Below are 453,331 nucleotides of genomic sequence, written 5' to 3' on the forward strand. Positions count from 1 at the left end.
GTTATGAACGACACAACTGTACAGTTATCTCCGTGATCGATTTCCAGCCCAACCGCGCTCGCGGCCAGGCGCCGACCCTGGTCGAGCAGCTGGTCGCCGCCATCCTGCGCGCCATCGAAGAACAGACACTGCGTCCGGGTATGTCCCTACCCTCGGTGCGGGAGTTTGCTCGCCTGTATGACGTCAGCACCTTCACGGTGGCCAGCGCCTACAGCCGGCTGGTATCGCTGGGCTGGCTGGCGGCGCGGCCGGGCGCGGGCTATCGGGTCGCGACGCCGGACGCGCCGGCGCGCCCCGCCCAGCCGCCATCCTGGGAGCCGCCGCGCCTGAACGCCGGCTGGCTGCTGTCGGATATCTTCGCGGACCATTCCATCCCCATCAAATCGGGCTGCGGCTGGCTGCCGGGCGAATGGTTGAACGAAGAGGGGCTGCACATGGCCCTGCGCCATATGGGGCGGGTGCCGGCCATGCGTATCGCGAACTACGGCCATCCCTACGGCTACGCGCCGCTGCGCGAGACCATCGCGGCCAGCCTGAGCGCGCAGGGCATGGAGGTCGAAGCCTCGCAGGTCGTGCTGACCCAGGGCGTGACGCACGGGCTGGACATGGTGATACGCACCCTGCTGCGGCCGGGCGACACGGTGGTGGTGGAACAGCCCGCCTACGCCAACCTGCTGCAGATGCTGCGTCTGGCTGGCTTGCGGGCGGTGTCCGTGCCCCGCACGCCGGACGGGCTGGACTGCGAGGCGCTGGAAGCGGTGGTGGCTCGCCACCGGCCGAGAGCGCTGGTCGTCAACACCGCCTTGCAGAACCCGTCGGGCGCCAGCATCAGCATGGCCAATGCCTTCCGCATCCTGCAGGCGGCCGAGCGGCATGGCCTGTGGGTGGTGGAAGACGATATCTCGCGCGAACTTGCGCCCGGCGTAACGCCCATGCTGGCCGCCCTGGATGGGGCGCGGCGCGTGGTTTACCTGGGCGGCTACTCCAAGGTTATCAGTCCATCGGTGCGGGTGGGCTACGTGGTGGCGCATCGCGATCTGGCGCGTGACATCGCGCGCACCAAGATGGCGGTGGGCCTGACCTCGCCGGAGATCATGGAGCGCATCGTCCACCAGGTCATCCGCGAAGGCCGCTACCGTGCCCACATCGCCCGCACCCGCGAACGGCTGGCAGAGGCCCATGCCGGCGTGGGCGAGCTGATGGCGCAGCATGGCTTCGAGATATATGGGAGGCCGCAAGGCGGCCTCTTCCTGTGGGCCAAGGTGGCCGGGCAGTGGCGCGAACGCGGCGCCAACGGACTCGCGGAACTGGCGCTGAAGGACGGGATCTGGCTGGCGCCCGGTTCCTATTTCGAGGCGGACGAGGCCGATACGCCCTGGGTGCGTTTCAACGTCGCTTACTCGGAGGCGCCAGCGCTCTGGCGCTTCATGCGAAATGCCGGGGCGGCGGCCTGAGTCACTGGCGCTCGTAAGTCACGAAATCGTATTCGTAGCCGTTTTCGGCCGGCTGCGCTTCGCGCGCCGTTTCCTTCCATTGGAAGGCGGGCAGCAGGGGGAAGAAGGCGTCGCCTTCAACCTCGGCGCGGACTTCAGTGGCCTGCACGCGCTGGGCCAGCGGCAGGGCTTGCGCGTAGATCTGCGCGCCGCCGATCACATAGGCCGCATCGATGTCGCCGCAGGCCTGGATCGCTGCTTCGAGCGACGGCACCACGATGGCGCCCGCAGCGCTGAAATCGGGGTTGCGGCTGATCACGATGTTGCTGCGGCCGGGCAACGGCCGACCCAGCGAGTCCCAGGTCTTGCGGCCCATGATGATGGGGTGGCCCAGGGTGCTGCGCTTGAAATGCGCCAGATCGCCCGGCAGTTTCCAGGGCAGGGCATTGTCGCGTCCGATGGCGCGATTGGTGGAGTAGGCGACGATGAGGGTAAGGCTGGCGGGCATGCGGGGTCGGGACGGTAGGGGTTCGGCCGGTTGGCTACGGCAAGCGTAGCAAATTTGCGCGGCGGCTTGCGCCGCGCGGGCCGCTCAGTCGACCGCGTGTTCCAGGAATTCGGTGGCGGGCATGGGTTTGCCCAGCAGGAAGCCCTGCAGCGAATCGCAGCCCAGGCCCGTCAGGAACTTCTGTTGCGCCGGCGTTTCCACGCCCTCGGCGACGATGCGCAGGTTGAGTTGCTGCGCCAGCGCGACGATGGCCGAGACGATGGCGGCGTCCTCGTTGTCGTTTTCCAGCTGGTTGACGAAGCCGCGGTCGATCTTCAGCTCGGTGGCCGGGAGCCGCTTCAGATAGAGCAGGCTGGAATAGCCGGTGCCGAAGTCGTCGATCGAAATCGTCACGCCCAGGTTCGACAGGCGCTTGAGCACCGCCAGGCTGGCCTCGGCGTCGCGCATGGCGGTGGACTCGGTCACTTCCAGGGTCAGGCAGGCCGGCGGCACGCCATGGCGGTCCAGGGCCGAGCGTACCGTTTCCACCAGGCTGGCGTGGGCGAACTGCAGGGCCGAGATATTGACGGCGACGGTCCAGTGGCCCTGGCCGGCGTTGATCCATTCCCGCATCTGGCGGCAGGCCTCGTTGATCACCCATTCGCCGATGGACAGGATCAGGCCGGTCTTTTCCGCCGTGGGGATGAACTGGTCCGGGCCCACCAGGCCGCGGGTCGGGTGGTTCCAGCGCAGCAGCGCCTCGGCGCCGATGATGGGGCCGGCGGGCGCTTCGTACTTGGGTTGGTAGTGCAGGACGAGCTGGTTGCGCTCCTGCGCCAGGCGCAGGTCGTGCAGCAGTTCGATCTGCTCATGCGCGTCCGCATTCATGGACGGTTCGAAGAAGCTGTAGCCAGTGCCGCCCAGGCGCTTGGCGTGGTACATCGCCGCATCGGCGTTGGTCAGCAGGGCGTGGGTGTCCTGGCCGTCGTTGGGATAGATGGCGATGCCCACGCTCGAGGTCACCATCACCTCATGCCCGTAGACAGTGACGGGTCGCGCGATGGCGTCGATGAGGCGGTCGGCGACGTTGGCTGCGTCGGTGGGTTCGATCACTTCGCTCAGCACGATGAACTCGTCGCCGCCCAGGCGCGCCACGGTGTCCTGCGTGCGCAGGGCCTGGCGGATGCGCTGCGCCAGGTCGATCAGCAAAGCGTCGCCGGTGTGGTGTCCGTAGGCGTCATTGACCGCCTTGAAGCCGTCCAGGTCGAAGAACAGGACTGCGAAGTAGCCCTTGCGGCGGCTGGCGCTTTCGATCGCCTGCTCCAGCCGGTCTTCCAGCAGAATGCGGTTGGGCAGCTTGGTCAGCGTGTCGTGCAGCGCCAGTTGCACCAGTTCTTCGTTGGCCTCGGCCAACGAAGAAGCCAGGGCCGAGGTGCGCGCCTCCAGCCGGTTGTCCAGCACCGCGACCAGCAGGGCGATGGCCAGCACGCTCAGGGTCACCGCGGTCACGGCGATGGCCAGCCAGCCGGCCGAAATGCCGCTGTTGGCCGCCATGCAGATACTGCCCGCGGGGAATCCGGCGGCGGCCATGCCGGTGTAGTGCATGCCGACGATGGCGATGCCCATGATCACTGCCGCCAGCGGCCGCGACCAGACCACGCGGGGGCCGCCGTGGCGCAGCCGGTAGGTGATCCACAGCGCCGCGCCGGAGGCGGCCACGGCAATCACGATGGACAGCGCGAACCATTTGGCGTCATAGACGATGCCGGGTTCCATGAGCATGGCGGCCATGCCGAGGTAGTGCATCGCCGCGATGCCGGCTCCCATGAGCAGGGCGCCGATCATCAGCCGTCGCCGCGGCAGCTCATCCTTGCTTACGGTCCATAGCGCGAAGGCGGAGCAGCCGATGGCAATGACCAGCGACAGGACGGTCAGGGGCAGGTCGTAACCCATGGCAATGGGCAGGCTGAAGGCCAGCATGCCCACGAAGTGCATGGACCAGATGCCCACGCCCATCGCGAACGCGCCGCCCGCCAACCAGTAGCGCGCGCTGGGCAACCCGTGCGAGGCCCTGACGCGGTTGGCCATGCCCAACGCCGTGTACGACGCCAGGATGGCGACTCCTAGAGATACGAGGACGAGCGAAGGGTTATAAGTTCCGACGAGCATTTGTAGGGTCCTGTCCTTGGCGCATGCTGCCGCCGCGCGGGCTTCATATCAATTCAATTGGTAGTCTATGGTTGCAAGTCGGTCGCAAGACAGAATTCGGCGGTCGACGCTGGTGATACACGTGCTCTCTTTTTGGGAAGGGGAGTGCGGCTGAGCAACGCCTGCGGACGGCGCTGCCGGGCGGACTGCCCGGGTCGCGGCGAGCGACAGGCACGGCGCGGCAGGTGCCGGTCGGAAGCAATGGCGCGCGGGCATTTCTGGACGCGCGTCCATGGCTAAGGGATGGGTTATACCGAAAACACGCTTCCAGATGCTCACCAATCTTCACCTGCGGCCATGAGCACGCAGGCTGCCACGGTCTATACGGCCATGGCGGCGGTGAGGGGGGCGTGGTGGGTGTAGCCCGACAATGAAAAGTCGCTGGGTTCCACCTTCTCCAGCCATTCGGGCTCATAGCGTCCGGTGACCGCGAAATCGGGAATGCGGTCCGACAGCACCAGCGTGGGCGCTTCGTAGGGCTCGCGCGTGAGTTGCTCACGCAGCATCGGCAGGTGGTTTTCGTAAATGTGCGCGTCGCCGATGAAATAGGTGAACCAGCGCGGCGTGTAGCCAGTCAGTCGGCCGACCAGATGCAGCAGGGCCGCACCTTCGGTGAGATTGAATGGCGTGCCCAAACCGACGTCGTTGGAACGGATGTACAGGCACAGCGATATCTCGCGGGTCGTCGCGTTCGGCAGGAATTGGTAGAGCAGGTGACACGGGGGCAGCGCCATTTCCTCGATCTGCGCCCAGTTCCAGCCATGGAACAGGATGCGGCGGTCGCCGGGCCGCTCATGGATGGTGTCCAGGCATTGCCGCAGCTGGTCCACCGCCTTGTAGAGCAGCACCTTGGGCACGCCGCCTTCCTCCAGATCGGAGACCTTGGCGTAGCCGCGCGACAGGGCGTCGGCGATCTGCGCCGAGCGGCTGGCGTCCAGCATCTTGTAGGCCGGCCACTGGCGCCATTGCACGCCGTAGACCGGGCCCAGGTCGTCGGGTCCTTCACGGTACGGGTTGGCCAGCCACTGGCTGTTCTCGTTGGCATTCTGGTCCCAGACCTTGCAGCCAAGCTCGCGGAATTCCGCTGCGCTGCGCGAGGCGCGCAGAAAACCCACCATTTCGCCGATGGCGGACTTGAAGGCCAGCTTCTTCGTGGTCACTGCGGGGAACCCTTTTTGCAGGTCGAAGCGCAGCGATGCGCCCGGCATGCTCAGGGTGCGTATGCCCGTGCGGTTCTCCTGCCACGCGCCGGTGTCCAGGATGGATTGAACGAGGTCCAGGTATTGTTTCATGGCGGTCCTTGCGCACGCTCGCCCGGCGGGTGACGCAGACAGCCGCCGCGAACGGATCGCGGCGGCTCTTATAAGTTAGGAATAGATGAATTACACCACGCGGGCGCGGTTCAGGCGGCGGCCGGCGTTTCCTGCGTGTCGACGATCTCGACCGAGAAGGTCAGCGCCGCAGTCTTCTCCAGCATGGCCGAGGCCGAGCAGTATTTTTCGTGCGACAGCTGCACCGCGCGCTCGACCGCGGCGCGCGGCAGGTTGTGGCCGGTAACGGTGAAGGCGAAATGGATGCGGGTGAAGACCTTGGGGTCGGTATCGGCGCGGTCGGCCTGGAGCTTGACGCTGCAGCCGCTGACGGCATGGCGCCCGCGCTTGAGGATCAGCACCACGTCATAGGCGGTGCAGCCGCCGGTGCCGGCCAGCAGCATTTCCATGGGACGGGGGGCCAGATTGTGCCCGCCGCCGTCCACGGCGCCGTCCATCACGGCCACGTGGCCGCTGCCGGTGCTGGCGGTGAAGAGCATGCCGTTCGGGCCGCCCCAGTCGATCGTGCATTCCATATTGTCGTGTCCTTGAGCTTGAGCGCTGTCAATGGCTGATGATACCTGTTGCGTACAATTCCGGGCATGAGAGCCCCGCCCCGCATCAGGGGTGTGTGCGCCAGCCTTGCCGAGGAGTTGCCCTATGTCCACCGCTCTGTCACGCCCCAGCCCCGTTTCCTTCCTGCGCCGCATCAGCCCCGTGGATGCCCTGCTGGCCGAGGCCGACCGCGCGTTGCGGGTGCTGTCCGGCAGCGCCACTGCTGGCCGTCCGTATCCGGCCACCGCCGATGAGGCGCCGCAAGCCCTGTCGGCCCAGGAAAAGCGCCACGCGGCCGGCTTGATGCGGGTGAATCATGTCGGCGAGGTCTGCGCCCAGGCGCTGTACCGGGGCCAGGCTTCGGTATGCCGCGAACCCGCGCCGCGGGCATTGCTGCTGAACGCGGCTTCCGAGGAAGTGGATCATCTGGCCTGGTGCAATCAAAGGCTGACGGAACTGGGCAGCCGCCCCAGCCTGCTGAATCCGGTTTGGTACGCGGGTTCGTTTGCGCTCGGCGTGCTGGCCAGCTACGCCGGCGTGCCGCGCAATCTGGGTTTCATGGCGGAAACCGAAAAACAGGTGGAAGCGCATCTGGAAGAACATCTGCGCACCTTGCCGGTGCAAGACGAGCGGTCGCGCCAGATCGTGCAGAAGATGAAAGAGGACGAGGCGCAGCATCGCGCCAGCGCGGAAGCGGCGGGTGGAGTGCCCTTGCCGGCGCCAGTGAAGGCCGCGATGCGGGCGATGTCCAAGGTCATGACGACTACCGCTTACTGGGTCTGAAGCAGTTGGAAAGCGAAATGTTGCAATGCGCAAAAATAGCTGCAACTTGGTGCCGCGCGCACCGTTCTGGTGCGAAATCCAGAGCGGGATAACCCGATGATGGCTAGGGTAAGCCCCGGGTGGGTTTACCCATCCGGCAAAAACCCTGTTTTTGGAACAGGCATTGATTGGCGCGGGTTTCCAGAGGGATGTCTGGGGTGTTGCGGCAAATTTGCAACGCAAAAAATCTCTTGTGCGGCAGACTAAAAAAATTCTTGCATCGCACAAAAAACCTCGGTACTATTCATTCATCGGATGTTGAAACGCAGTCGGCGCGGTGCAAAACCCCGAAAGCGTAGCGAGCAGAAGGCCAGCTCCCAACATGCCACGGTTGTCTCCTCCACCCTCCTCCTTTGGTGGATTTAGCCCGAGATCTCACGATCTCGGGCTTTTTTTTCGATGTTTTAAGTGTGTCCCCATTTAACTGGAACAGAGCATCGACCGTAGCCCTTCATGGCACTTATGCCAGGGGGCGCTCTGCGCGTTTTCCCTTGGATATTTCGCGTGCGCCAGGGCGGAAAGTTCTACAATCGTTCCATGAAATCCCTATTTCCGCGCCTGCGCGGTTTCGCCTTGGCGACCGAGCCAAACGGCAGCGCCGGCATGGCGCAATGCGTTACGTTCTGTGCCGGTGAATTGCACTTCCTTATTCCTCCCATATATGGGCGTTACACCTGCCTCCGATAATGGCGGGCCTGTCTCGATAGACCAACCAGAGGTGACTCGGTGACCTGGCTGTACATTTGCGTGGTCGCATTCATGGTGGGGGGACTCATCGTGGCGTCGGAGCGCTGGCATGGCGCCTTCACCGGCGACAGCGACCTCAACAAGCCCCAAGCCAACCATTCCCGCGCCACGCCCCGCGTCGGCGGGCTGGCGGTGCTCGCGGGCACGCTGGCGGGCCTGCTGGTTCTTGGACCCAGCAACATGACGCTGACCTGGCTGTGGCCCGCGCTATTCGTCGCGGCGCTGCCCGTGTTCGTGGCCGGCCTGCTGGAAGACATCACCAAGGACATCGGCGCCAGCAAGCGCCTGCTGGCGGCCTTCTTGTCGGCCGCGATCGCCTGGTGGCTGCTGGGCGGCGTCAGCCGCGTGGGCATGGCGCCGGTGGATTACGTGCTTTCCTTCTGGCCGGTGTCGCTGCTGTTCACCATGTTCGCGGTGGGCGGCTGTACGCACGCGCTGAATATCGTTGACGGCATGAACGGCCTGGCCGGCATGGTGGCCACGTTGATGGCCGTCTCGATCAGCCTGGTGGCGCTGCAAGTGGGCGACGTGCCGATTTTCCTGGTGGCGGCGGCGCTGGCCTCGGCCACGCTGGGCTTCCTGGTCTGGAACTTCCCGTTCGGGCGCGTGTTCCTGGGCGATGGCGGCGCGTACTTCCTGGGCTTCATGCTGGCCGAGTTGGCCGTGCTGCTGGTGGTGCGCAATCCTTCGGTGTCGCCGTTCTACGCGCTGGCGGTGTTGTTCTATCCTGTCTTCGAAACCGGTTTTTCGATCTGGCGCCGCCGCTTCAAGCGCGGCGTGCCGGTGGACCAGCCGGATGCGCTGCACCTGCACCAGCTGGTGTTCCGCCGTCTGGTGCGTGTCACGTTCAGCCGCGGCCGGCGGCATGCGGTGCCGGCGCTGTGCAATGCGCTGGCCTCGCCTTACATGTGGGTGCTGGCCCTGATCGGCCTGGTGCCCGCGACCATCTGGTGGGACAACGCCTGGGCGCTGTGCGCCAGCCTGGTGGTGTTCGCCGCCGTCTATATCTGGCTGTATTCGCGGCTTGTGTCCTGGCGTCGTCCGGGCTGGCTGCTGCTGCCATCCGTTTTACGGACTTCCGATTAGTTTTTTGGGACCCCTGGCAAATGCTGCCGTGGGGCTCGGTTATCTATCCTGTTACCCGACCATATTTGAAATGCCGTAAACGTTCTGCGGCGAAGGGAGAGTTATGTTGCGAATTCAAGATGTGAAACTCGCTGTTGTCGGCCTGGGCTATGTCGGCCTGCCCCTGGCAGTGGAGTTCGGCAAGAAGCGTTCGGTCATCGGGTTCGATATCAATACGCGCCGCATCGACGCGCTCAAGGCGGGTCATGATCACACGCTGGAAGTCAGCGATGAAGAGCTGAAGGAAGCAACCCAGTTGAGCTACACGGCGGACCGCGCCGTGCTTGGCCAGGCCAACGTGTTCATCGTGACCGTGCCGACCCCCATCGACGAGTACAAGCAGCCGGACCTGACCCCGCTGGTCAAGGCCAGCGAGACCATCGGCGCCGTGCTCAAGCGTGGCGACATCGTCATCTACGAATCCACCGTCTACCCTGGCGCCACAGAAGAAGACTGCGTGCCGGTGCTGGAGCGCGTGTCGGGCCTGAAGTTCAACGTGGACTTCTTTGCCGGCTACAGCCCCGAGCGCATCAATCCGGGCGACAAGGACCACCGCGTCAGCACGATCAAGAAGGTGACCTCCGGTTCGACGCCCGAAGTGGCCGAACTGGTCGACCAGCTTTACAAGCAGATCATCACCGCTGGCACCCACAAGGCCTCCAGCATCCGCGTGGCCGAGGCCGCCAAGGTCATCGAAAACACGCAGCGCGACGTGAACATCGCGTTGATCAACGAGCTGGCCCTGATCTTCAACAAGATGGGCATCGACACCGAAGCCGTACTGCAGGCGGCCGGCACCAAATGGAACTTCCTGCCGTTCCGTCCGGGCCTGGTCGGCGGCCACTGCATCGGCGTGGATCCCTATTACCTGACCCATAAGGCGCAATCCATCGGCTATCACCCCGAGATCATCCTGGCGGGCCGCCGCCTGAACGATTCGATGGGCGGCTATGTCGTGTCGCAGCTGGTCAAGGCCATGACCAAGCGCCGCATTCACGTGCAGGGCGCCCGCGTGCTGGTCATGGGCCTGGCGTTCAAGGAAAACTGCCCGGATCTGCGCAACACCCGCATCGTCGATATCGTGAAGGAACTGGGCGACTACAACGTGGCGGTTGACGTGTACGACCCGTGGGTCGACCCGGAAGAAGCCGTGCACGAGTACGGCATCACGCCGCTGTCCAAGGTCGAAGAGGGCAAGTATGACGCCGTGATCCTGGGCGTGGCGCATCACCAATTCGCCGAAATGGGTGCGACGGGCATCCGCAAGCTGGGCAAGCCGGAACACATTCTTTATGACCTGAAGTACGTGCTGTCGCCCGAAGAATCGGACCTCCGTCTGTAAGGGAAAGACAATGCCTACCCGTTTTGAGAGCATCAAGCAGGAACTGTCGGCCGCGCCGCGCAAATGGTTGGTGACCGGCTGCGCCGGCTTCATCGGTTCAAACTTGCTGGAAACCCTGCTGAAGCTAGGCCAGACCGTGACCGGCATGGACAACTTCGCGACGGGTTTTCAGCACAACCTGGACGAAGTGCGCAATTCCGTCACGCCCGAGCAGTGGGCCCGCTTCACCTTCATCGAAGGCGATATCCGCGACCTGGAAGCATGCCGCCGTGCGATGCAAGGCGTGGAGCTAGTGCTGCACCAGGCTGCGCTGGGCTCTGTGCCGCGCTCGCTCAAGGATCCGATCACGTCCAACGAAGTGAACATCGGCGGCTTCCTGAATATGCTGGTGGCGGCGCGTGATGCGGAGGTCAAATCCTTTGTCTACGCAGCCTCCAGCTCGACCTACGGCGACCATCCGGCGTTGCCCAAGGTCGAGGAAAACATCGGCAAGCCCCTGTCTCCCTACGCGGTTACCAAGTACGTCAACGAGCTTTATGCCGACGTGTTTGCGCGCTGCTATGGCTTCGAAACGGTGGGCTTGCGCTACTTCAACGTATTCGGCAAGCGTCAGAACCCCAATGGCGCTTACGCGGCCGTGATCCCCAAGTGGACGGCCGCGATGATCCAGAACGAGGACGTCACCATCAACGGCGACGGCGAGACCAGCCGCGATTTCTGCTTTGTGGAAAATGCCGTGCAGGCCAACATCCTCGCGGCCATGGCCGCGCCGGAAGGCCGCAACCAGGTCTACAACGTGGCGGTCAGCGGCCGCAGCACCTTGAACCAGCTGTTCGGCTTCCTGGTGCAAGCCCTGGGCAACCAAAACGTGGTTTATGGCAAGAAGCCGGTCTACGCCGACTTCCGCGCGGGCGACGTGCGCCATTCGCAGGCGGACGTCAGTAAGGCGGGCCGGTTGCTGGGCTACGAGCCTACGCACACCGTGCTGCAAGGCCTGGAAGTGGCCATGCCCTGGTACACGCAATTCCTGCGTTGATTTGAAAGCACTCGTCAGAAAACTCGGCAGCATCCACCCGGACCACCAGCGCATCTTCAAGGGCGCCTTCCGGGTGGCAGTGTTCCTGCTGCTGGGCAAGGCCGCCGGCGCCATCAAGGAGATGGCGGTGGCGTACCGCTACGGCGTCAGCGACGCCGTGGACGCCTACCAGTTTACGATGACCATGGCCACCTGGCTGCCGGTCACCATCGTGGGCGTGCTGTCGGTGGTCCTGATCCCGGTGCTGGTGCGGCTGCGCCGCGCCGATGTCGCCGAAAGAAATCTGTTCATCCGCGAGCTGCAGGGCTGGGTGGGCGCCGCGGGCATTGCGCTGGCGCTGCTGACCTGGTTCGCCTGGCCGCAGGTCGTCGGCGTGCTGGGCCAGGGTTTGTCGGCCCACGTGGGCGACATGACGGGCCAGCTGCTTGTCGCCTTCGCGCCGGTGTCGGCGCTGCTGCTGGTTGCCGGCATCAGCGCCGCGCGGCTGCGGGCGCAGGAAAGACACGTCAATACCCTGCTGGACAGCGTGCCGGCCGTGGCGACGCTGGCCTGGGTGATGCTGGCCGCCAGCGCCGACGGCGTCGGGCCGCTGCTGTGGGGCACGCTGGTGGGTTACGCGATCCAGACCGTCTGGCTCGCGTGGCTGGCTGCGCGCGCCGATGGCGGCTTCTGGGGCGCGCCCCGGCTGACGCTGCAATCGCCGCACTGGCCCGAACTGCTGGGCGCCGCGGGCGTGATGCTGATCGGCCAGGTGGCCATGAGTTTCGTCGGTCCGCTGGACCAGTACGCCGCCGCCAATCTGGGCGCGAACGCCAACGCCACGCTGGGCTATGCCAGCCGGCTGCTGTCGCTGGTGCTGGGGATTGGCGCCGTGTCGGTGGGGCGCGCGGCCTTGCCGGTGCTGGCCGATGTGCAGGCGCGCGGCGATACCGCTCGTGCGCGAGGCATGGCGCTTAAATGGTCGGTGCTGATGGTGGCCGCAGGCGCTGCCGCCGTCGCCGTGGGTTGGATACTGGCGCCGTGGGGCGTTTCCGTGCTTTTCCAGCGTGGCGCCTTCACCGCCGAAAATACCCAGGCCGTGGCGCATGTGTTTCGCTGGGGGCTGCTGCAACTGCCGTTCTACTTCGGCGTGCTGATCCTGGTGCAATTGCTGGCCAGCCAGAACCGCTACCGCGTGATGGCGGCCATTGCCGTCGCCAATTTCGCCCTGAAGGCTGTGCTGAATACCGTGCTGGCGCCCAGGATGGGAGCTGCCGGCATCATGCTGGCGACCAGCCTCATGTATCTGTTGTCCTTCGCGTGCTACCTGCTGGTGGCAATGCGCAAGCCTGAACCCAAAGAGGCCGATTGAATGCCCGTGACCGATACCGGCCCGGCGCCGCGCGTCCTGCTGTTCATCCACTCCCTGCATGGCGGCGGCGCGGAGCGCGTGGCCGCGGACCTGAGCGCGCACTGGGCGGGCATGGGCCGCGAGGTCATGGTCGTGACGCAGGCCAGCGCCGAGGGCGACGTCTACACGCTGCACCCCAAGGTGCGCCGCGAGGTCCTGCATACGGCGGGCGAGGGCGGTGGCCTGCGCGGCATCTGGAGCAATGTGCAACGGGTGCGCGCCTTGCGCCGCGTGGTCAAGTCGTTCCGCCCGGACATCGTGCTGGGCATGATGACGACGGCGTCGGTACTGTCGGTACTGGCCTGCGCGGGCCTGTCCTGCCGGGTGATCGCCACCGAGCATACCCATCCGCCTTCGCAGACCCTGTCGGGCTTCTGGCAGCGCCTGCGCCGCCTCACATATCCCCGCGCAGCCAGCGTGGTGGCGCTGACCCGCGGCACCGCCGACTGGCTGGCGCAGCACGTGCCGGGCAGCAAGCTGGCCGTCATTCCCAACCCTGTACACTTTCCCCTGCCTCGCGCTGAACCGGTCTTGACGCCGGTGTCGGGCGACGGCCGCAAGCGCCTGCTGGCGGTGGGGCGCCTGCACGCCGACAAGGGTTTCGACCTGCTGATCCAGGCCTACGCGCAATTGGCGGCGTCGCATCCTGGCTGGGATCTGGTTATCCTGGGCGAGGGCGACGAGCGCCGCGCCTTGGAGGCGCAGGCCCGAGAGGCCGGCCTGGCGTCGCGGATTTTCATGCCGGGGCGCGCAGGCAACGTCGGCGACTGGTATGACAGCGCCGATCTGTACGTACTGACGTCGCGCTTCGAAGGGCTGTCCAATACCCTGCTCGAATCCATGGCAAGCGGGCTGGCCGCCGTGTCGTTCGATTGCGACACGGGGCCGCGCGAGATCATCCGCGAGGGCGTGGACGGCGTGCTGGTGCGCCCCAATGGCGACGTGCCCGCGCTATGCAAGGCGCTGGACGCCGTCATGCGCAATGACGCGGACCGTGTACGCATGGCGCAGGCCGCGACCGACGTGCGCGACCGTTTTTCGGCCGCGCGCGTGCTGCAGAAATGGCAAGAACTTTTTGACGGTGTGCGCGGAACCGGCCGTTGAGGCCGCGCGTCGCGCCGTTGCTACAGTGACAACGAGAACTTCATCATGTGCGGAATAGTCGGGATTTGGGGCCCTGTCGGGAACAAGGAGCGGGTGTTGGCGGAAAGCTGCCGCCGCATCCGCCACCGCGGGCCGGACAGCAATGGTTTCTGGGAGGATCCCGAGGCCGAGCTGGCGCTGGCGCATGTGCGCCTGGCGATTCTCGACCTGACCGAGGCCGGCCATCAACCCATGACGTCGGCCTGCGGCCGCTATGTCATGGTGTTCAACGGTGAAATCTACAACCACCTCGACATCCGCAAGCAGCTCGAACAATCTGCGCTGGCGCCGTCGTGGCGCGGCCATTCCGATACGGAAACGCTGCTGGCGGGCTTTACCGCCCTGGGCATCGAGGCCACCTTGCAGGCCGCGGTGGGCATGTTCGCCATCGCGTTGTGGGACCGCGCCTCGCGCAAGCTGATGCTGGCGCGCGACCGCATGGGTGAAAAGCCGCTGTACTACGGCTATTCAGGCGCCGAGCTGGTGTTCGCGTCCGAACTCAAGGGCCTGATGCCGATTCCGGGCTTCGGCCGCGAGCTCAACCGCAACGCGCTGGCGTCGTTCATGCGGCACAACTACATTCCAGCGCCGCAGTCGATTTACCAGGGTATCGCCAAGTTGCCCCCGGGCACCTGGGTCGAATTCACGGCCGATGACACCCGCAGCCGCCGCATGCCCGAGCCGCGCGTGTACTGGTCGGCCCGCGAAGCCGCGGACACTTCCGCGCAATCGCTACTGTCTTTCGAATCCGACGCGCAGGCCACTGACGCGCTGGAAGGCGTGCTGTCCAAGGCGGTCGGCGGCCAGATGCTGTCGGACGTGAGCCTGGGCGCCTTCCTGTCCGGCGGCATCGACTCGTCCACCATCGTGGCTCTGATGCAGGCGCAAAGCTCGCAGCCCGTGCGCACTTTTGCCATCGGCTTTCACGAGAAGGGCTACGACGAGGCGCAGCATGCCAAGGCGGTGGCCACGCATCTCGGCACCGACCACACCGAACTGTACGTGACGGCAGAGGACGCGCTGGCCGTGGTGCCCACGCTGGCCGACATGTACGACGAGCCGTTCGCGGATTCGTCGCAGATCCCGACCTCGCTGGTCACCCGCATGGCGCGCCAGCACGTCACCGTGGCGCTGTCCGGCGATGGCGGCGATGAACTCTTCGGCGGCTATTCGCGCTATTTCCGTGTGAACAAATGGTGGCAGCAATGCGAACGCGTCCCGGCGCTGCTGCGCAAGCCCGCCGGCGCGTTGTTGAGTGCGTCTACCCATCTGCCCGGGCGCGGCGCCTGGCGCGGCAAGGTCGGCAAGCTGGGCGAACTGCTGCGCACCGATACGCGCGGCGAGTTCTACCGCCATTTCGTGTCGTACTGGGCCGATCCTTCCAGCGTGGTGAAGGGCGGGGTGGAGCCGGTGTCCGAATTCGCCCGGGCGATGCAGGGTTCCACTTTCGAAGCCATGATGAAGCTGGACACGGTGACCTACCTGCCGGACGACATCCTGGTCAAGGTGGACCGCGCCGCCATGGCCGTCAGCCTGGAAACGCGCGTGCCGCTGATCGATCACCGGGTGTATGAGTTCGCCTGGAGCCTGCCGCACCAATACAAGGTGCGCGGCAACACGGGCAAGTGGCTGCTGCGCCAGGTGCTGCACCGTCATGTGCCGCAAGCGCTGGTGGACCGTCCCAAGCGCGGCTTCGCCGTGCCGCTGGCCGCGTGGTTGCGCGGCCCGCTGCGTGAATGGGCCGATGCGCTGCTGGACCCGGCGCGCCTGCGCCAGGAGGGCTGGTTCGAGCCCGAGCCCATCCTGCGCAAATGGCGCGAGCACAGCTCGGGCCATCGCAATTGGGACAGCCATCTGTGGGGCGTGTTGATGATGCAGGCCTGGCTTGACCGCTACCGCGGCGGCAAGGAACAGGGAGGATCGGTTGGGAGTCTTTGACGCATGAAAATCTTGATGCTGGTCAGTTCCATGCACGCGGGCGGCGCCGAACGGGTCGCCGCCACGCTGGTCAACGCATGGGCCGAACGCGGGGATTCCGTCATTCTGACACCCACCTACTCGTCCAAGGGCAGCTGCTTCTATCCGCTGTCGGACAAGGTCGAACTGGCCTGGCTTGCGGATCTGGCAGGCACGCGTGCGTCGGGAGCCATGGCCGCATTCAAGCGTCTGCTCGCGCTGCGCAAACACATCCGCGATTCAAAACCGGACGTGGTGGTGTCCTTCCTGACCAACGTCAATGTGGCCGCCATACTGGCTTCCCTGGGATTGAAGGCGCCGCTCATCGTTTGCGAGCGCACCAATCCGGTGGCCGAAACCACGACGGGAACGGTGTGGCGCAAGCTGCGCCGCATCCTGTATCCCCGCGCCGACATGGTGACGGTGCAGGCGGAGGATACCGCCGGCCCGTTCGCGCGGCAGGTGCCGGGCATCAAGCGTCTGGCCGTGATTCCCAATCCTTTGCCCGCGCCCTTGCTGGATGCGCCGCTGGTGCCGCAACGAGAAGACGGTGGTCCACGCGAACTGTTGGCAATGGGACGCCTGGTCACTGATAAGCAATTCGACCTGTTGATCGAGGTGTTCGCACAATTGGCGCCGGACTTTCCGGATTGGAATCTGCGCATCTGGGGCGAAGGCCCTGAACGCGGCGCGCTGGAAGAGCAGGTCGCACGCCTGGGCCTGCAGTCGCGCATCAGCCTGCCCGGCCGCACCGAGGCGCCTTGGGAGGAACTTGCGCGCGGTCAGGCATTCGTGCTGAGCTCGCGGGTGGAAGGCTTCCCCAATGTGCTGCTGGAAGCCATGTCGTTGGGCCTGCCCTGCGTGGCGTTCGATTGTCCCAGCGGACCGCGCGAGATGACGCGCAACGGCGAGGATGCCCTGTTGGTGCCCGCCGGCAATCGCGATGCCCTGCGCGAGGCCTTGCGCCGCTTGTTGGGCGATGCCTCCCTGCGTCAGCAACTGGGCATGCGCGGCGCTGCCGCGGTGCGCCAGCGTTATGCGCTGGCCAGCGTCCTGGCGGAATGGGATGAATTATTCGATGCCGTGCGGGAGGGACGATGAGCGCCCGGCGGCTGCGTGTCCTGCACATCATCACCGGCCTGGGGCAGGGCGGGGCCGAATCCGTGCTGTTCCGCCTGGCGACCTATCCCGGGGCTGACGTGGAGCATGTCGTCGTGTCGCTGACGGACGAAGGCATCTATGGCGAGCGTCTGCGCGCGGCAGGCGTCGCCGTGCATACGCTGGCCATGAAGCGCGGACGAGTCAGCCTGGGCGGCTTCCTGGCGCTGCGCTCGCTGATCGCGACGACGCGTCCCGATGCGGTGCAGACCTGGATGTACCACGCCGATTTGATCGGCGGCCTGGCGGCGCGCCTGGCGGGCGTGCGCGCCATCGCCTGGGGCATCCGCAATTCGGGCGAACACCTGGAGCGCAGCAGCCGCTCGGCTCGCCTGGTGCTGCGGGCCTGCGCGCTGCTGTCGGGCCGCATACCGAAGGCCATCGTGTGCGCCGCCCAGAAGTCGGCGCAGCGTCATGCCGACAAAGGCTATGACCGCGAACGCATGGTGGTCATCGCCAATGGCTATGACTTATCGCGCTATGCGCCGAATGATGAAGCCCGGCAGCAGGTGCGCGCGCACTGGGGTTTGCCTCAGGACGTGCCGGCCATCGGTTGCGTGGCCCGCTGGGATCCGCTCAAGGACCACGCCAACCTGCTGCGCGCCGTCGCCGCGCTGGTGCGCGACGGACGCGATGCGGGACTGCGCTGCGTGCTGATCGGCCGCGGCATGGATCCCGCAAACACCGAGCTGGCGTCCTTGATCGACAGGTTGGGCCTGCGGGACCGGCTGGTGCTGGCGGGACCCAGCGATGATGTGCCCGCCGCAATGAACGGGCTGGACCTGCATGTCCTGTCCAGCTGCGCGGAAGGCTTTCCCAACGTGGTGGCCGAAGCCATGGCCTGCGGCGTCTACTGCGTCGTGACGGACGTGGGCGACGCGGCCTTTATCGTGGGCGACGCCGGCGTGGTTGTGCCGCCGGAGCAGCCCGAGGCGCTGGCCCGCGGCATTGAGACGGCCCTGTGCGAAGTGGCCTCGCGCGGCCGCATGCGCGCGGGCGAAGCGGGCCGCGCCCGCGTGCTGGAAAATTTCGACCTGGCTCGCATGGTGCAAAGCTATATCGCGGTGTGGCGCCGCATCTCGGGAGTCAAAGCATGAGCGCAGGGCGCCGCCTGCTGTTTGTCGTCAACAATCCGGCCTTCTTCATGTCGCACCGCGTGCCCGTGGCGCTGGCCGCGCAACAGGCGGGCTACGAGGTGCATGTCGCCACCATGGACGGTCCGGCCGTGGCCGACATCCAGGCGTTGGGCATGACGCATCACGCCATACCGATGACGCGCAGCGGCAAGCATCCCTTGCAGGAGTTGGGCACGCTGCTGGCCCTGATACGGCTGTTCCGCCGTCTGCGGCCGCAGGTCGTGCATCTGGTCACGATCAAGCCCGTGCTCTACGGCGGCATCGCTGCCCGCCTGACACGCGTGCCGGGCATGGTCGCGGCGATTTCCGGACTGGGCTTCGTGTTCCTGTCCAATTCGTTGAAGATGAGGCTGGTGCGCGCCGTGGTGGCGCGCCTGTACCGGCTGGCGCTGGGCCATCCCAACAGCCGCGTGATCTTCCAGAACGCCAGCGACCGCGATTTGCTCAAGTCGTTGGGTGCGGTGCGCGATGCCCAGGTCGTCATGATCCGGGGCGCCGGCGTGGACTTGAATGCGTATCGGGCCCAGCCGGAACCGCCGGCGCCGCCGGTCGTGGTCACCATGGTGGCTCGATTGCTGCGCGACAAGGGCGTGCAGGAATTCGTGCAGGCGGCCAGGCTGCTGCGCGAGCGCGGCTTGCCTGTCACGATGCAGTTGGTCGGCGGCGTGGACGCTGGCAATCCGGCCTCGGCGACGCAGAACGACGTGGACGCCTGGCAGCAGGAAGGCTGCGTGCGCGCGCTGGGCGAACGTTCCGACGTGGCTGCGTTGTACGCCGGCTCGCACATCGCCGTGCTGCCTTCCTATCGCGAAGGCCTGCCCAAGTCGCTGATCGAGGCCGCAGCCTGCGCGCGCGCGGTCGTGACCACCGATGTGCCGGGGTGCCGCGACGCAATCGAGCCGGGCGAAACGGGACTGCTGGTGCCGGTGCGCGATGCGCAGGCGCTGGCGGACGCCATTGCCCGTCTGGCCGAGGATCCGGCCTTGCGGCAGTCCATGGGCGCCGCCGGCAGGGCGCTGGCCGAGCGCGAGTTCAACATCGATCGCGTGGCGCGCATCCACGTGGAAATCTACGACGCGCTCAGCGCCTGAAATGGAAGCGCCGGCGCCGGCAAGGCGCCGGTTCGCGCTTAAGGACGGCGCGTGATCGCGTCGATCCAGTAGCGGGTGGAGGGATCCTGCTGGCTGGCTTGCTGCGAATTCAACTCGTGCATGATGCCCTTGGCCAAGGCCTTGCCGAATTCAACGCCCCATTGGTCGAAGGGATTGATGCCCCATACCACGCCCTGGGTGAACACCTTGTGTTCGTACAGCGCCAGCAGCGCGCCCAGGGTATAGGCCTCCAGGTGGGGCAGCACGATGAGCGAGGAGGGCCGTCCGCCCGGATGGACGCGGTGCTGCGCCAGCAGCCGCGCGCGGTCGGGATCGCTTTCAATCGCCGAGGTTTCGGCCAGCGCTTCCTCGAAGGACTTGCCGCGTAGCAGCGCGGAACGCTGTGCCAGGCAGTTGGCGATCAGCAGCTCGTGGTGGCGCGCGTAGGCGTGGTCGGGTTTTTCGCACAGGATGAAGTCGACGGGAGCGCCCCGGGTGTCCTGGTGCAGCCACTGGAAGAAGGTGTGCTGGCAATCGGTGCCCGACATGCCCCAGACGGCCGGGCCGGTGGGCACGCCGGCCGGGCTGCCGTCGGCGGTGGCGACCTTGCCCAGCGATTCCATTTCCAACTGCTGGGCCCAGGGTACGATGTGATAGAGCCGCGAATCGTAGGGTGCAATCACCAGTGAATCGTAGCCCAGCACGCTGCGGTTTACGACGCCGGCCAGCGCCAGCTGGACGGGCGCATTTTCCTCGATGGGCGCGGTGCGGAAATGCTCGTCCATGGCGGCGGCGCCCGCCAGTAGTTGGTCAAAGGAGTCTGTGCCCAGCGCCAGTGCGACCGGCAGGCTGATCGCCGACCATAGCGAATAGCGTCCGCCCACCCAATCCCAGATCTGGAAAATGTGATCGGGCAGGATGCCCAGGTTCAAGGCCGCCTCGACGTTGGCGGTGACCGCCACGACCTGTCTGATCGGATCCGCCACGCCGGCATCGCGCAGCCAGTTCATGGCGACCTCGGCATTGGCCAGCGGCTCAGTGGTGGTGAACGACTTGGAGGCGACAATGACCAAGGTGTCGTGCGGATCCAGGCGGCTCATCGCGTCCGCGACCGAATGCGAATCCACGTTGGAGGCGAAACGCACTTCGCGCCGCGCGCCGCCGTGGCGCAGGGCGCGCGTGACCAGCCGGGGCCCCCAGTCGCTGCCGCCTATGCCCAGGTGCAGCACGCTGCCATAGCGCCCGGCCGCGTCGGCCTGGCGCACGAATTCACGCATGCGCTCGCGTTCGCCGAGGACGGACTTGGCCACCCTGGCGGGCGGCTGGGGGGCGCGTAGCGCGGTGTGCCAGGCGGCGCGTTGTTCGGTCCAGTTTGCGTTGCCGCCGTCGAACAGGCAGGACCGGGCAGCGTCGAAACCCTGTTGTTCAAGTAGGGCTGCCTCGGCCTTTTGCAGGTCCGGTGAATACGCCTGCGCGCTCAGGTCCAGGCGTAGGCCGGGGGCATTGAGGACACGCAATTGTTCGCCGCTGCGCGGCGCGGCGTGTGTGGCCGCGAGGAACTGTTGCCAGGCTGGGCTGTTCGATAAGGACATAGGCAAAACTAGAAAGGCAGATCGGCTTGCGGCGCGAGTTTGCTCAGTTCGCGGCGGAAGTCGGCTTGTATGCGTTCCAGCGCGGCGGGCGTTTGCGCTTCGAAACGCAGCACGACCACCGGCGTAGTGTTCGAGGGGCGCGCCAGGCCGAAGCCATCAGGATATTCCGCGCGCACGCCATCAATCGTGATCACGCGATTCGCGCCGGGGAATTGCCCTTGCTCCTGCAAGGCCTGGACCAGGGTGAAGGGCTGGCCTTCCTCCATTTCCAGCTTCAGTTCGGGGGTGGAAACGTCTTGCGGCAGGGCTTCCAGCACGGCGCAGGGATCGGCGTCGCGCGACACGATCTCGAGCAGGCGAGCGCCGGTATAGAGCCCGTCATCGAAGCCGTACCAGCGCTCCTTGAAGAAGATGTGGCCGCTCATCTCGCCGGCCAGCGGGGCGCCGGTCTCGGCCAGCTTCGCCTTCACCAGCGAATGGCCGGTCTTCCACATCAGCGGCACGCCGCCGGCGGCTTCGACCGACAGGCCCACGTGGCGGCTGCACTTCACGTCATAGATGATGGTGGCGCCCGGATTGCGGTCCAGCACGTCGCGGGCGAACAGCACCAGTTGGCGGTCCGGCCAGACAATCTGGCCCGATTTCGTCACCACGCCCAGGCGGTCGCCGTCGCCGTCAAAAGCCAGGCCCAGTTCGCAGTCGGTCTCGGCCACGCACTTGATCAGGTCCTGCAGGTTCTTGGGTTCGGCGGGATCGGGGTGGTGGTTGGGGAAAGTGCCGTCCACTTCGCAGAACAGCTCGGTGACCTCGCAGCCCAGGGCGCGGAACAGCGCCGGGGCGACCGCGCCGGCCACGCCGTTGCCGCAGTCGATGGCGATTTTCATGGGCCGCGCCAGCTTGATGCCGGACGCGACGCGCGCGGTGTAGGACGCCACCAAGTCCAGCTGGCGGCGCACGCCCGGCCGGGCCGCCGGGGCGCTGGCAGGGCCGTTCATGCTGGCAGCCAGCGCCTGAACGTCCTCGCCGTAGAGCGCGCGGCCGCCCATCATCATCTTGAAGCCGTTGTACTTCGGCGGGTTGTGGCTGCCGGTGATGGCGACGCCCGATCCCGTTTGCATGACGTTGGCGGCGAAATAGACCAGCGGCGTGGGCACCATGCCGATGTCCAGCGTGTCCACTCCGCCTTCCAGCATGCCTTCCTGCAGCGCCACCGACAGCATCTCGCTGCTCAGGCGGCCGTCGCGGCCGACGACCAGGGTCTGCACGCCTTGTTCGCGCGCGCGGGCTGCCAGCGCCACGCCCAGGGCGCGGGCGAAGCGGGCGTCGATCAGGTCGGGCACGGTGCCGCGGATGTCATAGGCCTTGAAGACCGAACCCGGAAATTGCGTGTTGTTGCCCACGACGGTTCCTTGGATGTTGGGTTCCAGCTCGGGTTCTGAAGCGGATTCTGGTAAACCCGCATATCAAAACGCGCCTGGCTAGGGATTAAACCGGAATTATCCCCCATTGGCGCTCCCCCTTCATCCGGCAGACGGCGTAGGGCTTTTTCCCTTCTTGCACCGTGGCGGGACGGCCGCCCTGATCTGGTGCGCCCACGGGCTCCCACGCGTAGTTCCAGTGCGGCGGCAGGCCGCGCTACGGGGTTTGCCCAGTGGGCTGGGCATGGCACAAAACTTGCTGGTCCTCCGAAGGTGATACGCTTGCTATGCAAGCAGAAAGACCGGGAGGGGCCATGGGCGCCAAAGTTTCTACTGTCATGTCATCCAGGGGCGCCTCAAACCGGCGGGGTCCGCCCACGGATCACGCCGGACCGGCCGCAGGCCGCGAGCGCCGGCTCGACATTCACGTGTTCGTTTCCGAGGCGGGCGGCCTGGCCACGGGCCGCGCCTGGGAACGCTGCGTATGGCGCGACGCCCGCGTGCTGATCGCCGAGTGTCCGGCGCCTCATCTGCCGGCTTCCGTGGAAAGCGCGTTGCGCGCCGTCGCCGCCGACGTGGCGCGAGATCGCGGCTGGCAGGGCATGGGCACTGTCGCTTTCGCGCTGGACGATCGCAGCGGCGTGTTCCGCGTGATCGACGCCCAGGCGCAGGCACATGCGGGCACGGCCGTGCATGACTGCGAACCGGTCGCCGCCCATGCGCTGGAACTGCGCATCGATGGTTGCGTGGACCGCCGCCTGCCGTGCACGCGGCTGCTGGTGTGCGGCGCGACCCGGGGCGAGGTCCTGCGCCGCGCCTACCGCGCGCTGTCGGAAATGCCCGGCCCCGCGGGCGTGGACCGGGCCTTCCTGATGAACCGCATCGCCTCGCGGGCCTATTGTTCGGGCCTGACCGGTACGCGGCTGGATCAGGCCGTCGGCTGAAAGGCTCTGCCGGCGGGTGCGGCATGCCCGCCGTGCTGTCACCCGGGCGCTCACCCCCTACAATAGACCGCACACTCCCAGCCTGGGCTCGCCCCAGGCGCTACTTGTGCCGCGCTATGACCTTGCTGAGCGATCTACAGTCCCTTCTGGGCGCATCCCACGTGCTGACGGGCACGGACGCCGACACGTATGTGCTGGATTGGCGCCGCCGTTATCGAGGCGCCGCGCTGGCGGTTATCCGTCCCGGCTCGACCGGAGAAGTGGCGGCGGCCGTCAAACTGTGCGCTACCCATGGGGTGCCGGTGGTGCCGCAAGGCGGAAACACGGGCCTGTGCGGAGGCGCCACGCCTGACCTGTCCGGCAGCGCGGTGATCCTGTCCACCACCCGCCTGACAGCGGTGCGCGCACTGGATACCGACAACGACACGATCACCGTGGAAGCGGGCTGCGTGCTGCAGGCCGTACAGGAGGCCGCAGCCGCGGCGGGCCGGCTGTTTCCACTGAGCCTGGCCGCCGAAGGCAGCTGCACCATAGGCGGCAACCTGGCGACCAATGCCGGCGGCACCCAGGTGCTGCGCTACGGCAACACGCGTGAACTGACTCTTGGCCTGGAGGTCGTGACCGCCGAAGGCGAGATCTGGCACGGCCTGCGCGGCCTGCGCAAGGACAACACCGGCTACGATTTGCGCGACCTGTACATCGGCAGCGAAGGCACGCTGGGTATCATCACCGCAGCCACGCTGAAACTGTTTCCCAGGCCCGTGGCTTCATGCACGGCATTGCTGACCCTGGACGGCATCGATCAGGCCGTCGAGCTGCTGTCGCGCGCCCGGGCGGGCTTTGGCGCGGCGCTGACCGGCTTTGAACTGATGAGCGGTGCCTGCCTGCAGTCGGTCGTTCGACTATTCCCGCAGCAGCGCCTGCCCTTCGAGGGAGATTCCGCCGCATCGCCATGGTTCGCCCTGCTTGAGCTGTCCGACAGCGAAAGCGAGGCGCACGCGCGCGAACGCTTCGAGACCGTATTAGGCGAGGCCATCGAAAGCGGGCTCGTGAACGATGCAGCCATTGCCGCGAATGTGGCGCAAAGCAAGGCGCTGTGGCACTTGCGCGAAAGTATTCCGCTGGCCGAAGCGGAGCTGGGCAAGTCGGTCAAGCATGACGTGTCGATCCCGATCTCTGCCATCGCCGGCTTCGTGCACAAGACCAACGCCTTGCTGCAGGCGCGATTTCCTGGCGTGCGCCATGTGATCTTCGGGCACCTGGGCGACGGCAATCTGCACTACAACGTGGCCCATGCGCCGGGGCAGACCGAGGCCGAGCTGCTGGCGCTGCAAGGCGACATCTACGGCGTGGTGCACGACAGCGTGCACGCGCACCATGGTTCGATCAGCGCGGAACATGGCGTCGGGCAGCTCAAGATCGACGAACTGCCGCGCTACAAGAGCGCCATCGAACTGGATCTGATGCGCAGAATAAAGCGAGCGTTGGACCCGCAAGGGCTGATGAATCCGGGCAAGGTACTGCGGGCCTGAGGTGGCGCGCACGAAAGGGAATCGCAACCATGGCAACCAGTCCCGCGGCGGGCGCGAATTACAGGGTATTGATCGTCGAGGATGATCCGGTCATCTCGGGCAATCTGTACACCTTCCTGGAAGCGCGCGGCTTTCTGCCCGATGCCGCCTACTCGGGGCCGGCCGCGCTGGAGCGGCTGAAGGAGCAGCGCTTCGACGCCCTGATCCTGGATATCGGCCTGCCGGGCATGGACGGAAACGCAGTGCTGCACACGCTGCGAAACGACATGCGCGCGGATGTTCCGGTGCTGATGCTGACGGCGCGCGACAGCCTGGAAGACAAGCTGGCCGGGTTCTCGCATGGCGCGGACGACTACCTGACCAAGCCTTTCGCGCTGCTGGAAGTGGAAGCGCGCCTGGTGGCGCTTATCCAGCGCGCAAAGGGCGCGACAGTGGACTCGGTGCGGGCCTTTGGCCCCCTGTCCTACGATACCCGCAACCGTGCGGTGTCGGTCAACGGCAGCCCCGTGCACCTCACACGCAAGGCCAGCCTCATCATCGAGGCGCTGCTGCGCGATCCCGGCAGGGTGGTGTCGCGCGAGGAGCTGGAGTCCACGCTGTGGGGCAACGAGCCGCCTTCGTCCGATGCTTTGCGCAGCCAGGTGCACTTGTTGCGGCGTGCGCTGGCCGATGCCGGTTTCGACGGTATCGAAACCATCCACGGCACCGGCTGGCGCCTGACGCTGGAAGCCGGGGCGACAAGATGAGCGGCATTTCGTCGGCGTCCGCGGGGGGTACGCTGACCCAGCGCGTGGTCTGGGCGTTGACCGGAACCGTGGCGTTGTTCGTGACGGCGCTGGCCCTGCTGGCCTACCTGACCTTCGATCAGATGGAAGACGATCTGGTCAACGACATCCTCAACACCGAAATGGACCGGCTGGTGCAGCACGCCCGGGTCAGCGACGGTTTCCTGCCGCGCGAAGGTGTGCGCGAACTGGGCGGTTCGATGCGCGCCTGGGTCAGCCTGGACGGCAATCGGCCCGCCGACATGCCGCCGGAAATCGAGTCTCTGGATAGCGGCCTGCATCTGGTGGAGCCGGGCGCCTACACCTGGCACGTGATGGTGGCCGAAACAGGACGGGCCAAGGTGTACCTGCTGTACGACGCCACCGAGAACGAAGGGCGGGTGCATGACTTCGGCCTGATCGTGCTGGGCGTGGGCGCCATTTGCGTGGTGGGCGCCTATGCGTTGTCACGGCGCGTGGCGGCCATCGCGGTCGGTCCGTTGCTGGACCTGACCGACCGGCTGGCCACCTGGGCGCCGGGGTCGCCCGATATGGCAGTGACGCGCGACGACGAGGCGGGCCGGCTGATAGAGGCCTTCAACCGGGTGCAGAACCAGGTGGACAGGTCGATTGCGCGCGAGCGCGAATTCGCGGGCAATCTCAGCCACGAGGTGCGCACGCCCTTGGCCGCGATCCGCTCGGACAGCGAGTTGATGCTGCTGACCCAGGTACTGACTCCGGACCAACGCCAGCGGCTGACGCGCGTGGTGGATAACGTGGACGATGTGATCGTGTCGCTGGAGAGCGCACGCTCCATGGCGCGGGACGAACTGCGCCCGGCGGAGTCCGTCGATCTCGGCGAATGCATGGACAACGCCTGGCGCGGGTACGAAACCCAGGCGGGGTTGACCGGGCTCGGTTTCGAAAACCGGATCGCCGCCGGTCAGGTTCGCATGCTGGATCGCTATGCCTTGTTGACCGTGTTGCGCAACCTGATCCGCAACGCGGTGGAACACGCCGCGCCCGCGACGCTGACCGCCAGCATGGCGGCCGACGGCGCGCTGGAGCTGCGCGACGATGGCAGAGGCATTGCCGCCGACGATCTGCCCTTCCTGTTCCGCCGCTATTACAGCGGCCGCATGCGGGATTCGGGCGCGGGTGGCCCCGATGAGACGGCGCGTGGTCTGGGACTGGCGATCGCCAAGCGCGTCTGCGATATGCAGGGCTGGTCGCTGACGGTCGATTCTTCGCGTCAGGGCGAGCAGCGCGGCACCTGCTTCACGCTGCGTTTTGAGGCCGCTGAGGGGCATGCGATGGCGGCGGCCGGCGGGGCGCAAGGTCAAATTTGACGAAAGTTTGACTGTCGGCGGCCTAAGCTGCCCGTTTGCCTGACGGACATTCTGTCGCCACCATGCCGCCTTTATCGCCGCCCGCGTTGCGCAAGCCGACGCCGGCATCGTATCTGTCGATCCATGTTTTTGCGATCACGCTTGCGCTGGCCTGCCTGGCTTGGTGGGCCAATGTCTCAGGATTGGATATGCGCATCGCCCGAGCGCTGTTCGATCCGGCGCTGGACGATTTTCCGCTGCGTCTGAACCGTTGGCTGGATCTGATCGGGCATCGCATGGTGTTGGCCCTGCCTGTCGGGATAGGACTGGCCGCGGTGGGCGTGGCGGCGGCAAGCTATCGCATTCCGGCCTGGCGGCCGTGGCGCGGGCCGGCGCTGGCGCTGGCGGCAACTTGCCTGACCGGGCAGGTGCTGGTGAACCAGCTGAAGCACTACACGACGCTGCCCCGTCCCTATGATCTGGACTCCCTGGGCGGCTACACCCCTTATCCGTCTTACTGGTGGACCTGGGTGCGGGCAGGAGGGGGCGGCGCTTTGCCCAGTGGTCATGCGGGCGCGGGCTATTCGATGTTGACCCTGTATTTCCTGGGCTGGGCGCTGGGGCGTCCGGCATGGCGCTGGTGGGGGCTGGCAGCGGGTATCGCGGGAGGAGAGGGTTTTTCCACGGTGCGTATCTTGCAGGGCGCCCATTTTCTCAGTCAGACGCTCTGGTCCGCTACCCTGATGTGGTTCCTGGCGGCCCTGTTTTTCTATCCCCTCATCGTTGCGCGTCCGGCCGTCTCGGGCTTGAACCATTAGCCGTGGGACTCCCGGGACGGTTGCTCCGGGCGAAACGGCGGCATGCTGCGCGTCGCCGGCGCCATTCTGGAGCGCGGACTCGATACCAGCCCAAAGTACAATGAGCGGCGACGCTCGGTCCCCGGCCGCGCTCAACTGTTTTCGGATCCTAGCCAATGAATGTTCCCGCCGATACTCCCGTCACGCCGCGGCGTCGTCCCCGGAACCTGGCTCAGGGGCTGGTCGAGAGCATCACGGAACGCATCCGTGGCGGGGACATCCGGCCCGGTGAAAAATTGCCGACGGAATCCGAGATCATGCGCCAGTTCGGCGTCAGCCGTACGGTGGTGCGCGAAGCCCTGTCGCGACTGCAGGCTTCGGGCCTGGTAGAGACGCATCACGGCGTGGGGACATATGCGCTGGAGCCCAGCGGCGGCGGGGATTTCCGCGTGGATCCTGCCGACATCGCCACGGTGCGCGATGTGCTGGTGCTGTTGGAGCTGCGCATCTGCCTGGAAAGCGAGGCTGCCGGCCTGGCTGCGGCCAGGCGCAGCCCGGAGCAGTTGCATGAGATGCGGCGCGCGCTGGAGGCCTTCAAGAGCGCGCTGGAAAACGACGGGGACACCGTCACGCCGGACTTCCAGTTCCATCTGCTGGTCGCGCAAGCCACGGACAACCGCTATTTCGCGGATCTGATGTCGCATCTGGGTTCGGCCATCATTCCACGCACGCGGATCAATTCGGCGAAGTTCGCACACGAGGACCGCGCCGCCTACCTGGCGCGTGTGAACCTCGAGCACGAAGACATCTACAGTGCGATCCAGCGCCAGGACGCGGAGGCCGCGCGCGCAGCCATGCGCACGCATCTGAGCAACAGCCGCGAGCGGCTGCGGCGCGCCCAGTAAGAGCGGCCGCGGGATCGTCCCAAACCGCGTTAACCTTTGCGCGTTTTTCAATTTCGAACCACGAGGCGGCATGGCTCTGCTCGGCATATACAGCGGCATTCTTTCATCTGAGCAGGCGTTGCGGCGCCAGGGGGAGATGCTCGCATGCGCCGTCTGACTCTGCGGTTCATCATTGCGGTCCTGGCGCTGCTGACGCTGTCGCGGCTGGGGCTGGCCTTCTGGATGTGGGACCGGGTGGAGGCGGCAGGGGGGCTGGGGCCGCTGCTGCTGGGCGGCCTGCGCATCGACGTCTGCCTGATGTCCATGGTGATCGCGCTGCCGGCGGTGTTTTCGCCCTGGTTCGGGCATCGGCCGCTGGCCGCCCGCATCACCGCCTGGTGGTTCCGCGCCTGGTGGATGCTGTTCGTGCTGCTGGAGGTTTCCACGCCGCAGTTCATCGCGGAATACGATACGCGGCCAAACCGGCTTTATTTCATCTATCTGCTCAATCCGAAGGAAGTCGGTTCGATGCTGTGGCAGGGCTACAAGGGCGTGCTGCTGGCGGCCTTTGTGGTGCTGGTGCTGGCGGCCTGGCTGTCGGTCCGCCTGTTTCCGACCCGCACGCGCGATCCCTTCATGTCGTGGTGGAAACGGCCGGTGGCTTCATTCGTGATCCTGGCGCTGGTGTTCTTGGGCGCGCGCGGCACGCTGGAGCATCGTCCGATCAATCCGGCCAAGGTTGCCTACAGTTCGGACGCCATGGTCAACGCGCTGGCGCTGAATTCGCTGTATAGCGTGTTCGATGCCGCCTACCGCATGCGCGATGAGCGTTCCTCGGCCGCGATGTATCCCAGGATGGCTGTGGACGAAATGAATGCCATTGTGCGTGAGAAGGCGGGACTGACGGGGGCGCCGCTGGATGCGCGCTATCCCAGCCTGCATGAGCAGAAGGCGACGGTGCGCCGGGACAAGCCGCTGAATCTGGTCATCATCCTGCAGGAAAGCCTGGGCGCGCAGTATGTGGGCAGCCTGGGCGGGCGTGACCTGACGCCCAATATCGACCGGCTGGGCAAGGAAGGCTGGATGTTCCACCGTGCCTATGCGACGGGCACGCGTTCGGTGCGGGGCATCGAGGCGGTGACGGCGGGGTTCCTGCCCAGCGTGGCCGACGCGGTGGTGAAGCTGCCGCGTTCGCAGACGGGTTTCTTCACGCTGGCGCAGGTGTTGGGCAAGCATGGCTACCATTCGCGTTTCGTGTACGGGGGCGAGTCGCACTTTGACAATATGCGGGCCTTTTTCCTGGGCAACGGTTTCGATGAAATAGTGGATCGTCCCAAGTTCGTGAATCCGGTGTTCGAGGGGTCGTGGGGAGCGTCGGACGAGGACATGTTCAATCAGGTGGACCGGCTGCTGCGCGCGGATGGCGACAAGCCGGTGTTCACGCTGGCATTCTCGGTGACGAACCATTCGCCGTGGGAGTATCCGGAAGGGCGCATCAAGCCGGTGGGCGATCCGGCGACGGTGGATAACACTGTGCGCTATGCGGACTGGGCGCTGGGGCAGTTCTTCGACAAGGCGCGCAAGGCGCCGTACTGGGACAACACGGTGTTCCTGGTGATTGCAGATCACGATTCGCGTGTTTACGGTTCCATTCCGGTGCCGGTGCGGCATTTCCAGATTCCTGCGCTGATTCTGGGGGCGGGGATTGCGCCTCGGCAGGATGAACGGTTGGTCAGCCAGATCGATATGGCGCCTACCATGCTGTCCTTGATGGGCCTGGACAATGTGAATCCGATGCTGGGCGTGGACCTGACGCAGCGGGATCCTGATCGGGCGATGATGCAGTACGCGGATAATTTCGGGTATCTGCGGGGGGATCAGCTGCTGGTGCTGGAGCCTTCGAAGGCGCCGCGGCAGTTCAGGTATGAGGCTGCGCCTGTGGGGCGGGATGAGGTTTATGCGCCGGTGGAACCTTTGGATCCTCGGCTCTCGGAAGAGGCTTTGGCGCATGCTTTGTGGGCTAGTTGGGCTTATCGGGAAGAGCGGTATCGGTTGCCTTGATGGCGGCGTGGTTTGTGCGGGATGCTGCTGGTTCTTAAGACGCTTGGAGCGTTGGGGGCCTGGGGCGCGCGGGGCAACGATTGCGGTCCGGAGCCTTCGCTCCGGACTTCCCCGTCGTCATCTTCGTCAAGGCCTTCGGCCTTTCCTTCAGATTCCCTCGGGCTTATCGACGCCCCGCGCGCCCCAGGCCCCCAACGCCCCAAGCTTCGGTTTTTGAAACTTTACCGTCGCGGGGGTGGGTGGTTTGCTTGGCGTGCTTGCCGCGGGCGGCGGGGCGGTGGAAGATTTTGCGGTGCCCGCTCGATCAGGCCGCCCGGGCGGCCTGATCGAGCATACGCGGTGTCTTGCGCTGTGTTGCCGTGGGTGGTGGCGCTGTGCGCTGATCGTGGCTTGATTCTGCGCAAGTCGAGTTTTTGCTGAAGGTAGGAAACTGGCGCATGACTTTTCCTGAATCGTCTTCCGGGGCTGGCCGCGCTGCGCCTGCCCAATCAAACAAATCCAGTGCTCGCGCGCCTGCGCGCCGTCGCGTGTTGCCATTGCCGCGTGGACGTTTCGCCTGGGTGACGGGCGTTATCAGCACCGTCTGGCTGGCGCTCAACACGGTGTTCTGGTGCCTGCTGCTGTTCCCGCTGGCCTTGTTGAAGCTGCTGCTGCCATTCGCGGCGGTCAGGCGGGGTGTCGATCCCGTGCTCAACGGCATTGCCACGGCCTGGGTGTCCTGCAACGCCGGATGGCTGGCGCGGATCCAGGATGTGCCCTGGGATGTACAGGGCAATGACGGCCTGCGCTATGCGGACTGGTATCTGGTGAACTGCAATCACCAGTCCTGGGTGGATATCTTCGTGTTGCAGCAGTCGCTGAACCGGCGTATTCCGTTGCTGAAGTTCTTCCTGAAGCAGCAGCTGATCTATGTGCCGGTGATCGGGCTGGCGTGGTGGGCGCTGGATTTTCCGTTCATGAAGCGCCACGGCAAGGCGGCGTTGCGCCGCAATCCGGATTTGGGGCGGCAGGATCAGGAGACTGCGCGGCGGGCCTGCGCGAAGTTCTCGCTGGTGCCGACCAGCGTGATGGTATTTGCTGAAGGGACGCGTTTCAGTCCTGCCAAGCGCGATGCGCAAGGATCGCCGTATCGGCATCTGCTCAAGCCCAAGGCGGGTGGACTGGCGGTGGCGTTGAATGCGATGGGCAAGCGGTTTCGTTCGATGATAGACGTGACGATCGTCTATCCGGATGGTGCGCCCAGCTTCTGGGATCTGGCCTGCGGTCGTGCGGGGCAGGTGCTGGTGCGCATGCGGCAGTTGCCGGTGCCGCCGGAGTTTTGCGAAGGCAACTACTCCGGCGACAAGGCGTTCCGTACGACCTTTCACCACTGGCTGGGCCAGCAGTGGCAGGCCAAGGACGATGAGATCGAGGCGTTGACGGCGCCCGCCAGGGCGGGCGCCGGCGCGGACTAGGCGCGGATCAGGCGCGGGCGGGCAGCACGGTGCCGGAGCAGGCGCCGAAGCCGATGCGCGGATAGCCTGCCTTCACGCATTCGGCGCGGATGATGACCTGGTCGCCATCCTGCAGGAAGGTGCGCTTTTCGCCCCAAGGCAGGTCGATGGGATTCTTGCCGCCGTTGCACAGTTCCAGCAGCGAGCCGGCTTCCGAAGGTTGCGGGCCGGACAGGGTGCCGGTGCCCAGCATGTCGCCGGGTTGCAGGTTGCAGCCGTTGACGGTGTGGTGGGTGATCAGCTGCGCCACGTTCCAGTAGGCATCGCGGAAGTTGCTGCGCGACAGGAAGGCCGGCGGCTGCTTGTCGGCGCGCGATTTTTCGGTGGTCAGCAGGACTTCCATCTGCACGTCGAAGGCGCCCTTGGCGCGGTTCGCATCGGATGCCAGGTAGGGCAGGGGCTGCGGTTCGGACGGGCCGCGCATCCACTGCGTGCGGAACGGTTCCAGCGCTTCCATGGTGACGACCCAGGGCGAGATCGTGGAGGCGAAGTTCTTGGCCAGGAAGGGGCCCAGGGGCTGGTATTCCCAGGCCTGGATGTCGCGCGCCGACCAGTCGTTCAGGATGCACAGGCCGAACACGTGCGATTCGGCGTCGGCCAGGGGGATGCGGTCGCCCTGGGCGTTGCCGGTGCCGACGAAGATGCCCAGTTCCAGTTCGTAGTCCAGGCGGGCGCAGGGGCCGAACTGCGGCGCTTCGCCTTCATTGGCGGGACGGGTCTGGCCGACGGGGCGGGGGAACTTCTGATCCACGCCGATGCTGGAGGCGCGGCCGTGGTAGCCGATGGGCACCCACTTGTAGTTCGGCAACAGGGGATTGTCGGGGCGGAATTGCTTGCCCACGGCGGTGGCGTGGTGCACCGAGATGTAGAAGTCGGTGTAGTCGCCGATGCGGGCGGGCGTGGTGTATTCGGCGTCGGCTTGCGCGACGAGCAGGGGCTCGACCGTGCCGCGCAGGGCAGCGCCTTCGCGCAGTGCGCGCGACAGCGCCAGGCGCAGGGCGCTCCAGTGGGCCTGGCCCAGGGCCATCAGGTCGTTCAGGCTGTCCGTGGCGCACGCGGCCAGGGCTTCCGCTGCCAGGCCCTCGAAGGGCTGTTTGGCGGCCAGCGCGGCCAGGTCCAGGATCTGGTCGCCGATGGCCACGCCGGGGCGGAACGACTCCGTCGAACCCTTGCGGCGGAAGGTGGCATAGGGCAGGTTCTGCACCGGGAAATCCGACTCGCCGGTGTTGGCGCTGGCGATCCAGCTCTTCAGGGACGGGTCGTGGGTTTCGTTGATGGTGGTCATGGCTGCGTGTCTCTTTCAGTGTGGTTATGCGGTGGCCGGGCGTCAGGCGCCGGAAATTACAAATGCCAAGCGGCGATGAGCTTGCGCTCATCGCCGCGGGCGTGGATGGCAGAAGGCCTGCGCGTCACGCCTTGCTGGGGTCGAAATGCTTGGCGATGCCCTGCCAGCACCGGTAGTAGTCGCCTTGCAATTCTACCGAGGCCAGCGCCTGCTCCGTGGGGCGGATGACGCGCCGCGTCTCGAACATGAAGGCCATCGTGTCGCGGATGTAGTGGGCCTTGCTGGTATCGGCGTGCGAGGCCTTTTCGAAAGTCTCGGCGTCGGGGCCGTGGCCGCTCATGCAGTTGTGCAGGCTGGCGCCGCCCGGCGCGAAACCGTCGGCCTTGGCGTCGTAGACGCCCTGGATCAGCCCCATGAATTCGCTGGCGATGTTGCGGTGGAACCAGGGCGGACGGAAGGTGTTCTCCATGGCCAGGATGCGCGGCGGGAAGATCGCAAAATCCATGTTGGCCGTTCCCGGGGTGTCCGACGGCGCGGTCAGCACCGTGAAGATCGAGGGATCCGGATGGTCGTAGCTGATGGAGCCGACGGTGTTGAAGTTGCGCAGGTCGTACTTGTACGGCGCATGCGTGCCGTGCCAGGCCACCACGTTCAACGGCGAATGGTCGATGGAAGCGCGCCAGAAGCCGCCCGTGAACTTGGCGATGAGTTCGAAGTCGCCTTCGAGGTCTTCGTACCAGGCCACCGGGGTCTTGAAGTCGCGGGCATTGGCCAGGCAGTTCGAGCCGATGGGGCCCAGCTCCGGCAGGCGCATGGCCGCGCCGAAGTTTTCCAGCATGTAGCCGCGCGCGTTGCCGTCCAGCAGTTCAACGCGGAAGCGCACACCGCGCGGGATGACGGCGATTTCCAGCGGTTCCAGGTCGATCAGGCCCAGCTCCGTGGCCAGGCGCAGGCGGCCTTCCTGCGGCACCAGCAGCAGTTCGCCGTCGGCGTTGTAGAAGTAGCGCCCTTGCATCGAACGGTTGGCCGCATACAGGTGGATGCCTACGCCGCTGAGTTCGTCGGGGCCGCCGTTGCCGCCCCAGGTCTTCACGCCTTCCAGGAAGTCGGTGGGGGCGGCGGGGATGGGCAACGGGCTCCAGCGCAACTGATTGGGCGTGACGGGACCTTGGCCGAAGGTGCTTTGCCAGCCGGCGGCGCCGTCAAAGGCCTCGAACGGCTTGTGCTGCGCGCCGGGACGGATGCGGTAGAGCCAGGAGCGGCGGTTTTCGCTGCGCGGCGCGGTGAAGGCGGTGCCGGACAACTGCTCGGCGTACAGGCCGTAGGGGCATTGCTGCGGCGAATTGCGGCCCAGCGGCAGCGCGCCGGGCAGGGCTTCGGTAGCGCAACTGTTGCCGAAGCCGGTCTGGTATTGCAGTTCCATGGATTCCTCCTGAGCGGCGGCGCGGTGCTTGGCCGCGCGGCCTGGTGCGGGTGGCTCGTGCGGAAGGTTTCCGGAGCCCATATGGCATTGTCGGAAAAAATCCCCGCTACGGCTATGGGAATGCAAAAATAGAGACTATAAATTTTGTGAATAGTAGGGGGGCGTATGGCCGAGCTGCGCGATGTCGATCTGAATCTGCTGCTGTTGTTCCAGCATCTGCTGGAGGACCGCAATCTGTCGGCCGTGGCGCGGCGCATGGACCTGTCGCAACCCGCGGTCAGCAACGCGCTGCGCCGCCTGCGCGAAGCATTCGGCGACGATCTGTTCGTGCGCACGGCGCAGGGCATGCTGCCCACGCCGCGCGCGCAGCGCCTGGCGGGCCCAGTCAGCGAGGCGTTGACCATGTTGTCGCAGGCCCTGAAAGACCAGGACGTCTTCGATGCCGCCACCAGCACCCGCCGCTTCCGGGTGGCGATGACGGACGTGGGCGAAATTCACTTCATGCCGCGCCTGATGGAAGTCTGCGTGCAGGTGGCGCCGCAGGTGCGCATCGATTCGGTGCGGGTGCAGGGACCGGATCTGCCGCGGGAAATGGAGGCGGGGCGGGTGGATCTGGCGATCGGCGCATTCGATGAAATGGGGGCGGGTACGCTACAGCGCATGCTGTTCCGCCAGGGCTATGCGACCCTGTTCCGGCAGGCGCATCCGACGGCGCACGCCGGCATGAGCCTCAAGGCCTTCCGGGCCGAGCGCCACCTCATCGTGTCGCGCGCGGCGCCCTATGGGCAGGTCAACCAGTCCATGGAACGCGCCGGCGTCGATCTGGCCGAGCATTTCAGCGTGCCGCATTTTTCGGCCGTGCCCTACATCGTCAGCGCGACCGACCTGCTGGCCACCGTGCCCGAAAAACTTGCCGCCAGCGCCGCGCCGCCATTCGGCCTGCGCTACATGACGCCGCCGATAAGAGTGCCGGCGCTGCAGACCAACATGTACTGGCAGCGCCGGGTGGACCGCGACAGCGGCAACCAATGGCTGCGCGCGTTGATCGTCAATGCGTTCGCGGTCGGGGCGTGAAGGGAACTACGGCGCCACGGACGCCCGCGCTTGCCGCAGCGCCTCGCGCAGCACTTCCATGTCGCCCAGGTGGTTGGCCAGCAACAGGATCAGCGCCGCGTTGAGCTCCTGGCTTTGCTCGTTGGTGAGGTCGCGGTGGGTCTCGATCAGCGCTTCGTAGAAGTCGTCAGGCGAGACCAGGTTGGTTTCGGTAATCAGCATGATGGAGTGATCTCGAAGTTCAGGCCCGGCCCGTGGCGCGGCTGACGGCCGCGGTGACGGCGCCGGCGTCGAAGGCGCGCCAGCGGGCGGTGATGTGCTGGTCGGGGCGGATCAGGTAGGCCGTGCCGGCTTGCGCGTCATAGCGCTTGCCCAGGCAGCCTTCGCGGTCCGTGACGGACGCCAGCTCGTTGGGCAGCGCGGACAGATCGCATTGCGGGCTGGCGACCAGCACGGCCTTGACCGGCACAGGCGCCATGCGCAGCGCCTGGAGGGCAAGCAGCGTGTTGCGGTCGGGCAGGGCGTCGCCACAGAAGAACGCCAGCACGAATTCACCGTCCAATTGCGCCAGCCACCAATCTTGCGCGTTCACGGGCGCGTCCAGCGCCACCGCGCCCGGCACCATGCGGCCGCTGAAGGCGTCGGTGTCCGGCGTGTTCAGCGGCGAGCCGGTGTAGGTCGCGGGCAGCGACAGGCGGCCGCTGTTGACCAGCGAGCGCGCGAACGGATGGGTCTTGGCCAGGTTCAGCACCGCGTTGCGGAAATTGCGGCTGATGTCGCTCTTGGGCGTGATGAAATCGGTGGCGCGCGACGAATTCAGGATGTTCTCGTCGGCGGCGTATTCGCGTTCGACGGCGTAGCTGTCGATCAGTGTCTCGGGCGCCTGGCCGGCCAGCACCAGCTTCAGTTTCCAGGCCAGGTTCTCCGCGTCCTGCACGCCGCTGTTGGCGCCGCGGGCGCCGAACGGCGATACGCGGTGCGCGGAGTCGCCGGCGAAGACGACGCGGCCGTGGCGGAACTTGTCCATGCGTTCGCACGCGAAGGTATAGACGCTGACCCATTCCAGCTCGAAGCGAGCGTCGGGGCCCAGCAGTGCGCGGATGCGCGGCAGCACGTTTTCAGGCTTGACGGCCTCGACCGGGTCGGCGTTCCAGCCCAGCTGGAAGTCGATGCGCCAGACATTGTCGGGCTGGCGGTGCAAGAGCACGGACTGGTTGGGATGGAAGGGCGGGTCGAACCAGAACCAGCGCTCGGTCGGGAAGTCCGCCTGCATCTTGACGTCGGCGATGAGGAAGCGGTCGCGGAAGATGCGGCCGTGGCTTTCCTGGCCGATCAGCTTGCGCACCGGCGAACGCGCGCCGTCGCAGGCGATCAGCCAGTCGGCATGCAAGGCATACGCGCCGTCCGGGGTTTCCACGTTCAGGACCACGCCGTCATCGCGCTGCTCCAGGCCGACAACTTTGTTCTTCCAGCGCAGATCGATGTTGGGCTCCTGGCGCGCCTGCTCGTACAGATAGCCTTCGGCGTAGTACTGCTGCAGGTTGATGAAGGCCGGGCGGCGATGGCCGGGTTCGGGCAGCAGGTCGAAGCGCCAGACTTCCTGCTCACGGAAGAAGACCTTGCCCACGTTCCAGGACACGCCCTTGTCGATCATGCGTTGACCCACGCCCAGGCGGTCCCAGATCTCCAGCGTGCGCTTGGAGAAACAGATGGCGCGGGAGCCGGTCGACAGGCGGAAGTCGTCGTCCAGCACCACCACGCGCACGCCCTGGCGCGCCAGGTCCAGCGCCGTGGTCAGACCGACCGGGCCGGCTCCCACCACCACCACCTGATGGCGCGCCAGCTCGCTGGCGGCCTGGTCGGCGTGTTTTTCATAGGCGAATTCCATCGCCTGAAAGTCGATGTCTCCCACGGTTGTCTCCTGTGTGGGTCATATTGTTTTTATGTCACGAAGCCGCGCGCCGCCTTGCGGCGCGCGATTCCGGTTGGTGCTCGGATGGGCCGTTGGCGGCCCGCCGGGATCAGCCTTCCAGCTGCGCCCACATCTCCAGATCGCGCTTGTCGGTCCAGATGCGCGGGTGGGTGTAGCCGGTGGCCTCGTCATAGGCGCGCGACACGTCGAACGGCATGCAGTGGTCGAAGATCACCCAGTCGCTGTAGCGCGGCTTCATGAAGTCGTAGACCTCGCGGTAGATGGTCTTCAGGTCCTTGCCCTCGGCCACGCCGCGGTTCACCGCGCCGTACAGGTCGGTCAGGAAGGCGCGCGTGCCGGCCAGGCCCTGGCGGACTTCGGTGGCGTTCTTCAGCGCGGGGCCGCGGCCCGGGACCATTTTTTCGGCTTCGAAGCCAGACAGCGCGTCCAGCGTGCTGGGCCAGTCGCGGAAGTAGGCGTCGCCGCAGTAGGGGGTGGACTGGTATTCGACCAGGTCGCCAGCGAACAGGATCTTCTGCTCGGGCAACCAGGCGATGGTGTCGCCCTTGGTGTGGCCGCGGCCCACTTGCAGCAGCTTGACTTCCAGGTTGCCCAGGTTGACCGTCATTTCGCCCTTGAACGTCATCGTCGGCCAGACCAGGCCCGGCGGAATCGATTCGGCGTTGCGGAACAGGCGGGGGAAGCGGCCGATTTCGCTGGCCTTGTCCTGTTCGCCGCGTTCGGCGATCAGGTCGTAGGTGTCGCGGCTGGCCAGGATTTCCTGGGCGTTATAGGCCGACGCGCCGAACACGCGCACGGCGTGGTAATGCGACAGCAGGATGTACTTGATGGGCTTGTCCGTGACTTCGCGGATGCGGCGGATCACGTCCTGTGCCATGACAGGGGTGGCCTGGGTGTCGACCACCATGACGGCCTCGTCGCCGATGATCACGCCCGTGTTGGGATCGCCTTCGGCCGTGTAGGCATAGGCGTTGTCGGACAGTTTTTCGAACGAGACGACCTTGTCGTCCAGGTCGGCGTGCGAGGCGAATTGCTTGCTCATGGAGGCTCCTTCCACTTTTATAGGAATAGGGTGTGTGGAAGGAATATAGCTCGACGTTAGTTTTCGTGCAATACGTTTGCTATAAACAAATGGTCTTGTTTTTACAGGGATTTCCCCCGGATTTCCGGGGCGGCAGCGGTCAATTCCTTTGGCATTTCGGGCAATAGTAGGTGGCGCGCTGGCCTTGGACGATGCGCCGTATCGGGGTGGCGCAGACGCGGCAGGGCAGACCCTCGCGTTCGTAGACGGCGGCGTGGATCTCGAAGTAGGCGCCTGGTTCGCCGGTGGCTCCAACGTAGTCCCGCAGTGTGCTGCCGCCGGAGGTCAGGGCATCGGCCAGGGTGGCGCGCACCATGTCGGCCAGGCGCTCGCAGCGGGCGGGCGACAGTTTGTTGGCTGGCGTCTTGGGATTGATTCGGGCGCGGAACAGGCTTTCCGACGCATAGATATTGCCCACGCCCACCACCGCCATGCCGGCCAGCAGCACCTGCTTGATGGCGGCGCTGTGGTTCTTGAAATGGCGGTGCAGCCAGGCGCCGTCGAACCGTGGATCGAAGGGTTCGATGCCCAGCTTGGCCAGCAGGGGGTGGGCTTCGATGGGGCCGTCGGATTCGGGGTGCCACAGCACCGCGCCAAAGCGCCGCGGGTCATGCAGGCGCAGCACGGCCTGTTCGAAGATCCATTCGACATGGTCGTGCTTGCGCAGGAATTCACCAGGCGCGACGCTGCGCAGCGACCCCGACATGCCCAGATGCACGATCTGGGTGCCGTGTTCGAATCGCAGCAGCAGGTACTTGCCGCGGCGCGCGCATTCCAGCACGGCGCGGCCGGCGACCAGCGACGGCAGATCCTGCGGGATCGGCCAGCGCATGCGGGATTCGTGGATGACCAGGCGCGTGAGCGTCCGGCCGGTGATGACGGCGTCGATTCCCCGACGCGTGGTTTCGACTTCAGGCAGTTCCGGCATGAGCCAGTGTAAGATCATTAATTGCGTGTACGAAGATTGTGCCATCAACCGGACGGGCCGCGTGAAGTCGTCTTTCAAACCTATAAACATCGGGATCGCCGCGCTAGCGCTTGCGCTGGCAGCAATACTGACCCCGCCGGCCCAGGCCGCCGACAGCCGGACGCGCGATGCGACCGGGCCCAGGATGGCGCCCCAGAGCCGCCACCCTGAAACCGAAGTCATACGGCTGCGCCCCGGGCAGTTGCCCTATGTCTCGCTGACCGCGGACATTTTTTATCGCGTGCTCGCCTCCGAGATCGCCGCGCAGCGCGGCATGTACGGTTCCGCGGCTACCACCATGCTGGGCCTGGCGCGGGATACCGGCGATCCACGCCTGGCCCGCCGCGCCCTCGAATTCCAACTGGCCGGCGGCAACCTGCCCGGCGCCCTGGACGCCGCGCGGGTCTGGGCGCGCCTGTCTCCCAACGACGTCGAGGCCAGTTCCACCGAGCTGGCGCTGGCCGCCGCCAACGGCCAGACCAAGGGCCTGTCGCAGGCCCTGCGCAACCGCATCGATTCCTCGCGCGACAAGCCAGCCGCCATCGGCCAGGCCCTGGCCGTGCTGAGCCGCCTGAACGACCGCCGCCTCGCCCTGCGCATCCTCGACGAATCCCTGAGCGACAGCGTGCGCAAGCTGCCGGCAGCGCACCTGGCGCTGGCTGACGTGGCTTCCGCCTCGGGCGACTACACCCGTGCCGCGCAGGAGTCGCGCGCGGCCCTGGCGGCGGATCCCAAGTCGGAACCCGCGGCCCTGCGCGTGCTGGAATACGGCTACAAAGTGGACCCGCAGCGCGCGCAGACCGAGGCGCGCGCCTATATCGCCCGCAATCCCAACGCCCGCAAGGTGCGCCTGATGCTGGCCGGCCAGTTGGCCGACAGCGGCGACTACAACGGCGCGCTGGCTGAATTGCAGGCCATGTCGCGCCGTTCGCCGGAAGATTTCGACCTCCTGTTCATGCAGGCGCAACTGGCCTACAAGGCCGGGCAATTGCCGCAGGCCAAGAGCCTGTTGCAACAGTATCTGGACGTGCAGCAGCAACGCCAGCGCGCGACCGTCCCGGGCGCAACCGATGCCGGCGCCGCCGCGGCCGACGCCCATGTCTTGCTGGCCCGCATCGCCGAAGACCAGGGCCATTACGACGACGCCATTGCTGAACTGGGCCGTATCGACGATCCGACGCTGCGCTACTCGGTGCGCATGCGCCAGGCCGCCTTGCGCGCCAAGAGCGGTCGCATTGACGACGCGCTGGCCATGATCGACGCCGCCGGACCGCAGGACGAGGAAGAGCGTACGCTGGGCGTATTGACCAAGGCCCAGATCCTGCGCGACGCCGACCGCGTGCAGCAGGCTGTGTCGGTATTGGAAGCGGCCGATCAGGCGCTGCCCGACACGGTCGAGATCAAGTACGAACTGGCCATGCTGTACGAACGCCAGAACCGTCTGGCCGACCTCGAACGCATGCTGCGCCAGGTCATCGCGCTGGACCCTGATCATGCGCATGCCTACAACGCGCTGGGCTACACGCTGGCCGATCACAACCAGCGCCTGCCCGAGGCCCTGGATCTGATCACGCAAGCGCTGGAGCTCGCGCCCAACGATCCGTTCATCCTCGACAGCATGGGCTGGGTCAAGTACCGCATGGGCGATTCCGCAGCGGCCGCCGACTACCTGCGGCGCGCCTACAGTGTGCGTCCGGAAGCAGATATCGCAGCCCACCTGGCCGAGGTTCTCTGGGCCCAGGGCAAGCGCGACCAGGCCGTCGAGTTGCTGCGCGCCGCGGTGGCCAAGGATCCCAAGAACAAGACTGTTCAGGACGTGGCCAAGCGCCTGGGGATCAGCCTGTGACCGCAGTGTTTCAACGTGCGCTCGGCGCCGCCGCGCCGCTGCGCTGGTTCCTGATGGCAATGCTGGCGGCGACGCTGGCGGCCTGCACCACGCCCAAACCGATCGAAGGCGCCAGCGCCGACGCGTTCTCGCGCATCGGCCGCTTCGCCATTACCGTCAACGAGGAAAGCGGCAAGCAGAACGCCGTGCAGGGCGGCTTCTCGTGGTCGGACGATGGCCGCCACTATGTGCTGGACCTGACCAACCCGCTGGGTTCGACCGAGGCTCGGGTGGAAGGACGGCCCGGCGCGGCCAGCCTGACCAAGGCCGACGGCACCCGCCTGGTCGCCGACAATCCCGATGCCCTGGCCGCGGAAGCGCTGGGCAGCAGCATGCCCGTGTCCGGGCTGCGTGACTGGCTGCGGGGCAAGCTGGCGGCCACGCCCGAAGCGACCGAAGTGTCGCGCGACGAACTGGGTCGCCTGGCGGCTTTTGAGCAGGGCGGCTGGCGCGCGCGGCTCTCACGTTACGACACGCTAGGTCCCCAATTGCTGGTGTTGGAACGCCAGGAGCCGGGCCGGCGCATCATGCTGCGTCTGATCGTCAATCAGCCTTGAATGGCGGGCCGTCTTGGCCCGGAATCAGCGGTCGCCCGGTAAAATCGGGCGACCGCTTTTTTTTTGTTTGTTCAGCCGTGACTCTCTACGACGTACCCGCTCCCGCCAAGCTCAATCTGTTCCTGCACGTCGTAGGCCGGCGCGCCGACGGCTATCACCTGCTGCAAACCGCCTTCCGCTTTATCGACCTGTGCGACACCTTGCATTTCGATGTGCGCGCCGACGGCGTCATCAGCCGCGCCACGGAGCTGCCTGGCGTGCCCGAAGAGCAGGATCTGACCTTGCGCGCGGCGCATGCGCTGCAGCGGGCCACGGGTACGAAGCAGGGCGTGCAGATTGGCCTGGAAAAGCGCATCCCGCAAGGCGGCGGCCTGGGCGGCGGCTCCAGCGATGCGGCATCTGTGCTGATCGCGCTGAACAAGTTGTGGAATACCGGGCTGTCGCGGCGCGAACTTATGGAGCTGGCCTTGCCTCTGGGCGCCGATGTGCCCGTGTTTGTCTTCGGTCAATCCGCATTCGCCCAGGGTGTAGGCGAAGACCTGACGGCGGTGACGCTGCCGGATCGTGCATATCTGGTGGCGCAGCCGGACGCCAGCGTGCCCACGCCACAAATATTTTCCGCACCTGATTTGACAAGAGATTCTTCTTCCATCACAATAGCGGTCTTTCTTGCTTCGCCTACTTCCCGCTTCGGCAGGAATGATTTGGAGCCGGTGGTCTACCGCCTTTACCCAGAAGTGCTTGGGGCATCGCGGTGGCTTGCTGAGCAGGAGGTCCTTCGTGGAACTCCAGTTCGCATGTCGGGATCTGGCGCGTGTTTATTCGCCGAATTTTCCGAACTCTCCGAAGCCGTTTTGGCAGAAGCAGAAATATCCGCTATAATGCGCGGCGCTGATAAAACATTCAGCCAAACGCATCCACGGTTTCGGTTAGTGCAGGCATGTACTGGGTTAGCTGAACATCCGTTGCGGAATTGGATTGCAAGATAGTTGGGGAGTCGCCAAGCTGGTTAAGGCACCGGATTTTGATTCCGGCATGCGAAGGTTCGAATCCTTCCTCCCCAGCCAACCGAATACATAAAAAAGCTGTTGAACACGCCTGTAAGACACTGGCCCGGGTTCAGCAGCTTTTTTATTTTCCGGGTCCGCTGGTGCATTACCTCGCATCATCTCGTTAGTGTCTTAAAACGACCATCGCATCATCCATCATGGCAAACGATAGCTTCATGATTTTCACGGGCACCGCCAATACTCGGCTGGCCGTGGACGTAGTCAACCACCTCGATATGTCCCTGGGCAAGATGACCGTCGGTCGCTTCTCGGACGGCGAAGTGATGGTCGAGATCAACGAGAATGTGCGCGGCAAGGACGTCTTCGTCCTGCAGCCCACCTGTGCCCCCACCAACGACAACCTGATGGAAATCATGGTGATGGTCGATGCCTTGCGCCGCGCTTCCGCTGGCCGCATCACCGCCGCCATTCCCTATTTCGGCTATGCCCGCCAGGACCGCCGCCCGCGCTCGGCGCGCGTGGCCATCTCGGCGAAGGTCGTGGCCAACATGCTGCAAGTGGCTGGCGTCGACCGCGTCCTGACGATGGACCTGCACGCCGACCAGATCCAGGGTTTCTTCGATATTCCCGTGGACAACATCTACGCGGGTCCGATCCTGCTGGGCGACATCTGGCGCCGCAATTTCTCGAACCTGGTCGTCGTGTCCCCGGACATCGGCGGCGTGGTGCGGGCCCGCGCGCTGGCCAAACAGCTGGAAGCCGATCTGGCCATCATCGACAAGCGCCGTCCGCGCGCCAACGTGTCGGAAGTGATGAACATCATCGGTGAAGTCGACGGCCGCACCTGCATCATCATGGACGACATGGTCGACACCGCCGGCACGCTGTGCAAGGCGGCCCAGGCCCTGAAGGACCGCGGCGCCGGCGCCGTTTACGCCTATTGCACGCACCCCGTGCTGTCGGGCGGCGCCATCGACCGCATCGAAGCGTCGGAACTGGACGAACTGGTCGTCACCGACACCATTCCGCTCTCCGAGCAAGGCCAGGCCAGCGGCAAGATCCGCCAGCTGTCGTGCGCCGCGCTGCTGGGCGAGACCATCCTGCGTATCTCGAACGCGGAATCGGTCAGCTCGCTGTTCGTCGATTAAGACGTAGCGGCCCTCGGACGGGTAGTCCGGATACAGAGTTTTGCGCCTTGCTGGTCGCGGCAAGGCGCAACAAACACGGCGCGCATTTCGCGTGCCGTGCACTAATCGGCGAAGTCTCTTCGCCATTTATTGTTTTTGGAGTTTTCCATGAAATTCAATGCCACTGCGCGTAGCGTCCAGGGTTCGAGTGCGAGCCGCCGCCTGCGCCGCGCGGGCCGCGTTCCCGCCATCGTTTATGGCGGTACGGCTGCCCCCCTGAACATCGAACTCGACCACAACGAGATCTACCACGCCCTGCGCAAGGAAGAATTCCACGCGTCGATCCTGCAAATGGCGCTGGAAGGCGCAGCCAAGGAAGAGCAAGTCCTGCTGCGTTCGGTTCAATGGCACGCCTACAAGCCGCAAGTCCTGCACGTGGACTTCCAGCGCGTGGACGCCAACCAGGCCCTGCACACCAAAGTCCCGTTCCACTTCATCAACGCTGAAGTCTCGCCGGCCGTGAAGCTGGGCGGCGCCATCATCAGCCACGTCCTGACCGAACTGGAAATCACCTGCCTGCCGGCAGCGCTGCCCCAGTTCATCGAAGTGGACCTGAAGGACCTGCTGCCTGGCGCTTCGGTCCACCTGGCCGACATCAAGCTGCCCAAGGGCGTGACGTACGTGCCCCACGGCGGTGACGCCAACCCGCTGCTGGCCGCCACGGCCGTGGTCAAGGGCGGCGCTGCCGCCGACGAAGGCGCTGCCGAAGCTCCGGCCGCCTAAGTTCTGCCGGAAAGCCCTCGGGCTTTCCACGGCTGGTACCCGAAACCCTGCGTGTGCATTTGCATGCGCAGGGTTTTTTGGTTTAAACACCCCCATCATGTCTACTCCTATACGCCTCATCGTCGGACTGGGTAACCCCGGCCCTGACTACGAAACGACCCGGCATAACGCCGGCTTCTGGCTGGCCGACCATCTGGCGGACGACTTGCGCGCTTCTTTTGCGCTGGAGAAGTCCTTTTTCGGAATGGTGGCCAAGTCCCGTCTGGGCGCCGACAACGTGCTGCTGTTGAAGCCCAATACCTACATGAATCGTTCCGGCCAGGCGGTGGGCGCGTTGGCTCGTTTCTACAAGCTTGTGCCTGAGCAGGTGCTGGTGCTGCATGACGAGTTGGACCTGATGCCCGGTCAGGTGAAACTGAAGCAGGGCGGCGGGCACGCCGGCCACAATGGCTTGAAGGACATCCAGGCGGCCTTGGGCAGCCCCAACTTCTGGCGCCTGCGCATCGGCATCGGCCATCCCCGCACGCTGGGCCTGGCCCAGCAGGTGGCGGACTTCGTGCTGCATCCGCCGCGCCGCGAGGAACAGAAAGAGATCGAAGCGGTGATCGACCGGTGTCGCGCGGTCGTGCCGGCGATGCTGGCCGGAGATTTTCCCCTGGCGACACGCCAACTCCACAGCGGCAACGAGGCCTGATGACGGACCAGCGGCAATCGGCTTCGCTATCTGGCGGAAAACTTCGCTTTCGCAGCGAAGTTGCGGATTTCTGGCGCTTCATCCGGCACCCGCATCCGGCTTCGCGCCTGCCGGGCCGCGCGTCCGCGAGCGGGCTGGTGGCCGACTGGTGGCCGGGCCTGGGGCCTGGACGCCTGCTGGCCTGGGCCGCGCTGCTGTGGGCCGTGAACCTGTTCGCACTGGGGCCGGTGGCGGTGGCCGCCGCCGGGCTCGGCGGCGTTACGCATCGGCTCGATCCCGCCAACATCCCCTGGCTGACCGCCGTCATCTGGGCGCCGCTGGTGGAAGAGATACTGTTCCGCTATGGCCTGCGCCGTCCAAGACAGGCGCTATGGCTGATCCCGGCGATGGTGCCCGTGGTGCTGTGGGGGCCCAAGGTCTGGACCGGCCTGCTGCTGGCTGCATTCGTCATCCTGGCCTGCTGGGGCGCGCGCCAGCGCCCCGAACCGCTACGAGGCTGGGACACCGCCTGGCGGCGCTATTACTTGCAGCATTTCGGCCTGGTGTTCCACCTGGTCGCGCTGACCTTTGCCGCGGTGCACCTGACCAACTTCGTCTACGGCAAGACGCCATACTGGCTGCTGCCCCTGCTGGTGCTGCCGCAATGGCTCACGGGCCTCGTGCTGGGCTGGATGCGCGTGCGCCGCGGAATCGGCGCAGCCATATTGCTGCATTCCGCTTTCAACGCTGGCCCCATTTTGATGATCTGGATCATCATGCGCTGGGTTCCCGCCGCCGCAGCCTGACCGGGGCCGCAACGGCGGCCCGGCCGGCGGGGCCTGAGCGCCCAGCCGGGGTAAACTAGAACGTTAACGATCAATACCGTACTTACACAGGATTCCCATGGCTCTGCAATGCGGCATCGTCGGCCTGCCCAACGTAGGCAAATCGACCCTCTTCAACGCTCTGACCCGCGCCGGCATCGCCGCCGAGAACTATCCGTTCTGCACCATCGAACCCAACGTCGGTGTGGTCGAAGTGCCGGATCCGCGCCTGCAGAAGCTGGCTGAAATCGTCAAGCCCGAACGCATCCTGTCCGCCACCGTCGAATTCGTCGACATCGCGGGCCTGGTCGCCGGCGCGAGCAAGGGCGAAGGCCTGGGCAACCAGTTCCTCTCGCACATCCGCGAAACCGACGCCATCGTCAACGTGGTGCGCTGCTTCGAAGATCCCAACGTGATCCACGTGGCCGGCAAGGTCGATCCCATCGCCGACATCGAAGTCATCGAAACCGAACTGGCTCTGGCCGACCTGCAGACCGCTGAAAAGGCCCTGCAACGCCACCAGAAGACCGCGCGTTCGGGCGACAAGGAATCGCAGCGCATCGTGGCTGTGCTGGAAAAGTGCGTGGCCCAGCTGAACGAAGCCAAGCCGATCCGTGCGCTGGACCTCTCAACCGAGGAAAAGGCCGACATCGCCCAGCTCTGCTTCATCACCGCCAAGCGCGCGATGTACGTGGGCAACGTGGCGGACGACGGCTTCACCAACAATCCGCTGCTCGACCGCCTGACCGAATTCGCCGCCGCGCGCAACGCGCCCGTGGTCGCCATCTGCGCCGCCATTGAATCCGAGATCGTCGACCTCGACGACGCCGACCGCCAGGCTTTCCTGTCGGACATGGGTATGGAAGAGCCCGGCCTGAACCGCCTGATCCGCGCCGCCTTCAAGCTGCTGGGCCTGCAGACCTACTTCACCGCCGGCGTAAAGGAAGTGCGCGCCTGGACCGTGCCGATCGGCGCCACCGCGCCCCAGGCCGCCGGCGTCATCCACACCGACTTCGAACGCGGCTTCATCCGCGCCCAGACCATCTCCTATGACGACTACATCACCTACAAGGGTGAGCAGGGCGCCAAGGAAGCGGGCAAGATGCGCGCGGAAGGCAAGGAATACATCGTGCAGGATGGGGACGTGATGAACTTCTTGTTCAACGTCTGACGATTTTTGCTGGATCTTGGTGGCGCTCAGTAGCGCTTGGTGGATAGGTTTACCTATTTTAAATCAATGGGTTGCAGAAACAATACGGTCTGCTGAGCGTTCCTATTGTTCATCGAGGTCTGAAAAATCCGGGGGTAGCGTTGGGGGTACTCGTGTTCAACCGTGGGGGTACATCTCCCCGCAGTGGAGTCCAACGATGCCCGAAAACCTACTCACCGACCTCAAGGTCAGGTCGGCCAAATCGACTGATCGAGATTGGAAACTATCAGACGGCGGGGGCTTGTTCCTGCTGGTCAAACCTACCGGCGGCAAGCTCTGGCGATGGAAGTACCGCCTGCAAGGCAAGGAGAACCTCTTTGCCATTGGCGGCTTTCCTCAAGTAAGTCTTGCAGAGGCGCGTGCGGCCCGCGAGAAGGCGCGCGCTTTGGTCAAGCAGGGTATCCATCCTGCTCATGAGCGGCAGCAGATCAAGCAGCGCAACCTGGAGGCGCTGGAGGAACGCAAACGAGCAAGGGAAAGCTCATTCGCCAAGGTGGCGAAAGCGTACCTGGCGGAGATCAAACCGGTCTTTGCGCTCAGTTCCTACCGCACGAAAGAATCCCGTATCAGGAAGTACCTATCGCCCAAGTTCGATGGGATGCCAATGAGCGACATTGGCGTTAAACAGATTCGTCCGCTGCTGGAGGAGTGCAAGGCCCACGGTGCGTGGGCGGCCATTCACGTCAAAGGCGATCTGTCGGCGATCTTTGAGTTCGCCGTGGTGCGGGGTCTGGTCGAGGCCAATCCTATTCCCAGTCTTCGTGGGCTGCTGCGAGTGCCGTTCAGCGAGAGCAAGGCGGCGATGACGCGAGAGCAAATCCAAAGGTTTTATCAGGAGTTGCGCGGCTACCGGGGCTATCCGGAAACCTCGTTGTGCCTGCGGCTGATTGCGCTGACCGCCTGCCGTCCAGGGGAAGCGGCGAATGCCGAATGGGACGAGTTCGACTTTGAGGATGCACTGTGGCGTCGGCCTGCGGCGAAGATGAAGGCGCGGCGTGACCATGTCAGTCCGTTGTCTGTGCAGGCCATTGCTGTGCTGAAGGATTGCAGTGCATCACGGGTGGCGGGCGCTATCTGTTTCCGCACCGAAGCGGAAAGGGCTTCACTACTCCCAATCGGCTCACCTACGCGATGCGCGACATGAACCTGGGCCGGGGTACGACGCCGCATTGCTGGCGGACGACCTTTTCGACCTGGGCCAATGAGAACGGATACCGGCCTGATGCGATTGAGCGGCAGCTTGCCCACGTGGAAAGCAACAAGGTTCGGGCGACCTACAACAAGGCGCTGTTGCTGGATCAGAGGAGGACGCTGTTGCAGGACTGGGCGGACTATCTGGGTGCGGCGGAGGACAGCGGCACGGCATAGGGACGATTTGGCCGGGTGTTGCAGGACGAATGGACAGGGGCGGCCTTTTCCCTGTTGAGGGTAGAGCCGTTCCCCTTGCCTCACCGTTCCGTTGCCTTTTTCCGTTTCAAATTGCCTCACACAGGGCGACGAACTGGTTGCCCGGTCCTTCTGCTCTCACGACCAAGCGTTCGCTGTTCGACACCAGCCAGGTCAGCGATTGCGTCAAGTTGAACGGGAACAGCACCGGCTGCGATTGCAGGCTGGTGATCGCCAGCGGCTTGCCCGCGTAGCGCAGGGCGGCTTCGATTAGCCACGTCGTGAGTTCATCGTCCTCCGCCACAGCGGGAGCCAAGCGGATCACGCGCTTCCCCTTCTCGACCCGTTCAACCGCGCGCCAGTCAGCCTGACTTTGGATGACCATGTTCGTCATCCGGTAAGTACCTTCGCGTTCACCGTAGGTTTCGCTCATCCTTCGGTGAATTTCGGCGGACGCGCAATCTCCTTGCAGAGCGGACAAGCGCCCGATCAGTTCCGCTACTTTGCCGAAGAATGGATAGGTCGCCACGGCCATGCCCCAGTGCAATGCAGTGGGCGGCACATTCGGCGTTGCCTTGAAGATCGCCGCACCGCGATCCGCGTAGTCCGCCAGTTCCACACGCGGCTCCAGCCACAGCCGGTTCAACACAGTGCGCGTTTTCGTGCGCGCAGCAGCGCCCAACCCGGCGGCATCGAGCAATGCCTCCAAATCTTCAAGCTGCGCCGCGCCCGCGCGAACTTTCAGCGCGGTCGTCGCCCATTCGAGTGAGATGAACCGGTCAAAACCGATTCGTGGAGCCGTTGTCATTGTTCAAAACCATCATTCAGAAATTCATCCACCATCATTCACGCTTGAAACCTTCACGAAAGGAACGATCAGTTCCTCGACAGACACACCACCATGGACAACCACCTGATCGCCCTCGGGAACGAACGCGCTGCGCCCGCCTGCGAATAGAGGCATGAAGTTCGTAGGCAGTCCAGCGATATCCAACGAAATCGTGCCCGGACATGCTGCCGCAGAGTCGGCACGCAAGGATTCGCTGCGGTACACCCGCATGCGCTCGCCGCGTGTTTCCGCGATAACGCCCTGGTTCGGCCTGCCGACGCCGACGGCATCCACGTTGCCGTGATCCGCCGTGACGTAGATGCTGAACCCTTCACCCAGCAGGAAGGCAAACAGGCGTTCGACGAAGCCCGTATCGAGCCAGCGTCCGATCCACATCGCTACATCTTCCTTGTTGCGTTCCTTGTGCAGCCGCTCGTCCACTTCGTCGATTACCAAACCCAGCACCTTGGGTCTGCGGTCGGTGATCTCGGTTTGCAACGCATCCAGTTGCTCGACTTGGCGCAGTGCGCGCCGATACATCACCTCGGCAGGGGCGATGCCACCTTCGTTCTGCCAGAACGCCTTCCACAAGGATTCTTCCTTGCTGGTGTGGTCTATCGAGTCCTCAAACTCGCGTGGCCGCAAGCCAGAAAACAGTGCCTGGCGCGACACCGATGTCACCGTGGGCAGCCACGCGAAAGCGGTGTTCTCATCGAAAGCCAACGGCTGTTGGCGGGCGATCAAGTGCTCCCTGATCCGAACCCACTGGTCGAAGGCCAAACCGTCGAACACCAGCAACGCCACCTTGGCTTCGCCTGCATTCCGGCGCTGGCGCAGGAAGCGCGGAACGTGATGCACCATCACCGGGCCTTTGGTCGCCGGTTGCAGGATCAGGTCGGCGTAGTGGCGGGCGGCGACCCACGCCTGCAATCGTTCGTCCGACAGCGTCTGGACGGCCTTGATGCGCCCCCGAATATTCGTCAGCCGTTCGCCACCATCCTTGCCCGGCAAATCGTGAACGCGGCTCAACATCTCGCCGTAGCGTTTGGCAAAGTCGCCCCATGCCTTGTGCGGGGCATCCGAGTCTGGCACCGATGCAGCAAGCGTCTCGATGCTCTTTTCCGCCAGCGCGAACTGCGACCACACGTCTTCGACGATGCCCGCCCTGATCCAGCCTGGCACCGAAGCCGGAATGCCGGACACGGCCAGCGGGTGCAGGCTGCCGTCCAGGAACATCGAATCAATGATGGCGCGCACGTCGGTGTGATCGAAGGGAATCTCGATCTCCGTGCCGACATTGCCCACGCCGAAGGACGGCAGATCAGGCTCGGCAACGCGCCTGCCTTCCAGCTTCAACTTCTCCAGATAGCGATACCAAGCATCCTGCACCACGCGCAGCAGCGCGCTTCTGGACGAAAGCCATTCCGCCACCGGCCGCCCGGCGAACAACCCCTTGCCGCGCAGGATGCCTGCCACATGCTCGGCAAACGGCTCCGGCAAAGCACGGTTGGCGAAGTGCAGGCGCAACACCTCGCGCCAGAAGTCCACCGGTGTGCGGATGGATCGCGGCGTCAGTTGATAGACGTGTTCAAGGATGAAGTCCTTCGATTCGCTTTCACCACGCGCCGATTGCAACTCGGCCTGGTGGGCATCGAACAGCGCGGCCAGCAGTTCCGGCTCCACCTGCCGCACCGCGCCGTAGGCCAGCTTGGGGAACAGTTCGGCCAAGCTCAAGCGCACCGCAGGGCGGGCGTTATGCACGATGTCCCACGGCAATTCGTCTGCGTTGTCGTGGCGCAGATGCACGATCAAAGCCGGTGATGGTGCAGGCTCATTCGCATCCCACGCGGCACGATACCGCTCCTCGAACTCCGCCCGGAACGCGAACGGGTCGTCGTAACCCATCACCTCGAAGCCACGGGCACGCAGTTCCGACAGCAGCGCTTCGTCCAGCAACACGCCGTCCGGGTCGCAGGCTACCCACAGACGGGAAAGGTCTGCCGTGAAAGGCCGAAGGATGCGCTGGTGCCACGGGTTGGACGAATGGCTCATGCCGCAGCCTCGCTGTTCTTGATGGCCTTGGCGTCAATCCGAACCATCGTCACGGCATTCAACTCGGGCACGGTGGCTTCCATGTCATCCAGCGCGGCCAAGCGCGCCTCGTGCTCGGCTTGCAGGCGACGGCGGCGGAATTCGCGCACAGCAGGCAGGCCAATGCGCCCGATGGCCTGATAACGCGCCTCGAAAGCGTAGGTGGCACGACCCCGTTCTTCCCTGATGCGGGTGCGGTGTTCTTCGGCCAGCGCCGCGAACAAGGGTTCGCCTTGCGTGCTGGCAACGACGAACGATGCATCGAACCAACGCGCAGAATCCTCCGCGTCCGCCACGGACTGCACAGCCACGGTTTCGGTCAGCAGCAAGTCCCACACGCGCTTGGCGGTGGGCACGAAGGGTCGGCCTTCGTCATTGATGAAAACCGGCAAGAACCGCTTGCGGCTCGCACCTTGTGCGGCAAGGCCAATCTCCCACAACGACCAGATGCCGTTCACCGATTCCGGCAAGCCCGTCACGCGAACAACCGGCAAGGGCTGGCCCGCCACAAAGCGCGGTACATCGCCAATGATGGCGCGCGCGCGCGGGTCTTCCATCGTCACCCATTCCGCCGCCGGGTTGTCGTCCGTCGCACGCGCGTCGAAGCACGCCTGCGGTGTCTCGCTGCCATCAGCCCAGCGCACGCGCCACACACCTGTCAAACCATCACCGTTCTTGGTGGCTGGTCCGCCGCGCGCCGCCAGCCCGTTGACGATGGCTCGCTCCAGCCAGAACTGCGCCGGGTGGTCGCGCCACTTGCGCGCTTGGTCGGCATCCAGATCGTGCGGCACGGCCAGCAAATCGCTGTGCCGGTTCGATTCCGCCAGCGTGGCACGCAGTTGCGACACCACGCTGTCGGCGTTCTGTTCGATGGCTTCGGGGTGTTGCAGGCTCTGCACGAACAACTCATCGAACACTGGCTCCACTTCCGCCGAATCCATCACGTCCGCCGCCTTGTCCACGCCGAACTCTTCGGCGATCACGGCGAGCTTTTCCTCCAGCACCTGTCGCACACGGTGTTCCACCGTGTCTTCCAGCACGAAGTTCAGCGCGCGCACAACGTGCTTCTGCCCGATGCGATCCACGCGCCCGATGCGCTGCTCGATGCGCATCGGGTTCCACGGCATGTCGAAATTGACGATGACGTGGCAGAACTGGAGGTTCAGGCCTTCGCCGCCCGCGTCGGTGGAAATCAGCACCCGCGCATCCTTTGCAAACTGCTGCAAGGTTCGCGCGCGCGCTTCCATGTCCATGCTGCCGTTGAGCGTGGCCACCGCAAAGCCCCGGCTTTCCAGATAGTCCGCCAGCATCGCCTGCGTGGGCACGAACTCGGTGAACACCAACACCTTCAGCGCCGGGTCGGCTTCTTCCTGTTGCAGCTTGTAGATCAGCTCCAGCAGGCTTTCGGCCTTGGCGTCGGTGCCTGCGGCTTCGGTGGAACTCGCCAACGCCAGCAGCGTTTCCACTTCCGACTTTTCCAGTTCCAGTCCATTGGCCTGCAAGGCCAAATCGACCTGTGCTTCACCGTCCAAGTCGGCCCATTCGTCCGCGCTGAGGTTCTCAAACAAGCGCGTCTGCGCCTGCGGCGTTTCCAGCACCGCTTGGCGCTTTTCCAGCGTGGCGCGAATCGCTGCCGTGCTGGATGCCACCAGCCGCTGCATCAGGATCATCAGAAAGCCGACGTGGCGCTGCTTGGCCGCCAGCGCCTGGTTGTAGCCGTGGCGCACGTAGTCGGTCACGGCTTCGTACAACTGCTGCTGCGCGGCGTGCCGCGCCTGCCAAGCCACCGCGTGCAAGCGCGTGAGCCGGGGCCGGAACAGCGGCTGGCCTTCGGCATTGATGGCGGCGCGCTTTTCGGTGCGGATCACGAAGGGCTGCACGCGCTCGCGGCTGACACTGCTTTCATCGGGAAAGGCATCCCTGTCCAGCAACTGCATCAGGCGCATGAACTGGTCGGTCTTTCCCTGATGCGGCGTGGCTGAGAGCAACAGCAGATAGGGCGATGCTTCCGCCAGTGCCGCGCCCAACTTGTAGCGCGCCACCTGCTCGTTGCTGCCACCCATGCGATGCGCCTCGTCAATGATGACCAAGTCCCACGCCGCCGACACCAAATCCTCGAAGCGTTCGCGGTTGTAGGTCTGGATCTGCTCCAGGCTCCAGCCGCGTCGCGATTCCAGAGGCTTCACCGAATCCAGCGCGCAGATCACCTGATCGTGCGTCCGCCACGGGTTGTCTTCAGCATTGTCACCACGCCACTGGCGCAGGGCGGCCAGCGAGGATGGCTCCACGAAGTGGAGCGGCTCGCCGAAGTGCTGCCGCATCTCCGCCTGCCATTGCCGCACCAGCCCCTTGGGGGCGACCACCAGAATGCGTTTGGCGCGGCCACGTAACTTCAGTTCGCGCAAAACCAAACCCGCCTCGACGGTCTTGCCCAAGCCCACCTCGTCCGCCAACAAATAGCGGATGCGGTCTTGTCCGACGGCGCGGTTCAGCGCGTAAAGTTGATGAGGCAGCAGGATGACGCTGGACTGGATGGGTGCGAGAAGCAGGTTTTCTTCCAGCGCGTCCTGCAACTTAGCCGCTGCCGTGGCGTGCAGCAACTGTTCAACGGTAGGCTGAACACTGGCCAGCGGAGCCAGTTCCGCCGCCCGTGCGCGCAGCACTGCGTTCTTCGATGGCAGCCACACCCGGTAGATAGCTTCGCCCCAAAGTGCCAGCCGCTCCACCACGCGGCAAGGCGTGGCTTGCCGCGTGTGCCAGCACCAGTCGCCAGTATCGAAGCCGCTACCCGTTTCTCTCATTGCTCACGCCCCGTCTTCGCTACGAGTCAACGCCATGTCGTACAGAGTGAGCAGCTTTTCATCCTCTTGCAGCGTGGCTTCCGGCAGCTTGTCGGCCACACGCAGGATGGTGGCGTAGTCTTTGGTCGCCCACGCGGCGCGGAAACCGGCGCGCAGCACTTCCAGCCGCGACTCTTTGATCTTGCGGCCCGTGAAGGTCTTGTACTGCTCGAACTCCTTGAGCAGCGCCTTCTCGCGCTTCTTCTCCAAGTCCTGCGCCTTGTTCGGGTCGGGCACATACCAGCGGTCTTGCGCCTTGGCGATCAGGCGCGGATCGTTCTTCTCCAGCCCGCGCAGGTCGTGGTAGTTGGTGGAGAGGTAGCGGTGAATCTGACTAGGCACTTCGCCCGCGCCCTCGAAGCGCAGAAAGTTGGCTTCCAGCAGCGCCGAGAGTTCGGGGCGGGTTTCGTGCTTCTTCCAGCCTGCGCCAAGCTGCTTGATGAACTCGGGGTGGATGTCCTGATAGGTGGAAGGCCGCGCCTTGAGGTAGTCCGCCACCCAGTCGATGGCGCTGCGCTCGTCGGAGACGAACAGTTCCATCTGCGGCGCTTGCGCGGTCTGTGCGCGCTTCTTGTCGTATTCGGTCACTTGCTCCGGCAGGAAGGCCATGCCGTCACGTTCTGGGAAACGGGCGCGAAGGCCAGAGAGGAACTCGTCACTGGACAGCGGCACGGGCGCATCGTGCCGCACGAACCATGCCACCAGCCGGTCGTAGATGCGGCGCGGGTCGCGCTCCACGATGAACTCCAGCTCAGCATCTTTGACCTTAGTGACGGAGAGATTGCGAAGATGGGTCTGTACAAAATCCCACGCCGATTCCACCGTCGCACCGCTCTTCTTGAAGCGGTCTTCCAGCCCGCCGTTGGGCTTGTAGGCGGAAATCACCAAGTCCTGCTTCACTGCGGTGGTGGAAGTCACTTGCCGGTAGCTGCCTTGCACCTTGTCCAGCGCCGTCACTTCGGCCACCACAAAGCCCGCCTGCTGCAAGGCCACTTGAATGGCGTTCCACACCGCTGCCTTGCTATTAGAAAACACCACCGTCATCCAGCGGCCCGGTTTCAGCACGCGGTTGTATTCGGCGAAGCAGCGCTGCATCAGGTGTTGGTAGTCGGGCAGCGCCTTGTGCTTGAACTTGTCGATGATGGCTTCGGGTTTGGCGTCGGTGGTGACGCCGTGCCAGGCCTCGACCAGAAAGTTCAGGTCGGCGTAGTAGATGTTTTCGCCGAAAGGCGGGTCGGTGAAGATGTAGTCAATGGAGCCGTCCGGCAGCGGCAAACGCGCCGCCGTGCCAGTGTTGATGGCTGCGCCACTGGCGCCGACTTTGAAGTTGCCGAAGGCTTTGACCAGCCTGTCCAGCTTGCCGCCGAGGTTGTACCAAGGGCTGCATTCGGCGTGTTGCGATGCGACGTAGTACACGCCGGTCAGTTGGCGATTCACCTGCGAACCGCCCGGTCGGCCTTGCTGAATTGGTTGGTAGCGGTTGAGAACCGACAAGCCCCAAATTGCCTGCTCGACCATAAAAAGTAGGAAACCTCGAATCCGCGCATCGGGATGCGCTTGCGCCTTCGCCCACAGCAGGCCCATTGCCTGCGCGGCGCGCGGCAGGTAGAAGTGATGCACGTGGGTGAAGCCCTTGGGTGCAATCCGCGAGCCGTGGTACATGTCCTCAATGGGAAAGCGGCTGGTTGGCACCGATGCAGGCAACGGCAAGGCTTCGATCTTCGCCAGCACGCCCAAGTCCGCGGCATCCGGTGCTTTCTCGTAACGTGTCCTGCCGACCGTGTAGGCAATGATGGATGGCTGGAACTTCACCCGCTGCCACGATTGCCCGGTGGCCGGGTCGGTGCGCGTTTCCAGCACGCGCTCCAGCCTGTCCTTGTTCAACTCCGCGCCGCAGTGCGGGCACGGAAACACCTCGCGCACGCGCTTGCTTTCGTCTTCCAGCGCCTCATCAAGAAAGTTCACCGTGCCCGCGCATTCCGGGCAACTGAACACCTCGCTCCACACCGTATATTCGATGCGGCCTTGGGTCTTGCCATCGCTGTGCAGCGTTTCATACATCCAACCGATGTCCTGCTCCATCGCCTTGAGCAGTTGCTTGCCTGCCTTGGCGAAGGCGTCCACATCGAAGGGAACGTTGTAGTTCGCGCCGATGAAAGTGGCGGCGGGTGACAGATCGTTGAGCACCGCGCGGCGTGCGCCCCACTTGGGCGCAGTGCGGCCTTCCTTCTTCCATGCCTGTTCCAGCTCAAACCGATAGCTGGCTGGAGCCGTGCCGCACCACTGCGCGGCCACGCCGGTCATGCCCGAACCGGAAAAACCGTCCAGCACCATATCGCCCGGCTGGGTGTAGTGCAGGATGGACGGCACGATGGCCAAGTGTGGCACCTTGGTGTGGTAGCTGTGCGCCTTGTAGATGGCGTCGGTCTTGCCCACGCTGACATCAATCGCCAACGGCTCGCGGCTGTATTTCACCGCCGGGTCGTAGGGCTTGCCGTAGTGCGCCACGAACACCGCCAGCCATGGGTTCGGGCAGGCGGTGTAATACGGCGGGTCTGACATGGCGAGGATGGCTTCGTCCGTACCCTGCGGGAAACCTTCCTGCTTGCGGAATTCCGGATCTTTGAGCTTTTCTGCCAGCAGCTTCAGGAAATGCTCGCGCCGAGCGGTATCGCTGGCGAATTTCTGGCCGAGACATTCCACGGGGCCGATAGCTTCGCTGCGCTGGTCTTGAAGTAGGTCACTCATCTTAATTCGTCTTCTAGTTTATTCATCGACCGCTGATTCGCCATCGGGGTGGTCTTCAGCATATTTCTTCATGCCGTCGCGCAGAATTTCAAGGAATGTGTGATTTCTGCACTCAGCATCTGCCACGATCGCATCGAAAGACACTACAAAAGTCGGCGTGGGAATAATCTGTCCGTCAGGATGTGGGGTATCGAATTCCTGATAGTAGACCTTGCCTTTCGAGAAAAAAGGCGTCCACTTGAATTGCCGCAACCGAAAGGCGGTTGCGTCATTGATGTTCATGATTGCGTAGTACCAGACCCGTTGAATGTTCGGGCAATATGCCACCAGCTTTCCGGCTCGATCGAGCAGCTGATTGACTGCATAAAAATTGTCTTTTTCTTCGTCGGTTTTCTTTTTTATTTCAACCACCACCACATCGACCGGCGCAGTATTATTCGGGTCAGCCGAGAAGATCATGGCAATATCTGGCCTCCCGGTATCACCTACAGTTTCATCATCCAGGCGTATGGCATTGATGACGGCATCCATGCTCTTCTCGCTCAGGATCGTGCGAAACACCATGAACTTGTCGTCGAGCAACCAGGCATTGTTCTGGTAGATTTCGGAAGACAAGGTGTCTTGAGAGAACTCCTTGAACCTTGGAACGATAAGGTTGTGTATCTCGGCTTCGGCGTTATCGGCCGTCATTTCTTTCATGCGGCCAATGATCTTGTCGCGGTACAAGATGTACTCTGTCAAAGTTCGAGAAGACAGCTCCAGCGACTTCTCATATGCCGCATCACTCAGTTTTTCGCACTGGAGAATTTCTTTCTGAACGCGGAAGAATCGCTGCTGGGCGATGGCCAAAGCATCGTCCCTGTCGATCAGGCCAACGGTATCGCTCTCGAAAAATCCGAGCAAATGCGGAAACTGCTCTTCAAATTTCTCTTTGATTTTCCCGTTTCTTTCGGTTATCTGCGGGATCTTTTCCGCCAGCACTTTGCCTAGTTCACGGCGCAGCATGCGGAAGAGACGTGCTTCTTGAATGCCGTCGGGTAATACCAACTTCTGCCGCGAGCTATCAGCATTGGAGTGAAAAATTTCAGATTCGAACAGGAACACACACAGGTAGCCTGCCGGAAATGACGACGGCGGGATCAGGTTGGCAGGTATCGTTCGTCCATCGATACTGAACGCCGTAAGAGAGCTGCCTTTTCCTGTCATCGATTCGATGTGGTAGTACATGTCAATGGCCGAAATCGCGTCCAGCGAATCATCCTGGATCGTGATCTTGGTCATTGACGGCAAGTCGTCGGGCGTTATTGTTGTTTCGTGAGGGAAAAACTCTTTCTGCGCGTTGCTTTCGTTGGTCTTCAGATTGATCGAAATCTTGAACGCCGTGCCGTCACGCTTGCGCGCATCCAGCGTTGGCAGAAATTGCTCGATCAAGAGGGGCTTGAGTGCGTCGGGCTTCAGATCGTCATAGGATTTGACGCGATCTTTGGCAAAACCATTGAATACCAATGCGGTCTTGGCTGGCTGCTCATCTTTCAGGGTTTCGAGTGGTGCGTTACCATCGAAGCCATCTTTAAAGATAAAGTTTCTGCGCCATTTATCGCGGGTGCTGGTGACCTCGACCCGGCTGAAATAGTTGAGAAATACCAGTCGACCAATACCTTTGTGGAACTTGTCCCTGGGCCTCAGCAGTTTCCTGAAACGCTCAAAGTTTTCGTCCGTGAATCCATCACCGTTGTCCGAAACCGTGATTTTCAGTGTGTCCGGCTTGTCGAATGCCTGCACATCAATATCTATGGATACTTCGGTCGCACCAGCATCCAAGGCATTGGCAAGGGCTTCAAAATAGACCAATGTCAAGGACGGGTTGGGGAAAAACAGCCTGATGGCCCCAGAGGTTTCAATGTCCATTGTCTTCCTCCGTTGGGCCTGCCGCCTGTTCGTGTAACAGCTTGAGCTTCACGCCAGCCTCGGTAAGGACATAGCGTTGGTTGGGGGAACGTGGCTTTTCAGGTAGCGTGAGGCGCAGCACGCCGCCAGCCAGCAAAGGTTCAATATGGGTTGTGACGAAGTGTGGGCGATGGCTGAAACCTGCGTGGGCCATCAGTTCCGCCATCGAGCGCGGCACATCTGCAAATCCAATGAGCTTCCGCTGCACATCGGACAACCGATCAAGTGACCGATCAAGCTCGCCTGCACCACCGCCAGCTTGATCGGTAGCTTGGTCGGTACGCTCTCTGTCACTCGATCCGACTGCAACTTCTTGAGTTTCAATGGGGTAATCCGTCGCGTTCGTCAGAAACCGAGACCGGAGGTGCTCGGCCAGACCGAACAAGTTGCCGCCTTCGCCTTCCGCTACCAGAAGCGCTTGCACCGTCAGCCGTTGAACAAGCTGGCGGGCTTCTGCGCTGGAAAGACCGGTGAGGGCTTTCACGTCGGTCAGGTCGATCTGGCCCTTGCGGGCCAGATAGGCGAAGACGTCGGCTTCCTGGGCAGACAGGTGCGCGCCCAGGTTGGCCTGCGCCAGAAGCTGGGCTTCGGTGATGAGCTTTTCCTTGCGCAAGCGCAGGCGGAAGCTCTTTTCGGCCTTGTGGTTTTCGATTTCCGGCGGCAGGTAGCCCAGCCTGCGCCAACCGTCGAAGATGGCACGCACGCCGGTGCCGCCCTGATCGGACAGGCCGATGCGGCGGAAGGCGTTGACGATGCTGGGGTTGCGCACTTCCTTGTCGCCTGGGTCAAGCAGTTGCTCACGTGAGGCAAAGGCGTCGCCAGGGTTGAAAAACTCGGTTTGGTCGCGGAAGTAGCGGATGACCGGGACACGGGTGGTGTCGCCAAAGTCCTGGTGGATAAGCAGGTTGATGGCGGCTTCGCGGAAGGAGATGTAGTCTGGCGGGTCGTCATCGCGGCGCAAGGTCGCGGCATCCACAGCGAATGGGCGCTCGCTATGGCGGAAGTGGAACTCGACGATGGCCTGCCACGCCTTGATGAGGTTGTCTTCCACTGTGAGACGGTCGGCCCAACGCACGGCGGAGTCATAGTCGGCGCTTGCGTTACGGTATAGCTGCACGTCCGCGACCATGCGCGGCAGCACCTGCCGGACGTATTCGCCGCTGCCCAGCACCAGAATGGCTGCGCGCGTGGGACGCAGCACGCCGCCTTGCTCGACGAGGAAGCCCCACTGGCGCAGGAAGGTGGTGTCGTCACTGGCAGTGTCCTTGCCGGGGTTGCTGGCGGCGAAGCGTGTGCGATACCAGTGCACGGAGGTTTCGTCGAAGCAGCGGCTGGTGTCCACGTCCAGCGGCTCAGCGTCGTAACGAGTGTTTGAAGCGTCGCGGATGAAGCGCAGCAGTTCGTCTTTTGTACACGTGTCGTCGCGGCCACCACGACGAATGAATGCTTTGTGTGTTGTGCGATCAATGAACACGGGCTTTTCGTTTCGTTTTGCCTCGGGGACATGAAACGCCAGAACCGTGCCTTCAGCCAAGGTGTGTGCTGTTCCATCGATGGGGAGAAAAACGCTGATCTTGTTCTGATCGCGTACCCAGCCAAGGAATGTGTTCTGCACCGCGTCGGCGTCGGTGACGCCCGTGATGACAAACGTACCGTTGGCCTGCTTCACACCGAATACCAAGTACCCTCCCGCTGTGTTGGCGAAAGCGCTGACGGTTTCAAGCGCATCCTTGGGCGCAGCCCAAGCCGCTTCCTTGAATTCGATGTCGCTCCATTCGATGGACTGGAGCCGGGCGAGGAGTTCGTCTCTGGTCATGGCATCACTCTCACTCGATCACGAACCTCAGCTTGGTGGCGTCCTTGCCCTTGCCGCGCTCGCTGATGAGTGCGTCGAACCGCTTGCGGAGTTCTTCTGGCGTGGCCGGCGAACCGCCTTGCAGCAGGGCTTGCCGCAGTTCACCAGTCTTGACCGTGATCTTCTCCAGTCCGGACAGGGCTTCCTGCACGGCGTTGGCGAAGTCGGCAGTGACCGGGTCCGGCAGCTTGCGTGCGGCGAGGAAGGCGTCGATCAGCTTCTTCGATGCGGATGGCAGCAGGCCCAGGCTGTCCTGCGTGAACGGGTCTTCCAGATTCTCCAGCAAGGTTTGCTGCCAGTTGGCTTGCAACTGATCCAGATCGTCATCCAGCTTGCTCAGGCGATTAGCAGCAGGCAGCAGTTCCAGTTGTTCGGAGGACGGGCGGAACTGGCAGTGCGGGCAGACCGGCGCGGTGAGCAGCGTCGGTTCGTCCAGCGCGGAGCAGCTTTTCAGGCCGTTGAGCGCATCCTCAAAACCGGTGAGCTGGCTGGTGGGCATCAGCGAAACGCCCGCCAGCACGCGCAGGGACAGCAGGCGGTCGTCGCGGCGCAGGGCATTGCGGGTTTTCTCCTCGCTGACGCCCAACCGCGCCTTGCTGTGGCTGGCGATGTAGGCGGCAATGTAGTCCTTCTTGAGCTTGGACAGCGTCTGGCGCCCTTCGCTCAACACTGCGGCGGCACGTTCTGCCGTGCGGTCTTCGCCCAGCTTGTCGAACAGCGCCTTGCGCGCGGCTTCGGCCTGCTTCACCCAGTCGTGGCCGGGTTGCAAGACCATCTCTGCCTGCGACAGGTAGCTTGCCGTTGTGCCCAACTCGCCAACCAGTTCCAGCAGGCGCTCGACTCCGGTGAGCACATCCAGATTTTTCTTCTGGGCGTCGATGTCTTCCTGCGTGACGCGCAGGTTCTTGAGTTTGCCGACGGTGTTATAGGGCGATAGGGATTCAGTGAACTTCTTGAGCGCATCCAGCCGCGCATACCAGTCCTTGGTTTCTTCGTCGCGCAGCAGATTCTGGCCCCAGAAACCGAGCTTGCCTTGCTGGAGATCGGAGCCTGCCTTGAGCACGCGCGGCACCAGCGCGCTGACTTTTTCCTGCAAGGCGACGACGGGTTCGGTGTCGCCCTGGCTGGCCTTCTGCGCTAGGCCGGACGGCAGGCCTAGCAATTCGAACAGCGCACGCAACACCGCGAGGTTGATTTCCTTGGGCGCTTCGATGTGTTTGAACTGCTTGAGTTCGTCGAGCGAGCGTTCGGCCAGCAAGGCGAGCTTGCCGGAGTCAATCTTGTCGCCGGTGATGGAGAGCACGATGTCGCCGGAATACACCAGCGTGCCCAGCACTACGGCCAGCAGATCGGGTTCCAGACGAAGTCTGGCGGGCGCGAAATATTCCACGTCGGTCGCGCCGGTGACGAGTTCGTTGCGGTTGAGCACCTGACCGTGGCCTTTGGCCCTGAGGCGGTTCAGTACTTCCTGTGCGTAACGTGAACCGGCCGGATCGATGCGTTCGCCATCGAGCACCTCCAGCGCATCGAGCACGGCAGTGGCATCTTTCGTTCGTGTACCGCCTGCGAGCGCACGCAGTGTGCTGGTGATGAGCGACTTGCGGTTGGCTTCGGTGACCAGCACCGGGAATTTTGGGTACTCGGGCGCGATGTCGGAAAAACGCTGAGCTAAAACCAGGCCGGAGACGATGTTCACGATGTCTCGGAAATTGATCTTTTCTTCCGGCCCCAAACGCGCGCGGTCACGTAGCGAGACGCCCTTGGCCCAGTCTTGCAGCGTCTTGGCTTTGCCCTGATAGGTGACTTCAAAGGCGGTGAGCTGCTTTTCTTGCAGCCACTTGCTCATGGCGCGCAGGGAATCCTGTCCCTTGGACTGATAGACGGCTTTCGCGCCGCCGCTGGCAGTGGAAGCCAAGTCCAGCGATGCCGCGTACTGCGACAGGTGGCGCTTGTAATCCTCGTCCGGCGACTTCAGGCGGAAGAACACTTCGTCCGACAGCTGCGAATCGGTGAAGCGCGGTTTGTCGAATGGCTGGGTGAAGTAGATGTAGAAATCGCGTTCTGGCTGTGCCGTGGGGCGGTCGTTGGGCGCACCGAAGAACAGGTAACCCAAGCGTTCGACGCGGTGTTCTTGCCATTCGATCTGGTACTCCCAGATCTTGAATCCCGATACATAGCTTGGCTTGTTCGGATCTTCACTGATGAGTTGCCACAGTGCGTCGTAATAGGCACGGTCAAGGGCGTCGTCGGACAATGCTTCGGCGCGCTTTTCAATCTGGGCGTCGTAGTCGATGTCCTTCTTCAGGTCGAGGTAATATTGCTCGGTGTCGGCAGCCTTGGAGATGAACTGGCCGTTGACGGTTTTCAGCACCTCGCGCATCACCGTTTGCACCATCGAGAGCAGGTTCTCGGCGGGTTCACCGGGCATGTCCTCGACGCCGGACTGGAACAGACACAGGGAGTCACGCAGTTCGGCGGCGGTGGGGCCAATTGGAATGTGAATGTCGCCGCCTGTGGTCAGGCGATGCACCGCCAGACCATTGATGACGCGCAGCGCCATCGGCTTGTAGGCCGGACGCGTGAATGCCTGCTGGATACGGGATTCCAGTACTTCGGAGACGCGCAGCACTTCCTTGATATTGGGATCGGCGCGCAGCACCTGATTGCTCTTGACCGTGTTCCAGAAGCTCTCGTAGGCGATCAGTTGCGGACGGTCGGTGGGCACGTTCTGATCGAGGATGGCTTGCATCGCGGCTTCGATGGTCTTGAGCGCGCCGCGTTTTTCGGTGAAGTGAATCTGCTCGAAGGTCTTGAGGTAGTCCGGGTGAACGGGGAACAGCCGGACGTATTCGTCCATGCGCTCGTTCATTGAGCCGTAGAACTTGGCGAAGGGCTTGAGGTATTCGCGGATCTTGTTCTGCTGGTCGGCGGATTTCTTGAGCAGGCGCGCGGAGACGACGAAACTCACGTCCTGACGGTCGATCAGGATTTGCGTGAAACGCTCGTTGACGCGACGAATGCTGTCGGCGACGTGCTGGAAGCGGCCACTGTCAAAGATGGCTTCCTGCACGCCCGCGACGAAGCGGAATTTCAGATGCTTGGCGACTTCGCCGATCTGGCGCAGGATGGCGAGATCGAGCACCAACTCATGATCGCGGCGTGATTGCAGGTATTCGAGGAATTCATCCACCACCACCAGCAGCCCCTGGTTCGGGAATTTCTCGCCGAACGCGGCCATCATCTCCTCGAAAGAGTCTTTGTTGTTCAGCTCCTGATCCGCCGTCGGGAAGGTGAAATCCACGCCGAGCTTCTTGAGGAAGCGTTCAAGCTGCTGGGTGATGACCTGGCGCAGCGGCATTTCCAGTCCGCCGATTTCGATGCGCAGTACCTTGAACTGCCCGGCGATGGACGCCACCGCATCCACGACCTTTGGGTGACGGATCATCGGCGTGTAGGCTGCGTTCTCGGCCACCAGCGACAGCACGGACATCAAGTGCGATTTACCAGTGCCGTAATTGCCGACAATGAGCACGCCCTTGTGATCGACCGCTTCGTCAAAGCCAAGCTGCGGCACCATGAGCTTGGCGATGCGCTCGGCCATGTCGTCGGAGATGACGAAGGTCGAGATGAGCTTCTTGGCTTCGTCCGGGCGGTCGGCGTCGAGCAGTTGGACGACGGATTCGATTTGCTCGAACTGGATGAGGTCTTTGTATTTCATGTTCTGGTTCCTTGCTGGCCCTGCGCCGTTTCAAAGACGACGATGCCATCGCGGGTGTAGTCGCGGTGTTCGGGATGCCCCATGTCGGCGTACACCAAGCGGTCATCACGCACTTCGCCCGGCCACACAGCGACAACGCGGCGCGCATGCGCCAGCCGCTTGATGAGGTCGAGCGGATTGATCTTCAGGCTCGGCTCGAACAGCACTTCGAGGTTGTCGAGCAGTAGCGGCGCGTCGCCGTGCACACTGCCAGTGATGTCGCGCAGCAGTTCGGTCGCCGAGAAACCGCGCTCGGAAACAGGCGTGGCGGCCAGCCGATGCCCCAACTTCACACCGAGGTTGAACGGCGCGGCGTTCAACCGCTGCGCCAAGGCGTGCAGGAGCCGGGTCTTGCTGCCGTTGCCCACCAGCAGAATTAGCTTGCTCTGGAGTGTGCCAATCTCCTCGACCAGCCGTTCCAGCGTGTCGAGCGCGGGCGAATTGCCGACGCCAGCAGACGATGCAACGGCGCTGGTCATGGCTTTTCCTCATCTGTAATGGATTTGCTCTGTGTGCCGATGCGCGCGGCGATCCATTGATCCAGCTCGGTGCGGCGAAAGCGCCACGTGCCGCCCAGCTTGAAGGCCGGTATCTTGCCTTCGGCTGCAAGGCGATAGACCGTGCGCCTTCCTGCCTTCAGGTAAGCAGCGACTTCCTCCAGAGTGAGGATTTCATCGGACTGTTCGTTCATGGATGTGCCGGCAATCTAATGGTTGACTTTAGCCATTTTGGCACAACTTGGCAAGAAATGGCAGAACCCAGGGGCATCTGGCCATCCGGATAAGCCAACGGCTACCTTCCGAGATAGGTGGACGTTATTTGCACCCGCTCATGCCCCAGCTCGCGACTGATGGTTTGGCGGGCACGGTTGTCTTGCATGCGTTGTGTTGGACTGAGCTTCCCGACTGAAGGCCCACCCGCCGCCGGCGCCTGCCACCCCGTCAGCACCTCATACCGCATCTGCGCGTACCGATGCCGCAGTCCGTGCATGTTGCTCAACCCCGCTGCCTTGCACTGGCCGTCGTAAACATGCCGCTGCTGGATGTAGGTCTTGTTCGCGGGGATCAGCGAGCCCAACCCTGCCAGTCGGCGCGCTTCGACCAGCACCGCACGCTGTTCCGGCATCGTGACGGGTACCGTCCGCTCGCGTCCGCCTTTGGCCCACGATCCTTTGATGGCAATGTGGTCGTCACGGTCGGCATAGCGGGGCTGGAACTTGATGGACTCCTCTCGCCGCAGACCGAAGGCCGCTTGCAGGCGCAGGCTCATGCGGACGTAGGGATCGATGATTTTGTCCAGCCGGTCGTCTAGCTCCTTGGCCTTGCTCTCGTTGGTCACATAGCGGCGGTCAGGGATACCCAGCCTGGTGTTGTCCGTTGGCAGGATGCCTGCCTTGCCGACCTTCTCGGCCCACCAGCGTAGATGCGCCATGCGGTTCTTGATCGTGCCAGCCGACAGGCCTTCAGCTTGCCAGCGCTGTAACAGAGCTTCGACATGTTTGCCCTTGAGCGAGGTGGCCCGCATCTGGCGGAAGCCTTCTTCGCGCAGTTGGCAGGCGGCCAGGGTCAGCGACCGTTGCCGGTCGGCTTGGGTGGCGTGGCTTCCGTCACGGTTACGCTGGCATAGTTGCCGCAGGGTATAGGTCAAATCGTCCATCTTCCGGCCTCCAAGCAAAGCGCCGTACTGTGTTGTCCTGAAATTCAGTGGTTAGTGTTGGTGCCAACTCGCCAAGGCGAGATCCCGTGAGGGCAAGGGCATGGTGTTCAGGAGACACCAGAGCCTCGAATGAGGCGTCCGTCTTGCTCTCTGTTGGAAGCCCGGACGGAGGTACTACAAGAAGAAAGTGATGTGAACGTGGACGAGTCCTCCTATGAAGTGAGTGGGATGAGAAATGCAGCGGCGGTCTGTGCGTTGCACACAGGCAATTGCCGCAAAGGACAGTGCGCCAGGCGGCGCGATAGGCATGAGTTCAAACAGACGAAGAAGGCTCCGCCCTGGGTAGGGCCGGTATGCGGTCGGAGCCTGGGCATACCTGGGGTGGCTCCACCCTGACGGGCCAGCGCTTGCAGGAATCTGCGCTGTTGGGGTTGCCGATGTATGAGGCCCATCGGTCTTGGCAACTGCTCGGTCAGTGTAGGGCGGCCATCATCATGTCTGCCGCACGCAATAGGATTCGGCATTCGCCCGCATTGTTGCTGGCGTGGGCGGGGTCGTCACTGCGGCGTGCAGTGACGACCCGTTTCGCGGCAGCATTTACTACGCAGGTTGCGGCTGCCATCCCCTATCCTGCATTGCCTGCGCAGCAATGTCCCCAGCGTTCGTCGAGGCGTTCAGCATCTTGCGGATGTTGGCGATGTGCGCCAGGGCGGTTTCACGCGATGCCGGTTGCGCAGTCGGTTCTGGGTGGTCTTCAGTGCGTGGCGCACCAGCAGGCCGATTTTCAACAGGCCGTGGGGTGGCACACGTCTCCTTGCGACCTGCCCACAAGCGGAACTCGCCAGCAAATACGCGCTTCACCAAGGCGAAGAAGTAGGCCACGACATTGCGCACGGTGCCGCTCTGGCTGCGTGCCTGCAACTCGTCGAGTACTTCCTGGCGATGCTGCGGCGGCAGCCGCCGCAAGGCGGCCTGCACGTCTTTTTGCTGATCTGCCTGGGCATTGCTCAGGCAAGGCGGCAAGCTCATCGACTGCGATGCCGAATGGCCGTCGCCTTCGCGCGCGCGGTACGTACGTTCTTTTTTATACATATACGTTTTATACGTACCGCCCTGCTCAGCTGTCATGTGGCGAACGTGTCCGGTCTGTTGCGGAGCAAGCGTGCTGTCAGCGGAATCGCCAGAAAATGGCAGTGGGTCGGCTGCCTCGTTCGCCTGCGACGGAGGCGTCGGGGGCAAATCATCGTCATCGCGGGGCTGATTGTGGGCCGTAATGGAAGTGGCTTCAGGTGCCTGCGCCAAAGTTGCCTGAATGTGGACGGCCACCCGATCGATCTGATTGTTTTCGTGGCCGATAGACGCTTGCAGAAGCGCGGGCAGGCTGGCATCGAGCGTGCAAGCCTGCTGGAAGTGTAGGGCGCTTTCGTGAACCTGATACAGCTCGCTGAGCACATGGCCGGTCAGGGGATCGCGGTGCTGGCCTACCTGGCTGATCCAGCCCGTCAGCCGAAGCACAACGAGGACGCGCCGGGCCGTCTCGTACCCGGCCCTCTGCCCCAGCGGGGTAGAGGTGAGATAGCGGCGCAACTGCCCCAGATTCGCTACCGGGCTGATGCCTTCCGCAGAGCGCAGCATGCGCAGAACCTGCCAGCCGTTGCGCTCCAACGGCGTGAGGCGGGTATCGAGCATGAGCGAGGCCGGCGTAGTGAACAGGGCGTCTTGCCCCTGCGGGTTTTGGCGGGTGTGATGGTTTGTCATGAGAGTTCTCCGAGGTCTGGGCCACAGCGGCCCGTTCCCCTGCATCTCATCGCGTGCCGTTCCATGCGTCAGCCAACAATGCGGTCTGCGCCATAACCGTTTTATCCTGCCGCGTGGAGCTCTGGCACCCGCATCCAGACTGATCTATCATCCCGATACCCCCTTGGGGGTACAACTGGTACTTCCAGCGATTCCCGCAAAGGCCGTGGCCCGATTTCCCCGTGAAACCTAGCATTCACGGCTCTTTGCCGACCGATCAACGTTTAAACGTGTGTTCAACGTCTAAGCGAAACAGCACATCCCGCGAAGCACCCCAAAGATCAGACCTGTGTCCGATCTTTGGGGTGTTTTTTTTGGTGAGGCGTCAACAGCGATGCGCGCCGCTCCAGGAAGGGCTTTGCGAGAACGGTATGAGGGATGAGAAACAATCGGTTGCGGCGAATAGCGGGATGACTGGCAGCGGCCGAGTTGGACCGCATCAGCAGATGGTGTGATCGCACAGACGCAGGTTTTCAAGCGGCACCCAGCCCGTCTCTCCATCCCCAAGCCTGACCGCCCACACCCACCCATTCAGTTCGCGCTCTCCGCGCAGCATTTCGCCTTGCGCGACATCCAGCTCCTTGTTGGTGAAAGCCTCCAGCATCGTGGCGCTGCCGTCGGCGTGGCGGTCCAGGAATTGCGCCGGCACGAAGCCGGCTTGTTGGCCTGCTGGCGTGCACAGATACCAGTCGGGCCAGCCCTCGGGGCCATCGTACCGTTCGCCGACGGTGACGCGATCTCCCTTGCGCACCAGCATGGGTTCGGGGAACTCGCTGGCGTGGGTCTGGATGACGAGGTAGCGGCGGTCGGAATTCATGGGCATTGATTGTCCGTATTGCGGTCACGGACGGAACTATGCCATGCGCTCCAGCAGCCGCGGCACCGCCGAGGCCAGCAACGCGACTCCGGAAGCCGTCAGCAGCCCCAGCACGATCTGCCGGAAGCGCGCCTCGCTGATGCCTATGTAAAGCTTCGCGCCCAGCAACACCGGCACCAGCATGGCGGCGGCGACGATGGCGAACATGGGCAGCATGGCGCGCGTGACGATGCCGCTGGCCAGATACGTGCCCATGGTCACCAGCAGCATGGACAGGTTGAAGTTCTGGATGATGGCGCGTTGCGCGTCCTTGTCGAATCCGCGCAGGGTGCACCACAAGGTGGGCAGCGTGCCTGTGAAGCCGCCTATGCCGCCCAGCACGCCGCCGGCCATGCCGACGGCCGCATCGGCGGCGCGCCCGCCTGCGGCGATCTTCGGCAGGTTCTTGGCCAACAACATGGCGGGACACCAGATCACAAGCAGGATGCCGAGTATGGTCTTGAACCAGTCCATGTCCAGGCGCGGCAGCAGCGCCACGCCCAGCGGAATGCCGAACAGGCCGCCGATCACGAAGGGCAGCAATCGCCGCAGATCGAAGCCGCGGCGCACGGTGATGGCGGCGAGGATCTGCCCGACCAGGGCGCCGAAGACCGCGAGCGTCGCGGCCAGGCGCGGGTCCAGCACCCAGGCCCAGAACGACATCGCCACCAGGCCGAAGGCAAAGCCTGACAGGCCCTGCACGAAGCCCGCGATGACCGCACCCAGCGTCACCACCAAATACACCGAATCCATTGCCGCCTCTTTGTTCTTATGTGGGGGAGTCGGTTTGTATTCTGGATGATCCTTATGGCTCGCGAATCGTGTTTTGCTATGGGCCGATACCGTACTTCTTATGGCGGCGGAGCCTGTGCTAGCTTGGCGCCTTGTCCGCCGCCCGCAGGAAATTCGCTTCCAGCACGCTCAGCACGCGATTCAAAGTGTCGATATCCGCGGCCGACAACCCCTTGAGCGACTCCTCGAAGAACGCCGCCCGCTTGGGCAGGGCTTCATCCACCACGGCCTGGCCGACGGGCGTGAGACTGGCGTTGGTCAGGCGGTTGTCCTGCGGATCCACTGCGCGCGCGATCCAGCCCATTTTTTCCATGGCCTGCAGCTGCCGTGTGAGCGACGCGGGATCGAGCCGGCAGCGTTCGGCCAGATGCTTCTGCGAACATTGGCCGCACTCATGCAGCGCCAGCAAAATGCGCCAACGGGGCAGGGCGTGGCCGACGGTGCTGCTGAACGCGCTCTGCATGCCGCGGTAGGCCTGTCCCATGTGCTGGATGACCTGCAAGCCTTGTTGTTGTTTGGGCAAAAGCTATTCTCCGACGCCGGCCGGCTCTGGTTTGGAAGGGCGGATCAACTGGACCGGCGGCACGCGCCGCACGCACCAGAGCGCGAACACCGCAACCGCCAGGGCTATGAGTTGCCCTTCGTGGATGGCGCCGACGAGCGCGACGCGCGCGATCTCGATCAGCGAGGTTCCGTCCTGGCCTTGATGCGCCAATTGTGCCAGGAACTGCGTCTGGGCCTCGGGATTGACGAGCATCTGGGGATCATTCAGCTCTGGCAGCCAGCGGGCGGAAGCGCCGCGCAGCGTGGATTCGACGCCGCTGAAATAGCTGTGGTTGATCATGGTGCCGACGATCGCCGTGCCCAACATGCCGCCGATCATGCGCAGGGATTGCAGCAGCGCCGTGGCGATGCCCAGGTGGCTGCGGCCGGCGGTCTGCTGCGCGAAGACCGTCAGGTTGGGCATGATGAAACCCATGCCCAGCCCGGCCATCAGCATGTATGCGGCGATGAGCGCATGTGACGTATAGCTATGGGTGGTAACAATGCCCAGGCACGAGAGCGCCATCAGGATGAAGCCGGCATACAGCATGCGGTTGGGATTGCGGATGCGGGTGATGATGCGGCCGTTGACGATGCTGCCCACCGTGATGAAAACCACCATTGGCGTGATCAGCAGGCCGGCGTCCTGGGGCGACAGCCCGAAGCCGCCTTGCAGCAGCAGCGGCGCGTAGAACAGCAGCGAGTACATGGTCACGCCCACCAGCAGGGCCAGCGTGAAGAGCATGGCGAGGCCGCGGTTGCGGAACATGTCCAGCGGCAGCAGCGGGTGGGGGCAGCGCCGTTCCCACCAGAACAGCAGGGCGAAGGCTACTGCGCTGCCCGCGCCCAGCAGCAGAATGGATGCGCTAAACCCTTCCTTGGGCAACAGTTCGACCAGCAGTTGCAGGCTGCCCAGCGCCACGGCGATGAGCAGCGCACCCTGCCAGTCCAGCCGCACGCGGCCGGTCGTGTGGTTGCGCAGATGCGGCAGATAGCGGGCGACGAACCAGAGCCCGAGGAGGCCAATGGGCAGGTTGACGTAGAACACCGAGCGCCAGCCATAGTGCTCGGTCAGCGCGCCGCCCAGGGTCGGGCCGATGGCGTTGGCGATGCCGAAGGCGGAACTGAGCATGACTTGCCACCGCAATCGCACGTGGGGATCGGGAAACAGGTCGGGGATGGACGCGAACGCCGTGCCTACCAGCATGCCGCCGCCTATGCCTTGCAGCGCCCGCGCCAGGACCAGCGTGAACATGCTGTCGGCCGCGCCGCATAGCGCCGAGGCCAGGGTGAACAATACGATGGCTGCCACTACGAACGGCTTGCGGCCGTAGTAGTCGCCCAGGCGGCCGAAGATAGGCACGGTGATGACGGAGGTAAGCAGGTAAGACGTCGCTACCCATGCATACAGTTCGAAGCCCTTGAGTTCGGCCACAATGGTCGGCAGCGCGGTGCCGACCACGGTCTGATCGATGGCGACCATCATCATGACGAAGCACATGCCCAGCATGGCAAGCAGGGTTTGGCGGAAAGGAAGCACTTGGCCGGGCGAGTGCGGGGTGCCTGTAGCGGGGGCGGACATTGTTGGATCTATCAATGATTGATGTATCAATCATTCTAGCCCTACAATCCGCGAGACAGAAAGTTGTCAGGTCCGAGGCCGGATTTCGAGACGCCGCATCGATACCGATAGTGTTGATTTTGCGCGGCCGCGCCCGGCCATCCGCGCGAAGTCGGCCCGATTTGTTACGATAGCGCTATCTGTACGCTGGCTCGGCTGGCGTCTTCATCAGGCTTTCCTTGGCAGATTCCATTTTCGGCGCCGCAGCCCCAGGCTCGGCAAGAGAGCGGGCACGCCCTGAAAGGCCGTGGCTACATGGGCCTGGCGGTTTTTCCGCAGCTAAAGCACCTTCCGCGCGCCCGGCGCAGCGGACGGCATTCAAGGATTTCCAGTCGAGGTACCGACGGGGCAGCAATGAAAACGTGGTTCAAGCGCATTTTGATAGGCCTGGTAGTGTTGGTTGTCGTGGCCGTCGTTGGCCTGGCCATCTTCTTGCTGACATTCGACCCCAACGCGTACAAGTACAAGCTGGAAGAGCTTGTCCAGCAACGCTACCAACGCACGCTGACGATAGACGGCGAGATCGAGCTGTCGCTCTTCCCGCGCATCGGGCTGTCGGTGCAGGGCGTGTCGCTGTCCGAGCCGGACAGCTCCGAAACCTTCGCCTCCATCGATAGCACCCGTCTGGCGGTCGCGGTGTGGCCGCTGCTGTCCAACAGCTTCGTGGTGGACCACGTCGCGATCACCGGTTTCAAGGCCCGTGTGGTGCGGGACAAGCAGGGCCATTTCAATTTCAGCAATCTCGTGGGCGGCACCGCGCCGATCACGGCGGCGCCGGCCAATCCGGCTGAAGCCTTGGCGGGCGCGGCGCAGAGCGCGGTGCAGGCCATCGCCAACGGCAACCTGCCGCAGCCGCGCAACAACATGCAGATCGACATCGCCGGGCTGGACCTGAAGGACGGCCAGGTGCAGCTGCAGGACGAGATCACGGGCATGGCGGTGGCGGTCACCAAGATCAACGCCAACACCGGCCGCGTCACCTTCAATCAACCGTTCGATGTGCGCATGACCGCACGCGTCGAGGGTGGCGATCCGCGCGTGGACGCCAATTTGACCGGCCAGGCCCTGCTTACGCTGGATCCGTCGGCCAAGCGCTACGCCGCGCAGAAGCTGGACCTGCGCATGGACGGCAAGCTGCCGGGGGCCGAAGCCAAGAGCCTGGCCATGCGCGGCAATCTGGCCTTCAACGGCCAGAAGTCGGCGTTGGACATCGCCGGCCTGGAAGTCGTGTTCCAGGGCGACGTCACCGATCCCGCTGCGCGCGCGACCAATGTGGATGCCAGCGTGGCCATCCCCAAGCTGGCGATCGACCCGCATAAGAGCCAGCTGCAGATCGAGAAACTGGCGATACGCGCCAAGGGCGGCGTGGCCGATGGTCCCTTCGAATTCGCCGTGGACGCGCCCGCGCTCAATATCTCTCCGGCGTCGGCCACGGGTGAGGCGCTGACGGGCCGCGTGCGCATCAGCGGGCTGGACGCGAGTTTCGGCTTGAACGGCATCAGCGGCAACGCCGGTGAGCTGGAGATCAAGGAAGCCAAGCTGGACAGCACGTCCAAGAATGGCGAACGGATCGTCAAGCTGAACTTCGCCTCGCCGCTGTCCTTGAACCTGTTGCAGCGCAGCGGCGGCCTGTCTGGCTTGCGGGGCGACGTCAACATCACCGATCCCGGACTGCCCAAGGGCAGCCTGCAGATCCCCGTGATCGGCAGCGTGACCGCGGATCTGCTGAAGGATCAGGCCACGAGCAAGATCAACGCCGTGCTGGAAGGCGGCAAGTTCGATCTGAGCGCGGACATTACCAAGCTGAGCGATGCGCCCAAGGTGAATTTCGCGCTGGTGGTGGATACGCTGGACCTGGACAAGCTGGTGCCGCCGGTTGCGGCAACGCCCGCGCAGCCGGCGCCCAAGCAGCCGGCCGAAGCCAAGAAGGAAGACGGCAAGCCCGCGCAGCCTGCAGCCCCTGCGGCGCCTGCCAAACCTGCCGACGACACGATCGACCTGTCTGCGCTGATCGGTCCCAGCGTCAATGGCACGATCAAGGTTGGCAAGCTGGTCGTGCGCGGCCTGAAGGCCGACGACGTCGGCGCCGCGGTGAAGCTGGACAAGGGCAAGCTGGATATCTCCAGCCTGACTGCCGGCCTGTACGGCGGCAAGCTGGCGGGCACTTTGTCGGTGGACGCCGCGCAGGGTAACCAGCTGGCCACCAAGATGTCGCTGGCCGGTATCGCCATCGAACCGTTCCTGATGGACCTGGCGCGCCAGAACGTGCTGAGCGGTACGGGCAGCCTTGCGCTGGACCTGAAGACAGCCGGCGCCAATGCCTACGCCATGAAGAGCGGCCTGGGCGGCACCATGCAATTGCGCCTGCGCGATGGCGCGGTCAAGGGCATCAACCTGACGCAGACGCTGCGCGAACTGAAGGCCGCCTTCAAACCGGAATCGCAGAACGAAACCGTCGCGTCCGACACCAGCAAGCAGACGGAATTCTCCGAGATGGACGCCGACCTGGCCTTCACCAAGGGCGTGGCCGCGGTCAAGCGCCTGAACGTGGTGTCGCCCCTGTTGCGTGTGACGCAGGGCGATCCGGCCACCATTGACTTCGTCAAGAGCGAATTGGACCTGGTGGCGCGAGCCCGCGTCGTCAATCCGGCAGCCGATCCGGAAGGCAAGGAACTGCTAGACCTGAAGGACGTGACCATCCCCGTGCACGTCAAGGGACCATTCGACAAGCCGACCTATACCGTGCTCTGGAAGGACGCCATCGGCGGCATTCTCCAGCGCAGCCTGGAAAACAAGCTGCGCGAAGCGGTGACGGGCAAGGGCAAGGGCGGCGCTGCCGTCGACAAGGCTTTGAAGGGACTGCTGGGCAAATGAACGCCGAGAACTTCCAACCCGTGGCCGAGTGCGGCGTCACCACGCAGGCCGAGGCCGCGGGCTATCACCGGCAATGGCTGGTCGCCAACGATTCCGGGCAGTGGCTGAACCGCAGCCTGTGTCCGCGGCTGGCCGACGTTTCGGTCGAGCTGCGGCTGGGCTACCTGGTGCTGAAGGCGCCTGGCATGCTGCGCATGGACATTCCGCTGGACGTCATCGAAGACGACGACAGCGTGCGCTACAGCATGAAGGTTGGCGAGCAGGTGGTGGACGTGATCGACGAAGGGGAACTGGCCGCGGCCTGGATTTCCAACTTCGTCCAGGTGCCTTGCCGCATCATGAAGGTGCATCCCGACACGCCCGTGGCCGCCTGGCCGGCCTGAGCGGGCCGGGCGCAAGGGCCGTTCAGGCCTGAGCGCCAGAGCGCTTGAATTCGAAAGCCGCGTGGGCCAGCAGGCCTGCCAGAAGGCCCCAGAAGGCCGATCCGATACCCCAGAAACTGAAGCCAGATGCCGTGGCCAGCAGCGTGATGAGCGCGGCTTCGCGGCGTTGCGGGTTGGCCATGGCCGCGGCCATGCCGCCCATGATGGTGCCCAGCAGCGCCAGCCCGGCCAGCGCGGCCAGCAGGGCGGCGGGCAAGGCTTGGAAGAACACGGCCACGGCGCCGGCTACGACGCTCAGCACGACGTAGCCCAGGCCGTAGGTGGCCGCGGCGATGTAGCGCTTGGACGGGTCCGGATGCGCTTCGGGACCGGTGCAGATGGCCGCGCTGATGGCGCCCATCGTGACGCTGTGCGCGCCGAAGGGCGCGGCCAGCAGGCCCAGCAGGCCGGTGGCCGCCACCAGGCGCGAGGCGGGCGGCTGGTAGCCCGCCGCTTGCAGGATGGCCAGGCCGGGAAGGTTCTGCGAGGCCATCGCGACCACGAAAAGCGGAATGCCCAGGCTGACCGCGGCCTGCGCGCTGAAGGCGGGCGTGGTCCAGACGAATTCGGTGAGGCGCCAGTCCAGCAGGTCCAGCTGGATCAGGTTCAGGCCGAAGGCGATGGCGATGGCCACCAGCATGACGACCAGCACCGCGTAGCGCGGCGCCCAGCGCCGGCACAGCAGATAGGCGACGCACATCGCCAGCACCAGCGCGGGCTGCTGCTTGATGTTGCTGAAGACGCCCATGCCGAAGTTGAGCAGCACGCCCGCCAGCATGGCCGCGGCGATTTCGCCGGGGATGCGGCGCAGGATGGGATCGATCCAGCCGAACAGGCCGCAGGCCAACGTCAGCGCGGCGGCCAGGATGAAGGCGCCGATTGCCTCATTGAAGGGAACGCCGGCCAGCGCGGTGACCAGCAGCGCCGCGCCAGGCGTGGACCAGGCCATGACGATGGGCAGGCCCGTGCGCAGGCTGTACAAGGCGCCGCCCAGGCCGAACGCCAGGCTGAGCGAGCCGATCCAGGAGCCGATGTGCGCCGAATCCAGGCCCGCGGTATGGCCTGCCTGCACCATCAGCACGGCGGTGCCGCCGAAGCTGACCAGCACGGCGACGAGGCCGGCGGCGATGGCCGATGCGGACAGGTCGCGGCGGGCGTGGTGGCGGGAAGGAGGGAGGTTGATGCTGGACTGCGCGGCGTCGCTCATGCGGCACCGGTCAGGCGACGGTATTTGGCCATGAGCTGTTCCTGGCCTTCATTCCATTGCGGGTGCAGCTCGATGCACTCCACGGGGCACACGACCTTGCATTGCGGCTCGTCGTGATGGCCCACGCATTCGGTGCACCGGTCAGGGTCGATGACGTAATAGTCCTCGCCCATGGAGATTGCTTCGTTCGGGCACTGGGGCTCGCAAACGTCGCAATTGATGCATTCTTCGGTGATGGTCAGGGCCATGGCGGGCTGCGGTATGGGGCGGGTAGGGCTAAGCGCATTGTACCGCCGCCGCGCGCCCGGGCCGCGCAGCGCAAGAAGGGCGCTTTGCGCGCCCTTCGAGGGTGGAGCAATACCTGCGGCGGGGCTCAGCCCGGCCAGGACTGTTCGCGGCGTTCCTTGGCTTTTTCCTGGAGCCAGCGCTCGACGGACGGGAACACGAACTTGCTCACGTCGCCGCCCAACTGCGCGATCTCGCGCACGATGGTGCCGGAGATGAATTGGTACTGGTCCGAGGGCGTCATGAACAGCGTTTCGACATCGGGCAGCAGATGGCGGTTCATGCCGGCCATCTGGAATTCGTACTCGAAGTCGGACACGGCTCGCAGGCCGCGCACGATCACGCGCCCGCCCTGGTCGCGCACAAAGTCCTTGAGCAGGCCGCCGAAGCTTTGCACTTCCACGTTGGGATAGTGTCCCAGCACTTCGCGCGCGATTTCCACGCGCTCGTCGATGCTGAAGAAGGGCTTCTTGTTGCGGCTAATGGCGATCCCGACCACGACTTTGTCGAAAAGCGTGGCGGCACGGCGGACCAGATCCTCGTGGCCTCTGGTCAGCGGGTCGAAAGTGCCGGGATATACAGCGGTGATCATACGAGCTCCGTACCGTTATTTGTGGTTTACACCATCCTCCGAAGCTCGGATTATTGACCTATTTGCGCAATGCAGCAAATTCCAGCAGGTGGTAGTGGACCGCGCCTGCCTTGTCCTGCCGCAAGATCGTGAATCCCTCGGGGGCTTCGATGGGGCTTTCCGCCTCTACGTAGACTAGCCCATGCTCGGTCAGAATGCCTGGCAGAATCGGCCACAGGCGCGGCAGCCAGCCCTGGCCGAAAGGCGGATCCAGCAGGATCAGGTCAAATCGGGACGCATCCATGCGCTCGGCGACCTGCATGGCGTCGCCCACGTGGATGCGTATCATGTCGGCTTTGAGCTTGTCGCGCAGTGTCCGCAGCGCGGACGCAGCGGTCTTGTCCCGCTCGACCATCTGTACATGCGCCACGCCGCGCGAGGCCGCCTCGAAGCCCAAGGCGCCGCTGCCGGCGAATAGATCCAGCACCTGCTTGTCGGCGAACTCACCGCCCCACAGGTGATTGAGCCAGTTGAACAGCGTCTCGCGCACCCGGTCGGGCGTGGGGCGCAGCGTCTCCACGTCGGGCACGGCAATGGGGGTGCGTCTGTATTGGCCCCCGACGATACGAATATACTTGTTACCCATGTTTAGCCGCTTCTTCAAGAAAAAATCCCCTCCGCCCGCCGCGCCGGTTCAACCCGCGCCGCCGCCGGAGGCTGCAGACGCCGTAGCCGCGCCTGCCGAGCCCGCCGCCGTCCCGGTCACTCCCGCGCCGCCGGCGCCTGTGGCCGCCGAACCGCGCCGCGAACCGAGCATTGACCCGGGCGTCGCCGCACCGGCGGCACCGCCCGTTGTGGCGCCTGTTGCTGCGCCGCATGAGGCGCCGGCCGTGACGCCCGCGCCGGTTGCGCCGGCACCCGCTACGGTATCGGCGCCAGCGCCTGTTCCGGCGCCAGCGCCGGCCCCGGCATTGGCCCCCGCTCCTGTCGCGGCGCCCGCGCCGGTGGTGGCAACGCAAGCTCCGATCGCCGCTCCCGCGCCGGTTGCGGCTCCGGTGGCTGCGGCTGCGGCGCCAGCCCCAGCCCCCGAGCCCGCCGCCGAAGCCCCCAAGAAGGCTTCCTGGCTGTCCCGCTTGAAGCAAGGCCTGTCGCGTACGGGCCAGAGCATCGGCGGGATCTTCATCGGCGTGAAGGTCGACGAGAACCTGTTCGAGGAACTCGAATCGGCGCTCATTATGGCCGATGCGGGCCTGGAGGCCACGGAAAAGCTCCTGACGGCGCTGCGCGCGCGGGTCAAGAAGGAACGCATCGAGGACCCCGCCAAGGTCAAGGCGGCCTTGCGCCAACTGCTGGCCGACCACCTGCGCCCGCTGGAGCGCGCCTTCGACCTGAAGCGCACGCAACCCCTGGTCGTCATGATCGCCGGCGTCAACGGCGCCGGCAAGACCACTTCCATCGGCAAGCTGGCCCACACCTTCCAGCGCCAGGGCGCCAGCGTGCTGCTGGCCGCGGGCGACACGTTCCGCGCCGCCGCGCGCGAGCAACTCATCGAATGGGGCAGCCGCAACAACGTGACGGTGATCTCGCAGGACGGCGGCGATCCGGCGGCTGTGGCGTTCGATGCGGTCAACGCCGGCCGCGCGCGCGGCATGGGCGTGGTGATGGTGGATACCGCGGGCCGCCTGCCCACGCAGTTGCACCTGATGGAAGAGCTGAAGAAGATCCGCCGCGTCATCGGCAAGGCGGATGCCGCCGCGCCGCACGAAGTGCTGCTGGTGGTGGACGGCAATACCGGCCAGAACGCCCTGGCGCAGATCCGCGCCTTCGATGCCGCCATCAATCTGACCGGCCTGGTCGTGACCAAGCTGGACGGCACCGCCAAGGGCGGCACGCTGGCAGCCGTGGCCGCGGGCAGCCAGGGCGTGCGCCCGATCCCGGTGTACTGGATCGGCGTGGGCGAAAGCCTGGAAGACCTGCAGCCCTTCGTGGCCGACGAGTTCGCCGGGGCTTTGCTGGCGGATTGAGGTCCGTGGGTCCGGCGCGCATGCGCCGGAAAAAACAAAGGGACGGCGCATGCCGTCCCTTTTGCGTTCAAGCCCGCGTCACTTCCAGAATGGCTTGCTGGCGGCCAGATCGTCGAACGCTTGCTGCGCGTCGTCCGCCAGTTCTTCCAGGCGCGCGCTGATCCAGCCCAGGGCGAACCAGGCTTGCGGATGGGTGGCGGTACACGACTCGTAGTAGTCCTTGGCCACTGCCAGGTCGTTGATTTCGCCCAGCACGTCCTGCACGCGCGACAGCAGCTTGCGATAGCCGCGCAGTTTGCCCGCGGGCAGCAGCGACTCGGCGAATGCCAGGCTGTACCGCAGCCGTTTGCCGCGCTTGCGCAGTTCGTGGCGCGTGGGAATGTCGAGCGTCGCGAATTGCGTGCCCTGGTCGGCCACCTTGCTGTGCCAGCGGTGCAGGCGCCGCGCAAGCTGCTTGTGCAGGCGCTGCGGATCGGGTTCGGGCGCCAGCATCGGAATGATGGTGGGTTTGACGCTGGGCGCCGCCACGCCGCCTTCCAGCCGGATGGCGGGCTCGGGCGCGGCGTCGCGGGGCGTGCCGTTGGCTATCGTCTGGCCTTCCGCGGAAGGCAGGGCCGGCGGCACGTCCAGGCTCCATTCCAGCAGCTCCAGCATCCAGGCCTGGAAGGCCTTGCCGCCGGCGATGCTGCGCGCGTCCTGTTCCGGGGGCGCGGCTTCCATAGGGATGACCGGCATGCCTGCGCGCATCAGCGCGGGCGCCACGGTTTCGTTCAGCACGTCCTGGTCGCGGTTGGCGCCGAAGGCGGCGAAGTGCGTGCGCACGCCTTGCAGCAGAGTGTCTGGAATCGGTGCGATCCAGCCGTCGAACAGCTTCCAGGCCGAACGCAGCCGGCGCACGCCCACGCGCAGCTGATGCACGTGTTCGGAGTTGCCGGCGCGGTAGACGCCCTCGGTGTCGACCTCGGCCAGCACCGAGGCGTTGCGCGCGATCTGGTCCAGGCATTCCGCCGCGATGCGCGCCATGGCCTGGGGCGCCGTCATGTCTTCGCGCAGCTTGACCGATGCGGCGCCGCGCGGCGCCCAGAACTGGGCGATGGCTTGGGCGCGGCGGGCTTCGAGGTCATCGCCCGGAATGGCGTCTGCATCTGCCAGGCGCTGAGCCAACTGGGCCAGCGCATCGCCGCGTTCGGACTTGCTGCGCGGGTCCAGCACCAGGCTGTGGCGCTGCTGCCAGCCGCGAGCCGCCGCGAAGATAGCGGCGGGGCGGCCCGACACCAGTTCGAATTCCAGTTCGGAGATGGGCAGCTCCAGCGCGCCGGCGCGCAGGATGCCGGTGTCGTAGGCCAGTTCCACCGTGCCGTAGCGCGTGCGGACCTTGCGCAGCAGCCGCTGCACATCGGTTTCATAACGCAGGCCCAGTTCGCCCTTGATGGCTGCCAGCGCGGCTTCGACCTCGGTGCCGGCATACACCGACAGGTCCAGCACCGGGCCCGGCCGCGGGTGATTGAGTTCGATGCGCGTGATGGCATTGATGCCAGGCATCTTCAGCGTCTGCACCCAGTCGCGGCCTTCCTGGCGCAGCCGGATGGCGATGCGGGCCCGCGCAAGTTCGCGTTCCGGCGTATCGAAATACATGGCGTGCAGGCGGATGCGGGTCGCCTCGCGCTGCTTGACCTCTCGGAGCACCGCCTGGCGCGAGGCCGCAGGCACGTGCAGTTTCAATTCCTGTTCCGACATGGCGGCGGGCGTCCAACGGCAAAAGCCGAGATCTTAATCAAACGGGGCGGGCGATTTGATGACCGGTCATATTTATTTCACATGGAGCATAAACGTGTTTGCGGCGCATCAACAACCGGAGTGCAGGGCGCGGATCCTTGGTCCAGGCAGAGGACTGGTGCAATAGCGACCGTTTGTGCTGGAGCACTCGTGACCCCTGAAATTACCCAGTTTCAGTGATATGCATGGTTACGAATCGCTTTTCTAATTGTAATCGGCGGGTTACGCGGCCCGCGCCATCCGATTCCACACGCGTCCGCCTGGTGCCAACCCGAGCGGGCCACGATTACAGAAGAGCGCCATGAACCGTACGTATCGCATTGTCTTTAACCGCAGCGCGGGCTTGTGGCAGGTTGTAAGCGAGCACGTGCGAGGGCAAGGCAAGGGCGGCCGCCATGCAAGCAGATCCGCGCGCAGACGCCTGCCCTTGATGGCGATGCTGCTGGCGGCCCTGGGCGCGGCCGGCCAAGCGCAGGCGGGGCCGATGGTCACCCTTACCGGCGATGCTACTTTCGCACCCTACTCAGGTCCAAATTTGGTGGCCTTCACCCCGCTATATGTGGGCATATCCGGTGTAGGAACATTGACCGTCGCCGACGGCGGCCAGGTGACGATAGCGCCGGGCTACACGGTGATTCTGGCCGACTCGGCCTCGGCTGATGGGACGATCAACATCGGCGCGGCTCCCGGCGCTGCACCCGTGGGCGCTGGCTTCCTGGCGACATCGCTACTCCAGTTCGGCGCGGGCACGGGTACGCTGAACTTCAACACCAACAACTTCCACGACTTCGGCGCGGCGCTGGTCAGCAGGGATGCAGGCACGCATCAGCTCAATCACTATGCGGGCTCCACGCGGCTGGTCGGCGACAGTTCCGGCTTCGTCGGCAAGACCACCGTCACGGGTGGGAGCCTGCAGATTCTCAACATTCTGGGCACCACCGAAGGACGTATCGATGCCGGGCAAGCTCCCGGCGCCACGGCCCGGGTCAGCGTGTTCAGCCCCGGCTCGACCTGGGCACTGACGGACAACCTTTTTGTCGGCGGCGCCGGACCCGGAGAGCTGAGCATCTTCAGTAGCGGCACGGTCTCGAACCAGTTTGCGACGGTGGATGCCCGGCAGAACGACGCGGCGAAAGTGACGGTTTCCGATGTCGGGTCGCTCTGGAGCAATCGCGCGGTGCTGCTGGTTGGTTCGGAAGGCGGGAGGGGCAGCGTGTCGATCCTGGCGGGGGGATATGCGACCAGCGTCGATGGCGTTGTCGGGCGCATCCAGAACGGCAATGGCGCCTTCCTGGTGTCGGGGCGCGGTTCAACCTGGATCAATAACGGCGAGCTCAGGGTGGGCGATGTGTCCGGTCAGGGCACACTGACCATCGAATCGGGGGGCTTCGTCTCGAACAAAGACAGCTATGTGGGCAGCATGAGCGGTAGCGGCAACGTTGTTGTCCGCGGCGCCGGCTCCATCTGGGACAACAGCGGCGCGATGACCCTGGGATTTGGCGTGGGAACGGGGGCGGGCAGCCTGACGATCGCGCAAGGCGGCACAGTGAGCGTTGGCGCGAGCGGCGGAGGGGCCGTGTCCCTGGCGCAGGACCGGTTTCTTTTCTTTCCCACCACCGGCACGATCAATATCGGCGCGGCGGCGGGGCTGCCGGCCGTAGGCGCCGGCACGCTCAACGCCAGCGCGATCCAGTTCGGCGCCGGCATTGCCACCGTGAACTTCAACCATACCGAGTCCGCCTACACGTTTTCGACGCCGCTGTTGAGCACAGGCGCCGGCACACATAGTCTGAACCAGATCGCCGGCACCACGTTGCTGACGGGCGCCAATAGTTCATTCCGGGGCAGGGCCACGGTGTCGGGCGGCAAGCTGGTGGTGCTGGGCCAGTTGGGAGGTTCGGCCGCCGTCACGGGCGGGGTCTTGCAGTACGGAGACGGCGCCACGGGCGCGGCCAACACCCTGAGCGGCAACCTGAATGTCTCAGGCACCGGCAGCACGCTGGCGGTGCATCGGGGCGCCACGCTGGCGGTCACGGGCGACATGGAAATGGCCGATGGCACCGTGCTGGACTTGATGGCCGGCACGGGCAGCCCGCTGTTGCAGGCAAACAAGGTCACGCTGGGCGATGGCGTGGTGTTCAGGCTGAGCGGCATCGGCGACAAGAACGCGCTCGATACCGTGTTGATCGAGGCGCCCACAGGCGGCATCGACGGTGATTTCGGCGCCGTCAACGTGGGCGGCTTTACCGGAGAGGTCGACTATCTCACCGTCAACACACGCAAGTCCGCGGACAACAAGCAGTACCTCGCCACCTACGGCCTGAGCTGGACCGCCAACAACAACCTGGCCCATGGCACTTTCACGCTGGCCGATGCGTCGAACCGGTTCACGCTGGAAGTGCCGCTTTCCGACCAGGCAGCCAATGCCGCCGCCGGTTGGGACGGCAAGAGCTTGACCAAGGCCGGCGCGGGCACGCTGGTGCTGCAAGGCGCCAACACGTACAGCGGCGGCACGGCCATCCTGGGCGGCACGTTGCAGGTCGATAGCGATGCCAACCTGGGCGCTGCCGCCGGGGGACTGCGGTTTGGCGACGGTACGCTGGCGACCACCGCCAGCTTCGACACCGCGCGCGCCGTCACGCTGGCGCAGAGCGGACGTTTCGACGTGACGGCGGACACCACGCTGGGCCTGAGCGGCGCGGTGGCGGGCGCGGGAGCCCTGGTCAAGAGCGGCGCGGGCACGATGGTGTTGAGCGGCAGCAATAGCCACGGCGGGGGGACGATGATCGCCAGCGGCACGCTGCAGATCGACCGCGATGCCAACCTGGGGGCGACGGCCGGCGGCCTGGCCTTCGGTGACGGCACGCTTGCGGCCACGGCCACCTTCGACATCGCGCGCACGGTCGCCTTGGCGCAGTCGGGGCGATTCGATGTGGCCGCGGGCGCCACGCTGGGCCTGACCGGCGCGGTCTCGGGCGCGGGCGCGCTGGCCAAGAGCGGCGGCGGCACGCTGGTTCTCAGCGGTAACAACAGCTATGGCGGCGGTACGTTGATTGCAGGTGGCCGGTTGCAGGTGTCGAGCGATGCGAGCCTTGGCGCTGCGTCCGGCGGCTTGCGTTTCGACGGGGGCACCTTGGCGACCATGGGCAGCTTCGATACCGCGCGGGCGGTCGCACTGACGCAGGCAAGCAGTTTTGACGTGGCCGCCGGCACGACGCTGGGGTTGCTCGGCGCCGTCACGGGCAGCGGCGATCTGTTCATGTCCGGCGCCGGCACGCTGCGTCTGGACAACGGGGCCAACGCCTACGGCAATACCTGGGTGCGCGCTGGCACCCTGGTCGGCCATGCCGGTTCGATCTCGGGCAACGTCGACATCAACAGCATCGGCAGGCTGGTGTTCGAGCAGACCGCCGATGCGCGCTTTGCCGGCGCCATCTCGGGCGACGGCGCGCTCGTAAAGAAGGGCGCGGGCACGCTGAGCCTGGCTGGCAACAGTTCCTCCTACTTCGGCAAGACCACGGTGTCCGGCGGAAGGCTCGTGGTGCAAGGTTCGCTGGGCGGCTCGGCCGAAGTCACGGGCGGCGTCCTGCAATATGGCGACGGCGTAGCCGGCGCAGCCAATAGTCTGACAGGGGACTTGAACGTCGGCGCAGCGGGCAGCGCCTTGTCGGTGCAGGGGCCGGCGTCGCTGGCGGTGGCGGGCAATGTCAATCTGGCGGATGGCACAGCCCTGGATATCGCAGCCGGCGCGGGCGGCCCGTCCTTGCAGGCGGGCGGGCTGACGCTGGGCGAGGGCGTCGCCTTCGCCCTCAGCGGCATAGGCAGCGCCAGCCAGCTCGACAAGGTGCTGATCGACACCCGTGGCGGCATTCGCGGCGACTTCGGGTCGGTGCGCGTGGGCGGCTTCAGCGGCGCGGTGGATTACCTCACGGTCAACACGCGCAAGTCGGCCGATGGCCTGCAATACCTCGCCAGCTACGACCTGAGCTGGACCGCCAACAACAATCTGGCGCACGGCACGTTCACGCTGAGCGATGCCGCCAACCGGTTCGTAGTCGGCGCGGATCTGGCAGACCAGGCGGCCAACGCCGCGACGGCCTGGAGCGGACGATCGCTGCTCAAGGCCGGCGCCGGCACGTTGGTCCTGAGCGGCAACAACACCTATAGCGGCGGCACCACGATAGCCGGGGGCACGTTGCAGGTTGCAAGCGATGCGAACCTGGGCGCGGCTTCTGGCGGCGTGGCATTCGGTGGCGGCACACTGGCGGCATCGGCGTCCTTCGATACCGCGCGTGCCATGACGCTGACCCAGGCCGGGCGCTTCGAGGTGGCTGGCGGCGCAACGCTGGGGCTGGTCGGCACAGTCTTGGGCAACGCCGACCTGATCAAGACCGGAGCCGGCACGCTGCGACTGGACAACGCGGGCAACGCCTACGGCAATACCGTCATCCGGGAAGGCACGCTAATCGGCGATGTCGGGTCGATCCGGGGCAATGTCGACAACAATGGCTCCTTGGTGTTCGAACAAGGCGCGAACGCAACGTTCGGCGGCGCCATCTCCGGTGGCGGCGCGCTGGTCAAGAGCGGCGCGGGGACGCTGGCGCTGAGCGGCGACAGCTCGGGCTTTACCGGCAGCACCACGATTCAGGGCGGCCGGCTGGCCTTGAACGGCAAACTTGGCGGCGCGCTCAATATCGGCCAGGGCGGCGTGCTCGGAGGCCGCGGCACAGTGGGCTCGGGCGCTGGCTCGGTGGTGACCGTGGCGGCCGGCGGCACGCTGGCGCCAGGGAATTCCATCGGCACGCTGACCGTCGACGGCGATCTCGTCATCGAGAGCGGCGCGCGCTACGCCGTGGAAACCAATCCGCAGGGCGCCGATGCCGACCTTATCCATGTCACGGGCAATGCCACGATCAATGGTGGCTCGGTCGCGCATATCGGTATCGGCGGCGACTACGGGCTGCGTTCCGTCTACACGATACTGGCGGCCGACGGCGCCTTGTCCGGCCGGTTCGATACGGTGACGTCCGACTATGCCTTCCTGACGCCGAAACTCGGCTACGACTACGGCGCGGGCCGAGTGTCGTTGGAATTGGCGCGCAACGGCACCGCGATGACCACGGCCGCCGACACGCGCAACCAGCGCGCGGCGGCGGGCGCCATCGACAGCATCGGCATGGCGGCGGGCAATGGGCTTTACGACGCGTTCGCCGTGCTGCCGGACGACAAGGGCTTGCTGCGTTCCAGCTTCGACCAGCTATCCGGCGAAATCCACGCGTCGGCCAAGACCGTGCTGCTCGAAGACAGCCGCTATGTGCGCGACGCCGCCAGCGAGCGCCTGCGCTCGGCCGCGGGCGCGGTCGGCGCGTCGGCGACGCCGGTGCTGGCGTCCGCAGGGGGCGGCGCCCGCCTGGCTCCGGCAACGGCGACGGGGCCCGCCAGCTGGATACAGGGCCTGGGTTCCTGGCGCCAGACCGACGGCGACGGCAATGCTGCCCAGGTCAAGAGCTCGACCGGCGGCTTTCTGCTGGGCGTGGATGCGCCGGTGTCCGATGCCTGGCGGCTGGGCCTGATGGCGGGCTACACCCGCACGGATTTCGACGTGCGCGATCGCGCGTCATCGGGCGACAGCGACAACTACCATCTCGGGGCCTACGGCGGCGGCCAGTGGGGCGCGGTGGGCCTGCGCGGCGGGCTGGCCTACAGCTGGCACGACATCGCGACTCGGCGCTCGGTATCCATGCCCGGCTACTCCGACAGCCTCAAGGCCAACTACGACGGCCGCACCGTTCAGGCGTTTGCCGACCTCAGCTATCGCATCGACACGCGCGTCGCTGCGCTGGAGCCGTTCGCCAACCTGGCCTACGTCAACCTCAAGACCGACGGCTACAGCGAGAGCGGCGGCGCGGCGGCGCTGCGCGCGAACAGCCAGACCACCGAGACCACGTACACGACACTGGGTTCGCGGCTCATGTCCAGCTTCGAACTGGGCGGCGCGCAAGCCACGGCTCGCGGATCGCTGGGCTGGCGCTACGCCTTTGGCGACTTGAAGCCCACCGCCACCCAGGCTTTCGCGGCGGGCGATGCCTTTACCGTGGCCGGCGTTCCCATCGCGAAGAACAGCGCGGTGCTGGAAGCGGGGCTGGACGTGCAGGTGTCGCGCAAGGTGTCGTTCGATCTGTCCTACCAAGGACAGCTCGCCAGCGGGGCGCAAGATCACGGCGTCAGGGCAGGGGTGAGCGTGCGGTTCTGATATGTGGGCGAAAAAAAACCGCCCGTTTCCGGGCGGAGCAAAGGAACGCTGTAGGGATCCGCGGACGCGTCAGAGGATGCGTTTGCGGACCTGGGTGATGATGATTTCGGCCACCACGACCACGGCGAAGATGGCAGCCAGTACCAACGCCACGCGGTCCCACTGGAACAGGTTCAGAGCCGTGTCCAGCGCCATGCCGATGCCGCCGGCGCCCACCAGGCCAAGTACCGCCGATTCGCGCACGTTGATGTCCCAGCGCAGCAGCACGATGGACCAGAAGGCGGGGCGGATCTGCGGCCAGTAGGCGTACCAGATCACGGATGCCTTGCTGGCGCCGGTGGCGGTGACGGCCTCGATCGGGCCGCGCTGCGCTTCCTCGATGGCTTCGCCCACCAGCTTGCCGACGAAGCCGATGGAGCGGAACGCAATGGCCAGCGTGCCGGCCAGCGCGCCGGGCCCGAAGATGGCGATGAACAGCAGCGCCCACACCAGCGAATTGACCGAACGGCTGGACACCAGGATCAGCCTGGCCAGCATGTTGACGGTCTTGCTGGGCGTGAGGTTGTTGGCCGCCAGCAGGCCCACCGGCACCGCCATCACCACGGACAGGATGGTGCCCAGCGTGGCGATGTGCAGCGTTTCGATCAGCGCGCCGTGCACGCCTTCCGGGTAGTAGGCCCAGTCTATCGGCCACATGCGCTGGAACAGATCGGCCATCTGCTCGGGCGCGTCGTACAGGAACTCCGGAATGATCTCGACGCCGCGGATCGCCTGCACGATGGCCGCGACCACCAGCAGGTAGAGCGCGAAGCGCAGCAGGCGCTGGCCCATGCTGTAGCGTTGCCAGACGCGCGGCGAACCCGGTGGATTGAAGGTGGATGCGTGGGCGTTCATTCGTCCACCTCCGCACGGCGCTTGACCGGAGTTGCGCCGCTGCCGATGCCGCGCGCTCCCGCGAAGCGGCCTTGCAGGATGCGTTCGAATCCCAGGTTGTCCAGGAACACGGCGCGCACGAAGCCGGCCAGGATTTCACCCAGCATGATGATGGCGATCAGGGTCAGCAGGATGGCGCTGACGAAATCGTAGTCAAAGCGCTGGAACGCCGAGAACAGCGTGCCGCCCACGCCGCCCGCGCCCACGATCCCCACCATGGTGGAGTTGCGCAGGTTGGAGTCGAACTGGTAGGTGGCAAAGCCGATGAAGCGGGCGAATACCTGCGGCAGCACGCCGAAGATGATGACGTTGGCGAACGAGGCGCCCGTGGCGCGCACGGCTTCCACCTGCTTTAACGAAATCTCTTCGATGGCCTCGGTGAACAGCTTGCCGATGAAGCCGACCGAGGCGACCGTCAGCGCCAGGATGCCGGCCAGCGCGCCAAAGCCCACGGCTTTGACGAACAGGATGGCGACGATGACGGGGTGCAGCGCGCGGCACAGGGCCACGATGGCGCGGGCGGGCCACGATACCCAGGTGGGCATCATGTTGCGCGCGCCCAGCAAACCGATGGGCAGCGCGATGATGATGCCAAGCACCGAGGCCAGCACCGCGATCTCCAGGCTTTCCGCGATGCCCTTCCACAAGGTGGCGGGCTTTTCGAAGTTGGGCGGAAACATGCGCGCCAGGAACGTCGACGCGTGCCCCATGCCGGTTTCGAAGCGCGCCCAGCTGAAGTCCAGCTGCGCGCCCGCATACAGCGTGTAGGCCAGCAGCAGCAGCACGCCGGCCTTGGCGCGCCCGGACATGGCGAAGGGGCGGGCGCCCTTGGGTGGGATCATTCCAGCCAAGACTCGCCTCCGTAGATGGTCTTGAGCATGGCGGCGTCCAGCCCCTGGCCGTCGCCGTCATAGACCACATGGCCGCCGGACATGCCGACGATGCGCGTGGCGTAGCGGCGGGCGAGTTCGACGTCGTGGATGTTGACGATAACGGGAATGCCCGTGGCGCTGCCCTGTTCGGACAGCAGTTCCATGATCTCGACGGAGGTCTTGGGGTCGAGCGAGGACGTGGGCTCGTCGGCCAGCAGCAGCTGCGGGCGCTGCATCAGCGCGCGGGCAATGCCCACGCGCTGGCGCTGGCCACCCGACAGCGCATCGGCGCGCTGGTCGGCGAAACCCGCCAGGCCCACGGTGTCCAGCAGCTTGTAGGCGTGCTGGATGTCCTCGGGCTCGAAGCGGCGCATCCAGGCCTTCACGGCGGAGGTGTAGCCCAGCCGTCCGGTCAGGAGGTTTTCCATGACCGTCAGCCGTTCGACCAGGTTGTATTCCTGGAACACCATGCCGATGCGGCGGCGCGCGCGGCGCAACGACGCGCCGCGCACGCGGGCCAGGTCCACGGACCCGTCCTTCGACTGCAGCACGATCTCGCCCTTGGTGGGTTCGATCAGCCGGTTGATGCAACGCAGTAGCGTGCTTTTACCGGTGCCCGAGGGGCCGATGATGGCTGTAAGCCCCTGTCCCGCGATCTGCAGGTCGATGCCGTTGAGTACCGGCCGGCCGGCCCGGTATTCCTTCACCAGGCCGGAAATGCGTAGCGACGTCGTCATACGGAATTACTTCTTGCTCTTGGCGGATTCGCGGTCGTAGGCAGCGCGGTTGAAACTCTCGCCGCCGGATTCGGCGACCTGGCGCACGATGGCCCAGTCCTTCTCGTAGGTCACCGGGTAGAAGCGGTCGGCGCCGTCGAAGGCCTTGGACATTTCCGCGGGGAAGCGGTAGTCGTAGAAGCACTTGAGCATCTGGTCGCGGAACTTGGGCTCCAGGTCATGCGCGTAGGCGAACGACGAGGTCGGGAATTTCTCGCTCTTGTAGATCACGCGGAAGTCGGCTTCCTTGACCTGGCCGCGCTCGACCATGCGCTTGAACACGTCCGAGGCCACGGCAGCGGCGTCGTAGTCGCCGGAGTTCACGCCCATGACGGACTGGTCGTGCTTGCCGGAGAAGATGACCTTGTAGTCCTTGTCGGGAGTCAGGCCTTCCTTGGGGAACAGCGCGACCGGCGCCATGTGGCCCGAGTTCGACGAGGGGGCGGTGTGCGCGAGCTTCTTGCCCTTCAGGTCGGTCAGCTTCTGGTAGGGGCTGTCCTTCTTGACGATGACGATCAGGTTGTAGCCCTGGAAGCCGTCGGCATAGCCCTTGACCGCGAAGGGCACGGCGCCCGCGATGTTCACGGCGAAGGCGGTGGGGCCGGTCGAGAAGCCGCCCACGTGCAGGCGGCCCGAGCGCATGGCCTCGATTTCCGCGGCATTGCTCTGCACCTGATAGAACACCACGCGCTTGCCCGTGCATTCGGACAGGTGCTTGGTGAAGGGCTTGAAGATGTCTTCGTAGACCGCCGGGTCTTCCACCGGGGTGTAGGTGAACACCAGGGTGGACGGGGTCTTCAGCTTGGCCGGATCGGTGGGCGTGTCGGCCACCAGGTCCTTGTTGGCGTCGCAGTACATCTGGTCCAGGTCGCCGCGGTTGGTGCAGGCGTCGGCGGCTTGCGCGGCGGACGTGCCCAGGGCGAAGGCGGCCAGCGTGGCCGCTTGAAGCAGGCGCAGAGCTTGCATCTTGTGTCTCCTCTTTCTTTGTTTGTGTGACGTGTCACTTAATTCAACCTGAATTCAAACATGGAAGAGGAGGGGACGCACTCGGGAAAGTCCCTGTGTTTCTTTTCGGCTTTTGTTCGCTTTGTTCGATTTATGTTCGTTTTTGCGCGAAATTCGCCGTTTGGCTCAGCTCCGGTAACCGAGCTTGCGCGAGATTTCCTGCGCGCAGGCCAGCAGCGGCCGGGCGATGGCGCCGTCCCAGGCCACATCGAACAGTCCCGTGGGGCCCAGGCTGGTCAGGGCCAGGGCGATATTGCCGGTGTTGTCGAAGACCGGCACCGACAGCGCGTCCACGCCTGGCAGCGGGTTGCCCAGGGCGCGCGCCATGCCGTGCACGCGGATGTCGGCCAGTTGCGCCTCGATGTTGGCGCGGGACGCCTTGCGCGGCGGCGGCATGCTGGCGATGACGGCCGTGTCGCCTTCCTCGCGCGCGATGTAGTGCTCGCTGACCTTGGGCGGCAGCCAGGCCGCGAACACCAGGCCAGTGGCCGTGTGCAGCATGGACATCACCGTGCCCTTGCGCATGTTCACGTGGACCGGGTAGCTGGCTTCGGTCATGTGGATCATGGTGGGGCCGTGCGAACCGAGCACGGCAATGCCCAGCGTGTGGCCGATTTCCGATTGCAGCTTGGCGATTTCCGGCATGGCGACGCGCACGGGGTCCAGGCGCTGCAGGCTGACCAAGCCCATCTGCAGAGCGAAGGGGCCCAGTTCGTACTGGCCGGTGATGGCGTCCTGCTGCACCAGGCCGACGCGGATGAAGCTGACCAGGTAGGGGTGCGCCTTGGCCGAGGTCATGCCGGCGCCCGCGGCCAGGTCGCGCAGGGTCAGGGGCTTGCCGGCGTCGACCAGGGCGGCCAGCAGCGGCACGCCCACCTCGATCGACTGGATGCTGCGGCGGCCGTCGTTGGCGGCCGGAGAGGAAGCGGAAGGGGATGTCGCCACGGTATGCGGACCTCAGGCCGGCTGTGCTTGGGGGGACCGCGCGGCCAGCAGCCGGTCGGCCATTTCCACGAAGCCCGCGCCGCCATGGTAGGCGGCGACGAAGGCGGGGCGGTGCGTCAGGCGGTGCAGCTGGGCCTGGATGTTGGCCACGCCGACCGAAATCGGGAAGTAGGCGAACATGGGTTCGTCGTTGGGCGAGTCGCCGATGAACAGGGTGCTGTCCAGGGCGCCGGCCACGTCCGCGCCGAACTCGCGCTGGAACATGGTGCGCGTCATGGTGAGTTTGTCGTAGTCGCCGAACCAGCCGTTGACGTGGATGGAGCTGACCTTGGCCTGGGCGCCGGCTTCCTCGAAGATCTGGACAATCCGGGTGATCGCTGTATCGGGCAGGGCGGGCACGTCCTCGCAGAAATCGATGGCCAGGTCGGCCACGCGGTAGTCCTGGTCGCTGGCCACGGCGGCGCCGGGCACTTCGGCCAGGACGCGGTCGCGGATGGCGTCCAGCTTCCGGCGGCTGGCCTGGCGCGAGGCGGCGTCGGTCCAGTAGTGGGTGGTCATGCGGCGGGCCTGGCGGTCATAGGCGTAATAGAAGGCGCCGTTTTCGCCGACCACGGCGCGCACCGGCCACATGCGGGCGATGTGGTCGCACCAGCCGGCGGGGCGGCCGGTAATGGGCACGACCTGGATGCCGGCCTGTTCCAGGCGCTCCAGCGCCGCATAGGCGTCCGCCGGCAGGCGGCCCTCGGTGGTCAGCGTGTCGTCGATGTCGGTCAGCACGACGCGGACGGCCGCCGCGACGGTCAAAGGCATGGCCGCAAGGGCTTGCATGTGGGGTTTCCTTGGCTCGGTTTTTTAGGGGTGGTCTCCGGGCGAAAGTTTACCGGACACCCCCGGCCGGCGGGGCTGGCAGGGCCGGATAGGGGTTCCGCCTCCAGGGGCGGTAAAATCCGGGCTTTCCCGCCTGGTTTACGTGCCCGCCATGTCCGTCCAGTTGTCCCCTTTGCCCGGCTCCGAGCCGGAATCCTTCGGCATCGCCTCTGTTGCCGAAATCATCGCCGAGCTGCGCGCCGGCCGCATCGTCATCCTGGTTGACGAAGAAGACCGTGAAAACGAGGGCGACCTGGTCATGGCCGCCGAATTCGTCACGCCCGAAGCCATCAACTTCATGGTGACGCACGGCCGCGGCCTGGTGTGCCTGACCTTGACCGAAGAGCGCTGCCGCCAACTGGACCTGCCCCTGATGGCGGCCCGCAACGGCACGCGCTACGGCACCAACTTCACCCAGTCGATCGAGGCCGCCGAAGGCGTCGAGACCGGCATTTCGGCCGCCGACCGCGCCCGCACCATCCAGGTGGCGGTGGCGCGCGACGCCAAGCCCGCGGACCTGGTCCAGCCCGGCCACATCTTCCCGGTGCGCGCCGTGCCCGGTGGCGTGCTGGTCCGTGCCGGCCACACCGAGGCGGGCTGCGACCTGACCGCCATGGCCGGCCTGACGCCCGCCGCCGTGATCTGTGAAATCCTCAAGCCGGACGGCACCATGGCCCGCCTGCCGGACCTGGTGCAGTTCGCCCGCGAACACGGCCTGAAGATCGGCACCATCGCCGACCTGATCCAGTACCGTAGCGAACACGAATCCATCGTCAAGCGCGTGGGCAAGCGCACCATGCAGACCGCCTGGGGCGAATTCGAGGCCGTGGCCTATGAAGACGCCGCCACCGGCTCCGCCCATTTGGCGCTGGTGCATGGTAACGTGACTCCCGACGCCGAGACGCTGGTGCGCGTGCACGAGCCGGCCTCCGTGCTGGACGTGCTGGACACCGGCGCCAGCCCGCACAGCTGGGGCGTGGCGCAGGCCTTGCAGGCCATCGCGGCCTCGCCCGCCGGCGTGCTGGTGCTGATGAACTGCCAGTCGTCCACGGAACACCTGTTTGGCCAGATCGCCGGCTGGAACGACTCCAAGGCCCAGGCCAACCCCGGCAACGCGGACCGCTACGGCCTGCGTACCTACGGGATTGGCGCCCAGATTCTGCGTGACCTGAACGTAGGCCAGATGAAGCTGCTGGCCCGGCCGCGCAAGATGCCCAGCATGGCGGGCTTCTCGCTCACCATTACGGGTTACGATTGCGACCCTCCGAATACTCCCGCAACACACTGAAGGCCGACCTATGAACCCTTACATCCTTACCCCCGACCTGAACGGCGAAGGGCTGCACATCGGCATCGTACGCGCCCGCTTCAATGAAGAAATCGGCCAGGCCGAACTCGAAGCGTGCCTGAAGGAACTGGCCGAACTGGGCGTGGACGAGCGCGACGTGATGGTCGCCACCGTTCCCGGCGCCCTGGAACTGGGCGTGGCCCTGTCCCATATGGCCGAAACGTTTGAATTCGACGCCCTGATCGCGCTGGGCGCGGTCATCCGCGGCGAGACCTATCACTTTGAAGTGGTCAGCAATGAAATGGCCACTGCAATCACCCGTATTTCCCTGGAAACCGGCATCCCCGTCGCCAACGGCGTGCTGACCGTCGACACCGACGAGCAGGCGCAGGCGCGCGCGGCCGGCAAGGGCCGCGATTGCGCCCAGGTGGCCGTTGAAATGGCCAACCTGGTGGCGGCCCTGGAACCCGAGGAAGAAGACGAAGACGACGAAGACGAGGACGAAGATTTTGACGACGAAGAAGACGACGACCAGCGCTGATAGCGCGGCGCAGGCCCGCGCCAACGCGCGCAGCGCGCGCCGCCGCGCACGCGAATTCGCCCTGCAGGGCGTGTACGCGTGGCTGCTGCGCGGCGGCGAAGGCACGCAGGACGCCGGCGAGATCGACGCCCATCTGCGCGACACCGAGGATTTTTCCGAGGCCGACGCGCAGTGGTTCAAGACCTTGCTGCATGGCGTGCTGCGCGAAGCGCCAGCGCTGCGTGAGCGTTTCACGCCCTACGTCGACCGTCCGCTGGCCGAACTGTCGCCTGTCGAGCATGGCATCCTGCTGATCGGCAGCTTCGAACTGATTCATCACGTCGAAGTGCCGTACAAGGTCGCCATCAATGAAGCCGTCGAACTGGCCAAGTCGTTCGGCGGCACCGATGGCTTCAAGTTCGTCAACGGCGTGCTCGACAAGCTGGCGGCCGACGTCCGCGCCCACGAAGTCAACAAGAGGTAGCTTCCTCTCCCCCCCGAAGCGCTGCGCGCTTCCCCCCCAGGGGGGCGCCGCTGCGGACCGGCAGAGCCGGATCCGCGCGGCCCGGATTTGGGGGGCACCTGTTTCTTGCCGCGTGAGGAGTGGGTTGGGGTTTCTTCCTGGTTGTGCGGGGCGCCGCATGATTTGTGGGGGCGGCAAGCCCCCGTAGGTTTCAATGCCGGCCTGCCGTGCCGGACTGCGGAGTTGCCTTGGCGTCCGAATTTGATCTGATCGCGCGCTATTTCACCCGCGCGGCCCCTGCCGGCCTGCTGGGCGTGGGCGATGATTGCGCCCTGTTCCCGGTCCCGCCCGGCGAACAGGTGGCCACCAGCACGGACCTGCTGCTGGAAGGCCGCCATTTCTTTCCCGATGTGGATCCGCAAGCGCTGGGGCATAAGGCCCTGGCGGTGAACCTTTCCGACCTTGCTGCAATGGGCGCACGCCCCATCGGCTGCGTGCTGGGCCTGGCCTTGCCGCGGCTGGACGAGCCCTGGCTTGCGGCTTTTGCCGCAGGCTTCCATGCGCTGGCTGCGGCTCACGGTTGCCCGCTGATCGGCGGCGATACGACGCGCAGCGCGCATGACCTTGCCATCAGCGTCACTGTGTTCGGCGCCGTGCCGGCCGGGCAGGCCTTGCGCCGCGATGGCGCCCGGGCTGGCGACGACATTTGGGTGTCCGGCGAGCTGGGGGCGGCCGACGTGGCCTACCGCCTGCTGGACGGGCAATACCCCTCTGACGCGGCGCTGCTGGCGGCGACGCGCGGCGCGCTGGAATGGCCTGAGCCTCAGGTCGCGCTGGGCCTGGCCTTGCGCGGCATCGCCCATGCCGCCATCGACATTTCCGACGGACTGCTGCAGGACCTGGGTCATATCCTGGCTGCCAGCAGCGTGGGTGCCATGTTGCATTACGCCGCGATGCCTGTGTCGCCCGCCCTGGCTGGCTTGCAAGAAGCGCCGCTGCGCCGCGCGGTGCTGGGCGGCGGCGACGTCTACCAGCTATGCTTCACCGCGCCCGCCTCCCGGCGCGAGGCCGTGCTTGCGGCGGCGGCTGCGGCCGGCGCGCGCGTGACCCGCGTGGGGCAGATCCAGGCGCAGCCGGGCCTGTCCGTGCTGGACGGCCAGGGCCAGCCTCTCGCCGAGCTGCCGGCCGGTTTCGATCACTTTCCCGCGGCCTGATCCGCCGCGTCCCAACCCGCATACCCATGCCGTCGACCGACAACCGTCCCACCTCCATGCGCGACCGAGCCCGGACCGCATACCCGCCGCTGTCCTGGGTCTGCCGCGATCCGGGCCGGCTCATCGCCTTTGGCTTTGGCAGCGGCCTGATCCGGCCGGCCTCCGGTACCTGGGGCACGCTGCTGGCCTGGGCGATCTGGGTCGCCGCCGCGCCCGCAGCCTCGGATTGGGCGATCGGCGCATTCCTGGCGCTGGCTTTTTTGTATGGCTGCTGGGCCTGCCATCGCGTCGGGCGTGAACTCCAGCAGTCGGATCATGTCGGAATGGTCTGGGACGAGATGGTGGCGTTCTGGCTGGTGCTCTGGCTGACGCCCGCGGGCTGGTTGCCGCAGGCGCTGGCGTTCGTGCTGTTCCGCACGTTCGACATCGTCAAGCCGCCTCCCATCAAGTTCTTTGACGCCCATATCAAAGGCGGTTTCGGCGTGATGTGGGACGATATCGTGGCGGCCGGATACGCCCTGCTGGTCATGGCGCTGGTCGTGCGCACAGGAGTCTTGGGATGAGCGGACAACAAGAAAGCACCCGGCCCAATCTGTCGGCCGAACAACTGGCGCAAGCCACTTCGCTGGCGCTGGTTGAACGGCTGGGCGAAACGCTGCGGCGCAAGGGCTGGATGCTGGGCACGGCCGAATCCTGCACCGGAGGCCTCCTGGCCGGCGCGATGACGGCGGTGGCCGGTTCCAGCGACTGGTTCGAGCGCGGCTTCGTGACCTACAGCAACGAGGCCAAGGTTGCTGAACTGGACGTATCGCCCGACGCCTTGCACCACTTCGGCGCCGTCAGTGAACCGGTGGCGCTGGAGATGGCCAACGGCGTGCTGCTGGCGTCTCCCGCCGCGCATGTGGCGGTGTCCACGACCGGCATCGCCGGGCCGGGCGGCGCGACGCCGGGCAAGCCGGTGGGCATGGTGTGCTTCGGCTTTGCGCAACGTTCGGGCGAAGGCATCAGCAGTCGCGCCGTCACGCACGTGTTCCCCGGCGACCGTGCGCAGGTGCGCCAGGCGGCGGTGGACTACGCGCTGCGCGGGTTGCTGGAATTGTTGGGCGCGCCGGTCAACCGGCGCTGAGAAACGGATTGCGCGGCAGGGGGCTGCCGGCCCCCATGCCCCGGATCAGCGCACTGCGTTGATCGCGTCGCGCAGGCCCTTGGCCGCCGTGCCGGCGGCCTCGCGCCAGTCGTCGCCGCCGCTGGCGTAGATGATGGCGCGGGACGAGTTGATCATCATGCCGCTGCGGGCCGCGTTGGCGCCGGCGTTCACGGTGGCGGTGATGTCGCCGCCCTGGGCGCCGATACCTGGCACCAGCAGGGGCACCGCGTCGCCGATGCGTGCGCGCACCGCGGCCAGCTCATTCGGGAAGGTCGCGCCCACCACCAGGCCGCACTGGCCATTGGCGTTCCACTTGTCGGCGACCAGGCCTGCGACGTGCAGGTACAGCGGCTCGCCATTGTCCATCTTCAGGAATTGCAGGTCCGAACCGCCGGGGTTGGAGGTGCGGCACAGCACGATCACGCCGCGGTCGCGCCACGCCAGATAGGGCTCGACCGAGTCCAGGCCCATGTAGGGGCTGACCGTCAGCGCGTGCGCCTGGTAGCGTTCGTAGGCTTCGCGGGCGTAGTTCTCGGCGGTGGAGCCGATGTCGCCGCGCTTGGCGTCCAGCACGATGGGCAGGTCAGGGTGTTTTTCGCGGATGTGCTGGCACAGCGCTTCCAGCTGGTCTTCGGCGCGATGGGCGGCGAAGTAGGCGATCTGCGGCTTGAAGCTGCAGGCATAGGGCGCGGTGGCGTCCACGATGTCGCGGCAGAACTGGAAGATGGCGTCGGGCTTGTCCTGCAGTTCGCGGGGGAAGCGCTGCGGGTCGGGATCCAGCCCGACTTGCAGGAGCGAGTTGCTGGTGGTCCAGGCGTGTTCGAGTTTTTGCAGGAAATTCATGGGAGTTCAGTGCAGTTTGACCCGCGGGCGCGTGCGCCGCATGAGCAGGCGGGCCAGGGCAAGGGAGGCGGTACGCGAGATGCCGAGCACCGCTTTGTGGTGCATCAGGTGCAGGCTCATGTACATCAGGCGTGCCAGTGTACCGCTTACGAACAGTCCTCGTCCGGCCAGCTTGCCCATCAGGCTGCCGACGCCAGCGTCCTGGCCCAGCGACACCAGCGAGCCATGGTCCTCGTAGACATAGGGCGTGGTGGGCTCGGGCGTATGGCGCAGGCGCGCGGTGAGTTTCTTGGCCAGATAGTCGGCCTGCTGGTGCGCGGCTTGCGCGCGGGCCGGCACGCTGCGGCCGTCGCGCCACGGCGCGGCGCAGCAGTCGCCCAGCGCCAGGATGTGCGGATCGGCGGTTTCCAGCCGTTCGTTCACCTCCACCTGGCCCACCCTGTTCAGCGGCAGGTCCAGGCCGGCCAGCAGGGCCGGGCCCTGGATGCCTGCCGCCCACATGCAGAGCTGGGCCGGGAACTCGCGGCCGTCGGCCGTCTTGACGCTGTCGGCGGTGACTTCCGAGACCCGGCAGGACGCTTCCACCCGGATGCCCAGTTCCGTCAGGCGGTTGGTGGCCGCGACCGAGATCTTCTCGGGTAGGGCCGACAGGATGCGCGGGGCGCCTTCCACCAGGGTGATGGCCAGATCGCGTTCGGCGCGGAAATTCGGCAGGCCGTAGGCGCTGACCACGTGGCTGGCCTCGACCAGCTCCACGGCCAGCTCGACGCCGGTGGCCCCGCCACCCACGATCACCAGATCCAGGCGGGCCGAGGGATTGCGCACCTTGGCCTGATCCACCAGGGCCATGGCCTTGAGCATGGTCAGGCGGAACTGCTCCGCGTTTTCGGTGGAATCCAGCGTGACCGCATGTTCGGCCGCGCCGGGCGTATTGAAGAAGTTGGACGTGCTGCCCAGAGCCAGGACCAGCGTGTCGTAGGCGAGCTCGCGGCGTGGCAGGACTTCCTGGCCTTGCGCGTCGTTCACCGCGTCCACGGTGATGCGGCGCTGCTCGCGGTCGATGTGTTCCAGGCGGCCCTGCGCGAACGAAAACCCGTTCATGTGGGCCAGCATCAGGTAGGACAGGCCTTCCTGGTGGATGTCCAGCGTGCCGGCGGCCGCTTCGTGCAGCGAGGGCTTCCAGATATGGAAGGGGCGGCTGTCGACCAGCGTGATGTGCTGCCGGCCATGTACGCGGCCCAGCTTGGCCGCCAATTCCAGGCCGCCGGCGCCGCCGCCGACGATGACAATGCGCTCAGAGGAGTCGGGCGTCGATCTAGGCATCATGGCTTCCAGTATAAATAGCGGCGCATCTCCCGGGAGATGACTAGCGGTGTCAATGCATGACGAAACGGCTGATGGCCACGCCTACCCAGACTGTCCCGGCGAAGATCAGCAGCAGCATCACGGCGGCGCTGCCCAGGTCCTTGGCCCGCCCCAGGAGCGGGTGCGATTCGACGGAAAGCGCGTCGGCCAGCGCCTCGATGGCGGAATTCAGCAGCTCCGCCGCCAGCACCATGATGACCGTGCCCACCAGGAAAAACACTTCAACCGTCGTGCGGCCAAGGAAGAACGCGGCCGGGATCATCAGGACGGCCAGCGCCAGCTCCTGGCGGAAAGCCGCCTCGTATTTGATCGCGGCCTGCAGACCCTGCAGGGAGTAGCGCAGCGCATTCAGGATGCGGCGCAGGCCCCCGGTGCTTTTGTAGGGCGAATGATGCGGATTCTGTGACATGGGTGCGGAAAATGGGCTGGGTGTGGCGGCTTTTTAACAGATATGCATTGCCCGCGAAGCCATCGCACGCATCTTTGGGCAAACCCTAATTGTGACGTATCCGGCGCGGGCGCAAGATTTGGTCAATTGGTAAGGCCACTTTACCTTTTGGCCTGAATTTCCGACTGACGCCACCGTAGTCCATGCCCATTCAGACCATCGAACCCCGCCGCCTGTATCGCCAGATCGCCGACCAGCTGCGCCTGCTGATCGAGTCGGGCGAGTTCCCCGTCGGCGCGCGTCTGCCGCCCGAGCGCGATCTGGCGCTCAAGCTCGGCGTGTCCCGCCCTTCGGTGCGCGAGGCGCTGATCGCGCTGGAGGTCGAAGGCTGGGTGGAAGTCCGCATGGGTTCGGGCGTGTATGTGCAAAGCCTGGCCGGCGGACCGCGCGCCAGCTTGACGGCAGAGAGCCCTCTGGAAACCATACGGGCCCGCCAGGTGATCGAGGGCGAGCTGGCCGCGCAGGCCGCGTTGCGCAACACGCCCGCGCTGGTGGATGGGCTGGCCGAAGCCGTCGGCACCATGGAAGACGAGGCGCTGGCCGGCAACGTGCCGATCCGCGGAGACCGCCTGTTCCATCTGCGCGTGGCCGAGATGGCGAACAACGCCGTGCTGGTGCGCGTGGTGAGCGAACTGTTCGACGAGCGCCACAATCCGCTGTCCGTGAAGCTGGGCGACTACTTCGAGAATCCGTCCAGCTGGGCTGCCGCCATCGCTGAGCACCGCAAGGTGATCGACGCCATCCGCGCTGGCGACGACCGCGGCGCGCGCGCCGCCATGCACCACCATCTGGCCTGCTCGCACGACCGTCTTACCGCAAGCTGGCCCGGCGCGGACGCGTCCGGTCAGCTCTTGGATAGCCGGGAGCAGACGGAATCATGAGCATCGCACGCAGATGCCCGATGTTCGGAACGCCAAGGAGCAAGTCGCCATGACGCTGGCCTGTCGCATCCACGGGGCGCGCGACTTGCGCCTGGAACCGGACGAAGTCGCGCCGCTGGCGCCGCACGAGGTGGAGCTGAGGCTGGGCGCCGCGGGCATCTGCGGATCCGACCTGCACTATTTCCTGCATGGCCGCGTGGGGGCCTTCGTCATCCGCGAACCCCTCATCCCCGGTCATGAGGCGTCGGGCGTCGTGCTGCGCACGGGCGATGCCGTGCGGTCGGTGGCGCCGGGCATGAAGGTCGCCATCAATCCTTCCCATCCTTGCGGCGGCTGCGATTACTGCCGCGCCGGCCGCGACAATCTTTGCCGCAACATGCGCTTTCTCGGCAGCGCCAGCATCTATCCGCACGTGCAAGGCATGTTCCGCGAGCGCTTCGTCATGGGCGAACGCCAACTCACGCCGGTGCCGGAAGCAGACGTTACGCTGGGCGAGATCGCCTGTGCCGAGCCGCTGTCCATCGGCCTGCATGGCGTCAACCGGGCGGGTCCCATGATGGGCAAGCGCGTGCTGGTGACGGGCGGCGGCACCATAGGTTGCATGACCGTGCTCGCTGCCAGGCTGGCGGGCGCGGCCCACGTGACCGTGGCGGACGTGGCCGACCGGCCGCTGGACATGGCGCGCCAGGTCGGCGCCGACCTGGCCGTGCGCAGCGACCAGCTCGCGCCCGCCGATCTGACCGATATCGCCGACATCAGCATCGAGGCCGCCGGCAGCCCGGCGGCGCTGGCGACCTGCCTGACGGCGACGCGGCGCGGCGGCCGCATCGTGCAAGTGGGAACGTTGCCCGCCGAGGGCATTGCGTTTCCGGCCAACAACATCATGGCGCGGGAGCTCGACTACGTCGGCGCGTTCCGCGCGGGCGTGGAGTTCGATTGGGCCGTGTCCTACCTGCGTACGCGCAAGGTGGACGTGCGGCCCCTGATGAGCGCGCAGTTGCCGTTGTCGCAGGCGTTCGAGGCCTTCGAGCTGGCGGCGGATCGCAGTCGCAGTACCAAGGTGCAACTTGTAGTTGAAGCGTGACCCCGCTGGCGGCTCACCATGGGCCGCCACGCCGGGCATTCAAAAAACAACGAGGAGACGACATGAACCTAGGCAACGCCGTCAAGGCGCTGGTTGCCGCCCTGGCGCTCGCCGCCAGCGGCAGCGTAGTGGCGCAAACCAAGCTCAAGTGGGCCCACGTGTACGAAACATCCGAACCCTTCCATACCGCCTCCGTCTGGGCGGCGCAGGAAATCGGCAAGCGCACCAACGGCCGTTACCAGATCGACGTATACCCGGCCTCGCAGCTGGGCAAGGAAAACGACATCAACCAGGGCCTGACCCTCGGTACGGTGGACATGATCATCTCCGGCTCCAGCTTCGCGGCCAAGAGCTTTCCCCGTATCGGCGTCACCTACTACCCCTACATCTTCCGCAATCCCGAGCACCTGATCGCCTACACGAAGAGCGATATCTACAAGGAACTCACGCGCGGCTACGACGAGAAAAGCGGCAACCACATCGTCGCCACCACCTACTACGGCACGCGCCAGACCACGTCCAACCGACCATTCACCAAGTGTTCCGAAATGAAGGGCCTGAAGATCCGCGTGCCTGACGTGGCCGCCTATCTGGCCATGCCGCGCGCCTGCGGGGCCAACACCGCGCCGATCGCCTTCGCCGAGGTCTACCTGGCTTTGCAGAACGGCACCGTTGAGGCGCAGGAGAACCCGCTCACCACCATCGAGGCCAAGAAGTTCTACGAAGTGCAGAAGAACATCATCCTCACCGGCCATATCGTCGATCACCTGAACACGGTGATCTCGGGCAAGCTGTGGAAGAGCCTGTCCGACGAAGACAAGAAGATCTTTGCCGAAGTGGCGCAGCAGGCGGCCGAGAAGGCTTCCGCCGAGGTCGCCGAAAGCGAGAAGAAGATGGTCGAGGTGTTTCGCAAGCGCGGCCTGAACGTGGCGGAGGTGAACGTCCAGGACTTCCGCGACACCGTGCTGGAGAAAGTGCCGTTCAAGCAGTACGGCTACGAAAAATCGGATTGGGAACGGATCCAGGCCGTGAAGTAAGCGCGCCCGGGGCCGCCCCGCGGCCCCGCATCGACCCGTCCGACTCCGCACAAGGGGAACGCCATGCATTCCGATGCCAAGGCCGCCGTGATGGCGGCCGCCAGCAACAACCCTGTCCATCCCGCGGGGCACCAGCCGCCCGCCACGGCGCAGGAGATCGTCCAGAGTTTCGAGGAAGCCGATCATCACGAGGTCAGCCTGGCGGGCTACCAGCCCGAGGACTGGATCTGCCTGGGTATTTTCTGGACCATGGCGCTGCTGGTCTTCCTGCAGTTCTTTTCGCGCTATGTGCTTAACGACTCCTACGCCTGGACCGAGGAACTGGCCGTCTATTGCCTGATCGGCGTGGTGTTCATAGGCTCGGCCATGTGCGTGCGCGCCTGCCGCCACATCCAGGTGGATTTCCTGTACCGCTACCTGCCGCGCCCTGTCGGTCGCACGCTGGCCACCGTCATCGACCTGCTGCGCACGGCGTTCTTCGGTTATGCGGTGTGGCTCACCTACCGCTACATCGCGCTGGTGGGCGACGAGCCCATGACCACGCTGTTCTGGAACAAGGCCTATGTCTACTGGATGGCGTTGGCGGGATTCGTCCTGATGTTCCTGCGCTCGGTGCAGGTGTCGATCTGCAATTGGCGCCAGGGCTACTCCATCCTGGAAAACCCCGCGGCCTACGAGTCGCAGGACTAGCCGGGGCGGCCCCGGAATCCGACAACGACAACCGGAAGCGAGACATGGGCATACTGATCGGAACCTTTCTGCTGTTGATGATCTTCGGCCTGCCGGTGGCGGTGGCCATGGCAGGCGCATCGCTGCTGTTCGTGCTGATTTCGGGCAGCGTGCCCGACGTGGTGGTGGCGCAGCGCATGATCGCGGGGGTGGAGTCCTTCCCCCTGCTGGCCGTGCCGTTCTTCATCCTGGCCGGCAACCTGATGAACATCGCGGGCATCACCGGCCGCATCTATAACTTCGCGGTTGCGCTGGTGGGCTGGATGCGCGGCGGACTGGGGCAGGTGAACATCATCGGTTCGGTGGTGTTCGCCGGCATGTCGGGTACGGCCATTGCCGACGCCGCGGGCCTGGGCACCATCGAAATCAAGGCCATGAAGGATCACGGCTACGAAACCGAGTTCGCGGTGGGGGTGACGGCCGCCTCGGCCACGCTGGGTCCCATCATTCCGCCGTCGCTGCCCTTCGTCATCTACGGCATGATGGCCAACGTGTCGATCGGCTCGCTGTTCCTGGCCGGCCTGATTCCCGGCGCGGTCCTGACCGTGCTGATGATGCTGACCGTGGCCTATTACGCGCGCCGCAACAACTGGGGCGGCGACGTGTCCTTCGACTGGAAGCGCCTGGGCGCCGCCGGGCTGGAAGTCGGCATCGTGCTGGCGTTCCCGCTGGCGATCTGGCTCATGACCGAGGCCGGCATGTCGGCGAACCTGGCAGCAGGCATCGCCTTTGCCGTGTTGCTGGCGCTGGACTGGCGCTACAACTTTTCGGCGGTGATGGCGCTGATGGCGCCCGTCATCCTGATCGGCGGCATGACGCTGGGCTGGTTCACGCCCACGGAGGCCGCGGTGGCCGCGGTGATATGGGCGTTGTTCCTGGGACTGGTGCGCTATCGCTCCATGACCTTGCGGACCTTGGCCAAGGCGACTTTCGACACCATCGAGACCACGGCGTCGGTGCTGTTCATCGTCACAGCAGCCTCGGTGTTCGCGTGGTTGCTGACCACCACCCAGGCGGCCCAGGCGCTGACCGACGGCATACTCAGCGTGACCCAGAACAAATGGGTGTTCCTGCTGATGGCCAACGTCCTGATCCTGATCGTGGGCTGCTTCATCGACACTATCGCCGCCATCACCATCCTGGTGCCTATCCTGCTGCCCATCGTGCTCAAGCTCGGCATCGACCCGATCCATTTCGGCCTGATCATGACGCTGAACCTGATGATCGGCCTGCTGCATCCGCCCATGGGCATGGTGCTGTTCGTGCTGGCGCGCGTGTCCAAGCTGTCGGTGGAACGGACCACGGTCGCGATCCTGCCGTGGCTGGTGCCGCTGTTCCTGGCGTTGATCGCCATTACCTATATCCCCCAGATCACACTCTGGCTGCCCACCGCCATGGGCATGGCCAAGTAAAAAGGAAGACGTCATGACTGGAAGGCTGCAAGGCAAGACCGCCATCGTTACCGCTGCTGGTCAAGGCATAGGCCGCGCCGTGGCCGAGGCCTACGTCCGCGAAGGCGCCGACGTGCTGGCGCTGGACATCAACGGCGGGGCGCTGGAGACGCTGGCGGGATGCCGGCGCCGCACGCTGGACGTGACCGACGCAGCCGCCATCGGCGCGCTGGTCGCCGAGGCGGGGCCGGTGGACGCGCTGTTCAACGGCGCCGGTTTCGTGCATGCTGGAACCATCCTGGACTGCGACGAAAAGGCCTGGGATTTCTCGTTCGAACTGAATGTGAAATCCATGTACCGCATGATCCGCGCCTGCCTGCCCGGCATGCTGGCGCGGGGCGGCGGCTCCATCGTCAACATGGCCTCGGTGGCGTCCAGCATCAAGGGCGCGCCCAACCGCTGCGTCTACGGCGCCACCAAGGCGGCGGTGATCGGGCTGACCAAGTCCGTGGCCGCGGACTACGTGGGGCAGGGCATACGCTGCAACGCCATCTGCCCGGGCACGGTGGAATCGCCTTCGCTGCGCCAGCGCATCGAGGCGCAGGCCAGCGCCGGCGGGCAGACGCTGGCCGCGGTGGAGGCCGCCTTCGTCGCCCGCCAGCCCATGGGCCGCATCGGCAGCGCCGAGGAAATCGCCCTGCTGGCGGTGTACCTTGCCAGCGACGAGTCCGCCTTCACCACCGGCACCGCCCAGGTCATCGACGGCGGCTGGTCGAACTGAACATTTACTACACACATGAGGAACATGCGATGAAACTGTTGCGCTATGGTGCGAAAGGCGCGGAGAAGCCCGGAATGCTGGACGCCCGCGGGCAGGTGCGGGACCTGTCGGCGGTCCTGCCGGACATAGGCGCCGCCACGCTCACGCGCGCCGGCCTTGCGCCGCTGCGCGCGCTGGACCCGGCCAGCCTGCCGCTGGTGGATCGCCCGGGCCGCCTGGCTCCACCCTGGAGCGGCATGGGCAAGTTCATCTGCATCGGTCTGAACTACGCCGACCACGCAGCGGAGTCGGGCCTGCCGGTGCCGGCCGAGCCTGTGGTCTTCATGAAGCCCACCTCGGCCGTGGTCGGCTGCAACGATCCTGTGGTGCTGCCGCAGGACTCCGTCAAGACCGACTGGGAAGTCGAGCTGGGCGTGGTGATCGGCGAGCGGGCCCGCTACGTCAGCGAGGCGGACGCCATGAAGCACGTGGCCGGTTATTGCGTGGTCAACGACGTGTCCGAGCGTGAATACCAGATCGAGCGCGGCGGTACCTGGGACAAGGGCAAGGGCTGCGATACCTTCGGCCCGGTCGGCCCGTGGCTGGTCACCGCCGACGAGATCGCCGACCCGCAGGCGCTGGACATGTGGCTGGACGTCAATGGCAAGCGCTATCAGAACGGCAGCACCCGCACCATGGTGTTCGGCGTGGCGCAACTGGTGTCCTACGTCAGCCGCTTCATGACCCTGTACCCGGGAGACCTGATCAGCACCGGCACGCCGCCGGGCGTGGGCATGGGCCAGAAGCCGGCGCCCGTGTACCTGAAGGCCGGCGACGAGATGCGGCTGGGCATTGCCGGCCTGGGCGAACAGCAGCAGCGCGTCCACGCCTGGGATCCTGCGCTGATCGACGGTTAGCGGCGCGAGAACGCCAGGAGGCATTCATGTCTGAAACCGATACCGCCGTCATACGCATCCACCCGGCGGACAATGTGGTGATCGCCAGGCGCCAGCTGGCCGGCGGCACGCGCCTGGCTGGCGAAGACGTCGTCGTGCGCGGCCTGGTGCCGCCAGGGCACAAGGTGGCAACGCGCGCCATCGCCGCGGGCGAGCCGGTGCGCCGCTACAACCAGATCATCGGTGTCGCGCGCTGCGACATCGCGCCCGGCGCGCATGTCCACACGCACAACCTGGAGTTCTCCGACTTCGAGCGCGATTACGCCGTGGGCGTCGACGCGCGCGCCACCGATTACGTCGACGCGCCCGCGCAGTTCGACGGCATCGTGCGCGCCGACGGCCGCGTCGCCACGCGCAACTACATCGGCATCCTCACCAGCGTGAACTGTTCGGCCACCGCCGCGCGCGCGATCGCCGACCATTTCCGTCGCGATATCCATCCGGACGCGCTGGCGGCCTATCCCAACGTGGACGGAGTGGTGGCGCTGACGCATGGCGCCGGCTGTGCCACGGGCAGCGAGGGCGAACCGCTGCGCCTCTTGCGCCGCACGCTGGGCGGCTACGCCCGCCATCCCAATTTCGCGGGGCTGCTGGTGCTGGGCCTGGGCTGCGAAACCAACCAGATCGGCGGCCTGATGGAGCAGGAGGGGCTGCGCGAGAGCGGCTTGCTGCATACCTTCAACATCCAGGAGACCGGCGGCACGCGCAAGACCGTGGAGCATGGCATTGAACTGGTGCGCGCCATGCTGGCGCAGGCCGACCGCGTCCAGCGCCAGCCAGTGCCTGCAAGCATGTTGACCGTGGGCCTGCAATGCGGCGGGTCCGACGGCTATTCGGGCATCAGCGCCAATCCGGCGCTGGGCGCCGCAGTGGACCTGCTGGTACGCCATGGCGGCAGCGCCATCCTGTCGGAGACGCCGGAGATCTATGGCGGCGAGCACCTGCTGACCCGGCGCGCCGCCACGCCCGAAGTCGCGGCCAAGCTGCTGGCCCGGCTGCGCTGGTGGGAGGACTACTGCGCCCGCAACGATGCGGAAATGGACAACAACCCCTCGGCCGGCAACAAGGCGGGCGGGCTGACCACCATCCTGGAGAAATCCCTGGGCGCCATCGCCAAGAGCGGCACGACCCGCCTGGCCGACGTGTACGAATACGCCGAAACGGTGAGGGCGCGCGGGTTGGTGTTCATGGATACGCCGGGCTACGACCCGGTGTCCGCCACCGGCCAGGTCGCGGGCGGCGCCAACCTGATCTGCTTCACCACCGGCCGCGGCTCGGCCTACGGCTGTGCGCCCGCGCCGTCCTTGAAGCTGTCGACCAACACGGCGCTGTGGCAACGGCAGTCCGATGACATCGACATCAATTGCGGCGAAGTGGTTGACGGCGCGCAAAGCGTGGCCGGCATGGGCGAGCGCATATTCCGTCTGATGCTGGAAACAGCCTCGGGCCGGCGCACGCGCAGCGAGGAACATGGCTACGGCCAGAACGAGTTCGTGCCTTGGCAGTTGGGCGCGGTGATGTAGGCGCCCGGCGTCGGCCAGGGGTTTCCAGCATTCCACAGGACCATTCATGAAGATTACCCAAGCGCGCGTCATCGTCTGCAGCCCCGGCCGCAATTTCGTTACCTTGAAGATCGAAACCGATGAAGGCCTGTACGGCATCGGCGATGCCACGCTCAATGGCCGTGAGCTGGCCGTGGCGGCCTACCTGACCGAGCACGTGATTCCCTGCCTCATCGGCCGCGATCCGCAGCAGATCGAGGATATCTGGCAGTACCTGTACCGCGGCGCATATTGGCGGCGCGGTCCGGTCACCATGTCCGCGATCGCCGCCGTGGACACGGCCTTGTGGGACATCAAGGCCAAGGCCGCAGGCATGCCGCTGTACCAGTTGCTGGGCGGCAAGAGCCGTTCGGGCGTCATGGTCTACGGCCACGCCAATGGCCGCGACATCGACGAAACCGTGGACGAGGTGCTGCGCTACCGCGAGATGGGCTATCTGGCCATCCGCGCGCAAAGCGGGGTGCCGGGCCTGAACTCGGTCTATGGCGTGGGGCGCGGCCGCATGTTCTACGAACCCGCCGACGGGTCCTTGCCCTCCGAGCATGATTGGTCCACGGAAAAGTATCTGGACCACGCGCCGCGCCTGTTCCAGCGGGTGCGCGACGCAGTGGGCTGGGACACCCATCTGCTGCACGATGTGCATCACCGGCTCACGCCCATCGAGGCCGGCCGCCTGGGCAAGTCGCTGGAGCCCTACCGCCTGTTCTGGATGGAGGACGCCACGCCCGCGGAAAACCAGGAAGCCTTCCGGCTGATCCGCCAGCACACGGTCACGCCGATCGCGGTGGGCGAAGTCTTCAACACCATCTGGGACTGCAAGGACCTGATCGAAAACCAGCTGATCGACTACATCCGCGCCACGGTGGTGCATGCGGGCGGCATCACGCATCTGCGCCGCATTGCCGATCTGGCCGCGCTCTATCAGGTGCGGACCGGCTGCCATGGCGCCACCGACCTGTCGCCAGCCTGCATGGGAGCCGCTCTGCATTTCGACCTGTGGGTGCCGAATTTCGGCATCCAGGAGTACATGCGGCACACGGACGAAACGGACGCAGTGTTTCCCCATGCTTACAGCTTCAATCAGGGCATGCTATACCCTGGCGACGCGCCGGGCCATGGTGTCGACATCGACGAAAAGCTCGCCGCCAGATATCCCTACCAACGCGCCTACCTGCCGGTCAACCGGCAGGCGCATGATGGCGCACTATGGCACTGGTAATCCATGCTCGAACGTTTGAATTCGGAGTCCCTGGCGCATCTGCCCGAGGACGTGGAATCTCCCGCCTATGACCGCAGCCGGGTCACGCCCGGCATCGTGCATCTGGGCATAGGCGCTTTCCACCGCGCCCACCAGGCGGTGGTGACGGACCTGGCCATGGCCGCCAGCGGGGACCTGAGTTGGGGCATCGTGGGCGTTTCGCTGCGCAGCCCCGCCACGCGCGACGCGCTGACGCCGCAGGACGGCCTGTACACCCTGGCGCTGCGCGACGCCGGCCCGGATGGGCAGTTGCGGGAACAGTTGCGGGTGGTCGGGTCTGTGTTGCGGGTCGTGGTGGCCGAGGAAGATCCCCAGGCGGTGCTGGAGCGCATCGCGTCCGCCCAGACGCGCATCGTCAGCCTGACCGTCACCGAGAAGGGCTACAGCCACGAACCGTCCACCGGCCACCTGCGCTGGGATGACCCGGACATCGTGCACGACCTTGCGCATCCGGTCAGGCCGCGCAGCACCATCGGCATCCTGGTGTACGGCCTGGCGCTGCGGCGCGAACGCAGCTTGCCCCCCGTCACGCTGCTGTCCTGCGACAACCTGCACGCCAACGGTGACACGCTGCGCAGCCTGGTGCTGGCCTTCGCCTTGCGGGTCGACGTGGGCCTGACCGCATGGATCGACAACAACTGCACTTTTCCGAATTCCATGGTGGACCGCATCGTGCCGGGCACGCAGGACGAAGACCGCGCGCGCGTGGCAGAGCGCCTGGGATTCGAGGACGCCTGGCCGGTGGTGGGTGAACCCTTCCTCAACTGGGTCATCGAGGACAAGTTCGCGGCCGGCAGGCCTGCCTGGGACGCGGCCGGCGCGAACTTTGTGCGCAACGCGGCGCCGTACGAACGCCTGAAGCTGCGCATGGTCAACGCGCCGCATTCCGCGTTCGCGTACCTGGGCTCGATGCTGGGTCTGCGCACCAATAGCGAAGCCGCCGCGACGCCGGCGCTGCGCCGCTATGTGGACGACATGATGCGGCTGGAGCTTGCGCCCACGCTGCGCGGCGTTCCGGGATCAGGGCTGGATGAGTATCGCCAGCGCTTCCTGGCGCGGGTGTCCAATCCGGCGCTGCCTCACCTCACCCGGCAGGTCGCGATGGATGGTTCGCAGAAGGTGCCGCAGCGCCTGCTGGCCGCCATCCGCGACCGCAAGCAACGGGGCGACGATTTCAGCCGGCTGGCCATGTCCGTAGCCGCCTGGCTGCATTACCTGCGCGGATACGACGAGCAGGGCAACACTTATGCCATCCAGGATCCGCTGGCCGGCGCGCTTGCCAAACTGCTGGCGCGCGCCGAGGTGGCCGCAACGGCTTCGGCTCCCTCCCAGGCAGCGCATCGGCGCGCCACGGTGATGGCGGGATTCCGGCCTGTTTTCGGCGACCTGGGCAGCAAGCCCGTATTTGTCGAGGCGCTGGCCCTGCAGCTGGAACGCCTGCGGACGCTCGGCGTGCTGGGCGCGCTGGAGGCGCTGGAGCAGGACGCGGCGAGGGAAGACTCGGCGCAGCCCGTGCCGGCCGCTTGACCGCTGGCGGCGCGCCGCCAGCATCCATAAGGAGCGCAGCATGGCAAGGTCGGAAGGCGTGGGCGCGGCGCATTGGCAGGAATGGGGCGAAGCGTGCTTGCGGGTCCTGGATTTCAATGACGACGACGGCCACTGCCTGGCGTCCAGCCTGGCGCAGACCAGCCTGTGGGGCATTGACTCGCATGGCATCGCGCGGCTGCCGCACTACCTGAACCGGGTCGTCCATGGCTCCATCCTGGCGCGGCCACAAATCCGTATCGAGCAGAGCGGGGCGGCTTGTGCGCAGGTGCATGGCGGCAGGGGCCATGGCATCGTGGTGGCGCACCGGGCCAACGAGACGGCCATGGCGCTGGCGCGCGAGGCGGGCGTGGGCGCCGTCGGCGTCAGCGACTCTTCGCATTGCGGAGCCATCGGCCTGTACACGCGCGCGGCTGCTCGGCAAGGGCTGATCGGCATGGCCTACACGCATTCCGATTCCATTGCCGCACCGTTCGGCGGCCGGCAACCGTATTTCGGCACCAATCCCATTTCTTTCGCTTTCCCCAGACAGGATGGCGAGCCGCTGTGCCTGGACATGGCGACGACTTCAATCCCGTGGAACCGGGTCATGAACGCGCGTCGTGATGGCGCGGAACTGCCCGCGGGCGTAGCGCTGGATGCCGCGGGGCATAGCGTGACCGACGCGGAGCGTGTCCGCGCCTTGACGCCCTTGGGCGGCGACTACGGCCACAAAGGCTACGGCTTGGCGATGATGGTCGAGCTCTTATGCGGGCCGCTCAACGGCAATCCCCATGGACCGCACATCGGTCCCATGTACGAGCAGTTGGATCGTCCGCGCGAACTGGGGGCGTTTTTCATCGTCATCGATCCCGCTCGGTTCGCGGGCGGCGCGACGTTGGCCGCCGTGGTGGCGGGCATGGCGGCCGAACTGGCGGCGCAGCCCGGTTCGCCATGCATGCCGGGCGATCCCGAACTGGCCTCGCAGGCGCAGCGCCAGGCCGCGGGGATTCCGGTGCCGCCGGCCTTGAAGGCCGAAATGGCCGAATGGAGCGCCAGGTTGGGGCTTGCGCTGCCGCCGTTCACACCGCTGGACGGCCAGGCCTGAGCGCAGCCGTCCCGCTACGCAGGAAGCGTCAGCGGACCAGGCCGAAGAACTCCATCGTGTTGCGGCTCAGAATCTTCTGCTGCACGTCCGGCAGCAGGCCAGCGTGGGTCACCAGCTTGCCCACTTCCTGTTCGCCCAGGGGATAGGGGTAGTCGGAACCCAGCAGCACCCGGTCTTCGCCCATTACGTCGATCAGCAGGCGCAGCGCGCGCGGGTCGAACACCGCGCTGTCGGTGTAGAAGCGGTCGGTGTACGAAGAGGGCAGCTGCGGACAGTCCTGGCGGATGATGTCGCGATGGCGCCAGGCATTGTCCACGCGGCCCAGCAGGAAGGCGAAGCTGCCGCCGCCGTGCGCGAAACAGAGCTTCAGGCTGCGCGGGATGCGCTCGAATGCGCCGGACAGGATCAGCGACAGGATGCCCAGCTGGGTTTCAGCGGGCATGGAGACCAGCCACGGCAACATCCATTTCTTCATGCGGCCGTCGGTCATCATGTCCCAGGGATGCACCAGCACCGGGATGTGATCGTTGGCGCAGTGGATCAGGAACTGCACCAGGGTCTCGTCGTCCAGGTCGCGCGGGCCGACGTGGTTGCCGATCTGCACGCCCAGGTGGCCGGCGGCGCGGGCGCGCGACGCTTCCTTGCAGGCCAGCTCCAGATCCTGCAGCGGCACCTGCGCCAGCGCCTTCAGGCGCGCTGGCGCATGGGCGCAGTGTTCCAGCGCCAGGTCGTTCATGCGCGCCGCCCAGTCGGCGGCGGCCCGGGCCGGATAGGAGTAGCCGAACATGATGGGCGTCGCACAGAGGATCTGCAGGTCTACGCCGTTGCGGTCCATCTGTTCCAGGCGCAGGGCCGGGTCCCACAAGGTGGCGTCCACCGGGCGGAACGGGCGGTCACCCGCCATGATCTGGCCGCTCGAACCGTCGCCGTCCAGCCGCAGCCAGGGCGCGTTGACGGGGTCCAGCGCCGCCGCTTCCTGCCGGGTGATCGGCGGGAAGAAGTGCGCGTGCATGTCGATTTTCTGGGTCATGTGCAAAGGAAAAGAAGTCGGTCGGGCGCGTGGCGGTGTGGCGCAAGATCGGGCAAAAGGAACCGCCCCTAGGCCGGGGCCGCCTGCGCGGAGGGCGCATGCCCCTTGCCCGGATGGATCTCGCCGCAGCTGGGACAGGTGCGTTTCTCGGTGCTGGAATAAAAGGCCTGGAACAGCGGCGGCAGGTCGGTCACGATGCTCTTGAGCTGTACCTCCACGCGGTGCACCAGGCTGCGGCATTGCGGGCAATACCATTCGAAGCCGTCCAGCAGGCCTTCAGGGCGCTGGCGTTCGATGACCAGGCAGGCGCTGTCGGTCTCGGGTCGTTGCGGCGAATGCCGCACGTGCGGCGGCAGAAGGAAAATATCGCCTTCCTTCAGATCCACGCGCTCGGGCTTGCCGTCCACCCACAGCGACAGCCAGGCGTTGCCGCGCAATTGGTAGAAGAACTCTTCCAGCGGGTCGTCGTGGTAGTCGGTGCGGTGGTTCGGGCCGCCGACCACGGTGACGATGAAGTCGGCGTCCTGCCAGATCTGCTGGTTGCCGACCGGTGGCTTGAGCAGGTGCGCGTGGTCGTCTATCCAGCGCTGGAAGTTCAACGGCGGGCCATAGGCAGGCATGCGGATCTCCGGAAGTCTGGGGGCGGACCGGGGCTGCCCCATAGCCCGCAGTCTAGGCGGGACCTTGCGGGCCTGCACAATAGAAATTACGCCGCCGGGTATGCGGCTTGTCTATGGCGGGATAACCCTGACCTGTCTGTCAACCGACGGCTTCAGCGCGCTGCGCCGCGATCTGCTTCAGATGGTCCACCAGGCGCTGGCAGGCCGGCGTCAGCGGGCGGTCCGCGCGCACCGAGTAGCCCACGTCGCCGAATGCGCCGAAGGCGTCGGTGGGCAGGCGCGCGAGCATGCCCGTGGCCAGGAACGGCGCTGCCGCGTCGTAAGGCAGCAGCGCCAGCGCGTCGCTGTGCATGAGCACGCCGATATTGGTCAGGAGCGATAGCGATTCGACATGCCGGGCCGGCAGGCGCAGGCCGGCGTCCAGGAAGCTGCGCTCGATCGAAGCGCGCAGCGGCGAGCTGGCGGCGGGCAGGATCCAGATGTGATCGGTCAGCGCGGCCAGCGGTGCGGACGGCGCGCCGGCCAGGGGATGGGCGGCGCGCGCCACCAGGCACAGCTCCTCGCGGTACAGCTTGTGATGGTCCACCGCCACGCCGGAGATCGATGCCATGTCGGCGCCGGGCAGGCGGCCCACCACGATGTCCAGGTCGCCCGTGGCCAGCGCCGGCAGCAACTGGGAGGTCGGCCCTTCGCGCACGCTGACCTGGATGCCGGGGTGCGCGGTCATCAGGCGCGCAATCGCCTCGGGCAGCAGCTTGGCCGACGCAGCGATGAGCGTACCCACCACCACATGGCCGCTGGCCCCGCCCAGCACCGCGTCGATGTCGTCGGCCATGTAGCGGATCTCGGCCATCATGGCCTGGACCCGGCGGCCCAGCACCACGGCCAGCTCCGTCGGCGTCACGCCGCGGTTGGAACGGTCGAACAACGACGCGCCGAAGAAGGACTCCAGTTCGTGGATGGCCTTGGTGACGGTGGGCTGGGTCAGATGCAGCTCGCTGGCGGCGCGCGACAGCGAACGGCATGCCAGCACGCGCTCGAACACCTGCAATTGGTGCAGCTTCAGCTTGCGGCTGAGCGCGTTGGGCGTGATGCGGAAGTCCGACATGCGTCGCTAGCGCACTTGCGGCTTGTAGGCGACCGCCTTGATCTCGATCAGCAGCTGCGGGTGCGGCAGCTGATGCACGGCGACGGTGGTACGGGCCGGACCGTCGGAGTCGAAGTACTCGCCGTACACCTGGTTGTAGCCGCCGAAATCATTCATGTTGACGAGGAAGGTGCTGATCTCGACCACGTCGGCCAGCGTCGCATCGGCCGTGGCCAGGATGTCGCGAATGTTCTCGATGACGGCGCGCGTCTGCACCCGGATGTCCAGCGTGGCGGTGCCCATGGCGTCGACCTCGGCGCCCGCGATGCGGTTGTCGGGCAAGCGGGAGCTGGTGCCGGAGACATACAGGAAATCGCCCGCGCGCTTGATGTGCGGATACTTGCCGCGGGGCGTGGCCTTGCCGGCGACGACGGTGGCGCTGACGCCGGGCTGGGGTTGGTTCATCGCGTCTTCCTTTGCGTGGGGTGGTCAGAGCTTAATGCAGACATTGGTGGGTTCGGTATAGAAATGCAGCGAATGGCGTCCGCCTTCACGGCCGATGCCCGAAAGGCCGCTGCCGCCGAACGGTGTGCGCAGGTCGCGCAGGAACCAGCAGTTGACCCAGGCCAGGCCGACCTTCATGGCCTGCGCCACGCGGTGGCCGCGCGTGAGGTTCTGCGTCCAGACGGCCGCGGCCAGGCCGTAGCGCGTGTCGTTGGCCAGTCTGATGGCTTCTTCTTCGGTGTCGAAGGGCGCCACGTGGCAGACCGGGCCGAAGACTTCCTCCTTGATGCAGCGGGCGGTCTCGGGCAGGCCGGTCCAGATCGTGGGCTGCACGTAGGCGCCTTCGTCGCGCGCATCGCCGAATATCGGCACGCCGCCGCCGGACACCACCGTCGCGCCTTCCTCTCGCGCCAGGGCGAAGTACGACAGCACCTTCTCGCGATGCTCGCGCGACACCAGCGGTCCCATCTCGGTGGCGGGATCCATGGGCCAGCCGATGCGCAAGGCGTCGGCGCGAGCGGCCAGCGCCGCGACGAAGCGTTCGTAAATCGGGCGCTCGACATAGACGCGCTCGGTGCACAGGCAGACCTGCCCGCAATTGGCGAACACCGATTGCGTCACGCCATCCACGGCCGCATCGAAGTCGGCGTCGGCGAACACCAGCGCGGCGTTCTTGCCGCCCAGCTCGAACGACACCGGCTTCACGCCCGGCGCCACGGCCCGCATGATGGCCGCGCCCGTGGCCGACTCGCCCGTGAAGGTGATGCCGTCGATGTCCGGATGGGTGGTCATGAATTCGCCCGCCGAGCCAGGTCCGAAGCCATGCGCCAGGTTCAGCACGCCGGCCGGCAGCCCGGCTTCATGCGCGACCTCGGCCAGCAGCGTGGCCGTGGACGGCGTGACTTCGGACGGCTTCATGATCACCGTATTGCCGAACGCCAGCGCCGGCGCCACCTTCCAGGTCAGCAACAGGAGCGGCAGGTTCCAGGGCGAAATCACGCCCACCACGCCCAGCGGCTTGCGGTAGGCGTAGTTCAGCGCCTGGCGGCCATCGGGCGTGTCCGTCATGTAGCTTTCCATGTCCAGCGTGCGCGCCAGTTCCGCGAAGGCGCGGAAATTGGCCGCGCCGCGCGGGATGTCGATCTTGCCTGCCCAACCCACCGGCTTGCCGGTGTCGCCGATCTCGGCCTGCAGGAAGTCGTCGAAGCGCCGCGTGATGCCGTCGGCCAGGGCCAGCAGATGATCGGTGCGCTCGGCCACCGACAGCCCCGCCCAGGCGGGCAGGGCTCGGTGCGCCGCCGCCACCGCGCGGTCGATCTGGTCGCGGTTGGCTTCGTGGACCTGGGCGACCAGGCGCCCGTCCACCGGGCTGTGCTTGTCGAAGGTGGACGCGCCGTCTTCGAAGCGGCCGTCGATGTAGTTGCGCAATTGTCGGATCGTCATGTGCAGGTGCTTGGTGGGATTGCAAAATAAATACGTATACGTACTATATTGGCGGATCCGGAGAAGCGCAAGGTTTCCTCGCCATCTCCGACTTTGCGCACGCCTGCGCCTACAATCGCCAGGCGTATTCCTTGGAAGCCCGATGACCGCCAACGCCAGACCCGCCCGTGCCAAGCAGGCCGCTCCCCAGGCCTTGCAGGCGTTCGACCTGACCCAGGTCGCGTCCCATCTGCTGCGCCGGGCCCATTTCCGGGCCGAGGCCCTGTTCGCGCAGGCCTTTCCCGACGAAGACCTGACCCCGCGGCAGAAGGCGCTGCTGATCACCGTCTACCAGAATCCCGGCGCGACCCAGAATCGCATCGCCGAACTGATCGCGCTGGACCGCAATTCCTTCGCTGAAATGATCGCGCGCATGACCAAGAAGGGCTATGTGCGCCGCAAGCGCTCAGCCCAGGACGGGCGCGCCTATGCGCTGGAGATCACGGAAGAGGGCATTGCTCTGTTGGCGCGCATCCTGCCGCAGGATGCCGCGGTCGAGGCGGAGGTCCTGGCGCCCATCCCTGAGGATTTGCGGCCCGTGTTCCTGAAATGCCTGCGCCTGATGGCGGGGCTGGAGCAGCAGGACGATGCCTGAGCGCGTCTGATTCAGGCGTCCGCTGCAGGCGCCGAGTCCGACGCGGGCGCGCTCTTCCTGCCGAAGCGCAGCGCGAACTGGCGCGTGAACACCGCACCGAAGAAGAAGATCTGCGCCGAATAGTAGATCCACAGCAGCAGCGCGATCAGCGACCCCGCCGCGCCGTAGGCCGACACCGCCGCGCCCCGGCTGAGATAGACGCCGATGCCCCACTTGCCCACCAGGAACAGCGCCGCGGTCACAATGGCGCCCGGGATCACGTCCGGCCACGAGATCTTCGCGCTTGGCAGCAGCTTGTAGATGACCGCGAACAGCGCCACCACGATGGAGAAGGAAAACAGGCTGGAAATCCACTCCGCCACCAGGGCGAAGGACGAAGCCGTCCAGAGATCGCCGTAATAACCCCGTGCGGCTCCGAGCGCGGCGTTCACCGTCAGCGATATCAAGAGGAATAGCGCCAGCACCAGCACCAGGCCGAACGACAGCATGCGGCTGCGGACCATGCCGTGCAGCCCGCCTTTCTGGTTGGCGGAGACTTCCCACAGTTCGTCCAGGCTGGCCTTCAGTTCCGCGAAGGCCGTGGTGGCGCTGAAGATCAGCACGAAGATCGAGATCAGCGCCGCGATCCAGCCCTTGCCTGATTCATGGGCGCTGGCCAGCACCGTCTGGATGACTTCAGCGCCGCGCTCGCCGGTCAGCTCGCGCAGTTGTGAGAACAACTCCGAGCGCACCGCGTCTTCGCCGAAGAACGCGCCCGCCACCGCGATCACCAGGATCAGCATGGGCGCAAGCGAAAACACCATGTACAGCGCCAGCGCCGCGCCCTTGCTGGAGGCGCGATGGGTGGACCACTGTTTGGCCGAGTCCATCAACAGCCCGCCGATTTCGGACGGACGCAGGGCGCGCAACAGGGTCGGGGGCAAACGCATGGGACTCGGCTCATTCTGGGGGAGCCTTCATTGTAGGGACGCATGCGCTGCGGCGAAACCCGCAGATTGTGCGCAAACGTGTTCTTTGGCGAGGCCGCGTTGCGGAAAAAAGAAAAACCCCCGGGGCGAAGGACCGGGGGTTTTTCGGGATACTGCATTCCCCGGCCGGAGCCGGGGAGGCCTTGCAAGGATGGCGGGACTTAGAAGTCCATGCCGCCCATGCCGCCCATGCCACCGGGCATGGCCGGAGCAGCGGGCTTGTCTTCGGCCAGTTCGACCACGGCAGCTTCGGCGGTCAGCAGCAGGCTGGCGACGGAAGCGGCGTTCTGCAGGGCGGTGCGGGTCACCTTGGTGGGATCCAGCACGCCTTGCTCGACCAGGTCGGTGTACTCGCCGGTCGCGGCGTTGTAGCCGTAGTTGCCCTTGCCGTTCAGCACGGTGTTGACGACCACGCTGGCTTCTTCGCCGGCGTTGGTGACGATGGTGCGCAGCGGCTCTTCCACAGCACGCAGGATCAGCTTGATGCCGGCGTTCTGGTCAGGCGTGTCGCCCTTCAAGTCAGCGATGGCTTGCTTGGCGCGCAGCAGAGCAACGCCGCCGCCAGCCACAACGCCTTCTTCCACTGCAGCGCGGGTGGCGTGCAGGGCGTCTTCGACGCGAGCCTTCTTTTCCTTCATTTCGACTTCGGTGGCAGCGCCAACGCGAATCACGGCAACGCCGCCGGCCAGCTTGGCCACGCGTTCTTGCAGCTTTTCACGGTCGTAGTCGGACGTGGCTTCTTCGATCTGGACGCGGATTTGCTTGACGCGAGCTTCGATCGACTTGCTGTCGCCAGCGCCGTCGATGATGGTCGTGTTTTCCTTGCCCACTTCGATGCGCTTGGCTTGGCCCAGTTCAGCCAGGCCGGCCTTCTCCAGCGACATGCCGGTTTCTTCGGAGATCACCGTGCCGCCCGTCAGGATGGCGATGTCTTCCAGCATGGCCTTGCGGCGGTCGCCGAAGCCAGGAGCCTTGACGGCGGTCGTCTTCAGGATGCCGCGGATGTTGTTCACAACCAGGGTAGCCAGGGCTTCGCCTTCGACGTCTTCAGCGATGATCAGCAGCGGACGGCTCGACTTGGCAACTTGTTCCAGCACGGGCAGCAGGTCGCGGATGTTGCTGATCTTCTTGTCGAAAATCAGGACAAACGGATCTTCCAGAGCGGCAACTTGCTTGTCCGGGTTGTTGATGAAGTAGGGCGACAGGTAGCCGCGGTCGAATTGCATGCCTTCGACGACGTCCAGCTCGTTTTCCAGCGACTTGCCGTCTTCGACGGTGATGACGCCTTCCTTGCCGACCTTGTCCATCGCGTCAGCGATGATCTGGCCGATGGAGGTGTCGCTGTTGGCGGAGATCGAGCCGACCTGGGCGATTTCCTTGCTGGTCGTGACCGGCTTGGATTGCTTCTTCAGTTCAGCGACGGCGGCGGCGACAGCCTTGTCGATGCCGCGCTTCAGGTCGATCGGGTTGAAACCGGCGGCAACGTACTTCAGGCCTTCCATGACGATGGCCTGGGCCAGCACGGTGGCGGTGGTGGTGCCGTCACCGGCGTTGTCGGAGGTCTTGGAGGCAACGTCCTTGACCAGCTGGGCGCCGATGTTTTCGAACTTGTCCTTCAGTTCGATTTCCTTGGCGACGGACACGCCGTCCTTGGTCACGGTCGGGGCGCCGAACGAGCGCTCCAGCACGACGTTGCGACCCTTGGGGCCCAGGGTGGTCTTGACAGCGTTGGCGAGAACATTCACGCCGCGGACGATGCGCACGCGGGCGTCGTCACCGAACAATACTTGCTTGGCAGCCATTTCTTAGCTTCCTTCGAAAATTCGTTTGAGGCGGGGTTTACTGGACCACGGCGAGGATTTCGTCCTCGCGGATGACGAGCAGCTCTTCGCCGTCAACCTTCACGGACTGGCCGGCGTACTTGCCGAACAGCACCTTGTCGCCAGCCTTCAGGTCGACCGGCAGGATCTTGCCGTCTTCGGTCTTCTTGCCGGGGCCGACGGCCACGACTTCACCCTGGTCGGGCTTTTCAGCGGCGCTGTCGGGGATAACGATGCCCGATGCAGTCTTGCGCTCGTTTTCGAGGCGTTTGACGATCACGCGATCGCCCAGGGGACGCAAGGCCATGAGGAACTCCTGTTGCAAAAAAGAGAAGGAAATGATCGGTTAGGCCCGGGAACGCTTGTTAGCACTCACCGGTGTCGAGTGCTAATTATAGGGATGATGTTCTAGGGTTCAAGGGGGAGGGGGCTGGTTGTTACATATTGGGGAGCTGTATGGCGTCTAACTTCATTGAGGCGGAAGTTAGACGAGCAGCCGGCAAGCACGGCGACAAGGGACAGGCGTGCAAACACGGGGAGGGAAACAGCCCCAGTACGCTGTGATAGCAGCCATAATCAATTCAACCTGGCCTCGAGTGAAGGCAGGAGTTCAGTTTTGGCTCCCACATAAACCGGTAGCGGGTGGGCCGTAGCGTACTCAGTGCGGAATATCTCAATGATGACACCGGAAACGCCAGGCGACGACGCGGTACGGACCCGCAACCACGGGCCACTGCCCCAGGGTTTTCGGGCTGGATTGATTACGGCCATCACGGTATTGCTCGGCTTTTCGCTGGGTTTCCTGCGCTACTGGGGCTTCGACGCGCCGGGCGATTGGAGCGCGCTGTCCGTGCTGCCCGGCGTGTCCCTCTTGCTCGCCAGCCTGCTGCAGATAATTGCTCTCTACCGCGCCTTGCGTCTGGAGGATGAAGCCGAGAATGAATACCGGAAAACCGTGCGGTGGTTCATTACGTCGGCGATGCTGCTGTTGCTGGGTGTGACAGCGGCGTTGTGGGAGGTAGCGTGATACGCCGCCCGTGCCGCTGGAAAATTAGGGTAATCCGGGATTCTTTAAGCCTAAACTTTTATGAAGAATGAGCGGCAGACGCAGGACCGCCGCCGCATGAGGCATCGAGGCGGTTCTCCGTGGTGCGGCATGTGACGCACCGTACGCGGGATCGCGGGGTGAGCCCCCATAGGGAGAATCGCATGCTGTTGCGTAGACGTTGCCTGGCAATGATGATGCTGGCGCTGACTGGCTGGGTGACGGGCAGCCATGCGCAAACGCCGTCTCAGGCCTGGCCCGTCAAGCCCGTGCGCCTGGTCGTGGGCCTGGCGCCCGGAGGGCTGGTCGACGTGCTGGCACGCACGGTGCAGCCGCACTTGGCCGAAGCATTGAAGCAGACCGTTATCGTGGAGAATCGGGGCGGTGCGGGCGGCAACTTGGCGGGCGCCGAGGTTGTGCGCAACGGTGGAGACAACCATACCTTTCTGCTCAATCCATCGACGACCGAATCGGTCAATCCACTGATGTTCGCCAGCATGCCGTTCGATCCGCAGCGGGACCTGCGGCCGGTTGCCTTGCTGGCCAACAGCCAGTTGTTCCTGTTTGTCCGGTCCTCGCTTGGCGTCGATACGCTCGAAGAATTCGTGGAATATGCGCGCAAGCAGCCCGCTCCTCTCAATTACGGTTCGGCCGGAAACGGCACGACGCCGCATCTGGCCGGCGAGCTGCTCAAGCAGGCTACTGGCATGCAGGCTACCCATGCGCCTTATCGCGGCGTGGCGCCGGCGATACAAGACCTGGCAGCGGGCCAGATCGACTTCGCGTTTGGACCCGCCACGGTCTTTCCCATGGTGCAAGCGGGCAAACTGAAGGTACTTGCGGTGGCAAGCCGGCAACGCGCTGCCGTGGCGCCCGACATACGAACCTTTTCCGAGGTCGGCATCGACGGTGTTTTCGCAGACAGCCTGTTTGGCGTGTATGCCGCCGCTGGCACCCGCGATGACGTGGTCGATCGCATGAACGCCGAAATCAATAAAGTGCTTGCGAGGCCGGAGATCCAGGCGCGCTTTCTCGATGCGGGCGCCGAGGCGCTACCGCTGCGTGTGGCGGACTATGCCGCGCGCGTGCAGGACGAAAAGAAATTGTTCGCCCCGTTGATGAAGTCGTTGGGGCTGAAGGAACAGTAGATAGAACAACGATAAACGCTCTGCCTGCGCAGCTCATTCGACTCTACGGCTTCATCCTTCCTCGCGCGAGGCAATCTCCGCGGCAAGCTCGGAAAGCGATACCGCGCCCAAGCGTTGCAGCAAGGCATGCTCGCCTTCGCGCAGGGAATCCGCCACCAATTGGTTCGCGGCTCGTTCCACGGGGCAGGCAGGATTGTCGTCGGCTGGCCCGATGGTAAAGACCGTGCCATGGGCGATGGCTTCATGGACATCGCGCGCGGTGATGGTTTCCAGTCCCCTGGCCAGTACCCAGCCGCCGTTGCGCCCGCCCGTGGAGGTCACCATGCCGGCGGTACGCAGCGCCGCCATGGATCGGCGCACCACCACCTCATTCGTATGCAGCATCTGGGCCAGCGTTCCAGAAGTGGTCGTGCCGCCGCGCAAATGCATGTGAATCAAGACGTGCAGCAGACGGGCAAGGCGGGTGTCATTGGCCATGGGATCAGTTACCGTAACCACAGGTGTTACGGTATTATAGCTGCACCGGATACTTCTTGAGAGCTTGCCCGATGATCGACCTTGAAACACGCGATGTGACCGTCAACGGCATCACGCTCAATGTCACGGCCCAGGGCGAAGGTCCACTCGTCGTGCTGTGCCACGGCTTTCCCGAGACCGCTTATGCCTGGCGCCATCAGCTGCCCGCCCTGGCCCGTGCGGGATTCCGCGCCGTGGCCCCGGATTTGCGCGGTTATGGCGCCAGCGACAGTCCGGCGGATGTGGCGGCGTTCACAACATTGGATATCATCGGCGACCTGGTCGCGATTATCGAAAGCGAGGGGGCCGATGATGCGGTGATCGTGGGGGGCGATTGGGGCGCCAGCATCGCATGGCAGGCAGCCCAACTGCGTCCGGACCGCTTTCGGGCCGTCGTCGCCCTGGGCGTTCCCATGATGCGCAGAGCGCCGGTTGCACCCAGCCGCCTCTTCCCCAGAACCGAGTCCGCTGCGTTTTACACGCATTACTTCAACGAGCCGGGAGTTGCTGAAGAGGAGTTCGAGCGCGACATCAGCGCGACCCTGCGCGCCATCTACTTCGCGGCGTCGGGCGACGCCGGGCCGCGTGACGACCCCGCCACGCCCAATCCGTTTGGCATGGTAGCCGCTGGCCGTGGCCTGCTCGATTCGCTGCCTGTCCCCCAGACGTTGCCGGCCTGGCTTACTCCGTCGGATCTGGCGACCTTTGTCCAAAGCTACACCGCCAGCGGTTTTCGTGGCGGCCTCAACTATTACCGGAATCTGGACCGCAATTGGGCGCTGCAGGGGGCCTTTGAGGGAAAGACGGTGGATGTGCCTGCGCTTTATCTCGTAGGGGAAAGGGATACGGGCCTGGCGATTCCCGGCATGGACCAGATCATCGCGGCCATGCCGGCCCTCGTTCCCCAACTCCGCGCTGCTGAAGTCATTCCCGGCGCGGGGCATTGGTTGCAACAGGAAGCCCCCGAGGCAGTCAACAAGGCGCTCGTCGATTTCCTGAGGAGCCTTTGACCGTGTGAAGAAGCCATACTGCAATATCGCGTTGAAACTGCGCCAGCTAAAATCCCGCATGCGCGCTGACGGCTGTCACGGATAGACAACCTCGACGCATTGCTTTTCACCGTCGCCCCGCGCGACCACCGCAGCTCACCTTCGAAGCACAAATGAAAAATACGCTGATGGCCACGCACCTGCGCCTGGTCGGCATGGCCGCGCTCTGGGGCGCGTCGTGGTCCTGGGGCAAGGTCGTCGCCCAGGCCATGGCTCCATTGGCCGCGGCCAGCCTGCGGTTCCTGTTCGCCAGCGTGGTGCTGGTTCTGTGGATGCATCGCGCCTCGGCGCTGCGCGGCCTGAAGTCCCTGACGCGCAACCAATGGCTTGGCCTGGCCGCCGCCGCGTTGGCGGGCGTCTTTGGCTACTCCAGCTTCTTCATGTTGAGCCTGCAGCTGGTGCCGGCCGGCAAGGCCGCGATCGTGGTGACGCTGAATCCAGGCGCGACGCTGTTGCTGGCGGCGATCCTGTTCCGCGAACATCTCAATCCAGCCATCCTGGCCGGCATGGTTCTTTCGGCCATCGGTGCGTATATCGCCATCGGCGGCGGGGTTTCACAAGCAGCCGCCGGCTCCGGCGTAGGCATCGGCGAACTGCTGCTGCTCGGTTGCGTGGCCTGCTGGGTGGCCTACACCCTGATCGGCCGGCTGGTGCTCAAAGGCGTGGACGCCCTGACCACCACCACGGTGACCACCGTGATTGGCGCGCTGATGCTGCTGCTCACCAGTCTGATCGTGGAAGGCGTTCCCGCCTGGCAGAAGCTGGGGCAGGCGCCGGCCAGCGCCTGGGGCAGCCTGCTGGCTTTGGCGTTCGGGGCGACCGCGATCGCCTACGCCTGGTACTTCGAAGGCGTGAAGGCGCTGGGCGCCGGCGCGGCGTCGGGCTACATCACGCTGGTGCCCGTCTTCGGCGTGCTGTTCTCCAGCCTTTGGCTGGGCGAAGCCACGCCCGCGAATCTGTTCATCGGCGCCGCCCTTGCGATCTCGGGCATGGCCATCATGCACGTCGGCCGGCGTCGCGCCGAGGCGCGACAGCGCCGATAGGCGGACCTTACATGCAGCCCTATACCCACGACAACATGCCGGCCCAGGAGACTTGGCTGGACTGCGCGACCGCCGACGGAGGCCGGCTGCGCGTGGTGCTGCTCGCAGCCGATCCGCAGGCGGCGGCGCCGCTGCTGGCGCGGGCCCGCTCGATCGCTCAAGCGCTGGCGACGCACCGCGACGCCGCGTTGCAATTCCTCTGGCAGGCGGGACGCGACACCGGCGACCCCGAAGATCCCCCTGTGACGTTCCTGGAACACTTCACGCCATCCGACCTGATCGTCGCGGCCGACGGGGGCTACGTGCTGCACCTGGCGCCGCGCGACGCGACCTGGTTCATGGATGGCTATTGGCCGGCCGTACGCTTCGCGGCGGATGACCGGCCTGCGGACTGGATCTGCGAATCCTGATCCGAGCCACCGTATCCAAAGCGGCCTCTTGGCGCTTGGAGGCAATGCCGCGTCAGGTTCCGCACAGGCGCATGATTACACTCTGATCGTGACACGTGCGTCATTCACGGAGAAGTCGACATGCAATTGGCTCAAACATGACTAGCAACGACGGGATTCAGGTCTCGGTCTATACCCGATGGCACCAGTTGTCGGTGCCGTTGGCCTTCGCCCTGGCGGCGGGCAGCTTCATGCTGGTGGTGTTCAACCGTGGGCCGATTGTTCTGGCGGTTGTGCTGGCGGTGCTGGGGTTGCTGGCGCCGCCGCTGGTGGCGTTCAAGGGCTTTCCCACACGCAATACCGTCAAGGTGACGTCCGAAGGGCTGGAGTTTTCGCGCCGCTCCGCCGTCGCCTTCGCCCAATTGTCCCGCTGGGGCACCGACGATTATCTCAAGCTGGTCCGTCCCGGCCTGCCGACGTTGCTGGTCAGTGCAGTGGACCGGCCCACACGTGAACGTCTGTTGCGCGAGTTTGAGCAGGCCTTGGCGGCGTGGCATACGCGCCAGCCCGCCGGTACGCAGGCGGCGCGCCGCACACATTTCTATGGTTCCACGGCAGGACGCCTGGTGGGCCTGTTGATCATCGCGCTGGGGGCGGGTGTGGCGGTCATGGCGCTGAGCTTGCGCGAACCGTCGATGTCGCTGGCTATCGTTGGCGGGCTGGGAGCGCTGTTCGGATTGACGATGCTGTTTGGCCGGCGGGGCTGAACGGTCATGGCAGCCAGGCAGGTCGAGGTGTGTGCGCAGATCGTGGAAGCGCTTGCCGCCGCAATCAAAGATATAGTGGTGCGCTTTCAAGGCTCCCGCTTTCGCGGCGAACCAGGACTTTTCTTAGCTTCAGGATGCTTGCATGACCATGACCGCCGAACAGTTTCATCAACGCATGTGGGAAATCCTGGATCCCGTGGACACCGAGCATTTCGAGGTCGTGGCCGCGCCCGCGCCCGATGCGGAGGCGATCGCCGGGCTGGAAGCCGCTGTAGGCTTCCCGCTGCCTTCGGCGTTTGCGGCCTTCTGCCAGCGTACCAACGGCCTGTGCGTGATGGCGCGCGAGGAAGTCTGGCCGCATGCGAAGGAATTCGAAGTCGGCCCCGCCTGGACTTTCTGGCGCGGCCTGGTGCTGTTGGGCATCGATGCGCCGGAGTTGCCCGAATGGGCCAGCATCTCGGCGCAGCAGCGCCAGCTTGCCGAGGCCGGTTTGCCCGGCATCCTGCCCGTGCTGAAGGTCGTGGGTGACGGCAGCCGGATCTGGGGCGTGGATCAGGCGGGGACGGTCGTGGCGATCGATGACCTGACCGATGTGGAGCCGCTGGCCGGCGACCTCACCGACCTCTACGCCGAGCAGATAGCCGATCTGCTGCAGCGCCAGCAGGATATGGCGCGGCGGCTGGCCGAACGCGCGGCGCGCAAGCAGCGCAAGCTGCCGGGTTAGCATGAGCGCAATGCTGCAAGTCACGGAAGAACCCCTGGCCGATGAGGACATCGTGCTGCTGCGCCGTGGCCGTCGCGGCAGATTCCTGACGGCCGTGTTCGCGGGGCTGATGTTCCTGCTGCTGGCGAGCAGCGCGATCATGTTCGTCGTGCTTGGCGCGTCCGATCGCAGCCTGCGCCGCGGCGCTGACGGCGTGGTGATCCTGTTGTGCACAGTGGCGATGACTTGCTTCGCGGTCTTTCTTGGACGCAGGTTGCTGCGCCTGCCGCAAGCCTGGCGCCGCTTCAATCGGGTGTTGAAGGGGCGTGTACCCAAGCAGATCGTTTCCGGACACCTGACCGGTTTTGGTCCGGCCGGGAGTCCCGGTATCTGCTACGTCTTCGGCGAACAGCGCGTGGACGTAGCTCTGCCGTTTTGGAACGAGATCGCCAGGGACACTCGAGAAGGCTTCCGGCCTGTGACGGCCGTGGCGCTGACGGACCTACCCGTGCGCCTGCACTTGCTGACGCTGGACCCCGACGCGCCACCCGTGCTGTTGCTGGCCGAGTACCCGATGAGCGCGCAGGCCTGGAATTCGGTCGAGGAAGTCAGCGATGCCGACCGCGAGGCCGTGCGCAAGGAAGAATTGAGCCTGCGCAAGTTCTTCTACGTGCTCGCCCTGGCCCCGCTGGTCGGCAGCCTGTTCCTGGGGCCCTTGATCCTGCTGGCCGCATTCTTCGTTCTCACGGGATTCGTGCTGGGCATGCGCAGCCCCAGGCTGAAGCGGGCCCGCTACAAGCACGGGGTACGCGGCCTGATCGAGGAAGTCGTGACCTATCGCGTGCGCGCGTCCAACTCGAACATTTCCACGCTGGTTCACAACTATCGCATCGGGGGCGTGATGTACCGGGTCGAGCATTTAGGGCAAGCTGCCGCGCCGGGCCAGCGCGTTGCCTTCGAGTATCTCGACGGAACGGGCATCATGGGGCCGAGCGCCTTGTTCTTTCGGATTGAAGACGAGCCGGTCATGACGCTATGAGCGCGGCGCGCTGCCCGCCGCATTGAACCCTGCCGGGATCTCTGCGGGCGGCGCGGGCCGAGCCGGCGACTTCATGCCTGTGCGCAACACGCTTGAGTGCTTGCGTTGTCGCCAGGCGCGTGGCGGCCATGCCCGGCCTCGGCCGGCGCCATGCCCGCAACCGTGCAGTTCCGTCCTCGTCGCTTCGCCTCGTAAAGCAGGTCGTCTGCCCGTTTCAACGCGCTGGCGAAAGGTTCTCCTGCCTGCACGACGGTCACTCCCATGCTTGCGGTGAAACAGGAATCTGGAACCTGTGGCGTCCAGCGCTGCGCCACGAAACTGGCACGGATCTCTTCGGCGATTGCGGTGGCGTTTTCCAGGCTTGCCGTGGGCAGCAGCAACAGGAATTCTTCTCCTCCCAGCCGGGCCGCATGGATGCGGGTGTCCGTTAGCGGCCTGAGCAGGGCGCCGAATCGGGCAAGCACCATGTCGCCAAACGCGTGGCCGAAGACATCGTTGATGCGCTTGAAGTTGTCGATGTCGGCCATGATCAGCGCGGTCGGCGTCGCCGCATCCGAGAATGCGCGCCCGGAGGCAAGCAGACTATCGAGTCCTTGGCGGTTCAGCAGGCCCGTCAAGGCGTCGGTATGGGCGTGGCGACGGTACTTCTCTATGGCGTCGTAGCTCGTCGCGATGAAGACCGCGAAGGTCAGGACTATGCTTCCGAGCAGTCCGGTGTATTGGATCAGGATGCCCCAGACCGACGTTCTCCATTCGCCCGTTGAGAGCGGCGGAATCGGGGCGGCAATGTACAGGATGCACTGGCCCGTCAACACGAGGGAGATGAAGAGGAACGCGGCGGTGAGCACCCTGTCCGACGTGGTCACGGCATGCCTGGCGAAGGACAGCGTGGCCCGCCAGGTCACGAGCGCGCAACAGGCTTGCACGAAGAACGTTTCCAGCTTCGCACTGGCAAACAGCACTACCGAGACAACTACCATCGCCGTCGAGGCAAGCAGGACCGCAGCATCGAAGTAGGGGGGAACCTGGCTGCGCCTGCGGCTCTGGAGGGCGCGACAGGCGAGGATGACGCCGCCCAGAATGAAAGCGTCCTCGACAACCTGTTTATATGGGGAAAGTGCGCTGGCCTGCACCAGCATGATGGCGTAGCCTGCGCCCAGGCTGGCCAGGGCGCAGCCCCACCGGAGCGTATTGAAGCCGATGAAGCGTGCAGCGCAGAGTCCGATGGCGCACATCAGGATCGCTGCAGGCACGGACCATTCAAGAAGGGTTGCGGGCATGGACAGGCGAATGCGTGGAACGGTACACAGTCGAGCGCATGCTCGACCGACACAATTTGTATGGAAAAAGATTACAGTGTGTTGCAATGTATCGCCAGGACTCAACAGTCAAGGATTGTCAAGCGATGCGGCCAGCTTCGCCGGGAAGGGAAAGCCGGTATCTGCCGGACGTTGAACAGCTGGCGAGAGACGCGGCGGCTGTCAGCTGGCCGACAGGCGGGCGCGAGGGGCGCCAGCTACACTTCCGGCATCCCGCGCCAATGTCCGCCGGACCGGTCCCGTGCCCTGTGGCAAGGCGGCGGACAGGCGGCCGGTCTCCCATTCTCCCGCCATGTCGCAACCCGATTCGTTCAATCTGAAGCAGATCGCCGTGCCGGCGTTCGGCCCGTCGCTACTCTATGGCATCAGCAACGGCGCCATTCTTCCCGTGATCGCGCTCACCGCGCGCGATCAAGGAGCGTCGATAGCCACCGCCGGCCTGATAGCCGCCCTCATCGGGGTTGGCTCGCTGCTTTCCAATATTCCGTCCGCGCTGATCACCCATCGCTTCGGCGAGAAGCGCGCCATGGCTGGCGCGGCGGTGTTGAGCGTGGTCGGCCTGCTGATCGTGATTGGCGTGCCCAACCTCTGGGTGCTGGCGTTGGCCATGCTGATGCAAGGGTGCGCGCAGTCGGTGTTTCAGCTGGCGCGCCAGAGCTACATGATCGAGGTCGTGCCGCTGGCGTACAGGGCGCGCGCCCTGTCCACGCTCGGCGGTACGACGCGGATCGGTACTTTCTTCGGCCCGTTCGCGGGTGCGGCCCTGATTCATTTCGTGGGGCTGGATGGCGCCTATTGGATTGCCATTTGCGCCATGCTCGGCGCAGGACTCATCGCCATCAAGGCGCCTGACATCGAGCCTTCGGCGGGCGCGAGCGCGGGCGCGCCGCGCGCACGCATGGGCGAGGTTGCGCGCGACCATCGCGGCGTGTACGCCACGCTCGGCGTGGGCGTGATGCTGATCAGCGCGCTGCGCGCGTCGCGCCAGGTGGTGATTCCCCTGTGGGCAGACCACCTGGGCCTCGACGCCGCCACCACTTCGCTCATCTACGGGCTGGTCGCCGCAGTCGATATGTCGGTGTTCTATCCGGCGGGCAAAGTGATGGACCAGCGCGGCCGCTTGTGGGTGGCATTGCCTTGCACGCTGCTGATGGGGCTGAGCCTGATGGCGATCCCGCTTACCGACGGGGTGGCGAGCTTCATCCTGGTGTCGGCGCTGCTGGGCTTCGGCAACGGCATCGGATCGGGCATCGTCATGACTCTGGGCGCTGACGCCGCCCCTGCGGGCGCGCGCACGCAGTTCCTTGGCATCTGGCGTTTCATGGCCGACCTTGGCTCAAGCGGCGGACCCGTGGCGCTGTCGGTGCTGACCGCCCTGGTGTCGCTCGGCGGCGCATCGTTCGGTGTTGGCACGCTGGGGCTGGTGGCGGCCGGCGTGTTCTGGCGCTGGCTGCCGCGCCGCGCGCAGGCTTGAGGGCCTTGCTCCTGGGCTCGCACGGGTCATGGGAGCCGCGCGCGTCTCCGTAGGGAAACGGAAGATACGGTGTCGGATTGAGCTTTCGCGCCGCAATTTGTAGTCTGGCATCATATTTTTTGCGGAATGGCCGCCCCGGAGGCGCTGATGCCGACTCTCTCCTATGCAATCCTCGAAGCCCCTTCCACGCTAGGCTTGGCGACCGACGGTGTGGAATGCCTGCCTGATCAGCTCCTGGCCTACGGCCTTGCTGAGCGCATCCATGCACGCCGCGCCGGGCGACTTGCCGTGCCTCCCAAGAATCCGACGCCGGATCCCGAGACCGGCACCCTGAACGCCAAGGCCATTGCGGCGTGGTCGCCCAAGCTTGCCGACGCGGTGGGCGCGCTGCTTGATGCGGGCGAGTTTCCGGTGCTGCTAGGCGGCGATTGCACAATCCTGCTGGGTTCCATGCTCGCGTTGCGCAGGCGCGGCCGTTACGGTCTGCTCTTCATCGACGGCAACGCGGACTTTTTCCAACCGGAGGCGGAACCCAACGGCGAAGGCGCTTCGATGGATCTTGCCTTCGTCACCGGCCATGGTCCGCCGTTATTGGCCGACATCGAAGGGCGCGGGCCGTTGGTCCGCCCTCAAGACGCCGTTGCGCTCGCGTATCGCGATCATGAGGACCAGGAAGAGTACGGCAGCCAGCCGCTCCCTGAAGCGCTCAAGACGCTTGATCTCCCCGCAGTACGTTCGATGGGCATCGAGGCTGCTGCGCGGCAGGCAGTCGATCATCTGACGCGAGCAGAGCTGGATGGTTTCTTTATCCACCTCGACGCAGACTGTCTTGACGACGCCATCATGCCGGCCGTCGATTTCCGCGTGCCTGGCGGCTTGTCGTGGGAAGAGCTGACGGCCGCGCTGCGGATTGCCCTGTCGAGCGGCAAGGCCGTCGGCCTTGAGATCACTATCTACAATCCGCGTCTTGATGAAGATGGCAGGGCCGGGCGTGGCCTGGCCGATTTGCTGGCCGCAGCCCTCGGAACGGCTGCGTCATCGGTGTAATCGTGGTGTCCGGCGGCACGCAGTCGCATCGAGTTTGCGTGCGGCTGCGGAATGCCTTTGATCAGCGCACCGCGAACCAGTCTCCCTCCAGGCTGCCGTTCATGCCGCAGAACGGCGGACCGAAGCCGTCTTTCTCGACCCCGGCGGGCGGCGTTTCTCGCACCACCAGCACAGCGCCGCGGCGCGTCAGGTCCAGCGTCCACGGCGGCCCGTCCTGATAGGTGACGATGATGCTGTCGCCTACGGCGACAGCCTTGCCGCTCAGATCGCAGACCCAGCGGCCGTTGTAGGGCTGGGCCGAATTGGCGGCCACGAGCAGTTGGCCGTCGGCGCCGCGGGTGATTTCAATTTCACCTTCGACGTTCTTCCACTTGCCGACAAAGCCGGCAGGCGGCTGCGGATCGATGGACTTCAGAAAATTCAGGCGGTAGCGCATGCTGGTGCCGATCTCCTTGACCGGCGTGCTGCCCGAAAAGGGCTCGGCATAGATATTGTCCCGCACGCCCAGGAAATAACGTTGGTCGGCGGTCAGTGATTTGACTGCCTCGGCGTCGAGCTTGCCGCGTACCGCCTTGTACTGCTGCGCGATGGCCGCGTCCTGGTCGGCCAGCGCCGGGTGGGCGCAAATGGCTTTTTCGACCGGAGTCGCGGCCTTGGCGCAGTTGAAAGAGGGGGCTGCCACGGCGCTGCCTGCCACGGCCAACGATGCTGCAAGGACCAGATGACGGATCATCTTGTGTAGCTCTCCAGGGTTATATAAGCGTTCGATGGGCCTGTCGGCGCCGAGAGGACTGCGCAGTTTACCGGCGGGGACTGTGCTTGGGGACGCCGGGATGGCCTTGTCGCTTCTGCCAAGCGCGCCCGCGCTGGCGACTTCCAAACCGAGGCCGCAGAATTTTGCGTTGGGATGTCAATCAAAAAAATATAAGCCTTTGATTCTTATTGAATTGCGTGCCAATTCGAGCGGATTCTGGCTGCGGACTCCTGATTTCTTGGCGAACGGTGCTTTCTTAAATATATAATTCATCTGATAAGCATTCGCATTTAGATATTGGAACGATGAATTGTGGCCAAGAAAACTCAGTTGACTATCTCGCTGTGCGTCCAGTGCTTTAGCCCGGCAGTCGCGCTGTCCTTGATTCTTCCCGCCAGCGCCGCCGCCCAGAACGCGGCGCAAACCACGACGCTGCAGCCCGTCACCGTGACCGCGGGTTCGGTCTCGGAGGAAGACTTGCCCGCGCCCTATGCCGGCGGGCAGGTGGCGCAGGGCGCGCGCCTGGGCCTGATGGGCAATCAGGACGTGATGGACACGCCATTCAACGTCACCAGCTATACCTCCGAGCTGATCCAGAACCAGCAGGCGCGCACGTTGGCGGACGTGATGGCCAACGATCCTTCCGTGCGGTTCACGACGTCGAGCGGACACGCCTACGAGAATTTCCGCATCCGCGGCTTCGACGTCAACCAGAACGACGTGGCGATCAACGGCATGTATGGCCTGGCGCCCATGGGGCGCACGCCGCTGGAGTTCGTCGAGCGGGTGGAGGTGCTGAAAGGCCCGAACGCCTTGTTCAGCGGGATGGCGCCCAGCGGCGCGGTGGGCGGCACGATCAACCTGGTTCCCAAGCGGGCGGAAGACACGCCCAATGCCACCTTCGGCGTGAACTGGCAGGCCGACGGCCAGCTGGGCACGACCATCGATGCCGGCCGCCGTTTCGGCTCGGCCAATGAATGGGGCGCGCGCGTCAACGGTTCCTTCAGCGACGGCGCCACCACGCTGGACGGCCAATCCAGAAAACGCGAGTTCCTGTCCGCCGGCCTGGACTATCGCGGCAGCGCCCTGAGCGCGTCGATAGACGCCTACCATAGCCAGGAGTCGTTTTCGGGCGGCACGCCGGCCATGTTCTGGTTCGGCGGTTCGGTCGTGCCCGAAGCGCCCGATCCTCGCATCAACCAGTTCAGCACCGGCTATGGCAGCATCCAGAGCAACGCCGTCATGGCGCGGGCTGAATACCGCTTCAATGACAGCGTATCGGCCTTTGCCGGTGTGGGCAGGCGCGACAGCCATCAATCGGGCCTGATCAATGGCACCCACGCGCGGCAGATCGACGCCAATGGCAATTTCACCGGCTCCATCATCGGCCAGCGCGCCTACACGGATGCCACCTCGGCCGAGGGCGGGCTGCGCACGCGGTTCAACACGGGCAGCGTACGGCACGAGCTGGTGCTCCAGGCTTCCTTGCTGAAGCTGGAGGACGGGTCGGCCACCGGGCCGGCATCGACTTTCAAGTCGAATATCTACGACCCGATCACGCCGGTCATGCCTGCGGTGCCGGGCAGCGCGCCCAAGACGGCGGAGAACACGCTGTCCAGCCTGGCGCTGGTGGATACCATGTCCTTCTTCGACGACAAGCTGCTCCTGACCGGCGGCCTGCGCAACCAGCGCGTGAAGACGACGAACTTCGACAAGACCGGCAAGACGACGGCCCGCTATGACGAGGACGCCGTGACACCGGCTGTCGCCATCGTCGTCAAACCTTGGGGACCGGACGTCTCGCTGTATGCCAACTACGTGCAGGGCCTGAGCAAGGGCGATAGCGTCACGGACACCAGCGCCAGCAACTATGGCCAGGTGTTCGCGCCCTACAAGACCAAGCAGCAGGAGCTGGGCGTCAAGTGGAATGCCGGCACTTTCACCAATACCCTGGCATTCTTCCAGATAGACAAACCCATGCTGGTGACGGAGGGCTCTACGGCCAAGCCCACGTATGCGGACGGCGGCGAGAAGCGTGTCCGCGGCGTGGAGTGGAATACCTTCGGCGAGTTGGCTGCGGGCGTGCGCGTGCTGGGCGGCGTCACTTACACGCAAGGCACGCAGGTCAAGACCTCGTATGGCCGCTATGACGGCAATACCGCGGTGGGCGCGCCGCGCTGGCAGGCCAATGCCGGGCTGGAATGGGACACGCCGTGGGTGCCCGGCGTGACGCTGAGCGCGCGCGTGCAGGCGACTTCGAGCCAGTACGCGGATGCGGCCAACAAACTGCAGATCCCGGGCTGGGGCCAACTGGACCTGGGCGCCCGCTACGCCACGCAGATCAACGGCCGGGACGTCGTGTACCGGCTGAATGTCAACAACGTGTTCGACAAGCACTATTACGCCGGCAGTTTCAGCGACACGACGCCTATCGTGACGCTGGGGCCGGCGCGCACCGTAACCGCATCCGCCAGCATCAGTTTCTGAATGCGGGACGTTTTGCCGGTCCCTGTTCCGGACAGTCGATTCGGAGCAGGGATTGGCAGGCAGGTCTCGGGCAATTCATCCTGGGGTGACCATGGAAGTCCTGATTCTTTCCAGCCTGGCGAGCCTGTTCCTGGGCAGCTTCTGTATCTATCGCGCTTCGCCCAACCAGCGATGGGGCGCCACGTCCTGGCCGGTCCTGCCCGCCCGCGTCGCTGGCATTCTGCTGCTCGCGCTGGGCGGCTGGGGTTGCCTGCGCGCATTCTCTGCCGTCGCGGCCGTGTTCGTTTTCTGCACCGCCTTGATGTTGTTCTTCAGCCTCATGCCGTACCTGGGCGTACTGGCGGGCCTGCGCGGTAGCGATACGCATGAAGCCCGCTAAGCCCGCGCCGATCCGGCGCGACTGGATATCGAAGAGCCTGGCGGGCGCATTGCTCGGCTTCGCGCTGGCCATGGGCGCCAGCGCAACGCTGGCCGCATTGACTGCCGGCATTCCGTTGGCGACGCGTTCGCAGCTGGCCATGTGGCTGGTGCCGCCCGTCTGGCTCGGCGTCGCGAGTACCGTCTACTTTTTCGCCAGCGGCCTGCGCGCGTGGATCTGGCTGGGCGGAGCCTGCGTGCTGCTCTATGGCGGACTGCTTGTCGTCAAGGCGATCTGAAGGGAGTCCGCGATCATGAGAGCCGACTACATACGCGTCTACAAATCCGTCCATACCTGGACGGGCATCCTGACCGGCATGGCGCTGTTCATCGCCTTCTACGCCGGTGCGCTGACCGTATTCAAAGAGCCGCTGACCCGTTGGGCTACGCCGCCCGCAGCCGTCGCGCCCGTGCCGCTGGAAGACGCGCCCGACCTTATCGCCAGAACCCTGCAAGCGCGGCCGGATGTGGCCAAGGGGTTCAGCATCCATCTGCAAGACGCCGAGCACGTGCCGGCCCGTATGTCCTGGGAAGTCCGTGACGGGCAGGCCGACGATCACGATGAATCGTCGATCCGCCACCATGTCGCCTATCTGGATGCGCGCGGCGAGCTGCGGTTGGAGGAGGCCGCGCCCAGCGGGCTGATGCCGTTCATCGATGTGCTTCACCGCGTGGTGGGCCTGCCTGTCGACAGCGATCCCAACCGCTGGTTCATGGGCATCGTCGCATCGCTCTATGCAATTGCCCTGGTGTCGGGAGTGATCGTGCTGCTGCCGTCGCTGGTCAAGGACTTTTTCGCGTTGCGGGTCGGGAAGAACCTGAAGCGCATGTGGCTGGATGCGCATAACGTGGTGGGCATTGTTTCGCTGCCATTTCACATCGTCATGGCGCTGAGTTCCGTCGTGTTCGCGTTCCACGACGGAATCTACGATCTGCAGGACAAGCTCATGTACGAAGGCAAGCTGGAATCCGTCTTCCAGCGGTCCGGCGGCGGCGCGCCGGCTGGAGAGGTCCGGAATCCTGCAGACATGCTGACGCCGGCGGAACTGCTGGCCCAGGCGCGCGCCCTCGCCCCGGGCTTCGAGCCTTATGGGTTGCAGTATCAACAGGTCGCCAGCCCGCGCGCCATCGTACGCGTCTGGGGCAAGGACGACAGTGCGGTATCGCCGCGGGCGCGAGGCGGCTTCGTGGCGCTCGATCCCTACAGCGGGAAGGTGCTCAACCGCGACTATCTGCCGGGCGGACAGGACGCGCCCAACCTCTGGGTCAGCAGTTTCTTCGCGCTGCACATGGCTTCCTTCGGCGGCGCGGCAGTGCAGTGGCTTTATTTCCTGCTTGGACTGGCGGGCGCATGGCTGTTCTATAGCGGCAACCTGCTGTGGATAGAAACCCGCCGCAAGCGCGCCAACCGGCAGACGGGCGAGATTCCCGTGCAGCGCTTGGACACGCGGCTGATGGCGTCGGCGACAGTGGGCGTCTGCCTGGGATGCGTGTGTGGCATTTCGTTGATGATGGTCGCGTCCAAAGGGTTGAGCGGGCACGTCGGCGATCTGAATGCCTGGCTGCGGGCGCTGTACTACATGGCGTTCTTCGCCAGCCTGGCCTGGGCCTTCCTGCGCGGAGGCGCGGCGGCAGGGGTGCATCTGCTATGGGTCGCGGCAGCATTGACGCTGGCGATACCTGCGGCCTCGCTCGTGGGCGGGCTGTTTCCTGCCTCCGGGCTTTGGGCGCACACGTCGGCCGCGGCGCTGGCAGTGGACGCGACGGCCCTGGCGGCAGGGCTGGGATTTGCCTGGATGGCAAAGGCCAGCGCGCGCAGGATCGGACGGGGCGACGCGGACAGCGTATGGGCGCCCAGAAGGCTCGCCGCGCGCGAGGGATAGCGGACCGCCGCGAACGGGCCGTGAACAAACGAATGGATGAACATGCGTAGAAAGAACAGATTGGAATGGCGGGATTGGATGTCGTCGGCTGCGCTGGCGGTGTCGATGATAGGCGTGGCGCCGGGCATGGCCGCGGCGCAGTCCAGGCAGGGCGCCGTCACACCCGAGGCCCATGTGGACGAACGAATTTCGCTACAGAAGGGAGAGTTCCTCGCGGGCACCTGGGCCGCCGAATCCGGCGTGACCCTGGATCTTCTGGACAGCGCCGGGCAGCACGTACGCCGGCTGAGCGACGGCGAAAAGCCGGCCGGAGCCCTGATGCTGGTGGCGCCGGAAGATGGCCTCTACACCGTTCGCGCGCAGGGCCAGGGCCTGTTCCGCTGGGCCGTGACGGAACGCCTGCCCCTTGCGGAACAACGTGCGCCCGCGGCGGCGTTCGACAGCCCGCGCCTGACCGCGCTGGCGGCGACGCTGGCCGCGGGCGGCACGACGGATGCCTTTTGGGATGAGGTGGCGCAGCAAGGCACGCCGCTGGTCGAGGCCGTGGACGCCGGGCATGACCGCGTCACATTCCTGTGGCGCGGCGCCGAACGCAATGTGCGCCTGTTCGGCGGGCCGTCGTCGGACCATGCTCAGTTGGCGCGGCTGGGCAACTCCGATGTCTGGCATGCCAGCTTCGTCGTCCCCAGGTCCACGCGCCTGTCATATCGCCTGGCGCCCGATGTGCCCGAGCTTCCGGGCTCCGGCATGGCGCGGCGCCGCGCGATCCTGGCCACGGCGCAGGCCGATCCGCACAATCCCAAGGCATACCCGGCGCGCGGCGTCGACGCGTACCAGACCTATTCCATGCTGGAACTGGCGGACGCGCCGCAGCAGCCCTGGGTCGAGCCCCGCGCGGGCGTGCGGCAGGGAACGGTGGAGACCATGGAGCTGCGCAGCGATCTCATGCGCAACACGCGCAAGATCCACCTGTACCGTCCTGCTGGCTGGCAGTCTGGCGCAGCGGACAATCACGTGCTGGTGCTGTTCGACGCCGGCGCCTATCTGGGCCGCGTGCCCACGCCCACCATTCTGGACAACATGATCGCCGCAGGCGTCATTCCTCCGACGGCGGCGCTGCTCATCGACAACCCTACGGCGGAATCCCGCAGCCAGGAATTGCCGCCCAACCCGGACTTTGCGGACTTCCTGGCGAAAGAGCTGATGCCGTGGGCGCGCAAGCAAGGCATCAGCGCGCCTGCCGCGCGCACCGTCATCGGCGGTTCCAGCTACGGCGGATTGGCATCGGCCTATGCGGCGTTGCGCCACCCCGAAGTGTTCGGCAACGTGCTCAGCCAATCAGGTTCCTATTGGTGGTCGCCGGCGGGCGAGGAGGACCAGTGGCTGACGCGGCAATTCGTCGCGGTGCGCAAGCTGCCGGTGCGCTTCTTCCTTGGCGCCGGCCTGTTCGAGTCCGGACGCGGCGGCCAGCCGGGCATCCTGGAGACCAACCGGCATCTGCGGGATGTGCTGCGTGCCAAGGGCTATCTGGTGACGCACCGCGAGGTGGCGGGCGGACATGATTACCTGGTCTGGCGCGGGACCTTGTCGGATGGCCTGCTGGATCTGATCGGCACTGGCAAGCAGGGGGGCGGATAAGCCCGGCTTGAAAGCTGGCAGGCCTGCTCAGGAGGCGTCTTCGGACGCCTCGCCGTGCTCATCCCACCAGTCGCCCAGCGCATCCAGCAGCGGCACCAGCGTCTTTCCCGATGGCGTGAGCGCGTACTCCACGCGCCGCGGATAGCCATCGAAATCAGTGCGCTGGACGATCCCGGCCAACTCCAGCTTGCGCAGCTCCAGCGTCAGCATCCGATGCGAGATGGTCGGATTGTCGCGGCGCAGATCGCTGAAACGCTTGGTGTCTTCCTTGAGGTAATAGACCAGCAGCGTCGGCCATCTGCCGCTCAGTATCTGCATGACTTCCTCGATGGGGCAACGCGAAACCAGGTCTTTCATGGGCGGGTCATGGTGACAAAAATGTGCGTAATTTACTTAGCCTAGCAGATCCGTAGAATTCAATCCGCTGCGCAGCGTGACCCTCATCTACGGAGAAAGAAATCTTGGAACCCATTCTTGTTTATGGCTTTCCGCTGGGAAGTTCCATGGGGCTCGTCGCTGCGCTGGAGTGGCTGGGCAAACCCTATCGCCTGTGCCGCGTGGACATGCTGAGCGAAATGCGTCTGCCCTCCTATGCGCGGATCAACGCGCGCCACGAGACGCCTGCATTCGTCAGCGAACAGGGCGCGGTTTTCACGGAAACCATGGCGATTGCGCGCTGGATCGAAAACCGTGATGACGAGCGCAGGATCAGCTTTGACCCGCTGTCGCCGGAATCCGACCGCATGCACCAGTTCATGGCTTTTCTGAACACTGGTTTCACCGCCGCCTTCACCCCGCATTGGGTCGCCCTGGAAATGGATCCGCCTGATCCGGCCTTGCAGAAAACGCTGCGGGAGTGGGGGGCGCAACGCGTCATAGAACGCCATGACAAGCTCGAAGCGATGCTGGGCGAGACTCCGTTCCTGATGGGCGATCGTCCGACTCTGGCGGACGCCGTGCTGGTGGGCGTTGCGCGCTGGCTGGATTTCCATGAGGTCGCTGCCCAGTCCCGCTGGCCCAGGCTGGCGGCGCTGCGGCAGCGGCTGGAAAGCGACCCGGCGGTCAAATATGCGATCTCGTTGGAAGAGGGAGCAAGCCCCGGTTATCCGGGACTGTGCCAGGGCCATGTGCCGCTGGAAACGCTGATCGCGACGTATGGAAAGTAGACGGCCGGCCGCATCCGGCGCACGGGCGGCAATGCCCCGCCGCTGCCCGTGCGCCGTCCTCGGGTCTTTGCCCCAGTAAGACCAAAGTCCCATGCGCGGCCCGCGGACGGTAGCTATCCTGCGGGCTTGCTGCCAAGGGCAGAGCACAGGAAGGGGTGGCTCATGAGTCTGATTCTGGGTAGGACAATACTGGACAAGGTGGAGACAAATCGGGTGCGGAGCAAGCCGGAGACGCTGGGGCAGTTCTTTTCCAAACCCGCCCCGCCGGTAGGTTGGCGCATAGGCAAGCTGAGGCCAGGCCAGTCTCTCTTGCTCTGGTCGTACAACCTCCAGGGCTTGATGGTCTGGATGGATAGTGCCGGTCCCGGCAGCCTGGGGTCCGTTCCGGGCACAGAGCGTTACGTTTCGACCTTTTTCGAGTACCGGCGCGCGCCCGAGAACGCGACCCTGCATGGCGCGAAGAACGTGGCGAAAGTCTGCTATGCCGCCAGCGTCGGGCTGCTTGTGGCCGAATGCCGCCAGTTGGTGCACCGTGGGGAGTTTCTGCCGGCCAGCCACTTGAGAGCTCTGCGCGAGGCACGACCTGCGAGGGACATGGGCATGGCGCGCTCCTGCCTGCTCGTGACGAAGCGGGAACCTGTTGCCAATGCCGCAGCCGCCACTCCAGAGGCCAATGAATTCGTTTCCACCACGGGCAACCCGAAGGAAATTGTCGAGAAAATCCAGTGGATGTCAGCACAGCCCTCGGGAAATTTTCTGGCAAGGACGCGCTCCCCCGCGAAGCCGGGCTGACGCGGGTCGGGCCCGCAGTTTCAAGGTTGCGCCTAAGTCATTTCTCATCCAAAAGCAGGATGGAAATTTCTGATAATTTCAAAATACTACGACTAAAGTCCGATGTAGCCCCCGAAGGCCGGCGCTATTGTTCGCACCAGCAATGCGCAGCGCTCGCTGTGCGGTACGAGTGGTTTCTTCGGAGAGGGTCATGTCCAATAGCTTGCAGAAATGGGTGGGCCGCAACCGCCCGCCGCGGGTTCAGATCACGTATGACGTTGAAACCGGCGACGCGATCGAGAAGCGTGAATTGCCGATGGTGGTGGGCGTGCTGGCGGATCTTTCGGGTCAGCCGGCCACGCCGCTGCCCAAGCTGAAAGAGCGCCGCTTCGTCGAGATCGACCGCGACAATTTCGACGAAATCCTGGGCAAGATCCGCCCGCGCCTGGACCTGTCCGTGCCCGACACCGCCAAGGGCGAAGGCAATCTGCGCATTGAGCTGAACTTCGAGAAGTTCGCCGACTTCCATCCCGAATCCCTGGTCGAGCAGGTGCCGCGGCTGTCCAAGCTGCTGGAAGCGCGGCATCAACTGCGCGACCTGCTGGCCAAGCTGGACGGCAATGACGAGCTGGACTCCATCCTTGAGCGCATCGTGCGCAGCACCGAGGAGCTCAAGGTCGTCAAGAGCGAAGCGCAGGCTGGCGGGACGGCCGGCGATGTGGCCGAACCGGCCGCAACGGCGCCGTCGGCCTAACGCGGACAGCAACGTCAGCGCGCGCGGGGCAGGCCTTGCGCCGAAGCCGCGCGCGGGCAATTTCAATTCTCAGGGTGACGAACATGGCAAGCAAACAGACGGCCGATACGGCGGCGGTTGGAGGCAACGCAACGCAGGAAGCGGCGCAGGCGGGCGAACTCAGCCTGCTGGACCGCATCGTGCAGGAAGGCAATATGGCGGTGGAGCCGTCGCAGAATTCCTACGCGAAGAAACTGCTCGGGCAGCTGGCGTCCCAGATCCTGGACGAAGGCATGCGCACCAGCCCGGACAAGTCGGTGGTGGCGATGATCAATGAGCGCGTGGCGGAAATCGACCGTCTGCTGACGGATCAGCTGAACGCCATCATGCATGCGCCGGACTTCCAGGCGCTCGAAGCATCGTGGACCGGCTTGCACGATATGGTCCATGGCACCGAGACGAGCTCGCGGCTGAAGCTGCGGCTGTTGAACGTCAAGAAGAAGGAATTGCTGAAAGACCTGGAGTCGGCCGTCGATCACGACATGAGCCTGCTCTTCAAAAAGGTCTATGAAGACGAGTACGGCACGTTCGGCGGCAGTCCGTATTCCGTGCTGATAGGCGATTACGCATTTGGCCGGCATCCGCAGGATCTGGCGCTACTGGAACGCATCTCCAAGGTCGCGGCCGCCGCGCACGCGCCGTTCATCGCCTCTGCCGCGCCCAGCCTCTTCGACCTGAAATCGTACACGGACCTCGGCGTCACGCGCGATCTCTCCAAGGTCTTCGAAAGCGCCGAGCTCGCCATGTGGCGCAGCTTCCGCGAGTCGGAAGATTCCCGCTACGTGGCGCTGGTGCTGCCGTCCTATGCGGCGCGCCTGCCCTACGGCGCCAAGACCAAGCCGGTCGATACGTTCAACTTCGAAGAGGACGTCGACGGCTCGGATCACAGCAAGTATCTGTGGGCGAATTCCGCCTACCAGCTGGGTCTGCGCATCACCGACGCGTTCGCCAAGTACAGCTGGTCGACCGCGATCCGCGGGGTGGAAGGCGGCGGCAAGGTGGAGAGCATCGCCGCGCATGCCTACAAGACCGATGAAGGCGACATCGCGCTCAAGTGCCCGACGGAAGTGACGATCACGGACCGCCGCGAAAAGGAACTCAGCGACCTGGGGTTCATTGCGTTCGTGAACGCCAAGGGCTCGAACCAGGCCACGTTCTTCGGTAGCCAGACGGCAAACAAGCCCAAGGTCTACAACAAGGATGCCGCCAATGCCAATGCGCAGCTGTCATCACGCCTGCCGTTCGTGCTGGCCGCGTCGCGGTTTGCGCATTACATCAAGGTGATGATGCGCGACAAGGTGGGCAGCTTCCAGTCGCGTACGGACGTCGAGAACTATCTGAACAACTGGATTGCGGACTACGTGCTGATCAACCCCTCGGCCTCGCAGGAACAGAAGGCCAGCTATCCGCTGGGCGAGGCGCGCGTCGACGTCACGGAGGTGCCCGGAAAGCCCGGCGCGTACCGCGCCACCTGCTTCATCAAGCCTCATTTCCAGATGGAAGAGCTGACCGCGTCCATCCGCCTGGTGGCAGACCTGCCGGCCGCGGCTGCCTGAACTTTCGAACCGTGCGCCGCCAGCCGGCGGCGCACGCCAACCGAATCCTCTTCGAACACGGAATTCCATGGATACCATCCTGCTCAAGATCAACAACATCAAAGGCAACTCCACTCTGGACGGCCATGCCGACGCGATCATCCTCTTGGGCGCCTCGCATGGCGTGATGTTGCCGATGTCGATGGACATGGCCAACACCGAGCGCGCCCTGGGCCGGCCCAGCTTCTCGGAAATGGCGTTTACCAAGGTAATGGACCAGTCCACGCCCGCGCTATACAACGCGTGCGCGTCCGGCGCCAAGCTGAACGACGCGACCATACTCATCGGCCGCAACGAGAGCGGGTCGTTCCTGTTGCACGTGAAGTACGTACTGGGCAATGCGATGGTCTCGTCCATCAACTCCGCGCTGGGCGAGGGCGGCGGCAGCGACAGCTTCACGTTGTGCTTCAGCAAGCTCTCCATCGAATACACCCAGCAGGCCACCGCCGGCAACAAGGCTGGCACGGCATCGTTCGGCTGGGACCTGGCGACGAACAAGTCCACCGCCGCGCCCAAGAAGTAATGCCGGACGCCGCTCCCGCATGGGCGGGAGCGGCGCCGGTGCACGTACAGGAACGCCCGCAACATGCCGACCGATACCCTTTATTCGCCCGTGCCCTTGTTTGACCGCCTGGCGGCTGATGCGGAGTCGCAACTGGCGGGGGCCGACGCGCAGAGACTGGCGGTGGCCAGGGACCTGGAGCGCCTGCTGAACACGCGTTCGCGCCTGGATTTCGAGGCCTTTTCACGCTCGGCGGCAACGGTGGTCGACTACGGCGTGCCCGACTACTCGGCGCGGTCGCCGGTGTCGGCTTCTGATCGCGAGGCCGTCGCTGCTGTAGTCAAGCAGGCCATTGCCCTTTATGAACCCCGCCTGTCCAATGTGTCGGTGGACATGGCGCCCGCCGCGAACGGGATAGGCCCATGCCGGCTGGAGATCCGGGCCGACATGCGGATCGGCGGCGCGGTGAACCACGTGGCATTCGAACTGCTGGCAGGCGCGCAGAGCGGGACGGGGGGCGGGTCATGACCGATCTGGCGTCCGATGGCATCCTGCAGTACTACAAGCGCGAGCTGTCCTATCTGCGTAATCAGGGGGCGGACTTCGCGCTGCGCTATCCCAAGGTGGCATCCCGGCTGGCGCTGCACGGCACGGAATCGCCAGATCCGCATACCGAACGCCTGATAGAAGCCACTGCGTTCCTGGCGGCCCGGGTGCACCGCGACCTGGATCAGGAGTTTCCCCAGATCGCCGCCGCGATGCTGGACAACGTCTGTCCGACGCTGGTGCAGCCCATCCCGTCGATGACCGTGGTGCAGCTGGCTCTGGACGGCAGCCAGGGAAAAGTGACGGCCGGACTGCCCGTGCCGCGGCATAGCGGCCTGGCGGCGCGGACCGAGGCCGGCGAACTTTGCCGGTTCCGCACCGCCTGGGATGCCACGCTGTGGCCCTTGAGGATAGGAGGCGCCGGCTTCTCTGAAGACCAGGCTTTGCGCCTGGAGCTGGAAAGCGATTCCGGCGTGGAGCTGTCGGAGCTGGAAATCCGCACACTGCGCATCCACCTGCAGGGCGACTGGATGGTGACGATGCCGCTGTACGAGTTGCTGGCGGCGGGCGTGGCCGGCATATCGCTCTATGCCGAAGGGGGCGGCGTTGTGCCGCTGCCGTTGACGGCCTGGCGCGAAGTGGGATATGCGCCGGAAGAGAGCGTATTGCCGCAGCCGCCGAATGGATTGCCGGCGCACGGCCTGATGCAGGAGTACTTCGCATTTCCGCGCAAGTTCCATTTCTTTGACCTGGATTTGCCGCGGGGGCTGCCGTTCAAGGGGCGCCGTTGCCAGATCGCGCTGCACCTGGACAGGCAGGCTCGCGGCCTGGGCGCGATAGGCGCCCAGCATTTCCGCCTGGGTTGCACGCCGGTGATCAACCTGTACGCGCAGACCAGCGAACCGGTCACGATCGACGATAGCCATTACGAATATCGCCTGGTGGCCGACAAGCGCCGTGACGAGACGACGGAAGTGCATTCGGTGCTGTCCGTGATCCTGTCCGATCCGGCGGCCGAGCGCTCGATTCCCGTGCCCAGCTATGCGGAGGTCGAGCACGCGGACGCCGCTCGCGGTACGTTGTTCTGGTCTGCCCGAAGGGAACACAGCCTGCGTGACCGCGTAAGCGGCACCGACATGTTCCTGAGCTTCGTGGATGCCCGCAACGAGATTCGCCGGCCCGTTGAACCCGTGGTCTACGCCAATCTGCTTTGCACCAACCGGCGCCTTGCCGAGCAGGTGCCAGTGGGCGCCCGCATGGTGTTCGAACGTGTGGCGCAGAACGTATCGGTGCAATGCCTGTACGAGCCCACCGCGCAGCGCAACCCGCCCTTGGGCGGCGACGCGCTGTGGCGCCTGGTGTCGCTGTTGACGTTGAATCAGCAGTCGCTGGTGGAGTCATCGACCGGACACAAACGCCTGCAGCAGATCCTGCAGTTGTTCGCGTCCGGCAGCACGCGTGAGCAGGATCTGATCCGCGGCCTCAAGGGCGTCAGTGCGCGCCCAGTCACGGCGCATGTGGGCAAGGAGGCCTGGCGCGGCTTCTGCCACGGCATGGAAGTCACGGTGGAGTTCGACGCCGATGCGTTCGTGGGAGGATCGCCGCTGCTGCTGGGCGCAGTGCTGGCGCGGTTCTTTGCGATGTATACATCGGTCAATTCGTTCGTGCGGCTGGCGGTGCGCCGGGGCGACGAAATATGGAAGCAGTGGCAGCCCATGACGGGCTACCAGCAATCGCTATGATCGCCCGGCTGCTCTCCCGCCCGCAACGCTACAACCTGTTCCAGGCGATCGCGCTGCTGGAGCGCGCGACGCCAGCGGCCGCGCCGCTGGGCCGAGGAAATGGCGACGGCGAGGCTGTGCGCCTGCATGGGCATGTGTCGGTCGCGTTCGAGGCCAGCGACGTGCGTGCCATCGCCCGGAAGCAGGACGCGGGGCGTTGGGGCCAGGCCATGCAGACACGCTACGCCTTGACTACGCCGGTGATGACACTTGCCGGCGCCAGCAGTCCGTTGCCCTTGGCGTACACCGAACTGGTGCTGCAGCGGCGGGCGTCGCGGGATCACGCCACCGCAGATTTCCTGGATATCTTCAACCACCGCTTCCTGTCCTTCTTCTACCGAAGCCGCAAGAAGCACGCGCTGGGCCTTAACGCGTCCGCGCCGCATGCGTCGGCGCTGGTGGGCTGCCTGGATGCGCTGAGCGACCTGGGCTATGCCCGCGACGAGGCCGGTCCGCAAGGCCAGCGCCTGTGGGTCAGGCACGCCGGTCTGCTGGGCGTGGCGACGCGATCGATGACCGGGCTGCTGGCGTTGCTGGCGGACCGTCTGGGCTTGAAGGTGCTGGGCCGGCAATTCATCGGGCAATGGCGGACGCTGGACGCGAAGGATCATTCGCGCCTGGGCGGAAAGGGGTTGGCGTTGAATGCGTCGCGGGCGCTGGGCCGCCGGGTATGGGACCAGGGGGCCGGGATCCGTATCGAATTCCTGGACCTGAGTCCCGCCCGGTTCGAGCGCCTGTTACCCGGGGGCGCGGACCACGAACTGGCGCTGTGGCTGATCCGCAGTCACCTCCGGAGAGACCTGAACGTGGATTTCGTGCTGCACGCGCAGCCGCGCGCCGGTGCGTGCGTGCTGGGCGGCGCGGCAGCAGCCCGGCTGGGGTGGACCAGCTGGGCCACCGCCAAGCGGCAGACCCTCGCTCCGACGCCGGTGCGCCTGACGGCGCGCATGGCGTCCGCTTCCCCATTGGCCAACCGTACATAAGGCAAATCCGGCATGGATATCGACATCCGCACGCTGCTGGCCCGGCTCAACCCGGTCTGCAAGCACGCGATGGAACTGGCGGCGCAGCAGTGCGTGCGCCAGACGCATTACAACGTGGATGTCGAGCACCTGCTGCTGACGCTGCTGGAAACCGCCGCTCCCGATCTGAAAGCGGTGCTGGATCATTACCAGATCCGGGCGGAAGACGTGTCGGCGCAATTGCAGCGCGCGCAGGAGCAATTCAAGCGGGGCAACGGCCGCACTCCGTCCTTGTCGCCGAATTTCCCTCCCATGTTCCAGGAGGCATGGCTGCTCAGTTCGATGCTGCTGGGGCAGCAGCAGATCCGGTCCGGCACCCTGCTGCTGGCGTTGCTGGAGGTCGACAGCCTGCGCGGATTGCTGCTGGAGTCGGCGCCGGGATTGCTGAACATCTCCCGGGCCGACTTGCGAGCGGCATTGCCGTCCATCCTGGCGGGCAGCGCGGAAGACGCTGGAACCTCGTCTCCCCCGTCCGGGCCGGGAGCCGCGGGCTTGCCCGCCGGCGGCGCGCCTGCCATGCCGACGCCGGGCGAGGGCGGGACGCGCCAATCGGCGCTGGAGCTGTATACGATCGACCTGACGGCCCTGGCGCGCGAAGGGGCGATCGACCCGGTGCGTGGCAGGGATGCGGAAATCCGGCAGTTGGTCGACGTGCTGCTGCGCCGCCGGCAGAACAATCCCATTCTTACGGGCGAGGCCGGCGTGGGCAAGACCGCCGTGGTCGAGGGCTTTGCGCAGCGCATCGTGCAAGGCGACGTGCCTCCGGCCTTGTGCAATGTATCGGTCCGCTCCCTGGACCTGGCGCTGCTGCAGGCCGGGGCGGGCGTGCGCGGCGAATTCGAGAACCGGCTGAAATCGGTGATCAGTGAAGTGAAGGCGTCGGCGACTCCGGTCATCCTGTTCATCGACGAGGCCCACCAGTTGATAGGCGCGGGCGGCAGCGAAGGGCAGGGCGACGCCGCCAATCTGCTCAAGCCTGCCTTGGCGCGCGGCGAATTGCGCACCATCGCCGCCACGACCTGGGCCGAATACAAGCGTTACGTCGAGCGGGATCCGGCGTTGGCAAGGCGCTTTCAGGTCGTCAAGGTGGAAGAACCCACCGAGGCGGCGGCCGTCGAAATGCTGCGCGGCATGGTGCAACGGCTGGAGGCCCATCATGGCGTCGAGATCCTGGATGCCGCGGTCAGGGACGCCGTGAAGCTGTCGCACCGCTATATCTCCGGCCGGCAGTTGCCGGACAAGGCGATCAGCGTGCTGGATACGGCTTGCGCCAGGGTGGCGATCGGCCAGAGCGCGGAGCCGGAAGAAATCGAGGCCCTTGGGCGCGCTATAGAGGCGGCCGAGAACCAGCTGCGCATACTGCGCCACGAGGCCGCCACGGGCACGGACCGTCATGACGCGATCGCGGCGACGCAGCGTCAGATAGAGGATCAACGCGAACAGCACCGCCGACTGGGAGAGAAGTTGGCAGCCGAACGCAGCGCGGTGGCTGAAATCCTGACTTGGCGCCGCCGTATCGCCGACCGCGTCGTGGCCGGCAGCGACAAGGCGGCGGACGAAGAGGACCTGGACGCGTTGACCGCCAATCTGACCCGCCTGGAAAAAGGCCTTGAGGCAGTGCAGAACGACGAGCCCATCGTGCCGGTGTGCGTGGACTCTTCGGTCGTGGCGAAAGTGATTTCCGGCTGGACCGGCATTCCGGTGGGCCGGATGCTGGCCGATGAGCTGCACACCGTGCTGTATCTGCAGGAGAAACTGTCCGGACGCATCGTGGGACAGGACGAAGCCCTGGACGCCATCGCCCGGCGCATCCGTACTTTCCGCGCGGACCTGGACGATCCTGGCAAACCGGTGGGCGTGTTCCTGCTGCTGGGTCCCAGCGGCGTCGGCAAGACCGAGACCGCGTGCGCGCTGGCCGATACCTTGTACGGCGGCGAGCGCAACATGATCACCATCAATATGTCGGAGTTCCAGGAAGCGCATAGCGTGTCGGGCCTGAAAGGCGCGCCGCCAGGATATGTGGGATACGGCCGCGGGGGCGTGCTGACCGAAGCGGTGCGGCGCCGTCCCTACAGCGTCGTGCTGTTGGACGAAATGGAGAAGGCGCATCCCGACGTGCTCGAGCTCTTTTTCCAGGTGTTCGACAAAGGGACCATGGAGGACGGCGAGGGCGTTTCCATCGACTTCAAGAACACCCTGATCCTGTTGACGTCGAATGCGTCGCAGGACGTCATCACCGATGCCTGCCGGGGCGGGGCGCGGCCCTCCCCAGAGGTCCTGACCGAGCGTTTGCGCGCCCCGTTGTTGCGGCAGTTCAGCCCGGCGTTCCTGGGCCGCCTGGTGATGGTTCCCTACTACCCGTTGGGGGATAGCCAGATCAATGCCATTGTCAATCTGAAGCTGGAACGCCTGGCCCGGCGTTTCGCGCGCAACCACCACGCGAACCTGAGCTGGGACGACGCCGTGGCGCAGTCGATCGCGGCGCGTTGCAAGGAAGTGGACAGCGGGGCGCGCAATGTGGACCATATCCTGACGCAGGCGGTGTTGCCGGAGCTGGCGCGCCAGGTGCTGGAACGTATTTCCGTGGCCGCGCCGTTCGGCGGCGTCCATCTGGGCCTGACGCCCGCGGGTGCGATCGATTTCCGATTCCGCGATGCGGAGACCGGATAAGCCCATGGCCGCCGATCAGACCCAAGCCCATTGGTTTGCCTCGGTATCCACGCCGTTCGGCAAGGACGTCCTGTTGCTGGAATCCTTCAGCGGGCGCGAGGCGATGTCGGAGCTGTTCCGGTTTGATCTCAGAATGAGGTCGGCCAACAAGGCGCTGGATGCGAGAGCGATCGTCGGCAAGGCCGTCACGGTGACATTGCAGCGCCCGCATCAGCGGCCTCGGCACTTCAACGGAATCGTCACGCGCTTCGTGCACCTGGGCGCGGACCGCGGGCATGCCTACTACCTGGCAGAACTGCAGCCGCGCCTGTGGCTGCTGACGCTGGGGCGGGACCGTGCCATACACCAGAACAAGACCGCGTTGGACATCGTCAAGGAAACGCTGGGACGCTACGAGGTGGCATTCGAGACCCGGCTGGGAGCGGGCGCCTATCCGCGGCGTCCCTATTGCGTGCAGTACGACGAAAGCCCATTCGACTTTATTTCCCGCCTGATGGAAGAAGAGGGAATCTTCTATTTCTTCGACGGCGCCGATGGCAGGCATACGCTGGTGCTGGCCGACAGCCCCGCCGCGCATTCCGTGAATGCGCATGCCGCCCGCCTGCAGTGCGCGCTGGACAAGGACGATGGGGCGGACCCGGACCGCGTGCATGCGTTCGAGATGGCGCACGGCATCGTGGCGCCGGGGCATGTGCTGGCGGACTATGACTATCTCACGGCGAGCACTTCCCTTGCCGCATCGCGCAAGCCGGCGCTGTTGCCCGACGCCCGGCACTATGTCTATCCCGGCAAGTACGCCGACGCCGCGGACGGCGACCGCAAGGCCGCCATCAGGCTGGCCGCGCAACAGGCCGACGGGCAGGTGGGCAGCGGCGTCAGCGGATGCCATGGCCTGTCGGCCGGTTCCCGCTTTGAACTGGCCGGTCACCCGGACAGCGCTCTGAATGTGTCCTACGTTCTGCGGGCCGTCACGCACGACGCGACCCAGGAGGGATACCGGAACCGCTTTGACGTGCTGCCGGAGGCCGTGCCGTTCCGTCCCAGGCCTGTGACGCCCCGGCCCATGGTCACCGGGACGCATACCGCCCAGGTGGTGGGGCTGGCGGGTGAAGAGATATGGACCGACGCGCATGGGCGGGTGAAGCTGAAGTTCCATTGGGATGACGGCCCCGCGCGCGACCAGGACAGCTCCTGCTGGGTACGGGTATCGCAGAGTGTGGCGGGGCAGGGGTGGGGGCATTGGTTCCTGCCCCGAGTCGGCCAGGAGGTGGTGGTGAGTTACGTCGACGGCGACCCCGACCGGCCGCTGGTGACGGGTACGGTCTACAACAAGCAGCAGACCTTGCCCGTGCAGCTGCCGGCGGAGCAGACGCAGAGCGTCATGCGGTCGCGCTCGTCCAAGCGCGGCGTGGCGGGCAATGAGATCCGCATGGAGGACAAACTCGATGCGGAAGAACTGTACTTGCATGCGCAGAAGGACATGCGGGTCGTCATCGAGGACGCGCTTGAGACGGAGGTCGGCGGTAATGAAAGCCGCATCGTCAAGCGGGGAGACCGCCGCATCGAGGTACAGAAGGGTAAGGAATCGCATGTGGTGCAGGGCGCGCGCAGCGTCGAGGTCCATGGCGAGGAAACGCACGCCAACCGGGCGGCATTCACCCAGGACGTGGCCGGCAATTACACGCTGAAAGTCAGCGGCAATCTTGTCATCGACGTCACAGGCTCCATCAGCATCAAAAGCGCGTCGACGTTGACCGCGCAAGCCGCAACCACGCTGAGCAACAAGGCGCTGACGATCGAACACAAGGCGACGGCGACGCAGACCGTCGATGGCGGCGGCCTGCTGGCGCTCAAGGGCGGCCTGGTCAAGATCAACTGAGGCGCGCCATGCATAGCTCCGATACCTCCTTGCCCGAGATCCAGATCATGGAAGAGCTGGACGAGGCCGGCCGCCTCTCGGCGCGCAGTTCCTGGCAGGCCGGCGTGGCGCAAGGCCCGATGACGCGATATGGCGCTGACGGAGAAGTGTTGCTGCAGGCGGAGTTCCGGCAGGGCCGCCTGTCCGGCTCGCTTCGGATACACGACGAATTTGGCGCGTTGCTGCGTGTCGCGTCTTACGCCGAGGGCAGGTTGCATGGCGAAGCGCTGTCCTATCGCGATGGCAAGCTGGCGTCGCGCCAGCAGTATGAGCTCGGGCTATTGCACGGACCCTGCGTGGCATATGCGCAGTCGGGCCTGGAGACGTTGCGGCAGACCTACCTGATGGGCAGGCTCGATGGCATGGCCGAATACCTGCAAGATGGTGTCGTGGTCCGCCGCGAAAGCTATCGCCTGGGCCTCCTGGATGGCGAAACGCGTGACTACGCTGCGGACGGCACGCTGTTGGCAGCGTCTCCGTACCGCGCGGGGGTATTGCACGGCATCGCCCGCCGTTACGCGCCTGATGGCGCTGCGCTGGCCGAGCGCCGTTACGTGAATGGTGCGCCGGAGCAACCTTGGCGCCGCCTGGAGCCGGCAGACTCCGAACCGTCATCTCCCACTTTCGGCGCGCGCCTGGAAAAGTGGATCAGAGGATAGCCATGGCCCTGCAAGTGACCGCGGGTTCGGCCCTGATGTGCAGCTTTGGCGCGGCGCCGTCCGTGCTGAATGTAATGCCTGCGGGCGTGCTGGCGGGGGCGTTGCCCGCTGCCACCATCATGGACCATGCGCCAGTCGCCAATGTGGCGCCTTTCGGCATGTGCAGTTGCCTGGGCAATCCGGCAGTTGCCGCGGCCACCGCCGCGGCCTTGGGCGCCTTGACGCCCATGCCCTGCATGCCCGCTACGCCCGGCCCCTGGCTGCCCGGTTCACCCACTGTGCTGATCGGCGGCAAGCCCGCCTTGCAGGACGCGTCGATGCTGCTCTGCACCTGGGGCGGACTGATCCGGATCACGGCGCCCGCGCAGGTCACGACTTTGGTTCCCTGAGGATGTGAACGCATGTCTTACGTATTCTCCCTGACTCCCCGCATGTTGACCGTCACGCTGGCCTGCGCCGTCCTGCTCTGCGTGCTGCTGTTCCTGCTGGGCTTCCAGATCGGAGCCCGCCTGTCGGAACCGCCAGCCGCGCCGCCGGGTATCGCCGCCGCCGCGCCCGCCACCGTAGAGGCCGCGGCGCCCAAGGCGGACCGCCATGACTGAGTTCCCCGCTTCTTCCTTTTGGCTACTGACAGGCCGGAGCCTTGCATGTTGCACCTATTGAAAACCCTGTTCCGGTCCGTTCGTCTCGCCGTGCTGGCGACGTTCTTCTGCGCGGCATCGGCCATGTCCTGGGGCGCGGCCGCTCAGGCGCAGACCGGCGTGGTGCGGATGGACAACGGCGCCCTGCTGGCGCCTGAGTTTGCCCGGATCATCAACCGGGGGGAACTGGTGGTCGCATTGCTGGGCGTGGACCAGCCGCCGTTCTTCGAAGAACGGAATGGAAAGCTGAGTGGCTTTGACGTGGATTTCGCGCGGGAGATCGCGCAGAAGCTGGGAGTGCGGGTGCGCTTCAACCGCCAGGCCCAGACCTTCGACGGCGTGGTGACCCTGCTGGCCGAAGGCCAGGCGGACCTTGCCATCAGCAAGCTGTCGCGCACGCTATCGCGGGCGCGGGTCGTCAGCTTCAGCGCGCCATACCTGTCGCTCAAGCGCGCCCTGCTGCTCAACCGCGTCAAGTTCGCGCAACTGGCGCGGGGCCGCTCGGTGCCGGAGGTGATACGCGCCTATACCGGCACGATCGGCGTGGTGGCCAAATCCTCTTATGCGGATTACGTGACGGCCAACTTTCCGCAGGCCGATGTGCGGCAATACCCCACCTGGCAGGCCGTGCTGGCCGCGCTGGACAGCGGAGAGGTCACCGCCGCCTACCGTGACGAATTCGAGGTCAAGCGCGTGCTGAAGATCGATCCCACGGCTTCGCTGCGGTTGCGGGTCGTGACGCTGCAGGATCTGGAGGACACGCTCGGCATGGCCGTCAATGCGTCGGACCAGGCGCTGCTGGGCTTTATCAACCTGTACCTGGCGGACCGCAGCGAGCGGTTCGACGTCAACGTGGTCTTGCAGGCCACCAATCACTGAGGCAGGCGCAAGCTGGACCATCATGACTCTGAAACGACTCTACGCGATCGTCCTCAATCCCTGGCTGGTGCTGGGGAGCCTGGTGCTGGGCGGCCTTGCCGGGCTTTACCTGCCGGCATTTTCCCGCAGCCTGTCGCTGATCGGCGAGGTGTACGTCGATTTCCTGAAGATGACGACCTTGCCGTTCATGATCTCGGCGGTGATATTCAGCCTGCAGCGCCTGTTTCGCGACGGCGGCGCATCGCGTCTTTTTCTGCGCGTGCTGGCGGTCTTCGCCGGCACCGCCGCGCTGGTGGCCTTGGTCGGGGCGGCCGTGCTGCTCATCCTGAACCCCGGCGCCGACCTGTCCAGCGCGACGTTGCAGGCATTCGGCCTCATCGTCGGCAGCGATTCCGCCTCCAGCGTCACTGTGATGAATCTGTACGGCGCCGATGTGCCCGCCAAGACGTTGACCCTGGCCGACCTGCTCGGCAGCCTGGTGCCGACCAATATCTTCGCCGCGCTGGCCAGCGGCGACGCCTTGAAGTCGCTGGTGTTCGCGTTGTTGTTCGGGATCGCGGTGGGCTACGTGCCTGAGCGCATTTCGGTAGGCTTGAGCCAGGTGCTCGAGACCGTGTATTGCGCTTGCCAGAAGCTGATGCACTGGCTCAGCCTGCCCCTGCCTCTGATCCTGTTCTGCATGAGCGCCTCGCAGATGGCCAAGTCTGGCATCGAGCCGCTGCAGGCGATGACACAGTTCGTTCTGGCCTTTTTTGCGGTGGCCGTGCTGCTGTTGTCGCTGGCGGTGGTAGTCATCTGGAAGCGTTCGAACCAGCCGCTGTCCGTGACGCTGGAAGCCCTGCGCGCGCCGTTCGCGCTGGCGCTGGCGACGCGCAACAGCGCGGCCTGCATGCCTAGCATGATCGAAAGCCTGGCCGACAAGCTCGGATTCGCCCGGGCGCGGGTGGAACTGCTTGTGCCTCTGGCCGTGTCGTTGCTGCGGGTCGGGCCGATGGTCTATTACGTATGCGCGACGCTGTTCATTGCGCAGCTGTATGGACGCCCGCTGGGCGTAGGCGAGGTGGCCACGGTGTTGCTGGTGTCGGTGCTGGCCGGCTTTGCGTCGGCCGGCATGACGGGCTTGGTGACCGTGTCGCTCATCGGGATCACCTGCGCCTATCTGGGGTTGCCGTTCGAGGCCGCCTTCATTCTCTTCCTGGCCATCGATCCGCTATGCGACATGTTGCGCACCCTGATCCTGGTGATCGGCAACTCGGCGGCGGTGTCGGTCATTTGCCCGCGGCCGCTGCGGGTATAGGAGGCCGCGATGACGATGATCGGAGTGCTTGGGGGCATGGGGCCGTTGGCGACGGTGGACTTCATGGGACGCATTGTTCGCCTGACACACGGCGCGCGCGACCAGGATCATCTGCCCATGGTGGTGGCGAACCTGCCGCATACGCCAGACCGTTCTTCCGCGATCCTGGGGGATGGCCTGGATCCGTTGCCGGCGTTGTACGCGGGCGTAGACCTGCTCAATCGCAGCGGCGTCGGATTGCTGGTGGTGCCGTGCAACTCGGCACACCACTGGTACCAGCAAATGCAGCGGCGCAGCGCGGCGCCCATGCTGCATATCGGCGAGGTTTGCGCCGACGCCGTGCCGCAAGGCGGCAAGGTCGCGGTGCTGGCCACGCGCGGCACGCTGGTGTCGGGCTTCTACCAGGCGAGCCTGCGCGAACGAGGTATCGATTTCCTGGTGCCGGGCGCCGTGGAGCAGGCGCGGATCACCGCCTGCATCGCGCAGGTCAAGGCGGGAGACCTGACGGCGGCTGCGAGCCAGCTGGAACTGGCGTTGCGGCAGCTCGAAGCCGGCGGGGCGACGGCGGCCGTGATGGGGTGCACGGAGATTCCCTTGGCTGCGGGGGCGATCGCGCACGCGCCCATGCCGCTGATCGACAGCACGCAGGAGCTGGCGGCGGCAACCGTCCGCTATGCGTTGACGCGCGGTTGGAACGTGTCCGCATGAGCGCCTTGAACCGCCTCTCCGGCAGCACCGTATTGCTGGCCTTCTGCATGGCGACCGGGGCGTTGGCGGGCGTCATGGCGCAGCCGTTGGGGCACGCCGCCTACCTGGTCGGCAAGCTCTACCTGGTGGTGGTGAACATGGCCGCCATGCCCTTGCTGGTGGTGGCGATCTTCTTCGGTTTGCGCCAGGTGCTGGATATGCCGCGCCCGGGCAGGCGGATTGCGCTGACCGCGGCCCTGGCGGTGGCGCTGGTGGGCGCGTGCGCCGTGAGCGGCACCCTGCTGGGCGCGGCCGTCATGCCGGGCAAGCACCTGAGCCCGCAGGAACATGCCCAGTTGGGCGAGCTGGTCTGGAGCGAGGGCAATGCGCTGTCCGAGAACAGCGTCAGCCTGATGGAATCGCCGGATGCCGGCGCGGCAATGGGCGATGGCGCATCGCGGCGGGAGAGCGTGATGCGTGGGCTGCTGCCCGACAACTTCTTTCGCGTGCTGGCGCAGGGGAACACGCTGGGAATTCTGGTGGCGACGCTGTTGTTCGGGTTGGCCTTCGCTTCGTTGTCGCGCGAGCGTACCGCGTTGCTCGATGGAATCTTTGAAAGCTCGTACCGGGCGTTGGGGATCATCATCGACCGGGCAAATCTGCTGATTCCGGTCCTGGCGTTTGGCGCCAGCGCGTATCTGACGTCGAACGCGCAGGCGGCCACGCTGGGCGCCATGGGCGGCTTCCTGTTGTGCTTCATGTTGTCGGCGATCGTGCTGTCGATCGCGGCGATGGCCGTCATATCGGCCCGCGCAGGCCTGCCGTTCCTGTCCGTGTTGGCGGAGATGAAAGGACCGCTGCTGGTCGGGCTGGCCTCCGGCAGCGCGACAGCGCCAGTTCCGCATGCCATCGAAGTCATGAGCGCGCGCCTGGGATTCAGCCGCGGCGTGGCTGAGCTTGCCTTGCCCTTCGGTGCGGTATTCCTGAGGGGCGGGGCGGCGCTGTATTTCGCGCTGGTGACGCTATTCGTCGCGAATCTTTACGGCAGGCCTTTGGGCGGCGCGGAACTCGTGCTGGTCGCGGCGGGTTCGATGGCGGCGGCCTTCGTGTCGGCAGGACATGGCGGAGCGGCGAACGTGGCGTTCGCGGGCTTGACGCTGGGGCTGCTCGAGCTGCCGGTGGAAGCTGCAGGCGTGTTGTTCGTGGCCATTGACCTGCTGTGCGATGGATTGCGGACGGTGCTCAGCCTGCTATGCGTGTGCGTGGTCGTGGCCTGGGTGTCGGACGGCCTTTCGTCCGAACGGGCGGCCGGGCGCGACGGGACGGCGGGGCGCGCTCCTTTGCAACTGGCCTTTTCCGGCATGCAGCTGATGCTGATGGGAAGTTGCATGGTGCTGGCGGGATTGCTGATCGTATTGTTGGGTATCGGGTTGGGAGCCAGGTGATGAGAGCGACGGGGTGGGCATGGCGCGCTGCGCGAGGCGGGGTATTGATGCTGATGGCGGCCCTGACGGGATGTTCCGCGTTGGGGTTGGACTATTTCAAGGGCGAAAAGCCGGCGTGGAAGCAGGTGGTGGTATCCGCGGCCACGGACGCGAATGGCGATAGTCCGGTGGCGGTCGACCTGGTGCTGGTCAGGGACGAAACCCTCTTGGCGCGCTTTGCCGAACTGACGGCAGCCAAGTGGTTCGCCGGGAAGGACGACCTGCTCAACACCTATCCGCAGGGATTGCGATATGAAGGTTGGGAGGTGGTTCCGGGCCAGCATCTGAGCGTACCCGGAGACAAACTCGAAGGCCCGCGCGTGGCGGGGGCATTCGTGTTTGCGCGCTATGCGGCGCCGGGCGCTCATCGGGCGCGGGTGGACGCGTTCAGCGGCCGGCTGCTGATCCGCCTGGAGAACAAGGGATTTACCGTGACGGCGGGCCAATGATGAATAGGTTTCGATTCTTGCCCGGCGCGCCCGGTGCGCATGCCAGGAGGGCCGCCGCATGACCCGCCTTCAAACTGTGGTGACGGATGCCGTGGAATGGCATGAAGGCATGCTGCTGGCGCCCCAGCACTTCCAGTTGCTGGCCTCGCGCGTCGACACGCTGGTGGCGTGGCAGACGCTGGCGGCGGCGCCCTTCAGCTGGGGCGTGCGCCGGCTGGTGCTGGACAGCGGACTGTTGCCCGCCGGCATCGTGCGGGTTCTGGAGCTGGAAGCGATCATGCCGGACGGCACTGCCATTGCCTATGCCGCGCGAACGGACACGTCGGAAAGACTGGAACTGGCGCTGGATTCCCATGCGGCGCAATTGGCCGACGGTCCGATCGACTTTTACGTGACCTTGCCCGTCGCGACCCTGGCCCGACGCGAAGGGCAAGTCCGCCGATTCCGTTCCGTGGCCGGGGCGCCGGTAGAGGACCAGGTGTCCGACGCCCCTGCGGCGGATATCTCGCGCCTGCTGCCCAACCTGGCGTTGTCCGCCGGGGACGTGCCTGCCGCGCAGTTCGTGGCGCTGCGCCTGGGATCGCTCTACAAGGACAATGAGGTCGTCAGGGTTGGCGAACGCCTGCCGCCGCTGCTGGAAGTGCAACACGACAACCCGCTCTGGGTCGCGGCCTCGGCGTTGCTGGGCCAGTTGCGCGGCAAGGCTGCCTTCATCGCCCGGCAGACGGCCAATCCATCGTCCCGGGTGGATGACCGGCTGACCCAATTGGAGCTCAGGGACAGGCTGCGCAGCCTGCTCGCAGGCTTGCCCATGGCCGAGGCCGTCCTGCGCACGCCGCATCTGCACCCCTGGACCTTGTATCTGGCGCTGGCGTCCCTGGCGGGATCGCTATGCCTGCTCAAGCCTGGCGCGATATCGCCGCCGCCACCCGACTACGACCATGCGGATCCGCTTTCCGTCTTTACGCCCATGCTGCGCTTTCTGCGGGAAGCAAGCTCCGAGATCAACGAGGATTTCCGCCAGTACAAGTTCGACTTCGACCACGGCGCCTTCGCGCTGAAGCTGCGCCCGGAATGGATAGGGGAGCGGCTCGTGATCGGCGTGCGGGGCCAATCGGACCGCGACCTGCTGGCGTGGATGGCAGGGGCGGTCATCGGGTCCCAGCCTGTCTATCCATCGTTGCGCAGCCGTCGCGTGCTGGGGGCTGTACGGCGCAATGTCGAGTACGCCGAAGAACTGGGCCTGCGTTCGGGCTCGGGATACCTGTTGTTCGAGATCCAGGCCGCCTCGGGCCTGGTGCAGGGCGATGAGCCATTGCTGATCGCCAATGCCAACGAGGGCGAAAGTGCGCAGCGGCCCCAGGAAATGCTGTTGTTCGTGAAGGGCTGAGGGAAGGGAGATCATGGCGAATCTGACACGCAATCGGCCCGATGGGGACGAAGACGACTTGGTGACCAGCCAGTTCCGCGGGTTTCTGGACGAACTGGAGAGAGTGCGGATGCGGGTGTCGGCAGGCGAGGCGCCATCGGCCGAGGCTGCGGCGCAGGAGCTCAGCCGGCACATGCTGAGCCTGCTTGAGATCCAGACATTGCAGGCACGCCGTGACAGCACCCGGTTCGACGCCGAGAACCTGGCCGACGCGCGCTACCTGAAGGCGGTCCTGGCCGATGAGATCCTGTTGAATGCCGAGTGGGCGGGCCGTGACCGCTGGACCGCCTATCTGCTCGAATCCAACTTGTTCCGCACCAACGTGGCGGGCGATCTGGTTTTCCAGCGCATCGAGCAATTGTTGTCGGGGCGCGAGCCATCGCGCCGCAGCATCGCCCGCCTGTACCTGTTTGCGCTGGCGGTGGGGTTTCAGGGCCGCTATCGCGGTGCGGATGCGGCGCAACGGCTGCGCGGCTATCGCGAGGAATTGTACGAATTCGTCTATCAGCGGCGGGCGGACCTGGGAGGCCGGGACCGGGTCCTGGCGCCGGCGGCGTACTCCAACATCCTGTCGCACGTCGCGCCGCGCAAGCTGCCGACGGTCAGCCGATGGACCTTCATCTTTCTGCTGGGCATGGCGTCGCTGCTGGCCGTGTCGGAGATCGCCTGGCTATGGCAGTCATGGCCGGTGCGTCAGGCGCTGCACGCCGATGTTGCCCGGGACTGACGCCATGCAGATCATCCGTAACGTGATCCAGGGAGCCTTGCCATGCTGACGAGCAATCTGTTCCTGTTGTCGGTCGTCGTGCTGACCCTGGTTGTGTTTGCCGTGCTGGGCATAGTCCTGTACTTCGCCAGGCATGGCGCCCACAAGAAACCCGAGCAGGACCGCAAGGTCGTGCGGCTGCGCTCCGATTCCTTGCGCAATGCCTTCCGCCAGGCGGTCGAGCTGATCGAGGCCAACATCGCCGCGCGCGGCGAACGCTACCGCATACCGTGGATCATGGTGCTCAACGAGGGCGACGGCAGCGGCGGACTGCCGATAGCCCAGGCGGGCGTACCCAGCGTGCTGGGCTCGGAAGCCGCGGGGCCGACGTCGACGCAGGGGATTTCGTGGAATTTCTTCGACCGCGGCATTGTCATCGATATCAAGGCGGCCTATCTGGACGCGCCGGGGCAGGACAGCAACGAAAAGCCCTGGGACGAATTCCTGGGTTTGTGCCGGAATTATCGTCCGCAGCGGCCCTTTGACTCGGTGGTGATCACGGTGCCTGCTGGCATGCTGCTGACCGCCGACACGGACTCCCAGCTGGAACTTGCCCGGCGGGCCAAGCTGGCGCATCGGCGGCTGTGGTTGGCGCAGAACCGGTTCGCCATGCGGTTTGCCGTTTATGTGGTGGTGACGGACTGCGAAGCCCTGGAGGGCTTCAGCGAGTTCGCGGGAGCTTTGCCGGAACCGCTGCGGGCCAGCATGCTGGGCTGGTCTTCCCCCTACGACCTGTCCACCACATATCAATCGGATTGGGTGGAGACGGCGATGCGCTCCATCACTGGCGCCGTGTCGGACGCCAGCGCGGAACTGTTCGCGGTCGACGCGGGCGTCGCGGACGCGCGCGGCTTCCTGCTGCTGCCGGCGCGCATCCAGGCTATGCAGGCGCAGCTGCAGCTATACGTGGACGAGCTGTTGCGGCCCAGCGCTTATCACGAGCCTTTTTTCTTTCGCGGCATTTATCTGACCGGAGACAGCGGAGAGCTGGCGGCGCGCACGATCGGGCGGCAAGCCGAGTCGGGGCCGCGAGTGGATGCCGGTGATGCCGAACCGTACCTGGGCGACGGCCGTGAGGCCGCGAATCCGGCGCTGGCGGAGCTGTTGCGCCAACCGGCCTTCCTGCGGGACCTTTTCGAACGCAAGATCTTCCAGGAGTACGGACTGACCCGGCCTTCGCGCTCGCAACATCTGACCCGGCCCGTGCTGCACCGGGCGGTACGTTGGGGCGGCATCGCCTTGCTCGGGGTGTGGGGCGGGGGATTGATCATCGCCACGGTAGAACTGGGACGGCACAACGCGCCTCTGGTCGCAGCGCTGGAAGATACCCGGCGCGATGCGCGCGAGCGCGCCGTGGCGTTGCAACAGGGCCAGGAGCTGCCGGCGGAATGGTACCGGCGGCGCGCCCTGGCCTTGCTGACGCTGGATCAGGGGCTGCAGGTGGATTCCGGGTGGACCGTCTTCATGCCGGGATCCTGGTCGCGCATCGACGATCTGACTCCCCGCGTGCGTGCGCGCTTTGCCCGAGAGTTCGGCGAAATTGCCGTGACGGCTATCCAGCGTGAGCTGGCCGCGCGCGCGTCGCAGCTGACGGGGGTAGGACTGGACCCGGTGAGCGGCTTGCTGGCGTCGGACGGCATATGCGCTCCGTCCGCCAGTCTGGAGGGCGATGAAAGCAGCGCCGGCAGTCTGAGCATCGATGAACAGCCCGAACTGCGTGCATTGCAACGGTACGTGGCGGGCGCCGACCAGTTCGATGCGGCGCTGCGGGCGTTTCAGCATCTGCGCCAGCCGGGCGGCGGCAACGCCGACGCGCTGCGGCAGGTGGTCCGCTACGCGCTAGGCGCCGATCTGCAAGGCGATCTGGGTAACGTGCTTCCGTACTTCAGCCGCGGCCACGATCGAAACGTGCTCTACGGCATGACGCCGACGGCAGAGCAGGGCTTGGCCAGCTTGCAGCAGGCATTCGGCTGTGCGTTCGAGAAGGCGTCGGCGCAGCTGAACCGGCGCCTGTTTGCGAATAATCCGCTGCTGCTCACGGAGCGCGCCGTGGCGCAGTCCACGCGCCAGATCACGGACGCCGCCATGAACGCGGAAGACGCGGCGCAGGTGAGCGGCAGCTATCGCAGGCTGGTTACCGCGATCACCGCTCAACAGGATCTGCTGGCGGCCGGCAAGGGAGGATGGATGCGTCAGGCCGCGTTCACGCCAGGCGCCGCCTATGACCGCGCGATGGCTCGCGCTACCCAGAACCGTCTGCTGGGGCCGGAGGCCGCAGCCGCGGCGCGCGAGCGCGACCGCGCGGACTTCGAGGGATTCAAGAGCGAAAGAGCCCTGCGTCTGGACGGACCGGACAGCGGCCTGCTGTGGCAGGACAAGGAGGCGCGCTATGTGTTGTCTCCTTCCCGGTTGGCGTTGCGCGACGCGTTCGCGGGCCTGCTGGCGCAGCCTTTCATGGCCCCGCCACGCGACCTGCAGCCGCCCGTTCTGGACGGCGGCGCGGTCATCGTCTGGAACCGCGTGCAGCTGGATCAGGCCCTGGCGTTGGGCGAGGTGCGCAAGCGCTTTCTCGCGGACGGGATGAAGAGCGTGCCGCCCACCTTGTCACCGGTGGTGGAACGGACGCTGGACGTGCAGTTCGGCAGGCTGGTGTTCGACCAGACCATGGCAGCGGCCACGCCGGCGCAGGCCGATGCGGGAGAAGACAGCGCTGCTTTCACGGCGGCGCGCAATCGCTTGCTGCGGATCCGCGCCTTGTTGGCCGAGTTGGGCGCGACGCGGCAGTCGGACACGCTGGATGCCCTGGTGTCCCGCGACGCGATGGAGCATTTGCGCCAGGTGGATCGGCGCCTGCAGCGTTCGGAGCTGTACGCGACCCGGTTCGATGCGGAAGCCGCCGCGCCGGCCGTGCGCACTTCCGTGCTGGCGATGTTCGGCGTCGCTGACGCCGCCGGCCTCGGACCCTATCTGGACCATCAGTCGGCGCGCGCCCTGACCTTGGGCGCCGAGGCCGGGGTGTACCTGGCGGCGCTGGATCCCATCAGCGCGGCCTCGCCGCTGGCTCAACGGTGGCGCGCCATCAATCAGGATCTGGAGCGGTATCGGTTGCGCAATCCAAACAGCAGCTTGCTGCGCCTGGAACAGTTCGTGCAGGCAGTGGCGGACCCGGCTTCGGGCGGCTGCAGGGCGCGCCCCGCGGGTCCGCCGCCGGCCGGCGGCGACGATTACTTCGGCGCCGTGTATGCACGTCTGTACAGCGCGCTGCAGGGACGTTGCAATCAACGGTATGTGTCCGACCTGCGCCAGCAGTGGGAGGATTTCTCCGCGACCTTCAACGTGCTGGTGGCGGGCCGCGCGCCGTTCAATGCGGGCGCGGTGGGTGCGGTTGCGCGGTATGCCAGCGTGGGAGCCATTGCCGCACAAGGCTCCGCGGGGCTGGCGTCGGCGGATTACGGGCAACTTGGCCAGACCTTGAAGCGTTATGACGGAGTGGCCGGAACATACCGGGATGCGGACGGCGAAGCCAGGGGCGCGACTCCATCCGGATCGGTCATGAGGTTCATCGACAATTTCGCGCAGGTCCGCGCCCTGTTCGCGCCCTTGTACCCGTCCGAGGATGCCGGGGTGGCCGGCTATGACCTGAATGTGGAGTTCCGGGCCAACCGCAGCGATGAATTGGCCGCCAACCAATTGATCGACTGGACGCTGAACATAGGGGGGCAGAGCCTGGCTCTGGGCGACGCGTCCAGGACCCTGCACTGGAATTACGGCACGCCGGTCACGCTGACGCTGCGGTTCGCCAAGGATTCGCCGCTGATCGCGATGGCGGACCCGCGGCAGCCCGCCCTGACGACCGACGGGCGAATCCTGACGTGGCAATTCAGCGATCCTTGGGCTTTGATCTCCATGATGCAGCGCCACCAGGCCGCCGACGCCGGGCCACGCGGAGCAGGCCCGCTGCTGCGCTTCGATTTTCCGTTGGGAATGGCCAACGCGGCTGGAATGGCGCGGGTGCCGGACCTGGAAGAGGGGCGGGTGTTCCTGCGCATCGCCCTGATGCCGGCAGGCAGGAATACGCCGCTGCAATGGCCGAACAGTTTTCCGGCGCGCGCGCCGGAATGGAGCGCGCAATGAGCAAGCACGAAGCAATGCCGCTGGAGGGGGCGGTACTGGAAGCCCTGCTGGCGCCGTTGCCGGCGGAAGGCGGCGCGGGTGCCGCGCTGCGCTATGCACCCGTGTACCAGCAGATCCAGGATGCGCGCCGGCATGACGACGCCAGTCTGCCGATGGGCGACTGGGACCGTCCGTTGCAAAAAGCGGATTGGCCGCTGGTTGCCGCGTTGTGCCAGGAGGCTCTGGCAACGCAGGGCAAGGACCTGCAGGTGGCGGCATGGTTATGCGAAGCCTGGACGCGCTTGCATGGCCTGGAAGGCCTGGCGGCGGGGATCCGTGTGCTGGACGGCCTGCTGCAGCGTTATTGGGAAACCGCCTGGCCGCGGATGGAAGACGAAGACGCGGCCGACGCGCGTTGTGCGCCGTTCATCTGGCTGGACACCACCCTGTCGCTGGCCTGCACGCTGCATCTGCCGTTGCTGCGCGCCGAAGACAGGGAGCCGCCCGAGATCAATCTCTACGATTGGGAGCGCGCCTGCAATACGTCCCGTGCGATTTCCGGCATCGAAACGGATGCGGAATCTGAATCTGAACCTGCCGAGCCTGCGCTCAGCCGGGATGCCTTGATGCCGTATGCGGCGCTACCGGCCAACCGTGCGGGACTTCAGTCCATGGTGAGGTTCGTCGACGCGGCCGCAGCCGCATGGGAAGGGCTGGAACGCAGATTGGACGAACGGCTGGGGCGCGACGCGCCGGGGCTGTGGCGTACTCCCGATGTATTGGCCCGGCTGGCGCGCGTGGCCGGCGGCCTGCTGGCCGAACACAGCATCCGGTCAGGGGGAAAGGGCGAAACCATCGCCGGCGATGCCAGGAAAGCGCCGGCGCTGACAATGCCCGGCCGGGCGCATGCGGATCAGGAGGCCGCGGCCATTCATGATCCTGTGGACGCCGGTGTCGTGGCGTCGTTGGGTCCGCTGACCAATCGCGCGCAAGCCTACCGCCAGCTATCGCGCATCGCCGATTACCTGGCGGCGATCGAACCGCACAGCCCCACGCCCTACCTGTTGCGAAAGGCAGTGGCCTGGGGCGGCATGTCATTGGCGGACCTGATGCAGGAAGTCGCGCAGGAAGAGGGGGGAATGGCGCGGTACCTGTCGCTGTTGAACGAATAGCGGAACGGTTACTTGGGTTTGCCCAGCAAGCCGCCCCGGCGCGCCAATAGTGTGGCCTGCGTGCGGTTTTGCACGCCGAGCGCAGACAGGATGGCGGTGATGTGAGTTTTGACCGTTTTCTCGGCCACGTCCAGTTGCAGCGCAATCTCGCGGTTGCCTATGCCGGCGCATATCAGGCGCAGCACGTCGCTTTGCCTGGGAGTCAATTCGCTGAGCAAGGCAATTTCATCGGTCATGGCCGCGCACGGTATGGCCGCGGCGGTGGGCGGCTGCGCGCCTGTTCCTTGCGGCGATTGCACTTCCTCCAGCGCTGCGAGCAGCATCTGGCTGCTTGCGGACTTGTGCAGGAAGCCGCGCGCGCCTGCCATCAGCGCGCGGTCGCGGTCGTTCTGGTCTTCGGAGGCGGACATCACCAGGATGCGTATGCCGGGGCGCAATTGGCGCAGGCGCTTGAGCAGCGCGCTGCCGCCGATGTCCGGCAGGTAGTAATCCATGATCACGCAACTGATATCCGCACGGGCTGCAAGCATCGAGATGGCCTCGTTGCCGTTCGATGCCAGGCAGATTTCAAGGGAGGGCGCCAGCCGTGCAATGGTCAGTTGCAGACCCTCGCGAAACATTGCGTGGTCGTCGACCATCAGCACAGCCGTCATGGGAATCTCCGGGTAGGGTGGCCAGCTGCCGGCGGGGGCGGTGCTGGCTCCGGAGCGCCGCGGAGCACCCTGCGCAGGGCAATTCGGCGATGACATAATTTGTTAAGAAATTATCAAAATATGACGTCGCGGTCAATGCGTAAGCGCGCCCGCGACAAGGGGCGGACGCTCCTTGCCTGGCCGGGCCCATGGATGCTCTTGGCGTATGGCTACGTGCGCGGCGCTTCGCCTTCCTCGCGCGCCTCCAGCTCGTTGCCCAGCACCTCGGCCGAGTCCTCGCCACGCGGCGCGGGTTCCAGCGGGCGCCGGGTGTGGCCGGCGGCGCGGGCGTCCTCGCCTTCGTCGGGCCGCTCGGCTTGCACGAAGACATTCGCCGGCGGCGCATAGCCCCGCTTGTCCTGGCCGAAGTACACCACGGTGTGCGGGTAGGGCAGTTCGATGCCGGCGGCGTCGAAGTGCTTCTTCAGCAGGCGGTTGTAGCCGCGCTGCACGGCCCACTGCATGCCCGGCGTGGTCTTGATCAGGATCCGGATGGTCACGCCCTTCTCGTTGACCGCGGTGACCCCGGCGACCGTGATGTCTTCCAGGATCTCGGGCCCAAGCACCGTGTCGGTCATCAGCTCGGCGAAGGCCGCGCGCAGATGCACGATGGCGTCGTCCACGCTCTCGCGATGCGCGATGGTGTATTCGCCCAGGTGGTACGAGAAGTCCCGCATGTGGTTGGCGACGACGTCCACGGACGAGAACGGCACCAGATGGTAGCCCCCGTCCAGCGTGCGGATGCCCACCGAGCGTATCGTCATCTTCTCCACCGTGCCGAATACGCCCGCGACCTGCACCACGTCGTTCTCGTTCATGCCGTTTTCAAGCTGGATGAAGACGCCCGTGATGATGTCCTGGACCAGCTTCTGCGCGCCGAAACCGATGGCCAGGCCGACCACGCCGGCGCCGGCGATCAGCGGTCCGACGTCGATGCCGATCTGCGACAGCAGCACCATCAACGTCATCGTCACGATGACGATCAGCGCCGCGTTGCGGAACAGCGCCAGCAGGGTGCGCTCGCGCGCGCTGGGCATGCCGCGACCTTCGCTCTGGCTGAGGCGATGCTCGATGATGCTGGCGATCACGGTCCAGGCCAGCGCCGCGATCAGCAGCACGATGACGATGTTCACCGTCATCCGGATGGCGGCGCCGCCGGCATCCGAGGCCAGCCAGCGGGACAGGTCGAAAGCGCGCCACGCGTCCAGGACCAGCAGCACCAGCACGATGCGAATGATCAGGCCGACCAGCTTCAAGGTGGCGGGCACATAGGCGTTGACGCGCGCCTCCAGCAGCGGCAGGCGCTTGCGCAGGTCGTCCGGCAGCCTGATTGGCTTGGCCAGCACGGTGTTCAGCAGCAGGATCAGCAGGCTGCCCACGCCGATGACCAGCAGGGTCTGCGCGGTGGCGCGGGCCATGAAGGGCAGGGCGTTGGTCGGGTCTACCTGGCTGACGACCAGCAGGATGGTGAAGTACCCTATGCCCAGCACATGCCACACGCGCGCCAGAATGTGCAGCCGCGAGCCCATGAACGTCGTCGCGCTGGCGGCGCGCCGGTCGAGGTGCCCGCGCACGGTCTGGCGGTTGCGCCAGATGACGCGCACCGCATACACGTACACGGCCAGCATGATCAGCAGGTTGGCCAGCCGCCCCAGCGCGGGCGACAGCGAGGCCGAGACCACGGGATCGATCAGCAGCGTGCCGTAGCCGGCCGCGGTGGCGATGCGCAGCAGCCACGCATTCCAGTACCTGGCGTTGTCATCCGTCATGGGCAAGAGGCGCAGGTGCGGATGCTTGACGGCGAACACCGTGCGGACCAGCACCTTGACGATTTCCACCGAGACGAAGGCGCGCAGGAATACCGCGGCCAGCGTGTCCAGCGTGCCGCGGCCAGGCGTGCTCCAAAGGGCTGCGGCGCCGCCTGCCATGGCGGCAAGCACCACCACGCCGGCATCGATGGCCAGCGCGCCCACGATGGCTCCGGCGCGCCGGTACAGCACCCGCATGGAGGCAGGCGCGCCGCGTTTGGGCGGCGCTTCGGGAGTGTGGCGCTGTTCGGCGACCCAGCGGTCGATGCGTCCGTAGACGTACATGGCGATCATCCGTAGCAGGATGAAGGCGAGGATGGTGGCGGCCGCGGCCAGGGCGAGAGGCTTCAGGGCATGGCCCGCGGCGTCGCCGTCCATGCGCAGGCTGCTGCCCGAGGCCAGTGCGCGCATGTCTTCCACGCCCTGGCCCATGTCGGTCGCAAGGCCGGTCAGGAAGCGCTGGACGTTGTCGGCCATGCGTTCCTGCAACCCGGGTTCGGCGGGCTGCGCGGATGCAGGGGCCGCGCCTGCGGGACGGGAAGCGGCAGGCTTTGCGCCGGTGGCCTGCGCGCGCAACTCATCCACCAGCGCCTTGCGCGCTTCGGGATTCTCCAGCAAGTCCGCCAGGGCCGCCGGAGTCAGCGCCGAGGAAGACGCCGCCGCGGCTTGCGGCTGTAGCAGCCCCGCGGCCTGGGCTTGCCAGGAAAGGGCAAGGCAACACAGCATTGTCGCCAGCAGCAGGGCCGCCAGCCAGGGCCTGGGCCGTCGGCGCCGCCGCAATGGGGCTGCCAGGACGGCAGGCGGGAAATGAACCGATGCTGTCGTTGCGGATCTAACCACTAGTGAATCTCCTGTGCGATCTGGGCAAAAAATTCGGGGGCGAAGTCGTGCCGCGCTTAAGAAATCCGGCGCGTCGCCGTTAGTGCAGATGGCTCAACTCTGGTCTGGAGCTTTTTCATGACCTCCAAATTTGTCTTCCCGGCGTTGGGACTCTTGCTTGCAGGCAGCATCGGGCTGGCGGCCCAGCAGGCAAAGTCCGCGCCGCTTGCGCCGATGCTCGTGCGCTTCACGGTTCCCAGCCTCTGCACGGTCAGCCAGGGACCGGCTCGTCCCGCGGTGCGATGTTCCCAGGGAACGCCCTGGCATGCGCAGCGCGCGGGGGGCGACCAATACTGGACAGTGGTGTTCTGACCCTCAGAATTCGATGGTCGCGGTCACCACGTCGCTGTATTGCCCGGGGGGTGGTGCCGTCTGCGCGGGCACCCGTCCATAGACTTGCACCTGCTGGATGTTGCCGGTTCCCGTGCCGGTGACGAAGGCGGTGCCCGCGGTGCCGTCGCCCCAGGGGATCGTGCGGTCCGCCGACGTGTGCAGGTCATACCTTACCAGCCGCGTGCCGGTGGCGTCTCGCAGGTAGCGCTGGCTTACGGTGCCGTTCTGGCCGCCATTCAGGCGTATCCGGTAGGCGTCGTTGTTCGTGCAGCGCACCGCCAGCGTCGTATTCGCCAGGCGCGCCGAGCGAAAGTCAGCCATCGACCCGAAGTTCAACGGGGAGGCGGAAATGGTGCAGTTGTTGGTCACGTTGGCGCGTACCGTGAAGTTATAGCTGCCGCGAGTGGTCAGCGACGAGCAGGCGGGCCGGACCAGGATGGAGAATCCGTAGTCGAAGGTTGCCACGCCGGTGAAAGTTTCCGAGTACGCGGTCGTGGCGTTGTTGGCTGTGGGTACCGTGTATTGGCCTGACAGGATCTGCCCGGTAATGGGCTGGTTGACGGTGGCCTGGCTGCCTAGCAGGGGCTGGGTGAGGTCGAGGATGACGGGCGTGGATCCGTTGGCGGCCGAGCCCCACAGCGGGCTCATGGAGGAGTTCGGCGATAGCCGGTATTGCAGGCGATTGACTCCATTGGCCATCTGCCGCGGGTCTTGCACGGTCGATCCGCCGCCGATGCCCAGATTCACGCACACGCGGGCATATCCCGGGGTAAGCAGGCCCCAGGTGCAGGTCGCCGTCAGCGTGCCGGTCTGCGTTACCGATGCGCCGAGCACCGGATTGAAGTTCGGAAACGTGATGGGTGTCATGGACACGGTGCAAGTTTGCGCATGCGCGCCGTTCCCGCCCAGCCACAGGGCCGCCAGCAGCAATGCGGCCATCAGTGTTTTCATGGCCGGGCCTCCACGCATGCCACCGGCCCCAGGCGCGGCAGGCTGCCGTCGGCGGGGGCCTGGAAGTCGAACCGCGCCGTGCAGGCAAGATCCGGACCTTGGACGTCCAGATGATTGCGCTTGCCCAGGTTGCGCACGAAGGTCTGGCTGCCGTAGCCCACCACGCCCTCGGACCCGCTCTCCCTGTGCACGACCCGCGCGCCCACCGGCAGCGGCTTGCCGTTGCCGTCCACGAGATCGACGGTGGCCGCGGCCTCGTGGGTGATGCCGAACTCCGCCAGCACGCCGGATCGGGACTGGGGCACGACGTCGAGCGCATAGGCCGACACCTGCGCGTTGGGTGGCAGGTCCATGCCGTCGAGTTCCAGCGTGTTGGTCTGGTAGCTGTTCAGGTCCGGCACCACCAGGCGGCCGTTCGAGCCCGTATGGCCGATGACCCGGTTCTGATGCAGGATGGGCAGGCCGGGTTCGCCGGTGGAGACCAGCGCGAAGCCGTCGTCGATGCGCCGGGACGCTTGCGCCGCGCCATCCATGAACACGAAGGCGCCATTCACGTCGAGCTCTCCCGTGGTGCGTCCGTCGTAGCGCTGCGCGCCCAGCGTGATCTCGCCGTAGCGTCCCAGGTAGCGGCCCCAGCCTTGCTCGTAGCGGCCCGCCTCGTAGGTGCCGGCCTGCACGCCCCAGCCGAATCCGCCGCCGTAATCGGGGCTGCGGATTGCGCTGGCGTTGGTGTATGAGCCGCCGTCCTGGCGTCCGGCCATGGCATTGAACGAGGTTTCGCCCAGGGTGATGCCCAGGCTGAGGAACGCGCCGCGGCTGTCGCTGTCGTTGAAGTCCTGGTAGGCGCTCACGCTCAACGTGGCGCGGTTGCCCAGCCGCGTGGTGTAGGCCACTGAACCGATGTGGGCGGCGTCGACGCCCGGATAGCGTTGGCCGATATAGCTCAGCGATACGGTCTGCCCGCCGCCCAGGGGCACGGCCAGCGTCGCCCTGTCGCTGGCGCGCGATACGGGGATGCCGTCGTTGGCCGCCAGATCGGCGTAGTCGGAAATCGCGCGCAGGCTCTGTATGTCGATGGAGTAGCGCTCGTCCACGTACTGATAGCCCAGGCCCACCTGCAGGCCGCTGTTCCTGCCCAGGCTGCCGGCCAGCGACGCGTTGACGACGCCCGCCATGCCCAGCTTGGCCAGCATGCCGGCCCCCGCGTTGTACAGGCCGGCGCTGGCTTCGCCATGCGCTTCAACGGTCAGTGCGTTCGAGACGCCGTATTGCCAGGTGCCGCTGAGGGCGGGATCGTCCTTGTAGTCGAACGAGCGCCAGCCATACGCGCGGCGCAGAAAGCCCGCTTCGACCGAATAGCTGGACATGCCTTGCGCCAGCAGCCGCGTATCGATGTAGATGGGCACCGACTGCGACACGGGCCGGCCCAGGGCGTCGCGCGTGATGACGTTTGCCTGCCCGAAACCCGTGATGCCCGCGACGTTGTCGACCACGAAGGGGCCGCTGGGGACGTCACCCGAATAGCGGCGGATGTTGTTGATATAGACATCGACGGAGGACGGCACCACGGCGCTGCCGGCGAAGTCCGGCATGGGGAACGTGACCAGGTCGGGCCGCAATGAGAAATTGCGCCGCCATTGCAGGCCGCCCATGCGTATGGAGCGCGACCAGGCCAGCGATCCGGAAATCGTGTCGCCCACCTGGGTGGCCGTCAATGTGGCGGGGTCGGAGTGGGTCCAGCTGGAGTCGAAGCGGACATAGCGCCGCAGGTCGCGATACAGGTAAGCCGTGCCTGTATTGCTGAAGACCCCATATTGGTCGAAATAGCGTTGTTCGCTCCAGATCGCCAGCGGATTGTCGCGGTCGGTGCGCGCATAAAGATCGTAATTGATGAGCAGGCCGCGATCCGCCGTGGCCGCTGCGACGGGATTCAAGCCCCGCGCATCGATACGGTTCGCGATGCGGTACCGGTCCGGCAGGTCGAGATCGACGTCTTGCGCGGCCGCGTCGTAGCGGTACTTCAGGCCGGGGATCTCTTCCAGGGGAATCCGTGCATCGTCTGCTATTCCCAAGGCATGGGTATCGATCCCCAGGCTGCGCAAGTCCGCGCCGCGAGCCGACAGGCGGCCATGCTCGTCTTCGAATCGCGCGATCCGATGGCTGGGCTGGCCGCCGATGCTGACGTTCAGATAGACGTCGATGGCCGCCAGTCCCACGGCCGTCTCAGGGGCGGATTGCGCGCGCGCACCGCCATGGACCGCTGCGGCGGCGAGCATCAGAGTCAGCTGCATGGCGCGCGTGCAATGTTTCACTTCCCGGTATCGGCTTGCACGTCGGCCTGGACGGGAACGCTGTTCACCCGCGCGTTGACCGTGACCGCCCCGTGCATGGCGGGCTGGAAGGGCAGGGGCCACTGGCGCGCGCTGCCGCCCAGGACGTAGCCGAGCAGGCCGTCCCGCAGGCTGCGGCGCTGGCCGTTGAATACCAGTGCCACGTCGCTGAGCTGCGCGCGGTGCGTGCCGCTGTTGTCGACGCGCAGGGCCCAGTCGGGACCGTTGCGCACCACGGTCCAGGCCAGGTGCCGCTGCGCGGGAGTTTGCGGGGCCGCGCCCACGAACACAGGCACCGAATAGCGCAGCCGCACTTGCACGCCCGTTGCGCGCAAAGGATCGGGTGGCGCGATTTCGTCGATGATCAGGCGGTACGACGCTTCGCCGGGCCGCTTGGCGGCCTCGGGCTGCAAGAGGCGCACGACTTGCGTGCCGCCCGGCGCGATCTGGATCATCGGGGGGCTGGCCACCAGGTCCGAGGTCTCCTGCAGCACGTCTTCGGTCGTGGTCTGGCTCCATGCGTACACGCGGACCTGGCCATAGATCGGTTCGGCGCCTTCGTTGCGCAAGGTCATGCTGGCGGCGCGTTCCGCGCCGTCCAGGTTCAGGATTACCGGCGAGATCTGCAGGCTGGCGGCATGCGCTTGCAGCGCCATGCCGAACAAACAGGCCCCCGCCGCCTGGCGTACGATCCCAAGCGTCGTCATGTCGATCCGCGGTCAGAAGTAGACGGTGGCCGTGACCGTCGACTGGTACGTATCCGGCTTGGGGGCGGCCTGGGGCGGCACCCTGCCGTAGACGGTCAGCGTCTGGGCCGCGCCCGTGCCGGTGCCGCCCACCGTGTCCGTGCCTTGCGTGTTGCCCCAGATCGTCGTGCGGCCTGCATTCTGGTAGAGCTGATAACCCACGCTGGTGGTGGTGTTGCCTGGCGCGGTGCCCACGAGCAGGCGATTCGCGATCGTCGAGCCCGCCGCCGTGCCGGCGTCCAGGCCTACGTTGTAGGGCGTGGTGTTGGTGCAGGTGACCCTGACTGTAGTTTCCTGATTCACCGCGGCGCTCAAGAGGCCGGTAGAGGGAAAGACCAGCGGATCGGCCGCAATCGTGCAGTTTGCCTGCACCGTCAGGGAAACATTGAAAGTCGCCGTCGCGGTCCCGTTCTGGTAGACCTGAGCGGGGGCCGCGGCGGGCAGGGATAAGCCGATAGTCGCGGACAGAATCGCAGCAGAACCGATGGCCTTCATGCTCGCTCTCCTCCAAGTCAATGGCTAGCTCGACCTTAGCGGAGGGGGCAGTGCAATTTATTTCGCATTATTTCTAACTTCTTCGGTTGCTGTCCCAGGCGCGAATTTTCGGCGCCAGCTCAAGCCGGTTTGGGCCGTTGCTGAGACATAGCGGATCTTTGTTCCGTTCTCTAGCCAAAACCGAAATGAAAAGACACAACTTCGGGCCGACAGCGGTTGTCCAGGATTGCGGGCGGATTGGACGAATCCCCAAGCCAAACTCAATGGAAATCCAAGGTGTACGCGAAGCGTTCCCGTAAGGGGCTGAGCATACTGGCCTCGTCGCTTGTCCCGACGAATGCGTTGCTCACCTACAAGGAACTGCCGTGATGTTGACACCGATCCGTTCGCCGCTATGGCGTTGCGCCAGCGCGGCGTTGTGCGCCGCGATGCTGGCGGGCTGCGCGGTCGGGCCCGACTTCGTCCGGCCGGCCGATGGACTGGCCGAGGTGGATCTCGCGCCGAGGCAGGAGCCTGCCGGCCACGCGCGGCTGTCCGACGCCGAGGTGCCGGTGCAATGGTGGCTGCTGTTCGAAGATCCCGTGCTTGCCCGGCTTCAGGCCCAGGCCGCCGCCGGCAACCTCGATCTGCAGATGGCCGCCGCGCGCATCGAACAAAGCCGGGCGCAGTTGGGGATCGCCTCGTCGGAACTCTTGCCCAGCTTGGACGCGGGCGCCAGTTATGCGCGCGAAGCGCTCAGCGAAAACGGCAAGTTCGTCGCGTTGGGCGCGTCCAGCACCCCCGACGACTTCTGGCGGCTGGGGTTCAACGCCAGATGGGAGATAGACCTGTGGGGCCGCGCCCGGCGCCTGCGCGAAGGCGCCGAGGCTTCCCTGGAAGCCACCGTGTACGACCGCGAGGCCGCAAAGGTGGCGTTGGCGGCCGAGGTGGCCCGCGCATACCTGCAACTGCGCGGCACCCAGGCCCAGCTCGACATCGCCCGGCAGAACCTGGCGGTCGCCGAGCGGGTTCTGGGCTTGACGCAGAGCCGGGAACGCAATGGCGTGGCCACCCGTTTCGAAACCGCCACGGCCCGCGCGCAGCTGGCGACGGTGCGGGCCTTGTTGCCCGAGCTGAACAAGCGCCGCAACGCGCTGCTGAATGCGTTGGCGCTGCTACTGGGTGAGCGGCCGCGCGCATTGGACGAAACGTTGCGCGGCACGATGCCGCTGCCCTCCTTGCCCGCCAGCGTGCCAGTCGGCGTGTCTTCGCAGCTGGCGCACAGGCGGCCTGACATCCAGCGCGCCGAGGCCCGGCTCCATGCCGCCACGGCGGCGATAGGAGTGGCCAAGGCCGACTTCTATCCGCGCATCGCCCTGGTCGGCCAACTTGGAGTGGAAGCGTTCGATGGCAGCGACCTGGCCAGCTGGGACTCCCGTTTTTTCTCGATCGGCCCGACGGTCTACCTGCCCATTTTCCAGGGCGGCAGGCTGGTGCAGCGCCTGGCGCTCAACGAAGCGCGGCAGAAGGCGGCGGCGCTGGCCTACAGGCAGACGGTCCTGCAGGCCTGGCATGAGGTGGACAATGCACTGGATGCCTGGGCCGAGCAGCAACGCGAACACGATGAACTGCTGGTGTCGTATGAGCAGAACCTGCAGGCGCTGCGGGCCGCCGAGCGCGGCTATGAACAGGGGGCGTCCGACTATCTCACCGTGCTCACCGCGCAGCGCAACCTGCTTGCCAGCCAGACCCGTCTGAACGCCAGCGCCACCGACGGCACGCTTACGGTGGTCAATCTGTACAAGTCGCTGGGCGGCGGCTGGAATTCGCAAGCGCAGGCCACGCCATGAGCGCCACGCCATCCGCTCAAGCGGCGCACGGCCAGCCCAAGCCTTCGATGCGCGCCATGGCCGGACTTCTGGGCATCTTTCTCGCGGCCATGATGGCTGGCTTGAACAACCGTGTCGGCGCATTGGCGCTGGCGGACCTGCGCGGCGCGCTGGGCGCCGGCTTTGACGGGGGTTCCTGGCTCACGACGGCATACAGTGCGGGAGAACTGATTGCCATGCCGTTCGCGGCGTGGTTCGCCATCACGCTGTCGGTGCGCCGCTTCGAACTCTGGATGCTGGGCACGTGCACGACGCTGGCCTTGGTCCTGCCTGCTGTCCAGGACCTGCATCTGCTGCTGGCCCTGCGGTTCCTGCAGGGTCTCGCCAGCGGCACCACGATTCCCCTGTTGATGATGGCGGCGCTGAAGTTCCTGCCGCCGCCCATCAGGCTGTACGGCCTGGCGTTGTATGCGATGACCGCCACTTTTGCCCCCAATCTCTCCATCTGGCTGGCCGGCCTGTGGACCGACGCGCTCTTCGACTGGCGTTGGGTGTATTGGCAGATCATCCCCCTGGCCGTGATCGCCGCGGCGCTGGTCGGCTGGGGGCTGCACCGCGAGCCTGTGGACGCAGGGCGCTTTCGTCGGGCCAATTGGTTCGGCATGGCTTGCGGCGTGCCGGCGTTCGGATTGATCGCCGTCGCGCTGGACCAGGGCGTCCGGCTGGACTGGTTCAACTCGCCCCTGGTCACCTTTGCGCTGGCAGCGGGCGTGATTCTTTTGGTCGTCTATCTGCTGACGGAGTGGTATCACCCCATGCCGTTCATCAAGCTGCAGGTTCTGGGTCGCCGGAATCTGGTGTTGGGTTTCACGCTGTTCGTTTTCCTGCTGGTGGTGCTGTTGTCCGGCTCATTGCTGCCGGCCGGCTATCTGGCGCCGATCCAGGACTACAGACCCGCGCAAATGGCATCCATCGGGCTGATCGTGGCGCTGCCGCAGTTGGTCCTGGGCTTTGCGGTGGCGTTGCTGCTGTATCGGAAATGGGTGGATGCGCGGATGGTGTTTTCGGCGGGGCTGGTCCTGATCGCGCTCGCCTGCCTGGCAGGCGCGCAGTTGACGGTCACATGGAACCGCGAGCAGTTCGTGCTGGCACAGGCATTGCAAGCCATGGGGCAGCCCATGGCCGTGGTGTCCATGCTGTTCCTGATCACCAGCGTGGTGCAACCGCACGAAGGGCCTTATGTCTCGGGGGCAATCAATACGCTGCGCGCGCTGGGCTCGGTGCTGGGCGCCGCCGTGGTCGGGCAGCTGTTGACCGTGCGCGGCCGCTTCCATGCGGAAATGTTGCTGGGCCAGGCGGCGCTGGTCGGCAACTACGTCCCGGACAGCCTGGAGCCCGGGCAGCTCATGCGCATCGTCAGCCAGCAGTCGCTGGTGCTGTCGATCGCCGATGCCTACCGCGTATTGGGCGTCCTGGCGTTGCTGCTGATTCCCATCGTGTTGAGGCTGAACTACATCCCCCCTCCCGATCTGCGCCCGGTCTCGCGTCCTTCCACAGTTCCATCTTCCATTCAGGGATAGTCCATCATGGCATTACCGAAGAAAGCAAAGATCACGACCACGGCGCTGCTGCTCATGCTGCTGATCGGCGGCGGCCTGTATCTCAACCGTTCCGAATCCCGGGCATCCACCCAGTCCACCGACGACGCCTACGTGCACGCGGATTTCACGATGGTGGCGCCGCAGGTCGCGGGCCGGATCGACAAGGTGCTGGTCGAGGACAACCAGCCCGTCAGGCAGGGGCAACTGCTCGCCACCGTGGACGACCGTGATTTCGTCGCCGCCGCCAATGCCGCCCGGGCCCAGGCGGCCAGCGCCCAGGCCAGCGTCGCCGGCCTGCAAGCCCGGCTGGTCCAGCAGGAGTCCTCCATCCGCCAGGCGCAGGCGGCGGTGGCGGTGGACGAGGCCGCGCTGAAGCTGGCCCGTGCCAACCAGACGCGCTATCGGAACCTGGCGACGGACGGCTCGGGAACCGTCCAGGCGCGCCAGCAGGCCGAAATGCAGGCCAGCGTTCAACAGGCCAGCCTGGAAAAGGCCCAGGCCAGCCTGCTGGCTGCCCGCCAGCAGGTGGATGTCCTGCAGGCGGACCTGGAAAAGGCCCGCGCCGCCTTCGCCCAGGCGCAGGCGGTGCAGGCCGCGGAGGAACTCAAGTTGTCGTACACCCGCATCACCGCGCCCGTGGACGGCACCGTGGGGCAGAAATCGGTGCGTGTCGGCGCCTTCGTCACCGTCGGCAAGCCTTTGCTCGCGATAGTCCCGCTGGACGCTGTCTATGTGTCGGCAAACTTCCGGGAAACGCAGCTGGCGCGCGTGCGGCCGGGCCAGGCGGTGGCTATCGAGGTCGATGCGCTGGCGGGCGAGGTGCTGGCGGGAACGGTGGAAAGCCTGGGGCCCGCCAGCGGCGTGAGCTATTCCGCAGTCGCGCCGCACAATGCCACCGGCAACTTCACCAAGATCGTCCAGCGGCTGCCGGTGCGGATTCGCATCAATGCGGATCAGCCTGCAGCCGCCAATCTGAAGGTGGGCATGTCGGTCACGCCCGAAATCCTGGTCGATGACTGATGGAATCGAGGGGGACGGCCGCCGCTATTGCGGCAGGCCCGCCGCGCGCAGGCCTTCCGTCAACGTTGCGAGATGCTGCGGCGCGCAGATGGGCACCCATTCCGCAAGCGTGGACAGACGCAGGCTGGGATTGAGCTGCCGCAGGTTCTGCAGCCCGCGTTGCGCGTCCGTCGTCCGTCCGGCCAACGCGTGGCTGGCCGCGCCTATCGCGACCGCCATCTGGAAGCTCGGCAGGTTCTGGTAGGCCTTCTCCGCCCATGACGCCGCCGCGTCAAAATCCTTCAGGAAGAGATGCGCGGTGGCCATGCCTGCCTGCATGCGGTAGAGCTCCGGGTCACGGGGACTGAGCCGCATCGCATGCTTCAAGAACTCCACGGCGTCCTCGACTTCTCCCCGCCAAAGCCTGAGGAACGCACCCAGGAACCACGCCGCGGCCAGATTCGGATTGAGGCTGAGCGCCTTGTCGAGCAGCGCGATGGCGCCCGAGGTGTCCCCGCCCAGCTGGCCCAGCGCGTGGCCGCCCCGAGTCAGCGCAACCGCGTCGTCCGGCCCCAGGTCGACGGCCTTGCGACCCAGGCGTATACCCTCCGCGGTCTCCTTCCCGACATCCGTCATCCAGTTGTTGACCCTGCGCCAGCAGTGGCACCACGCCGCCATTGCATACGCCGACGCGTAATCCGGATCGGTCGCGATAGCGGTATGGAAGAGTTGCAGCGCCTGGTCGACGGATTCGCGGGTGCCCTGGTGCAGTTTGGTCATGCCGCGCAGATAGTAGTCGTAGGCGTCCAGGTTGCCGGTAGGCTTGCGCTGGGCGCGGTCGATCTCGGCCCGCTCCAGCTGCGGCGCGATGGCGCCCACCACGCTTTCGGTGATCTGGTCCTGCAGTTCGAAGATGTCCCCCAGCACGCCCTCGAAGCGGCCCGCCCAATGCAGTATTCCCGTGGTCGCGTCGATCAGTTGCGCCGAGGTGCGCACGCGGTTTGCCGACTTGCGCCAGCTGCCTTCCAGCACATAGCGTACCCCCAGTTCGCGGCCCACCTGTTTGGCGTCCACGCCGTGCCCCTTGTACGCGAAGCTCGAGTTCCTGGCGACGACGAAAAGCCAGCGGTATTGGGACAAGGCCGAGATGATGTCCTCGATCACGCCGTCCGACAGATAGTCCTGTTCCGGGTCGCCGCTGAGATTGACGAACGGCAGCACGGCGATGGAGGGCTTGGCGAGAACCGCCGGCGCGGAAGCGGAAACTCCAGCAGGCGTGGCGTGCATTACCGGCTGGCTCGCGGAGGCGGAAGCCGTCGGAAGGCTTGCGGCCTGCGGCGCTTGTTCGCTTGTCACTGCCGCGACGAAGCGAAAGCCCTTGCGGGCGACGGTCCGAATCACGCGCTGTTGTTGCCCGTCGTCGCCCACAGCCTTGCGCACCGCGTTGATGTGGGTGGCCAAGGTCGACTCCGACACGATCCGGCCTTGCCACACGGCGTTGACCAGGTCGTCGCGGCTGACGACGCGGTCGCGGTGCTCCATCAGGTACGCGAGTACGTCGAAAACCTTGGGCGCCGTGGCAACGGCGCTGGACGCGCGCAGCAGCTCGCGCCGGTCCAGGTCCAGCACGCAGTTGTCAAAAGAGAATTGCATTCCGTACTCCTTGTGCCGTTCTTGTGCGCCTGGCTTCAGGTCAGTCGGCTGGACGAATGCGCAAGCCAAATCCAAGGGAAAAACAAGGCGGCCGCAAAGCCTTCCGCCCGGGTGCTAAGCATACTGCAAGCACCCGGTCGGAATGTGCGACGGGACGGCAATCAAGCAAGGAGCGGAACATGAAAATCGTGGTTATCGGCGGTACCGGCCTGATCGGGTCGAATGTGGTGCAACGGCTGCGCGCAAACGGTCATGAAACCGTTGCGGCATCGCCCAGGACGGGCGTGGACACCTTGACCGGCGCGGGATTGGCCGAGGCCCTGGCCGGGGCGCAGGCAGTGCTGGACGTGTCCAATTCTCCGTCGTTCGAGGATCAGGCAGTGATGGCGTTCTTCGAAACCGCTGGGCGCAATCTGTTGGCGGCGGCAACCCGGGCTGGCGTGGAACATTACCTGGCGCTATCCGTGGTCGGCGCTGAGCGATTGCCGGACAGCGGCTACATGCGCGCCAAGGTGGCCCAGGAAAAGCTGATCCGGGAATCGAAGATTCCCTACACCATCCTGCGCGCAACCCAGTTCTTCCAGTTCGTAGAGGGCATCGTGAGCGCGGGTGCGCAAAATGGCATGATCCGGCTGTCTCCCGCCCTGATCCAGCCCATCGCGGCCGACGACGTATCGGCGGTGCTGGCCGACCTGGCCGTCGCGACTCCGGTAAATGGCACGGTCGAAGTGGGAGGGCCGGACCGCTTTCCTCTTGACGAGCTGGGCCGCAAGTTCCTGGCTGCGCGCGGCGATGCCCGCACCGTTGTTGCCGACGTGCACGCGCGCTACTACGGCAGCGAGCTGGACGACCGTTCGCTGGTCGCGGGCGCGCATGCGCACATCGGACCGACGCGCTTCCAGAATTGGCTCACTCGCCCCGCAGCATGACAGCAGCTGCAAAGAGCTGCGGCGCAAGGTGGGCGGGATCGAACCGGGGAAGCGCGTCGGGCTGTTCGAATCAAGGGCCGCCGAGGACGCTCATGGAAAATCGCGGAATATCCCTGCAGGACATTCTCATCTTCGTGGAAGTGGTCAAGCACGGCGGATTCACATCCGCCGCTGCGATGCTGGACATGCCTGTTTCCACGGTGTCCAGGCGGCTGTCGATACTGGAGAGCCAGCTGGGCGCTCAGCTATTGGTACGCACGACGCGCAAGGTGTCCACCACGACGGCCGGTGTCCGCTATTTCGAGGAATGCGTCGGCCACGTCGAGGCCGCGCTCAATGCGCACGAGGTCATTCAATCGTATGTCGGCCGACCCGAAGGAACGCTGCGCGTTTCGATTCCTTCCAGTCTCACTGCGTTGCTGCCTATCCTGGTCGCGGCGATGCGCCGGGATTATCCGAAGGTCAGGCTCGACATCGTGGTGGGGGGAGGGGAAACGGGCCACAATCCGATGCCTTTTGAATTGTCGATCCGGGGTGGTCCTCAGCGCGATTCTTTGCTTATCCAGCGTCCGGTGCTGGAGCTCAGGCGTGTCCTGATCGCATCGCGCGCCTACCTGAACGCCGCGGGGCGCCCCAGGGACCCGGCGGATTTGCACAACCATGAGTTGCTTGTGGTCGCGACCGAGACGGACTGGGAACTGCGCCGAAACGGCGAGAGTCGCCGCATTCCGGTTTCATCGACGGTGGTGACCGAGAGCGCCTTGCTCAATGTGCAGCTGGCGATGGCAGGCGCGGGCATCGCATGGATGCCGTGTGATCTGCTGCTGGACCACAGGGGGGCGCGGCGCACGCTGGAGCGTGTGTTGCCGGAGTGGGAACTGCCTCCCACGACCCTGTATGCGCTCTCTCAGACGCGCGTGGTCTCCGCGCGCGCCCAGGCGTTCCTGGACACATTCAAGGGGTTGCTGCAGGGCGTTCCGAAGCAACCCCAGATCGCCATCAGCCGAAAGTAAAGGCGTAGGCTTCAACGCCGGGCTCCAGGAACTCGATCTGGAAGACGCGGTCGCGGTCCGGCGTCTGTTGCCGCACGAGCTGATAAAGCTTGTGCCCCTCGATGACGCCCTCTCCCTGCTCATTGATGTCGGCCCCGTGATCCGCCAGCGGCGGCCGGCCGTCCAGCGTGACGCGGAATCGCACCGGCCGGCCGTCCGCCGCAGGGCCCAGCACCATGTGCAGGTCGCGCGCATGAAAGCGCTGGATGACGCGGCCGTTGGCGCCTGTGGCCACCGCAAGTTCCGGTTCCAGCCGCCATGATCCGGCCAGCGTCCATTGGTTGGCGCCCAGTTCGCCCGCGGGCTGGTAGACCGCGTCCTTATGCTGCCTGATCGGCGTGCCGCCCGGCGCGTAGCTCGTGGCCTTGCCATAGCCCAGGTAGCTTTCGCCCGAACGCAGCGTCGACCACTGCGGCGGCGCTTCCACGCCGCGCGCCGCGGGCCGGGCGGCATCGGCGTCGGGCAGCGTCCGGCCCGCTTCCGCAAGCAGGCGCTGGATCACGCGTTCCGTCTGCTGGTAATCGTGCTCGCCCGCGACCGTGTACCGCACGCGGCCCTGGCCATCGAGCAGATAGAAGGCGGGCCAGGACTGATTGCGGAACGCTCGCCAAATCCGGAACCCGTTGTCCAGGGCGACGGGGTACTGAATGCCCAGGTCCGCGACCGCCCGGCGTACATTGGAGGCGCTCTTCTCGAATGCGAATTCAGGCGAATGCACGCCTATCACTTCCAACCCGGCATCCTTGTACTTGTCGTGCCAGGCCTTCAGATAGGGGAGCGTGCGCAGGCAGTTGATGCAGGAATAGGTCCAGAAGTCGACCAGCACGATCTTGCCATCGAGATCGGCGGCGCCCAACGGTCCGGAATTCAGCCAGCCGTTGGCATCCTGCAGGGATGCCAGCGGACCGTTCGCGGCTGCGAACGTCTTGGCCGGATTGTTCGGGCGTAGCTGTTCGACCAATTGCTGCTCCAGCCGCGCTGCGCCCGAGGCAGAGGCGCTGGAGAGAAGCGCCGGGTTCCATCCGAGCGCGGACACGGCAACTGCGGCCATGACGGCGGCGCCGGCCACCCTGCGCAGGCCTTGGGCCGCAGGCAGGAAGCGGTGCAACGTCGCGGCCATGCCGCGTCCGAGCCAGAGCGCCGCGGCCAGCGCCACCGCCGCGCCGCAGGCGAATGACAGCAGCAGCAAGGAAGTCTGGATGTTCGCGCCGTTGAGCGCCGCGCTGGTAAGCAGCAGTCCCAGGATGGGGCCGGCGCACGGCGCCCATAGCAGGCCGGTGCCCAGGCCCAGCCCGATGGAAAGCAGCCCGGCCGCGCGCGGCGAGCCGGGAGGCGCTCCTGCCAGGCGATTGCCCAGCGCAACCAGCGGCCGGCTCATCCAGTCGCCCACGGCGGGCAGCAGCAACGCAAGTCCGAAGAGCGCCAACAGTGCCATCGCGGTGCAGCGCGCGCCCTCATTGAGCGTCACGACCCAGGCGCCGCCGAACGCCGCCAGGCTGGCGACCGCCGCGAACGCGACCGCCATGCTCGCGAGCAGCGGCAAGGCATGGGTCCGGAATGAACCTGATCCGCGTGCGAACACGAAGGGCAGGATGGGCAGGATGCAGGGGCTCACGATGGTGAGAACGCCGCCAAGAAAAGCTACAAGAATGATCAGCATGGGTAGGCACCGCGACGCAAGGAGAGAGGGGAGCGAGAGTCAGGACTCGCGCTTTTGCCGGCGCGCGCCGCTGTCGTTGCGCGCCGTGATGGTCTGGCAGCTCAGCGGGTTGCGCAGCTCATGCGCCAGCCCGCCGGCAAACAGGATGAGTACGAGCAGGAGCTTGCGCATGTCGGTTCCCCTTCAGGCCGCATGGACGTTGAGGGTCACATCGATGTTGCCCCGCGTGGCTTTCGAGTACGGGCAGATTTCATCGGCCGCGTGGGCAATCTGCTCGGCCAGCGCCTGGTCCAGTCCGGGCAGGAACACGTTGAAGCGGGCTTGGAGCAGGTAGGCGCTGCCCGCCATGCCCAGATCCACTTCCACGTCCACCGCGCGATCGTTCGGCAGTTGCACCTTCATCTGTTTGGCAATGACGTCCAGCGCACTGGTGTAGCAGGCGGACCAGGCGCCCGCGAAAAGCTGCTCGGCGGTCGGATGCGGCTGGATGTCTTCGAAAGCCTGGACCAGGCCCGGGTTGTTGGGAGTCGAAAGACGGATATCGAGCCGTTCCTCGCCGCCCTGCGAGACATAGTTGCGAGAGAGGGTCGTATGGGTCTTGCCGGTCAAAAGGACTTTCTGGATACGGGCGGGCATGGGGAACTTCCTTGTCAGTTGGAATTTAAATCGGATTCGATTAAATCGAATGCGATTGAAGCGCATGGTAAGAAGCGCGAGTCCCGGCGTCAAGAGGCGGAAGCGAGGAAATTCGTATCAAATCGTTTACGACTGCATCGCATGCGATGTAAAGTGGCGCCATCAGGCAGACCAGATACCGAGGTGCACATGAAGTCCAAGACCCCAAACGATCCGTCCCAGAGAAAGCTGGCGGAATTCCTCTGTTTCGCGGTTTATTCGACCAACCTGGCATTCGGCCGCGTGTACCGCCCCATCCTCGACGCGCTCGGGCTCACCTACACGCAGTACGTGACGATGATTGCCCTTTTCGAAGAGGACGATCAGACGGTCGGCAGCCTGGGCGAAAAGCTCTTTCTTGAATCCAACACCCTCACGCCGATACTCAAGAAGCTCGAAGGCATGGGCTATCTGGAACGCGTGCGCGACTCGGTGGACGAGCGGCTGGTCCGGGTGCGCGTGACCGACGAAGGGCGGCGCTTGCGCGAGAAGACCGCAAGCATCAACCTGAGCGATGCTTGCGGTCTCACGGGCGATCAGTTCGCGGCGTTGAGGGAGCAGGTTGTCGCGCTGCGCGACAACCTGGTCGAGGCGGCGCGGCCGGACGGCGGTTGAACGCAGGTGGACACCTTCAACTACATGCGCGCCTTCCGGCGCATCGTCGAACTGGGCAGCCTGGCCAAGGCGGCCGAGGCGCTGGATATGTCGTCCGCCGGGCTCAGCAAGCAGTTGCGGGCGCTGGAAGCCCACCTGGGGGCCGTGCTCATCCAGCGGACCACCCGCAAGATGAGCCTGACCGACACGGGCGCGGCCTATTACGCCGAATGCTGCCGGCTGCTGGACGAACTGGACGCCCTGGAAAAATCCGTCAGGCGCGAGTCTCGCCTGGTGTCGGGGCGGCTGCGCGTGAACGCGCCGGTCTCGTTTGCCTTGAGCGTGCTGACGCCGCTGCTGGCGCGCTTTCTGCGCCAATATCCGGAACTGCGCCTGGACCTGGCGATGGAAGACCGGCTGGTCGATGCGGTGGGACAGGGCTTTGACGTGTCCATACGGCTGCGCGCGCAACTGGACGATTCTTCGCTGATTGCGCGCCGGCTGGCGTCGCTGACGCAGGTGCTGTGCGCGGCGCCGTCCTACCTCGACAGCCGCGGCACTCCGGAAAGCGTGGACGCGCTGCGCGGGCATGACATCCTCAGCTATACCTTGGCCGAAAGCCCTGGCGCGGTTGCGGACGAGGATGCAGGCCAGCAGGCGGATCCGTTGGCCGGACCCGCGCTGGTGCAGGTCAACAACAGCCTGATGCTGCGGGACCTGCTGGAAGAGGGGCTGGGCATAGGCGCCTTGCCGTCGTTCCTGGCCGCGCCCGCCATCGCCAGCGGCAGGCTGGTGCGCGTTTTACCCCAACAGCCCGCCGCGCCTCGCCATGTCTACGCGGTCTATCCGACCAGCCGCCACTTGCAGCCCAAGGTCAAGGCCTTTGTGGATTTCATGGCGGACCATCTGCCGGCGGCCATGCGCGGCGATTGTTGACGCGCAGCGAATAAAGTCCTGCCGGCGGACCCCTTATTCTCGCGCCGGCCCGTCCTTAAGCTGGCGTCCATTGAAACGAGATGGACGCCATCATGACTTCGACCTCCAATTACGCACCCGCCGCGCCGCTGACCGTGGACTTCTTCCATGACGTGGTTTGCGGCTGGTGCTATGTCATGTCTCCCCGCCTGCGCCAGGTCGCGGCCGAACTGGGCATTGCCGTGCGCCAGCGCAGCTTCGTGCTGCAGGAATCGCCTGAACAGATGTGCCAGGTGTTCGGCTCGATGCCGCGCGCCAAGCAGGTGATCCTGGGCCATTGGGAAGCCTGCGCCCGCCATGAGGACCAACCCCGCATCGACGTCGAGGGCATGCGCGCCGAATCATTCGATTACCCCAGCGGGATGGCCGGCGCGCTGGCTTGCCAGGCCGCGCATCTGCTGGCCGGCGACGCGGGCCATTGGGACATGTTCGACGCGATTCAGCATGCCCACCTGAGCGAGCATCGTAATGTCGGCGATCACGCCGTGCTGTTGGACATCGCAGCAGGGCTGGGCCATGACCGGGCCGAATTCGCCGCCCTCATGCAGGGCGACGAAGCCCTGCTACGCGTGCAGGCCGATCGCGCCGCCGCCGCGCGGCTGGCCATCGACTCCATACCCACGTTGATAGTGGGGCCGCACCGGGCCCGTCTGCACACCATGTCCACGGCCGATCTGCGGGACAGGCTGCGGGCGCTGATGCCCGCCGCGGTCGAGGCCTGATCGCCGGGTATCGGGGCATCGCCCACGTTTTCCTTCTTTCCATTTTTCCGTCCGCGGGACGGAAGCCACACGCACAAGGTGCATCATGACTATCCGCTACACCCAAAAATTGCTCGGCCTGGCGCTGGGTGCCGCCCTCAGCTTTAACGTGCTCGCGCACGGCGCGCCCGCCCGGGCGCCGGCCTCCGGACAGGAGGTGGGCATCAGCCCCTGGGGACCGGACGATGAGATCGGCCGCCTCAACCTGATCACGCCCGAATCGCGCGCCGCGGTAATGTCGCGCGTGGCTGGCGGCAAGGTCTATGACCTGGCCACGGAATACTACGTGGGCATGCCCAGCTGGCAGGACGCGGGCGATCCGCACTACCAGTTCTGGATGACGCACACGCCGCGCGGCACCGAAGTCGACGATCCCATGGGCGTGGGCCGCGACATGAACGCCATGCGCAGCTATACCGGCACGGCGTTCTCGATGTACAGCCACACCGGCACGCATATCGATGCGCTCAACCACTTCGGCATCCATGGCAAGATCTGGAACGGCTTCCGGGCCGACGAGCATCTGGGCGACCGCGGCTGGAAGCGCACGGGCATCGAGAAATTCCCGCCGCTGGTGGCGCGTGGCGTGCTGATCGATGTGGCCGCGCTCAAGGGCGTGGAGATGCTTCCCGATCAGTACCGCATTACCCGGCAGGACTTGAAAGCCGCGCTGGCGCGCCAGAAGACCGAGCTGCGCGAAGGCGACATCGTCCTGATCCGCACTGGCCGCATGAAGCTGTACAACGATCCGGCGGCCTACATGGCCAAGCCGCCGGGCATGGGCCTGGACGCGGCGCGTTATCTGGTCGAGGAGGGCGGCGCCATGATTCTGGGGGCGGACAACCTCAGTTTCGAGACCTTCCCTTCAGAGGTGTCCGACGACTATGTGCCGTTGCATACCTATTTGCTGGCGCAGAAGGGCGTGCCCATCATCGAGCTGGCGGCGCTGGACGAGCTGTCGCGCGACCAGGTCTATGAATTCGCCTTCATCGGCGGGCCGCTGAAGATCCGCGGCGGCGATGCGGCGCCGCTGCGTCCGGTGGCGATGCCGCTGCGCTGATTCACTTGCTGCGTTTGACCATCGCCATGATGGTATCCATCAACTCGTCGCGCGCCTGATCCACGCTGATGTCCTGAGCCACGGCCGCGTGCGCCAGGCCGTCAGCCGCGCCCAGCATCGCCCACATGCTGGCCGGCGATATTCCCGTGGGTCCGGCGTACGGCGCAAGTATGGATTGGCATTTCTTGATGAAGGCCTGCTGGTATTGGTGCTTTACTGCAGTCAGTTCCGGGGAGCCGCCCAGCGCGGCCAGCACGCCGGGAATCTCGCGGCCCTGCGTCATGACGCATTCGATGTAGCCCGCTGCGATGACCCGGGCCTTTTCCTTCAAGGCCGGCTTGCTGGCGGCGATCGCGGCGTCGATGAGCGCGGTCTGGCGGACGTCGAAGTCCTGGTACAGCGCCACCAGCAGCCCGTTGCGCGTGCCGAAGTGGTCATAGGCCACGGGCTTGGTGATGCCGGCTTCCGTGGCCAGCCGTCCCAGGGTCAGGGCGTCCGTGCCTTCGTCGCTGATCAGCTTCCAGGCGACGTCCAGCAACTGGCGTTGGCGATCGTCTCGCGACAGGCGGCGCTGCGGGTTGGCTCTGGCGGGGCTTGGCATCTTTGCGGTCATGATTGTTGGACTTCCTCCTCGTGGATTACAGCACGCGAGGAGAAAATCTTCTGGCCTATCGTCCGGGCGGCGTCGAGATGGGCGGCGGGAAAGCCCGCGTCGGAGGGCAGCAGCAATTCCGAGGTGGCGACGTTGGCGCCGCAGTAGCCGAAGATGCCGTGGTCGATCTGCGTCTTCATGGCGCCGAAGTAGCCGTGCCGCGCATAGGTGCGCTGGTTGGCGCCGCCCAGAGCGACCAGATGCACGTTGAGGCGTTGCAGCTTCTTGACCAGCTTGCCGTCCGCATCTTCGTAGGCCCAGCCTTGGGTGAACACCCGGTCGATCCAGCCCTTGAGCAAGCCCGGGAAGGACCACCAGTACACGGGGTAGACCAGCACCAGAGCATCGGCGCGTTCAAGCCGCGCATGTTCCGCGGCGACTTCCGGCAGGGGCTCCCCCTTGCCCATGGCCAGCGCGACGTCCGGCTGGGTGAACCTAGGGTCAAAGCCTTCGGCGGCCAGGTCTGCGACTTCGAACGTATGCCCGGCATCGGCAGCGGAAATTCCTTCAGCGACCTGTCGCGCCACCGCGTGGGTCAGCGACGCGGGATCGGGATGTGCAACAACGATTAGCGCATGCATGGCGTCCACACTCCATCAAAATAATTAACCTACCAATAGTAACTTACTTTTGGTAGGTTGTGATTTTGACGTGAGTAGCGAGGCGGCTCCCTGGGAAGACCGACAGCCCGGCGCTAGGCGGGGAGATTTCTAATGGCTGGGGATTTGGGCCAGCACCAGCTGCGTGGTCTGGCGCAGGTGCTGGGCCAGCAATTTGGCGGCGGTATCGGCGTCGCGGGCAAGCGCGGCTTCCAGCAGCTTGCGGTGTTCGTCGGCGACGTTGCGTTCCTTGCCCTTTTTCGAGCCGGAGGCGGCTTTGGTCCCGGAATTCAGCTGCACCGACAGGTAGCGGTAGCGCGCGGTCTGGTCGCGCAGCAGCTCGGCGATGGCGATGAGCGACTTTGAATCGCTGCCGCTGATCAGCGCCGAATGGAAAGCGGAATGCGCTTGTTCCCATTCAGCCGACAAGCCGGAGCCGTCCGTAGCGTGCAGGGGCAGGCGGCTCAGACGGTAGTGCGCGCCGGCCAGCCGCTCTTCCCAGTCCAGACTGCCGAGCGCGATAGCGCGGCGCAGCGCTTCGCATTCGATGTGGATCCGGGTTTCGGTGATGTCCAGCAGTTCTTCCGCCGACACGTCCGCCACGCGGAAGCCGCGCTGGTCTTCCGCGACCACGAATCCGCTGGTGGCCAGGCGCGAAAGCGCCTCTCGCAGCGGGATCGCGCCGCTGTCGTAGCGTTCGCAGAGATCCTTGATGCGCAGGCGTGCCCCCGGGGGCAGGTTGCCCGTGATGATGTCTGCGCGGATGTCATTGGCCAGGGCCGATGCCGCAGTCCGGAAAGGTGTGGAAACGGAGGTCATGCGAAACGATAAGGTTTTTATCTATGAAGCTCAAGTTATCCAGGGAAAACCAGAATATATATATTTTTATGAATTACATATTCTTCGTTCAACCCTCATCCATCAGGAGATCACGTGAAACTGGCCACCCTACAAATCGACGGCGCGCCTCGCGCCGCCGCACTCGTGCAGGGCCGCCTGGCGCTGCTGTCCGCTCCAGGCGTCGATCTGGGTACGCTGCTGCGCCAGGGCAAGACGCTGGCCGATCTGGAGCGCATGGCAGCCGCGGCCACGCAGTTCATCGATCCGGCTGCCGCGACCTTTCTGTCGCCGTCGATCGAACCTCCCAAGATCCTGTGCGTCGGCCTGAACTATGCCGACCACACCAAGGAAAGCCCGTACGACCAGCCCGATTACCCGACGCTGTTCCTGCGCGTGTCGACCAGCCTGGGCGCGCATGACGCGGTGGTGGAGCGTCCGGCCATCAGCGATACGCTGGACTACGAGGGCGAAATGGTCGTGGTGCTGGGCAAGGGCGGACGCCGGATCGCCAAGGAACAGGCGCTGGACCACGTGTTCGGCTACGCCGTGGGCAACGAAATCTCGGTGCGCGAATACCAGTTCAAGTCGCCGCAGTGGACCGTGGGCAAGAACTTCGACGGCACGGGCACCTGGGGGCCATACGTGGTCACGGCTGACGAACTGCCGGCGGGCGGTAGCGGGTTGCGGATCGAGACCCGCCTCAATGGCGAAACCATGCAATCGTCCAACACCAGCGACATGCTGTTCGATGTGGCTACCGTGATCTCGACCGTCAGCGAGGCCATTACCTTGCAGGCCGGCGACATCATTTTCTCCGGCACCCCCGCCGGCGTGGGCTTCGGGCGCACGCCCAAGCTCTACATGAAGGACGGCGACACGGTAGAGGTGGACATCGAGCGCATCGGTACGCTGCGCAACCGCATCCGCGACGAGGCGCCGTCCGCCTAGGTTTCTCACCACGCATCCAGCGGCCCCGGCGCCATCCGCGCGCCGGGGCGCACGGCCACGATCTACTCTTGGAACTCCAGACATGCGAATCGCAACTGCTTTTGTGAAGTCGTCCGTGAGCAATCCCGCCCGGCGCCGTTGGGCCAGGCTGTTGCTGGCCGCAGGCCTGGCGTCCAGCCTGGGCGTGGCCAGCGCGGCGGATTGGCCGGCGCGGCCGGTGAAGATCGTGGTGCCGTTTGCCGCCGGAGGAACCACCGACCTGATCGCGCGGCTGATCGCAACGCCCATGTCGCAAGAGCTGGGGCAGCCGGTGGTGGTCGAGAACCGTCCGGGCGTGGGCGGGCTGCTGGGCGCCGATGCCGTCGCCAAGGCGGCGCCCGACGGCTATACCGTATTGATGGCCAACATTTCCTATCCGTTGGCCGCCCTGGTGGCGCAGGGCGCGAAGCGGCTGAACTTCGATCCCTTGGCCGACCTGCGCAGCGTGAGCGTGGTGGCCAACGTGCCGCTGGTCATCACTTCCACGCCTTCGGTGCCGGCCCGCAACCTGAAGGAATTCGCGGAACTGCTCAAAAAGAATCCTTCGACCCACTACGCCTACGGTTCCACGGGACCCGGTTCGTACATTCACGTGTTCGGCATGTGGTTCCAGGAACAGACGGGCGCGTCGATGACGCACGTGCCCTTCAAGGGTGCTGCGCCCTTGAAGGGCGAAATGCTGGCGGGCCGCATCCAGATGGGCGGCGACCAATTGTCTTCGTCGCTGAGCGACATCCGGGCCGGATCCTTGACCGCGCTGGCGGTCACCTCGCCGCAACGCTCGCCGTCCCTGCCGGACACGCCCACCGTCAGCGAACTGGGTTTTACCGGCATCGATACCGAGGGCTGGAACGGCTTGCTCGCCCCGGCGCAGACGCCCGACGCCGTCGTGGCGCGTATCGGCCAGGCGGTGTCCAAGGCCGTTCAGCAGCCCGCCATCCGCCAGCGCCTTGCCGAACTGGGCGCCGAGGCCAGCGGTTCCAGTCCCGAGCAGATGAGCGCTTTGCTGAAAAGTCAGTTCGTCCAGTTCGGCCCCATGGTGTCGCGCCTGCAACTTGAGTGATGCCGTGGCGGGGATTCCAGATCCCCGGCAGCTTTGGCTTTCCAACGAGTCCAACCAGAAAGGCCTGCAATGAAAGCACTGCGTAGCGGCGTGGCCGCGAGTCTGCAGTTCCTGATCGGCATCCTGGCGTGCGCGAACGCGCAAGCCCAGGCCGACGCGCCGCCCGTCTCCATCGTCGTTCCGCAGCCGGTGGGCAATCCCACCGACGGCGTGGCGCGCAAGCTGCAGCCGCTGCTGCAGGCCGCGCTGGGCAGGACCATCATCGTCGAGAACCAACCCGGGGCGGGCGGTTCCATCGGCACGCAACGGGTGCTGAATGCGCCAGCGGACGGACGCATGCTGTTGATCGCGTCCCAGACCGAACCCATCCTGACCCCGGCCACGATGCAGCATGTGAAGTACCGGGCGGAGAACCTGCGCGCGGTGGCGGTGGTGGCGCGGCTGCCCTACATCCTGACCGGCGGCAACGCGGTCGCGGCCAAGAACCTGGGCGAACTGACCCAACTGGCGCAGGCCCAGGGAGACAAGGGACTGAACTTCGGACATATCGGTCCGGGCTCGATGATCCACCTATTGGGCGAGCAATGGGCGCGGCAAAGCCAGTTCAAGCTCAACCACGTCGTCTACCGGGGCGTTCCGCCCGTCACGCAGGACCTGATGGGCGGTCAGATAGAACTGAGCTTCCTGCCGCTGGGCGGGTCGACGCTGGACCTGATCGAGTCCGGCCGCATACGGGCCTACGCAACGACCGGCGCCGCACCGAGTCCCAGGCTGCCCCAAGTGCCGCCCTTGTCCGCATCCAGCGAAAAGTTGCGGGATTTCGTGTACGGCACGTGGATCGCCTTTCTGGTGCCGGCCAAGACGCCGGACGCGACCGTTGCCAGCCTGAACCGCGCGATCGTCCAGGCCATGGAAGATGCCGCGTTTCGCGAGTATGTTGTTTCGACGGGTATGGAGCTGGTGGCGCAGAACTCGGTGGCGGACATGCGGGACTTTTACCAGACGGAGACGGCGCTGTACCAGGGGCTGGCGCAGAAGGTCGCCGTCGAGCAATGAGCGCAGGGCAGCCTGCCGCAACCAGAACAAGATTCTTGGAGACAGACATGCAATCCAATGCGCAGACAGCGCCGCTCGCCGTGCACTCGGTGGACGAGTTCGTGTTCAGCGTTCCCGATCTCGAAGAGGCCAGGCGCTTTTATTCGAGTTTCGGCCTGGATGTGCGGGATGAGAACGGCTGCCTGGCGTTGTACACCCATGGCCATCCGCACCGCTGGGCGCGCATCTTGAAGGGCGTACGCAAGCGTCTGCTGTGGGTGAGCATGGGGGTCCACGCGGACGACCTGGAACGGTTCGCCGTGAATCTGGACCGCCTGGGTATCGCCCGCCGCGACGCGCCGCAGGACGCCGACCCCGCAGGGCTCTGGATTGAGGCGCCCGACGGGCTGGCTCTGCAATTGCGGATTGCAGCCAAGTCTTCACCGTCGGCCCCCGCGCCGCAAGAGCCGCCACAGGCCAGCGGCGGCGCCGGCCGCGCGCCCGCGCGCAGCCAGGTGCGGCAGGTGCGGCCGCTGTATCTGTCGCACATCCTGTTGTTCAGCGCCGACGTGGTTCGGGCCACGCGCTTCTACGTGGACGCGCTTGGCCTGCGCGTGTCGGATACCTCGGGCGATGCCATCGCCTTCATCCACAGTCCGCACGGCAGCGATCACCACCTGATCGCATTGGCCAAGTCGCATGGCCTGGGCCTGCATCACAGCAGCTGGTGCGTGCCGTCCATCGATGCGGTGGGGCAAGGCATGGAGCAGATGGGCGCGGCGGGGTATGCGGACGGCTGGGGCGTGGGCCGGCATGTGCTGGGTTCAAACTATTTCCGCTACGTGCGCGATCCCTGGGGCAGTTACGCCGAGTATTCGTACGACATCGACTTTATCGCCGAAGGGCAGAAGTGGCCGTCGGGGGATTATCCGCCGGAGGATTCGCTGTATGTGTGGGGCCCGGCGTTGCCGCCGGACTTCATCACCAATCATGAGCGGGATGGCTGAGGGCTGGCGCTCCGCCCGTCAGGCTATCGCGTTCATCCCCAGGATCTCCCGCCCCGCGATCAGCGTCTGGATCTCCGTCGTGCCTTCGGGAATCATGCCGCCGCGCGTATCCCGGAAGATGCGCTCGATCGGATATTCCTCCGAGTAGCCCAGCCCGCCATGCACTTGCAGCGCCATGTTGGCCACTTCGTGGGCGGCCTCGGTGGCGTAGAGCTTGGCGATGGAGCAGGCCTGGCGCACGTCCTTGCCCGCTTCCAGCGCATGGGCCGCGCGCATGCCCAGGGCGCGCGCCGCTTCGACGCGGACCGTCATGTCTACGATGTGCTTCTGCACCAGCTGGAAGCTGCCGATGGGGCGGCCGAACTGTTCGCGCTGTTTCGCGTAGTCGATGGACATGTCCAGGGCCGCCTGCGCGGCGCCGACGGCGCCCATGGCGATGTTCAGGCGCGCGGCATCCAGGCCCTTGAGCGTGCCGGCGAGGGCCGCGCCTTCGACGCCGACCAGGTTTTCCTTGGGGATGCGCACGTCGGCGAAGCCCAGTTCGGCCGTGCCGGTGCAGCGCAGCACCATGGTGTCGAGCTTGCGCACGTCATAGTTGGCCAGGGCGCGTTCGACGATGAAGGTCGACAGCTTGCCCTCGCAGGTGGGGCTGTAGGTGCGCGCCACCACCATGGCGAAGTCGGCGTCGCAGCCGTTGGTGATCCACAGCTTGCGGCCGTTCAGCACCCACTCGTCGCCGACCAGGTCGGCCCGCGTCTGGATGCCGGCGATGTTGGAGCCGGTGTTCGGCTCCGTCAGGCCTGTGCAGGCCTTGAGGCGGCCGGCCATCAGCGGCTTGAGGTACTTCTCTTTCTGCGCTGGTGAACCGTGGGCGGCCAGGCGCTTGATGGAGCCGTTGGTGATGTTGACGATGGTGCGCAGCGACAGCCAGTGGTAGCCCAGCTCCTCCATCATCATGGCCCAGGTGGGCATGTCGATGCCGTGTCCGCCCTGGTCTTCGGGCAGGTTGCCGCCCAGGTAACCCAGCTCCGCCAGCTTGGGCATGAGTTCGAACGGAAAGGTCCGCGACTTTTCGTGCTGCGCGACGATGGGCGCCACTTCCGCCAGCATGAAGCGGCGGATGCTGTGCTGCAGCTCCTGTTGTTCGGGCGTCAGGTCGATGTTGCTCATGCGTTTACTCCAGCTTCAGGTTGGCGCGTTCCACCAGGTCGCGGGTGACCTCGCGGTGCTCCGCCCAGAATTTGGCGAACGCTTCGGGCGAACTGCTGACCAGCGGGGTGGCGATGCGTTCGAAGCGTTCTTGCACGATGGGCATGGCGGCGGTTTCTTCCAGCGCCCGGGCCAGCTTGTCGATGATGGGCTTGGGCGTGCCGGCGGGGACGACCACGGCCTGCCAGGTGGTGACCTTGAAGCCGGGGACGCCGGACTCGGCGATGGTGGGCAGGTCCGGCAGATCCTTGACGCGGGTGGCGCCGCTGACCGCCAGGGGGCGCAGCATGCCGTCCTTGATGTAGGGCAGGGAACTGGAGCGGCTGTCGATCATGAAGGTCAACCGTCCGGCGACCAGGTCCTGCAGCGCGGGCGCGCTGCCCTTGTACGGCACGTGCGTGAGCTTGGTGTCCAGGGCCAGCGCGAGCGAGGACGCCGCGGTGTGCGCCGAACTGCCATAGCCCGGCGATCCGTAGGTGATCGTCGCCTGCTTGTCCGCCTTGATGGCCTTGATCAGGTCCGCCATGGTCTGGTAGGGCGAATCCTTGGGCACCACCACCACCAGCGGCGAATCGGTCAGTTGCGCGACGGGCGCGAAGGCCTGGGCCGGGTCGATCTTCAGGTCCTTGTACAGGTACTGGTTGACGGCGATGGTGGCCGCGTTGGTCCAGAGGATGGTGTAGCCGTCGGCGGGCGCGCTGGCTGCGGCCAGCAGCGAGAGATTGCCGTTGGCGCCGGGCTTGTATTCCGGGATGACGGGCTGGCCGAGCTTCTTGCTCAGCTCGTCCTGCATCATCTTGAACGCGATGTCGGAAGGTCCCCCGGGCGCAAAACCGATCACCGCGCGTATCGGCTTGTCCGGCCATTCCGCGGCCGAGGCCGCCGTCGCGAAGCCCGCGGCCAGCAGGGCTGCCGCCACCATCTTGCTGAACTTCATTCCTGTCTCCTGTTTTTTGGGTTGAGCGCGCTTGCGTTGCGCGGACGGATTCTTGGGTGATCCGTTTATTATTCGCATTGCGAATTAATAATTCGTTTAATGAATTGATGATACTGCGGCCATCAGGACGCTGCAATAACGGGTTTTCGACCGGCGGCTGGATTCGGCGCCGTTCGCGCATGAAAAATCCCTGCCGCGCACAGGGCGGGGCAGGGATGCGGGAGGTGAGAAACGGCCCGCTGGCGCGGGACCGGATTCAAGCGGAATCGAGCATGTGCCTGAAGCGCGCGCTGGCCTGCACGCATTCCCGCTGCAGCCGCAGGACGATGCTTTCCACAGGTTCTATGCCGCGGGCAAAGCCCACCGCCGGACCCATGGACAGCATGCCTTCTTCGTGCTGGCCCGCCTGGTAGGCGAGGGCCTGGGTACGTTCACCGCTGATCAGTTCGCCGAAGTCCGCGTAGCTGTTGGCGCCCGCCTGTTCCAGGGCGGCGACTTTGCGGGCGTTTTCGTTGTCGAGGATGCGCCAGGTGTCGCCCAGGCTGCCGAGCACGGCGCGGGTGCCGTGCTCGTTGGTGTCGACGACGCGCTGCTTGTACGCCACATGCGCCGGGGTCTCCTGCGCCGGCGTGAAGACGCTGCCCATCACCACCGCGTCGGCGCCCAGGGCCAGCGCCGCGGCGATCTGCCTGCCGTGGCCGATGCCGCCGCCCAGCGCCAGCGGAATGTGCAGTTGTTCCAAGGCGTAGGCGCCGTTGAGGAATGTGGGCAGCTGGTTGTTGCCGGGATGACCGCCTTCTTCCATGCCGACCAGGGCAACTGCGTCCACGCCCATGTTCTGCGCTGCGACGGCATGACGCACGTGCGCGCACTTGTGGATGACGATGGCGCCAGCCTCGCGCAAGGCGGGCAGCAGCGGCGTGGGCGGCAGGCCCGCCGTTTCGAACAGGCGCACGCCTGCGTCGAGCGCGATGCGCAGCCGCGTCAGCATGGACTCGTTATTGGCCGCGCGGCGCGACAGCGTGAGGTTGACGCCGAACGGCAGGCCGCCCGTCAGTTCGCCGCAATCGCGCAGCGCCTGCCGGAAGTCCTGGTCCGTGCGTGAGCTGCGCGCGGTCATGAAACCCATGCCGCCTGCGCGCACCATGGCGGCGACCAGCCGCGCATCCGACAGCCACATCATGCCGCCCAGCAGCAACGGCCAGCGTATGCCCATCAGTTCGGTGATGCGGGTGGGCCAGCGTTGCGGAATGGCCGGAGCAAGAGGCTGGGTCACACGTGCCTCCCCATCAGCAGGATGGGCTGCAGTTCATGCGCCAACTGCCGTAGCGTGGGGCCGGCTTCATCGAGCATCAGTTGCCGGGGCAGCAGCGCCGCCGGGCCGCCGCAGCTGACCACGTAGCGTTCGCCGGCGGGCAGTTCGATGGCGGCGGCGACGGTGTTGATCTGATAGGCGGGGCGCTCGTGATAGACGAAGCCGCGCTCCGGATACCGGGCGATAGCGTCGGCAATGGCCTGTTGCTCCGTGGCATCGCCGGCCTTGCCGGATGCGCGGGCCTCTTGCAGCAGGGCCTCGCGTTCCTCGGGCGAGCAGCAGGCCAGGTAGGCCCAGCCGATCGCGCTATGGAACAGCGGTATGCGCGAACCCACGTGCAGATTCATCAGCAGCGGCGAATTTCCCTGGCAGCGCAGCAGGTAGACGATGCTGTCGCCGTCGCGCCGTCCCAGCGCCACCGCGACCTGATAGCGGTCGGCCAGCGCCTGCAACATGGGCCGGATGATGTCCAGCGCTTCCTGCCCCGCCAGCGCCGCGCCGCCCAGCGCGATGGCGGCGATGCCCAGTTGCAGCTTGTCCTTGCCTGGCACGGCGGCCAGGAATCCCGTCTTTTGCAGGGTATGGCACAGCCGCCAGACCGTGGGCTGGGCCAGGCCGGTCAGATGGGCCAGTTCCGTCGTGCCCAGCATGCGCCGTTCGGCGCTGAAGCAGCGCAGGATGTCCAGCCCGCGGGCCAGCGCGGTGACGAATTGGCGGTCGGGTTCCGCGGAATCTTCGGTGGCGTCGTTCTTGGGCGCGCGAGGCGAGGCTCTTGACATGGGCAAGCTCCTTTTCTATGATCAATTCACTAAATGAATTATAAATTCGCATAGCAAATTATGCAAGATCAGGAGGACGAATGAGCGGTCAGCAGGATTGTGCGCCACAGGCCCAGGGCGTGATGTCCTGGCCTGGCGTTTGCCATTGGGGCGGGAAGGCCCTGGCCAGAACCTTGGCGGCCGCGGGCGCACGCCTGCGCCTGCCGCTGGTGGTGACCGATGCCGGCACCTGGGGCGCAACGGGCGCCGCGGTCGAAGCGGCGCTTGCCGCCATGCCGGGACTGCAATGGCATGTCTATGACGGCGTGGTGCCCAATCCCGCCATGGACCAGGTGCGGGCCGCGCTGCACGTGGCGCGCGAGCAGGGCTGCGCCAGCGTGCTGGCGGTGGGCGGGGGCAGCGCCATCGACGTGGCCAAGGCGGTCTACGCCTGCCTGGCGGGCGGGTTCGATGCCGACGAATTGCAGGCGCCGTGTGGGCAAGCCTGGCTGAACGCCGCCGCCGAGCCCGCCGATCCGCTCTTCATCGCCGTGCCCACGACTTCGGGCACCGGCAGCGAAAGCAGCTCGGCCGCGCTGATCCAGGGCGACGACGGGCGCAAGCGCCTGTACCGTTCCTTGCGCGCCCGTCCGGCGCTGGTGGCGCTGCAGCCCGAGCTTACGCTCAGCCTGCCGCCGCGCCCCACCGCGCAGGGCGGCTTCGACGCCGTGCTGCATGCGCTGGGCGCCTGGATCAATACCGATCCTTCCCCTGTCGGCAAGGCCATGGCCTTGCAGGCCCTGCGCCTGTGCATGCGGGCGCTGCCCGACGTGCTGCGCGCCCCGGACAGCCTGCGCGCGCGCGCCGACATGCAGATGGGCGCATATATGGCGGGCCTGGCCATCGGCATGAGCAAGGTGGACGCCGTGCACGCCATGTGCACGCCGCTGGAGTCGCGCGTCCACATGGCGCATGCGGAAGTGCTGGGTCCGATCTTCAGCGTGGTGGCGCGCCACACGGCGCAGACCGCCGCCGCGCCTTACGCCGAGGCCGCCCGCGCGCTGGGCATAGCCGCGACGGGCGACGAACAACAGGACGCCCTGGCCCTGATCGAGGCGGTCGAGTCGCTGGCGCGGCTGGCGGGCATTCCCCTGCGCTTTTCCGGCTTGGCGCTGTCTGAGCAGGACGCCGCTCAGCTGGCCAGCCAGGCCATGCTGAGCGCGTCCATGCCCATCAATCCGCGCGTACTCGCGCCGGAAGAAATCCAATCCCTATACCTGCAAATGGCCGCGTAAGGAGCGCCCGCATGGATGTCATCGATTCCCGCCCCTATGAACTGCTGATCGGGGAAAACTGGCGCGCTGGCGCCGAAGGCCGCACGTTCGATACCTGCAACCCGGCCACGGCGCAGGTGCTCGCCAGCGTGCACGAAGCCTCGGCGGCAGATGTGGACGCCGCCGTGCAGGCTGCGCACACCGCCTTTGAAACGCACTGGCGCAAGACCACGCCGGCGCAGCGCGGCAAGCTGCTGCGGCGCCTGGCCGACCTGTTCGAGCGCGACCGCGAAAAGCTCGCCTGGATCGAAACGCTGAACGTGGGCAAGCCCATTACGCATTCGCTGGATTCGCTCAAGGGCATGCCGGCGTCGCTGGAGTACTTCGCGGGCATCATTCCGGCCCTGCGCGGCGAGACCATACCGGTGGGCAATGCCGACGTGCTCAATTTCACGATACGCGAGCCGCTGGGCGTGTGCGCGCTCATCATGCCGTGGAATTACCCGATGACGCTGACCGTCAACAAGCTCGGTCCGGCGCTGGCCGCGGGCAATACGGTGATCCTCAAGCCCTCGGAAGTGACGCCGCTGTCCAGCATGGCGCTGGCGCGCTTGTTCGAGGAAGCCGGCTTTCCGCCCGGCGTGATCAACGTGGTCAACGGTCCCGGCGCCACGGTGGGCGAACGGCTGGTCACTCATCCGCTGGTATCACGGGTGTCGTTCACCGGGGGCACCGTGACCGGCGCGCGTATCCAGGCGTCCGCGGCCGCCGACGTCAAGCGCGTCACGCTGGAGCTGGGCGGCAAGTCGCCGCTGATCGTGTTCGAGGACGCGCCGCTGGACAAGGCGGCGGCCGTGGCCGCGGGCGACATCATCAAGAATTCCGGCCAGGTCTGCATCGCCTGCACGCGCCTGCTGGTACAGGATTCCGTGCGCGAGGAATTCCTTGGCCTGCTGCAGCAGCGCCTGGACGCCGTGCGCATCGGCTCGCCCGCGGACCCAGCGACCGAGATGGGCCCCCTGGTCAGCGCGGCCCAGAAGCAGCGCGTCGAGAAGTACGTGGCGCTGGCGCGGGAAGAGGGCGCGCAGCCCGTCCATTACGGCAACATGAAGCTGGAAGGCGACACGGCCAAGGGCTACTTCGTGCCGCCCACGCTGCTGCTGAACTCCCACGCGCGCATGCAGAGCGCGCAGGACGAGATCTTCGGCCCGGTGCAATCCGTGATCGGCTTTCGCGACGAAGCCGACGCCTTGCGCATCGCCAACGACACGCGCTACGGGCTGGCCGCGGTGCTGTACACGCGCGACGGCGGCCGCGCCCTGCGCATGGCGCGCGGCCTGCAGTCGGGCAGCGTGGCCATCAACACCGGCCTGCGGACGTCGTTCGATGCGCCGTTTGGCGGCTACAAGCAGTCTGGCATCGGCAAGGAACGCGGGCTGGAAGCCATCTACGAAAACACCCAGCTCAAGAACGTCAAGTACGACACCACGATCTAGCGTGGCGCCCACAGGAGACAACATGAAGTTCATCGTCAAGCTGGCCTCGGGCCTGGCCGCCTGCATGCTGGCGGCCGGCGCGCACGCGGAATGGCCCGACCGTCCGCTGCGCATGGTCATCGGTTTCGCGCCCGGGGGCGCTTCGGACATCGCGTTCAAGATGGTGCAGGACGAGCTATCCAAAAAGCTCGGCCAGCCCGTGGTGCCGATCTACAAGCCCGGCGCCAACGGCAACATCGCCAACCAGGCCGTGGCCACGGCCGAACCCGACGGCTACACGGCGCTGTGGGCCAACGTCGGGCCGCTGGCCATCAACACTTATCTCTACAAGGGCGTGCAGGTCGATCCGGGCAAGGCCTTTGTGCCGGTCACGCAATTGACCGATTCGCCGCTGGTTGTGGTGGTGCCGAAGTCGTCGCCATTCCAGACCATGCAGGACCTGGTGCAGGCGGCGAAGAAGCCCGACGCGGGGTTGTCGTACGGGTCCGCCGGGCACGGCAGTTCCATGCACGTGGCGGGCGCCGCGCTGTCGCTGGCCCTGAACGCGCCCATGACGCACGTGCCTTACAAGGGCAGCGCGCCCGCGCTGCAGGACCTGATCGCCGGGCGCCTGTCCTTCATGGTGGACAGCCGCTCCACCACCGCGCCCTTCATCAAGGAAGGCGCGCTGCGCGCCCTTGCCGTCAGCGGCGACCAGCGCGTGGCGGACATGCCCGACGTGCCCACGGTGGCCGAGTCCGGCGTGCCCGGCTTCAAAGTGACGACCTGGCAGGCCGTGGTCATGCCGGCGGGCACGCCCCAACCCATCGTCGACAAGTTCTCCAAGGCCTTGCGCGACACCCTGCAGATGCCCGAAGTGCAGGAACGCTTCGCGCGCATCTACACGCCGCTGGTGGGCAGCACGCCCGAAGCCTTCGCGGTCTTCTGGGCCAAGGAGAGGGCCGGCGCCCAGGCTCTGGTGGAGAAGGCGCGGCTGCAGGTCGATTGAACGCCGGGCCCGGGCGGGCCCGGCGTGGCAGGAACATTGAAACTCGAATGGAATGGCATCATGGATCTGGAACTGAAGGGTTGCACCGCTTTCATCACGGGCGGCGCGGGCACGCTGGGCATGGCAATGGCCAGGCGCTTCGTGCAGGAAGGCTGCAATGTGGTGGTGTGCGACGCCAATGAAGAGGCGATCGAATCCGCCTGCGCCGAACTGTCTGCCTTGGGCGGGAACGTCCTGGGCGTGCGCGCCGACGTGACCAACAAGGACGAGGTCGGCCGCGCCGTGCAGCAGGCGGTCGAGCGCTGGAAGAAGGTGGATATCCTGGTCAACAACGCGGGCTTCGCGCGCGACCGTTATCTGACCAAGATGTCCGAGGAAGATTGGCACGCGGTGCTGGACGTGACGCTGCAAGGGGCATTCCATTGCTCGCGCGCAGTGCTGCCGCTGATGATGGAACAGCGCTTCGGCCGCGTCATCAACATCGCCTCGCGCGCCCATCTGGGAAATCCCGGGCAGACCAACTACTCGGCCGCCAAGGCCGGGCTGATCGGCTTCACCCGCTCGTTGGCGCTGGAGTCCGGCAAGTTCGGCATCACCGCCAACGCGGTCGCCCCGGGCGTCATTTCGACGCCGCGCATGCAGAAGCGCCCCGACTACCAAGAGCTGACCGAACGCGCCAAGACCAACACGCCGGTCGGCCGGCTGGGCGACCCGGCCGATGTGGCCGCGACGGTAGCCTTCCTGGCATCGCGCCTGGCCGGCTTCACCACGGGCGAGACCGTGCACGTGACGGGAGGGCGTTACGCATGAGCACGCCATTCGATCTGGACGAACACCTGGGCCGCCGCCTGTACTTCGAGGACCTGGCGTCCGGGCAGTCCTGGGAAAGTCCGCGCCGCACGGTCACCGAAGCGGATGTGGTGCAGTTCGCCGGGCTGTCCGGCGACTACAACGCGCTGCACACGGATGCCGTATTCGCCGCCAGCCATCCCTTCGGCCAGCGCGCCGCGCACGGCATGCTGACCCTGGCCATCGCGTCGGGCCTGACCACCCGCATGCCGGTGTACCGCCTGATGGACGGCACCCGGCTGGCGCTGACCGAACTGCGCTGCGTGTGGCGCAAGCCCGTGCTCATCGGCGACACCATCCATGTCGAATTGAGCATAGGCGAGAAGACGCTGTCGCAGAAGCGCCCCGGCACGGGCCGCGTGACCATGCTGCGCACGGTGAAGAACCAGAACGGCGAGGTCGTGGTGGAGTCGGAATGGACCACCCTGATGAAATGCCGCCCGGAGGCCGCATGAGCGCCAGTCCTTCCCAGTTTGATCCCAACGTCCGCTTCGACGATCTGGTGGAGCTGACGCGGCCGCGTTCGGTCATGATCGTGGGCGCCTCCAGCAAGCCTGGCACGCTGGGCCACACCACAGTGGTCAACGTGCTGGAGCACTCGGATTTCGACGGCGAGGTGCACCTGGTCAACCCCAAGGGCGGCGAACTCTTCGGCAAACCCTTGCATGCCAGCGTGGACGCGGTGCCGGCGCAAGGCATCGACGTGGCCTTGCTGCTGGTGCCGGCCGAATCCGCCGTCGCCACGCTGCGCGCCTGCGCCGCCAAGGGCGTGCGCTACGTCATCGTGTTCACGGGCGGTTTCGCCGAGCTGGGCGTAGCGGGGCGCACGGTCGAGGCCGAGATGCTGGCGCTGGCGCAGCGCAGCGGCATGCGCCTGTACGGTCCCAACTGCGCGGGCATGACCATGCTGGCGCCGCGCCTGGGCCTGACCTTTTCCACCGAATTCCGCAACGACGGCAGGACGGGAAAGCTTTCGCGCATCGGCCTGGTGACGCAGGGTGGCGGCCTGGGCCGTTCGCTCATGCAGGGCAACGAGCGCGGCGTGTGCTTTTCGCGCTGGTTCTCCACCGGCAACGAACTGGACCTGGACAGCGCGGACTTCATCAACTGGCTGGCGCATGACCCGGGAACCGACCTGATCTGCACCGTGATGGAAGGCATACGCAGCGGCCCGCGTTTCATTGCGGCGGCGGCGGCCGCGCGCCGCGCGGGCAAGCCGCTGATCGCGCTGAAGATCGGCCGCTCGGATTTCGGAAAGAAGGCGGCGCAATCGCATACTGCCTCGCTGGCGGGCGAGGATGCCGTCAACGACGCGGTGTTCTCGCAGTACGGCGTCATCCGCGTCGAAGACCTGGACGAACTGCTGGACGTCGCCAGCCTGATATCGCGCGTGGGCGTGCGCCGCCTGCGCAACATCTGCGTGTATTCATCGTCGGGCGGCGCGGGCGTGCTATCGGCCGACAAGGTGGGCGAAGCCGGGCTGGCCATGGCCGCGCTGGCGGATGAAACCGTGGCCGAGATGGCGCGGCACGCGCCCGCCTACGCGGCCCTGACCAATCCCGTGGACCTGACCACCAAGGCGCTGACCGACCCGGATCTGGCGCGGCGCTGCCTGGCGCCGCTGTTTGCGGACCCGGGCGTGGACGCCGTGCTCTATCCCATCACCTCCAATTATTCGGCCAGCACCGAAGGGCTGGTGCGCAACATGCTGGCGGTCGCACAGGGCGGCGCCAAGGCCTTCGTGCCCGTCTGGATGAGCAGCCGCCGCGGGCCGGCGCACGACCTTCTGATCCAGGAAGGATTCGCGCCGGTCTACAGCCTGCGCAACGCCATGCAGGCGCTCAAGCGCGTCAGCGCGTACGCGGACCTGGGGGCCGACGAGGCGCCGGACGCGCCGCCCGCAGGCCTGCCGGCGGCCGCGCCTGTCGTAACGCTGCCCTGCAATGAAGCGCAGGCCAAGGCGTTGCTGGCGCAGTACGGCGTGCGCGCGCCCCGCGAATCGCAGGCCGCCACGGCGCAAGAGGCGGCGGCAGTGGCGCGCGTCATCGGCTTCCCGGTGGCGCTCAAGCTGGTGGCCGACGGCGTGCTGCACAAGAGCGAGATCGGCGGCGTGCAACTGCGGCTGCGCGATGAAGCCGAGGTGCGGCAGGCGTTCGAGAACATCGTTGCGAACGCGGCGCGGCATCAGGTGCCGGCCGCGGCCATCCGCGGCGTACTGGTGTCGGAAATGGTGGTGGACGGTGTGGAAATGCTGGTGGGCTTGCATCGTGACGAGGTCTTCGGCCCGGTGCTGAGCGTGGGCGCGGGCGGCGTGTGGGTGGAGGTCGACGCCGACGTGGCGCGCTGCCATCTGCCAGCCAGCCGCAAGCAGATCGAGCGCGCGCTGGATCAGACGCGCATCGCGCGCCGCCTCGCCAGCCATCGCGGCCTGCCGGCGCGCGACAGGGCGGCCCTGGTGGATGCCGTGCTACGCATCGCGGCCTTGTTCACGGCGCTGGGAGACGACGTGCAATCGCTGGAGGTCAACCCGCTGGTGGTATTGGACGAAGGGCGCGGCGTGGTGGCGCTGGACGCCGTCATCGAATAGCAAGCCGGCGCAGCGGCCGTCCGCTGCCCGGGAAAAAACACGGAGATTTCAGATGTTCGACAGCAAGATCGGCGGCGGCGACGCCCATACCATCCTGGTGCGAGGCCATGACCTGGTGCAGGACCTGTTCCAGCGCGATTTCATCGACGTGCTGGCCCTGGAGCTGCTGGGCGAGTTCCCCGCGCCGCAGCTCAAGACCATGCTCAACCTGTTCCTGGTGAGCGCGACCGACCATGGCCTCACGCCCAGCGCCTTGTCGGCGCGGCTGACCCTGCACGGCGCGCCCGAGGCCATGCAGGGCGCCCTGGCGGCGGGATTGCTGGGCGCAGGCAGCCGCTTTCTTGGCGTGATCGAATACGCCGCGCGCTTTCTGCGCGACGCCCTGCCCAAGCAGGATAGCTACACGGACGAGGAACTGCGCCGCTATGCCGAGGAATGCGTCGCGGCCAACAAGGCGGCCAAGCGCAAGATTCCCGGCGTGGGGCATCCCATACACGTGGACGGCGATCCCCGTTGCGAAAAGATGTTCGAGATCGCCAGGGACTGCGGCTATTACGGCAATTACTCGCGCTTTGCCGTCGAGTTGGCCGCGGCGGCCGCCCGCCAGTCGGGCCGCAAGATTCCGCTGAATGCCACCGGGGCCAAGGGCGCCATCGTGCTCGATATGGGCCTGACGCCAGAGTTGGGCAAGGCCTTGACGATGATCGGCCGTTCGGTGGGCCTGATGGCGCACATCATCGAGGAACAGAAGAATCCCATCGCCCAGAAGGTGTGGGACATGGCCGCCGGCAACGAGTGACGCGTCTGCCGGCCCCGGGGTCAATCCCGGTCCGGCGCGCCCAGCGGGAACAGCGGCCGGTACGGCCGCGCTTCTTCCACGGCCCGCGCGAACGATGGACGCGCAAGCAGCCGCGCCCGATAAGCGCGCAGCACCGGATACGATTCGGCGATGCGGTGCGTCCAGTCGCCATAGAACAGCGAGGGCGCGGCGGCGCAGTCCGCCAGGGTAAAGTCCTCGCCAGCCGCCCAGGTCTTGCCGGCCAGATGCGTTTCGAGCCATGCATAGGCGACTTCCAGCTTTTCCACCGCCAGGGCCAGCGTTTCCCGCCGCTTGTTCTCGTCGCCCGAGAGCGCGCCACCTACCGCATGCTGCGTCCAGTTCATGACGTGCAGGTCGAAGAACCGATCCAGGAAGCGCACCTGCAGCGCCGCCCTGGGATCGGCGGGCAGCAGGCGCTGCGGCCCGGGATGATGCAGTTGCAGATGCTCGATGATGATGCTGGTCTCGGCGATGTTGCGGCCGCCGTCTTCCAGCAGCGGGAACTTGTGCAGGGGCCAGCGGCGCAGCCATTCGGCCGCGTGCTCTGGCGTGTCGGGGCCGATGCAGCGGAACTCGAATGGAGTGCCGTTTTCGTACAGCGCGATCAGCACCTTCTGCGTGTAGGAGGAGAAGGGATGGCCGTAAAGGGCGAGCGACATGGCGGGGGTCTCCGGGCGGAATCGCGATGGACGACGCCTAGCGTCGCCGAGACGAGAAACAATCGCAACAAATAATTTCAAACCTTTTGTGTCAGCGATCCGAGCGCCCATGCGAGGCGGCGCGGCAGTACGGGGGGCCGCGGCTCCCGCCGTTATTGGCCTGGCGGCTGCGAGGCATGGCCGGGCGCTTGCGCGGGTCCGCATGAACGCCGGATCGGAGCCGGCCGGCGTGTGTTTCAGCCGCTATGCAAGGATTGCGATCTGGCCCCGAGCCAGTAGTATGCGCGCTCAACCGACCGATCCCGCTCATACCAAGGACTGATCCATGACCCTGACGCGTCCGCGACTTGCCCTGTCCGCCCTGGCGCTCGCGCTGGCCCTGTCTGGCTGCGCGCCTCATCCGTTCCTGAGCGCCGAAGGCACCAGGAACGATCCGCGCTATGCCCAGCTGCTGGACCTGATCGACGCGGCGCTGAAGGACGATATGGCCGTGGTGCTGGTGGCCGACATCATGCCGCATCGTTCGCTGAGCGACGCGTTGGAAATGACCAAATGGACCTCGCGCGTCATCTGGATGTACGAAAAGGATCCGCGCATAACTTTCAGCCGCGGCTTTCAGACCAACTCGCTACAACGGGACAAGAAGACGACCTATCTGTTCCAGGCCTTCGAGGTGCATATCCTGCCGCCGGGCAAATATCTGCTGACCGGTGGCGACGACTACAAGCTGAATGCCTTGCTTGACCAGGTCGGCGCTGCGAGCGGCAAGGAGGGTTCGGGCCGCGGCGCCAACGGCACCGCCTATCTGTCGCCCGAGCTCTATCGCGAGTTCTACCGGGAAACCAACTGGCGCGACGCTACCTATGGCACCGAGACCAAGACGCGCACGGTCTGCACCGCCGTGCACGCGGCTTCGGGCGCCTGCGTGAGCTGGGGCGAGCAGCAATACAGCGAGACCACGCAGCTCGGTGCGGCCGGCTATCGCGAAGAGACCGATTCCCGCGATATCCCCGCGATCAAGGTGCAGGCCCGCATCCCGCCGCAGCAGGCGCTGGCAAGTTTTACGCTCAAGGGCGGCCAACTGGTGCTGAGCCAGCGCATGCACCTGAAGACGCCGAGCTACAAGTACCGGCAGTCCGCCTGCCGCGCGGTCGATCCGAAGATGATCGAATGCCCGCTCGAAGATCTGACCGTCTATACGCGTCCAGCGCCCATGGAATTCACGCAGAAGTACATCGAGCGGCTTGAGAACGTAAGCGCGGAACACCGTCAGCTTCTGGCCAGGATGACACCAATGCAGATCACGCCCTTGGGCAAGCAGGGCATGGAAGACCCGATCTGGGGTGTGCCGCTGTCGCTGCGCAAGGGCAAGTAGGCGACGAGCCTCGGGGGGCGCTGGAAGGGCCGCCCGTCATCGTAGAGAACAGGGCGGGCGCTGGCGGATTGACAGGCAAAATCCGCTTCCCGATCCAGAGCGGAACTGGAATTAGCGTTATCCTGCCGCCAGACTAGATCGTCGGCTGCCATGCCTACCGGGATGGCGCCGATGCCGCGACCGGCGAGGACTGCGCACTTGAAGCAAATCCGGCACTACCTGTTTGGCATCATCGTCTCCTTCCTGCTGGCGGGACTGCTGGCGTTCCTGGGCATCGTGTTCGTCTCCAGCCCCAATCTGGGCTGGGGCGCGCAGGCGCTGTTGAGCTATGGCGTGTTGTTCGGCGGGCCTCTGGCCCTGGTGCTGGCGCTGTGCTGGATCATCTACATGGTGCGCGATAAAGGCCAGGTGCCGGGGCGCGTCCACGCGTTGATGTTCCTGCCTACGGTGTTGGCACTCGCCATCGTGCCCGTCAGCGACTCCATCGAGCAGGGCAGGTGGGACCGTTTCCAGGCGTCGCACCCAGCGATCGAGGAAGCGCACGTCAATCTGAGCGGGCGCACGATCTGGACGGACAGGCGCGGCGGGAGCGTGTCGTCGGGCTCGTCGCCGTACCTGGAGCCCGGGTCGGTGGCGCAATACATGTTTTCGCGCTTTCGCCGCTATCCGAACCAGGGGGCCGCGGCCAGCGAGAATTTCCCCTACGACGGCGCGCGCCTGAAGGACGGCGTGGATCGCTACGTGTACTCCAGCCAGGACGGAACGCCAGGCGCGTCCGTGCCGCTGAAACGCCTGCCGTATCCGGATATGGGCAAGCTGCCCTCGGCGTCCGCGCAGGGCGAAGCGGAACTGGTGGTTTATCACTATTACCACTATGCCGATCACGTCGAGGTGGCGCCGGGCATCGCGCGCTTCGCTGGCACCACCGACGACCGGATGGAGGCGGCCGGGATGCCCGGGGTGGCGATTTTCAGCCTGCAGAACCTGACGCCGCAGACCATCGCCCGGGTGGAGATCAACGGCCAGGCCTATGACATGGGCTCGCAGGCGGCGCGCAGCGTGCTGCGGCAGCCTTGCGATCCGGTGCGTGGCGGTAGCCCGGTCCTGCTCGATCTGGAGCAGCCCTTGCGGGTGCGTTGGCAGACGCTGGAAGAACCCGGGACCTGGCGGGAGGCGATAGTGAGCGTGCCGGCCTTCAGCGCGGCGAGCGGCAAGGACCCAGGCAAGGGCCTGCTGCGCGTGCGGCTGTACTTCCTGCCGGATGAGACGGTGGCTGCCGAACGCTACAGGGAGATCCGCGCGCGCGGCGAACTCTCCGTCCGCGCTACCGGCCTGCCCGCCGCCGCGCAAGCCTATACGGGCTGCGGCGGCGCGTATTCCGGCTACAACCCGAAGACGGTGAAGCTGCTGGGCAACTGAGGCCTGCGCGCGCTACACGTCTTCGATGCGCTGCGAGGGCGCAAGGGGCGTACCGAGGTCCAGCATGGCGTAGATCCGCTGCGTGAAACGCTGCCGCCGCGTGGGCCTGCCCATGCGCCAGCGCGTGTCCAGCCATAGCAGGGGCAGGGCGAAGCCCAGCCACACGATGAAGAAGAGCGCCAGCAGGAAGACGGCCAGTTCGGGAAAGTCCCGGAACGAACCGTCGTCCGGTCCGGCGAAAAACTGCAGGCCGACCACGAACAGCCAGGCCGTCAGCATCAACGCGCCTATCAGCTTGAGCAGGCGCGCGCGCTGGCTCATGCCCACGCGGATAGGCGTGTCCCTGCCTAGCTCGCCGCCGTAGTAGCGGTGGCACATATAGCAGCGGCCATCTTCCAGATTGCGCAGCGCATAGACGGCGCGCCGGCCATCCTGGTGGGCGGAGGCCGTGCGCACTGCCAATTCGACGCGGTCGTCCTCGGCCAGGAAGGGCAGCGCGTCGCCGAACGCTTCCTGGGCGATCATCGCGTAGTCCACGCCGTTGACCGTGTAGCGGTAGATGCCATAGTTCGGCCCTTTGTGAACCTGGCGCATCTCATGCGTGAGGCCGGTAAGGCGGCCCCGCACGTACCCGATGGGTGGTTCGCCCTCGTCCTGCGTCGATAGCGGCTCCAGGCGTGGCGGCTCGGGCGGCGGGGCAGGTATGCCGGCAACCGGCTTTTGCTTGGGATCGAAAAGCGCTTCGGTTGCCAGGATCAGCGGGCGGTGGCGGCGGTTGTGCCAGAGGCCGTGCATGGCCGAACCCGCCACTACCAGCGCCACCAGGGCGACGACCAGCGAGAAGACCATCAGGAACACGCGTGTGAGGCTGGCGATGCCGAGCAGCCAAGCCAGCCACACGAACGCCGCGCAGACCGCGCCGCCGATGACGACCTCGCGCCAGCCGCGCCGTTTCAGGGTTTGGTAGTAGCGCGGCGGGATGGGCTCTCCACGCGCCGGAACCGCCCAGGAGAAGACGGCCGGCCCCTCTTCGCCGTCCATCACACCCAGGCGCGCCGGCATGCCCTGCTGATGCAGGCGCTGCAATTGATTGATCTGCGGCGCTTCCAGCCCGGCGGCGATCACGCTTTCTGTTCCTACGCGCAGGAACGCATCGTGCCGCACGAGCGGCACCGCGAGGCGGATCTGGTCGATGGTTCCTTCGAGTATGCGGGCGGAGGGCTGCGCCATGACGGGGTTGGAGGATGAAAACCGTCAAGGATAGCGTAGCCGCCTGCGTGAGCTACCAAGCGTCCGGCAAAGTCCCAGGCCCTTCATGCGTGGGGAAATGCGGCAGCACTTCCTCCGCCAGTTCCTGCAGCACGTCCGCCGCGGGCCGTTGCGAGAACTGGATGCCCAGCGCGGCGTGATTGACGCCGGCCTCCTGCCATTCTTCCAGCAACGCGATCAAGCCTTTCCTGCCCGTGCGCAGCACGAAGCCGTTATGCAAGGGCGTGCGGGGATGGTCGGGGTCTTCGGCCAGGTCCAGCCATTCATTGGTCATGTGCGGCCGGAAGCCGCCGTCGGGAATCTGGGCGCGCCAGGCGCGGATCTTGGCCCCCAGGCGCTTGGGTCCTGTCGATGTATCGGTGGCGTCGGGATAGGTCAGCCAGCCATCGGCGTGTTCGGCGATCCACGGCAGCGACTGCCCCGACGAACCGGTGACGATGAGCGGAATGACGCCCGCGGCGGGCTTGGGCAGGAATTCCGCGTTGCTGAAGCGCCCCAGCGGCGAATCGATCTCCAGGCGTCCTGGGCGCATCAACTGACGGAAGTACGAAACCGCCTCGGCGAAACGCGCAGCGCGTTCGTCGTGATTCAGCCCATAGGCAGGAAACTCGACCGGACGGTCTCCCGACGCAATCCCCAGCACCAGCCGGCCGCCCGACAATTGGTCGATGGTTGTCGCCGCCTTGGCCAGATCGATGGGGGGGCGCAGGGAAAAGATCGCGCTGCCCGTGGCCAGTGCAATCTTCTTCGTTTGCGCCGCCAGAAAGGCCAGGTAGGTGAACGGATCGAAGACCTGGCCGGCATCGCCGAACGAAGGGGAGTACAAGGGTACGTCGCGCACCCAGACGGCGGCAAACTCCTGCCGGTCGATCTGCCGCACAAGTTCGGCCTGCCCCGCAAGGACCGCCATGCTGCCTTCATAGAAGCGCAGCGGCAGGAAGATGCCCAGCGTCAGGCGGTCGGGCGCGAACATCCGCCGATAGCCGGGGTGCGCGGAAAAAGCGAAGTACGACGCTCCCGTCGTGCCATGGAGAGAGAGGGTGGTGTCCATTCCGACTGTCCTTGTTTCCTTCAAGCGCCCGTTGCCGGCGCGGGCAGGGTGATGCCTTTGGCGACCGCGGGCCGCGCTGCCACGCGTTCGTGCCATGCGCTCAGGTGCCGGTGATGGCTGAAATCGAAATCGATGATCCGTGCGATGTGGCTCCAGCCGAAATGCGCGATATCGGCGATGGAGTAGGCGTCGCCGGCAAGGTAGGGCTGATCGGCCAGCCTGCGGTCCAGCACCGCGAGCGCATCCTCGGTCAGGCGCTGGTAGCGTTCGAGCGCGGCGGGGTTGCGCGCCTTGTCGAACACCTCGAAGTTCACGCGTTGCCCGATGATGGGACCGACGCTGCTGGAATGGAATTGCAGCCACTTGATCGCTTCCCAGCGGCCTTGGATGTCCGTGGGCAGCAGCCTCCCGGTCTTTTCCGCGAGATACAGCAGTATGGCCGCCGATTCGAACAGCGCCACGCCGGTTTCATCATCGGTCAGTACCGGAATGCGGCCGTGCGGATTCAGGGCCAGAAAATCCGGCTGGCGGTGCTCGCCCTGCGCGATGCGCACATGGTGCAGGCGGTAGGGCAGTTCCAGTTCTTCCAGCGCGATGGTGGCCTTGTAGCCATTGGGAGAACTATCGGTGTATAGATTCAGCATGGGCTTGCTCATTTAAGATTAGCTAAATATTCAGGATCCGCGGCGGCATTGAAATTTTCTTTGTTGAGCGGGATCCGGTACAGCGATCATTTCTCACTTTTAAATTTAGGAAATCTAAAATGACGGCAACGCTTCCCCTGCAGGCGCTGCGCACTTTTGTCGAGGTAAGCCAGCGCGGCAGCATCACCGCGGCGGCGCAGGCCTTGCATGTCACGCCGGGCGCCGTCAGCCAGCAGATCCGGCTGCTGGAGGACCGGCTCGGCATCGCCCTGCTGGTGCGCGAACGCCACGGCATGCGCATGACGGAGGCGGGCGCCGAGGCGTATCCGATGCTTAGCGCGGCGTTCGCGCAGATCGACAAGGCAGTGGACATGCTGGCCGCGAAGCAGGCGCGGCAAAGCCTGACCGTCAGCACCGTGGCGACGTTCGCGGCGTCTTGGCTGGTTCCACGCCTGGGGCGGTTCAAGGAACGGCATCCGCACATCGAAATCCGGGTAGAGGCGACGCCTGCCCTGGTCGATCTGCGGCGCGACCACGTCGATGTCGCCCTGCGCCACGGGCTGGGCGACTATCCGGGACTGGATGTGGTGCCGCTGATGGCGCCGGTGCTCGTGCCGGTGGCCGCGCCAGGCTTCGCAGCGGCGCTGGCCGAACCGGCGGACTGCCTGGATTACCCGCTGCTGCACGATGCGGACCGCGCCGATTGGCCGCTGTGGCTAAGCGCGCATGGCGTGGCCCAGGATGCCCGGGCGCAGCGCGGCAATGCGTTCGATGACGATTTCCTGCTGATCCGGGCGGCGGAAGCGGGCCAGGGACTTGCGCTGGTGCCCGCCGCGCACGCGCAGGAAGAGATCGCGGCCGGACGCCTGGTCCAGGCGCTGGACAAGCCCTGGCCCGCGAGGTTCGCCTACTACGCCGTCAGCAGGCCCGGCGCGGTCCAGCGTCCGGAAGTCCGCGCCTTCATCGACTGGATCGTCGAGGAGGCCAGAACGTGACCGCTACGGCTGCTTACGCGGCAAGGAGCTTTCAAGCCTGGAAGCGCCGCGCAGCCTGAAACAGCTGGCGCTCGCTGCCCGCGCGACCCAGCAGTTCCAGGCCGACGGGTATTCCGCTGGGCGTGAAGCCGATGGGCACGCTCAAGGCCGGCAGCCCGGTCACCGCCGCGAGCAGCCCATTGCCGCCGCGCTGGGCCTGGCCCAGCAGTGCCGGCGCGCCACGCACGCTGGGATAGGCCAGCAGGTCCAGCTGGCCTTGGTCCATGGCAGTCAACAATTCGTCGCGCAGCGCCTGGGCGCGGGCCAGCACCGCGAGGCGCGCGCTGCCGTCGGGATCGCGCAGCGCATCGCGCTCGCGCAGCAGCGGCGCCACTTCCGGGTGGGGATAGCCGCCGTCCAGGATGTCGGTCAGGCTGCGCACAGGCAGACCCGCATCGCGCAGGCACAGGGCCAGCGCGTCGCGGAATTCATGGCCGGTGACGTTGGCGGAGGTCAGGCGCGCGTCTTCCAGCGCCAGCGCGACAGGCTGGATCTGTGCGCCCTCGGCTTGCCAACCGGCGAGCGCCGCGCGGACGTGGCGCGACACCTCCAGTTCCGCGCCGGCTGGGCCGAAGAATGCTTCCAGCGTGCCGATGCGCCAGGCCCGGTCCGCGCCGCGCGCGTCTTCGCCTTGTCCCGCCATCACCGACCACAGGGCTGAGATATCAGCAAGGCTGCGGGCCATCGGGCCGACCGTGTCGAGCGTCGGCGACAGCGGCACCACGCCGGCGTTGCTGTAGCGTCCGGCCGTGGGCCGCAGGCCCCAGACCTGGTTGAAGGCCGCGGGGATGCGGATCGAGCCGCTGGTGTCGGTGCCTATCGCGGCCGCCGCGAAGCTGGACGCCACCGCGACGGCGCTACCGCCGCTGGATCCGCCGGGAACGCGGGCGGCGTCGTAGGCGTTGCGCGTGCGGCCGGATAGTGAAGAAACGTTGGTGATGCCGCAGGCCAGTTCGTGCATCGTGGTCTTGCCCAGCACCACGGCGCCGGCTTCGCGCAGCCGGCGCACGACGTCGGCGTCGCGCTGCGGGCGGCGGCCGGCCAGCGCGAGCGAGCCAGCGGTGGCGGGCATGCCCACGGTATCGATGTTGTCCTTGAGCAGAAGGGGAATGCCGTGCAGCGGCCCCAGCGCCGCCCCGCGCTGTCTTTCCCTGTCCCGATCGGCGGCCTCGGCCAGCGCCTGGCTGTTCAGCGCGATGACCGCGTTGAGCGCTGGCCCGGCCTGGTCGTGCGCGGCGATGCGCGCCAGGTAGGCGCGCACCAGGTCCATGGCGCTGAGCGCGCCCGCTGCCATGGCCGACCGCAGCTCGGCGATGCCGCGGCCAAAGACCGGGTCGCTGCCCGGCAGAGGACCCGCCAGCAGGCGCGGCGCGCTCATCGGAAGTGGCACGCCACCCAGTGCTGCCCGGCGTCCGAGCCGTCTGGCCGCTGGGTCAGGACCGGCTGCTTCTCCTTGCACACTGGCTGCGCCAGCGGGCAGCGCGTGTGGAAGCGGCAGCCGCTGGGAGGATTCGCCGGGCTGGGCGGATCGCCCTGCAGCAGCTTGCGCTGCGCGGGCTTGTGCGGATCGGGAACCGGGACGGCCGACAGCAGGATTTCCGTGTACGGGTGCAGCGGGCGCGAGAACAGCGTGTCGCGGTCGGCGACCTCGACGATGCGGCCCAGGTACATCACCGCCACGCGATGGCTGATGTGGCGCACCACCGCCAGGTCATGCGCGACGAACAGGTAGGCGATGCCCATCTCTTCCTGCAGGTCCATCAGCAGGTTGATTACCTGCGCCTGCACCGACACGTCCAGCGCGGACACCGGTTCGTCGCACACGATCAGCTTGGGCCGCAGGGCCAGCGCCCGCGCGATGCCCAGGCGCTGCCGCTGGCCGCCGGAGAACTCGTGCGGGAACTTCTTCATCGCCTCCGGACGCAGGCCGACCTTGGAGAACAGCCAGGCGATCTCATCGGCGCGTGACCGGCCGCCCGAGGCCGGGAAGTTCTGCAGCGGTTCGCCGACGATGTCGCCTGCCGTCAGCCGTGGATTCAGCGACGCGTACGGATCCTGGAAGATGATCTGCATGTCGCGCCGGCGGCTGCGCATCTGCTCGGCCGACAGCGCCAGGATTTCCTCGCCTTCCAGCCGCACGGATCCCGAGGTCGGCTGGATCAGGCGCAGCACGGACTTGCCGGTGGTGGTCTTGCCGCAGCCGGATTCGCCCACCAGCGCCAGGGTCTCGCCGCGGGCGACAGAGAACGACACGCCGTCCACGGCCTGGATGACCTTGCGGCGCGGCTTGAACCAGCCGCCCGCGCCGGGATAGTGCATCTTCAGGTCGCGCACTTCCAGCAAGGGCGTGGCCGGGGCGGCGGGCTGGTTGCGGGCGCTCATGCTTGGACTCCAGTCAGGGCGGCGCCGGGGGGCGTCGAAGCGGCCGCCTGCGGGGCCGGTTGCGCGGCGACGCGCGCCGCTTCGTGGCAGGCGACCACGTGGTCGCTGCCATGTTCCAGCAATTGCGGCGCTTCGGCCCGGCAGCGGTCGGTGGCGTAGGCGCAGCGCGGCGCGAAGCTGCAGCCTTTGCCCAGCTCGCTGGGCGCGGGCACCATGCCGGGGATCTCGGCCAGGCGTTGCGTCGACGCGTTCATCGACGGCATCGACGCCATCAGCGCCCGCGTGTACGGATGCAGGGGGCGGTCGAACAGTTCGGTGACGGGCGCTTCTTCCACCTTGCGGCCTGCGTACATCACGGCCACGCGGTCGCAGCATTCGGCCACCACGCCCAGGTCGTGGGTGATCAGCACGATGCCCATGCCCAAGCTCTGCTGCAGGCTGCGCAGCAGGTCCACGATCTGCGCCTGGATGGTCACGTCCAGCGCCGTGGTCGGTTCGTCGGCGATCAGCACTTCGGGATTACAGGCCAGGGCCAGCGCAATCATCACGCGCTGCCGCATGCCGCCGGAAAGCTGGTAGGGGTACTCGTGCACGCGCCGCTCGGGTTCCGCGATCTGCACCAGGCGCAGCATTTCCTCGGCGCGGCGGTAGGCCTCGCGGCGGCCGAGCTTTTGATGCAGCATCACCGTTTCCGCGATCTGCCGGCCCACTGTCAGCACGGGGTTCAGCGAGGTCATCGGTTCCTGGAAGATCATCGAGATCCGGTTGCCGCGGATCTGGCGCATCTGCTTTTCGGTCAGGCCCAGCAGGTCGGTGCCGCGGTAGCGGATCTGGCCGCCGGCATAGCGCCCGGGCGGCGTCGGGATCAGCCGCAGGATGGACAGCGCGGTGACGCTCTTGCCGCAGCCGGACTCGCCGACCACGCCCAGCGTGCGGCCTGCCCGCACCTGGTAGGACACGCCGTCCACCGAGCGCACGGTGCCGGACACGGTATCGAAGTAGGTGCGCAGGTTGTCGACTTCGAGCAGCACATCGCCAGGGGCGACGGCGGCGGGAGAGATTGCCATGGCGTGCTCCTAGCGTTGGTTGGTCAGGCGGGGGTCGAGCGCGTCGCGCAGGCCGTCGCCCATCAGGTTGATCGCCAGCACGGTGACGGCCAGCAGGATGCCCGGATACAGGATGGTGTAGAACGCCACCGCCACGTAGTTGCGGGCGTCGGCCATCATGTTGCCCCAGCTGGGCACCTGGGCCGGCACGCCTACGCCCAGGAACGACAGCACCGCTTCGGTCAGCACCGCGGTGGCGGCAATGAACGTGGCCTGCACCACCAGCGGCGTGACCATGTTGGGCAGCACATGGCGCCGCAGGATCACCGGCAGGCGCGTGCCCACGGCGTGGGCGGCTTCGACGTAAAGCTGTTCGCGCAGCGTCAGCGCCAGCGAACGCACCAGGCGCACCACGCGCGGTACCTGCGGAATGGCGATCGCGATGATCACCGTGGTCAGGCTGGCGCGGATCACCGCCATCAGGGCGATGGCCAGCAGGATGTCGGGAATGGCCATCATGCCGTCCATGATGCGCATGATGATCGCGTCGGCCCAGCGCACGAAGCCCGCCATCAGGCCCAGCACCACGCCGACCGCGGTCGCGATCAGCGCCACCACGATGGCCACCACGAGCGACACGCGGCCGCCCCACACCACGCGGCTGAACACGTCGCGGCCCAGCGCGTCGGTGCCGAAGTAATGTTCGGCCGACGGCGGCTTCATGCGTTGCAGCGGATTGATGCTGATAGGGTTGTGCGTGGCGATCCAGGGCGCGGCGATGGCCAGGCCCGCCACGATCAACAGCAGCGCCAGGCCCAGGATCAGGGTGGGGTGCTTGCGTATCCAGCGCCAGCGGCGGCCGCTGGCGCTGAGCGCCTCGTGCAGCACCACGGGCGGGCTGGTGGAAATCGAGCTTTCTGACATGATTCTTTCCTGCGGCGGCTCAGTAACGGATGCGAGGATCGAACAGCCGGTAGCTGAGGTCGATCAGCAGATTGATCAGCACGTAGGTGCCGGCCGATAGCAGCAGCACGCTCTGGATCACCGGATAGTCATGGTGCTGGACCGCGTCGATGACCAGCCGGCCGATGCCGGGAATGGCGAACACAGTCTCGGTCACGACCACGCCGCCGATCAGCAGCGCGATGCCCACGCCCACCGTGGTGGCAATCGGGATGGCGGCATTGCGCAGCGCGTGCTCCAGCACGGGCAGCACCGCCAGGCCCTTGGCGCGCGCCGTGCGGATGTAGTCCTCGTGCAGCACTTCCACCACGGTCGCGCGGGTCATGCGGGTGATCAGCGCGATGTACACCAGCGCCAGGTTGATACAGGGCAGGGTCAGGTTGCGCAGCCACGGGCCCACGCCCTCGGACAGGCTGACATAGCCCTGCACCGGCAGCCATTGCAGCTTGATGGCGAAGCCGTAGATCAGCAGGTAGCCGACCAGGAACACCGGCACCGAGAACGCCAGCACGGCGAACAGCATCACCAGGCGGTCGATCCAGGTGCCGGCGCGGTAGGCGGCCAGCACGCCCAGCGGCACGGCCACGATGATGGAGACCAGCATCGTGAGCGCGGCAATGGACAACGTGGGTTCCACCCGCTGCGCCAGCAGCTGCGTCACGGGCACGTGGGTGAAGATGGACGTGCCCAGGTCGCCTTGCAGCAGCTTGCCCGCCCACAGCCCGAACTGCCGCCACAGCGGCTCGTCCAGGCCCAGCGCCACGCGCAGCTTGGCGATGTCGTCGGCGGAGGCGAAATCCCCGGCGATGAGCGCCGCCGGGTCTCCCGGCGACAGGTGGATCAGCAGGAAGACGATCACCGCCACCACTGCCATGACAGGCACGATGGCAAGCACTCGCCGGATGATGTAACCCATGGTTGTCTCGCGTATCGATTAGGCTGGCTGCGGATTACTTGTCCAGCACCCACAGGTTCGGCAGGCTCCAGATCTTTTCCGCATTCTTCAGGCTGTTGTGCGAGGCGAATGCCCGCGAATACTGGCCCACCGAGATCGCGGGGAAAGCTTCATAGGCGCGCTCCTGGAACTGGTCCAGCACGCGCTTGCGCTCGTCCGAGCTGGTGGCCGCGATCCACTGGGCGCGCAGTTCGTCCAGCTTCTTGTCGCAGGGCCAGCCCGGCAGGCTGTTGCCGCACACCGCGCCCAGGTAGGTGTTGCTGATGGGCGAGTCGACGTTGAACTCGGAAGCGGCCGACAGGAAGATGTTCCAGCCGCCCTTGTCGATGGGTTCCTTGCGGGCCCGGCGGGCGGTCAGCGTGGCCCAGTCCATGGACTGGATGTCGAGGCTGACGCCGATGTCCTGCAGCGCCTGGATGGCGACCAGCGTGGCGGAGTTCAGGTAGGCCAGGTCGGTGGGCAGCAGGATCGCGACCTTCTCGCCCTTGTATCCGGCTTCGGCCAGCAACTTCTTGGCCAGCGCGGGATCGGGCTTGGCGTAGGGCGCCGCGCCGGCGGTGGTGTCGTTGGGGCCGCCGCAGATGAAGACCGTGGCGCAGTACTTCATGCGCAGGTCGTCCGGGTAGCCCATGGCGGCGGTGAACTTGTCCTGGTCCACCAGGTGGGCCACGGCCTGGCGCGCCTTCTCGTTGTTGAACGGCGGCATGGACTGGTTCAGGATGATGTAGCCTTGGGCGCGCTCCATCACGCCGATCTTGACGTTCTTGTTGCCGCGCAAGGCGTCGATGTAGTCCGCCGGCGCCTGTTCGATCATGTCGACTTCGCCGTTGGTCAGCGCGGCCGTGGCGCTGTTGGAATCGGGCAGCACGCGCCATTCCACGCGCGGGATGTGCGGGGTCTTGTTGCCGGCCAGGCCGTCGGCCTGGGCCTTGGGGCCGACGTAGTTCGGATTCTGCTCGAACACGATCTTGCTGCCGGGCACCCATTCGGCGCGCTTGAAGAGGTAAGGGCCGGAACCTACGACCTCGGTCAGCGGGCGGTCGGCCGGCTGCGAGGCCAGGCGCTGGGGCAGGATGAACGCGGGGTAGCTGGACACCTTCGCCAGGCCTTCGAGCACCAGGTCGAACGGCTGGTCCAGCGTCAGCTTGAAGGTGTTGGCGTCCACGGCTTCCCACTTGCCACCGGCGCGCGTGATGGCCTGGCCGATGTTGTCGCGCGCGGACCAGCGCTGCAGCGACGCGATCACGTCGGCGGTGGTCAGCGCCTGGCCGTCGCTGAACTTCAGGCCAGGCAGCAGCGTGAAGGTCCAGGTCTTCTTGTCGTCGCTGGCCGAATACTTTTCTACCATCTGCGGCTGCGGCTTGCTGTGCGAGTCCATCGCGAACAGCGTGTCATACACCATGTAGCCGAAGTTGCGCGTGATGTAGGCGGTGGTGAAGGTCGGATCCAGCACCTTCAGGTCGGCGTGCGGCACGATGCGCAGGGTCTTGGCCTGCTGCGCGTGCGCCGGCGCGGCGCCAAGGGTGAAGGCCAGGCCGAGGGTGGCCGTCGAGAACAGGCAAAGCAGGCGTTTTTTCATCGCGCTAGGCTCCCATCTTGTTGGTGGAGGCGCCGGCGTCCGCGCGCCGGCAGGTTCTTAGAGCGGCCACTTGGGCAGCCGGATATTGCGGTACGTGAGCGTTTTCCAGTCGGGCGTGGCGACGCCCTTGCCGCCGACATAGATGATGTGGCGCGCGACTTTCGAGAACGAGGCATGGAAGTGCTGCGCGGACTTGACCACCACGATCTTCCTGGAAGAAAGATCGCAGCCCAGCTGCGTGAACAGGTCCATGTTGATGGCCTGGTTGCGCAGTGAGGTCAGCACGATCTCGATGCCCTGGGTCTCGACCAGCGCGCAGTCCCCCATCGCTGCCGGCGCGCCGGACAGGCCCGTCATGATCATGTCGGCCTGGATGGCCTTGACCGTGCAGCGCAGGTCCAGAGGGTCGCCGGACAAGGGACCGACCTTGCCGCCAATGCGCAGGTCCAGCACCGCGCCGGGACCGGCGTCGAACGCAATGCGCGCCGAAACCGGATCCCACATGGGACCCAGCGCCGCGTTCGTCACGCCGCGTTCCAGCATGCGGCTCAGGACAAACGTGGCGTCGCCGGGCGCGCCGCTGCCGGGATTGTCGGGCCGGTCGGCCAGCACCACCGGACCGTCGCCGAAGGCCAGCGCTTCGTCCAGCGCCAGGTCCACGCTGCGGTAGGGCACCATGAGCTGCTCGCGCATGCCGATGAGTTCATCGGCCAGGCGGCGCGCCAGCGCTTGCGCGGCGCTAGCGTCGCCATCGGCGTAGACCAGCACCTTGGTGCCCATTTCCGGCACGTCGCCGGTGGCGAAGCCTTGCGCCGCCGAGATCGACAGGATGCCGTCGCGGCCTTCCAGCGCCTTGATGCGGCTGACGAAGCCCTGCGCCGGTTCGCGCGTGGTGTGCATGGGCACGATCATGTCGCAGTCGACCAACGCCGCGACGGGTCGCGTGCGGCCGGCCTGCGCGTCCAGGCACAAGGCCAGCAGGTCTTCCGCGCGTTCACGGATGTCGGTGTGGGGATATTCCTTGAACAGGACCAGCACCGTGGCCTGTTCCACCATCAACGGACTCAGGTGCGCATGGGGATCCAGTTCGGCGCCCACCACCACATCGGGGCCGACGATCTCGCGCACGTGGCGCAGGATGTCGCCCTCGCAGTCGTCGTAGCCGTCGGCCACCATGGCGCCGTGCAGGCCCAGCAACACCATGTCCACCGGCATCGCCGCGCGCAGGTCGGCCAGGATCTGGTCGCGCAGCGTCTCGTAGGCGGCGCGGGTGGTCGTGCCGCCCGGCTGCGCGGACGTGACCAGGCCTTCGGCCAGCGTCCAGCCGGCCTCGCGGCCGCGCTGCCGTGCCACGTACAGCGGCGCGCCTGCAAAGGTCACCGAGTCCGGATGCGTGCCCGCCGGATAGTAGTCGCGGTCCTGGAAGGAGGCGAGGCTGGTGGGCATGGGCGCGAAGGTGTTGGTTTCCGTGCCCAGGCCGGCGCTGAAGATCTTCATGGCCGGGCCTCCGGACAGGCTGCTGCATGCGCCGCGGCGCGCGCGGCGGTCCAGGTCGACGACATAATTTTCCCCTTGTATGGATCGGATGTCCGTCATTGCCGCCACATGAGAGAGGCACTGCGTTCCGTATCGCGGATGATCGGCGGCACACCAGCGAGGCACAAATAGCTAACGTGTTCCCATGGATAACCCAAGGTTATGGTGTGCGCTTTTTCGGGGAAAATCGCGGCGAAAAGCGCGCAGATCGGCTGCTTTTAAGGGAAAACGATAGGCCGGCCGAAAGCCTTTCCGCGCGCATATGAAAGGTTATGGACAGTTCATGATTTGGAATTTGTGGGCGGGTCTGGCGGCGCTCAGAATCTGGAGCTGTTCCTGGCCGGCGGGCAAGCCGCAAGGCCGTCGCCTTTCAACCGCTAGCGGCGCGCCGCGCCCTGGAGTCGCCCCATGCGCATATTCACCGGCGCCCTCGCCACCGAAACCAATACGTTCTCGCCTTTGCCTACCGGCCTCGCAGCGTTCAAGTCGCGCGAGTATCTTCCCGGCGGCACGCATCCCGACCATATGACGTTCTACGCCGGACCGCTATGGGTTGCGCGCCAAGGCGCAAGCGCAGGAGGCTGGACGCGGGTCGAAGGGCTGGTGGCTTCGGCCCAGCCGGGCGGCACCACCACGCGCGCGGCCTACGAAACCTTGCGAGACGAGTTGCTGGCCGACCTGCGCGCGGCGATGCCGGTGGACATGGTGTTGCTGGGCCTGCACGGCGCCATGGTGGCCGACGGCTACGACGACTGCGAGGGCGACATCCTGCGCCGCGTGCGCGAGATCGTCGGCCCCGACGTGGTGGTGGGCGCGGAGCTGGATCCGCACGCGCATCTCACGCCGCTGATGGTGGAGCAGGCCACGGTGCTGGTCTTGTTCAAGGAATATCCCCACACCGATGTACTGGAGCGCGCCGAGGACCTGCTGGCCTTGTGCCTGGACGCGCAGGCCGGGCGCACGCGACCCGTCGCGGCGTTGATCGACTGCGACATGATCGTGCCCATGCACACCACGCGCGAACCGGCGCAGGGCTTCGTCAGCCGCATCAAGGCGCTGGAAGGTCGCGACGGCATCCTGTCGATCTCGGCGGCGCAAGGCTTCGCCACGGGAGACGTGCCGGAAATGGGCACCAAGGTGCTGGTCTACGCCGATGGCGACGCTAGCGCCGCGCAAGCGCTGGCGCGCCGCCTGGCCGATGAACTCATCGGCATGCGCGAGCAGCTCATGGTGCCCTACCGCAGCGTGGACCAGGCGCTGGATGAAGCGCTGGCCCATGGCGACGGGCCGATCGTATTGGCCGACCGTTCGGACAATCCCGGCAGCGGCGCAGCCGGAGACTCCACTTATCTGCTGGCCAGGATGCGCGAGCGCGGCATACGCAATGCCGCCATCGGTCCGTTGTGGGATCCGGTTGCGGCGCGCATTGCGTTCGACGCTGGCCCCGGCGCGGAGCTGGACCTGCGTATCGGCGGCAAGGTCGGTCCGTTGTCCGGCAGCCCCGTGGACGCGCGCTGCCGGGTCGTGGCGACGCATGCGGACATGTACATGACGGGTAACTCCAACACCCGCATCGCCTTGGGCGACTGCGCGCTGGTCGACGTGGACGGCATCCTGGTCGTCCTGGTCTCGCTGCGTACACAGGCCTATCACACGGACCTCTTTACCCAGCTGGGCTGCGACCTGACGGCGCAGCGCCTGATAGTGGTGAAGTCCGCGCACCACTTCCACGCCAGGTACGCGCCCTTGGCCAAGGCGGTGTTGTACGTGGCCGCGCCCGGTTCCGCCAGCCCGGACTGGAGCAGCTTGCCGTACCGCAAGGCCAGGCTGCCGAAATGGCCGATTGCGTAGCGGGATTGCCATTCCGGCAATGGGCCGCGCGGCCGGCCCTCAGCCCTTGGACGGCTTTCTTTCCTGTCCGGGGACGCGCTTCTTGGGCGCGGCGGCGTCGGACCGCGGGGGGCCGTTATCCAGCATGGCGAGCAGGCCGATGATCAGCGCCTGCATGCCCTGGTCCAGTTCCACTTCCATCTCGGATTCTTCCGCCGCGCGTTCCGCCTCCACGACCGGCTCCAGCCCGGCGACCGAATACACCGTGTCGGCCACCGCCATGCCGTGGAAGGCCACCGTCGCCAGCAGGATGCGGGACTGTTCCCTGGAAATTCCGTAGGCCTTGGCGATGTGCCGCTGTTGGTCGTCGATCTTGGCGAGCATGGAAGGCGTTGCAGCCAGCCTGCGGATCACGTAGGGCGTGACGCCTGGGTGCGCCTTGACGAACTCGCGCACGGACGCGGCGAAAGTGGTCAGGTATTCCTTCAGTTCGCCGCGGTCGTTGCTACAGGCTTGCGGTATCTGCCAGCGCTTGAAGATCTCCTCGGCGACCAGGCGCTTGAGTTCCTCCAGGCTGGGCACGTGCTTGTACAGCGCCATATGGCTGACGCCCAGTGCCGCCGCGAGCCCGACGAAGGTGATGTTCGGCAGGCCCATCGCTATGCCGGCATCGGCAATCCGCTCCCGGGTGATGGTGGGAGGGCGTCCCCGCGCTGGTCGGCGCTCTGGCGGTGTCATGGCTGTTCCTGGTTCCTTGGCGTCATTCAGCCTTCACTTTAACCCGGCCCGATTTATTTAGTTTATTGCAATGAAACTAATTCGAGAATTTAGTTTATAGTGATGCAAATAATTATCACCAACATCTGGGTAAGTCGATTTCATGAGCAGTTCAGGAGCAGCCGCGGCCAAGCCTGGGAAACCCGGTCCGCTAGGCTTGGTGCTGGCCCCCGTACGCGGGCAATTGATGGCCGCCGCAGCGCTGGCCGCGGTGGGCACCATGCTTACCCTGGTGCCGCTGGCGGGGATCGCGCACATTGCCCGTATCGTCCTCGCTGGCGCCGAGCCTTCCGCGACCGCTCAAGCCTGGCCAGGAATCTGGTGGACTGTCGTCGCCAGCCTGGCGTGCATGTTCGCCGGCATGGCGCTGATCTCGGCCGGCGAACTGACGGCTCATCTGGCCGATAACCGCCTTACGCATCGACTGCGCCTGGCCGCCGCGCAGCGGCTGTCGCAGGTGCCGCTGGGCTGGTTCACCGGCAGGGCGTCGGGCGAGGTCAAGCAGGCGATGCAGGACGACATCGGCACGCTGCACAGCCTGGCCGCGCATTTCTACACGGCGGTGGGGCGCGCCGCGGGCGCTATTGCGATTTCGGTCATCTACCTGTTCGCGCAGGACTGGCGCATGGCGTTGGCGGCGTTGCTGCCGTTCCCCGGCTTCTTCCTGTTTCTGCGCCGGGCCATGAAGGCCGGCGGGGCGAACATGCAGGAATTCGTCGAGCGGCTTGGGCGCCTCAATGGCGCAACGGTCGAGTTCGTCGGCGGCATCCCCGTGGTCAAGGCATTCGGCGATGCAGGCAAGGCGCATCGCGGCTATCGCGAGGCCGTCGACGCCTTCGCCGAGGCGTTTGCCAGTTTTACCCGTCCGCTGGTGGCGGCGATGGCGCATGCCCATGCAATGGTCGCGCCGGTCACGGTGCTGGGCGTGGTGCTGGGTTTTGGCGCCTTGTTCGTCGGGCTGGACTGGATGGCGCCGGTGGATGTGCTGCCGTTCGCGCTGGTGGCGCCGGGAATATGCGCGCCGGTGCTGTTGCTGCATACGCTGCTGCACGATCTGGGCAGCGCCGCGGGCGCCGCGCAGCGCGTGCAGGCGCTGCTGGAGACGCCGGTGCTGGAACCGCTGGCGCCCGGCCAGGAACAAATCCCCGAGGGCCATGAAGTCCGGTTCGAGAGCGTGGGTTATTCCTATGGCGGGGAGCGCCGGACCCTGTCGGGCATCAGCTTCACGCTGGAACCCGGCACGGTCACCGCCATCGTCGGGCCCTCGGGCGCGGGCAAGTCCACGCTGGCGCGGCTGCTGCTGCGATTCTTCGACCCCGACGAAGGGCGCATCACGCTGGGCGGCGCCGATCTCAGGCGGATCGCGAGCGCGCAGCTCTACCGGCGCGTGGGCTTCGTATTGCAGGAAGTGCGCCTGATCCATGCCAGCGTGCGCGACAACATCGCGCTGGGCCGGCCCTCCGCGACCCTGCAAGAGATCCAGGACGCCGCCCGCACCGCCAATATCCATGAGCGCATCCTGGCGCTGCCGCGCGGCTACGATTCGGTGATCGGCGAGGACGCGCAGCTTTCCGGCGGCGAACTCCAGCGCGCCAGCATTGCGCGCGCCGTGCTGCTGGATCCTCCCGTGCTGGTGCTGGACGAGGCCACGGCGGCGGCCGACGCCGGCAACGAGGCGGCGGTCCAGGGCGCGTTGTCGCGCTTCGCCCGGGGGCGCACGGTGATGGTGATCGCGCACCGGCTGGATACGGTGATGCACGCCGACCGCATTCTGGTCGTCGAGGACGGCGCCGTCGTCGAACAAGGCCGGCATGAGCAGTTGCTGGCGCAAGGCGGCAGTTATGCCCGGCTGTGGGCGCAGGGCGGCTACGAAAGCTCCGATGACAAAGAGGTGGCCGCATGCTGAAGACCTTCATGCTGTTGCTGGGCCAGGACGCGCCTGTCTTGCGCCGCTACGGCTGGATGGCCGTGGCCTACGGAGTGCTTTGCGGGCTGACTATTACCGCGCTGGCGCCGCTGCTCACGCATCTGCTTGAAGCGGACGTGAAGGCTGCCGCCCCGTGGCTGGCCGCGCTGCTGGCCGGGGTAGCGGTCTGCTGGGGCCTGCGGCGCCATGTGGAGCGGGCCGGCGTGCGCGTGGGCGTCGCCATCCTGCAAGACGCCCGCCATCGCCTCGGCGACCATGTGGCCAGCCTGCCCGTGGGTTGGTTCACGCCGCAGAATACGGCTCGTCTCGGGCACGTCGTCACGCAAGGCATGATGTCTGTGGCCCAGCTCCCCGCGCATGTCTTCACGCCCCTCATCGCCGGCGTGGTGACGCCAGCGGTGCTCGTCGTCGCACTGTTTGCGCAGCACTGGCTGTTGGGCCTGATCGCATTGGCGGCGCTGCCGTTGCTGGCAGGCTTGCTGGTGCTCACGGCAAGACTGGCGCGGCGCGCGGATGAGGCTTTCCAGCAGCGCTTTGCCGATGCCAGCCAGCGCATGGTCGAATTCGCCCAGGCCCAGTCGGTGCTGCGCGCGTTCAACGGAGCTGGCGGAGGCACGCGACTGCTCGAACAGGCAGTGGAACAACAGCGCGCGTCCGGGGCGCGGGTGATCTGGCTGTCGGCCGGGGCGGCCGTTCTCAACGTCTGGGCCGTGCAGGCCGTCTTTGCCGTCCTGCTGGCCGCCTCAGCCTGGTGGCTCGACGGCATCCTGGGCAACCCGCTGGCAACCGGACAGATCGTGGCCGCGATCGTCGCGCTGATGCTTGCGGTCCGCTATATCGATGCGTTGCTGGAGGTGGTCGGCTATGGGGAGGTGCTGCGCGGCGCGCGCGGGCAACTCGACGCCATCGAAGCGCTGTATGCCGTCCCGCCGCTGCCGGAGTCCGATGCGCCGCAGGAACCGCGCGATGCTTCGATCGAATTGCGCAATGTGCATTTCCGCTACGCGGATCACGCGCCCGAGGTGCTGCAAGGTGTGAATCTGCGTATCGAACCGGGCAGCATGGTTGCCCTGGTTGGCGCGTCCGGCTCCGGCAAGACCACGCTGGCGCGGCTGATTGCGCGTTTCTTCGACGTGAACCAGGGCGGCGTGCTGGTCGGTGGCGTGGACGTGCGGCAGATTTCCAGCTTGAGGCTGGCCGGCCAGATCAGCCAGGTCTTCCAGGACAACTATCTGTTCACGGGATCCATCGCCGAAAACATCCGCGCCGGCAGGCCGGGCTGCAGCGATGCCGAGTTGATGGATGTCGCCAAACAGGCCGGCGTGGACGGCATCGCCGCGCGCCTGCCGCAAGGGCTGGACACACCGGTAGGCGAGGGCGGCGCGCGGCTGTCCGGCGGCGAACGCCAACGCATCGCCGTCGCCCGCGCGCTGCTCAACCCTGCGCCCATCATGCTGGTGGACGAGGCGACCGCGGCGCTGGACGCGGAGAACCAGGCCATCATCACCGGGACGCTGGCGCGGCTGCGCGGGAAGCGCACGCTGGTGGTGATCGCGCACCAGCTTTCCACCGTGGCGATGGCCGACCAGATCGTGGTGATCGAGGACGGACGGATCGCCGAGCAAGGCACGCCCGCAGCTTTGCGTGAGAGCCAGGGGCGGTACGCGCAGTTCCTGGATCAGCGCAAGGCTGCCCGCGGCTGGCGCATTGCAGGGGCGCACGCCTGATGCGTGCCAGCCTGGTCGGCCTGTTCATCGTGCTTTGCGGCGCGTCGCTGCTGGTGGGCGCGCGCCAGATCGCCTGGCCGCAGCTGTACTCGCTGTCGGGCGATGCCTGGCTCACCTTGACCGCAAGCCGGCTGCCGCGCCTGGCGGCGCTGGTGCTGACGGGCATCGGGCTGGCCGTCTGCGGCGTGATCCTGCAGCACATCGTGCGCAACAAGTTCGTCGAACCCGCCACGTCGGGCGGGCTGGATGCCGCCAAGCTGGGCATCCTGGTGTCGATGCTGTCGATGCCTGCCGCCGGGCCGGCGGCGCGGATGCTGTTCGCGCTGGGCTTCTGCTTCGCGGCCAGCCTGCTCTTCGTCGCAGTCGTCCGCCGCATCAAGTTCAAGAATACGGTGCTCGTGCCCGTGATCGGCCTGATGTATGGCGGCGTGCTGAGCGCCCTGGCGGAGTTCTACGCGTATCGCAACAACATCATGCAGAGCATGCAGGGCTGGATGTTGGGCGACTTTTCCAAGATCGTGCAGGGCAACTACGAGATCATCTACCTGATCCTGCCGATCGTCGTGTTGACCTATCTGTACGCGCACCGCTTCACCGTCCTGGGCATGGGCGAAGGCATGGCGGCGAGCCTGGGCCTGAACTATCGGGCCACCGTGGCGCTGGGGCTGATCCTGGTGGCCGTCACCGTGTCCGCCACGGTCATTACCGTTGGGGCTATTCCCTTTGTGGGGCTGGTCATCCCCAACCTGGTCGCGCTGCGCTACGGCGACAACCTGGGTCGCACCTTGCCCGTCGTCGCGCTGGGAGGCGCGACGCTGCTGCTGGCCTGCGACATCCTGGGCCGCCTTCTGATCTATCCGTTCGAAGTGCCTATCGGACTGACCGCGGGCGGCGTGGGCGGCATCCTGTTCCTTATGCTGATCTTCTGGAGGCACCGGTGACGCGCGCGGTTCCCCGGCAGGCGGCATGGGTGACGGTCATCGCATTGGCCCTGGCTTTCCTGCTGTTCCGTTCCAACCTGGACTTCGACTACATCATTCCCAAGCGGCTTGCCCGGCTTGCGGCCATGCTCATCGGCGGGATCTGCATCGCGTGGTCTTCCATCGTGTTCCAGACCATCACCGGCAACCGGATCCTGACGCCGGCCATCATGGGCTACGAAGCCGTCTACCTGTTGCTGCAATCCCTGATGGTCCTGGCCATGGGGGCGCAGAGCCTGGTCCTGCTGGGCGCAAACGGCAACTTCTTCCTGTCCGTGCTGCTGATGCTGGGCTATTCGTGGATCATCCACCGCTGGCTGTTCCGCGATGGCAGGCAGAACGTGTACTTCCTGCTGCTGGTGGGGCTGGTGCTGACGATGGTGATCGGCACCTTCACGCAATTCGTGCAATTGAAGACCAGTCCTGGCGAATTCTCCATTCTGCTCGGCTTCACCCAGGCTTCCTTCAACAAGGCGGAGCCGGGCCAGTTGCTGGTTTCCGCGATCGTCGTCGCGGGCGTGTGCCTGGCTGGAGTCAAGACGTTGCCGGCGCTGGACGTGATCTCGCTGGGACGCGATCAGGCCATCTCCCTGGGCGTGGATTATCAGCGCGTCTTGCGGCTGCATCTGGCGCTGATTGCGGTGCTGGTCGCGGTGTCGACCAGTCTGCTGGGACCCACCGCCTTCATGGGCATCTTCGTCGCCAACACCGCCTATGCCCTGACGCGCACGCGCCGGCACCGCGCCACGCTGTCGGCCGGTTGCGCTATCGCGGTCGGCATTTTCATCCTGGCGCAGCTTGCGGTCGAACATCTCTTCAACTACCGGACCAGCGTCGGCATCCTGGTCAACCTGGTTTGCGGCGCCTGGTTCCTGGCGCTGATGGCGCGCTCGCGAGGCACCGCATGATCACGATCAAGAATCTCTCGAAGAGCTATGGCCCGAAGACGGTGCTGCGCGATGTCTGCTTGCAGTTCCCCGCCGGGCGGATGACCTCGCTCATCGGCCCCAACGGCGCGGGCAAGACCACCTTGCTGATGATGGCAGGGCGGCTGCTGGAACCGAGCGAGGGCGAGATCCTGATCGAGGGCGCCAGGGCATCGGGTATCCGTATCGGCGATTACGCCAAGCGCGTGGCCACGTTGCGTCAATCGCCCGATTTCAATCTGCGCCTGACGGTGGAGGATCTCGTCGCCTTCGGGCGGTTCCCATATAGCCGCGGCGCGTTGACGCAGGAAGACCACCGCGTGATCGACGAGGCGATTGCGTTCCTCTCGCTGGAACCGCTACGCGCGGCCTATCTCGACGAACTCAGCGGCGGGCAGCGCCAGATGGCGTTCCTGGCCATGACGATCGCCCAGCAGACGGACTGCCTGCTGCTGGATGAACCGCTCAACAACCTCGACATCAAGCATGCGGTCCAGATCATGCGCGCGTTGCGCCGCCTGTGCGACGAGCACGGCCGCACCGTGATCCTGGTGGTGCACGACATCAACTTTGCGGCCAGCTATTCCGACCACATCGTTGCAATGAAGGCCGGGGCGGTGCATTGCGCCGGCAGCGTGCCCGAAGTCGTGACCGAGGACCGGTTGCGGGAACTTTATGGGCTGGACTTCGAGATCACGCAAGGCGCACGCGGACGCCTGTGCAACTACTTCAATCCATCAGGAGAACTGAAATGATCCTCAAGCACGGGCGCAGGGCATGGGCGCTTGCCCTGCTGGCCGCCACGACGGCCGTGATGCAGGGCTGCGGGCAGGAGGCGGCGGAATCGTCCAAGGCGGCGCGGCCGGCCGCCACCAGCCCCGCGGCGCAAGGGGCATACCAACCCGTCTCTGTGCAGCACAAGCTGGGAACCACGGTGATCGGCAAGCTGCCGCAGCGCGTGGTCGCGCTGGACATGAACGAGGTGGATTTCCTGGATCAGCTGGACGTTCCGGTCGCCGGCATGCCGAAGGACTTCGTGCCTCACTTTCTGGAGAAGTACAAGAACGCCGCGGATGTGCAGGACACGGGCGCGATCGTCCAGCCCAATCTGGAACGGGTGCACGCGGCCAAGCCTGACCTGATCCTGATCACCTCGCTGCAGGCGAACCACTACAAGGAGCTGAGCGAGATCGCGCCGACGATCCACTTCGACGTGGACTACCGCGACAGCGAAGCCAATCACATCGAGATCATCAAGGATCACCTCATCACGCTGGGACGGATCTTCGAGAAGGAAAGCCTGGCACGCGACAAGGCCGCCGCGCTGGACGCCAAGGTTCAGGAGGCGAAGCGCCTCATCCAGGACCGCCCCGAAAGAGCGCTCATCGTGCTGCACAACAACGGCGCCTTCAGTTCCTTCGGCGTCCAGTCGCGCTACGGCTTCATCTTCAGGGCCCTGGGCGTGAAGCCTGCGAGTCCCGACGCGGAGGCCGGCCTGCATGGCCAGCCGATATCCAGCGAATTCATCCAGCAGGCCAACCCCGACATCATCTACGTGGTGGATCGCACTGCCGTGATGGAGCGCCGGCCAACGCTGAACGCCGAGAGCTTGAGCAATCCGCTCTTGCGCCAGACCGCCGCCTGGCAGAACGGCCGCGTGGTCTTCGCCGATGCGCAAGCCTGGTACGTCATGGCTGCCAGCGCACAGTCGCTGGCGCTCATGATCGACGACGTTCTCAAGGCCTATCAGAACTGATGCAGTCCGGGGATCGGGGGAAATTGCCGGTCCATATGTAAATGATTCCCAGTCGCCTTATTTTGCAGGCGGCCCCAAGCTCAACCGAACGGAGCACTTCATGAGCAAACGTCGCCATAACGGCCGCGCCGCACGCCTGCCATCGCGGGTGCGGTACGCGCATTCTGGCTTTTCCCTCAACCATCTCGCCGCGGCGCTGCTCGGACTGAGCGTCGGCGCGGCATCGCCGGCGTGGGCCCAGCAGGCGGCCGAGGCAGGAGTGAAAACACTGCCGGCAGTGACTGTCACGGGGCAGGCCGAAGCGCCCGCCGCGCCCTATGCCGGCGGACAGGTGACCTACGGCGGCCGCGTGGGCTTTCTAGGCGACAAGGATTCGATGGAGACGCCATTTTCCGTCATCAGCTACACGGAAAAGTACATCGAGGACTTGCAGGCGCAGGACATCACCGACGTAATCGCCCGGACCGATCCTTCGGTGTTCAGCAACGGCGTGACCGGCGCCTGGAGCGAAAACTACTCGATCCGCGGCTTCAGCTCCAGCACTACCGATATTTCGTTTGGCGGACTGTTCGGCATGGCGCCGTACTACCGGACCACGCCGGAAATGTTCGAGCGCATCGAAGTCCTGAAAGGTCCGTCCGCCTTGCTCAACGGCATGCCGCCAGGCGGTTCCGTCGGCGGTACCGTCAACCTGGTGCCCAAGCGCGCGGGCGCCGATCCCCTGACGCGCCTGACGGCGACCTACATGTCGGACTCGCAGTTCGGCGGGCACATAGACCTGGGACGGCGCTTCGGCGAGAACCAGCAGTTCGGCCTGCGCTTCAATGGTGTGTATAGGGACGGCGACGGCCCGGTCGACAACCAGAAGAAAAAGGCGCAGCTGGCCGCGCTGGGCCTGGATTGGCGCGGCGAACGCGCGCGCGTTTCCATCGACATGTATGACAGCGATGAGCGTGTGGACGGCGTGACCCGAGGGATCAATCTGGCGCCTGGCATAGGCGTGCCCAAGCCGCCCAAGCCTGAAACCCTGTTGAATCCGGACTGGGCCTATGTGAAGAACCAGGACAAGGCAGCCATGATCCGCGGCGAATTCGATGTCAGCGATAACCTGATGGCCTACGCCGCCATCGGCACCAGCCGGTCCGAATACACCTACAACGGCGCCATGGTGGCGCAGGTGTTCAATGAGGCGGGGGACTATCGCACCTCGATGGGCCAATTGAACATGAACGTGAAAAAGACGTCCGGAGAAGCCGGTTTGCGCGGCAAATTGCAGACCGGCGGCATCAAGCACCAGTGGGTGTTGAATGCCACGTACTACTCGGACAACCAACGGGACTACGGCCGCAGAACGGTGCCGGGGGCGGACTGGGTCACCAACATCTACCACCCTGTGTGGGGGCCGGCCCCCGATACCAGTTGGCCGCCGATCCTGCACAGCAAGACGCGCCTGGTGAGCTACGGCCTGGCGGATACCTTGTCCTTCGCAGACGACCGGGTGCAGCTGACGCTGGGCGCGCGGCGGCAGGAAGTGCGCACCGACAGCTACAGCGTCACGACCGGGGCGCGGACCAGCCGCTATGACGCCAGCGCCACGACGCCCGCCGCCGCGCTGCTGATCAGGGCGACCGACAACGTTTCGGTATACGCCAACTACATCGAAGGCTTGAGCAAGGGCCAGACCGCGCCGGTCACCGCCGCCAACGCGGGACAGGTGTTCCCGCCTTACAAGACCAAGCAGACGGAAGTCGGCGTCAAGGTCGATCTGGGGGATTTCACCCATACCGTGAGCCTGTTCGAGATAAAGCGGCCCAGCAGCTATACGGACCCCGTCACCAACGTCTTCTCGTTCGGCGGCGAACAGCGCAACCAGGGCGTGGAGTGGGGCTTTTTCGGCGAACCGATGCGTGGTGTGCGCCTGATGGGCGGTGTGGCGTACATCGACCCCAAGGTCACGAAGACCGCCATCGCCGCCAACGAGGGCAAGCAGGCGACTGGTGTTCCCAAGCTCCAGGGCAAGCTGGGCGTGGAATGGGATGTGCCGGCGGTGCAGGGACTGACGTTGACGGCCAATGCAACCGCCGTGTCCAAACAGTACATCAGCGCCGACAATTCGCTATCGGTGGCGGGACGCACCACCTACGACGTAGGCGCGCGCTACGCCACCAAGGTGGCTGAGCGCCCGATCGTGCTGCGAGCCGCCATCAACAATCTGACGAACAAGGCCTATTGGGGCATGCCGCAGTTGTCGAGCCTGGCGCTGGGCGCGCCGCGCACCTTCATGCTGTCCGCCTCGATGGAATTCTAGGCGGGCGGCCGAACGGCGGCCGGCGCTGCCGCCCGCTTCAGGCTTCGATGGTCACGATATCCCCGGCGTGCCGCGCATACTCCAGCGCATAGGCCATTTCGCTGCGGGTCTGCGCATGGAGATAGAGCCAGGGCTGCCCGCGCGCGACTTCATCGCCCAACCGCGCGTGCAGCGACACGCCGGCTGCAGGCCGTTCCGGCGCGCCGGCCAGCTTGGCCAGGCGCGACAGCTTGCGGTTGTCGATATGGGTCACGCGGCCGGCTTGCAACGCGACCAGAGGTTCGACGTGCGCGGCCTGCGGCGGTTCGCGCAGGCCGCCCTGGGCGGCGCAGATGCGGGCGAACTTCTCCCAGGCCTGGCCGCTGTCCAGGGTCCGTAGCGCCAGCGCAATGCCTTGCCCGGGCGGCGCCGCGCCGCCGATTTCGAGCACGGCGCCCGCGACCAGAGCGGCGCGTTCGCGCAGGTCCTGCGGCTGATCGGCGTCGTTGCGCAGCACGGCCAGCACGTCGCGGGCTTCCAGCGCGGGGCCGATGCCGCGGCCGACGGGCTGGCTGCCGTCGGTATACAGGCAGCGCAGGGTCAGGCCGAAATGCGCGGCGGTTTCTATCAGGTGGCCGGCAAGACGTTCCGCAGCCTCGCGGCTGCGGACCTTGGCGGTGGGCCCGACGGGGATGTCGATCACCACATGCGTCGCCCCGGCGGCAATCTTCTTGGATAGCACCGAGGCGATCAGCTGGCCCTCGGTGTCGATGTCCAGTTCGCGTTCCACCCGCACGAAGATGTCGTCGGCCGGGCTCAGGTGCATGGCGCCGCCCCAGGCGATGCAGCCGCCCTCGGCCTGGACCACCCGTTGCAGCTGCTCGATGCCCAGGTCCACCGGCGCCAGCATTTCCATGGTGTCGGCCGTGCCCGCCGGCGAAGTGATCGCGCGCGACGAGGTCTTGGGCATGACCAAGCCGTTGGCCGCGGCGATGGCGACCACCAGCGGGGTGGTGCGGTTGCCGGGCAGGCCTCCCACGCAATGCTTGTCCACCACGATCGGCGCCTGCCAGCTCAGGCGGTCGCCGACTTCGACCATGGCTTTGGTCAGGAAGATGGTCTCGTCGACGCTCAGCGGCAGCGTGGCCGTGGCGGTGAGAAAGGCCGACAGGTGCACGTCGGTGTAGCGGCCGCGCACCACGTCGCGGACAATGGCGGCAAGATCCTCTTCGCCCAGGCGGCGGCCATAGATGCGCTGGCGCACGCCGGCCAGGGACTCCAGCACCGGCGGGTGGCGGACCTGCACGCTGTCGCCGTCGCGTATGTCCAGCGCGTCCCAGGCTTCCTCGGACAGCGCCACCTCGTCGAGCGCGAGCAGGTCGCTGTCGATCTGGTAGAGCTGGGCCTGTACTTCGTGGCCGTTCGAGGTGATCAGCACTTGCGAACGCGACGCCAGGCCTTCGGAACGGCAGACGTGGCAGTCCGCGCGCATCAGCGCTATCGGCTGATGCTGCGCGTGCAGGCGCATGCGCGTGGCGCGCAGCGCGGGCGGCTTCAGTTCCGGCACGCTGCTCACAGCTCGTACCTCTGGTCCTGCAGCGGGACGGTGACATGCCAGCTGAGTTCGCGCTCGATGCGTTCGCGCAGCGCTTCGGAGGCCTCGGGTTCGCCATGGACGATGAAGACCCGGCGTGGCGCTTCCTGGAAGCCGGACAGCCAGCGCATCAGTTCGTCGCTGTCGGCATGCGCCGACAGCATGGGCAGTTCGGCGATCTCGGCATTGATGGGCGTCCACTGGCCGTAGATCTTGGTTTCAGTCGCGCCATTGAGCAGCTTGCGGCCGCGCGTGCCGGCGGCCTGGAAGCCGGAGAAAAGCAGGGTATTGCGATGGTCGCTGCCGAAGGCGGCGATATGGTGCAGCACCCGGCCGCCGGTGGCCATGCCGCTGGCCGAGATGATGACCTTGGGATAGCGGTTGGCCGACAGCGCCTTGGATTCTTCGACGTCGCGCACATAGGTCACGGCCGAGCAGGCGGCCTCGTATTCGCGCGGGGAGAGCTTGTGCTCGCCGGCATGGCGGTCCAGCAGTTCGGTGGCGCTGGTGGCCATGGGGCTGTCCAGGTAGACCGGGATGTTCTGCAGCCGGCCGGCCTGGCGCAGCTTCCACAGCGCATGGATCAGGGTCTGCGCCCGCCCGACGGCGAAGGCTGGAATGACGACCGTGCCGCCGCGCTGCACGGTGCGTTCGATCACGGCGCCCAGGGCTTCGACGGGATCGGCCGGGTCGTGACGCCGATTGCCGTAGGTGGACTCGATGACGATGTAGTCGGCCCGTGGCACGGGCTCGGGATCGTGCATCACCGGATCGTTGTAGCGGCCCAGGTCGCCCGAGAACACCACGCGCATGCCGCCGATATCGATCTGCGCGGTCGTTGCGCCCAGGATGTGGCCGGCGCGGCGCAAGGTCAGCTTCGCGCCGCCGGGCAAGGCGGTTTCCTGGTGCAGCGCTACATCGGAAAAATGCGTCAGCGCGCGTTCGGCGTCGACCACGCGATAGAGCGGCAGCGCGGGTTTGTGCTTGGAAAAGCCCTTGCGGTTGGCGAAGTCGGCGTCCTTTTCCTGCAGATTGGCGCTGTCCAGCAGGATCAGCTCGGCGACGTCGCGGGTTGCGGGCGTGGCGTGGATCTTGCCTTTGAAGCCTTCGGCCACCAGCCGCGGCAGATAGCCGCAATGATCCAGATGCGCGTGCGTAAGCACCACCGCATCGATGTCGGCGGGCGACAGCGGCAGCCGCTGCCAATTGAGTTCGCGCAGGTTCTTCAGGCCCTGGAACAGGCCGCAGTCGATCAGCAGGTGCGTGTCGGCGTGGCTCAGGAGGTGCTTGGAGCCGGTAACGGTGCCGGCTCCACCCAGGCAGGTCAGTGTGAGCATGGTTTCCTTGTGCAGCATCAGAATGATCAGGCGAGGTCGGCGGGATTGCCCTTGCCGTCCAGGGCTTGCAGGCGCGGCGCGTCCAGCACGTCTACGCGGCGCCAGCCCGCGACGGCAGCGGCCGCATCTACTGCATGCGCCCAGGTGCAGCGGTTGGCGTACAGCATGCCGGCCACGTCCAGCGTGCCGCCGCGGCTGATGTAGCCCTGCGCCCGGGTGCGGGCCGGGCCGCCGTCCAGCCGGCGCAGCACGCCCAGCATGGGTTCGGGGCGCGTATGGCACAGCAGCACGCGCGGCAGGCCGGGCGGGAAAAGCGCGTGGACGGCTTCGTCGGACAGGACAAAAGCGGATTCGAGCTCGTCGCGCGGTGTGCGCAGTCGGCCAGGTTCCAGCACCACGGATACGCAGCACTCGCGTCCCTGCCGCGCCAGATGGGCGCGGGCTTTCAACGCCTCTTCGAGCTGGTACGCGCCGATGGCGACGAACTGCAGCACGCTGGTCTTCGGGTCGCCGGCGACGTGCGCGGCGCCCTGTTCGATCAGCGTCTGCGCGGCCTGGGCGTCGAAGCGCTGCGTGCCCTCGCGCTTGGACACGACCATGCAGGCCACCTGCGCGCGCTGCGCGTAGACCGCGCGCAGCGCCGCCGCGGCGCTGTTGCCGTCCACCGGGAAGAGCACGCGGGAGGTATCGGACATTTCACCCAGCAGGGCTTCGCCTATGGTGGGATCCTGGTGCGATTGCTCGTTCTTGGCGTTCTCCCACGTATGGGAGGTGACCACCAGCGGCACTGACAGCCAGCCCGGGGATTGTCCCAGTTCCTTCTGGCGGCGCGCGAAGATGATTTCCTGGCGCAGCAGGCCCAGCATCTTCACCGCGAAGGCCTCGTAGCTGACGATGAGGTTCAGGCCGCCCTTGTTCGCCAGCGCGGCGGCTGCCACCGCTTCCTCGTTCAGGGCGGTGATGACGGCGCCGTGCTGGTCTTCGGCCACGCCGGCCTCCGGATGGTCGACGCGGTGCTTCAGCAAGGCCAGCGTGCCGCCCATCTTGTTGCTGGCCAGTTCATCCGGATTGCCGATGCGCACGCGCAGGCGCGGATTGGCCCGCACCAGTTCGACGAACCAGCGGTCCAGCGCCGCCATGGCGCTGCCTTGGGCGCCTGCGGTTTCCCAGGCGGGTTCGGGCAGGGCAGGCGCATCGGGATGCCGGTGCGCCATGGGGTGTCCGCTTTCCAGCGGGCGTTGCTGCGCTCCGTGATTGGCCAGCGCCGCCAGCGCCGCGTCCAGTTCCGGCCCCGGGACGAACAACCGGGCCGCGCTGGCGTTGAAAGCGTCGCGGGCCGCGCTGTCAGTATGAGGGTTGCCACCCAGCGGCAGGTTGTGCGCGGCGTTGGTGCCGGCGCCGGGAAAGCCGAATCCCTTTTCGGTTTCGGCGATGACGTAGGGTAGCCGGGCGGGGTACTGGAAGCCTGGCGCCGCGAGGCTTGCGGCCAGCGCGTCTTCCGCCGCCAGGATGGCCCAGGCGATGGCCGCCGGATCACGGCCGTCGACGATGAGCGGATCGAAGCCGTTGTGGCGCAGGTCCTCGGCCAGCCAATGCGCGCCGCCTTCCTGCAGGATCTGCGTGCGCTGCTCGATGCGGCGGCCATTGAGGATCATGACCGGCACGGCCTGGCCGCAATCCTCGGCGCGCCACCAGCGCGTGGCCCAGTCGGAGCCGCGCTGTTCTTCGAACGCGCCGTCGCTCAGAAAGGCCACCAGGCTTTCGCCCGGCAGCGGCATGTGCACGTATTGCAGGCCGGCGAATCCCAGGTAGCCGCCTTCCGACACGGCGCCCGCCGTGTTGGGGCCGGCGTGGCTGCCCAGCGGCACGGCTGGCAATCCGCGGGCGTCGATGGCGTAGGAATAGAAGTCCGTGATCAGGCGTCCCAGCCCGGCTTCGCTGCGGTCATAGCGGCCGCGCTGCGCAGGCGACACGTCGCCGGTCAGGGCGTTGACGGCTTCGATGGCGGCCACGCAATGGCCCTGGCCCATCAGCCAGCCGCGGGTCTTGCCGCTCAACGCGTTGGCCAGCAGGTAGGCGACGAAGGCGGGCGCCATGTTCAGCGAACCGCCCGTATGGCCTTCGGGGTTGGGCTTGAAGTCTTCGGCGGCCAGCGGTGCGCCGTTCAGGTCGATGCGGCGTGCGTAGGTCATGTGCGCCACCACGTTCATGGCGGCGCAGCTGAGGCGGTCGGCCGCGGCCAGCATGGCGTAGGCATCGTCCGCGCTGGCGATGCGGCCGCTGGCCGCCAGGCGTTGCACCAGCGCATCGATGCGCTCGACGGTTTCAGCGCGGTGCTGGATGGGGCCGTAGCCAGATAGCCAATGCTCGCGTAGCGTCATCGCGGGTTCCTTTCAAATCGGGTGATCAATCGCGCAGGTCGCGCAGAAGTGCATTGGCCAGCAAGGGCGCGAGTTCGATGCGGTTGCTGGGGTGGGGCACCGCGTCGGTGGAAACGACGCGTTCAAAACAGGCGGATACCTGGGACCAGGCGTCCTCGGCGAAGAGCGCATGCACCACCACGCATTGCGGCGGCCGCATGCCCGCCAGCTTGCCGGCGGCCGTCACCAGGGTGCGGCCGGACGAGGCGATGTCGTCCACCAGCACCGGCGTGCAGTCGCGCCAGGCGGAGAGGTCGGGCGCTTCGATGTCGACCTGGCGGTCGCCGTGACGGGTCTTGCGCAGCACCACGTGTGGCGCGCCAATGCGCGCGGCGATGGAGCCGGCCCATTGCTCGCTTTCCTCGTCGGGGCCGACGATCAGCGGCGCTTGCACATTGCCGGCGATCCAGCTGGCCAGCCGCGGCGCGGCATGCAGCGTGGTGGTCGGGATGGTGTACAGCGCCGCCAGCGACGGATGCCGGTGCAGATGCGGATCGACCGTCAGCAGGCGGTCGAAGGTCGACGACACCAGGCGCGCGAACGACAGCGAACTCACGCTTTCTCCGTCCTGGAAGCGTTTGTCCTGGCGCATATAGGCCAGATAGGGCGCGATCAGGTTGACCTCTGTGGCGCCCAGGTCGCGCGCGGTGTCGGCCGCGAAGATCAGGCCGAGAAAGCTGGGATCCGGCCGGGCCAGCGTGCAGACGATGTCGACGGCGCGTCCGCGCGGGTCGCCATGCAGCCGCACGTAGCTTTCGCCGTCAGGAAAACGGCGGGTCTCGACGGCGCCGAGTTCACCTTGGCACAGGGCGGCAAGGCGCTTGGCGAATCCTTCGTTGCCGGGGAGCGGGAGGATAAGTCTTTGCATGAATGCCGGGTCCGCCTGATCGAGGTAAGGGAAACCGAAGAGGCCGGGTGGGCCCCGCGCAGCCCCAATGGGGCCGCGGCATTCTGATTATGGCGCAGGGGCGGCGTTTGCCGGCGTTGCCGGCCGGTCAAACCTTGATGTAACTCAAAGGTTTTATGTATGCCGCCGCGCCAGCCAGATGTTGGCGCCGCCGCAGGTCGTATCGCCTTCCACGTGGCGCACCACTTCGAAGCCGGCCTGGCGCAGCAATTCGCGGTACTCCGCGCTGTCCAGGCTGCCGTGATAGAGCGGTTGGCCTTCGAACCGGCCGATGGCTTCCCCCAGATGTGTCCCGCTGGTGTACATCAGCGCCGCGCCCGGCGCGGCAAGGCGTGCGAAGGTCTGGAACATGGGCCGCTGGTCTTCAGGCCGCAGGTGAAAGAAGCTGTGCCAGGCGATCAGCCCCTGGAAGGGCCGCAAGGTCGGCAGGCTGCGCATGTCCGCTTCAATCCAGCTGTGTCCTGGGAACGAGGCTCTTGCCCTCGCCAGCATCGCGTCCGAGGCATCCACGCCGGTCAGCCTGCAGCCGCGTTCGATCAGATGGCGGGCGATGGGGACGCCGTTGCCGCAGCCTATGTCCAGCACCTGGGGAGCGGGGCCGGGCAGCAGATCCAGGAACGCGTCCAGCCAGGCGCGTTCGGCCAGCTGCGTGCCGCGCAGTTTCTCGAAGGCGTCGGCATGTTCGCGATACAGCGTGATCACGTTGTCGGCGGGGGAGGTGGACATCGCGGCGTTCCCTAGTAGAGTTGCAAATCCCGATAAGCGAGCAACGCCCGCGTTGCACAAGGACTTCCATGAGCAAGATCGAGCGCCTGCGCCTTCCCGATGACGATCCCGCCTTTGGCGGCAACCGGATCTTCGACCTGTTCCAGTACTCGCCTGCGGTCACGGCCAACGGGCTGGTTTTCATCGCCGGGCAGATCGGATTGCGCGCTGACGGTTCCGTGCCCGAATCGGCTGCGGAGCAAGCCGACGTGGCGTTCCAGCGCATCGCCGCGGTGCTCGGCCATCTGGGCCTGGATTTTACCGACGTGGTCGAAATGGTCTCGTATCACGTCGACATCGGCGCGGACCTTGCCGGGTTCCGCGCGGTGAAGGAAAAGTACATACGGTCCGACTTCCCGGCCTGGACCATACTGGGCGTCGCGGCGCTGGCGCGGCCCGGGTTGGCGGTGGAGATCAAGGTGGTCGCGGCGGTGCGCGATTCGAAATAGGGGGGCCGGAAGCGGCGACTCGTCAGCCGGGATGGTTGATTCGTCATCTTGGACTTGTACGGCGCGCGGTGAACGGCGAATTTCTCAATTTGCCCAATTCCGCCGCTGCAGCCATGATCTCCCCGCAAGATATTCCAAAGCCCGGCCGCAACGGCCTGCGGCTTTCCAGGCTGGCATTGCTTTTGCATGCGGGAATCTCCGCCCTCTACGTCTTCGGGCGGCCGGCGTTCTCCCAGACCGCGCCGCTGTCCTATCAACTGCGCGGCGCCGACGGCGCCTGTTGTTCCAGCGGCAATCATCCCAACAATGGCCATGACGGCCAATGGGGCCAGCGCGACTTCGTGCAGACGGACCGCAACCAGCGCATCAGCGCCAATGGGGCCGGCCAGACCGGCATCCTGATCGACGTCAGCGGCGGCCATGGCGGCAACGGCAGGGATGCCAACCAAAATCACTGGGGGGGCAATGGCGGCGGCGGGCGGATCATCGACTACATCTTGTCGGCCAGCACGGTCAACGCTGCTGGCCGCGGAATAGACTTGTATTCCGCGGGCGGCAATGGCGGCCTGTGGGGCAATGCGGACGGACCCAATGGCGGTTACGGCATCGGCGGCGACGGGCATCAGGCGCGCATCACGCTCGACAACGCTACGGTAATGGGCACGGGGTTCGGCGTCGCGGTCCAATCCTGGGGCGGCGCGGGGACTGACAGCGCCATCGCCGACGGCTTCAGCGGCGCTTACACGTCCGGCCACGGCGGCAGCGCCGGACTCGCGTCCGTGATACTGCAAGGGACGAGTTCGGTGACGGCGCGCGGACCGGGGCCGGGTGATGTCAGTGCCGCGGTGGGTCTGATCTCGTCGGGCGGGCCCGCGGGCGCGGCCGAGCACACGGGCGATTTCGGCGGGCATAGCGATGCGGGCCGGGGCGGCGATGCCTCGACGGTCATGTTCACGTCCTCGGCCGGAACGTCAGTCAGCGGCCACGGCGACGGCGTGTACGGCGTGATCGCCCGTTCCATCGGCGGCAATGCGTCGACGTCCAATGGCGTTGACACCAAGGCCGCGGCGGGCGGCAATGCCGGCCAGGTCAGCGTGACCAACGGCGGCGCCATCAGGACCGACAGCAACCGGGGGATCGGCGTCTATGCGCTGACCCAGGGGGGCAATGGCGGCAACGGCGGCAACGGTTCGTGGTCCGGCGGACACGACGGCGGCGCGGGCGGATCGCCTGGCGCCATCTCGATCGTCAATACGGGGAAGATCACGGCTGGCAGCAACGGCAGCGTCGGCGCGAAAGGCATCGTGGCCAGCGTGCTGGGCGGAGAAGGCGGCCCCGGGGGCGCCAGCGGCGCTTTTGGACGGGGCGGGGACGGCGGCGCGGGCGCGGGCGCGGTTGCGGGCCAGGCGATCTCCATCACCAATGCGGGCGTCATCAGCACCTTCGGCAACGATGCGGCCGCCGTCATTGCCAACAGTGCGGGCGGCGGCGGCGGGCTGGCTTCGTCCAGCAACGGCATCATCGCCGTGGGCGGCGGGCATGGCGGCACGGGCGGCGCGGGCGGGGGCATCGCCATGGCCAACAGCGGCGGCATCGACACCTCGGGCGACAACAGCGCGGCGGTGCTGTTGCAAAGCATAGGCGGAGGCGGCGGCGTGGGCGGCGACGCCAACAGCACCGGCGTGATCGCGTCGGTCGCCATTGGCGGCACCGGCGGCGCGGCGGGCAACGGCGGCCTGATCCAGTTTTCCTCGCAAGGCAGGATTCTGACCCGCGCGGGCAATGCTTCGGGCGTGATCCTCCAGAGCATAGGCGGCGGAGGCGGCAGCGGCGGTTCGGCCAATGCGGTCGGCGTGGGCGTGGGGCTGAACGTGACGGTGGCGACGGGCGGCAAGGGCGGCAGCGGCGGTTCCGGCAGCACCGTGTCATTCACGCAAGCCCGCCAGGGCACGATCACGGCCATGGGCGCGCACAGCAATGGCGTGCTGGCGCAAAGCATAGGCGGGGGCGGCGGCAGCGGCGGGCTGGCGAATTCCCGCGTCGTCACGATCGCGCCGCAGCTGGGCGACAACCCGAGCGGCGCGGTCACGCTGGCAGTGTCCAACGGCGGCGTGGGACAAGGGGGCGGCGACGGCGGCACGGCGCTGGTCACGAATGAAGGAGGCATCCGTACCTCGGCCGCGCAAAGCAATGGCGTGGTGGCCCAGAGCATAGGCGGGGGCGGGGGCAATGGCGGCGGGGTCCTGGCGCCGGTCAAGACGCCGGTCATCGGCAATTCGCTGATCGATCTGCAACTGTCCGTGCGGCATGGCGGGCAGGGTGGGCAAGGCGGCAGCGGCGGCCGGGTGCAGGCAGCGAACGCCGGCACCGGCGCCATTGCCACGGCGGGGGCCGGGTCGGCGGGCATCGTCGCGCAAAGCATAGGCGGGGGCGGGGGCAATGGCGGCATCGTCCAGATGCACGACGCTGCCAGTTTCAACGACATCCTGGGCGCGCCGGGTAGTCTCGCCGGCCTGTTGGAGAAGGCGGCGGACTGGCTGGAAAAAGGGCCGCAGTTGGCGTTAAGCAAGGCCGTCAGCCTGTCCGTCGGGGTCACGACCGGCGGCAACGGCGGCGCGGGTAGCGCTGCCAGCGCATTCGACGTGCGCAACGATGGCGCCATCGCGACGGCGGGAGACCAGGCGCCGGGCATCCTGGCGCAGAGCATCGGCGGTGGTGGCGGCAATGCCGGGGCGATAGATTCGGCTGGGGCGTCCACGCTGCTGTCCAGCATCGATGCGCTGATCAAGGCCGCCGAGTCCGGCGCGCAGGACCTGTTCACGGTCGCGTTGCCGCAGACCAGCATCACCCACCAGACCGGCGGCAACGGCGGCGCGGCGGGAGTGGGCGGAGGCAGCGCGTCCGATCCCGCCATCGTCACCAACACGGGAACGATCGCCACGCAAGGCAGCGGCTCGGCAGGCATCGTCGCCCAGAGCATCGGAGGTGGCGGCGGCCGCAGCGCGGCCAGCGGCCAGGACCTGCAGGCGGTGGTATCGGCCGGCGCCGGCAGCCAGGCGCCCGAGATCATCGACAAGATCACCCGCATCGTCGGCATCCTGGGAACCAAGGGCGGATCGCTGCTGGGATCCCTGATCAATGTGCGCAACGGCGGCGTGGCCGGGGCCAGCGGCGCGGGCGGCGCGGTCTCGGTCGACGCCGGCGCCTCGGCCAGCCGGATCAGCACGCAGGGCTATCAGGCGCCCGGCATCCTGGCCCAGAGCGTGGGCGGCGGCGGCGGCATATCGATGGTCGACCAGCCCTTGTTCCTGTGGAGCCAGACCGCCGCCACCGTCGCATTGGGCGCCACGGGCGACTCGTGGCAGAGCATGACGACGAGTATGGGCGGCGCGGTCAACGTCAGCCATGGCGGGACGCTGGCGACTGGTGCGGGGGACTCCGCCGGGATCATGGCGCAGAGCGTGGGGGGAGGGGGCGGCGTCAGCACGCTCGCCTTGCGCAACGCCAGCCTGGCCGCGATCCAGCAGAACGCGTCCCTGTCGATCACTTTGGGCGGCGATTATCCGTCGAACAACAGTAGCGGATTCGGCCTGGCCCAAGTTGCCGGCGGCACGGTCAGCGTCGCCAACAACATCGGCCGCATCGCCACGCAGGGGTGGTTTGCGCCGGGAATTCTGACGCAAAGCGTGGGCGGCGGGGGCGGCATGGCGGCGGTGTCGTCCAGCGCGGCGCTTAGCGGCGTCGATATCCGGCTGGGAAGCGCGGCGACCGATACGGGTGGCCCTTTTTCGAGCAGCGTGAACGGCGCGGGCGGTACGGTTGCCGTGTCGAACCTGGGCGGCAGCATCGCGACCCACGGCGCGCTTTCCTTCGGCGTGCTGGCGCAGAGCGTGGGCGGCGGCGGCGGCCTGGTGACGATGGACAACGGCTCGGGGCCCGCCTCGAGCGTGGCGAACATCACGTTCGGTTCCAGCGCGCCGATGGCCGGCCCCGGGGGAACGGTCAGCGTGACGCAGGACGTGGGCGGAAGCATCGTCACCGCTGGCGTAAATTCGCACGGCATCGTCGCGCAAAGCATAGGCGGCGGGGGCGGCATCGCCGGCCTGGCAACGCGGCCCGGGCTGGCGACCTTGAAGCCCGTCTCGTCTCCCGCGCAAGGCGGTGACGGGAACGTCGTCAACTTGTCGATCGCGGGCCGGATCGTCACCTCGGGCAGCGGCGCCGCCGGGATACTGGCGCAGAGCGTGGGCGGGGGCGGGGGGCTGGCGGGCGACCAGTCATCCGCAAGCTACACGACCGGCCTGATCCAGAACGCCGGCCTGACCGGCGGCAAGGGCAATGGCGGCGCGGTCAACGTGGCTATCCGCACGGGAGGCACGGTCCAGACCTCGGGCGCGAACGCGCCTGCGATCCTGGCGATGAGCGTGGGCGGGGGCGGCGTGTTCAAGGACGGCAGCCTCTATCAGTACAGCACTCCCGGCAACGAACTGGCCTATGGCGGGCCGGTGAGCGTGGACATCGGCTACGCGGCGCAGGTGGTCGCCAACGGCGCCAATTCGCCGGCCGTGGTTGCCATCAGCAATGGCGCCTATGGCGGAGGCCGGGCCATCTCGATCAACCTGGGCCAGAACGCCCTGGTCAGCGCCAGCAGCGCATCCGGCACGGGCATCCTGGCGATCACGCCGCTGGCCAGCGCCACCATCACCAACGCCGGGGTCATCCAGGCGCAGACCGCCATAGACGTGGCCGGCGCAGCCGTCGTCAACAACAACGGAACCGTGGCGGGCGACGTGCTCATGGGCGGCGGCAGCCTCTTCCACAACAACGCGGGCGGCGCCTTGTACAGCGGCGCCCGCTTCCAGGGCGACCTGGACAGCGCTGGCCTCCTGAATCCGGGCGGACCGGGCGTGTACACGACCACGCGCATCACGGGCGCGCTGAACCATACGGGAACCTACCGGCCCGATCTGAATTTCGGCGGCCATAACAGCGACTTCATTTCGGTGACGGGCGCATCGACCTTCGCAGGCACCGTCAAGCCGGTGCTGCACAATCCCGTGAAGAATGTATGGCTGGGAATAGGCCATTTCGCCGCCGCGCAAACCAGCATGCCCGCGACCGCCAGCGACAGTCCCTTGTTCAGCTACGCGCTGAAGAACAATGGCGCGGGCGCCCTGCGCGATCCGCTCGTTTCCGTGGATGCCAATTTCACGCCCGCGGCGTTGCCGCTTTCCGCGGATCGCGCGCGGATCGCGAATTCCCTGCAGACGCTGTGGGACCAGGGGAAAGCGAGCGATGCGTCCACCTTCGACAAGTTCACGGGAGTCCAGAACGCGGACCAGTACCGCGACGCCCTGAACCGCATCGCCCACGACGGCCAGTTCGCCCGCGCCGCCAACCAGATGCATGCCTCCTACGCGTCGATGAACCGGATGATGAGTTGCCCCGCGTTCGTCGGCGAAAGCACGATCCTGCGCGAAGGCGATTGCGTCTGGACCCGCCTGGACACGAACTGGACCGAGCGCAAGGCCACCTCGGACGACGAGGGGTACCGCGTTCGCCAGAGCACGCTCACGCTGGGCGCGCAACGCGAGTTCGCCACCAATTGGTTCCTGGGCGGTTCGTTGAGCTATGCCTATGGCAAGACCACGTCGGCCGCCGACTTCTCTGGCAACAGCGATACCTACGCGGGCGGCCTGGCCTTGAAGTACAACAATGCGCCGTGGCAGGTCTCGCTTGCCGTGCACGGCGGCGTGGAGAAGAGCAGGATGTCGCGCGGCACGCTGGACGGCACGGCCAGGAGCAAGCCGGAGTCGTCCTTTCTTGCGGCCAGGCTGCGCACCGCCTACGAGTTCAGCCAGCCGTCCTGGTACTTGCGGCCCTATGTGGATCTGGACGTGAATCATATCCGGCAGGACGGCTATAGCGAACAGGGCGCGGGCGCCTTGAACCTGAAGGTGCGCGGCAACGACACGACCTCGGTCATGGCTTCGCCCATGATCGAGCTGGGCGGGCGCAAGGACCTGGCCAACGGCGCGACCTTGCGCTCATACGTGGCCGGCGGGATGAGCTTTCTGAGCGGCGGCGACGTGGTCACGACGATGCAGCTCAATGGACCGGGCGCGACGCCCTTCACGTTGCGGTCGGGCATGCCCAGAACCTACGGCAACCTGTCAGCCGGCCTGGAATACGTCACGCCCAAGGGCGTGGAATTGAAGACGGAATACGCCTTGCGCGGCAACGGGGAATACCGCGACCAGTCCCTGACCCTGCGCGCCGCCTACCGCTTCTGAGCAAGCGGCGCGGCAGGGTGGAAGGCTACTTGCGGACCCAGCGGCCCAGGCCGTTGTCGTCGTAGAACTTGATGTCGAAGCCCTGGGCCCGCCCCTGGTCCATCTTGAAGACGATGGACGCCAGCGAGGCGACCAGTTCGGCTTCGCCCGCGGGCGAGAAGGCGTAGGTATCGCCGTCCCAGTGCCGCAAGGGGAAGCGCATGCCCTTGGGCCCCAGCACCAGGGTCAGCGCGCCGTTGGCCTCCTGGATCTCGGCCGGGCCGTAGTAGGGATTGTCGAACCTGCCGGCGTATTGCGACAGCGCTTTCGACGCCGCCGGCTTGGCGGGATCGGCCTGTCCGGACAGATCGGCCTGGGGTTCGAAAAACGCCTTCATGGCGCCGTTGTACGCCGCGAACCAGTCGCGCGTGGGCTTGCCGTACAACGCAGTGTCTGTGAACGATGCCGCGACGGATTCGGCCGCGCCCACTGGCGCGCCATTGGTCAGCACCACGATGCCGATGCCGGCGGAAGGGACGATGCGGAAGGTCGTTCCCGTTCCCATCAGGAAGGCGCCGGAATGTCCCATCGAAGGACGTCCGCCCAGTTCGGTGTTGACGTTGAAACCATAACCGTAGAAGCCGGAGCGCGAGTCCAGGTCATGCGCACGGGCGCTGTATGCCTGGGGCGACAGGGCCGGCAGCAGGGCGCCTGGGGCGATCAGGGTCTTGCCCTGGTATTGCCCGTCGGCGAGCAGCAGCTTCAGCCACTCCGCCAGGTCGACGACGGTGGAGGACACGCCGCCCGCGGGCGCCTGCTGGTCGGCGTCGCGCTGGCCCGTGGGAACGAAGCGGCCGTTCTGGTAGGCGTGCAGCACGGCGCGATTGCCGCGCGCCTCGAAGTCGCCGTAGCGGTAGCTGGTCGACTTCATGCCCAATGGTTTGAAAAGCTGTTCGTCGGCCAACTGCTCCCAAGGGCGTCCGGCGGCCTTGGCCACAGCCTGGGCGCCGATGGTGGTGCTGAAGTTGGCATAGTGGTAGGACGTGCGGAAGGCGTCCAGCGGCAGCAGGCGCAGGCGGGCGATCACGTCGTCGCGGCTGAAACCCAGGTCTTCGAGATCGTCGCCCGCCGTGCCCGGCAGGCCGGAGCGATGCGCGAAGAAATCGCCGATCGTGGCGCGTTCGGACACGTAGGCATTGCTCAGCTTGAAGTCCGGCAGGTAGCGCGAGACCGGATCGTCCCAGGCTGCGCGGCCCTTGGACACTTCAATGGCCGCCACCGTCGCCGACAGCGACTTGGAGATCGATGCGATCTGGAACACGGTCTGCGCATCCACCGGCGCCTGTTTGCCGGCCTCGCGCGTGCCGTAGCCCTGCGCCAGCACGGTCTTGCCGTCGATGACCACGGCCACGGCCATGCCCGGAACCTGGCTGCGCTGCATGATGTCCGCGATGATTTGCGGCAGTTCCCGCAGCGCGCGTTCCTTGCTGCCTGCAGGGATGGCGACGGCGTCCGCGGGCGGATTCGGCGCGCTGGCGATGGGCACGGACTGCGACCAGGCTGCGGTGGTGCCGCCCAGCGCAAGAAGGATGACTCCGGTGACGAGCGTGTGTTTGCGGTTCATGATGGCCTCAGAATCCTGCTTGGTAAGCGATGCGGAAAACGCCCTGGTTGATGCGCAGGGCCTGGTCGCGCTGATGCGTGAGCCCGGCCTGCACGATGAAGCCCATGGGCGTGACGTAGGTAACCGCGCCTGAAATGCCCCAATCCGTATCGTCCAGCAGGCCGTACTGCGCCAGCTTCTGGCCGCTGCCGGAAAGCTTGCGCACGGCTGCTGTCGCGGTCAGCTGCCAGCGGTCGCGCGACAACGAGACCGAGGTCACGCCGTTGCCGTTGGACACGGGGGCGCCGCGAAAGGCGCTGGAATAGGTGGCTTCGTTGAACCAGCTCAGGTTCCACGAGTTGGCCAGCGGCGCGTCGTAGCGCAAGCGGGCCGATACCGTGTTGGCGCTTTTTCCTTGATCCGGATCCAGATGCAGCCGGCCCGCGTCCACCCCGCCCGACCATCCTTCCAGTCCAGGCAGATCGCGGAAATCGTAGGAGAGGATGAAGGACTTCAATTGGTCGCTGAAGAGCGGCGGCTGATCGGGCCCGATGAGGCCGCCGTCCAGGCTGAAGCGTCGGTTCATCGCGGTGTTGTCGCGCTTGAACAGCATGGCGGCCACGGAGTGCGTTCCGCGGTCCGCGGTATCCAGGGTGTAGCGTCCGCCCACCCCGATCGAGCCGCGGAACTCCGAGTTCTCGTTGAAACCCGTGTACAAGCCGTCGACCACGTGCCAGGCGTCGCCAAAGCCCAGGTCCATCTTGCCGCCGTACAGCGCGTAGTTGTCCGCCGTATAGGCGGCGAACAGGTTGTCCAGGTCCACGCCCAGGTCGGAAAACGCATTGTCCTTGGTGTCGTTGGTGGACGAGTTGAAGGTCGCCTTGGTGCGGATCGAAAACTGCCGCGTCAGCTGCAGCACCAGGGCCGCCTCCGCCGTGGGCTGCACGCTGCTCCAGTGCGATCGGGGAAGCTGGCCGTTGTCGTCCTGCACGCCGAAGAAGCCGGTGTAGCCGGTCATCAGCAGGAAGCGGCCATTCAGCTGCGGATAGGTTTCGCCGCCCTCGCCCAGCTCGCTGTAGGGCGTGAGGAAGATCTCCGTCTTGAAGATGTCCCGAGCTTCCTGCGCGCACGCGCCTTGTGCGACCACGGCCAGCAGCGCGGCCGCTGCGGCCTGGCGCAGCGGCCGGCAGGGTCCGTTCACCGCGCCAGCTCGGCCGCCAGTTCACGCACCTGGGAATGGATATTGTTGAACATGGCGAAATTCACGCGGCTGGCGACGACGAACACGCCCAGCCCGCGGTTGGGCGACAGCACGGCATACGACATGAAGCCGCCCAGGCCGCCGCTCTTGCCCAGCAGCAAGGGCGCGCCATTGCGCGGCAGGGTCACGACCCAGCCCAGGCCCATGCCGTCGGCGTCGGTGACTTCCGTGCCTACGACGGACTTCAGTCCGTCATAGGGCAGCCACATCGTGTGCGCCAGCAACGACGCCTGCTTCGATTGTTTGGCGCCGTCCAGGTGCCAGCGCATCCAGCGCGCCATGTCGTCGGCGGTGGAGTAGATGCCGGCGCTGGCGTACATCACGTCCGGCACCGGGGCATTGGGATCGGGCTTGTCGAAGGGATCCAGCCCGGTCATCAGGCGCTTTTTCTGCGCTTCGTCAAGCGCATTGGTGGTGTCGGTCATGCCGGCTGGCTTCAGCACCTCGTTGGCCAGCACGGTCGAATAGTCCGCGCCGCCGGCCTTGGCCAGCGCATCGCCCAGCAGGCCGAAGCCCAGGTTGGAGTACAGCGTGGTGGTGCCGGGCACATAGGCCGGCTTGTGGCTGCCGATCCATTTCCAGTAATAGGCGCGGTCGAACGCGGCGAACGGATTGTCGGAGGGCTTGGCGTCAGGATTGGGCAGTTCACGCGGCAGGCCGGCCGAATGCGTGGCCAGGTCCAGCAGCGTCAGCGGGCGGCCGTTGGTTTCGACCTTGGCGTTTTCCGGCGCATATTTGGCCAGCGGATCCGTCAGCTTGAGCTTGTCCTTGGCTGCCAACGCCGCCAACACGTCGCCAGCGAACACCTTGGATACTGAAGCGATCCTGAAAATGGAGCGGCCATCCGGCTCCACGCCGCTGCCGGGCGCGGTTTCGCCATAGCCCTGAATCACGACCTCGTCGCCGCGCACGGCCGCGATGATCATTCCTGGCGCACCCGAGTTCAGGTACAGCTGCATGCCGGCCATGGAGACGGCATCCTGCAGCGCCAGGTCGGCCGCGCGGACCTGGCTGGCGCCCAGTGCGCAGGCGGCGCTCAAGGCTAGGGAGGTGATGCGCGGCAGTATGCGGGACGTCAGCATGCGGTTCTCTCTGCGGGACTTTGGGAACGGATGTTCCTTCGCCTGCGATGATCCCAAAAACTCGTTGCGCGGCCACTTGCGGCAGGACGAAACAACATGCCGGCATGACGAACTGCATATTTCAGAGGCGCGCCGGGTTCAGATGCCCATGCGTTCGCGCAGCGGCTTGCGGTAGGAGCGCGACACCGGCCAGGTCTCGTCCACGGCCCGCATCCGGATCAGCCACTTGTCCACGCTGCGGCGGTCCACGTCCATGACATGCAACGCGTTCGCAATGGCGGTGCGGTGCACCCGGAAGAAGGTTTGTTCCGGCAGGAGGGTCGACCATATGCCCAGCGCGCGCGAGTCCAGCACCATCGACCCGTCTTCCAGCCAGATTTCGCTGTAGTTGCCCGCCGAGCGCACGCCTACGATGGTTTCAGGCTGCACGCCGCGGACCACGCCGCGCATGCTGAGATAGATCACCGATGTGGCGCTGTCGTAGCGCGGCGCGCGGCCGCGCTCGCGGCTGTTGCCGTATTTGGCCTGGCCTATCAGGTTGGCGCATTGGTAGAGGGCGCGGACTTCGGCGGCGGACCAGGCCCGGTGCCGCACGGTGGTGTCGAAGCCGATGATGCCGTAGAGCTTCCCGTCATGGAAAACCGGCACGCTCAGCACGCTCTTGTTGCCCTGGCGCTGGAATTCGACCTGGATGGCGCGCGCGGTGCGGGGCAGGTCGTTGACGTCGTGGATGGCGACCGCCTGGCCTTTGACCATGAATTTGTGCAGCCAGGCGATCAGCGTGGTCGGCACGTCCTGGAGTTCGGCGACGAAGGGTTCGGTCTTTCCGCGGCACCATTCATGGGTATTGCGCAGGCGCAGCATGTCCGGGCGGTACTCGATCATCCATGACCGGTCCACGTCCGAGGTCTCGCCCATGTAGGCCAGCTGTTCGGAGATCGCGTCGTCGGCGGGGAGCTTGAGCAGGCTCATCGCGCAGTGGTAGAGCCAGTCCGACGAGGGATCGGGTTCAAGCAGGGTGGCGGGGTGAGTCTGGTACTGGACTGCATCCTTCACTTGCGGTTCCCCCTGCGGCGACATGGCGCTTGGCGCGCTCGCGGGCCGGGCCCCGCGGCTAGGCTGGATTTTCCCTCTGGTAACGAGGGATGACAAGATCTGAAATCATCATCGCACCGTGGTCGGCGTCGCCGCCTGGGAGGCCTGCGTCGGCATGCGGCCCACGCTGAGCGTGCCGGGATCCTCTGCAGAGGGGCGCACCACCGCCGCCTTGTTGGCGTCGTTGGCGCCGAGCTTGGGCAGGTCGATGGGGCGCGCGGCCACGGTTTCGAAGGGGCCGCCACCGGCCGATGGCACGCCCTCCAGGGTCACGCCGCGGGTCCAGTTGCCATCGTGGCGCGACAGCACCTCGTAGCGCTGCGGGGCGCCGGTGGCGCGGGCGACGATGTAGAGCGTGCCATTGACCAGATTGAGCGCGGGCGGCGAGGCGGCCTGGGCGTCGAGCTTGGACGGCCTGCCGTGTTCCACCAGCCACAGCTGTCCGCCGGCGCGTTCCAGCACGGCAATCATGACGTTGCCGCCGGCGTCGGCGCTAATGGCCGGGCGGCCGATATAGGGCACGCCCATGTCGGTCGGCGCGCTCCATTCCATGTCGAGATCGGTGGTGTCGCCGGTCTCCATCAGGCGGGTCAGATGGTTGTTGCCGCGCTGGCGGAAATAGAGTTCGACGCGGTCCTGGTGATTGCGGATCGCTGCCAGGCCGCCGGCGGCCTGGGGCGCGGGCACGCGGCGCCAGTCCTGCCATTCGGGGAGCTGGCCTTTGGCGGCCGGCAGTTGGCGGGTGTAGTGGAGCTCGCCGGTCCCGGTGAGCGCGAAGATGATGTAGCGTCCGTCGCCGCCCAGCGCCGCAGCGGGGGCGCCGGTCACGCCCTCCAGCGGCGGCAGGTCCTGCCAGGCGCCCCAGCTGCCGTCGACGCCGGAGGGCGTGATCCAGTGCAGCAGGCCGTCGTAGCCCAGCGCCACGGCGGCGGCTTCGCCGCGCGGCGCAACCGCCGGGATCTGGGTCACGCGCAGGCCGCCCAAGGCCTGCCAGCCTTGCCAGGTGCCGTCGTGGCGCTGTTTGTTGGCCCACACGCCGCCCAGCGGGTCGCGCGCCATCAGGCCGGCCGTGCCGTCGGTATGGGTGTACGACACCAGCGGGCCGTTGGTGCGCCCGCCCAGGCTTTGCCAACGCCGCTGGTCCGCGTCCCAGCGGTTGACGGCGCCATTGGTTTCGCCGGCAGCGAACACCACCAGGCCGCCGCGCCCGTCCGGGTAGAGCTGCGGCGCGATGTCCTGGCGCGACACGTAATAGGCGCGCTGCACCCAGGCGGCCGCGGGGCCGGCGGGCTCCTTGCAGCCGGTGGGGCCGGCGCAATAGTGGTAGTCGTTCCAGGCGTAGTGCTGGAAGGTCAGCGACTTGCTGGCGATTTCGGCCTGAGTCAGGTTGGTGGCGCGCTCCTGGCTGGGGTAATCGACGTAGCCCATCTCGGCGTAGTTGCCGGGCGCGCGCAGCATGGCTTCGCGCGCCAGCCGCGCGCTGGCGATATGGTCGGGATGGCCATGGCCGGCGCAGCGCCAGCACAGCTGCGTGTAAGGCACGGCGATCGTATCGTCGAGATGGCGTACCGTGGTCGGCGCGTACTGGCGGATCAGGTCGGCCAGGGTGTCGATCAACTGTTCGCGCGTGTAGGACTCGGCATAGGGGCCGAGCGTGTCGACGTTCTGGCCGGGTACGGATTCAGTGCGGCTCAGCGGCGTCAGGCTGCCCCAGCCCTTGCCCAGCCAGGGATCCTTCAGGCGCATGTGCCAAAGCTGCACGCGCGGATTGCCCTTGAGGGTAAAGCGCGCGATGTGCCGTCCGCCCGCGATGCCGGCGTCTTCTTTCCATTCGTCCGGTTGATGCGCCATATAGGCATAGGCGGAGCGCACGCCGCGCTCGCGTCCCAGCATGTAGGTATCGCCTTCGCCGGCATCGCTTGCGGTCAGGTAGACCAGCCGCACGCAGCCGCCTGCCTGGATGTTGGAGGCGATGTCCGGGTTCATGAACAGCAGGTCGTCGTCCAGGTGGGCGACGAAAGCCATGTCCTTGATGCCATGGCATTGCGCCAGCGTCGGCGGAGCGGCGAACGCTTGGGCGGAGAGCAGAGTGGCGACGGTACAGAGTAGCGCCCGGCCAAGGGGGCGCAGCATGGCCAACAAGACGTGCATAACGGGGCGCAGCAGAAAAGGCGCGGCGCGTAAGGGGTATTGAGGTGGGACCAGTATAGCGGTGCGGGATGGCGGTAAATGGGGGCGGTACAGACGGCCCCGTCGCCCTCATTCCGGCATGGCGCGGCCGGTCCGCCCGCCCTAGCGGTTCGGCGCGGCCATGGCCTTATCGCCCTGGTACGGGCTGAGATCCAGCCTCGCCTGCTGGAAGCGCCGCACGATTGCCGGCAGTTGCTTGCTTTGGCTTGCGCCGTCGACGGCCTGGATGGCCTGGCGGCATGTTTCGATATCCTTCGGGCAGCCGTGGCCGGGCGCCAGCAGGCTGGCGTACACCGATATGTTGACGGCCAGCTGGGACACCTGGACGGCGGTCGGCTTGCCCAGGTAGAAGTCGTCCAGGTCGCGCTTGAGGCGGGCAGTCTCCTCTTTGCCGGCGAGCCCGCCGTCGCGGCAGTCCATGAAGGTGGGTGACTCGTCGATCCATTCCATGCGGCTGCATGCCAAGGCCAGGCGTGGAGCGGGCAGGAGGCCCGCCGGCAACTGGGCCCGGACAGTCGGCGATCCCGAGGTGGCGAACGACACTATCCGTCCGTTCGTGCGCTTGCCGGCATCGACCGGGCCGGCGATCAGCATGGTCACATCCAGCGACGCAGGAAAGCGCGCAGTCGGGCCGTTGGCATAAGCCCGGGACACGGTTTCGGCGGTCGCGGCGGGCAGGCCGAGCCTTGCGCCGATAAGGCTGTTGCCGCCTTGCAGGTAGGTGTCGAGCTCGTCGCGCAGCACGGCTTCCAGCACGGCCGCCTCGGTGGCGGAAAGACTGTAGGCGGCGCTGGCCAGCGTGGGGACCAGCAGGCCCAACATCGCGCAGAGCTTTTTCATGGATACGTTGCGGCAGTGTGGTTCGGCGCGCAAGGGTAACCGGTTTGCGCGCGCAGCGTGGAGGGCGTCAGTTCGCGCCGGCGCTGGCCAGCAGCCAGTCGCGCAGGCGTTCATGCGCGGCGTCGGCGCGGACCGCATCCTTGCGCAGGCACAGGCTGAAGGCCGCGCCGCTTTCGATGAAGCCCAGCGGCGCGGCCAGCCTGCCTCGGTGCAGTTCGGCCTCCACCAGCACCGCCGGCGCGATGGCCACGCCCAACCCGGCCGCGGCGGCCTCCAGCATGTGGCCCAGATGGTCGAACTCGCGCCCCGCTTGCCGTGGCGTCAGCGCGATGCCTTGGCGCGCCGCCCAATCCTTCCAGGCGTCGGGCCGCGAACTGGTGTGCAGCAGCGGCATATCCAGCACGTCGGCCGCATCGCGGATATGCGCGGCCAGGGTCGGGGTGCAGACCGGGCCTATGGTTTCGGCGAAGAGCGGGGTGACGCCCCATTCTTGCGGCCAGGCGCGCCCGGCCAGGATCAGCGCATCCACGCGCTGCGTGTTCAACAGGGCGGCATCTGCGGCTGTCTGCAGCCTGATGCGGATGTCCGGATGCAGGGCTTCGAATTGTTCAAGCCGCGGGATCAACCAGTTGGAAAGAAAGCTGGCGGGCGCACCCACCGCCAATTCGGCCGGCTGCGTGCCGCGCCTGAGTTCGTCGCAGCGGCGCTCCAGCAGGTCGAAGGCGTCATGCGCCGCGCGCTGCAGGTCCAGGCCCGCCGCGGTCAGGTGGACGCGCCCTGCGCGCCGCTCGAACAAGGCGCAGCCCAGCCATTCTTCCAGTTGCCGGATCTGCTGGCTGACTGCGCTATGGGTCACGCAGAGTTCCTTGGCGGCCAGCGTGAAACTCGCCTGGCGGGCCGCGCTGTCGAAGAATCGCAGGGCATTGAGGGATGGCAGACGTCTCATGGCTGTTAGCTGAACTTACATATATGGGAAATAAATCATTGATTCAAATAAGTATTTTGTGACGATAGCATAAGGAAAATCCTACTCATCCTGTCACGGAAAACCTATCCATGCCACTCGCCATCCATCCGGCCGCGCCCGACAGCCGAGGCCAATTCGGCCCCTACGGCGGCCGCTACATGCCCGAAACGCTGGTCCCCGCCCTGGACGAACTTGAACGCCAATTCAAGGCGGCGCTGGCGGACGAGGACTTCTGGCAGACCTACCGCGGCCTGCTGGCCGACTATGTGGGCCGGCCGAGCCCGCTGTTCCTGGCGCGCGGCGTTTCCGGGGAGCTGGGCGGCGCGCAGGTCTACCTCAAGCGCGAAGACCTCAACCACACCGGCGCGCACAAGATCAACAACTGCCTGGGGCAGATCCTGCTGGCGCGCCGCATGGGCAAGCGCCGCATCATTGCCGAAACCGGCGCGGGCCAGCATGGCGTGGCGACTGCCACCGTCTGCGCCCTGTTCGGCCTGCAGTGCGTGGTTTACATGGGCGCCGAAGACATGGAGCGCCAGTCCGTCAACGTGCGCCGCATGCGGATGCTGGGCGCCGAGGTGCGCGCGGTGCACGCCGGCACCGCCACCCTGAAGGACGCGATGAACGAGGCCTTGCGCGACTGGATCGCCCATCCCGCCGACACGTACTACCTGCTGGGCACCGGCGCCGGACCGCATCCTTATCCCTGGCTGGTGCGCGAGTTCCAGAAGGTGATCGGGGAGGAGACGCGCCAGCAGGTCGCGGCCAAGACCGGCCGCGTGCCCGACGCCATGGTGGCCTGCGTAGGCGGAGGCTCCAACGCGATGGGGTTTTTCTACCCCTTTCTGGAACTGGCCGACGTGCGTCTGTACGGCGTCGAAGCTGGCGGGCTGGGCCTGGCCAGCGGGGCGCATGCGGCCAGCATCAGCGCGGGCCACGAGGGCGTGCTGCACGGCTGCCGCAGCTATTACCTGCAGGACGAAGACGGCCAGATCGTCAACGCGCATTCGATATCGGCCGGCCTCGACTATCCGGGCGTCGGGCCCGAACACGCCTTGCTGCATGACCGCAAGCGCGTGGACTACGTGTCGGTCACGGATGCCGAGGCCGTGTCGGCCTTCCATTGGCTGACGCGCAAGGAAGGCATCCTGCCCGCGCTGGAAAGCGCGCATGCGCTGGCCTACGTACGCAAGCTGGCGCCGCGGATGGCGCCCCACGAGATTCTCGTCGTGTGCCTGAGCGGACGCGGCGACAAGGACATGGACACGGTGACTCAATTTGGCGAGGTGGCGGCATGACCCGGCTTGATCAAACCTTGGCGGAGCTGCGCCAATCTGGACGCAGTGGGCTGGTGACCTATTTTGCGGCGGGCGATCCCGATCCTGCCGCATGCCTGGAGCTGCTGCGCGGCTTGCGCGCGGCGGGCGCGGACGTGATCGAACTCGGCATGCCGTTCAGCGATCCGGTCGCGGACGGTCCCGTGCTGCAGCGGGCCAACGTGCGTGCGCTGGCCGGCGGCCAGACCCTGAAGCGCACGCTGACCCTGGTGCGCGATTTCCGCGCGGCGGACGAGCATACGCCCTTGGTGCTGATGGGCTATCTGAATCCCATCCTGCGGCATGGGGTTGAAGGCTTCATCGAGGACGCGGCCGCGGCGGGCGCGGACGGCCTGATCCTCATTGACCTGCCGCTCGAACATGCCGACGAGATCAGCCGCGCGGCGCGCGCGCATGGCCTGCATCTGATCCGGATGTCCGCGCCCACGTCCGAGGACGCGCGGCTGGCGGGCTTGCTGCGCGACGCCAGCGGGTTTGTCTATCACATCATGCTGGCCGGCACGACGGGTGCGGACTTGCCTGACGAGCGCCGCATCGCCCAGGATCTGGACCGGCTGCGCTCGCATACCAGGCTGCCGGTGGCTGCGGGCTTCGGCGTGCGTTCGCCTGATGAAGCCCGGCTCGTCGCGCGGCATGCCGATCTGGTGGTGGTCGGCTCGCGGCTTGCGCAAGTGCTGGCGGAGCAGGGCGTGGCGGGCGCGCTGGGCGAGGTGCGGGGGCTGGCGGCGGCGCTGCGGGGGTAGACGGCGCGTGCGCCGTCCTGAAAGGCCGGGCAGCGCGCATGCCTCAGGCGTACCGCTCCAGCCGGAACGGCCTGATATCGACGGGTGTTTCGTTCCCCTGGATAAGGGCGGCCAAGGTTTCACCCACCGCGGGACCGATGCCGAATCCGTGTCCGGAGAAGCCGGATGCCAAGTAAAGCCCCGGCACGGCGGCGACCGGCGCGATGACAGGCATGGCGTCCGGCGTCACGTCGATGTAGCCGCCCCAGGATTGCGCGATGCGGGCCTGCTGGAACACGGGGAAGGCGCGCAGCAGGCGCTCCCAGGCCTGGTCGATCCCGCGTTTGTAAGGCGCGGGATCGAGCACGCGGCAGCGCTCGTAAGGCGTTTCGCGGTCGGCCGGAAAGCGGCGCGGCGTCGCCAGTTCTTCGAAGAAGCGCTTGCTGAAGCGGATCCGGACCAGCGAGTTGTTGGCGATCCAGGCGCGCAGGAACTTGCCCATCAGGCGGAAACTGTCCGGCACCAGTTCGGCCAGCGAGGCCGAGAACTGCGAGACGGTATAGCCGCCGTCGGCGCGCTTGCGGCAGGTGAAGTCCTTGCCGTTGATTGCCAGCGAAACGCCGGCGTCGAAAGGTTCGGTGCGCAACACCGAACCGCGCACCTTCAACTGCGGAAAGTCCACGCCCAGATTGCCGCAGAACAGGCGCGACCAGCCGCCGGCGGCCACCAGCACCGCCTGCGCGCGCAGCGTACCGCGTTCGGTGATGACGGTGTCGGCGCGGCCAGCGCTGGTCTCCACGCCGCGCACGGCGCAGTTTTCGTATATCAGCGCGCCGGCCTGGCGAGCCAGCGCCGCGACGCCCTGCGTGGCGATCTGCGGCTCCGCCACGCCGTCGGCGGCGCTGTAGAGCGCGCCGGTCCAGGCGCGTGCGGAACTGGGCAGCAGGCGCAGGGCTGCTTCGCGGCCCAGCATGTCGGCCTCTACGCCATAGGCGCGCGCCTTGGCCAGCCAGCTTTCGTGCTCGGCGGCGTCCGTCTCGTTTTCTTGCAGGTAGACCAGCCCGTTGCGGCGGTAGCCGACTTCGACCTGGGCCTGGATCTCGCGCCAGAGCTGGTTGGCGCGCAGCGCCAGCGGCACTTCGGGCAGGTCGCGTCCCAAGGTGCGTACCCAGCCCCAGTTGCGCGAGGACTGCTCGCAGGCCAGCGTGCCTTTCTCGAACAGCGCGCAGCGCACGCCGCCGCGCGCCAGCGCGAGCGCCGTGCTCACGCCTATGATGCCGCCGCCGATGATGGCCACGTCCACCGTGGCAGGAAATTGCGTTTGTGTCGTCATGGCAAAGTGAAGGCGCCAGGGCAGGGGGTCAGGCGGGGTAGCCCAGCGCGTCGCGCAGGCGGTACCAGTTGATGGCCAGCGTGGCGCCGAATTGCCGCGCCGGGTAGAAGGGCATGCGCTCGATGGGCGTGACGGGGAAGTCGAGTTCACCTGCCGGCACGCCGCGGATGGCGTCGGTCAGCACGCGGCCCAGCGCCGTGCCCATGGCCACGCCGCGTCCGCAGTAGCCGTAGGCGGTCCAGATGCCCGGCGCCAGCCGATGCACGCGAGGCAGGTCGTCCATGGTCATGCCTACGCGGCAGGCCCAGCCGTGGCGCCACGCGGCGTCCGCCAACTGCGGGAAGCGCGCGACTGCGGCGCGGCGCAACTGTTCGCCAGTGGACGGATCCAGGCGCTCGGACGAGTGCCCGCGGCCGCCGATGACGAAGCGACCTTCCGGGTCGATGCGGCAGTAGTAGGTAATCTTGCGCGTCTCGGAGATGCCGGCGCGCAGCGGCAACAACTGCTCCTGCAGCGCTTGCGGCAGGGGATCGGTGGCGATCTGCGCGCTGGATACGTTGACGTACGACTGCGCGACGGCCGGCCACAGCCGGTCGGTGTAGGCGTCGGTCGCCAGGACGACGTGGCGCGCCTGGACCGCAAAGCCGTTGACGCTCAGCGTCGCGCCGCCGTCAGGCGTGGGCGCGATGGCGGACACCGGCGAGTGGTCGTGCATCGCCGCGCCTGCGTCCTGCGCCGCGCGCGCCAGTCCGCGCGCGAAGGCCAGCGGCTGCACCGCGCCCGCGCGCTTTTCGCGCAGGCCCGCGGGCCAGAACGAGGATCCGGTGGCTGCGCGCATCGCGTCGGCGTCCAGGTATTCGACGTCGCCGCCATGGGCGTTCAGCTCCCGCGCGCGGTTTTTGAGATAGCTGCCCGATGCCGCCGAGAACGCGCCCTGGATCCAGCCGTTGCGGGTGGGCGAGCAATCGATGCGCAGGCGTTCGGCCAGTTCGAAAAGGTAATCGGCATTGCCGTAGGCAAAGCGCATCATGCGCGTCGCCGTGTCCGCGCCGAAGCGGCGGATCAGCGCGGCAGGGCCGGGCTTGAAGCCCGGCACCACCTGGCCGCCGTTGCGTCCGGAGGCGCGGTGGGCCACTTCATGGGATTCGAACAGCGCCACCTTGTAGCCGGCCTCGGCCAGATGCAAGGCGGCCGACAGGCCGGTGAAGCCGCCGCCGACCACGGCGGCGTCGACATGCAGCGGACCGGCCAACGCCGGCGAGGCGGCGCGCGCAGGCGCGGTCGCGGCCCACAGCGTGGCTGCGGGCGAAAACAGATCGTTGTTCATGGTGCCGGAGCTACTGGGCGTGGGTGACGCGTTTGAGGAAATCACGCATGCGTTCGTTGCGGGGATTGGTCAGCACTTCGCGCGAGGGGCCCTGTTCGGCGATACGGCCGTTTTCCAGGAACAGAACGCGGTCAGAGACGTTGCGCGCGAAGTCCATTTCGTGCGTGACGATGACCATGGTCATGCCCTTCTCGGCCAGCGTGCGCATCACGGACAGCACCTCGCCCACGAGTTCCGGATCCAGCGCCGAGGTCGGCTCGTCGAACAGGATGGCCTCGGGTTCCATCGCCAGCGCACGGGCGATGGCCACGCGCTGCTGCTGGCCGCCGGAGAGCTGCTGCGGATAGTGGTTCATCTTCTCGGCCAGGCCGACCGACGCCAGGATCTCGCGGCCGCGCGCGGTGGCGGACTCGACGCTTTCGCCCTTGACGTGCACCGGGCCTTCGATGACGTTCTCCAGCGCGGTGCGGTGCGGGAACAGGTTGAAGCGCTGGAACACCATGGCCACGCGCTGGCGGATGTTCTGGATGTCCTTGCGGCGCGCGTCCACGGTGACGCCGTCTATCGTGATACGGCCGCCGTCGTAGCGCTCCAGGCCGTTGATGCAGCGCAGGAGCGTGGACTTGCCGGAGCCCGACGGCCCGATCAGGCAGACCACTTCGCCCTGCTGGATTTCGGCGTCGATGCCTTCCAGCACGCGGTGGGCGCCGAACGACTTGCTGAGGTTTTCGATCTTGATCATTGGCGGCGCCCCAGTCGGCGTTCAAGTTTGCCGATGAAGTACATCATGGGCAGGCTCATGGCCAGGTACATGAGGGCGACCAGCGTGAAGATGGTGGCGCTCTTGAAGGTGGAAGAGGCGATCAGCTTGCTCTGCATGGACAGCTCGACCACGGTGATGACCGCCGTTTGCGAGGAGTCCTTGAGCATCATGACCACGTTGTTGCCGTAAGGCGGCAGCGCGACCTTGAAGGCCTGCGGCAGCACCACGCGACGCATCAGCTTGGCGCGCGACATGCCCAGCGACTGGGCCGCTTCGAACTGGCCGGGATCGACCGCGTCGATGCCCGAGCGGAATACCTCCGACATGTACGAGGAGTACGCGATGCCCAGGCCTAGCGCGCCGGCCTGGAAGGCGGTCAGGCTGATACCGATTTCGGGCAGCACGAAGTACATGTAGAACAGCACGACGATGATGGGAACGCCGCGGATGATGTTGGTGAGGATGCGGCTGGCGTGCGACAGCGGCGCGACGCCGCTGACCCGCAGCAGAGCCCAGAACAGGCCGAGCGCCGTGGCAATGACCAGCGCCGCCGCAGTGATGGCGATGGTCGTCAGCACCCCCTGCATCAGCACCGGGAAGAACTCCGCGGCGTCACTGAAAAATGACTGGAACATCTTGGATACCTGTTAGGCGACGCGCCGCGGCGGATCGGGCCGCGGCGCTCGGGATCAGGGCGCGACGCCCCATTTCTTCATGATGGCGGCAAGCGTGCCGTCCTGGCGCAGCGCATCGATGGCCGCGTTGAGCTGCTTGACGCGTTCGGCGTCGCCCTTGCGCACGGCCAGTGCGATGTTGGTGGGCATGGCCGGCTGATAGCTCTCGACGTAGCGCACGTTGCGCACGCCCTGGGTGCGGACCTGGTAGGAAATCACCGGCCCGTCGCCGAAGGCCGCGTCCAGGCGTCCCAGCGCCACGTCGCGCACCAGGTCGGACATGGTTTCGTACATCTTGATTTCCTTGAGGCCGGGCGCAGCCTTCAACGGCTCGACGTAGAGCGTGCCGATCTGCACGCCGACGGTCTTGCCCTTCAGGTCGGCAATGCTCTTGTAATCGGTCTTGTCCTTCTCCGGCACGATCAGCGCCTCGCCGTACTCCACCACCAGCTGCGTGAAATCGACCACTTCGGCGCGCTGCGGCGTCTTGGCGAAGGCCGAGGCAATGATGTCGATCTTGTTGGTCTGCAGGGCCGGCACCAGCGAGGCAAACGGAATCGGCATCACTTCCGCCGTAAAGCCGGCCTGCTTGCCCACAGCGTGGGCGATGTCGATCATCACGCCCTGCAGGGTATTGGTCTTCGGGTCCAGGAAGTTGAACGGCACCGCGGTCGGCGTGGCGCCTACCTTGACGGTCTGGGCGTGCGCGCCCGACAGCGCGGCGGCGCACAGCGCCGTCGCCAACAACGTTTTCAACACTTTGTGCAGCATCGGAATCCCCTTGGAAGCTGGAATCGCGCGCCTGCACGGTGTACCGGACGTCCGATTTCGTCCTTGTCAGGTGCGCATTATCGTATCGAATAGCGATAAGCTTCTATCGCATGTAGATTTTATAATCCGGCCAAGGAAAGCCTGTCAATCAACTCCGGTTTTAGCTAAGCGCTTTTTATTTAAGGGTTTTCCCGAGATTATCTGATGCGAAAAAGGTAGAATGCATCAAAAGAACCGCGGCTTTTTCTTGCATTCATTTGAATTGGAATGCAATCTCTGCGTATCGAACACTAATAGACTGGGCGGCCTGCGCCGCCCAGCCCAGCCATGAATCCGGAAACCTCCACGCTGTACGTCCAATCGCTGGCCACGGGCATCGCCGTGCTCGATGCCTTCGATGCCGAACACACCTCCATGAGCCTGCCGGACATTGCCGCCGCAGCGGGCATCACCCGCAGCGCGGCGCAGCGCTTCGCGTTCACGCTGGAAGCGCTGGGGCTGCTCAACAAGGACCCTGTCAGCAAGCGCTATTCGCTGTCGTCCCGCACGCTGGACGCAGGTTGCCGCTACCTGGAATCGCATCCGCTGCTGGACCGCGCCAATCCCTTCCTGCTGGAACTCAATCGCAATGCCGGCGAAACCGTGAACCTGGCGGAGCCGGCCGGGCAGGACATGATCTACATCGGCCGCTTTCCCAGCCCCTTGCGGTTACTGGTGCACATGCCCGTGGGCCGGCGCATCCCGATGTACTGCTCCTCCACCGGGCGCGTGTACCTCGCCGGCATGAGCGACGAGCAAGCTTGCGAGGCCCTGGAGGCCAGCGAGCGCGTGAAGTACACGGCCAACACGCTGACCGGCCTGGATGAACTGATGGCGCAGATCCGCCTGTCGCGCGAGCAGGGTTACGCCTGCTGCAAAGAGGAGTACTACCGCGGGGATCTGGCGCTGGCGGTGCCGGTCTACGACCTGAACCAGCGAGTGGTGGCGGGCCTGCAGCTGTCCGTGTCGGCGGCCAAGTGGACGGTCAAGCGCGCGGTGTCGCGCTTCGTTCCGATGATGCTGGAAACGGCCAGGCAAATCTCCACGTCGCCACCCACGCCTCGCGCCTTGACGGCGTTCGGCGGCGGCGCTGCGCGCGACCTGCACGCCGAGCCGCCAGGGCGCGTCAGCGGACGCAAGCCGTGAGGCTGGCGGCCGCTCCAGGCAGTTGCGGCTTCAAGCCGTTTGCGGCGTCTTTGCGCCCGGCTCGCCGCGGCGACCAGGCTTGCCATACAGCAGGCGCGCGCACAGGAACGCGCTGAGCGCGCCGGGCGCCGCGCCGACGGTCAGGGGGAAGCCCAGCTCTTCCAGCCAGGGCCTGCCCTGGGAGATAAAACCCGTCAGGAAAACGAAGCCATAGACGGCGCCGACCAGCGCCATCGCGGCATAGGCGCGCCAGGACCGATGCGCCGGCCGCAACGCGCCGGCCACGATGCCGCACAGCAGGGCGGGCACGAAGCCGAAAATGTAAAACCAGGGCAGGGCGTAGACCAGCATGAGCAGGTTCTCGGGATCCCGGGTCACGGCCGTCAGCGCGATGATGACGCCTGCGCCGCCGATGGGCGGCGCGGCCACGCCGTAGAGTGCGCCGCCCGCGACCAGATCGCTGCCCAGGCGCCGGCCGGCAGTGCCCATTGTGTGTTGCCGCCTGCGGCGGTAAGCGATGGCGGCGAGAGCGCCTAGAAGCAGTATGCCGGCCGAGATATAGGGGGTCATCGCGTCATGCAGAATGTGGGCGGGAGTGGCATGGCCGGCTTGCCGCGGGAAAGCGGCAAGCCGGCGCAACAGGCCTGATGATACCGTGGCGGCCGGCCAGGTTTTCCTGCGCGCGCCGCGCCCGCATCGCACGCAGCGCCATTCTGCGGCGGCGCGGCGCTCAAGTCGGGTCGTTGCCGGCGCGCGCGTCAGCGGCGCCGGCGCTGTTGTTCAATGAGCTGGCCAGCGCGGGGGCGGCCTCGTCCGCTGCGGGCTGTTGCTCCGTGCGCCGCATCAGCCGTTTGCTCACCATGGCGGCGACGAAGGCATTGCGTTGGGCCGCGTTGTAACCGGGGTGGCTGAGTTCGCGTACGTATTCGTTGATCACGGGTTTCATGGATGTTCTCTCGTCTTGAGGCCAGGCAGGGGCCGGGCGTGTTGGCTTGCATCGGCGCGGACGGCTTGCAGCAGGCGCGCCATGGTGACTTCGGCGCCGGTGTCGGCGGTAAAGAGCGCGCGGCTCCAGCGGCGCGCGCGCTGATCCGGCGCGGGCGCCGGAAACTGGACCACGAAGCGCAGCCGCCTCAGGAATGCGCTGTCCAGGTTGGACTTCAGGCTGGCGGCCCGCGACGCCAGGCCGCGGTAGGACTGCATGGGTTGCAACAGGTAGCTGACCTCGATATTGGCGTAGCGGTCATGGCTGTCCTTGACGTTCGCGCGCTTTCCGAAGAGAGCGTCGGCTTCGTCGAAGTACAGGACCGCGCCGCGCTGCTCGACCGACTCGAACAGGCGGCTCAGGTTTTCCTCGGTTTCGGCGATGTATTTGCTGACGATCCTGGACAGGTCGATGCGATGCAGCGCCAGCCCCGTATCGCGCGCCAGTTCCTCGGCAGCCTCGAAGGCCTGCGCCCGAGCGCGCGGGTCATGTTGGACGCCGGTGTCCCAAAACGCGAGGATGCGCGGTTCCGTGGGTGCGTTCATGGGGGACTTCCTTCCGTTTGCCCGGCGCGTTGCTGGACCCGGATGACCACGAACTCGGCCGGCCTGAGCGGAGCGAATCCCACCAGGATGTTGACCATGCCGCGATCCCTGTCCTGTTGCGTGGTGGTCTCGCCATCGCACTTGACCAGATAGGCATCGCGGGGCGTGCCGCCCTGGAAGGCGCCCTGGCGGAACAGTGCATTCATGAAGGCGCTGACGTTCAGCCTGATCTGTGCCCAAAGCGGCTCGTCGTTGGGCTCGAACGCGGCCCACTGCGTTCCGCGCAAGAGCGATTGTTCCAGGTGCAGCGCCAGGCGGCGCACCGGCACGTACTTGTATTCCGAGGCGAAGTGGTCCGTGCCTTGCAGGGTCCGCGCGCCCCAGCAGACCGGGCCGCGTCCGGCAAAGGTGCGCAGACAATTGACGCCCAGGGTATTCAGGTTGCGGCTCTCGTCGTCGCTGACCGCCGCGGCCAGGGACAGGACGCCAGCGAGGCCCGCGTCGATGCCGGCTGGCGCTTTCCAGACGCCGAGGTCGGCGTCGGTGCGCGCATACAGGCCCGCGATCGTGCCGCAAGGCGCGGTCAGGCGCGGCAGGCCATTCTTCAGCGGGTCGGCCGCGCGGGTCCAAGGGAAATACAGCGCGGCATGATCGGACCTGGGCAGCGCCGCACCCATGACTGCGGCCGCCATGGAGGCCGCATCGGCCGCCGCGGGCGGCGCATCGATGATCATGAAGGCGTGCAGCTCTTTGCAGTAGGACACGGCATCGGCCAGCACGATGCTGTGCGTGATGCCGGGCAGGCATAGCAGGTTGAAGGCATGGGCATCGTCCAGCGCGTAGAGGCCCCGGCGCTGCGCGCGCTGGCCGATGAAAGCGGCATGCGCCTCCAGCGGATCGTTCTGCGCAGGCTGCGCCACGCGCACGACCCAGGCTTGAGCGCCGCCGTTCAGGAAGAATTGAAGCACCGCGTAGCCGAGTTCGCAGCCCTCGGCCAGCCCGCCGAACTCGCGTTCGTAGTCGGCGAAATCCTGGATGTGGACGGGATGGTTGAGCGGTCCGCGCATGGCCGTGCCCAGGAACGCGGCAACCGAGGTCGGCGCGCCGGCAATGGTGCGCACGCCTGCGGGAATTTCCTGGACATACACCCCGGGATGAGTCAGGGCAGGGACCATGAACTGCTCCTTTCCACGGCGACTTGATGGCGTGAACCTGCAGCAGGAGAGTCTTCGCGGGACGGCCGAAGCGCCGCGGACAGAGGGCCGGGCGTGGGCGCGACACGCCGTAGCGCGGGCGTCTGGCGGGCGTTGCGCCGCGCTTCTAGTTGGATTGCAGCGGAAAGGCAATCGGGCATAAGCAGCAGCCCTGATGAGATGTTTTATAGAAGGTCTGATAAAAGCGGGCAATAGCTTTTCAGCGGTGTTAACGTTCTGTTGCTTATTCAGAAGCCGGCCCTTGCAGGACGCCTTGCAGGCAGGCCGGTCGAGGCTTGGCCCGTAGCGGCGGCGCTGCGGGAAATCAGAGTGGCCGGGGGCCCGACTGGCGGCCGCGGCCCTCAACGAGGAGCGCGAGATGTGTAGCCTGACCCGACTGTGGCGCGTGCATGTTTTCCCGACAACATCGTCAGCGCCCGCGAACCCGCCCGGGCGCCTTTCTCGCCTCGCTCTCGCCCTTGCCGTGGCCGGCATGGCTGCCGGCGCGGGCCTGACGCCAACCGGCGCGGCGCAGGCGCAAGCCCAGGGACAGACCCCGGCGCAAACGGCGCCCGCCCAATCCGATGCGCAGGAAGAGGCCGCGCGTTCGCTGCAATGGCCGCGCAGTTTCGAGGCCGCCGACGGCACGCGCGTGGAGCTCTATCAACCCCAGATAGATACCTGGACTGCCGACCGCATCACAGGCCGCATGGCGGTGGCGGTCGGCGCCGCCAAGGGCAATCCCACCTACGGCGTGGCAGACTTTTCCGCCCGTGCCGAGGTCAACAAGCCGGCGGGCCTGGTGCATCTGTCGGACATCCGGATCGAGCGCGTGCAGGTGCCCACCTCGCCGGAAGCCGCCGCCAAGCTGCGCAGCCAGCTTGAAGCGCGCCTGCCGGCCAAGGGCGTGGTCACGCGGCTTGATGCACTGCAACTGAGCTATACGCTGTCCCAGAACAACCCGGCCACGAAAACCGTCCCGGTGGACAACGCGCCGCCGCGCATCATCTACCGCACGGTGCCGACCGTGCTGGTGCTGATCGACGGCGGACCTGTATTGGCCGAGGTGCCTGATGCCGCAGGCTGGCGCCGGGTCGTCAACACGCGCGCGTTGATGCTGGCGGACAACGCGGGCCGCTATTTCCTGCAGGCCGCTGGCCATTGGTACGAAGCGCGCACCGCCACCGGGCCGTGGACGGACCTGCCGCAGCCGCCCGAGGCTCTGCAGGCCGCCGCTGTTGCGGCGCGCCGCAAGGCCGAGCCGGACCCGATGCTGCCGCATGGCGGCAAGGCGCCGCACCGCGCGCCCGCCATCGCGGTGTCCACCGCGCCGGCCGAGTTGCTGGTGACCGTCGGCCAGCCTGAAATGCGGCCGGTGCCAGGGACTTCGCTGCTGTCGGTGGCCAATGCCGATCATGCCCTGTTCATGAATCCGGGCGACAACCGCTACTACGTGCTGGTGTCCGGCCGCTGGTTCCGGGGCGCCAGCCTGGACGGCCCCTGGTCCTACGTGCCGGGCAAGCAGCTGCCGCGCGATTTCGCCAAGATTCCGTCAAAGGATCCGCAGTCGGGCGTGCTGGCTTCGGTGCCGGGCACGCCGCAGGCCAAGGAGGCGCTGATTGCCTCCACCATTCCGCAGACCGCCACGGTGTCGCGCAGCGCGGCGAAATTGCAGGTGGAATATGCCGGCGGCTCCCCGACGCTGCGGCCCATCGAGGGTACGGCGCTGTATTACGCCGCCAATTCGCAGGTGCCGGTGATACAGGCCGAAGGCCGCTACTACGCGTTGTCGCGCGCTGTCTGGTTCGTATCGGATTCGCCCATGGGGCCGTGGCGCGTGGCTGACCATGTGCCGGCGATCATCTACGCCATACCCGTCAGCTCGCCGCTGCACTACGTCACCTACGTGCAGGTGTACGGATCCACCCCGCAGAGCGTGGTGTTCGGCTACACGCCGGGCTACATGGGCGTGGTGGCCAGTCCCGACGGCACCGTGGTGTACGGCACGGGTTACGCGTATCCGCCGGTCATCGTGCAGGACACCTGGGTGGGCTATCCGCCCAGCTATGGCTACGACGCGGCCTTCGCCACCGCGACCGGTTTCGCCTTCGGCTTCGTCGCTGGCGAGACCTGGGGGGGCGCGGCGCCCTATTGGGGGCCATACTGGGGCGCGCCTTATTGGGGCGGCGTCAACGTGAACCAGGTCGACGTCTATGGCGCCTGGGGCGGCTCCGGCGTGGTCACGCACGCGGCCGGCTGGAACGGCTGGACCGGCACCGAATGGCAGGGCACCCACGCCGAGGGCTACAACCCGCAGACCGGCGCAGCCTTCGAAGGCACGCGCGGCGCGGCCTATAACGAGTACACCGGCAATGCGGCTGCCGGGCGGCGCGACGCCTATACCAACCCGACGACCGGCGCCTCGGGCGCGGGCCGGGCGGGCGTGGTCGCCAACGACGACGGCCAATGGGCTGCCGGCCGCCAGGACGTGCGCACCAATACCAACACCGGCCGCAGCACCATCTCGTCGGCCACGGCGACCGGCACGGCGGGCGACGGCGTCAACAGCGTGGACCGGCGCGGTGCCACGTACGACCGCAACACGAATAGCGGCATGGCGTGGAACAACGGCAACGTGTACGCAGACCATAACGGCAATGTCTACGAGCACAACGACAACGGCTGGCAGCAGCACACCAGTTCGGGTTGGCAACCGGTGCAGCCTAGCGCGCAGTCCGGCGGCAATTACCTGAACGGCCAGCGCCAGGCGCGCGACTATTCCGGCGACCGCATGGGCGGCATGGAGGGCGGCGGTTGGCAGGACCGCGGAATGCAGGGCGGCGGCTGGCGCGACCGCGGCATGGGGGGCGCGGAAGGCGGCGGCTGGCAGGGGCGCGGCATGGGCGGCCGGGGAGGCTGGGGCGGCGGCTTCGGCGGATTCCATGGTGGAGGGTTCCGCCGCTGAGCGGCAGGCCGCCAGAGCAGGCGGCGCGGAAGGGGGGAGCGGCGCCTGCCGGTCCGCTTCCATTCCGGCCGCATTTGCGCAGCTCTGGCGCCGCGGTCTAGACTGGCCGCTTTCCCTTCTTTCACGCACTCCGCCATGGCGCTGCATAGCTGGCTCATCTATCTGGTCGCGGTCATCGGCCTGTCGGTAACCCCCGGACCGAACACGCTGCTCGCGCTGACCCATGGGGCACTGCATGGGCACCGCAAGGCCCTGTGCACCATCGCGGGCGGCGCAGTGGGCTTTGTCGCGCTCATCGCCTTGTCGATGCTGGGTATCAGCGCCTTGCTCAAGGCCTGGGGCCCAGCGCTGACGGTATTGAAGTGGGCGGGCGGGGCCTATCTGATCTGGCTCGGCATCCAGCTCTGGCGCGCCCCGGGCGTGCAGTTGCAGCCGGCCCCCGATATGCCGCGCATACGCGGCATGCGCATGTTCAGCCAGGGCCTGCTGTCGGCCATTTCCAATCCCAAGGCCCTGCTGTTCTACGGCGCCTTCCTGCCGCAGTTCATCGATCCTGCGCGCAGCCTGTACACGCAGTTCGCGATCATGGCCGGGACCTTCGTGGTGGTGGAGTTCCTGGTCGAGTACGTGTTGGCGCGACTGGCGCATCGCGTGCGCCCCTGGCTGGAACGCGCCGGCCGGCGTTTCAACAAGGTGTGCGGCGGTTTGTTTGCCGCCATGGGGGCGGCGCTGCCGGGGTCCTGATCGCCGGCGTGCTGCGTTGCCGCTTCAGTCCTCAGCGAGCCACCGCCCGGATTCCGGATCGATCGCCGCCCGGGCTCCATCCATCCGCACTTGTTCCTCATCCAGCCGCGCGGCGGTAGCCGGATCGACATCGAAGGCAATGCCGAGCGCGCTTGCGATGCGGGCGTCTTCAATAGGCAGTTCCCACGTCAGGAACAATTGCGCCAGTTCCAGGCCGGCCGCGAAGTCGGCCTCGCGAAAACCCTTGCCGTCGCGCGGGATGACGGCATGCGGCTGGCAGGTATCGAAGATCATGGCGGTGCCGCGCACGAGCGGAATGCGCAGGCCGGCGGCCGGGAAGTGCACGTCCAGGCCCCGGTCTTCGCTCAGGAACAGATTGCAGAAGGCGGCGCCGCCATATTGGCCGCCGTCATGGTGGTAGCGGGCGCCGCGGCAGGCCATGAGGGCGATGTCGGCGCTCGCCAGCACGTCGGACAGCCCCCGGTCGTGCGTCCAGTCGCGCATGGCTTGCAGGCATAGTCCGTATTCGGGCCAGCGCGCCTGCGTGCGCGCCAGCGGCATCTGCTCCACGTCCCCGGGTTCCAGATACAGGCGCGTGGCCATCTCGCGCTCCCAATCCGACAGCACGCACGCGGGCGGCACGGGTATGTCCAGCGTGGCGGTCAGCACCGTGCCGCTGACGCTGCGGCTGCGCATGGCGTCGCCGCTCCAGTAGAAGGATGTCAGGCGGCCGGGCGTGTAATGATGCGAGGGTGGGGCGTGGTTCATCGGGCTTCGAGCATCCGCGCGGGTTGCGGTTGGGCGGCTATCGTACCCAAGCCGCCCGCGCTTCGGTATTTATTCCATTCCAGACTTATTTCATGAAAATTACTCGTTTGTTGTGATGAAACCTCGCCCTTAGCATCGGTGACGATAACCCTAGCTGGAGTTTCCATGACCGCGCCTGTTCCCGCCTTTTCCCATGCCCTCGTGACCCGCGACGAGCGCGGCGTCTACACCTTGCAGATCCACGATGCCAAGAGCCTGAACATCCTGGCCTCGGCGGTCACGTTGAGCCTGACCGAGGCCGCCCGCTGGATTGGCGCGCAGGACGATGCCCGCGCCGTCGTTATCCGCGGCTCGGGCGAGCGTGCCTTCGTGGGCGGCGCCAACATCTATGAAATGGCCGAACTCGACCCGCAGGGCGCGCGCGAGTTCATCACCCGGCTGCGCGACCTGTGCGACGCCGTGGCCGCGATTCCGGTGCCTACCATCGCCCGCATTCCGGGCTTCTGCCTGGGCGCCGGCATGGAGCTGGCCGCGGCCTGCGACATCCGCCTGGGCTCGGCGGACGCGGTTTTCGGCATGCCCGAGGTGCGCGTGGGCATTCCGTCCGTGATCCACGCCGTGCTGCTGCCGGCCATCATCGGTCCCGGTCCCACCAACTGGCTGCTGCTGACCGGCGAGACCGTGGACGCGACCCAGGCCCGGCAGTGGGGCTTCCTGGAATTCGTCAGCGAGACCGGCGCGCTGGACGCCCTGGTCGAGCGCACCGTGGCGCCCATCGCCGAAAGCGGTCCGATCGCCGTGCGTTCGCAGAAGGCCCTGCTGCGCTACTGGAGCGAGTCGACTGTCGAGGCCGGCCTGGATCGCAGCGTGGCGGCGTTCGGCGAGGCCTTCACCACCGACGAGCCGCGCCGCTACATGGCGCCCTTCGTCAATCGCAAGAAGCAGCAGGAGGCCAAGTAATGGCCGGTCCGCTCGCGGGCGTGCGCGTCATCGACCTGACGTCGGTGGCCATGGGGCCGTACGGCACGCAGATCCTCGCCGACATGGGCGCGGAGGTCATCAAGGTCGAGGCGCCCGAAGGCGACGTGTTCCGCACCTCGGCTCCGGCCGCGAGTCCGGGCATGGGGCCGGCTTACCTGAACCTCAACCGCAACAAGTACAGCGTGACGCTGGATGCCAAGACGCCGGCCGATCGCGAAAGCCTGCTGCGCCTGATCGATGGCGCGGACGTGTTCGTGTCCAACGTGCGTCCGGCGGCCCTGGCGCGCCTGGGCCTGGACGCGGACACGCTGCGCGCGCGCAACCCGCGCCTGATCCATTGCTCGGCCGTGGGCTTCGGCCAGGACGGCCCCTATGCGGCGCGTCCGGCCTTCGATGACATCATCCAGGCCATGAGCGGCCTGGCCGATTTGCAGGGGCGCAACAGCGGCGCGCCGGCCTATGTGAACACCATCCTTGCCGACAAGGTGGCGGGCCTGACGCTGGCCTACGCCATACCCATGGCGCTGTACGAGCGCGAGCGTTCGGGTCAGGGGCAGGCGGTTGAGGTCCCCATGTTCGAGACCCTGGTCTCTTTCACGTTGATCGAACACATGAGCGGCCACAGCTTCGTGCCGCCGCGGGGACCCATGGGCTACAGCCGCGTGCTGTCGCCGCAGCGGCGTCCCTACCGTACTCGCGACGGCTACCTGGCGCTGCTGCCCTACACCGACGCGCAGTGGCGGCGCTTCTTCGCCCTGGCCGAACGTGCGGACCTGGCGGCGGACGCGCGCTATGTCGACGCAAGCGCACGCGCGCGGCACTTCGACGAGCTCTATCAGGACCTGGCGGACATCGTCGCCTTGCGCGGTACCGAGGAATGGCTGGCGCTGCTGGCGGACGCGGACATTCCGCACTCGCGGGTGAACACGCCGGAAGCCCTGTTCGAGGATCCGCACCTGAAGGCGACGGGCTTCTTCCAGCGCGTGGAACATCCGACCGAAGGGCCGCTGGTGGCCGCCGGCATCCCGGTGCGCTTCTCGCGCACGCCGGGCGAGATCAGGCGCCAGGCGCCGCGCCAGGATGCCGATCGCGATATGCTCGAGCCTGCGCGCTGAGGCCGGCATGGCCGGCGGCGCCTGGCGGCGACTTCGACCATGAACATCACTCTCAAGCAATTGCGCGTGTTTTGCGCGCTATACGAACTGCGCAGTTTCACGGCGGCCGCGCGCGCAGCCTTCGTGACGCAATCGGCCGTCAGCAAGCTCTGCGCCGAACTTGAGGCCGAGGTCGGCCAGCCGCTGTTCGAGCGCTCCACCCGCAGCGTCACGCCCTGCGACGGCGCGGCGGATTTCTACGCCTATGCCCAGGAAATCCTGGGCACCGTGCGCGCCGCCGAGCGCAGCATGTCGGGCCTGCGCACGCTGGAGCGCGGCACGGTGGGCGTGGCCACTTCGCCGCTGATGATGGTCGGCCTGCTGGGCGAGGTGGTGGCCGACTATCACCGCGCCCATCCCAGCGTGAAGCTGGATTTGTTCGAACTTTCCACCGACGACACCATCGAGCACGTGCGCAACGGCCGCGCCGACTTCGGCATCGTCTCGGTCGAAATCCCTTCGGAAGAACTGGCCACCCGGGTCATCTATCGCGACACCATGTACGCGGTGTGCGCGCCGCGCCATGCGTTGACGCGCAAGCGTTCAGTGTCGTGGGCCGACGTGGCCGCCCATGATCACATCATGCTACGCAACGTGTATAGCGTGCGGCGCAGCCTGGACCGCGTGGCGGCCGACCTGAACCTGGAATTCCGCTACCGCATCGAGGCCGGCATGCTGACCTCGGCGTTGAAGCTGGTCGGCGCGGGCCTGGGGATAACGGTCGTGCCCGGTTATGCCTGCGATCTGGCGCGGCAGTTGGGCCTGCGCATCCTCGCCATAGACGGCGCTCGCAAGCACGGGCACGAACTCTGGCTCATCCAGCGCCGCAACGCGCGGCTGTCGCTGGCGGCTTCAGCCTTCCTGCAGGCGACCGAGGAATATCTGCGGCAGCGCCAGGCTTCAGAGAATTAATCCCAGTTTGGAATAAGTCTATGAAAATTAGTCCCTTGTTGGGATAAACGGGTCGCAAGCATCATACGGTCAGAGTTCAAGAGGCCGACCCGCGGCCCCTCACAGGAGACAAGCATGATCCGACCGTTCGGCGTCCGCCGCCGCCTGCTGGCCGCTGGCAGCCTCACCGTCCTGACCGCGCTGGCTGGCGCACTGCCGTCCGTGGCATTGGCGCAGGGCGCCTATCCTGACAAGCCCATCACCATCGTCGTGCCGTTCTCTCCGGGCAGCGCCACCGACACCAGCGCGCGCATCATTGCCGAGAAGCTCGGCCCACGCCTGAACGTGCCCGTCGTCATCGAGAACAAGCCCGGCGCGTCTGGCACCATCGGCGCCTCGTTCGTCGCGCGCGCCCAGCCCGACGGCTACACGCTGATCCTCACCAGCAGCTCGACGCACTCGGCCACGCCGGCGTTGTTCCGCAAGCTGCCGTTCGATCCCACCGGCGACTTCACCCACGTCGTGCGCATCGCCACCATTCCGATGATGCTGGTGGTGCGCGAGGACGCGCCCTACAAGTCGCTGCAGGAACTGGTCAAGGCCACGCAGGCCAAGCCCCTGAACTACGCGTATGGCTCGCCCACCAGCCAGATCGCCGGCGCCACCTTCAACACGGTGGCGGGCGCCGCGGCCAACGGCGTGCCGTACAAGAGCCAGCCGCCGGCCGTGACCGACCTGCTGGGCGGCCACGTCGACTACCTGTTCGCCGACCTCTCTGTCGTGACCTCGTTCATGCAGGCCGGCAAGCTGCGCGGCCTGGCCTACACGGGCCATGAACGCGCCAAGGAGTTTCCCAGCGTGCCGACGCTGGCCGAGCTGGGCTACCAGAAGTTCGACCTGGTCGTGTGGGTCGGCGTGGCCGTGCCGGCCAAGACGCCCGACGCCATCGTGCAGAAACTGAACCAGGAAGTCGCCGCCATCCTGCGCGAGCCGGACGTGCTGCAGCGCTTCGAATCCCTGGGCATGCAGGTCTCGCCCAACAGCGTGGCTGAACACCAGGCCTTCGCGCAGTCGCAGCGCCAGGTCTGGACCCAGCGCGCGATCGACGTGAAGATCGAACCGCAGTGATCGAACCGCAATAAACGGCGGGAAACGAACAGGGCGTCCGACGGGCGCCCTTTTTCCATGAGACGGGGTGACCGCTCCTTGGCCGCGCCCCGTGCCGGCCGCCGCCAAAACGAATAAAGTGCCAGACAGCGTCCGCCCGATCGCGGCGGGCAATCATCAAGACACGGAGACAACATGGATACGGCAGGCAAGGGCGCCAGCGTGCGCGAACAGGTCAGCGCAACGGAATGGGAGGTCCGCAAGGATCTGGCGGCGCTATACCGTTTGGTGGCGCTGTTCGGCTGGGACGATCTGATCTTCACCCACATCACGGCCAAGGTGCCGGGGACCGAACATTTCCTGATCAACCCCTACGGCATGATGTTCGACGAAATCACGGCATCGAGCCTGGTCAAGATCGATCTGGACGGGCGCAAGGTGATGGAGTCGGAGTACGACATCAATCCAGCCGGCTTCACCATCCATAGCTGTATCCACGCGGCTCGCAAGGACGCGATGTGCGTGCTGCATACGCACTCCATCAACGGCGTGGCGGTGTCGGCGCAGAAGGCCGGCCTGCTGCCGCTGTCGCAGTTCGCGTTCATCGTGCTGCGTTCGCTCAGCTACCACGACTACGAAGGCCTGGCGCTCAATCCCGAGGAACAGCCTCGCCTGGTGCGGGACCTGGGCAGCAACAGCTATCTCATCCTGCGCAACCATGGCCTGTTGACCGTGGGGCAGAGCATGGCCGAAGCCTTCCAGGCCATGCACCGGCTGGAGGCCGCCTGCATGGTGCAGGTGCGGGCCCAGGCCGGTGGCGAACTGACCTACATTCCGCCTGACATCCTGAAGAACGCCACGGTGGAATCGCAGGCCGACCGCGCGCACAAGGCCATGCTGGCCTGGCCGGGACTGCTGCGCCGCCTGGACCGTCGCAACCCGGGCTACGCGGAGTAGCCGCCGGGCGCGGGCCTCAATGGCTTGAGGCCCGCTGACACGGATCAGTACTTGCCCATGTAATCGCGCTTGCCGATTTCCACGCCGTTGTGGCGCAGGAGGTCGTAGGCCGTGGTCACATGGAAGAAGAACTGCGGCAGCCCATAGTGCAGCAGATAGGCGCTGCCGCTCAGTTTCTTTTCCTTGGGCGTGCCGGGGCGCAGCACGATTTCGCGCGCTTCGCTCTGCGCGAACTGTTCGGGGCCGAACGAAGCCAGGTGCTCCAGCGTCTTGGCGATCAAGGCTTGCAGGCCCGCGAAGGTGGCTTCGCTATCCGGCCACGAAGGCACTTCCGCGCCAGCCAGGCGCGAGGCGATGCCCTTGGCAAAATCCGCGGCGATCTGCACCTGGCGCGACAGCGGGAACATATCGGGGAACAGGCGGGCGCCCAGGTAGGCGTCCGGATCGATGTTCTTTTCCGTGGCGTGGGCTTCCGCTTTCTTCAGCACGTCGGACAGGGCCGACAGCATTTGCGTCAGGACGGGAACGGAGGCGCTGTGCATGAAATTGCTCATATCGTGTCTCGCTTGAGAGTGGCGCCGGCGCGGAAGGCGCCGGGCAGGCCTGCGAAGACTACCAGTTGCCGGCGTCGACATCCGTAATGCATGTTCGCCCTTGCGTCATCATGACATCATGATGTTATGATGTCTTCATGCAAAACGATGCCGAATATGCTCCTCTTTATGCCCGGGTGGAAATGGCCCTGGCTGCGGAAATCTCGTCCGGCAGCCTGTCGCCTGGCGACCGGTTGCCGACGGAAGATCAACTGATCGAGCGCTTCGCCGTCAGCCGCAGCACGGTGCGCAAGGCGGTGGAAAACCTGGTTGCGCGCGGGCTGGCGGAAATCCGGCGCGGCAAAGGCACGTTCGTCACGGAGCCCAAGCTGATGCAGCCGCTGACGGCCCTGAGCGGTTTCGTCGAGGACATGACCGCGCTCGGCCGCCGGGCGACCGCGCGCCTGCTGGACAAGCGCCCGGTGCCGGCCACGGAAGACGTCGCCCGCCAACTGGGTGTGGCGCGCGGCGCGCTGGTCTATCGGATCGAGCGAGTGCGGCTGGCGGACGGCGTGGCCATGTCGTTTGATGAAACCTATCTGCCGCTGGACGTGGGCGACAAAGTCGCCAGCAACGACCTGGAGGCCGAGCCCATCTTCGACCTGCTGGAGCTGCGCTACGACCTGCCGCTGATCGAGGCCGAGTACCAGCTGGAAGCGGTGACGGCGGACGAACGCGTCGCGCAGGCGCTGGGCGTCGCCGCGGGAAGCCCGATCTTCCTCATCGAGCGCACGTCCTACACCGAGGGGCAGCGGCCCGTCGACTACGAAAAGCTGTACTACCGCGGCGACCTGATCCGCTTCAGTACCCGCCTGGCGCGCCAGCCACGCAAGCCGGCCTGAAGCGGCGGCCATGGAGACCTCGACGATCTTCTGGCTGTTCGCCGCCGCCTTCGGCGCCAGCGCGCTGGGCGGGGTGCTGGGGATGGCCAGCGGCATCTTCATCGTGCCCATCCTGACGCTGCTGTTCGGCGTGGACATCCATGTCGCCATCGGGGCCAGCATCATCTCGGTGATCGCCTGTTCCTGCGGCAGCGCCGCGCCTTTCCTGAAAGGGCGGCTGACCAACGTCAGGCTTGCCATCGTCCTGGAGACGGCCACCACGTTGGGGGCGCTGACCGGCGTGTTCCTCATCGGCATCGTCTCGACCGGATTTCTCTACGGCCTGTTCGCAGTGATCCTGGCGCTGTCCGCGCAGCAGATGCTGGCGCGCCGGCGCGAGGCCGTGGCGATTGCGCCCGGCGCCGCCAGCTGGGCCACCGCGTTGCGCCTGCACGCAAGCTTCCCCGACCGCGCGCTGGGCCGGGAGGTGCACTATCAGGTGGACCGCGTGCCGCTGGGGTTGTCGCTGATGTATGGCGCGGGGCTGATTTCGGCCTTGCTCGGAATAGGCTCGGGGGTGCTCAAGATTCCGGCCATGGATGCCGCGCTGAAGCTGCCCATCAAGGTCTCGTCGGCGACGTCCAATTTCATGATCGGCGTGACCGCCGCCGCCAGCGCGGGCGCCTATTTCGTGCGCGGCGACATCGACATAGGCATCGCCGGACCGGTCGCGCTGGGTTCGGTCGCGGGCGCTTTGCTCGGCGCCCGCCTGCTGATGGGCCTGCCGGCGGACAAGCTGCGGCTGTTCTTCGTGATCGTGCTGTCCCTGCTGGCGGTGCAGATGCTGCTGAGCGCGTTGGGCGTGCATATCCCGGGAGGCCCGGCATGACGCAGACGGTGGACAAACAGGCGCGGCGCGACCGCGCCATCGCCGGCTTGCTGTGGTACGGAACCTGGCTCGCCTCGGCCCTCATCGCCGCCGGCATGGCTGTGGATTTCCTGTTGCCCGCGCATGGCGGCCTGCGGGACCTTGGACTCGTCAAGGTCGGGGTGGCCCTGTTCATCCTGCTGCCAGTGGCGCGGGTGGCGCTGATGCTGGCCATTTTCCTGCGCGAGCGCGACTACGCCTACACGGCGATTTCCGCGCTGGTCCTGCTCATCATCGCCGCAGGCGTGGTGTCCGGACTGCGGTGAGGCCGCCGGCTTTCCTATAATCGGAGCGCGGTGCGATGGCGCATCGTCGCATACTCTCCCCAGGACTTTTCATGCTTGCCGTTACCAGCCAGGATGTCTACGTGAACACCAGCCAGGGCCGCCTTTTCGCGCGGCGCTGGGATCCCGCCGGTGAGACCGCTGCCGCAGCGCCCATCGTGCTGTTCCATGATTCGCTGGGTTGCGTGGAGCTGTGGCGCGATTTCCCTGAACAACTGGCGCAGGCCACCGGGCGCAGCGTCATCGCCTATGACCGCCTGGGCTTTGGCCGCTCCGATCCCAATACCGCCGTGTTCGAACCCGGCTTTGTGGAAGAAGAAGCGCAGGGCGGATTCCGCAGCCTGCGCGCAGCGCTGGGCATCGGCCCCTACGTGGGGTTCGGCCATAGCGTGGGCGGTGGCATGGCTGTCTGCTGCGCCGGCGTGTATGCCGACGATTGCCGGGCGCTGATCACCGAGTCCGCACAGATGTTTGCCGAAGACCGCACACTGGAAGGCATACGGGCCGCCAAGCAGAATTTCGCAGAACCCGGCCAGCTGGACCGGCTGAAGAAGTATCACGGCGAGAAAGCCGAATGGGTGCTGGGCGCGTGGATCAACACCTGGCTGTCGCCCGAGTTTGCCGCCTGGAACCTGGACGAGCAATTGCGCCAGGTGCGTTGCCCCGTGCTTGCCCTGCATGGCGAAATCGACGAATACGGTTCCCCCAAACACCAGGAAAAGATCGCGGCGCTGGCCGGCGGCCGCCCTGTGCTGCTGGAGAACTGCGGGCATGTGCCGCACCGCGAACAAAGCCGCATCGTGCTGGATGTGGTGAGCGAGTGGTTGAGGGCGGTGCCGTAACCAATCGGGTGCGCACGTACACAGTCCGCGCTTAGAATCGGACTAGCCCTTTCGCGCCGCCGCGCTCGCTTTCTTGAGGTCCCCGATCCGATGTCTGACCGTCAGCCCCTATCCCAAGCCGTCCACAATACGACGACCCGCCACGCGATTTTCATCGTGGCCACCCTCAATGAAGGCGCCGCCGCCGCCGAAACCGTGCGTGGCTGGTGCGCCGATGTCGCCGCCGTTGTCCGCACGGTGGGCACGCGCGCGCCCGAGCAGAATCTTTCCTGTGTCACCGCCTTCGGCTCCACGGCCTGGGACACGCTTTTCGGCGCGCCGCGTCCCGCCGCGCTGCACCCTTTCCGCGAGTTCGGTTCCGGCGAGCGCCTGGCCATGGCGACGCCGGGCGACCTGCTGCTGCACATCCGCGCGGACTCGATGGATTTCTGCTTCGAACTGGCCACCTTGTTGCTGGGCGGATTGGGCGATGCCGTGACGGTCGTGGATGAGGTCCATGGCTTTCGCTACTTCGACCGCCGCGCCATCATCGGCTTCGTCGACGGGACCGAGAATCCGGAAGGGCAGGAAGCATTCGACTTCACCGTCATCGGCGACGAGGACGCCGAGTTCGCCGGCGGCAGCTACGTGCTGGTGCAGAAGTACCTGCACGACATGAAGGCCTGGAATGCGCTGACGGTCGAAGGCCAGGAAGGGGTCATCGGCCGCCACAAGTGGTCCAACGTGGAACTCGACGACGACATCAAGCCCTCGTCCTCGCACAGCGCCCTGACGACCATCGAGGAAAACGGCCAGGAACTGAAGATCCTGCGCGACAACATGCCGTTCGGCCGGCCGGGATCCGGGGAATTCGGCACGTACTTCATCGGCTACGCGCGTTCGCCGCGTCCCATCGAGCTGATGCTGGAGAACATGTTCGTCGGACGTCCGCCCGGCAATTACGACCGCCTGCTCGACTTCAGCCACGCGGTCACGGGCGGCCTGTTCTTCGTGCCGTCGTCCGAGTTGCTGGAAGCGCTTGCCGAGCGCAGCCCGGCGGCCTGTGCGGACGCGGGCGAGCCCGCGGCGCAGGCGTTGGCGTCGGCGGGCAAGGCGGGCTGAGGCACAGCCACGAGCGGCCCTGGCCGCTACCGGGTAGCCGGAATTTCTGGCGCGGCCGCGACGATGGCCGCGCCAGTTTTCATTTTGACGCGCCATTCGACAAGCTACCCGGCCGGCCGGGCGGTCTGCCTGCAACCAGGTTGCGTCCCCAAAACGATACGGACGTCCAGCAGGTGATGCTTGGTTATTCAATAACGCACCTGAGAATTGTTTGCATTACACTTTCTTCCCATTAGAAGTTTCAACATGGGAAAGGAAGCCAACATGCAACACCCCGGGCCCGCCGGCCGCACTCGTTCCGTTCGTCCGCGCCTCGTCCTGCGGCGCACGCCTTGCCTGGTGCTGATGGCACTGGCCTGCGGCACTGCCACGGCTCAGGACGAGGGCGTGGCCACCTTGCAGTCCGTACAGGTGATCGGCAACGCCGACAGCACCACCACCGAGGGCACCGGTTCGTATACGCCGCGCGCCACCGCCGCCAGTACGGGGCTGCCGCTGACATTGCGTGAAACGCCGCAGTCGGTCACGGTGGTCACGCGGCAACGCATGGACGACGAGAACATGCTTTCGCTGGTTGACGTGATGGCGAGCACGCCGGGTATTTCGGTGCAGAACTATGACAGCGAGCGGTATTCGTTCAATTCCCGCGGCTTCAGCGTCAGCAACTACATGTATGACGGAATTCCGACGAGCTTCGACACCGGCTATGCCGCGGGCGAGTCATCGCTCGATCCCATCATCTATGACCGGGTCGAGGTGGTGCGGGGCGCCACCGGCCTGCTGACCGGCGCGGGGAATCCGTCCGCGTCGATCAACCTGGTACGCAAGCATGCCACCAGCCGCGAGTTCAAGGCGGACATGAGCGTCAGCGCTGGCAACTGGGACACCTATCGCGGCACGGTGGATCTGTCCACGCCGCTCAACTCCGCCGGCAGTGTGCGCGGACGCATCGTCTCGGCCTATCAGGACAATCACTCCTACCTGGATGGCTACCAGAACCGCAAGAAGGTGTTCTATGGCGTGGTGGACGCGGACATCACCTCCCGCACGACGCTGAGCGTGGGTTTCAATTACCAGGACAACGACCCGAAACGCAGCAGCTGGGGCGGCTTCCCGCTCTGGTACGCCGACGGCGGCCGCACGGACTGGAGCCGTTCGCTGAACACCGGGGCGGACTGGAGTTCGTGGGGTAGCACGACCCAGGGCGCTTTCGCCAGCCTGGAACACCGCTTCGACAATGGCTGGACTGTCAACGCGGTGGGATCGCATTCAAAGAACGAGATGGATGCCAAGCTTCTCTATCTCTATGGCTGGCCCGACCGCGACACCGGCCTGGGTGTGAACGCATCGCCGGCGTGGTACGTGGGAGACCGCAAGCAGAACAGCCTGGACGTCAAGGCATCCGGTCCGTTCACGCTGTTCGGCCGCCGCCACGAGGCTGTCGTGGGCGCCAGCTTCAACCGCCAGCACGGCGACTTCGACTACCGCTCGGCCCTGTCGAGCGCGGCCGTGGGCAATTTCCTCGACTGGGACGGCTCGTATCCGGAGCCGGAATGGAGCAGCGATTCGGTCACCGCCAATCGGTACACCACCAAGCAAACGGGCTGGTACGGCGCCTTGCGCTTCAATCTTGCCGATCCGCTCAAGCTCATCGTGGGCGGCCGCTACAGCACGTGGGAAACGGATTCGGTCGGCTTTGGCGGCGGCAGCCGCCAGTCTTTCAAGAAGAACGAATTCACGCCCTATGCCGGCCTGCTCTACGACATCAACGAGACCTACACGGCCTACGTCAGCTACACCGGCATCTTCAATCCGCAGAGCTATCAGGACCGCAGCGGCAACTGGCTCGATCCGCTCGAGGGCAAGTCTTACGAAGCGGGCATCAAGGGCGAGTTCCTGGACGGCAAGCTGAACGCCAGCGCCGCGGTGTTCCAGATCGAGCAGGACAATGTGGCCCAGGTCGATCCGGGCTACATGGTGCCGGGCACCATCAACCAGGCCTACACCGCTGCGCAGGGCACGCGCAGCCGCGGTTTTGACCTGGAGGTTTCGGGTGAAGTGATGCCGGGATGGAACCTTGCCGCGGGCTGGTCGCACTGGACTGCGCGCGACGGCGATGGCAATGCCATACAGACCGACCAGCCGCGCAGCCTGGTGCGCGTGTTCACGACTTATACGCTGCCTGGCGATTGGAACCGTCTGACGGTGGGCGGCGGCGTCAACTGGCAAAGCCATGTGTACACGATGGCCAGCGGCCCGAACGGAGAAGAGCGAGTCGGTCAGGGCAGCTATGCGATCACCAATCTGATGGCTCGCTACCGCTTCAATCGCAACCTGAGCGCTCAGCTCAATGTGAACAACCTGTTCGATCGCAAGTACTACAGCCAGATCGGGTTCTACAGCCAGGGCGCGTGGGGGGCGGGACGCAGCGCCATGCTGACGATGCGCTACCAGTACTGACGCGTGCCAGGACGGGGGGCGCAGGCGCCGCGCGCCTAGCGCTCCTGCTCCAGCGTCGCCTTCATCCGCACCATGCTCTCCTGGCTGACCATGATCACGCCGCTGGCTGGCTGGTCGATGTCCAGGATGAAGGTCAGCACCAGGGAAATAAGCGTGGCGAACAGGCCGGTCGAGATCAGCCGCCTGCGCTTGTGCAGCCCGGTGCCGTAGGCGATGAAGCCCATTGCGCCGCCGGTGACGATGAAGAGCAGATAGAAGACGGGCTCGGGTACGTGGTTTTCCAGCGCGACGCGGCGCTTTTCATTGACCTGGGCCATTTCGTTGATGGCCTGGATGAACATGACCGTGGATATCGACGGCGGGTTCTCCAGGACGCTCGCAGCCGTGCTCCGGATCTGGCGCTCGATGCGCCGCGACGTCACGCTGGCCGCGGCCAGGCGCTCCTTGTCGTTGTCGGCGTCGCTGAACTCCAGCGCCGTCGTCGTGTATTCCAGCAAGAGCTTCGCGATGGGATCGCGGGCCGCGGGAGGCAGCAGCTGCGAGCGCCAATAGGCGTTGCCGATGGCGTTGGCCTCTTCCAGCACCAGGTTCTTGCGCGTTTCGAAACGCGTCACCGACATCGCGAAGGTAAAGCCCAGCAGCAGCGCCAGCAGGCCCAGCAAGGCGGTCTGGAGCGCGCCGATATGGGTCTTGGCGGCGTCGTCGGAAGCGCGGCGCTGCCTGCGCCCCAACCGGAAGCCCAGCTCGATGATGGCCAGGCAAGCGATTACGCAGATGAAAAACACGTAGGTTTCATCAATTTCGCGCAGCACGTTGATTTCCGGTGGTTATTTGGGGATAGAGCGTATGCCGAGTGCGGCGCGGCGGGCAAGGGGCGAATAACCCGCAGCCGCGGATCGTTGCCAGGTATTTGAAAAGCTTCTTGGAGTAAGGTGTCGCTTCCCTAGTAAGCGACACCGCACGGAGCAGAAATTGAAATACCGCAAACTCGGCCGTACCGACCTGGATGTCAGCCTGATCGGACTGGGCACCATGACCTGGGGCGAGCAGAACACCGAAGCCGAGGCGCACCAGCAGCTGGACTACGCCCTGGAGCGTGGCATCAATCTGGTTGACGTCGCCGAAATGTATCCGGTGCCGCCCAAGCCCGAAACGCAGGGCCTCACCGAGACCTATATCGGCACCTGGCTGGCGCGCAGCAAGCGCCGCCAGGATATCGTGCTGGCCAGCAAGGCGGCGGGCCCCGTGCGCGACGCGAAGCGTCCGGGCCACATCCGCGACGGCAAGACCCACCTGGACCGCAAGAATCTGACCGCGGCCCTGGATGCCAGCCTGAAGCGCCTGCAAACGGACTACCTGGACCTGTATCAGCTGCATTGGCCCGACCGCACGACGGCCACCTTCGGCAAGCTGTCCTATCCCTGGGTCCAGGACGAGTACACCGTGCCGATCGAGGAAACGCTGGAGGTGCTGCAGGACTTCGTGCGCGCCGGCAAGGTGCGCCACATCGGCGTGTCCAATGAAACGCCCTGGGGTGTCGGCCAGTTCCTGCGGCATGCCGAGAACAAGAGCTTGCCGCGCATCGCAACCATCCAGAACGCCTACAGCCTGCTGAACCGCGTCTACGAGATCGGCCTGTCTGAGTACTCGCACCACGAAGGCGTGGGCCTGTTGGCCTATTCGCCGCTGGCGATGGGCATGCTTTGCGGCAAGTACCTGGACGGAGCGCGCCCGGCCGGCGCCCGCCTGACGCTCTACACGCGCTTCACCCGCTACAGCAATGAGCAGGCCGAGGCCGCCACCCGCGCCTACGTCGAACTGGCGCGCACGCACGGCATTTCGCCCACCCACCTGGCCCTGGCCTGGGTCAACCAGCGCCCCTTCGTCACCAGCAACCTGATCGGCGCGACCACGCTGGAACAGCTGAAGGAGAACATCGACAGCGTGGACGTGACCCTGTCGGCCGAGGTGCTGGAGGCGATCGACAAGATCCACGCCCGCCAGCCGAATCCGGCGCCGTGATGCGCTGATCGCCCCGTCAGCCATGGCGGCAAGAACCCATGACGCTTTCCGGGCGTCATGGGTTTTTTCATGGAGGACGCCGACCCGGCCACGGATACACTTTTTTTCCTGGCGGCTGTCGATTTCGACTGGCGCGGTTCGTCGTGTGGATGGAGCATGCAAGTTCCACCATCCACACAAGGAGACCGAGATGCGATTCATGGTTCAAGTCAGGGCCACCGCCGATAGCGAAGCAGGGGTGATGCCCACCCAGCAACTGCTGGCCGACATGGGGCGGTTCAACGAGGAACTGGTCAAGGCGGGCGTGATGCTGGCGGGCGACGGCCTGAAACCCAGCTCCAAGGGCGCACGGGTGCACTTTTCCGGCAGCAGCCGGCAGGTGATAGACGGCCCCTTTGCGGAAACCAAGGAGCTGATCGCCGGCTACTGGCTCTGGGAGTGCGCCTCGCTGCAGGAGGCGATCGAATGGGTCAAGCGCTGTCCGAATCCGATGCCCGGCCCGTCAGACATCGAGATCCGCCCGCTGTACGAGGCCGACGATTTCGGCGAGGAGTTCACGGCGGAGCTGCGCGCCCAGGAGGAGCGGCTGCGCGATCAGTTGGAGAAAGCGTCCAAGCAGTGACCGCAGGGCCGGAGCGGCATGGGGAAGTTCGCAGTTGTTAATATAATTGCGAATCAGTCTTATTTATAAGAAATCGACATTTCTTCCCCTCCCGCTCTGGAGAATTCAACGTGGTCCGTCCCGCTTCCGCCAGGAAGTGCCGCGCGCGCAAGCACGCGCGGCATGCCGTTGCACCCTATGCCCTAGCCCTGACCCTGGGCATCGTTCATTCCGCGGGCGTCCAGGCCCAGGCCGCCGGCACGCCGCCGCCGACGGTCGGGGGGGATACGCAAGGCGTGGCCCAGTTGCCGGCAGTGACCGTCAACGCGACCTCGCTGGACGACACGCTGGAGCATCTGTCCGCGCCGGTGAACAGCGGGGCGCTGGGCAACCGCAGCCAGCTGGAGACGCCGTTTTCCACGGCCGTGGTCACCGCAGCGGATATCGAGGAGCGGCAGGTCCGCAAGCTGGGCGACGTGTTCGCCCTGGACGCATCCGTCACCGACAACAGCGCCTCCTACGGCGCCTGGGCCAGTTATCTGAGCGTGCGCGGCCTGCCGCTGGATTGGCAGAATTCCTACCGCATCGACGGCAAGCCCTTCCTTAGCTACGTCACCACCTTGCCTTACGAGCACTTCGAACAGATCGACCTGCTCAAGGGCGCATCCGGTTTCATGTACGGCTTCGGTTCGCCGGGCGGACTGATCAACTATGTCACCAAGAAGCCGACCGACGAGCCGGTGCGCAGCATCGAGCTGGGCTATGTGTCCAAGGGCCTCCTGCGTGAACACGTCGATCTGGGCGGGCGCGTGGGCGGCGACGGCCGCTTCGGCTATCGCCTGAACGCCACGCATGAAGAGGGCAATACCTATAACGGCGGCTCGCTGTATCGGGATTCGGTGTCGCTGGCGCTGGACGCGCGCCTGACCGACAAGCTGACCTGGGACTTCCAGTCCATCTACCAGAACCGCAAGGCGATCGGGCAGGAGCCGACCATCTACGCTGGCCAGATGGCGGGCTCGGAGCTGCCGTCGCCGGTGCGCAACGACAACGGCAGGCTGGTGGGCCAGGGCCCGTATGCCGACAATAAATTCCGCTTCTATTCGACCGGGCTGAAGTACCAGCTGTCGTCCGATTGGTCAGTGCGCGCCGACTACAGCTACAGCTCCACTCGCACCCGCCGCAATGAATCGGTGCTGTTCCTGCAGAACCAGGCGGGCGACTACCAGGACTATCGCTCGGATTACGGTGAGGCCTATGCCTACAACCAATGGCAGGGCATGCTCGAAGGCAGGTTCAGCACCGGCCCGCTGAAACACCAGGTGGTGGCGGGCGCGTCCTGGCAAAAGCAGAAGAACGACTACAGCGCCAACGGCGTGTACCAGCTGCAAGGCACGGGCAATCTGCGCACGCAGAACACCAACACCTATTACAGCGAGGGCAGCCTGGACCTGTACCGCGCCGCGGAGATCACGCAGAAGGCGCTGTTCGCAAGCGACACCATCGACCTGACCGGCGGCTGGTCCGTGCTGGGCGGCCTGCGCTATACCGACTACGAACAGGTCGGTTTCGACGCCGCGGGCGTGCGCAATTCGCGCTACGACAAGAACGGCGTGCTGACGCCGACGGTGGCGCTGATGTACAACATCACGCCGCAGACCATGGCCTATGCCAGCTACATCGAGTCGCTGGAGCCGGGGTCGTCGGTGGGCAATACCTACGCCAACTTCGGCGCGCTGCTGGACCCGCTCAAGAGCAAGCAGTACGAACTGGGCATCAAGACCAACCAGGACGGCTGGGCTGCCACGGCGGCGCTGTTCCGCATCGAGAAGAAGGCGGAATACACCAACGCCGCCAATGAGCTGGTGCAGGACGGCAAGTCGATCTACCAAGGGCTGGAGCTGGGAGCCTCCACGCGCATTGCGACGAACTGGAACGTGGGCGGCAGCCTGATGTTCCTGGACTCGGAATACAAGAAGGGCTCCAGCTTCACCGGCAACCGCGTCGCGGGCGCGCCCAAGTTCGTCGCCGCCGCCCAGGTCGCGTATTCGGTTCCGCAACTGCCGGGCCTGAAGCTCAGGGCCGACGTGAAGTACACCGGCAGCACCATGCTGGGCGCTTCGAATGCGGTCCAGGTGTCCGACTACGCCATCGTCAATATCGGCGCCACCTACGACACGCGCATCTACGGCTACGAAACCACGTTCCGCGCGGGCATCAACAATCTGGCCGACAAGCGTTACTGGCTATACCAGTCGCCGGACTACGTGAAGGCGGGCGACCCGCGCACCTACGCCTTGAGCGCCAGCCTCAAGTTCTAGACGCCGTCACGTCCCACAGGCGGTCAGGCGCAAAGTCCTGCTGTTCGCCCTTCTTGGCGTAGCCCAGCGGATTGGCCACGATGCGGCAGCCATTCTTCACATAGTCCTGCGGACAGTGGAGATGGCCGTGCATCCAGACGTCGGCCAGGGGCAGCAGGGCGTCCAGCGCATTGCAGAACCCTGCTGTGCCGGGGGTGACGCCGTAACGCGGATCCGCGCTCGCCAAGGTGGGGGCGAAGTGGGTGATGGCCACGGTCGGCCCGTCGTGGGGCGCGCGCAGGGCGTCTTGCAGCCATTGCTGGCATAGCAGCCCCTGCTCGCGCATCTGCTCGGCCATGAAGGGCGCGCCGTTGCGGCGCATTTCGGCCTTTTCCAGATAGAAGTCCGCCGCGCGAAACGCTTTTTCGCGCTTCTTCAGGGCCGCGCCGACGGTGTCGCCGGGCGCGGCCAGCGCGTCGAAATCCGTCCACAGCGTGGTGCCGACAAAGCGCACGCCATCGATGACCAGCGTCTCGCGTTCCAGCCAGTGGATGCCGAGTTCGCCGCAAAGCTGGCGCAGCCGTGCGTGGGTCTCGTCGAAATCGACGTTGTCGTATTCGTGGTTGCCGGGGACATACACCACGGGCGTGGGCCAGCCCTTGCTCGGCGCATAGCTGCCCAGGCCGAAGTCGTCGCCGGTCATGAGCGAACCGCGGCGGTATGAGCCTATGTCCCCGGCCAGCACGAGCAGATCGGCGCCGGGCGCGGGCCGGGCCAGGAAATCCGGGTCGGTTTCAAGATGCAGGTCGGAGAGCAATTGGATCTTCATAGCCGCCATCTTAGGCCACTGGCGGCGCAGCCGCCGCTGCGGGAGGCCATTGTTCCGTGCGACACTTTCCTGGTTCACCAGCCACACAGGAGGAATTCCATGCGTATCGCCATCATGACCGCCGCTGCCGCGCTTGCGCTGGCCGCAAGCGCGCAGGCGCAGCCGCTGGATTGCGGCAACGCGGCCACGCAGACGGACATGAGCCTGTGCGCCGACCAGGCGTACCGCAAGTCCGACGCCGCCTTGAACGCCGCCTACAAGGAAGTGACCGCGCGCCTGAAGAACGACCGGGACGCGACGACCCAGCTGCATGCCGCCCAGAAGGCCTGGCTGTTCTTTCGCGATGCGGAGTGCGCCTTCGCGTCCAGCAGCACGTCCGGAGGCAGCGCCTATCCCATGACGCTGAGCCTGTGCCTGGACAAACTGACGCAGGCGCGCACCAAGGAACTGCAGGCCTACCTGAAGTGCGAGGAAGACGACCTGAGCTGCCCGGTGCCGGGCAAGCAGTAAGCCGCCGCATGAAGACCGATGAGATGAACAAGAACGATCCGGGCCTGATCACGGACGAGCAGGGCGTGGCGCGCTGCTTCTGGCAGCCGTCCATGCCCGACTATCACGACCATGAGTGGGGCAGGCCGGTGGCGGATGACCGCCGCCTGTACGAGAAGATCTGCCTGGAGGGTTTTCAGGCCGGCATGGCCTGGATCACGATCCTGCGCAAGCGCGAGGCGTTCCGCGCGGCCTTCGATGACTTCGACTTCGAGCGGGTGGCGCGCTACACGGAGCGCGACGTCGAGCGCCTGATGGGCGACGCGGGCATCGTGCGCAACCGTAGCAAGATCGTGTCCGCCATCAACAATGCCAGGCGTGCACGCGCCCTGGCCGACGAGACGGGTTCATTGTCGGCCTGGCTCTGGAGCCATGAGCCGCCGGCCCAGGACCGTCCCGCGACCGTGGACCTGGACTACTGGAATGGCAATCCGACCTCGCCGGCGTCGGCGGCGCTGTCGCGTGACCTGAAGAAGCGCGGCTGGACCTTCGTGGGCCCGACAACCATGTACGCCTTCATGCAGGCCGTGGGCATGGTCAACGATCACATGAGCGGCTGCGTCTGCCGCCAGACGGTCGAGGCCGCGCGCGCGGGGTTCAAGCGGCCGAAATAGGCCGCGGCAGCGGCTGGCGCGAAAAATGTTGAATTGGTTGCGATCCGCAAGTATATTGGTTGCGAATCGCAACTTTAAGGGCGCGCCGTGGATCTGATCGATACCCCCATCCAGTCCCGCGATCAGACGATCCGGGATTTGCGGGAGTTCTCACGCAAACTGGTGCGCGAGCTGGGCTTCATGCGCAGCTCGCTGGCCGGCAGCGAGCTGGCCCCATCCGCCGTCCACGCCATCATCGAGATCGGCCTGCAGCCGGGCATCCAGGCGCGCGATCTGGCGGCCATCCTCAGGCTGGACAAGTCCAATACCAGCCGTCAGGTCGCCAAGCTGGAGTCAGCCGGGCTGCTGACGCGCGAGACCGACAGCGACGATGCGCGCTCGTCGCGGCTGTACCTGAGCGAAGCCGGCACCCGGCTGCGTACGCAGATAGACCAGTTCGCCACCGACCAGGTTTCGCGGGCATTGCGCCAACTGGCGCCCGAGGACCAGCAGTCGCTGATCCGCTTTCTTTCCCTTTACGCCGATGCCCTGTCGCACGAGAACCCCAACACCGCGCCCGCCGTCACAGGCGGCATCGCAGAGCAGATCCACGCGGGCTACCTGCCTGGCTGCATCGGCGACGTGGCCAGCCTGCATGCGCGCTATTACGCGCAGGCCTCGGGATTCGGCGTGTACTTCGAACGCAAGGTCGCGAGCGAGCTGGCCGAGTTCGCCGAAGGCCTGCCCGCCACCGGCAAGAACATCTGGCTGTACGTGGACAACGGCAGGACGCTGGCTTCCATCGTCATCGATGGCGATCTTGCCGCCCGTGAAGCGCACCTGCGCTGGTTCATCGTCGACGAGTCGCTGCGCGGCATGGGCGTGGGCCGCGTCCTGCTGGAGCGGGCCATGGCGTTTGTCGACGCCCACTACGACGAGACGTACTTGTGGACCTTCAAGGGGCTGGATGCAGCCAGGCATCTCTACGAGGCTGCCGGCTTCACGCTGGCCGAGGAGTCCGAAGGCCGGCAGTGGGGCAGCGTGGTGGTCGAGCAGCGCTTTGTCCGCCGCAGCCGGCGCGCTTCAGATCACGCTGATGCGCAATTCGGCCAGTAGGGCCGCCGCCTGAGTCTTGGATATGGTGGCGCCTGCCAGGCGCGCGGCCGAATTCAGGTCCAGGCCGCCCAGGTCGGCTTCGCGCAGGTCGGCGCCTTCGAAGCGGACATTCTTCAGGATGGCGTTGCGCAGGCTGCCGCCATGGAACACGGTGTCGCGGAAATCGCTGCCGGTCAGGTCGGCATCGGAGAAGTCCAGATGCCGCACGTCGGTCTTGCGAAACGACACGCCGCGCAGCAGCGCGCCGACCAGCAGGCATTCCTCCAGCGACCAGCCCAGGCAGGCGATGCCGTCGAAGTCGCTGCCGGTGAGCTTGCAGCCCTGGAAACGGGCGGCGGCCAGCCGGGCGCGGCGCCAGTTGGCATTGTTGAGGTCGCAGTTTTCAAAGACGGCATCGCTGGCGTCGCATGAGGCGAAATCCACCTGGCCGCCGCGGCAGCGCAGCCAGACGGAGTCCGCCAGCGTTGCGCCCTGAAAGGAAGCGCCAGCGATCGCGCACGCGGTCATTTGCGCGCCGCGCAGATCCACGCGCGAAAAATCCGCGTCCTGGAAGTCGCAGTCATGGAACGACAGCGGACGGCCGGCCGACTGTTCGATCAAGCCCTGCATCAGCTTGCGGTCCACTTCCTGGCCCGCCACCGTCTCGATTGCTTTTTGCGTCATGCTGCGCGTTCCTGCCTGAATTTCCGGAAAACGGACAGCCTACTGGAAGATTTCGCTTTCGACGCAGAAGGCGATCAGTTCCTGGTCGGTGCGGACGTTGAGCTTGCGCATGGCCGAGATCTTCTGGCCGCTGACCGTCTTGACGCTGCGCTTCAAGGCCTCGGCCACCTGCATCATGGATTCGCCGCGGATGAAGTGGCGCAGCACTTCGAATTCCTTGGGCGACTGGCTGTTGATGCGTTCGCCGATGAACTTGCTGCGCTCATCGGCCGCGCCGTCGCGCTGGAAGCCGGGCGGATAGTACTTGCGGCCGGCATGCAGCGTTTCCAGCGCGGTCATGATTTCGGTGAGGTTGTCGCGCTTGAGCACCACGGCGGCCACCCCGGCGTCGTAGAGCGCCGAGATGATCATGGAGTTCGACACCATGGTCAGCACCACGATCCGGACGTCCGGATAATGCCGCGTCAGGTATTTGACCAGGCGGATGCCGTCGCCATAGGTGTCGTCGCCGGGCATGGAGTAGTCGGTGATGACCACGTGCGGCATATCGCGTTGCAGGTGCTGGATCAGCGCGGTCGGCCCGGGCAGGGTGGCCGTGACCTCGAAGTTGAGGTCCTTTTCCAGCAGGTCGCGCATCCCCATCAAGACCAGGGGATGGTCGTCGACCAGGACGATGCGGAGTCTTTCCATGCGGGGGAGTGACTTCAAGCGAGCCCGTGCTTCAAGTGGAGAGAAGGCGGGCGGACTCAGGGTTGGGGGCGGAGGCAAACCCATAGCGTAGTGGTTTTTGCGTAGCGGCGCGCCCCGCGCCCGAGAACCGGGGCGGGGACCTGTGCGCAATAGGGATATCGGCGGCCTCAGCCGGCCGCTTCTTCCTGCAGGCGGCCCAGCACGAAGCCGTCGACCGCGCTGGTGCGGCCGCGCCACAGCGTGGGCTGTCCGGCGATGGGGGTGCCGTCGGCAGTGAAGAACAGGGCGTCGGCGAGATGGATGTAGTTCGGCAGCGGGTCAGCGGGTTGGGGCACGCGGAAGACGTCGCCCAGTTCCGTCAGCGAGGCATGCACGGCCTTGCGAGTGGCGTCGTCCACCTTGTCCAGGGATCCCGTGAAGCTGGCGGCGAAGCTGTCGAAGTACTCTGCCCCGGACACGATGGAACCCGACACCAGCATGCCGCCCATCTGCAGGGTGACGCCGATGCTCTCGATCTGGCTGCCGTTGTTCACCAGGTTGACGAGGAATTGCAGGAAGGCGTCGGCGTCGGGAACGTTGCTCATGGCGTGATTTCTGGAAATGTTTGGAAAGCAGCCAAGATACTCGAATCGCGGGCGAAATACACAGAATGGGATAGGCCGAAAAACAGCCAAATCCGACCGCTATCCGCGCGCTTTGGGAACTGCCATTTTTTCCAGGCTGCGCCCCAGCCGTTCGCTGGCCAGACGCAGGCGGTCCTGCAGCGCCGCAGGCGCCAGCACCTCGAATTCGACGTCCAGCGCCATCAGCCAATACACCAGCGCGTCCAGGCTGGGCACGGCGCATTGCAGTACACAGCGTGCGTCGTCCAGCGCTTCGATCTGGCCGGCGCCCGGCGGGATGCGCGTGGCCATGACGGCGCGCGGCGCGTGCAGGACCACGCGCGCGGGTTCCTGGTGCGGCGCCATGTTGACCGAGCGCGAGACATAGGCGCGCAGATCGCCGCCTTCGGGCGGAGGGCGCGGCGCGAAATGCGCGCCGACTTCCGGGGCGCCCGCGATGCGGTCGATACGGAAGGTGCGCCAGTCCTCGCGCGCGGGATCCCAGGCCACCAGGTACCAGCGGTATCCGGTATGCGCCAAGCCTTGCGGCTCCACCAGCCGGGTGCTTGCCCGGCCCTTGCCGTCCGCATAGTCGAAGCCGACCCGCAACTGGTCGCGGCAGGCGGCTGCCAGCGTGGCCAGCAGGGTGGCGTCGACGGCCGCGCCGTCGCGCGGGATCGGCACGATGGCCGATCGCAGCGCGTCGACCCGGTGGCGCAGGCGCTGCGGCATGACCTGCTCCAGCTTCACCAGCGCCCGCAGCGCGGTTTCCTCGATGCCGCCCACCGTGCCCGTGGCCGCCGTGCGCAGCGTGAGCGCCACGGCCAGCGCTTCATCGTCGTCCAACAACAGGGGTGGCAGCGCCTTTCCCGCGCGAAAGGCGTAGCCGCCGGCCACGCCGCTGCTGGCATGGACGGGGTAGCCCAGTTCGCGCAGCTTGTCGATGTCGCGCCGCAGGGTGCGGGGGTGGATCGCCAGCGTCGCGGCCAGTTCGATCCCGGCCCAATGGCGGCGGGTCTGCAGCAGCGACAGCAGGCGCAGGAGGCGGTTGCTGGAAGTAAGCATGGCGGCACGATAGCGCGTATCGAGGGCGGAATCTGTCCTCAATAGATTCTACAGTGGCCCCCGTAGTCAGCGGCAGTGGCCGCGACGCACATCCCTTGATCGAATTGGAGATTTGCCCATGTCTATCGTTTTCTATTGGCACCCCATGTCCAGCGCAACCCCGGTTGCCAGCGCGCTCGCTGAACTGCAAGTGCCGCATGAACGCATCAAGGTGGACATCAGGACGGGGGAACAGCATCGCCCCGAATTCCTGGCGCTCAATCCCAACGGGAAGGTCCCCACGCTGACAGTGGACGGCGCTCCCTTGTTCGAAACCTTGGCGATACAGCTATGGCTGGGAGAGCGCTACGGCGTGGAGCGCGGCCTGTGGCCTGCCGCCGGCACGCCCGAACGCCTGCTGGCGATGTCGTGGTGCGCCTGGTCCTATGTCAGCTACGGCGCGGCGGTGATGCGCCTGTATCTCGCCACGCAGGGCGCAGACGCGCCCGGCGGCGCCGAGGCGGAACGCGTATTGGATGACGTGGACGCGTTGCTGGCCGTGCTGGACGGCCATCTGTCGCGGCAGCCCTGGATGTTGGGCGCGGCCTACTCATTGGCCGATCTGGTGGTCGGTTCGGTGGTCGGCTACAGCGCCTATCTGGGCGCCAGGGTGGCGTCGCATCCGCATGTGCGGGCATGGATGGACCGGGTCCAGGCCCGGCCCGCCATGCAGATCGACGCTTAGCGCGCGTGGGCGGGCGCCGCGGCTTACCAGCCCCAGCAGGTGCCGGTCGCGGGCTTGCCGCAGTTGCGGTAGTTCACGGCGAACCACAGCTTGCCTGCGCCCCGCGGACTGCCATCGTTCTTGGCGTCGTTGCGCGGCAGTTCTTCCAGGGTGTCGCGCGCCTTCTTGGTGGGCGAGCCGCTGGCGGCGTCGGGCGACAGCGCGATACGTCCCAGGCCGGCAGCGTCGCGGTCATCGAAGACGATGTCGGCGTCCTTCAATGCGCTCATCTTCAGGGAGGCGTCGCGCACCGCGGCGGCATAGCTGTCATTGGCGCCGGCAGGCGCCAGGCTCTTGTCGAGCGTGCTGACAGCGAGGATCTGCGCCGGCGCGGCGGGCGCCATCATCTTGTACTGGTCCAGGCCCGGCAGCTGGCCGCCCGCGGCCTGGCGGCGCAGCCAGTCGCCCCACAGGAACTCCGCGAACTCCGGCAGGTTGCCATTGCTGTAGGCGATGTCGCGGGTGAAGTACACCAGCGAGCGGTAGCGGTCCTCTTGCATGCCGCCAGCTTCCTGGGCGCTGGCCAGCCCCAGGCGGGCGGGCAACTGGTCCACGGTGATGGGTTGGTTCTGGCCGTCGCGCAGCCAGGCGCGGCGTTCGTCGACCATGCGCTGCCAGAACGCCGCCGCATTGGGCAGGGTGCTGTAGTTGGCGTCGACCTTGACCCAGACCGGCAGCTTGGGGCCGCCATCGGCGATTTCGCGCAGCGACGAGAAGGTATGGTGGCCGTCGGTCAGATACAGGTTGCCGTCCCAGCCGACCACCACCGTCTTGAGGTTGGCCGCGTTGGTGCCCGGGGCGTTCTTGCAGGCATAGGTGGCCGGCTGGTCCAGGCGGGCGACGCGCGCCTCGGCGATGCTCTGGAATTCCTGCGCGCGCTCGGCGCCGCCCATGTCTTCGCAGTAGTCGTCGAACTTCTTGCCGACCGTGCGGTTCAGGTAGTCCAGCTGCAGTGCCGGCTTGTCCGCCCAGGTCGGGCGTTCGAAGTCCCCTTGCCATCGGCCGAGCTTGTAGTAGATCTGGTCGTAGCCGATGGCGGCCTGGGTGGGATGCAGTTCCTCGATGCGGACCTGGATGACGTCGCCCGGCTTGGCCTGCAGATAGGCCGTATTGCGCGGCGGCTGGGATTCTGCGGGGGGCGTTTCTTCGACGGGAGGCGGCGCGACGGTGACGGGTTCGTCGTCATGGTCGTCGCCGCCGCCGTTGCAGGCTGCGAGGGCCAGCGGCAGCAAAGCCGCGGCCAACGCATGCAACAAACGTTGCCGGCGGGCGGGAAAAGCGCGACGCGCGGGAAGAGAGGTAGAGGGCATGGTCCGTTTCAGGATCTGGTTTCAAAGATAGCCGATCATGAGGGACGCGTGTTTCCTGCAGATTGCACCGGAACGGGTTGCCACGCATGCAGCCTGTCCATCAGGCCGCGCACGACGGTGGCCTGACGGCGGATTCTGGCGGCTGCGGCGGCGGACAGGCCTTCTGCCAGTTCTTCTTCCAGCGCCTCGAAGTGCGAGGCTGGCGCGCGCATCTGCAGGGCCAGCAGCGCGCCCTGTATGCGGTGCAGCATCTGGGCGGTGGCAAGGGCGTCGGGTTTCTCGGCGGCTTGCTCCAGCGCATCGAGATCCTGGGTCATGGTGTCCTTGACCAGTTGCCGGTGATCCGGCGCCAGCGCGGCGTATACCGCGAGCGTACCCGCGGCGGGGAAAGCAGAAGTATGGGGGAGCGGTTTGTGCATGAGAGCCTCCTGGACGTACATGCGGATGACGTCAGGCTCTCGGGCGATATTAAAGAAGCCCGATACCAGGGGGCTTCGAATCGGACGGATTCGCCGACAGCGGAGCGGCCCCGCAGCCGCTCCGCTGACTTGCTTAGAACGTGTGGCGCACGCCGACGCCGGCGGCCGTGCTCTTCAGGCCGTCGATGAAGGCATAGTCCTTGCCGTACGAACCATAGGCGTACAGGTTGGTGCGCTTGGACAGGTCGTAGGTGTAGCCCACGCTCCAGACGTTCATGTTGGTGTCGCCGCCGGTCAGCTTGTCGTTGTTCGGCGACACGTGTTGCCACGACGCGAACAGGCTGCTTGCGCTGCCCAGGGGCAGAGTGGCGCCCAGCATGTAGGAGTTGGCCTTGAAGCCGTCCACGAAGCGGTTGGTGCCGAATTCATCGCTGAAGGGCGTGCCTGCCGGCAGGTCCTGGCCGACGAACCAGCCGTCGGTGGTGCGGCCGTAGGCGGCGGCGAGCTTCACGACCTCCAGGTCGTAGGACACGCCCAGCGCGTACTGGCGCGGCGTGGCGTCATGGTCGATGGAGCCGCGGTTGGAGCCGTTGAGCTGGTCGTAGGTCAGCGCGACGTTCAGCGGACCTTGCACGTAGCGCAGGCCGGCGGTGATGCCGCGGGTATTGTCGGCGGTGCGAAAACCCGTCTGGTCGGCGGTCGTGTCGTCCGCATTGAACGAGTAGCCGATGCCAAGTTCGAAGCCGTTCACCGAAGGCGTCTTGTACATCACCATGTTGTCCCAGCGCATGGTGTTGGCGGCGCTGAAACCCAGGCCCATGTTGGACTGGGTGTAGCTGGTGTAGAAGGGGTCGATGTCGGCAAGGTAGTTCGAGCCCACCGTGGCCTGGCGGCCGAACTCCAGCGAGCCCCAGGCGTCGTTGGCCAGGCCGATGGTGGCCTGGCGGCCGAACAGGCGGCCGGACTGTCCGCGCTGGCCGTTGGCCGAGTCGAATCCGCTTTCCAGCTTGAACGTGGCGCGCAGGCCGTCGCCCAGATCTTCGGCGCCGCGCAGGCCCCAGCGCGAGCCGGCCTGGATGCCGTTGATCATGCCTATCTTGCTACCGTCGTATCCATCGCCTTTGATCTTGTTGTAGCCGATGCCGGTGTCGATGACACCATAGAGAGTTACCGACGATTCTGCCTGAGCAACGCCTGCAAAAGTCGTGAACATTGCGGCGGCGAGCAGCGTCTTTTTCATCCTTGGGGACTCCTGGTTGAGGGGTGGAAAAAACAAAAGGGAACAGCACGCGAGCATGTAGCTCAGCGCTGTTCCCAGCCCTCATTGTAGGACACCGGCCGCAGCCGGCGGATTCAGCCCTTGCGGCGCGCGCGCTTTTCCTCGCGCACGAAGATGAAAACGCCGACCAGCACCATGGCTGCCAGGGCGTACCAGGTGATGGCGTAGCTCAGGTGATTGTTGGGGAAGTTCAGCACCGTCAGGCCGCCGACGGGAGCGGTGCGCCCGCTGCCGTCCTTGCCCGTCGCATCGGCGTCGATGAAGTAGGGGGCCACGTCGGTCAGGCCGCGCGCCGCAGCGATGGCGGGCAGATCGCGCGAGTACCAGAGGTTGGTCGCCGGATCGTTGTTGCGCAGGAAACCATGAGGGGGCTCGCCCATGCGCAGCAGGCCGGTGACGGTGGCTTCTTCGGGCGTTTGTTGTATGGCCGACTTGCTTTTGCGCCATTCGGGCAGCACGAAGCCGCGGTTGACCAGCACCGTGCCGCCTTCGGGCAACTGCAGCGGAGTCATGACCCAGTAGCCGCTGCCCAGCTCGGTCGCGGCCTGCACCAGGGTCTGGCGGTCGTACAGGTAGGTGCCCTTGGCGGTGACGCGGCGGTATTCGGCGTTGTCGGAAGTCAGCGCGGGCCATTCGGCCTGGGCCGGCGCCGGCGTGGGCGCCGCATGGGCGCGCTGTTCGACCTGCGCGATCAGGGTGCGTTTCCAGGCCAGCCGGTGCACCTGCCAGGTGCCCAGGGCGCAGAGGCCCGCAAAAATGGCAACAGCAAGCACCCCCAGGATGACCAGGGTAACTTTGCTGCGCGGATTACGGGAGGAGGTGTCGCGGGAAGTGGAGTCGTTTACTGCGGCCATCAGGGCATTTTCCGCATGTCGTGTGTGGACATGGGCATCATATTGGAGTCGAGGTGGTACATGATCCAGATGGATCCGCTGAGCGTGATTACGACCAGCACCAGCGTGAATATTAACGCCAACATGTTCCAGCCGCTTTCGGACTTGGTGTCCATGTGCAGGAAGTAGATGATGTGGACCACGATCTGCACCGCGGCGAACGCCAGGATCACCAGCGCGGTGGTCCGGGACTGAGAGAAGACCTGGTTCATGACCAGCCAGAACGGGATGGCGGTCAGGATGGCCGCCAGCACGAAGCCGGTCATGTAGCTTTTGAAGGTGCCATGGGCGGCGCCGTCATCGTCGTCGTGGTGGTCGTGGCCGCCGTGGCCGTGATCGGCCGGATGATCCAGGTGCGCGGTCATGGCAGCACTCCCATCAGGTACACGAAGGTGAAGACGCCCACCCAGATCAGGTCCAGGAAGTGCCAGAACATGGACAGGCACATCAGGCGGCGGCGGTTTTCGGGGATCAAGCCGTGCATCTGGACCTGGATCATCATCGTCACCAGCCACACGATGCCGAAGGTGACGTGCAGCCCGTGGGTGCCGACCAGGGTGAAGAAGGACGACAGGAAGGCGCTGCGCTGCGGGCCGGCGCCCTGGTGGATCAGGTGCGCGAATTCGTACAGTTCCAGCGACAGAAAGCCCAGCCCCAGGATGCCGGTCACGGCCAGCCAGAGCTGGGTGGCGCCGACGCGGTTGCGCCGCATTTCCAGCATCGCGAAACCGTAGGTGATGGAAGACAGCAGCAGCAGCGCGGTATTCACCGCTACCAGCGGCAGGTCGAACAGGTCCGCGCCGGAAGGGCCAGCCGCATAGTTGCGTCCCAGCACGCCATAGGTGGCGAACAGGCAGGCGAAGATGAGGCAATCGCTCATCAGGTAGACCCAGAACCCGAGCAGGGTCCCGTTCTTGGGGTGGTGTTCGCCCGGGACGTGGAACATGGGCTCCGCGGGCGGCGCGGCGCCGCCGGGCAGGTTGGGGGCCAGGGTATCAGACATTTTTCGCTAGCAACCTTGTGCGGGCGTCTTCGGCGCGCACGACCTCTTCGGCCGGCACGTAGTAGTCGCGCTTGTAGTTGAAGGTGTGAATGATGGACACCAGGATCAGCGCCGCGAACGACAGCACGGCCAGCGGCCACATATGCCAGATCAAGGCGAAACCCATCACCACGCTGATACCCGCCAGGACGATGCCCGCCCAGGTGTTCTTGGGCATGTGGATGGGAATGAAGCCCTGCTGCGGCCGCAGGTAGCCGTGCTGCTTCATCTGCCACCAGGCGTCCTGGTCATGCACGCGCGGCGTGAAGGCGAAGTTGTAGTTGGGCGGCGGCGACGAGGTCGACCATTCCAGCGTGCGGCCGTCCCAGGGGTCGCCGGTGTCGTCGCGCAGCGACTCGCGGCGGCGATAGCTGACCACCAGCTGGATCAGGAAGCTGGCGATGCCGCAGGCTATCAGCAGCGCGCCGAAGGCCGCCACCTGGAACCAGATCTGCAGGGACATGTCCTCGAAGTGATTCACGCGCCGTGTCACGCCCATCAGCCCCAGCACATACAGCGGCATGAAGGCGACGTAGAAGCCCACCAGCCAGAACCAGAACGAGCACTTGCCCCAGAACGGATCGAGCTTGTAGCCAAAGGCCTTGGGAAACCAGTACGTGATGCCGGCCATCAATCCGAACAGCACGCCGCCGATGATCACGTTGTGGAAGTGCGCGATCAGGAACAGGCTGTTGTGCAGGACGAAGTCGGCGGGCGGCACGGCGAGCAGCACGCCCGTCATGCCGCCGATCACGAAGGTCACCATGAACCCCAGGGTCCACAGCATGGGGACCTCGAAGCGGATGCGGCCGTGGTACATCGTGAACAGCCAGTTGAAGATCTTGGCGCCGGTGGGGATCGAGATGATCATGGTGGTGATCCCGAAGAACGAGTTCACGCTTGCCCCTGATCCCATGGTGAAGAAGTGGTGCAGCCACACCAGGTACGACAGCACCGTGATCACGACCGTGGCGTACACCATGGACGCATAGCCGAAGAGGCGCTTGCGGCAGAAGGTGGAGACCACTTCGGAGAAGATGCCGAAGGCCGGCAGGATCAGGATGTAGACCTCGGGATGGCCCCAGATCCAGATCAGGTTCACGTACATCATGGCGTTGCCGCCGAAGTCCGCCGTGAAGAAGTTGGTGCCCACGTAGCGGTCCATGGACAGCAGCGCCAGCACCGCGGTCAGCACCGGGAAAGCCGCCACGATCAGCACATTGGTGCACAGCGCGGTCCAGGTGAAGATGGGCATGCGCATCATGGTCATGCCCGGCGCGCGCATCTTGACGATGGTGACCAGCAGGTTGACGCCGGAAAGCAGTGTGCCTACCCCCGCTATCTGCAGGGCCCATATGTAGTAATCGACGCCCACGTCGGGGCTCTGGAGGATCCCCGATAATGGCGGATACGCCAGCCAGCCGGTACGCGCGAATTCACCGACGAACAGCGACATCATGACCAGGATGACGCCGCCCGTGGTCATCCAGAAGCTGAAGTTGTTCAGGAACGGAAAGGCCACGTCGCGCGCGCCGATCTGCAAGGGCACGATGTAGTTCATCAGGCCCGTGACCAGCGGCATGGCAACGAAGAAGATCATGATCACGCCGTGCGCGGTGAAGATCTGGTCGTAGTGGTGCGGCGGCAGGTAGCCCATGGAATCGCCGAACGCCACCGCCTGTTGCAGGCGCATCATGATGGCGTCGGCGAAGCCGCGCAGCAGCATCACGATGCCCAGGATGACGTACATGATGCCGATCTTCTTGTGGTCGATGCTGGTGAACCACTCGCGCCACAGATAGCCCCATTTGCCGAAGTAGGTGATGGCGCCCACCACCGCGATGCCGCCGATGGCGACCGCGATGAAGGTGAAGAGCAGGATCGGTTCGTGGTAGGGAATGGCTTCCCAGGTCAACTTACCGAAGATCAGCTTGGTGAGGTCTGGTTGATCAGGCATCTCGATTCCAGCAAAAAGACCGCAATTTCACGAAGCCCCGTGCGCCAGCGATCCGCTACAGGACCAGTCCTTCGGTGGCGGTGCACATCGCGCCCACATACTTGCGCGGCGCGCCGGTCAGGCCCAGGCGCTCGCGCGTTCCGGCGTCCAGCGTGGTGACATTGAGCGCGCCGGGTATGCCCATGCCGCCTTGCGCGTCGATCGCCATCGCGTCGCGCATGCACATGCGGTTGGGTTCCACGCAGCGGTTGACGATCGCCTCGAACAGGCCGGGCGCGCTGGACGCATAGCGTTGCACCGGGTTGCGTTCGCTGGGTTGCTCCAGCTTCAGGTAGGTTTCGCGGCTGAGCGTGGCGTTGGAGGCGCGGGCGTCAGCCACCCATTTGTCAAAGCCCTGCTGATCCACGCCGTGGAACTTGAAGCGCATGCCGGAAAAGCCCGAGCCGCTGTAGTTGGCGGACAGGCCTTCGTATTCGCCGGGATGGTTGATCACCGCGTGCAGGGTGGTCTGCATGCCCGGCATGGCGTAGATCTGGCCCGCGAGCGCGGGCACGAAAAAGGAATTCATCACGGTGGACGAAGTGATCTTGAACTGGATGGGACGGTCCACCGGGGCCGCCATTTCGTTCACCGCGGCGATGCCCTGTTCGGGATAGATGAACAGCCACTTCCAGTCCAGCGCCACGACCTCCACCACCAGCGGTTTGGTGCCGGCGGGCACTTCGCGGCCCTCGGACAGGCGCACAAGCGGGCGGTAAGGATCCAATTGGTGCGTGCTGACCCAGGTGAGCGCGCCCAGCGCGATGATGATCAGCAGCGGCGCGGCCCAGATCAGGAGCTCCAGCATGGTGGAGTGATTCCAGTCAGGGTCATAGTGCGCTTCCTTGTTGCTGGCCCGGTAGCGCCACGCGAACACGAAAGTCAGGAGGATCACCGGCACGATGATCAACAGCATCAAGCCGGTGGAAATGATGATCAGGTTGCGCTGCTGCAAGGCGATGTCGCCCGAGGGCGAGAGCAGGACTGCATTGCATCCGGCGAGCAATGGCAGCGCGGCAACCAGGACCAATCCGCGGAACCTTGGGAAGGACGGCATGACCATACCCCGAAACGTAACCGTGGGAAGTAAACGCAACACTACGCTGGAAGCCGCGAAAAATCTAGGGTAAAAAGAACAAAAATGTGCAGGGCGACGCGCGCAGACCAGGGCTGCATCCCAATGACGGAGCGGCTCTGCGCGATATGGGCTGCAGGCGCGCGGGTGTGTTTCAGGATCTGTTCCGAACCTCCTTTCAGCGAGCATTCACATGGCGACCACCACGCAATATCCCGGTCATGCTCCCTCACTCCCCGCGGCCGGCGGCGGTAGCCACGCCAAGGTGGCGCCAGGGGAAATCGCGGTGGGCGTGGTGGTGGGGCGCGCTTCCGAATACTTCGATTTCTTCGTCTTCGGCATCGCCTGCGTGCTGGTTTTTCCGCAGGTCTTCTTCCCCTTCGAACCGCGGCTGGAAGGCACGCTCTGGTCCTTTGTCATCTTCTCGTTCGCCTTCATCATGCGGCCCATCGGCACGGCGCTCTCGATGGCGGCGCAGCGGCGCTGGGGGCGTGCGACCAAGCTCACCATCGCCCTGTTCCTGCTGGGAACGGCTACGGTGGGCATGGCCTTCCTGCCGGGCTACAACGTCATCGGCGCGCATGCGATCACGCTGCTGGCGGTGTTCCGCTGCCTGCAAGGGCTGGCGCTGGGCGGGTCATGGGACGGCTTGCCGTCGCTGCTGGCGCTGAATGCGCCGCCCAACCGCCGCGGCTGGTATGCCATGCTGGGGCAGCTGGGCGCGCCCGTGGGCTTCATGGTGGCCAGCGCGCTGTTCCTGTTCCTGCACGTGACGCTGACCGAAGCCGATTTCCTGGAATGGGGCTGGCGCTATCCCTTCTTCGTGGCGTTCGCCATCAATGTGGTGGCGCTGTTCGCGCGGCTGCGCCTGGTCGTCACCGAGGAATACACGCAGCTGCTGGAAGAGGGCGAACTCGAACCGATCAGCGTTGCGCAGATGGTGCGCGAGCAAGGCTACAACCTCTTCATCGGCGCATTCGCGGCGCTGGCCAGTTATGCCTTGTTCCATCTGGTCACGGTGTTTCCCCTGTCCTGGATTGCGGTCAGCGCTACCCAGCAGATCCAGGACGTGTTGATCGTGCAGATCGTCGGCGCGGTGCTGGGCATACTGGGCACCATCGCCTCGGGCTGGCTGGCCGACCGCATCGGACGGCGCACCACGCTGGGCCTGCTGGCCCTGCTGATTGCCGTGTTCGCGCTGTTCACGCCCTGGCTGCTGGGCGGCGGGCCCAAGGCGCAGGATGCGTTCATCCTGGTGGGCTTCGTGCTGCTGGGGCTGTCCTATGGCCAGGCTTCGGGCACTGTCACCGCGAACTTCACGCGGCGCTTCCGCTATACCGGCGCTGCGCTGACCTCCGACATGGCATGGCTGATCGGCGCGGCATTTGCGCCGCTGGTCGCGTTGGGCCTGTCCGCGCGTTTCGGGCTGGTGGCGGTCAGCGTCTACCTGTTGTCGGGGGCTGCCTGCACGCTGCTGGCGCTGCGTATCAACAAGGTGCTCGAAACGCGGGACTGAAAGCGTCTGCCGTTCAGCCTGCGTAGCCTTCCAGCACGTTGGCGACGTTGACGCCCACGTCCGCCACGGCGTAGCCGCCTTCCATCGTGAACACCGCCGGCAGGCCCAGGCCTGCCAGCACGCGGCCCACGTGCAGGTAATCGGCGCTCTTGAGCTGGAACTTGGAGATGGGATCGCCTTCGTAGGTGTCTACGCCCAGCGCGATCACCACAGCGTCAGCCTTGAAGGCGCGCACGGCGGACAGCCCTTGTTCCAATGCCCGCGTCCAGGCGGCGAAACCGGTGCCGGCGGGCAGCGGCAGGTTCAGGTTGGCGTCCAGGCCAGCGCCTGCGCCGCGCTCATCGGCGTAGCCCAGGTAGAAGGGGTACTCGGTGGTCGGGTCGCCGTGCACCGATACGGTCAGCACGTCGGCGCGTTCATAGAAGATGCTCTGCGTGCCGTTGCCGTGGTGGTAGTCGACGTCCACGATGGCAACGCGTTGGGCGCCGGCTTCCCGCAGCGCTTGCGCGGCCAGCGCCGCGTTGTTAAGGAAGCAGTAGCCGCCAAAGAAGTCGGAGCCCGCGTGGTGGCCGGGCGGGCGCGTGAGCGCCATGGCGACGCGAGGGCCGCCTGCCGCGGAAACGGCGCGCGCGGCGTCGATGGCGCAGGCGGCGCCTGCGGTGGCGGCCTCCCAGGTGCCCGCGGTCAGCGGGCAGCCGCTGTCGAACGAGAACAGGCCGACCCGCGCGGCGAAGTTGGTCGGTTCGATGTCGTGGCGGAATCCGCGCACGGGCCAGACCGAAGGCAGGATGTCGAGGCCGGCATTGGCCGGATCCAGCGCCACCCAGTCGCGCCAGGCCGTTTCCAGGAAGTCCACGTAGCGCGGGGCGTGCACGCGCTTGACCAAGCCCAGGTCCGCCGCCGATGGCGTGCGCAATGCGCCGATGCCGCGCTGGTTCAGCGCTTGCAGCACGTACTCCAGGCGCGCCGGGGTTTCGTGACAGGGCACCAGCTTGCCGCGGAACATTTCCTGTCGGCCAGCGTGTTTTTCGTGGACAGGGTTGTGGAAAATCAGCACGGCGGGGGTGTCCTCGGACGTAGAGCCTGGTGGGCGGAAGCGCAACTATAGCGGCCGCGGCGTTTGCGGCGCCATTGCGCAGGGGGGGATTTTGGGGGGGATTGGCGCCTTAGCGGCCAGTCCGCGCGGCGCATGTGGCGCCCTTGGCGCCGGGATGCGGAATCTTGCGCTCCGATTCGCCTACGCGCCGGGTCCAGGAAATGATCCGCGCCGAGCCGTCCGGGCACACCCGGTACTGCTCGAAGCCATAGGTGTCGGCGCTGTAGCGGCACGCCACGGAAATAATGGGCTTGGCCGCGTCGAATTCGGGATTGACGAAGCCGCGGCATGGGCTGGCCACTGCATCGGGATACGGGATCTCTTGGTAGCGCCCGTCCTGGGGGCGGTACAGGAAGATGCGCGAAATCGCTTGCGTACTGCCGCCAGTCTGCCCGATGACGAAGTCGAGGTAGCCGTCATGGTCGACGTCCACGTCCTGGAACTGGTCCACCTCCTCGTCGCCGGAGATGTCCGCGATTTGCTGAGCGGACCCGTCCCCCACGCGTACGCTCAGGCGCTGTTGCGGCAGCTCGGTAATGGTCACCACGGCAGGCAGGCCGGGCCGGACAGCGTACGAGTAGTCGCGCGCGGCGGCATCCTGGCCGGGCATGAAGAGCGCGGCCAGTGCCGCCAGCGACAGGAATCCTTTCATGCGGGCGCCCTCCGCGCCGTGAACTCGGTGAGGCATTATGCCGCAGCGGCTTGCGGGGAAACCAGGACTCGCCGCCCGGCGGGCGGCGCAGGATCCTGGGTAGAATTCCAAGATACGCAAGATTGCCGCGACGCGCTCCGCCCGCCATGAATTTTCCGTTTCCCATCCGCCAAGAATGTCCGCCGGGCGCCTGTATGTGTGACCGTGACCGGCTGCTGGCCGATCCGTCTGCCGACGTCCGTGTGTTGCGGCTGACCAAGGAAGAGGAAAAGCGCCTTGTGGCGCGGTTGGAGAACATCTCCAGCCTGGAGGACCTGCGCGCCATGCAGGGACGCATCCATGCGCAATTGGGCATCGTGATCCACATCACGCCCAGCGAGAACGAGGTGCGCACCTCGCGCGGCATTGCGATCCAGCTGGAGGACCAGCTGGGGTTGTGCCGCAAGACGCGCACGGCGATTCCCGCCGCCATCCGCCGCGGTTTCGATAACCGGCCCGAGATCGTCTATGCGCTCCTGAACGAGCGCGACCTGCTCAGCGGCACCTGAACGCGTTCAGGATTTCTTTGCTCCGGCGGCCGCGCCGCAGGGCGCCAGCGGCACCACGTCGGCCGGCGTGCGGCCGGCATCCGGGCGCGTCGCGTCGCGCTTCTTGCCCAGGGTGACGGGGTAGATCAGCAGCACGGCGCTCCCGGCTTCCAGCTTGGGATCCTGTTTGGTGCCATAGGCCACTGTCCAGCCGCGTACGGCCAGCGGAGCCAGGGTGTATTGCAGGGCTGAGCCCGGCGAAACGTGCGCCACCTTGCCGGCGAACAGATCCTGCTGGTGGGTTTCCGCGCCATTGGCGGTGACATAAGTGGCGATGCTGACCAGCGCGGCGCCATTGCCGGGACGTCCCAGCACGGCAGTCTTGTACTTGCCGGCAGGGATGTCGGTCAGATTGACGGTGAGAGGACCGGCCGCGTGGCCGCTGGAATCCAGGCTGACGCCGTTGACTTCGGCGCGGGCCAGGGGCGCCGTGCCGGTGTTGCGCACGCGCACGCTGTATTCCCCGGAAGTGCCCGTGACCGTGCAGACCTCGACGCCGTAGGCGGAGCGCACGGGGTGCGCCTGCGCCGCCGTGGCGGCCATGGCCAGCAGGGCCGCCAGCAACAGCTTCGGGGCAGGGGAATGAACGGTGGGCACGGCACGCTCCTCTTGTAAGGGGCAGCGCGCCGGGTTGCCGCGTTGCCTGCCCTATTACACCACTTGGCGGCCGGGCGCCGCGGCTTGCTCGCGCTTGCCGGCCAGCCAGTGGAGGATCAGCGCCAGCACCAGCAGGCCGACGATGATGAAGCCCCAGAAGATCCAGGCCAGTACGGAGATCAGCGTGCCGAGGCTGCCGGCGAAGGGCAGCATCTGGTTCAGGCCCTGTGCGGCCCAGACCAGGCCGCCCTGCAGCGTCTGCAGCCAGGCGGGGTCGACCCAGGCCGCCGCCCAGGCGGGCGGAACCCATTGCGAGGTATCCAGCGCCGTGCCGGGAACCTGGGTCGTGGCGATGGTCGACAGGACCCAGTTGGTCAGCTGCAGCGTCAGCGCAACCAGCCCGGTCCAGAGTGCTGCAAGCACGGCGAAGGCGAGCCAGATGATCTTTTTCATTGAGGTGGTACTCCGATGTTTCAAAAGAGGGTCCACGATAAGGCGGATTCTATTTCTGAAAAACCAGCGTGGTTGTGACAAACATTAAGAAAAAACCGAAGTTTTTGCCTTGGCGAGCACGATCTGGACCAGCGGATGGTGCTGCCCCCGGCGATTGCGGATGGCGTGGATTTCCTCGTGCACGTCGTCGCAGCGGGCCAGGGGACGCAAGCCCCGCAGCACGCCGATATCGCCGCCGCCCAGGCGGCTGAGCGGAAACACGCCCAGGCCGCGGGCGGCGAATACCGACATCAGGGCGCTGTCCTCGAATTCGCCGACCACGTTGGGATAGATGCCTTGTTCGGAAAACCAGCGGTCCAGCGTCTGGCGCAGCACGGAATGGCCGGTGGGCAGCAGCACCGGCAGGCGTTCCAGGCAGCGTGGAAAGTCCAGGGTGTCGGCCTTGCGCACCAGCTTGGCGGGACCGTACCAGTCCACTGGCGACGAGACCAGGCGGTCGCTGGTGAGGCGCAGGTTGGGGTTGGCGGGCGCGCCCTGGCCGGCCAGCACCAGGTCCAGGTGATGCTGGGCAAGTTCGCCCAGCAGTTCCTCGACCTCGCCTTCGTGGCACGTCAGGCGCAGGTCCGGCGTGTGCAGCACCGGGCCCAGCAGGGCCTGCGCGGCCAGCTTGGAAATGCCGTCCGACAGGCCCACCGACAGGCGTATGACCGGCTTGGTGGCGGCGGCGCGGACTTCCTGGGGCAGCATCTGGCCGATCTGGAAGATCTCTTCGGCGCGGGCGAAGGCGGCCTCGCCCGCGTCGGTCAGCGCCACGCCGCGTCCGGCCGGCTTGAGCAGCTGGTGGCCCAGGTTTTTTTCCAGTTCGCGCACTTGCGCGCTGATGGTCTGGATGGCCATGTCCAGCCTTTCGGCGGCGCGGGAAAAGCCGCCTTCCTTGGCAACCATCCAGAAGTAATACAGGTGTCGATAATTGAGCATGGCAGGAATCACTTCGGTTTTTTCGAACCTTAACTCACTTTCAGGCTGATTTCTCCATCGGCCCCGGATCCGGATCATGAGCCCCTTCGAACACAAGCGGGAACATCATGGATACCTTGCTCACCTTACTCTCTGCCGATTTCTTCGGCACCCCGGCCTGGAGCTGGCTGCTATTCATCGGCATCGTGGTCGCCTTGCTGGCCTTTGACCTGGGCGTGCTGCACAAGGAAGACCGTGAGATCGGCGTGCGCGAGAGCCTGTTGCTTTCGGCTGGCTACATCACCGCGGCGCTGCTGTTCGGCGCCTGGGTCTGGTGGCAGATGGGTTCCGCCAGTGGCATGGCCTACTACACGGGCTTCATGATCGAGAAGTCGCTGTCGATGGACAACGTCTTCGTGATCGCGCTGATCTTCAGTTTCTTCGCGATTCCGCGCCAGTACCAGCACCGCGTGCTGTTCTGGGGCATCCTCGGCGTGATCGTGCTGCGCGCCATCATGATAGGCCTGGGCGCGGCGCTGGTCAGCAACTTTGGCTGGCTGCTGTATCTGTTCGGCGCCTTCCTGGTGTTCACCGGCATCAAGATGTGGATGATTGCGGACCAGACGCCGGATATCGCGTCCAATCCGATCCTGAAGTTCCTGAAGCGCCGCATGCGCGTCACGGAAGGGCTGCGCGGCAACGCGTTCTGGGTGATGGAGACCGATCCCGCCACGTCGAAGAAGGTGCGTTGGGCTACGCCGCTGTTGCTGGCGCTGGTGTTGATCGAGTTTGTGGACCTGTTGTTCGCGGTGGACTCCGTGCCGGCGATCTTCGCCATCACCACTGACCCGTTCATCGTCTACACCAGCAACATCTTCGCCATCCTGGGCCTGCGTGCGCTGTACTTTGCGCTGGCTGCGATGATCCACCGCTTCCATTACCTGAAGTACGCCCTGGCTCTGGTCCTGGTCTTCATTGGCGGCAAGATCTTCCTGGTCGGTTTCATCGGCAAGGTGCCGGCTGCCTTGTCCCTGTCGGTAACCTTCGGCCTGATTGCTGGCGGCGTGTTGTTCTCGCTGTGGAAAACCCGCTCGGACGCCTCCAAGCAGGAACTCGCGGCTGAATAATCCCGCGACCAGAGGCAAAGCGCCCGCCATATCCAACGGATATGGCGGGCGCATTTTTTGGGATTTGTCGCGCCTGTGCGGCGGGCGTAGAGTGCTGGACAGTCCAAAAGCCGCAAGGAGCCGTCATGACCAGCTGGTCCGCCAAACAGTATTCCGCCTTTGAAAACGAACGCACCCGTCCGGTGCGGGACCTGGTCGCCGCCTTGCCCAACCAGGACGTGAAGCGCGCCGTGGACCTGGGCTGCGGCCCCGGCAACTCCACCGAAGTGCTCGCCAGCCGCTACCCCGACGCCGAAATCAGCGGCATGGACAGCTCGGAGGACATGCTGCAGTCGGCGCGAAAGCGCCTGCCGGGGCTGCAATTTGAACTGGCCGACATCGCCACGTGGAATCCGCCCGAGACCTACGACGTGATCCTGGCGAACGCCGCGCTGCAATGGGTGCCGGACCACGCGACGCTGTATCCGCGCCTGGTCGGCAAGCTGGCTCCGGGCGGCAGCCTGGCGGTGCAGACGCCGGATAACCTGGAAGAGCCGGCCCACCGCCTGGCGCGCCAGGTGGCAGGCGAAGCGCCCTGGGCCGCCGCCATCGGCGGATTCAAGCATCCGCCGCGGCACAGCGCGGCCTGGTACTACGAACTGCTCAAGCCGCATTGCGGCCTGCTGGACGTGTGGCGCACGACTTATCATCACCCGCTGGCAGGCGCGGCGGCGGTCGTGGAGTGGTTCAAGGGCACGGCGCTGCGGCCCTACCTGGACCGGTTGGACGCCGCCGGGCAGGCCAGTTTCCTGGCCCGCTACCAGTCGCTGATCGAAGAGGCCTATCCGGCGCTGGCCGACGGCACGGTGCTGCTGCCGTTCCCGCGGCTGTTCATCATCGCGGGGCCGAAGCAGGGCTGAGACCCGCAGCGGGCGGTTCCCAGCCGCCGCCCAGCGAGCGGTACAGATCCACCAGCACCAGCGACACCGCGGCCTGGGTCGACACGCGGGCCTGGTCGCTGGCCAGCACCGCGTTCTGCGCGCTGAGCACGTTCACGAAGTCCGACGCGCCCGCGGCATATTGGCGTTGCGCGTTGAGCAACGCCTGGCGGGCGCTCTCGGAGGCGCGCTCCAGACTCACCCGGGTCAGTTGCTGCGCCTGGTAGGCGGTCATGGCGTTGTCGACTTCATGCCAGGCATTCAACACGGTCTTCTGGTACAGCAGCGCGGCTTCCTGAGCTTGCGATTCGCGCAGCCGCAGCCGGCCTCGCAGCCGGCCGCCCTGGAAAATGGGAATCTGCAACGCGGGGCCGACGCCGAAGACGCCGGCATTGTCGGAGTCCAGGTCTCGCAACTGCAGGGCTTGCAGGCCGAGGTTGCCCGATAGCGTGATGCGCGGATAGAAATCGCCCTCGGCCACGCCGATGGCTGCGACGGCCGCATGCAGATTGGCCTGGGCGCGGCGGATGTCGGGCCTGCGTTCGGCCAGTTCGCTCGGCAGCCCGACGGGGACTTGCAGCGGACCGCCCGGTATCGGGCCCACCGCCGCCAGGCGCGGTTGCAGCGCGCCGGGCGGTTGCTCCAGCAGCAGCGCCAGCGCATTCATCAGCTGTTCGATGCGCAGCACGAGCGGCGGCACGCCGGCTTCGATGGAGGCGGCCTGCGCATCGGCTTGTGAAACGTCCAGTTCGGTGGCGACGCCTTCGCGCTGGCGCAGGCGGGTCAGCGCCAGGTTGCGTTCGGCATTGGCGAGCGTTTGGCGCAGCACGTCCAGCTGGTTCTGCGTGCCGCGCAGCAGGATGTAGTTGCGCGCCGTTTCGGCGCGGATGGCCAGGACCACGCCGCGCTGCGCCTCCAGCGCCGCCTGGGATTGGGCGCCGGCCTGTTCGACTTCGCGCCGCACGCGGCCCCACAGGTCCAGTTCCCAGCTGGCGTCCACGCCCGCTTGCCACAGGTTGAATGAGGACTTGCCGCCGTGGCCCGAAGGGTCGGCCAGGCCGACCTCGCTGTTCTGGCCGCGCTTGTAGCTTGCGCCCGCACCGACGGCGGGCAGGCCGTCGGCTTCGGTCACGCGCAAGGCCGCGCGGCTTTGCAGCAGGCGTTCGTGGGCGATACGTATGTCCAGGTTGGCCTCGGTCGCTTCGGCGATCAAGGCGCTCAGGGTGGGATCGCCGAAGCTGTCCCACCAGGACGTGTTCACATCTTGCGGCACGGGGACGCTGTCCGCGGCGGAGGCGTCGGGTACTCGCCACTGCGCGGGCAATTGCGCCTGGGGAGCCTGAAAGTCGGGGCCCACGGCGCAGCCTGCCAAGGCGGAAAGTGTGCAGGCCAGCATGGCATTGATCAAGCGGCGCGGGATCATTGTGTGGACTCCTCTGCCGCGGCGCCGGTATCGACCACGGCTTCGACGGACATGCCGGCGCGCAGCGGCGGCGCGCCTTCGGCCGGCGCATCCAGCACGATCTTGACGGGCAGGCGCTGCGCGACCTTGGTGAAGTTACCGGTGGCATTGCTGGGGACTACCGGTGAAAAGCTCAGGCCCGTGGCTGGCGCGATGCTCTGGACGCGGCCGCGCAGCGGCGTATCCGGATAGGCGTCGACCGTGATGGTCGCGAGCTGGCCCGGACGCATGCGGGTCAACTGCTTTTCGCGGAAGTTGGCCACCACATAGGCTTGCTGCAGCGGCACCACTGCGAGGATGGGCGTGCCCGGGCTGACGTAGGCGCCCACGCGCAGCGAGCGCCGGCCGACGATGCCATCGATAGGGGAGACGACCTGGGTATGCGACAGATTGAGTTCCGCGCGGTCCTTCAGGGCCTGCGCGCGCAGCAGCCCGGCCTGTGCCGCCTCGCGGTTGGCTTCCAGCACGTCGCGCTGCTTGCGAGCGGCTTGCAAGGTAGCTGTGTGTTCGGCTTGTCGAGCCTGCGCCATGTCCAACCGGCTGCGCGCCTGTTCATAGGCTTGCTGGGTGCCCGCGCCCTCGCTGGCCAGCCTGCGGTGGCGTTGGGCCTCGCTTTCGGCATAGCGGATGTCCGCCAGGTCGGCGCGCGTGACGGCGACGGCCTGCTCGATCACGGCCTGCTGGCGTTCCAGGGTGGCGGCCGCGTCCGAGAGGCGCGCCGCCGCCACCGCGAGCTCGGCGCTTGCGGCCGCCAGCGCGGCCTGATGGTCGCGGTCGTCGATGCGGGCAAGCAGTTGGCCCTGCTTGACGGCCTGGTTGTCTTCGACCAGCACGGCGTCGATGAAGCCGGACACCTGCGGCGCGACGATGGTGTGATCGGCGACGACGGTGGCGTCGTCGGTGGATTCAGCGGCGCCGGTGGCGGACCATGACCAGCCCGCATAGGCCAGGAGGACCAGGGCGCCGAGGGCGCCGGCGCGGGGAAGGGGAGAAGTCAAAAGAGGGAATGGCATGATATGGACTCGATTTCAGGCCGCGGCGCGCGGAGGGTAGATCCGGGTCGCGACGAAGGGGATGAGCAGGATGAGGAGCACGGCCACGCCGGCCATGCACAGATAGAGGTCGGCGGAGGTCAGCACGGCGGCCTGCTCCTGGATGCGGCGGGACAGCGCCGCAGCGTTTTCGCCGGCCGTGCTCAGAGGAAAGTTGCCCAGCTGGTCGGCCAGCATGCTGGAGTGGTAATTGCGGCGCGAGGTGGTCAGCGCGTCCAGCAGGCCGGTGGCGGCCACCGCGGCAAAACCCTTGATGGTGTTGAACCACGATGAGGCCCAGGGGCCGTCCTGCGGCGCCAGGCCGCCCGTGGCCAGCATCAGCAGCGGGATCACGGCCATGGGCTGGGCGAAGATCTGCACGGCTTCGAGCAGATAGAACTGCTCGCGCGACCAGACGGGCGTCAGTTGCGACCCCAGCAGGCAGGACACGGCCAGCAGCCCGAGGCCCGAGGCCAGCACCCAGCGGCAATCCACCTGGCGCAGGTTGCACAGCGCCGCGACCAGCGGCAGCGCGATCAGCTGCGGCAGGCCCATGGTGAGCAGCACCGGCGCCGTTTCCAGCGGCCGGTAGCCGCGCAATTGCGCTAGGAACGACGAGGGAATCAAGATCACGCCCAGCAGCACGATCAGCACGCCGCCCAGCGTCAGCAAGGCATGGCTGAGATTGCGGTGGCGCAGGAGCTGGATCTTGAAGAACGGCAGGGGATGCGACCATTCGTTGACCATGAACAGCACCATCAGCACGCCGCCGCCGCCCAGCAGCACGGAGATCAGCGGCGAGTTGAGCCAGTCCAGCCGGTCGCCCTGCAACAGGCCGATGACCAGCATGGACAGCGCCGGGGCGCCCAGCAGCAGGCCGCGCCAGTCGAACAGGCGCAAGCGCTCGAGCTTGAGCGGATCCTGGGGCAGTCCGCGCCAGACGGCCCATGCGGCGAGCGCCGCGGGAGCGACGATCAGCCAGAAGGCCCAGCGCCAACCCAGCACCTCGGTGCAGAAGGCCGCCAGCGGTATGCCCAGGCTGGGCGCGAAGGTGGCCGTGAGGGCGTAGCCGCCCAAGCCGTAGAGCTTGATGCCTGGCGGCAGGAAGCGCAGCGCCACCGTCATGAGCATGGGCGGCAGCGCGCCGCCCGCGAGGCCTTGCAGCGTGCGCAGGAACAGCAGCACGGGCAGGTTGGGCGCAAACGGGCAGAGCGCGCCGAACAGCGCGAAGGCGGCCAGCGCCGTGACCGTGAAGCGGCGCAATGAAAACGTGACCGAGCACCAGGGCGCGAACGCCATGGCGCATACCGACGCCGCCGCGTAGACGGCGACGAACCAGGTGCCCTGGTCGTAGCTGATGCCCAGCGCGCCGCGGATGTCGGGCAGCGCCATCTTGGTCACGTTTTCGTTGAGCCCAGCGAGGATCACTGCCAGCAGCACGCCGAGCAATCCGGTCAGGATGCGCCAGCCGAAGGCCGCAGCAGCGGGCGGGGTGGGGGGAGCGGCGGCCGTCATGATCGTGGGCCGCCCCTGCCCGGAGATGAGGAAGACAACATGGAATAGCGTCCTTGGATAACAGGAGCTATTCAGTCTAGGTAGATGCGGGGGGCGGAAAAACCATCCCTGGATCAACCCACCCTTGCGCCCGACGCAAGGGTGCGTGGGGTGCTGCGCGGGTGTGCGGCGAGGCTTGCGCGGCGGGCAACCTTCGATTGCGCCGCGCGGGATTTATCCCGGCGGGCAGGCGAACGAATATTGCAGCACTCGTTAACCGCAGAGGATTTCATGAATACATTTCGACTCTCCGTCCTGGCGCTGAGCATGGCGCTCGTCGGCGCCGCCGCGCATGCCGAAGGCAAGACCCGTGAACAGGTGCGCGCAGAACTGATGGAAGCCAAGGCCGCCGGCCTGGTGACTTACGGCGAACAGCAATACCCGGTGGATCTGCCTCATGTCAGCACCAAGACCCGCCAGCAGGTGCGCGAAGAACTCGACGCCGCGCGCGCGGCCGGCCTGGTCACGTATGGCGAACAGGATTATCCGCCCGCGCTGCCGTCGCAATCGGACAAGACCCGGGACCAGACGGTCGCGGAACTGCGCGAGGCGCGCCTGCGCGGCCAGATGAAATCGGGCGAACTGGACTATCCGCCCGCCGTCAATTGATACCGTCGGCCTTGTCCGCGAAGTAGCGGGCAGGCGTCTTGCCCAGCGTCTTGCGGAACATGGTGATGAAGGCGCTGACGGACTCGTAGCCCAGGTCTTCCGCCGTGCGCTGCACCGAGATGCCCGCGGACAGGCGCTGCAAGGCCTGGATGATGTGCATCTGCTGGCGCCAGCGGCCGAAGCTCATGCCGAGCTCCTGCTGCACCAGGCGCGCCAGCGTGCGTTCGCTCATGGCAACGCGCCTGCCCCATTGCGCCACCGTGCTGCGGTCGGCGGGATCGGCGTGCAGGGCATCGGCGATTTCACGCAGGCGCGGGTGTTCCGAAATGGGCAGGTGCAGTTGTTCGGCCGGCATGCGCGCCAACTGCTCGACCAGCACTTCAGCCAGCTTCCGGTTGGAAGGCGTGGCGGTGTCCTGCGGAGCCAGGTCGGCCAGATAAGCGACCAGTTCGCGCACCAGCGGCGAGATCGCCAACGTGCAGCACTGTCCAGGCAGGCCCGCGGCGTCTGGCGGTACGAACAGGAAACACACCCGGCCGTTCTGCGTGACGCGGTTGCTGTGCGGCACGCCGCCAGGAATCCAGACGCCGCATTGCGGCGGCACCATCCACAGGCCTTGCGGCACGGAGCAGGTCACCCCGCCCTGCAAGGACAGCACCAGCTGTCCCATTGCGTGCCGGTGCGGCGGGGATTCCTGATCGTTCTCGTCCGCGTGCACGCGCATGGCATAGGTCCATTGCGAGTCGATATCGGGGTTGAAGAACGGGGCGGGATCGTCCAGGCGGTGCATTGAATATCACCTTGACCGAATTTAGGGATAATTTGTCATTATGTCGAAATTCGGCGAAGGCGGCGATGCTTAAGCTGATGGCATGAATTCGCATCCCCTTACTTCCAAACGTCCCGCCGGCCATCCCGTGTTGCTGATCGCCGGCATTCTTTGCATGTCCATGGCGCTGCGCGCGCCCATTACCGGCGTGCCGCCGCTGACCGGCATGATCCGCGAGCAGCTGGGGCTGAGCGCCACCGCCGCGGGCATGCTGATCACCTTGCCCCTGCTGGCCTTTGCCGTGGTGTCGCTGTTCGCCGCGGGCCTGGCGCGCCGCCACGGGCTGGAGCGCAGCTTGTTTGCCGCCATGCTGCTGGTCGCGGCGGGCATCGTCGTGCGCACGCTGGGGCCGGCCTGGAGCCTGTTCCTGGGCACCGTGGTCATCGGCGCCGGCATCGCCATCGGCAACGTGCTGTTGCCCAGCCTCTTGAAGCGCGATTTCCCGCAGCAGGTCGCGGGCCTGACCTCGGCCTACGTGCTGACCATGAGCCTGGCCGCGGGGCTGGCGTCCGCCATCGCCATCCCGCTGGCCGGCCTGTCCGACGCGACTTGGCGCTTTTCCTCGGGCTGCCTGCTGGTGGTGCCCGTGCTCAGCGCCTTGCTATGGCTGCCGCAACTGGCCAACCACACCGCGCCTGCGGCATCCACGGCGCATGCGCCGCACGGCCCCCGCTTGTGGCGTTCTGCGCTGGCGTGGCAGGTGACGCTGTTCCTGGGCATCAATTCCTTCGTGTTCTATGTGGGCGTAAGCTGGCTGCCGGCCATTTTGCGCGATGCCGGCTACACGGCGGAACGCGCCGGCGCGCTGCATGGCCTGCTGCAGCTCATGTCGGCCGTCCCGGCCCTGTTCCTGGCTCCGGTGGTGCGGCGCCTGAAGGACCAGCGCGGCGCGGCGTTCTGCTCGGCCGCGGCCTCGTTTGTCGCGTTTGCCGGCCTGATCGTCGCGCCTGGCTGGGCGACGCTGTGGATCGTCCTGATGGGCCTGGGCACGGGCGGCGGCATCATCCTCGGCCTTGCATTCGTGGGCCTGCGCGCCAGCCATGCGCAGCAGGCAGCGGCGCTGTCGGGCATGGCGCAATGCGTGGGCTATCTGTTCGCGGCAAGCGGCCCTGCGCTGGCGGGCACGCTGCATGACACGCAGGGAGACTGGAGCCTGGCGCTGGCCCTGTGCGCGGTCTTGTGCCTGGCGATGGCGGCTACCGGTCTTTACGCGGGCCGCGCCATCCAGATCGGGCAATACCGGGACGCCGCGCTCAAGGCTGTCCGGCCCGGCTTTTCCACAAGCGCACCAGCGGCTCGGGCGCGTCGGTCTCCGGCACGTCGAAGCTGACGTCCGCGACGCCGTCGCCTTCGTACACGACCTCGACGTGGAAGTAGCGCTGGTCGCCGCCCGCCGGTGCGCAGCGCGGAACGGCCACCGGCGCGGCGCGTTGCAGGGCGTCGCAGACCTCCTGCCGCAGGTCCGGCGGGCAGGTGACGAGGTCGATGCTGCGAGGCTGCGCCAATGCGGGCACATAGGCCAGCCCGCCTTCGCGGGTCAGGCGCACCAGCATGGCAAGGTCCAGGGACGGCAGCTCGATCATGTCTGGACTCCCACGCCGGCCCACGCCCGGGCGACGGCGTCGCGCACGGCGGCCTCATGGCGTTCCGCCGCGACGGCCAGTGTCAGTTTCGCGAACTGCACGAAGTCGGCGTCGTGGCGCAGGCGCTTGTCGCACAGCGCGTCGTACCAGACGCGGCCCGCGCCGGCCCACGCGGGGCCTTCCAGCGCTGTGGCCGCCAGATAGAAGGCGCGGTTGGGAATGCCGGAATTGATGTGCACGCCGCCGTTGTCGTTTGGCGTGTCCACGTAGTCGCGCATGTGCGCGGGCTGCGGATCCTTGCCCAGCAGGGGATCGTCGTAGGCGCTGCCGGGCTCCGCCATGGAGCGCAGCGCGCGAGCGCGGATCCTGGGCTTGAACAGCCCGGCGCCCACCAGCCAATCGGCGTCGCGCGCGTCCTGGCCCAGCGTGTGCTGCTTGACCAGCGCGCCGAAGACGTCGCACAGGGATTCGTTCAGGGCGCCGGACTGGCCCTGGTAGAGCAGGGCGGCCTCGGCGTCGATCACGCCATGCGTGAGCTCGTGGCCGATGATGTCCACCGCCACCGTGAAGCGGTTGAACACTTCGCCGTCGCCATCGCCGAATACCATCTGCGCGCCGTTCCAGAAGGCGTTGTCGTAGTCTTCGCCGTAATGCACGGTGCCCACCAGCGGCAGGCCCAGGCCGTCGATGGAGTGGCGCTTGTAGACATCCCAGAACAGCTTGTAGGTCGAGCCCAGATGTTCATAGGCTTCGTCCACTGCCACGTCGCCGCTGGCGGGGGCGCCTTCGGCGCGCACCAGCTTGCCAGGCAGCGTGGTGGTGTTGGCGGCGTCGTGCACGGCGCGCTGGGGTGTGCCGGCGGGCGCCGCCTTCTTGGGGCGGGCTGGCTTGGCGCGCGGCGGCTGCACCGCCATCTCGCGCAGGCTGCGCTGCTGCTGGTCGATGATCAGCGTCTTGACCGCGGGCATGCTGACCCGCGCGTCGGCGTGTTGCGCCAGGCGATCGAGCATGTAGGGGGGGATCACGCCGATCAGCGGCGCGGACTCGGAAGGACGTGGCATGCGCGGTCTCCGTCGTGGGCGCCGGGCCAGGGCCGCGGCGCGAGGCGATTCAACGGTAGCAGATAGATCCGCGGCAGGGACGTAACAGTGTGCGGCCTGATGCTAGGAACTATGGACGCCGCGTGGCGGCGTCCATGACGCGCGGCGCCTAGTTGAACACGCCCGTGAGGACGTCCGCGACGACGGCGGTGGCGATGGCCACGAGGATCAGGTCGCTGCCCGCGACGCGCCATTCGTAGCCCGGGTGCACGGGCAGGCGCGCCAGCATGGGGCCGGGCACCATCTTCTTGGCGATGCCCGGAGGCAGGGGCTTGCCGCGCGCCAGGTTCTTGCGTATGCCCGGCGGCAGCGAGCCATAGCCCGTCGCCCCGGCCTGCACGGCATAGCCGCGCGCGGTGGAAACGGTGATGCCCGCGGTGCTGAGCGTGACGCTGACCCCGCCGTCCTGGCTCTGCTGGCCCTTGTTCTTGCCATTGCCATTGCCGTTACCGTTGCCATTGCCTTGGCCCGCGTGATCCGGCTTGCCTTTGCCCTCGGGCGGCGCGGCCTGGGCTGGCGCGCCGAGCGCGGCGGCACAGGCAAGGATGGCAATGATCATTGAGGGTGTGCGGTGCATGGTTGCGGCTCCTGCAGTGTAGAGGTGCCTAGCGTAGCGCTGTCGTTGGACTCGCGCCACTGTCTGTTGCCGTCGCCATCGCAACAATCGCCACAATTCGTTTGATGTTCCACTCGCGATAGAATCCCCTGCTTATTTTCCGGGGGGGAACGCACGATGAGGTATTTCCTGATCTTGGTTGGGGCGGCCGTGGTCGCTTATTTGCTGGCGCGCGGCATCGCCGCCGTGCTCTCGGACCGTAAACGTTCAAAATCAGAAAGGGATTCGAAGTGAAGCCGACAGATATCCAGATGGTCAAGACGATTGGTGCCGTAAAGCCGCGTAGTTTCAAGATCGCGTTGATCACGGCGGTGTTGTTTTTGCTGATCCTGTTCCTGGCTTTCGATTCCTGGTTCCAGGTCGATCAGGGCGAGCGCGGCGTGGTGCTGCGCAACGGCAAGCTGGTGCGCGTGTCGGAGCCGGGCCTGGACTTCAAGACGCCGTTCATCGACAACGTGATGACGGTGTCGGTGCGCGACCACACGTTCGTGTTTGAAAAGCTGGAAGCCTACAGCTATGACCAACAGCCGGCCACGCTACGCGTGTCGGTGACCTATCGCGTGCCGCCCGAGCACGTGGCCGAGCTGTACTCGGAGTACGGCACCATCAGCAATCTGCAGATGCGCGTGCTGGAGCGCAAGACGCCGGATTCGGTGAAGAACGTGTTCGGCCAGTACACCGCCGTGCGCGCCATCCAGGAACGCCAGAAGCTGGGCCAGGACGTGAACACTGCCGTGCTCAAGACGATGGAAGGCGCGCCGGTGCAGGTGGTGGGCGTGCAGATCGAGGAAGTCGGCTTCTCGCAGGCCTATGAGCATTCGATCGAACAGCGCATGCTGGCGCAGGTGCAGATCGAGACGACCCGCCAGCAGAAGGAAACGGCGATGATCAACGCCGAAATCCAGGTGGTGAAGGCCAAGGCGGAAGCCGACGCGCGCCGCCAGCAGTTCACGGCCGAGGCCGACGGCATCCGCATGCGCGGCGACGCCGAAGCGGCCGCGATCCGCGCCAAGGCCGAGGCCCTGGCCGCCAACACCAATCTTGTGAGCTTGAACGCGGTGGAGAAGTGGGACGGCGTGCTGCCGACCACGCAGGTGCCGAACGCGGCCCTGCCGTTCATCGGCATCAAGTAGGCGCCGCGGGCGCAGGCTGCGCCCGCAGCGGCGGTGCAGCCTGACGCTGCCGCGCGTAGTCCATGAGGCTGTCGCCCGACAATGCCTTGCTGTAGTACCACCCCTGCACGACGATCTCGGCGGGGGATTCCAGCGCCATCAGCTGCTGGTCCGTTTCCACGCCTTCCACCACGATCTGCAGGTTCAGCGCTTCGCAAAAGCGCAGCAGGCCGTTCAGGACCAGCGCGCCGCGGGCGCTGTCTTGCGCCACGACGAAGCTGCGGTCGATCTTGACCGCGTCGATTTCGAACTGGTGCAGATAGCTCAGGGCGGAATAGCCGGTGCCGAAATCATCGATGTAGATACGGGCGCCTATTGCGTGCAGGCGGTCGAAGGCGGTGTGCAGCGCCTGCGTGTCCTCCACCAGCGCGTCCTCGGTCAGCTCGACCGAGACCTGGCCGCCAGCCTGCGCCAGCACCTTGATCAGTTTCTCCAGGTAGTCGCCGGACGTCAGCGTGCCGGCCGTGACGTTGATGGTCATCGGCAAGGCGAAGTCGCGCTTGCGCCATTGCAGGCATTGCTGCACGGCCTGCCTGGCCACCCACAGGTCCACCTCCCGCATCAGGTCGGCCTGCGCCAGCCAGCGCAGGAATTCCACCGGCGTTTGCCGCGCGCCGTCGGGGCCGGTGGCGCGCAGCAGCGCTTCGCAGCCCGTGCACAGGCCACTGCGCAATGACACCTGCGGCTGGAACTCCAGATGGAAGTCGTATTGGCTGATGGCGCGGATGCGGGTGTTTTCGGCGTTGCGGCGCGCGCGGTCGGCGTAGGTCTGCACCACGGGATCGTGCGCGTACAGCAGCGATTCTTCTTGCAACCGGGTGAAGGTCGTGTCCAGCGATTTGAAGTAGACGGTGGCGCTTTCCTGGCGCTGTCGCTCCAGCGCGACGACAAAGGGCGCGTACAAACACGCGCCCAGCGCCACCAGCACCAGCTGCAGCGCCACGCCGCCCAGGCTGCCGCCGGCCGCGATGTAGGCGTTGAACAGCACCGGTGAGGTCAGCGGCAGGGTCGTCGTCGCGGAAGGCAGCCAGCCCAGCTGCACGACGGCCAAAGCGAGGATGGCGTTGGTCACCGGCGCCAGGATGAACGGCGCCAGCAGGCGCGGATTCAGGATCAGGGGCAGCCCGAACAGCAGGATTTCATTCACGTTCAGCAGCGCCACTGGCAGGCTGGCCAGCGCCAGCAGGCGCAGCGATTCGCCGCGCGCAAACACCAGCATGGCCACCGCCAGCGACAGCGTCGCGCCCGATCCGCCGATGAAGACGAAAGCGCCCAGAAGGGTGCTGTTCAAGGCATACATGCCTTCGTAGCCGGCGGACTGGGTGGCGGCATTCAGCATGACCGCCTGGTCCATGACGCTCATCAGGGGAGCCAGCGCGTGGTAGCCGTGTATGCCGAAGAACCACAGCAGGGAATTCAGGCCGGCGACCAGCGCGCCCGAGGTGAAGGGGCTGTCCAGCGAGGCCAGGCTCAAGGGGATGTTGAATTGCGCCACGGCGGGAATCTGCAGCGCGGCGGACAACGCCAGCACGACCAGGGTGGCCGTCAGCAGGCCCGGCACGACCATGTTCAGCGTGTCGCGGACGTTTTCGCTGATAACGCCGTCGGGCGCCAGCTGGGTCCAGCGGCGGCGGTGCAGCCACGCCATCAATGGCACGGTCAACAAGGGCGAAACGATGGCGATGAACAGAACCAGGGTGGCGGCGGCCTGGGGGTAGGGCGCCATCAGGCCGTCGGCGATCATCACGTAGGACAGGCACAGGAACGCGGTGGGCAGATGCGGCACCCGATGGCGGAACGACAGCATGTAGCCGATGGATGTGCCGGCCAGGATAGGCATGAGGTTCGTCAGCTTGTCGTGGACGGCGGTCAGCAGTTCCACGACGGCGGCTGGCAGGCCCAGTTGCCGGGCGACGACGGACAGCACCAGGAACAGCGCCGTGACCAGCAGGCACGGCAGGGTCCAGAGCAGGCCCTCGCGTATGGCGCGCAGCGCGCTCGCGCCCGCCAGCGCAGCCAGCCGATCTTTTGGATAACGCATCAGGGCCAGTTTCGGCATGGCGGTTCGCCCAATAGTCCGTGCAAGCGAAGACCCCCCGCTCCCGTGTTTGTAAGAATATTTTGCTACATCCTAGCCCCGCTTTTCCCGGTTTAGCAATCGACGCCTAACAGAATGTCAGGGATTCCCCTCTATCAAGAATTGCAAAGCGGGCGCAAGGTGGCAGCACAGGCACACGGGGACGCTATACGATCAAGCGTCGTTCGCCCGGTGGCGGGACTACAAGCTTCAGAAAGAGGAGACGTGGATGTCTCAGTTGGATTGGACGTCCGGCGATACCAAGCCGGACCGGCAGGGGTACTACGAAACGCGATACGACACAGGATGCACGGCCATCACGCTGTACAGCGTGCTGGGTTGGATGCCGGTGAAAACGCCCGGCAACATGGTGAGCTGGCGCCCTTTGCCGCCAGCCGTCGAAAGACAGGAAGCCGAGCGCCACATCCAGGAACTGCGAGAGGCGCAAAGCCACGTTCCCATGGATTACTGACGGGATAGGCAGGCCTGTCCGCTACCAAGCATTACCCGTGCGGCGCCTGGCATGCCGCTGTAGCCGCGGGCGCGTCCATGGCGGGTGGGGGGATACGCTAGAATATAAATAGTTCCTATTTAGATTCTATAGCCAGGTGCGCCTTGCCTACGTCCGACTCGCCGCCCGCCGATCCCGTCGCGCAACTCTATCGTGACCACCACGGCTGGCTGTCGGTCTGGTTGCGCAGGAAGCTGGGCAATTCTTTCGACGCGGCGGATCTGGCCCACGATACCTTCGTGCGGCTGATGGCCGGGCGGCGCAGGACGGACGTGGGCGCCGAGCCGCGCGCGTTGCTGACCCACATTGCGAAGGGCTTGGTGGTGGACCACTGGCGCCGGCGGGCGCTGGAAGAGGCCTATCTGGCCGCGCTGGCGCAATTGCCCGAGCAGCAGGCGCCTTCGCCCGAAGCGCGCGCCCTGATTTTGGAAACCTTGCGCGCCATCGATACGGCGTTGCGGACGCTGTCCGCCAAAACGCGCGAGATCTTCCTGATGTCGCAGTTCGACGGCATGGGCTACGACGCGATCGCGCAAAGCCTGGGCGTGTCGCTGTCCACGGTCAAGCGCCATGTGCAGGCGGCGCTGGCCGCATGCCTGATCGCAAGCCAGGCCGACGCGTGATCGATCCCGCCATCCTGAAGGAAGCGGCCGGCTGGCTGGTGCGCTTCCAATCCGAGACCTTGTCGCCGGCGGACTGCGAGTCCTTCGACCGCTGGCGCGGCCGTAGCGCCGCGCACGCCGCGGCTTGGCAGCGTGCCGAAGAAATGCTGCGCGGATTCGGCCAGGTGCCGCCGCGTGTCGCCGCCGATACCTTGCGGCGGCTGGATCGCCCGCGACGCCGGCAGGCGCTGCGGGCGCTGGCTGGCCTGCTGGTGCTGGGACCGGCGGCCTGGCTGGCCGGACGCGAGCTGCCCTGGCGCGAATGGAGCGCGGATGCGCGCACTGCGACGGGCGAACAGCGCCGCATGAACCTGACCGACGGCACGCAGCTGGTGCTCAACACGGCCAGCGCGGTCGATATCGAATACACCGCCAGGCAGCGCACGTTGTGGCTACGGGCGGGCGAAATCCTGTTGACCACGGGCCGCGACTCGCCACAGCTGCAGCGGCCCTTTGTCGTCCAGACCGCGCAAGGCGCGATACGCGCGCTGGGCACGCGGTTCCTGGTGCGCGACGAAGGCGACGCCGTGCGCGTGGCGGTGTTCGAGGGCGCAGTGGAGATCCGGCCCAAGTCGGCGGGGGCCGGCGCCACGGTGCTGCCGGCCGGGCAGCAGACCGTCTTCAATGGGCGCGAGGTGCGGCCCCAGGCGGCGGTGGACGCCACGGCCGCCTCATGGGAGCAGGGCATGCTCGCCGTGCGCGACTGGCGCCTGGCGGACCTGGTGGATGAGCTGGGCCGGTATCGCCGCGGCGTGTTGCGCTGTGATCCGGCGGTGGCAGGGCTGCGGGTATCGGGGGCATTTCCCTTGAACGACACCGATGCCAGCTTGCGGTTGCTGGAAAAGACCCTGCCCGTGAGAGTGAGCCGGATCACGCCGTACTGGACCACGGTTGCCGCCCGCGCCGGCGTTACAAATTAATCTCAGTCGGGCTGAACCTTTTTTCCGCTTCGTCCGGTGTACCGGGTGAACCGCCGCGTATCGCGCGCCACCCAGACCCTTACGAAGGATAGCTTCATGGTTTCCCGAATCTCCCGTCCGCCATGCCCGGCCCGTGGAACAGCTGTCCTGCCGCCGCTGGCGGCGCTGCTGCGGGCCGCCGGCATGGGCTTGGCCCTGCTGGCTGGGGCGGGGACCACGCCGCCAACGCTGGCCGCCGACGCCGTCAGCGCGGCGGCGCGCAAGTCCTACGCGATCCCGGCAGGCCCGCTGGGCGATGCGCTGGCCCGGTTCGCCGCCGTCGCGGGCGTGCCGCTGTCGTTCGATCCGGCCATGGTGGCGGGACTGCACAGCAACGGACTGGACGGCGACTACACCGTGAAGGAAGGCTTTTCCCGTTTGCTGTCGGGGTCGGGCTATGGCTTGTCGGAGCAGGGCGGCGGCGCCTATTCGCTGCGCAAGCTGCCGTCGGGGTCCGACGAGTCGGCCACCGTGCTGCCCGCGGTCACCGTCGCCGGCGCCGCTGCGGCTCCCTTCGCGCTGCCGGCGGAGTACGAGGGCGGCCAGGTGGCCAGGGGCGGACGCCTGGGCCTGCTGGGCAACCGCGACGTGATGGATACGCCGTTCAACGTCACCAACTACACCTCGGACCTGTTGGCGAACCGTCAGGCGGTCACGCTGGCCGACGCGCTGAACGTTGAACCCTCGGTGCGTTTCACCGGACAGATCGGCGGCGTGACCGACTCGTTCTACATCCGGGGCTTTCCCATCGGCGAAGGCAACCTGGGCGAAATCGCCTTTGACGGGGTTTATGGCGTGGCGCCCAACTATCACGTCTTCACCGACTACATCGAGCGGGTCGAAGTGCTGAAAGGGCCGGCCGCGCTGCTGTACGGCATGTCGCCCAACAGCGGCGTGGGCGGCGTGATCAACATGGTGCCCAAGCGGGCGCTGCCGCAGGACCTGAGCCGCGTGTCCGCCGACTATGTGGGCGACTCGCAATTCGGCGCGCGCGCGGACCTGAGCCGTCGCTTCGGCAAGGACGGGGAATGGGGCGTGCGCGTCAACGGCATGCACCGCCAGGGCGACACGCCGCTGGACAATCTGTATTCGCGCACCGACATCGGCGCGCTGTCGCTGGACTACCAGGGCGAGCGGCTGCGCGCCTCGCTGGACCTGCTGACGCAGAACGAAAAGATCGATGCGCCCACGCGGCCCTTCCTGGTGGCGGCCGGCATAGACGTGCCGCATGCGGCGGATGGACGGCGCAACGCGACCCAGCCCTGGGGCTGGTGGAAGTCAGACGGGCAATCGGCCCTGCTGCGGGTCGAGTACGACATCAGCGACCGCTTGACGGTATTCGCCGACGCGGGCGGCTCGGACACGAACGTGGCGCGTCTGTCGGACCAGACGCCCACCATCGTCAACGCGGCGGGGGACACGGTGGTCACGCCGAACAACTTCAGGTTCGAAGTCAACCGCAGCACCTACAACGCAGGCCTGCGCGCCAAGCTGGACACAGGCCCGGTGCGCCATGCCATCAGCTTCATGGGCAGCCTGTACAGCGACCGGAATTCGCAGGCCAGCGTGACGGGTACGCCGCTCACGTCGAACATCTACCATCCGATCACGCGGCCGCAGCAAGATATCCCGGCGCCGGCCAACGTGCCCAAGATTTCCTCGTCCGATCTTTCCGGCCTGGCGCTGGCCGATACGCTCAGCATCCTGGACGAGCGCGCGCAGCTTACGCTGGGCGTGCGCCAGCAGCGCATCCAATCCCGCAATTTCAATGCCACGACCGGCGCGCGCACCGTCAGCTATGACGAAAGCGCGACCACGCCGCTGGCGGGCATCGTCATCAAGCCCTGGAGCAATGTCTCGCTGTATGCCAACTACATCGAAGGCCTGAGCAAGGGCGACGTGGCGCCGGCCACCGCCTCCAACGCCGGCCAGGTGTTCAAGCCCTACAAGGCCCGGCAGAAGGAAGTGGGCGTGAAGGTGGACCTGGACAGCGCCATGCTGACCCTGAGCGCGTTCGAGATCACCAAGCCCAGCGGCCAGTTGACCAACGGCGTGTACGGCGCGGACAGCGAGCAGCGCAATCGGGGCCTGGAACTGAACCTGGCCGGCGAACCGTGGCGCGGCCTGCGCCTGCTGGGCGGCGTGACCTGGCTGGACGCGGAGCTGACGCGCGCCGGCAATAGTGCTTTGGTCGGCAACCGGCCGGTGGGCGTGCCCAAGATGTCGGTGAACCTGGGCGCGGAATGGGATACGCCTTGGGTCGCGGGCCTGACCCTGACCGGCAGCGTGATGCACACCGGCAGCGAATACATCAATCAGGCCAATACCCAGTCGGTGCCATCGTGGACCACCTTCGATCTGGGCGCACGCTATGCCACCAAGGTCTATGGCAAGGACCTCACGCTGCGGGCCAACGTGGTGAACGTGTTCAACAAGGCTTACTGGTCGGGCGTGGCCTCGTATGGCACGATCTCCCAAGGGGTGCCGCGCACGTTGATGCTATCCGCGTCGATGGACTTCTGACCGGCGCTAGGACGCCAGCAGCCCGCTGATGCGGGCCAGGTTGTCCAGCGTGCTGCGCAGGTGCTCCGCCAGCTGCGCCGCGGCCTCTTCGTTGCGTTCGTGTTCCAGCAGGTCCAGGATGGCCAGGTGCTGTTCGCAATGCTGCTTGTAGCGGCTGCGGTCTTGCATGGATCGGTACGAAAGCAGCCGGCGCACGCGGTTCACCCGCTTGATCGCGTCGATGAAGAAGGGATTGCCCGAGGCCTCCACCAGAGATTCATGGAAGCGTACGCCGCGCTCGTGCAGCTGGTCGGCGGTGTCGGTGGCGATGCCGCCGTCCAGCAGGTGCTTTTCGGCCGCGCGGCAACGCGCCAGCACCTGTTTGTCGATGTGAAATCCCGGTTCGAGCAGCGCGGCCGGTTCCAGCGCCAGCCGCAGGCGGTAGGACTGCAGCAGGCTGTCAGGGGTGGTCATCATGGATGAAAATTCCCAGCCATAGCCGGGCCGCCGCTCTGCCCAGCCTTCCTGCGCGATGCGGCCCAGCAGGGCTTGGGTCTGCGCCGCCGTCAGGCCATAGCGGGCGCGCAGCAGCGCTTCGCTGCATTGCACGGGCAGTTCGCCGCGCAGCAGTTCATCGGCCAGCTTGAAGTAGCTGTGCGTGACGATGTCGTCGACGGAGGGCGGCGCCAGGTCCCCGTGCAAGTCCGCCAGCGCGGCGTGATCCCGTTCCAGGAAGTAGCCGCGGTTGGGCTTGCGCGAGACGACGCCGCGTTGCTCCAGGATGCCCAGCGCGTCGTTGACCGGCGAGCGCGACAGGCGCAGCCGGTCGGCGATCTTCTGCGCGGTCAGGTGCGCGCCCGCGGGCAGGCGGTCTGCCTGGATCAGCGCCAGGATTTTCGCGGCGGTATTGGATTGGGCGCTCATGCGTTGCGGACGGCGGAATGGATGGTGTCCGAGAGGATAGCGGGAATGACGCCGCCCATGCGCAGCAGCCTGACTTCCAGCCGGGTCTCGACCGCCGCCGTCGCCTGTAGCGTCTCGGCGGCGCCGCCGGCGCGCAGGAGGCGCACGGCCACGGGCATGCGCGGCGTCAGCGCGGCGGCCGGGACATCGATCTCGATCCGGTCGCCGGGCCGGATGCGCAGCGTTGCCGGCGTGACGCCGGCGGGCAGGCGCAAGGGCAGGATGCCCATGCCGATCAGGTTGGAGCGGTGGATGCGTTCGAAGCTGACTGCCAGCACGCAGCGGATGCCCAGCAGGCGCTGTCCTTTGGCGGCCCAGTCGCGCGAGGAACCCGTGCCATAGCGTTCGCCTGCCACCAGGACCACGGGCTGGCCGGCCCGGGCGTAGCGGCCGGCGGCCTCCCAGATCGGCTCCACCCGGCCGCTGGGCGCATGCAGGGTGTGGCCAACCGGCGCTTCGGGTATGAGCAGATTGACGAGGCTCTTGCTGTAGAACGCGGCGCGCAGCATGACCTGCCAGTTGCCGCGGCGCGATGCGAAGACGTTCAGGTCGTTGCGGTCGTCGCCGCGTTCGACCAGGAAGTCGGCGATCAGGCTGTCCGGCGGAATGGCGCTGGCGGGCGACAGGTGATCGGTGGTCACGTCGTCGCCCAGCACCAGCAGGGGATGCGCGGTGTAGCGGCCCAGCTGGCCGGCCGCTTCGGTGCTGGCGAACGGCGGGCGGCGCAGCGCGGTGGAGGCGGGGTCCCAGGGAAAGCGCGCCGAGTCCGGCGATTGCAGCGCATGCCATGCCGGGTTGGCGCTGGCGATCCGGAAGGCTTGGCGGTAATCGGCGGGCTGCTGGCCGGCGGCCAGCGCGGCGTCTATCTCCGCGTCGTCAGGCCAGAGCTCGCGCAGATGGATGGCGCGGCCGTCGGGGGCGGTCTGCACGGGTTCGCAGCTCAGGTCGCGTTCGGCGTCGCCCGCCAACGCGTAGGCGATGACCAGCGCCGGCGACATGAGAAAGCCCAGGTCCAGGTCCGGATGGATGCGGCCAGCGAAATTGCGGTTGCCGGACAGCACCGCCACGGGATGGACCGCGCCCGCCGCCATGGCCGCGCGCACAGGTTCGGGGAGGGGGCCGGAATTGCCGATGCAGGTGGTGCAGCCGTAGCCCACGATGTCGAAGCCCACGGCGGCCAGATCTTCCAGCAGCCCGGCGCGCGCGAGATACGCCGCCGCCGCGGGCGAGCCGGGAGCCAATGAGGTTTTCACCCAGGCGGGCACGCGCAGGCCGGCCTGGCGCGCCTTGCGGGCCAGCAGGCCAGCTGCGGACAGCAGCCGTGGATCCGAGGTATTGGTGCAGCTGGTGATGGCTGCGATCGCCACGGCGTAGCGGGGCAGGCCGCGCGCAGGGACTGCCGGCGCGTCCGCCAAGCCGGCCAGGATGGCCTTGGTGTGTCCGTAGGGATGCAGGTCCTGCGGCCGACGCGGACCGGCCACATGCATCTGCACGCGGTCCAGCGCGATGTCGACGACGCGGGTGTAGCGCGGCTCGGCAGCGGGGTCATAGGCGATGCCGGCGCGCTCGGCGTAGGCCTGTACCTGCGCGATCAGCGTCTCGGGCCGGCCCGTCTGGCGCAGATAGGCCAGCGTCTGCCTGTCGATGGGAAAGTAGCCCGTGGTGGCGCCGTACTCGGGCGCCATGTTGGCCACCACGCAGCGGCTGCCGGCCGGCAGCGTGGCCACGCCGGGTCCGAAGAACTCCACGAATTCGCCGGACACCTGGATCTCGCGCAGGCGCTGCGTCACGGTCAGCGCCAGGTCGGTCGCGCTGACTCCCGCGCTCAGCGCGCCGGTCAGCCGCACGCCGATCACGTCCGGAATGCGCAGCAGCGTGGGCATGCCGAACATCACCGTCTGCGCCTCCAGGCCGCCCACGCCCCAGCCCAGCACGCCGATGCCGTTGACCATGGGCGTGTGGCTGTCGGTACCTATCATCATGTCCGGATGCAGCGCGATGCCGTCGGCGTCTTCCTGCCCGCAAACCACGGTCGCCAGCTGTTCCAGGTTGATGGTGTGCATGATGCCGGTGCCTGGCGGATGGATGCGCACATTCGACAGGGCTTTGGAGGCCCAGCGCAGGAAGCGGTAGCGCTCGGCGTTGCGGCGCAGCTCCAGGTCCAGATTCAATTCCGCGGCGTCGGCGCGCGCATAGGACTGCACCGCCAGCGAATGGTCTACCGACACGTCCACGGGCAGCACGGGATTCAGCGCGGAAGGATCCACGCCGCCCTCGGCCAGCGCGTCGCGCATCGCGGCGATGTCGACCAGGGCCGGGGTGCTGGTGGTGTCGTGCATCAGCACGCGCCCGGGCTGGAAGGCGATCTCGGCTTCGCTGGTGCCGTGCTCCAGCCAGCCAAACAGCGCCGCGGCGGCCGCGTCGCGCTCCGCGTCGTGCATGTTGCGCAGCGCGTTTTCCAGCAGCAGCCGCAGCACTACGGGCAGGCGGAAGTACTGGGCGCCGTACATGCCGGGCAGGTCCAGGCAGGTATGGAGGACGCCATTGAGGGTGAAGGCGGCGTGGCGGGGCGTGACGGCAGGGATATGCATGACCGTCATTTTGCATATTGAATTGTCAAAATGCAATTATAGAAAACTGGGACGGATGCCTCGAGGTCCGCGCCGAAGTCGCCTGGAGCCCGTCCGTCGCGGGCTCAGCGCATGACGGCGTCCAGTGCGCTCGGCGCCGGCGGGATCATGGCCCGCCGTTGCGGATCAGGTCTGTCGGAATTTGATGCCAGGCGAGCCTCCTGCGTCGCGCAGGAGGCCTGCAGTATGCTTACCGGCTTCATGGACATTCCCGACGTTGCTGCAATGACTGATTTTCCCTTCGATGCCGTGCTGTTCGACTGCGACGGCGTCCTGGTCGATTCCGAACCCATCACCAGCCGCGTGCTGACCGACATGCTCAATGAGTTGGGCTGGGGCATCACGCATGCGGAAACCATGCAGATCTTCACGGGCAAGGCCGTCAGGGACGAACTGCCGCTGATCGAATCGCGCACGGGCGCCACGATCACGCCGGATTGGTTCGATCAGTTCCGCCAGCGCCGCAATGCCGCGCTGGACCGCGACCTGGTCGAGATCCCCGGCGCGCCGGACGCGGTGCGGGCCTTGCACGTGGCCTTGGACGGCCGCATCGCCGTGGCCTCGGGCGCGGACCGCCGCAAGGTGGAGCTGCAGCTGGCCAAGGTCGGCATTGCCGACTGCTTTCGCGAGCGGGTCTTCAGCGGCCACGAAATGCCGCGCAGCAAGCCCTATCCGGACGTGTACCTGGCCGCTGCGCAGGCGCTGGGCGTGGACCCTCGGCGTTGCGCCATCGTGGAAGACACGGTGACCGGCGCCACGGCTGGGGTGGCCGCCGGCGCTACTGTGTTCGGCTACAGCCCCGATGCCAATGGGCATAGCGGCGCCGAAGCCTTGCGCGGCGTGGGCGTGGCCCACGTGTTCACCGACATGGCCGCCTTGCCCGGTCTGCTGGCGGGCTGGCGCCAGGCCGCCTAGGGCCAGGCATGCGGGACGGGCTTCAACGCGCGTACTGCTCGCCGCCGTCCAGGTCTATCACCGTGCCGCTCAGGTAGCCCGCGCGCGGCGAGGCGCCGAAGACGATCATGTCGGCCACCTCACCGGGTTCCATCAGGCGTCCGAAAGGCAGGTCCGACAGCGTCTCCTGCCAGCGGTTTTCGTCGCCCCAGCGCGCCTGGGCGCGCTGCTTGGCCAGCGTCAGCACGCGGTCGGTGCGGGTGCGCGAAGGATTCACGCCGAAGACGCGCACGCCGTGGCGCGGCGCATCCCCGCCCAGGGCGCGAGTGAAGGCGATGAGCGAGGCATTGCCTGCCGCGCCGCAGATGTAGTCGGCGCGCGGCGCGGAGCCCGCCATGCCGATGATGTTGGCGATGACGCCCGCGCCGGCGTCGCGCATGCGCGGGTAGTAGTGGCGGGCCAGGTCGATGTAGCCGTGGACTTTCAGTTCCCAGCCCGCGCGCCAGCGCTCGTCCTGCACCTGGTCCAGCGCGCCGCCCGGCACCGCGCCGGCGTTGTTCACCAGGATGTCGATATCGCCCGCTTCCTGGCTCAGGCGTTGCGCCGCGCCGGATTGGGCCAGGTCCAGCGTGACGGCCCGCGCCTGCTTCCCGGTCGCATCGCGTATGGTCTCGGCCGCCGTGCGCAGCGCCGCGTCGTCGCGCGCCACCAGTATCGGTTCGGCGCCTTCGCGGGCGAAGGCCAGCGCGCAGGCCAGGCCTATGCCCTTGGATGCGCCCGTGATGAGCACGCGTTTACCGTCTAGCTGCAAATCCATGTAACCCTCCGGTCGTTTCCGTCCGCGATGCCGCGCGACGCCAGGTCGGTTGTAAACCAGTTGTGCCCACATGTGCCAGTGCGTGCGCAGCATGGCAGCCGTCGCGCGGCGCCTGCTATGCTGGTCCGACCATTTCCCATGAGGGGACGGCGATGACGGAAATCTGGCTGGAAATCTGGTCCACCGTGCGCAGCGAATTCGCCGACATCCCCGATGTAGGCGAGGCGACCCGCATCGTGTTGCGCCTGGGCATGGCCATGCTGCTGGGCGGCCTGTTGGGTTATGAGCGGGAGCGCAGCGGCAAGGACGCCGGCTTGCGCACCCATATGCTGGTGGCGCTGGGGGCGGCGATCTTCGTGCTGGTGCCGCTGCAAGGCGGCATGGAAGTCGGCGACCTGAGCCGCGTGCTGCAGGGCGTGATCGCCGGCATCGGCTTCCTGGGGGCGGGCGCCATCATCAAGCTGAGCGACGAGCGCGAGATCCGCGGGCTGACCACGTCGGCAGGCATCTGGATGACGGCGGCGATCGGGGTGGCGGCGGGCATGGGACGCGAAGCCACCGCCGTGGTCAGCACCGTGATGGCGCTGTTCGTGCTGGCAGTGCTGCGGCGCGTCGAGGCGCGCATCGCCGCCAGGCACGAGCACAAGGTCATTGCTTCCGACGCCAAGCCGTAGCGGCGTTTCAATTGCCGCCGGACACCTCGATGAACGAACCGCTGGTGTAGCCGGCCTCATCCGAGAACAGCCACATCACGGCGCCCGCGACTTCTTCGACCGTGCCGCCGCGACGCAGCGGAATCGCGCCCTTCAGGCGGTCGACGCGGCCGGGTTCGCCGCCGCTGGCGTGCATGTCGGTGTAGATGGTGCCGGGACGTACGCCGTTGACGCGGATGCCTTCAGGCGCGACTTCCTTGGACAGGCCGATGGTCATCGTGTCCATGGCGCCCTTGGAGGCGGCGTAGTCCACATACTCGTTGGGCGAGCCCAGCCGGGCGGCCACGGACGAGACGTTGACGATGGCGCCGCCCTGGCCGCCATGGCGCGTCGACATGCGGCGCACTGCCTCGCGGGCGCACAGGAAGGCGCCAACCACATTGGTGGACAGCACGCGCAGCAGGCGGTCGGCGCTCATCTGGTCCACGCGCATCTGCTGCTCCAGGATGCCGGCGTTGTTGACCAGCGCGTCGATGCGGCCCAGCTGCTGGTCCAGTTCGCCGTACATGCGTAGCACCTGGTCCTCTTGCGAGACGTCGGCCTGCAGCGCGACGGCGCGGCCGCCGCCCCGCACGATTTCCTCGACCACCGCGCGCGCGGCGTCGGCGTTGGAATGGTAGTTGACGCCTACCGCGTAGCCGCGGCGGGCAGCCAGCCTGGCGACGGCGGCGCCGATGCCGCGGCCGCCGCCGGTGACGAGCATGATCTTTGACATGGCTTGCTCCTGATGGGATTACACCTTAGCAGATGGCGGCGGGCTCAGATCCAGACGTCGTTGGGAGCGCTGCGCTCGCCGCCCTGGTCGCCGGTGTTGCGCACGCCGCGCGGCTCGATCAGCAGCATTTTGACTTCCTCGGGCGCACAGGGCTTGTGCTCCACGCCCTTGGGGACCACGGCCATTTCGCCAGGGCCCAGGTCGATGTGGCCGTCGCGCAGCTGGATGCGCAGACGGCCCTCGATGACGATGAAGGTCTCGTCGGTGTCGGCATGGCTGTGCCACACGAATTCGCCCTGTATTTTCACCAGCTTGAACTGGTAGTCGTTCATCTCGGCGACGACTTTGGGCATCCAGTGTTCGGAGATCAGCGCCAGTTTGTCGGCGAAGTTGATGGTGCGGATTTCGGGCATGGGGAGGACTGTCGCATAGGGTTGAGCAAACCCCAGCATAGAAGGCTGCGCCGACGCCGTCTTGTACGATCGAGCAGCTTTGCGCGAATCCGCGTTCAGCGGCGCAGCATGCGCCGCCAGCGGTCGGGCGCCATGCCGTAGGTCTGGACGTGGCGGCGCGTCAGGTGGCTCTGGTCGGTGAAGCCCGACGCGGCGGCCGCTTGCGCCAGCGGCATGCCCGCGGCGATCAGGCGCCGGGCCTGGTCCAGGCGGCGCAGCATTACGTAGCGGTAGGGGCTGGTGCCGAACAGCGCGCGGAAGTCGCGCGACAGGCTCCAGCGGTCCGTGCCTGCGGCCGCTGACAGCTGTTCCAGGGTGATGGACCGTTCGAGCGAGGCGTGGATGTATTGGCGGGCGCGCTCGGCCGCGGCGTAGTCGGCGCTGCGGCGGCCGGGCTTGCCGCCAGCCGCGGCGCACAGGGCATGGCTCAGCTCGTACAGCGCGTCGTCTTCCTGCAGCGGGTCGATCGGATCATGCGTGTCCTGCAGCAGGCTGGCGCTGGCGGCGTACAGGCGTGGATCGGCCGAGATGCCGCCCGGGATGAATGGCAGCGGCCGTCCGCCCAGGATCTGCTGGATGAGCGCCGGCTCGACGTAGATCATGCGGTAGTGGAAACCGGCTTCGGTGCCGGCCTGGCCGTCGTGGACTTCGTCGGGATGCAGCACGATGGTGCCGCCGGGCAGGCTGTGCCGCAGCCCGCGGCGGTAGTGGAAGCTCTGCACGCCTGACAGCGTGCGGCCGATGGCGTAGGTGTCGTGGCGGTGCATGCCGTAGCCTGGACCGCCGAAATAGGCTTCGATGCGCTCCAGCTGGCCCGAGGGCGCGGCTCGCAATATCCAGTCTTGTTTCAATCCGCCTCCCGCAGCAGCCTCAATCCCACCAGAGGATAGCGCGTTTCCTGCGTGTTCCAGTTGCGGTAGGAGGCGCGCGTGTACAACGCCCAGGTATGCCAGGAGCCGCCGCGCCGTACGCGCACGTTGCCGCTGGCGGGGCCTTGCGGGTCGTCCACGGGTGAATGCGCGTAGTAGTCCTCGCCATACCAGTCCGAGACCCATTCCCAGGCGTTGCCGTGCATGTCGTACAGGCCGAAGGCATTGGGCGCATAGCTGGCGACCGGGGCGGTGAAGGCGTTGCCGTCGGCGCGGGCGGAGGCATGCGCCTGCCATTTGGGCCAGAGCGGCGCGGCGTCGGCGTCGAAGCCGTTGCCGACGTCGGGCATGGCGGCGGGATCGTCGCCGTTCTGGTAGCGGGTGCGCGCGCCGGCGCGGCAGGCGTATTCCCATTCGGCTTCGGTGGGCAGGCGGTAGACCTTGCCTTCGGTCTGGGTCAGCCAGCGGGCCAGCGCCGTGGCGTCGTTCCAGCTGATGTTGACCACGGGATGGTCATCGCCTTGCGCGAAGCCTGGATTGCGCCAGGAATAGCGGCGGTCGCGGCCTTCGAAAGCGTCGCCGCGCTCGGATTTGTCGGGGTCGTACTGCGGGTTGTAGCCATAGCCGCCGGTGCCGTCGGCCTCCGACTCCGGCACGTAGCCGGACGCCTCGATGAAGCGGCGGAACTGGCCCACGGTGACTTCCGTGCGTTCCAGGTAGAACGGACGGGTGATGCGCACCGTATGCACCGGCGCTTCATCGAACAGCTGGGCGTAGCGGTCCGGCGGGTAAAGCGGATAGTCGCGCGCCAGCGCCTCGGGCGTCTCGTCGCTGCCCATCTGGAAGCTGCCGGCCGGCACGCGGACAAAGGTCATGCCCAGCGAATTTTCGATCAGGGCGGGCGCTTCACCCGACCAGGAAGGCGCCGATACGAGGGTGCAGAGCAAAGCCAGGGCGGTGCGTGTGCGCATGGGAATCCGGTAGGCGGAGCATGAGGGGTGCGCAATAGTAGAGCCGCCGCTTGCGCCCGGCCAGACGCGGGGAACCCTCATGCCGCGCTCAGCCGGCGCGGCGGATGGTGAAGTTGATGCGCTGGCTGCCCAGCCGCGGATGCGGCAGGTCCTTGATGGGCATGATGCCGTGGTAGCGCAGCCGGTCGACCCCGCCCCACACGACCACGTCGCCATGGAACAGCGGCGTGCGGCTGGCCTTGTCCGCGCGCTGGTCGCCGCCGAAGAGAAACATGGCGGGCATGCCCAGCGATACGGAGACGATGGGCGCGCCGTAGTCGCGTTCGTTCCTGTCCTGGTGCAGCGACAGCCGCGAGCCTGGCTCGTAGCGGTTGACCAGGCAGGCGTCTGGCTCGAAGCCGGGAAAGCCGGCTTCGGCCGCGGCGGCCTGCGCCAGCTGCATGAAGGCCTGGGGCATGGCGGGCCAGGGCTGGCCGGAGAGCGGATCGATGCGCGCATAGCGGTAGCCGCGCGCATCGCTGGTCCAGCCCAGCTGTCCGCAATTGGTCAGCGCCACCGACATGGTGTAGCCGCCGGGGGTTTCCATGTGCCGGAAGGGCGCCTGCGCGGTCACGGCATCGACTCCCGCGAGGAGCGCGTCCACCAACGGCAGGGCAAAACCGCGCAGCACCACGGATTGCGGGCCGAGCGCGACGCGTCCGCCTTGCGCGGCGCCGTCGTCGCCGTCCTCCCCAAACAGGTCCAGGTTGGTAGCCATGCCGGCCTACAGCAGCGGTTCCAGCGGCAGCAGCGACACGAACCAGACCGACAGGCGTTGCCACACGGTCGTGCCGGGCTCCGTGTCGTGGCGGATGGTGTCGCCGTTGCGCTGTTCCAGCCAATAGAGCTGGCCCTTGTCGTCCAGGCAGACGCGGTAGGCGGCTTTGGGGATGTCCTTGTCGAAGGCGTCGGCGATGTGGCGCGCCAGCGTGGAGCTGTCTATGACGAAGCCCAGCTCGGTGTTGAGCTTGGCCGAGCGCGGGTCGAAGTTGAAGGAGCCGACGAAGATGCGCCTGCCGTCGACGGCGAAGGTCTTGGCGTGCAGGCTCGAGCCCGAGCTGCCGAAGGGGCCCATGCTCTTGTTGCGCTCGACTTCGGCGCCCATGCGCTTCATTTCGTAAAGTTCCACGCCGCTGGCCAGCAGATCCTTGCGGCGCTTGGCGTAGCCGGAATGCACCACGGCGACGTCCGTGGCTTCGAGCGCATTGGTGAGGACCTTGACCTTGACGCCGCTGCGCGCCATTTGTCCGAAGGACTCGGTGCCGACGGCGGTAGGCACGAAATAGGGCGACACCAGTTCGAGATCGGTGGTGGGGGTGCCGATGATTTCATGCAGCTGATGCGGCAGCATTGCCTCGGGCGGCGCGGTGCCCAGCGTCTTGCGCGGATCGTCGCTGACCATGCGCGTGTCGGCCCATTCCAGCGTCAGCTCGCCGCGCAGCAGCTGCTGGATGAAGGGCAGCTTGCGCATGGCGTCGGCATAGGCGGCGGCTTCGGGAGAGCGCTCGACCCGGGCGGCGGCCTGTTCCAGTTCGTCCAGTTCGCCGGGGTCGGTTTTCTTAAGCAGCCGGTCGACCGGGTAGGCCGAGTCGCTGGCCCAGTAGCGGTCGAAATCCGTCGACACGTCATTGACCGCGGCGCCGATGGCCAGCACGTCCAGGTCGGTGAAGAGCACGCCGCTGGCCGCGCCGAAGTACTCGTCGCCGACGTTGCGCCCGCCGATGATGGTGGCCTGGTTGTCGGCGGTGAAGGACTTGTTGTGCATGCGGCGGTTCAGGCGGCTGAAGTCCGTCACGTAGCCCAGGGGCTTGGGCCAACGCAGCACGAAGGGGTTGTACAGCCGCACTTCGATGTTGGGATGCGCGTCCAGGGCGGACAGCTCCTCGTCCAACCCCGAGGTGCCGTTGTCGTCCAGCAGCAGCCGCACCCGCACGCCGCGGTCGGCGGCTTCGTGCAGGGCCTCCAGCAGCATGGTGCCCGTCATGTCCTTGTGCCAGATGTAGTACTGCACATCCAGGCTGCGTTCGGCGGCGCGCGCCAGCAGCATGCGGGCGGCGAAGGCGTCATAGGCGTCGGGCAACGGGTGGATGCCGGACTTGCCCGGGTGCTGGGCAGCAAGCGGCGCGATGGCCCGGCCCAGCGGGGTGTCCTGCGATGCCTCCGGCGTCAGCGCATGGGATTCGCTGCGGTTATCCAGCGGCGGCAAGCCGCAGCCGCTCAGCAGGCTCAGGCAAAGGGCAGTCATCATCAAGGGTTTGGCCAGGTACATGACCCGTATTGTGCCGAAATCGCGGCGCGGGCCGGTTCCGGCAGCCACCTTTCTCTGGGAAGCTTGACGATTTTCCGTATTTGAGAGAAATTCTCTTATATGGAAAACAACATCACCGCCGAGGCCGATCTGGACGGCCGCATCGCCGCCCGGCTCAAGGCGTTGCGCCAGGAGCGCAACTGGTCGCTGGACGAGCTGGCCGCCCGCGCCGGTCTCAGCCGCGCCACCCTGTCCCGTCTGGAAAACGCCGAAGTCAGCCCGACCGCCAGCGCGCTGGGCAAGTTGTGCGCGGCCTATGGCCTGACCATGTCGCGCCTGATGCTGATGGTCGAGGATGACTTCGTGCCGCTGGTGCCGCAGCAGGCGCAGGCCGTGTGGGTGGACGGCAGCGCGGGATTCCGCCGCCGCTCGGTGTCCCCGCCCGCGCAGCAATTGGCGGGCGAGGTGCTGGCGTGCGAGCTGGAGCCTGGTACGCGCATCGCCTACGAGCGGTCGCCCCGGCCAGGGCTTGAACACCACCTGCTGATGCTGGACGGCGAGCTGGCCATCACCGTCGATGGGCAGGCGCACCGCCTTTCCCAGGGCGACTGCCTGCGCTACCAGCTATTCGGCGCGAGCGAATTTTCAACCCCGCCGCATTGCGGCGCCCGTTATCTGCTCTTCATCGTCTGAGCCTGCCATGTCCCATCCGAATCCTGAATTGATCCTGCTGTCAGCGGATGCCGCCGACGCTCTCGTGCCCGAGCTGGGCGAACTGCTGCGCGCCTGCGTGCAGGGCGGCGCCAGCGTCAGCTTCGTGCTGCCGTATTCGTCGGACGACGCGCAGGCGTTCTGGCGGGCCAAGGTGCTGCCGGCGGTCGCCGGCGGCAAGTCGGCGCTGTGGGTGGCGCGGCAGGACGGACGCGTCGCGGGATCGGTGCAGCTGGATTGGGACACGCCGCCCAATCAGCCGCACCGCGCCGAGGTGCGCAAGCTGCTGGTGCATCCGGACTTCCGCCGCCGCGGCCTGGCCCGCGCCTTGCTGGCCGAAGCGGAAGCCATGGCGCGGCGCCAGGGACGCAGCCTGATCACGCTGGACACGCGCACGGGCGATAGCGCCGAGCCGCTGTACGCGTCGCAGGGCTATCAGACCGTGGGAGTGATACCGGGATTCAGCCGCGATCCGCATGATGCCGCCAAGCTGGACGGCACCACCATCATGTACAAGCAGCTGTAGCGGACGCTGCCGCCGCGGGCGGCAGCGGCAGGGCTTTAGCCCAGGGGCTTGATGCCCACGCTGTAAGGCGGGGCATTGCCGCGCGCCGGAGCCTTGATCTTCAGCATCGAGCCGCCGGGGGTGAATTCGAATTCCTGGTACGGAACCTCGAACCACTGGTGAAAGCTGGTGCGCGAGAATTCCGGCACCCAGACCTTGGCGCGCTTGGGGTCGCAGTGGAACTCGACCAGCGTGCGGTCTATGCCCAGCGGGCGGGTATTGCCGATGCGGTAGCTGACTTTGAGTTCGGCGCGCTCGGTCGAGCCGGGGCGCCAGGCCAGGCCGACGGATTCCATGAATTTTTCGATCGCCTCGATACCGCGATGCATGACTGACTCCGAATGCGGGCGGGCACGTGGCCCGGAAAAACTGTGCCGTTCCCCGCGGCGCCGCGGGAAACACCCGAATTATCCGTCATTCCAGCTGCGGGCGCTTCCAGGCTTGCATGCCGTCAATCGGCGCCATTGAACAAAGCAAATGGACGGCGCGCGGCGAGGCCCGCACCATGGCATCCATGTCCTCTATAAGACCTGCGCGGCCCGCGCCGGTCCGGACGCGAAATCCTAGGAGTCATCATGGCAAATTTCATACTGGCATTGGTCAACGCGGAACTCTCTCTCTTCGGCGTCGAGACGCCTGGCGCGGCGCAGGAACCGTCAGCCGCCCCGCAGGCGGCAAGCGCGCCCGCATTCGACAGCGAGCACTACCGCAGCGCGCTGGGCTGAGCGCCAGCGGAACACACCGTTGCAGGAATAGGCAGGATTCACGCAAGAACGAGCCTGTACGCGCAGGCTCGCGATTCTTACCATCTCTTCCAGGGTCGAGACGGCGTGTCCATTGCGGATGCGCTGGCTCTGCCACGCTGCCGGGCGCATTGCCGGCAGCGCACGCAAGGGAAGGGAATCGCATGAATACCGAAAAAATCTGGTTGGTGACGGACGCATCCGCGGGGCTGGGCCTGGTCCTGGTGAAGATGCTGCTGGACTTGGGCCACAAGGTCGCGGCGACCTCGCAGGACGGCGATGCGCTGCTGGACGCGGTGGGCGCCAAGCTGGAGGGGCAGTTCCTGCCCCTGACGGTGGACCTGGCCGACGAGCGCAAGGTGCAGCGCGCGGTGGATGCCACGGTGGCCGCCTTCGGCGGCCTGGACGTGGTGGTGAACAACGCGGGCCATGGCCTGCGCGGCGCGCTGGATAGTCTGCCGGACGAGGACCTGAGAGGCACCTTCGACATCAATGTGTTTGCCACGCTGAACGTGATCCGCGCGGTCCTGCCGCGCATGCGCGCGCAGCGCAGCGGGCACGTCTTCAACATCTCGTCGATCCTGGGCTTCGATGGCGGCAGGGCCGATTGGGGCGCCTATAGCGCCGCCAAGTTCGCCGTCAGCGGCCTGACCGAAGCCCTGGCCGCCGAGGCGGCGCCGTTCGGCATCCGGGTGTCGCTGGTCTACCCGGGCGCGTTGCGCACGGCGGACGGCGAGCAAGCGCCCGAACTGGCGGCGCGCAATGCGCAGGCGCGCGACGCGGACGGCGATCCGGCCAAGATGGCGCGCACGCTGATCAACGCGGCGCAGGCGCAATATGCGCCCCTGCACCTGTTCCTGGGGCGCGACGCCTTCGACCAGGCGCGCGCCAAGATCCAGTCGGTGCAGCAGGAACTGGCGCGCTGGCGCGAGATGTCCGTGTCCATCGGCTTCGTGGACGAAAGGCGGATGGCCGCCTGACGCTCCGGCTGAGAGCCGGGCTCAGGCCGTCCAGCCCTGCACCGCCTGGTAGGCGCCCAACAGCGCCAGGCTCACCATGAAGCAGCGCTTGAAGGCCTGCGCCGACATCCTGCCGCGCAGCCATGTGCCCAGCGCCATGCCGGCCAGCGCCGGCAGCAACATCAGCAGGGACGCGCCGGCGGCTTCGGGCGTGTAGCCGCCGGTGACGCCCAGGCCGATCGCCAACGCCACGGTGGACACCGTGAACGAGATGCCCATGGCCTGGATCAGGCCGTCCTTGCCCAGGTTCAGGGCTTGCAGATAAGGCACCGCGGGGATGACGAACACGCCGGTCGCCGCGGTGATGACCCCGGTAATGGCGCCGACCGATACGCCCACCAGCCCTTGATGGCGCTGCGGCGCCCTGGGCGGCGAGCCGAACAGGCCCCAGGCGGCATAGGCCACCAGGGCCAGCCCCAGGCACACGCTGGCCCAGTGTCCCGAAGGCGGACCCAGCCACAACGCGCCGCCTATCGTGCCCGCGCAGACGCCGGCCTGCATCGCGCCGATGCGGCGCAGCACCTGGGGCAGCGTGACCCAAGGCCGGGCCTGCCAGAGGTTGGTGATGAGGGAGGGCACGATCAGCAATGCCGCGGCCTGGGCGGGAGCCATGACCAGCGCCAGCATGGCCATGGAGATGGTGGGCAGTCCCAGCCCCACGACGCCCTTGACCACGCCGGCCAGGATGAACACCGATACGGTGACGGCAAGCAGCACGGGCGTGCCGCCGGGAAACAGGTCCAGGAGGTTCATGCGGGCTCGCAGCGGACGGTGAGGCCGTCGCGCGGACGGCCGAACAGGGCGTAGGCGACGTCGTCCGCGCCCTTGCCGTCCTGGCGGGCGGCGCGCAGCAGCCACCGCCGTCCCTCGCACAGGTCGGCGCGCAGGGACTCACCGTAGAGCGTCGGGCCGCCCAGCAGGGCGATGCCCAGCATGCGCTGCGCGGGCGCGTGGCCGTCGCTGGCGGCCGCGCGCAGCCACTGCGTCATGGCGGCATAGTCGCCCTGGGTCTGGGCTTCCAACGCCAGCGCGTATTTCTGCGCTGGCGTGGTGTGAGGGTCCAGGCTGGCGGCTACGGCCAAACCTGAGCCTTGCAGGCTCAGGGCCAGCAGGGCAAGAGCGGGCCAATGGACCCGGGGGCGCCGCGATATGATGGTTTTCATGGAATTTCCCTGGATTGGAAGGGCGGGAGTTCATTGTCATCCGCAGCGCCTTGGATCTTGTATCGGGATCTCGCGTAGTTGTCCTATGGCACAGCCTGAGGCTTGCCGTGCTACGCTTTTTGCATGCGATTCGATCTCACCGATCTGCGGCTGTTCCTCAACGTACAGGAAACCGGCTCCATCACCGCGGGGGCCAAGCGCTCCCACATGACGTTGGCATCGGCCAGCGAACGTATCCGCGGCATGGAGGACACGCTGGGCGTGCCGCTGCTGCTGCGCGAGCCGCGCGGGGTCGAGCCCACGCCGGCGGGCCGCACGCTGGCGCACCATGCGCGCGTGGTGCTGGCGCAGATGGATCGCATGCGCGGCGAGCTGGACCATTACGGCCTGGGGCTGAAAGGGTTGGTGCGCGTGCTGTGCAACACCACGGCCCTGAGCGAATACCTGCCGCCGGTGCTGGGCGCATTTCTCAAGGACCATCCCCGCGTCTCGGTGGACCTGGAAGAACGCTTGAGCCACGAGATCGCCGACGCGTTGCGGGCAGGCGCCTGCGACATCGGCGTGCTGGCCGATTCGGCCGATCTGCACGGCCTGCATACGCAGACCTTCCGGCATGATCCCCTGACGTTGATCGTGCCGCCGGACCACGCGCTGGCCGGCCGTCAGTCGGTGCTGCTGGCCGACGTGGCCGATCAGGAATTCGTCGGGCTGGTCGAGGGCAGCGCCTTGCAGGAACACATCGCCCATCACGCGCGGCGTGGCGGCAAGGCCTTGTCGTACCGCGTGCGGCTGCGCAGTTTCGATGCCGTGTGCCGCATGGTGGGGCAGGGTGTGGGCATTGCCATCGTGCCGCGCGTGGCGGCGGCGCGTTATGGCCGGGCCGCGGGCGTGCGGCGCGTGGCGTTGGCCGACGATTGGGCCGCGCGCGACCTGGTGCTATGCGTGCGCGATACGCTGCCGGCCTACGCGGCAGCGCTGGTGGAATACGCGCTGCGCGACGCGCCTGCGCGCCCGGACCGCTAGGAGCGCGCGAACAGCCGGCGCCAGCCCTGGACCGGGCGGTCGAACCAGGAGCCCGACGCGACGGCGCCCAGGATGACCAGGCCATAGACGCACATCGCCAGCGCCGCGATGGCGAAGAACAGGCTCAGCGATCCCGTCAGGCGCAAGGCAATGGCGCCGGCGCCGATGCCTAGCAGCAGACGCAGGAATCCCGCGATCAGCGGCCATTTCAGGCGGCCGGCGCCCTGCGAAGCGAAGTACATCGAGAAACCCAGGGCGAAGAAGCCGTAGACCGGACCGACGGTGCGCAGATAGCTGGCGCCGGCTTCCAGCATATGGTCCTGCGCGCCGAACAGGCGCAGCCAGGCCTCGGGGAAGAACGCCGCCGCCAGTCCGATGGCCTCCGCCAGCACAAAGGCCATCGCGCCGCCGGTCAGGGCGATGCGCAGCGCGCGTTCGGGCTGGCCCGCGCCGATGTTGGACCCCACCATTGCCACCATGGGCGCGCCCAAGCCGAAGGCGATGGGCATCAGCAGGTACTCCAGGCGCACGGCGATGCCATAGCCGGCGACCGCTGCGGTGCCGGCATAGGCGCCGACCAGGGCCGCCGTCAGCGCCACCAGGGCGTTGGTCAGGAGGGGATTGATGGTGGCCAGGGCGCCCACGCTGAGGATATTGCGCATCAGGCCCGGATAGAGGCGGCTGGGCACCAGCCGCGCCGCGTTGCGTCCGCTGGCGCAGTACAGGCCCAGGATCAGCGCGCCCAGGGCGTAGTAGATCACCAGCGCCCAGCCGCCGCCGGCCACGCCCAGCGCGGGAAAAGGCCCCCAGCCGAAGATCAGGCACGGAGACAGCGGGATCAGCAGCAGGGCGCCGCCGCAGATCACGGCGCCAGGCACCAGCATGTTGCCCGTGCCGCGGATGGCGCTGGCGAACGCGTTCATCAGCCACATCAGGACGATGCCGCCGAAGATGACGTCGGAATAGGCCAGGGCGGCCTCTAGCGCCTCTCCCTCGGCGCCCAGCGCGCGGTAAAGCCACGGGCCGCCAAGCAGCAGCAGTGCGCAAAACGCCAGGCCCAGCAGGCCGTTGAGCACCACGGCGTGCAGCACCAACTGGTCCGCCTCGCGCTGCCGGCCGCCGCCCAGCGATCTTGCGACCGCGGCCGAGATGCCGCCGCCCATCGCGCCTTGCGACATGTTCTGCATCAGCATCAGCACCGGCACCACCAATGCCACGCCCGCCAGCACCGGCGTGCCCAAGCGCGCCAGGAACCAGGTCTCGATCAATCCGGTGGAGGACTGCGCCAGCATCATCAGGATGTTCGGCCACGCCAGGCGCGCCAGCGTGGGGGCGATGGGCGCATGCAGCATGGCCTGCAGGCGCGCATTGGCGGGACGGGGCGGCGGTGGCGCGGACATGGGAAGGAACCCTTGGGTGGCGTTCGAATATTTACGTGCATATGCCAATAAAAGTCAAGATTGCGCTAGACTCGATTCCACGCCGGCGGTAGCGTTGAGTCCTCGCCGTCCTCTACTTCTTGCGCCTGCCATGCCCGACGAACAGCCTTCCGTTTCCGCCGCTTCCGTTGCACCCGATCCGCTCATCTGCAACGGCGCGGCGCTGCGCAAGGCGACCCGGCGCGTTTCGCAGTTGTACGACACGGTGCTGGCTCCCTGCGGCCTGAAGGTGTCGCAGCATTCCATCCTGGTGCATATCGCGCGCGCGGGCACGCCGTCGATGACCGACCTGGCGCGCAACATGGTGCTGGACCGGTCGGCGCTGGCGCACAATCTCAAGCCGCTGGAGCGCGACGGCTACGTGCAGATGTCGCGCGACCCGCTGGACGGGCGCAGCCGCCGCGTGGCGTTGACTGACGCGGGACGCGCCAAGCTGGCGGAGTCCAAGCGTCTGTGGAAAGACGCGCAGCGCCGCTTCGAGGCGGCCTACGGGGCCGAACGCGCCGCCGCGTTGCGGCGCTCGCTGGCCGATATTTTTTCCGACGAGTTTGCGCTGGCCTTCAGCCGCGGCTAGGGCCGCTGGGGGCGTCGTCGGCAGCGGCTGCGGGTCCGGCGGGTAGCCGCTGGCCGCGCGAGCGCAGCCCGGACCCGCCCAGCGCCAGCACCGCGCCCAGCACGCAAGCCATGCCGGCCAGCTGCGCGGGAGCCAAGGATTCGCCCAGCAGTCCGGCGGCCAGCGCTACCGCCGATACCGGCGCCAGCGCGGTGAACAAGGCGGCTTCGGCGCCGTTGACGCGGGCCGCGCCCGCATACCAGAGCAGGAAGCCGCCCACGGTGGGCACCAGCGCGTAGTAGGCCACCGCGGCCACCGCCGAAGCGGGCAAGTTCAGATCCCACGGCGCTTCCGCCACGCATGCCACGGCCGAGAATGCCAGGCCAAAGCCCGTCATGAGCGTCGATAGCGCCAGCGGCGCCACCGGCTGGCGCAGCCGCTTGTTCAACAGGATGAATAATCCTTCGCACAGCACCGCGCCCAGGATCAGCGCGTTGCCCGCCAGCGAGCGCGCGCCGCCTTGACCGGCCGAATGGCGCATCATCAGCCAGACGCCGAAGGCCGCGGCGACGATGGCGGCCAGTGTGGCCTTGCCCGGGCGTTCGCCCAGCAGCAGGATGGCGATGGCAGCCGAGACCAGCGGCAAGGTGCCCAGGATGATGCCGCCGTCCACCGCCGACGCACGCTGCAGCCCGGCGATCAGCAGCGCGGTGTAGCCGACGCTGCCGGCGATGGCCTGGACGGCCAGCAGCAGCCAGTCGCGCGGCGCCAGCCGCGGCAGGCGCGCGCCGGTCAACGCCATCAGCAGGGCGAAGCAGGGCAGTGCGATGGCGAAGCGCAAGGCCGTCGCGGTGAAGGGCGGCAAGCCCGTGCCGATGATCTTGCTGGCGGCTACCGTGCTGCCCACCAGCGCCATGGCGGCCGCCAGATAGCAATAGCCCTGCATCCGATTGTTCATTACCCGACCCACGCCTGTTCAGAGAGAGGCGCCCAGGCTAAGCGGCCGGGCGCGGCCGGGTCTTGAACGAAATTGCAGGGCTCAGCCCGCGGCCAGCGCGTAGCGGCGCGGCGATACGCCGTAGGCGCGCACGAACAGCCGGGTCATGTGGCTCTGGTCGGCAAAGCCGACCGCGGCCGCGGCATCGGCCAGGGCCGAGCCTTGCCGGATCAGGCTGCGCGCCAGCAGCAGGCGCCGCTGCACCTGGTAGGCGTGGGGCGTGAGGCCGGTGTCGCGGGCGAACGCCCGCAGCACCTGGTAGCGGCTCAGGCCGCTGGCCGCGGCCAGGTCGGCCAGCGACAGCGAGGCCGCCGGGTCGTCGTCGATCAGCGCGCGGGCATGGCGGATGGCGTCTGGGGCGGCGCGCGCGGGCCGGGCCAGACGCTCGGCATCGCGGTCGCGCGCCTGCGCCAGGATGCGCAGCAGCAGCGCATCGCAAGCCAGCGGCGCCGCGCCGGCAGTGGCCTGGGCATACAGCGCCAGCACGTCCCGCGCCAGCGCGGGGCGGTCCTGTGCTGGGTGCTCGAATTCGTAGCCGAGGCCGCTTGCGTCCAGTTCGGCTGCGGCCTGTGCCACCACCTCGGGGTCCAGATACAGCATCTGCCAGGCGCGTTCGCCATTGCCGATGGGGGCGCCGTCATGCACTTCGCCGGGGTTCACCGTGATGACGTGGCCGGGGCCGGCCTCGACCTGGCCACGGCCGCTATGCGAGACCTGGGCGCCCTGGCGCATGACGCCGATGCCGAACTGCTCGTGCGTGTGGCGCGCGAACGCATGCCGGCTGTGCGCGGCCACGGCCTGCACGCCGGCGAGGGCGCTGCGCTGCATGACGAACTGGCCTGAGTTCATGGGGAGTCTGGGGCAAGGGGCTTGCAGGCAGTATCACCCGCCCGCCCCGGCGCGATCAAGAGGCCAGCGGCCCGGCGCTCAGGCTATTGCAGCCCGTTCCAGCGTGCCACCGCGGGCTCGGCCGCGGCCCACTTCCACTGACCGCCAGGCTGCTGGCAGATCATGCTGGAGTAGGCGGGCGCGGGTGCGTCCTTCTGCTCCACCGTGAACAGCACCTCGCGGCAATGGGTCAGCGGCGTGGCGATGTCGCGCACCACCTGGATGCCGCCGCGCTCGTTGCCTATGGACAGCGGTTGGCGGATTTCCCACTGGCGCACCTGGCCGATGGGCAGGGCGCCCGCCGCGTTGGCCATGACGTTCTGCTGGTCGTTCTTCCACTCGCGCAGCACGTATTTCACCGTGGCATCCACCGCCGCCTGGACCGTGACGCCAATGGCGTAGCCCGCCACCGGATTGGCGGTGGCTGCGCCGCTGACGGTGCCGACCACGGCGCCCGCCGCGCCGCCGATCGAGGAGCTCTGGCAGCCGGCCAGGCCCAGGCAGGCGGCCAGCGCCAGCAGGCTTGCGGCGCGCCTCACTGCAGCGAGCCCCAGCGGGCCGTGGCGGGCTCGGCGCTGGCCCAGCGCCAGTGCTCGCCGTCGCGGCACACGGTGGTGACGTAGAACTCGCGTTGCGGATCGGCGCCAGCCTTGTCGGCCGGCGTGTCTATGGAGAAGACCACTTCCTTGCATTCCAGGTTCACGCCGCCGATCAGCCGGCTGACCGTGACCTGGCCCTGCGCGTCGCTTTCGATGGGCAACTGGTGCTTGACCTGCCAGTTGGCCACCTTGCCCACCGCCAGCGGGCCGGCGGCCATGGCGATGGCGTCCTGTTCTTCGCCGCGCGTCTTGCGCTGGGCGTAGGCCAGCGCGGCCTTGGCGCCGGCCTGCACGCCCAGGCCGATGCCGGTGGCGACGGTGGCGTTGTCAGTGACCTTGTTGGCGATGGCGGTGCCGGCGATACCGGCCGCGGCGCCCGTGCCTTCGTTCAGCAGCGAATTGCAGCCGGACAATCCGGCAAGCGCGGCGATGGTGAGGAGGGCGATTGCGCCGCGGCCCGGGTTGATAGGCGGAAGTGTGAACAAACTGCGTGCCCTCCTGCTTGTTGCTTGGCGCGGGAAGTATAGGAGGGCGCGCCGCCGCGGCGCGAGCGTATTTGCATTTGTTGGCAATTTTCCTGGCGCGCGGATCAGGCGGGCAGGCGCGCGCCCTTGGTGTAGGCCTCGCGCAGCGCGGCGGCGAACAGCGCGTCGACGTTGCGGCGCAGGCCCTCGGCGCGCGTGAACAGCGCGATCGGCGGCAGGGTCCAGTCGAAGGAATACGGCACGATGGCGGCGCCGGCGATGCGCACCAGCTCGTCCGCGATGTCTGCGGGCAGGATGGCGACGGCGCGGTCGCTGGCCACGATCATTTCGCCGATCAGCTTGGACGAATCGCTTTGCACCGACGGAGTCGGGGGCGCCAGCCCGGCGCGCAGGAAGATCTCGGACACCTGTTCGCGGATCGGGCTGTCCGGCGTGCCCAGGATCCAGTCCAGGTCGGCCAGCCGGTTCCATTCCAGCCGCGAGCGGCCCAGGCGGGCCGCCAATCTGCGGCTGGCGATCAGGCGCGGCTGCTGGTGGTACAGCACCTCGAAGCCCAGGTTGTCCATGTCCACCGAGGGAGTGGCCCAGCCCACCACCATGTCCAGCGTATGGTCGCGCAGCTGGCGCAGCAGCGCCGGCCCCTGGCCTTCGTGGATGGTGGCGGTGATGCGGCGGCCTTGGGGCAGGGTGCGGCTGATGGCGGACGACAGCATCTGGCCGGACACGAAGGGGATGACGCCGATGTGCAGATGAGCGGCGTGGCCGGCCGCCACGGCCTCCATTTCCTGGACCAGATGCCCCAGGTCGTGGACCAGGGCGCGGGCGCGGGCCAGCACCACCGCTCCCAGCGGCGTGGGCGTCATGCCGCGCACCGAGCGTTCGAACAGGGGCACGTCGAACATGCTTTCCAGTTCGGCCAGGGCATTGGTCACGGCTGGCTGGCTGGTGGCCATGTGCTCTGCCACCCGGGTCAGCGAGCCGTGCTGCTCGATCTGCAGCAGCAGCACCAGGTGGCGCATCTTCAGCCGCGAGGTCAGTTTCCGGATAACCAGGTCCGGATCAAAGGCTGTCATAGGCGGTGCATAAGGTAAAGATTATGGGACGATATTAAAGTTGAATGATCTGCTTATGTATTGGAGCCTAGAATTTTTCCTATATCAAGACTAGGAGGCTCAGCCCCATGAATACGCAATCGGATCGCCAGGCAGCACTGGACTATCACGAGTTCCCCACTCCGGGGAAGATCTCCGTCGTGGCGTCCAAGCCGCTGGTCAACCAGCGCGACCTGGCCCTGGCGTACTCGCCTGGCGTGGCGGCGGCCTGTGAAGAAATCGTGGCCGATCCGGCCAATGTGTACCGGTACACCGGCCGCGGCAACCTGGTGGGCGTGATCACCAACGGCACCGCGGTGCTGGGCCTGGGCAACATCGGCGCATTGGCTTCCAAGCCGGTGATGGAAGGCAAGGCGGTGCTGTTCAAGAAGTTCGCCGGCCTGGACGTGTACGACATCGAAATCAACGAGACCGACCCGGACAAACTGGTCGAGATCATCGCGGGCCTGGAAGCCACCTTCGGCGGCATCAACCTCGAAGACATCAAGGCCCCGGAGTGCTTTACCGTCGAGCGCAAGCTGCGCGAGCGCATGAAGATCCCCGTCTTCCACGACGACCAGCACGGCACGGCCATCACCGTTTCGGCCGCCTTCATCAACGGCCTGAAGGTCGTGGGCAAGGACATCAAGCAGGTCAAGGTGGTGACCTCGGGCGCAGGCGCCGCCGCGCTGGCCTGCCTGGATCTAATGGTGGACCTGGGCCTGCCGCTGGAAAACGTCTGGGTCACCGACATCGAAGGCGTGGTCTATGAAGGCCGCACGGTGCTGATGGATCCGGACAAGGCGCGCTTCGCGCAAAAGACCGACGCCCGCAAGCTGGCCGAAGTGATCCAGGGCGCCGACGTGTTCCTGGGCCTGTCGGCGGGCGGCGTGCTCAAGCCCGAAATGGTCGCGGCCATGGGTCCGCGTCCGCTGATCCTGGCGCTGGCCAACCCCACGCCCGAGATCCTGCCGGAAGTGGCGCAGTCGGTGCGCGACGACGTGGTCATGGCGACCGGCCGTTCGGACTATCCGAACCAGGTCAACAACGTGCTCTGCTTCCCGTACATTTTCCGCGGCGCGCTGGATGTGGGCGCCACCACCATCACCCGTGAAATGGAAAAGGCGGCGGTGTACGCCATCGCCGAGCTGGCGGAAGAAGAGCAGAACGAAGTCGTGGCGGCGGCCTATGGCACCTACGACATTTCGTTCGGCCCTGAATACCTGATCCCCAAGCCTTTCGATCCGCGCCTGATCGTGCGCATTGCGCCGGCGGTGGCCAAGGCCGCGATGGAAGGCGGCGTGGCGACGCGTCCGCTGGCGGACCTGGAAGCCTACGAAGAGCAGCTGCAGCAGTTCGTGTACCACTCGGGCGCCTTCATGAAGCCGCTGTTCTCGGCGGCCAAGCGCATCGTGCGCGAAGGCGGCAAGTCTCGCATCGTGTTCACGGAAGGCGAAGACGAGCGCGTGCTGCGCGCGGTGCAGGTGATCGTCGATGAAGGCCTGGCCCGTCCCATCCTGGTGGGCCGTCCCGCGGTCCTGCTGTCGCGCATCGAGAAGTTCGGCCTGCGCCTGCGCCTGGGCGAGGACGTCGAAGTCACCAACCCGGAATATGACGAACGCTTCCACCAGTACTGGACCACGTACTGGGAACTGATGTGCCGTCGCGGCATCACCAAGGAAATGGCGCGCGTGGAAATGCGCCGCCGCCTGACCCTGATCGGCGCGATGATGGTGCACCTGGGCGACGCCGACGGCATGGTCTGCGGCACGGTGGGCGCGTACCACGACCACCTGCGCTTCGTGGACGAGGTCATCGGCCGCCGTCCCGGCCACAACGTGTATGCCGCCATGAACATTCTGCTGCTCAACGAGCGCACGGTGGTGCTGGTGGACACGCACGTCAACGATGAACCGTCGGCCGAGCAGATCGCCGAGTTCACGGTGATGGCGGCGCAGGAAATGGCCCGCATGAACCTGGCGCCCAAGGTCGCGCTGCTGTCGCGCTCGAATTTCGGTTCGGGCAGTTCGGCCTCGGGCGCGAAGATGCGCCGCGCGTTGGAACTGGTGCGCCAGGCCGCGCCGGAACTCGAGATCGACGGTGAAATGCATGGCGACTGCGCGCTGGACGAAGCGCTGCGCATGCGCATCCTGCCTTCGTCTTCGCTCAAGGGCGAGGCCAACCTGCTGGTGTGCCCGAACGTGGACTCGGGCAACATCGCCTACAACCTGTTGAAGACCGCCGCTGGCGGCAACGTTGCAGTGGGTCCGTTCCTGCTGGGCGCCAACGCGCCGGTGCACATCCTGACCTCCAGCTCCACCGTGCGCCGCATCATCAACATGACCGCGATGACCGTGCTGGACGCCAACCGCGTCGAAGCCTCGGCCTGATCCTGCTTGCGCGCCGTTGCGGCGCGCAGACAAGGCGAGAAAAAACGCGCCGCTCCATCCCGGGATGGAGCGGCGCGTTTTTTATGCGCTCGGGCGCTGGAATCCGGCGCGCTTAGTTGCTGCTGGCCTTCCAGGTGCCGTCCGGCTGCTTGCAGAACCAGAACTGCCATTTTTCCGTGGTGGCGCCGCGGGCGAAATCGCCAACCAGGAAGCGGCAGACGCGGTCGTCCTTGACCTTGCTGGTTTGCGTGGGGGTCAGCTGCACCGTGATGGGCGGCGCCTTGCGCGGCTGGTGCGTGCTGCTCCACTGGGTGCGCTGGCCGTCGGCCGAGCTGTTCAGCGACTGTGCCACGGCTTCATGGAAGGAGGGCTGATCGGCCTTGGGGATCTGCGTGATGATGGCATTGTTCAGCATCACCGGAGGCGCGGCAAAGGCCGGCGCGGCGATGCCGCAAGCCACCAGCAAAGAGGCGAGAACGCGGGTGTGTTTCAAGATGGGCTCCCTGTTGAGTCGTAGTGTTATGCCTGATCTTGGGGCGATAGTACGCGAACGGATGGAACAGTGCTTTGCGGGGGGCGTTGAAACTCGCGGTTTTTACCCTGAGGCCACACTTGAGCCCGGAGCGTCCCGCCATATGAAGCGCGGCCGGCGCTTTCCGCACAGGCGAAAAAAAGCCGCCAGACACTGGCGGCCAAGGTACAACAAGGGGAGGGGTAAATCTGCGTGCGCTTAGTTGCCGTGGTAGACGCCTTGGAAGGGCACGTTGTTCGGTTCCACATCGGCCATCTGGCCGGCGGCGCGGGCGGCGGCCAGTTCGGCGCGCACTTCAGCGCGGGTCTTGCCGGTGTGGGGCGTGCCGTAGACGCCTTGGAAAGGCACGTTGTTCGGTTCCACTTCAGCCATCTGGCCGGCAGCCTTGGCGGCGGCCAGTTCAGCCTGCACCTGGGCGCGGGTCGGGCCTTCATAAGGGGTGCCGTAGACGCCTTGGAACGGGACGTTGTTGGGTTCGATGTTGGGCGAGGCGGCGTAGGCGCCGGCGCTTAGCGCGGCCAGGGACATCATCAAAGCGGTAGCGAGGGTCTTCATGGTAAATCTCCGATTTCAAGAGCTTTGGGAGCGAATCGGCGGCCTATCCGTCTGGTTCGTTGCTGTTTCCCGATGGCTCAATAGTGCGCTGAATCGGACTAGGGATAAACCCGTATATTGGTAAAAGATATTCCCATCAGTGGAAAGATAGCGAATTTCTTAGGATATATTTTCCATTGATGGAACTGGGGACGGACTATCAGGCGTGCGCAAGCCTGGAATACGGCGATTCCATGCGGTTTGGGGGCTTGGAGAGAAGGGCAGCGTGGATGCGCCGCCAGTACCGCAGGCGCAGCGTCAGTAGTGCGGCGGTATTTCGTCGCGCAGGCTGCGGAAGGGCGCGCCGCCCTCGGGCGCCTGCTGTCGCAGGTCGGCCACTTCGCGCATCAGCCGGTCTATCTGCTGTTGCTGGCGCACGATGATCTGGTTGAGCTGTTCCAGCATGTCGTCCGAGAAGCTGGCCTTGACCTCCAGCTCCAGCAGGCGGCGTTCGATGTCTTGCAAGTTATCCATGGCGGGTATTAGAACCGATTCCCGCCGCGGCCCCTACAGGAGGCGTGTTTGACGCAGCGGCGATGGTGGCGTACGGGGGTGGGGCATTGGGCCGTGCATGGCCTGCTGGCGTCGTTTCCGGCCGGAACTGCCTGGGCCCAGGAGGCTGAGCCGCTCTTGCCTGCGGTAGTGGTGACCGGCACGCGCCTGGGCACCGCGGTGCTGGACACGCCCGCTTCGGTCAATGTGGTGGAGGGCGCGGCCATGCGCCTGCAGCAGCCGGGCGTCAACCTGTCGGAGGGCCTGGCCGGCGTGCCCGGCCTGCAGATCCAGAACCGCCAGAACTACGCGCAGGATTTGCAGATCTCCAGCCGCGGCTTTGGCGCGCGTTCCACCTTCGGCGTGCGCGGCGTGCGGCTGTACGTGGACGGCATTCCGGCCACCATGCCGGACGGCCAGGGACAGACCTCGAACATCGACATAGGCTCCATCGGCAGCGTCGAAGTGCTGCGGGGGCCGTTTTCAGCGCTGTACGGCAATTCCTCGGGCGGCGTGATCCAGGTGTCGACCGAGGATGGCGTGGCGCCGCCGTCGCTCACGGCCAGCGGCTGGGGCGCCAGCTATGGCACCTGGCGCTACGGCGCCCGCGCCAATGGCGCCAGCGGCGGACTGGACTACGTGCTGGACCTGACCCGCTTCACCACCGACGGCTACCGCGACCACAGCGCCGCCCGCAAGAACCTGGGCAACGCCAAGCTTGGCCTGCAGCTGGACGACGCCAGCCGGCTGACCCTCGTGGCCAACAGCGTGGACCTCAAGGCGCAGGATCCGCTGGGCCTGACCTATCAACAGTTCCAGGACGACCCGCGCGCGGCGCCGTTGGCCGAGCAGTACGACACCCGCAAGACGGTCAGGCAGACCCAGGGCGGCGCGATCTACGAGCGCCAGGTCGATAGCCGCAATAGCTTGCGGGTGATGGTCTATTACGGCCAGCGCGATACCACGCAGTACCAGGCGATTCCCCCTGCCGCGCAGATGGCGCCCACCCAGGCCGGCGGGGTCATCGACCTGAAGCGCCAGTACGGCGGCGCGGACCTGCGCTGGACCTCCGAGCTGGCGATGGCAGGCCGGCCGCTGACCCTGATCGGCGGCTTTGCCTACGATTCCATGCGCGAAGACCGCAAGGGCTACCAGAACTACACCGGCACGGGCGCCAGCCGCCAACTGGGCGTGCAGGGGGCGCTGCGGCGCGACGAAACCAATACCGTCTACAACGCCGATCCTTATCTGCAGGCTTCCTGGCAGGTGTCGCAACGCTGGACGCTGGATGCGGGCCTGCGCTATAGCACCGTCAGCTTCGATTCCAGCGACCACTACATCGCGCCGGGCAATGCCGACGACAGCGGCGACGCGCGCTATCGCAAGGCATTGCCGGTGGCGGCCATCCGCTATGCGCCGAACGCCGGCCTGAGCTTCTACGCTTCATATGGCCGGGGCTTCGAGACGCCGACGCTCAACGAGATCTCGTATCGGCCCGGCGGCCAGCCCGGCCTGAATTTCGGGCTGGCGCCCGCGCTCAGCACCAACCTGGAAGCGGGCGTAAAGGCCAACCTGGCTGGCGGCCTGCTGACGGCCGCGGTGTTCCATACCGGCACCGACGATGAAATCGTGTCCGCGGGCAGCTCGGGCGGAAGAACCACGTACCAGAACGCCGGCCGCACGCGGCGCGACGGCGTGGAACTGGGCTGGTCCGGCGAATTCGCCCGTCACGGCCGTGCGCAGTTCGCCTATACATGGCTGAATGCGCGTTACGCCGATGACGGACCCGGCGACATCCGCGCCGGCAACAAGATCCCCGGCATCGCAGCCCAGGCCGCCTTCGCCTCGCTGGCCTGGACGCCGCCCGAGGGCTGGCAGGCCACGGTGGAAGGGCGTTTCCTCAGCAAGATCTACGTGAACGACGCCAACGACGGCGATGCGCCCGCCTACTTCGTGGCCGCATTGAGCGCGGGCTATGTGTTCAAGGCGGGGGCCTGGGAACTGAACGCCTATGGGCGCGTGGACAACCTGTTTGACCGCCGCTACGCCGGCTCCGTGATCGTCAACGAGACCAATGGGCGCTACTACGAACCGGCGGCAGGGCGCAGCCTGGGAGCGGGCCTGGGCGCCACGTACCGGTTCTGAAGCCGGGCTTCAGTCGGGCATTTCCGGATAGCAGAAGCCATGGTCCTCGCAGGCCGGACAGCCCGGTGCGGCGGTCGGCGGCAGGCCCGCCTGTTCACAGGCGGAATAGGCCAGGAACTGCTTCCAGCGCAGGTTGCGCACATTGCGCACCACCAGTCCCGGATAGTGGCGCGCCAGCAGGAAAGTCACGTCCTCGCGGCCGGACAAACCCAGGTCCCGCCACAGATGGTCGGGCCGCAGACAGGCCTGGGTCAGCACGCTGCTGACCCAGGGCGTGGTCCCCGCGCCGGGAGCGGCCCAGGTGTCCAGCAGCGCGCGCAGCAGGCGCGTGAATTCGGTTTGAGCCGCATCCATGGCGCGGGCCGGGTAGATGGCGGCTTGCTCGCGCAAGGCGGCGAGCGCGGGGTCATGGCCCGTCAGCGCGCCGGGAAAGAGGCGCGCGATCAGGCCTTCCAGTTCCCGGGATGACAGGCCGCAGCGTCCCAGGTCCCCGCAGGCCAGGCTCTTGCCGATGACCGTGGCGAAGAATCCCGCGTCGGGATGACCGGGCGGCGCATGGCGCAGCAGCGCGCCGGCGAACCGCAAGGTGGGACCGGCGCTGTCGGCCGGGGGGGCTGCGGAGGCGATGGAAACGACGTGCATGGTTGGGCCAGGAGCAGTAATTAAACTGTTAATTAAATCGTTATGGTGTTGAATATATAACGAAATGCCTCCGCAATCCTTGCCTGGCCGCAAGGCTGGCCCCACAGGCCGGCGCACAAAAAAACAGGCGCCCGCAGGCGCCTGTCTTTGCTTCAACGGCAAGCCGTCATTACATGGCGTGGCCCATGTTGACGTTCATGTTGTACAGCACCCATGCCGAACCGCCGACGATGATGGCGATGATCATTACGGTGAAGACAAACGTGGCCAGGTTGTCGCGGGCCGACTTCGATGCGCCCATGTGCAGGAAGTACACCAGTTGCACCAGCAACTGGAGCACGCACAGCGCAACCACGCCGGCGATGGTGATGGCGTGGGACAGTCCGCCGTTCATCACCAGGCCGAAGGAGCCGAAGGTGAGAAGCAGCGAAAGCACGAAACCGATGATGTAGGACTTCAGGCTGCCGTGGTCGGCGGCGTGATCGTCGTGGCCGTGTGCGGCCGCAGCGGAGTGCGACATCAGATGGCTCCCATGAGATAGACGAAGGTGAAGACGCAGATCCAGACGATGTCCAGGAAGTGCCAGAACAGGCTCAGGCACGCCAGACGACGCTTGTTGATCGAGTCCAGGCCATGGCGGCGGATCATGTCCAGCAGGACGATGATCCAGATCAGGCCGAAGGTGACGTGCAGGCCGTGCGTGCCGATCAGCGTGAAGAATGCCGACAGGTACGCGCTACGGCCCGGGCCGGCGCCGATCGAGATCAGGTGATGGAATTCATAGACTTCCATCGCGATGAAGCCCGCGCCGAACAGGAACGTCACCATCAACCAGCCCATTGCGCGGCTCTTGTTGTTGGCGTGCACGTTCAGGTTGGCCATGCCGAAAGTGAAGCTGGAGAACAGCAGCAACAGCGTTTCGACCAGCACGAACTTCAGATCGAACAGTTCCTTGCCCGTCGGGCCGCCCGCGGTGGCGTTGAACAACACCGCGAACGTGGCGAACAGCACCGAGAAGATCAGCAAGTCGCTCATCAGATAGACCCAGAAACCGAATACGGTCTTGGATCCATCGTCATGATGCGCGTGATCGTCGTGACCCGCGTGGGGGTGAGTGGCTACGGCTTGAATCATGGCTCAGGCGGCCTTCTGCATTTTGTCAAAGTGAGCGTTTTCGATGCGTTCGACTTCCGCGGCCGGGACCCAGTAGTCGACGTCGCGGTCATAGGCGCGGACGATGAACGAACCGATCATGCCGACGAAACCGACGATGGACAGCCACCAGATGTGCCAGATCAGCGCGAAGCACATGACCAGGCCAAAGGCACCGATGAATACGCCGGCGGCGGTGTTCTTCGGCATGTGGATGTCTTCGTACTTGGCCGGGCGCTTGTAGGCCTTGCCGTTCTGCTTGTCTTCCCAGAACTGGTCCAGCGAGTCAACGTGCGGCACGTGGGCGAAGTTGTAGAAAGGAGCGGGCGAAGAGATGGCCCATTCCAGCGTGCGGCCATCCCAGGGGTCGCCCGTGATGTCCTGGTTCTGCTTGCGCTGGCGGATCGAGACGAACACTTGCTGCAGCAGGAACCAGATGCCCAGCATGATCAGCGCGGCGCCAGCCAGGGCGACCAGCAGGTACGGCTGCCATTCGGGGTTGTCGTAGTGGTTCAGGCGACGCGTCATGCCCTTGAAGCCCAGGATGTACAGGGGCATGAAGGCCAGGAAGAAGCCGACGAACCAGCAGTAGAACGAGTAGCGGCCCAGGCGCTCATTCAGCTTGAAGCCGAAGGCCTTGGGGAACCAGTAGGTCATGCCGGCAATGCAGCCGAACACCACGCCACCGATGATGGTGTTGTGGAAGTGGGCGATCAGGAACAGGCTGTTGTGCAGCACGAAGGACACGCCGGGGATGGCCAGCATCACGCCGGTCATGCCGCCGATGACGAACACGATCATGAAGCCCAGCGTCCACAGCACCGGCGTGGTGATGCGCAGGCGGCCGCGGTAGATGGTGAACAGCCAGTTGAAGATCTTCGCGCCCGTCGGGATCGAGATGATCATTGTCGCTATGCCGAAGAAGGCATTGACGTTGGCTCCCGCGCCCATGGTGAAGAAGTGGTGCAGCCAGACCAGGAACGACAGCACGCCGATGGCGGCCGTGGCGTAGACCATGGACTTGTAGCCGAACAGGGTCTTGCGGGCGAAGGTGGCGACGATTTCCGAATACACGCCAAACGCCGGCAGCACCAGGATGTAGACCTCGGGGTGGCCCCAGATCCAGATCAGGTTCACGTACATCATGACGTTGCCGCCCATGTCGTTCGTGAAGAAGTGCGTGCCCAGGTAGCGGTCCATCGTCAGCAGCGCGAGCGTTGCAGCCAGCACGGGGAAGGCGGCGACGATCAGGACGTTGGTGACCAGCGAGGTCCAGGTGAAGATCGGCATCTTCATCAGGCTCATGCCCGGCGCGCGCATGCGCAGGATGGTCACGATGAAGTTGATGCCGCTAAGCGTGGTGCCCAGCCCGGATATCTGCAGTGCCCAGATGTAGTAGTCCACCCCCACGCTCGGGCTGTAGTCCAGTCCGGAGAGCGGCGGATAGGCGAGCCAGCCGGTCGCGGCGAATTCACCCACGAACAGCGAGATCATCATCAGCGCGACGCCGGCGCCGAACAGCCAGAAGCTCAGCGAGTTCAGGAACGGGTACGCCACGTCGCGGGCGCCGATCTGCAGCGGCACCACGAGGTTCATCAGCCCGGTGATGAAGGGCATCGCCATGAAGAAAATCATGATGACGCCGTGGGCGGTGAAGATCTGGTCGTAGTGATGCGGCGGCAGGAAGCCGGCCGAGTCGGCGGATGCGACCGCCAGCTGGGTACGCATCATGATGGCGTCGGCGAAGCCGCGCAGCAGCATGATCAGGGCGACGATGATGTACATCACGCCAATGCGCTTGTGGTCGACGGTGGTCAGCCATTCCGTCCAGAGGTACTTCCACTTCTGGAAGTAGGTGATGGCGCCGAAGACCGCTAGGCCTCCCAGGCACACGGCGGCCAGCGTAACCATGACGATGGGTTCATGGTACGGAATGGCCTCGAGGGTGAGTTTCCCGAGCATTGTTAGTTAATTCCTGCGATCAGATTGTTCGACGTGGGGGTGCACGTGGCGGAGTCCACGCCGGCCATCTTGGTCATGGTGCTGCCAAGAATGAAATCAAACATGGCGGGGGGCGCCGAGGAGTACTTGACGACCGGGTTGTGCTCGCTGCGCTTGGTCAGCTCTGCATAGACCTCGGGGGTCAGCGCGGTCGGGGCAGCCTTGGCTTCCTTGACCCAGTTGTCGAACCCGTCCTGGGACATCGCGATGGCCTTGAAGCGCATGCCGGAGAAGCCGGCGCCGCTGTAGTTGGCCGAGATGCCGGCGTAGGTGCCGGCTTCGCGCGCGTTCAGGTGCAGCTTGGTCTCCATGCCGGCCATCGAGTAGATCTGGCTGCCCAGCTGGGGGATGAAGAACGAGTTCATGACCGTGGCCGAGGTGATCCGGAAATTGACCGGAACATCGACCGGGAAGGCGATCTCGTTGACCGTGGCGATGTCGTACTCGGGGTAGATGAACAGCCACTTCCAATCCAGCGAAACCACCTCGATGGTCACCGGCTTGTGTTCGGACACGAGCGGCTTGTAGGGATCCAGCGCGTGCGTCGAGCGCCAGGTGATCACGGCCAGGATGGCCACGATGATACAAGGGACGGTCCAGACCACGATTTCGATCGCCGTGGAGTGGGCCCACTTGGGCTGGTAGTCAGCTTTGGTGTTGGATGCGCGGTATTTCCAGGCAAAAACCAGGATCATGACGATGACCGGAATCACGACGATGAGCATGAGCCCGGTCGTCGTGAACAGCAAAGTCCTTTCCTGGATGCCAATATCTCCCTTGGGGGAGAGGATTTCCATGTTGCAGCCGCCAAGCAGCATGACCGCGCCGACGCTGAGAATGCGCGTAAGGGTCGCAAGGAGGGGGTGTTTCACGTACAGCCTTGGATGGAAGGTGGAAAATGCTGCATAGCAGCAGACTGGAATGCTGCTAGGCAGCAACGTCCATCCTATCGGCTTGATATGGGTCAAGCATGCGACGAATGGTCGCATTGCCTGGGAGGATTCCGCCCCAAGGGGAGCAGATACAGGGTTTTCCTAGGGGGGCAGGGGCTTGCTGCAAGGTTCCAGGGTGCGACGATATGTCGCACCCGCACATGCAGGGTATGCGACGATTTGTCGCATCTGCACAAATCAGTCGATGAGGACTTCGCGTTCCGGCCCCGGTTTTTTGGCCAGTTTACGCTGCAGGGAGCGCCGGTGCATGCCCAACAGGCGCGCCGCCGCCGAAACGTTGCCGCCGGTTTCGTGCAGGGCCTGGTGGATGTGCTCCCATTCCAGGCGGTGCAACGGCGTCATGGTGGTTTCGATCGTAACGTTTTCCGGCTTCACCAGGCCGAGGGTGCGCAGGATCATTGGCGCGGTGGCGGGCTTGGGCAGGTAGTCGTCCGCGCCGCGCTTGATGGCCTCGACCGCGGTGGCCACGCTGGCGTAGCCGGTGACCAGCAGGATCCGCATGTCGGCGCGCAGGGCGCGCAGCGGGCGGATCAGGGTCAGGCCGGAGTCTTCGCCCAGGCGCAGGTCCACCAGGGCGAAGGCGGGGCGGATTTCCTCGGCCACGCGCAGCGCCTCGGCGATGCCGGTGGCGGTTCGGGTTTCCAGGCCGCGACGCGACAGGCTGCGCTGCAAGGTGCGCACATACAACTCGTCGTCGTCGATCAGCAGGCCAAGATCGGTTGGGTTCATTGCACTCAAGTCCCGGTACTCCCCAGCGGGAGGTAAAAGCGGATACGCGTGCCGCCGTCTTCGGCGGCGGTCATGGTCATTTCGCCGCCCATCTGTTCCACCGTGGCGTGCGACAGCGCCAGGCCCACGCCCAGCCCTCCCGGCTTGCCGCTGTTGAACAGGCTGGTCGCCGGCAGCAGGGTCTGGTCGGGATCGAAACCCCGTCCGTAGTCCCTGACTTCGCCGCGCAGGGCGCCATAACCGTATTCCAGATGCAGGTCCACGCGCGGGACATCGGCGGCTTCGCCGGCGTCCGCCGCGTTGTTCAGCAGGGCCTGCAGCAGGTGGGCGATGGCCGGATCGACCCGCAGGCTGCCGGGCAGGGTGCCCGAGCGCTGCAGATCGATGGTCGGCCGGATCAGACGCCATTGCCCCACCACGCGGACCAGGTCCACCGCGGTTGGGACCGCCAGATTGCGGATACGTTCCCGGCACAGGGCCAACAGTTGGCTGAGCGTGGAAACGTCGGCGCGCAGGTCTTCGTCCTTGACTTCGGCGGCGATCTCGTCGGCCAGCAGGGTCATGGTCGCCAGCGGGGTGTTCAGTTCATGCGCCATCGCCGCCGCGTGGGTGGCCAGGGCGACGATGCCTTCGTTGCGGGTGAAGCGTTCGCGCAACCGTGCCAATTCGCGCTCGCGGTCGCGCAGGTCCGAGGCCAGGCGGGTCGAAAACACCAGCACCACCACCACCGAAATCAGGAAGTTGGCGCCCATGCCCCACAGCAGCAGGGTATGGGTGTCGACGTCGCCGCGCAGGGGCTGGCCGAAGATCGCGGCCGCCACGTAGCCCGAGATGCCTGCCACCGCCGCGGCCAGCGCCCAGTTGCGCGGCAGCGCCAGGGCCGCCAGCGCGGTCAGGATCAGGAACATCATGCCGAAAGGATTGCTGATGCCGCCGCTCCAGCCCACCATCCAGGCCAGCACCGCCATGTCCACGAACAGGTGGCCGAAGGCGGTGGCGTGGGACAGGTCGCGGCGGTGGCGCAGGCGCAGGCTGGCGTAGACGTTGAAGCCGATCAGGGCGCCTACGCCGATCCACAGCGGCTCCAGCGGCAGGGCCAGGCCCAGGACGCTGCTGGCCAGCAGGATGGTGGCGGCCTGGCCCGCGATGGCGAGCCAGCGCAGGCTGCAGAGGGTACGCAGGAATGAAAAGGCGGAACTACCGGGCATATCCAGACACAGAGGTGCCGGCAGGCTGCCGGCGGGTACGCGCCCGGCTGCGCGGAACGCTGGCATCCGGGGCGCGGCGCTGGGAGGCCGGCTGCCCCGCCGCGCCTTCAGGCTGGCCGGCGGTGGATGTGCAGGCATTGTATGGCGAATCAGGCGCCGCCGCCGGTCGGCGGGGAATTGGTGTGTCCCTGATATTTGGGCGCGACGCCCGGATCCGCCGCGGTTGCAGCCTCTGTATTAATGGATGTCAGAGGTGCCGCTGTGGGCCATCGCGGGAGGAGGGTAGTCTTCCTGGTCGGATGCCATCTGCCCCTGGATCTGCGCCTGCTGCAACTCCTGTTCAACCTGGGCGCGGGTTTCAGACTGGTGCGACATGACGGGGGGTGGATAGTCCTCGTCGCCGAACGTGTACTGGCCGTTGGCCTTGGCCTGGGCCAGTTCGGCGCTGACCTGGTCCGCCGTCTTGGCGGCGGGGGCGGCATAGGTGACGCGCCAGTCGCCATAGAGGTCGTGGGTGTACTGCGTGGTCTGGGCCTGGACGGCCCCGGCGGCTGCAATGCCGGCGCATAGCAATAAGGTCTTGCTGAGGGTCTTCATGAAACGCTCCTGGCAATCAAAGCTTGCGGCCGTTGCGGGCCGCGCCTACGCCCGCGATGCTGTCCGCGGGCGATTCCTGGATGCGGGAAAGCCTGGCCCGGCGCGCCGCGATGGCGCGCGCCGGGCCTTTTCCAATTCGACCCGGCGCGCGGCGCGGCGTTGCACGCAGGACGGCCTTGTTGCAAGGAAGCTGTTTCAGGCGTGCAGCACAGCTGTCAAGCCACTTTCATGGGGACGCCGCGGGCTCAGTGGCCGTGGCCGGCGGCCGGGGCGGCTGCCGCGTTCAGCGGACGCGCCACCGCGTCCACCGGCACGCGCCGCTGGCGTTTGTCGGCATCCTCGACGATGAGCGTCAGGGCGACGTGCTCGCCGGGCGAGATCTGGCCGGCCAGGTCGATCAGCATCACGTGATAGCCACCGGGCTTGAGCTCCACGGCCTGGCCCGCGGGCAGGGCGATGCCCGGTACCTGGCGCATCTTCATGACGTTGTCCTGCATCGCCATTTCATGGATTTCCACGTGTTTGGCCGCCTGCGATTCCACGCCGACCAGGCGGCCGCCGGAGACGGAGGTCAGGCGCATGAAGACGCCGGTGGCGTGCTGGCTGGGCACGGTGGAGCGCACCCAGGCGTCGTCCACCTTCAGGGCGGCGTCCTGGGCCAATGCGGCGGGGCTGGCGCCGGCCAGGGCGCAGAAGGCCAAGGCGGCGGCCGCCAGGGATTTGATCGCGGTGTTTTTCATGAGGGTTGCCTCTCTATATATGGATTCAGGTCAGAGCACGGTGCGCAGGTCGTCCACGCATTCCTGCGCGCTTTGCTGATGGCGCAGGGCGATGCGCAGCTTGCCGCTGGCGTCGATGACGTAGGTCAGCGCGGTGTGGTCCATGGTGTAGGACGAACCGGTGGCGACCTTCTGGTAGAAGACCTTGAATGACTGTGCGGCGGCGCGCGTCTGTTCGGCATCGCCGCGCAGGCCGACGAAGTCCGGGTCGAAGGCCTGGGTATAGGCGCGCAGGATTTCCGGCGTGTCTCGCTCAGGATCGACGGTGATGAAAAGGACGCGCAGCTTCTTGGCGTCCGCGCCCAGCAGGCTCTTGATCTCGACGGCGCGGGTGAGCGCCGTGGGGCAGATGTCCGGGCATTGCGTGAAGCCGAAGAACAGCATGATCGGCTGGCCGGCGTAGTCGGCCAGCTTGCGTTCGCGGCCTTCGGTGTCCTGCAGCTGGAAGTCGCCGGACGGCATGCCGGAAAGATCCATGCCGTGCAGCTTGGGCGCATCGGGGCCGCAGCCTGCCAGGGCCAGCAGGGCGAAAGAGGACAGCAGCAGGCGGCGCCGCGGATCGGGCGCATGGGAGCGCGCCGCGCCGGCGGGCGCGCGCAGAAGGGGGGAATGCATGAAAACCTCGTCGCTTGACGGTTCGTCCAGGGGCGCGGCGGAGCCGCGCGTTGTGGCGGAGTCAGACGAGGCGTGGCGGGGCGCGCGAACCCAGCGGCGGACCCGCGGCGGCGGGCGTGGGCGGGGTGGCGCTGGCGGGCGCGGGCAGTGCGTGCCGGCCAGCGGCCAGCAGCAGGGGAGTGAGCGCGGGGGCAGGCGCGGGCGCCACGTGCGCCAGCAGGCCGAAGGGGCAGAGCGCACCGGCATCGGCGGTGTCGTGGCCGGCCTTGCCCTTGTCTTCGGGCGACAACGCCAGCGCCAGCGTCGAGACATCGCCGGCGGCCGAGCAGAACGTGACTTCAAGCCGGCCGTCGTGCAGCGCCCGGGCGTCGGGCATGTAGCCCGCCGGCACCAGCGCGCGCAGCGCCAGGGCCAGAAGCGCCAGCCACAGCACGCCCCGCGCGCGTGCGGCGCTGCCGAGGTGCTGGAGGCGGATCAGGCGGGTCATGGCGGCATTCTATCCCGCGCGACTGGCGCAAGCATCTGACGCCAGCGCCCATGGCGCGCCAAAATCTTGGTACCCTTGAACGCACTCAAATCCCCGACGTCCCACTCAGTGCCCCAGGTTTCAGTGCTTTCCTCGTCCGCCCAGACCCTGCCTCTTCCCACGTTGCCCGCCGTCGTCCGCCAGGGCAGGCCGTCCTTCCGCCTGTGGATGTGCGTGCTGGCCGTGGCGCTGCTGGCCCTGCTGTCCGCCTGCGGCACCACCAAGGTCCAGCCCGGCTACTACCGCGTGCAATCGGGCGACACGCTGACCCAGATCGCGCGCAAGCAGGGCACCAGCGTGAGCAATCTGGTGCGCTGGAACAAGCTGTCGAATTCCAATTCCATCGAAGTCGGACAATTGCTGCGGGTCGAGCCGCCGGCCGGGCAGGCCAGCACGTCCACCGCGCCCAGCAAGGCGCGCGGCAAGCCTGCGCCTTCGCCCAAGTCGTCGACCTCGACCGCCAAGCGCCGCACCGCCCCGCCGGGCGCAATCTCGCTGGTCTGGCCCGCCCAGGGCAAGGTCACGCGCGGCTACGACGGATCGGGTTCCAACGGCATCGTCATCAGCAATTCCTCCGGCACGCCGGTGGTGGCCGCGGCACCGGGCACAGTGGCCTATTCCGGCAGCGGCCTGCGCGGCTATGGCCACTTGGTCATCGTCAAGCACAACGCCAGCTTCCTGAGCATCTACGCCCACAACAGCAAGCTGCTGGTCAAGGAAGGGCAGCGCGTCAGCCAGGGGCAGAAGATCGCTGAAATGGGCAATAGCGACAGCAAGCAGGTCGGGCTGTATTTCGAGCTGCGCTATGACGGCCAGGCGGTCGATCCGGCGGGGTCCCTGCCGCCGAAGTAGCCTGATCTACAGCGCGGCTTCCTGCGTCAACGTCGAGATGAACGCCGCCGTGCGCGGGTCGGCCGGCTGGCTGAACAGCGTGCGCGAATCGCCGGATTCGACCACCGTGCCGTCCAGCAGGAATACCACCTCGCGCGACACGCTGGCCGCCAGCCGCAGGTCGTGGGTGGCCATCAGCATGGTCATGCCTTCGGCGGCGAGCTGGCGCAGCACGTCCACCACTTCAGCGGCCAGGCCCGGATCCAGCGCCGAGGTCGGCTCGTCGCACAGCAGCACGCGCGGCGCGGGCGCCAGCGCGCGGGCGATGGCCACGCGCTGCTGCTGTCCGCCCGACAGGTTGGCGGGCCAGGCGTCGCGCTTTTCCAGCATGCCGACCTTGCGCAGCAGTTCCTCGGCGCGGGCGCGCGCGCGGTCCTGCGGCCACTTCTGCACGGTCAGCAGGCCTTCCATGACATTGCCGATCACGGTCTGATGCGGGAACAGCTGGAAGTTCTGGAACACCATGCCGGTCTGCTTGCGCACGCGCTGGACCTGATCGCGCGAGAGCTTGTGGCCGGGTTCGAAATGCACCGTTTCCGGGCCGATCTCCAGCGTGCCGCGGTCCGGCACTTCCAGCAGGTTCACACAGCGCAGCAAGGTGCTCTTGCCGCTGCCGGACGGGCCGATCAGGGCGGTGACGCTGCCTTCGGCGATGCTCACATCCACCTGCTTGAGCACGGGATTGCCGCCGAACGCCTTTTCTATCTTTTCCAGGCGGATCATCGGTTTTTCTCGGTAAAGACCGCGTGCTGGCCGAAGCGCCGTTCCAGGCGCACCTGCGCGGCGGACAGGACGGAACTGAACACCAGGTAGATCAGCGCCGCCTCGGTGTACAGGATCAGCGGTTCATAGGTCACGGCGGCAATGCGCTGCGCCGCCTGGAATATCTCGGGCACGGTCAGCACCGCCGCCAGCGAAGTGTCCTTGACCAGCGCGATGAAGGAATTGGACAGGGGCGGCACCGCCACCCGCGCCGCTTGCGGCAGGATGGTCCGGCGCAGCGCCTGCGCCCGCGTCATGCTCAGCGAGTACGCCGCTTCCCACTGGCCCTTGGTGATGGACTCGATGGCGCCGCGGATCACTTCCGAGTTGTACGCGCCCACGTTGAGAGTGAAGCCGATGAGCGCGGCCGGCAGCGGATCCAGCACGATGCCGACACTGGGCAGGCCGTAGAAGATCACGAACAGCTGCACCAGCAGCGGCGTGCCGCGGATCAGCCAGACGTAGAAACGCACCACGGCCACCAGCGGCGCCGGACCGAACAGCCTGATCAGCGCGACCACGAAGGCCAGCGCCAGGCCCAGCGCGAACGACATCAGCGTCAGCGGAACCGTGAACACCAGCCCCGCGTGCAGCAGCGGCCAGAACGAGTCCAGCATCAGCTGCACCCAGGCCGGCACCGCCCAATTGCCAAGTTGCGCCAGCAGCCAGTCGGGCAGGACGGATTGCAGCCAGGGGGGTAGCGTCATTTGCGCTCCGCTCGCTTATTGCGCCGACAGGTCCGTGCCGAAATACTTGACCGAGATGGTCTTGTAGGTGCCGTCCGCCTTGATGTCGGCCAGCGCCTTGTTGATGGCGGCCTGCAGCTCGGGGTTGCCCTTGCGGATCAGCACGCCCGAATTGCTGAACTCGGCGGTCTTGTCCGTGGCGGCAATCTTCACCTTGGCATTGGGCTTCTGCTTCTTGAAGTCCAGGAACGACAGGTTGTCGTTCACCGTGGCTTCGACGCGGCCCGAGGTCAGCAGGTCGATGGCTTCGTTGAAGCCCTGCACAGCAATGACTTCCGCGCCATGCTGTTGCGCCAGCTTGCCGAAGTTGCTGGTCAGCGTGTTGGCGGATTTCTTGCCCTTCAGGTCGTCGAAGGATTTGATGCTGGTGTTGTCGTCGCGCACGATCAGCACGGCGGCCGACGAGATGTAGGGATCCGAGAAGTCGTACTTGGCGCGGCGCGCGTCGGTGATGCCGACCTGGTTGATCACCGCGTCGTAGCGCTTGGCGTCCAGGCCAGCGATCAGGCCGTCCCATTTGCCTTCGACGAATTGCGCCTTGACGCCCAGGCGTTCGGCGATGGCGCGGCCGATGTCCACGTCAAACCCGGTAAGCTGGCCGGATGCGTCATGGAAAGTGAAGGGGGCGTAGGTGCCTTCGGTGCCGATCTTGAACACGCCGGCGGATTTGATCTGGTCCAGTCCGGATTGGGCATGGGCCGCGGACAACGCGGCGACCTGGACGAGGCCGGCGACGAACAGCGTACGGAAGAGTTTCATGGCGGTGCTCCACGGATGGCAGATATCTCGGGTGGAGAGCATCCGTGCCTGCAATGCCCTCCGGCGTAGCCGCACTCTAACAACGCGTCTATTTTTCCACAAAGCATAAGGAATAGTAAAAATATAGCGGCAAGTCATATGGCGATACCCTTGCTCCGGCGCGTGCCGCCGGGGTCCATCCAGGCAGGACTTCAGTGGAGATCGGTGTGGAACAGCAATGGAACAGGCGGGCTTTCATGATGGCGGCCGCCGGCGCGGCAGCAGCAAGTGCAATGCCTGCCCAGGCCGCGGACGGTACGCGGCTGATGCCGGGCAGCGGCAGCATCACGCAGGTGGCGGGCTTGCGGGTGGGGCACTACACCGATACGCGCCGGCCCACGGGCTGTACGGTCATCATCGCCGAGGCTGGCGCGACCGCCGGGGTCGACGTGCGCGGCGCGGCGCCGGGCACGCGCGAGACCGACCTGCTCAATCCCGTCAACATGGTGGAGAAAGTGCATGCCGTGGTGCTGTCCGGCGGCAGCGCCTTCGGCCTGGATGCGGCCTCGGGCGTCATGCGCTATCTGGAGGAAAAGAAGATCGGCTTCGACGTGGGCGTGGCGCACGTGCCCATCGTGCCTTCGGCCATCCTGTTCGACCTGGGCGTGGGCGACGCCTCGATCCGGCCTGACGCGGCCGCGGGCTACCAGGCCTGCAAGTCGGCCACGGACGCCGCGCCACAGGAAGGCAACGTGGGCGCGGGGGCGGGCGCGACGGTGGGCAAGCTGTACGGTCCCAAGCGCGCCATGAAGGGCGGCATCGGCAGCGCCTCGCTGACCGTGGCGGGCGTGACGGTGGGCGCCATCGTCGCGGTCAATGCGGTGGGCGACGTGGTGGACCCGGCCACCGGGCGCGTCCTGGCTGGCGCGCGCACTGCCGACGGCAAGATGTTGCTGGATACCCGCGCGGCGATCCTGGCGGGCGATCTGCCCAAGTCCATGCGCCCGGGCACCGCCACCACCATAGGACTGGTCGCCACCGACGCCAAGCTCACCAAGGCGCAGGCGCAGAAGATCGCCGGCATGGCGCACGATGGCCTGGCACGCACCATCAATCCCATCCACACCATGCTGGATGGCGACACCATCTTTGCGCTGGGCACGGGCACGTCCGGCAAGCCAGGCAACGTCATGCTGCTGGGCGTGATGGCGGCCGAGGCGATGGCGATCGCGGTGCAGCGCGCCATCCTGTCGGCGCGCGCGCTGGAGGGCTATCCGGCGGCGGTGGACTTCGTTTCCTGATGGCCGCGTGTCCTGACCTCGGCCTGTCACACAAGGGCGCCATCATGGATGGCGCCGGCGCGTGGCCGGCTGGCGGAGGGCGTGCATGTACAAGGGCGAACGATTCAACGGCGCGACGCACCTGGCCGGCCTGGCGCTGGCGGTGGCCGCATCGGGCGCCCTGATCGCCCGCGCCGCGGAACTCAAGGTGGATACGCGGCAGGTCATCGCCTGCGCCGTGTTCGCCGCTTCGATGATCGCCGTCTATGCCTCGTCGGTGCTGTTCCATTGCTCGCGCGGCCGCCGCAAGGCCTGGTGGGCCAAGGCCGACCATTGCGCGATCTACCTGCTTATCGCCGGCACCTACACGCCGCTGGCCTACGGGCCGGTGGAGCACGGCTGGGGCGCGGCCATGGGCGTGGCGATCTGGCTGTTGGCGGCGGTGGGCATCAGCCGCGAGCTGTGGTGGGCGCGCGGCGCGGCGCCGGCCCTGCCGTTGTATCTGGCGATGGGCTGGCTGGGCGTGATGTTCGCCGCGCCGATCGCGGGCGCCTTGTCCGCGGCCGGACTGGCCTGGCTGCTGGCGGGCGCGGCGGTCTACACCGCCGGCACGCTGTTCTACGCCAACGACCAGCGCTGGCCGCATGCCCATGGCATCTGGCACCTGTTCGTCATGGGCGGCACCGCCTGCCACTTCGTGACGGTGTTCGGCTTCCTGCGGCTGAGCCCGGCCTGAGCGGGGCTTCAGCGGGCCGCTAGCGCCAGCTTGCCAGCGGCAGCATGCCGCCGCGGTTCTTCACTTTGCGCATGACGATATGCGAGGACAGGTTCCGCACGCCCGGGATCTTGCTGAGCTTGTCTTCGACGAACTGCGAGAACGCCTTCAGGTTGCGCGTGCACACCGTCAGGATGTAGTTGGAGGCGCCAGTCACGATGCTTGCCTCGGTGATCTCGTCATGCAGGGCGATGCCGGCCAGGAATTCTTCATGCCAGCCCGGACGCGACTGGTCCAGCGACACGTGGACGATGGCCTCCAGCTCGAAACCCAGTTTTTCGGCGTCCAGCACGGCGCGATAGTTGCGGATCAGTCCGCTTTCTTCCAGCGCGCGCACCCGCCGCAGGCAGGCCGAGGGCGACAGCGCCACCTGCTCGGCCAGGTCCTGGTTGCTGAGGTGGCCGTTCTCTTGCAGCCGGTAAAGAATGCGCTGGTCTATGGCGTCGATCTGCATGATGCAATCAAATTCCAAAAAAGTTGATTATGTGCAATTCAATGCGGAAACCTAGGGTAATCCGCGCCTGAATTTGCAATTTATCAGCCTGATCGCGCTGATAGTATGTATCCAGAATATAGCCCCCCGGAGCACATAATGAACACCCGTGAAGCCTGCGTAAATGCCGATCGCCAGGACCCCCTGGCGCCCCTGAAGGACCGTTTCGACCTGCCGCCCGGCGTCCTCTACATGGACGGCAACTCCCTGGGCGTGCTGCCCAAGGAGGCCGCCGGCCGTGCCGCCGCCGTGATCGGCCAGGAATGGGGCGCGGGCCTGATCCGCAGCTGGAATACCGCGGGCTGGTTCGAACTGCCCACCCGACTAGGCGACAAGCTGGGCCGCCTGCTGGGCGCGCGCGAAGGCGAACTGGTCGTGACCGACACGACCTCGCTGAACATCTTCAAGGCGCTGGCCGCCGCCCTGCGCATCCAGCAGCACCAGCACCCCAAGCGCCGCGTCATCCTGTCCGAACGCGACAACTTCCCCACCGATCTCTACATGATCCAGGGCATGATCGACCTGCTGCAGCAGGGCTATGAAATGCGCCTGATCGACGATAAGCTGCCGCTGGAAAAGGCGCTGGACGAGTCCGTGGCGGTGATGCTGCTGTCGCACGTGAATTACCGCAGCGGCCAGATGCACGACATGGCCGCCGTGACCGCGCTGGCGCACGAGCGCGGCGCGCTGGCGATCTGGGACCTGGCGCACGCCGCGGGCGCGGTGCCGGTGGACCTGAACGGCGCCGACGCCGACTTCGCCGTGGGCTGCACCTATAAGTACCTGAACGGCGGCCCCGGTTCGCCCGCCTTCATCTGGGTGGCGCCGCGCCACACCAAGGACTTCTGGCAGCCGCTATCCGGCTGGTGGGGCCACACGCGGCCATTCGATATGACCGTGGCCTACGAGCCGGCCGGCGGCGTGCGCCGCTACCTGTGCGGCACCCAGCCCATCGTGTCGCTGTCGCTGGTGGAATGCGGCCTGGACGTGGCGCACGCCGCCGACATGGCCGAGGTGCGCAAGAAATCCCTGGCGCTGGGCGACCTGTTCATCGCGCTGGTCGAAGAGCGTTGCGCCGGCCATCCGCTCACGCTGGTGACGCCGCGCAAGCACGCCGACCGCGGCAGCCATGTCAGTTTCCGCCACCCCAACGGCTTCGAAGTGATGCAGGCCCTGATCGCGCGCGGCGTGATCGGCGACTATCGCGAACCCGAGGTGCTGCGCTTCGGCCTGACGCCGCTGTACTTCGGCTACGCCGACGTCTGGGATGCCGTGGATATCCTGAAGGACGTGCTGGACACGCGTTCCTGGGACAAGCCGGAATTCAAGCACCGCGCCGCCGTGACCTGAGCGCCGCAACACAACCCCATTGCGCGGGCCAAACCGGCCCTACATCCACAAAGAGAGCGCAGGACCTGGAGGAGACAATGCAACAACAAAAAGGATTCGGCCAGATCGCCGAACGCGAGCAGGGCCTGAAGCGGCGGCTGACGTCGGGGCAGATGAGCATGATCGCCATCGGCGGCGCCATCGGCACGGGCCTGTTCCTGGGCAGCAAGTTCGCCATCGGCTTTGCCGGACCCAGCGTGATCATCAGCTACGCCATCGGCGGCCTGATCACGCTGCTGCTGATGGGCTGCCTGGCGGAAATGACGGTGGCGCATTCCACCTCGGGTTCCTTCGGCGCCTATGCCGAGCACTACGTCGGCCCGCTGGCGGGGTTTCTGGTGCGCTACGCGTACTGGTCCTGCGTGGTGCTGGCGGTAGGCACCGAAGTTACCGCCGTGGCCGAGTACATGAAGTTCTGGTTTCCGGACGTGCCCGGCTGGCAGTGGGTCTGCCTGTTCTCGGCCGTGCTGATCTTCATCAACGCCATGAGCGTCAAGACTTTCGGCACGGTCGAATACTGGTTCTCCACGATCAAGATCACCGCCATCGTCGCCTTCATCATCCTGGGCGCCTACGTGGTCTGGGGCAATCCGCAGTACGGCACCGCCCTGTACACCTCGCACGGCGGGTTCTTCCCGAACGGCGTCTGGGGCATGTGGATCGCCGTGGTCATTTCGATCTTCAGCTACCTCAGCGTGGAGATGATTGCGGTGGCCGCGGGCGAGGCCGAAGACCCCGAACGCGCGGTCAAGCAGGCGTTCCGCGCCACCATCGTCCGGCTGGTGGTGTTCTACCTGCTGACGCTGGCGCTGATCCTGGCCATCGTGCCCTGGGACGAGGCCGGCAAGGGCGGCAGTCCCTTCGTCAAGGTGATGCAGGCGCTGGAGATTCCGGGGGCGGCGGGCGTCATCAACTTCATCGTGCTGGTGGCGGCGCTGTCGGCCATGAACAGCCAGCTTTACATCACCACGCGCATGATGTTCAGCCTGTCGCGCGCCGGCCATGCGCCGTCCGCGTTCGGCAAGCTGACGCGCAGCGGCACGCCGCTGAACGCGCTGCTGCTGTCGACCAGCGGCATTGCCATCGCCGCGGTGCTGAACGTGCTGTACCCCGAGACCTCGTTCACGCTGATGATGGCGATTTCGATGTTCGGCGCGCTGTTTACGTGGATGATGATCTTCGTCACCCACTACTGCTTCCGCCGCCGCTGGGCGCGCGAAGGGGGCGGCAAGCTGTCGTTCCGCATGCCGGGCTTTCCGGTGCTGACCCTGCTGGGCGCGGGCGCGATGCTGGCGATCCTGGCCACCACCTACTTCACCAGCGTCTTCAAGATGACGCTGGTGTTCGGTGTGCCTTTCCTGCTGGTGCTGGCCGTGCTTTATCAGCTGCTGTTCCGTCGGCGCGGCGAAGCCGTTGCGCTGACCCCGCGCGGCCAGCGTTCCTGACATAGCTGCGCCCGGTTCAGACGCGGGCCTGAGGCGCAAGCCTCAGGCCCGTATTTCATGGCCGGGCTTCAGGCGCTGGCCAAGGCGGGCGCAGGCTGCTGGGCAGCCTGTTCCTGCGGCCCCGGCGCGAACACGCGCAGCCGGTGGCCGTCGGGATCCAGCGCCACGAAGGTGCGACCGAAATCCATATCGGTGGGCGCCTGCAGGATGGGCAGGCCGCGCAGGCTCCAGTCCAGGTGGCGGCGGTCCAGCGCCTGCGCGTCCGAAACGGTAAAGGCGAGTTCGGTCGCGCCGCCGCGGCCGGCAGCGGCCGGCTCCACGGTATAGCGCGACCACAGGCCCAGCATCAGGCCGGAATCCAGCCTGAACAGTGCGAAGGTGGGGGAGCTTTCGAGGGGCGGACGCTGCAGCAGGGCGCTGTAGAACGCGGCGCTGGCGGCGGGCTTTTCGACGTAGAAAATCACGAAATTGGTGTCTGACATGATGCGCTCCGGGTGGTAGACGCGCTCATCTTAGACAGGGGTGCTGTCAGTTTTTGGCAGTAGCTTTTATCTGCATTTTCATCCGCATTGCTTGGGCGATCGGTCGATCGCGCGCCACTCCTTCAGCAGCGCATGGCGGCGCTTGGGATAACGCTCACCGGGCGTCAGCGTGGCGATGCGATCGGTGCGGAAATGGCGGAAGTCCTGGCGCAGTTCGCACCAGGCCATGACGATGCGCACGCTGTCGAAAAACCCCAGCGCGAACGGCCAGATCACCCGCGCGGAATCGGCGCCCTTGTCGTCGCGGTACGTGATGTCGATCTTCTGTTCGCAGCGTATGGCGTGGCGGATCAGCGACAGGTCCACGCGGTCCACCACCTGCATCGCGCTGGGCCCGACCAGCAGCGGTATCGCATCCAGCCCGTCGCGCATTTCCGCCGGCAGCACCGCGCCGATCTTGGCCAGCGCGTTGCTCGCCGCCTGCGCCAGGCGCGGGTCGGCCCGGTCCGCGACCCAGCGCGTGCCCAGCACCAGCGCCTCGATCTCCTCGGTGCTGAACATCAGCGGCGGCAGCATGAAACCGGGCCGCAGCACGTAGCCCACGCCCGGTTCGCCCTCGATCTCGGCGCCCTGCGATTGCAGGGTGGCGATGTCGCGGTAGAGCGTGCGTATGCTGACGCCCAGGTCGGCGGCCAGTTGGCGGCCGCTGACGGGGCGGCGATGGCAGCGCAAGGTCTGCATCAGGCCCAGGAGGCGTTCGGTGCGGGACATGGGGGCGGGCGGGGATGGAGGATCCATAATGCTGCCACGAAATGGCAGCAGGCGGGGCTCCGTCCGCAGCGGGATTTCAGGCCGGCGGCAGGGCCATCAGCCACTCGTGCACGCGCGCGGCCAGGTCCAGGCTGTTGCGGTCCATCATCAGCATGTGCGAATTGCCGGCGATGCCCAGCTCGGGCAGCGACAGCAAGGTGACGCAGGGATGCCGCCGCGCGAAATCGCGCACCCGCTCGCGCATGCGCGGCCAGCGCGGGTCCGTGTCCATGTTGTCGCCCATGAGGACCAGGGTGGGCGTGCGGTAGCCGGCGTCCAGTTGCGGGATGCTGGCCGGCTCCAGCGCAACCACGGCGCGCACCAGATCGGGCCGGGCGGCGGCCGCGCGGATGCCGAATACGCCCGCCTGCGAATGGCAGATGACGATCATGCGGCCGACCCGCTCCAGCAAGGCCAGATAGCCGCGCAGGACGGCGGCGTCGGTATGCACCCAGCGCGGCACCATCTGCGCGGCCAGCTCGCCGAAGGCTTGCACCGGGAACTGCGTGTTGCCATAGGCGCTGCCGGGGCCGGGGCGCGTGCCCGGGCGGCCGATGCGAAAGCGCGTGTAGCAGTCTTCCTGCGCCTGCACGATGGGGCCTTCCGGCCAGATCTCGGGAACCGGCGCGTAGCCTGAGCGGCCGCGTTCCACGGCATCGCACAGATAGGCGTCCCAGCCGCGGCGCAGGAAGGCATGGAGCCAGCCCTGGCGGCCATCGGGCGTGGTCTCCCACGCCGCGCCGGTCATGCCGCCGCCATGCCAGAAGGCCAGCGGCGGGCGGCCACTGGCCGGCTCGGCCAGGAAGTACTGCGCATACATCTGCTCGACGCGGTAGGTGCCGTTGGGGTCCAGCGCGACGGGCTGGCCGCCTTCGGCCATCACCACCTCGCGCCGCGGCAGGCCCGACAGGCTGACCTCGCGTCCGCCCACGTGGAAGGCGCCCATGTCGCGCAGCCGGATCGGCGCGAGCGCGTCCGATGCGTCGCGGCCGGGTTCGTCCGTCATCATTCGGCCCGGATGCGGTTGGCCTGGATCACGTCTTTCCAGCGCGCGGTCTCGGCCACCACAAAGTCGCCCAGCGCCTGGCGCGGCCCGGCGGCAGTCTCCACGCCCAATTCGCGCATCTTGGCGGCGACCTCCGGCGCCTGCAAGGCGTCGTTGAAGGCTTGGTGCAGCGCGGCCAGCGTGGCGTCCGGCGTGCCGGCCGGCGCCATGATGCCGAACCAGGGCGTGATCAGGAAATCGGCCACGCCGGCTTCGGCGAAGGTCGGCACGTCTGGAATGGCCGGCGCGCGCTTGGCGCTGGCCACGGCCAGCGCCCGCAGCTTGCCCGCGCGGATGTTCGCCAGCGAAGCCGGCAGGTTGTCGAAATACATGTCGACCTGGCCGCCCAGCAGGTCGGCCGCGACCTGACCGGCGCCCTTGTAGGGAATGTGCGCCACATCGATGCCGGTGCGCAGCTTCAGCAATTCGGTGGCCAGGTGGGCCGAGCCGCCCACGCCCGACGAGGCCGAGTTCAGCTTGCCCGGATGGGCGCGGGCGTAGGCCAGCAGCTCAGCCACGGTCTGCGCTGGCACCTTGGGATTGACGACCAGCACGCTGGGCACCGTCCCGATCATGGCGACGGGCGCGAAGTCCTTGACGATGTCGTAGGGAGCGGGCTGGTAGAGCGAGGGCGCGACCGTGCAGCCGAAGGCGCACATCAGCAATGTGTAGCCGTCGGGCGCGGCGCGCGCCACCGCCTGCGTGCCGATATTGCCGCCGGCGCCGGCGCGGTTTTCCACGATCAGAGGCTGGCCCAGACGCTTGGCCAGGCTGTCGCTGAGGATGCGGGCCAGGATGTCGGGCGTGCCGCCGGCGGGGAAGGGCACCACCAGCGTCACGGGACGTTCGGGAAAGCCCGCCGCAGCGGCCGGCTGTGCGGCGCCCAGTAGCAGCGCAGCTCCGGTGAGCGCGGCCGCCATCCAGCGGCGGGGGGAAGCGCGCCAGCGCGCGGCGGTCAGGCCCAGGGGGATCATTGCGGCAGTCTCCGGAAAGTCGGGTCGGGTGCGGAAGGCCCCGATCTGCCGCGGACTGTAGCCAAGGCTGACCGCCTTGCCCAATGCTGGCTGCGCAAGCTGTATATGTCGAAAACGGTATGGAATTTTCAATGCATGCATTTCAGGCATAGTATGGGCGGCATGAGCGACGCCCAATCCTTGCCCTATCTGCGCCGGCTGGACATGAACCTGCTGCTGACGTTCGACGTCCTGATGCGCACTCGCAGCGCCACCGCCAGTTCAGCCCTGCTGCATAAGACGCAGCCCGCCATCAGCCGTGACCTGGCGCGCCTGCGCCGCCGGCTGGAAGATCCCTTGCTGGTGGTGGTGAAGGGCCGATTCATTCCGACGGAGCGGGCGCTGGAACTGCATTCGGCGGTGCATGACGCGCTGGCGCAGATCGAAGCGGCGCTGCGTCCGGCCGAGGCTTTCGACCCGGCCAAGGCCAGCGGCGTGGTCAATATCGGCACCGGCGCGCATAGCGAGATCCTGCTGGCAGCGCCGCTGATCGAACGTCTGCACCGCGCCGCGCCAGGCATCACACTGCGCTTCCAGTCGGTGCACGGAGACTTCGTGCCGGACGATCTGGACGCGGAGCGGTTGGACATGGCCATCGGCCTGTTCGGCAAGGTGCCGGCGCGTTTTCATCGGGATACGCTGCTGAAGGACCGGCGCGTGTGCGTGGTGTCGGCGCGGCATCCCTGGGCAGGCAAGCGCGCGCTGGCGCTGGCGGATCTGCCGTCCATCAAGTGGTTCGCCTTCGCGCACATGTATGGCCGGGAAACCAACTTCGACCGCGCGCTTAAGCCGGATGCCAGCCGGCTGGAATTTTCGGCCTACCTGTCCGGCTTCGGCATCACGCCCTATGTGCTGCTGGACACTGATTACGCCACCACCATGCCGGCCAGCGTGGCGCAGGTGCATGGCCGGCATTTCCCGCTGGCGACGCTGGAACTGCCTGCCAGCCTGCGCAAGATCGAACTGGTGATGGTGTGGCCGCGGCGCCTGCATACGTCGCCGTTGCAGGCCTGGCTGCGCGGGCAGATCCGCGAGGTGCTGCGGGAACGCGTGGACGCTCCCGCAGCCAGTGCGGCTTAGGAACCGACCTTCTTGCCAGTCGCCACGTCGATGGCCGAGCCGTCTTCCAGGCTGACGCGGTAGATCTCGCGCACCACGTTGCCGGCGAAGCCGATCTCGACGATGGACACGTCCTTGAAGGTGGTGTTGATGCCGTCCGGCAGCACGGCGTTGAACTTGTCGGACTCCTGCTTCATGGCGTCCTGCAGGCGCGTGTCGTACATCGCCATGCTGTAGACCAGGGTGGTGTGCGGATTGTGCGCGCGCACTTCCTTGCCGTCCTGCATGATGTTCACGCCGCTCACGCCCATGGTCTTGACCAGGTCTTTCCCGGCGTCGCCCATCTTGGCGTAGACCGGGCCGGTGACGCGCGGCAAGGGGCCGTCGCGCAGCGGCGCCAGGGCGGCGGTGGCGACGGTGTTGTAGCGCATCATGTCCTCGAAGCCCTGGCCGCTCTTGACCACGCCCAGGTCCAGCCACCACGGATGGCCCGCGCCCTTGGCGGCTTCGGTGGGATAGAAATTCTTCAGCGTGACCTGCAGCGGGGCCGGCGGCTTGGGCAGGGCCTTGAGCATGCGGGCGGGCGTTTGCGGGTCGGCGCTGTGGATGTGCACCACCGTCACGTGCGGCATGTTGGGCGTTTCGGCCTCGGTCTTAAGGCCCAGCTTGAGCAGGTCGGCTTTCAGCGTGCCATTGATCTTGGCGTCCAGGATGGCGTTGACGTCCTGTGGCAGACGGTAGACCACGCCATAGGTCGCCTTGTGTTCTCGGAACCCGGTCTGGTCCAGGGCGCTGTTGTCGATGGGGGCGGCGGCATGCGCGCCCGAGGCGGATACGAACAGGCCGAGGGCGGCCAGCTGGAAGACACGCTTGATCATGGAGATTCCTTTTGTTTGTGTAGGCCCGCGAGAGTCATCCGCAGTGTGGCCAGCGCGGATGTAATGCGTATTGCACCAAGCAAAAGAATTCCGATACCAGCCTGCGCATGCCCGATAGCTGGCGGGCGCCGGCTGATATCCGCCTACGCAAAAAAGACGATGGCCACGATGGCGATGCCCAGCAGCAGGTTGATGCCGACCCAGCGGCGTATGCCGCCCATGGCCTGGCCGCCCTGGGGCCAGTCGGATGCGGCGACCGCCGCCCGCAACTGCGGGTAGAGCACGAAGCGGATGTAGGCGTAGATGGCCGTCATGACCAGGCCGCCCGAGGCCATGAGGGTCCAGCTGCGCGGCATGAAGAAGGAGCCGCCCGTCTGCGCGGCCTGGCTGGCTTCCTGGCCGATCATGAGCGCGCCCGAAAACAGGATCAGCACGATGGCCGCCAGCACGGCATTCAGGAATGGCCCCAGCACCGACGCCATCAGCCGCAGCCGGACCGGCGGTTCCAGTTGCGCGGCCGCCGGCCGCAGGAAACAGTGCGCGAACAGCATGCCCCCGACCCAGAGGATCACGGCCAGCAGGTGGATGAATTTGAGCGCGGCATAGAGCATGGGGCAGGCCTGTAGGGAGGAATCCGTCCCCATCATATCGCCGTCAAGCGCGGCGCGCGGACTTGACCGGAATCATGGTTTTGCATTTAGAATGAGATTGATTTCTATTTGTGATTGAAAGTTCAGGGAGCCACCCGTGCCGAATCCCGCGGTCGCCGCCAGCGACAACGTCCAACTGCTGTACCGCGCTCATCACGGATGGCTGCATGGCTGGCTGCGCGCCAAGCTGGGCAACAGCTTCGACGCGGCCGATCTGGCGCAGGACACCTTCGTGCGGGTGCTGCGCCACCGCCATGAACTGGACGCCCTGCGCGAACCGCGCGCCTATCTCACCACCATCGCCAAGCGCCTGCTGCTGAATCACCACCGGCGGCGCTCGGTGGAGCAGGCCTATCTGGAAGCCCTGGCCCTGATGCCAGAGGCGCTGGCGCCCTCGGCCGAACAGCGCCTGATCATCCTGGAAACGCTGCAGGAAATCGACGAGATGCTGGCTGGCCTGTCCCTGCCGGCCCGCCAGGCCTTCCTGATGGCGCAGCTGGAAGGACTGAGCCATGGCGAAATCGCCGCCCGCCTCAACGTGTCGCTGCGCACCGTGCACCGTTACATCGCCAAGGGATTCGAACAATGCATCATGGCGTCGATCTGAGCGCCCAGGCCGAGGCGGCGTCCGAACTGCCCGCCGTCGAACGCAGCGTGGCGCGCGAGGCCGCGCGCTGGCTGCTGCGGCTGAGTTCGGGCCGCGCCACCGACGCCGACCAGCGGGCCTGTGAACTGTGGCGCGCCAGCAAGGCCGAGCACGAGCACGCCTGGCAGCGCGCGCAGCGCGTGAACGAACGCTTCGGCCTGATCCCGGCGGCGCTGGGTATGGCGACCTTGAACCGGCCCGAGCTCAGAAGCCGCCGCGCCGCGCTCAAGACACTGATTGCGCTGGTGGTGGCCGGTCCTGTCGGCTGGGCCGCCTGGCGCGCCGATCCGCTCGACTGGACCGCGGACTACCGCAGCGCGCCGGGCGAGCGGCGCGAAGTGGCGCTGGCGGATGGATCCACGCTGCTGCTGAACACAGCCAGCGCCGTCGACGTGATGTACAGCTCCACGGCTAGCCTGGTGCGCCTGCGCGCCGGCGAGATCGCGGTGCATGCCGTGGCCGACACGGCGCCTGCGCCGCGGCCCTTCGTGGTGCGCACGAGCCAGGGAGACATCGAGGCGCAGTCCTCGCGTTTCTGCGTGCGCCAGGAAGGCGGCCTGTGCCGCGTCAGCGTGCAGGAAGGGCGGGTCCGCGTCGGCAGCGCCGCGCATCCGCGCAGCCTGATCAGCCTGGAAGCTGGCCAACAGAGCAGCCTGACGGACGAGGGTGCATCGCCGCCATCCCCCGCGGACCCGCATGCCAGCGACTGGCAGCGCGGCGTGCTGTACGCCAACCGCATGCGGTTGGACGCCTTTGCCGCCGAACTGGGCCGCTACCGTTCCGGCATGCTGCGTTGCGATCCCGAGGCGGCGCATTTGCGCATCTCGGGCGCGTTCCAGGTGCGCGACACCGATGCGGTCCTGGCGGCACTGCCCGCGACCTTGCCGGTGCAGGTGCGCTACCGCACGCCGTACTGGGTGACGATCACCTTGCGCGCGGCAGCCGAGGCCTGAACCCGCGCTGTTACAAAAAAGTGGAGGGCCAGCTGTCCGATTCGGATTTCACGAGGGTCATGGTCTGTAGAGGCAAACGAATGCCGACACCTTTTGGATCGAAAGGACGACCATGGCTTATCTCCCCGCCGGCCGCGCAAGCGGCTCCCGACCAGCCCGAGGCCTGCAATGCCGCATGACGCATCTAGCCGCCGCCGTGCAGGCCGCCCTGGCGCTGTCCGCGCTGTCCGCCGCCTTGCTGCCCGCAAGCGCCGCGTGGGCGCAATCCGCGCAGCAGACGCAGGCGCGCGGCTATCGCATTCCCGCGGGCACGCTGGCCGAGGCGTTGCCGCGCTTTGCCGACAGCGCGGGCGTGACGGTGCTGTTCGACGCGGCGCTGGTGGGCCAGCGCCGCACGGCGGGGCTCGATGGGGTCTATTCCGTGAATGAGGGCTTTGCGCGCTTGCTGGCGGGCAGCGGCCTAGGCGTGCAGGAGCGCGGCGCCCGCGTCTACGTGTTGCAGGCATTGCCCGCGGATGTGACGCAGTTGGCGCCCGTCCAGGTGGAAGGCGAGGGCGCGCCGGTCGCGCCGGCCTGGGAAACCAGCACCGACCGCAAGCGCCTGGACGAACTTCAAGTCAAGAACTGGAGCGATTTCGGCAAGCGCGCCGAGCCCGGCGTGAGCTTCAACCGCACGACCAACAGCATCAACATCCGCGGCCTGGATCAGGATCGCGTGCTGACGCGCGTGGACGGCATCCGCCTGCCGTGGCTGGACGACGGCGCGCGCGGCCTGAAGGGCGGGCTGGAAGCGGTGGATTTCAACAGCCTGTCGCGGCTGGACATCGTGCGCGGCGCCGACGCCAGCGGCGGCGGTTCCGGCGCGATTTCCGGCACTGCCGACCTGTACACGCTGCAACCGTCGGACCTGCTGACAGACGGCAAGACCTTCGGCGCGCTGGCCAAGACCGACTACGACACGGCCGACAGCAGCTGGGGCGCCAACGCCGCCCTGGCGGGCCAGATCCACAGCAATACGTTCTGGCTGGTGCAGGCGGGCGTACGCAACGGCCATGCCCTGGACAACCGCGGCGACGTGGGCGGCTACGGACCCAAGCGCAGCGAACCCAGCCCGGAAGACTACGACCAGCGCAGCTTCCTGCTGAAGCTGCAGCAGCGCGTCGAAGGCGGCCACCGCTTCGGCCTGACCGGCGAATACTTCAAGCGCAACGCCGACATCGACAATATGTTCGAGCAGGGCGCGGGCACCAGCTATCTGTACGGCGAGAACAGCACCCGCAAGGAAACCGAGCGCCAACGGGTGTCGTTCGATTACTCGTACAAGGCGCCCGGTGCGGACAGCCTGATCGACACGGCCACCGCGGTCGTCTACTGGCAGCGCCTGCAGCTGGACAGCTCGCTGAGCGGCGTGCGCAGCGTCGATTCCCGGGCCTACGCCATACCGGGCGATCCGTTCCGTTACGGCTATCCCAGCGGGCCTTATGGCCGCAGCAACTCCATCCGGCAGACCATGTTCGGCGCCAATGCCGAAGTCACCAAGCGCCTGGCGGGCGCCTCGGTGTCGCAGTTGTGGACCGTAGGCGGGGAGTGGTATGGCAACAAGACCGAGCAGTACTCAAGCGGCTACGACAATTGCCCGGTGATCCGGCCGGGCACGCCGGCGCCCATGGGCCCGCGCCTGTGCGACATGCTGCACACCAACCAGGCCGATGTGCCGCAATCCAAGGGCAATCAATGGGCCCTGTGGGTGCAGGACGAATTCAGCTTCGCCGACGGCCGCTACACCATCATGCCGGCGCTGCGCTATGACCACTACGAACAGAAGCCGCAGTCCACGGCCAGCTACGAAAGCAATCCGAACGCAGGCGCGCTGCCGCCGTCCAACAGCGGCAGCCGTTTCTCGCCCAAGCTGCTGGCCACCTGGAAGGCCGCGGATGAGCTGAGCCTCTACGCGCAATACGCCTACGGCTTCAAGGCGCCCAGCCCGACCCAGCTCTACACCAACTACGGCGGCCCCGGCACCTACCTGCGCGTGGGCAATCCCTATCTGAAGCCCGAAACCAGCAAGGGCTGGGAGCTGGGCGCCAAGATCGGTTCCGATTCCCTGGGCGGCGCGGTATCGTTGTTCGACAACCGCTACCAGAACTTCATCGATGGCGACGTGCCGCTGAACGCGTCCTCGCCCCAGTGGCAGCCGGGCTGGGCCGGACAGTATCCCTTGGGCGTGACCGGCAACGTCAACCGCGCCAAGGTGCGCATCTATGGCGCCGAAGCCAGCGCGCACTGGAAGTTTTCGCCAGGCTGGCGCACCTGGGGCTCGCTGGCGTGGGCCGTGGGCAAGGACGAGAGCACGGGGCAGTACCTGAACTCGGTGGCGCCGCTGAAGGCGGTGCTGGGCCTGGGCTACGGCCGCGACGTGTGGGGCGTGGACGCCATGCTGACTACCGCCCTGAAGCGCGACAAGGTCGAGTATCCCGAGGCCACGGCCACGGCGCGCAATCCCGATTTCCAGGCGCCCGGCTACGGCGTGGTGGACCTGATGGGCTATTGGCGTCCGGCCGCGGTGAAGGGGCTGCAGGTGCAGGCAGGCGTTTTCAATCTGTTCGACAAGAAGTATTGGGAGGCCATCAACGTGCCGACCGCCGGCGCCATCGCCATTCCGCGGCCGGTCGATTGGTACACGGAACCGGGACGCAGCCTGCGCGTCTCACTGACATACCAGTATTGATCCTGACCCGCCGCCGGTCCGGGCAATGCCGGGACGGCGGCGGTCTACGCAAACCTTAGCAACGGCCGGAGGGCCCACGATGAGCAACACCGATTTCATGTCCCGCGCCCAGGAACTGCGCGCTCGCAACGAGGCCCTGGCCGCCTCGCAACCCAAGCTGCGCGCCCGCAACCTGGCGCAATCGCTGGGAGTGTCCGAAGCCGAGTGGGTCGCGGCCGAATGCAGCGGCCTGAAGGCCACCGCCCTGCACGGCACGCCCCAGGAGATCTTCCGCGAACTGGGCACGCTGGGCCCGGTCATGGCGCTGACGCGCAACGACTGGTGTGTGCACGAGCGTCACGGCGTGTATGAGGACATCCAGGCCGACGGTCCGGTAGGCCTGGTGCTGGGGCCGGACATCGACCTGCGCGTTTTCTTCACGGCCTGGAAGTCGGCCTGGGCGGTCGAGCAGGACGGCCGCCACAGCCTGCAGTTCTTCGACGGCGCGGGCGTGGCGGTGCACAAGGTCTACCGCACCGACGCCACCGATGCCGCCGCCTACGATGCCCTGGTCGCCAAGTTCGCGGGCGAGGCGCAATGGCCCGAGACCCAGCCCTATGCGCCCGCCGCCGACGCCGACCGGGTCGAGGACGGCGCGCAATGGCGCGAGGCCTGGCTGGGCATGCAGGACACGCACGAATTCTTCCCCTTGCTGCGCAAGTTCAAGGTGTCGCGCCTGGCCGCCCTGGCGGCCGCGGGCGAGGACCTGGCGCAGCAGGTGCCGGCCGATGCCGTCGAACGCATGCTGGAATCCGCGGCGCAGTCCGGGCTGTCCATCATGTGTTTCGTGGGCAACCGCGGCATGATCCAGATCCATACCGGCCCGGTGCAGCAATTGCGCCGCACCGGCCCCTGGTACAACGTGCTGGACCCCAAGTTCAACCTGCACCTGGACACGACCGCCATCGCGTCCGCCTGGGTGGTGAACAAGCCGACCACGGACGGCTGGGTCACCTCGCTGGAGCTGTATTCCGCCACCGGCGACCTGATCGCGCAGTTCTTCGGCGAGCGCAAGCCCGGCAAGCCGGAGCTGGCGCAATGGCGCGAACTGATGATCAGCCTGTGCAGCGTGCCGCTGGCCGCCTGAGCCCATAAGGACGTAGCGATGAAAAAATGGTTGGCAATGGCGGCGGGCTGGGCAATCGCGCTCGGCGCGTACGCGGCGCCGCCCGCCCGGGTGGTGACCCTGGGCGGCACCGTGACCGAGATCGTGTATCAGCTGGGGCAGGGCGACAAGCTGGTGGGAGACGATCTCTCCAGCCTCTATCCCGAGGCCGCGACCAAGCTGCCGCGCGTCGGCTACTACCGTTCGGTACCGGTGGAAGGCGTCTTGTCGCTCAAGCCCGATCTGGTGCTGGCTTCCGAGCAGGCCGGGCCGCCGGACGCGCTCAAGCGCCTGGCGGATGTCGGCGTGCGCGTCGTCACCGTGTCGGACGCGCCGTCGGTGGATTCGCTCAAGTCACGCATCCGCGGCATTGCCGATGCGCTGGGCGTGGCGCCGGCGGGCGAACGCATGGTGGAAGACGTCACGCGCGAGCTCGCGCGCGCCGAGGCGGTACCCGCGACGCGCGCGCGGGCGCTGCTGCTGATCAATCGCACAGGCTCGCCGCAAGGCGCCGGCCGCGACACCGCCGCCAACGAAGTCATGCATCTGGCGGGGCTGGTGAACGTGCTGCAAGACCAGCATGGCTACAAGCCCTTGTCGGCCGAGGCCATGGGGGCGCTGGCGCCCGACCTGATCATCGTGACGCAGGCATCGCTGGACGCCGGCGGCGGCATGGACGCCTTCCTGCGCATGCCTGGCATCGCATCCACCCAGGCGGCCGCGAAGCGGCGCGTCGTCGTGATGGACGACCTGCTCATCCTGGGCATGGGACCGCGCCTGCCGCTGGCGCTGACCCAGCTCAAGCAGGAGGTTGCGCATGTCATGGCGCGTTAGCGCGCCGCTGGCGTTGGGCCTGCTGGCAGCGGCCCTGATGCTGGCCGTGGTGGCCGCCACCGCCAACGGCGCGGTGGCGATCCCCTTGCGCGAGCTGCCGTCCCTGCTGTGGGGCGCGCCCACGCCGGAGACTGCCCTGTGGCGCAATGTGCTGATCGACATCCGCTTGCCGCGCGTGCTGTTCGCGCTGGTGGCGGGCGCGGGCCTGGCGGTGTCCGGCGCGGCCATGCAGGCGCTGTTCCGCAATCCGCTGGCCGAACCCGGCCTGATCGGCATCTCGGCGGGCGGCGCGCTGGGGGCGGTGGCCGCCATCGTGCTGACGTCCGGCGGCTTCTGGATCACCGCGCCTGCCGCCTTCGCCGGCAGCCTGCTGGCCACGCTTTGCGCCTACGCGGTGGGCCGGCGCGTGCCGGGCGTGGCGGGCCTGTTGCTGGCAGGCGTGGCCATCACGGCCATGGCGTTCAGCCTGATCGGCCTGTTCACCTTCGTCGCCACCGACGCGCAGCTGCGCGACCTGACGTTCTGGAACATGGGCAGCCTGGGCGGCGCGAACTGGAAGGTGCTGGCCTTCCTGGGACCCTGGGTGCTGCTGGTGAGCCTGTGGCTGATGAGCCAGTGGCGCGTCATGAACGCGCTGCTGCTGGGCGAGCGCGAGGCCCAGCATTTGGGCTACACGCTCAAGCGCGTGCGGGCCAGGCTGGTGCTGGCCAGCGCGCTCATCGTCGGGCCCCTGGTCGCCGCCACGGGCACCATTGTCTTCGTCGGCCTGGTGGTGCCGCACCTGGTGCGCATGACACTGGGCGCCAATCACCGCTGGCTGCTGCCTGCGACCATCCTGGCCGGCGGCCTGGCGCTGATCCTCGCGGATTGGCTGGCGCGTACCGTGGTGGTGCCGGCGGAGCTGCCTATCGGCCTGGTGACGGGCCTGGTGGGCGGGCCGTTCTTTCTGTGGCTACTGGCGCGCGGACGGAGGATAGGATGACGCTAACCGCGCAAAACGTGACGGTGAATCGCGGCGCAGCGCGCATTCTCACCGATGTATCGCTGGACATTCGTCCGGGAGAAGTCGTGGGCCTGCTGGGGGCCAACGGCGCCGGAAAATCCACCTTGCTGGGCGTGTTGTCAGCGGAATTGCCTGCCGATGCGGGCCAGCTGAGTCTGGGCGAAACCTCGCTTGCCGCCATGCCGCACCGGCAGCAGGCGCGCCGCCGCGCCGTGCTGCCGCAAAAGCCGGGGCTGACCTTCGACCTGAGCGTGCGCGAGGTGGTCGCCATGGGCGCCTATCCGTTCCCGGAGTTGGCGCCATCCGTGGTGGACGCGCTGGTGACGCAAACGCTGGGCGAGGCCGACGCCGCGCATCTTGCCGGGCGGCGCTATCCCGAGCTGTCCGGCGGCGAACAGCAGCGCGTCCAGTTCGCCCGCGTACTGGTTCAATGCCATGCCGCGCGCGAACGCGACGAGCCGCGCTACCTCTTGCTGGACGAACCCACCGCCAGCCTGGATCCCAAGCACCAGGGCGACCTGCTGCGGCGCTCCTGGGAGCTGGCCCATGCCGGCAATACGGGTGTACTGGTGATCCTGCACGACATGAATCTGGCCGCCCGCTGGTGCGACCGCCTGCTGCTGCTCAGCGGCGGACGCGGCATCGCCCAGGGGACGCCGGCAGAGGTCCTGACGCCGGCCAATCTGTATCTGGCCTACGGTATCGACGCGCAGGTGATCGCGCATCCCCTGCAGGCCGGCCGCCTGCTGGTGCTGATGGCGTGACTCGGGCTGTGGGGCCGGTAAAATAGGCGTTACGCTGGTATTCGCCTTTTTCAACATTTACCCAACAGGACCCCGTGTCATGCCTACTTTTGACGTCGTCTCCGAAGTCGACAAACACGAACTCTCCAACGCTGTCGATCAAGCCAACCGCGAACTGGCCACCCGCTTCGATTTCAAGGGCACCGACGCCAAGTTCGAGCTCGACGAATTTGTCGTGACCCAGGTCGCTTCCAGCGCCTTCCAGCTCAAGCAGATGCTGGACATCCTGCGCGGCCGCCTGTCGGCCCGCGGCATCGATGTGCGCTGCCTGGACGTGGCCGATCCCCTTGAAAACCTGGGTGGCGCCCGCCAGAAGGTCACCATCAAGCAAGGCATCGAGCAGCCGGTGGCCAAGAAGCTCATCGCCGCCATCAAGAACGCCAAGCTCAAGGTGGAATCGCAGATCAACGGCGACAAGCTGCGCATCAGCGGCAAGAAGCGCGACGACCTGCAGACCGCCATCGCGCTGCTGAAGAAGACCGACGTCGACCTGCCGCTGCAGTTCGAAAACTTCCGCGACTGATCCGCCCCGCGCCAGGGTGCCGCGCACCCTGCGGACCTGGAGGGGCCATGGGACATTCCAACGAGTTGCAGCTGGTCGTCGAACTGGTGCGCGCCGGCGGCATGTCCGCCGCCGCCCGCGAGCTGGGCGTCACGCCGGCCGCGGTCAGCAAGCGGCTGGCCCAGATCGAGGCGCGGCTGGGCGTGCGGCTGGTCAATCGCAGCACGCGACGCCTGAGCCTGACCGCGGAAGGCGAGGTCTACCTGGAGAACGCCCGCCGCATCCTGGGCGAGATCGAAGACCTGGACCAGTTGATCGCCAGCCGCCAGGACAGTCCGCGCGGCCTGCTCAAGATCAACGCGCCGCTGGGTTTCGGCCGCAGCTACATCGCGCCCGCGATTGCGGAGTTCGCTCGGAAATATCCCGAGGTGTCGCTGCAATTGCAGCTGACCGACAGCCCGGCCGACTTCGTGCAGGACGCCGTCGATGTGGCCGTGCGCTTCGGCGACCTGCCCGACACCCGCCTCATCGCCCGCAAGATCGCGCCTAACCGGCGCCTGGTCTGCGCGTCGCCGGGCTACCTGAAGGCCCACGGAGTGCCTGCCACGCCGCACGACCTGGCGCGGCACCAGTGCATCGTGCTGCGGCAGAATGAAGCCGCGTACGGCCTGTGGCGTTTCACCAAGGGACGCCGCAGCGAGACCGTGAAGGTGCGCGGCAACCTCAGCAGCAATGACGGGGAAGTGACGCTGACCTGGGGCCTGGCCGGCCTGGGCATCCTGCAGCGCGCCGAATGGGATCTGGCGCGCTATCTGCGCAGCGGCAGGCTGGTGCAGGTGCTGGAAGACTACGCCTTGCCGCAAGCCGACATCTACGCTGTCTTTCCGGAACGGCACCACCTGTCGGCCAAGGTGCGCGTGTTCGTGGACTTCCTGGTGGCGTATTTCCGCAAGGGCGCGGAAGACCAGTGGTGAACCCGGGCCGCGCTCAGGCCGTCCACAGGTGCTGCGCCGCGTAGGCGCGCCAAGGCCGCCAGGTTTCGGCGCGGGCCAGCAATTGCGCCGGGGTATAGGTCCGCGCTTCCAGTCTTTCGAGTCCGCGGATCAGGCCGATGTCGGCGGACGGAAACGCGTCCGGCTCGCGCAACTGGCGCAGCGCGATGTATTGCGCCGTCCATTCGCCCACGCCGCGTATCGTGCGCAGCCGGCGCACTGCGTCTTCCAGGCCGCCGGCGGCATCGAACAGATGCTTGTCCGCCACTGCCGCCGCGGCGACCGCCGACAAGGTGGCCGCGCGGCTGCGCGGCATGCCCAGCGACGCAAGCTCGGCCGGCGCCACGGCTTCAGGCAAGGGGAACACATGGGTCAGCACGCCTTCGGGACGGGTCATGGCGGCGCCGTGCGCGGCCACCAGCTTGCCGGCCAGGCGTATGGCCGCAGCCACCGTGATCTGCTGCCCCAGCACGGCGCGCATGGCCAGCTCGAAGCCGTCCCAGGCGCCAGGCACGCGCAGGCCGGGCCGCGCGCGGATCAGTTCGGTCATGACGGGATCGCTGGCGAACTGCGCGGCGATGGCGACCGGATCGCTGGCCAGATCGAAGACGCGGCGCAGGCGCGCGATGATGGCCGGCAGCGCTTGCAGCCGGGGAAAGCGCACCGTGGCCTCGAGCGCATCGCCGCGGCCCGGGCGCACCGTCACCGTGCCCTGGCAGCCGTCCAGCAGGACAGTGCGCGCATAGCTGTCGTCCGTGACGTGTTCGATGCCGGGAATCGCGCGCAGCCGCAGGAAAGCCAGCATGGCGTCCCAGTCGTAGGGCGGGCGGTAGCGCAGCAGCAACTTGATCTCGCCCTCCTGCGCCGCGGAAACTTCCGGCTTGCCGGAGCGCCGCAGTTCGCCCGGGGCGCGCGCGAACAGGTCATGGAAGATCTCGTTGAAGCGGCGGATGCTGCCAAAGCCCGACGCGAAAGCGATCTCCGCCATCGGCAGCCGGGTTTCGTGGATCAGCTGCTTGGCCAGCAGCACGCGCCGCGTCTGGGCCACGGCCACGGGCGAGGCGCCCAGGTGCTGGCGGAACTGGCGCCGCAACTGGCGTTCGCCCACGCCCAGGCGCTGCGCCAGCGCGTCCACCCCGTCCTCGTCCAGCGCGCCCAGTTCGATCAGTTGCAGCGCGCGCGCCACGCTGTCGGGCAGTTCATGCCCGGGTCCGACTTCCGGCGCGGTCTCGGGTCGGCAGCGCAGGCAGGGGTGATAGCCGGCTTCCTGCGCCGCCGCCGCGGTGGCGTAGAACGTGACGTTCTTCGACAATGGCGTGCGCGCGGGGCAGACCGGGCGGCAATAGATGCGCGTGGTCTTCACTGCCGTGAAGAAGCGGCCGTCGTAACGGGAGTCGCGCACTTGGATGGCGCTGTAGCAGGCGTCGTGGTTCAGGTCCATGGAATCATGCTAACGCCGCGGCGGGCGTCGGATCTAGCGGTTTTCGGACAGTGTTGTGGATGCGGCATTCCTGTCCGAAAACCGCCAGCGCATGGCTCGCTCCCCCGCCTATATTGTTTGCGTCGATCATCGCAGGAGGCCATCCCATGCCAGCCCGTACCCAGACATTTCTGCTTGAACGCGTACCCACGCCCATCGGCCTGATGCTGGTCCTGAGCGACGAGCAGCGGCGCCTGCGGGCGGTCGACTGGGAGGACTACGAAGCGCGCATGCATCTGTTGCTGCGCAGGCAGTACCGCCATCAGAACGTGGAGCTGCGCGATGCGGCCCAGGCCTCGCCCGCGCGGCGCGCGCTGCTGGATTACTTCGACGGCGACGTGCGCGCCATCGACGCGCTGGATGTGGCCACGGGCGGCACGGACTTCCAGCGGGAAGTGTGGCGGGCGTTGCGCGAAGTGTCGGGCGGCCAGTCGATCAGCTATGGCGCGCTGGCGCATCGCATTGCGCGTCCCGCAGCCGTGCGAGCGGTGGGCGCGGCCAATGGGGCGAATCCCATAGGCATCGTCGTGCCTTGCCACCGCATCGTGGGCGCTGACGCCGCCCTGACCGGTTACGGCGGCGGACTGCACCGCAAGCGCTGGCTGCTGGATCACGAGCAGAGATGGCTTGAAAATTCTTGTGACAGGGTTGAATAGATTTGTAGCTTGTTAAGCATCTGATGGGCATATCATGCGTCCCCTTCAGAGCAACCCGCAACAGGAAACAAAGATGTTTATGCCGCGCCCCTTGCGCATGTCCGCAGTTCTGGCCGTCACGCTGGCGCTCGCCGCGTGCGGCGACGATAGCGCCAAGAAGGAAGCGAAAGCGCCCGAGGCGGCCACCGCCCAGGCCGAGATCACCAAGTACAACCAGTACGTCGACACCGCCAACAGCATTTCCACGACTTTCGAGCAGGCGCTGGAACGCTACGAGGCCTATGCCGTCCCGGCGCTGAAGGAAGGCAAGCCGCTCAAGGATTTTGTCATCAGCAATGATTCGACGATCCAGCGCACCAAGGAGAAGCTCGACCGCGCGCTGGCGATGACGACGCCCATCGCCGAGATCGACGGGCCGGCCAAGGAATTCTCGGATGCGTTGGGCAAGCTGGCGCCGCTGAGCCACGAACTGCAGAACTATGCCGCAGCCAAGACCTTCCTGTCCGACAACGGCGCGCTGGCGCGCGAGAAGAGTCCGGCCTATGTCGCGGCGCTGACCGAAGTCGTGAAGGCGGAGAACGGCTTCTACCGCGGCATCTCCATCAAGGACACGGCCAACACCAAGGAAGCCTTCGAGAAAGCCAAGAAGGACACGGTCGCCTACTACCGCGCCGGCATGGTCTATTACGGCAAGGCCACGATGGACAAGGCCTCGGGCGTGTTTGAGGGCAAGGGCCTGGGCGCCGACCAGGACGCGTTCAAGCAGGAGCTGGACAAGATGAACGAAATGGCGCTGGGCTTCGACAAGAAGACGCGTGAAGCCGACGCCAAGGGCTGCTCCGGCATGATGATGAACGTCAACGGCTTCCTGGCCTCCGGCCGCAAGATCCTGGAACACACCAACAATGGCCGCTACAAGGAAGACGCCGCGCGCACCGGCGCGTTCAAGATGATGCGTCCCACCATCGAAGACGACGCCAACAGCCTGCGCCAGAACTTCAACAACCTGATCTCCGACCTGAACATCGGCCGCTGCTGATCGCAGCGCGCCCGCGGCTGGTTCATGGCCGCAACCTGACACAGCGCCCCATGCGGGCGCTTTTTTTTCATGTGCGTCAGGTTTCTCGGTCTGCCACCTTCAACTCCAGGTAAAAGATGTTGTGAATTCCACGGCGCCCGCAGGCCGCGGGCCTCAGTACAGTGCCGACAGCATCTCACCAGCAAGGAGCCCAGTCGGCACATGAAGACCTATCGCATCGCAACCATCCCCGGCGACGGCATCGGCAAGGAAGTAATACCCGCCGGACAGCGCATCATGCAGGAACTGGCCCGGGACGGCGGCCTGAGTTTCGAGTTCGAGGATTTCGACTGGGGCGGCGACTACTACCGCAAGCACGGCGTGATGATGCCGGCCGACGGCCTGGATGCGCTGCGCGGCAAGGACGCCATCCTGTTTGGTTCTGCCGGTGATCCGCACATCCCCGACCACATCACCCTGTGGGGCTTGCGGCTGAAGATCTGCCAGGGCTTCGACCAGTACGCCAATGTGCGTCCGACGCGCATCCTGCCGGGCATCGACGCGCCGCTCAAGCGCTGCGCGCCGGGACAGCTGGATTGGGTCATCGTGCGCGAGAACTCCGAAGGCGAATACTCCGGCGTGGGCGGCCGGGTCCACCAGGGCCATCCGCTGGAAGCCGCGACCGACGTGTCCATCATGACCCGCGCGGGCGTCGAACGCATTCTGCGCTTCGCCTTCAAGCTGGCGCAATCCCGTCCGCGCAAGTTGCTGACGGTAGTCACCAAGTCCAATGCGCAGCGCCACGCCATGGTCATGTGGGATGAGATCGCCATGGAGGTGAGCCGCGAGTTCCCGGACGTGACCTGGGACAAGGAACTGGTCGACGCGGCCACCGCCCGCATGGTGAACCGCCCCGCCTCGCTGGACACCATCGTCGCCACCAACCTGCACGCCGACATCCTGAGCGACCTGGCGGCGGCGCTGGCCGGCAGCCTGGGTATCGCGCCCACCGGCAACATCGACCCGGAACGCCGCTATCCCTCCATGTTCGAACCCATCCACGGATCGGCTTTCGACATCATGGGCAAGGGCCTGGCGAACCCGGTCGGCACCTTCTTGTCCGTGGTCATGCTGCTGGAGCACCTGGGCGAAACGCAGGCCGCCGCGCGGCTGATGCAGGCGATCGAAAGCGTGACTGCCGATCCTTCTCTGCACACGGGCGACCTGGGCGGAACCGCCACCACGGAGCAAGTCACGGCGGCCGTGTGCGCGAAGCTGGCGGCTGCGGACAGGGCCAAGGCCGCATAGGCGAAGCAAACCCGAAGCGGGATCGGGGCGCAAGACCCCAGGCCCGCTGCGGGATCCACGAGAACAAGCGAATTCCATTCGTACCGAGGAGACAAGCATGCACAAGAGAACGAACCCTGCGCGCATCCTGGCGCTGGCCTGCCTGGCGGGCCTGTCCTTCGCCGGCGGCGCGCAGGCGCAGGGCTATCCGGCCCGGCCCGTGAACCTGGTCGTGCCGTTTCCGGCCGGCGGCACCACCGACGTGCTGGCGCGCGCGCTGGGCCAGGAGCTGGCCAAGAGCCTGGGCCAGCCGGTGGTGGTGGAGAACAAGCCAGGCGCGGGCTCGACCCTGGGCGCGGACTACGTGGCCAAGGCCGCGCCCGACGGCTACACGCTGCTGATGGGTGCCGTGCACCACACCATCGCGACCAGCGTCTATAAGAGCCTGCATTACGACTTCCAGAAGGATTTCGCGCCGGTGACCACGGTGGCCTTGGTGCCCAACGTGCTGGTGGTCAATCCCAAGCTGCCGGCGCAGGACGTGAAGTCCTTGCTGAAGCTGGCGCAAGGCCAGCCGGGCAAGCTGACCTATGGCTCGAACGGCATGGGCACGGGGCAACACCTGATTGGCGCGCAGTTCGAAAAGGAAGGGCATGTGCAGTTGCTGCACGTGCCCTACAAGGGCAGCGGGCCGCTCACCACCGACCTGCTGGGCGGCCAGATCGACATGTCCTTCGACACGGTGACGCCGGTGCTGGCACACATCCAGAGTGGCAAGCTGCGCGCGCTGGCTGTCACCACCAATCAGCGTTCGGCCGCGTTGCCCGATGTGCCGACCATGGAGGAGGCCGGTCTGAAGCCCTTCAACATGGGGACCTGGTTTGGCGTGCTGGCGCCGGCGGCCACGCCTGCGGACGTGGTCGGGCGCCTGAATGCCGAGATGGTCAAGATCATCCGTTCGCCCGACTTCTCGCGGCGGATGGCCGAGATCGGCGCTGTGCCTATCGGCGATACGCCAGCCGAGATGAAGGCGCGCATCGGCACGGATACCGAGAACTACGCCAAGCTGGTCAAGGACGCCAAGGTCGCGATCAACTGAGCGCGGCGTTCGTTCAGGCGCGGATCCAGCCGCGCGCGATCGGCAGGGCCAGGACCTTGCGGTACAGCCCCTGCGTCAGGCCCGTTAGCGGTTCGCCGCAGCGGCGCCACACCATTGCGGTCAGCGCGGCGGCCACCGGCGCCAGCAGGAGTCCGCCCAGGATGTCCAGCGGGAAATGCACGCCCAGGTAGACGCGGGAAGCGCCCACCAGCACGGCCGCGGCCAGCGCCAGCCAGCCCCAGCCGGCCCAGCGCCGGTCATAGATCAGCGCGAACGCCAGCGTGGCGATGATGATGGTGTGGTTGCTGGGAAACGACGACGTCGCCTTGTGCGGGAAGAAGGCGTGTCCCAGGCCGATGACGAAGGGCCGCGCATGCGGCCACAGCGCGCCGCACAGGTAGCTTGCGAACAGCGCCACGGCGATGCTGGCCAGCGTCTTCAGCGCGACCTCGCGCTGCGGCCGGCCGCCCCACAGCCACAGGGCGGCCAACACGACCGGCACCAGCAGGATCAGCCGGTTCGCCACCAGCATGGCGGCGTGGATCTGCCAAACCGGAGTGGCCGGGTCGGCGTTGATCGAGAGAAAAAGGGACTGGTTGAGGCTTTCAAGGGAATTCATGACTTGTCATCGCGGCGTAATGAAACGATTGCCGCGATGGTAATGATCCCAGCCGTCAGTCCGCTTACAAAAGGCCGCGGACTGCGTCCTTTTACTTCTGGATGCGTTTGCCCTGCGCGTCGATCACGGCTTCGCCGTCTTCCTTGGCGAAGGCGCCTTGCTGCGGGGCGGGCAGGATGTCCAGCACCAGTTCCGACGGGCGGCACAGGCGCGCGCCCAGCGGCGTAGCGACAAAGGGGCGGTTCAGCAGGATGGGGTGCTGCTCGATCGCGTCCAGCAGCGCGTCGTCCGAGAGGGAAGCGTCGTCCAGGCCCAGTTCCAGGTAAGGCGTGCCTTTCTCGCGCAGGGCCTCGCGCACGCTGACGCCGGCCTTCTTGAAGAGTGCCTTCAAGGTGGCGCGCGAGGGCGGCGTTTCCAGGTACAGCACGACCTCCGGTTCGATGCCGGCGTTGCGGATCATGGCCAGGGTGTTGCGCGAGGTGCCGCACTTGGGGTTGTGATAGATGGTTACGTCGGACATGGAAGCTCCTCTTTCCGGTAGATCGTCATGCAAGGCTGTGAGCATAGTGCATCCGCGCCGGCGCTTCAGGCCCGCAGCTTCTTGCCCAGCCGCCGCCAGCCTATCACCGCGCCGGTCAGGCTGAGCGCCGCGCCGCCCAGGCTCAGGAACACCAGGAGGGCGTCCCACAGCGGACGGCGCGACAAGAGGCCGGTCCAGTCCCAGCTATGCAGAAAGGCAAACAGCCAGCGGCTGGTGCGCGAACCGCTGTCCTGCCGGCTCACGATCTGTCCCGTGCGCGGGTCCAGATAGACCCAGGTCGCCTGCGGATCGTCATAGATCAGCCGCCATACGGGTAGCGGCTTCTCGACATGGCCAAGCATCGCGTGCTCGTCGCGGGCGTAGTAATAGAAGTCGTAGGCCTGCAGCGTTTCGGCGCTGGCGAGCCGGGCGCCGGGGACCAGCCGGGCGGCGGCGGCGCGCAGGGCCGCCGGGTCGAACGTGTAGGGCTGCGCGTTGCCGGCCGACAGCACCAGCGGGGCGCCTGCGGCGCTGCGCGCCAGCACCACGTCCTGGCCGTCGGCGCGGGCCCAGCGCAATTCGCGCGGGGCGGCGGGCAGGGCTGCGATCAGTTCCCCGGGCGTGGCCAGCGTGTTCCCGGGCGCGCCGGCATAGGCTCCCTGGGCCAAGGGCGGCGCTCCGCTGCTGAACAGCTTCCACGGATTCATCGACATCAGTCCGCTGAAGATCCAGGTGATGGTGATGGCCGCGAACAGCAGGCCGCTCAGGTGGTGCCAGCGCATCATGTTTTCGCGGTAGGGCGAACGGCTGCCGCTGGCATAGGGCCGCGAAAAGCGCCAGCGCAGGATGCCGACCACCGTGCCCGTCACGGCCAGCAGCACGCCGGCGACCGACAGCCACACCACGATGTCGTGCCACCAACCGTCCAGCGCATTGCCGCGGAACGGATACAGCCAGTGGATCCAGGCGCCCGCGTAGTTCCAGACGCGTTCGGCGCGGGTGGCGTCCAGCACCACCATGCCCGTGGCGGACGAGATGTAGAGCCGCGTATGCGCGGGATCGTCCAGGTCCACCCGGTGCAGCGGCCGGTCGGGGCCGAGCGCGCGTGAATGGGTGTAGGCGTCTTCGTCCACGGTGCCCAGGTAGCGGGCGGCATACTGGCCTGCCGACCAGGCACGGGCCGTGGCCAGCGCGGTCGCGCCATCGGCCGGGGGCAACAGAGCGCCGCTGGCGGCGTCCACCATCCTGGGCGCGCGGCGCGCCTCGCCGGGAATCACGTAGACCGGCGCGCCGCCGCGGGCGGCGGCCAGCGCCATGCCGGCGGCGTCCTTGGCGCCCGCCGCCGCCAGCGCCTGCGCGGGTGTGACACTGATCGCCCCGGAATCCAGCGCGGGCAAGTGCGTCAGGCGTTCCTGCGGCGTGAGCTTGGGATAGCCCACGTACATCATCACCACGCCGGAGATGAACCACATGGCGAAGAACAGGCACAGCACGATGCCCGCCCAGCGATGGATCAGGTACAGCCAGCGCTTGGCGCGCGCCGACAGCGGCGGCCCGGCGCGATGGCGGGCGGAGGAGGGTAGCGTCGTGTTCATGGCGGTCTGTCCTGGCGCGCCGCTCAGAAGCGGGCCTGCAAGGTGAGCTCGAACGAGCGGGGCGCGCCCAGGTAGTACATGGTCGGCGTCGCGTTCGCGGCATAGACCTTGTCGGTCAGGTTGCGCACGCGCGCCGTCACGCTGAGGTTGCGGTTGATCCGGTGCGACAGCGCCGCGTCGAACACGGTGTAGGACGGCGTCCAGACGCTGTTGGCGGCATCCGCGTACATGCGGCCCACGTAGCGCGCGGCCATGCTGGCGGTCCAGTCGGGCAGGAAGGCATAGTCCAGCCAGACGTTGGCCAGGCGGCGCGGAGTGTTGGTGGGCACGTTGCCGTTGCGCGAGACCGCCACGCCGCCCACGGACTGCGAGAAGTCGTCGTACTTGGGATCGACGAAGGCGACATTGCCCTGCAGGGATAGCTGGGAGGTCAGCTGCAGGCCGCCGGCAAGCTCGATGCCGCGCGCCGATTGCGCGCCCACGGGCACGCTGACGCCGGGATTGTTAGGGTCCGAGGTCGCCATGTTCTTGCGCTTGATCTCGTAGAGCGCCACGGTGGCTGAACCGCGGCCGTCCCAGAAGTTGAACTTGCCGCCCACCTCGGCCTGCCTGCCGGTGGTGAGCTTGTCATTGTTCAGCACGTCGGCGAACGAGGCGGTGGCCAGGATGCCCGAGGGAGGATCGGCCGCGGTGGCGTACTGCGCGTACAGCGAGGCCTCCGGACTCAGCTCCCAGTTCACGCCCAGCCGTCCGGTCAGCGGCGAGTAGCTGCGCTGCGCGCTGGCGGGCGAGGCGGCGGTGACGGCGCGGCGATTGGTCAGGTCCATGTCGATGAAGTCCTTGCGCAATGCCGACACGATGGCCACGCCCGGCAGCACCGTGGTGCGGTTCTCCATCGTCAGCGCCAGCGTGCGGATGCGGTTGTCGCGGTCGGCGACGTGGCCGCGCTTCATGCCGGGGATGTCGTAGAAATCGCCGGCCGAAAAGTCGTAGGGATCCACTGCGTCGACCTGGCCGGGCAGGCTGGTCGGATAGCGCGTGATCTTGTTCTGGCTGACGTCCACGCCGAAGGACCAGTCGCTGGGCAGGCCGGCCAGGGTGGAGCGGTACAGGCCCTCGACGCGGTTGCCTATCAGGCTTTGTTCGTGCCGTTGCAACAGCGCTCCGGAACGCAGCACCAGGCTGTTGCCCGCGTTCAGGCGGTAGTTCTCCAGATTGCGGTAATCGCGCTCGGCGCGATAGTAGTAGAGCGTGTTCTTGAAGGTCAGATTGGAGCCGGCGCGCCATTCGGTCAGGGACCGCGCCCACAGCACCGACTGCTCGTACAGGCCATCGTTGACGTTGTAGTTCTTGAAGCGCGTGCCATCCAGGATGCGGCCCGTGCCTTGCACCACGCCGTTGGCGTCGGTTTTCAGCGGCGTGCCCCAGTAGGGCCGGTCCACCTGTTCGCGCTGGTACTCGAAGGCAAAGGTCTGGGTCACGTCGGCGCCCAGATCGGACAGTAGCGAGGCGGCCACCTGGCTGGCGCGGGAATGGTTGCCGTCGACCCAGCCGTGGCTGGAGCCGGTGTTGGCATCGATGCGCAGATAGTGGCCGCGGCCGCCGGGCTCGCCCGCCAGTTGCTGGTTCAGCCCCACCGACAGTTGGCGGCTGTCGAACGAACCCACGCGCAGCTGGCCGTCGTAGAAGGTGTCGCGTTCGGGCAGCTTGGTGACGTAGTTGATGGCGCCGCCGACCGCGCCCGCGCCGAACAGGAAGGTGGAGGGACCGCCGATCGCTTCGACCCGGTCGTAGATCCAGCTATCCACCGGCCGCGCCGCGATCGAGTCGTACTGCACGGAAATGCCGTTAAACAGTTGCGAGACCTGGCCGCCGGAGAATCCGCGGTAGCTGACCGCGCCCGCGTTGCCTGGCGGCGAGGCGTTGTCCACGCCGGGGATGCCGCGGGCGATCTCCTGCGTGTTCAAGGATCCGCGCGCCTCGATCTGTTCGCGCGAGATCACGGTGACGCTGGCTGGCGTTTCACGCAGGGTCAGGCCCAGCCGGCTGCCCGTGCTGTCGCGCACGTTCAGGTCGATGGGGCCGTTGGGCGCGGGCTCTTCGGAGGCGGCGCCGTGCACGGTGGTGGGCGCCAGGGTGGGCACGGCGGGTTCCGTGGTCAGGGCCTGGGCGGAGCCGCTGGCGAGCGCGCCCAGCAGCAGGGTGTAGGTCGTGGTCTTCTTCATGTCTGGAACCGGTGGTCCGGCCTGCGCGCTCGGCGGCCCTCGCAAAGCGGGCGGGGCTGGCCGGGGCGCATGAGCCTGAATGACGGCACGCATCCGGACGCGCCGGGAGGCGCGGACGGAACGTGGCGGCGGGATAACAGCGGTGGACGCAAACCGGCCGCCGTCAGGCGGCGGGGCGCGCCGGCTCAGACCGCGGGCGGTGCGCGCGGCTGGGCCGCGCTCCAGGCATGAAGAGGATGGGCCGCGAGGAAGAACAGCGGCGGATACGTGATGGTGCGGCCGAGAGGGGCTGGCACGACGGGAACGGGCGCGGGCAGAATGCCCACGTCAGCGTTGGGGTTGCGGCAAAGCGGGCAATGATGGCTGTCGCCGTGATCGTCCGCCTGGGTGCCGTCATTGCTGCCGCCCGGCACCTCCAGGGTCAGGGATGCTTGCCCCGCGCCTTCGCTGGTGCAGAAGTCGACGCTGATGCGATGGGCGTTGTGGCTGGCCGGAGACAGGCTCAGTGCATGCGCCAGCGACGGCGCCAACGACGCCCACAGGATCGCGACGAGCGCAATCCACACGGCGGGGCGGGTCAGGTAGGCAGCGGAGCACATGGCGCCCGATTATATCGGAGCAGATGGGGCTGCCGTCCAGCGTTTGCCAGGAATAATCGAGGTCCGGCGCGGACCCTAAACCGACAGATGCCGCCGCACATCCTCGCCGTCGATGGCGTCGCGGTCGCCGCGCGCCACCACGACGCCGCGCGACAGCACCACGAACTGATCCGCCAGTTCGCGAGCGAAGTCGAAGTACTGTTCGCACAGCAGGATGGCGATGTCGCCGCGCTGGCGCAGCATGTGGATGACTCGGGCGATGTCCTTGATGATGGACGGCTGTATGCCTTCGGTGGGCTCGTCCAGGATGATGAGCTTGGGCTCGGCCACCAGAGCGCGGGCGATGGCCAGCTGTTGCTGCTGTCCGCCGGACAGGTCGCCGCCGCGGCGCGACAGCATGGTCCGCAGCACGGGGAACAGCTCGTACACCTCTTCCTTGATGCGGCGCGCGCGCGCCGCCGGCTTGGTCGCCATGCCCATCAGGATGTTCTCTTCCACCGTCAAGCGGGCGAAGATGTCACGGCCCTGGGGTACATAGGCCATGCCGCGCGCCGCGCGCTGGTGCGGCGCCAGGCGCGTGACGTCCGCGCCGTCGAAGGCGATGTCGCCGCGCGCCACCGGCAGCACGCCCATCACGCATTTGAGCAATGTGGTCTTGCCCACGCCGTTGCGTCCCAAGAGCGCCAGGCATTCGCCCTGGCGCACGGACAGCGACACGCCGCGCAGCGTATGGCTGCCGCCGTAGTATTGGTCGATCGTGTTTACGTCCAGCATCTCAGCGCCCCAGATAGACTTCGATGACCCGCGGATCGGCCTGCACCTTGCTCATCGGCCCTTCGGCCAGCACCGAGCCTTCGTGCAGCACCGTGACCTTGCCGTCGCCCGCGATCTGATTGACGAAATCCATGTCGTGCTCCACCACCATCAGCGAATGGCGTCCGCGCAATTCGTTGAGCAGCTCGCCGGTACGTTCGGTCTCGGCATCGGTCATGCCCGCCACCGGCTCGTCCAGCAGCAACAATTGCGGCTCCTGCATCAGCAGCATGCCGATCTCCAGCCACTGCTTCTGGCCGTGCGACAGCAGCCCCGCGGGCAACGCCGCTTCGGGCCGCAACCGGATCAGGTCCAGCGTCTCGCCGATCTTGTCGGCCTGTTCGCCGCTCAATCGCGCGAACAGCGTGGGCCGCACGCGCTTGTCGGTCTTCATCGCCAGCTCCAGGTTTTCGAACACGCTGTGCTGCTCGAACACCGTGGGCCGCTGGAACTTGCGGCCGATGCCGGCATGCGCGATCTGCGCTTCGTTCAGCGTGGTGAGGTCTATGCTCTGGCCGAAGTAGGCCGTGCCCGAAGTGGGCCGGGTCTTGCCGGTGATGACGTCCATCATGGTGGTCTTGCCAGCGCCGTTGGGGCCGATGATGCAGCGCAGTTCGCCCACGCCTATGTCCAGCGTCAGGTCGTTCAAGGCCTTGAAGCCGTCGAAGCTGACCGTGATGCCTTCCAGGTAAAGGATGGCGCCGTGGCTGGTGTCCAGGCCCTTGGGGCTGACGCGGCCGTAGCCGGCATCGCCGCTGGGGCCGCCGTCGAGCGCGGCGGATTCGATGTGCGTGCTGCTCATGCCTTGTTCCCCTGGATGCGGGCGCAGATGCGGCGCGCCAGTCCGACGATGCCGGTGGGCAGGAACAGCGTCACCAGCACGAAGATCAAGCCCAGCGCGTACAGCCAGAATTCCGGCAGCACGCTGGTGAACCAGGTCTTCAGGCCGTTGACGGCGCCCGCGCCGATGATGGGGCCGACCAGCGTGCCGCGTCCGCCGGTGGCGACCCAGATCACCATTTCAATCGAGGTCTCGGTGGACATCTCGCTGGGGTTGATGATGCCGACCTGCGGCACGTAGAGCGCGCCAGCGATGCCGCAGAGCACCGCGGACAGGGTCCAGACGAAGAGCTTGAAGCCCAGCGGGTCGTAGCCGATGAAGCGCAGGCGGCTCTCGGCATCGCGCACGGCGGTGAGCACGCGGCCCAGTTTGCTCTGCGTGACCGCGCGCGCAAGGACCAGCGCGCCTGCCAGCGCGGCCAGCGTGATCCAGTACAGCGCGGCGCGCGTGCCGGGCGCGGTGATGTCGAAACCCAGGATGCGCTTGAAGTCGGTGAAACCGTTGTTGCCGCCGAAGCCCGTGTCGTTGCGGAAAAAGAGCAGCATCGCGGCGAAGGTCAGCGCCTGCGTGATGATGGAAAAGTACACGCCCTTGATGCGCGAGCGGAAGGCGAAGTAGCCGAACACGAAGGCCAGCACGCCCGGCACCAGCACGACCAGCAGCATGGCGTACCAGAAGTGCTCGGTAAAGGACCAGTACCAGGGGTAGCTCTTCCAGTCCAGGAACACCATGAAGTCGGGCAGGTCGCTCTGGTAGACGCCGTCGCGGCCGATGGCGCGCATCAGGTACATGCCGTGCGCATAGCCGCCCAGCGCGAAGAACAGGCCATGGCCCAAGGACAGGATGCCGGCATAGCCCCACACCAGGTCCAGCGCCAGCGCCGCCATGGCGTAGCACATGAACTTGCCCAGCAGCGCCACGGCATAGGCCGACACATGCAGCGCATGGCCGGGAGGGAAAGCGAGATTCAGCAAGGGCAGCAGCGCCAGGAGCGCCACTGCCGCGGCCAGGGCCGCCCACACCCGTCCCGAGTACAGCGGGCGGCGGGTCAGCAGATTCAGCTCAGTCAGCGCGTTCTGTTTCATTCGACGCTCCGGCCGCGAGGGGCGAACAGGCCTTGCGGCCGCTTTTGGACGAACAGCACGATGAGCGCCAGGATGGTGATCTTGGCCATGACGGCTCCGGCATAGGGCTCCAGGAACTTGTTGACGCCGCCCAGGCCCAGCGCGGCGATGACGGTGCCGGCGAGCTGGCCCACGCCGCCCAGCACCACCACCATGAACGAATCGACGATGTAGCCGCGGCCCAGGTCCGGCCCCACGTTGCCCAGCTGCGACAGCGCCACCCCAGCCAGCCCGGCGATGCCGGAGCCCAGGCCGAAGGCCAGCATGTCGACGCGGCCGGTGGGCACGCCCACGCAGTCGGCCATGCGGCGGTTCTGCGTGATGGCGCGCACGAACAGGCCCAGGCGGGTATGGTTCAGCAGCGCCCAGACCAGGAACACCACGAAGAAGGCGAAGCCGATGATGACCAGGCGGTTGTAGCTCAGCACCAGTCCGCCCAGTACCGTGACGCCGCCGGACATCCAGCCGGGATTGCTCACCTCCACGTTCTGCGCGCCGAACAGCGTGCGCACGCCCTGCATCAGGATCAGGCTGATGCCCCAGGTGGCCAGCAGCGTTTCCAGCGGCCGGCCATAGAGCCAGCGTATGACGGTGCGTTCCAGCGCCATGCCGACCAGCGCCGTCACGGCGAAGGCCAGCGGCAACGCGGCCAGCACATACCAGTCCAGCCAGCCCGGCAGCCAGGCGCGGAACGCCGTCTGCACTACGTAGGTCACATAGGCGCCTATCATCAGCAGTTCGCCATGCGCCATGTTGATGACGCCCATCAGGCCGAAGGTGATGGCCAGGCCCAGCGCCGCCAGCAGCAGCACGCTGCCCAGGCTGATGCCGTAGAACAGGTTGCCGGCCCATTCGATGGTGGCCAGGTGGCGGTCGATCTGCTTGAGCGCGTGGCTCGCGGCCTCACGCACGCCGGCGTCGGGTTCCGCGTAGGCGCCGTCGCGCTCCTCGGCCAGCGCGGCCAGGGTGGGACGGAATGCGGCGTTGCGGGTGGCGCCCAGCACCTCGACCGCATGGCGCCGCTTGGCGGGATCGCCGCTTTTCAATTCCAGGTTGGCCTGCGCAATCAGCAGCGCGTCGCGTACGGCTTCGTTCTTTTCGGACGCCAATGCCTTTTCCAGCATGGGCAGGCGCGCCGGGTCTCCGGTCTGCTGCAGACGGCGCGCCGCAGCCAGGCGCTCGGCGGGCTGCTCGGAATACAGGCGCGAACCCGCCAGCGCCGCCTCGATGGCGCGCCGCAGGCGGTTATTGATGCCGATGGCGCCTGCGCCTGGGGGCAGCTCGGCGGCGGCGCCCGTCGCCGCATCGATGGCGCGCGCGCCGCCGTTGCCGATCAGCACGCGGCCGTCATCGGCGGCGTAGAGCCGGTCCTCGCCCAGCGCCTGCAGCACCGCTGCCGCCTCCGGTTCGGGCAGCTGGCCCAGCGCGGCAATCGCCTGGAGCCTGGCGTCCGTGTCGTCGCCGGCCAGCGGCGCAAGCAAGGCCGGGTCCACGCCGCTTGCCGCCGCCGGGGTGGCCGCGAGCGGCAGGGACACCAGCCATGCCAGCAGGAAACGACGCAAGTAGAGTGCGATTGCCGCGATGCGCATGGCTGCTTGTTCCCGGTGCGTTAGAGACCTTGCTTGCCTTCGTTGCCCGGGATGTACGGGCTCCAGGGCTGGGCGCGGATCGGACCCTTGCTCTTCCACACCACGCTGAACTGGCCATCCGCCTTGATTTCGCCGATGTAGACCGGCTTGTGCAGGTGGTGGTTGGTCTTGTCCATCTCGATGGTGTAGCCGTCGGGCGCGTTGAATTTCTGGCCGCCCATGGCTGCGATCACCTTGTCCACGTCAGTGGTCTTGGCCTGCTCCACCGCCTGCTTCCACATATGGATGCCGATGTAGGTGGCTTCCATCGGGTCGTTGGTCACCACCGTATTCGCGTTGGGCAGGTTCTTGGCCTTGGCATAGGCCTTCCATTTCTGGATGAAGGCGTCGTTCACCGGGTTCTTGACCGACTGGAAGTAGTTCCACGCGGCCAGGTGGCCCACCAGCGGCTTGGTATCCACGCCGCGCAATTCCTCTTCGCCCACCGAGAACGCCACCACCGGCACGTCGGTGGCCTTCAGGCCGGCATTGCCCAGCTCCTTGTAGAAGGGCACGTTGGAGTCGCCATTGATGGTGGAGATGACGGCTGTCTTGCCGCCCGTGGCGAACTTCTTGATGTTGGCGACGATGGTCTGGTAGTCGGAATGGCCGAAAGGCGTGTAGACCTCGTCGATGTCGCTGTCCTTGACGCCCTTGGAATGCAGGAAGGCGCGCAGGATCTTGTTGGTGGTGCGCGGGTAGACGTAGTCGGTGCCCAGCAGCACGAAGCGCTTGGCGCCGCCGCCGTCTTCGCTCATCAGGTATTCGACGGCGGGTATGGCCTGCTGGTTGGGCGCTGCGCCGGTGTAGAACACGTTCTTCTCGAGCTCCTCGCCCTCGTATTGCACGGGGTAGAAGAGCAGGCCGTTGAGTTCCTTGAACACCGGCAGCACGGACTTGCGCGACACCGAGGTCCAGCAGCCGAAGACAACCGCCACCTTGTCCTGGGACAGCAGCTGGCGCGACTTCTCGGCAAACAGCGGCCAGTTCGACGCCGGGTCCACCACCACGGCTTCGAGCTTCTTGCCCATCACGCCGCCATTGGCGTTGATCTCGTCGATGGTCATCAGGGCCACGTCCTTGAGCGACGTTTCCGAGATCGCCATCGTGCCCGACAGCGAATGCAGGATGCCGACCTTGATGGTGTCCTCGGCGGCGAGTACCTGCGGCATCCATCCGGACATGGCCAACAGGCTCACGGCGGTCAGTTGCTTAAGGGCTAGTCTGCGTTTCATGGTGACTCCTGATTGGAATGTGCCGGCCGTGCCGGCGAGAACGATCTGAAAACACACGACAACGAGGACCTAAAAGCAAAAGGCATGCCAACCGCGCGGGCACGCGCAGTCCGCTATATGAAAGGGGGTAGACGAAGGGCGCGCCACGGATGACGGCGCGCCAGGCGGCACGGGCCGATCTGGTGCCGCGTGCACAACATGGGTGCGCGCGCCGCCCGCTGGCGGTGCGCGCATGTGGCGCCGCGGCGATGGCTTCGTGCCGCAGGCGGCCCCTTGCCGCAGGGAATCGGGGCAGGCGCGGGGCGGCGTCCGACATGGCACGCCGATTGCTTGGGAATCCGTACTTGTATACAAGAAAGGATTCCAGCATGAACGCCGTAGCAACGCACAAAGGCCCCGTCGCCTGGACGATCGCGCAGTGGCAGGCCGCCTATCGCAATGAGGGCGCCACGCCCGAGACCCTGTTGGCCGCCTGGGCCGAACGCGGCAACGCGCCAGACAATGCCTGGATCAAGCGCGTGGACGGCGCCATGCTGGCGCGGCAGCTCGATGCCCTGCAAGGGCTGCTGGAAGCGGCCAACGGCGACCTGACGCGGCTGCCGCTTTATGGCGTGCCGTTCGCCATCAAGGACAATATCGACGCCGCCGGCTGGCCCACCACGGCGGCCTGCCCGGAATTCGCGTACACGCCCGAGGAAGATGCGACCGTGGTCGCCCGCCTGCGCGCGGCCGGCGCCATCCTGGTGGGCAAGACCAACCTGGACCAGTTCGCCACCGGACTGGTGGGCACGCGTTCGCCGCTGGGCGCGGTGCCCAATACGTTCAATCCGGACTACGTCAGCGGCGGCTCCAGTTCGGGTTCGGCTTCCGTGGTGGCGCGCGGCCTGGCCGCTTTCTCGTTGGGCACCGACACGGCGGGCTCGGGCCGCGTGCCGGCGGGGTTCAACAACATCGTGGGCCTCAAGCCCACCAAGGGGCGGCTCAGCGCGGCAGGCGTGGTGCCGGCATGCCGCACGCAGGACTGCGTGTCGGTGTTCGCGCTGACGGTGGACGACGCCGAACTGGTAGCCGACATTGCAGCGGGTTGGGACGCGCGCGACCCCTATTCGCGCGCTCAGCCTGTAGGGAGCGCAAATCCTTGGCCGGCGCAACCCAGGCTGGCGATTCCCGCGCAGCTGGAATTTTTCGGCGATGCGCAGGCCGCGGCGGCGTTCGATCAGGCCGTGAGCGACCTGAAGGCCAGCGGCGCAACGGTCGAACCCATCGACTTCACGCCATTCAGCGAGCTGGCGGCGCTGCTGTACCAAGGGCCCTGGGTGGCCGAGCGCTTTGCCGTCGTGGAAGCGTTGTGGAAGCAGAACCCCGAGGCCATCCATCCGGTGGTGCGCGGCATCGTCGAACAGGCCGCCAACTACAGCGCGCTGGACGCGTTCAAAGCCGAGTACCGGCGCGCCGATCTGACGCGCGGCATCCATCAGACGTTGGCGGGCTTTGATGCGCTGGTGGTGCCGACTACGCCCACGATCTACACCATCGCCCAGCTCGAAGCCGATCCGGTGACGCTGAACTCGAGATTGGGGATCTACACCAACTTCACGAACCTGGCCGACCTGTCGGCGCTGGCGCTGCCGGCGGGCATGCGCGGCGACGGCCTGCCCGCGGGCATCACGCTGATCGGCATGGCTTGGCAGGACCATGCGCTGGCGCAGTTCGGACGCCAGTGGCAGGCGCGTCTGGCGCTGCCGCTGGGCGCCACCGGTGCGCCGCTGCCCGCAGCCGAGCATGCGGTCCTCCCCGCGCGTGACACGGTGCGCGTGTCGGTCGTGGGGGCGCACCTGCGCGGCATGCCGCTGAACCACCAACTGACCTCGCGCCGCGCCGTGTTCGTTGAAGCGGCGCGCACGGCCGGCGATTACCGCCTGTACGCCCTGGCCAACACCACGCCGCCCAAGCCCGGACTGGTGAAGTCCGCGAGCGGCGCGCCCATCGAGGTCGAACTCTGGGACGTACCGCTGGCCGCCTTCGGCGCCTTCGTGGCCGAGATCCCCGCGCCGCTGGGCATCGGCACGCTGGAGCTGGCGGACGGCCGCCAGGTCAAGGGATTCATCTGCGAGCCGCGCGGCCTGGAGGGCGCGCGCGACATCACGGAGTTCGGCGGCTGGCGCGCCTACCTGGCCAGCCTGGCCTGATCTCCGCTTTCGATAACCCGCAAGACACCAGGGAGTCGCACCGTGTTCGATACCGTTCTGATTGCCAACCGCGGCGAGATCGCCGTCCGCGCCATCCGCACCCTCAAGCGGCTGGGCATCCGCAGCGTGGCCGTTTACTCCGACCCGGACCGCAATGCCGCGCACGTGCGCGCGGCCGACGTGGCCGTAGCTCTGGGCGGCGAAAAGGCCGCCGACAGCTACCTGCGCATGGACCTGCTGCTGGCCGCCGCGCGCGAGCATGGCGCGCAAGCCATCTATCCCGGCTACGGCTTCCTGTCCGAAAGCGCCGAGTTCGCGCAGGCCTGCGAAGACGCGGGCATTGCGTTCGTCGGCCCTACGCCCTTGCAGATCCGCGAGTTCGGCCTGAAGCACCGTTCCCGCGAACTGGCGGCCGAGGCCGGCGTGCCGATGACGCCGGGAACGGGCCTGCTGGACAGTCTGGGCGCCGCGCTGTCGCAGGCCGAACGCATCGGCTATCCGGTGATGCTAAAGAGCACGGCGGGAGGCGGCGGCATCGGCCTTTCGCGCTGCGACAACGAGGCCGAGCTGACTGCGGCCTTCGATAGCGTACAGCGCATGGGCGAGCACTTCTTCAGCGACGGCGGCGCCTTCATCGAGCGCTACGTCGACAATGCGCGCCATGTCGAGGTGCAGATCTTCGGCGACGGCGCCGGCCGTGTGCTGGCCCTGGGCGAGCGCGATTGCTCGGTGCAGCGCCGCAACCAGAAGGTCATCGAAGAGACGCCCGCGCCGCTTTTGCCCGCCGCCACGCGCCAGGCGCTGCACGCTGCCGCCGTGCGGCTGGGCGAGTCGGTCAACTACCGTTCCGCCGGCACCGTTGAATTCATCTACGACCCGGCGCGCGACAGCTTCTATTTCTTGGAGGTCAATACCCGCTTGCAGGTAGAGCATCCCGTGACGGAAGCCGTCACCGGGCTGGACCTGGTGGAGTGCATGCTGCGCGTGGCCGCGGGCGAAGCGCTGGATTACGCCGCCATGTCGCGCGCGCCGCAAGGCGCATCCATCGAGGTGCGCCTGTATGCCGAGGATCCGCTGCGCCAGTTCCAGCCGTCGCCTGGCGTGTTGACCGACGTGTTCTTTCCGGAAGGCCTGCGGGTGGACGGCTGGGTCGCGACCGGCACCGAGGTGCCGGCGTTCTACGACCCCATGCTGGCCAAGCTGATCGTGCATGCCGGCACGCGCGAGGCCGCGCTGGACAAGCTGGCGCACGCGCTGGCCCGCACGCGCCTGCACGGCATCGCCACCAACCTGGACTATCTGCGGCAGATCGTGGATGACGCGCGTTTTCGCGCAGGCGAGCTGTCCACGCGCTTCCTTGAAACCTTTGCCTACCGGCCCGCGGCGATCGAGGTGCTGGCGGCAGGCACCTACACCAGCGTGCAGGACTACCCTGGGCGGGTGGGCTACTGGGACATCGGCGTGCCGCCCTCGGGCCCGATGGACGACTATGCCTTCCGCATGGCCAACCGCATCGTCGGCAACGCGTCCGACGCAGCGGGCATCGAGGCCACGCTGGTCGGCCCGACCTTGCGCTTTCACGGCGATGCCGTCGTGGCGCTGACGGGAGCGGCCTGCGCCGCCACCCTGGATGGCGAGCCCGTGCCCATGTGGACGCCGGTGGCCGTGCGTTCCGGCCAGGTGCTGACGACCGGCCGCGCGCTGTCGGGCTGCCGCAGCTATCTGGCGGTGCGCGGCGGCCTGGACGTGCCGGTCTACCTGGGCAGCCGCTCCACCTTCGTGTTGGGCCAGTTTGGAGGGCATGCCGGCCGCACCTTGCGCGTGGGCGACATGCTGCCGCGGATCCGTCCTGAGCGGGACTGCGGTGCCACCGCACCTGTGTCCGAACCGCAGGCCGCGCCCGCCGGCTTGATTCCGGCCTATGGCAACACCTGGCAAATCGGCGTGCTCTACGGCCCGCACGGCGCGCCGGATTTCTTCCGGCCCGAAGCCATTGAGGCCTTCTTCGCCGCGGACTGGGAAGTGCACTACAACTCCAACCGGCTGGGCGTGCGCCTGATCGGCCCCAAACCAACTTGGGCGCGCGAGGACGGTGGCGAGGCGGGCCTGCATCCGTCCAATATCCACGATTGCGAATACGCCATCGGCAGCATCAACTTCACCGGCGACAGCCCCGTGATCCTGACGCGCGACGGCCCCAGCCTGGGCGGCTTCGTCTGCCCCGTCACCATCGCCCGCGCCGAACTGTGGAAGGTCGGGCAGGTCAAACCGGGCGACCGGATCCGCTTCGTGCGCATCGACTATCAGCAGGCGGTGGCGCTGGAGGCGGCGCAGGACCGTTGCGTGGCCGAACTGGCGGCGCCCGCGCAGACAGAGCGGGCTGTGGCGCCGGCCACCGTGGCGGAACCCATCATCGCGGCGCTGCCGGCCGAGGGCGCACGCCCTTCGGTTTCCTACCGCCAGGCGGGCGATGGCTACCTGCTGTTGGAGTACGGCGACAACGTGCTGGACCTCGCGCTGCGCATGCGCATCCATCTGCTGATGGAGGCGCTCAACGCCGAGCCCATCGCCGGCGTGCTGGAGCTGTCGCCGGGCGTGCGCTCGCTGCAGATCCGCTACGACAGCCGCGTCATCCTGCAGGGCGCGCTGATAGAACGCCTGTTGCGGATCGAGGCGGGCCTGGCCGACGTGGCCACGCTCAAGGTGCCTACCCGCGTGGTCTACCTGCCCATGGCGTTCGAGGACTCGGCCACGCTGGGCGCGGTGCAGCGCTATCAGGAAACCGTGCGCGCCAGCGCGCCGTGGCTGCCCAACAACGTGGACTTCATCCAGCGCATCAATGGCCTGGCCAGCCGCAGGCAGGTCCGCGACATCGTGTTCGACGCCAGCTATCTGATCATGGGCCTGGGCGACGTTTACCTGGGCGCGCCCTGCGCGGTGCCGATAGATCCGCGCCACCGCCTGCTGACCTCCAAGTACAACCCGGCTCGCACCTACACCGCCGAAGGAACGGTAGGCATAGGCGGGGTCTACATGTGTATCTACGGCATGGATTCGCCCGGCGGCTATCAGCTGGTCGGACGCACCTTGCCCATCTGGAACAAGTTTCTGAAGAACCCTGTGTTCCAGGACGGCAAGCCTTGGTTGCTGCGCTTTTTCGATCAGGTGCGCTTCTATCCGGTGACGGAAGCTGAACTCGATGTGCTGCGCGAAGACTTCCGCGAAGGCCGGGCCACGGTCCGCATCGAGGAAGAGGTGTTCGATTTCGCGGCGCACCAGCGCTTCCTGGAGGAAGAAGCCGACAGCATCGCCGCGTTCCAGACACGCCAGAAGAGCGCCTTCGACGCCGAGGTGGCCTTGTGGAAAACAGAAGATGCCGCGGTGGAGCAAGCGGCGGCCGGACCCGAGCCCGAAGCCGAAGCGGCCTTGCGCGAAGGCGAAAGCCTGGTCAGCGCCGACATGTGCGGCAACGTCTGGAAGATCCCGGTGCAGGTGGGTCAGAGCGTATCGGCGGGGGACACGCTGGTGGTGGTCGAGGCCATGAAGATGGAGCTGTCCGTCATCGCGCCGGCGTCGGGGACCGTGGTCGCGATCCGCTGCGTGCCGGGCAAACCGGTGAACGCGGGCGACCCGCTCATCGTTCTGGCCGAAGACGCGACCTGCCCCGTAGCCTGACCATGCGCCTGGAATCCGCGCTGGCCGCTCCCGCCATCCGCCAGACGCCGGCCTTGGCCGGTTCGCTGGCCGACCAGGTCTATCAGCGGCTGAAAGACGACCTGTTCGACTTCCGCGTGCTGCCGGGCGAGCGCTTCACCGAGGCCGAGGTGGCGGCGCGGCTGGGCGTCAGCCGCACGCCGGTGCGGCTGGGACTGGCGCGGCTGGAGCGCGAAGGCTACGTGCTGCCGCGTCCCCGCAGCGGCTGGCAGGTGCGGCCCTTTGACTTCGAACGCTTCGAGGCGTTGTATGACGTGCGCGTGGTGCTGGAAGAGGCTGCGGTCGAACGGCTGTGCGCGCGCGAGCACATGGACGAGGCAGGCATGCTGGGCGCGCTGAAGGACGTGTGGCTGGCGCCGCCGCGCCAGCGCATTCTGGACGGGCGGCTGGTGGCGCAACTGGACGAGGCTTTTCATTGTTCGCTGGTGGCCGCTGCCGGCAATCCCGAAATGGCGCAGATCCATCGCGACGTGACCGAGAAGATACGCATCGTGCGGCGGCTGGACTTCACCAAGGATTTCCGCGTGGACGCCACTTATGATGAGCACGCCGCCATCCTGCGCGCGGTGCTGGCGCGGCGGGCCGACGAGGCCACGCGCATGCTGCGTTCGCATATCGGCATGAGCCGCGCCGAGGTGCGCAAGATTACGCTGCACATGCTGCACCAGGCGCGCGAGCACGCGGGCGGCCGGGGCCTGGCGCTGCCCGACTAGCCCTGCAGCTGCTGGTAGACCTCCTGCGACACGCGCAGCAGCTCGTCGCGGCTGACTGCGCCGGACAGCGCATAGCCGAACTGTCCTTCGACCCAGTAGAACACCCGCACCGGGCCTTCCTGGGTGAACTGGAATGCCGTCTGCCCGCCCGCGGCTTCGCGGGTGACGTACAGCGTCAGGCGCTGGCCGTCGGCCGCCCCGTACATGAACAGCGCGACCGGTCCCGCGCCGCCGGGCAGCAGGCGGCCTCCCACCAGTTCATAGCCGGCCTGCGACAGGGACGGCGGGCGCATGGTCGCGCCCATGCGCTTGGTCAGCCAGGTCACCAGGCCTTTTTCGTTATCGGCGCCGACCTCCACGGGCCGGCCCATGTCGGGCGCGTAGACCGCGTGGGCGATGGCGGCGCGCTGGGCATAGCCGCCCGCAATGCGTTCGGGCGCGGCGGTCGCCAGTGCGGCCTGCAGCTGGCGGGCGTCCATGGCGCCGCGCGAGATCCAGGCGGCGCTGGCGCTGATGGCGGCGATCGCCACGCCGGCGGCCAGGGCCCGCCAGGGCCAGGGGTTCGAGGGCCGCGCCAGGGGCAGGCGCAGCGGCAGCGGCTCGTCCAGCACCGGGTCCAGCATGGCGTGCAGCAGGCGTCGTTGCTCGCGCCATTCGTCGACGCGGGCCTGGTCTTGCGGATGGGAGGCCAGGAATGCTTCGACCTCGGCGCGGCGCGTGGGCGGCAACTGGCCGTCCGCATAGGCATGCAGGTCGGCTTCGGTAATCGGGGTGCCCGCGCCGGGCACCGCATGGAGGCGTTTCTCGTTCATGTCATTTCACGCGATGGAGCTTGCTGACGGTGTCGCGCGCCTGCATCAGCGCGCCCAGTTTTTCGCGGGCGCGCGACAGGCGCGACATGACCGTGCCCATCGGCACGTCCAGTATCCGGGCGGTGTCCTGATAGGACAGGTCTTCCACGCATATCAGCAACAGCACTTCCCGCTGTTCGGCGGGCAGGGTTTGCAGGCAGCGGTCCAGGTCGCGCACCTCCAGGTGGTCTGTCTGCGTGGCGCGCACCGGGGCGTCGGGCAGTTCGCCCGGGGCGGTCTGTTCGGCCCGCCGGTTGCTGGCGCGCACGCCGTCGATGAAATGGTTATGCATGATGCCGAACATCCAGGCGCGCAGCTCGCCGCGCCGCTGCCAGCGCGAATAGCGGCTCCATGCGCGCTCCAGCGTGTCCTGGACCAGGTCGTCGGCCCGGTGGGGGTCGCCCGTCAGCCCGCGGGCATAGCGCCGCAGGCTGGGGATGCAGGCCAGGATCAGGGCTTCGTCTTCGGCGCGCATGGGTTGCTGCGTGTGATGGCGGACACCGTATCAGGGCTTGGCAACGTGCCAGACTTCCTTGAAGTTGTCGCCGGTCTTGTCGCCCGCCTTGGCGTCCTTGGCATAGGTGTACAGCGGCTTGCCCTTGCTGGCCCATTGCTTGCTGCCGTCGTCGCGGGTGATGACGGTCAGGTCGCCCATGGGCTTGGCGTCGGCGCTGGCCATGACGGGCGGCCAGATCTTGGCGCACTGGTCGTTGCAGGCGCTCTTGCCGCCGGCATCCTTGTCGAAGGTGTAAAGCGTCATGCCGGCGCTGTTGACCAGCATGCCGTCCTGGGTCTTGACGGCCTGGGCCTGGGCGCCGGCCGAAAACAGGGCGGCGGCGGAGATGGCCAGGGCTGCGGCGATGTGTTTGCGCATGGTGTGCCTCGTACGTAGATAGGGAAAGTGGGAGACTGCCCCCTACAGACGCTGCCGGTCCCGGCTTTATTCCAGCCGGGCTGAAAGAAGTTGCAAAGGGTCAGCCGGCCGGCCGGACCGCGCCGGGTTCGTGACGCATTTCATATTCCAGGTCGGTTTCCTCCACGGGGATGAAGCCCAGCGCTTCATAGAGGCGCCGGGCAGGGTTGCCCTTGAGCACGCTCAGGGTGACGGGGACGCCCTCGGCGTCGGCCTCGTCCAGCACGCCCTCCAGCAGGCGGCGGCCCAGCCCGCGGCCCTGGAAGGCGGGATCGATCTGGATCTGCACGATGCGCCAGCCTGCCGGGTCCCGGCCGTGCTTGAACAGGCCGGCGGGCCGGCCGTCCAGCCAGACGATGCGGGCGTCCTCGAAACGGTAACGGATGCGGGCCAGATGGTGGTCGTCATCCAGGGGAGCGCCCGCGCGCTGCAGGTGTTCCTGCATGGTGGTCTTGCGCAGGGTGAGCAGGAAGGGCAGGTCGTCTTCGGTGGCGGGTTGCAGCGCCAGGGAGCAGGTCTGGGTCATGGATGCGGGGGAATTGGGGGCGTCCGGCTGACGCGCCGGCGCGATTATCAGGTTATAGAGCGGTTGCGCCGCGGACGCCAGTCCGCCGCCTGGCGCTTTCAGCCCGCTCCTTGACGCCGTTGCGTCAACCCGCGCTGCCGTTGCGCGCGCACTCCCATCCCAGCTCGGCCAGCGGTTCCACCTTGGCGCCCATGGACCGGGCGTCGTCGGCTGCGGCATTGCCGCCCGAGGCGCGCGCGGCAACCCCTTGCAGGATGGCGGCCATGCGGAAGAAGCTGTAGGCGAGATAAAAGCCCCAATCGGACACCCCCGCAAGCCCGCGCGCCCGGCAATACGCGGCCACGACTTCGTCCTCGCCGGGGATGCCCAGCGCGGCGAGGTCGGAGCCGGCCACGCCGCGCCACAGCTGCGGCGATACGCGCCAGCACATGCTGTAGTAGGCCAGGTCCGCCAGCGGGTGGCCCAGTGTCGAAAGCTCCCAGTCCAGCAGGGCCAGCGCGCGGGGTTCGGTGGGATGGAAGATCAGGTTGTCCAGCCTGAAATCGCCATGCACCAGGCGCGTTTCGTCGCTGGCGGGAATGTTGCGCGGCAGCCAGTCGATCAGCGCTTCCATGGCGGGCAGGTCGGCCGCCGGCCGGCTTTCGCGGTATTGCCGCGTCCAGCGTGATATCTGGCGCGCGTAGTAGTTGCCTGGACGGCCATAGCTTTCCAGGCCCAGGGCCGCGTAATCCAGTTGATGCAGGGCCGCGAGCACGCGGCTGGTTTCCGCGTAGATGGCGGCGCGCTCGGCCGGCGCGAGGCCCGGCAGGGCGGGGTCGACGAAGCTGCGTCCCTGCACGTAGTCCATCAGATAAAAGGGCGTGCCGAGCAGGCTGTCATCGGCGCAATAGTCCAGCATGCGCGGCACGGGCACGTCGCTGCGCTGCAGCGCCCGCATCACCTGGAATTCCCGGTCGATGGCGTGCGCCGAGGGCAGCAGCTTGCCCGCGGGCTGCTTGCGCAGCACGTACTGGCCTTTGTCCGTGGTCACGACGTAGGTCGGATTCGATTGGCCGCCGGCCAGGCGGCGCAGCGCCACTTCCTCCGCCCGTCCCGCATACCCTGCGCGCACCAGGTAGGCGGCCAGCGCGTCCTGGCCGTCGATGGCGTCCGCCGCCGCGCCCGTCACGATTGCGCCCCGGCCGCGTCCTGCGCCTGCCAACGCCAGAAGTCGTCGCCTTCGTCCATCAGGAACCGAGCCAGCACCATCTTGTGCACTTCCGAGGCGCCGTCGACCAGCCGGGCCTGACGCGCGTAGCGGTAGATCCAGGCCAGCGCCGTATCGCGTGAATAGCCGCGCGCGCCGGTCAGCTGGATGGCGGTGTCGACCGCCTTGTGCAGCGTTTCGGAGACGACGATCTTCGCCATCGAGACTTCCTTGCGTGCGTAGCTGCCCTGGTCCAGGGCGACCGCGGCGCGCATCGTCAGCAGGCGGCCGATTTCGATCGCCATGGCGCATTCGCCCAGCATCCATTGCACGCCTTCGCGTTCGGCCAGCGCGGTGCCGAAGCTCTGCCGGGTCGCCACGTACTCGCGCGCGATCGCCAGCGAGCGGCGGGCCAGCCCCAGCCAGCGCATGCAATGCGTCAGCCGCGCGGGCCCCAGGCGGATCTGCGTGACCTTCAGACCGTCGCCCACGCCGAGCAGGCGGTTTTCGTCAGGAATCTCCAGTCCGTCGAATACCAGTTCGCAATGGCCGCCGTGTTCCTCCGGGCCCATGATGGGAATGCGCCGCTCGATGCGCCAGCCGGGCTGGTCCGCGTCGAACAGAAAGGCCGTCAGGCCCTTGCGCGGATCGTCCGAGGTATTGGCCATCAGGATGAAGTGCTGCGCCACGCCGGCGCCGGTGATGAACCATTTCTTGCCATGCACCCGCCACTTGCCGTCCTGCAGCGTGGCGGTGGTGCGCATCATGGAAGGGTCGGAGCCGCTGCCGGGATGCGGTTCGGTCATGGCGAACGAGGAGCGCACCTTGCCGTCCACGATGGGTTGCAGCCAGCGCGCCTTCTGCGCCTCGGTGGCGACCTTTTCCAGCACCATCATGTTGCCGTCGTCGGGCGCCGCGCTGTTGAACACCACGGGTCCGAAGATCGACACGTTCATTTCCTCGTAGCAGGCCGCCATGCCGACGCGCGACAGGCCCTGGCCGCCGCGTTCGCGCGGCATCTGCAGGGCCCACAGACCGGCTTCGCGCGCGCGGCGGCGCAGCGGCTGCAGGACTTCCTCGCGGATGTTCTCGTGTTCGTCGTAGGAGGACGGATCCGCCTCCACCGGCAGGATGTGCGTCTCGACAAAGTCCTTGATGCGCAGGCGATAACTTTCGATTTCTGGCGTGAGGCTGAAGTCCATATTGCGTCCCGGAGTCAAAGCGTGGAAATGAGGTGTCCGCCGTCCACCACCAGGACCGATCCGGTCATGAAGGAAGAGGCGTCGGAAGCCAGCAGCAGCAGGGGAGCCGACAGCTCCCGCGCCTGCCCGAGCCGGCGCTGCGGCACGCGCCGGATCAGCGCCTGCCCCGCGTCGCTGGCGAAGAATTCGCGGTTCAGGTCGGTTTCTATGTAGCCTGGCGCCAGCGCATTGACGCGGATGCCGTGGCGCGCCCATTCCAGCGCCAGGGCCTGCGTCAGCTGGATCAGCGCGGCCTTGGAGGCAGCGTAGGCGGGAACCTGCTGGGCCACCCGCAGCCCCAGGATGGAAGCGATGTTGATGATGCTGCCGCCGCCGTGCGCCTGCATGTGGCGTCCGGCTGCCTGCGCCACCCGCCAGGTGCCGTTGAGGTTGACGTCGATCACGTCCATCCAGTCGGCTTCGCTGTGTTCCAGCGCAGGGCGCGCGGTGGTAATGCCGGCGTTGTTGACCAGGATGTCGATGGCGCCGCCCAGGCGCTCGGATGCGGTATCGAACAGACCCGCGACGCTGTCGGGCTGGGTCACGTCCAGCGCGATGGCGCAGGCCTGCCGGTCGGCGGCGGCCAGTTCCGCGGCCAGCTGCTCGCCGGCCTGCAGCCTGCGCCCGGCCAGCGCCACATGCGCGCCCGCGGCGGACAGGGTGCGCGCGAACTCCGCGCCCAGTCCGCCAAAGGCGCCGGTCACCAGGGCCCGCTTGTTGCGTAGGTCCTCGAACATGCTCATCCTCCTTCCGGCGATGCCGCCGCGCGGGTCATGCAGGCTTGTACGCCGACGCTTCCACTTCGATCAGCCACTCGGGCCGCGCCAGGGCGCGCACCACGACCAGCGTCGCGGCGGGACGGGCCTCGCTCAGATAGGCCAGCCTGACGGGGCCGAGCAGCGGCAACTGGCTTTCATCCGTGATGTAGGTCACGACCTTGACCAGATCGCCCGCATTCATCCCCACAGCCTCCAGCATGGCCTGGATGTTGCGCCAGGCGGCATGGGCCTGGGCTTCGAAGCCTTGGGCGAGCGCGCCCTCCGACGATACTCCCACCTGGCCGGCAATGTGCAGCCAGCGTCCGGGGCCTTCGGTCAGCACGCCCTGGCTGTAGGGGCCCAGCGGAGCGCAGACGCCCGCGGGATTGAGTGGTTGGCCTGCCATAGGGACTCCTCGTGAAAGATCAGGCCCGGCCCGCGCCGGGCAGCAGCAGATCGAGCGTCTTGTTGAACAGCGGATAGCTTCCGCCCGCGAAATCGGTCAGCAGATCGAAATGGTTGCGCTGCGGCACCACCAGGTTCTCCACCTCGTGGCCATGGCTGGCGCAATGCTGCGAGAAATCCCGGCTCTGGCCGCGGAAGCCCTCGGTTTCCAGCGCGCCGGCGGCGAACACCATGGGCACTTCGTACAACGCGACGCGTTGGTACAGCCCCAGGCTGCGGGCTTCGGCCGCGCTCATGTGGAGATCGCGGTTGATGGAAGTGCGCAGCAGCGGCTCCAGATCGAACAGTCCGCTCAAGCCCACGTAGCCGCGTATCCTGCCCGCCAGGGCGGGCACCAGGTCCCGGCACAGCGCGCGGGCGGCCATGTGCCCGCCGGCGGAATGGCCGGACAGCACGATGCGGCTGGCGTCGTAGCCGTGGCGCTCTCCCTGCGCGGTCAGCCAGGAGACGGCCGTACAGGCTTCGTCGACGATCTCGGAGACGCTCGCGTGCGGCGCCAGCGTGTAGTTGGGCAGCGCCACCGCGACGCCGCGCGCCAGGTACTCGTCGGCGATGAACGAAAAGCCGTGCTTGTCCAGGGCGCGCCAATAGCCGCCATGGATGAAGACCAGCAGCGGCGGCGCCGGCACGTGGTCGGGAACGAACAGGTCCAGCACGCTCGAGGGCCGCTCGCCGAAGCGCAGGTCCAGGCGCGCCTCGCGCCGGCTGCGCGTGTCGGCGCTGCGGCGCGCATAGGTAAAGTAGATTTCCTCGCGTTCGGGGTGCCGGGCGCGCAGGTTGTACTGCGCTTCCTGCTCCGGATCGATCGCCTGCTCCTGGGAAGAACACGTCATCGCTTCACCTGTCTCCTGTCAGGCGCCCAGATAGGCGGCCTGTACCCGTGTATCGTCGCGCAGCGCCTGGGCGCTGCCCGAATACGCCACCCGGCCTTCCTGCAGCACGTAGCCGTAGTCCGCGGCGCTCAAGGTCAGCCTGGCGTTCTGTTCGGCGATGAACAGCGTCAGTCCTTCCTGCTTGAGCCGCCGCAGCGACAGGAAGATGTCCTTCACGACCAGGGGCGCCAGGCCCATGGACGGTTCGTCCAGCATCAGCAGGCGCGGGCTGCTCATCAGGGCCCGGCCGATCGCGACCATCTGCTGTTCGCCGCCGGACAGCGTTCCCGCAGCCTGGCGGGCGCGCTCGGACAGCCGCGGGAACAGGTCCAGGACGAAGTCGAGGTTGCGGCGGAACTCGGATTGGCGGCGTTGCTTGAGCAGTTTGTAGCCGCCCATTTCCAGGTTTTCGATGACCGACAGCGGTGCGAAGACGCGCCGGCCTTCGGGCACCAGCACGATGCCGCGGTCGACGATGCGGTCGGCGGGTAGCGCCTCTATCGCTTCGCCCTCGAAGCGCACGCTGCCGCGCAGGGGGCGCAGCAGGCCGCTCAGGCTGCGCATGACCGTGGTCTTGCCGGCGCCGTTGGCGCCTAGCAGGCAGCCTATCTGCCCGGCGGGAATCTCCAGGCTGGTTTCCCGCAGGACGTCGCCGGCCCCATAAGAGGCGCACAGATTGGTGATTTCAAGCATCGGGCATGTCCTCCCCGAGATAGGCCTTCAGGACCAGGGGATCGACGCGCACCGCGTCGGCCTGGCCTTCGGCGATCTTGCGGCCGTAGTTCAGGACCAGGATGTCGTCGCACAGCTGCATGACGAAGCTCATGTTGTGCTCGACCAGCAGCACGGTTACCCCGCTGGCGTTCACTTCGCGTATGACCTGGGCCACCTGCGCCACTTCGGCATGCGGCACGCCCGCGACGGGTTCGTCCAGCAGCAGCAAGGTGGGATCGGCGGCCAGGGCGCGGGCGATTTCCAGGATCTTGGCCTGGCCGAAGCTCAGGTCCGCAGCCAGCACATCAGCCTGGCGGGCCAGATGCAGCTGCTCCAGCCGTTGCATCGCGATGTCGCGCATCTGCCGCTCGTCGCGGCGCTGGCGGGGCGTGCGCAGCATGCAGGCCCACAGGCCGGAGCCGAAGCGCGCATGGCAGCCCACCATGACGTTCTCCAGCACCGTCAGGTCCTTGAAGATCTGCAGGTTCTGGAAGGTGCGGGCGATGCCCAGCCTGACGCGCTGGTGCGGCGGCAGGCCCCGCACCGAGCGGCCGCGAAAGCAAACGTCGCCGTTGCCCGGCTGCAGCAGCCCCGCCACGATGTTGAACAAGGTGCTCTTGCCCGCGCCATTGGGACCGATGAGCCCCTTGATCTGCCCTTGCTTCAGATCGAAGGACAGGTCGGCAAGCGCGGCCAGTCCGCCGAAATTGATGCCCAGGTCCCGCACCGACAGGAAATCGTGATCAGCCATGGCGCACCTTTCCCTTCGTTGCCGCCACCGGGGATGCGGGCAGGCTTGCGGAACGCCGGCACAGCCGCTGCGCCAGTCCCGCCAGCCCGCCCGGGAAGAACATCAGGACCAGGATCATGCCCAGCCCGAACAGCAGCAGCTCCACGTCGTGGAAGGCGCGCAGCAGTTCGGGCGCGGCGGTGTAGACCAGCGCGCCGAACAAGGGCCCCCAGTACTTGCCCCAGCCTCCGACCGCGACCATGACCAGCAGCAGCACCGATGCGGAGAAGCTGAAGGTTTCCGGCGATGCAAACTGGTTGAAATGGACATAGAACGTACCCGCCAGGGCCGCCACCGCGGCGCAAAGCACGAACACCGCCACCTTGAGCGCATAGGTGTTGATGCCCAGGCTGGCCGCGCCGACCTCGCTGCCGGCCACGCTGATCATGGCGCGGCCGATGCGCGAGCGGGTCAGGTTGAGGAAGCCCCACATCAGCAGGAGGCCCGCGGCCCAGGCCAGGTAGAAGAAGCGCCGGTCGGTATCGAAGGCATAGCCCGCGATGGTGATGGGCTCGACTCCCGACAGGCCGTTGGGGCCGCCGGTGTAGTCCACCAGTTCGACGAACAGCACCGACAGGATGGCGTTGAATCCCAGCGTTGCCATCGCCAGGTAGTGACCGCGCAGCCGCAGCACGGGCAGGGCGATCAACAGCGCCGCCGTGCTTGCGACCGCCAGCGCGGCCGGGATGGAGGCGAGTGCGGGGAGGCCGTACTTGGCCGACAAGGCGCCGCTGACATAGGCGCCCAGGCCGAAGAAGCCGGCCTGGCACATGGATATCTGCCCGCAGTAGCCCATCAGCAGGTTGAGACTGGCGATCAGCATCAGGTTGATGCTGAACGTCACCGCCAGGCCTACGGCATAGCTGTTCGGCGCCACCAGCGGAAACAGGAGGAACAGGCCCCACAGCGCCAGCAGGATGCGCAGGTCGTGGCGCGCGCCGTCCCCGGGCGGATGGATTTCGGATTTCATCGTCACCCCCTTCAGACCTTGTTGATTTCGGCTTTGCCCAGCAAGCCCTGGGGACGGTAGAACAGCACCAGCAACAGCACGATGAAGGACAGCGCGTCCTTGTATTGCGAGGAAATCAGACCGCCTCCCAGCGCCTCGATCACGCCCAGCAGCACGCCGCCAAGCAAGGCGCCCTGCAAACTGCCCAGCCCGCCCAGCATGGCCGCGCTGAAGCCCTTGAAGCCGAGCATGGTGCCGTGGTCATAGGAGGTGAAGGTCAGCGGCGCGATGATCACGCCCGCGATGCCGCCGGCCAGAGCCGCGAGCACGAAGGCCACCGTCACCGAGCGCCGCACGTTGATGCCGACCAACGCGGCGGCGTCTCGGTCGATGGCGGTCGCGCGCAAGGTCTTGCCCAGCAGGGTGCGTTCGAAGAAGAAATGCGTGCCCAACATGAAGAGCAGCGCCACCCCCATCACCCAGAAGCTCTGCGGCGGAATCTGCGCGCCCGCCAGCGGCACCGGCGTGTCGCCCGAGAATGCGGGATAGCCCATCGGCGTTTTGCCCAGCCCCAGCATCACCAGGCTTTTGGTACAGATGGCCAGGCCGATGCTGAGCAGCGTCACCAGCAGGGGCGCGGGCTTTTTCAGCGGATGGATCACCAGGCGTTCGGACAGGCCGCCCGCCAAGGCCACCAGGGCCACCGCCGCCAGACAGGACAGCCAGAGCGGCAGTTCGGCGACCGCATAACAGGCGGCCGCCACCATGCCGCCCATCATGACCCATTCGCCCTGGGCGAAGTTGATGGCGTCGGTGCTCTTGAATATGACGTTGAATCCCACCGCCACGATGGCGTAGATGCTGCCGGTGGTGATGCCGGCGACCAGCAGTTGGATGATTTGCGCGGACATGTCCATGGCGAAGCCCCGGCGCCGCTCAGTTGGGACGGCGCGAGGTGAGCGCGATGCCGGGCAGTTCGACGCCGAACTCGGCCAGGCGCCGCGTCACCGTCTCCAGGTACGACCACAGGACCTCATACTCCCGGTCTGCGGACGCAGCGCCCAGGCCCGCTTCGGCCGTCAGCGCGTTGGCACGGCTTTCGGCGCCGTCGGGCTCTGCCAGCCAGGGGCAGTGGTAGCCGCGCAGTTCGACCTCGTTCAGATAGCCCGACACGGCCTGCGCCACGGCGGCGCGGTCGGCGTCGGACCAGGCCGCGGCGCGTTCGGCCACATAGAGCCAGCCGAAGGTGGCGTGACGCTCCTTGGCCTGCACGCACTGTTCCAGGATGCGGCGCGCAACGGGTTCCCGGGCGTTCTCCAGGTAGGCCCGGAACAGTTCCAGCTCCAGGCCGTCTTCCACCGCGGCGTGCGTGGTGAAGAAGGCGTCGGCATGGCAGGCGGCATCCAGTACCTGGCGGTGCCGGCATTGGTTGAAGATGGCTTCCTGCTGCGGGCTGGGCGGGCGGTTCAGGTAGCCGCCCAGCAAGGTGGCGTAGCGGTGGAAGCACTCGATCTGCCAGGCTTCCTCGGTGTTGCGCACGGTGAGAAAGTACTTGGGGTCGGACTCGCGGCCGCTCTCCAGGCACAGGCGCACCAGCAGCGCCGGCGTTTCGCTCAAGCCGGCGTATTCCACCCAGGCGCGGCGGCTCCAGGTCAGGCGCGCCGCATCGCGGACTTGCGCGTCGAGGGCGCCTGGATCCAGGCTGGCCCAGGGAATATCGGTCTCCGGCGCCCAGCGCTGCTGCTTGCCGGTTTCGTAAAGTTCGCGGATCGAGGTGATGGACTGCTTGAGCGTCAGCGGGAAGCGGCGCTCAACGGGAATTCTTGTCGTGGCTGCGTTCATGTCGGGTTTCCTCGCGTTCAGAATTCGCCGATCTTCGGGTGGTGCAGCAGGGGCAGATGCACGCCCCAAGGCTCCATCTGGCGGCGCACGCGCTGCACGGTTTCAACGAACAGGGGCTTCTCCAGTTCTTCGACCGTGGAACCCAGGCCGGCTTCCCAGGTGAGTCGGTCCACTTCCATTTCGGCGCGAGAAGCCGGATTGTCGGGCGCCAGCCATGCGCTGTGATAGCCGTTGAGCTCGACCTTTTCCATCATGTTGATCACGGCGTTTTCCACCACCTTGATTTCGGCGGCGGACATCTGCGGAATGCGGTGGTCGAGAAAGCGCCAGCCGAACGCGCAGTGCCGAACCTCGTCGCGCATGATGCGGGCGCAGATCTGCTTGGCGACGGGATCGCGGGTGATTTCGACCAGGTGGCGGAAGACGTCGAATGCGATTTCCTCGGCGGCGCAGACCAGCGCCGCGAGAATGGCCTCGACCGACACCTCGGGATCCAGCGCCATCTTGCGCACGCCATGGGTGGCGACGGAGCCCTGGTAGGCGGCCTGGGCCGGCTGCTCCATGTAGCCGCCCAGCGCTTCGGCCATGCGGTAGCAGGCTTCGGCGTGGCGGCTTTCCTCTTGTGAGCGGATGGTGAAGAACAGCCGCAGGTCGGGTTCGCACTTGTCGTGGCAGAAGCGGATCTGCAGGGCAGGGCTTTCCGAGATGGCGCCGTATTCGCTCCAGGCCCGGCGGCTCCAGTACTGGCGGGCCGCGTAGCGCTGCTCGGGCGTGTACTGCGAGGCGTCGAACAGATGCCAGTCGATGTCGGTGCGCGGGTCCCACTGCTTGACCGTTGCCAGGTGGTAGAGGTCGCGGATCTTGGGGATCCGGGTGTCCAGGTCCAGCGGAAAGATGCTTTCCGGATCGTCCAGGATCGTACGCGGCTCGGCGCTTGCTACGTTCATGACTGCACTCCCTGGTTTGCAGCGCCCGCGGCGCGCGTGAGTGGAGGTTGCGGAGATGGAACTGCTTTACTTGTAGTCGGCCAGCCGGAACTGCCCGTCGCGGTAGCCCAGCATGACGATGTCGTCCTTATCCAGGCCCGAGTGGCGCTGGGGCGAGAAATTGAAGACCCCGCCCACGCCCTGGTAGCCGGTGATGGCGGTCAGCTGTTCACGGGTCTTTTCCTTGTCGCCGCCGCTCTTGTCCAGGGCGGCGCGTGCCAGCATGATGGCGTCGTAGGTCTGGGCCACGAACTGGTTGGGCTTGCGCTTGTAGCGGGCCTCGAAGCGCTTGCTGAGGTCCACGATGCGCGTCTTGATCGGGTCGGCGTCGGGCAGGTCCTGGCCCACCGGGAACTTGACGCTGACCAGCAGCAGGTCCTTGACCGAGTCGCCGGCCAGCTTCATGTAGCGCTGGTCGACGAAACCGTAGCTGTGCACCAGGGTGAGCTTGTCCAGGCCCAGCTGCTGCGCCTGCTTGATGAACACCACGCCAGCCGGGGTGACGGTCCAGCAGATGATGGCCTGCACCGACGCATTCTTGATGCGCGTGAGCTGCGGAGTCAGGTCGGTGTCGGCGGGGTTGAAGGATTCATACGTGATGTCGATGCCGCGCTTGGCGGCAAGCCGCTTCATCTGTTCGACGGCGCTCTGGCCGAAGCCGCTGTTGTCGGCCAGCAGGGCGGCGCGCTTGATGCCTTTCTTGTCGAAGTAGTCCAGCACCCGGTCGATCACCTGGTCGTCGTCCACGGTGCTCTTGAACACGTACTTGCGTTCGGCCACCGGCATCACGATCTGCATCGAACCTTCGGTGGAAATGAAGGGCGTGGCGGCCTTGTCCACCATCGGCACCATGGCCATGGCGATGCCGCTCATGTTGCCGCCGCCGACGATGATGTCCACCTTGTCCTGGGACAGCAGCCGCTTGGTGGCGTTGATGGCCTTGGCGGTCTGGCTTTCGGCGTCGTAGAACACCCATTCGACTTTCTTGCCGCCGATGCCGCCGGCGGCATTGATGTCGTCGATGGCCATTTCCATGCCGGCCTTCATGTCTTCGCCGAGGAAGGCGGCGGGACCGGTCACGGACAGGATGGATCCTATCCGCACCGTATCCTGCGCGCTGGCGGCGTGCATGCCCAGCATCAGCGCGGCGGCCGGCAGCGCGATGGCCGCGCGGCGCGAGAACTCCAGAAACGTCTTTAAGCAAGTCATGGTGCTACTCCTGTGCCTGATGCGGGATTTAAGGGGGTGCAGCAACTTCCACGAACAGCGAAAACGTAGTCGGCTAGGCCTCCGCCACGCCGGGTGGGTTGCGGAACTCGAGCGAGTCCGACACCTGGTCCGTCTTGCCTGCGCCGTTCTGCAGCGGTACGCGCACCGAGTACCGGACCTGGTCCGCGCGGTAATGCGACAGGCCGGACATGACCGGCCGGTCCTGCTTGTCGAAATACACCAGGTGCCGCGTCAGGACGGGATCGCCGGGCAGGAGGCTGAGGTAATCGGCATGTTCGGCCTGCACCGCGCCGCCCTCGATCTTGAGGTTGCCGTAGGCCAGCTCGACCTGGCGGCCGATCAGCTCCAGCAGGGAGCCCGCCTCGGCCTGGCGGGCGTCGATGTGCGGGATGCGGTCGGTGCGCACATAGCGGTAGTCGATCGAGATCGGCACCTGCTGGACCGTGCGCAGGCGCAGGATGCTCCAGACCGGGGTGCCGGGCGCCACGTCCAGTTCGCGCGCCACGACGGCCGAGGCCGGTTCCTGCGCGCAGTGCAGCACCCGCAGGCTGAGGGGACGGCCGTGTGCGGACCACTGGTCGATGAAGTCCATGGCCGGGCTGAACTGCTCGTCGATCTTGGGGGCGCAGACGAAGGTGCCGGAACCGCGGACCCGCCGCAGATAGCCTTCGTCCACCAGTTCCTGGATGGCCTGGCGCACCGTCATGCGGCTGACGTTGAATTGTTCGCTCAGCTCGTGGTCGGTGTGGAAGCGGTCGCTTTCCTGCTGCCAGTTCAGGATCATCATCAGCACGCGCCGCTTGATCTGCACATAGAGCGGCAGAGGGGAGTCGCGGTCCAGCGCCACGGGGCTGCTGGAGACGGGGGACTCGCTGCGGACGTTCGTAAGAGTGGACATGACAGCTGGTTTCCGGAATATGTATATAGGATTTGTATATTTGTCTAGTTAACTAGACTTTATGATATATTGATTTCGAAAGTCAAGTACGGATTAGCGATATGAATATTTCTACGCTCGACCTTGCGCTGGCGCTCCCGCCCCACAGCCTGGATGCCGTTCTGTCCTTTGATCAGCCCGCCTCGCTGGACCGGGCGGACGTGCTCATATGGAATCCCGCCGGCCTGTACCCCGCGCTGGAGGCGGCCTGCGAACGCACCGATCCGCCGGTGCTGGGGGTGGGCGCGTCGGAATGGCTGCTGGCCACCAGCCGCCATTGGCGCGAACAATTCAAGCGCCTGCTGGCCGCGGGCGGCACCCTGGTGGCGTTGGTGCCCGCGCCGCGCACGGTGGGCGTGCATACTTTGCAGGACATTCTTCCTTACGACTGGTCCGATCCGCTCTGGCCGCGGCGGGTGCGCAGCCAGCCGATCGACGGCGCTGCGCTGCCGCGCCAGGCGGGCGAGCCTTTCCGCACGCTCTTCACCGAAGCCGCGCGCTGTTTCCAGCCCTGCGCGACTCTGGTCGAGGCGCCGGGCGCGGGCATACTCGAGGACGGCCAGGGCATGACGCTGGCAAGCTACGCCAGTGAGCCGCCGGGCCGCCTGCTGCTGCTTCCGGCGCTGGCGCCGGATCTGGCGCAGGACGAAGCGGGCGCGGCGCTGTTTCTGCAGGAGCTGCGCCGCTGCATCGAACGCCTGGGCCAGCGCAGCGGCGTGCGCCTGGCGGGGTGGCTGGATCTGCAGCGCGGCCCGGCAGACGAGCAATTGCACGCCCGTCGCGCGCAATGCCTGCGCGAGCGCCATGCGCTCGACCTGGAATTGCAGGAACTGGACCGCGCCATGGCCGAGCGCGACTTTTTCAAGCAGCTGCTAGCTGGCGAAGGCCTGGGAGCGGGGCTGGCGGCCGCGGAAGTCTTCCGCCGCAAGAGCGCGCCAGTGCATGCGGACTGGGTCGAGAAAGACCTGCACATCGTTGAACTCGATCAACGCAACCTGCTGCTCAAAGTGCGGCTGGCGGATGAACCTCTGGATGCCGCGGCGCTACGCCGGCTGGAAGAGGCCCGCGTGCGGGTGGCGGATTACTTTTCCAGGCCGACTTCCATCCTCGTCGCGGACTGCGCCGACAATGCCTTGCCGCCGTCCGCGCGCGCGCCGCGCCGGCATGCCGTGCTGGAAGGCCTGGACGATGCCTATGTGCTGAACGGGCTGCACCTGTATGGCTGGCATCTGGAGACTCCCGGCGACAGCCCTGACCGCCTGCTGCAGCGTTTGATGCAGGCGGATGCGGACCTGAGCGATTCCCTGCTGCGCGCGACGCTGCGCGGCCTGACCCCGCCAGCCGACGCCTGAAGGGCGTGGTGAGCGTTTCGATACTGTGAGACTCCGATGCCCGCCGACACCCCCGACCTGCAAGTCCTGGATATCGAACGCAACAGCGCCAACCATCTGGCGCTTTCGCCGCTGACCTTCATCGAGCGCGCGGCGAAGGTCTATCCGGAACGCACTGCCATCGTCCATGGCGCGCTGCGCCAGAGCTGGCGCGAAACCTATGCACGCTGCCGCCGGCTGGCCAGCGGGCTGGCGCGCCTGGGGGTGCGGCCCGGCGATACGGTGGCCGTGATGGCGCCCAATATCCCGGCGCTGTACGAGGCCCATTTCGGGGTCGCCATGGCGGGCGCGGTGCTCAATGCCCTGAACACCCGGCTGGACGCCGAAACACTGTCCTTCATCCTGGATCATGGCGCCGCGGTGGTGCTGCTGACGGACCGGGAGTACGCTCCCGTCATGGCGCAGGCCTTGGCCAAGACCCGCAGGCGCATCCGCGTGGTGGACATCGACGATCCCGAATACGGCGGGCCGGGCGAACTGCTCGGGGAAATGAACTACGAAGCCCTGCTGGAGACGGGCGACGCGGCGGCCGGGTTCCCCTGGCCGGCGGACGAATGGCAGTCGCTGTGCCTGAACTACACCTCCGGCACCACCGGCAGCCCCAAGGGCGTGCTGTACCACCATCGCGGCGCCTATCTGAATGCGATGGGCAACGCCCTGGCCTGCGATATGCGCCAGCATGCGGTGTATCTCTGGACCTTGCCGATGTTCCACTGCAATGGCTGGAGCTTTCCCTGGACCATCGCGCTGCTGGCGGGAACCAATGTCTGCCTGCGGCGGGTCGAGGCCGGCGCCATTTTCGACGCCATCCAGGCGAATGGGGTCGATTATTTCTGCGCCGCGCCGGTGGTGCTGGGCATGCTCATCAACAGCCCGCCCGAAATCAAGCGGCGCGCGATCCGGCCGGTGCAGGCGCTCATCGGCGGCTCTCCGCCTCCGGCCGCCGTCATCGCGGCGATGGACGAACTGGGCATAGACGTCACGCATCTGTACGGCCTGACGGAGAGCTACGGTCCGTCGATCAGCTGTGCCTGGCACGAGGCCTGGAGCGATCTGCCGCTGGATGAGCAGGCTGCGCTGAAGGCCCGCATCGGCGTGCGCAAGCACACGATGGAACAGGTCCGCGTGCTGGATCCCGCCACGCTGGCGCCCGTGCCGCCGGACGGCGTCACCGTGGGCGAAATCATGATGCGCGGCAACACGCTCATGAAGGGCTATCTGAAGAACCCGCAGGCCACGGCGGAAGCCTTCGCCGGAGGCTGGTTCCATACCGGCGATCTGGCCGTGGTGCATCCCGACGGCTATCTGCAGGTCAAGGACCGCGCCAAGGACATCGTGATATCAGGCGGAGAGAACATCTCGACCGTCGAGGTCGAGGATGCGTTGTACGGGCATCCCGCCGTATTGGAAGCCGCCGTGGTGGCGCGGCCGGACGCCAAGTGGGGCGAGACGCCTTGCGCCTTCGTCACGCTGAAGGATGGCAGCGCCGCGACGGCGGAAGAACTGACCAGCTTCTGCCGGGGCCGCCTGGCCGGTTTCAAGGTGCCGCGCACTTTCGTGTTCGGCCCGTTGCCCAAAACCGCCACGGGCAAGATCCAGAAGTATCTGCTGCGCGAACAGGCGCGGCAGCTGTGAATTCGCCGCCGCCGGCGCGGCCCTAAGCGCGCGGCAGCAGGTCCAGCGCCTGCGCGTCGAAGCGCCGCAGATTGGGGAACACCAGCCCCAGATCCTCGCGGCTGGCGCCGAACCAGCCGCCCAGGGACGCGCCCAGCTGATCCACGGCCAGGGTCGGCAAGAGGCGGCCGTTGTCGACGAAGCCGGGGCCGTCCAGGGCGATTTCCGGATGGCTGCCGTAGTAGCGGCCGCCCTTGACCGCGCCGCCCAGTACAAAGTGATGCGAGCCCCAGCCGTGGTCGGAGCCGTTGCCGTTGGAGCCCAGGGTGCGGCCGAATTCGGATGCCGTGAACGTGGTCACCTGGTCCGCCACGCCTATCGCGGAAAGCGCCTGCTGGAACGCGGCCAGCGCCTGGCCCAGTTCCTTGAGCAGGGCGGGGTGGGTGTCGTTCAGTCCGGCGTGGTTGTCATAGCCGTTCTGCGAGACGAAGAAAACCTGGCGGCGTGCGCCCAGCGCCTGGCGCGCCGCGATGATGCGGGCGACGATTTTCAGCTGCTGCGCCAGGGGGGACGAGAACTCGCCCGGCACGGCCACGTCCGCGAGGGCTGCACGCAGGCGCCCGTCGGCGTCGATGGACTGCGCGGCGATGCGCGACATCTCGCGTTCCATCAGGTGCTCGCGCGGCTGCGTGATGAGCTGGCGCAGCAAGGCCGTGCAGGCGCTGGAGCCATACATGTCGCGGCCCAGCAGGTCTATCTGCGTGGAGCCGTTGATGCCCACGCGGTATCCGGCGATCTTGCGTCCGGCCAGCAGCACGCTGCTGCCGCCCGCGGTGATGCCCGTGAAGGTGCGCTGCGCGTTGGCGTCCGCGAACAGGTCCGTCAGCCTCCCGGCCCAGCCCGACGCCGCGCCTTCCGGCGCCAGCGCCTGCCAGTACGACTGCTGGTCGTTGTGGGAAAACAGCTTGGGCGGCAGTGGCACGCGCGCGCCTATGTATTCCTGCTTGGAGGTGGGCGCAACCAGCGGACCGATGTTCAGCAGCACTGCCATGTCGCCGCTTTCATACAAGGGCTTGAGCGGAGCCAGCGATGGGGCCAGCGCAAACTGGGCGCCGCCGGAGGCGGGTTCCTTGCCGCGCAGCGCCGTGGCCTGCAGGGCGTTGCGCGGCAGGGCGATGTCGGTGCGCGCCTGGGCATAGGCCTTGTAGGCGGCCGTGTCGTAGGGAACCAGCGAGTTGTAGGGGTCGTTGCCGCCGTACAGGAACACGCAGACCAGCGCCTTGTACGAGGAGACTGGCGCTGATTGCGCCGCAGCCGCGCCCAGGGCCGCCAGGTTCAGCGCCAGTGGCGCGGCGGCGCCCGTGGCGCCCAACGCGCAGGCGCGCAGCAGGAATTCGCGGCGGCTGGTTTGCGCGGCGTGGCGGGAATTCTTCATTTCTGCACCAGGTATTCGGGGCTGGCGGCCACCAGCATGATGGCGGCGCGCACGCGGTCGCGCGGCCGGCCCGCCGGTATCGTGGCCACGGCGCGCGCGATGCTGCCGGCGGTCTCGGCGGAATAGGCATCGCCCGCCAGCAGCAGCGCCACCCGCGCCACCAGCGCGGACGGATCCTGCGCCAGCGCGATCTCGGCGGCATAGGGCGTCTGCAGATCCTCCCACCCCCGGTCCACATAGATGGCCAGGAAGTTCAGGTAGCCGGCAATGCTGGTCTCATCGGTGATCTGCAGTTCCGGCGCCACCAGGTTCCTGCGCGCCAGCTCGGTCACCGGCGGCACGTAGCGCGGACGGAAGAAATTGAAGACGCTGGCGGATCGCATCGGGCTCTGGGCCAGCCGGATCGTGTTGTCAGTGGTGTCCGGCATGGCCCAGGCGCCGTTGTTGGAGGTCGCCCCGAAAGCCCGCGCCCAGGCCGCGAAGCGCACGATGGGTTCGCGCACCTTGCCCCAGCCGGGCGCGGCCAGGTCGGGGTTGCGCGCCTCCGGGTCCAGCAGGACGGCGCGCACCACGGCCTTCAGGTTGCCGCGCTTGCCGCTGCCGTCGTCGTTGAAGGCGGCCGACACGCGCGCGACATAGGCGCGGCTGGGATTGCTGGTGACCAGCCGCTGGATCAGCTGCGTGCCGATGAAGGGGCCCACGTTGGGATGGGCGCAGATCACTTCCATGGCGCGCTTGAGCGACAAATGGCCGTCGGTGCCTGCCGGCACCACCGCGCCCAGAAAGCGCTTCTCGGCCAGCGAGTGCAGCGCATTGTTCAAGGCCATGGGGCGGCGGTGGAATTCGACGTCGGTTTCGGGGCCGTTGATGTCCCAGCCGGTGAAGACCTTGGCCAGCCCCTGCACGTCCGCGTTGGTATACGTTTCCACGGGCGCGCCGTTGACCATTCTTTTGGCGCCGTCCGGTTCCAGCTCCAGCAGCCCGATGCTGAACAACTGCATGACTTCGCGGGCATAGTTCTCGTCGGGATGGCGGCCGGTCTTGGGATCTTCCTTGCGGTTGCCGCGATAGGTCAGCATGCAGCCCATGGACAGGTTGCGCGTGACGGCCGTCAGCAGTTGCTGGTAGTTGCCCAGGGCATGCTCGGCCAGCAGGTCCATGAAACCCGCGGCGCCGAACAATGGCCAGGATGCGGTGATGGACGATACGCCCACCACGAAGATCTCCGACAGCGCAAACGCGACCCGCGTGCGGACCTGATCCGGGGCCGAGATGAACTTGCGCCACAGCGTGGATTCCAGGGGCGCGTTGATGCCGTTGCCCTTGAACTCCTCGGTGTTCTTGCGCTGCTGCAGCAGCCAGTCGAAGTGGGTCTGCGACGGCGGCATGGCCAGCTGCGCGTCCAGCCAGGCCGCGTAGCCGTCGCGCACCACGGCGTCGATCTCGGCGGGCGTGGGGCCGAACGTGGCCTGCGCCAGGAAACGCGAGGCCTGGCCCGGGGTCGGTTTTGCGTGGGAAGTATCGGCGGACTGCGGCGCAGCCGCTGACGGCGTAGCGGACATGCGCGGCACCTCGTCGAATGCGAAAACCTACGGTACTGAAGCCCCGGGCAGGCTTCAATACCGTCATTCGGACGAGAGACTAGTCCTAAAGCATGAGCTTCAGACCGAACGCGTGATGCCGCCGTCGATGCGGATGTTCTGGCCGGTGATGTAGGAAGAAGCGTCGGATGCGAGGAACGCGATCAGGTCGGCGACTTCTTCGGCGGTGCCGTAGCGGCCCATCGGAATGCGCGTGCGGCGGTCTTCCTTTTCAGGCAGGCTGTCGATGAAGCCCGGCAGCACGTTGTTCATCCGTACGTTGTGTTCGGCGTACTCGTCGGCGAACACCTTGGTGAAGGCGGCCAGCCCGGCGCGGAACACGCCCGAGGTCGGGAACAGCGCTTCGGGTTCGAAGGTGGCGTAGGTCGAGATATTGACGATGGCGCCGGACTTCTGCTGCTTCATCACCGGCGCGACCAGGCGCGCGATGCGCACCACGTTCAGCAGGTAGAACTCCATGCCCAGGTGCCAGTCCTCGTCGCTGATCTCCAGCAGCGGGCCCTTGGGGCCGTGGCCGGCGCTGTTGACCACGGCATCGATCCTGCCCCATTTTTGCTGCGTGGCGTCCATCAGCCTCGCCAGGTCTTCGGGCGAGCGGTTGGATCCCGTGACGCCCAGGCCGCCCAGTTCCTGCGCCAGCGCCTCGCCCTTGCCGGAGGAGGACAGGATGGCTACGCGCCAGCCGTCAGCCGCCAGTTTGCGCGCCGCCGCCGCGCCCATGCCGCTGCCGCCGGCGGTGACGATTGCCACTTTTTCCGTGCTCATGCTCACTCCTGGTCTTGAATTATTTGGGAGCGGCCATTGTAGAAGCGGGAGCGACCCGCCACACCACATTGCCGACGTCGTCGGCCGTCAGCAGGCCGCCCTGGCGGTCTATCGCCACCCCTACCGGCCGTCCCTGGGCTTCGCCGCTTTCGTTCAGAAAGCCCGTCAGCACGTCGCGCGCCGGCCCGTCGGGCTTGCCGTCGCGAAACGGCACGAAGATGACCTTGTAGCCGCTGCGCGGATCGCGGTTCCACGAACCATGCTGGCCCACGAACATGCCGTCCGTGTAGGGCGCGGGCAGGCGCGACCCGCCCGACCAGGCCAGCCCCAGCGAGGCGGTGTGCGGGCCCAGCGCGTAGTCGGGCACGATGGCGCGCGCCACCAGGTCCGGACGCGGCGGCTGGACCCGGCTGTCGACGTGCTGGCCGAAGTAGCTGTAGGGCCAGCCGTAAAAACCGCCATCCCGCACCGAGGTCATGTAGTCGGGCACCAGGTCGCTGCCCAGCTCGTCGCGCTCGTTGACGGCCGTCCACAGCGTTTTGCTGTCGGGCGCCCAGGCCATGCCCACGGGGTTGCGCAGGCCGGTCGCGTACAGGCGCTTGTTGCCGCTGGCCACGTCGATTTCCCAGATGGCGGCGCGGCCCTCTTCGATGTCCATGCCGTTTTCGCCGACATTGCTGTTGGAGCCGACAGAGGCGTACAGCTTGCTGCCGTCGGGGCTCGCCAGCAGGTTCTTGGTCCAGTGGTGGTTCAGGCCCGCAGGCAGGTCGGTGACCTTCACGCCGGGGGCGGTGATCCGCTCCTGGCCGGTTTCGTAGGGAAAGCGCAGCACGGCGTCGGCGTTGGCGACGTATAACTGATTGCCGATCAAGGCCATGCCGAAGGGCGAGTTCAGGCCGTCGAGCAATACGCTGCGCGTTTCGGCGATGCCGTCGTGGTCGGCATCGCGCAGCAGGGTGATGCGGTTTGCGCTGGGGGTCCTGGCGCCGGCGCGTTTCATCACCAGGCCGGCGACCCAGGCCTTGAAGCCGCCGGAAGCCGACTCGGGCTTGGGCGGCGCGTTGGTCTCGGCTACCAGCACGTCGCCGTTGGGCAGCACGTACAGCCAGCGCGGATGATCCAGGCCGCTGGCGTACGCCGTTACCGACAGCCCGTTGGCTGCGACGGGCTGTGCGCCCGCGGGCCAGCCCACGGCCTTGGCCGTCTTCACGGTGGGTATGGTGGTGGGATTGGGGGCGGGCAGTTGAGGCGACGGGCCCATGCCGGCTTCGACCGGCAAGGTGGCCATTTCGCCGCAGGCGTTGAGAGTGGCGGCGGCCATCACGGCGGCCAGCAGAATGCGGGGGGTGGGCATGACGCATGCTCCGGGGGCGGTGAGGTCCATCATACGCTTGGACCTCCGTAGCCCCGGCGCGCTCAACGCATCTGGAACGCCTCCTGATGCCAGCGCACGGGCTTGGCGCCCAGCTTGCGCAGGCCGCGCCTGAGCGCGTCGGCCAGGCCGGCGGGTCCGCAGAACCAGACGTCGGCGACACGGCCCGCGGCCACCTCGCCCTGCGCCAGTGCTCCAGCCGTCAGCGTATCGCCGTCGTGCGCGCTATGGATGGCGAGCGTCACGCCGTCCAGCGCGGCGCAGCGTTCCTTGAGCAGCGGCACGAAAGGATCTGCCGAGGCATCGCGCACGCAATAGTGCAGCCACACGCGCGGCGTTGGCGCTTGTCCTTCCTGCAGGGCTTCCAGCCATGCGAGGAAAGGGGTGACGCCTATACCGCCCGCCACCCAGACCTGCGATGCTGCGGCAGCGTCCGGCTCCAGTTGAAAGCGCCCATAGGGGCCTTCGACGGCGACCGGCTGGCCGATGCGCAGCGTGCGCGCCAGGCCGCGGGTGTAGTCGCCCAGCGCCTTGATCTGGAACGTGACGCGAGATTCGCCCGCCACGGGGGCGCTGGCGATGGTGTAGGGATGGGCGCCTTCCTTGCGGTCGAACGTGACGAAGGCGAACTGTCCCGCCTGATGCTCCCGCCAATTGGCGTCGAGTTCGCAGCTGACCTCCAGGATATCGCCTGGCTGGTGCGCCAGCGACACGATCCTGCCTTGCGCGCGGCGGCCGCTGCCCACGCGTCCCAGCAGCGCCACCAGCGCGGCATAAGAACCGGCGGCCAGCAGCGGAATCAACAGCAGGCCGACCGGACCGCTCCAGTAGCGCGCGGGAGCCAGCGCTGCCGTGTGGAACGCCAGCGCCAGGAACAGCACAGGCATCGCGCGGTGCAGGAGACGCCAGCCCCGGTAGGGAAAGCGCCGCCACAAGGTGATTGCGAGCATCGCCAGCAGCAGGTAGATCGACCACTCGCCCAGGTCCTTGGCCAGGCCGCGCGAGCTTTCGAACAGCGTCAGCACGACGTCGCGGGCGGGGCGGTTGCCCGCGTCCGCCAGGCTCTTCAAGGGGCCGCTGGCCAGCTTCAGCAACCAATGCGCGGCGCCGGCTGATACTGCGAGGATTCCGGCCCATTTGTGCAACCGGTATATCTTGTCCATGCCGCCCAGCGGGCGTTCCAGCCACGCGGGCCGCAGCGCCAGCAGCATGATCAATGCCATCAGTCCGATGGACCAGACGCCGGTGAGGTAGAGGCCTTGCTGGCGCGCCACCCAGTACCAGGCGCCGGTGGCCGGCGGCTGCAGGATGAACGCGTCCAGGCCCCAGGCCAGGGTCAGGACTAGCAAAAAGCCGCCTATGGCGGCGCCGGTTCCTATCGGTTTCATGATGGTGTCCATGTCGGGACGCTCGGCCCGCCGGTTGCGGGCGGAGCGGGGTAGGCGCGTAGGCGCCGGCGCTTCAGTCCTTGATGCGGCTGCGCAGGACGGCGCCGCTCTGGGCGTCGACCCGCAGCTTCACGCGCTGGCCTTGCGCGTTGTCGGCCTTGACGTCGTAGCGGCCGTGCTCGAGCTCGATCTCGGTGATGTTGCGATAGCCCGCGGCGGTCAGCGTGTCGTAGATCTGGCGCACGGTCAGCGTCGCGTTGGCGGGGGCCGTGGCGGCGGGCTGGGCCGGCGCCGGGGCGGTCGTCTGGGCGTGCACGGCGGCGGCGCCGGCCAGGGTTGCGGCGCCAAGCGCCAGGGCGGCCAAGGTGTTGCGGATTGCGGTCATGGAATGGCTCCTAGGTTGTTGCGGGTTGCCGGAATGGCGACCATGACCGCATTATTCGGGTGTGCGGATGAACCAATTCTGAAGCTGCCGTTCACGTGCCGTTCATTTTTCCGGCGCTATAACTGGGCGGACAATCGCCTCTTATGGCGGACCCCGAATGCGAAAGAAACCATGACCCGAGGAACCCGTACCCGAATCTGGCTGTCCTGCGGCGCGCTGATGCTGGCGCTGGCCGCGGGCCCCAACGCGGGCCTGGCCGATGAAAGCGACCACGAACAAGCGCGCCAGGCCTTGCAGGCCGGCAAGGTGCTGCCCCTGCGTTCGGTGCTGGACATCGTCGAACGCGACTATCCTGGGCAGGTGGTCAAGGTCGAGTTCGAAGAGGACGACGGCGAGTTCATCTACGAGATCCGGCTGCTGCAAAGCGGCGGCCGGCTGGTCAAGCTGAAGATCGACGCGCGCGACGGCAAGGTGCTGGGCGTGAAGGGGCGCGACATCCAATTCCGGGACAAGCACTGATGCGCATACTCGTGGTTGAAGACGAGCCGACCCTGGCCACGCAGTTGGCCGATGCCTTGCGCCAAGCGGGCTATACCGTCGACACCGCCGCGGACGGCGGAACGGCCCAGTACATGGGCGCGGTCGAGACCTACGACGTGGTGGTGCTGGACCTGGGCCTGCCGGTCATGGACGGCCTCACCGTGCTCAAGCAGTGGCGCGCGGGCGGCCAGGGCATGCCGGTGCTGATCCTCACGGCGCGCGACAACTGGCACGAGAAGGTCGCCGGCATCGATGCCGGCGCCGACGATTACCTGACCAAGCCCTTCCACATGGAAGAGCTGCTGGCGCGGGTGCGGGCGCTCTTGCGCCGCTCCAGCAACCACGCCAGCGCGCAATGGCGCTGCGGTCCGCTGATGCTGGACACGCGGCAGGCCAAGGTCACGGTGGACGGCCAGGCGCTGTCCCTGACCAGCCATGAATTCAAGGTGCTGGCCGTGCTGATGCAACGCGCGGGCGAAGTGATTTCGCGCAGCGAGCTGACCGAGCACGTCTACGCCCAGGACAATGACCGTGACTCCAACACTATCGATGTGTTCATCGCGCGGCTGCGCAAGAAACTGCCGCCCGATACCATCGAAACCGTGCGCGGCCTGGGTTACCGCCTGGCCTGCGCCGCATGATGCCGCAGCGCGCGCGCGCGCCCGGCTCGCTGCGCTGGCGCCTGCTGGCCGGCACGCTGGCCTGGATCCTGGTCACGGTGGTGCTGGCCGGCTGGGGCTTGGGCAGCTTGTTCCGCCAGCACATCACCGAGCAGCTGCGCGCCGAGCTGACCCTGCACCTGAACCAGCTGACGGCCGCGGTGAACACGGCTCCGGACGGTCGCCTGGTGGTCTCGCCGCCCCTGAGCGATCCACGCCTGGAGCAACCGCTATCAGGCCTGTATTGGCAAATCGACCGGCTCGACGAACAGGGCCGTCCGGCGGCCGTGGGCGCGGCGCGCTCGCGTTCGCTCTGGGATCAGGTGCTGGAGTTGCCCGCCGCGGACAGCGCCGACGGGGTGTATGAAATCGCGGGGCCGGAAAAGCACAGGCTGACCGCCTTGACGCGCACGCTGGAACCGGCCGAGACCGAGGCAGCGCCGTTGCGCCTGATCGTGGCGGCCGACAGCCAGGTGCTGGCGGAGCCGATCGAGCGCTTCAATCACATGCTGTTGATTTCGCTAGGCGCGCTGGCGGCAGGCTTGACGCTGGCGGCCGTGGTCCAGGTCCTGGTCGGGTTGCGGCCGCTGGCCAGGCTCAGGCGGCAGCTCGCCGGGCAGCACGGGGGCGCCAGCGTGCGCATCGAAGGCCGCTTTCCCAGCGAAATCCAGCCGCTCGTCGACGACTTCAATCGCGTCCTGGACGTCAATGCCGACATGGTGCAGCGCGCGCGCACGCAGGCCGGCAATCTGGCGCATGCGGTGAAGACGCCGCTGACGATTCTGGGCAATGCCGCGGCGCGCGAGGAAGGGCCGCTGGCGGCGCTGGTACAGGAGCAGGTCGGCATGGCGCGCCGCCAGATCGACTATCACCTGGCGCGCGCCCGCGCCGCCGCCGCGTCCGGCGCGGCCGACAGCCGCACACCGCTGCGCAAACCCATCGAGGGGCTGCTGCGCGTCATGCAGCGCTTGTATGCGCAGCGCGGACTGCTGCTGGAAATGCCGGAATTTGCCGAGGGCCTGGTATTCCGCGGCGAAGAACAGGATCTGCAGGAGATGGTTGGCAACCTGCTGGACAACGCCTGCAAATGGGCCGAGCGCCAGGTGCAGGTCAGCGCAAGCGCCGCCGGCCAGGGCCAGTTGCTCATCCAGATCGACGATGACGGCCCGGGCATCGCCGACGAGGAACGCGAGCGCATCTTCCTGCGCGGCGTGCGCATGGACGAGCAGCGTCCCGGATCGGGCCTGGGCCTGGACATCGTGCGCGACCTGGCCAGCACCTATGGCGGCCAGGCGCAAGCCGAGCGTTCGCCGCTGGGCGGCTTGAGGGTGTCGTTGTGGCTGCCGGCCGCCTGAGGCCGGCGCCGGGGGTTCACTTGACCAGCGTCACCGGCGCTTCGGCCAGTTGCAGCACCTGATTGGCGACCGAGCCGATCAGGATGTTCGTCAGCGAGCCGTTGCCGCGCGTGCCCATGACGATGCGGGCGCAGCCGTGGTCCTGGGCGTAGCCGGCGATTTCCGTGGCCGCGTGGCCAAACGCCACGTGGCTGGTGTAGTCGGCGCCGGTCACGTCCAGCAGTTTGCGCGCCTCGTCCGCGGCCTCCTGGCCTTCGCGCAGGTAGAACTCGTCGATCATGTCCTGCGTGATCAGGCGTGACAGGCCCGCGCGGCCTTGCACGGGCGTCTGGACGTTGAGCAGATGGATGCGGGCGGCGCCGGCGCCTTGGGCGAGCTGGCGGGCGTACAGGACGGCGCGGTTGGCGTTGTCGGAGCCGTCGACAGGGACCAGGATGTTCAGCATGGATGCTCCTTGACGGTTACTTGACCAGGGTGACGGGCAACTCCGTCAGATGCAGGACGCGGGTCGCGACCGAACCCAGGAACCAGGACGACACCGAGCCCAACCCGCGGGAGCCCATGTAGATTTCGTCCGCGCCGGATTCGCCGGCTACGCGCACGATGGTCTCGGCGGCGGCGCCTATTTCGATGTGGGTCTGGAAGGGCACGCCGGCCTGGGTCAGCAGTTCGCTGGCGGCCTGCAGCGCGTTGCGGCCTTCTTCCTCGTGATAGGCGTCGATCTCGGCTTGCGACAGGCCGCGGCCGATCTTGCCGGCTTTCAGCGGGATCTGGACCGTGAGGAGCTCCACGCGTTCGATGGGGTCGTAGCTGCGGGCGTCGAGCAGGGCTTGGACCGCATGGACGGCGGGCTGCGAGCCGTCCACGGGGATCAGGATGCGTTTCATGAGCGTCTCCTTGTGCGCGCCGCGGGCGGCGTTGTAGTCCACTGTATCCGAATTATTCGCCGAATCGGACAGGCGCGTCATGCGCAGGATCAAACCGGGCGCAATCAGCGCGCGCCGCCGGGCGGCGGACTCGGCGCGGGATCAGCGCCAGCGCGGCTCCAGGACGTGCGCGGCCGGGGCCTGCCCGAGCAGCCGTGCGGCGAGAATGCTCAATGCCTCGGCCGAGCCGCTGGTCTCCAGGCGCAATCCGCCCGGACCGTCGGCGCGCAACAGGCCGCGTTCCTGCAACTGGTGGCGCAGCCGGCGCGCCACGGGCGCGCCCGTCTCCAGTAGCGGCACGTCGGCGCCAGCGGCCGCCTGGATCGCGTCGCGCAGGAAGGGAAAGTGGGTGCAGCCCAGCACCAGCACGTCGGCGCCGGCCTCGCGTAGCTCAGCCACGGGAGCGCGCACCGCGGCTTCGGCCTCGGGGCCGCTGAGCACGCCGTGCTCCACCAGCCGTACCCACTCGGGGCAGGGCCTGAACAGGATGCGGACTTCGGGCGCCTCGCGCCGGACCAGCGCGGCGAATTTGGGGCTGGCCAGAGTGCCGGTGGTGGCGAATACGCCGACCACGCCGCTCGTGGTCAGGTGCGCGGCGGGCTTGATGGCCGGCTCCACGCCGATGATGATCAGTTGCGGATGGCGCAGGCGCAGCTGGGCGATGGCGGCCGCGGTGGCGGTATTGCAGGCCACCACCATGGCCTTGGCCTGGCGCGACACGAAGTAATCGGCAATCGTGCTGGCGCGCTGCTCGACGTAGTCCTGCGTTTTTTCGCCATAGGGCACGTGGGCGGAGTCGGCCACGTACAGCAGGGATTCGTGGGGCAGGGCGTCGCGGATGGCGCGCAGCACGCTCAGCCCGCCGACGCCGGAGTCGTAGATGCCTATGGGTGAATCTGGGAACATGGCTGCAGTGCGGAGTGCGGGGTGCCGGGCAGTGTAGCGCTGCGCGCTCAGGCCGGCGATTCCTCGCGCTGCCGCCGCGCCTCGCCGATCAGCTTGCGGGCCGCGCCGGAGAGCGCTTCGTCGCGCCAGATCAGGTTCAGCGGCGCGCGCAGTTCCGCGGGCTGGGCCAGGTTGACGTAGACCACGCCTTCGATGTTCACGCGGCGCAGCGACGCCGGCACCAGCGACACGCCCAGGCCGGCGGCCACCAGGCTCAGGGTGGACAGCATGCGCGGCGCTTCCTGGGCCACGCGCGGGCTGAAACCGGCGGCGCCGCAGGCCGCAATGATGGCGTCGTACAGGCCTGGCCCGCTGTGGCGGCGGTAGAGGATCAGCGATTCGTCGGCCAGTTCCGACAGCGCGATGCGCTTGCGCGGCCGGCCCTTGACGGTTGGGTGGTCGGCGGGAAACGCGGCCAGCATGGGCTCTTCCAGCACGGTTTCCACCACCACGCCCGGGCCCAGGCCATAGGGACCGCGGATGAATGCCACGTCCACGCGGCCCGCGCCCACGGCCTCCATGAGTTCGCCGGTGCTGCTTTCCTCCAGCACCAGCCGCACATTGGGCGCCGTTTCGCGGAAGCGGCGGATGACGGACGGCACGAAGGGATGGAACGCCGCGGACCCGGTGAAGCCCACGGTCAGGCGCCCGGCCTCGCCCTGCGACACGCGCCGCACGCCTTCCACGGCCTGATCCACCAGGGCCACGATATTGCGCGCATCGTCCAGCAGCGCGCGGCCGCTTTCGGTCAGCTCCATGCCGCGCGGCAGGCGGTGGAACAGCGTCACGCCCAGTTCCTGCTCCAGCACGCGGATCTGCTGGCTGAGCGGCGGCTGGCGTATGCCCAGCCGCGCCGCGGCCTTGGTCAGATGGGATTCCTCGGCCACGGCCAGGAAGTAGCGCAACAGCCTCAAGTCTACAGATGCCATATTCAACCGATATGAATATATAGATAGTCATATATTAGACATTATCCAAGGCGAAGAGTAGGCTGCAATCTCGTTGTCCTTCCCTGGTTCCACTCCGCGCCGCTTCGGCGGCGCCGGCATGAAAATGATGAACGCAGCACCTTCCACCTCCGAGGCCGATCTGCGGCCTCCGCCCACGTGCGGGCAATTGTTCTATGGCTTCCTGATGCTCGGCCTGACGGCCTTCGGCGGCGCCTTGCCGCTGGCGCGCCGCATGGTCGTCGAAAAGCACCGCTGGCTCAGCGGCGCCGAGTTCACCGATCTGCTGGGCCTGTGCCAGTTCCTGCCCGGCGGCAACATCATCAACCTGTCGGTGGCGCTGGGCATGAAGTTCCGCGGGCCGCGCGGCGCGTTCGCGGCGCTGATGGGCCTGATCCTGGCGCCGTCCGCCATCGTGGTGCTGCTGGGCATGGTGTACGACCGCTTCCAGAACGATCCGCACATCCAGCACCTGTTTGCCGGTCTGGCGGCCGCGGCCGCGGGCCTGTTGATTTCCATGGCGGTGAAGATCGGGGTGCCGGTGGTGAAGCGCCGCGACTGGCTGGCCGGCGTGGTGGCCACGGCCTGCTTCATTGCCATCGCCGTGCTGCGCATTCCGCTGCTGCCCACCATGGCGGTGCTGACGCCGCTGAGCATCCTGATGGTCTGGAGGCAACGTCGATGATCCACACACTGATCGCCCTGGCCCTGATCTTTTCCGAACTGTCCGTGCTGGCGTTCGGCGGCGGCAACACCATCCTGCCCGAGATGCAGCGGCAGGTGGTGGACGTGCATGGCTGGATGACGGCGGCGGACTTTTCCGCGCTGTTCGCCCTGGGGCAGGCCGCCCCGGGTCCCAATTTGATGGTGGTCACGCTGGTGGGCTGGCATGTGGCGGGCGGCCTGGGCATGCTCGTCACCACCATCGCCAAGTTCGGCCCGTCGTCCATCATCACTGTGATCGCGCTGGGCCTGTGGGAACGCTTCAAGGACCGGCCCTGGCGCGGCGTCATCCAGGCGGGCATCTTCCCGATGACGGTGGGATTGGTGGCGGCCAGCGCGGCGCTCATCACCGAAGCCTCGGTGCATACCTGGCTGCTGGGCGCCATTACCGCTGTGGTGGCGCTGCTGGGCAGCTTCACCCGCATCCATCCGTTGTGGCTGCTGTTTGGCGGCGCGCTGGTCGGTTTGCTCGGCATCGGTTAGCGTTAGGGCTGCTCATACCAAAAGGAGCAGCCGCATGCCGCCGCTCAAGGATTTCGAGCCCGAGGACGACTCCGCCGCTGGCGCCGCCCTGCCGTTTTTCCATGCGCATCGTCGCCTGGTCGGATGCGCTGGTTTGCTGCTGGTGACGGCGGGCGGCCTGTATGCCCTGGGCGTGCCCTGGGTGCTGTCGCTGCTGCTGGGATTCGATGCGGGGGCGCTTGTGTTCCTGTTGATGACGGCGCGGGTGTTCGGCCGCACCAGCGCGGCGGCCATGCGCCAGCATGCGCAGCAGCAGGACGTGGGGCGCACCGGCGTGCTGTGGAGCAGCGTGGCGCTGTCCTGCATGGTGATGATGGCGTTGTGGGTCGAACTGCGGGGGGAAGGCGGCGCGGGCGACGTGCTTGCCATGTTGGCCGCCGCCGTCACCATCATCCTGTCATGGCTCTACATGAACATGATCTTCGCGCTGCACTACGCGCATGGCTATTACGGCCACCGCAACGCCATGCACAAAGGGCTGGATTTCCCGGGTACCGATGAACCCGACTACTGGGACTTCGCCTATTTCGCGCTGGTGCTGGGCATGACGTTCCAGGTGTCGGACGTGCAGATCGTGAACCGGCGAGTGCGCCGCACAGCCCTGACGCACAGCGTCATCGCCTTTTTCTTCAACGTCTTCATCATCGCCATCAGCGTGAACGTCGCGGCGGGGCGCGCCTGAAGCCGCGCCCCGGGGACTTGCGTCAGGCCGGGCCGCGTCAGGCTGCGCCCAGGCGCCACAAGGACGTGACTTCCTTCGAACGGGCGGCATGCAGCGGGTCGCTCGCGTCCTGCGCGCGGCCGTGCGTGGGACGGGTGTCGATGCGCTCGATCACGCGCAGGCCGGCCTGGCTGATCATGTCCAGCAGCGCTTCGCGGCTGCGCAGGCCCAGGTGTTCGGCCAGGTCCGACAGGATCAGCCAGCCCTCGCCATTGGGCGTCAGATGCGCCGCCAGCCCATTCAGGAAACCGCGCAGCATGCGGCTGTCAGGGTCGTAGACCGCATGCTCGACGGGCGAGCTGGGGCGGGCGGGCAGCCACGGCGGGTTGCACACGATCAGGGAGACCCGGCCTTCGGGGAACAGGTCCGTTTCTTCGACGTCGACCTGCTTGGACAGGCCCAGCCGCTCCAGGTTTTCGCGGGCGCAGGCCAGGGCGCGCGGATCGGTGTCGGTTGCGATGACACGCTTGCCGCCGCGGCGCGCAATCACGGCGGCCAGCACGCCCGTGCCGGTGCCGATGTCGAAGGCCACGCTGCCGCGCGGCATCGGGGTGCGCGCCACCAGGTCGACGTACTCGCCGCGCAGCGGCGAGAACACGCCGTAGTGCGGATGGATGCGGGCATTCAGGGCGGGAATTTCCACGCCCTTCTTGCGCCATTCGAAGGCGCCGATCAGGCCCAGCAGCTCGCGCAGCGACGCGACGTAGGGCTCCTTGGCGGGGCCATGGGCCTCTTCGCAGGCGAGCCGGGCGTCGGGCGCGCGGCGCAGCGGAATGCCGTGGCCGGCGTCGAACGGAATCAGCAGCATGCCCAGGATGCGGGCGCGCTGGGACTGGATCTGGCGGTGCTGGTTGAAGGCGTCCAGCAGGCTGTCCACGGGCTTGCGGGGCCGCTTGTCGACCCGCCGCGTGATGGCCTGCAGCAGTTGCCGCGCGTTCTGGAAGTCGCCGCGCCACAGCAGGCCGACACCTTCGCAGGCCTGGCGGTAGGCCATGTCGGCGGTCATGGTGTCGTCCGCCACCACTACGCGCTTGGGCGGCGCGGCGCCGGATTCGGAGCGCCAGCGGGCGGCGTGCGGGGTCTGGTTTTCTTCCCAGCGGATTTCAGGGACGGTCAACGTGTCGCTCCAGCAAGGCGGGGCGCGCGGGGCAGGGTGGTCATGGATAAAGCAAAAAAGAAGGGGCGCGGGCTGCCAATGTAGCAGCTTCGCGCCCCGTCGCGGCGTCCGCTTGGGCTCAGTGGAACAGCACCACCGCCTTCTGCAGCGTGATCCAGATGCCCCAGGCCAGGGGGATGCCGACGCAAGCCCAGGCAAACACCACCAGCGCCGCCGGCGTGCGGAACGCGGATGTTCCGACCCCGTGCGTTTCCGTGGCGACGGCGCGTTCGTGGGCCAGCGCCTTCTCGCGCGCCAGTTCCTCGTCATTCATGAAGTACTTGGGGTTCACGGGCCGGATCGCCAGGTTGCACAGAAAGCCCAGCACCAGCATCCCGGCCAGGATGTACATGGTGATGTCGTACACCTGGGCGCGCGGCACGCCGATGGACAGCTGGTATTCGCGGATGTAGTTCACCAGCACCGGTCCGAAGATGCCCGCCGCCGACCAGGCCGTCAGCAGCCGTCCATGGATGGCGCCGACCATCTGCGTGCCGAACAGGTCGGCCAGGTACGCCGGCACGGTGGAGAAGCCGCCGCCGTACATGGACAGGATGATGCAGAAGGCGGCCACGAACAGGGCCAGCGCGCCGATGTGCGCGGTCCAGGGGATGGCCGAATACAGCGCGAAGCCCAGCACGAAGAAGATGAAGTAGGTGGTCTTGCGGCCCAGCTTGTCGGACAGGCTGGCCCAGAAGAAGCGGCCGCCGATGTTGAACAGGCTGAGCAGGCCGGTGAAGCCGGCGGCGATGGCGGCGATGGCCGCCAACTGGCTCTTGTCCAGTTGCGAGTAGCCCAGTTCAGGCTGGTTGATCAGGCCGCCGCCGAACACTTCCTGCAGCAGCGGCGAGGCCATGCCCAGGATGCCGATGCCGGCCGTGACGTTCAGGCACAGCGCCCACCACACCAGCCAGAACTGCGGCACGCCCCAGACGCGCTGCACATGGACATGGCCCTTCGTGATCATGGCGTTGCCGGCATGCTTGGCCGGGGCGGTCCAGCCCTCGGGCTTCCAGCCGGTCGGCGGCACGCGGTAGCCCAGCGCACCCGACATCATGAAGACGAAGTACACCGCGGCCATGGTCAGGAAGGTCTGCCAGACGCCCGGCGATTCAGGCGTGGCGAAGTGGCGCATCAGCAGGTCGGCCAGCGGCGCGCCTATCATGGCGCCGCCGCCAAAGCCCATGATGGCCATGCCAGTGGCCATGCCGCGGCGGTCGGGGAACCACTTGATCAGCGTGCTCACGGGCGAGATGTAGCCCAGTCCCAGGCCGATGCCGCCGATGACGCCCGAGCCCAGCCACAGCATCCACATCTGGTGCAGGTACACGCCGATGGCCGAAATGACCAGGCCGCCACACCAGCACAGGGCCGACACCACGCCCGCCTTGCGCGGGCCCGCGCGTTCCAGCCAGCCGCCCCACAGCGCGGCCGAGCAGCCCAGCAGCACGAAGAACAGGGTGTACATCCACCCCATGGTCGAGATCTTCCAGTCGCAGTTGGTGGCGAACAGCTCGGCTGCGAGGCTCATGTCCGCGGGGCAGGCCAGCGGCTTGGCGCCGCCCACGACCTTGGACAACGGCAGCCAGAACACCGAGAAACCGTAGGCCATGCCGATGCACAGGTGGATGGCCAGGGCGGCCGGGGGAACCAGCCAGCGCGAGAAGCCCGGTCCGGCGATGGTGCGTTCCTTATCGAAAAAACCCGGCTTCGAACCGGGCAGGTCCAGCGTGGCAGTGCTTTGCATGTTGTCTCCTCTTTGGGGGCCGCTCGTTGGCGCGCGTGGTCCGGCATCCGGCCGGTCCCGCCGCCTTTTCTTGTGATTGTTCCTGCAGTCTTGCCTGCCGCCGACGCGTTACGCCACGCGGGCCAGCGGTGTGAGGCGCTGGCGGTTCTGGGTGACCGCTTCCAGCACCAGCGGGTGCAGTCGTTCCCCGCCGGCGTCGCCGTCGGGGTTTTGTTCGAGAAAGTTCAGGAGCTCATTGCGCATGCGCGGCTCCCAGAACTTGTGGATATGGTTGGCCACGCCCTCCAGGGCCTCGGGCCGGTCGGGCATGGCTTCGAAGAATTGGCCGATGCGGTTGGCCATGCGGATCAGGTTGCCGATTTCCATGCTTGCGTGAAGTCCGGTTCAGGAGATGATGCGTTGGGGGTGTGAGTACAGTGTGGCGTCGTCGCCGCGTAGAAAACCCAGCAGGCTGACGTTGGCTTCATCGGCCAGGCGGATGGCGAGCGCGGTGGGTGCGGAGACGGATGCCAGCACCGCGACGCCGGCGGCGGCGGTCTTCTGCACCATTTCGAAGCTGGCGCGGCTGGACACCACCACGATGCCGTCGCCAGCATGCATGGCCTGGCGTGCCAGTGCACCTATCAGTTTGTCCAGCGCGTTGTGGCGGCCCACGTCCTCGCGCACCAGCGCGACGGCGCCATCGGCGCCCGCCCAGCCGGCGGCGTGGGTGGCGCCCGTGATGTCGTGCAGCGCCTGGCGCGCCCGCATGTCGCGCATGGCGGCCAGCACGGCCTGGATGCGCACGGGCGAGCCGTTGGTGACGGGCGCGACAGGCCGCAGCACTTCGGGCAGCGTTTCCACGCCGCACAGGCCGCAGCCGGTGCGCCCGGCCATGGCGCGGCGGCGGGACTTCAGCCGCACTTCACAGGCAGTGGAAATTTCCAGCTGGACCACGATGCCGTCGCATTGCGGCAGCAGGTCGATGCCGCGCACGTCGCTGATGCCGTCGATGATGCCTTCGGACAGCGCGAAGCCGACCGCGAAGTCTTCCAGGTCGGCCGGCGTGGCCAGCATGGTGGCGTGGCTGATGCCGTTGAACTCCAGCGCCACCGGGGTTTCCTCGGCCACGGAGTCGGTTTCGACCTCGGGGACCAGGACACCGCCCCGCACGCGGGTGACCTGTACCTGCGTGCAATCGGGGCGGGAAGGCGGTGGCGTGGGCATGTCGGCGTCCTGGCGTTTCGGGCTGGCGGTTATTTCCCGGTCAGCGCCGCCTCGCTTTCTCGCGAACGCTCGCGCAGCAGCTTTTGCTGGATGTCCGCAAAGCGCGACCACTGGCGTTGCCACTCCGAAGGCTGCGACACGCGCGTGACCTGCACGGCCGTCACCTTGTACTCGGGGCAGTTGGTGGCCCAGTCGGAGCTGTCGGTGGTGACGACGTTGGCGCCGGACTCGGGAAAATGGAAGGTGGTGTATACCACGCCCGGCTGCACCCTGTCGGTCAGCGTGGCCCGCAACACGGTCTCGCCCGCGCGGCTCTGGATGCCGACCCAGTCGCCGTCCTTCACGCCGCGGTCCTCGGCGTCCTGCGGATGCAGTTCCAGCACGTCCTCGCCATGCCACATGACGTTGGGGGTGCGCCGGGTCTGCGCGCCCACGTTGTATTGCGACAGGATGCGGCCCGTGGTCAGCAGCAGCGGGAAGCGGCGCGTGCTGCGCTCGTCCGTGGGCACGTACTTCGTGATCATGAACTTGCCCTTGCCGCGCACGAACTCGTCGATGTGCATGATGGGCGTGCCATCGGGCGCTTCTTCGTTGCAGGGCCATTGCAGGCTGCCCTGCTTGTCCAGCTTTTCGTAGCTGACGCCGGTGAAAGTGGGCGTCAGGCGCGCGATCTCGTCCATGATCTCGCTGGGATGCTTGTAGTTCATGGGGTAGCCCAGCGCGTTGGACAGCGCCACCGTCACTTCCCAGTCGGACTTGCCGTTCTTGGGTTCCATGACCTTGCGCACGCGCGAGATGCGGCGCTCGGCGTTGGTGAAGGTGCCGTCCTTTTCGAGGAACGAGGAGCCGGGCAGGAACACGTGGGCGTACTTGGCCGTTTCGTTCAGGAACAGGTCCTGCACCACGATGCATTCCATGGCAGCGAGGGACGCCGCCACGTGCTGCGTGTTGGGATCCGACTGCACGATGTCTTCGCCCTGGCAATACAGGCCCTTGAACGAACCGCCCAGCGCAGCCTCGAACATGTTGGGGATGCGCAGGCCGGGTTCCGGCTGCAGGGTCACGCCCCAGTCCTGTTCGAACTGCGCGCGCACCGTGTTGTCGGAGATGTGGCGGTAGCCCGGCAGCTCATGCGGGAACGAGCCCATGTCGCACGAACCCTGCACGTTGTTCTGCCCGCGCAGCGGATTCACGCCCACGCCTTCGCGGCCGATGTTGCCGGTGGCCATGGCCAGGTTGGCGATGGCCATGACGGTGGTGGAGCCCTGGCTGTGTTCGGTCACGCCCAGGCCGTAGTAGATCGAGCCGTTGCCGCCGGTGGCGTACAGGCGCGCCGCGCCGCGCACCGCCTGCGCCGGCACGCCGGTGATCTCTTCCATGGCTTCCGGCGAATTCTCTGGCAGCGAGACGAAGTCGCGCCATTCCTTGAAGGCCTTGGCTTCGCAGCGCTCGGCCACGAAGTCCTCGGCGATCAGGTTTTCGGTGGCGATCACGTGGGCCAACGAGGACAGCAGGGCGGTGTTGGTGCCGGGGCGCACCTGCAGGTGGAAGTCGGCCTTGATGTGCGGCGAACTGACCAGTTCGATGCGGCGCGGATCGATCACGATCAGGCGCGCGCCCTGGCGCAGGCGGCGCTTCAGGCGCGAGGCGAACACCGGATGTCCGCTGCTGGGGTTGGCGCCCATCACGATGACCACGTCGGTGTGCATGACGGAATCGAAGGTCTGGGTGCCGGCGGATTCGCCCAGCGTCTGCTTCAGGCCGTAGCCCGTGGGCGAGTGGCAGACCCGCGCGCAGGTGTCGACGTTGTTGGTGCCGAAGGCGGCGCGTACCAGCTTTTGCACCAGCCAGGTTTCTTCGTTGGTGCAGCGCGAGGAGGTGATGCCGCCGACCGCATCGCGGCCGTACTGGCCCTGGATGCGGCGGAATTCGGAGGCCGCATAGTTGATCGCCTCGTCCCAGGACACTTCCTTCCAGGAGTCGGTGATGTGCTTGCGGATCATGGGCTTGAGCACGCGTTCCTTGTGCGTGGCATAGCCCCAGGCGAAGCGGCCCTTGACGCAGGAATGGCCGCGGTTGGCCTGGCCGTCCTTCCAGGGCACCATGCGCACCACTTCCTGGCCCTTCATCTCGGCCTTGAAGCCGCAGCCCACGCCGCAGTAGGCGCAGGTGGTCACGACCGAGTGTTCGGCCTGGCCCATCATGATGACGGTCTTTTCCTGCAGGGTGGAGGTCGGACAGGCTTGCACGCAGGCGCCGCAGGACACGCATTCACTGTCCAGGAAGGGCTGGTCCTGCCCCGGCGACACGCGCGACTCGAAGCCCTTGCCGGAGATCGTCAGGGCGAACGTGCCCTGGGTTTCCTCGCAGGCGCGCACGCAGCGGTTGCAGACGATGCACTTGGACGCGTCATAGGTGAAGTACGGATTGGATTCGTCCTTTTCGCTCTTCAGGTGGTTGGCGCCGTCGTAGCCGTAGCGCACGTTGCGCAGGCCCACCACGCCGGCCATGTCCTGCAGTTCGCAGTCGCCGTTGGCCGGGCAGGTCAGGCAGTCCAGCGGGTGGTCGGAGATGTACAGCTCCATCACGCCGCGGCGCAGGTCGTGCAGCTTGGGGGTTTCGGTGTAGACCACCATGCCGTTCTCGGCGGGGGTGGTGCACGACGCCGGATAGCCGCGGCGGCCTTCGATCTGCACCAGGCACAGCCGGCACGAGCCGAAGGGCTCCAGGCTGTCGGTCGCGCACAGCTTGGGAATGTTGATGCCGGCCTCGGCGGCCGCGCGCATCAGCGAGGTGCCTTCGGGTACCGTGATTTCCTGGCCGTCTATGGTCAGGGTGACGGTTACGGCGGACTCGCGCGCCGGCGTGCCCAGGTCGCGATCGCGCTTGATGACGGTTTCTAGCATGTCGGTCTCGGGTTCAGGCCGCGTGCGCGGCAGACTGGGAGGACTCGATGCCGAAGTCCTGCGGGAAGTGGTTCAGCGCCGACAGCACCGGGTAGGGCGCCATGCCCCCCAGGGCGCACAGCGAGCCGCCCAGCATCGTGTCGCACAGGTCGCGCAGCAGATGCACCTGCTGCTCGCGGCCGGGGCCGCCCGCGACGATCTTGTCTATGGTTTCCACGCCGCGGGTGGAGCCGATGCGGCAGGGCGTGCATTTGCCGCAGGATTCGATGGCGCAGAACTCCATCGCATAGCGCGCCATGCGCGCCATGTCGACGGTGTCGTCGAAGGCCACCAAGCCGCCATGGCCGACCATGGCGGATATCTGGATATAGGCCTCGTAGTCCAGCGGCACGTCCCATTGCGATTCCGGCAGGTAGGCGCCCAGCGGGCCGCCCACCTGCACCGCGCG

The 453,331-nt window shown here is 66.6% G+C and carries 415 protein-coding genes and 1 tRNA gene (1 of these 416 cut by a window edge); 198 read left to right on the forward strand and 218 right to left on the reverse strand.

Features of this window, described 5'->3' with window-relative positions; genetic code table 11:
* Positions 1-32 precede the first annotated feature (32 nt).
* The gene (locus tag HV766_RS03830) at positions 33-1,454 is read left to right on the forward strand and encodes an aminotransferase-like domain-containing protein (RefSeq protein WP_054451981.1); all 1,422 of its coding nucleotides are present in this window, start codon (positions 33-35) and stop codon (positions 1,452-1,454) included.
* A gap of 1 nt (position 1,455) precedes the next feature.
* On the opposite strand, the gene HV766_RS03835 is transcribed toward HV766_RS03830, so the two are convergent.
* From HV766_RS03835 to HV766_RS03850, 4 genes are all read right to left on the reverse strand, one after another.
* A complete protein-coding gene (locus HV766_RS03835) occupies positions 1,456-1,941 on the reverse strand; it encodes a dihydrofolate reductase (RefSeq protein ID WP_175180592.1) in 486 nt (161 codons plus the stop codon).
* A gap of 84 nt (positions 1,942-2,025) precedes the next feature.
* Complete coding sequence (locus HV766_RS03840) at positions 2,026-4,089, reverse strand: putative bifunctional diguanylate cyclase/phosphodiesterase (RefSeq protein ID WP_054451979.1); 2,064 nt, start codon at positions 4,087-4,089, stop codon at positions 2,026-2,028.
* Between the two features lie 359 nt (positions 4,090-4,448).
* A complete protein-coding gene (locus tag HV766_RS03845) occupies positions 4,449-5,420 on the reverse strand; it encodes a thymidylate synthase (RefSeq protein ID WP_054451978.1) in 972 nt (323 codons plus the stop codon).
* 110 nt (positions 5,421-5,530) lie between these two features.
* The gene (locus tag HV766_RS03850) at positions 5,531-5,974 is read right to left on the reverse strand and encodes an OsmC family protein (protein ID WP_119450316.1); all 444 of its coding nucleotides are present in this window, start codon (positions 5,972-5,974) and stop codon (positions 5,531-5,533) included.
* A 124-nt stretch (positions 5,975-6,098) separates the two neighbouring features.
* Between HV766_RS03850 and coq7 the strand changes: the two genes are divergently transcribed.
* From coq7 to HV766_RS03900, 10 genes are all read left to right on the forward strand, one after another.
* Positions 6,099-6,776 carry a 2-polyprenyl-3-methyl-6-methoxy-1,4-benzoquinone monooxygenase gene (gene coq7, locus HV766_RS03855; RefSeq protein ID WP_013396216.1) on the forward strand — a complete coding sequence of 226 codons (678 nt, stop codon included), beginning with the start codon at positions 6,099-6,101 and terminating at the stop codon, positions 6,774-6,776.
* Positions 6,777-7,541: 765 nt separating this feature from the next.
* A complete protein-coding gene (locus HV766_RS03860; protein ID WP_013396215.1) occupies positions 7,542-8,648 on the forward strand; it encodes an MraY family glycosyltransferase in 1,107 nt (368 codons plus the stop codon).
* Positions 8,649-8,751: 103 nt separating this feature from the next.
* Entirely contained in the window at positions 8,752-10,029 is a 1,278-nt protein-coding gene (gene tviB, locus HV766_RS03865) for a Vi polysaccharide biosynthesis UDP-N-acetylglucosamine C-6 dehydrogenase TviB (RefSeq protein ID WP_175180593.1), read from the forward strand.
* A 10-nt stretch (positions 10,030-10,039) separates the two neighbouring features.
* Positions 10,040-11,065 carry an SDR family oxidoreductase gene (locus HV766_RS03870; RefSeq protein WP_175180594.1) on the forward strand — a complete coding sequence of 342 codons (1,026 nt, stop codon included), beginning with the start codon at positions 10,040-10,042 and terminating at the stop codon, positions 11,063-11,065.
* Between the two features lies 1 nt (position 11,066).
* A complete protein-coding gene (murJ, locus tag HV766_RS03875) occupies positions 11,067-12,416 on the forward strand; it encodes a murein biosynthesis integral membrane protein MurJ (RefSeq protein WP_175180595.1) in 1,350 nt (449 codons plus the stop codon).
* Positions 12,417-13,559 (forward strand): glycosyltransferase family 4 protein, encoded by a 1,143-nt coding sequence (locus HV766_RS03880; RefSeq protein ID WP_175180596.1) that lies wholly within the window; start codon positions 12,417-12,419, stop codon positions 13,557-13,559.
* A 45-nt stretch (positions 13,560-13,604) separates the two neighbouring features.
* The gene (gene asnB, locus HV766_RS03885; protein ID WP_175180597.1) at positions 13,605-15,536 is read left to right on the forward strand and encodes an asparagine synthase (glutamine-hydrolyzing); all 1,932 of its coding nucleotides are present in this window, start codon (positions 13,605-13,607) and stop codon (positions 15,534-15,536) included.
* Between the two features lie 3 nt (positions 15,537-15,539).
* Positions 15,540-16,655 carry a glycosyltransferase family 4 protein gene (locus HV766_RS03890; protein WP_175180598.1) on the forward strand — a complete coding sequence of 372 codons (1,116 nt, stop codon included), beginning with the start codon at positions 15,540-15,542 and terminating at the stop codon, positions 16,653-16,655.
* Complete coding sequence (locus tag HV766_RS03895; RefSeq protein ID WP_175180599.1) at positions 16,652-17,809, forward strand: glycosyltransferase family 4 protein; 1,158 nt, start codon at positions 16,652-16,654, stop codon at positions 17,807-17,809. The genes HV766_RS03890 and HV766_RS03895 overlap by 4 nt, the downstream gene beginning before the upstream one ends.
* The gene (locus tag HV766_RS03900) at positions 17,806-18,939 is read left to right on the forward strand and encodes a glycosyltransferase family 4 protein (RefSeq protein ID WP_175180600.1); all 1,134 of its coding nucleotides are present in this window, start codon (positions 17,806-17,808) and stop codon (positions 18,937-18,939) included. Before HV766_RS03895 ends, HV766_RS03900 begins: the two co-directional genes overlap by 4 nt.
* A gap of 38 nt (positions 18,940-18,977) precedes the next feature.
* Here the strand turns inward: HV766_RS03900 and pgi are convergent, their stop codons facing one another.
* Together pgi and HV766_RS03910 are read right to left on the reverse strand one after the other, a co-directional pair.
* On the reverse strand, positions 18,978-20,531 hold the full coding sequence (pgi, locus tag HV766_RS03905; protein WP_175180601.1) for a glucose-6-phosphate isomerase: 1,554 nt from the start codon (positions 20,529-20,531) through the stop codon (positions 18,978-18,980).
* Positions 20,532-20,539: 8 nt separating this feature from the next.
* A complete protein-coding gene (locus tag HV766_RS03910) occupies positions 20,540-21,931 on the reverse strand; it encodes a phosphomannomutase/phosphoglucomutase (protein ID WP_175180602.1) in 1,392 nt (463 codons plus the stop codon).
* Positions 21,932-22,263: 332 nt separating this feature from the next.
* On the opposite strand from HV766_RS03910, the gene HV766_RS03915 reads away from it, so the two are divergent.
* The 8 genes from HV766_RS03915 (at position 22,264) to yihG (ending at position 31,713) form a co-directional block, all read left to right on the forward strand.
* Positions 22,264-22,893 (forward strand): BPTD_3102 family carboxylase-like protein, encoded by a 630-nt coding sequence (locus HV766_RS03915; RefSeq protein ID WP_119450307.1) that lies wholly within the window; start codon positions 22,264-22,266, stop codon positions 22,891-22,893.
* A gap of 116 nt (positions 22,894-23,009) precedes the next feature.
* Complete coding sequence (locus HV766_RS03920) at positions 23,010-24,425, forward strand: FAD-binding oxidoreductase (protein WP_125470097.1); 1,416 nt, start codon at positions 23,010-23,012, stop codon at positions 24,423-24,425.
* A gap of 29 nt (positions 24,426-24,454) precedes the next feature.
* Positions 24,455-25,171: a response regulator transcription factor gene (locus HV766_RS03925; RefSeq protein WP_119450305.1), complete on the forward strand. Its 717-nt coding sequence runs from the start codon at positions 24,455-24,457 to the stop codon at positions 25,169-25,171.
* Positions 25,168-26,538, forward strand: coding sequence for a sensor histidine kinase (locus HV766_RS03930; protein WP_175180603.1), 1,371 nt, complete (start codon positions 25,168-25,170; stop codon positions 26,536-26,538). The genes HV766_RS03925 and HV766_RS03930 overlap by 4 nt, the downstream gene beginning before the upstream one ends.
* Positions 26,539-26,600: 62 nt before the next feature.
* A complete protein-coding gene (locus HV766_RS03935; protein ID WP_175180604.1) occupies positions 26,601-27,335 on the forward strand; it encodes a phosphatase PAP2 family protein in 735 nt (244 codons plus the stop codon).
* 155 nt (positions 27,336-27,490) lie between these two features.
* Positions 27,491-28,219 carry a FadR/GntR family transcriptional regulator gene (locus HV766_RS03940; protein ID WP_054451961.1) on the forward strand — a complete coding sequence of 243 codons (729 nt, stop codon included), beginning with the start codon at positions 27,491-27,493 and terminating at the stop codon, positions 28,217-28,219.
* A 144-nt stretch (positions 28,220-28,363) separates the two neighbouring features.
* The gene (locus tag HV766_RS03945) at positions 28,364-30,259 is read left to right on the forward strand and encodes an LTA synthase family protein (protein ID WP_119450302.1); all 1,896 of its coding nucleotides are present in this window, start codon (positions 28,364-28,366) and stop codon (positions 30,257-30,259) included.
* A gap of 536 nt (positions 30,260-30,795) precedes the next feature.
* A complete protein-coding gene (gene yihG / locus HV766_RS03950) occupies positions 30,796-31,713 on the forward strand; it encodes a 1-acylglycerol-3-phosphate O-acyltransferase, YihG family (protein WP_054452317.1) in 918 nt (305 codons plus the stop codon).
* Positions 31,714-31,720: 7 nt separating this feature from the next.
* Here the strand turns inward: yihG and fahA are convergent, their stop codons facing one another.
* Positions 31,721-33,037 (reverse strand): fumarylacetoacetase, encoded by a 1,317-nt coding sequence (fahA, locus tag HV766_RS03955; RefSeq protein ID WP_175180606.1) that lies wholly within the window; start codon positions 33,035-33,037, stop codon positions 31,721-31,723.
* A gap of 124 nt (positions 33,038-33,161) precedes the next feature.
* Positions 33,162-34,460 (reverse strand): homogentisate 1,2-dioxygenase, encoded by a 1,299-nt coding sequence (gene hmgA, locus HV766_RS03960; protein WP_054451958.1) that lies wholly within the window; start codon positions 34,458-34,460, stop codon positions 33,162-33,164.
* A gap of 165 nt (positions 34,461-34,625) precedes the next feature.
* On the opposite strand from hmgA, the gene HV766_RS03965 reads away from it, so the two are divergent.
* The gene (locus tag HV766_RS03965; protein WP_054451957.1) at positions 34,626-35,534 is read left to right on the forward strand and encodes a LysR family transcriptional regulator; all 909 of its coding nucleotides are present in this window, start codon (positions 34,626-34,628) and stop codon (positions 35,532-35,534) included.
* A gap of 6 nt (positions 35,535-35,540) precedes the next feature.
* Here the strand turns inward: HV766_RS03965 and HV766_RS03970 are convergent, their stop codons facing one another.
* The 4 genes from HV766_RS03970 to mutM all read right to left on the reverse strand — a co-directional run bounded on the left by HV766_RS03970 (position 35,541) and on the right by mutM (position 39,455).
* Entirely contained in the window at positions 35,541-35,735 is a 195-nt protein-coding gene (locus HV766_RS03970) for a DUF2783 domain-containing protein (RefSeq protein ID WP_054451956.1), read from the reverse strand.
* A 19-nt stretch (positions 35,736-35,754) separates the two neighbouring features.
* On the reverse strand, positions 35,755-37,425 hold the full coding sequence (locus tag HV766_RS03975) for an FAD-dependent oxidoreductase (protein WP_175180607.1): 1,671 nt from the start codon (positions 37,423-37,425) through the stop codon (positions 35,755-35,757).
* A 109-nt stretch (positions 37,426-37,534) separates the two neighbouring features.
* Positions 37,535-38,488: an MBL fold metallo-hydrolase gene (locus HV766_RS03980; RefSeq protein ID WP_119449627.1), complete on the reverse strand. Its 954-nt coding sequence runs from the start codon at positions 38,486-38,488 to the stop codon at positions 37,535-37,537.
* A 139-nt stretch (positions 38,489-38,627) separates the two neighbouring features.
* Complete coding sequence (gene mutM, locus HV766_RS03985; RefSeq protein WP_054451953.1) at positions 38,628-39,455, reverse strand: bifunctional DNA-formamidopyrimidine glycosylase/DNA-(apurinic or apyrimidinic site) lyase; 828 nt, start codon at positions 39,453-39,455, stop codon at positions 38,628-38,630.
* Between mutM and HV766_RS03990 the strand changes: the two genes are divergently transcribed.
* From HV766_RS03990 to HV766_RS30170, 11 genes are all read left to right on the forward strand, one after another.
* Entirely contained in the window at positions 39,454-41,340 is a 1,887-nt protein-coding gene (locus tag HV766_RS03990; protein ID WP_175180608.1) for a tetratricopeptide repeat protein, read from the forward strand. The genes mutM and HV766_RS03990 overlap by 2 nt on opposite strands.
* Before the next feature lie 53 nt (positions 41,341-41,393).
* Positions 41,394-41,936 carry a lipoprotein insertase outer membrane protein LolB gene (gene lolB / locus HV766_RS03995; protein ID WP_175180767.1) on the forward strand — a complete coding sequence of 181 codons (543 nt, stop codon included), beginning with the start codon at positions 41,394-41,396 and terminating at the stop codon, positions 41,934-41,936.
* A gap of 77 nt (positions 41,937-42,013) precedes the next feature.
* Positions 42,014-42,925 (forward strand): 4-(cytidine 5'-diphospho)-2-C-methyl-D-erythritol kinase, encoded by a 912-nt coding sequence (ispE, locus tag HV766_RS04000; protein ID WP_082400801.1) that lies wholly within the window; start codon positions 42,014-42,016, stop codon positions 42,923-42,925.
* Position 42,926: 1 nt separating this feature from the next.
* Positions 42,927-43,003, forward strand: a tRNA-Gln gene (locus HV766_RS04005).
* 140 nt (positions 43,004-43,143) lie between these two features.
* Positions 43,144-44,094 (forward strand): ribose-phosphate pyrophosphokinase, encoded by a 951-nt coding sequence (locus tag HV766_RS04010; RefSeq protein ID WP_006227587.1) that lies wholly within the window; start codon positions 43,144-43,146, stop codon positions 44,092-44,094.
* 147 nt (positions 44,095-44,241) lie between these two features.
* On the forward strand, positions 44,242-44,856 hold the full coding sequence (locus HV766_RS04015) for a 50S ribosomal protein L25/general stress protein Ctc (RefSeq protein ID WP_042797362.1): 615 nt from the start codon (positions 44,242-44,244) through the stop codon (positions 44,854-44,856).
* Between the two features lie 97 nt (positions 44,857-44,953).
* A complete protein-coding gene (gene pth / locus HV766_RS04020) occupies positions 44,954-45,550 on the forward strand; it encodes an aminoacyl-tRNA hydrolase (RefSeq protein WP_054451950.1) in 597 nt (198 codons plus the stop codon).
* Complete coding sequence (locus HV766_RS04025; protein WP_119449625.1) at positions 45,550-46,335, forward strand: CPBP family glutamic-type intramembrane protease; 786 nt, start codon at positions 45,550-45,552, stop codon at positions 46,333-46,335. Before pth ends, HV766_RS04025 begins: the two co-directional genes overlap by 1 nt.
* Positions 46,336-46,432: 97 nt before the next feature.
* Positions 46,433-47,524 (forward strand): redox-regulated ATPase YchF, encoded by a 1,092-nt coding sequence (gene ychF, locus HV766_RS04030; protein ID WP_175180609.1) that lies wholly within the window; start codon positions 46,433-46,435, stop codon positions 47,522-47,524.
* A gap of 196 nt (positions 47,525-47,720) precedes the next feature.
* Positions 47,721-48,707, forward strand: coding sequence for a tyrosine-type recombinase/integrase (locus HV766_RS04035; protein ID WP_254593267.1), 987 nt, complete (start codon positions 47,721-47,723; stop codon positions 48,705-48,707).
* Positions 48,695-48,931, forward strand: coding sequence for a tyrosine-type recombinase/integrase (locus HV766_RS30170; protein WP_254593268.1), 237 nt, complete (start codon positions 48,695-48,697; stop codon positions 48,929-48,931). Before HV766_RS04035 ends, HV766_RS30170 begins: the two co-directional genes overlap by 13 nt.
* A gap of 106 nt (positions 48,932-49,037) precedes the next feature.
* Here HV766_RS30170 and HV766_RS04040 read toward each other — a convergent pair whose 3' ends face one another.
* From HV766_RS04040 to HV766_RS04110, 15 genes are all read right to left on the reverse strand, one after another.
* Positions 49,038-49,757: a hypothetical protein gene (locus HV766_RS04040; RefSeq protein WP_175180610.1), complete on the reverse strand. Its 720-nt coding sequence runs from the start codon at positions 49,755-49,757 to the stop codon at positions 49,038-49,040.
* Positions 49,758-49,781: 24 nt separating this feature from the next.
* Positions 49,782-51,830 carry a BREX-3 system phosphatase PglZ gene (gene pglZ, locus HV766_RS04045; RefSeq protein WP_175180611.1) on the reverse strand — a complete coding sequence of 683 codons (2,049 nt, stop codon included), beginning with the start codon at positions 51,828-51,830 and terminating at the stop codon, positions 49,782-49,784.
* Positions 51,827-54,598 carry a helicase-related protein gene (locus HV766_RS04050; protein ID WP_254593269.1) on the reverse strand — a complete coding sequence of 924 codons (2,772 nt, stop codon included), beginning with the start codon at positions 54,596-54,598 and terminating at the stop codon, positions 51,827-51,829. Before HV766_RS04050 ends, pglZ begins: the two co-directional genes overlap by 4 nt.
* Before the next feature lie 75 nt (positions 54,599-54,673).
* A complete protein-coding gene (locus HV766_RS04055) occupies positions 54,674-57,457 on the reverse strand; it encodes a DNA methyltransferase (RefSeq protein WP_175180613.1) in 2,784 nt (927 codons plus the stop codon).
* Positions 57,458-57,475: 18 nt separating this feature from the next.
* On the reverse strand, positions 57,476-59,365 hold the full coding sequence (locus HV766_RS04060) for an ATP-binding protein (RefSeq protein WP_175180614.1): 1,890 nt from the start codon (positions 59,363-59,365) through the stop codon (positions 57,476-57,478).
* A complete protein-coding gene (locus HV766_RS04065; protein WP_175180615.1) occupies positions 59,355-61,220 on the reverse strand; it encodes an RNA/DNA-binding domain-containing protein in 1,866 nt (621 codons plus the stop codon). The genes HV766_RS04060 and HV766_RS04065 overlap by 11 nt, the downstream gene beginning before the upstream one ends.
* 10 nt (positions 61,221-61,230) lie before the next feature.
* On the reverse strand, positions 61,231-64,977 hold the full coding sequence (locus HV766_RS04070) for a DUF6079 family protein (RefSeq protein ID WP_175180616.1): 3,747 nt from the start codon (positions 64,975-64,977) through the stop codon (positions 61,231-61,233).
* Entirely contained in the window at positions 64,974-65,495 is a 522-nt protein-coding gene (gene brxF, locus HV766_RS04075; RefSeq protein WP_175180617.1) for a BREX-3 system P-loop-containing protein BrxF, read from the reverse strand. The genes HV766_RS04070 and brxF overlap by 4 nt, the downstream gene beginning before the upstream one ends.
* Positions 65,492-65,707: a methylation-associated defense system helix-turn-helix domain-containing protein MAD1 gene (gene mads1 / locus HV766_RS04080; RefSeq protein WP_175180618.1), complete on the reverse strand. Its 216-nt coding sequence runs from the start codon at positions 65,705-65,707 to the stop codon at positions 65,492-65,494. The genes brxF and mads1 overlap by 4 nt, the downstream gene beginning before the upstream one ends.
* A gap of 101 nt (positions 65,708-65,808) precedes the next feature.
* A complete protein-coding gene (locus HV766_RS04085) occupies positions 65,809-66,672 on the reverse strand; it encodes a phage integrase N-terminal domain-containing protein (RefSeq protein ID WP_175180619.1) in 864 nt (287 codons plus the stop codon).
* Positions 66,673-67,272: 600 nt separating this feature from the next.
* A complete protein-coding gene (locus HV766_RS04090; RefSeq protein ID WP_175180620.1) occupies positions 67,273-68,430 on the reverse strand; it encodes an STY4528 family pathogenicity island replication protein in 1,158 nt (385 codons plus the stop codon).
* Between the two features lie 478 nt (positions 68,431-68,908).
* Positions 68,909-69,286: an SH3 domain-containing protein gene (locus HV766_RS04095; protein ID WP_175180621.1), complete on the reverse strand. Its 378-nt coding sequence runs from the start codon at positions 69,284-69,286 to the stop codon at positions 68,909-68,911.
* Positions 69,287-69,322: 36 nt separating this feature from the next.
* Complete coding sequence (locus HV766_RS04100; protein ID WP_175161364.1) at positions 69,323-70,078, reverse strand: sulfite exporter TauE/SafE family protein; 756 nt, start codon at positions 70,076-70,078, stop codon at positions 69,323-69,325.
* A gap of 118 nt (positions 70,079-70,196) precedes the next feature.
* Positions 70,197-70,640, reverse strand: coding sequence for a MarR family winged helix-turn-helix transcriptional regulator (locus HV766_RS04105; protein WP_054451943.1), 444 nt, complete (start codon positions 70,638-70,640; stop codon positions 70,197-70,199).
* A 3-nt stretch (positions 70,641-70,643) separates the two neighbouring features.
* Complete coding sequence (locus tag HV766_RS04110; protein ID WP_175180622.1) at positions 70,644-72,242, reverse strand: MDR family MFS transporter; 1,599 nt, start codon at positions 72,240-72,242, stop codon at positions 70,644-70,646.
* Positions 72,243-72,635: 393 nt separating this feature from the next.
* Between HV766_RS04110 and HV766_RS04115 the strand changes: the two genes are divergently transcribed.
* Positions 72,636-75,155 (forward strand): AsmA family protein, encoded by a 2,520-nt coding sequence (locus HV766_RS04115; protein ID WP_175161368.1) that lies wholly within the window; start codon positions 72,636-72,638, stop codon positions 75,153-75,155.
* On the forward strand, positions 75,152-75,538 hold the full coding sequence (locus HV766_RS04120; RefSeq protein ID WP_054451940.1) for an MOSC N-terminal beta barrel domain-containing protein: 387 nt from the start codon (positions 75,152-75,154) through the stop codon (positions 75,536-75,538). The genes HV766_RS04115 and HV766_RS04120 overlap by 4 nt, the downstream gene beginning before the upstream one ends.
* Positions 75,539-75,560: 22 nt before the next feature.
* Here HV766_RS04120 and HV766_RS04125 read toward each other — a convergent pair whose 3' ends face one another.
* From HV766_RS04125 to rsmD, 4 genes are all read right to left on the reverse strand, one after another.
* On the reverse strand, positions 75,561-76,784 hold the full coding sequence (locus HV766_RS04125) for a benzoate/H(+) symporter BenE family transporter (protein WP_175161370.1): 1,224 nt from the start codon (positions 76,782-76,784) through the stop codon (positions 75,561-75,563).
* A complete protein-coding gene (locus tag HV766_RS04130; protein ID WP_042795127.1) occupies positions 76,781-77,032 on the reverse strand; it encodes a YfhL family 4Fe-4S dicluster ferredoxin in 252 nt (83 codons plus the stop codon). The genes HV766_RS04125 and HV766_RS04130 overlap by 4 nt, the downstream gene beginning before the upstream one ends.
* Before the next feature lie 125 nt (positions 77,033-77,157).
* On the reverse strand, positions 77,158-77,661 hold the full coding sequence (gene coaD, locus HV766_RS04135) for a pantetheine-phosphate adenylyltransferase (RefSeq protein ID WP_013396175.1): 504 nt from the start codon (positions 77,659-77,661) through the stop codon (positions 77,158-77,160).
* A gap of 58 nt (positions 77,662-77,719) precedes the next feature.
* Positions 77,720-78,286, reverse strand: a complete 567-nt coding sequence (gene rsmD, locus HV766_RS04140; RefSeq protein ID WP_054451938.1) for a 16S rRNA (guanine(966)-N(2))-methyltransferase RsmD — start codon at positions 78,284-78,286, stop codon at positions 77,720-77,722.
* Here rsmD and ftsY point away from each other — a divergent pair.
* Positions 78,285-79,664 carry a signal recognition particle-docking protein FtsY gene (ftsY, locus tag HV766_RS04145; RefSeq protein WP_175180623.1) on the forward strand — a complete coding sequence of 460 codons (1,380 nt, stop codon included), beginning with the start codon at positions 78,285-78,287 and terminating at the stop codon, positions 79,662-79,664. The two genes, rsmD and ftsY, sit on opposite strands and share 2 nt — an antisense overlap.
* Positions 79,665-79,742: 78 nt before the next feature.
* Here ftsY and HV766_RS04150 read toward each other — a convergent pair whose 3' ends face one another.
* On the reverse strand, positions 79,743-81,401 hold the full coding sequence (locus HV766_RS04150; protein WP_175180624.1) for a CYTH and CHAD domain-containing protein: 1,659 nt from the start codon (positions 81,399-81,401) through the stop codon (positions 79,743-79,745).
* Between the two features lie 340 nt (positions 81,402-81,741).
* Here HV766_RS04150 and HV766_RS30175 point away from each other — a divergent pair, with 340 nt between their 5' ends.
* Entirely contained in the window at positions 81,742-87,693 is a 5,952-nt protein-coding gene (locus tag HV766_RS30175; RefSeq protein WP_254593270.1) for an autotransporter domain-containing protein, read from the forward strand.
* Between the two features lie 69 nt (positions 87,694-87,762).
* Here HV766_RS30175 and phnE (HV766_RS04190) read toward each other — a convergent pair whose 3' ends face one another.
* The 6 genes from phnE (HV766_RS04190) to HV766_RS04215 all read right to left on the reverse strand — a co-directional run bounded on the left by phnE (HV766_RS04190) (position 87,763) and on the right by HV766_RS04215 (position 93,052).
* Entirely contained in the window at positions 87,763-88,587 is an 825-nt protein-coding gene (gene phnE, locus HV766_RS04190) for a phosphonate ABC transporter, permease protein PhnE (protein WP_119449618.1), read from the reverse strand.
* Positions 88,584-89,468 carry a phosphonate ABC transporter, permease protein PhnE gene (gene phnE / locus HV766_RS04195; RefSeq protein ID WP_054451934.1) on the reverse strand — a complete coding sequence of 295 codons (885 nt, stop codon included), beginning with the start codon at positions 89,466-89,468 and terminating at the stop codon, positions 88,584-88,586. Before phnE (HV766_RS04195) ends, phnE (HV766_RS04190) begins: the two co-directional genes overlap by 4 nt.
* Complete coding sequence (gene phnC, locus HV766_RS04200) at positions 89,465-90,235, reverse strand: phosphonate ABC transporter ATP-binding protein (RefSeq protein WP_054451933.1); 771 nt, start codon at positions 90,233-90,235, stop codon at positions 89,465-89,467. Before phnC ends, phnE (HV766_RS04195) begins: the two co-directional genes overlap by 4 nt.
* Before the next feature lie 6 nt (positions 90,236-90,241).
* Positions 90,242-91,240 (reverse strand): phosphate/phosphite/phosphonate ABC transporter substrate-binding protein, encoded by a 999-nt coding sequence (gene phnD, locus HV766_RS04205; protein WP_054451932.1) that lies wholly within the window; start codon positions 91,238-91,240, stop codon positions 90,242-90,244.
* 165 nt (positions 91,241-91,405) lie between these two features.
* A complete protein-coding gene (locus HV766_RS04210; protein ID WP_054451931.1) occupies positions 91,406-92,224 on the reverse strand; it encodes an IclR family transcriptional regulator in 819 nt (272 codons plus the stop codon).
* Positions 92,225-92,236: 12 nt separating this feature from the next.
* Positions 92,237-93,052, reverse strand: a complete 816-nt coding sequence (locus HV766_RS04215) for an HAD-IIB family hydrolase (RefSeq protein ID WP_054451930.1) — start codon at positions 93,050-93,052, stop codon at positions 92,237-92,239.
* A 151-nt stretch (positions 93,053-93,203) separates the two neighbouring features.
* On the opposite strand from HV766_RS04215, the gene ribBA reads away from it, so the two are divergent.
* The 6 genes from ribBA to HV766_RS04245 all read left to right on the forward strand — a co-directional run bounded on the left by ribBA (position 93,204) and on the right by HV766_RS04245 (position 97,702).
* Positions 93,204-94,379: a bifunctional 3,4-dihydroxy-2-butanone-4-phosphate synthase/GTP cyclohydrolase II gene (gene ribBA, locus HV766_RS04220; protein WP_054451929.1), complete on the forward strand. Its 1,176-nt coding sequence runs from the start codon at positions 93,204-93,206 to the stop codon at positions 94,377-94,379.
* Positions 94,380-94,389: 10 nt separating this feature from the next.
* Positions 94,390-94,920 (forward strand): 6,7-dimethyl-8-ribityllumazine synthase, encoded by a 531-nt coding sequence (ribH, locus tag HV766_RS04225; RefSeq protein WP_006391339.1) that lies wholly within the window; start codon positions 94,390-94,392, stop codon positions 94,918-94,920.
* A complete protein-coding gene (nusB, locus tag HV766_RS04230; RefSeq protein WP_054451928.1) occupies positions 94,889-95,383 on the forward strand; it encodes a transcription antitermination factor NusB in 495 nt (164 codons plus the stop codon). The genes ribH and nusB overlap by 32 nt, the downstream gene beginning before the upstream one ends.
* A gap of 227 nt (positions 95,384-95,610) precedes the next feature.
* Positions 95,611-96,576 (forward strand): thiamine-phosphate kinase, encoded by a 966-nt coding sequence (gene thiL / locus HV766_RS04235; RefSeq protein WP_119451993.1) that lies wholly within the window; start codon positions 95,611-95,613, stop codon positions 96,574-96,576.
* Positions 96,577-96,632: 56 nt separating this feature from the next.
* Positions 96,633-97,139 (forward strand): phosphatidylglycerophosphatase A family protein, encoded by a 507-nt coding sequence (locus tag HV766_RS04240; protein WP_054452311.1) that lies wholly within the window; start codon positions 96,633-96,635, stop codon positions 97,137-97,139.
* Positions 97,136-97,702, forward strand: a complete 567-nt coding sequence (locus HV766_RS04245) for a CinA family protein (RefSeq protein ID WP_054451926.1) — start codon at positions 97,136-97,138, stop codon at positions 97,700-97,702. The genes HV766_RS04240 and HV766_RS04245 overlap by 4 nt, the downstream gene beginning before the upstream one ends.
* A gap of 45 nt (positions 97,703-97,747) precedes the next feature.
* On the opposite strand, the gene pyrF is transcribed toward HV766_RS04245, so the two are convergent.
* Genes pyrF through HV766_RS04260 form a run of 3 tightly spaced genes read right to left on the reverse strand, consistent with a single transcriptional unit; the run spans position 97,748 to position 100,340 of the window.
* Complete coding sequence (pyrF, locus tag HV766_RS04250) at positions 97,748-98,566, reverse strand: orotidine-5'-phosphate decarboxylase (RefSeq protein WP_054451925.1); 819 nt, start codon at positions 98,564-98,566, stop codon at positions 97,748-97,750.
* Positions 98,567-98,572: 6 nt separating this feature from the next.
* The gene (locus HV766_RS04255) at positions 98,573-99,892 is read right to left on the reverse strand and encodes an NAD(P)/FAD-dependent oxidoreductase (RefSeq protein ID WP_054451924.1); all 1,320 of its coding nucleotides are present in this window, start codon (positions 99,890-99,892) and stop codon (positions 98,573-98,575) included.
* A gap of 49 nt (positions 99,893-99,941) precedes the next feature.
* Positions 99,942-100,340, reverse strand: coding sequence for a diacylglycerol kinase (locus HV766_RS04260; RefSeq protein WP_054451923.1), 399 nt, complete (start codon positions 100,338-100,340; stop codon positions 99,942-99,944).
* A gap of 182 nt (positions 100,341-100,522) precedes the next feature.
* Between HV766_RS04260 and HV766_RS04265 the strand changes: the two genes are divergently transcribed.
* The 11 genes from HV766_RS04265 to HV766_RS04315 all read left to right on the forward strand — a co-directional run bounded on the left by HV766_RS04265 (position 100,523) and on the right by HV766_RS04315 (position 112,669).
* Complete coding sequence (locus tag HV766_RS04265; protein ID WP_175160383.1) at positions 100,523-101,260, forward strand: FadR/GntR family transcriptional regulator; 738 nt, start codon at positions 100,523-100,525, stop codon at positions 101,258-101,260.
* A gap of 13 nt (positions 101,261-101,273) precedes the next feature.
* Positions 101,274-102,344: an L-idonate 5-dehydrogenase gene (locus tag HV766_RS04270; RefSeq protein WP_342357251.1), complete on the forward strand. Its 1,071-nt coding sequence runs from the start codon at positions 101,274-101,276 to the stop codon at positions 102,342-102,344.
* Positions 102,345-102,406: 62 nt separating this feature from the next.
* Complete coding sequence (locus HV766_RS04275) at positions 102,407-103,381, forward strand: sialic acid TRAP transporter substrate-binding protein SiaP (protein WP_054451920.1); 975 nt, start codon at positions 102,407-102,409, stop codon at positions 103,379-103,381.
* Between the two features lie 63 nt (positions 103,382-103,444).
* On the forward strand, positions 103,445-104,071 hold the full coding sequence (locus HV766_RS04280; protein ID WP_125472475.1) for a TRAP transporter small permease: 627 nt from the start codon (positions 103,445-103,447) through the stop codon (positions 104,069-104,071).
* Positions 104,072-104,115: 44 nt separating this feature from the next.
* Positions 104,116-105,522 (forward strand): TRAP transporter large permease, encoded by a 1,407-nt coding sequence (locus HV766_RS04285; RefSeq protein WP_125472474.1) that lies wholly within the window; start codon positions 104,116-104,118, stop codon positions 105,520-105,522.
* A gap of 13 nt (positions 105,523-105,535) precedes the next feature.
* On the forward strand, positions 105,536-106,282 hold the full coding sequence (locus HV766_RS04290) for an SDR family oxidoreductase (protein ID WP_054451918.1): 747 nt from the start codon (positions 105,536-105,538) through the stop codon (positions 106,280-106,282).
* 29 nt (positions 106,283-106,311) lie between these two features.
* Positions 106,312-107,178, forward strand: coding sequence for a fumarylacetoacetate hydrolase family protein (locus tag HV766_RS04295; protein ID WP_054451917.1), 867 nt, complete (start codon positions 106,312-106,314; stop codon positions 107,176-107,178).
* A 26-nt stretch (positions 107,179-107,204) separates the two neighbouring features.
* Positions 107,205-108,740 (forward strand): UxaA family hydrolase, encoded by a 1,536-nt coding sequence (locus tag HV766_RS04300; protein ID WP_119451998.1) that lies wholly within the window; start codon positions 107,205-107,207, stop codon positions 108,738-108,740.
* A 46-nt stretch (positions 108,741-108,786) separates the two neighbouring features.
* A complete protein-coding gene (gene manD / locus HV766_RS04305) occupies positions 108,787-109,998 on the forward strand; it encodes a D-mannonate dehydratase ManD (RefSeq protein WP_054451915.1) in 1,212 nt (403 codons plus the stop codon).
* Positions 109,999-110,001: 3 nt separating this feature from the next.
* A complete protein-coding gene (locus tag HV766_RS04310; protein ID WP_175180625.1) occupies positions 110,002-111,564 on the forward strand; it encodes a mannitol dehydrogenase family protein in 1,563 nt (520 codons plus the stop codon).
* A gap of 40 nt (positions 111,565-111,604) precedes the next feature.
* A complete protein-coding gene (locus tag HV766_RS04315; protein ID WP_175180626.1) occupies positions 111,605-112,669 on the forward strand; it encodes an Ldh family oxidoreductase in 1,065 nt (354 codons plus the stop codon).
* Between the two features lie 28 nt (positions 112,670-112,697).
* Here HV766_RS04315 and HV766_RS04320 read toward each other — a convergent pair whose 3' ends face one another.
* The 5 genes from HV766_RS04320 to HV766_RS04340 form a co-directional block, all read right to left on the reverse strand.
* Positions 112,698-113,699 (reverse strand): amidohydrolase family protein, encoded by a 1,002-nt coding sequence (locus HV766_RS04320; protein WP_125472468.1) that lies wholly within the window; start codon positions 113,697-113,699, stop codon positions 112,698-112,700.
* Positions 113,700-113,767: 68 nt separating this feature from the next.
* Complete coding sequence (locus tag HV766_RS04325) at positions 113,768-114,319, reverse strand: 3-hydroxyanthranilate 3,4-dioxygenase (RefSeq protein WP_119452003.1); 552 nt, start codon at positions 114,317-114,319, stop codon at positions 113,768-113,770.
* 139 nt (positions 114,320-114,458) lie between these two features.
* A complete protein-coding gene (locus tag HV766_RS04330) occupies positions 114,459-115,427 on the reverse strand; it encodes a LysR substrate-binding domain-containing protein (RefSeq protein ID WP_054451910.1) in 969 nt (322 codons plus the stop codon).
* Positions 115,428-115,433: 6 nt separating this feature from the next.
* A complete protein-coding gene (locus HV766_RS04335; protein ID WP_119452004.1) occupies positions 115,434-115,871 on the reverse strand; it encodes a RidA family protein in 438 nt (145 codons plus the stop codon).
* Between the two features lie 24 nt (positions 115,872-115,895).
* Complete coding sequence (locus HV766_RS04340; RefSeq protein ID WP_175180627.1) at positions 115,896-117,353, reverse strand: 2-hydroxymuconic semialdehyde dehydrogenase; 1,458 nt, start codon at positions 117,351-117,353, stop codon at positions 115,896-115,898.
* A 142-nt stretch (positions 117,354-117,495) separates the two neighbouring features.
* Between HV766_RS04340 and HV766_RS04345 the strand changes: the two genes are divergently transcribed.
* Positions 117,496-117,987: a MarR family winged helix-turn-helix transcriptional regulator gene (locus tag HV766_RS04345; protein ID WP_119452006.1), complete on the forward strand. Its 492-nt coding sequence runs from the start codon at positions 117,496-117,498 to the stop codon at positions 117,985-117,987.
* An 11-nt stretch (positions 117,988-117,998) separates the two neighbouring features.
* On the opposite strand, the gene HV766_RS04350 is transcribed toward HV766_RS04345, so the two are convergent.
* From HV766_RS04350 to groES, 3 genes are all read right to left on the reverse strand, one after another.
* Positions 117,999-118,916 (reverse strand): YihY/virulence factor BrkB family protein, encoded by a 918-nt coding sequence (locus HV766_RS04350; protein ID WP_054451906.1) that lies wholly within the window; start codon positions 118,914-118,916, stop codon positions 117,999-118,001.
* Between the two features lie 200 nt (positions 118,917-119,116).
* Positions 119,117-120,757 carry a chaperonin GroEL gene (gene groL, locus HV766_RS04355; RefSeq protein WP_054451905.1) on the reverse strand — a complete coding sequence of 547 codons (1,641 nt, stop codon included), beginning with the start codon at positions 120,755-120,757 and terminating at the stop codon, positions 119,117-119,119.
* Positions 120,758-120,794: 37 nt separating this feature from the next.
* Positions 120,795-121,082, reverse strand: coding sequence for a co-chaperone GroES (groES, locus tag HV766_RS04360; protein ID WP_006221616.1), 288 nt, complete (start codon positions 121,080-121,082; stop codon positions 120,795-120,797).
* Positions 121,083-121,451: 369 nt separating this feature from the next.
* On the opposite strand from groES, the gene HV766_RS04365 reads away from it, so the two are divergent.
* Entirely contained in the window at positions 121,452-121,802 is a 351-nt protein-coding gene (locus HV766_RS04365) for a hypothetical protein (RefSeq protein WP_054451904.1), read from the forward strand.
* Between the two features lie 182 nt (positions 121,803-121,984).
* Entirely contained in the window at positions 121,985-122,968 is a 984-nt protein-coding gene (locus tag HV766_RS04370) for a Bug family tripartite tricarboxylate transporter substrate binding protein (RefSeq protein WP_175180628.1), read from the forward strand.
* Between the two features lie 51 nt (positions 122,969-123,019).
* Here HV766_RS04370 and HV766_RS04375 read toward each other — a convergent pair whose 3' ends face one another.
* Entirely contained in the window at positions 123,020-123,445 is a 426-nt protein-coding gene (locus HV766_RS04375; protein WP_054451902.1) for an RrF2 family transcriptional regulator, read from the reverse strand.
* A 71-nt stretch (positions 123,446-123,516) separates the two neighbouring features.
* Here HV766_RS04375 and HV766_RS04380 point away from each other — a divergent pair, with 71 nt between their 5' ends.
* The 6 genes from HV766_RS04380 (at position 123,517) to HV766_RS04405 (ending at position 128,474) form a co-directional block, all read left to right on the forward strand.
* Positions 123,517-124,494 carry an alpha/beta fold hydrolase gene (locus tag HV766_RS04380; protein ID WP_175180629.1) on the forward strand — a complete coding sequence of 326 codons (978 nt, stop codon included), beginning with the start codon at positions 123,517-123,519 and terminating at the stop codon, positions 124,492-124,494.
* A 152-nt stretch (positions 124,495-124,646) separates the two neighbouring features.
* The gene (locus HV766_RS04385) at positions 124,647-125,576 is read left to right on the forward strand and encodes a DMT family transporter (protein ID WP_054451900.1); all 930 of its coding nucleotides are present in this window, start codon (positions 124,647-124,649) and stop codon (positions 125,574-125,576) included.
* A gap of 11 nt (positions 125,577-125,587) precedes the next feature.
* Entirely contained in the window at positions 125,588-125,986 is a 399-nt protein-coding gene (locus HV766_RS04390) for a hypothetical protein (protein ID WP_175180630.1), read from the forward strand.
* 137 nt (positions 125,987-126,123) lie between these two features.
* On the forward strand, positions 126,124-126,732 hold the full coding sequence (locus HV766_RS04395) for a hypothetical protein (RefSeq protein ID WP_175180631.1): 609 nt from the start codon (positions 126,124-126,126) through the stop codon (positions 126,730-126,732).
* A gap of 142 nt (positions 126,733-126,874) precedes the next feature.
* Positions 126,875-127,456 (forward strand): SMI1/KNR4 family protein, encoded by a 582-nt coding sequence (locus HV766_RS04400; RefSeq protein WP_119452014.1) that lies wholly within the window; start codon positions 126,875-126,877, stop codon positions 127,454-127,456.
* A 10-nt stretch (positions 127,457-127,466) separates the two neighbouring features.
* On the forward strand, positions 127,467-128,474 hold the full coding sequence (locus HV766_RS04405; RefSeq protein WP_254593271.1) for a hypothetical protein: 1,008 nt from the start codon (positions 127,467-127,469) through the stop codon (positions 128,472-128,474).
* 71 nt (positions 128,475-128,545) lie between these two features.
* On the opposite strand, the gene HV766_RS04410 is transcribed toward HV766_RS04405, so the two are convergent.
* Positions 128,546-129,754, reverse strand: coding sequence for a GGDEF domain-containing protein (locus tag HV766_RS04410; RefSeq protein WP_125472457.1), 1,209 nt, complete (start codon positions 129,752-129,754; stop codon positions 128,546-128,548).
* A 331-nt stretch (positions 129,755-130,085) separates the two neighbouring features.
* On the opposite strand from HV766_RS04410, the gene HV766_RS04415 reads away from it, so the two are divergent.
* Both HV766_RS04415 and HV766_RS04420 read left to right on the forward strand, forming a co-directional pair.
* Positions 130,086-131,267 (forward strand): MFS transporter, encoded by a 1,182-nt coding sequence (locus HV766_RS04415; protein ID WP_175180633.1) that lies wholly within the window; start codon positions 130,086-130,088, stop codon positions 131,265-131,267.
* A gap of 147 nt (positions 131,268-131,414) precedes the next feature.
* Positions 131,415-132,314, forward strand: coding sequence for an arginase family protein (locus HV766_RS04420; RefSeq protein ID WP_175180634.1), 900 nt, complete (start codon positions 131,415-131,417; stop codon positions 132,312-132,314).
* A 61-nt stretch (positions 132,315-132,375) separates the two neighbouring features.
* Here HV766_RS04420 and HV766_RS04425 read toward each other — a convergent pair whose 3' ends face one another.
* Positions 132,376-133,047, reverse strand: a complete 672-nt coding sequence (locus HV766_RS04425) for a lysozyme inhibitor LprI family protein (protein ID WP_175160400.1) — start codon at positions 133,045-133,047, stop codon at positions 132,376-132,378.
* 333 nt (positions 133,048-133,380) lie between these two features.
* On the opposite strand from HV766_RS04425, the gene HV766_RS04430 reads away from it, so the two are divergent.
* The 5 genes from HV766_RS04430 (at position 133,381) to fes (ending at position 139,493) form a co-directional block, all read left to right on the forward strand.
* A complete protein-coding gene (locus HV766_RS04430; RefSeq protein WP_175180635.1) occupies positions 133,381-135,555 on the forward strand; it encodes a TonB-dependent receptor in 2,175 nt (724 codons plus the stop codon).
* 91 nt (positions 135,556-135,646) lie between these two features.
* Positions 135,647-135,934, forward strand: coding sequence for a hypothetical protein (locus HV766_RS04435; protein WP_175180636.1), 288 nt, complete (start codon positions 135,647-135,649; stop codon positions 135,932-135,934).
* Complete coding sequence (locus tag HV766_RS04440; RefSeq protein WP_175180637.1) at positions 135,921-136,211, forward strand: hypothetical protein; 291 nt, start codon at positions 135,921-135,923, stop codon at positions 136,209-136,211. Before HV766_RS04435 ends, HV766_RS04440 begins: the two co-directional genes overlap by 14 nt.
* A gap of 15 nt (positions 136,212-136,226) precedes the next feature.
* Positions 136,227-137,855, forward strand: a complete 1,629-nt coding sequence (locus tag HV766_RS04445) for a PepSY-associated TM helix domain-containing protein (protein WP_175180638.1) — start codon at positions 136,227-136,229, stop codon at positions 137,853-137,855.
* Between the two features lie 42 nt (positions 137,856-137,897).
* Positions 137,898-139,493: an enterochelin esterase gene (fes, locus tag HV766_RS04450; RefSeq protein WP_254593272.1), complete on the forward strand. Its 1,596-nt coding sequence runs from the start codon at positions 137,898-137,900 to the stop codon at positions 139,491-139,493.
* Positions 139,494-139,520: 27 nt separating this feature from the next.
* Here the strand turns inward: fes and HV766_RS04455 are convergent, their stop codons facing one another.
* Positions 139,521-139,850, reverse strand: coding sequence for a winged helix-turn-helix transcriptional regulator (locus HV766_RS04455; RefSeq protein WP_175180639.1), 330 nt, complete (start codon positions 139,848-139,850; stop codon positions 139,521-139,523).
* Positions 139,851-139,954: 104 nt separating this feature from the next.
* Between HV766_RS04455 and HV766_RS04460 the strand changes: the two genes are divergently transcribed.
* The 22 genes from HV766_RS04460 to tssA all read left to right on the forward strand — a co-directional run bounded on the left by HV766_RS04460 (position 139,955) and on the right by tssA (position 165,833).
* Positions 139,955-140,659 carry a glutathione S-transferase family protein gene (locus HV766_RS04460; protein ID WP_054451886.1) on the forward strand — a complete coding sequence of 235 codons (705 nt, stop codon included), beginning with the start codon at positions 139,955-139,957 and terminating at the stop codon, positions 140,657-140,659.
* A gap of 162 nt (positions 140,660-140,821) precedes the next feature.
* Complete coding sequence (locus tag HV766_RS04465; protein ID WP_119451862.1) at positions 140,822-141,451, forward strand: hypothetical protein; 630 nt, start codon at positions 140,822-140,824, stop codon at positions 141,449-141,451.
* Positions 141,452-141,641: 190 nt separating this feature from the next.
* Positions 141,642-142,184, forward strand: coding sequence for a type VI secretion system contractile sheath small subunit (gene tssB, locus HV766_RS04470; protein ID WP_175180640.1), 543 nt, complete (start codon positions 141,642-141,644; stop codon positions 142,182-142,184).
* Positions 142,185-142,267: 83 nt separating this feature from the next.
* Positions 142,268-143,779: a type VI secretion system contractile sheath large subunit gene (gene tssC, locus HV766_RS04475; protein WP_054451883.1), complete on the forward strand. Its 1,512-nt coding sequence runs from the start codon at positions 142,268-142,270 to the stop codon at positions 143,777-143,779.
* A gap of 67 nt (positions 143,780-143,846) precedes the next feature.
* Entirely contained in the window at positions 143,847-144,341 is a 495-nt protein-coding gene (locus tag HV766_RS04480) for an Hcp family type VI secretion system effector (RefSeq protein ID WP_054451882.1), read from the forward strand.
* Positions 144,342-144,404: 63 nt separating this feature from the next.
* Positions 144,405-144,848, forward strand: coding sequence for a type VI secretion system baseplate subunit TssE (gene tssE / locus HV766_RS04485; protein ID WP_054451881.1), 444 nt, complete (start codon positions 144,405-144,407; stop codon positions 144,846-144,848).
* A complete protein-coding gene (gene tssF / locus HV766_RS04490; RefSeq protein ID WP_254593273.1) occupies positions 144,845-146,608 on the forward strand; it encodes a type VI secretion system baseplate subunit TssF in 1,764 nt (587 codons plus the stop codon). The genes tssE and tssF overlap by 4 nt, the downstream gene beginning before the upstream one ends.
* A complete protein-coding gene (tssG, locus tag HV766_RS04495) occupies positions 146,605-147,630 on the forward strand; it encodes a type VI secretion system baseplate subunit TssG (RefSeq protein ID WP_254593274.1) in 1,026 nt (341 codons plus the stop codon). Before tssF ends, tssG begins: the two co-directional genes overlap by 4 nt.
* A 12-nt stretch (positions 147,631-147,642) precedes the next feature.
* Positions 147,643-150,339, forward strand: a complete 2,697-nt coding sequence (gene tssH / locus HV766_RS04500; protein ID WP_175180642.1) for a type VI secretion system ATPase TssH — start codon at positions 147,643-147,645, stop codon at positions 150,337-150,339.
* A gap of 4 nt (positions 150,340-150,343) precedes the next feature.
* Positions 150,344-152,218, forward strand: a complete 1,875-nt coding sequence (locus HV766_RS04505; RefSeq protein ID WP_175180643.1) for a type VI secretion system Vgr family protein — start codon at positions 150,344-150,346, stop codon at positions 152,216-152,218.
* 8 nt (positions 152,219-152,226) lie between these two features.
* Positions 152,227-152,916 (forward strand): toxin-antitoxin system YwqK family antitoxin, encoded by a 690-nt coding sequence (locus HV766_RS04510; protein WP_119451865.1) that lies wholly within the window; start codon positions 152,227-152,229, stop codon positions 152,914-152,916.
* Between the two features lie 2 nt (positions 152,917-152,918).
* Positions 152,919-153,305: a DUF4280 domain-containing protein gene (locus HV766_RS04515; RefSeq protein ID WP_119451866.1), complete on the forward strand. Its 387-nt coding sequence runs from the start codon at positions 152,919-152,921 to the stop codon at positions 153,303-153,305.
* Positions 153,306-153,317: 12 nt separating this feature from the next.
* Complete coding sequence (locus HV766_RS04520) at positions 153,318-153,518, forward strand: hypothetical protein (RefSeq protein WP_119451867.1); 201 nt, start codon at positions 153,318-153,320, stop codon at positions 153,516-153,518.
* A gap of 45 nt (positions 153,519-153,563) precedes the next feature.
* Positions 153,564-154,436, forward strand: a complete 873-nt coding sequence (locus tag HV766_RS04525; RefSeq protein WP_225588892.1) for an ABC transporter substrate-binding protein — start codon at positions 153,564-153,566, stop codon at positions 154,434-154,436.
* Between the two features lie 22 nt (positions 154,437-154,458).
* Complete coding sequence (locus HV766_RS04530) at positions 154,459-155,733, forward strand: dicarboxylate/amino acid:cation symporter (protein WP_054451875.1); 1,275 nt, start codon at positions 154,459-154,461, stop codon at positions 155,731-155,733.
* Positions 155,734-155,742: 9 nt separating this feature from the next.
* Entirely contained in the window at positions 155,743-156,441 is a 699-nt protein-coding gene (gene cuyB, locus HV766_RS04535) for a cysteate racemase (RefSeq protein ID WP_175180644.1), read from the forward strand.
* On the forward strand, positions 156,438-157,865 hold the full coding sequence (locus tag HV766_RS04540) for a dicarboxylate/amino acid:cation symporter (RefSeq protein ID WP_054451873.1): 1,428 nt from the start codon (positions 156,438-156,440) through the stop codon (positions 157,863-157,865). The genes cuyB and HV766_RS04540 overlap by 4 nt, the downstream gene beginning before the upstream one ends.
* 47 nt (positions 157,866-157,912) lie before the next feature.
* Positions 157,913-158,353, forward strand: a complete 441-nt coding sequence (locus HV766_RS04545) for a hypothetical protein (protein WP_125472444.1) — start codon at positions 157,913-157,915, stop codon at positions 158,351-158,353.
* A gap of 58 nt (positions 158,354-158,411) precedes the next feature.
* On the forward strand, positions 158,412-159,743 hold the full coding sequence (gene tssK / locus HV766_RS04550) for a type VI secretion system baseplate subunit TssK (protein WP_175180645.1): 1,332 nt from the start codon (positions 158,412-158,414) through the stop codon (positions 159,741-159,743).
* 22 nt (positions 159,744-159,765) lie between these two features.
* Entirely contained in the window at positions 159,766-160,509 is a 744-nt protein-coding gene (locus HV766_RS04555) for a DotU family type IV/VI secretion system protein (RefSeq protein ID WP_054452301.1), read from the forward strand.
* Positions 160,510-160,551: 42 nt separating this feature from the next.
* The gene (locus HV766_RS04560) at positions 160,552-164,682 is read left to right on the forward strand and encodes a type VI secretion system protein (RefSeq protein ID WP_175180646.1); all 4,131 of its coding nucleotides are present in this window, start codon (positions 160,552-160,554) and stop codon (positions 164,680-164,682) included.
* Positions 164,679-165,833 carry a type VI secretion system protein TssA gene (gene tssA / locus HV766_RS04565; RefSeq protein ID WP_254593275.1) on the forward strand — a complete coding sequence of 385 codons (1,155 nt, stop codon included), beginning with the start codon at positions 164,679-164,681 and terminating at the stop codon, positions 165,831-165,833. The genes HV766_RS04560 and tssA overlap by 4 nt, the downstream gene beginning before the upstream one ends.
* 8 nt (positions 165,834-165,841) lie before the next feature.
* Here the strand turns inward: tssA and HV766_RS04570 are convergent, their stop codons facing one another.
* Both HV766_RS04570 and HV766_RS04575 read right to left on the reverse strand, forming a co-directional pair.
* A complete protein-coding gene (locus HV766_RS04570) occupies positions 165,842-166,486 on the reverse strand; it encodes a response regulator (RefSeq protein WP_175180647.1) in 645 nt (214 codons plus the stop codon).
* A 209-nt stretch (positions 166,487-166,695) separates the two neighbouring features.
* Positions 166,696-169,059 (reverse strand): mechanosensitive ion channel domain-containing protein, encoded by a 2,364-nt coding sequence (locus HV766_RS04575; RefSeq protein WP_054451867.1) that lies wholly within the window; start codon positions 169,057-169,059, stop codon positions 166,696-166,698.
* A 231-nt stretch (positions 169,060-169,290) separates the two neighbouring features.
* On the opposite strand from HV766_RS04575, the gene HV766_RS04580 reads away from it, so the two are divergent.
* The gene (locus HV766_RS04580) at positions 169,291-169,524 is read left to right on the forward strand and encodes a hypothetical protein (protein ID WP_119451874.1); all 234 of its coding nucleotides are present in this window, start codon (positions 169,291-169,293) and stop codon (positions 169,522-169,524) included.
* A 3-nt stretch (positions 169,525-169,527) separates the two neighbouring features.
* Here the strand turns inward: HV766_RS04580 and HV766_RS04585 are convergent, their stop codons facing one another.
* From HV766_RS04585 to HV766_RS04600, 4 genes are read right to left on the reverse strand one after another with little or no spacing between them, the layout of a single operon-like run.
* On the reverse strand, positions 169,528-170,496 hold the full coding sequence (locus HV766_RS04585) for a Csu type fimbrial protein (RefSeq protein ID WP_175180648.1): 969 nt from the start codon (positions 170,494-170,496) through the stop codon (positions 169,528-169,530).
* Positions 170,493-172,772: a fimbria/pilus outer membrane usher protein gene (locus tag HV766_RS04590; RefSeq protein ID WP_119451913.1), complete on the reverse strand. Its 2,280-nt coding sequence runs from the start codon at positions 172,770-172,772 to the stop codon at positions 170,493-170,495. The genes HV766_RS04585 and HV766_RS04590 overlap by 4 nt, the downstream gene beginning before the upstream one ends.
* A 32-nt stretch (positions 172,773-172,804) precedes the next feature.
* The gene (locus HV766_RS04595) at positions 172,805-173,533 is read right to left on the reverse strand and encodes a fimbrial biogenesis chaperone (protein ID WP_175180649.1); all 729 of its coding nucleotides are present in this window, start codon (positions 173,531-173,533) and stop codon (positions 172,805-172,807) included.
* 12 nt (positions 173,534-173,545) lie between these two features.
* Complete coding sequence (locus HV766_RS04600; RefSeq protein ID WP_054451863.1) at positions 173,546-174,067, reverse strand: Csu type fimbrial protein; 522 nt, start codon at positions 174,065-174,067, stop codon at positions 173,546-173,548.
* A gap of 368 nt (positions 174,068-174,435) precedes the next feature.
* Between HV766_RS04600 and HV766_RS04605 the strand changes: the two genes are divergently transcribed.
* From HV766_RS04605 to HV766_RS04615, 3 genes are read left to right on the forward strand one after another with little or no spacing between them, the layout of a single operon-like run.
* Positions 174,436-175,896, forward strand: a complete 1,461-nt coding sequence (locus HV766_RS04605; protein ID WP_175180650.1) for an efflux transporter outer membrane subunit — start codon at positions 174,436-174,438, stop codon at positions 175,894-175,896.
* Positions 175,893-177,455, forward strand: coding sequence for an MFS transporter (locus HV766_RS04610; RefSeq protein ID WP_217472145.1), 1,563 nt, complete (start codon positions 175,893-175,895; stop codon positions 177,453-177,455). The genes HV766_RS04605 and HV766_RS04610 overlap by 4 nt, the downstream gene beginning before the upstream one ends.
* 6 nt (positions 177,456-177,461) lie before the next feature.
* Positions 177,462-178,496 carry an HlyD family secretion protein gene (locus HV766_RS04615; RefSeq protein WP_054451860.1) on the forward strand — a complete coding sequence of 345 codons (1,035 nt, stop codon included), beginning with the start codon at positions 177,462-177,464 and terminating at the stop codon, positions 178,494-178,496.
* Between the two features lie 24 nt (positions 178,497-178,520).
* On the opposite strand, the gene HV766_RS04620 is transcribed toward HV766_RS04615, so the two are convergent.
* The gene (locus HV766_RS04620) at positions 178,521-180,128 is read right to left on the reverse strand and encodes a winged helix-turn-helix domain-containing tetratricopeptide repeat protein (protein ID WP_175180651.1); all 1,608 of its coding nucleotides are present in this window, start codon (positions 180,126-180,128) and stop codon (positions 178,521-178,523) included.
* A 179-nt stretch (positions 180,129-180,307) separates the two neighbouring features.
* Between HV766_RS04620 and HV766_RS04625 the strand changes: the two genes are divergently transcribed.
* Both HV766_RS04625 and HV766_RS04630 read left to right on the forward strand, forming a co-directional pair.
* A complete protein-coding gene (locus tag HV766_RS04625; RefSeq protein WP_054451858.1) occupies positions 180,308-181,057 on the forward strand; it encodes an SDR family oxidoreductase in 750 nt (249 codons plus the stop codon).
* A 92-nt stretch (positions 181,058-181,149) separates the two neighbouring features.
* Positions 181,150-182,070 (forward strand): LysR family transcriptional regulator, encoded by a 921-nt coding sequence (locus HV766_RS04630; protein ID WP_175180652.1) that lies wholly within the window; start codon positions 181,150-181,152, stop codon positions 182,068-182,070.
* Here the strand turns inward: HV766_RS04630 and HV766_RS04635 are convergent.
* From HV766_RS04635 to HV766_RS04640, 3 genes are read right to left on the reverse strand one after another with little or no spacing between them, the layout of a single operon-like run.
* Positions 182,057-183,769 (reverse strand): redoxin domain-containing protein, encoded by a 1,713-nt coding sequence (locus HV766_RS04635; RefSeq protein ID WP_175180653.1) that lies wholly within the window; start codon positions 183,767-183,769, stop codon positions 182,057-182,059. The two genes, HV766_RS04630 and HV766_RS04635, sit on opposite strands and share 14 nt — an antisense overlap.
* A 39-nt stretch (positions 183,770-183,808) precedes the next feature.
* Positions 183,809-183,940, reverse strand: coding sequence for a hypothetical protein (locus tag HV766_RS30285; protein WP_255423697.1), 132 nt, complete (start codon positions 183,938-183,940; stop codon positions 183,809-183,811).
* Between the two features lie 12 nt (positions 183,941-183,952).
* Entirely contained in the window at positions 183,953-184,405 is a 453-nt protein-coding gene (locus HV766_RS04640; RefSeq protein WP_054451855.1) for an Ohr family peroxiredoxin, read from the reverse strand.
* A 189-nt stretch (positions 184,406-184,594) separates the two neighbouring features.
* Between HV766_RS04640 and HV766_RS04645 the strand changes: the two genes are divergently transcribed.
* The 4 genes from HV766_RS04645 to HV766_RS04660 all read left to right on the forward strand — a co-directional run bounded on the left by HV766_RS04645 (position 184,595) and on the right by HV766_RS04660 (position 187,834).
* Entirely contained in the window at positions 184,595-185,059 is a 465-nt protein-coding gene (locus HV766_RS04645) for a MarR family winged helix-turn-helix transcriptional regulator (RefSeq protein ID WP_175180654.1), read from the forward strand.
* A 6-nt stretch (positions 185,060-185,065) separates the two neighbouring features.
* The gene (locus HV766_RS04650) at positions 185,066-185,974 is read left to right on the forward strand and encodes a LysR family transcriptional regulator (protein WP_054451853.1); all 909 of its coding nucleotides are present in this window, start codon (positions 185,066-185,068) and stop codon (positions 185,972-185,974) included.
* An 80-nt stretch (positions 185,975-186,054) separates the two neighbouring features.
* Positions 186,055-186,735 (forward strand): DsbA family oxidoreductase, encoded by a 681-nt coding sequence (locus HV766_RS04655; RefSeq protein ID WP_217472146.1) that lies wholly within the window; start codon positions 186,055-186,057, stop codon positions 186,733-186,735.
* Between the two features lie 85 nt (positions 186,736-186,820).
* A complete protein-coding gene (locus tag HV766_RS04660) occupies positions 186,821-187,834 on the forward strand; it encodes a cyclase family protein (protein ID WP_175180656.1) in 1,014 nt (337 codons plus the stop codon).
* Between the two features lies 1 nt (position 187,835).
* Here HV766_RS04660 and HV766_RS04665 read toward each other — a convergent pair whose 3' ends face one another.
* The 3 genes from HV766_RS04665 to HV766_RS04675 all read right to left on the reverse strand — a co-directional run bounded on the left by HV766_RS04665 (position 187,836) and on the right by HV766_RS04675 (position 189,904).
* Complete coding sequence (locus tag HV766_RS04665) at positions 187,836-188,447, reverse strand: TetR/AcrR family transcriptional regulator (RefSeq protein WP_175180657.1); 612 nt, start codon at positions 188,445-188,447, stop codon at positions 187,836-187,838.
* Positions 188,444-189,067, reverse strand: coding sequence for an NAD(P)H-dependent oxidoreductase (locus HV766_RS04670; RefSeq protein ID WP_119451884.1), 624 nt, complete (start codon positions 189,065-189,067; stop codon positions 188,444-188,446). Before HV766_RS04670 ends, HV766_RS04665 begins: the two co-directional genes overlap by 4 nt.
* 129 nt (positions 189,068-189,196) lie before the next feature.
* Positions 189,197-189,904: a GntR family transcriptional regulator gene (locus HV766_RS04675; protein WP_175180658.1), complete on the reverse strand. Its 708-nt coding sequence runs from the start codon at positions 189,902-189,904 to the stop codon at positions 189,197-189,199.
* Positions 189,905-190,018: 114 nt separating this feature from the next.
* On the opposite strand from HV766_RS04675, the gene HV766_RS04680 reads away from it, so the two are divergent.
* The 4 genes from HV766_RS04680 to HV766_RS04695 all read left to right on the forward strand — a co-directional run bounded on the left by HV766_RS04680 (position 190,019) and on the right by HV766_RS04695 (position 194,017).
* Positions 190,019-190,873, forward strand: coding sequence for a fumarylacetoacetate hydrolase family protein (locus HV766_RS04680; RefSeq protein ID WP_054451848.1), 855 nt, complete (start codon positions 190,019-190,021; stop codon positions 190,871-190,873).
* 82 nt (positions 190,874-190,955) lie between these two features.
* A complete protein-coding gene (locus HV766_RS04685; protein ID WP_119451885.1) occupies positions 190,956-191,975 on the forward strand; it encodes a Bug family tripartite tricarboxylate transporter substrate binding protein in 1,020 nt (339 codons plus the stop codon).
* Positions 191,976-192,044: 69 nt separating this feature from the next.
* Positions 192,045-193,031 carry a Bug family tripartite tricarboxylate transporter substrate binding protein gene (locus tag HV766_RS04690; RefSeq protein ID WP_082400792.1) on the forward strand — a complete coding sequence of 329 codons (987 nt, stop codon included), beginning with the start codon at positions 192,045-192,047 and terminating at the stop codon, positions 193,029-193,031.
* A 47-nt stretch (positions 193,032-193,078) separates the two neighbouring features.
* A complete protein-coding gene (locus HV766_RS04695) occupies positions 193,079-194,017 on the forward strand; it encodes a VOC family protein (protein WP_175180659.1) in 939 nt (312 codons plus the stop codon).
* Positions 194,018-194,035: 18 nt separating this feature from the next.
* On the opposite strand, the gene HV766_RS04700 is transcribed toward HV766_RS04695, so the two are convergent.
* The 4 genes from HV766_RS04700 to HV766_RS04715 form a co-directional block, all read right to left on the reverse strand.
* On the reverse strand, positions 194,036-195,187 hold the full coding sequence (locus HV766_RS04700) for an acyl-CoA dehydrogenase family protein (RefSeq protein ID WP_175180660.1): 1,152 nt from the start codon (positions 195,185-195,187) through the stop codon (positions 194,036-194,038).
* A 4-nt stretch (positions 195,188-195,191) separates the two neighbouring features.
* Positions 195,192-196,163 (reverse strand): Bug family tripartite tricarboxylate transporter substrate binding protein, encoded by a 972-nt coding sequence (locus HV766_RS04705; RefSeq protein ID WP_175180661.1) that lies wholly within the window; start codon positions 196,161-196,163, stop codon positions 195,192-195,194.
* A 256-nt stretch (positions 196,164-196,419) separates the two neighbouring features.
* Positions 196,420-197,439, reverse strand: a complete 1,020-nt coding sequence (locus HV766_RS04710) for an NAD(P)H-dependent flavin oxidoreductase (protein ID WP_175180662.1) — start codon at positions 197,437-197,439, stop codon at positions 196,420-196,422.
* Positions 197,436-198,257 (reverse strand): IclR family transcriptional regulator, encoded by an 822-nt coding sequence (locus tag HV766_RS04715; protein ID WP_175180663.1) that lies wholly within the window; start codon positions 198,255-198,257, stop codon positions 197,436-197,438. Before HV766_RS04715 ends, HV766_RS04710 begins: the two co-directional genes overlap by 4 nt.
* A gap of 80 nt (positions 198,258-198,337) precedes the next feature.
* Between HV766_RS04715 and HV766_RS04720 the strand changes: the two genes are divergently transcribed.
* The 7 genes from HV766_RS04720 to HV766_RS04750 are packed head-to-tail and all read left to right on the forward strand — an operon-like array spanning position 198,338 to position 206,229.
* Positions 198,338-199,531 (forward strand): iron-containing alcohol dehydrogenase family protein, encoded by a 1,194-nt coding sequence (locus tag HV766_RS04720; protein WP_175160295.1) that lies wholly within the window; start codon positions 198,338-198,340, stop codon positions 199,529-199,531.
* A gap of 11 nt (positions 199,532-199,542) precedes the next feature.
* Positions 199,543-201,006, forward strand: a complete 1,464-nt coding sequence (locus HV766_RS04725) for an aldehyde dehydrogenase family protein (RefSeq protein WP_175160293.1) — start codon at positions 199,543-199,545, stop codon at positions 201,004-201,006.
* A 22-nt stretch (positions 201,007-201,028) separates the two neighbouring features.
* Positions 201,029-201,994, forward strand: coding sequence for a Bug family tripartite tricarboxylate transporter substrate binding protein (locus HV766_RS04730; RefSeq protein WP_054451839.1), 966 nt, complete (start codon positions 201,029-201,031; stop codon positions 201,992-201,994).
* 60 nt (positions 201,995-202,054) lie between these two features.
* On the forward strand, positions 202,055-202,804 hold the full coding sequence (locus HV766_RS04735) for an SDR family oxidoreductase (protein WP_054452294.1): 750 nt from the start codon (positions 202,055-202,057) through the stop codon (positions 202,802-202,804).
* On the forward strand, positions 202,801-203,298 hold the full coding sequence (locus tag HV766_RS04740; RefSeq protein ID WP_054451838.1) for a MaoC family dehydratase: 498 nt from the start codon (positions 202,801-202,803) through the stop codon (positions 203,296-203,298). Before HV766_RS04735 ends, HV766_RS04740 begins: the two co-directional genes overlap by 4 nt.
* On the forward strand, positions 203,295-205,430 hold the full coding sequence (locus HV766_RS04745) for an acetate--CoA ligase family protein (protein WP_175180664.1): 2,136 nt from the start codon (positions 203,295-203,297) through the stop codon (positions 205,428-205,430). The genes HV766_RS04740 and HV766_RS04745 overlap by 4 nt, the downstream gene beginning before the upstream one ends.
* Before the next feature lie 52 nt (positions 205,431-205,482).
* On the forward strand, positions 205,483-206,229 hold the full coding sequence (locus HV766_RS04750) for a citryl-CoA lyase (RefSeq protein WP_175180665.1): 747 nt from the start codon (positions 205,483-205,485) through the stop codon (positions 206,227-206,229).
* 20 nt (positions 206,230-206,249) lie between these two features.
* On the opposite strand, the gene HV766_RS04755 is transcribed toward HV766_RS04750, so the two are convergent.
* Complete coding sequence (locus HV766_RS04755) at positions 206,250-206,909, reverse strand: glutathione S-transferase family protein (protein ID WP_175180666.1); 660 nt, start codon at positions 206,907-206,909, stop codon at positions 206,250-206,252.
* Positions 206,910-207,234: 325 nt separating this feature from the next.
* Between HV766_RS04755 and HV766_RS04760 the strand changes: the two genes are divergently transcribed.
* Together HV766_RS04760 and HV766_RS04765 are read left to right on the forward strand one after the other, a co-directional pair.
* On the forward strand, positions 207,235-208,284 hold the full coding sequence (locus tag HV766_RS04760) for a hypothetical protein (protein WP_054451834.1): 1,050 nt from the start codon (positions 207,235-207,237) through the stop codon (positions 208,282-208,284).
* A 198-nt stretch (positions 208,285-208,482) separates the two neighbouring features.
* Positions 208,483-209,703: a hypothetical protein gene (locus tag HV766_RS04765; RefSeq protein WP_175180667.1), complete on the forward strand. Its 1,221-nt coding sequence runs from the start codon at positions 208,483-208,485 to the stop codon at positions 209,701-209,703.
* A 12-nt stretch (positions 209,704-209,715) separates the two neighbouring features.
* Here HV766_RS04765 and HV766_RS04770 read toward each other — a convergent pair whose 3' ends face one another.
* The 3 genes from HV766_RS04770 to HV766_RS04780 all read right to left on the reverse strand — a co-directional run bounded on the left by HV766_RS04770 (position 209,716) and on the right by HV766_RS04780 (position 212,667).
* Complete coding sequence (locus HV766_RS04770; RefSeq protein WP_175180668.1) at positions 209,716-210,933, reverse strand: hypothetical protein; 1,218 nt, start codon at positions 210,931-210,933, stop codon at positions 209,716-209,718.
* 52 nt (positions 210,934-210,985) lie between these two features.
* On the reverse strand, positions 210,986-211,945 hold the full coding sequence (locus HV766_RS04775; RefSeq protein WP_208949719.1) for an LLM class oxidoreductase: 960 nt from the start codon (positions 211,943-211,945) through the stop codon (positions 210,986-210,988).
* Between the two features lie 98 nt (positions 211,946-212,043).
* The gene (locus HV766_RS04780) at positions 212,044-212,667 is read right to left on the reverse strand and encodes a glutathione S-transferase family protein (protein ID WP_054451831.1); all 624 of its coding nucleotides are present in this window, start codon (positions 212,665-212,667) and stop codon (positions 212,044-212,046) included.
* A 119-nt stretch (positions 212,668-212,786) separates the two neighbouring features.
* On the opposite strand from HV766_RS04780, the gene HV766_RS04785 reads away from it, so the two are divergent.
* Positions 212,787-213,662 carry a LysR substrate-binding domain-containing protein gene (locus tag HV766_RS04785; RefSeq protein WP_175180669.1) on the forward strand — a complete coding sequence of 292 codons (876 nt, stop codon included), beginning with the start codon at positions 212,787-212,789 and terminating at the stop codon, positions 213,660-213,662.
* A gap of 31 nt (positions 213,663-213,693) precedes the next feature.
* Here the strand turns inward: HV766_RS04785 and HV766_RS04790 are convergent, their stop codons facing one another.
* Genes HV766_RS04790 through HV766_RS04820 form a run of 7 tightly spaced genes read right to left on the reverse strand, consistent with a single transcriptional unit; the run spans position 213,694 to position 222,123 of the window.
* Positions 213,694-215,079, reverse strand: coding sequence for an amidase (locus HV766_RS04790; protein WP_175180670.1), 1,386 nt, complete (start codon positions 215,077-215,079; stop codon positions 213,694-213,696).
* Entirely contained in the window at positions 215,076-216,083 is a 1,008-nt protein-coding gene (locus HV766_RS04795) for an ABC transporter ATP-binding protein (RefSeq protein ID WP_175160281.1), read from the reverse strand. The genes HV766_RS04790 and HV766_RS04795 overlap by 4 nt, the downstream gene beginning before the upstream one ends.
* Positions 216,080-217,150, reverse strand: a complete 1,071-nt coding sequence (locus tag HV766_RS04800) for an ABC transporter ATP-binding protein (RefSeq protein WP_054451825.1) — start codon at positions 217,148-217,150, stop codon at positions 216,080-216,082. Before HV766_RS04800 ends, HV766_RS04795 begins: the two co-directional genes overlap by 4 nt.
* 9 nt (positions 217,151-217,159) lie before the next feature.
* On the reverse strand, positions 217,160-218,053 hold the full coding sequence (locus HV766_RS04805; RefSeq protein WP_054451823.1) for an ABC transporter permease: 894 nt from the start codon (positions 218,051-218,053) through the stop codon (positions 217,160-217,162).
* Positions 218,054-218,072: 19 nt separating this feature from the next.
* The gene (locus HV766_RS04810; RefSeq protein WP_054451821.1) at positions 218,073-219,008 is read right to left on the reverse strand and encodes an ABC transporter permease; all 936 of its coding nucleotides are present in this window, start codon (positions 219,006-219,008) and stop codon (positions 218,073-218,075) included.
* A 34-nt stretch (positions 219,009-219,042) separates the two neighbouring features.
* Entirely contained in the window at positions 219,043-220,626 is a 1,584-nt protein-coding gene (locus tag HV766_RS04815) for an ABC transporter substrate-binding protein (RefSeq protein ID WP_175180671.1), read from the reverse strand.
* 57 nt (positions 220,627-220,683) lie between these two features.
* Complete coding sequence (locus HV766_RS04820) at positions 220,684-222,123, reverse strand: M81 family metallopeptidase (protein WP_175180672.1); 1,440 nt, start codon at positions 222,121-222,123, stop codon at positions 220,684-220,686.
* A 447-nt stretch (positions 222,124-222,570) separates the two neighbouring features.
* On the opposite strand from HV766_RS04820, the gene HV766_RS04825 reads away from it, so the two are divergent.
* On the forward strand, positions 222,571-224,013 hold the full coding sequence (locus tag HV766_RS04825) for a M81 family metallopeptidase (RefSeq protein ID WP_175180673.1): 1,443 nt from the start codon (positions 222,571-222,573) through the stop codon (positions 224,011-224,013).
* A 39-nt stretch (positions 224,014-224,052) separates the two neighbouring features.
* Here HV766_RS04825 and HV766_RS04830 read toward each other — a convergent pair whose 3' ends face one another.
* Positions 224,053-224,730 (reverse strand): TetR/AcrR family transcriptional regulator, encoded by a 678-nt coding sequence (locus tag HV766_RS04830; protein ID WP_175180674.1) that lies wholly within the window; start codon positions 224,728-224,730, stop codon positions 224,053-224,055.
* A 142-nt stretch (positions 224,731-224,872) separates the two neighbouring features.
* Here HV766_RS04830 and HV766_RS04835 point away from each other — a divergent pair, with 142 nt between their 5' ends.
* From HV766_RS04835 to HV766_RS04865, 7 genes are all read left to right on the forward strand, one after another.
* Complete coding sequence (locus HV766_RS04835; protein WP_175180675.1) at positions 224,873-226,675, forward strand: ABC transporter ATP-binding protein; 1,803 nt, start codon at positions 224,873-224,875, stop codon at positions 226,673-226,675.
* Entirely contained in the window at positions 226,669-228,423 is a 1,755-nt protein-coding gene (locus HV766_RS04840; RefSeq protein ID WP_175180676.1) for an ABC transporter ATP-binding protein, read from the forward strand. The genes HV766_RS04835 and HV766_RS04840 overlap by 7 nt, the downstream gene beginning before the upstream one ends.
* Positions 228,423-229,364 carry an ABC transporter permease gene (locus tag HV766_RS04845; protein ID WP_054451809.1) on the forward strand — a complete coding sequence of 314 codons (942 nt, stop codon included), beginning with the start codon at positions 228,423-228,425 and terminating at the stop codon, positions 229,362-229,364. The genes HV766_RS04840 and HV766_RS04845 overlap by 1 nt, the downstream gene beginning before the upstream one ends.
* The gene (locus HV766_RS04850; RefSeq protein ID WP_175180677.1) at positions 229,361-230,311 is read left to right on the forward strand and encodes an iron chelate uptake ABC transporter family permease subunit; all 951 of its coding nucleotides are present in this window, start codon (positions 229,361-229,363) and stop codon (positions 230,309-230,311) included. Before HV766_RS04845 ends, HV766_RS04850 begins: the two co-directional genes overlap by 4 nt.
* Positions 230,308-231,084 carry an iron ABC transporter ATP-binding protein gene (locus HV766_RS04855; RefSeq protein ID WP_175180678.1) on the forward strand — a complete coding sequence of 259 codons (777 nt, stop codon included), beginning with the start codon at positions 230,308-230,310 and terminating at the stop codon, positions 231,082-231,084. Before HV766_RS04850 ends, HV766_RS04855 begins: the two co-directional genes overlap by 4 nt.
* Positions 231,081-232,085 carry a siderophore ABC transporter substrate-binding protein gene (locus HV766_RS04860; protein ID WP_175180679.1) on the forward strand — a complete coding sequence of 335 codons (1,005 nt, stop codon included), beginning with the start codon at positions 231,081-231,083 and terminating at the stop codon, positions 232,083-232,085. Before HV766_RS04855 ends, HV766_RS04860 begins: the two co-directional genes overlap by 4 nt.
* A 100-nt stretch (positions 232,086-232,185) precedes the next feature.
* A complete protein-coding gene (locus tag HV766_RS04865) occupies positions 232,186-234,393 on the forward strand; it encodes a TonB-dependent receptor (protein ID WP_175180680.1) in 2,208 nt (735 codons plus the stop codon).
* Between the two features lie 37 nt (positions 234,394-234,430).
* Here HV766_RS04865 and HV766_RS04870 read toward each other — a convergent pair whose 3' ends face one another.
* From HV766_RS04870 to HV766_RS04890, 5 genes are all read right to left on the reverse strand, one after another.
* Positions 234,431-235,948, reverse strand: coding sequence for a thymidine phosphorylase family protein (locus HV766_RS04870; protein ID WP_054451799.1), 1,518 nt, complete (start codon positions 235,946-235,948; stop codon positions 234,431-234,433).
* A complete protein-coding gene (locus tag HV766_RS04875; protein WP_054452288.1) occupies positions 235,945-237,303 on the reverse strand; it encodes an MBL fold metallo-hydrolase RNA specificity domain-containing protein in 1,359 nt (452 codons plus the stop codon). The genes HV766_RS04870 and HV766_RS04875 overlap by 4 nt, the downstream gene beginning before the upstream one ends.
* Before the next feature lie 26 nt (positions 237,304-237,329).
* Entirely contained in the window at positions 237,330-239,684 is a 2,355-nt protein-coding gene (locus HV766_RS04880; protein ID WP_175180681.1) for a phosphoketolase family protein, read from the reverse strand.
* Between the two features lie 25 nt (positions 239,685-239,709).
* Positions 239,710-240,591 (reverse strand): ribose-phosphate pyrophosphokinase, encoded by an 882-nt coding sequence (locus tag HV766_RS04885; protein ID WP_054451796.1) that lies wholly within the window; start codon positions 240,589-240,591, stop codon positions 239,710-239,712.
* A gap of 153 nt (positions 240,592-240,744) precedes the next feature.
* Entirely contained in the window at positions 240,745-241,356 is a 612-nt protein-coding gene (locus HV766_RS04890; protein ID WP_175180682.1) for a class I SAM-dependent DNA methyltransferase, read from the reverse strand.
* Positions 241,357-241,424: 68 nt separating this feature from the next.
* Here HV766_RS04890 and HV766_RS04895 point away from each other — a divergent pair, with 68 nt between their 5' ends.
* Complete coding sequence (locus HV766_RS04895; protein ID WP_054451792.1) at positions 241,425-241,844, forward strand: RidA family protein; 420 nt, start codon at positions 241,425-241,427, stop codon at positions 241,842-241,844.
* A 113-nt stretch (positions 241,845-241,957) separates the two neighbouring features.
* Positions 241,958-248,137, forward strand: a complete 6,180-nt coding sequence (locus HV766_RS04900; RefSeq protein WP_175180683.1) for an autotransporter outer membrane beta-barrel domain-containing protein — start codon at positions 241,958-241,960, stop codon at positions 248,135-248,137.
* A gap of 25 nt (positions 248,138-248,162) precedes the next feature.
* On the opposite strand, the gene HV766_RS04905 is transcribed toward HV766_RS04900, so the two are convergent.
* The 7 genes from HV766_RS04905 to HV766_RS04935 all read right to left on the reverse strand — a co-directional run bounded on the left by HV766_RS04905 (position 248,163) and on the right by HV766_RS04935 (position 257,133).
* Positions 248,163-249,740, reverse strand: a complete 1,578-nt coding sequence (locus tag HV766_RS04905; protein WP_175180684.1) for a serine hydrolase — start codon at positions 249,738-249,740, stop codon at positions 248,163-248,165.
* A gap of 7 nt (positions 249,741-249,747) precedes the next feature.
* Positions 249,748-250,920, reverse strand: coding sequence for a hypothetical protein (locus HV766_RS04910; protein WP_254593276.1), 1,173 nt, complete (start codon positions 250,918-250,920; stop codon positions 249,748-249,750).
* Complete coding sequence (gene ampH / locus HV766_RS04915) at positions 250,917-252,062, reverse strand: D-alanyl-D-alanine-carboxypeptidase/endopeptidase AmpH (protein ID WP_175180685.1); 1,146 nt, start codon at positions 252,060-252,062, stop codon at positions 250,917-250,919. Before ampH ends, HV766_RS04910 begins: the two co-directional genes overlap by 4 nt.
* Positions 252,063-252,200: 138 nt before the next feature.
* Positions 252,201-253,118: a GAF domain-containing DNA-binding protein gene (locus HV766_RS04920; protein WP_233564540.1), complete on the reverse strand. Its 918-nt coding sequence runs from the start codon at positions 253,116-253,118 to the stop codon at positions 252,201-252,203.
* Between the two features lie 108 nt (positions 253,119-253,226).
* Positions 253,227-255,308, reverse strand: a complete 2,082-nt coding sequence (locus HV766_RS04925; protein WP_054451785.1) for a DUF8189 domain-containing protein — start codon at positions 255,306-255,308, stop codon at positions 253,227-253,229.
* Between the two features lie 141 nt (positions 255,309-255,449).
* Positions 255,450-256,187, reverse strand: coding sequence for a hypothetical protein (locus HV766_RS04930; protein ID WP_175180686.1), 738 nt, complete (start codon positions 256,185-256,187; stop codon positions 255,450-255,452).
* A 67-nt stretch (positions 256,188-256,254) separates the two neighbouring features.
* The gene (locus tag HV766_RS04935; protein WP_125471236.1) at positions 256,255-257,133 is read right to left on the reverse strand and encodes a LysR substrate-binding domain-containing protein; all 879 of its coding nucleotides are present in this window, start codon (positions 257,131-257,133) and stop codon (positions 256,255-256,257) included.
* 110 nt (positions 257,134-257,243) lie between these two features.
* Here HV766_RS04935 and trpB point away from each other — a divergent pair, with 110 nt between their 5' ends.
* Together trpB and trpA are read left to right on the forward strand one after the other, a co-directional pair.
* Positions 257,244-258,452 (forward strand): tryptophan synthase subunit beta, encoded by a 1,209-nt coding sequence (gene trpB, locus HV766_RS04940; protein ID WP_175180687.1) that lies wholly within the window; start codon positions 257,244-257,246, stop codon positions 258,450-258,452.
* On the forward strand, positions 258,449-259,234 hold the full coding sequence (gene trpA / locus HV766_RS04945) for a tryptophan synthase subunit alpha (protein ID WP_175180688.1): 786 nt from the start codon (positions 258,449-258,451) through the stop codon (positions 259,232-259,234). Before trpB ends, trpA begins: the two co-directional genes overlap by 4 nt.
* A gap of 43 nt (positions 259,235-259,277) precedes the next feature.
* On the opposite strand, the gene HV766_RS04950 is transcribed toward trpA, so the two are convergent.
* The 5 genes from HV766_RS04950 to HV766_RS04970 are packed head-to-tail and all read right to left on the reverse strand — an operon-like array spanning position 259,278 to position 264,081.
* Complete coding sequence (locus tag HV766_RS04950; protein ID WP_175180689.1) at positions 259,278-260,546, reverse strand: NAD(P)/FAD-dependent oxidoreductase; 1,269 nt, start codon at positions 260,544-260,546, stop codon at positions 259,278-259,280.
* Positions 260,547-260,574: 28 nt separating this feature from the next.
* Positions 260,575-261,873: an NAD(P)/FAD-dependent oxidoreductase gene (locus tag HV766_RS04955; protein ID WP_175180690.1), complete on the reverse strand. Its 1,299-nt coding sequence runs from the start codon at positions 261,871-261,873 to the stop codon at positions 260,575-260,577.
* A 10-nt stretch (positions 261,874-261,883) separates the two neighbouring features.
* A complete protein-coding gene (locus tag HV766_RS04960; RefSeq protein WP_054451772.1) occupies positions 261,884-262,615 on the reverse strand; it encodes an amino acid ABC transporter ATP-binding protein in 732 nt (243 codons plus the stop codon).
* Entirely contained in the window at positions 262,612-263,271 is a 660-nt protein-coding gene (locus HV766_RS04965; RefSeq protein ID WP_054451769.1) for an amino acid ABC transporter permease, read from the reverse strand. Before HV766_RS04965 ends, HV766_RS04960 begins: the two co-directional genes overlap by 4 nt.
* Before the next feature lie 54 nt (positions 263,272-263,325).
* Positions 263,326-264,081 carry a substrate-binding periplasmic protein gene (locus HV766_RS04970; protein ID WP_088159712.1) on the reverse strand — a complete coding sequence of 252 codons (756 nt, stop codon included), beginning with the start codon at positions 264,079-264,081 and terminating at the stop codon, positions 263,326-263,328.
* Between the two features lie 327 nt (positions 264,082-264,408).
* Between HV766_RS04970 and HV766_RS04975 the strand changes: the two genes are divergently transcribed.
* Entirely contained in the window at positions 264,409-265,266 is an 858-nt protein-coding gene (locus HV766_RS04975) for an IclR family transcriptional regulator (protein WP_054451768.1), read from the forward strand.
* A gap of 30 nt (positions 265,267-265,296) precedes the next feature.
* Here the strand turns inward: HV766_RS04975 and HV766_RS04980 are convergent, their stop codons facing one another.
* The 4 genes from HV766_RS04980 to HV766_RS04995 all read right to left on the reverse strand — a co-directional run bounded on the left by HV766_RS04980 (position 265,297) and on the right by HV766_RS04995 (position 267,971).
* Complete coding sequence (locus tag HV766_RS04980; RefSeq protein WP_254593277.1) at positions 265,297-265,755, reverse strand: hypothetical protein; 459 nt, start codon at positions 265,753-265,755, stop codon at positions 265,297-265,299.
* 241 nt (positions 265,756-265,996) lie between these two features.
* Complete coding sequence (locus HV766_RS04985) at positions 265,997-266,212, reverse strand: hypothetical protein (RefSeq protein ID WP_175180692.1); 216 nt, start codon at positions 266,210-266,212, stop codon at positions 265,997-265,999.
* A complete protein-coding gene (locus HV766_RS04990; protein ID WP_054451764.1) occupies positions 266,209-266,796 on the reverse strand; it encodes an AAA family ATPase in 588 nt (195 codons plus the stop codon). The genes HV766_RS04985 and HV766_RS04990 overlap by 4 nt, the downstream gene beginning before the upstream one ends.
* A complete protein-coding gene (locus HV766_RS04995; RefSeq protein ID WP_175180693.1) occupies positions 266,793-267,971 on the reverse strand; it encodes a phage tail sheath family protein in 1,179 nt (392 codons plus the stop codon). Before HV766_RS04995 ends, HV766_RS04990 begins: the two co-directional genes overlap by 4 nt.
* A 511-nt stretch (positions 267,972-268,482) precedes the next feature.
* On the opposite strand from HV766_RS04995, the gene HV766_RS05000 reads away from it, so the two are divergent.
* Together HV766_RS05000 and HV766_RS05005 are read left to right on the forward strand one after the other, a co-directional pair.
* Complete coding sequence (locus tag HV766_RS05000; RefSeq protein ID WP_254593278.1) at positions 268,483-270,954, forward strand: carbohydrate-binding family V/XII; 2,472 nt, start codon at positions 268,483-268,485, stop codon at positions 270,952-270,954.
* Between the two features lie 135 nt (positions 270,955-271,089).
* Positions 271,090-271,698: a LysE family translocator gene (locus HV766_RS05005; RefSeq protein ID WP_119449475.1), complete on the forward strand. Its 609-nt coding sequence runs from the start codon at positions 271,090-271,092 to the stop codon at positions 271,696-271,698.
* Positions 271,699-271,722: 24 nt separating this feature from the next.
* Here HV766_RS05005 and HV766_RS05010 read toward each other — a convergent pair whose 3' ends face one another.
* Positions 271,723-272,466, reverse strand: a complete 744-nt coding sequence (locus HV766_RS05010) for a hypothetical protein (protein WP_175180695.1) — start codon at positions 272,464-272,466, stop codon at positions 271,723-271,725.
* A 165-nt stretch (positions 272,467-272,631) separates the two neighbouring features.
* On the opposite strand from HV766_RS05010, the gene HV766_RS05015 reads away from it, so the two are divergent.
* From HV766_RS05015 to HV766_RS05035, 5 genes are all read left to right on the forward strand, one after another.
* A complete protein-coding gene (locus HV766_RS05015) occupies positions 272,632-273,426 on the forward strand; it encodes an enoyl-CoA hydratase (protein WP_125471225.1) in 795 nt (264 codons plus the stop codon).
* Positions 273,426-274,562 (forward strand): CaiB/BaiF CoA transferase family protein, encoded by a 1,137-nt coding sequence (locus HV766_RS05020; protein WP_175160225.1) that lies wholly within the window; start codon positions 273,426-273,428, stop codon positions 274,560-274,562. Before HV766_RS05015 ends, HV766_RS05020 begins: the two co-directional genes overlap by 1 nt.
* A gap of 39 nt (positions 274,563-274,601) precedes the next feature.
* The gene (locus HV766_RS05025) at positions 274,602-275,513 is read left to right on the forward strand and encodes a LysR family transcriptional regulator (RefSeq protein ID WP_054451750.1); all 912 of its coding nucleotides are present in this window, start codon (positions 274,602-274,604) and stop codon (positions 275,511-275,513) included.
* 114 nt (positions 275,514-275,627) lie between these two features.
* On the forward strand, positions 275,628-276,620 hold the full coding sequence (locus HV766_RS05030) for a Bug family tripartite tricarboxylate transporter substrate binding protein (protein ID WP_175180696.1): 993 nt from the start codon (positions 275,628-275,630) through the stop codon (positions 276,618-276,620).
* Positions 276,621-276,794: 174 nt separating this feature from the next.
* Entirely contained in the window at positions 276,795-277,556 is a 762-nt protein-coding gene (locus tag HV766_RS05035) for a class II aldolase/adducin family protein (RefSeq protein ID WP_054451747.1), read from the forward strand.
* 44 nt (positions 277,557-277,600) lie between these two features.
* Here HV766_RS05035 and HV766_RS05040 read toward each other — a convergent pair whose 3' ends face one another.
* Positions 277,601-278,110, reverse strand: coding sequence for a DUF1993 domain-containing protein (locus HV766_RS05040; protein ID WP_054451745.1), 510 nt, complete (start codon positions 278,108-278,110; stop codon positions 277,601-277,603).
* Positions 278,111-278,247: 137 nt separating this feature from the next.
* Here HV766_RS05040 and HV766_RS05045 point away from each other — a divergent pair, with 137 nt between their 5' ends.
* The 6 genes from HV766_RS05045 to fhuE all read left to right on the forward strand — a co-directional run bounded on the left by HV766_RS05045 (position 278,248) and on the right by fhuE (position 284,585).
* The gene (locus tag HV766_RS05045; protein ID WP_175180697.1) at positions 278,248-278,991 is read left to right on the forward strand and encodes a GntR family transcriptional regulator; all 744 of its coding nucleotides are present in this window, start codon (positions 278,248-278,250) and stop codon (positions 278,989-278,991) included.
* Between the two features lie 10 nt (positions 278,992-279,001).
* Positions 279,002-279,859, forward strand: a complete 858-nt coding sequence (locus tag HV766_RS05050; RefSeq protein ID WP_054451742.1) for a sulfite exporter TauE/SafE family protein — start codon at positions 279,002-279,004, stop codon at positions 279,857-279,859.
* Positions 279,856-280,164, forward strand: coding sequence for a DUF1634 domain-containing protein (locus HV766_RS05055; protein ID WP_054451740.1), 309 nt, complete (start codon positions 279,856-279,858; stop codon positions 280,162-280,164). The genes HV766_RS05050 and HV766_RS05055 overlap by 4 nt, the downstream gene beginning before the upstream one ends.
* A 71-nt stretch (positions 280,165-280,235) precedes the next feature.
* Positions 280,236-281,024, forward strand: a complete 789-nt coding sequence (locus tag HV766_RS05060; protein WP_054451738.1) for an alpha/beta fold hydrolase — start codon at positions 280,236-280,238, stop codon at positions 281,022-281,024.
* Positions 281,025-281,114: 90 nt separating this feature from the next.
* On the forward strand, positions 281,115-282,125 hold the full coding sequence (locus HV766_RS05065) for a Dyp-type peroxidase (protein ID WP_054451736.1): 1,011 nt from the start codon (positions 281,115-281,117) through the stop codon (positions 282,123-282,125).
* Between the two features lie 264 nt (positions 282,126-282,389).
* Positions 282,390-284,585, forward strand: a complete 2,196-nt coding sequence (gene fhuE, locus HV766_RS05070) for a ferric-rhodotorulic acid/ferric-coprogen receptor FhuE (RefSeq protein ID WP_054452280.1) — start codon at positions 282,390-282,392, stop codon at positions 284,583-284,585.
* Positions 284,586-284,620: 35 nt separating this feature from the next.
* Here the strand turns inward: fhuE and HV766_RS05075 are convergent, their stop codons facing one another.
* Positions 284,621-285,397 carry a bestrophin-like domain gene (locus tag HV766_RS05075; RefSeq protein ID WP_175180698.1) on the reverse strand — a complete coding sequence of 259 codons (777 nt, stop codon included), beginning with the start codon at positions 285,395-285,397 and terminating at the stop codon, positions 284,621-284,623.
* 160 nt (positions 285,398-285,557) lie between these two features.
* Here HV766_RS05075 and HV766_RS05080 point away from each other — a divergent pair, with 160 nt between their 5' ends.
* The 3 genes from HV766_RS05080 to HV766_RS05090 all read left to right on the forward strand — a co-directional run bounded on the left by HV766_RS05080 (position 285,558) and on the right by HV766_RS05090 (position 289,529).
* A complete protein-coding gene (locus tag HV766_RS05080) occupies positions 285,558-286,607 on the forward strand; it encodes an NADP(H)-dependent aldo-keto reductase (RefSeq protein ID WP_054451732.1) in 1,050 nt (349 codons plus the stop codon).
* Between the two features lie 190 nt (positions 286,608-286,797).
* Positions 286,798-287,229 carry a YciI family protein gene (locus HV766_RS05085; protein ID WP_054451730.1) on the forward strand — a complete coding sequence of 144 codons (432 nt, stop codon included), beginning with the start codon at positions 286,798-286,800 and terminating at the stop codon, positions 287,227-287,229.
* Between the two features lie 110 nt (positions 287,230-287,339).
* Complete coding sequence (locus HV766_RS05090) at positions 287,340-289,529, forward strand: TonB-dependent siderophore receptor (protein WP_415823422.1); 2,190 nt, start codon at positions 287,340-287,342, stop codon at positions 289,527-289,529.
* On the opposite strand, the gene HV766_RS05095 is transcribed toward HV766_RS05090, so the two are convergent.
* Positions 289,519-290,337, reverse strand: a complete 819-nt coding sequence (locus tag HV766_RS05095; protein ID WP_119449479.1) for a metallophosphoesterase — start codon at positions 290,335-290,337, stop codon at positions 289,519-289,521. The two genes, HV766_RS05090 and HV766_RS05095, sit on opposite strands and share 11 nt — an antisense overlap.
* 99 nt (positions 290,338-290,436) lie before the next feature.
* Here HV766_RS05095 and HV766_RS05100 point away from each other — a divergent pair, with 99 nt between their 5' ends.
* The 3 genes from HV766_RS05100 to HV766_RS05110 all read left to right on the forward strand — a co-directional run bounded on the left by HV766_RS05100 (position 290,437) and on the right by HV766_RS05110 (position 292,595).
* A complete protein-coding gene (locus HV766_RS05100) occupies positions 290,437-290,847 on the forward strand; it encodes a lysozyme inhibitor LprI family protein (RefSeq protein ID WP_175180699.1) in 411 nt (136 codons plus the stop codon).
* An 8-nt stretch (positions 290,848-290,855) separates the two neighbouring features.
* Positions 290,856-291,500, forward strand: a complete 645-nt coding sequence (locus tag HV766_RS05105; RefSeq protein WP_054451725.1) for a DNA-3-methyladenine glycosylase I — start codon at positions 290,856-290,858, stop codon at positions 291,498-291,500.
* 87 nt (positions 291,501-291,587) lie between these two features.
* Positions 291,588-292,595: a bifunctional helix-turn-helix transcriptional regulator/GNAT family N-acetyltransferase gene (locus HV766_RS05110; RefSeq protein WP_175180700.1), complete on the forward strand. Its 1,008-nt coding sequence runs from the start codon at positions 291,588-291,590 to the stop codon at positions 292,593-292,595.
* Here HV766_RS05110 and HV766_RS05115 read toward each other — a convergent pair.
* From HV766_RS05115 to HV766_RS05130, 4 genes are all read right to left on the reverse strand, one after another.
* Positions 292,563-293,258 carry a pentapeptide repeat-containing protein gene (locus HV766_RS05115; protein ID WP_175180701.1) on the reverse strand — a complete coding sequence of 232 codons (696 nt, stop codon included), beginning with the start codon at positions 293,256-293,258 and terminating at the stop codon, positions 292,563-292,565. The genes HV766_RS05110 and HV766_RS05115 overlap by 33 nt on opposite strands.
* 39 nt (positions 293,259-293,297) lie before the next feature.
* Entirely contained in the window at positions 293,298-293,948 is a 651-nt protein-coding gene (locus tag HV766_RS05120) for a response regulator (protein WP_175180702.1), read from the reverse strand.
* A gap of 167 nt (positions 293,949-294,115) precedes the next feature.
* Entirely contained in the window at positions 294,116-294,532 is a 417-nt protein-coding gene (gene gvpU / locus HV766_RS05125) for a gas vesicle accessory protein GvpU (RefSeq protein ID WP_175160217.1), read from the reverse strand.
* A 99-nt stretch (positions 294,533-294,631) separates the two neighbouring features.
* Entirely contained in the window at positions 294,632-295,615 is a 984-nt protein-coding gene (locus HV766_RS05130) for a helix-turn-helix transcriptional regulator (RefSeq protein WP_175180703.1), read from the reverse strand.
* Between the two features lie 118 nt (positions 295,616-295,733).
* Here HV766_RS05130 and HV766_RS05135 point away from each other — a divergent pair, with 118 nt between their 5' ends.
* Positions 295,734-296,339: a glutathione S-transferase family protein gene (locus HV766_RS05135; protein WP_175180704.1), complete on the forward strand. Its 606-nt coding sequence runs from the start codon at positions 295,734-295,736 to the stop codon at positions 296,337-296,339.
* Positions 296,340-296,362: 23 nt separating this feature from the next.
* Here the strand turns inward: HV766_RS05135 and HV766_RS05140 are convergent, their stop codons facing one another.
* The 8 genes from HV766_RS05140 to cyoA (HV766_RS05175) all read right to left on the reverse strand — a co-directional run bounded on the left by HV766_RS05140 (position 296,363) and on the right by cyoA (HV766_RS05175) (position 304,374).
* The gene (locus HV766_RS05140; RefSeq protein WP_175180705.1) at positions 296,363-297,688 is read right to left on the reverse strand and encodes a ParB/Srx family N-terminal domain-containing protein; all 1,326 of its coding nucleotides are present in this window, start codon (positions 297,686-297,688) and stop codon (positions 296,363-296,365) included.
* Between the two features lie 35 nt (positions 297,689-297,723).
* Complete coding sequence (locus HV766_RS05145) at positions 297,724-298,107, reverse strand: hypothetical protein (protein WP_054451716.1); 384 nt, start codon at positions 298,105-298,107, stop codon at positions 297,724-297,726.
* A 133-nt stretch (positions 298,108-298,240) separates the two neighbouring features.
* The gene (locus HV766_RS05150) at positions 298,241-299,347 is read right to left on the reverse strand and encodes a porin (protein ID WP_119449463.1); all 1,107 of its coding nucleotides are present in this window, start codon (positions 299,345-299,347) and stop codon (positions 298,241-298,243) included.
* Between the two features lie 113 nt (positions 299,348-299,460).
* Complete coding sequence (locus HV766_RS05155) at positions 299,461-300,240, reverse strand: SURF1 family protein (protein WP_119449462.1); 780 nt, start codon at positions 300,238-300,240, stop codon at positions 299,461-299,463.
* Complete coding sequence (gene cyoD, locus HV766_RS05160) at positions 300,240-300,644, reverse strand: cytochrome o ubiquinol oxidase subunit IV (protein ID WP_054451713.1); 405 nt, start codon at positions 300,642-300,644, stop codon at positions 300,240-300,242. Before cyoD (HV766_RS05160) ends, HV766_RS05155 begins: the two co-directional genes overlap by 1 nt.
* Positions 300,641-301,282: a cytochrome o ubiquinol oxidase subunit III gene (cyoC, locus tag HV766_RS05165; protein ID WP_054451712.1), complete on the reverse strand. Its 642-nt coding sequence runs from the start codon at positions 301,280-301,282 to the stop codon at positions 300,641-300,643. The genes cyoD (HV766_RS05160) and cyoC (HV766_RS05165) overlap by 4 nt, the downstream gene beginning before the upstream one ends.
* Positions 301,275-303,278, reverse strand: a complete 2,004-nt coding sequence (gene cyoB / locus HV766_RS05170; protein WP_054451711.1) for a cytochrome o ubiquinol oxidase subunit I — start codon at positions 303,276-303,278, stop codon at positions 301,275-301,277. The genes cyoC (HV766_RS05165) and cyoB (HV766_RS05170) overlap by 8 nt, the downstream gene beginning before the upstream one ends.
* Positions 303,279-303,333: 55 nt before the next feature.
* A complete protein-coding gene (gene cyoA, locus HV766_RS05175) occupies positions 303,334-304,374 on the reverse strand; it encodes a ubiquinol oxidase subunit II (protein WP_054452277.1) in 1,041 nt (346 codons plus the stop codon).
* A gap of 211 nt (positions 304,375-304,585) precedes the next feature.
* Here cyoA (HV766_RS05175) and HV766_RS05180 point away from each other — a divergent pair, with 211 nt between their 5' ends.
* Complete coding sequence (locus tag HV766_RS05180; RefSeq protein ID WP_054451710.1) at positions 304,586-305,908, forward strand: MFS transporter; 1,323 nt, start codon at positions 304,586-304,588, stop codon at positions 305,906-305,908.
* A 13-nt stretch (positions 305,909-305,921) separates the two neighbouring features.
* On the opposite strand, the gene HV766_RS05185 is transcribed toward HV766_RS05180, so the two are convergent.
* Positions 305,922-306,965, reverse strand: coding sequence for a histone deacetylase family protein (locus tag HV766_RS05185; RefSeq protein WP_175180706.1), 1,044 nt, complete (start codon positions 306,963-306,965; stop codon positions 305,922-305,924).
* A 109-nt stretch (positions 306,966-307,074) separates the two neighbouring features.
* Positions 307,075-307,656 (reverse strand): XAC2610-related protein, encoded by a 582-nt coding sequence (locus HV766_RS05190; RefSeq protein ID WP_119449460.1) that lies wholly within the window; start codon positions 307,654-307,656, stop codon positions 307,075-307,077.
* 146 nt (positions 307,657-307,802) lie between these two features.
* Between HV766_RS05190 and HV766_RS05195 the strand changes: the two genes are divergently transcribed.
* Positions 307,803-308,204 (forward strand): hypothetical protein, encoded by a 402-nt coding sequence (locus tag HV766_RS05195; RefSeq protein ID WP_054451707.1) that lies wholly within the window; start codon positions 307,803-307,805, stop codon positions 308,202-308,204.
* Between the two features lie 6 nt (positions 308,205-308,210).
* Here the strand turns inward: HV766_RS05195 and HV766_RS05200 are convergent, their stop codons facing one another.
* The 3 genes from HV766_RS05200 to HV766_RS05210 all read right to left on the reverse strand — a co-directional run bounded on the left by HV766_RS05200 (position 308,211) and on the right by HV766_RS05210 (position 310,271).
* The gene (locus HV766_RS05200; protein ID WP_119449459.1) at positions 308,211-308,840 is read right to left on the reverse strand and encodes a hypothetical protein; all 630 of its coding nucleotides are present in this window, start codon (positions 308,838-308,840) and stop codon (positions 308,211-308,213) included.
* A gap of 54 nt (positions 308,841-308,894) precedes the next feature.
* Positions 308,895-309,293 carry a hypothetical protein gene (locus tag HV766_RS05205; RefSeq protein ID WP_054451706.1) on the reverse strand — a complete coding sequence of 133 codons (399 nt, stop codon included), beginning with the start codon at positions 309,291-309,293 and terminating at the stop codon, positions 308,895-308,897.
* An 84-nt stretch (positions 309,294-309,377) separates the two neighbouring features.
* The gene (locus tag HV766_RS05210; protein WP_054452273.1) at positions 309,378-310,271 is read right to left on the reverse strand and encodes a LysR family transcriptional regulator; all 894 of its coding nucleotides are present in this window, start codon (positions 310,269-310,271) and stop codon (positions 309,378-309,380) included.
* 107 nt (positions 310,272-310,378) lie between these two features.
* Here HV766_RS05210 and HV766_RS05215 point away from each other — a divergent pair, with 107 nt between their 5' ends.
* Together HV766_RS05215 and tam are read left to right on the forward strand one after the other, a co-directional pair.
* Positions 310,379-311,377, forward strand: coding sequence for a TerC family protein (locus tag HV766_RS05215; RefSeq protein WP_119449458.1), 999 nt, complete (start codon positions 310,379-310,381; stop codon positions 311,375-311,377).
* A 125-nt stretch (positions 311,378-311,502) separates the two neighbouring features.
* Entirely contained in the window at positions 311,503-312,276 is a 774-nt protein-coding gene (gene tam / locus HV766_RS05220; RefSeq protein ID WP_054451705.1) for a trans-aconitate 2-methyltransferase, read from the forward strand.
* Here the strand turns inward: tam and HV766_RS05225 are convergent.
* From HV766_RS05225 to HV766_RS05235, 3 genes are read right to left on the reverse strand one after another with little or no spacing between them, the layout of a single operon-like run.
* A complete protein-coding gene (locus HV766_RS05225) occupies positions 312,251-313,717 on the reverse strand; it encodes an efflux transporter outer membrane subunit (RefSeq protein ID WP_175180707.1) in 1,467 nt (488 codons plus the stop codon). The genes tam and HV766_RS05225 overlap by 26 nt on opposite strands.
* Positions 313,714-314,769, reverse strand: a complete 1,056-nt coding sequence (locus HV766_RS05230) for an HlyD family secretion protein (RefSeq protein WP_082400784.1) — start codon at positions 314,767-314,769, stop codon at positions 313,714-313,716. The genes HV766_RS05225 and HV766_RS05230 overlap by 4 nt, the downstream gene beginning before the upstream one ends.
* A 15-nt stretch (positions 314,770-314,784) precedes the next feature.
* Positions 314,785-316,302 (reverse strand): MFS transporter, encoded by a 1,518-nt coding sequence (locus HV766_RS05235; protein ID WP_054451702.1) that lies wholly within the window; start codon positions 316,300-316,302, stop codon positions 314,785-314,787.
* Between the two features lie 270 nt (positions 316,303-316,572).
* Between HV766_RS05235 and HV766_RS05240 the strand changes: the two genes are divergently transcribed.
* Complete coding sequence (locus HV766_RS05240; RefSeq protein WP_054451701.1) at positions 316,573-316,950, forward strand: DUF4148 domain-containing protein; 378 nt, start codon at positions 316,573-316,575, stop codon at positions 316,948-316,950.
* Here the strand turns inward: HV766_RS05240 and HV766_RS05245 are convergent.
* Positions 316,943-317,740 carry an AraC family transcriptional regulator gene (locus tag HV766_RS05245; RefSeq protein WP_054451700.1) on the reverse strand — a complete coding sequence of 266 codons (798 nt, stop codon included), beginning with the start codon at positions 317,738-317,740 and terminating at the stop codon, positions 316,943-316,945. The genes HV766_RS05240 and HV766_RS05245 overlap by 8 nt on opposite strands.
* An 82-nt stretch (positions 317,741-317,822) precedes the next feature.
* On the opposite strand from HV766_RS05245, the gene HV766_RS05250 reads away from it, so the two are divergent.
* Complete coding sequence (locus HV766_RS05250; protein WP_125473155.1) at positions 317,823-319,109, forward strand: MFS transporter; 1,287 nt, start codon at positions 317,823-317,825, stop codon at positions 319,107-319,109.
* Here HV766_RS05250 and HV766_RS05255 read toward each other — a convergent pair.
* The 3 genes from HV766_RS05255 to HV766_RS05265 all read right to left on the reverse strand — a co-directional run bounded on the left by HV766_RS05255 (position 319,033) and on the right by HV766_RS05265 (position 321,039).
* A complete protein-coding gene (locus tag HV766_RS05255) occupies positions 319,033-319,362 on the reverse strand; it encodes a protealysin inhibitor emfourin (protein ID WP_175180708.1) in 330 nt (109 codons plus the stop codon). The genes HV766_RS05250 and HV766_RS05255 overlap by 77 nt on opposite strands.
* Positions 319,359-320,423, reverse strand: a complete 1,065-nt coding sequence (locus HV766_RS05260) for a M4 family metallopeptidase (protein WP_054451697.1) — start codon at positions 320,421-320,423, stop codon at positions 319,359-319,361. The genes HV766_RS05255 and HV766_RS05260 overlap by 4 nt, the downstream gene beginning before the upstream one ends.
* A gap of 148 nt (positions 320,424-320,571) precedes the next feature.
* On the reverse strand, positions 320,572-321,039 hold the full coding sequence (locus HV766_RS05265; protein ID WP_175160193.1) for an anti-virulence regulator CigR family protein: 468 nt from the start codon (positions 321,037-321,039) through the stop codon (positions 320,572-320,574).
* 290 nt (positions 321,040-321,329) lie between these two features.
* Here HV766_RS05265 and HV766_RS05270 point away from each other — a divergent pair, with 290 nt between their 5' ends.
* Complete coding sequence (locus tag HV766_RS05270) at positions 321,330-322,211, forward strand: prohibitin family protein (protein WP_119449450.1); 882 nt, start codon at positions 321,330-321,332, stop codon at positions 322,209-322,211.
* On the opposite strand, the gene HV766_RS05275 is transcribed toward HV766_RS05270, so the two are convergent.
* Positions 322,204-324,309 (reverse strand): PTS sugar transporter subunit IIC/EAL domain-containing protein, encoded by a 2,106-nt coding sequence (locus HV766_RS05275; protein ID WP_175180709.1) that lies wholly within the window; start codon positions 324,307-324,309, stop codon positions 322,204-322,206. The genes HV766_RS05270 and HV766_RS05275 overlap by 8 nt on opposite strands.
* Positions 324,310-324,556: 247 nt before the next feature.
* On the opposite strand from HV766_RS05275, the gene HV766_RS05280 reads away from it, so the two are divergent.
* The 4 genes from HV766_RS05280 (at position 324,557) to HV766_RS05295 (ending at position 328,982) form a co-directional block, all read left to right on the forward strand.
* Positions 324,557-324,799 carry a hypothetical protein gene (locus tag HV766_RS05280; RefSeq protein WP_054451693.1) on the forward strand — a complete coding sequence of 81 codons (243 nt, stop codon included), beginning with the start codon at positions 324,557-324,559 and terminating at the stop codon, positions 324,797-324,799.
* A 143-nt stretch (positions 324,800-324,942) separates the two neighbouring features.
* Positions 324,943-325,461: a sigma-70 family RNA polymerase sigma factor gene (locus tag HV766_RS05285; protein WP_054451692.1), complete on the forward strand. Its 519-nt coding sequence runs from the start codon at positions 324,943-324,945 to the stop codon at positions 325,459-325,461.
* Positions 325,431-326,420, forward strand: coding sequence for a FecR domain-containing protein (locus HV766_RS05290; RefSeq protein WP_175180710.1), 990 nt, complete (start codon positions 325,431-325,433; stop codon positions 326,418-326,420). The genes HV766_RS05285 and HV766_RS05290 overlap by 31 nt, the downstream gene beginning before the upstream one ends.
* A gap of 96 nt (positions 326,421-326,516) precedes the next feature.
* The gene (locus tag HV766_RS05295) at positions 326,517-328,982 is read left to right on the forward strand and encodes a TonB-dependent receptor (protein WP_175180711.1); all 2,466 of its coding nucleotides are present in this window, start codon (positions 326,517-326,519) and stop codon (positions 328,980-328,982) included.
* Positions 328,983-328,988: 6 nt separating this feature from the next.
* On the opposite strand, the gene HV766_RS05300 is transcribed toward HV766_RS05295, so the two are convergent.
* Both HV766_RS05300 and acnA read right to left on the reverse strand, forming a co-directional pair.
* Positions 328,989-329,885, reverse strand: a complete 897-nt coding sequence (locus HV766_RS05300) for a GntR family transcriptional regulator (protein WP_175180712.1) — start codon at positions 329,883-329,885, stop codon at positions 328,989-328,991.
* A complete protein-coding gene (gene acnA / locus HV766_RS05305) occupies positions 329,882-332,515 on the reverse strand; it encodes an aconitate hydratase AcnA (RefSeq protein ID WP_175180713.1) in 2,634 nt (877 codons plus the stop codon). The genes HV766_RS05300 and acnA overlap by 4 nt, the downstream gene beginning before the upstream one ends.
* Before the next feature lie 264 nt (positions 332,516-332,779).
* On the opposite strand from acnA, the gene HV766_RS05310 reads away from it, so the two are divergent.
* Positions 332,780-333,469, forward strand: a complete 690-nt coding sequence (locus HV766_RS05310) for an HAD family hydrolase (RefSeq protein ID WP_175160182.1) — start codon at positions 332,780-332,782, stop codon at positions 333,467-333,469.
* A gap of 22 nt (positions 333,470-333,491) precedes the next feature.
* On the opposite strand, the gene HV766_RS05315 is transcribed toward HV766_RS05310, so the two are convergent.
* The gene (locus tag HV766_RS05315) at positions 333,492-334,265 is read right to left on the reverse strand and encodes an SDR family oxidoreductase (protein ID WP_054451684.1); all 774 of its coding nucleotides are present in this window, start codon (positions 334,263-334,265) and stop codon (positions 333,492-333,494) included.
* Positions 334,266-334,417: 152 nt separating this feature from the next.
* Between HV766_RS05315 and HV766_RS05320 the strand changes: the two genes are divergently transcribed.
* Positions 334,418-334,939 carry an MgtC/SapB family protein gene (locus HV766_RS05320; RefSeq protein ID WP_054451683.1) on the forward strand — a complete coding sequence of 174 codons (522 nt, stop codon included), beginning with the start codon at positions 334,418-334,420 and terminating at the stop codon, positions 334,937-334,939.
* A 7-nt stretch (positions 334,940-334,946) separates the two neighbouring features.
* On the opposite strand, the gene HV766_RS05325 is transcribed toward HV766_RS05320, so the two are convergent.
* The 6 genes from HV766_RS05325 to HV766_RS05350 all read right to left on the reverse strand — a co-directional run bounded on the left by HV766_RS05325 (position 334,947) and on the right by HV766_RS05350 (position 340,293).
* The gene (locus tag HV766_RS05325; RefSeq protein WP_054451682.1) at positions 334,947-335,693 is read right to left on the reverse strand and encodes an SDR family oxidoreductase; all 747 of its coding nucleotides are present in this window, start codon (positions 335,691-335,693) and stop codon (positions 334,947-334,949) included.
* A 44-nt stretch (positions 335,694-335,737) separates the two neighbouring features.
* Positions 335,738-336,106 carry a cupin domain-containing protein gene (locus HV766_RS05330; RefSeq protein WP_054451681.1) on the reverse strand — a complete coding sequence of 123 codons (369 nt, stop codon included), beginning with the start codon at positions 336,104-336,106 and terminating at the stop codon, positions 335,738-335,740.
* 95 nt (positions 336,107-336,201) lie between these two features.
* Positions 336,202-336,996 (reverse strand): AraC family transcriptional regulator, encoded by a 795-nt coding sequence (locus HV766_RS05335; RefSeq protein ID WP_119451084.1) that lies wholly within the window; start codon positions 336,994-336,996, stop codon positions 336,202-336,204.
* Positions 336,993-337,985 (reverse strand): formylglycine-generating enzyme family protein, encoded by a 993-nt coding sequence (locus HV766_RS05340; protein WP_175160178.1) that lies wholly within the window; start codon positions 337,983-337,985, stop codon positions 336,993-336,995. The genes HV766_RS05335 and HV766_RS05340 overlap by 4 nt, the downstream gene beginning before the upstream one ends.
* An 88-nt stretch (positions 337,986-338,073) precedes the next feature.
* A complete protein-coding gene (gene alkB / locus HV766_RS05345) occupies positions 338,074-338,742 on the reverse strand; it encodes a DNA oxidative demethylase AlkB (protein WP_054451679.1) in 669 nt (222 codons plus the stop codon).
* Positions 338,743-338,748: 6 nt separating this feature from the next.
* Entirely contained in the window at positions 338,749-340,293 is a 1,545-nt protein-coding gene (locus HV766_RS05350; RefSeq protein WP_254593282.1) for a phospholipase D family protein, read from the reverse strand.
* Positions 340,294-340,392: 99 nt separating this feature from the next.
* On the opposite strand from HV766_RS05350, the gene HV766_RS05355 reads away from it, so the two are divergent.
* Positions 340,393-340,965, forward strand: coding sequence for a helix-turn-helix domain-containing protein (locus tag HV766_RS05355; RefSeq protein WP_054451678.1), 573 nt, complete (start codon positions 340,393-340,395; stop codon positions 340,963-340,965).
* 7 nt (positions 340,966-340,972) lie between these two features.
* On the forward strand, positions 340,973-341,509 hold the full coding sequence (locus HV766_RS05360) for a GNAT family N-acetyltransferase (RefSeq protein WP_054451677.1): 537 nt from the start codon (positions 340,973-340,975) through the stop codon (positions 341,507-341,509).
* Between the two features lie 35 nt (positions 341,510-341,544).
* Here the strand turns inward: HV766_RS05360 and HV766_RS05365 are convergent, their stop codons facing one another.
* A complete protein-coding gene (locus HV766_RS05365; protein WP_054451676.1) occupies positions 341,545-341,877 on the reverse strand; it encodes a hypothetical protein in 333 nt (110 codons plus the stop codon).
* A 246-nt stretch (positions 341,878-342,123) separates the two neighbouring features.
* On the opposite strand from HV766_RS05365, the gene HV766_RS05370 reads away from it, so the two are divergent.
* Both HV766_RS05370 and HV766_RS05375 read left to right on the forward strand, forming a co-directional pair.
* Positions 342,124-342,273 (forward strand): hypothetical protein, encoded by a 150-nt coding sequence (locus HV766_RS05370; RefSeq protein ID WP_165867857.1) that lies wholly within the window; start codon positions 342,124-342,126, stop codon positions 342,271-342,273.
* Between the two features lie 182 nt (positions 342,274-342,455).
* Positions 342,456-343,271, forward strand: coding sequence for an SDR family NAD(P)-dependent oxidoreductase (locus tag HV766_RS05375; RefSeq protein WP_119451080.1), 816 nt, complete (start codon positions 342,456-342,458; stop codon positions 343,269-343,271).
* A gap of 21 nt (positions 343,272-343,292) precedes the next feature.
* Here the strand turns inward: HV766_RS05375 and HV766_RS05380 are convergent, their stop codons facing one another.
* Positions 343,293-344,063, reverse strand: a complete 771-nt coding sequence (locus HV766_RS05380; protein WP_054451674.1) for a sulfite exporter TauE/SafE family protein — start codon at positions 344,061-344,063, stop codon at positions 343,293-343,295.
* Positions 344,060-344,473 (reverse strand): SEL1-like repeat protein, encoded by a 414-nt coding sequence (locus HV766_RS05385; RefSeq protein WP_054451673.1) that lies wholly within the window; start codon positions 344,471-344,473, stop codon positions 344,060-344,062. The genes HV766_RS05380 and HV766_RS05385 overlap by 4 nt, the downstream gene beginning before the upstream one ends.
* 123 nt (positions 344,474-344,596) lie before the next feature.
* Here HV766_RS05385 and HV766_RS05390 point away from each other — a divergent pair, with 123 nt between their 5' ends.
* The gene (locus tag HV766_RS05390; RefSeq protein ID WP_054451672.1) at positions 344,597-345,496 is read left to right on the forward strand and encodes a LysR family transcriptional regulator; all 900 of its coding nucleotides are present in this window, start codon (positions 344,597-344,599) and stop codon (positions 345,494-345,496) included.
* On the opposite strand, the gene HV766_RS05395 is transcribed toward HV766_RS05390, so the two are convergent.
* On the reverse strand, positions 345,493-346,896 hold the full coding sequence (locus HV766_RS05395; RefSeq protein WP_175180714.1) for an MATE family efflux transporter: 1,404 nt from the start codon (positions 346,894-346,896) through the stop codon (positions 345,493-345,495). The genes HV766_RS05390 and HV766_RS05395 overlap by 4 nt on opposite strands.
* A 130-nt stretch (positions 346,897-347,026) precedes the next feature.
* On the opposite strand from HV766_RS05395, the gene HV766_RS05400 reads away from it, so the two are divergent.
* The gene (locus HV766_RS05400) at positions 347,027-347,509 is read left to right on the forward strand and encodes a MarR family winged helix-turn-helix transcriptional regulator (protein ID WP_054451670.1); all 483 of its coding nucleotides are present in this window, start codon (positions 347,027-347,029) and stop codon (positions 347,507-347,509) included.
* Here the strand turns inward: HV766_RS05400 and HV766_RS05405 are convergent.
* The 5 genes from HV766_RS05405 to HV766_RS05425 all read right to left on the reverse strand — a co-directional run bounded on the left by HV766_RS05405 (position 347,496) and on the right by HV766_RS05425 (position 351,530).
* Positions 347,496-348,446 (reverse strand): DMT family transporter, encoded by a 951-nt coding sequence (locus HV766_RS05405; protein ID WP_175160167.1) that lies wholly within the window; start codon positions 348,444-348,446, stop codon positions 347,496-347,498. The genes HV766_RS05400 and HV766_RS05405 overlap by 14 nt on opposite strands.
* An 81-nt stretch (positions 348,447-348,527) precedes the next feature.
* Complete coding sequence (locus HV766_RS05410) at positions 348,528-349,334, reverse strand: AraC family transcriptional regulator (RefSeq protein WP_119451075.1); 807 nt, start codon at positions 349,332-349,334, stop codon at positions 348,528-348,530.
* 83 nt (positions 349,335-349,417) lie between these two features.
* Positions 349,418-349,912, reverse strand: coding sequence for a hypothetical protein (locus tag HV766_RS05415; RefSeq protein WP_119451074.1), 495 nt, complete (start codon positions 349,910-349,912; stop codon positions 349,418-349,420).
* Positions 349,909-350,457, reverse strand: a complete 549-nt coding sequence (locus HV766_RS05420) for a hypothetical protein (protein WP_054451667.1) — start codon at positions 350,455-350,457, stop codon at positions 349,909-349,911. Before HV766_RS05420 ends, HV766_RS05415 begins: the two co-directional genes overlap by 4 nt.
* A gap of 104 nt (positions 350,458-350,561) precedes the next feature.
* Positions 350,562-351,530, reverse strand: coding sequence for a LysR substrate-binding domain-containing protein (locus tag HV766_RS05425; RefSeq protein ID WP_054451666.1), 969 nt, complete (start codon positions 351,528-351,530; stop codon positions 350,562-350,564).
* A 107-nt stretch (positions 351,531-351,637) separates the two neighbouring features.
* Here HV766_RS05425 and HV766_RS05430 point away from each other — a divergent pair, with 107 nt between their 5' ends.
* Positions 351,638-353,938, forward strand: a complete 2,301-nt coding sequence (locus tag HV766_RS05430; protein WP_054451665.1) for an NADP-dependent malic enzyme — start codon at positions 351,638-351,640, stop codon at positions 353,936-353,938.
* A 112-nt stretch (positions 353,939-354,050) separates the two neighbouring features.
* On the opposite strand, the gene HV766_RS05435 is transcribed toward HV766_RS05430, so the two are convergent.
* The 3 genes from HV766_RS05435 to HV766_RS05445 form a co-directional block, all read right to left on the reverse strand.
* Positions 354,051-354,431 carry a hypothetical protein gene (locus HV766_RS05435; RefSeq protein ID WP_054451664.1) on the reverse strand — a complete coding sequence of 127 codons (381 nt, stop codon included), beginning with the start codon at positions 354,429-354,431 and terminating at the stop codon, positions 354,051-354,053.
* A gap of 237 nt (positions 354,432-354,668) precedes the next feature.
* The gene (locus tag HV766_RS05440; RefSeq protein ID WP_054451663.1) at positions 354,669-355,025 is read right to left on the reverse strand and encodes a DUF4148 domain-containing protein; all 357 of its coding nucleotides are present in this window, start codon (positions 355,023-355,025) and stop codon (positions 354,669-354,671) included.
* A gap of 297 nt (positions 355,026-355,322) precedes the next feature.
* Complete coding sequence (locus HV766_RS05445) at positions 355,323-355,538, reverse strand: SlyX family protein (RefSeq protein WP_059377677.1); 216 nt, start codon at positions 355,536-355,538, stop codon at positions 355,323-355,325.
* 78 nt (positions 355,539-355,616) lie between these two features.
* Here HV766_RS05445 and HV766_RS05450 point away from each other — a divergent pair, with 78 nt between their 5' ends.
* On the forward strand, positions 355,617-357,701 hold the full coding sequence (locus HV766_RS05450; protein WP_175180776.1) for a TonB-dependent receptor: 2,085 nt from the start codon (positions 355,617-355,619) through the stop codon (positions 357,699-357,701).
* 9 nt (positions 357,702-357,710) lie between these two features.
* Here HV766_RS05450 and HV766_RS05455 read toward each other — a convergent pair whose 3' ends face one another.
* The 11 genes from HV766_RS05455 to HV766_RS05505 form a co-directional block, all read right to left on the reverse strand.
* A complete protein-coding gene (locus tag HV766_RS05455; RefSeq protein ID WP_175180715.1) occupies positions 357,711-358,343 on the reverse strand; it encodes a nitrogen fixation protein NifQ in 633 nt (210 codons plus the stop codon).
* Between the two features lie 169 nt (positions 358,344-358,512).
* On the reverse strand, positions 358,513-358,863 hold the full coding sequence (gene cyoD / locus HV766_RS05460; protein WP_054451659.1) for a cytochrome o ubiquinol oxidase subunit IV: 351 nt from the start codon (positions 358,861-358,863) through the stop codon (positions 358,513-358,515).
* A complete protein-coding gene (cyoC, locus tag HV766_RS05465; RefSeq protein WP_042794897.1) occupies positions 358,863-359,477 on the reverse strand; it encodes a cytochrome o ubiquinol oxidase subunit III in 615 nt (204 codons plus the stop codon). The genes cyoD (HV766_RS05460) and cyoC (HV766_RS05465) overlap by 1 nt, the downstream gene beginning before the upstream one ends.
* Before the next feature lie 3 nt (positions 359,478-359,480).
* Entirely contained in the window at positions 359,481-361,457 is a 1,977-nt protein-coding gene (cyoB, locus tag HV766_RS05470) for a cytochrome o ubiquinol oxidase subunit I (protein ID WP_054451658.1), read from the reverse strand.
* Between the two features lie 2 nt (positions 361,458-361,459).
* On the reverse strand, positions 361,460-362,368 hold the full coding sequence (gene cyoA, locus HV766_RS05475; RefSeq protein ID WP_054451657.1) for a ubiquinol oxidase subunit II: 909 nt from the start codon (positions 362,366-362,368) through the stop codon (positions 361,460-361,462).
* 258 nt (positions 362,369-362,626) lie between these two features.
* Positions 362,627-363,178 carry a response regulator transcription factor gene (locus HV766_RS05480; RefSeq protein ID WP_042794894.1) on the reverse strand — a complete coding sequence of 184 codons (552 nt, stop codon included), beginning with the start codon at positions 363,176-363,178 and terminating at the stop codon, positions 362,627-362,629.
* 5 nt (positions 363,179-363,183) lie between these two features.
* Positions 363,184-364,386 carry an ATP-binding protein gene (locus HV766_RS05485; protein WP_054451656.1) on the reverse strand — a complete coding sequence of 401 codons (1,203 nt, stop codon included), beginning with the start codon at positions 364,384-364,386 and terminating at the stop codon, positions 363,184-363,186.
* A gap of 237 nt (positions 364,387-364,623) precedes the next feature.
* Positions 364,624-364,983, reverse strand: a complete 360-nt coding sequence (locus HV766_RS05490; protein ID WP_054451655.1) for a DUF4148 domain-containing protein — start codon at positions 364,981-364,983, stop codon at positions 364,624-364,626.
* A gap of 245 nt (positions 364,984-365,228) precedes the next feature.
* Complete coding sequence (locus tag HV766_RS05495; RefSeq protein ID WP_054451654.1) at positions 365,229-365,723, reverse strand: copper chaperone PCu(A)C; 495 nt, start codon at positions 365,721-365,723, stop codon at positions 365,229-365,231.
* A 30-nt stretch (positions 365,724-365,753) separates the two neighbouring features.
* Positions 365,754-366,377: an SCO family protein gene (locus HV766_RS05500; protein WP_054451653.1), complete on the reverse strand. Its 624-nt coding sequence runs from the start codon at positions 366,375-366,377 to the stop codon at positions 365,754-365,756.
* A gap of 61 nt (positions 366,378-366,438) precedes the next feature.
* A complete protein-coding gene (locus HV766_RS05505; RefSeq protein WP_054451652.1) occupies positions 366,439-366,864 on the reverse strand; it encodes a DUF2946 family protein in 426 nt (141 codons plus the stop codon).
* A gap of 207 nt (positions 366,865-367,071) precedes the next feature.
* Here HV766_RS05505 and HV766_RS05510 point away from each other — a divergent pair, with 207 nt between their 5' ends.
* Positions 367,072-367,755, forward strand: coding sequence for a murein hydrolase activator EnvC family protein (locus HV766_RS05510; RefSeq protein WP_054451651.1), 684 nt, complete (start codon positions 367,072-367,074; stop codon positions 367,753-367,755).
* A 6-nt stretch (positions 367,756-367,761) separates the two neighbouring features.
* Here the strand turns inward: HV766_RS05510 and HV766_RS05515 are convergent, their stop codons facing one another.
* The 3 genes from HV766_RS05515 to HV766_RS05525 all read right to left on the reverse strand — a co-directional run bounded on the left by HV766_RS05515 (position 367,762) and on the right by HV766_RS05525 (position 370,061).
* On the reverse strand, positions 367,762-368,517 hold the full coding sequence (locus HV766_RS05515) for an amino acid ABC transporter ATP-binding protein (RefSeq protein ID WP_054451650.1): 756 nt from the start codon (positions 368,515-368,517) through the stop codon (positions 367,762-367,764).
* The gene (locus tag HV766_RS05520) at positions 368,514-369,194 is read right to left on the reverse strand and encodes an ABC transporter permease subunit (RefSeq protein ID WP_119451785.1); all 681 of its coding nucleotides are present in this window, start codon (positions 369,192-369,194) and stop codon (positions 368,514-368,516) included. Before HV766_RS05520 ends, HV766_RS05515 begins: the two co-directional genes overlap by 4 nt.
* An 84-nt stretch (positions 369,195-369,278) precedes the next feature.
* Positions 369,279-370,061: an amino acid ABC transporter substrate-binding protein gene (locus tag HV766_RS05525; protein WP_013395870.1), complete on the reverse strand. Its 783-nt coding sequence runs from the start codon at positions 370,059-370,061 to the stop codon at positions 369,279-369,281.
* A 194-nt stretch (positions 370,062-370,255) separates the two neighbouring features.
* Between HV766_RS05525 and HV766_RS05530 the strand changes: the two genes are divergently transcribed.
* Positions 370,256-371,341, forward strand: coding sequence for a P1 family peptidase (locus tag HV766_RS05530; RefSeq protein WP_217472147.1), 1,086 nt, complete (start codon positions 370,256-370,258; stop codon positions 371,339-371,341).
* Between the two features lie 85 nt (positions 371,342-371,426).
* Positions 371,427-372,056, forward strand: a complete 630-nt coding sequence (gene trhA / locus HV766_RS05535) for a PAQR family membrane homeostasis protein TrhA (RefSeq protein ID WP_054451648.1) — start codon at positions 371,427-371,429, stop codon at positions 372,054-372,056.
* Positions 372,057-372,075: 19 nt separating this feature from the next.
* Here the strand turns inward: trhA and HV766_RS05540 are convergent, their stop codons facing one another.
* Complete coding sequence (locus tag HV766_RS05540; protein ID WP_054452258.1) at positions 372,076-372,549, reverse strand: Lrp/AsnC family transcriptional regulator; 474 nt, start codon at positions 372,547-372,549, stop codon at positions 372,076-372,078.
* 138 nt (positions 372,550-372,687) lie between these two features.
* Here HV766_RS05540 and kynU point away from each other — a divergent pair, with 138 nt between their 5' ends.
* Together kynU and HV766_RS05550 are read left to right on the forward strand one after the other, a co-directional pair.
* Entirely contained in the window at positions 372,688-373,938 is a 1,251-nt protein-coding gene (kynU, locus tag HV766_RS05545; protein WP_175180716.1) for a kynureninase, read from the forward strand.
* Between the two features lie 77 nt (positions 373,939-374,015).
* Positions 374,016-375,422 (forward strand): amino acid permease, encoded by a 1,407-nt coding sequence (locus HV766_RS05550; protein WP_054451646.1) that lies wholly within the window; start codon positions 374,016-374,018, stop codon positions 375,420-375,422.
* 68 nt (positions 375,423-375,490) lie between these two features.
* On the opposite strand, the gene HV766_RS05555 is transcribed toward HV766_RS05550, so the two are convergent.
* The 4 genes from HV766_RS05555 to HV766_RS05570 form a co-directional block, all read right to left on the reverse strand.
* A complete protein-coding gene (locus HV766_RS05555) occupies positions 375,491-375,904 on the reverse strand; it encodes a VOC family protein (RefSeq protein ID WP_175180717.1) in 414 nt (137 codons plus the stop codon).
* Between the two features lie 78 nt (positions 375,905-375,982).
* Positions 375,983-376,675: a helix-turn-helix transcriptional regulator gene (locus tag HV766_RS05560; protein WP_054451644.1), complete on the reverse strand. Its 693-nt coding sequence runs from the start codon at positions 376,673-376,675 to the stop codon at positions 375,983-375,985.
* A 76-nt stretch (positions 376,676-376,751) separates the two neighbouring features.
* The gene (locus HV766_RS05565) at positions 376,752-377,723 is read right to left on the reverse strand and encodes an alpha/beta hydrolase (protein WP_156337326.1); all 972 of its coding nucleotides are present in this window, start codon (positions 377,721-377,723) and stop codon (positions 376,752-376,754) included.
* Positions 377,720-378,733, reverse strand: coding sequence for a tripartite tricarboxylate transporter substrate binding protein (locus HV766_RS05570; RefSeq protein WP_175180718.1), 1,014 nt, complete (start codon positions 378,731-378,733; stop codon positions 377,720-377,722). The genes HV766_RS05565 and HV766_RS05570 overlap by 4 nt, the downstream gene beginning before the upstream one ends.
* 162 nt (positions 378,734-378,895) lie before the next feature.
* On the opposite strand from HV766_RS05570, the gene HV766_RS05575 reads away from it, so the two are divergent.
* Positions 378,896-379,852 carry a LysR family transcriptional regulator gene (locus tag HV766_RS05575; protein WP_054452252.1) on the forward strand — a complete coding sequence of 319 codons (957 nt, stop codon included), beginning with the start codon at positions 378,896-378,898 and terminating at the stop codon, positions 379,850-379,852.
* Here HV766_RS05575 and HV766_RS05580 read toward each other — a convergent pair.
* Together HV766_RS05580 and HV766_RS05585 are read right to left on the reverse strand one after the other, a co-directional pair.
* Entirely contained in the window at positions 379,849-380,709 is an 861-nt protein-coding gene (locus HV766_RS05580; protein WP_119451777.1) for a hypothetical protein, read from the reverse strand. The genes HV766_RS05575 and HV766_RS05580 overlap by 4 nt on opposite strands.
* Positions 380,710-380,852: 143 nt before the next feature.
* A complete protein-coding gene (locus HV766_RS05585) occupies positions 380,853-381,320 on the reverse strand; it encodes a CopD family protein (protein WP_175180719.1) in 468 nt (155 codons plus the stop codon).
* 136 nt (positions 381,321-381,456) lie between these two features.
* On the opposite strand from HV766_RS05585, the gene HV766_RS05590 reads away from it, so the two are divergent.
* The 9 genes from HV766_RS05590 (at position 381,457) to HV766_RS05630 (ending at position 390,946) form a co-directional block, all read left to right on the forward strand.
* A complete protein-coding gene (locus tag HV766_RS05590) occupies positions 381,457-381,966 on the forward strand; it encodes a sigma-70 family RNA polymerase sigma factor (protein WP_054451641.1) in 510 nt (169 codons plus the stop codon).
* Entirely contained in the window at positions 381,945-382,958 is a 1,014-nt protein-coding gene (locus tag HV766_RS05595) for a FecR domain-containing protein (RefSeq protein ID WP_175180720.1), read from the forward strand. The genes HV766_RS05590 and HV766_RS05595 overlap by 22 nt, the downstream gene beginning before the upstream one ends.
* Before the next feature lie 175 nt (positions 382,959-383,133).
* Entirely contained in the window at positions 383,134-385,686 is a 2,553-nt protein-coding gene (locus HV766_RS05600) for a TonB-dependent receptor (RefSeq protein WP_254593279.1), read from the forward strand.
* Positions 385,687-385,765: 79 nt separating this feature from the next.
* Positions 385,766-386,812, forward strand: coding sequence for a hemin-degrading factor (locus tag HV766_RS05605; protein ID WP_054451638.1), 1,047 nt, complete (start codon positions 385,766-385,768; stop codon positions 386,810-386,812).
* An 18-nt stretch (positions 386,813-386,830) separates the two neighbouring features.
* The gene (locus tag HV766_RS05610) at positions 386,831-387,664 is read left to right on the forward strand and encodes a heme/hemin ABC transporter substrate-binding protein (protein ID WP_119451780.1); all 834 of its coding nucleotides are present in this window, start codon (positions 386,831-386,833) and stop codon (positions 387,662-387,664) included.
* Positions 387,665-387,701: 37 nt separating this feature from the next.
* Positions 387,702-388,646: a FecCD family ABC transporter permease gene (locus tag HV766_RS05615; RefSeq protein ID WP_119451788.1), complete on the forward strand. Its 945-nt coding sequence runs from the start codon at positions 387,702-387,704 to the stop codon at positions 388,644-388,646.
* Positions 388,643-389,431: a heme ABC transporter ATP-binding protein gene (locus tag HV766_RS05620; RefSeq protein WP_119451781.1), complete on the forward strand. Its 789-nt coding sequence runs from the start codon at positions 388,643-388,645 to the stop codon at positions 389,429-389,431. The genes HV766_RS05615 and HV766_RS05620 overlap by 4 nt, the downstream gene beginning before the upstream one ends.
* Before the next feature lie 79 nt (positions 389,432-389,510).
* Positions 389,511-389,993, forward strand: coding sequence for a YajQ family cyclic di-GMP-binding protein (locus HV766_RS05625; protein ID WP_054451634.1), 483 nt, complete (start codon positions 389,511-389,513; stop codon positions 389,991-389,993).
* Positions 389,994-390,040: 47 nt separating this feature from the next.
* Positions 390,041-390,946 carry a LysR family transcriptional regulator gene (locus HV766_RS05630; protein WP_054451633.1) on the forward strand — a complete coding sequence of 302 codons (906 nt, stop codon included), beginning with the start codon at positions 390,041-390,043 and terminating at the stop codon, positions 390,944-390,946.
* A 13-nt stretch (positions 390,947-390,959) separates the two neighbouring features.
* On the opposite strand, the gene HV766_RS05635 is transcribed toward HV766_RS05630, so the two are convergent.
* Positions 390,960-392,405, reverse strand: coding sequence for an AlkA N-terminal domain-containing protein (locus HV766_RS05635; protein ID WP_175180722.1), 1,446 nt, complete (start codon positions 392,403-392,405; stop codon positions 390,960-390,962).
* A gap of 146 nt (positions 392,406-392,551) precedes the next feature.
* Here HV766_RS05635 and ogt point away from each other — a divergent pair, with 146 nt between their 5' ends.
* The 4 genes from ogt to HV766_RS05655 all read left to right on the forward strand — a co-directional run bounded on the left by ogt (position 392,552) and on the right by HV766_RS05655 (position 396,504).
* Positions 392,552-393,100, forward strand: coding sequence for a methylated-DNA--[protein]-cysteine S-methyltransferase (gene ogt / locus HV766_RS05640; protein ID WP_175180723.1), 549 nt, complete (start codon positions 392,552-392,554; stop codon positions 393,098-393,100).
* A 73-nt stretch (positions 393,101-393,173) separates the two neighbouring features.
* Complete coding sequence (locus HV766_RS05645) at positions 393,174-394,139, forward strand: DUF3829 domain-containing protein (RefSeq protein WP_054451631.1); 966 nt, start codon at positions 393,174-393,176, stop codon at positions 394,137-394,139.
* A gap of 201 nt (positions 394,140-394,340) precedes the next feature.
* On the forward strand, positions 394,341-395,426 hold the full coding sequence (locus tag HV766_RS05650) for a tartrate dehydrogenase (RefSeq protein WP_175180724.1): 1,086 nt from the start codon (positions 394,341-394,343) through the stop codon (positions 395,424-395,426).
* Positions 395,427-395,523: 97 nt separating this feature from the next.
* On the forward strand, positions 395,524-396,504 hold the full coding sequence (locus HV766_RS05655) for a Bug family tripartite tricarboxylate transporter substrate binding protein (protein WP_119451784.1): 981 nt from the start codon (positions 395,524-395,526) through the stop codon (positions 396,502-396,504).
* 13 nt (positions 396,505-396,517) lie between these two features.
* On the opposite strand, the gene HV766_RS05660 is transcribed toward HV766_RS05655, so the two are convergent.
* From HV766_RS05660 to urtA, 10 genes are all read right to left on the reverse strand, one after another.
* Positions 396,518-397,123 carry a phosphatase PAP2 family protein gene (locus tag HV766_RS05660; protein ID WP_175180725.1) on the reverse strand — a complete coding sequence of 202 codons (606 nt, stop codon included), beginning with the start codon at positions 397,121-397,123 and terminating at the stop codon, positions 396,518-396,520.
* A gap of 91 nt (positions 397,124-397,214) precedes the next feature.
* Positions 397,215-397,643, reverse strand: a complete 429-nt coding sequence (gene arsC / locus HV766_RS05665) for an arsenate reductase (glutaredoxin) (RefSeq protein WP_054451627.1) — start codon at positions 397,641-397,643, stop codon at positions 397,215-397,217.
* A gap of 65 nt (positions 397,644-397,708) precedes the next feature.
* The gene (locus tag HV766_RS05670) at positions 397,709-399,238 is read right to left on the reverse strand and encodes a PepSY-associated TM helix domain-containing protein (protein ID WP_175180726.1); all 1,530 of its coding nucleotides are present in this window, start codon (positions 399,236-399,238) and stop codon (positions 397,709-397,711) included.
* A 23-nt stretch (positions 399,239-399,261) separates the two neighbouring features.
* Positions 399,262-401,463 (reverse strand): TonB-dependent receptor, encoded by a 2,202-nt coding sequence (locus HV766_RS05675; protein WP_175180727.1) that lies wholly within the window; start codon positions 401,461-401,463, stop codon positions 399,262-399,264.
* 185 nt (positions 401,464-401,648) lie between these two features.
* On the reverse strand, positions 401,649-402,062 hold the full coding sequence (locus tag HV766_RS05680) for a DUF2946 domain-containing protein (protein WP_175180728.1): 414 nt from the start codon (positions 402,060-402,062) through the stop codon (positions 401,649-401,651).
* A 75-nt stretch (positions 402,063-402,137) separates the two neighbouring features.
* Complete coding sequence (gene urtE, locus HV766_RS05685; protein ID WP_054451623.1) at positions 402,138-402,836, reverse strand: urea ABC transporter ATP-binding subunit UrtE; 699 nt, start codon at positions 402,834-402,836, stop codon at positions 402,138-402,140.
* 1 nt (position 402,837) lies between these two features.
* Positions 402,838-403,677, reverse strand: a complete 840-nt coding sequence (gene urtD, locus HV766_RS05690; RefSeq protein ID WP_054451622.1) for an urea ABC transporter ATP-binding protein UrtD — start codon at positions 403,675-403,677, stop codon at positions 402,838-402,840.
* Complete coding sequence (gene urtC, locus HV766_RS05695) at positions 403,674-404,801, reverse strand: urea ABC transporter permease subunit UrtC (protein ID WP_175180729.1); 1,128 nt, start codon at positions 404,799-404,801, stop codon at positions 403,674-403,676. The genes urtD and urtC overlap by 4 nt, the downstream gene beginning before the upstream one ends.
* A complete protein-coding gene (gene urtB / locus HV766_RS05700) occupies positions 404,798-406,429 on the reverse strand; it encodes an urea ABC transporter permease subunit UrtB (RefSeq protein ID WP_175180730.1) in 1,632 nt (543 codons plus the stop codon). The genes urtC and urtB overlap by 4 nt, the downstream gene beginning before the upstream one ends.
* A 20-nt stretch (positions 406,430-406,449) precedes the next feature.
* Positions 406,450-407,703, reverse strand: coding sequence for an urea ABC transporter substrate-binding protein (gene urtA, locus HV766_RS05705; RefSeq protein ID WP_054451619.1), 1,254 nt, complete (start codon positions 407,701-407,703; stop codon positions 406,450-406,452).
* Positions 407,704-408,071: 368 nt separating this feature from the next.
* Between urtA and atzF the strand changes: the two genes are divergently transcribed.
* From atzF to HV766_RS05720, 3 genes are read left to right on the forward strand one after another with little or no spacing between them, the layout of a single operon-like run.
* Positions 408,072-409,892, forward strand: a complete 1,821-nt coding sequence (gene atzF / locus HV766_RS05710) for an allophanate hydrolase (RefSeq protein ID WP_175180731.1) — start codon at positions 408,072-408,074, stop codon at positions 409,890-409,892.
* Between the two features lie 42 nt (positions 409,893-409,934).
* Complete coding sequence (uca, locus tag HV766_RS05715; protein ID WP_175180732.1) at positions 409,935-413,567, forward strand: urea carboxylase; 3,633 nt, start codon at positions 409,935-409,937, stop codon at positions 413,565-413,567.
* 2 nt (positions 413,568-413,569) lie between these two features.
* Positions 413,570-414,319, forward strand: a complete 750-nt coding sequence (locus HV766_RS05720; RefSeq protein WP_175180733.1) for a GntR family transcriptional regulator — start codon at positions 413,570-413,572, stop codon at positions 414,317-414,319.
* Here the strand turns inward: HV766_RS05720 and HV766_RS05725 are convergent.
* From HV766_RS05725 to HV766_RS05805, 17 genes are all read right to left on the reverse strand, one after another.
* The gene (locus HV766_RS05725) at positions 414,316-415,131 is read right to left on the reverse strand and encodes an anti-sigma factor family protein (protein WP_175180734.1); all 816 of its coding nucleotides are present in this window, start codon (positions 415,129-415,131) and stop codon (positions 414,316-414,318) included. The two genes, HV766_RS05720 and HV766_RS05725, sit on opposite strands and share 4 nt — an antisense overlap.
* 1 nt (position 415,132) lies before the next feature.
* On the reverse strand, positions 415,133-415,645 hold the full coding sequence (locus HV766_RS05730; RefSeq protein WP_175180735.1) for an RNA polymerase sigma factor: 513 nt from the start codon (positions 415,643-415,645) through the stop codon (positions 415,133-415,135).
* A 30-nt stretch (positions 415,646-415,675) separates the two neighbouring features.
* The gene (locus tag HV766_RS05735; RefSeq protein ID WP_054451613.1) at positions 415,676-416,044 is read right to left on the reverse strand and encodes a COG4315 family predicted lipoprotein; all 369 of its coding nucleotides are present in this window, start codon (positions 416,042-416,044) and stop codon (positions 415,676-415,678) included.
* Between the two features lie 100 nt (positions 416,045-416,144).
* Positions 416,145-416,609 carry a GNAT family N-acetyltransferase gene (locus HV766_RS05740; RefSeq protein ID WP_054451612.1) on the reverse strand — a complete coding sequence of 155 codons (465 nt, stop codon included), beginning with the start codon at positions 416,607-416,609 and terminating at the stop codon, positions 416,145-416,147.
* A gap of 124 nt (positions 416,610-416,733) precedes the next feature.
* Positions 416,734-417,777, reverse strand: coding sequence for a phosphotransferase (locus HV766_RS05745; protein WP_175180736.1), 1,044 nt, complete (start codon positions 417,775-417,777; stop codon positions 416,734-416,736).
* Entirely contained in the window at positions 417,774-418,997 is a 1,224-nt protein-coding gene (locus HV766_RS05750; protein WP_175180737.1) for an acyl-CoA dehydrogenase family protein, read from the reverse strand. Before HV766_RS05750 ends, HV766_RS05745 begins: the two co-directional genes overlap by 4 nt.
* A 14-nt stretch (positions 418,998-419,011) precedes the next feature.
* Positions 419,012-419,773 (reverse strand): SDR family NAD(P)-dependent oxidoreductase, encoded by a 762-nt coding sequence (locus HV766_RS05755; protein WP_175180738.1) that lies wholly within the window; start codon positions 419,771-419,773, stop codon positions 419,012-419,014.
* Positions 419,774-419,807: 34 nt separating this feature from the next.
* Positions 419,808-420,200: a RidA family protein gene (locus HV766_RS05760; protein WP_175180739.1), complete on the reverse strand. Its 393-nt coding sequence runs from the start codon at positions 420,198-420,200 to the stop codon at positions 419,808-419,810.
* 19 nt (positions 420,201-420,219) lie between these two features.
* On the reverse strand, positions 420,220-421,092 hold the full coding sequence (locus tag HV766_RS05765; protein ID WP_054451609.1) for an alpha/beta hydrolase: 873 nt from the start codon (positions 421,090-421,092) through the stop codon (positions 420,220-420,222).
* A gap of 18 nt (positions 421,093-421,110) precedes the next feature.
* Positions 421,111-421,824, reverse strand: coding sequence for an ABC transporter ATP-binding protein (locus HV766_RS05770; RefSeq protein ID WP_175180740.1), 714 nt, complete (start codon positions 421,822-421,824; stop codon positions 421,111-421,113).
* Entirely contained in the window at positions 421,817-422,596 is a 780-nt protein-coding gene (locus HV766_RS05775) for an ABC transporter ATP-binding protein (RefSeq protein ID WP_054451607.1), read from the reverse strand. The genes HV766_RS05770 and HV766_RS05775 overlap by 8 nt, the downstream gene beginning before the upstream one ends.
* Complete coding sequence (locus HV766_RS05780; protein WP_054451606.1) at positions 422,589-423,605, reverse strand: branched-chain amino acid ABC transporter permease; 1,017 nt, start codon at positions 423,603-423,605, stop codon at positions 422,589-422,591. Before HV766_RS05780 ends, HV766_RS05775 begins: the two co-directional genes overlap by 8 nt.
* Before the next feature lie 11 nt (positions 423,606-423,616).
* Positions 423,617-424,495 (reverse strand): branched-chain amino acid ABC transporter permease, encoded by an 879-nt coding sequence (locus tag HV766_RS05785; protein WP_225588902.1) that lies wholly within the window; start codon positions 424,493-424,495, stop codon positions 423,617-423,619.
* Positions 424,496-424,520: 25 nt separating this feature from the next.
* Positions 424,521-425,426 carry a hypothetical protein gene (locus HV766_RS05790; RefSeq protein ID WP_054451604.1) on the reverse strand — a complete coding sequence of 302 codons (906 nt, stop codon included), beginning with the start codon at positions 425,424-425,426 and terminating at the stop codon, positions 424,521-424,523.
* A gap of 17 nt (positions 425,427-425,443) precedes the next feature.
* Positions 425,444-426,373: a ferritin-like domain-containing protein gene (locus HV766_RS05795; protein WP_119449233.1), complete on the reverse strand. Its 930-nt coding sequence runs from the start codon at positions 426,371-426,373 to the stop codon at positions 425,444-425,446.
* A 66-nt stretch (positions 426,374-426,439) separates the two neighbouring features.
* Positions 426,440-427,621 carry an ABC transporter substrate-binding protein gene (locus HV766_RS05800; RefSeq protein WP_054451602.1) on the reverse strand — a complete coding sequence of 394 codons (1,182 nt, stop codon included), beginning with the start codon at positions 427,619-427,621 and terminating at the stop codon, positions 426,440-426,442.
* A 73-nt stretch (positions 427,622-427,694) separates the two neighbouring features.
* A complete protein-coding gene (locus tag HV766_RS05805) occupies positions 427,695-428,540 on the reverse strand; it encodes a GntR family transcriptional regulator (protein ID WP_054451601.1) in 846 nt (281 codons plus the stop codon).
* 101 nt (positions 428,541-428,641) lie between these two features.
* Between HV766_RS05805 and HV766_RS05810 the strand changes: the two genes are divergently transcribed.
* Positions 428,642-429,931, forward strand: a complete 1,290-nt coding sequence (locus tag HV766_RS05810) for a hypothetical protein (RefSeq protein ID WP_175180741.1) — start codon at positions 428,642-428,644, stop codon at positions 429,929-429,931.
* A gap of 36 nt (positions 429,932-429,967) precedes the next feature.
* Positions 429,968-431,605, forward strand: a complete 1,638-nt coding sequence (locus HV766_RS05815) for an acyl-CoA synthetase (RefSeq protein WP_175180742.1) — start codon at positions 429,968-429,970, stop codon at positions 431,603-431,605.
* Positions 431,606-431,627: 22 nt separating this feature from the next.
* On the opposite strand, the gene HV766_RS05820 is transcribed toward HV766_RS05815, so the two are convergent.
* From HV766_RS05820 to HV766_RS05845, 6 genes are all read right to left on the reverse strand, one after another.
* Entirely contained in the window at positions 431,628-433,019 is a 1,392-nt protein-coding gene (locus HV766_RS05820; protein WP_175180743.1) for a DUF1501 domain-containing protein, read from the reverse strand.
* Complete coding sequence (locus HV766_RS05825) at positions 433,016-434,581, reverse strand: DUF1800 domain-containing protein (protein ID WP_175163728.1); 1,566 nt, start codon at positions 434,579-434,581, stop codon at positions 433,016-433,018. Before HV766_RS05825 ends, HV766_RS05820 begins: the two co-directional genes overlap by 4 nt.
* Positions 434,582-434,680: 99 nt before the next feature.
* Positions 434,681-435,385 (reverse strand): SDR family oxidoreductase, encoded by a 705-nt coding sequence (locus HV766_RS05830; protein WP_175180744.1) that lies wholly within the window; start codon positions 435,383-435,385, stop codon positions 434,681-434,683.
* Positions 435,386-435,404: 19 nt separating this feature from the next.
* On the reverse strand, positions 435,405-436,739 hold the full coding sequence (locus HV766_RS05835) for a PQQ-dependent sugar dehydrogenase (RefSeq protein WP_175180745.1): 1,335 nt from the start codon (positions 436,737-436,739) through the stop codon (positions 435,405-435,407).
* A 62-nt stretch (positions 436,740-436,801) separates the two neighbouring features.
* Entirely contained in the window at positions 436,802-438,145 is a 1,344-nt protein-coding gene (locus tag HV766_RS05840) for a ferredoxin reductase family protein (RefSeq protein ID WP_225591302.1), read from the reverse strand.
* A 73-nt stretch (positions 438,146-438,218) separates the two neighbouring features.
* Complete coding sequence (locus HV766_RS05845) at positions 438,219-438,530, reverse strand: PepSY domain-containing protein (protein ID WP_175180747.1); 312 nt, start codon at positions 438,528-438,530, stop codon at positions 438,219-438,221.
* Between the two features lie 219 nt (positions 438,531-438,749).
* Between HV766_RS05845 and HV766_RS05850 the strand changes: the two genes are divergently transcribed.
* From HV766_RS05850 to HV766_RS05860, 3 genes are read left to right on the forward strand one after another with little or no spacing between them, the layout of a single operon-like run.
* Positions 438,750-439,049 carry a PepSY domain-containing protein gene (locus tag HV766_RS05850; protein ID WP_223283490.1) on the forward strand — a complete coding sequence of 100 codons (300 nt, stop codon included), beginning with the start codon at positions 438,750-438,752 and terminating at the stop codon, positions 439,047-439,049.
* Positions 439,049-439,711 carry a response regulator transcription factor gene (locus tag HV766_RS05855; RefSeq protein WP_054451592.1) on the forward strand — a complete coding sequence of 221 codons (663 nt, stop codon included), beginning with the start codon at positions 439,049-439,051 and terminating at the stop codon, positions 439,709-439,711. The genes HV766_RS05850 and HV766_RS05855 overlap by 1 nt, the downstream gene beginning before the upstream one ends.
* Entirely contained in the window at positions 439,708-441,084 is a 1,377-nt protein-coding gene (locus tag HV766_RS05860; protein ID WP_054451591.1) for a sensor histidine kinase, read from the forward strand. The genes HV766_RS05855 and HV766_RS05860 overlap by 4 nt, the downstream gene beginning before the upstream one ends.
* A 16-nt stretch (positions 441,085-441,100) precedes the next feature.
* Here the strand turns inward: HV766_RS05860 and HV766_RS05865 are convergent, their stop codons facing one another.
* The 4 genes from HV766_RS05865 to HV766_RS05880 form a co-directional block, all read right to left on the reverse strand.
* Positions 441,101-441,529 carry a universal stress protein gene (locus tag HV766_RS05865; RefSeq protein ID WP_119449244.1) on the reverse strand — a complete coding sequence of 143 codons (429 nt, stop codon included), beginning with the start codon at positions 441,527-441,529 and terminating at the stop codon, positions 441,101-441,103.
* Between the two features lie 16 nt (positions 441,530-441,545).
* The gene (locus HV766_RS05870) at positions 441,546-441,971 is read right to left on the reverse strand and encodes a universal stress protein (protein WP_054452244.1); all 426 of its coding nucleotides are present in this window, start codon (positions 441,969-441,971) and stop codon (positions 441,546-441,548) included.
* Positions 441,972-442,112: 141 nt separating this feature from the next.
* On the reverse strand, positions 442,113-442,916 hold the full coding sequence (gene murI, locus HV766_RS05875; protein ID WP_175180748.1) for a glutamate racemase: 804 nt from the start codon (positions 442,914-442,916) through the stop codon (positions 442,113-442,115).
* A gap of 47 nt (positions 442,917-442,963) precedes the next feature.
* Positions 442,964-443,884 carry a LysR family transcriptional regulator gene (locus tag HV766_RS05880; RefSeq protein WP_119449246.1) on the reverse strand — a complete coding sequence of 307 codons (921 nt, stop codon included), beginning with the start codon at positions 443,882-443,884 and terminating at the stop codon, positions 442,964-442,966.
* A 124-nt stretch (positions 443,885-444,008) separates the two neighbouring features.
* On the opposite strand from HV766_RS05880, the gene HV766_RS05885 reads away from it, so the two are divergent.
* From HV766_RS05885 to HV766_RS05895, 3 genes are read left to right on the forward strand one after another with little or no spacing between them, the layout of a single operon-like run.
* On the forward strand, positions 444,009-444,587 hold the full coding sequence (locus HV766_RS05885) for a chromate transporter (RefSeq protein ID WP_054452241.1): 579 nt from the start codon (positions 444,009-444,011) through the stop codon (positions 444,585-444,587).
* Positions 444,584-445,108: a chromate transporter gene (locus HV766_RS05890; RefSeq protein WP_054451587.1), complete on the forward strand. Its 525-nt coding sequence runs from the start codon at positions 444,584-444,586 to the stop codon at positions 445,106-445,108. Before HV766_RS05885 ends, HV766_RS05890 begins: the two co-directional genes overlap by 4 nt.
* A gap of 34 nt (positions 445,109-445,142) precedes the next feature.
* Positions 445,143-445,829: a DUF1345 domain-containing protein gene (locus tag HV766_RS05895; protein WP_125473546.1), complete on the forward strand. Its 687-nt coding sequence runs from the start codon at positions 445,143-445,145 to the stop codon at positions 445,827-445,829.
* Between the two features lie 37 nt (positions 445,830-445,866).
* Here the strand turns inward: HV766_RS05895 and HV766_RS05900 are convergent, their stop codons facing one another.
* From HV766_RS05900 to HV766_RS05925, 6 genes are all read right to left on the reverse strand, one after another.
* Positions 445,867-446,985 (reverse strand): methyltransferase, encoded by a 1,119-nt coding sequence (locus HV766_RS05900; protein WP_175180749.1) that lies wholly within the window; start codon positions 446,983-446,985, stop codon positions 445,867-445,869.
* Positions 446,986-447,103: 118 nt separating this feature from the next.
* The gene (locus HV766_RS05905; protein WP_054451584.1) at positions 447,104-448,771 is read right to left on the reverse strand and encodes an OFA family MFS transporter; all 1,668 of its coding nucleotides are present in this window, start codon (positions 448,769-448,771) and stop codon (positions 447,104-447,106) included.
* Positions 448,772-448,879: 108 nt separating this feature from the next.
* Complete coding sequence (locus tag HV766_RS05910; RefSeq protein ID WP_054451583.1) at positions 448,880-449,137, reverse strand: formate dehydrogenase subunit delta; 258 nt, start codon at positions 449,135-449,137, stop codon at positions 448,880-448,882.
* Between the two features lie 18 nt (positions 449,138-449,155).
* Positions 449,156-449,977, reverse strand: coding sequence for a formate dehydrogenase accessory sulfurtransferase FdhD (gene fdhD, locus HV766_RS05915; protein WP_054451582.1), 822 nt, complete (start codon positions 449,975-449,977; stop codon positions 449,156-449,158).
* Between the two features lie 29 nt (positions 449,978-450,006).
* A complete protein-coding gene (fdhF, locus tag HV766_RS05920; RefSeq protein ID WP_054451581.1) occupies positions 450,007-452,883 on the reverse strand; it encodes a formate dehydrogenase subunit alpha in 2,877 nt (958 codons plus the stop codon).
* Between the two features lie 13 nt (positions 452,884-452,896).
* A protein-coding gene (locus HV766_RS05925; protein ID WP_175180750.1) for a formate dehydrogenase beta subunit crosses the window boundary here: on the reverse strand, positions 452,897-453,331 show its 3' portion. It continues 1,137 nt past the right edge of the window; 435 of the gene's 1,572 nt are visible here — the last part of the coding sequence; the start codon falls outside the window, past its right edge — the gene reads right to left on this strand; its stop codon occupies positions 452,897-452,899.

It is taken from the genome of Achromobacter aegrifaciens, from assembly GCF_902859735.1.
In the GTDB taxonomy this organism is placed as follows: Bacteria; Pseudomonadota; Gammaproteobacteria; order Burkholderiales; family Burkholderiaceae_B; genus Achromobacter; species Achromobacter aegrifaciens.

Excerpts from the sequence above, each read along its gene's own strand:
- HV766_RS04585 (WP_175180648.1), bottom strand. The coding sequence starts at position 170,496 with ATGAAAACACTGATGGCCGCATTGCTGCTGGCGGCCCTGTGGCTGGGC.
- mads1 (WP_175180618.1), bottom strand. The coding sequence starts at position 65,707 with ATGAACGAACAGTCCGATGAAATCCTCACTCTGGAGGAAGTCGCTGCT.
- HV766_RS04865 (WP_175180680.1), top strand. The coding sequence starts at position 232,186 with ATGAGCAAACGTCGCCATAACGGCCGCGCCGCACGCCTGCCATCGCGG.
- HV766_RS04525 (WP_225588892.1), top strand. The coding sequence starts at position 153,564 with ATGTTGCACCTATTGAAAACCCTGTTCCGGTCCGTTCGTCTCGCCGTG.
- HV766_RS05820 (WP_175180743.1), bottom strand. The coding sequence starts at position 433,019 with ATGAAGAATTCCCGCCACGCCGCGCAAACCAGCCGCCGCGAATTCCTG.
- tssH (WP_175180642.1), top strand. The coding sequence starts at position 147,643 with ATGGATATCGACATCCGCACGCTGCTGGCCCGGCTCAACCCGGTCTGC.
- HV766_RS05485 (WP_054451656.1), bottom strand. The coding sequence starts at position 364,386 with ATGCCCGGTAGTTCCGCCTTTTCATTCCTGCGTACCCTCTGCAGCCTG.
- HV766_RS04270 (WP_342357251.1), top strand. The coding sequence starts at position 101,274 with ATGCCCGATGTTCGGAACGCCAAGGAGCAAGTCGCCATGACGCTGGCC.
- HV766_RS03895 (WP_175180599.1), top strand. The coding sequence starts at position 16,652 with ATGAGCGCCCGGCGGCTGCGTGTCCTGCACATCATCACCGGCCTGGGG.
- HV766_RS05560 (WP_054451644.1), bottom strand. The coding sequence starts at position 376,675 with ATGTCCCGCACCGAACGCCTCCTGGGCCTGATGCAGACCTTGCGCTGC.
- HV766_RS05725 (WP_175180734.1), bottom strand. The coding sequence starts at position 415,131 with ATGAACGAGAAACGCCTCCATGCGGTGCCCGGCGCGGGCACCCCGATT.
- HV766_RS05835 (WP_175180745.1), bottom strand. The coding sequence starts at position 436,739 with ATGCCCACCCCCCGCATTCTGCTGGCCGCCGTGATGGCCGCCGCCACT.
- HV766_RS04435 (WP_175180636.1), top strand. The coding sequence starts at position 135,647 with ATGGAAGTCCTGATTCTTTCCAGCCTGGCGAGCCTGTTCCTGGGCAGC.
- cyoB (WP_054451711.1), bottom strand. The coding sequence starts at position 303,278 with ATGCCTGATCAACCAGACCTCACCAAGCTGATCTTCGGTAAGTTGACC.
- HV766_RS05025 (WP_054451750.1), top strand. The coding sequence starts at position 274,602 with ATGAACATCACTCTCAAGCAATTGCGCGTGTTTTGCGCGCTATACGAA.
- HV766_RS04090 (WP_175180620.1), bottom strand. The coding sequence starts at position 68,430 with ATGACAAACCATCACACCCGCCAAAACCCGCAGGGGCAAGACGCCCTG.
- HV766_RS04960 (WP_054451772.1), bottom strand. The coding sequence starts at position 262,615 with ATGATCAAGATCGAAAACCTCAGCAAGTCGTTCGGCGCCCACCGCGTG.
- HV766_RS04740 (WP_054451838.1), top strand. The coding sequence starts at position 202,801 with ATGAGCACGCCATTCGATCTGGACGAACACCTGGGCCGCCGCCTGTAC.
- HV766_RS04885 (WP_054451796.1), bottom strand. The coding sequence starts at position 240,591 with ATGCAAAGACTTATCCTCCCGCTCCCCGGCAACGAAGGATTCGCCAAG.
- HV766_RS04950 (WP_175180689.1), bottom strand. The coding sequence starts at position 260,546 with ATGACGACACAAACGCAATTTCCTGCCACGGTGGACGTGGCCATCATC.
- HV766_RS05130 (WP_175180703.1), bottom strand. The coding sequence starts at position 295,615 with ATGCTTACTTCCAGCAACCGCCTCCTGCGCCTGCTGTCGCTGCTGCAG.
- HV766_RS04150 (WP_175180624.1), bottom strand. The coding sequence starts at position 81,401 with ATGTCGGAACAGGAATTGAAACTGCACGTGCCTGCGGCCTCGCGCCAG.
- HV766_RS04255 (WP_054451924.1), bottom strand. The coding sequence starts at position 99,892 with ATGATGCCTAGATCGACGCCCGACTCCTCTGAGCGCATTGTCATCGTC.
- HV766_RS04415 (WP_175180633.1), top strand. The coding sequence starts at position 130,086 with ATGTCGCAACCCGATTCGTTCAATCTGAAGCAGATCGCCGTGCCGGCG.
- HV766_RS04990 (WP_054451764.1), bottom strand. The coding sequence starts at position 266,796 with ATGAACGCACCCACGGAACCGCGCATCCTCGCGTTTTGGGACACCGGC.
- HV766_RS03945 (WP_119450302.1), top strand. The coding sequence starts at position 28,364 with ATGCGCCGTCTGACTCTGCGGTTCATCATTGCGGTCCTGGCGCTGCTG.
- HV766_RS05755 (WP_175180738.1), bottom strand. The coding sequence starts at position 419,773 with ATGTTCGAGGACCTACGCAACAAGCGGGCCCTGGTGACCGGCGCCTTT.
- HV766_RS05565 (WP_156337326.1), bottom strand. The coding sequence starts at position 377,723 with ATGATGACGGACGAACCCGGCCGCGACGCATCGGACGCGCTCGCGCCG.
- HV766_RS05655 (WP_119451784.1), top strand. The coding sequence starts at position 395,524 with ATGCACAAGAGAACGAACCCTGCGCGCATCCTGGCGCTGGCCTGCCTG.
- HV766_RS05540 (WP_054452258.1), bottom strand. The coding sequence starts at position 372,549 with ATGCAGATCGACGCCATAGACCAGCGCATTCTTTACCGGCTGCAAGAG.
- HV766_RS05280 (WP_054451693.1), top strand. The coding sequence starts at position 324,557 with ATGTCTCAGTTGGATTGGACGTCCGGCGATACCAAGCCGGACCGGCAG.
- HV766_RS05855 (WP_054451592.1), top strand. The coding sequence starts at position 439,049 with ATGCGCATACTCGTGGTTGAAGACGAGCCGACCCTGGCCACGCAGTTG.
- phnD (WP_054451932.1), bottom strand. The coding sequence starts at position 91,240 with ATGCAAGCTCTGCGCCTGCTTCAAGCGGCCACGCTGGCCGCCTTCGCC.
- HV766_RS05455 (WP_175180715.1), bottom strand. The coding sequence starts at position 358,343 with ATGCACGTCGTTTCCATCGCCTCCGCAGCCCCCCCGGCCGACAGCGCC.
- HV766_RS05380 (WP_054451674.1), bottom strand. The coding sequence starts at position 344,063 with ATGAACCTCCTGGACCTGTTTCCCGGCGGCACGCCCGTGCTGCTTGCC.
- HV766_RS04780 (WP_054451831.1), bottom strand. The coding sequence starts at position 212,667 with ATGCTGAATCTATACACCGATAGTTCTCCCAATGGCTACAAGGCCACC.
- HV766_RS04610 (WP_217472145.1), top strand. The coding sequence starts at position 175,893 with ATGAGCGCCACGCCATCCGCTCAAGCGGCGCACGGCCAGCCCAAGCCT.
- HV766_RS04620 (WP_175180651.1), bottom strand. The coding sequence starts at position 180,128 with ATGCAATTCTCTTTTGACAACTGCGTGCTGGACCTGGACCGGCGCGAG.
- HV766_RS05605 (WP_054451638.1), top strand. The coding sequence starts at position 385,766 with ATGAGCAACACCGATTTCATGTCCCGCGCCCAGGAACTGCGCGCTCGC.
- HV766_RS05030 (WP_175180696.1), top strand. The coding sequence starts at position 275,628 with ATGATCCGACCGTTCGGCGTCCGCCGCCGCCTGCTGGCCGCTGGCAGC.
- HV766_RS05630 (WP_054451633.1), top strand. The coding sequence starts at position 390,041 with ATGGGACATTCCAACGAGTTGCAGCTGGTCGTCGAACTGGTGCGCGCC.
- HV766_RS04095 (WP_175180621.1), bottom strand. The coding sequence starts at position 69,286 with ATGAATTCCGACCGCCGCTACCTCGTCATCCAGACCCACGCCAGCGAG.
- HV766_RS03970 (WP_054451956.1), bottom strand. The coding sequence starts at position 35,735 with ATGCTGATTACCGAAACCAACCTGGTCTCGCCTGACGACTTCTACGAA.
- HV766_RS04730 (WP_054451839.1), top strand. The coding sequence starts at position 201,029 with ATGAAGTTCATCGTCAAGCTGGCCTCGGGCCTGGCCGCCTGCATGCTG.
- HV766_RS04025 (WP_119449625.1), top strand. The coding sequence starts at position 45,550 with ATGACGGACCAGCGGCAATCGGCTTCGCTATCTGGCGGAAAACTTCGC.
- HV766_RS04290 (WP_054451918.1), top strand. The coding sequence starts at position 105,536 with ATGACTGGAAGGCTGCAAGGCAAGACCGCCATCGTTACCGCTGCTGGT.
- HV766_RS05620 (WP_119451781.1), top strand. The coding sequence starts at position 388,643 with ATGACGCTAACCGCGCAAAACGTGACGGTGAATCGCGGCGCAGCGCGC.
- HV766_RS04350 (WP_054451906.1), bottom strand. The coding sequence starts at position 118,916 with ATGCGTTTGCCCCCGACCCTGTTGCGCGCCCTGCGTCCGTCCGAAATC.
- HV766_RS04340 (WP_175180627.1), bottom strand. The coding sequence starts at position 117,353 with ATGACGATCCGACAATTGCGCAACTACATCGACGGCCGCTTCGAAGAC.
- HV766_RS05575 (WP_054452252.1), top strand. The coding sequence starts at position 378,896 with ATGAGCGACGCCCAATCCTTGCCCTATCTGCGCCGGCTGGACATGAAC.
- HV766_RS05895 (WP_125473546.1), top strand. The coding sequence starts at position 445,143 with ATGCCGCCGCTCAAGGATTTCGAGCCCGAGGACGACTCCGCCGCTGGC.
- HV766_RS04445 (WP_175180638.1), top strand. The coding sequence starts at position 136,227 with ATGAGAGCCGACTACATACGCGTCTACAAATCCGTCCATACCTGGACG.
- HV766_RS05065 (WP_054451736.1), top strand. The coding sequence starts at position 281,115 with ATGTCTGACCGTCAGCCCCTATCCCAAGCCGTCCACAATACGACGACC.
- ribH (WP_006391339.1), top strand. The coding sequence starts at position 94,390 with ATGAACCCTTACATCCTTACCCCCGACCTGAACGGCGAAGGGCTGCAC.
- HV766_RS04240 (WP_054452311.1), top strand. The coding sequence starts at position 96,633 with ATGCGCGACCGAGCCCGGACCGCATACCCGCCGCTGTCCTGGGTCTGC.
- HV766_RS04465 (WP_119451862.1), top strand. The coding sequence starts at position 140,822 with ATGAGTCTGATTCTGGGTAGGACAATACTGGACAAGGTGGAGACAAAT.
- tssK (WP_175180645.1), top strand. The coding sequence starts at position 158,412 with ATGACCCGCCTTCAAACTGTGGTGACGGATGCCGTGGAATGGCATGAA.
- HV766_RS05600 (WP_254593279.1), top strand. The coding sequence starts at position 383,134 with ATGACGCATCTAGCCGCCGCCGTGCAGGCCGCCCTGGCGCTGTCCGCG.
- HV766_RS04260 (WP_054451923.1), bottom strand. The coding sequence starts at position 100,340 with ATGTCACAGAATCCGCATCATTCGCCCTACAAAAGCACCGGGGGCCTG.
- ogt (WP_175180723.1), top strand. The coding sequence starts at position 392,552 with ATGCCAGCCCGTACCCAGACATTTCTGCTTGAACGCGTACCCACGCCC.
- HV766_RS04540 (WP_054451873.1), top strand. The coding sequence starts at position 156,438 with ATGAGCGCCTTGAACCGCCTCTCCGGCAGCACCGTATTGCTGGCCTTC.
- HV766_RS03920 (WP_125470097.1), top strand. The coding sequence starts at position 23,010 with ATGACCTTGCTGAGCGATCTACAGTCCCTTCTGGGCGCATCCCACGTG.
- HV766_RS05825 (WP_175163728.1), bottom strand. The coding sequence starts at position 434,581 with ATGTCCGCTACGCCGTCAGCGGCTGCGCCGCAGTCCGCCGATACTTCC.
- HV766_RS05810 (WP_175180741.1), top strand. The coding sequence starts at position 428,642 with ATGAATATTTCTACGCTCGACCTTGCGCTGGCGCTCCCGCCCCACAGC.
- HV766_RS04010 (WP_006227587.1), top strand. The coding sequence starts at position 43,144 with ATGGCAAACGATAGCTTCATGATTTTCACGGGCACCGCCAATACTCGG.
- HV766_RS05265 (WP_175160193.1), bottom strand. The coding sequence starts at position 321,039 with ATGCACCGCACACCCTCAATGATCATTGCCATCCTTGCCTGTGCCGCC.
- HV766_RS04880 (WP_175180681.1), bottom strand. The coding sequence starts at position 239,684 with ATGACGCTACGCGAGCATTGGCTATCTGGCTACGGCCCCATCCAGCAC.
- HV766_RS05255 (WP_175180708.1), bottom strand. The coding sequence starts at position 319,362 with ATGATCGAGCTGCCGTCCCTGGACCTTGCCATGCTGGTGCGCCTGACC.
- HV766_RS05320 (WP_054451683.1), top strand. The coding sequence starts at position 334,418 with ATGACGGAAATCTGGCTGGAAATCTGGTCCACCGTGCGCAGCGAATTC.
- HV766_RS05205 (WP_054451706.1), bottom strand. The coding sequence starts at position 309,293 with ATGAAAAAGATCATCTGGCTCGCCTTCGCCGTGCTTGCAGCACTCTGG.
- HV766_RS05250 (WP_125473155.1), top strand. The coding sequence starts at position 317,823 with ATGAATTCGCATCCCCTTACTTCCAAACGTCCCGCCGGCCATCCCGTG.
- HV766_RS04520 (WP_119451867.1), top strand. The coding sequence starts at position 153,318 with ATGTCTTACGTATTCTCCCTGACTCCCCGCATGTTGACCGTCACGCTG.
- HV766_RS04635 (WP_175180653.1), bottom strand. The coding sequence starts at position 183,769 with ATGCTGATCATTCTTGTAGCTTTTCTTGGCGGCGTTCTCACCATCGTG.
- HV766_RS05505 (WP_054451652.1), bottom strand. The coding sequence starts at position 366,864 with ATGACCCGCCTGATCCGCCTCCAGCACCTCGGCAGCGCCGCACGCGCG.
- tssE (WP_054451881.1), top strand. The coding sequence starts at position 144,405 with ATGCCGACCGATACCCTTTATTCGCCCGTGCCCTTGTTTGACCGCCTG.
- HV766_RS04345 (WP_119452006.1), top strand. The coding sequence starts at position 117,496 with ATGACCGCCAACGCCAGACCCGCCCGTGCCAAGCAGGCCGCTCCCCAG.
- HV766_RS05360 (WP_054451677.1), top strand. The coding sequence starts at position 340,973 with ATGTCCCATCCGAATCCTGAATTGATCCTGCTGTCAGCGGATGCCGCC.
- HV766_RS03835 (WP_175180592.1), bottom strand. The coding sequence starts at position 1,941 with ATGCCCGCCAGCCTTACCCTCATCGTCGCCTACTCCACCAATCGCGCC.
- HV766_RS03930 (WP_175180603.1), top strand. The coding sequence starts at position 25,168 with ATGAGCGGCATTTCGTCGGCGTCCGCGGGGGGTACGCTGACCCAGCGC.
- urtC (WP_175180729.1), bottom strand. The coding sequence starts at position 404,801 with ATGAAACAGAACGCGCTGACTGAGCTGAATCTGCTGACCCGCCGCCCG.
- HV766_RS03940 (WP_054451961.1), top strand. The coding sequence starts at position 27,491 with ATGAATGTTCCCGCCGATACTCCCGTCACGCCGCGGCGTCGTCCCCGG.
- HV766_RS04115 (WP_175161368.1), top strand. The coding sequence starts at position 72,636 with ATGAAAACGTGGTTCAAGCGCATTTTGATAGGCCTGGTAGTGTTGGTT.
- arsC (WP_054451627.1), bottom strand. The coding sequence starts at position 397,643 with ATGTCCGACGTAACCATCTATCACAACCCCAAGTGCGGCACCTCGCGC.
- HV766_RS05440 (WP_054451663.1), bottom strand. The coding sequence starts at position 355,025 with ATGAAGACCCTCGCTACCGCTTTGATGATGTCCCTGGCCGCGCTAAGC.
- HV766_RS05270 (WP_119449450.1), top strand. The coding sequence starts at position 321,330 with ATGGTCAAGACGATTGGTGCCGTAAAGCCGCGTAGTTTCAAGATCGCG.
- HV766_RS05095 (WP_119449479.1), bottom strand. The coding sequence starts at position 290,337 with ATGAAGATCCAATTGCTCTCCGACCTGCATCTTGAAACCGACCCGGAT.
- HV766_RS04320 (WP_125472468.1), bottom strand. The coding sequence starts at position 113,699 with ATGACCCAGAAAATCGACATGCACGCGCACTTCTTCCCGCCGATCACC.
- HV766_RS05310 (WP_175160182.1), top strand. The coding sequence starts at position 332,780 with ATGACTGATTTTCCCTTCGATGCCGTGCTGTTCGACTGCGACGGCGTC.
- HV766_RS04380 (WP_175180629.1), top strand. The coding sequence starts at position 123,517 with ATGATCGACCTTGAAACACGCGATGTGACCGTCAACGGCATCACGCTC.
- HV766_RS04735 (WP_054452294.1), top strand. The coding sequence starts at position 202,055 with ATGGATCTGGAACTGAAGGGTTGCACCGCTTTCATCACGGGCGGCGCG.
- HV766_RS04040 (WP_175180610.1), bottom strand. The coding sequence starts at position 49,757 with ATGACAACGGCTCCACGAATCGGTTTTGACCGGTTCATCTCACTCGAA.
- HV766_RS05245 (WP_054451700.1), bottom strand. The coding sequence starts at position 317,740 with ATGCACCGCCTGGACGATCCCGCCCCGTTCTTCAACCCCGATATCGAC.
- HV766_RS05155 (WP_119449462.1), bottom strand. The coding sequence starts at position 300,240 with ATGGCCGCAGTAAACGACTCCACTTCCCGCGACACCTCCTCCCGTAAT.
- HV766_RS05100 (WP_175180699.1), top strand. The coding sequence starts at position 290,437 with ATGCGTATCGCCATCATGACCGCCGCTGCCGCGCTTGCGCTGGCCGCA.
- HV766_RS05650 (WP_175180724.1), top strand. The coding sequence starts at position 394,341 with ATGAAGACCTATCGCATCGCAACCATCCCCGGCGACGGCATCGGCAAG.
- ampH (WP_175180685.1), bottom strand. The coding sequence starts at position 252,062 with ATGCTGACGTCCCGCATACTGCCGCGCATCACCTCCCTAGCCTTGAGC.
- HV766_RS04800 (WP_054451825.1), bottom strand. The coding sequence starts at position 217,150 with ATGGCAATCTCTCCCGCCGCCGTCGCCCCTGGCGATGTGCTGCTCGAA.
- HV766_RS04085 (WP_175180619.1), bottom strand. The coding sequence starts at position 66,672 with ATGGACGATTTGACCTATACCCTGCGGCAACTATGCCAGCGTAACCGT.
- HV766_RS05595 (WP_175180720.1), top strand. The coding sequence starts at position 381,945 with ATGCATCATGGCGTCGATCTGAGCGCCCAGGCCGAGGCGGCGTCCGAA.
- HV766_RS05910 (WP_054451583.1), bottom strand. The coding sequence starts at position 449,137 with ATGGAAATCGGCAACCTGATCCGCATGGCCAACCGCATCGGCCAATTC.
- HV766_RS03915 (WP_119450307.1), top strand. The coding sequence starts at position 22,264 with ATGGGCGCCAAAGTTTCTACTGTCATGTCATCCAGGGGCGCCTCAAAC.
- HV766_RS05815 (WP_175180742.1), top strand. The coding sequence starts at position 429,968 with ATGCCCGCCGACACCCCCGACCTGCAAGTCCTGGATATCGAACGCAAC.
- fahA (WP_175180606.1), bottom strand. The coding sequence starts at position 33,037 with ATGACCACCATCAACGAAACCCACGACCCGTCCCTGAAGAGCTGGATC.
- HV766_RS05430 (WP_054451665.1), top strand. The coding sequence starts at position 351,638 with ATGAATACGCAATCGGATCGCCAGGCAGCACTGGACTATCACGAGTTC.
- HV766_RS05350 (WP_254593282.1), bottom strand. The coding sequence starts at position 340,293 with ATGTACCTGGCCAAACCCTTGATGATGACTGCCCTTTGCCTGAGCCTG.
- HV766_RS05370 (WP_165867857.1), top strand. The coding sequence starts at position 342,124 with ATGGCAAATTTCATACTGGCATTGGTCAACGCGGAACTCTCTCTCTTC.
- HV766_RS04060 (WP_175180614.1), bottom strand. The coding sequence starts at position 59,365 with ATGGACATTGAAACCTCTGGGGCCATCAGGCTGTTTTTCCCCAACCCG.
- HV766_RS05295 (WP_175180711.1), top strand. The coding sequence starts at position 326,517 with ATGGTTTCCCGAATCTCCCGTCCGCCATGCCCGGCCCGTGGAACAGCT.
- HV766_RS05135 (WP_175180704.1), top strand. The coding sequence starts at position 295,734 with ATGTCTATCGTTTTCTATTGGCACCCCATGTCCAGCGCAACCCCGGTT.
- cuyB (WP_175180644.1), top strand. The coding sequence starts at position 155,743 with ATGACGATGATCGGAGTGCTTGGGGGCATGGGGCCGTTGGCGACGGTG.
- HV766_RS04720 (WP_175160295.1), top strand. The coding sequence starts at position 198,338 with ATGAGCGGTCAGCAGGATTGTGCGCCACAGGCCCAGGGCGTGATGTCC.
- pth (WP_054451950.1), top strand. The coding sequence starts at position 44,954 with ATGTCTACTCCTATACGCCTCATCGTCGGACTGGGTAACCCCGGCCCT.
- HV766_RS05210 (WP_054452273.1), bottom strand. The coding sequence starts at position 310,271 with ATGCTCAATTATCGACACCTGTATTACTTCTGGATGGTTGCCAAGGAA.
- HV766_RS05300 (WP_175180712.1), bottom strand. The coding sequence starts at position 329,885 with ATGAGCGCCCAATCCAATACCGCCGCGAAAATCCTGGCGCTGATCCAG.
- fes (WP_254593272.1), top strand. The coding sequence starts at position 137,898 with ATGCGTAGAAAGAACAGATTGGAATGGCGGGATTGGATGTCGTCGGCT.
- brxF (WP_175180617.1), bottom strand. The coding sequence starts at position 65,495 with ATGACCAGCGCCGTTGCATCGTCTGCTGGCGTCGGCAATTCGCCCGCG.
- tssC (WP_054451883.1), top strand. The coding sequence starts at position 142,268 with ATGGCAAGCAAACAGACGGCCGATACGGCGGCGGTTGGAGGCAACGCA.
- cyoB (WP_054451658.1), bottom strand. The coding sequence starts at position 361,457 with ATGCTCGGGAAACTCACCCTCGAGGCCATTCCGTACCATGAACCCATC.
- HV766_RS04875 (WP_054452288.1), bottom strand. The coding sequence starts at position 237,303 with ATGCTCACACTGACCTGCCTGGGTGGAGCCGGCACCGTTACCGGCTCC.
- HV766_RS04295 (WP_054451917.1), top strand. The coding sequence starts at position 106,312 with ATGAAACTGTTGCGCTATGGTGCGAAAGGCGCGGAGAAGCCCGGAATG.
- acnA (WP_175180713.1), bottom strand. The coding sequence starts at position 332,515 with ATGCATATCCCTGCCGTCACGCCCCGCCACGCCGCCTTCACCCTCAAT.
- ychF (WP_175180609.1), top strand. The coding sequence starts at position 46,433 with ATGGCTCTGCAATGCGGCATCGTCGGCCTGCCCAACGTAGGCAAATCG.
- HV766_RS05840 (WP_225591302.1), bottom strand. The coding sequence starts at position 438,145 with ATGAAACCGATAGGAACCGGCGCCGCCATAGGCGGCTTTTTGCTAGTC.
- HV766_RS04890 (WP_175180682.1), bottom strand. The coding sequence starts at position 241,356 with ATGTCCACCTCCCCCGCCGACAACGTGATCACGCTGTATCGCGAACAT.
- HV766_RS04805 (WP_054451823.1), bottom strand. The coding sequence starts at position 218,053 with ATGTCAGAAAGCTCGATTTCCACCAGCCCGCCCGTGGTGCTGCACGAG.
- HV766_RS04840 (WP_175180676.1), top strand. The coding sequence starts at position 226,669 with ATGCTGAAGACCTTCATGCTGTTGCTGGGCCAGGACGCGCCTGTCTTG.
- HV766_RS05140 (WP_175180705.1), bottom strand. The coding sequence starts at position 297,688 with ATGCCCTCTACCTCTCTTCCCGCGCGTCGCGCTTTTCCCGCCCGCCGG.
- HV766_RS04595 (WP_175180649.1), bottom strand. The coding sequence starts at position 173,533 with ATGACGACGCTTGGGATCGTACGCCAGGCGGCGGGGGCCTGTTTGTTC.
- HV766_RS05325 (WP_054451682.1), bottom strand. The coding sequence starts at position 335,693 with ATGTCAAAGATCATGCTCGTCACCGGCGGCGGCCGCGGCATCGGCGCC.
- HV766_RS05775 (WP_054451607.1), bottom strand. The coding sequence starts at position 422,596 with ATGGCTGATCACGATTTCCTGTCGGTGCGGGACCTGGGCATCAATTTC.
- HV766_RS04855 (WP_175180678.1), top strand. The coding sequence starts at position 230,308 with ATGATCACGATCAAGAATCTCTCGAAGAGCTATGGCCCGAAGACGGTG.
- HV766_RS04365 (WP_054451904.1), top strand. The coding sequence starts at position 121,452 with ATGATGACACCGGAAACGCCAGGCGACGACGCGGTACGGACCCGCAAC.
- HV766_RS03925 (WP_119450305.1), top strand. The coding sequence starts at position 24,455 with ATGGCAACCAGTCCCGCGGCGGGCGCGAATTACAGGGTATTGATCGTC.
- HV766_RS05780 (WP_054451606.1), bottom strand. The coding sequence starts at position 423,605 with ATGAAATCCGAAATCCATCCGCCCGGGGACGGCGCGCGCCACGACCTG.
- HV766_RS04425 (WP_175160400.1), bottom strand. The coding sequence starts at position 133,047 with ATGATCCGTCATCTGGTCCTTGCAGCATCGTTGGCCGTGGCAGGCAGC.
- hmgA (WP_054451958.1), bottom strand. The coding sequence starts at position 34,460 with ATGGAACTGCAATACCAGACCGGCTTCGGCAACAGTTGCGCTACCGAA.
- HV766_RS05045 (WP_175180697.1), top strand. The coding sequence starts at position 278,248 with ATGCAAAACGATGCCGAATATGCTCCTCTTTATGCCCGGGTGGAAATG.
- HV766_RS04410 (WP_125472457.1), bottom strand. The coding sequence starts at position 129,754 with ATGCCCGCAACCCTTCTTGAATGGTCCGTGCCTGCAGCGATCCTGATG.
- HV766_RS04700 (WP_175180660.1), bottom strand. The coding sequence starts at position 195,187 with ATGAGCAACATCGACCTGACGCCCGAACAACAGGAGCTGCAGCACAGC.
- HV766_RS05735 (WP_054451613.1), bottom strand. The coding sequence starts at position 416,044 with ATGCGCAAACACATCGCCGCAGCCCTGGCCATCTCCGCCGCCGCCCTG.
- HV766_RS04685 (WP_119451885.1), top strand. The coding sequence starts at position 190,956 with ATGCGAATCGCAACTGCTTTTGTGAAGTCGTCCGTGAGCAATCCCGCC.
- HV766_RS05805 (WP_054451601.1), bottom strand. The coding sequence starts at position 428,540 with ATGTCCACTCTTACGAACGTCCGCAGCGAGTCCCCCGTCTCCAGCAGC.
- HV766_RS04065 (WP_175180615.1), bottom strand. The coding sequence starts at position 61,220 with ATGACCAGAGACGAACTCCTCGCCCGGCTCCAGTCCATCGAATGGAGC.
- trpB (WP_175180687.1), top strand. The coding sequence starts at position 257,244 with ATGCCACTCGCCATCCATCCGGCCGCGCCCGACAGCCGAGGCCAATTC.
- coaD (WP_013396175.1), bottom strand. The coding sequence starts at position 77,661 with ATGATCACCGCTGTATATCCCGGCACTTTCGACCCGCTGACCAGAGGC.
- urtD (WP_054451622.1), bottom strand. The coding sequence starts at position 403,677 with ATGAGCAGCACGCACATCGAATCCGCCGCGCTCGACGGCGGCCCCAGC.
- cyoD (WP_054451659.1), bottom strand. The coding sequence starts at position 358,863 with ATGTCGCACTCCGCTGCGGCCGCACACGGCCACGACGATCACGCCGCC.
- HV766_RS05055 (WP_054451740.1), top strand. The coding sequence starts at position 279,856 with ATGACGCAGACGGTGGACAAACAGGCGCGGCGCGACCGCGCCATCGCC.
- HV766_RS04605 (WP_175180650.1), top strand. The coding sequence starts at position 174,436 with ATGTTGACACCGATCCGTTCGCCGCTATGGCGTTGCGCCAGCGCGGCG.
- HV766_RS04385 (WP_054451900.1), top strand. The coding sequence starts at position 124,647 with ATGAAAAATACGCTGATGGCCACGCACCTGCGCCTGGTCGGCATGGCC.
- HV766_RS04315 (WP_175180626.1), top strand. The coding sequence starts at position 111,605 with ATGGCAAGGTCGGAAGGCGTGGGCGCGGCGCATTGGCAGGAATGGGGC.
- HV766_RS04695 (WP_175180659.1), top strand. The coding sequence starts at position 193,079 with ATGCAATCCAATGCGCAGACAGCGCCGCTCGCCGTGCACTCGGTGGAC.
- HV766_RS04300 (WP_119451998.1), top strand. The coding sequence starts at position 107,205 with ATGTCTGAAACCGATACCGCCGTCATACGCATCCACCCGGCGGACAAT.
- HV766_RS04815 (WP_175180671.1), bottom strand. The coding sequence starts at position 220,626 with ATGAAAAAACGCCTGCTTTGCCTGTTCTCGACGGCCACCCTCGGCCTG.
- HV766_RS05105 (WP_054451725.1), top strand. The coding sequence starts at position 290,856 with ATGAAGACCGATGAGATGAACAAGAACGATCCGGGCCTGATCACGGAC.
- HV766_RS05760 (WP_175180739.1), bottom strand. The coding sequence starts at position 420,200 with ATGGCAGGCCAACCACTCAATCCCGCGGGCGTCTGCGCTCCGCTGGGC.
- HV766_RS05240 (WP_054451701.1), top strand. The coding sequence starts at position 316,573 with ATGAATACATTTCGACTCTCCGTCCTGGCGCTGAGCATGGCGCTCGTC.
- HV766_RS04600 (WP_054451863.1), bottom strand. The coding sequence starts at position 174,067 with ATGAAGGCCATCGGTTCTGCTGCGATTCTGTCCGCGACTATCGGCTTA.
- HV766_RS04615 (WP_054451860.1), top strand. The coding sequence starts at position 177,462 with ATGGCATTACCGAAGAAAGCAAAGATCACGACCACGGCGCTGCTGCTC.
- HV766_RS04835 (WP_175180675.1), top strand. The coding sequence starts at position 224,873 with ATGAGCAGTTCAGGAGCAGCCGCGGCCAAGCCTGGGAAACCCGGTCCG.
- urtE (WP_054451623.1), bottom strand. The coding sequence starts at position 402,836 with ATGCTGGACGTAAACACGATCGACCAATACTACGGCGGCAGCCATACG.
- HV766_RS04985 (WP_175180692.1), bottom strand. The coding sequence starts at position 266,212 with ATGAAACCCGTGATCAACGAATACGTACGCGAACTCAGCCACCCCGGT.
- HV766_RS05405 (WP_175160167.1), bottom strand. The coding sequence starts at position 348,446 with ATGAACAATCGGATGCAGGGCTATTGCTATCTGGCGGCCGCCATGGCG.
- HV766_RS04390 (WP_175180630.1), top strand. The coding sequence starts at position 125,588 with ATGCAGCCCTATACCCACGACAACATGCCGGCCCAGGAGACTTGGCTG.
- HV766_RS05680 (WP_175180728.1), bottom strand. The coding sequence starts at position 402,062 with ATGTGCTCCGCTGCCTACCTGACCCGCCCCGCCGTGTGGATTGCGCTC.
- HV766_RS04770 (WP_175180668.1), bottom strand. The coding sequence starts at position 210,933 with ATGGCGCAGCCCTCCGCCCGCATACTCGAAGGAACCATCGACCAGATC.
- HV766_RS04515 (WP_119451866.1), top strand. The coding sequence starts at position 152,919 with ATGGCCCTGCAAGTGACCGCGGGTTCGGCCCTGATGTGCAGCTTTGGC.
- HV766_RS05845 (WP_175180747.1), bottom strand. The coding sequence starts at position 438,530 with ATGACCGCAATCCGCAACACCTTGGCCGCCCTGGCGCTTGGCGCCGCA.
- ftsY (WP_175180623.1), top strand. The coding sequence starts at position 78,285 with ATGTTTAGCCGCTTCTTCAAGAAAAAATCCCCTCCGCCCGCCGCGCCG.
- HV766_RS04900 (WP_175180683.1), top strand. The coding sequence starts at position 241,958 with ATGATCTCCCCGCAAGATATTCCAAAGCCCGGCCGCAACGGCCTGCGG.
- HV766_RS05480 (WP_042794894.1), bottom strand. The coding sequence starts at position 363,178 with ATGAACCCAACCGATCTTGGCCTGCTGATCGACGACGACGAGTTGTAT.
- HV766_RS04215 (WP_054451930.1), bottom strand. The coding sequence starts at position 93,052 with ATGCAAGCCCTTGCGGCCATGCCTTTGACCGTCGCGGCGGCCGTCCGC.
- cyoA (WP_054452277.1), bottom strand. The coding sequence starts at position 304,374 with ATGCCGTCCTTCCCAAGGTTCCGCGGATTGGTCCTGGTTGCCGCGCTG.
- HV766_RS04785 (WP_175180669.1), top strand. The coding sequence starts at position 212,787 with ATGACGGCAACGCTTCCCCTGCAGGCGCTGCGCACTTTTGTCGAGGTA.
- HV766_RS05585 (WP_175180719.1), bottom strand. The coding sequence starts at position 381,320 with ATGCTCTATGCCGCGCTCAAATTCATCCACCTGCTGGCCGTGATCCTC.
- HV766_RS05790 (WP_054451604.1), bottom strand. The coding sequence starts at position 425,426 with ATGAACGCAGCCACGACAAGAATTCCCGTTGAGCGCCGCTTCCCGCTG.
- HV766_RS05830 (WP_175180744.1), bottom strand. The coding sequence starts at position 435,385 with ATGAGCACGGAAAAAGTGGCAATCGTCACCGCCGGCGGCAGCGGCATG.
- HV766_RS05525 (WP_013395870.1), bottom strand. The coding sequence starts at position 370,061 with ATGAAACTCTTCCGTACGCTGTTCGTCGCCGGCCTCGTCCAGGTCGCC.
- HV766_RS03965 (WP_054451957.1), top strand. The coding sequence starts at position 34,626 with ATGGCCGAGCTGCGCGATGTCGATCTGAATCTGCTGCTGTTGTTCCAG.
- HV766_RS05000 (WP_254593278.1), top strand. The coding sequence starts at position 268,483 with ATGGCTGCCGGCGCGGGCCTGACGCCAACCGGCGCGGCGCAGGCGCAA.
- HV766_RS04810 (WP_054451821.1), bottom strand. The coding sequence starts at position 219,008 with ATGGGTTACATCATCCGGCGAGTGCTTGCCATCGTGCCTGTCATGGCA.
- HV766_RS04795 (WP_175160281.1), bottom strand. The coding sequence starts at position 216,083 with ATGAGCGCCCGCAACCAGCCCGCCGCCCCGGCCACGCCCTTGCTGGAA.
- HV766_RS04480 (WP_054451882.1), top strand. The coding sequence starts at position 143,847 with ATGGATACCATCCTGCTCAAGATCAACAACATCAAAGGCAACTCCACT.
- gvpU (WP_175160217.1), bottom strand. The coding sequence starts at position 294,532 with ATGAGCAACGTTCCCGACGCCGACGCCTTCCTGCAATTCCTCGTCAAC.
- HV766_RS05145 (WP_054451716.1), bottom strand. The coding sequence starts at position 298,107 with ATGCACAAACCGCTCCCCCATACTTCTGCTTTCCCCGCCGCGGGTACG.
- HV766_RS03880 (WP_175180596.1), top strand. The coding sequence starts at position 12,417 with ATGCCCGTGACCGATACCGGCCCGGCGCCGCGCGTCCTGCTGTTCATC.
- HV766_RS04110 (WP_175180622.1), bottom strand. The coding sequence starts at position 72,242 with ATGTCCGCCCCCGCTACAGGCACCCCGCACTCGCCCGGCCAAGTGCTT.
- HV766_RS05885 (WP_054452241.1), top strand. The coding sequence starts at position 444,009 with ATGATGAACGCAGCACCTTCCACCTCCGAGGCCGATCTGCGGCCTCCG.
- fdhF (WP_054451581.1), bottom strand. The coding sequence starts at position 452,883 with ATGCTAGAAACCGTCATCAAGCGCGATCGCGACCTGGGCACGCCGGCG.
- HV766_RS04265 (WP_175160383.1), top strand. The coding sequence starts at position 100,523 with ATGCCCATTCAGACCATCGAACCCCGCCGCCTGTATCGCCAGATCGCC.
- HV766_RS05010 (WP_175180695.1), bottom strand. The coding sequence starts at position 272,466 with ATGAACCACGCCCCACCCTCGCATCATTACACGCCCGGCCGCCTGACA.
- HV766_RS05180 (WP_054451710.1), top strand. The coding sequence starts at position 304,586 with ATGGCGACCACCACGCAATATCCCGGTCATGCTCCCTCACTCCCCGCG.
- HV766_RS05445 (WP_059377677.1), bottom strand. The coding sequence starts at position 355,538 with ATGGATAACTTGCAAGACATCGAACGCCGCCTGCTGGAGCTGGAGGTC.
- HV766_RS03990 (WP_175180608.1), top strand. The coding sequence starts at position 39,454 with ATGAGCCAGTGTAAGATCATTAATTGCGTGTACGAAGATTGTGCCATC.
- HV766_RS04965 (WP_054451769.1), bottom strand. The coding sequence starts at position 263,271 with ATGTTCCAGTCATTTTTCAGTGACGCCGCGGAGTTCTTCCCGGTGCTG.
- HV766_RS05015 (WP_125471225.1), top strand. The coding sequence starts at position 272,632 with ATGACCGCGCCTGTTCCCGCCTTTTCCCATGCCCTCGTGACCCGCGAC.
- HV766_RS05660 (WP_175180725.1), bottom strand. The coding sequence starts at position 397,123 with ATGAATTCCCTTGAAAGCCTCAACCAGTCCCTTTTTCTCTCGATCAAC.
- HV766_RS05385 (WP_054451673.1), bottom strand. The coding sequence starts at position 344,473 with ATGAAAACCATCATATCGCGGCGCCCCCGGGTCCATTGGCCCGCTCTT.
- HV766_RS04905 (WP_175180684.1), bottom strand. The coding sequence starts at position 249,740 with ATGAACCGCAAACACACGCTCGTCACCGGAGTCATCCTTCTTGCGCTG.
- HV766_RS04645 (WP_175180654.1), top strand. The coding sequence starts at position 184,595 with ATGAAGTCCAAGACCCCAAACGATCCGTCCCAGAGAAAGCTGGCGGAA.
- phnE (WP_119449618.1), bottom strand. The coding sequence starts at position 88,587 with ATGAACGCCCACGCATCCACCTTCAATCCACCGGGTTCGCCGCGCGTC.
- mutM (WP_054451953.1), bottom strand. The coding sequence starts at position 39,455 with ATGCCGGAACTGCCTGAAGTCGAAACCACGCGTCGGGGAATCGACGCC.
- kynU (WP_175180716.1), top strand. The coding sequence starts at position 372,688 with ATGAACACCCGTGAAGCCTGCGTAAATGCCGATCGCCAGGACCCCCTG.
- HV766_RS04980 (WP_254593277.1), bottom strand. The coding sequence starts at position 265,755 with ATGGGCACTGCCGGCCGGCGCCTGGGCAGCGATCTGGTCGCGGGCGGC.
- HV766_RS05035 (WP_054451747.1), top strand. The coding sequence starts at position 276,795 with ATGGATACGGCAGGCAAGGGCGCCAGCGTGCGCGAACAGGTCAGCGCA.
- HV766_RS04055 (WP_175180613.1), bottom strand. The coding sequence starts at position 57,457 with ATGAGTGACCTACTTCAAGACCAGCGCAGCGAAGCTATCGGCCCCGTG.
- HV766_RS30175 (WP_254593270.1), top strand. The coding sequence starts at position 81,742 with ATGAACCGTACGTATCGCATTGTCTTTAACCGCAGCGCGGGCTTGTGG.
- HV766_RS05515 (WP_054451650.1), bottom strand. The coding sequence starts at position 368,517 with ATGATCCGCCTGGAAAAGATAGAAAAGGCGTTCGGCGGCAATCCCGTG.
- HV766_RS04750 (WP_175180665.1), top strand. The coding sequence starts at position 205,483 with ATGTTCGACAGCAAGATCGGCGGCGGCGACGCCCATACCATCCTGGTG.
- HV766_RS05340 (WP_175160178.1), bottom strand. The coding sequence starts at position 337,985 with ATGCGCACACGCACCGCCCTGGCTTTGCTCTGCACCCTCGTATCGGCG.
- tssG (WP_254593274.1), top strand. The coding sequence starts at position 146,605 with ATGATCGCCCGGCTGCTCTCCCGCCCGCAACGCTACAACCTGTTCCAG.
- HV766_RS05860 (WP_054451591.1), top strand. The coding sequence starts at position 439,708 with ATGATGCCGCAGCGCGCGCGCGCGCCCGGCTCGCTGCGCTGGCGCCTG.
- HV766_RS04420 (WP_175180634.1), top strand. The coding sequence starts at position 131,415 with ATGCCGACTCTCTCCTATGCAATCCTCGAAGCCCCTTCCACGCTAGGC.
- HV766_RS04100 (WP_175161364.1), bottom strand. The coding sequence starts at position 70,078 with ATGGATTCGGTGTATTTGGTGGTGACGCTGGGTGCGGTCATCGCGGGC.
- HV766_RS03850 (WP_119450316.1), bottom strand. The coding sequence starts at position 5,974 with ATGGAATGCACGATCGACTGGGGCGGCCCGAACGGCATGCTCTTCACC.
- manD (WP_054451915.1), top strand. The coding sequence starts at position 108,787 with ATGAAGATTACCCAAGCGCGCGTCATCGTCTGCAGCCCCGGCCGCAAT.
- HV766_RS04970 (WP_088159712.1), bottom strand. The coding sequence starts at position 264,081 with ATGCTGCACAAAGTGTTGAAAACGTTGTTGGCGACGGCGCTGTGCGCC.
- HV766_RS05230 (WP_082400784.1), bottom strand. The coding sequence starts at position 314,769 with ATGCCATTCCCTCTTTTGACTTCTCCCCTTCCCCGCGCCGGCGCCCTC.
- pyrF (WP_054451925.1), bottom strand. The coding sequence starts at position 98,566 with ATGAATTTCCTGCAAAAACTCGAACACGCCTGGACCACCAGCAACTCG.
- HV766_RS05215 (WP_119449458.1), top strand. The coding sequence starts at position 310,379 with ATGGATACCTTGCTCACCTTACTCTCTGCCGATTTCTTCGGCACCCCG.
- HV766_RS05795 (WP_119449233.1), bottom strand. The coding sequence starts at position 426,373 with ATGAACGTAGCAAGCGCCGAGCCGCGTACGATCCTGGACGATCCGGAA.
- HV766_RS04455 (WP_175180639.1), bottom strand. The coding sequence starts at position 139,850 with ATGAAAGACCTGGTTTCGCGTTGCCCCATCGAGGAAGTCATGCAGATA.
- HV766_RS04690 (WP_082400792.1), top strand. The coding sequence starts at position 192,045 with ATGAAAGCACTGCGTAGCGGCGTGGCCGCGAGTCTGCAGTTCCTGATC.
- HV766_RS04440 (WP_175180637.1), top strand. The coding sequence starts at position 135,921 with ATGAAGCCCGCTAAGCCCGCGCCGATCCGGCGCGACTGGATATCGAAG.
- HV766_RS05770 (WP_175180740.1), bottom strand. The coding sequence starts at position 421,824 with ATGCTTGAAATCACCAATCTGTGCGCCTCTTATGGGGCCGGCGACGTC.
- HV766_RS04400 (WP_119452014.1), top strand. The coding sequence starts at position 126,875 with ATGACCATGACCGCCGAACAGTTTCATCAACGCATGTGGGAAATCCTG.
- HV766_RS05720 (WP_175180733.1), top strand. The coding sequence starts at position 413,570 with ATGCGCCTGGAATCCGCGCTGGCCGCTCCCGCCATCCGCCAGACGCCG.
- HV766_RS05570 (WP_175180718.1), bottom strand. The coding sequence starts at position 378,733 with ATGATCCCCCTGGGCCTGACCGCCGCGCGCTGGCGCGCTTCCCCCCGC.
- HV766_RS05905 (WP_054451584.1), bottom strand. The coding sequence starts at position 448,771 with ATGCAAAGCACTGCCACGCTGGACCTGCCCGGTTCGAAGCCGGGTTTT.
- tam (WP_054451705.1), top strand. The coding sequence starts at position 311,503 with ATGACCAGCTGGTCCGCCAAACAGTATTCCGCCTTTGAAAACGAACGC.
- HV766_RS05750 (WP_175180737.1), bottom strand. The coding sequence starts at position 418,997 with ATGGACTTCAGCCTCACGCCAGAAATCGAAAGTTATCGCCTGCGCATC.
- tssF (WP_254593273.1), top strand. The coding sequence starts at position 144,845 with ATGACCGATCTGGCGTCCGATGGCATCCTGCAGTACTACAAGCGCGAG.
- HV766_RS04630 (WP_175180652.1), top strand. The coding sequence starts at position 181,150 with ATGGAAAATCGCGGAATATCCCTGCAGGACATTCTCATCTTCGTGGAA.
- HV766_RS05400 (WP_054451670.1), top strand. The coding sequence starts at position 347,027 with ATGCCCGACGAACAGCCTTCCGTTTCCGCCGCTTCCGTTGCACCCGAT.
- HV766_RS04510 (WP_119451865.1), top strand. The coding sequence starts at position 152,227 with ATGCATAGCTCCGATACCTCCTTGCCCGAGATCCAGATCATGGAAGAG.
- trpA (WP_175180688.1), top strand. The coding sequence starts at position 258,449 with ATGACCCGGCTTGATCAAACCTTGGCGGAGCTGCGCCAATCTGGACGC.
- alkB (WP_054451679.1), bottom strand. The coding sequence starts at position 338,742 with ATGGCTACCAACCTGGACCTGTTTGGGGAGGACGGCGACGACGGCGCC.
- HV766_RS04335 (WP_119452004.1), bottom strand. The coding sequence starts at position 115,871 with ATGAACCAACCCCAGCCCGGCGTCAGCGCCACCGTCGTCGCCGGCAAG.
- HV766_RS05500 (WP_054451653.1), bottom strand. The coding sequence starts at position 366,377 with ATGCATTCCCCCCTTCTGCGCGCGCCCGCCGGCGCGGCGCGCTCCCAT.
- HV766_RS04070 (WP_175180616.1), bottom strand. The coding sequence starts at position 64,977 with ATGAAATACAAAGACCTCATCCAGTTCGAGCAAATCGAATCCGTCGTC.
- HV766_RS05390 (WP_054451672.1), top strand. The coding sequence starts at position 344,597 with ATGCGATTCGATCTCACCGATCTGCGGCTGTTCCTCAACGTACAGGAA.
- HV766_RS05890 (WP_054451587.1), top strand. The coding sequence starts at position 444,584 with ATGATCCACACACTGATCGCCCTGGCCCTGATCTTTTCCGAACTGTCC.
- HV766_RS04930 (WP_175180686.1), bottom strand. The coding sequence starts at position 256,187 with ATGAAAAAGCTCTGCGCGATGTTGGGCCTGCTGGTCCCCACGCTGGCC.
- HV766_RS04760 (WP_054451834.1), top strand. The coding sequence starts at position 207,235 with ATGACCCTGACGCGTCCGCGACTTGCCCTGTCCGCCCTGGCGCTCGCG.
- HV766_RS05115 (WP_175180701.1), bottom strand. The coding sequence starts at position 293,258 with ATGACGCAAAAAGCAATCGAGACGGTGGCGGGCCAGGAAGTGGACCGC.
- HV766_RS05730 (WP_175180735.1), bottom strand. The coding sequence starts at position 415,645 with ATGCGCGCCGAAGACGAAGCCCTGATCCTGGCCTGCATCCCCAGCCTG.
- HV766_RS05040 (WP_054451745.1), bottom strand. The coding sequence starts at position 278,110 with ATGAGCAATTTCATGCACAGCGCCTCCGTTCCCGTCCTGACGCAAATG.
- HV766_RS04670 (WP_119451884.1), bottom strand. The coding sequence starts at position 189,067 with ATGCATGCGCTAATCGTTGTTGCACATCCCGATCCCGCGTCGCTGACC.
- HV766_RS05060 (WP_054451738.1), top strand. The coding sequence starts at position 280,236 with ATGCTTGCCGTTACCAGCCAGGATGTCTACGTGAACACCAGCCAGGGC.
- phnC (WP_054451933.1), bottom strand. The coding sequence starts at position 90,235 with ATGACGACGTCGCTACGCATTTCCGGCCTGGTGAAGGAATACCGGGCC.
- HV766_RS05290 (WP_175180710.1), top strand. The coding sequence starts at position 325,431 with ATGCCTGATCGCAAGCCAGGCCGACGCGTGATCGATCCCGCCATCCTG.
- HV766_RS04275 (WP_054451920.1), top strand. The coding sequence starts at position 102,407 with ATGAACCTAGGCAACGCCGTCAAGGCGCTGGTTGCCGCCCTGGCGCTC.
- HV766_RS04675 (WP_175180658.1), bottom strand. The coding sequence starts at position 189,904 with ATGACCTCCGTTTCCACACCTTTCCGGACTGCGGCATCGGCCCTGGCC.
- lolB (WP_175180767.1), top strand. The coding sequence starts at position 41,394 with ATGGCAATGCTGGCGGCGACGCTGGCGGCCTGCACCACGCCCAAACCG.
- HV766_RS05675 (WP_175180727.1), bottom strand. The coding sequence starts at position 401,463 with ATGAAGAAGACCACGACCTACACCCTGCTGCTGGGCGCGCTCGCCAGC.
- HV766_RS04580 (WP_119451874.1), top strand. The coding sequence starts at position 169,291 with ATGACCTCCAAATTTGTCTTCCCGGCGTTGGGACTCTTGCTTGCAGGC.
- murI (WP_175180748.1), bottom strand. The coding sequence starts at position 442,916 with ATGTTCCCAGATTCACCCATAGGCATCTACGACTCCGGCGTCGGCGGG.
- HV766_RS05150 (WP_119449463.1), bottom strand. The coding sequence starts at position 299,347 with ATGAAAAAGACGCTGCTCGCCGCCGCAATGTTCACGACTTTTGCAGGC.
- HV766_RS05330 (WP_054451681.1), bottom strand. The coding sequence starts at position 336,106 with ATGCCCGAAATCCGCACCATCAACTTCGCCGACAAACTGGCGCTGATC.
- HV766_RS04545 (WP_125472444.1), top strand. The coding sequence starts at position 157,913 with ATGCTGATGGCGGCCCTGACGGGATGTTCCGCGTTGGGGTTGGACTAT.
- HV766_RS04505 (WP_175180643.1), top strand. The coding sequence starts at position 150,344 with ATGGCCGCCGATCAGACCCAAGCCCATTGGTTTGCCTCGGTATCCACG.
- HV766_RS03840 (WP_054451979.1), bottom strand. The coding sequence starts at position 4,089 with ATGCTCGTCGGAACTTATAACCCTTCGCTCGTCCTCGTATCTCTAGGA.
- HV766_RS05315 (WP_054451684.1), bottom strand. The coding sequence starts at position 334,265 with ATGGATTTGCAGCTAGACGGTAAACGCGTGCTCATCACGGGCGCATCC.
- HV766_RS04825 (WP_175180673.1), top strand. The coding sequence starts at position 222,571 with ATGCGCATATTCACCGGCGCCCTCGCCACCGAAACCAATACGTTCTCG.
- HV766_RS04845 (WP_054451809.1), top strand. The coding sequence starts at position 228,423 with ATGCGTGCCAGCCTGGTCGGCCTGTTCATCGTGCTTTGCGGCGCGTCG.
- fdhD (WP_054451582.1), bottom strand. The coding sequence starts at position 449,977 with ATGCCCACGCCACCGCCTTCCCGCCCCGATTGCACGCAGGTACAGGTC.
- HV766_RS05190 (WP_119449460.1), bottom strand. The coding sequence starts at position 307,656 with ATGAAAGGATTCCTGTCGCTGGCGGCACTGGCCGCGCTCTTCATGCCC.
- HV766_RS05865 (WP_119449244.1), bottom strand. The coding sequence starts at position 441,529 with ATGCTGAACATCCTGGTCCCTGTCGACGGCTCCGACAACGCCAACCGC.
- rsmD (WP_054451938.1), bottom strand. The coding sequence starts at position 78,286 with ATGGGTAACAAGTATATTCGTATCGTCGGGGGCCAATACAGACGCACC.
- HV766_RS04325 (WP_119452003.1), bottom strand. The coding sequence starts at position 114,319 with ATGCCTGCCTATGGCCCGCCGTTGAACTTCCAGCGCTGGATAGACGAC.
- HV766_RS05555 (WP_175180717.1), bottom strand. The coding sequence starts at position 375,904 with ATGTCAGACACCAATTTCGTGATTTTCTACGTCGAAAAGCCCGCCGCC.
- HV766_RS04860 (WP_175180679.1), top strand. The coding sequence starts at position 231,081 with ATGATCCTCAAGCACGGGCGCAGGGCATGGGCGCTTGCCCTGCTGGCC.
- HV766_RS04655 (WP_217472146.1), top strand. The coding sequence starts at position 186,055 with ATGGACGCCATCATGACTTCGACCTCCAATTACGCACCCGCCGCGCCG.
- HV766_RS04395 (WP_175180631.1), top strand. The coding sequence starts at position 126,124 with ATGACTAGCAACGACGGGATTCAGGTCTCGGTCTATACCCGATGGCAC.
- atzF (WP_175180731.1), top strand. The coding sequence starts at position 408,072 with ATGAACGCCGTAGCAACGCACAAAGGCCCCGTCGCCTGGACGATCGCG.
- HV766_RS04995 (WP_175180693.1), bottom strand. The coding sequence starts at position 267,971 with ATGGTCCCTGCCCTGACTCATCCCGGGGTGTATGTCCAGGAAATTCCC.
- fhuE (WP_054452280.1), top strand. The coding sequence starts at position 282,390 with ATGCAACACCCCGGGCCCGCCGGCCGCACTCGTTCCGTTCGTCCGCGC.
- HV766_RS04925 (WP_054451785.1), bottom strand. The coding sequence starts at position 255,308 with ATGCACGTCTTGTTGGCCATGCTGCGCCCCCTTGGCCGGGCGCTACTC.
- HV766_RS05225 (WP_175180707.1), bottom strand. The coding sequence starts at position 313,717 with ATGATCCCGCGCCGCTTGATCAATGCCATGCTGGCCTGCACACTTTCC.
- HV766_RS03935 (WP_175180604.1), top strand. The coding sequence starts at position 26,601 with ATGCCGCCTTTATCGCCGCCCGCGTTGCGCAAGCCGACGCCGGCATCG.
- HV766_RS05195 (WP_054451707.1), top strand. The coding sequence starts at position 307,803 with ATGAATTTTCCGTTTCCCATCCGCCAAGAATGTCCGCCGGGCGCCTGT.
- HV766_RS03980 (WP_119449627.1), bottom strand. The coding sequence starts at position 38,488 with ATGAGCAAGCAATTCGCCTCGCACGCCGACCTGGACGACAAGGTCGTC.
- HV766_RS05495 (WP_054451654.1), bottom strand. The coding sequence starts at position 365,723 with ATGAAAAACACCGCGATCAAATCCCTGGCGGCCGCCGCCTTGGCCTTC.
- HV766_RS04935 (WP_125471236.1), bottom strand. The coding sequence starts at position 257,133 with ATGAGACGTCTGCCATCCCTCAATGCCCTGCGATTCTTCGACAGCGCG.
- HV766_RS04830 (WP_175180674.1), bottom strand. The coding sequence starts at position 224,730 with ATGACACCGCCAGAGCGCCGACCAGCGCGGGGACGCCCTCCCACCATC.
- phnE (WP_054451934.1), bottom strand. The coding sequence starts at position 89,468 with ATGATCCCACCCAAGGGCGCCCGCCCCTTCGCCATGTCCGGGCGCGCC.
- HV766_RS04330 (WP_054451910.1), bottom strand. The coding sequence starts at position 115,427 with ATGTCGGACTTCCGCATCACGCCCAACGCGCTCAGCCGCAAGCTGAAG.
- HV766_RS04660 (WP_175180656.1), top strand. The coding sequence starts at position 186,821 with ATGACTATCCGCTACACCCAAAAATTGCTCGGCCTGGCGCTGGGTGCC.
- tssA (WP_254593275.1), top strand. The coding sequence starts at position 164,679 with ATGAGCAAGCACGAAGCAATGCCGCTGGAGGGGGCGGTACTGGAAGCC.
- HV766_RS04705 (WP_175180661.1), bottom strand. The coding sequence starts at position 196,163 with ATGAAGTTCAGCAAGATGGTGGCGGCAGCCCTGCTGGCCGCGGGCTTC.
- HV766_RS05870 (WP_054452244.1), bottom strand. The coding sequence starts at position 441,971 with ATGAAACGCATCCTGATCCCCGTGGACGGCTCGCAGCCCGCCGTCCAT.
- HV766_RS04715 (WP_175180663.1), bottom strand. The coding sequence starts at position 198,257 with ATGTCAAGAGCCTCGCCTCGCGCGCCCAAGAACGACGCCACCGAAGAT.
- HV766_RS05355 (WP_054451678.1), top strand. The coding sequence starts at position 340,393 with ATGGAAAACAACATCACCGCCGAGGCCGATCTGGACGGCCGCATCGCC.
- HV766_RS05615 (WP_119451788.1), top strand. The coding sequence starts at position 387,702 with ATGCTGGCCGTGGTGGCCGCCACCGCCAACGGCGCGGTGGCGATCCCC.
- HV766_RS05635 (WP_175180722.1), bottom strand. The coding sequence starts at position 392,405 with ATGGACCTGAACCACGACGCCTGCTACAGCGCCATCCAAGTGCGCGAC.
- HV766_RS05550 (WP_054451646.1), top strand. The coding sequence starts at position 374,016 with ATGCAACAACAAAAAGGATTCGGCCAGATCGCCGAACGCGAGCAGGGC.
- HV766_RS04640 (WP_054451855.1), bottom strand. The coding sequence starts at position 184,405 with ATGCCCGCCCGTATCCAGAAAGTCCTTTTGACCGGCAAGACCCATACG.
- HV766_RS05490 (WP_054451655.1), bottom strand. The coding sequence starts at position 364,983 with ATGAAGACCCTCAGCAAGACCTTATTGCTATGCGCCGGCATTGCAGCC.
- HV766_RS05510 (WP_054451651.1), top strand. The coding sequence starts at position 367,072 with ATGTGCGTGCTGGCCGTGGCGCTGCTGGCCCTGCTGTCCGCCTGCGGC.
- groL (WP_054451905.1), bottom strand. The coding sequence starts at position 120,757 with ATGGCTGCCAAGCAAGTATTGTTCGGTGACGACGCCCGCGTGCGCATC.
- HV766_RS03900 (WP_175180600.1), top strand. The coding sequence starts at position 17,806 with ATGAGCGCAGGGCGCCGCCTGCTGTTTGTCGTCAACAATCCGGCCTTC.
- trhA (WP_054451648.1), top strand. The coding sequence starts at position 371,427 with ATGTACAAGGGCGAACGATTCAACGGCGCGACGCACCTGGCCGGCCTG.
- HV766_RS04125 (WP_175161370.1), bottom strand. The coding sequence starts at position 76,784 with ATGAGCGACGCCGCGCAGTCCAGCATCAACCTCCCTCCTTCCCGCCAC.
- groES (WP_006221616.1), bottom strand. The coding sequence starts at position 121,082 with ATGGCCTTGCGTCCCCTGGGCGATCGCGTGATCGTCAAACGCCTCGAA.
- pgi (WP_175180601.1), bottom strand. The coding sequence starts at position 20,531 with ATGTCCTTATCGAACAGCCCAGCCTGGCAACAGTTCCTCGCGGCCACA.
- tviB (WP_175180593.1), top strand. The coding sequence starts at position 8,752 with ATGTTGCGAATTCAAGATGTGAAACTCGCTGTTGTCGGCCTGGGCTAT.
- HV766_RS05365 (WP_054451676.1), bottom strand. The coding sequence starts at position 341,877 with ATGCATCGCGGTATCGAGGCGATCGAAAAATTCATGGAATCCGTCGGC.
- ribBA (WP_054451929.1), top strand. The coding sequence starts at position 93,204 with ATGTCCGTCCAGTTGTCCCCTTTGCCCGGCTCCGAGCCGGAATCCTTC.
- cyoC (WP_054451712.1), bottom strand. The coding sequence starts at position 301,282 with ATGTCTGATACCCTGGCCCCCAACCTGCCCGGCGGCGCCGCGCCGCCC.
- HV766_RS05880 (WP_119449246.1), bottom strand. The coding sequence starts at position 443,884 with ATGGCATCTGTAGACTTGAGGCTGTTGCGCTACTTCCTGGCCGTGGCC.
- HV766_RS04285 (WP_125472474.1), top strand. The coding sequence starts at position 104,116 with ATGGGCATACTGATCGGAACCTTTCTGCTGTTGATGATCTTCGGCCTG.
- HV766_RS04625 (WP_054451858.1), top strand. The coding sequence starts at position 180,308 with ATGAAAATCGTGGTTATCGGCGGTACCGGCCTGATCGGGTCGAATGTG.
- HV766_RS05670 (WP_175180726.1), bottom strand. The coding sequence starts at position 399,238 with ATGAACACGACGCTACCCTCCTCCGCCCGCCATCGCGCCGGGCCGCCG.
- HV766_RS04820 (WP_175180672.1), bottom strand. The coding sequence starts at position 222,123 with ATGAAGATCTTCAGCGCCGGCCTGGGCACGGAAACCAACACCTTCGCG.
- HV766_RS04560 (WP_175180646.1), top strand. The coding sequence starts at position 160,552 with ATGCTGACGAGCAATCTGTTCCTGTTGTCGGTCGTCGTGCTGACCCTG.
- urtB (WP_175180730.1), bottom strand. The coding sequence starts at position 406,429 with ATGCGCATCGCGGCAATCGCACTCTACTTGCGTCGTTTCCTGCTGGCA.
- HV766_RS04665 (WP_175180657.1), bottom strand. The coding sequence starts at position 188,447 with ATGACCGCAAAGATGCCAAGCCCCGCCAGAGCCAACCCGCAGCGCCGC.
- HV766_RS05425 (WP_054451666.1), bottom strand. The coding sequence starts at position 351,530 with ATGACAGCCTTTGATCCGGACCTGGTTATCCGGAAACTGACCTCGCGG.
- HV766_RS05375 (WP_119451080.1), top strand. The coding sequence starts at position 342,456 with ATGAATACCGAAAAAATCTGGTTGGTGACGGACGCATCCGCGGGGCTG.
- HV766_RS03845 (WP_054451978.1), bottom strand. The coding sequence starts at position 5,420 with ATGAAACAATACCTGGACCTCGTTCAATCCATCCTGGACACCGGCGCG.
- HV766_RS04975 (WP_054451768.1), top strand. The coding sequence starts at position 264,409 with ATGAATCCGGAAACCTCCACGCTGTACGTCCAATCGCTGGCCACGGGC.
- HV766_RS04590 (WP_119451913.1), bottom strand. The coding sequence starts at position 172,772 with ATGCTCGCCGCCGCAGCGGTCCATGGCGGTGCGCGCGCGCAATCCGCC.
- HV766_RS05580 (WP_119451777.1), bottom strand. The coding sequence starts at position 380,709 with ATGATCAAGCGTGTCTTCCAGCTGGCCGCCCTCGGCCTGTTCGTATCC.
- HV766_RS30170 (WP_254593268.1), top strand. The coding sequence starts at position 48,695 with ATGCGCGACATGAACCTGGGCCGGGGTACGACGCCGCATTGCTGGCGG.
- HV766_RS04370 (WP_175180628.1), top strand. The coding sequence starts at position 121,985 with ATGCTGTTGCGTAGACGTTGCCTGGCAATGATGATGCTGGCGCTGACT.
- HV766_RS04035 (WP_254593267.1), top strand. The coding sequence starts at position 47,721 with ATGCCCGAAAACCTACTCACCGACCTCAAGGTCAGGTCGGCCAAATCG.
- HV766_RS04575 (WP_054451867.1), bottom strand. The coding sequence starts at position 169,059 with ATGCTGTGTTGCCTTGCCCTTTCCTGGCAAGCCCAGGCCGCGGGGCTG.
- HV766_RS05765 (WP_054451609.1), bottom strand. The coding sequence starts at position 421,092 with ATGACGTGTTCTTCCCAGGAGCAGGCGATCGATCCGGAGCAGGAAGCG.
- HV766_RS05260 (WP_054451697.1), bottom strand. The coding sequence starts at position 320,423 with ATGCCACGTCCTTCCGAGTCCGCGCCGCTGATCGGCGTGATCCCCCCC.
- HV766_RS04280 (WP_125472475.1), top strand. The coding sequence starts at position 103,445 with ATGCATTCCGATGCCAAGGCCGCCGTGATGGCGGCCGCCAGCAACAAC.
- HV766_RS04745 (WP_175180664.1), top strand. The coding sequence starts at position 203,295 with ATGAGCGCCAGTCCTTCCCAGTTTGATCCCAACGTCCGCTTCGACGAT.
- HV766_RS04245 (WP_054451926.1), top strand. The coding sequence starts at position 97,136 with ATGAGCGGACAACAAGAAAGCACCCGGCCCAATCTGTCGGCCGAACAA.
- HV766_RS04015 (WP_042797362.1), top strand. The coding sequence starts at position 44,242 with ATGAAATTCAATGCCACTGCGCGTAGCGTCCAGGGTTCGAGTGCGAGC.
- HV766_RS04755 (WP_175180666.1), bottom strand. The coding sequence starts at position 206,909 with ATGTCGCTCGCCCTTTACGGCCATCCCTTCTCCTCCTACACGCAGAAG.
- HV766_RS05120 (WP_175180702.1), bottom strand. The coding sequence starts at position 293,948 with ATGGAAAGACTCCGCATCGTCCTGGTCGACGACCATCCCCTGGTCTTG.
- HV766_RS04955 (WP_175180690.1), bottom strand. The coding sequence starts at position 261,873 with ATGAACAACGATCTGTTTTCGCCCGCAGCCACGCTGTGGGCCGCGACC.
- tssB (WP_175180640.1), top strand. The coding sequence starts at position 141,642 with ATGTCCAATAGCTTGCAGAAATGGGTGGGCCGCAACCGCCCGCCGCGG.
- cyoC (WP_042794897.1), bottom strand. The coding sequence starts at position 359,477 with ATGATTCAAGCCGTAGCCACTCACCCCCACGCGGGTCACGACGATCAC.
- HV766_RS05085 (WP_054451730.1), top strand. The coding sequence starts at position 286,798 with ATGCGATTCATGGTTCAAGTCAGGGCCACCGCCGATAGCGAAGCAGGG.
- HV766_RS30285 (WP_255423697.1), bottom strand. The coding sequence starts at position 183,940 with ATGCGCAAGCTCCTGCTCGTACTCATCCTGTTTGCCGGCGGGCTGGCG.
- HV766_RS05005 (WP_119449475.1), top strand. The coding sequence starts at position 271,090 with ATGGCGCTGCATAGCTGGCTCATCTATCTGGTCGCGGTCATCGGCCTG.
- HV766_RS05610 (WP_119451780.1), top strand. The coding sequence starts at position 386,831 with ATGAAAAAATGGTTGGCAATGGCGGCGGGCTGGGCAATCGCGCTCGGC.
- HV766_RS04120 (WP_054451940.1), top strand. The coding sequence starts at position 75,152 with ATGAACGCCGAGAACTTCCAACCCGTGGCCGAGTGCGGCGTCACCACG.
- HV766_RS05785 (WP_225588902.1), bottom strand. The coding sequence starts at position 424,495 with ATGTCCGCGCAAATCATCCAACTGCTGGTCGCCGGCATCACCACCGGC.
- HV766_RS05410 (WP_119451075.1), bottom strand. The coding sequence starts at position 349,334 with ATGAACTCAGGCCAGTTCGTCATGCAGCGCAGCGCCCTCGCCGGCGTG.
- HV766_RS05235 (WP_054451702.1), bottom strand. The coding sequence starts at position 316,302 with ATGACGGCCGCCGCTCCCCCCACCCCGCCCGCTGCTGCGGCCTTCGGC.
- HV766_RS04790 (WP_175180670.1), bottom strand. The coding sequence starts at position 215,079 with ATGAGCGCGCCGCGCCTGCTGGCGGGTCCTCTGCCGGGCAGCGACCCG.
- HV766_RS04725 (WP_175160293.1), top strand. The coding sequence starts at position 199,543 with ATGGATGTCATCGATTCCCGCCCCTATGAACTGCTGATCGGGGAAAAC.
- HV766_RS05850 (WP_223283490.1), top strand. The coding sequence starts at position 438,750 with ATGCTGGCGCTGGCCGCGGGCCCCAACGCGGGCCTGGCCGATGAAAGC.
- urtA (WP_054451619.1), bottom strand. The coding sequence starts at position 407,703 with ATGAAACGCAGACTAGCCCTTAAGCAACTGACCGCCGTGAGCCTGTTG.
- asnB (WP_175180597.1), top strand. The coding sequence starts at position 13,605 with ATGTGCGGAATAGTCGGGATTTGGGGCCCTGTCGGGAACAAGGAGCGG.
- HV766_RS03870 (WP_175180594.1), top strand. The coding sequence starts at position 10,040 with ATGCCTACCCGTTTTGAGAGCATCAAGCAGGAACTGTCGGCCGCGCCG.
- HV766_RS05625 (WP_054451634.1), top strand. The coding sequence starts at position 389,511 with ATGCCTACTTTTGACGTCGTCTCCGAAGTCGACAAACACGAACTCTCC.
- coq7 (WP_013396216.1), top strand. The coding sequence starts at position 6,099 with ATGTCCACCGCTCTGTCACGCCCCAGCCCCGTTTCCTTCCTGCGCCGC.
- HV766_RS04775 (WP_208949719.1), bottom strand. The coding sequence starts at position 211,945 with ATGTTCGCGCCCGACCGCCTGACGCTGGGCATCTTCCTGCCGCTGCGC.
- HV766_RS04310 (WP_175180625.1), top strand. The coding sequence starts at position 110,002 with ATGCTCGAACGTTTGAATTCGGAGTCCCTGGCGCATCTGCCCGAGGAC.
- HV766_RS05275 (WP_175180709.1), bottom strand. The coding sequence starts at position 324,309 with ATGCCGAAACTGGCCCTGATGCGTTATCCAAAAGATCGGCTGGCTGCG.
- pglZ (WP_175180611.1), bottom strand. The coding sequence starts at position 51,830 with ATGAGCCATTCGTCCAACCCGTGGCACCAGCGCATCCTTCGGCCTTTC.
- HV766_RS05800 (WP_054451602.1), bottom strand. The coding sequence starts at position 427,621 with ATGACTTGCTTAAAGACGTTTCTGGAGTTCTCGCGCCGCGCGGCCATC.
- HV766_RS05645 (WP_054451631.1), top strand. The coding sequence starts at position 393,174 with ATGTTTATGCCGCGCCCCTTGCGCATGTCCGCAGTTCTGGCCGTCACG.
- HV766_RS04530 (WP_054451875.1), top strand. The coding sequence starts at position 154,459 with ATGACTCTGAAACGACTCTACGCGATCGTCCTCAATCCCTGGCTGGTG.
- HV766_RS05740 (WP_054451612.1), bottom strand. The coding sequence starts at position 416,609 with ATGACCCAGACCTGCTCCCTGGCGCTGCAACCCGCCACCGAAGACGAC.
- HV766_RS04895 (WP_054451792.1), top strand. The coding sequence starts at position 241,425 with ATGAGCAAGATCGAGCGCCTGCGCCTTCCCGATGACGATCCCGCCTTT.
- cyoD (WP_054451713.1), bottom strand. The coding sequence starts at position 300,644 with ATGACCGCGCACCTGGATCATCCGGCCGATCACGGCCACGGCGGCCAC.
- HV766_RS04405 (WP_254593271.1), top strand. The coding sequence starts at position 127,467 with ATGCTGCAAGTCACGGAAGAACCCCTGGCCGATGAGGACATCGTGCTG.
- HV766_RS04375 (WP_054451902.1), bottom strand. The coding sequence starts at position 123,445 with ATGGCCAATGACACCCGCCTTGCCCGTCTGCTGCACGTCTTGATTCAC.
- HV766_RS03890 (WP_175180598.1), top strand. The coding sequence starts at position 15,540 with ATGAAAATCTTGATGCTGGTCAGTTCCATGCACGCGGGCGGCGCCGAA.
- HV766_RS05395 (WP_175180714.1), bottom strand. The coding sequence starts at position 346,896 with ATGTCCGCGCCACCGCCGCCCCGTCCCGCCAATGCGCGCCTGCAGGCC.
- HV766_RS04130 (WP_042795127.1), bottom strand. The coding sequence starts at position 77,032 with ATGGCCCTGACCATCACCGAAGAATGCATCAATTGCGACGTTTGCGAG.
- HV766_RS05050 (WP_054451742.1), top strand. The coding sequence starts at position 279,002 with ATGGAGACCTCGACGATCTTCTGGCTGTTCGCCGCCGCCTTCGGCGCC.
- HV766_RS05020 (WP_175160225.1), top strand. The coding sequence starts at position 273,426 with ATGGCCGGTCCGCTCGCGGGCGTGCGCGTCATCGACCTGACGTCGGTG.
- HV766_RS04570 (WP_175180647.1), bottom strand. The coding sequence starts at position 166,486 with ATGACGGCTGTGCTGATGGTCGACGACCACGCAATGTTTCGCGAGGGT.